Raw genomic sequence first — 461,373 nt, forward strand, 5'->3', positions numbered from 1 at the left:
ACGACCGTCGGTTACTTGTTCTCTTCCATGCTGAACATTCTCGCGGTGCGCAAGTATGGACATTTGAAATTCTCTGTGTGGCGACTCTCTGGCCCGATGATCGCAGCTGCTATACCGCTGTGTTTGACTCTTGGCGGTGTGAGCTTTGTGGCGTATCACGCTGCACATGCGCTCTACGGCGGCGCAGACCGCTTCGTGGCACTGACCCAGATTGTACTTGCACTGCTCGTCGGCACTGTTGTATATGTGGTCGCCGCGATTGTCATGCGCGCTGTCTCCGCGGCCGAGCTGAAACGCCTTCCGGTCGTTGGCAGCCGCCTTTCCCGCCTCGCAGGACAACTGCAAAGCTCCCGCACCGCTGTCTGAACACCAAGGCGGTATAATCTGACACTCGCTCACACACCCTACAGTTGGTCAAATCTTGCGCGATGCCTGCTCCGACCTGAAGTAGAATCAGTCAGTCAGGTACAGAGGGTCCGCGACTACACCCGGGGAGTGATTGATATGAGTTCCTTGCAGAAGGCGGAGTGTCCATACTGCGGCGATTCATGGGAGATCGACTTGGATGCTCCTGAAATCTCCGATCAAGACCGCATCGAACTCAGCGAACAGAGGGTGGCTCAGGTCGTCTGCACGGACTGTCTGGACCTTCACCTGCACGACTGATCCCGATACCTCCCGACCTGTTATGAACCAAATGGGTGACCTGTCGGCATGTCCGCCGCACAAGTCACCCATTTCGCAAACTCACCAACATCCATTTCAATTGACCTTCAACGGATTCAACCTCGATTTACAGAACCACCTCAAGGAGATTCAACCGTTTACTCGTTACAGCTTCGTCAAGTGCCGATTTGAATCCATCGATTGAGTCCACCCGTCGGTGGTCGATGCCGAAACTCGCAGCGAACAGTGCGAAGTCCGGATTTGTGTAGGAGATGTGCGTCACGGCCAGTCCTGCATCGCGCTGTTTTTTCGCGATTAGGCTGTATTGCCCGTCGTTAAACACGACCACGGTAAACGGTACGCCGAGACGGTGCGCAGTCTCTAATTCCTGCGCATTCATTAGAAACCCACCATCGCCTGACACCACGACGACCGGGTCGGTCGGGTGCGCCAGTTTGGCCCCAATAGCTCCAGGAAGTGACCCCCCCATTGAGGCAAGGCCGTTGTAAATAATCGTCCGCGCCGGAAGCTTCGGCTGGTACCACCGAGAAACCCACACTTTGTGCAGGCCGACATCCGAGATCACGACGGTCTCCCGCGGCAGCCGCTCCGACAGGTGCCACATGATTTGACGTGGCAGTGCCTCTTCGCTGGACGGCAGACTGCGCAGTTCTTCGAGCCTGCGCGACCGGATGTCTGCATGTGCCGATGGACCGGTACGCGGCTGCAGCATGCCTGCGAGCATGCGCAGCATCTCGCGTAAGTCGCCGACAAGTTCAAGCTGCACAGGGAAGTGCACGTCGGTCTCAGCCGGGATGGAATGCAGGTACAACACCCGGCGGGTCGAGTCGTCATTCCAGTTCGCTGGGTCGTACTCGACAAGGTCAAAACCAACGGCAATCACCAAATCTGCCTCCTGCAGGGGGCGCAGACCAGGCGCATACGGTGTGCCGCCAACCGTGAACAGGTTCTGCGGGTGGTCGAACGGCAAAATTCCTTTGGCCATAAATGTGTTGGTCAGCGGCAGTCGACTCGTCTCGACGAAGCTCTGCAGCGCTTCCCATGCGCGCGAGCGGACCACACCGTTGCCAGCGAGAATGACGGGGCGACTCGCCTCTTCAATGAGCCGAGCAGCTTCCAGCAGGGCGCGGTCGTCCGGTCGGACCGTCGCGGCAACAGCGGCCGGGAGCGGGCGCAGCGCCGCCACTTGTTCCTTGGCCACGTCTTCGGGCAGTTGCAGGTGCACCGCGCCCGGACTGCCCTCTGTGGTCAGACGAAAGGCTTTACGCACCATTTCCGGGATGGTTGTCGGGTCCATGACCGCGCGGTTGTACTTCGTAATGCCTTCAAACTGCTGCAGCGTATCTACGTTCTGATGGGATTCTTTGTGCAGGCGCGTAAGTTCGGCCTGCCCGGTGATGGCGACGAGCGGCACACGGTCGAGGTGCGCGTTCGCGACACCTGTGATGAGGTTTGTCGCTCCTGGCCCCAGTGTCGCCAAACACACGCCAGGTTTGCCCGTAATACGACCGTAGGCGTCCGCCATAAAGGCAGCCGCCTGCTCGTGACGCGTGACCACAAATTGAATCGACGACCGAGATAGTGAGTCCATCAGGTCAATGTTCTCTTCACCCGGAATCCCGAAGATGTATTCAACGCCTTCTGCCTCCAGGCACCGTACGAACAGATCACTCGCTTTCAACCGTCACAGCCCCTCTCTCCACGCGACTGGTTTCTTCTTGAGTATGCGGAAACCATCCGCAGTTCGCAAATCAGAGGGGCTTTCTCGTCAAGCCGGGAAGACCCATAAGTGCATGGCCACCAGCGCTGCGACACCTGGGATGCCAAGGAATCCGGCTGTCAGGGCGGTCATGGCGTTGAGCGCCAAGTGGTAGTGAAAGTACTGCCCGACCCAGTTCACAGCAAGTACAAATGCCAGACCTAGCACCACGCTTTTTCCCAGTCGCCAAGCGATGCGGCCCGGGTACTGGACGATTTGGGTCATGGCAAACAGCGCAGCTGCAACGATGACAGCCCACCAGACCCACGACAGGTGAAGTCCATGAAGCATGTCCACCGCACCTCCTTGTCCTTTGTCAGTCTTCTTCGTACCAGCCCCAATTCACGCCGTCGACCGCGATCGACAGGCGTTTGGCCATCTGAAACAGGTAGTTAAACCGCTTCTCAGCAGCACCAAGACGAAACACAATGTGGTCGACCAAAAGCGGGTCTGTCACCGTGTCGAACTGTCTGCGGGCCGTCACGACCTCGTCGCGAGCACGCCGAAGCTCCTGAACAAACTGCGCCACTTCGACGTCCGTAAACGACTGTGCATCGGGAAATGGAAGTTCACCGACAATATGGGCATGCGGGGTGCGCTCTCGGTCTGACAATGCAGGCATCTCGCGAGAAGTCACTGGCTATCGTCCTCCCCGTCCTTCGGATAGTACATCTTAGTCGGGGGAGGACAAGTTTATGAACACATTCGCTAGTCTACAGAGAAACTCGCTGTGTGAAACGAGGTATCAGTCGCATCGCTGCGACAGAGGGTTATAGTTCGCGGCGGCCTTCAAACGCCTTGGCAAGCGTGACCTCGTCAGCGTATTCGAGGTCACCGCCGATCGGCAGTCCGTGGGCAATGCGCGTCACCGTGACCGCGAACGGTTTCAGGAGGCGGGCAATATACATCGCCGTCGCCTCCCCTTCGACATTTGGGTTGGTGGCAAGAACCAACTCAGTGATGTCTGACTCGTTCAGTCGGTGTAGCAGTTCGCGAATCCGAATGTCATTCGGGCCAATCCCTTCCATCGGCGAGATAGCGCCGTGCAGAACGTGATAGATTCCACGGAATTCGTGTGTGCGCTCAAGCGCCATGACATCTTTGGCGTCCTGCACGACACAGAGTAGACTCTGATCCCGCGACGTATCGGCGCAAATGGAACAGGGGCTCGTCTCCGTGATGTTGCAACAGACGGTGCACTCCGTCAGCTTCGTCTTGACGTCGCCGAGGGCGCGCGCAAACTGCCTCACGTCGTCAATGGGCATCCCCATAACATGGAAAGCGAGGCGTGCTGCGGTCTTTGGCCCGATACCGGGCAGTTTCATAAACTGTTCAATGAGCCGACTGATGGGCTCCGGGTAACCCCACATCGCTAAAATAACCCAGGCATGTTTAACCCGCGGGTGTACTTGCCAAGCTCAGTCTCGGTCAGTTCATCAACCTGCTTGAGCGCGTCGGCGATGGCTGCAAGCACAAGGTCTTGCAGAGTCTCAATGTCATCCTTGTCGACGACTTCCGGGTCAATCGTCACTGCCTGCGCCTCCCGGTGACCATTCATCTGCACGCGCACTGCACCACCGCCGGCGCTGCCTTCGACAACTCGGTCTTTTAAGTCTTCCTGTGCCTTCGCCAAGTTCTCCTGGAGTTTTTTCGCCTGGCGCATCATCTGGTTCATGTTCTTCATGCCCATCTCTTCACTCTCCATCTTGAATTTCTACGACTTCTTTGCCGAACACGGCGATTGCGCGGTCCACTAAGTCCACTGCGGTCGGTTTTGGCTGTGGTTCACTAGCAGCTGTCGCTGCCTCAGTTGCGATTGATGCCGTAAACTGCTCCCAGTCTTCCCGCGTCAAGGCAAGGATGCGCATGTTTGACCCGGTCTCGCTAGAGAGCGCCGATTCGATGAGCGTCCGGTCAGCAGGCTTCATCACTGCATCGCGGTGGATGCGGCTCGAAAACGCCAACACAGCTTCATCTGCCGTACAGAGCGCAACTTGTCCGTTGCAGAGCCAGGCGTGCGTCTGGATCTTCTGCGCCCGAACTCGTTCGAGCACAGCGTTCCAGACCGCCTGGACGCGCTGCAGGACATGCGGGTCGGCGCGGGACGACAGGTCTTGCAAGACCTCGAGTTTGCGCTGGGCGCTGCGCGGCCCATCGGCCGCTGCTCTCGTCTTCACCCTGTCTGCTCGCACAGGCGTGTTCGCCGCGTGATTACTCACGGCGCCAGGAGCGGAACTGCTTGCAGCGACAGACTGCGCAGGGGCCGGAGCACCGCCACCCGCAACTTGTGGCGCCGAACCTGTAGCAGGGGCAGCAGCGGTCGATCCCACGCGGGCTGACAGCGCTGAGTCTGACATCGACTGGGCCGACCCCGCAGCAGGAACTGTCGGAGCCGGGTTCGCGGCGACCGCAGCGTCTCGCGCAACTGGCGGAGTCAAACTGAGAATCGACGTCTCAAGCGCCAGTCGGGGTTGATCGACGTAGCGAAGGTTTGTATATGTCTCTCCGAGTTTTCCCACAGCGGCGAGCAGCCACTCTGAGTCCAACTCTTTCGCAGCCTCCGCGAGCCGCTGCCGCACCGGAGCAAATGACGTCTGTTCGGCGCGGGCCGCAGACAGTTTGACGATAAACAAATCGCGCATCACTTGCAATAAATCCTGAACAATACGCGCTGCGTCTTTGCCGCTCGCGTACCACGCCAACAGTTTATCCATAGCCGTCAGAGCATCGCGTGACGCCAGCGCAAGCACTAGCCCAACGAGCGACTCCGTGTCGACGCCGCCGACGACGTGTGCAGCAAACTCTGGCGTGATGCGCCCCTGGCCGTACGCCGCGGTCTGTTCCAAAAGTCCGAGTGCGTCGCGCAGTCCGCCGTCTGCTGCCTGCGCGACTTTCCACAGCGCTTCTGCGTCTGCCTGCCACGACTGTGCAGCACAGATGCGCTCAAGCCGTTCGACAATGACTTCCGGCGCGATCCGCCGAAAATCGAAACGCTGACAGCGCGACACAATTGTGCCCGGGATTTTGTGCGGCTCTGTGGTGGCAAGCACGAACAGAGTGTGCCGCGGTGGTTCCTCAAGGGTTTTTAAGAGCGCGTTAAACGCTTCCGTTGTGAGCATGTGAACTTCGTCAATGATATACACTTTGCGCGTCAGGCTAGTGGGTGCGTACTGTACTTTGTCACGCAGTTGGCGGATTTCGTCGACACCGCGGTTCGAAGCAGCGTCAATTTCCTCCACGTCGACGTTGCTGCCCGAATTGATGCTGCGGCATGCCTCACACTCGTTGCACGGGTCGGCGCCGTCCCTGTGTTCGCAGTTAACCGCCTTCGCCAGTACTTTGGCTGCACTGGTTTTGCCTGTCCCACGCGGTCCACAAAACAGGTAGGCGTGCGCAACCTGCCCGGACAGAACAGCGTTGGTCAGGGTTTGTTTGACGTGCGGCTGGCCAACCAGATCGGAAAAAGTCTGTGGTCTCCATGAGCGATAGAGTGCCTGATACGACACGCGGTTCCCTCCCGTCCGGCAAGTGCACTGGACATGCCATAACCGTATCACACGGGAGTTGCGCGCGACAATCCGACACTCTCAGCGAAGAGCTTGCGCAACAGGCAACCGCATTGTGAATGTGGTACCAAAGCCCTTAGACGACACCCGAATCTCACCTTGGTGCGCTTCCATCACCTTTTCAACAATCGGCAAACCGAGTCCGATGCCCTTGTCCTTCGTCGTGAAAAATGCGTCAAAGACCTTGTCCATCATGTAGTACGGAATCCCCGGGCCGCTGTCGCGCACATGAATCTCCAAATGGTCCCCAGTCTGCGCCGCGGAAACGGCCAAATCGCCGCCTGCTTCCATGGCTTCGACTCCGTTTTGAATGAGGTGAGCAAGCGCAGTGCGAATCATCTCAGAGTCAGCCTCGATATAGATGTCGTCGGGAACATCGACTCTGACTGAAATGGCGTCTTGACGTCCCTCCCGTGACGGCAGTACTGACCTAACGAGGTCAAGTACTCGACTCACCGACCTCTGCCCCGCACGCGGCGTAGACAACAGCAACAGTTCGCTGACGAGCCGCTCAAGTCGTCCCATTTCCGCCATCATCACGTTTGCAAATTCCAGCTCTGTATTCATCTGCGCAGCTTCGAAGCGTTGTGTGAGGACTTGCAGAAAGCCTTTGATCGCGGTCAGCGGGTTGCGGATCTCATGCGCGATTCCTGCCGCCATCTTGCTCGTCATCGAGAGTTTTTCCGCGTGTTGCACCTGTTGGTCAATGGATGTGAAGTTCCCAATGTCCTTCATGAACATATACAGACCGCTCTGTCCTGTCAGTGGATTGACGTCCTGAAAGGTGTCAATGAGGACGTGGCGCACGCGTCCGTCCACTTCCCAGCGCATCACGAAGTCCCGGAGTTCCTGTGCTTCGGCAGCCGCCTTCGCCAGTACACGATACTCTTCCCCTTCGGTTGGAATGCACACCGACAGAGGCACACCGCGGTACAGCGGTTGTCCGGTGTTAAACAGCGTTCGCGATTGCTCATTGCAAAACCAGAGGTTACCCCCTGTGTCGATAAAGAGAACCGCAGCGTTCAAGTGCCACGGCGGATTGATGACATCCTCAGGCCTCGGCGCGACATCGTGCGCATTCGTGTCTCCCATGATGACGTCCCCCCGTCAGTGGTGAGGCCACTCCTCAGTCTCGTGAGGGCATCAAATTCCTCGTCCACTGCAGGATTCCTGCTCTACGACAAAACTTCTAAAGAAGCGACACGAGTCTCCAAAACAGGACTGATGGATGCGAACAAACGGGCTGTATCCTAATCGCTCATGCGACAAGATACAGCCCGCTAACAGACAAATTTTTGCCCACCGTGACCAAGAACCAAACCAGGTTGCCCCGCGTCACCCGGAAGGTCTCCCTTAGTGCTGCTTCCGTCAGGACCTGACACGGTTCAGGAGTTTCCGCCGCGCGGGACCCAGTTTGGTCCTTGGGCACAGTGGGCAGTTGGCGGAGAGAGTGGGATTCGAACCCACGAGCCCCTTGCAGGGCTACTCGCTTTCGAGGCGAGCTCTTTCGACCTCTCAGACATCTCTCCAGGTCGATGCAAAAAAGCGTATGGTCCACGCGCTTCGTTCAGCCGCCAGCGGACGGCGAGCTTCAGGGCTTGCCCGACTTTGCGGCGCGCAAGCGTTGAAAGAACGCCTGCAGTATCATACCACACTCTTGGGCAAGGACGCCACCAGTAATCTCTGGGTGATGGTTCCACCGCCCAGCGCTGAGCAATTCTACTTTCGAAGCGATCGCGCCACCCTTCGGGTCTGTCGCTCCGAAGTAGAGGTGACGGATGCGCGAGAGCATAATGGCTCCTGCACACATTGGGCAGGGTTCAAGCGTGACATACAGGTCGCAGTCCTGCAGGCGCCAAGCCCCAAGCCTGCGGCTCGCCTCGCGGATCGCGATCATCTCCGCATGCGCTGTGCCATCGCGCCAGGTCTCTCGCCAGTTGTGCGCGCCTGCGATGACCTTGCCATCGTGGACGACCACAGCGCCAATCGGGACCTCACCGCGGTCTTCTGCAGCACGTGCAAACTGGAGCGCTTCGCGCATCCACCGCTCGGCTTCCAGGTTTTCTGACTCTACCGCCGTCATGCCTGTCTCCTTCCTCTTCTTGTGGTGTACTAGGCACTTCCCCACAGCCTTGCGCCCGCTGTGCATAGCGTATAGGGAACTCACTCGGATAACAGCCTGCTTAAGGAGGTCTTTGCGTGGGACGTGGCGATCTCGACCTTATGCGCGGTTCGTTTAACAAGTGGCAGATGCACCGCGTCTTGTCCGGTGAAGACATCGGCCCTTGTCACCTGCCTGAGACGCAGCTCTGGCACCCTCAAACGCTGTTGCCGTTCCTCGACAAACACGCGGAAATCTACATCAAACCCCTGCACGCCTGGGGGGGTCAAAACGTTGGCGTCGCACAGCGACGCGGCAGAGAACTGCAGTTCACAAGCGGCGGACAGTTCCGCAGTTACGCCTCCGGGTCGGACCTCGTCCTCGCACTGCTCACAGTTTACCCACCGCTTGCTGCGATTGTCCAACAAGCGGCCCCACTTTGTCGATACGACGGTCGCGTGTTTGACATCCGAGTGCTGATGCAGAGAAACGAAGATGACAAGTGGATCACGGCCGGCATGCTGGCCCGGGTCGGCGGTGACGGGGCGGTCGTCTCCAACGTAAAAGCGAGCCACGGCAGTGTGCAGGAGGTCACACACACTTTGCGCCGGGCGCTACCAAAGGCCGCCGCCACAGTCAACCAGCGACAGCGCATTAAGGCGGCGTTACGCACGTCAAGCGAGCGCATTTGCAACCTGTTGTCCCCCTACAGGCGGTTCTCTGAAGTCGGACTCGACTTCGGCATCGACCGCAGTGGCAAGCTGTGGCTGATCGAAGTCAACACCGATGACGCCATTGGCGGGCCGAGCCACGCCCTGTTTGCCGAACTGCCTGACCCCCGTCTGTTTCTCGAGATTCAGGAGCGTGCTTATCGAAATCAGGTGCGTCGAGTCAGCGGCCGCTGATGTCTTGCACCAACTGCTCGAGGATGTCCATGTCCTCAAGGCCCGTGACGTCCCCTTTAACCGTCCCTTCCTGGATGATCTCGCGAAGCATCCTGCGAATGATCTTGCCAGACCTCGTCTTTGGCATGCCTTCGACGAAGACGACCTTGTCGGGGCGCGCAAAGGGGCCGATGTCACGGACGATCTGAGCCTTCAGCGCCGTTTCGAGCTCCACAGACGGCGCCAATCCCTGTTCCAGCGTGACAAAGGCGACTGGCACAGCGCCGCGCACTTCATCCGGCTGACCGACCACTGCGGCTTCCACGACCGCTTCGTGCTGGATCAGCGAACTCTCCATCTCCATCGTACTGATGCGGTGGCCTGACACATTGATCACGTCGTCCACCCGCCCGAGCACCCAGTACTGACCGTCGGCGTCGCGCACGGCGCTGTCGCCCGTGAAGTACGCGCCAGGCACCTGGCTGAAGTACGACTTGAGATAGCGGTCGTGATCGCCAAACACGTCCCGCGCCAGGCTCGGAAACACGTTGCGGACGACAAGGTAGCCGGGTGTGCCATCTGCGACCACCTGACCGTCGAGATCAACTACATCGAGTTTGTGGCCGAAGAAAGGTACACCGCACGATCCGGGTTTCATCGGCACGGCCCCAGGCAACGACGCGAGCGGTGTCCCGCCCGTCTCGGTCTGCCCCCACGTGTTGTTGATGACTGCCTTGCCGCCGCCCACCACACGCCGCACCCAGTGCCAGGCCTCTGGGTTGAACGGCTCGCCGACGGAGACCAACAGTTCGAGCGTCGAGAGGTCGTAACGCTGTGCGACCTCTTCGCCGTGCTTGAGCATCATCCGGTACGCCGTCGGAGCCGAAAACAGCTTGTTGACGCGGTAGCGTTCGACGACTTCGTACAACCGTCCGGGCTGTGGGTAGTCGAGCGCGCCTTCGTAGAGAATCGTCGTCGTCCCGAGCGCCAACCCGCCGACAAGAACAAAGATGTGCGACGTCAACCAGCCGATGTCCGCTGTGTTCCAGTAGACGTCTTCCGGCCGCAAGTCGAGCTGATACTTGGTGTAGGCGTACGTTCCGAGCAGAAAGCCGCCTCCGGCATGGACGATGCCCTTGGGTCGCCCACTCGTACCGCTCGTGAAGATGAGCAGCCCTGGGTCGTTGCAGTCCAGCTTTGCGGCGGGGCAGGATGGCTTGGCTGCGGCCATCAAGGCGTCGTAGTCGTAGTCGCGGCCAGCCGTCATCGGAGTGTCAGCAGACGGAATGCGGTTGAAGACGACCACCTGCTCGACGCTCGCGACACCCTGCACCGCTTCGTCGACGGTCTGTTTGAGCTGCAAAACCCGCCCGCGCCTGTAACTGGCGTTCGCGCAGACGACCATCTTGGCGTTTGAGCTGACAATGCGCTCGCGCAGCGCCTCTGCGGAGAAACCCGCAAACACCGTGTTGTAGACGACGCCAAGGCGAAAACATGCGAGCAGAACCACGTACGTCTCAACTAGGTTTTGCATGTAGACGCTTACTACGTCGCCCTTCTGCAGCCCGAAGGAGCGCAGGATACTCGCAAACTTCTGCACTTCGTCGGACAACTGCAGGTACGTGACCGCCCTCCGGTCGCCGTTCTCGCCTTCAAAGAACAGCGCGACTTTGTTCTTCGTGAGCGGGTTCTCTGCGTGTCGGTCGACGCAGTTCACGGCGACGTTGATGCTGCTGCCAGGGAAGAAGCGAAAGTTTGGCATGTCTCCTTCAATCACGGTTGCGCCCCGCTCATCCCAGGTCAACTCGTCGGCGACACTGGCCCAAAAACCTGCGGGATTGTCAATCGAGCGCTGGTACAGGGTTTGGTAGTCCTCGTAGCTTTGCACATACGATTTGAGACGATACGACTCAGGTGGCTGAATCTGTTCACTCTCCGCAATCAACGAAATGCCCGACGCTTCGGCCATCGCGATCCACTCCCCCTGTCTATCATTAGGTTGAAATTTCAGCAAATTCATTCTAGCACAGACGCTTGTCAGATTGGGCAGGGGGAATGTTCCATCGGCGCCCAGCCGGGGGCGCAAACCCGCGCTGGGCACACAGTGGCACGGGGGCGCAAACCTGCGCTGGGCACACAGTGGCACCTATACCCGTCGCTGGCCCATGTATGCCTGGACAAAATCGCAAAACGTGCGTCCAACGGCTGAGACGACGCCAGAGTCGTGCAACAGGTACGTGCGCGCAACAGGCAGCGAAAATGAGTCAGGGACTGGTACTTCGACGGCTGACCCAAGCAGCAGCGCGCGTCGGACTGTGCTCTTCGGCAGACAGGAGAACCCCATGTCCTCCTCAATCCAGCGCAGTGTGACGTGAACCTGACTGACGCGCATGCTGCGCAGCGCTCCGAACTGCTGGCGCAACGAGGTCAGAATGTCGTCCCAGTAGAGCGGGTGGTTGTGCGTGAGGAGCGGATACGTCGACAAGAGTTCTTCCAGGGTGCGTGGTGGACCATCGAGATCATGTGGACCAACCGGCGCCACGACCACCACTGGGTCGTCGTAGAGCGGAAGCGATTCAATGCGGGACAACTGCGACGGCATGCGGCTGAAGCCAAGGTCGCAAACGGCGTCCGCGATCGCCTGTGCAATGTCAGTCGACTCCATCACCTGCACAGCAACTTCGACGTTTGGATAGTCGCGCAAGAAACCTTGGAGCCAGCGCGGCAGATACGTCGCTGCGATGAGCGGTGAAACTGCGATCGCAAGGGTCTGGTCGTACCCTTGCGCGAGCCTCGCCACGGCTGTCTGCCCGCGTTGGAGGTCCGCGAGCACTGACTGTGCGTAGGGCAGGAACCGCCGCCCGTGTTCTCCCAGGCGCACACCGCGGCCGGAGCGTTCAAACAACAGCACGCCGAGGTGCTGCTCTAACTTGTCGATGTGCAGGGAGACGGTCGGCTGTGCCAAGTGCACTTTCTCCGCTGCCTGCCGGAAGTTCTCTGCCTCTGCCGCCGCGACAAACGTCTCCAGCCACTGTGTATCCACGCTCGTCCCCACCCACCCTGCCTCGATTACCGATTACATATTGTGATTATTATATACACATTTATTCATTATACAAAATCAATTTCCGAGAGTACGATCACGGTGTATCCCTACACACGGATCCCTTACTGCGAACTGGATAGGAGGAGTTTGTCATGGCATCAGTCAATGGTTTAGATACGGTAGTTGCCGCAGAGACGGAACTGAGCATGGTGGATGGTCAAGCGGGTCGGTTGGTGTACCGAGGGTATCCGGCGCCGGAGTTGGCTGTGCACCACTCTTTCGCAGAAGTTGCGCACTTGTTATGGACAGGGGACTTGCCGGACGCAAAACAGTTGTTACAGATGGAGGCGAGTTTGAAGGTCGCGCGGGTCATGCCACACGAGCTGCAAACACTCGTAGGCGCCCTGCCGCAAGCCATCGATGTAATGAGCGGCGTACGCACGGTTGTTTCTGCCGTGGTGCCGTGCCAGGAGTGGCCGCCAACGCTCGCTGACGCGACGCTGCTGACCGGCCTGTTTCCGACCCTCGTCGCAAGTGTCTACGCAAAGTCTGTCGGGCAGTCTCTCCCTGCGCTGCGCTCTGACCTCTCGCACGTCGAAAACTACCTCTACATGCTGTCCGGTCAGGTTCCGTCGGCTGCGCACACGCGCGCGCTCGAAGCCTACCTGATTCTCACCATGGATCACGGTCTCAACGCCTCCACCTTTGCCAGCCGCGTCACGCTGTCCACCCAGTCCGACATGAGCGCTGGCCTGACTGCGGCGCTTGGCGCTATGAAAGGTCCGCTGCACGGGGGCGCACCGTCCGGCGTGATCGACATGCTAGACAAAATCCAGACGCGAGAGAACGCGGAGGCTTGGCTGCGAGCGAAACTGGACCGTGGCGAGCGGCTGATGGGGTTCGGGCACCGGGTCTACAAGACGGCGGACCCGCGGGCGGAGGCGCTAAAGGCGGTCGTGCGCGACCTTGCTGGCGCCGACCCGTGGTTTGACCTCGCAACGCACGTCGAACAGACTGCGGTGGCGCTGCTCGATGAGTACAAACCCGGCCGCAGGCTCTACACCAATGTGGAGTTCTGGGCAGCGGCCATCTTGAGAACGGTCGGGATTGGAAAAACCCTGTACACACCGACCTTCTCGGCCAGCCGCGTGGTGGGCTGGACTGCGCACATGCTAGAACAGGCGCAGAACAACCGGCTGATCCGGCCGCAGTCGCAGTATGTGGGGCCGCTGCCGCCGCGCGGAGGGACGGCGACGGGGGCGACGGGCGCGGCGGGGGCGACGGGGGCGGCTATGTGATCGAAACCGACACTTAGCCGCCTGCACGGCGCCGCTATGTGATCGAAACCGACACTTGGCTGCCTGCACGGCGCCGCTATGTGATCGAAACCGACACTTGGCCGCCTGCTCGGCGCCGCTATGTGATCGAAACCGACACTTAGCCGCCTGCTCGGCGCGGCTATGTGATCGAAACCGACACTTGGCCGCCTGCTCGGCGCCGCTATGTGATCGAAACCGACACTTAGCCGGCCGCACGGCGCGGCTATGTGATCGAAACCGACACTTGGCCGCCTGCTCGGCGCCGCTATGTGATCGAAACCGACACTTGGCTGCCTGCTCGGCTCCGCTATGTGATCGAAACCGACACTTGGCCGCCGGCACGGCGCCGCTATGTGATCGAAACCGACACTTGGCCGGCCGCACGGCGCGGCTATGTGATCGAAACCGACACTTGGCTGCCTTCCCGGCGTCGCTATGTGATCGAAACCGACACTTAGCCGCCTACCCGGCGCCGCTATGTGATCGAAACCGACACTTGGCCGCCCATCCGATGCGGCTATGTGATCGAAACCGACACTTGGCCGCCGGCACGGCGCCGCTATGTGATCGAAACCGACACTTGGCTGCCTGCTCGGCTCCGCTATGTGATCGAAACCGACACTTGGCCGCCGGCTCGGCGCCGCTATGTGATCGAAACCGACACTTGGCCGCCGGCACGGCGCCGCTATGTGATCGAAACCGACCTTACCTGCCGCAAGTGCCTGCCCGCCTGGCCGCCTGGCCGCGATAGGTGATTACGCTCGCACGAACTGCACCTCGTGCGTCTTGCACCACTGCCCAAGGGCGTGAAACAGCTGATCCCGGTCCTCTTGCGAACGAAAACGCATGCCGCGCGAGACTTTCGGCAGTCTCCCGCCGTCTTTGACGTATATGCCGATGGCAGCACGCGTGACAGAGATCCGATCGAGCTCGTCCGCATTCAGGACGCGCACAACCTTCTTCCCGCGGTGCACAGAGATGGTGTCATCGTTAAAAGTAACGGAAGACTTCTGCCACAGACGCCACATCGCAAAGATGAGCGAGACGAATAAGACGATGTCAACGACTGCAAAACCTGCAGGCGGCATGTGACGAAACGCAGTCAGCACAATGACCGCTAAGAGCGGCACCCCCCAGGTCAGCATCCACGTGTTTTCCCGAGTTGGGATCGTGATCGGTTTCATCGGAAACCTCCTTATTTGGCCCCATTCTACCACAGCCGGACCTGCACGCCCCATGGTCCCTCTGCATAAGGTGACAGGTGTTTTGACGTGGGCATCTGCCCATGTAAAGAGGACACCTCGAAGGGGGCTTGGGACATGTGTGGAATCGCCGGGTGGGTGAATTGGGATCGCGACCTCACCCATGAACAAGGAACGCTCTTCGCCATGGGCGAGACACTGGTGTGCCGCGGCCCAGATGCGGATGCCACGTGGCTGTCGGAGCACTGCGCATTTGCGCACCGGCGTCTGATTGTGGTTGACCCGAGCGGCGGCGCCCAACCGATGACCCGGACGTTTGGAGACCGCAGCTACACAGTCGTCTACAACGGCGAACTCTACAACACGGAAGACATCCGCAAGGAGCTGCTCGCTCGCGGCTATCCTTTTCAGTCCTACTCTGACACCGAGGTCCTGCTCGTGTCCTACGTCGAGTGGGGACCCAACTGTGTCGACAAGTTAAACGGTATTTTTGCATTCGCGATTTGGGATGAAGCGCGTCAGAATCTGTTTATGGCCCGCGACCGCCTAGGTGTCAAGCCACTGTTCTACACGCGCAAAGGCGCGAGCCTGGTGTTCGGCTCCGAACTAAAGGCTCTGCTTGCGCATCCAGAAGTGGAGCCCGTGGTCGAAACCGACGGGCTGGCTGAGGTGTTCGCGATTGGCCCAGCAAGGACCCCGGGTCACGGTTTGTTCAAGGACGTCCACGAACTGCGCGCTGGCTGGCACCTCACGGCGACGCGCGAGAAACTGGACGCGAAAGTCTACTGGCAGCTTGAGAGCCGTCCGCACGAGGACGACTTGGAGAAGACGACCGAGACTGTTCGCGACTTGATGGTCGACACGGTGACGAGGCAACTCGTCTCCGACGTTCCCGTATGCACGTTTTTGTCTGGTGGCCTTGACTCGTCCGCTGTCTCGGCCATTGCCGCAGAGGCGTTTCGAAAGGCAGGGAAGCCGCCCCTCCACACCTACTCAATCGAGTTCGAGGGGATGGAGGAACACTTTGAGGCGAATAGCTTTCAGACCGGCCTTGACAGCCCGTGGGCGCGCAAGGTGTCCGAGTTCATTGGCTCGGTCCATCACCCGGTCGTGTTTGACGTGCCGGAGATGGTCGACCACCTGCTGACACCGCTCTCCTTCCGCGATGCGCCTGGAATGGCAGACATCGACGTGTCACTTTACCTGTTTAGCCGCGAGATCAAAAAGGGCGCCACGGTTGGTTTGTCAGGCGAGTCAGCGGATGAAGTCTTTGGCGGCTACCCGTGGTTCCACCGCGAAGAGTCGCTCAAAGCGGACACTTTCCCTTGGTCGCTCAAGCTGCAGGAGCGCGTCAATATCATGTCGCCAGAGTTGCGCCAGCGGATTCACCCAGAAGAGTATGTCGCAGACCGCTACCACGAGGCCTTGGCGGAAGTGCCTCGGCTGCCCGGCGAGTCGGCAGAGGAGGCAAGGATTCGCGAGATCTCGTACCTCAGCATCACCCGTTTTCTGCCGACCTTGCTGGAGCGCAAAGACCGCATGACGATGGGTGCGAGCCTCGAAGTGCGCGTACCCTTCTGCGACCACCGGCTGGTCGACTACGTCTTCAACATCCCGTGGCGCTTGAAGACCGCTGGCAACCAGACCAAGGGGATTTTGCGCCGTGCCATGCGCGGCTACCTCCCGGAAGACGCGCTCGCGCGCAAGAAGAGCCCATATCCGTCCAATCCAGACCCCCGCTACCTGGCTGCAACCCGAGCACGGGCGCTGGAGTTGTTGGACGACCCAGACTCAGCAATCCGCACACTCGTCGATCCACAAGCAGTCAAGGCGCTGGCGGAAGCGAGCTATGGGAAACTGGAGCATCGGCCGTGGTTCGGTCAGATTATGGCGACAGCGCAGCTGTTCCACTATTTAATCGAGATCGACGCCTGGATCCGCAAGTTCAGCATCCGGCTCGTCTAACGAGTGCATCATCTCCGCTAGGTACTCCCGAAGCGGCAACTGGGCTGCCCCGACAGTGCATTACACCGTTTGGGCAGCCTCCGTGCGGCTTTGTCACCCCGGTTATCTCTCGATGAGGTCATCGCTTCCGCCTACATCACCTCTGCGCACGCGTCTGCGCTCACCGACAACGCTCACCGACAACGCCCACGAGCGACCGGGAGGTCGACCCCGCCCAAAACCCGCCACACAGGATCCTGTCGCTGGGTTCGCTGGGTTCGCTGGGTTCGCTGGTTGAGCGAATGCGCGTACGCTATCATGAAGAGGAGAGACAAGAAAGGAGGGGCTGGCGTGATCATCGGGTTTGGTTTTGGCAACCCCTTGGTGAGCCTCCTGATGCTGCTCGTGACGGGGACTCTCAGCTACCTCATCTACCGGGCGACGGCCCGTCGCAGGGGCGGGACACCTCCCCGTCCGACGCGCGCGCAGATGCGCCAGTACTACTACGAGCAGCGCAGGCGAGCGCAGCAATTCTCAAACGAGTACAACCTCACCGACGAGGAGATTGAGCGGCGGATCGACGAAAAGCTAGGCCCGCCGTCAGATAAGCAACCGTAAGTGATTTGGCGTACACAACTGCACTGCCAAGGTGGCATCGCCAAGGGGGGTATCGCCAAGGGGGGTATCGCCAAGGGGGGTATCGCCAAGGGGGGTATCGCCGATGCAGTCACACGAAAACACACCTGCGCAACATGCGGTCGACCGCGGGTTGCGGTTTGAGCAACTGCCGCAGCGGCACACCGACCGCTACCAATCTGACATCCGCGTGCTGTTGCCGACCTACGACGGCCTGCACACACTGGTCGACGCCTACCTGCGCCCGTTCGTTCCGGACGATGGCCGCGTTCTCGTCGTCGGCGCTGGCGGCGGGACAGAGTTGATCACGCTCGGCTTAGCACACCCGAACTGGACTTTCACAGCAGTCGATCCCGCTGCCAACATGCTCGCTTCCGCCCGCTCCCGCACAGAAGCGGCTGGCGTGGCAGAACGCGTCCGGTGGTGCTGCGGTGCGATCGACGCAACCAACCCCCATTTGCACGACGCCGCGACGTGCATCTTGGTGCTGCACTTCGTCGCCGGCGACGACGAGAGACGGACCCTGCTCCAGGGGATCGCGTCCCGGCTTCGCGAAGGTTCGCCGCTGATTCTCGTCTCGGCTGTCCGGGACGACGGCAACGGCGACCTTCCGTCGGCCGTGCACAGCCAGGCGCTCTACGACGGCGCCATCGCAGCGACGGGCCAAGAACGCCTCGCCGCCAAGCTGCGCCAGAACATTGAGCAGAGCGCCGCCATCCCCGGAGATCGTCTCAAGCAACTGCTCGTCGACACGGGATTTTCAGAGCCTCTGCAGTTTTTCCAGACCTACCAGTTTGTCGGCTGGCTGACGACGCGGACATGAAAAGGGCGGCCGTGTTGGCCGCCCGCAAAGCGCCTGCCCAAAAGTGTGATCCACACCAAGGCACCCCATGCTCTGTATGGTGGCACCGCAGCTCAAGTACTCTCACGCGTCGCCGCGGACTCCCTGCATCCGGTGCAAGCCATAGCCGCATAGGACAGCTTATGACCGGGAAACACCGGGATCTGGCGCTCCTTAGGCTGTCCGAAACTGCCTAAGGAGCCTTGAAGGGACGGATCGGGGGGCTTCGGCCCACCTTAAGCGGTCCCTAGCAGCCTAATCACCCATCCAAGCCGCGAAAAGTAGTGAATAGGCTGCCCTGCGGTTACTACTCAGGTACCCCGTCGCAAGGCACCCCAAAAGGGGGTGTTGAGGACACCCCTTGCGACAGACTTTTTGGGCTACTTTTGTCAGGTCCCTGCGAAGACCGGCTGGCCACGAAGGACCGAAACCAGGGAAGGAAGTAGAGGAAGGTTCTGTTTTAACAGGCTAGAGATAAGGCTGCGGAGTACGGAGAAGGTCTTACCGCCCTCCTGTGTACGAAAGAGCCCGGAGACCTTCTGTTTCACCTTGGTCATCCGAATGTCCCGTTCCGCCTGGTTGTTGTCAAAGGGCACGTTCGCATCCCAAAGGAAGCGAAGGATGGACTCCTTGTGCGACTCAAATCGCTGTCCTAAATTAGCGGCTTTGCTTTTGCACTTTCGTCCACGTGGTCCTGTTTTCGTCGGCACAGGATCCAGCGCCCATTCAGTTTTGCCTAGCTCAAGAATGGCATCGTAAGCCGTCTCAATCTCGGCAATGGTTTCATCAGCGAGCGGGAGACCCTTCTCCCGGGCGTCCCTAGTGAGCTTCCAAGCGCCTCGGAGCAATTCCTTCATCTGCTTAGCCCACTGATGTCCATCATTGTCCAGGATACCTTGACATTCGCGCAGGAGGTGAGCATTGCATAGCGCATGCTCAAATGAGTAGATGGGTCGGAAGTAGGCCGAGAGGCAGTCATGAACGACGACGCCCTTAAAGGTGTCCAGTATCCCCATGCCTTCAATCGCGCCGGTACCACGCTGTGGATAAGTGTCCATGAGCGTCCATTCTGGATTGGACACGACATGCAACCAATGTTGTTTGTTGACGATACGTACACCCGTTTCGTCGGTATGGAGCAGCGGCGCATTGCACAAGTTCTCCCGAATGACGGGGATGGCGCTTAACTCCACGGCACCCGCCATGCTCTCTAATTGGCTCAACAGGGTCGCTTCACTGGGCCGTTGTCCAGTTAGGTCGGCATAGAACTGTCCGATTCGGTCTAAAGGGAGCATATGATAGGCATTTAAATATGTGGTCCATGCTGCAAATCCATCCCCATACTGCACTGGAGCTTTGACGCCATCCGGGAAGCTGGCACGTTGCAATGTATTGCAGCAGGGACAGCGCTTTTCCTCGGCTTGGTGCTCTGTCACAACGAGACGAGGTGCGGGCAAGTCGAATACCTGACGTTTCACGAGGCCCTTCGTGGCTACCGTTTCCAACGATGCGGCACAGTTGGGACAGGCGTTAAGCTTGTGGACGATGACCTCATCGGGGGTCTTGCTCATGAGCAGAGTGTGCCCGCTATGCCCTTTGGGGCCGCCTCTCTTACCACCCGGCTGGCGTGAATTCGTTGGTTTACGAAATCCATCACTAGATGGAGGCTTACTGGAATTGCGGCTGTTCTGGTTCACTTGGCTCTCGAGGACCCTTACACGCTCTTTTAACTCGCGGATTTCAGCCGCCTGTTGCTCAACGATAGCTACGAGTCCTCGTACCAAATCAACAACCGCATCAGGTCCCTGTTCATATACTTGCAAAATGCATTCACGTTCCATTGCTTTAAATTCCAGTTCAAATTCCATTCGAAAGTACCTCCCTTGCATTGGGCACCAGGGCATACACATAAACATCCTTGCGTGTAACGCTCAAGGTATGGTGCGTGTCATTGCGGCTTCTCCCTTGCGTCTGGCCGACTTGAATCCAGTTAGCAGCCCGGTAGCACGTGCCACGGAATCGTTGCTGTTCGACAAACGTCTCCAGCAGGTGCACCGGATGACCATACTTGTCCATCCAGTCTCGGCAGATGCGACTGGCGATGCGGCTGAGGAGATGACTAGCCAGATTGGGAACGGTGACCCAAGGGAGGATGAGAAAGCGCATGTTGTTTGTCACAAGGGATAAGGAATTCCGACGAACACCCGGTGTCCAGCGAATCCACGCGTCGCGTGGCGCAACTTTCCAAGCAGCAGACCCAAAGAGCAGGCACGCTAATGGGCGTCCGTACCGGTCGTAGACAAGATACTTCATGTTTTCACCGACCGCGCCGCAGAATCCCAGGTAATGATATGCGGCGAGCAAATGTCGGAACAAAACTGATGATGCGGATGTCTTTACAATCTCGATTCGCAGCGGCAACAGATCTCGCAAGGGACCCGAAACGGGGGTAGTGTCATGGGCAACGGAACGAACGATTCTTGTCGCGTTTCCAACGCCGACGGCGCGAGGGGCTGGAAGTCGAATGTATTTCAGTCGCTCAAGTTTGAGCAACATGGTACGACAGGCCATGTCTTTTAGCTGGCCATTGCCGTTTGTCCAGTTCCAAGTCGCACACAGTTCGCGCGATAACCGAGTGCGATTCCAGTCAGGGTGACAATGGATGAGTTCACGTATCCATGCAATATCTTGTTCGGTAAGGTGGCGTCCTTGTATCTGCATACCACCATTCTACAAACAAAAGACCGCTGAGTCCAGCTATTTCTAGCCTGGACTCAGCGGGTACCTGAGTAGTAACGCCCTGCGCCGCTATTCGGAACGCCACTCGCCACTCGCCACTCGCCACTCGCCACTCGCCACTCGCCACTCGCCACTCGCCACTCGCCACTCGCCACTCGCCACTCGGCTTACAGCAACTTAGCCGCCGTAGAAGAGGCCGGTCTCCTTCAGCGTCATCGGATCGCCTTCGCGGTGTACGCCCGCGTCGATGACTTCGCCGACGACGAGCGCGTGGTCGCCACGATCGACGATGTCTGTAACTTTGCACTCAAACCACGACAGAGCGTCTTTGAGAATGGGGCTGCCAGTTGTCTTCGTCTCGAACTCGTAGCCAGCAATCTTGTTCCCTTCCACAGACACAGGCTTGAAGAACGCAAAGGCGAGGTCCTTCGATCCGGTCTCCAGCACGTTGACCGAGAACACGCGGCTGTGCTGAATGCCAGCCCATGAACCGGAGTCCTTCTTGACGCCGATCGCCACCAGCGGCGGCGCGAATGACGCCTGTGTCACCCAGTTGCCGGTAAACGCGTGCAGACCGTCTTCACCCTTCGTGCCAATCACGTACAGGCCGTAACTGATGCCGCGCAGTGCAGTTTTCTTCGCTTGATCATCCATCTTCTGATCTCTCCCCTCGTTCGAATAGACAACTCCCGTTTGGAGTCCATTGTCCTCATGATACAAAACTGGGCACTTCGTTTCACACCTGGCACACCAGAAGTTCACGCCTGGCGCTCGAGTAGTTCGCGCCTGTGGCGGCGAATCCTGGTCAGTTGTCTACCGACTAAATTACTTCACGGCTTGTTCGAGCAGGTCGCGCAGTTCCTTCACAATCAACACCTGATACCCGGTGTCTTCGCCGTAGCGCTTCACAACTTCTGCGCGAGCGGCGGTCAGCTTCTCCTGATAGTCCGGGGCTTCGCGGTCCGGGTTGTCCTGTTTGAACCGGGCCATCGGCTCCTGCACGTAGGTCGGGCGCGGGCCCCACTGCGAGATGACGCCGCCGTCCTTGTCGATGAACAGCACGACCGGGATGGACCGGCCACCGTAGGTCAAGAAGCGGTCGATGACGTCAAGGTGTGCTTCCATGATAAGCATCCGCGTGTCGATCCCGGCCGCCTCCGTCACCTTGAGCACAACCGGGACGTTGCGGACGACGTCGCCGCACCACTCTGCGGCGATGATCAGGCAGCGAACGTCCGTGTTACCGCGCAGCCCAGCGATGTAGGACTGTGCCGCCTCGTCCATCCAGGTGAAGCGCTCGCCCCAGTCGAGAAACTTGTCCTGGTTCCGGGTCATCTTGTCGATAAACTCCTGCGGCGCCAGCCCCGCTTCGAACGCTGCTTGTACGTTTTCAGCCATTGTCAGTCTCCTCCCCCGGGTCGTCGTTTATTTCAGGTGTCGGTCCAGAAAGTCTGCAATCGCCCCGTACGCCTTAATGCGGTTGCCGAGTTTTACGACACCGTGGCCTTCGTCTTCAAAGCGCAGGTACTCGACCGGGTGGTTGCGCGCCTTGAGCGCAGCCACCATCTGCTCGGCTTCACCGACGGGCACGCGCGGGTCGTTCGCGCCGTGGACGACAATCATCGGCGCTGTGATGCGGTCGACGTGGTGAATCGGCGAGATGGCGTCAAAGAACTCCCCATCCGCCGCAATCGTGCCGTACTCCGGTTCGCGCAAGTGCCTGCGGTACGGGCTCGTGTTCTCGATGAACGTGCGCAAATTGGCGATCCCGACGATGTCCACGCCAGCTGCCCACAAGTCTGGGTAGTGTGTCACCGCGGCGAGCGTCATGAAGCCGCCGTAGGAGCCGCCCATGACAGCGATGGCGTCACGCTTCGCGTCTCCGTGATCGACCAGCCAGTCCACGCACTGCGCCAGGTCTGCGACGGAGTCCATGCGCTTGCGAACGTCGTCGAGGTGTACGAACGTTCTGCCGTAGCCGTCGCTTCCGCGGACGTTTGGCACAAATACGGCGTAGCCGCGGTTGACGAAGTACTGCACGATTGCGTTGAAGCTGTTGCGGCTCTGCGACTCCGGTCCGCCGTGCACGTACACGACGACCGGGTACGGCCCGGAGGTGTCCTGCGGACGGTAGTAAAACGCCGGCACGGACAGACCGTCAAATGAATCGTAGTGCACGAGCTCCGGCTCGACGAAGCGCGAAGCTGGCACAGAGGAGATGGAGGCGAAGGTAACGCGGTCGATGCGCCTCGCATCGACATCGAGTTTCCACACCTCGGTCGCGTATGTAGGACTGCTCAGGGTCAGCGCAATGCTGCGGCCGCGCTTGTTCCACGTCAGGCTTGCGATGACGCCAGCCGGCGGTTCCGGCAAGCCGCTGACGTACGCGAGTGTGTCTCCGGACGACTTCGTCAGGTCGGCGACATACAACTTCGATGTGCCGTCTTCGTTGCGGCTGTAAGCGAGGAACGACTTGTCGGCCGACAAGGAGAGCGCGTCAACGCCCCAGTCGTCTGCAGTCAGCCAGGTGATGGCCTGTGTCGCCATGTCGATCGCGGCGAGCCGCACAAACTCACTGTCTTTATCCGTCAGCACGTACAACGTTGACCCGTCTTCGCTGAACCGCGGCGCCTCAAACCGCGCCTCGCCCTCGTGCGGCGTGAGCAGGGTAGTCTCGCCGCTTGCGATGTCGACCAAAATCAGGTCGTGATTGAGGTTCGTGTGATGGCGCGAGACCAGCACCTTGTCGCCCGACGGGTGGAACACAGACGCGTAGTTGGTGTGCGCACTCTCGTGGACAGGCGTGTGCCTGTTGTCGGCAATGTCGTAGACGTAGAGGTCAAAGTCGCGGCCGTTGCGGCGGTTCGTGCAGTAGGACAGCCGCTTCCCGTCCGGACTGAAGGCGCCAAGGCTGTAGATGTGCGCCGGGTCGTCCGTGATGTTGACCGGGTCTGTCCCTTCGAGGTCCATCAGGAACAGCTGCGCGCGCTCGCTGCCCCCTTCGTCTGCTTCGACGCAGAGCAAAGGCTCAGTCGGCGATGGCGCGACGCCCATGACGCGGTCGGAGAAAAACGTGATCTGCTGCGGCCACGGCACGGCCGGCTGCTGACGCCACACCTGCGGAATGCCGGTCAGAGTCGAAACGAAGTACATCGCGCTGTCGTCGTAGGCGAACACGCCGCCGGCTGCGCTGCGGACCTCCATGTAGCGGGCCACTGAAATTGGCTTCATTGGAGCCACCTCCCCGGTTGAAATGCTGGAACGAAGTGCGTCGGTACGGAAACGGCCGGGCGGGTTGTGGGCCACCGCGGCCGATGTTGCATTGTGGGTCGCCAGACGACATTGTGTTGCGGACGACCGCGGCCGATGCTCACGCTTTACACGGCCACAGCGGACATGTCCTCGAGGTACGTCTGCAGCACGCGCTCCATCCCGTCTTCGCTAGTCTGAGCGTTGATCACGTTGCGCAACTCAGCCGCGCCCGGCATGCCTTTGATGTACCACGCCGCGTGCTTGCGCATCTCCTTCACGCCGGTGATCTCGCCTTTGTGTGCGACAAGCAGATGCAAGTGTCTAATCGCGACCATGATGCGCTCCTCAAACGACGGCTTGTCGAGCTTCTCGCCGGTGCGCAGGAAGTGCGCAACTTCGCGGAACACCCACGGGTAACCGAGCGCGCCGCGACCAATCATCACGCCGTCGCAGCCGGTCTCCTCAATCATGCGCAAGGCGTCTTCCGGCTCGACGACGTCGCCGTTGCCGATGACGGGCACATTCACAGCCTGCTTGACCTGCCGGATGATGTCCCAGTCGGCACGGCCGGAGTACAGCTGTTCGGCGGTGCGACCGTGCACGGTGACGGCCTTCGCGCCCGCCTCGACGACGGCTTGGGCGACTTCGACGGCGTTGACGTGACCATCGTCCCAACCCTTGCGAAACTTGACGGTGACGGGCTTCTCCACGCGCTCGACGACGCCGCGGACGATGGATGCGGCATATTCGGGATCACGGGCGAGAGCCGCACCGGAGCCGTTCTTGTAAATCTTCAGCACGGGGCAGCCCATGTTGATGTCGATCAGGTCGGCGTTGGTCTCGCCGACCAGCTCAGCAGCCTGCACCATCGAGTCTTTGTCGTAACCGACCAGTTGCAAACTGACAGGGTGCTCGTCGGGCAGAATGGTCAGCATCCGCTGGCTTTTTTCATTGCCGTGCACCAGTGCCTTGTCGCTGACCATCTCCGCGCAAACCATGCCTGCGCCGAGCTGCTTCGCAATAATGCGGAACGGCGGGTTGCAAACCCCCGCCATCGGAGACAAGATCACAGGGTCCTCGATCTGAATCCCACCAATCGTAAGCACTCTGGTCATCCTCCTTTGGTCACTTCTTTATATAGATTGGTGTTCGCTCGCTGCGGCGAGCGAACTATCCGATTGATTTGGCTTGAGCATTGTGCGCCTAACGTAAAATTGTAGCCGAAGCTACGGGGAAAGTCGAACACTACGAGGGCGTGGCACAGCGGGCGTGGCACAGCGGGCGTGGCACAACGGTCGTGGCACAACGGTCGTGGCACAACGGTCGTGGCACAACGGTCGCGATCAAAATGGACGCTATGCAGAGTTGCAATGGTCAAATTGTACGCTAAGACGCCGAAGGTGACATAATTCGAGGGTTTCGTGATCAAAAAGTGCGCTGTATTCGCAAAAAGGGCGATTTCTGCCGATTCTACACATCACAGCGCACTATATGAGCGTTAATTCCGCCAAAACTCAGCTTCCGCCGTCCTCAGCGATCATTTTGCGCACTGTGACTCGGCGGTCGCGCAGGGCACAGCGGTCGTGATCAAAATGGACGCTATGCAGAGTTGCAACGGTCAAATTGTACGCTAAGACGCCGAAGGTGACATAACTCGAGGGTTTCGTGATCAAAAAGTGCGCTGTATTCGTAAAAAGGGTGATTTCCGCCGATTCTACACATCACAGCGCACTATATGAGCGTTAATTCCGCCAAAACTCAGCTTCCGCCGTCCTCAGCGATCATTTTGCGCACTGTGACTTGACTGTCGCGCTGGGCGTGACGGTCGTGATCAAAATGGACGCTATGCAGAGTTGCAACGGTCAAATTGTACGCTAAGACGCCGAAGGTGACATAATTCGATGGTTTCGTGATCAAAAAGGGCGCTGTATTCCCAAAAAGGCCCGTTTCCGGCGATTCTACTCGTCCCAGCGCACTATATGAGCGTTAATTCCGCCAAAACTCAGGTTCCGCCGTCCGCAGCGATCATTTTGCGCACTGTTCCTTGCCCATCGCGCTGGGCACAAACGCATGTGGTGCCTGCAATTGACGCAGGTAGGTCGGCGCCCTTTCCTCCAGACATGCCGTCGCTCCCCGAGACATATTAGATCATGGTCCCGTTGCGCGACGGGTGGATTCGATAAGCCCGAACACGCTTTTGCCCACCCACAGGCTCGAGCCAGTGCATCTTGACAAGTTTGCGCATATGACGACGGGCGGTGACGACTGATATGTTGAGAGCTTCCGCTACTTCCTTTGGCGTGATTGGCCTCGGAGAGTGCGCTGTATACCGCAGCATCTCCCGCTCGCCAATTGTAGCTTCGGAGAAACTCTCGTCTACCGCAGACCAACGTCCGATAACGGCTTGGATCATCTGAGCACAAATTTCCGGGTGATCATGAACATCGTCATAGGCGAACCGCAATAGACGCCAGCCGTCGAGCACGAGGGCGTTTTGCCGTCGGCACTCCTCTGAGTGGTCATAGCGTGTCGCATCCCTGCGGTGAGAAGCATAGCCGTCGATCTCCAACGCAAGCCGGTAATAACCTCGTATGTAGGCGAAGTCGATGTAGCGCCAACCGCGGCCGACGTCGCGGATCTGGTATTCCGGATGCAACCCATCGAAATGATAGAACATTGGCCACCAGACATTCTGCAGAAACAGCTTTTCCGCGTGACCTAGTCCATCCGCGAGTCGGGACGCCGCGGCCCCACTGCGGCGCTGAAAGTGTGACGACACAAACTCCCTATAGGCCAGTTCAAAATCCAAACTGCATTCCTCCCGGGCACTAGTCCAAGTTGGCGGAACTCCATGTCTGTTTCCGGTCGCCTTGGTGTCTCGAGAGTACTTCCTTACGTCCGGTGAGTCGATTACGTGCGGAACAAACTTCCATACCACAGTTTAGACGACGGCACAAAATCACGTCAGCCAATGCAGAAGCGGACCGTTGCCGTTGCCGTTGCCGTTGCCGTTGCCGTTGCCCTGCCCTGCCCTGCCCTGGCCTGGCCTGGCCCTGGCCTGGCCCCGGCCGCTACCTGTCCAAGCCGTGGCGCACCGCGTAAATCGCCGCCTGCGTGCGGTCCTCCACGCCGAGTTTGATGAACACGTTGCTGACATGCGTCTTCACCGTCTTCACGCCAATCTGCAGCGAATCCGCAATCTCCTGGTTGCTTCGGCCGGCAGCAAGCCCGCGCAGCACGTCGAGTTCGCGGTCCGTCAGGTCCTGCCACGCCTCGCGCTCCGGGCGCGTCTGCAAGTGGCCGACGAGGCTTTTCTGCACCTGTGCGTCAAGCACCGACTCCCCGTTCGCGGCGCGACGCACAGCCTCCACCACTTGGCGCGCCGTGCTTGTCTTCAGCAGGTACGACAGAGCGCCAGCGCGTAGCGCCTCGACAACTTGCGTGTCGTCCGTAGAACTCGTCAGCACGACGACGCGACTGCTGCAACCGGCCGCGTTCAGCTGGCGCGTCGCCTCAATCCCGTTGACGCGCGGCATGAGCAGGTCCATGAGGATCACGTCCGGCTCCAAGTCCAGCGCCTGCACCTGACGCACCGCCTCGTCGCCGTCCCCCGCAACCGCCACAACTTCGATATCATCCTCCGTCTCCAGGTAGCCGCGAAGGCCGAGGCGGACAATTTCGTGATCATCCGCAATCAGTACCCGTATCATCAGGACTCCTCCGTCTCTTGTCCGTTCATGTGTATGCGCGGGATCACGACTGTCACCGTCGTCCCTCGGCGCCGTTGCAACAGGCTGAACCGTCCACCAAGCGACTCCGCGCGCTCGCGCATAGCGGTGATGCCGTAGGAGTCACCTGCTGCCGATGGAATCGCCTCGCGGGTGTCGGCTGAAGATGCGGACAGGACCGCGCTGCCCGATGCCAACGCGTCGGAAGTGTCGGTCACCGAGCCCGCCGCATCCGGCGCCTGCGCTCCGTGAGGGGCTGATGCCACAGCATCCCCCGCACTCGAACCGCGGGTCGAGAAGCCGACGCCGTCGTCCGTGACGGACAATTCGTACGTATCAGCGGCAGCTGCCAACTGCACCCGGATGCTCGAGGCCCCAGCGTGCTTCAGGACGTTTGCAACAGCCTCCTGCAAAATGCGAAACAGATGCTCTTCGATGAGCACCGGGATGTCGGTGTCAATCGTGGACGTAAAGCTGCAGCTTAGGCGATAGCGCTCCTCAACGGCGCGCAGGAAACCAGATGCGGCCTCTGGCAGGGCGCGCCCGGCGAGATCCACCGGCCGCAAGTGCAAGAGCAACGCGCGCATCTCGCGCTGAGCGCTCGTCGCGAGGTCCGCGATGGTCGTCAGCGTCTCGTGCAGCTTGGCTCGGGCCCGACTCATCCCGATACCGCCAGCGCCATCGGCCGCGCCGGCGACACCTCTGGCCCCGTCCTCAGCACCATCGGCCGTGGCCACACCCCCGGCAGCTCCAGCAGCCAGACCCCCGGCACCGGCCGCGCCACCCTCTGCCTTCGCCTCGAGCCGCAGCGCCGTCTCCGCCATCATCGTCAACGCGAACAACTGCTGACTCACCGAGTCGTGCAAGTCGCGCGCGAGGCGCTGGCGTTCCTCCATCGTTGCAGCGCGTTCAGCATCAGCTGCAAGGCGGCGGTTTTCCTCTGCCAGTCGCTGCAGCAGACCTACCTGTTGTTCCAGCTTCTCACCCATCTGATTGAACTGGTCGGCGAGTTGGTCAATCTCGTCGCGCTCCCCCGCCCGCTCGACGCGGTGGTGCAGGCGGCCAGCCGCGATGAGAGCAGCCGCCTCTTCAATCCCGTACAGTCGACGCCGAAAGCCCTGCGCTAAGCGGTAACTGGCAATGAGCGTCAGCGCAGCGACGACAGCCGCGTCCACCGCGAGTACCTGCCAGTGTAGCGCGAGCACGGCGCGACTGGCTGTGCCACCTAACGCTAGCACCGCCACGACACCGACCACATTGGCCACAATCGCGACGCCAACGCAGAGCGTGATTACCCGAGCACGGATACTCATCGGCTACACCCGCACAATGCGGACGTCGCCAATCTTCAGCGACACCGAGATGGTGACCCTGCGCGTTGAATCTGCGAAACCTGGCTCTTCGAAGTGAACATGGCGCCCGGTACCAGAATGCCTTTCGTCAAACACCACGAGGTCGCCAATACTCACCCCAGCGTCCACCGCGACGTCGAGATTGCTCGGGACCAGCACGCGGACGTCACCGATCCACCCGCCAATCTCGATGTGGTAATCGCCGTCTTCCACATGAGCGGTCGCAAGGTTGACACGGATGTCACCGACGCCGTTCCACATCTCCATGTCTTTCAACACCCACGGGTGCCCTCCCACCGAGAGGTCGCCAATGAGGCGCCAGGTGCCGCGATCGCCATAGCGGTCTTTGTGCCGCTTGCCTGGAGCGTCGACGACAATGTCCCCGTCCACGACATCTCCGTCCCACTTCCACTTGTCCTTGTCGCCTGCGGTCCCGTCCCATTCCTTTTTGTGGCGCTTGCCACCGTGGATCACGACGACTGGCACCATCGGCCCCCGCCAACGGCGGGGCATGAGTAGGTTCAACCCGAAGAAGATAATCAGCAGCGCCCAAAACAGGTTGCCGTCGCTGATACGCGTCAGCCAAGGAAACAGCCCAGTCGCCCGGGCGGATAAACCAAGGCCAAGGACGATAAAGAACAGCGACCAAATCGGTATCTTGCCTCGGCGAAACTCGTGCAGCCCGGAGCCACCGAGCAGCACCAGCAACAGCGGCCAAAGCACGGCGCCGGACCACCAAACCGGCGTCATGTGAATCACGCCCGTCGCATTCAATAGGTAGAGCACGCCGACCGCCACAATAATGATGCCAAGTCCTGCACCACGTCGCATGTCAATCTCTCCGTTCGCTTCCACCTGAGTCTGGTCTTATCGTCGAATTTCATCATCGTGGTTCGCAACCGCGTCTCATATCACGTCACATGTTGCATTCGTTCGTGGCTTCATCGTACCCCGGCGGTGTACGCTGGACAACCGGCTTTCGGTCCCTTTTAACTCCGACTAAAGTCTGAGACGACTGCCCGTTTCGAGGCCGATGGCAACAGGTTGGCAGGAGCTTACGATGAGTCTAACGAATCAAAACAGCGCAGCGACTCGACCGCGAGCACCTCGACTGGGGCCCTCGGCTGGCGACGGACTGCGCCGAGGGGGACCTTGACAAGTGTCTGTGCTTACGAAGAACAAGAACTTCGCCACGCTGACAGCAGGACAGCTAATCTCGACCATCGGCAACAACCTCTTTAGCCTCGCGCTACCGTGGTACGTGTTTGTGCGAACGGGATCAAAAGTAGACTTAGCGTGGGCTGGCATCGCGATGACGTTGCCGTCCTTGCTCGGGTTTGTGAGCGGCGTGTTCGTCGACCGCTGGAACAAGCGCTTCACGATGGCGGCTTCCGACACGCTGCGTGCCATCCTCTGCGCCGTTTTGACGGTGGCCGTGCTGCTGCATCAGCCATTGTGGGTGATTCTCGTTGTCGTGTTGGTACTGGAGGCGATTGGAAAGTTTTTTGATCCCGCAGCCGCCTCGCTCCTGCCTCAGATTGTCGCGAAGGATGAACTGCCGTCCGCATCCGGGATTCAGCAGTCCAGCAATGCAACCGCACAACTCGTCGGTACGCTGTCCGGCGGCGCACTGCTGACTGCGCTTGGACCCGCGCTCTTGTTTGCCAGCGACGGCGCCTCCTTCCTCGTTTCGGCGACAAGTGTACTGTTGATCCGCATCCGCGAAGTGCTGCCAGGACGAGCGCCGGCTTCCGCTGGCATCGCCGCGGCCGACGGAGCGGGCGGTTCAAGTGGAACGGGCGGAGCGGGCGCAGACGGGCGCGCTGTAAGCGCTACAGATGATGGGGGAGCTTCACGATCAGACTCAACGGCTTCGGCACCCGCCGGTTCCGCTTCTTCCGCCATGTCCCGCTTCGTCGCTGAGTGGCGGGAAGGCTTTCAACTGTTGAGAAAGTCAAAGTTTTTACAGCTGCTTGTATTGCTCTCCGTCTGTGCCAACTTCGCGCTGTCCCCTGTCGATCTCGGCTTGACCGCCTGGGTGAAAGGACCGATGCACGGAAATGCGCTGCTGCTCAGTCTCATCAACGCCTTCTTCTTCTGTGGCATCATTGGCGGAGGGTTCCTCGTTGGCACGGTCAGTCGACGCGTCTCTCTGCGTAGCATCCTCATCGTCGGCATGGTGTTTATCGGTGTGATTTTCTCCGGCATCGGGTTTTGGGCTAACTTTGCCTGGGATGCATCCCTAATGGTTTGCGGGGGCTTGGGCCTTGGTATTATCAACGGCGCTTCCGGAGCGCTGATGCTGCAGAAGATTCCAGCGCACCTGCGCGGCCGCACGATGGGCACGACCTTTGCCCTCTCGACGATGGCAATGCCACTCGGCATGGTCCTGTTCGGTGCTCTGGTTGCACATGTTCCCCTGTCCGTGGTGTTCGCGGTCTGCGGCGCTCTCTGCGCCATGACTGGTATGATACTCATGCTGCCTGTTCGGGACGACCTCGACGAGGTATTTAGCAGCGTCACCCCACAGGGAGTCGGCGCTGAAGGATTCGGCGCGGCGCAGTAAGAGTCAGAAGGCGGCGTCCGGGCGCGGTGTCGTCGCGTGGTGTCGTAGCGCGGCAAGGTTGATGTGATGGAAACGGGCTGCCCCAGCGGTGCGCTTTGCACCACGGGGCAACCCGCTTCTTATAGGTAACTCAGGAAGTGCAGCTAGTCACTCAGCGAGGCTACTCGCGAGGCCAACCGGCAAGTCACTCAGCCACGTGACTCTTGCCCCGTAACGCGGCGAAGTCAGCCGACTTAACGTCTTGAGAGGGCGTTATCTCACGATTTGTTTACCATAATCGACCGCTTAACGTCCTCAAAAAGCGTTATCGGCGATTTGCACCCTGGATTTCTGCCTCTCTACGACTCATAACGTCTTCTCACAGCGTTATCCGGTTTTTTCAGCAGCGTCCTAACCCGATAACGTCTTCTCAGCACCTTATCATTCCGGGATACCGTCGTCCGAAGTCGTTAAGGTGAATCCAGTCCACCCATGGAGACCACCTGACCTACGTCTGATCTACGCCAGTCCCATCCCCGCCGCCGCAGGGTCCGCCCGCCGCGCAGTTTACGCCTTGGTGAAAGCCGGGTCTTCGAACGGGTGGGCCACCCAGCCAGACGGGTCGATGAACAGCCGCACCGCGACGAAGCGGCGCTCATCCGTCATCGTGAAGAAGTGCGGGGTCTTTTCCGGCACCGAGATCACGTCGCCAGCCGACAGCACGACGTCAAAGTAGCCGCCGTCTTTCCCTTTGATCACGAAGACCCCGCTCCCCCCCGCCATCACCCGTACCTCGTCCTCGGTGTGCGTGTGGACCTGCTCGAACTTCTTCAAAATTTCCTCCAGGTTCGGCGTCTTCTCCGACATCGCGACGACGTCCCACTTCACGTAGCCGCGCTCCGCCGCGAGCGCCTCAATCTGCGGGCTGAGCGCCTCGAGAATCCGCTCCTTCTGCGCGTCGTCCAGCGAGAACTCCTCGCGCAGGTCGGCCGGGATGGCATCAAGCGTCCAGTGGTCGTAGTAGACTTCGTTGCCGGTCAAAAACTCACGCACCGCAGACTCATCGCTAATCTGCTCGCCAGTGTTGCGAATCTGAATAATCGCCACTCCAAATCCCCCTCTAACCGTTTCGATGGCCCCATCGTAAGGCACGGGTGGCATTTTGTCTATGCAAGCGGGATCCCGGTATCGCGGTCGCAGCGTCATACCGAGGTCGCATCATTGCGCGGAGGTCCCGCGTCGCCAAGGTCGCAGCATTGCGCGATCACGGTGCCCCTAGACCGCGCCTAGTGTTGGCAGACTTCACAGTAGAACACCTTGCGGCCGGCGTTCTCCGTCCGAACAATCGGCATCCCGCAGACTCGACACGCTTCCCCGCCGCGGTTGTACACAAAGAAACGGCCGTTGTAGCCGCCGGTCGTCGTATCGGTCGTGGAAAACGGGGAGGCCATGTAGCCGCCAGCCGCGATCGCCTGCTCCAGTACAGTGTGCATCGCGCGGTACAGTGCGGCGAGTTCTTCGCCACTGAGGCTGCCGGTCTTGCGCAGCGGTAAGACGCGGGCAGCGAAGCAAATTTCGTCCGAGTACCGGTTGCCGATCCCGGCGATCACATGCTGGTCTGTCAACTTGACTTTGAGGACGGTCGACCGACGGGTCAGGAGGGAGGTGAAGAGTTGCGGAGTGAGAGCGGGATCAAACGGTTCCAGGCCAAGTTTCGCAAGCGCCGCGCGCAGTTCGCTCGCCGTGAGCAGGTGCAGGTAGCCGAGCCGCAGGCCGACAAAGTAGAGGTGCTGCTCGCCGAATGACATGATCACCTGGCAGGTGTCTAGCGGCCGCTGCACCGCCGTCCCGTAATGCATTGAACCGCCGAGCATCAAGTGGAGCAGCAGCGCATCGCCGGAATCGAGCGCAAAGACGAGGTGCTTGGCGCGACGCACGATGTCGACCACGGTGCGGCCATTGACACGCCGGACGAACTCGGCAACGGGAACGCCGACACTCTTCTCGCGGTTGACTTCGACGTCCGTGATCACGTGATTTCGGACGGCCTCGACGAGGCGCCTACGATAGTTCTCCATCTCCGGCAGTTCGGGCAACGAGGTAGCCTCCTTAGGTTGCGAGGATAATGCCTGTAGGCTGAACCGAACCGAGGGAAAGTAGTCACTGCACGCCGCCGTTGAGCCGTTGAGCCGTTGAGCCGTTGAGCCGTTGAGCCGTTGAGCCGTTGAGCCGTTGAGCCGTTGAGCCGTTGAGCCGTTGAGCCGTTGAGCCGTTGAGCCGTTGAGCCGTTGAGCCGTTGAGCCGCTAGGCGGCGGGTGGGCGGCGGGTGGGCGGCGGATGGCCGGCGATGCCACACCCTCGCTGAGGATCACGCTGACGTATCTAACGGCACAGAACAGCCTATCCGGCCAAATTCAGGTGCGATAAAGGTAAATAAGCGGCCTCAGGCCGCTTATCACCTATTTTGGGGGGCGAATTCAGGCGATTTCGCGGGTATAAGCGGTCCCGGAAAGCCTATTATCCCTCGGCAGCCAGCAAAAGTCGCTGATAAGCCGTCCTATGCGGCTAAGTTGCTCGGCAACGCCCGCGAGCTGGAGCCGCCGTCGCCGCCGCCGTACCGTCGCACAGCCGCCCTTGCCCACGTTCGCGCCTACCAATCCCGGTGCCACTCGGCAGACACGAGGTGGAATCGGTATAATACTCACATCGCGCGCGTTCGGCTGACGCAAAGTTCCACGCCACGTTGAACGCCGAAGTTGTATGCCAGAGGCGCACGTTAAACCGAGAGTAACGGCAATTCGACTCCCTAGCACAGTTGAGGTGACTTCATTGGAACGTTCGAGTGACTACATATACGCGACCTACCGCATCCGCGATGGCGCCGACAAACTGAAGGCCCGCGCAGAGGGCATCGCCGTCGGCCTCACGGTCGGGTCGTGGACCGACCTCCCCGCCGCGAAGCAGGAAAGTGTGCGTCAGCACTGCGGCGTAGTCGATGCGATCACGGTCGTCGAGCCGGGCACTGGCGAGCCGGGCACAACTCTGAATGGCGCCACCGAACCCGGCGCCGCCGCGGACCAGAGCACTACCGCCGACGGCGCGGCTGGCCAGAGTGCAGCGGCCCAAACCGACACAGCCGCCCGAACCGACGGTCCTCCGGCAGCTACCGTCACAGCTGACATTACCATTGGCTACCCCGCCATCAACTTCACGCCGAGCTTTGCGGCGCTGCTGACCACCGTGTTTGGCAAGCTGTCGATGGACGGCGTGATCAAACTCGCGCACCTTGAGCTACCGGCGTCGTTCACCGACGCGTTCCCAGGGCCGAAGTTCGGCGTCGGGGGCATCCGCGAGCGGCTCGGCGTGTACGACCGGCCGCTCCTCATGAGCATCTTCAAGTCGTGCATCGGCAACTCGCTCGACGAGTTGACCGCACACTTCACCGAGCAGGCGCTCGGTGGGGCTGACCTAATTAAGGACGACGAGATCTTCTTCACCGAAGCCTACGCCACACCCGAAGCGCGTGTCGAAGCGTACGCGAGGGCCGCGCAACGCGCGCAGCAAGAAACCGGCAAACAAGTCCTGTACGCCGTCAACCTGACCGGGCCCGTGTTTGAGCTGCGCGACAGGGCTCGTCGACTCGCCGCCCTCGGCGCCGGGGCGCTCTTGCTCAACGTCTACGCATACGGCCTAGACGTCCTCGCGGAACTCGCAGCCGATCCCGCTGTCTCCGTGCCCATTCTCGCCCACCCGGCTGTCTCGGGCGCGCTCTACGCTGCGCCCCATCACGGTATCGCAGCCGACATTCTGCTCGGTCAACTGCTGCGGCTCGCCGGGGCAGACGTCGTGATCTACCCATCACCGTACGGGTCCGTCACACTTGAGCGGGCCGTCGGCGACCGCCTCGTCAACGCTCTGCGAGAGCCTGGGGCGCAGCGAGAGGTGTTGCCGGCGCCGTCGGCCGGGATTCACCCAGGGCTCGTCCCGACGCTGCTCACCGACCTCGGCACAGATTTTATCGTCAATGCAGGCGGTGGCATTCACGGCCACCCAGACGGCGCGACAGCTGGCGGCCGCGCCTTTCTCGCCGCCATCGATGCGGCGCAGCAGAGCGTCTCGCTCGAAGTGGCCGCACAGGACAGCGCGCCACTGCAGCGGGCGCTCGAGCGCTGGGGAGGTGCCGCGAAGTGACCGGCAACTCCGCGACCACAGTGAAGCCCGCGGTCCCAGGGAACTCAGCGACCCCAGAGAATCCCGCGGCCACAGCGAGTTCCGCAGACGCAGCGCAGAGTCAGCCGCTGGGCGGCCGCGCCGCACATGTCCATACCCAGAGCCCGCTCGGCTTCTTCTGCGACTTTGATGGCACGATTTCGACCAAAGACCGTATCACCGCCATCATGCGCGAGTTCGTGCCAGAAGCGTCCGCTTCGCTCATCGAGCGCGTCAACCACAGGGAACTCTCCGTGCGGGCCGCCGTCGAGGCGATGTTCGCGCTGATTCCGTCCGCCCGCTTCGACGAGGTGCGTGAGTTTGTCACTTCAACGACCGTGATCCGCGAAGGGTTTAGCCGCTTTGTCGATTACGCGACCGAGCACAGCTGGCCCATCGCCGTCGTCAGCGGTGGCTTCGACTTTTTTGTCGATCCCGCCATCGCCCCGTGGCGCGACCGCCTGACCGTGTTTTACAACCGCATCGACACGAGCGGTGAGTATCTACGCACCATCTGGCCGCACCCCTGCGACGCCCTCTGCGATGCGGACTGCGGCCTGTGCAAACCGACGATTTTGCGCAGCTATGAGCAATCCGTCCGACGCAGCGTGGTCATTGGCGACGGCGTCACAGATTTCGAAGCAGCGCGCCACGCCGACTTCGTCTACGCGCGGGCCAGCCTGCTGACTGAGTGCCAGCGTCACGGCTTGCCTCACCAGGCATTTGAAACGTTTGACGACATCGTGGCAGACCTCAGCTCCGGACGCGCGCAGGCTCTGCTTTCAACCAAGAGAGGAGGCGCCAACCGATGAGTTCAACCACCTACCCTTCATTTGACCGAGCCGTCGACGAGCTTCGCCGCCTTGGTGAAGACTTCGGCCGCAACGGCTGGCTGCCTGCGACAAGCGGTAACCTGTCGATCCGCTTGTCCGACGCCCCGACGACGTTCGCGATCAGCCGGAGCGGCGCCGACAAGCGCAACCTGCAACCGGAGGACGTGCTCGAAGTCGACCTCACCGGCAAGGTGCTGACCGACACCCCCTACAAGCCGTCCGCGGAAACTACCGTGCACACGGCGCTGTACGGCTCAGACCTCGCTTGCGGTTGCATCCTCCACGTGCACACGATGTTCAACAACCTCGCGTCGCAGCGCCACTTTGCGCAAGGGCACGTGACCCTAGTCGATCACGAACTGCTCAAGGCCCTCGGCCACTGGCACGAGGGGGCGCGCATCACGGTCCCAATTGTCGGCAACTTCGCTGACCTGCAGCGTCTCGGCGAGGCTGTGCTTGATGCAGCGAAGGCTGACGTGCCCGGTGTGTTGGTGCGCAACCACGGGATTTACGCCTGGGGCGAAGACGCGTTTGCGGCACGGCGCCACCTCGAGGCATTCGAGTTTCTATTCGAGTACGACACCCGTTTACGGGAGCTACGCGAGCGGTAACCGTGCAGTGGTCGCGAGGTGACCTTGCGATGAGCGATTGGACAAACATTTTTCCCCAACTCTCCACACCGCCTGCTGCATCGGATACAATGGGCTCAAACTGACGCCCTCCGCGCAACTCTGCAGGGTCCGTCAGGTACCTGAAGAGGAGCGGATCCCGAATGTGGGTCGTAGCCCATCGCGGCGGCGCAGAACTGTATCCGGAAAACTCGATCACTGCCTTTACGGAACTCGCGAAGCAAGGCGTCGACTTAGTCGAATGCGACGTGCACCTGTCTCGTGACGGACACCTGATGGTCATGCACGACGACAATCTGAGACGCACTGCGGGCATCGACCGGCGCGTCTCTGACATGACGCGTGCAGAGTTGTCCGAAGTGGACGTCGGCGACGGCCACGGCGTGCCGAGCCTGACCGACGTGCTCGAAGCGGTGGCAATCCCGGTCGTCGTCGAACTGAAGACGCCGGAGACGGTGCATGCGCTCGATCAGCTGCTGCAAGCAAACCCCACGCTGCAGGAGCGAGTTGTCCCGCTCTCCTTTTTTCACGACATTCTCCGTTATCTATCCGCCAAGTACCCGGCACTGACCTGCGGCGGGTTGTTGGCAGGATACCCGGTTAATCCGGTTCACGTCGCCACCTCGGCCGGCTGCAAGATGCTAAGCTTTCACCACGAAGGGCTACAGGCGGAGTACGTGGAGCGTTGTCACGCAGGCGGCGTGCTGGTGAGCGTCTGGGCGCCGAGCACGGAAGAGGACATCCGCCGCTCCATCGCAGCCGGTGTGGACGGCATCGGTTCGGACCGTCCCGACCTCGTCCTCCAACTGCTCGCAGAGGCGGAGGTGCCAAAGTGAGCAATCGCGATCACGACGACGGCATCCCCACCTCGATGCCCACTTCCTCGGCGGCGACCACAGCCGACGCGCCTGCTGCGACTGGCGGCCGGAGCAGTCGACCACCGTACGTCCACCGCCTCGGCATGGCGGGCCTCAGCCGCAACGTCGGCTTCGGTTCCAACAAGGTGTTTGCGGCTGCACTCCTCCAGACGTTCAACGCGTCGCAGCCGGTGATTGGCTTTGTGCTCGCGCTGGAGGGCTTGTTCGGCCTCATCCTCAGTCCGTTGACCGGTTGGCTCAGCGATCGTACGCATCATCCCTTCTGGCGCCGCAAAGTGTACGTCCTCGTGGCACTGCCGCTTGCAGGCATCACCTGGCTGCTCTTTTGCTCTTCTCACAACTTCGCGCTCGCCGCCGTCGCACTGAGCCTGTTCTACATCTTCGAGCAGTCCTCCGTGAGCCCATACCAGGCTTGGATCCCGGACATCACCCCACCCGCCCTCTGGGGCGTGGCCTCCGGCTGGCTCAACTTGTGGTGGGAAGTCGGCAACCTTGTGGCGTTTCTCGCCATCCCGCTCGTCTGGGAAGCCTCTCACCTTGGCGGCTACGTATTGACGGCCGTGCTCGTCGCAGGCGGCGGGCTGGTGACGGGGTTGTCTGTGCCGGAGGCAGCGTCGGGCCGGGCAGGGAACGTGGCGGGTGCAACTCCGGCAGGTGCGGCGTCGCCCCAGGCGGCTGGCGCAGCGTCAGGGGTCGCGTCAGGGAAAGCATCCGGTATCAGCCGTCAAAACACCCGGCCGCGCCCCAACTACAAGAAACTCCTAGAACGCAACTTCGTTTTCTACTTCCTGTCGCAGGCGCTCGCGTGGGTCGCGTTCGAGTCGATTGGCTCCTTCTTCACCTTGTTCATCAAGCACAGCGCGCACGGTACCACTCTCGACGCTGGCCTTGCGATGAGCGTCTTCACGGTGACGGGGATGGGCGGTGCCGTCTGGTCCGGCAGGAAATATGGCCAAGGCCGCTGGACGCCGAAACGACTGCTCGCGTCCTCGCTAGCGTTGTTTGGAGCGCTCGCCGTTCTCGGAATGTTCTACCACAGCCTCGTGCTGGTGTTCGTGATCGTCGGAATTGAAGGGGTCTTCTGGGGCGTCAACCTGACCGTTGCCTACGCGCTCGCGACAAGTCTTTTGCGCGACACGGCGCGCGATGAGGCCGAGGAAACGGCCATCCGCGGCGGCCTCTACGGGATGAGCAACTTCGTGCAGTCCGTCGGCCTGATTGTGGCCGCCCCCGTCGCTGGCATCGTGATCCGCCTCGGCAACGGCAACTACGGCGGCATGTTCCTCGTCTCCTGCATCGCTGGCCTCGCAGGTGCGGTGATGGTGCTGTTCATTCGGCCAAAACACGCCGCGACGGCGTGAGAGATGGCGACAGTATGGCGTTCGAGTAGGGCAATAACGACGCTCACGTCGCTAACCTTTCATTTCTGAGTAGATGCGACCCTCGTGAACGGTAAAGATGTCGCTGCAGCAGCCGAATTGCGCCGATAGCGACATTTTCGACACTCTCACAACGGGTGTGCTCGGCTTCGGCCGCATGCAGCCCACGCAGCCCACGCAGCGCCACAGCCACAATCCTTACAGGTGCTTGCGGAAGTAGTCCAACGTGCGCTTCATCACATAGTGGTCGCGCGCGAGGGCATGCCCGCGATTTGGCAACAGCAGCATGTCGAAGTCTTTGTCGGCACGTATCAGCGCGTCGACCAGCCGCATGGTAAGCGCCGGGTGGACGTTGTCGTCGACGTCCCCGTGCATCAGCAGCAGATGGCCTTCGAGGTTGGCCGCGAGTGCCTGGTTGGCTTGCGCCGGCGCTTCGTTTACCGCGTCGGCCGTGCTCCAGTCGCCCATGTAACGGTCCCACCAGGTGGCGTCGTAGAGGCGGTTGTCGTGATCACCACAACACGAGACGGCCACCTTGTACACGTCCGGCCAGGTCATGAGCGCCCGCGCAGAACCATAACCCCCGCCGGAGAACCCGTAAATCCCAACGCGATCACGGTCGATAAAGTCATACTGCGCGGCGAGCTGTTCAATCGCGGCGACGTGATCGGCGAGGCCCGCTGCCTCCCCAAGTCGGCTTTTCGCGTGGTGGAAGTCTTTCGAGCGCCCCGGTGTGCCACGGCCGTCGACAATCATCGCAGCGAAGCCAAGCTGCACGAGCATCTGCGCGTAGACGCCAGCGTCCCACTCCCGGCTCACGGTGAATCGCTTTGGCACCAGCGACTGCTGCGGGCCGCCGTACTCATACTCGACGAGCGGCACCTTCTGGCCAGGGGTGAGTTCGGGCGGCGTGATTAGCACCCCGTACAAGTCCGTCTCGCCGTCCGCCGCCTTGACCATGAACCGCTGCGGGACCTGATAGCCCGCCGCCAAGACGCGTGTCACATCCGCTTCCCCGAGCACAGTGACTAGCGTCCCGTCGGCCCTGCGCAGGACGCTGACTGGTGGTAGGTCGATGCGCGAGTACGTGTCCACGAAGCATGTGAGGTCGGGTGCGAGGGTGACGGCGTGATCGGCATCTTCTGGCGTCAACAGCTGCAGGTCCGATCCATCCGTACGGACGCGGTAGAGATGGCGCAGATAGACATCGCAGTCAGCCTCCCGTCCCGCCCCGAGGAAGTAGACCCACTCGCCCGCAGCGTCGACGCCGAGCAACTCGCGGACCACCCATTCGCCGGACGTGAGCGCTTGGCGCAAGTCACCCGTCTGCAGATCACGCAGGTACAAGTGGTACCAGCCGTCCTCTTGCGAGGTCCAGACAAATCCCCCGACGGATTCAATTACGCGGACGTCTGGGCGCACTTGATAGTCTCCGCGCATGTCGAGGTCGTAGAACATGTCGCCCGTCTCTTCCAACACTTTGCAGGCTACACCCGTCTTAGCGTCAATCGACCAGAACTGCAGCGACTTACAGCCTCGTGTCGGGCGAATGAGGTAGACGCTCTTTCCGCCCATCCCCCACCACGCGTTCTCCCAAAACGGACTGATTGGAGCGTCTGTGTTGTAAATCTGTATCGGCTCCATGGCCACGTCCACGCGGCTGCCATCGATGCCAAGGATGTGATGCGTAACCGTCGGAAGCGCCTCATCTCCTGGCAGCGGGTAATGGACCGTACGCATTTTTGCTGGAGCCGGATCCCGAGGGCCATCCGGCACGTACTGCATGACTGGCAAGCGCCGCACTTTGCGCTGATCGAGGTGGTGCGTCAACAACCGCGTGGAATCTGGCGACCAAAGTGCGGCCGGCTTCACCCGTCTTCCGGCCAGTTCGTCTACCGTTTTCCTGCCGTAGAAGTCTGGCCGCGTTGCGTAGCCGAAGTCACGGCGTCCATCCTGAGTCAACTGCCGCTCCCAGCCTTCGACAAGCGAGCGGACCCAGAGGTTGTTGCGGCGGACAAACGCAGCCAATCGTCCGTCCGGCGACACCAACTCGTACGGGCGGGCGGCGACACGGTTTGTATCGCGGCGAAGTGTGCAGTTCTCAAGCGAACACAGCCAGCGGGTGCCGTCTACGACAAACGCGATCGCATGTCCGCGATCGACGAACTCAAACTCATCAAACGGGAGGGTCTCCGCTGTGATCGCCGTTGGCGCGGCCTCCGAACTGCCCGGCTCAGAATCCGCATCGCCAGAACTGCCAGTGCTGCCGCGTGGAGGTTTGCGGTTGCGCAGGCGGGCAGAGAGGGCCTCCGCGAGGCGGTCGTGATCGAACGCGGGCTTTTGCGCACCCGTCGCCGTGTCCACGAGCATAAACACCTTCCCGCGTGGCGGCAGCGAATCTGGCGAATCTACATCATCCGCCGCTGCCCCCGTCTCCTCGCTGCGCCACACGTCACGGACGTACCAAAACCGATTGTCATCGACAAAGTGAGCATCCACAGCCAAATTCAGCACCAGTTTCCCGAGTCTGTACGGCGCGACGCGTTCAACTTTGGAAAAATCCAGGTCCATCATGACACCCTCCCCAGGTTTGTCTGTTGAGCTTCTGAGACAACCGTCAGCGTAGCGTCTTTGTCCAGAACCCCCCGCGAAACGATTTCAGGTCATGCGCGACCACGAATGCGTTTGGCGCCACTTCATCGATCAGCCGAAGCAGTTTTTTCTCGCTGCTCCGCTTGGCGAGGACCATCATCGACAGGCGCAGCCCGTCCCGGCCCTCTGCCGCCCAGCTCGTGACGCCGTAGCCACGTTCGCGCAACACTTGCGGCAGGTGTGTGTTCGCCGTATCCACGACAATTTGAAAGGTCACATAGCCGAGAGCCAGCCATGATTCAATCTTGCTGCCGAGAAACACGCCGCCACCCCAACCTACGCAGTACGCGATTAAATTGATAGGCTGATGGATGTGTTTGAGGACGATGCTGAGTCCCATCATATAGGTGAAGATTTCGATCATGCTTACTAGTGCTGCTGTTGTCCGCCACGACTTCATCATGATAATGAAACGAACGGTCGAGAGAGTCACATACACCACATTGATGACGACAATCGTCAGCACCATGCCCACCACAGACATTTCCCTTGCTGCCTCCTCTAGTTGCCTTCCATGCAGTTGCAGTACAGCAGGAGGCTTGTCGCTCGCCAGAAATCCCCGTAGCATAGACACATACGGAGGAGGTCCGCCGGATGGATATCGAATCACTCGCACACGCACTCTCCAGCAAAGGCACGCCTGTGTCCAGCTGTACATATGCGCTCATCGAACACTTCTGTACCCAACTCACTGACATCCGGCGTGATCAGTCGACGCCACCTGCAGAAGCCACGCGGGAAACTTCACGAGAAGCTGCACGCCTTGTCGCCTGGTGGCAGGCTGACTTCTCGGCTATACACGGTGACCTGTCGTTTCGACATAGCAGCAACGCTAAAGTCAAGCCGGACTGGCTGAGGAAGGCATTCGGCATCGGGGAAGCGTGCGAACCGCTCGACATCCTCTTGGCCGCCGAGACCTGTTTCAGTCTGCTCGTCCGCGTAGTCGCCTATCGAACAGTTGCCGAATACCTCGGTGAAGCGGATGCACTCGAACGACTCGCCGAGCCGTGTGCGCTTGCTGATGTGATACACGGCGACTTCTTCGAGCGGCACAACATTCACAACTACTGTTTTCCCGATGCGTACAGCTGGTTCCTCTCTGTCTGGAACAAAAACACGACCCAGCGACTAGAAGCGTGGCTCGCAGCGCTGGACAGAACTCTGGCGCCTGCTGCTGTGCCAGTTGCTGGTACGCCCGCTGCTGGTACGCCCCGTGCTGGTACGCCCGCTGCTGGTACGCCCCGTGCTGGTACGCGCGGCGGCGTGCCTGACGGTGGGTTGAGGGGATCGGCGGGAACAACGTGGCATGCGGCATCGTCTGGAACGACTGGGGATAGCTTCAAACGACTGTACGAAGCTCTCTTTCCACGCCAACTGCGCCACGCGCTCGGTGAGTTCTACACACCCGAATGGCTGGCGCAGTACACCGTGGCTGAGACTTTTGCGAAAGCTGGCGCAGTCCCGTGGCAGTCCGTCTGCCTCGACCCCACTTGTGGGTCGGGTACCTTCTTGCAGGCGCTGATCACGACCATCCGCAGGGATGGGCGCACAGTTGGTGCGGCACCGGGATCACAGACCGAGTCCGCCCAGCCGCCGGATGCCACCGCGAGGCCAACCACTCCGACTGAACAACTGCAACGGCTCTGTCAGGTCGTGCGCGGCTTCGACGTCAACTTGCTGGCCGTGGTCATGGCGCGGACGAATTTTCTCTTATCCGTGCTCGACCTCTGGGACGGGAGGGCAGCCATCGACTTACCAGTCGACTGGTTTGACGTGATCGACCGTCCGCATGCGGAGAATAGCCAGGTGACGGTGAACCTGCACGGCGAGAGCATTTCCGTGACGCGTGGAGAGGGAGCGTTCGGCAAGTACGGAGCCGACGGAGCCGCCAAGCGGCCCGACGGGGCCGTCGTGATCGACAAGCGGGCGGGCGGCGGGTTCGGCAAGAGCGGAGTAAGCCTGTCCGTGTCACTTCTGGCGGACGCAGATCTCGAAACTGCCGCAACACGGGAGCGTGCGGGCACCCCGGTGTACGAGAGCTTGCGGGCAGCCTACATCGCGAATCGGCTGCGTGGGGCGGCGCGACAGCCTGTGGACATCGTCGTCGGCAACCCGCCTTGGGTGAACTGGGAGTACTTGTCTAAGTCCGTTCGCGAGAGGACCCACCACCTCTGGCAGGCCTACGCCCTCTTCGACGCCTCCGGGCGCAATCGCGCGCTCGCCAAGGAAGACCTCTCGACCCTCCTGACTTACGCCGTTGCCGACCGAGACCTGCAGCCCGGCGGCTGCCTCGGCTTTGTGCTGCGCCAAGCCGTCTTTAAGTCGAAGCAAAACGGGGCAGGTTTCCGGCGGTTGCAGATCGGTCGGTCGGGTCCACATCTGCAGATCGTGCAAGTCGACGACCTCACCCTCCTTCAACCGTTCCCGGGAGCTACGACGGCAACTGCCGTAGTGTTGCTGCGTAAAGCCGCGGCTACCGCCTTCCCTGTGCCATGGCGCGTCTGGCGTCCTCGCCACTCCGGTGAACGCCCCGGTGAACACTCCGGCGAACACTCCGGCGAACGCCCCGCCACCAGTCGGACGCCGCCGCTCCCCCCCACTGTGACGCGAGACATATACGCCGCATGGCCGGTTCGTCGGGACGAGACGACTTCCCCCTGGATCACGCTTCCTTCCACCTGCATCTTAGCCGCCGACCGGATACTCGGGCGCAACGCGTACCAAGCCCGCACCGGTACCTTCACGGGCGGTGGGAACGCGGTGTTCTGGATCCGCGTGGAGGGCGCGTCCGAAGGCGTAGGAGGCACGTCCGAAGCCGGCCTCGTTCGCGTCCATAACGTCACGGAGCGCGCCAAACGCGAGGCTCCCTCCGTCACCGCCGACGTGGAAGCCCTGTTTGTCTACCCGCTATTGCGCGGCGCAGACGTCCGGCGCTGGCACGCTGAGCCACAGTTGCACCTACTCTGTCCGCACACCAGCGAGACTCGAATGGCGGCGGTACCGAGACCCCAGCTCGAGCAACTCGCCCCTCACACCCTCGCGTATTTCGACCGTTTTACTGACGTGCTGCGCGCTCGCCGTGGATTCAGTTGGGACAGAGTGCAACTCGAACGTACGCCGTACGCGATCCAGCGCATCGGCACCTACACGTTTGCACCGTACAAGGTGGTGTGGCGCTACATCGCGACCTCGTTTATCACTGCCGTGGTATCTTTCGTCGATGATCCGGTTCTCGGGCGGCGGCTTGTCCTACCGAACGAGAAGTTGATGTTCATCCCGACGGACGATGAGGCGGAGGCGTACTACTTGTGCGGCGTCCTCAGTTCCACGCCGGTGCGGGCCTGCATTGAACAGGTGATGAACCCAACGAGCATCAGTGCGCACGTCCTGGACAACATCGCGATCCCGACGTTTGACCGGGACAATCCGCTACACTTGCGGATTTCGGAGTTGTGCTACGCTGGGCACGCGCTGCTGCGAACGCCTGGTACAGAAGCGCCACTTAGCGCCGCGGGGGAAGGAAGCGTGATAGCGGCAGCGGCTGGTGCCGGGAGGCCTCTCTCGGCTGGTGCCGGGACACCCGTAGCTAGGCCAACTACAGATGGATCGGCCGTCGCCGCCTCCGCTTTGGCCGAGGTCGAGGCGCACCTTGATGCGACCGTGTCTACACTCTACGGGCTGACTCCCGCAGACCTCACCGGCTTCGCCGAGCTTATCGTCAGGCGGTGACGTTGTGACACGAGCACACGCTACCCGGCTTGTGTGGGTGCGGCCTGGACGCAGCCTTACCCCTGTGCCGTCCGACTCCGACCGCGCAGAGAACAAAAAGTTCGCTATCGGGCCAAAACGGGCCAAACACGGACGAATAACGTACAACAAGTACGTTCGGGATCGAAAAAAGGCATAAAACAGGGATTTTGAGATGCTGAACGGACTTTTTGTCGATTAAGAGGCCTCATTATGTAAACTTGGAGACGATAGCGAACAAAAAGTGCTCTACGCCGCACGAGGTAGTGACAAAATGGCGCTAGAACGGAACGCAAGCCGCTGGCTCGGAGGTAGTCGGACGATACGGCAGACCTCAATCGGGGATAGCGCGATAAAACTGCGCTATCTTCAACTAATAACGCGCTGACAACGCGTTATCGACGCGGAGGCGGGGAATGTGGGCAGCTTAACGCGCCTAGGACTCGCTATAGGCGAGAACAGCGGGTGAAAACCGGGATCCGAAACAGTATAACGCTGTTTGGACGTGTTACAGGGCTGATTATGTCAACTAATTAACGGATAGCGTGTTTTGGGAGCGTTAAGCTCCCGATTATGTAAACCGCCGCAACCTGGCCGCCGCAACCTGGCCGCCGCAACCTGGCCGCCGCAACCTGGCCGCCGCAACCTGGCCGCCGCAAACCGGCCGCCACAACCTGGCCGCCCGCTACACACCGTCCGCGGCGCCCCAAAACAAACCGCAGCTGCCCACAGCACTCCCTACTGCTCCGGGCTGGCGAGGACAAACGTGTTGCCGTCGGGATCCCGGAAAATAGCCTGCATCCCGCCCCAATCAGAGCGCCCCGCCGGCTCGACAAACTCCACGCCACGCGCCGCAAGCGCTTCGTACTCGGCCATCACGTCGTCGCTCGTGAAGGCGACGTTTTGGAATGTGCCAACAGCAGCCTCCCGGCCTGGCGGCGTGAACAACACCACAAGCGTCTCCGAACCAGGTGGGCGCAGCTCAATCCAGCGCTGTCCGCCGCCAAACGGTTGGTCCGTGACAACTTCGAAACCAAGCTTGTCCCGGTAAAAGGCGAGCGACCTGTCCTGATCGCTCACCGGGATGCTCACAAACCGCACTCGCATCGTCATGCGTCTGTCCCCTCCGCGTGAATCTGCTGCAGCGCCTGGACGAATACCTCGACAGGCTGTGCGCCGGAGATGGCGTATTTGTCGTTGAAGATGAACAGCGGGACGCCCGAGATGCCGGCTTCCTGCGCAAACGTCAGATCCCGTTCGACAGCCTGCCGCACAGCCTTGCTCTGCACCTTCTCGCGCATCTCGTCGCGGTCAAGGCCGAGCGACACCGCGATGTCGAGTAGCACCTCAAGGTTTCCGATGTCTTTGCCCTCTTCGAAGTGAGCTGCTGTCACCGCGTCCGTCATCTGCGTCTGCAACTCAAGCGGCGTGGCGAGAATCAGTTGATGCGACAGGATTGTGTTCGGCATGTTGTGGACTTGCCCAAACGCGAAATCGAGGCCGCAAGCTTCTCCGGCTTCGCAAATGCGGTCCTGCATTTGTGCAACGCGCTCCTCGCCGCCAAACTTCTTCGCGAGGTCGCTGTACGGGCGGCCTTCGGCCGGCGTCGTTGGGTCGAGCAGAAACGCTCGCCAGTGAATCTCTACAGGTTCCCCGTTCCACGTCTCCAGCGCCTGGAACAAGTGCTGCTTGCCAATTCTGCACCAAGGACACACCGTGTCCTGAAATACGTCAATTTTCACAGTCGTGCACCTCCTCCACAAGCTGCAGGTTCGAAAACCTGCTTCTACCCTTACGCAACCTGCTGAGCGACCACAGTCTTATGCAGTGGCAGCAACAGACCGGCCAAGAAAGCGATGACAGCGACGCCGAACACCACCAGGAACACGTCGTGCATACCGTGCTCCAGCACCCCCTGCACCGCGTGGAACACCGCAGGCGGCAGTTTGCTCGGGTTCGTGTTGAGCACCTGGCCGACGCCCGTGCCAGATGGCATGTTGTGCAGGTGCGTCTTCGCGTACAAAGCAGTGGAACGGTTGAAGATGGCGCCGAACACCGTGATCCCGACCGTTTGCCCGAGCGAGCGCATAAACGTGTTCGACGCCGTAGCCGCACCACGCATGTTCCAGCCTACCGCTGCTTGTGTCATGACAGTAGTCGGCGTAATCGAGTAACCCATTCCAAGACCAATCACGACCATTAACCCGACAACGTACCAGTACGGCGAGTTCAGGTTGATCGCCGCCATCCACGCGGCGCCGAGCGCGACGAGGACAACGCCTGTCATCGTCGTCAGCTTGGAACCGATACGGTACATGAAGCGCCCGGACAAGGTCGCGCCAAGCGGCCATGCGACAGACATCGGCATCAGCGTCAGGCCCGAACTCGTGGCGCTGTGTCCGAGCAGAGACTGAATCCACATCGGCAGGTAGACGTTGGCGCCGATGAGGACGAAGCTGAGGAAGAAACCAAGCGAGTTCGACACCGAGATCGTCCGCTTCGCGAACAGACTGAGAGGCAACATCGGCTCTTGTGCCTTGCGTTCGACCAAGATGAACAGCACGAGGAACACGACAAACGCCACAAACAGGCCGATGATGACGCCGGAATTCCATGCGTACTGTCCGCCTCCGTTCAAGAGAGCGTACAGGAGCGAGCCGATCGCGATGGTGAAGACGGCCGCGCCGAGGTAGTCCACCTTGTGTTTGCGCCGTTCAAACTTCTCGTGCAGGAACGACATCACAAGGATGATCGAGACGATGCCAACCGGCACGTTGATGTAGAAGATCCACCGCCACGACAAGTGGTCAACGAACAGACCGCCGATGAGCGGACCAATAAGACCTGCGACACCCCATACCGCACTGAACAAGCCCTGCATCCGCGCGCGTTGTTCGCCAGGGAACAAATCCCCGATGATCGTAAACGTGACCGGCATCACAGCTCCCGCACCAACGCCCTGAAACGCGCGGAACCAGACCAACTGATCCATATTCTGCGATGCGCCGGAAAGCATCGAACCAATCACAAATACGATGACGCCAAATGAAAACACCACTCGTCGGCCGACCAAATCGGCAAGTTTTCCGTAGATCGGCGTGGTCACAGCGGTCGTCAGCGTGTAAATCGCGAATACCCAAGTGTAAAGATTCAGACCGTGCAATTCACGAATGATCTTTGGCATCGCAGTACTGACAACAGTGACGTCGATAGCCACCAACAAAATCGCCACCAGCATGGCGATCGTCACCATTCTTCGATTTGTGTGCTTCTCCATACTGCGATCGTTCCTCCTACCCATATCACGTGCAACTCCCCTATTAAACCACGTCAAACAGGCCCTCGCCAACGGGCAAGCGCTGACTTGGGCAACTCCTCAACTCGATCAGTGATTACGTTTGGCATCCAGCGCAAAGTGGACTTGCAGACGAAGTAGCGTAGTGTCTGATTGCTCTACGACAGGGAATCCCATGTGCCACCGCTCGTCGGCGACAAGTCGATGACACCGCGAGATGATGCTCCTCCGACGAGCACGACTTGCTCTCCCCCTGAGGCAAACATAGTAGCCGTCGTCATATCTGGCCACACTACACCGCTCCCTGCCGTCATCGAGAAGGTGTTTTGCACTGTACCCTGTGGCGTGACCACTGTCCATCTCGGAGCGGATGATCCGGTGCCGACAAACACCACGTTGCCATTTGACTGCAGCGCAAAGAGCAAAGCTGTGCTACCGAGGTTTTGTTGCACAAGCGGCGTCGGATGGCCGTAATCTCCCGTAAAGGTCTGATTATCGAAAAGCGGACTCCAAGTTGTTCCACCGTTGTTGGACTCGACCGCGATATACGCAGACTGGCCTACGCCGCTGTCTCCACCCGCGTACAGCACCGCAATGTGACTCCCGCTCACTTCAATCTGCGTTTGCCAGGGCAGTTGTGCGTTCAAAGGTGGCCAGAACAACTGCTGCCAATTGCTCCCGCCATCGGTCGTCTCATATACTGCTGTACTGGCCGCCACAACGTAGCAGGTATTCGCGTCCACAGCTGTGATGGCAGTAACCTGTCCAATCGCAGCAGAAGATAGCGGCTGCAGTTTTCCGTTTATGTAGCGGTAGAGGGTACCCCCGTCAAGCAGCCAAACCACACCGCCCGCGACCGATACCTGTGTCAGACCCGCGGATGGCAACTGCAGGTTTGCCTGCGTAAAGTTGATCCCGTTCGTCGACACCCACAACCCGGAGGTCGTCCACGCAACGGTCACACCATCCCCTGCCTGAACCTCGTCAGATGTGACGCCGACTAGGCTGCCAGTCACCGTGGCCACTATCTGCCACGTCTTGCCACCGTCTCCCGTACGGTACACATGGTTGGCGTCCGTCACATAGCCGATTTGACCTCCGCTCGCGTTCGCCGACGCTACGGTGGTCGTCGAGTTCGTCGTCGAGTTCGTCGTCGAGTTCGCCGTCGTGCTCGTCGTCGTGCTCGTCGTCGTGCTCAGGCCTGTGGTCGAAGCTGCAGTCCCCGCAGGTGGCGCGAACCACACCGAGGTCAACGTGGATGCGTTAAGGCCGGAGAATGCAACGGGTACTGACACGTGTACAGACGTCGATGGTTTCCCTGGTGTCGACCCGTCCTTTTTCCCACTCGACCCAGTTTGACCGGATGTCACTCTACTACCTCCACTGCCAGCGGAGGCTGAGGACCGACTTCCCGTCTGCTGATTCGTTGTGCTCGTCTTGACCGAGTTCCCACTGCTTTGGGCGGAGTTGCCACTCTGGCCTGTCAACTGGCCACAGCCAGAGAGCACAAGCGACAGGACAACAAATACGGCGGTCATCTGGGCTGATTTCTTCACGTCGCTTGCTCCCTTCTACAGAGATTAGACGTTGCAAGGCCCATTTTTGTTTCCTTGACGGTCGAATTGTTCGCAGCCGCAGCAACCCGATTGCAAACAGCTCGTCCACAGATTATACACAGCGTTTTGTGGACAACCCCTGAGTTACCCACAATCCAGGTACCTTGTACACAGGATATCCCCGGAGTTATCCACAAATCTATCAACATCCTACTCCTGAAAGCCTTGAGTTACCATTGAATTTTACCTCTTGGAGGAATTTTTTCCTACCCATTGCACGCACGCCTCCGTGTTCGGAGGGTACAGTCACACACCCCACAAGGCCGCCTTCGCACCACCGAAATGGCCGGGGACAGCCTGCAGACGTAGCTGAAAATCTGCTGAATGCGTGGAGTTTTTTCAAGAATAATGTACACTAGAGGACTGAGGTGACATCCGGTGTACGAACCCAAAGACATCAAGATCTTGTTGGTCGACGACGAAATCAGTATTTTGGAATTTCTTGAACTCGGTCTTCAAAATGAGGGGTTCCAGGTTCTGACCGCTCAAGACGGGATTGCTGCAGTGAACGCGGCCAAACAGTTCCAACCTCATATCGCTATCCTCGATGTCATGATGCCGGGTGTCGATGGCTTTGAAGTTTGTAAGATGCTCAAAAAGGTCGGCCACATAGCAGTGATTATGTTGACAGCGCGTGAAGAAGTCGACGATCGCGTCAAGGGACTGACAATTGGCGCGGACGACTATATGGCCAAGCCGTTCAGTTTTGCAGAACTGCTCGCCCGCATTCACGCACGAATCCGCAACCAGTTTCCGCAACTACTTGATGAAATCTCGTATGGACCGTTTCGGATTCAAAACAGCCGCAAGGAAATTCTGTTCAACGGTGAACCACTCGCACTCTCTACGACTGAGTACGAACTACTGCGGTACCTCGTCGTAAACCACGGCATTGTCCTTAGCAAAGCCAAAATCCTTGATGAAGTTTGGGGTTATGACTTCGGCGGCCAAGAGAACATCGTGGAAGTGTACGTCCGCGCGATTCGCGAGAAGCTGAACGACACCGAGCACCAGTTAATCCGCACCATTCGCGGTTCCGGATACCGGATTGACATCTCATGAAGGCATTACACCCGCTCCGGCACGTCATCGCCCCACGGTCTCTGCGCCTCCAATTATTGTCAAGGAGTCTGCTGATTCTCTCTGCCATGCTCCTGCTCATAGGCGTCAGCCAGTTCGTTCTCATGAGTCACTTTCTGTATCAGGCGACAGCGTCGAAAATCCGGGCAGAAGTCGAGGCTACGCAGCCACATCTGTGGGAGTCGTTTCTCGGCGGCCCGCACTCGACCCCAAGTGACAAGGATGAGGACAAAGAGACCGGTGGCGGACCCTTCTTTTCTTTAAACGTGGCCTCTATCGCATTTATCAACAGCAACTCCGGCTTTAGGACGCTCGATGGTTCTCCTCCAGTACTGAGCAAGAAGGAGTACCTGGACGCCTTTGCCAAGCCTCCGACGATGTCTGCGTACGACATGGCTCGCGACGCCAGCGGTCGCATTCAGTTGCTCGTAATCGTGCCGATTCGGGCCAGCGAAGACGGGCCACGCGGTCTGATCCAAGTCGGCACGTATGTCCGCCCGACGGAGCACGTGCTGTATGAACTGCTAATCGTGTTTGTTGCGCTCGCCGTCAGTTCGCTGTTAATCGGCCTCTTGTTATTCCTCCCGATTTTACGGCGGACACTGGTTCCCCTCTCAAACATGATCGATACGGTTCAACGAATCAACGCCGGTAACCTGGAAGAGCGCGTTGAGGACAACCACGAACAGTTGGAGATCGAACAGTTGTCGACGGCCTTTAACGCCATGCTCGATCGCCTTGAGACTTCGTTTGACACCGAACGCGAGGCGAATGACCGGATGCGACGATTCGTGGCGGACGCCTCGCACGAACTCCGAACGCCCATCACGTCGATTCACGGCTTTCTCGAGGTACTCCTGCGCGGCGCCGCGGCTAGACCTGACCAGTTGCAGCGCGCCCTCAAAAGCATGTACGGCGAAGCGGAGCGCGTGACCAAGCTTGTTCAGGATTTGCTGCTGCTCGCACAATTGGACCGCGAACCGAGACTTGTGCAAAAGGATGGTTCCATCACGAACGTCATTCACGAGATGGAACCGCAGCTGCGACTGCTGGCCGGTGACCGACACGTGGAGCTCAATTTGTCGCCGGAGGCATACGTGCACTTCGACAGCGACCGGATCAAACAAGTTATCCTCAACCTGTTTCACAACGCTGTCCAACATACGGACCCGGAGAAGGGCGTTGTCCGCATTGAGGTGTCTCGCGAGAACAAATGGGTGCGCATCGCCGTCGTCGACAACGGCCCAGGCATTCCAGAGGACAAGCTGGCGAAGGTGTTTGAGCGCTTCTATCGACTCGACTCTGCGCGCGCCCGGTCGGCAGGTGGGGCGGGCCTCGGCCTCGCGATTAGCGAGTCGATCGTCGACCGCCACGGCGGCACAATCACCTGCGAGAGCGAGCTCGGCCACGGAGCCACGTTCATCGTGCATCTGCCAGCCATTGACGGAGCGCCAAACGAGTAACTCCCGTGCCAGTTGCGACCTGCCAGTTGCGACCTGCCAGTTGCCACATGCCAGTTGCCACATGCCAGTTGCCACATGCCAGTTGCCACATGCCAGTTGCGAGCCAAACTTTGCCTCTGCACCGATTGCCTAGCCTCCGCGCGAAATTGTGCGGAGGCTTTTTCTTCTCAGACGCGAATTTAACCCGAGTGAAATTTACATGCGCAGAAACAAACCGATGCAGCCCGTCGTCTGTATGGGATACAAAGGGGAGAGAGCCTAGTGGATGATCCGCCGCAGACGCGAACAGAAATCATCACGGCGCTGTTCGATGCCCATGCAGACAGTGTCTACCGCTATGCCCGGTACTCACTGCCGCCCGACATTGACGCACGCGATGTCGTTCAAGAAGTATTTTTGCGCGCCTTCCGAGCCTGGAACGATTTTCACGGAGACGCGGACCCCAAAACCTGGCTGTTACGGATTGCCCGCAACTACGTCTACGACTTGTTGCGCGCGAAACGTCGACAACGGGAGTTTGAAGCCATGCGCTCACTCGACGATGCGACATCAACCAATCTCAATTCCATCCTCGAGCTTGAAGACGCCGTGTCGCGCCTCTCACTCGACTACCAGCAGGTGCTCAACTTGCGTTGGATCGAAGACTTGTCCGTCACGCAGACTGCTGACATTTTGGGCTGGACTGAAGCCAAGGTACGCCTGACATTTCACCGAGCAAAGAAGAAGTTGAAAGAACTTCTAGACCAACCGCTGATGGCAGTTGATCCGCCGAATTTGTCTATACTGCCAGCCGAATCGACACAAGGAGGTGACCGACGCCATGGCAAGCGAGGACAATAATCCATTGAAACCCTTGCAGCACACGGGGCTGCCACCGGACGACAAAGCCAAGCTACGCAGTCAACTCATTGACTTGATGCAGGCGGAAGAAGCCGGTACGCGGTCGCGGACTACCGGTCATCGTCGAGGAAAGCGCAGAACTTCTCGGCTGCCAGGACTGCTTGCGGGAGCGGCTGCCGTCGTCGTGGCAGGTGTCATCGTGGCCAATAGCGTCCATCAATCACATGCCTCCAGTTCGCCAAATGTCGGTCTAACTTCTTCCACTGCTACTACGACCAGTAGTACAACTTCGTCAGCGTCCGGAGGGCAAGAAACATCAACCACGCGCTCAAGCGCCAGTGTGCCCCATACGAATTCAAATAGCACGGCTGCCGACAACTCTAGCCTTGCAAGCAACGCTACACCGATGGAAGTCATGGGAATCGCAGGGGGTCTCGAATCGAGGCAAGGCTGGCCACTGAACGGCGCTTCCCCACAGAACACTGGCTCTCCCATGTTCGCAGCACAGTACAGCAGCAGCGGCTTCACAATCGGCGGCGTGCACTGGACATGGCCAACGTCAGACACGAACCCATCTCACTACATCGTTGTGCCGACGACGGTGAACGGCAAACCATTTTTGGTGTGGAGTCACTTAGGCGCACAGAAGCATCTTGGCAACCCAAACGGAGGCTTTCCGAACGCGATTGAGCCGACTGCCGCGTCGTCCCTGTATATGACGCCTTGGAGCACGTCTGGCGGTTCGCTCGCTGCCGGCGCCCAGCTCATCACCGGCAACATTCCACCGCTGTTCAGCACGAGCGGGCAGTACGTCTTTCCGAGCAACCCGCAAGACACTTCCCCTGCGTCGCTCGCCAGCTCTGCGTGGACTGGCTGGTTCCAGTGGGGAGCTGCTCCCGCAGTGCATCTACCTGTGGTCAATCCGTCCGCATCGCCTGCTCCGACGATGGCCTGGCCAAGCTCATTGTTTCCCGCCTACAACGGCGTGGTGCTCGCGGTGGAGTCGCAGATGCTGTTGGCAAACCAAGGAAATGCAACCAACCTGTACTACATCAACTTGGCGACACACCACATCGTGGGCCTCGGTAGTCTGACCAATGGTGGCGGACTGTTCTATTCGATGCGCGTGGTGTCTGGGATGGTATTCACCGGCGCCGCTTCAGACCTGACAGGAAACGGTAGCACAATCACGGCTGCTTACATTTACAACGAAGCGACTGGGCAACGCCTATCTATCCCGTCAAACCCCACTGTATCGACCACCAATGGATTTGCTAACTGGACCATCCACGGCGGCAAAGTCTACGACACGAATAACAAACTTGTCGCAGACCTGCAAGTGCCAGCCGCAGCGATTGACGAACCATCCGCGGCAACATTCGGAGTGTCACCGTAGCAGCGGGTGGGCGTGATGGCGGGTAGTTCCGGGATTGGCTATTGTAGGGGGGGGGAATGGCGCGCGTGACCCGCTGTAGTGCGGATTCGGAGGCTAGGAGTAAGTAGATGAAAATAGCCCATGGGGCGATTTTCTCCAACTCGTCCTTTGGTAGAGTTGGTTTGCGACACTGGTGTCGCAAATCGACTGAAAAGCCGCGTGAGCCAGTGTAGAGCGGGGTGTCCACGGCGGAATTCGGTCGAAAGTGTCGCTAAATCACGTTTTCCGCCGAGGACGCCGCGCTCTAGGTGTCAATTTGACACTTACCTGTGAGGACGCCGTGCCGTAGGTGTCAATTTGACACTTACCTGTGAGGACGCTGCGCTCTAGGTGTCATTTTGACACTTACCTGTGAGGCCCCCGCGCTCTAGGTGTCAATTTGACACTTACCTGCGAGAACGCCGCGCTCTAGGTGTCAATTTGACACTTACCTGCGAGAACGCCGCGCTCTAGGTATCAATTTGACACTTACCTGTGAGGCCCCTGCGCTCTAGGTGTCAATTTGACACTTACCCGCGAGGACGCCGCGCTCTAGGTGTCAATTTGACACTTACCCGCGAGGACGCCGCGCTCTAGGTGTCAATTTGACACTTACCTGCGAGAACGCCGCGCTCTAGGTGTCAATTTGACACTTACCTGCGAGAACGCCGCGCTCTAGGTGTCAATTTGACACTTACCTGTGAGGACGCCGCGCTCTAGGTGTCAATTTGACACTTACCCGCGAATGAGTGAGCATGCGTGAGATATCGCTTAATCGGGAGGGAGCGACATTTTTCACTTCGCAACAGCCGAAAAGGCCGAAACGCAATTGGTTTGCGACACTGGTGTCGCAAATCAACTGAAAAGCCGCGTGAGACCGTCGGGATCCTGTCGAAAATGTCGCTAAATCACGTTTTCCGCAGCTGCTGCGACATTTTTCACTTCGCAACGGCCGAGAAGACCCAAACGCCAGTGGCTGCGACCCTGCGACTCAGCCCCACCGCGTCAGCCCCTCATGCGCCGAACATCTCCAGCAGCTCAGGCAGTGCGTGAATCGTGTAGTCCGCGCCTGACAGTTCCTCGTCGTTGCCAAAGCCAAAGCAGCAGCCGATGGCCGGGATCGAATGTGCGTGCGCAGCTTCTACGTCCGAGGCGCGATCGCCGATCATGTAGGCGTCTGCCTTCGGAAACACCTCGAAGTGCGCTGAGAGGATGTCAGCTTTGACGCGCCCCTGCACCGACTCGATGCACAGCGGGTTCGTGAACAGGTCCAGAATCCCCTGGGACGCAAGCACAGACGTCAGGTACGTGATGCCGCAGTTGCTTGCGACAGTCAGCGTGTGGCCGCGTTCCTTCAACTCCTGCAGAACTTCGCGGGCGTGCGGCAGCAACAAGTCTGCGCCTGTGACGGAGCGCTCGACGTAGCTGTTGCGCAGGTGCGATGCCTTCTCGCGCTGTGTGTCCGTCGTGTCTGGCAACAGCGTGTCCCAGAACTGCGCGTCCGTCATCCCGTAGGTCTTGCGAATCGCGTCGTCTGACGGTTCATTCGGCACGTCAAACGCTTCGAGCGTCGTGCGAACCGCCGGGATGAAGATCGCGGTCGAGTCGATGAGCGTCCCATCGAGGTCGAAGATGAGTGTTGACATGGTTGCCCCTCCACTGGTTACCCGAGATGTGTGTTGACATGCTGTCCCGTCCACTGCGTGCCTAAGTCAGGCTTGCGCGAGTGCTTGTACGCGTGCCTGGACAAGCGCTGCACTTGCCAGCGTCAACACCTCGTCTGCCAGTGCCCGTGCACGGTCTGTCGTGACGCCGCGCAGTTTCACCTTGACGTCTGCGATGCGCGTGGCGCTCATCGAGAGCTCCGTTACGCCGAGCCCGACCAGCGTCTCCGCCATCGCGGCATCGCCGGCAAGCTCACCGCACACGCCGACAGGAATGCCGACTTTTGCAGCGGCATCGCAAGTCATCCGAATCAGGCGCAACACAGCCGGGTGCGAGGCGTCGTAGAGGTGCTCGATACGCTCGTTGCCGCGGTCGACAGCCAGCGTGTACTGCGTCAAGTCGTTGGTGCCAATGCTCATAAAGTCAACGTGCGGCGCCAGGATGTCAGCCATCACGGCTGCCGCCGGGATCTCGACCATAATCCCGAGCTTGAGCTCGCCGAACGTCTGTCCCTCCGCCTTCAGCTGGTCACGGCACTCGTCAAACAGCGCCCGAACGGCTTCGACTTCCTCGACGTTCTCGACCATCGGCACCATGACGTGGAGATTCCCGAACATTGCCGCCCGCAGCAGCGCGCGCAGTTGTGTCCGAAACACGTCAGGGTTGGCAAGACAGAAGCGGACGGCGCGCTGACCCAGAAACGGGTTGTCTTCCTTCGGCATCTCCGCGTAGGGAAGCGGTTTGTCGCCGCCAATGTCGAGTGTCCGAATGATCACGGGCGCATCCCCAAACGCCTCGAGCACAGCCCGATAGGCCTCAAGCTGTTCCGCTTCCGTCGGCCAATGGTCACTCTCCTGATAGAGAAACTCCGTCCGGAACAACCCCACGCCTTCCGCACCGCCAGCCAACGCCGCTTCGACATCCTTCGGGCTGCCGATGTTGGCCAGCACCTCAATCCGGCGGCCATCCGCTGTGACTGCAGGTGCGCGCCCGGCAGCGAGTGCCTCCGCACGGTGTTTCGCGCGCTCGGCCTGGCGCGCGCGGACCGCTTCGAGTTCTGCCGCGTCCGGCTCGACGTCCACGGTCCCTGCGTCGCCGTCCACCACCACCGTCTGGCCGTCGCCGAGGTCATCGAGCGCATCACCGGCGCCAACTACCATCGGAATTGCAAGTGTACGCGCGATAATTGCCGCATGTCCCGTCTTGCTGCCGCGCCGCGTCACAAGACCGACGACGTCGGACGTCAGCTCCGCCGTCTGCGACGGTGTCAATTCATCTGCCACTACGACACTGCCGGGCGCAAAGGTCACAGTCCCCTTCGTCTCGCTGCTCAGCAGTCCTAACAGCCGGTCTCCGACGTCGCGAATGTCGGCTGCTCGAGCGCTTAGGTACTCGTCCGGGAGCGAGGCCAACATATCGCTGGTCTCTTTCGTGACGGCACTACAAGCCCCGGTGGCGCTCAGCGCTTCCCGGCGAATGCGCCTGACAGTTTCGTCGACGTAAGCGGGATCGGCAAGAAAGGCGAGGTGCGCATCGAACACAGAGGCCTCTTCCTCACCGACCTGCTTTGCCGTGGTGTTGCGAAGTTCTGCAATCTGCTCGCGGGCCGCAGCAACAGCCGCGTGAAACCGGCTGAGTTCCGCGTCGACTTCGTCTTCCGAAATGTGACGAGGTACATCGTCCGCCCGATCGTGTTTGCGAAGCCACACAACCTTACCAATCGCTAAGCCAGCCGCAGCCGGAATAGACTTGATTTGTCGTTCCAACGCAGTCCGTCCTTTCACACCGTGGAGTCTCCTAGTCGTCTCCGTGAACGAGCTGTGAAGCGGTGGCGTAGTCAGTTACAAGCACGTTGACGAGCTGCGCCGACAGCGCAGCCCGAATCGCGTCCAATTTTTCTACGCCGTAGGCAACGCCGACGATGACGGGAATTTTCTTGAGGTTCTCGAGTGCAACGGAGATGACGCGCTTGTTCCAAGCTACATCGCACGTTTGTCCGTTTGCGTCAATGAAATTATACCAGATTGGAGAGCCGGACCCTGCATCGATAAAGTGAAAGGACAGGGGAAGGGACAGGGGAAACGACGGGTGCGAGGGTCCCGGCGTTCATGACGAGTCGACCCCCGGCCAAACCGCTTGCCGCGTGGTACAATGCCGGAGGGTTGAACCTATCGCTTTCAACGCAAGGTCTATTCAGAAGCAGTGCCGAGCGGCTGGCATCGTGATCGTCCAAACAGTACCTGTTCAAAGGAGAGAGCAGCTTGTGAGTCTGTCATCGGCGCGTCGTGGTCCCAACCGAAGCCAGAGCTATGTCAAGGTGCCCGAAGTCACCGGTTACTTTTGGGTCATTAAACTGTTGACGACTGCGATGGGCGAGGCCCTCTCAGACTTTCTCGTCTATCACATGAATCCGTTTGTCGCTGTGTTTCTCGGTGCCGCGTTTCTCGCGGGGGCCTTCATCTTGCAGTTTCGCGTCAGACGGTACATCGCGTCCGTGTACTGGCTGGTCGTGCTGATGGTCGCGATCTTCGGAACGATGGTCGCTGACGCGACGCACATCGCCCTTGGTGTGCCTTACTGGCTTTCGTCATTGGTCTTCATGATCTCGGTCGCCGTCGTCCTCACCACCTGGCACAAGGTCGAGCGTACCCTTTCCATTCACAGCATCACGACGAGGCGGCGCGAGGCTTTTTACTGGTTGACCGTGCTGTGCACGTTCGCGCTCGGAACCGCTGCGGGCGACATGACGGCGTCGACGTTTCACCTCGGGTTCCTCACATCTGGCATCCTGTTCACCGTCGTCTTCGCCATTCCCGCAGTGGGCTTTCTCGGGTTCCGATGGAACGAGGTCTTCTCGTTCTGGTTCGCCTACATTCTGACGCGGCCCGTCGGCGCGTCGTTCGCGGACTGGATTTCCGTCCCGCACAGCATGGGTGGGCTCGGGCTCGGCAAAGGACCTGTGGCAGCCTATTTATTCATTCCAATCGTTCTTTTGGTCGCCTACCTGACAGTCTCCCAGCGCGATGTGGGGAAGAAGGCTGGCGCGCCACGGTCAGTCGGGGTTTAGGCGCCGCGGTACGGCGGTTGTCATGCTCTGGTCGATCCGGCTATCGCGGTGCCTGCAGATGCCAGTGTCGGTGCCTGCCGGTGCCAACAGATGCCTGCAGATGCCTGCCGGTGCCAGTGTCGCTGCAGCACCCAAACCAGGCCCCCGGCCGCATCGGTTGCGGCCTTTTTGTCGCTATTCGGCAGCGCCTCACCTCCACGGCGCCGCCACATGTATCCTCGTGTTGCACTTCGTCGCCAGCGACGACGAGAGCCGGACCCTGCTCCGGGGGATCGCGTCCCGGCTTCGCGAAGCGGCGCCGCGCGGATCAAGTACTCTGACGGATCGCTGTGAACTCCCTGCATCCGGTGCAAGCCATAGCCGCATAGGACAGCTTATGACCGGAAAACACCGGGATCTGGCGCTCCTTAGGCTGTCCGAAAATGCCTAAGGAGCCTTGAAGGGACGGATCGGGGGGCTTCGGCCCACCTTAAGCGGTTCCTGGCAGCCTAATCACCCATCCAAGCCGCGAAAAGTAGTGAATAGGCTGCCCTGCGCCGCTATTCGGAACGCCACTCGCCACTCGCAGGCCGGCAAGCCGCCGGAGCCCACTCGCCGCACTCGCGCCACACACGTTTCCTCCTTGCGACTCAGACCACACATCCCGTTTTGCCTCCCCATCGGCTATGATGGGGTTGGGTGATGCGACATGGTCAGAAAAATACGAACACAGCGATCGTCCAAGCCCCTCATCGTGACGCTCGTCATCATTGCAGCCATCGTCTTCATTCACGTCGCGCTCGACCGGCTGTATGCCTTCCGTCTGCACGGCGCGCTTGGTTATGGCGCCATCTACGCGAAAAACATGTGGTTCGAACTCGCAACCCGCTACCTCGGTGCCGCGCTGTACGCCGGGCTCGCTTTCTTAGCCGTACGGCCGTTCACAGACCTGATGCCAAAGGCGATGTACCGCGCGCTGCAGGTGTTAGCCGTGGTACTTGGCTGGATTATCGGGTTTGGCATGTGGCACCTGCAACCGACAGCCTGGTTTTTATTCTTTCACCACCAGCCGTTTCACTACCGCGACCCACTCTTACATATCGACATGTCGTTCTACGTATACCAATTGCCACTGCTCATCGGGCTCGTCGGCCGCATGATTGGTACACTTGCGCTATGGCTTGTGATTCGACTGCTGACCGTTGTTGGGGCGTTCTTGCACCAGCAGACGCAGATTACGAAGCCAAACATTGACAACGTCATTCACCGCCAGGCTCGCCTCAGCCTGACCTTGCTCGGGGTGCTGTTCATCCTCTTCGCAGTGATGACGTACCTCAACCGCTTCACCCTGATGCTAACGAGTGGAAACGGGTCGTTTGTCTACGGGCCAGACTACGTGCAGGCACACTTCACGCTGCCCATCTTCTCCTGGCTGCACATCCTGCTCCTGTTAATCACGGCCGCCGCCATCCTTTGGCAGGCTCGCCACATCGAACGCATCGTCCCGACTGATGCAGGCTTTTCCGTGCCTTCGTGGCGAAGTTTTCGACGACCGCTGTACTCCTTCGCCTTTTACGTAGCTTCCGTGGTACTGAGTGGAGTCGTCGCGAGCCTCGTCAACGCGCTGTACGTCCACCCCAATCAGAACACCGTCGAACTCCCTTACATTAACGACAGCATTCAGGCGACGCGTTGGGCGCTCGGAATCGATCACGTCGCCACCCAGCCACTGTCGCCATCGCCGACACTCACGCAATCAGATGTGGCTGCGAGCCAAGGCGCGCTCGACAACGTGCGCGTCAACGACCAGGGGCAGACGACGAACATCTACAATCAGTTGCAGAGCTTGAAGAACTACTTCCAGTTCACTACCGCCGCCGTCGACCGCTACAACGGCACAGAGGTGTACGTCTCGGCGCGGCAAATGAATGTGAACAACCTGCCAGTGCAGACGTGGGTGAACCGGACTTTTGTGTACACACACGGCTATGGCATCGCTGCAAGCCCCGTGAACAAGTTCGACGCAGCCGGCCTGCCCGTGTTTCTGGCGCAAAACACGCCGCAGCAGACCAGCCCGCCCTTGCCACACGTCACGCGGCCGCAGATTTACTTCGGGTTGATGAACAACAACGTCATCGCGCCGTCCAAACAGCCGGAGTTCGACTACCCTGTCGGGAATGGTGACCACGCATCGCACTACCAAGGCGGCTACGGCCTGCCCATTCGCGGTAACCGTCTGCTTCTGACGATTGAGCAAGGCAACCTCAAGTACTACACCAGTCAGCAGTTCACATCCAAGTCACAGTGGCTGTTCGACCGTAACATCTACCAGCGCGTCCAAGCCATTGCGCCGTTTTTGACGTACGATCACGACGCCTACCCGTTCATCAACTCTGCCGGCCACATTGAGTGGATCCTCGACGCCTACACCGAGTCCGCGAACATCCCCTACGCGCAGTCGTTCATGGGTACCGGCTACATCCGCAACTCCGTGAAAGTCGTGATGGACGCCTACACCGGCAAGGTCACGTTCTATGTGGTGAACCGGCATGATCCGATGTTGCAGAGCCTCGCGGCGGCATACCCGTCGCTCTTCACCTACAAAATTCCCGCCGATGTGTCAGCGCACTTCCGCTACCCAACCGACCTTTTCGACGCCCAAGCGAACGCGCTCGCGCGCTACCACATGACCAATCCGTCGTCATTCTACAACCAGGACGACCTCTGGCAACAAGCACAGCAGATCTACAACCAGAACCAGACGCAGACGCGCCCACCCGTCTACCAAATGCTCCAAATGCCTGGCCAAAAGACCACACATTTTGTGCTCAGCGAGCTGTTCACTCCGCAGACCAAGGAAAACCTGAACGCGTGGCTCGTCGCGGACAACGGCCCAGTCAACTACGGGCAACTCACACTCTACCAGTTCCCGCAGTCGTCGCTGTTCTTTGGTCCCATGCAGGCAGAGAACCAGATTGACTCCAACCCGACGATTTCCGCCCAGATGTCGCTGTGGAACCAGCAGGGCTCGCATGTTGTCCGCGGTAACCTATTGCTAATCCCGCTTGGCAACACGCTGTTGTACGTCGAGCCAGTCTACCTGGTAGCTGACCGCAGCAACTCACTGCCGCAGCTCGAGCGCGTGATCGTCGATTCGAACAAGCAGGTGTATATGGATACCTCGCTCGGCGCTGCCATTGCCGACGTGCTCTCGGGCACCTCACCGACGAGCATTAACCCGAACACGCCAGGTGGAACTGCAGGCGGGTCTACCAGTCCGGGCACTGGCGCGGGAAGCGGTGGCACATCGGGATCAGTCGGTGGCACTGGCAGCACGACCTACAGCAAGCTGACGACCGCGCAGCTCATCACGCAGGCGAATACGCTGTTTGCCAAGTACCAGCAGGACACAGCGTCCGGACAACTAGCGCAAGCCGGGACGGACCTAAAGAACCTCCAGACCGTCCTCAACCTGCTTAACGCGCGAGCTGGCAGCACTCAGACCGGGCAGAGTGGTCGAACCGGCCAGACCGGGCAAGTAAAGCCGTAACGGTGCAGCCAAGCGTGCACTTGCTCAGCGGGATCCCGCAGATCAACCGCGGCGTCGCCCTCGGCGGCGGTAACACCTATGTGCTGACTGCCGACGATCAGATCGTTGCACTCCGGCAGTCGAACGGCCACGTCGTCTTCAACGTAACGGTTGGGAATGAGGCAAGCGGTGTCTTCGAGTCGATGGCGCCGCTCTACGCGAACGGAAACTTGTGTCCGAAAGTCAGCGCCCCTCGACATAACTTCGCCATTTACAATCATTATCGATAATGATAATGTAAATGCCAACGAACTAGTCATGGTTTCGGGAGGTGTGCGTTCTCTTGAAGACAGATTCTATGACAGAGTTGATGCTCCACCCCGTGCGGTTTCGCATAATTCAGTGCCTGCTCGGCGATCATCACAAGACCGCACAGCAGATTAGCGAGGAGCTCCCGGATGTCCCACAAGCGACGCTGTACCGGCATCTCAACAAGTTGCTCGATGGCGGCGTGCTGCACATTGTCGACGAAAACCAAGTGCGCGGCGCGGTGGAAAGAGTGTACGCACTGCATGCAAAGGACGCCGACGTCAACAATGAGGTCATGGCGATGTCACGTGACCAGCTGCGGCACACGTTTATGATGTTTGTCGCCTCTCTCGTCGACGACTTCGACCGTTACCTCAAGCGTGACAAGATTGACCTCTACGCGGATGGCGTCAGCTACCGCAAGGCAACGGTGTACCTGTCTGACGACGAATTCAACGCCCTGCTTGCTCAAACGAGGAAGTTACTTGAGCCCACCTTGCGAAACGAACCGGCCCCGGGACGTAAACGCAGGGTCATCGCGACCGTTGTTATGCCGGATTCCAACCCCTCGGACGGAAGGTGACTTATATGACAGAAACCACGGACCCCGGCAACCAGCAACCTGAACGCCTGCAACCTGAGCACCAGCAACCTGAACGCCTGCAACCTGAGCACCAGCAACCTGAACAGCCTCGAGAACAGCCTCAGCCGGACCCACACGCCAACGAGCCAGGACTGGCTGCCTCGCCAATCATCAGGACCGTCCTGCCGTTGGTCCCGCTGTACCTGCTCGTGCCGGTGCTGTTTGCCCTGGTTTTCCTGGCGTTTGGCTACCCGTTGGCCTGGGGTTTGTTTGGTATCGGCGCAGTTGGCTGGTGGATCGCCTACCTGCTACGCATGCCCATCAGCCTCGTGCTGTCAAAGGGAAGGACCGACCGACAGCCAAAGGGCATCGTCTACTTTTCGGGGCCGCTTGAAGAGGGGGTCCGCCTTGTGGCGCTGCTCATCTTCGGGACTTCGCTGTCCACCGCTCTCTCGATTGGTCAAGGGTGGGCTGCCATTGAAGTGGTGTTTGCCATCGTTCAAGGTGTCGCCATCACATCACTCAAATACCGCACAGATGAGAAGGCGATGCAGGCTAAGGCGGTGCTGGCCGAGAACGGCATCCCGACCGAAGGCAATCTTTTGTGGGGAGTCGTCGAGCGCCTGTTCGCGAGCGCGTTTCACATTGGGGCGGCGCTCGTGATCGCCTGGAACCCGTGGCTCGTGATTGTGATGACGCCACTGCACACCTTGTTCAACGTGAGCGTTCTCGGTGCGGTCAAGCGGTGGTCAATCGCGATGGGTGAAGCGGTGGCTGCAGGATTTGGCGCCGTCGTTCTCGCGGCCGGGCTGTTCCTGCACCTCGTTGCCTAAAAGCAAAGGGCCGCTGCGGGGGTCTCGTTCTCTTGCTCCCATCCGCAGCGACTCTTTTGTTGACTCGTGCTGTTCAGTTCGTCTGTTGCCCGCCCGTCAGGTACCGACACCGCCGTGAGACGCTCCACGCGTTATGCCCGCCCAAACCGCGGTGTCAACCGCCGCAACGTACGCGCGCGTTTGCGGTTGGTTCCGACTTCGACCGCTGACGCTTCATACATCCACTGCGTACGATTGATACGCTCCACTTCTACCTTCCGCTGTTGTAACAGCCTTTGTGACTCGTAGTAGTTATTCAACATTTCTCTCCACCCCCACAGTGGTCTCCCCGTTTGCTTGGTGTATTGATTGCGGGGAACCCTATGTCTGAATCATACTAACTGGGGGTGCAGCCAAGTAGCGAGGAATGTCAACAGTTTGGCTGCCAAATGTCAACGTTGACATTTCGCATCGCCAGTTACGCCGCTTAAGCACTGGCTAACCGCCTGTACGTAAACTGTTTCAGGCGCCAGCGCAGCGCGCCTACAGCTTGAAAAGTCCCACTTCAAGCGCAATCGCAACCGCGTCTGTCCGCGACTTCGCGCCTAGTTTATCGTAAACACGCGAGAGGTACGTGCGGACCGTACCTTCGGTCAAGAACAACTGGTTCGCGATTTCCTTGTTCGTGAGTCCCTTCGCGAGCATCTGCAGCACCGTCAGCTCTCGTTCGGTCAGGTCAGCCCCAATGCCGACCCGGTCCTGACCCGCGCGACTTTTGCCCATGCGGCCGTTTCCAGCCCGCGCTTTGCCTGTCAGTTCCGCACCGGCCTGTTCGTCGCCTGCGACCTCGGCCCTCCCGCGTTCGCTTCCTGAAGGCGCGTTTTCCAGCGAATCCTTCCCCGCCCGACCTTTCTTCCCGTCACGGTTGTCTCCGATGCCGTCCGGCTCCACGCCACGAATCCCTTCATTCCCCCCTGCGTCCGTTTCTGCTTGGCGGAGTTTCTGCAACTCTGCCTCAACGGCCCGTGTTACCGCTGGCAGCCACGTCCGCGCGTTCGTCGCCGACACAGGCGCGGCGGCGACTCCCAGGTCTTCGGAAGACCAACGCGATCGCAGGCGGTCAGCGGCTGCACGAAGCGCATCCTGGAGGTGCGTCGAAAAGTCAAACGTCGCGGCAGAGCGCTTGCTAGCTGCCTCGAGCAGTGGCAGAGCGGCCGTGTCCATGCCGCAGGACGTGAGCAATAAGAAAGTCCAAGGCACAAAGTTCGCCGTCATCCCGGGGTCGTGCAGCGTATCGCGCAACACCGTCAAGCCCTCGCAGAGCGCGAGCAGAGCATTTGGTTTGTCTCCCGTCGCCTGGTAGCACCGCGCCAGCAAAAGCCAGGTCTCCGCCGCATTCGACTGGTGGTTCGCCTGCATGTACGAAAGCGAGTCGCGCAGGTATGGAATCGCCTCTGCCTCCGCACCTGTGGCGACGCCGAGAAAGCCTGTCATCGCGCAGGCGTACGCGTGTGCAAACGTGCCTTCATGCCCTTTGGCAGCTGCCAGCGCGAGCCGCGAGTGGCCACTCGCCTGTTCCAAGTCGTTCATACAAAGTGAGAGATAAGTGAGGATACCGTGCGCTGTGACCACCTTGGACCAGTGTGTCGCGACGGCAAGAAGTTCTTCGAGTAGTGCCACCTTTCGCGCCGCCTGCGACGGGAGCAGCACCTGCGCGAGTTGGATTAAACCGACTTGCACGGTGCTTGAATCTCCAATGCGCCGCGCGATCGCTAGACCGTCCTGCACGCACTCCACAGCTTCATCGCCCCGCCCAGCGACGCGCGCGAGCTGACCCATGCCGATTAGCACGAGCGCGCGGTCGCGCGTTTCTCCCTGTGATCCCGGTAAGTCGACGATCTCGCGCAGCAACTCGTAGCCGTACGTCTGCTGCCCCGTCGCGTAGTAGTACGCCGCCAGTGGGAAGCTCATCATGAGCGCAGTCGGCGAATCCGGCTGGGTCGTGCTGTAGCGGACGGCCGCGATTACGTTGCTGATGCGACTGCGCACTTCCGGCAGACTCGGCGCGAGCCCGGTGTACTGTTCGCGGTACTTCTCGTTCACTTTCGCAATAAAATCCGCGTAGTAGTCGCGGTGTCGTCGACGCAGCAGCGCGCCCTCACCGGAGGCGTTCAAGCGGTGTAGTCCGTATTGGCGCAGCGTCTCAAGCATGCGGTACCACGTGACGCCAGCTTTGGTTGTAGCCGTCACAATCGACTTGTCGACAAGGCGCGACAGCGTGTCGAGCACTTCGTACGCAGGCAGGCGGTCGTCTGCCACGACCGCTTCAACATCCTCGAGCGGGACGCTGGGTTCAAAGACGGACAACCGCTGCCACAAAACCTGTTCCGTTTCCGTGAGCAAGTTGTAGCTCCAGTCAACAAGTGCTTGAAACGTCCGCTGCCGCGGCTCCGCGGAGCGCGAGCTGCGCGTGAGAATCTGGTAGCGATCGCCGAGGCGCGCCGCGATTTCCTCTGGCGTGAGCACGTTGATGCGGGCTGCCGCGAGTTCTATCGCCAATGGGATGCCGTCAAGCGCCCGACAGATCTCCGCGACTGCGTGAGTGTTTTGTTTGGTCAACACAAAATTCGGGTCGCGTTGCCGCGCCCGCTCCACAAACAAGCGCACCGATTCCACGCTGCCTACAGCCTTCAAGTCGGACTCCGCTTCGGGCAGCGGGACGTACATAGGTCGCAGCGGCTGCACGACTTCGCCTGCAATGTCGAGCGCCTCGCGACTCGTGGCCAGAATGTTCACGAAATCGGTCTGTTCCAGCAGCGCGGTCGCAATCTCAGCACACTCGTCAATCAAGTGCTCGCAATTATCGAGCAATATCAGCAACGATTCATCGAAGTGTTCGATCACGGCCTCAGACAGTGTCCGACCGCGCAGACGCACGCCGAGCGCACTCGCGATGTGAGACGGAATGGCGTGCGGGTCACTCAGCGGCGCGAGCTCGACCATATATACGCCACCAGGAAAGCGCACGGCCACCCTGGCCGCGACTTCCATCGACAGTCGTGTTTTTCCCGTTCCGCCAGGTCCCGTGATGGTGACCAAGCGCGTCGTCACAGCGAGTGCGGAAGCGACTAGATTTAACACTTCTTCGCGTCCAATAAACTGGGTGAGCGGTCGGGGAACGTGGATGTGAGAACTTGCTCGCAACTGTGCCGACTGCGTGTCTTCCATCTCGCGGACCACCTCAAATCGTCCGTTCCTGTGTGCAGGACTAGATCCTACTTGTATTTTACTGCGAACCGAGGGTTTAAAGGACAATTTTGTTCACAGTCGGTCAACCCAATGCGGAAAAGGGGCTGTCCCACAAGACCAGCGCGCCTTGGGTAGCCCCTTTCCGTATTGTCGCAGTCGAGAACGCCCTCGCCTTCTTAGAGCTTCCCGTACTGCTCGACGATACCCCCGAGCACAAGCTCATCACCGATGCCAGTCACCTGTGCAGCGGTCCACATGACCCCATGCTCGCGAATCAAGTCTTGGACCCGCACTGCCGCTTCATCTGCAGAGTTGTCGTAGTGCAGCCCAAGCGCAATCGCTTCAATCAGAGCCGGCGTCGGTAGGCCCGCCTTTTGCGCCAGCAGGAGCGGCGAAACCAGTCGGTCAGGCGCCGACAGTTTACGCAGTGGATCACGCCCAACCCTCTCCACCTGGTCGTGAATGTGCGGATTGAGAAAACGCGCCCGCACGCTCTCTGCGTAGTGCGTCAGAGCTGGCAAGGTTAAACTCTTGTGGCGAACCGCAAGAGCAGCGGCCGCCTCCAACTGCACGGCCTCCACCAGGCGGGCAATGTCCTTGTCGCGCATGGCTTCGAGGATGGTCGGCAGGCCCTTGTGATAGCCCGCGTAGGCCGCTGTCGCGTGTGCGCTGTTGAGGATGAACAACTTGCGCTCGAGGTACGGGTCGAGCTCGTCAACCAGCGTCGCGCCAGGGACTTTGAGCGGTGCCACAAGGCCCGCCTTTTCAACGTCCCACTCGAAGAAGCGCTCAACCACCGCGTCAAGTGGCAACGTGGCGTACCCTTCGCGGTTCGGCGCAATCCGGTCAACCGCAACGTCGGCAAAACCAACGTGATCGGCAATCCAGGTTTGCAGGTCCGCACGGTCCCCGACGTGCCGCAAGACTGCGTCGCGCAAAGTCGATGTCGCCCGAACTGCGTTCTCACAAGCGAGGACGTTCAGGAGCGACTCGGCGTTTTGCTCGCGGCGCAGGCGCAGTCCCTCGGCGATGACCGCTGCTGTGCTGTCCAAGTTGCCAAGGCCAACCGCTGTGGTTACGACCTCCGCCAAAGCGATTTCCCGCACGCAGTCTGGTGACCCGATGAGCACCGCTCGCACTCCGGTGACATGGGCTTCTTCGACCTGTTCGTCTAAGGTCAGTACGCGGTACATGCGGTCACGGTCCAGTTGCTCGACCAGACCCGGCACAACGTCCGCGAACACGACCTCGTAACCTGCGTGATGGAGCAAGAGGCCAATGAACCCCCGCCCGATGTTTCCCGCGCCGAAGTGGACGGCGGTCCTCATCGACTGACCTCGAGGATATTCATGACCTCTTCCTTGGAGGACGCATGAACGAGTTTGTCGACATTCGCCACTTCCATGCAGACTGTCGCGATGTGCGACAGCACCTCCATATGCTCGTCCCCTTTGCCCGCAATGCCAATCACCAGCTTCGCGACATTACCGCCGCCAAAGTCGACGCCATCCGGGTACTGCGCTACGACGATGCCTGAGCGGCGAATGTACTGTACGTACTCTGGCATACTGTGCGGAATCGCGACCTCGTTGCCAATATAGGTGGTCATCGACTCTTCGCGCTTTTGCATGCCTTCAATGTAAGCTGCATCGACATAGCTGTTTGCGACCAAAGTTTCGCCGACGCGGGCAATCGCGTCCGTCTTGCTCTCTGTCGCGACGTGCAACAGGATGTTCTCGGGTGGAAGGATGTGGTTCACTTCAATCACTCCTCTATAGTCTCCATAGCTTGGCGCATGCGCTCCCTGACCTCGCCGACAGGTGCCTGACGCAACAGGTCTACCATGTCTCGGTCCATCACAAGCGCGGAGCTCAATCGGCCCAGGCACTGAATGATAGTCAGTGACTCGCTCTCTCGGGCAAGTAGTACAAGAACCGTGTCAACCTGTTCCGCCGTGCCCGCCACGCCCTTCAATGTCAGGGGAGCGGTCAAACGGCACAGGCGGATTTGACAACGGTGCAAAGCGTCCGTACGCGCGTGCAACACAGACAAGTGCTGCCCTGGCAAGACAATACTGCCGAGGCGCTCTCTGTGCAGCATCGCCTGCATCAACGCGTCTCTCGTATCCGCTTCGCCATCTGTGTACATCGCGTCCGCGACTTGCTCGATCACCGCATGGATGGCGGTTGCCGACACCGTTGCAATCTCAGCTCGACCACTCAACTCCACAGCCACTCTCGTAGTCGAGGGGGTACGGTGCGGCTGACGCAGAACTGCTTGCCCTGACTGCTGAATGGCCGGTGATCCCTGCTCCAGCCTACGCAACACGTCGAGCACTTTATCGCGCTCCGTCTCTGTCAGAAACGGTGAGACCGTGACGACGGGAACATCTGGCTCAGCGAGTGGCACAGTCGAGAGTATCAGGTCGTACGGTACTGCCTGGGCTTCGTCACGCCCCCCAAGCCCGACAATCTGAAGTTGTGGCAACTCTTTTTCAATGCGGCTGGCCAGCAATTCGGCCGAACTGATGCCGTTCAAACAGACAATGCGCGCCCTCCATTTGCTCTTTGCCCGCTGGCGTTCCACAGAGGCGCCAAGGTGCATCGTCAAATACCCAATTTCCGCGTCGGGAACGACGAGACCGTACGGCGCCAACACTTCGTCGCTCGCTGTTCGAATCGCGTCGAACAACGTTTGGTAATGACGTAGAATGTCCGGGAGCAGTGGATTGCGAATGTGCAGCCCGGCTGTTAGCCGATGAATGGCTGGCTCCAGGTGTTGCGCCATGCCCGCGATCAAATCCTGGTCCCGAACCAGCGGCAGGCCTAGGTCGTCTTCGAGGTGGCGAACCATCCGGTAGGCCAAATCGACAGCCGTGATGTGAATTGGAAGGATGCGGTTTTCCTCCGTCATCAACACCTTCGCCCCACGCAAGTGTTTGGCTAAATACGCGGCCTCGCCCGAGTAATCGGTACCTTCGGGCAGCAGCCGCAACAGAATTCTACGGCACACCTGTACGTCTTGGGAGGCGTCGTCAACGTCGTCGGCCGAGGCTGAAAGATGTGCCCCCTGGTCCACCCGGGCCACAGTCAACAGCACGTGCAGCATGAAGCCGAACAGGGCGGCGGCGTCCAAAGGCGGGTTTGAGTCGGCGAACTCGCTTTGCAGCACCTCGCGAACACGCGTCAGCGTCGCCGGGCGAAACCACCGCGTGAACCAGTTCCACCACGGTTCGTGTGAACCGTCGTGATGGGGCTCGCGAAGCGCTGCTACAAGCTTTGGCACCGGCACCTGCTCGTACACAAGTTCTGCCAGAGCTTCTCGCCGTGTCGCCTCACCACCTTCGACTTCTACACCATACCCGCGCTTGCGGATCAGCTGCAGGCCGCGCCCTTCAAGCCAATCTGACACGTCGTCAAGCGATTGGCTGAGGCTTGCCGGCGTTACGTGTAACAAGCGCCCAAAGTACTCCAGTTTCGACGGACCAGCTTCCATCAAGAGGTCCATCAGCACTTGCAACTCTCTATCTTTTTGCGTCATCGTCACAGCGTCAGGAAGTTTCCCGACGGCCAAGCGCATCCGTTCGATGTCCGCTTGTTTTCCTGCGATGCGAATCGTATGTGCTCCAGCTTCGAGAGCGAGATCGAACGCAGAGAGAAGCGCACCGACGGCATTTAGATCGCGTTGAATGGTACGCCGACTGACCATCAGTCGACGTACCAATTCATCCACGCTACTCCCGCCTTCGGTCTCAAGCGTCAGATGCAGAATGTACTTCTGTCGAAGCGTGAGCTTTGCAGCCAATCCCATCCCCGCTTTAATCGATCTGCTTCAGGTCCTCCACCAGGCGCTCGTAAGTCGTCTTGTCGAGGAAGTTTTCCACGACGTAGATCTTTGCATTCGGCGCAACCTGTTGCGCGCGTGTCAAGAAACTGTTTTGCGTGAACACAACTTCGGCGTTCGCAGGCAGTTGATTCACAGGCAAGTGGTCGACTGGAATGGCGAACCCCGCGTCCTTCAACTGCTTCTTCAAGATAGAGGCGCCCATCGCACTCGACCCCATGCCCGCTTCGCAGGCAAACACAATGCGGTTGGGTACGGCCGTCAGACCTCCATCAGCGGCCGTTGGAGCAGCAGCTGTTGCCACCGTCGTGTTCGCCGTGGCTTGACCTTTGCTCTGCGCCTTCATGTCCGCGACGATGCTCTGTGCAAAAGACAGCGAGTCATCATTCATCTCGTCTTTTGAACGGCGCAGGAAGAACGAGGCAATCAGGAACGAGACCGCGGCGCCGACGAAGATGCCGAGCAGGACTGGGAACAGTCCGCCTTTCGGCGACATGATGATCTCGGCAAAAATACTCCCCGGAGACGCCGTCGCAACAAGGCCCGCGTGCGTCACCATGAACGTCGCATCTGCCGCCATGCCGCCAAAAATCACGGCCAGGACGAGAATCGGCTTCATCAAGATGTACGGGAAGTACACTTCGTGGATGCCACCCAGGAACTGGATGATAATTGCGCCTGGCGCAGACTGACGAACTGTGCCTTTGCTAAACGCCCAGTACGCGGCCAGAACGCCCAGGCCCGGGCCTGGGTCTGTCTCGAGCAGGAAAAAGATTGACTTACCAGTCTGCTTCGCTTGCTGGAGACCAATTGGGTCGAGAATACCGTGGTTGATCGCGTTGTTCAGAAACAGCACCTTGCCGGGCTCGATGAAAATCGCGATCAGCGGCAGCAGGTGAACGGACGTAATCCAAATCGCAGCCGCTCCCAGTGCATTCGAGACTGCGTCCATCACAGGTTGTACGCCAAGCGAGCCAAGGATGGCCAGACCGCCGCCAACAATGCCTGCGGAGAACGTGTTGACCAGCATCTCAAAGCCGGCCTTGATGCGGTCTTCGGTCAGGCGGTCAAACTGTTTGATCAGGTAGCCGCCGAGTGGCCCCATAATCATAGCGCCAATGAACATCGGCTGCGATGCGCCAATTGCCACGCCCGCCGTCGCGATGGCGCCAACCACCGCACCACGGTTGCCGTACACCAAACGGCCTCCTGTAAAACCAATCAGGATTGGAATCAGCAAACTGACCATCGGGCTCACGAGGCTGTCAATATGTGCGTTCGGTGTCCAACCGGTAGGAATAAAGAATGCAGTAATCAAACCCCATGCGATAAAGGCCGGGATATTCGGCATCACCATTCCAGCGAGGAAACCGCCAAAACGCTGCATGCCCGCGCGGGCCTTCCCACCGGACGCTCCGGCCGAGACACCACCCTGCGCGACTGCTTGGGTCGCCATGCTAAACCCTCCTTGAAAATGAAATCGCTTACCACACGCTTATTTAACCTCCCTCGCTGTTTCCGAGGCAAGACAAACAAATTCAGCTCTGACGCGCACTCCGGCGACAAAATTTAAGAGCGTGTGGAGATTGCCTTGACAAACCCTTGGCGCTCTGCGAATTAGTGTGTTGTTGGACTCTCGCGCTATGATGGAGAGTGACAGCTTGGCAGTGGCCCGGACAGCGCCCCTTCATGGAGCTTCGGATGGAGAGTGTCGACCGTGGCTCTGCCAGTGGGCGGTGCTTTGCTATCGACTGAGGCTCTGCTAGCGTGCGAGGCTTTGCTATCGACTGAGGCTTGGGATGGAGGATGTTGAGTGAGACTTTGGCACGAACAGTTGATCCCGCTTCTCCCCCGCGCCCAACTTCTCGGCCAGCACCGGGAGTGCTGTGCGCTGCGCGGCGGCGGTTGGGGCAAGCCGCACGCGACTGTGAACTATGTGTTCACGCACCCGTTTGAGTATCTGTTGCAGTATCACAGGCTTGTCATCGCAGAAATGAAGCGACGCGGCTACAACGTAAGCCCGGAGTGGACCGACGAGACCTACCGCGGCAAACAGACGCCGCGAGCACAAACTAACGCATCACGGTACGCTCCGTCCTCCCCCATCTACCCGGAGCACGATGATGTGTATCTCTCGGAGTGTCTCCAAAACCTCCGCACGAAGGGGATAGTGCTGGCGCGACCGTGAGAGCAGTATCATCGTATCTTTTGCCCGTCCCGATGCCCCGCGAGTGGAAAAAATGTCGCTAAATCGGATTTTCACCGCCGTTAGCGACATTTTCTACACTCTCGAGGCCCAGACACCCTTGTGCACCGTCTCCGTCTCGTCTCCGTCCTACCCACGCCTTGTTGCTCTGGCCTCGCCATGGGTCCCGGCGGATCTTGCCTTCTGGTCAGTGTACTCTCGGCCCCTCCCCTGCCAGTGTCTGCCGGGACAGGACGTCGAAGCAGTCGGCCAGGCTCTCCAAGGGGAGAATATGGGGCAGTCCGTCCACGCAACTGTGTACGAGTGATGCGGGCCCACCGAGATAGACCTCGGTAGCAGGCATTTTGGCGGCCAAGGTGTTGAGCTTTTCGAACCAGCTCTCATGCCGTTCGGCAGCGGACACCCCGCCCGGGTATGCCGCACCTACAGATCCGCTCTCCGACCCGCTCCCCGATCCGCTCTCCGCACCGCCGGCCGTAGTTTGTGCGTCGTTGCCTTCGCCGCAGCCGCAATCGACGGACCTGCCTTCGAGGGCTTCGTGACGCGTCGTCATCGACAGCAGCAAAACGTCAGGGGTCAGTCGCGTCAGTGCTCGCTCGATTGCGCCAGGCGCCGGATCCGGTCCCAAAAACAACGTCCGCCAGCCCTGCCGTTTCGCTTCGAGCAGCGCCACCTGCAGCATGATGTCATGTCGCTCACCGGGAACGCACGATGCGAGCAACACAGGGGCGTCCGGCGGCACGTCTGGCAAATCCGCCAACAGTCGCACGAGAAAGTTGCGAACTGTGAGACTCGACAGATGCTCCTGGTCCTCACTCCACGAGCCCATGCTCCAGAGCCATCCGACCTCCTGCAAGAAGGGCGTCACGACACAGTTCACGGCTATCCGCAGACCCTCCGACACAAAACAGCGCTGCAGAATCGTCTCCAGCCGCTGCAAATCACCGACCGCCCCCGCCGCAAGCATCGCCTCCAGGACCGAGTGCAACGGGTTGTCGCGGAGTATTCTCGCGCGATGAGACCTAAACTCAAGCATCTGCTCCGACACGTGTTCGGATGCCTGTTCCCGCCTGCGTCTAAACGTGTTTTCTTGTGCCTGCAACAGCTGTACGCCAACAGCCATCGAGGAGTCAGATGCCGCGTCAAACACCTCACCCCGCTCAGCGGTCACGAGGGCGACTGCGCGGCGCACCGGTATACCACGCTCGACAAGGTGCGCGATTGACATCAGGATCCGCACATCGTGCTCCTGATATACACGGTAACCGTTTTGCATCCGGCGCGGTGTCACTGCCCGATACCGCTGTTCCCACTTGCGGATGAGTTGTTCACTCAGCCCCGTGCGAGCAGCAACCTGTTTGATTTGAAGACCCGTAACCGGGTTGTTCACGACAGTGTCCCCCACATCTGTCAGCCGATCTTTGATACACTTACTGTACATACTTGTATAATCTTTGTCAAAGGTATATCATCGGACGTACAATCTTGTTGGAATTAGGCGATGACAAGCGCCACGCAACCTTGCCTCATGAGCGTCGGCGCATAGGGGGAAAACAAAGCTATGTCCGCACAAAACATTACTGCACTCCACGCAGATGTTGAATCTGATCACAAAACGAAGCACACGGACGGAGTCGATCAAGCGGCTATCCGCGCCGCCGTCCGTACCATCCTTGAGGCAATTGGTGAAGATCCCGACCGTGACGGCCTGCTGGATACGCCCGATCGCGTCGCTCGCATGTACGCTGAAGTGTTTGCAGGACTACATCAAGACCCGGCCGAAGTTCTGTCTGCCCGCTTCGAGGTAGGCGACAGCGAACTCGTGCTGGTGCGCGATATCTCCTTTTACTCTATGTGTGAACACCACCTCGTGCCGTTTCACGGCAAAGCGCATGTCGCCTACGTCCCGAAGAACGGGGTCGTCACAGGACTGTCCAAGTTGGCACGCTTGGTCGAGGTCTACGCGCGCAGGCCGCAGGTGCAAGAACGTTTGACAAACTCGATTGCAGAAACCTTATACAATGAACTCGAGGCCGAAGGTGTCTTTGTCATGATGGAAGCTGAACACATGTGCATGAGCATGCGAGGCGTTCAAAAACCAGGCAGCGTCACAGTGACCAAAGCCAAGCGGGGCAACCTGAGCAAAGACCAGGAACACGAAATCCTGGCCATGCTACAGACCGGCAACCGCCACTGAGGATGCGCAATGGCGGCTGAGAGTCTAATGCTTTTTCAGGGCTGTGAGGCGTTTTGGCGAGATGTAAAGTACGCGGTGATGGCTCGCAACTACCGACTCGTCAAAGAACTGTCGACCGAACTGCGAGCCATCCGGCGTGACGGTGAGCCGCGTGTGGCAAAGTTGCAGGCGTGGTTACTGTCAGTCAAGCAGGTAGAAGCGATGGCGACAACCGATGTTGCCTTGCGCAACACCGCATACCACCTGCTCGGTTATTGGAAAGACATCTTGCCAGCAGACGTCCGGCGAGCCATGTCCAATTTGGCAATCGTGCGGCCGGATACCGTGATCGACATTCTCCACATGCGACTCGATGACTTGCCAACTCCATACCTCACCACGTCCTATGTGTGGCGCGATGAACCTTGGACGGAGGCGCTGTTTCGCGTGAAAGGTTCGGCCTACCGATTTCAGGTGAGTGCCGAGCACGCCCTGGCGCAAAATGACCCAGCGCTCATCGATATGACCGTGTTGATAGATGCGCAGAGTGCGTGACCCAAACAACGACCGCTACGCTCAGATAGCAGCAACTTGAATTCGGGTCTCAACCACAGTTTCACTCGACGACAGCAACGTTCGCTCACAGTTTGGAGGCCCTGATGCAAAAGTCAGTCTTGGCGGCGGCAGGCACGTACCTCAGCAATGGACTCCTTGGCGCTATGCTCGGTCCGGTCGTGCCTGCGCTGATGACACACTTCCACAAGACGTATTCGCTGCCAGGCTACCTCGTGTTTGCACAGGTCCTCGGGTCCGTTATCGGCGTGCCGCTCGGGGCACGTCTGTCGCAACGCTTCGGTCACCGCACAGTTGTTGCCGCCGTGTCCGTCGTGACAGCCGTCGCCACGATGCTCTTGTCAACTTTGCCGGGCCTGCCTGGGTTCTACGCTTTACTCGCCATCATCGGCTTTGGCGTAGGTGCATCGGAGGCCATCATCGCATCGTATGCCATGGTAACCTTTCCCGGTCGGCGAGCGGTTGTCATGAGCAATCTCGAAGTGGCCTACGCCGTAGGTGCGCTCATCAGCCCCGCAATCGCCAGCGTGTTTCTGCACTTGCAGGCGTGGCCCTGGACGTTTGTGGCAGTTTCTATCATCATGCTCGCTTCCACCGGACTGTGGCTGACTAACCATACAGAGACAGTCCCTGATGGTCCACAGCTCCAACTCGACGCCAATCCACCGGCTAGCGTCACCGCTTCTCCACACAGGCAGGCCGTCCTGCTTGCAGTGTTCGGCGGCATCACCTTTCTCTATGTCGGAGTCGAGACCAGCCTGAACAACTTCCTCCCCGCCATCTTCATTCCGCACTTCCACGTGCCCGCGTACCTCGCTTCGCTCAGTGTATCTGCACTGTGGATCGCGATGGTAATCGGCCGGGTCGCCACTGGCTTTGTGATTCGCTCCGTGCGCTATACGCCATTTTTGGTCGTCAGCAGCATTGCCGTTGCCGTGTCACTGTGCTGCCTCTCGCTGATGCGAGACAGCGCTTTGGGCTACACCCTCGTGTTCGCGGCAGGACTGTTTATGTCCGGAATATTCTCAGTCAACCTCGTACTCGCGAACCACTCGCTCTCCATCCGCCCGCACATCGTCACGAGTGTCGTCACGCTCTCTGCCAGCATTGGCGCAGGCATCCTGCCAATCCCGTTCGGCTTCGCCCTCAATCACACCAACTCGACCGTCACGCTCAGCATGCTCGCCGCCGTGATGCTCCTCTTGACCCTCGCATTTTTACTCGTTGGCGCGAGTGTACGACATGCACCCGAGTCGACCGCGGAACTTCCCTTGACGTAAACGTCAAGCAAGCGTTATGTTCAAGTCAGCTCGACGGGAGGGCAGTTGGATGACTCGCACTTACACGATCACGGAATTAACTGAAGCGTTTGACGTCACAGCTCGCACGCTGCGCTACTACGAAGAGGTCGGATTGCTACAGCCAGAGCGCAGCGGTCTGCAGCGGGTGTACAGCGAACGTGATCGCGTTCGGATGGGGCTGATTCTCCGCGGCCGACGCCTAGGCTTCTCACTGCAGGACATCCAGGAGATGCTCAGCCTCTACGACGCCGACCCGACAGAGGTGGTGCAGTTGCGCGACGTGATTGGCCGGGGTGATGCTCGCCTCAGAGAAGTCGAAGAGCAAATCCGTGACTTGACGGCGCTTCGCGACGAGCTCCTGGCAATGCGCGGAAAGCTCGAGCAGACGCTCGCAAAACGACTGCAAAACGGGAGAGGGGAATGACCATGGACCACATTTCCTACGCGTACGGGCAGAACCACTTCACGGCGGACGGCGATTTGCAGGCGGTGCTGCGCCGCTATTGGGATGACTACGGTGCGAAGCAGTCGGAACTCACCGACTTTGGCGCGCTGGCAGGCGGCGAGTTGTACGAGAGTGTCTACCATGTCGATCACGATGCTCGCCCCGTCCTCGTCACTCACGACCTCGACGGCAACCGCGTCGACCGCGCGCGGCTTTCGCCGTCGCACCGGCGAGCGCTTGCCCTGACCGCGCACATCAACCGACCACCGTACGAAGGCGGCAGTTGGCACCACCACTTTGCGCTCGGCTACCTGATTGGCGATCCGGGTCTCTACTGCGTCCTGACGATTACCGGCCAGACGGTGTACGCGATCCACAAATACGCGCCGGAGTTCTCCGATTGGAAGGAGCGCCTGCTCGACGGCTCGGCTTATGGCGCGACCTGGATGACGGAGTCGCAGGGCGGCAGCGACCTCGGCGCGAATCAGGCAGTGGCGCGGCAGGGAGACGGCGAGAAGTGGCACCTCACGGCCGACAAGTACTTCGCGAGCGGCGCCGGACTGACCGATGTCGCCATTACGACTGCGCGTCCGGAAGTGGGCCGCCCCGGCCCCAAAGGACTTGCGTTGTATCTGCTGCCGCGCCTGCGTGAGAACGGTGAGCTCAATTTCCACATTCGCCGCCTCAAGGACAAGAGCGCGACGCGCAGCGTTCCCTCCGGCGAAGCGGAACTGGCAGACTCGGAGGCCTATCTCATCGGCCGCGCCGAAGAAGGCATCTACTATACGCTCGAAAACCTGACCGTCTCGCGCCTCGCGAACTCGGTTGGCGCCATGGGTGTCGCGAAAAAGGCGCACCTCGAGGTGCTCGGCCGCGTCCAGCGCCGCCAGTCGTTTGGCAAGCTGCTCATGGAACACCCGTTGATTCGCCGCGACTTGACAGACATGGCCGTTCGCATGGCAGGCGGCCTCAGTTTGTCGTTTCACGCCATCGACGCCTTCGATCACGCTTGGTCCTCCCGCCCGCCGTACAACTCGGCTTATCACTACGCGCGCTTCCTGACGCACGTCGCGAAGACGCGCACAGCGAACCACGCCGCAGACCTGACGGCGATGGCGATGGAACTGTTTGGCGGACTCGGCTTTCTCGAAGAGTACGCCGTCGCGCGTTGGCACCGCGAGGCCCTCATCACCCCCATTTGGGAAGGCCCGAGCAACATCCAGTCGCTCGACTTCCTCGAGACCATCGTCAAGCAGAAGTCGCATGAGCCGTTTTTGGCGGAGTTCGTACCAATGCTCGAAGGATTTGGGACGTCGGAAGCGCGGCTCGCGCGCGACCGTATCGAGTCTACGCTGGCCCACCTTGCCGAGCTCGCTAGCGAACCCGCGCGCGCCCAGTGGCACGCCAAGCACGCGCTGACGACGGTCGCAGATGCAACCCAAGTCGCCCTGCTCTACCGCCTCGCCGAAACGGAAGGCGAGCGCTATGCGAAGCTCGCAAACCTGTACGCTCACCACTTCCTGCTCGGTGAGGAGTACCCGGACTGGGCGCTGACCGACAAAGCGGTGTGGGGCGCAGGGCTGGCGGAGTAGGACGGGGTCGGGGTCGGGCGGACTAGCGCCAGAGTAGGACGGGTTCGACGGGTTCGGAGGAGTAGCGGCTAGTTCGGGCGGGTTCGGACGGGGTTTAGCCGTGTCGACCAGTAGCCCAATCGCCGCGAGTTCGGGCATTGGCATCCTGACAACAATACGTCCGTTCGGTGAAAAACGGCCTGAGAAGGCCGTTTTCCGATGTCATGCGTACTGATTTGGCGCTACGGCGGGACCGAAACGGCCTCTGGGCACTAGATGTCCATTCGGCACGCCACAAACCACCAAACCACCAAACCAATCGACCTCGTCGAATACGTAACGCGCCCACAGAGCGTTATCGCGGAGCTTGATAACATAATCCAGCCTCTTAACGCTCCCAAACAACGTTATGTGTCTCAGAAACACTCATTCAAGGAGCTTCTGGAAGGAATAACGTCATCCCAGCGCGTTAATGTGCTCTGGACATGGCCCTAGAGGGCGTTAACGCTGTCTGACGACGTTAACCATTTGCGATAACGTCCTCTAAACGCGTTAAACCGATTCTCTCGGCATGTGCCTGCCTGCCGGCCCGACGAAATCCACGATGGACTGTATTACCTCTGCTTCCCAGACAGAGGAGTCGAAGGTGTGGTTCGCCTCGGGCAACAGCCGCACATTTGCCCTCCCGCCATACGCCATTTCCTGATACTCCGACGCGGTAGCGCTAGGTACAACCTCGTCCTGCTGACCGTGCAGAATCAGCACTGGCCCTCGGTACGTTTTCGCTCGGTCGTAAACTCGAAACGCTGCCAGGTCCTGCAACAGCGTGCGGCTGACGCGATTGCCGAGATAGTCGTAATACGGCATGTCGACTGTAAGGTCCGCGCCGCTCTCGGTCAGAAGGGACGATACGACTTCGTAAACACTGCCTCCGGCCGGTCCCAACAGCACGAGTCTCTGTACATCATCGGGACGGTCACCGGCCACCTGACTGGCCACTAGTCCGCCCATACTCATGCCGACCAAGGTCACCCGAGCGGGGTCCACGTTTACGTCAGCCAGGACGTCAGCCAGGACGTAATCCAGCATCGCGTGCGCCTCCGCAATTTCCCCGCTAATCGTGACGTCTTCGAAGTCTCCGTCGCTCTCGCCGTTGCCCGAGAAATCAAAGCGAAAACTCGCCATCCCGACACTCTCCAGCGCACGTCCAATCTTGACGAACAGCCGGTGAGGTTCAATTCGGGTTGCAGTAAATCCGTGGTACATCACGACCGCGGGAAGAGGCTCAGTTGCGCCGTCTGGAATGTGCGCCATACCACGCAGAGTGAGTCCATGGTGAGTTAATTCGATCGACCGTTGCACAGTGCAGCCTCCGTTCACTTTACCGGGACAATGAAAGTCCGAACTGCTTTAGCTTGCGCACGACTGTGGACTGACTCACGCCAAGGTGTTCAGCGAGTTCACGTGTATTCCGAGCCCGCTCAAGGGCTGCGCTGTAAATCTCATACTCGGTTCGCTCCATATGCGCTTTCCACGGTTTCTCGGGAGTTTCAAGAAGCCCTGAAGAACGGCCGCCTGTTGCCGATTTCATGCCGCCAAACTGGCCACGCGATTGGGCAACTAATTCACGACTGTGCGCCGACCGCACCACCTGCGGCAAACGGCTCAGGTCAATCCGCTTGTCTTCCGACGTAATTACGAGGTACTCTACCATATTTTCTAACTCGCGAATATTCCCAGGCCATTGATAGGTCGTCAGTGCCGACATTGCGTCCTCCGTAATTTCAAACGATACTCCCCCGTACTGCCTGGTGAACCGCTCGAGATAGACGTCGATGAGCGGCGTGATATCTTCCGGACGATCCCGCAACGGCGGGATCTCGATTTCCACGACATGCAAACGGTAGTAGAGGTCCTCACGAAATGTCCCCACCTCCACCATGTCTCGCAGATTGCGATTGGTTGCAGTAAGAATGCGGGTGTCGACGTAGGTCGGGGACGTGGCACCAATGCGCTCAATCCTCCGCTCTTGTACAAGGTCTAGCAACTTCCCCTGCAGGTGCAGTGGCAACTCGCCAATCTCGTTCAGAAACAGCGTGCCGCCCTCAGCAAGTTCCACTTTTCCCGCCTTGCCTTCGCGCCTTGCGCCTGTGAACGAGCCGCGTTCATATCCAAATAGTTCACTTTCAATGAGGCTCTCAGGAATCGACGCACAGTTGATTTCGACAAATGGCCTCCCAGCCCGATGACTCGACTCGTGGACATACTTGGCAACTCTATTTTTCCCGACCCCAGTTTCGCCTGAGATCATCACGGCAGCTTCGGTTCGCGCGACTCGACTGGCAAGCCGCATACAGGATTGCATCGACGGGCTGTTTGAGACAAGCTGCGCTGCGACGTTGGCTCTCGTGTCGGACCGTTCGACCACAGCAGCAGAGCGGTGATTCGCAGTGAGCAGTTCCAATTCGGTGACGTCTTTCGCGTACGATATCACGCGTTTGACCGTACCGTTCTCGTTGAAAATTGCGTTGCCCGTAGAAACCAGCCTCCGCCCGTCGACAGTGCTTTGCAACACAGTCTGCTGCGTGCGGTGGCGGAGCACCATCGCTGTGACAGATGGATAAAAAATGCGCTTCTGTTCGAGTTCGAAAACCGACTTCCCAACCAATCCTCCGACAAGTGACCCGTACAGTTGTTCGACCTTATCGTTGACTTGTAGCGTGATGCCCTCACCATCGGTGATGTACCATTCGTCAAGCGAGGAGTTGATGAGTTCGGCAAGTTCAGTGTTTTCCTGCCTCAGTTCCCAGATTGTGCGCTCGTCTGGACCTTCGGGCAGACGCAAACACTCAATCATGGTCAGGTCTGACTCAAAGGCATCTTTGTGCAGAACGTAGGAAAAGCCATCAGGCAAATTACGGTCCTCATTCCATGAATCCAGATGGATGCCCTCAAAAACCGTCATCTTTGCCGCTTGGTTTACCCAATGAAGATGCCCAGAGGCATCGAGCAACAACAACGGGGTGTCGAGCACGTTCAGCACCTTCAAGACCTCTTCACGAGACATACAGACCAGCCTCTCCAATTCCGGCTTTGACCTATCATCATTTGATTCAAAATTTAATCACACATCCTTCAAATTTGGCAATTTGATTCTAAAAAAACTCAAAATTATGGCGGACAATCTATAGTTCATATTGCACAATCTGCTTCTTGGACTCTCCAGTCTCCCCGTTGCATCGCGTTCGATCAGTAGAAACTTTTGATTACGTCTAATTCAGAAATCATTGGCACGGTGTTTGCTATTCACTTTGACTGAGCCAACACAGAAATGTGGCCGAATTGTTACCGCTTGCAACAGAGAGACGACAGGAGGGACCGAAGAATCATGGCTTTGAGAGTGGAAGACAGTAAACGCTTGCAGGACGACACCGAGAAGACTCTGCCGTATACCTTGTACGTAGACAAAGAGATTTTGCAGGCAGAGTACGCTAGGGTATTCAAACAAACATGGCAATACGTAGGGCACGAAACTCTAGTTGAAAAACCGGGGGACTACGTAACGTGCTCAATTGCCAACGAGCCCATTCTGATTGTCCGCGGAACGGACAATGTGGTGCGTGCGTTCTACAACGTTTGTCCCCATCGTGGCACCAAGATTGTGAACGAAGAGTGCGGCTCCAAAAAAGTCTTGCAGTGCATGTATCATGGGTGGACATTCCATCTCAGCGGGGCGCTGAATCAGGCGCCGAACTTCAAGAACGTGACAGGATTCTGCTCCACCGATCACGCCTTGCGGCCGGTGCACATCGCCATTGAGAACTCACTGATGTTCGTCAACCTCAGCGAGACCCCAGCGCCGCTCTCAGAAGAATTCGCAGATTTTTTCAGCGACTTGAAACAGTTCAACTTTCTGTCCGGATTGAGTTTGTACAACACTGAACAGCGCATCATCAAGTGCAACTGGAAAACCTTTATCGACAACTATTTGGAGTGCGACCACTGTCCGATTGCTCACCCTAGTTTCGTCTCAACGCTCGACATGACGAATTATCAGATCATCAACCGTGACAAGTGCAACATTCAAGGGTCCGGGATTAGAGAAAACCGCTCCGACCTCGACGACGCAGAAGTTCGCGAAGGTCGCTTCTACTGGTTGTGGCCGAACGTGATGTTCACAATCTACCCCGGCCCTGGGAACTTCCGGTCAATTCAGATGGTCCCAATCGACGAAGAGACGACGCTTGGCATCTACACGGTGTACGTGAAGGGGCAAGAACCGACCCAAGAGCAAAAAGACCTTATCGCGTTCGCCAAGACTGTAGCCGATGAAGACGTGGACCTCGTGGAATTGCAACAAATCGGACTTGGCTCCGCGGCGTTTAACCAAGGCTTGTACTCGCCAACCGAACATGGTCTTCGGCTGTTCCACAGCCTGGTTCGAGAAGCACTGAGTTAGTGATGAACCTGGGGGGTAAAACATGTTAGTTGAAAAACGAAGTATCGACTTCATTCCCGACGAGGAGCGGCACGGTAAGCCGAGCAGTCTGTTCAATATCTGGTTCAGCGGAAACATGCAACTGACACCTGTTATGACAGGTGCAGCCTTACTCGCCCTCGGCCTGAATGTGTTTTGGGCAGTCGTTGTGGTAATTGTGGGCAATATCATTGGCGGATTGTTTATGGCCACTCACTCGGCACAGGGCCCCAAGCTCGGAATCCCGCAGATGATTCAGAGTCGCGCGCAGTTCGGCGTCATTGGTGCGATTTTGCCACTCATCCTCGTCATGGTCATGTACATTGGATCCGTTTACTACAGCGGCCTCCTCGGCGCACAAGCCATTCACAGCGCGCTGCACGGTGTGCCCGTGTGGCTCGCGATGATTGTGCTGAATGGTATCACCCTCATCGTGACGACCTACGGCTATGATGTCATACACGCTGTAGAAAAGTACTTCGCCGTAATCTTTGCTCTATTCTTTCTTTTTATCACGGTGGAAGCTTTCCGCATGCCATTTCCGGCACACAGTTGGTCGCCAAGCGGATTGAAGTTTGGACCGTTCATGATGGCGATGAGCATCTGCGTCAGTTGGCTGCTCACCTACGCCCCGTACGTAGCAGACTACTCTCGTTATCTGCCAAGGAACACGTCGACTAAAGCCACGTTTGGCTGGACCTACGCGGGCGGTGTCCTTGGCACGGCGTGGCCAATGCTAGTCGGTGTACTGCTCATTGCCACGGCTGCAAAATTTGGCCAAGACCCAACGGGCGTATTGGCCAAGATGGTCGGTCCGTCGATCGCACCCATCTTATACTTCGTCATTGTCCTTGGAATTCTCGGCGTCAACGTTCTCAATTTGTACTGTGCCTTTATGGCCACAGTGACAACAATTGAACCGTTCACTAAACTGAAGGTGACGCCGACCAAACGGCTTGTCTTGCTTGCAATCATTGACGCAGTCGCCACCTGGATTGGCATTCAAGGACAAGGGAGCCTCATCACCATCATCGGTGACTTCATGCTGATGTTGCAGTACATCATGGTGCCTTGGAGCGCCATCAACCTGGTTGACTTCTACTTACTGCGCAAAGGCAACTACAGCATCAAGGACATCTTCGACCTGAACGGTCGCTACGGTCGATTCAACTGGACAGCCATTGGCGCCTACCTGTTGACGATTGCCGCACAGATTCCGTTCGTCAACATCGCCGGGATCTACGAAGGCCCCATTTCAACAGCCCTCGGGCATGCAGACGTCGCCTGGATCATTGCGCTTCTCCTGCCTTCGACAATCTACTACTTCGCCATGAAGCGCCGCGTTGCCGCGGAAAAAACTCTCGACGGCGAATCGCTGCAGGAGATTGCCGGCTAAACACAGGCAGCAGGTTGTTACAGACAGAATGGAGAGACAGACATGATTAAGCACTCAATTGCAGTAATTCCGGGGGACGGCGTAGGTAACGAAGTCGTCCCTGCGGCTTTGAAGGTCCTCGAAACAGTTGCCGAGATTCACGGCGGAGTACAATTTGAGTGGACGCACTTCCCGTGGGGCTGCGAGTACTACTTGCAGCATCAAGTGATGATGCCGAGTGACGGAATTGCGACCTTGAAGTCCTTCGAGCAGATTTTCCTCGGTGCTGTCGGCATGCCGCAACTTGTCCCGGACCACATTTCGCTCGGCGGTCTACTGTTGAAAATTCGCCAGGAGCTCGAGCAATCTGTGAACGTCCGACCAGCTAAGCTTCTGCGCGGCATGAAGTCCCCGCTCGCTGAACCGCAGGCGTTTGACATCCTTGTCGTGCGCGAGAATTCGGAAGGGGAGTACTCCGATGTCGGGGGTCGCGTGCACAACGGACAAGAGGAACTCGCCCTGCAGACCGCTGTCTTTACGCGCCGCGCGAGCGAACGCGTGATGAGGTACGCCTTTGAACAGGCGCAGCGCCGGCATGGCCGCGTGACGTCCGCAACGAAGTCGAACGGCCTCGCCCACAGCATGCCGTTTTGGGATGACGTGCTCAACACTGTGCACAAGTCGTACCCGGACGTTCACACCACGACAATGCATATCGACGCGCTCGCAGCCTTGTTCGTGATGAGACCACAGGTCATCGACGTGGTTGTCGCGTCCAACCTGTTCGGTGACATCCTGAGCGACATTGGCGGTGCGATTATGGGGAGTATCGGGATTGCCCCAGCGGCTAATCTGAACGTAGAGCGCAGATTCCCATCGATGTTCGAGCCTGTACACGGGTCGGCGCCGGACATCGCGGGACAAGGCATCGCGAACCCAATTGGACAGATTTGGACGGCTAAAATGATGCTCGACTTCCTCGGCTACGAGGACATGGGGAACCTTATTTTGCAAGCAATCGAACACTCTCTGGTGGAAAACGTCAAGACTGCCGACCTCGGCGGCACAGCAAACACCAGTGAAGTCACGGAGCACATCATTTCGCACATCCGTCACCTTGCGGACCACCAAGCGTAGACAACCGAGAGGGAAGGGATTCACTTGAAGAAAGACCTATACATCAACGGCGAATGGCTAAAAACGGACCACTACACAGAGCTCAGAGCGCCTTACGACCACCGCGTGATTGCTGAGATCGCGTCCGCCTCCGTTGCCGACGTGCATCACGCCATCGCTTCTGCAGACCGCGCTACCAAGGTCATGCGGAAGATGCCCGCGCATCAGCGTGCGCAAATCCTCGAGAACCTCGCAATTTTGTTGAGAGAGAAGAGGGACGAAGCAGCCACAATTCTCGCAACAGAGGCGGCGAAGCCGCTGACCACCGCATACGCTGAAGTCGACCGCACGATTCAGACCTACAAGTTTGCCGCTGAAGAGGCGAAGCGCATTCACGGCGAAACTCTCCCGATGGACGCGGCGCCAGGCGGTGAAGGTCGCGTCGCCTACATGGTGCGCGAACCGCTCGGCGTGATCGGCGCGATTACCCCATTCAACTTTCCGATGAACCTGGTGGCACACAAAGTCGGTCCGGCCATCGCAGCCGGCAACACTGTGGTTTTGAAGCCCGCCAGCCAAACGCCACTTTCTTCTCTGTTCCTCGCAGAACTGCTGGCAGAGGCAGGCCTTCCGGCTGGCGCCCTGAACGTCGTGACAGGCAGTGGGCGCACAGTCGGCGACCAGTTGGTGACCGACCCACGCATCAAGATGATCACGTTCACTGGCAGCCCAGGCGTCGGCACAAGCATTCGTCAGAAGGCGGGCTTGAAACGGGTGACATTGGAGCTCGGCTCGAACTCTGCCGTGATTGTCGACAACGGCGTCCCGCTCGACAAAGTCATTCCACGCTGCGTCGGCGGTGCATTTTCTTTCCAGGGTCAGGTCTGCATCTCACTGCAGCGGATTTACGTGCACGAGGCCTTGTACGAAGAGTTCGTCGAGCGATTCGTGGAGCAGACCAACGCCCTGAAAGTTGGCGACCCGCTCGATAAGGAGACATTTGTATCGGCGCTCATCTCGCAAGGAGATGTGCAGCGGTCACTCGACTGGATTGCGGAAGCTGTAGGCCAAGGCGCAGTGGTCGCAGCCGGCGGCACGGCGGAAGGAAACGTCCTGCATCCGACCGTGATCCTAAACGTGCCTGTCGATGTAAAAGTGTCCTGCCAAGAGGTGTTTGCACCCATCGTGCTCATCAACAAGATTGCTTCAGTCGAAGAGGGCATCGAACTGGTGAACGACTCGCGGTTTGGACTGCAAGCCGGCATCTACACGGAAAACGTCCACAAGGCGCTCGACGCAGCGGACGAACTGCACGTAGGCGGCGTGATGATCAACGACATTCCAACCTTCCGCGTCGACCACATGCCGTACGGCGGCGTGAAAGACAGCGGTATGGGCCGCGAAGGGGTGCGTTTCGCCGTCGAAGAGATGACCGAGTTGAAACTCGTGGTGTTCAATCGCAACTGACGAACGGCAACTGACGAACGGCAGCAGGGCGACAACAGGGCTGTCCCCACCGTGTCTGACAGGGGGCAGCCTGAATTGTTTCGATTCCGCCGCCCGGGACCAGCGACTGTAACAACCCAAGTCACCGAACTTCCGCGACGAACCTTCCTCCTTTGGTCCCGCCCGCCGTCCTACTTCACCAAATCCCGGTAGAGATTCGGTCGGCGCAGTCGGTAGTAATCAACCGTGGCGTCGCGGTCGGCCAAGTCATTCACGTCGATGTCGCAGACGAACAGTCCCGCATCGGGTTGCGCCTCAATCAACCACTCGCCGTTCGGGTGCATGCAGCAGGAACCGCCGCAGAAGTCTGTGTCGAACTCGGGACCGAGGCGGTTGACGGTCGCGGCAAAAACTCCGTTCTCGAGCGCCCGCGCCGCAGTGAACGTGCGGTGCCACGGGCCAAACGGGTGCATGTTGTCGGCCGGAAAGAGGATAATCTGCGCGCCGTGCAGGCCCGCGATGCGGGCGCCTTCCGGGAACTCGACGTCAAAGCAAATTTGCACCGCCAACTTGCCCCACGGCGTCTGCCACACCGGGAAGACGTCTCCCGGCACAAAAGACTCCGCTTCGCTCCCGAACAAATGCACCTTTGCGTATGTGCCGACCAGCCCTTGCGGCGATACGAGGGAGGCCGCATTATACAGTGGCATGTCCCGTCCGTCCCCCGCCATCTCCACGCCGTACCGCGACGTCCCGTGCTCAACGGTCTGCGCTCGGTAGGATGGGTGCCCGAACACGATAAACAAATCTTCCCGGGCGGCGACCTCTTGCATGCGCGCCAACCAATCGAGCTCGTCTTGCGGTGTCGGCCGCCTCTCCCAGTACTCCGGGTAGTACCCTGTGACGTACAGTTCCGGATACGCGAGCAAGTTCACCTGCCGCCCGCTGCGGCCGGCTTCCGCCGCATAACGCTCCATCTGACCCAGCGTGCCTTCCATGTCCTTGACCACAGGCGTATCCTGAACAAGACCAAGGCGCATCCAGTCCCGTTGCTCCACGTTGCATCCCTCCGTGATCAAACATTCACCTATCCGAGCACAAATCCTGCTGTTAGAATTTCACACAATACTCTCTTCTATACTTAGATTCTGAAAAGCTTCATAATGATGTAAAATAGATTTGGCCTAGGTCTCATTTACTGGCCAGAAGTCGGAATCGAGAGGAGGTAAAGCCGTGAACAACACTTCGAAGCCCCGGGCGAGCCGGTGGTGGTATCTGCTCGCGCTGATTCCCCTGATTGGAACGCTGTTCCCGTCGTTCTACGCATCGACGACACCCATGCTATGGGGCATCCCGTTCTTCTACTGGTACCAGATGATGTGGGTTATCATCAGCGCGGTCATCACGTGGATTATGTATTCAGCTCTCAAAAATGGTTGACAAAGGAGGCGAACGACGTCAATGAACGGTACCGCTTTAACTGTGTTTATCATTCTATTCTTATTTGTAACGGTGTTGGGTTTTGTAGCGGCTCGCTGGCGCCGGGGCGACCTCAGCCAACTTGAGGAATGGGGCCTTGCAGGACGCCGGTTCGGGACAATCGTTACCTGGTTTCTTGTCGGCGGCGACCTCTACACTGCGTATACTTTCATTGCTGTGCCAGCGCTCATGTACGGTGCCGGCGCCCTCGGTTTTTACGCCGTACCTTACACGATTGTTGTCTATCCGATCTTCTTTATGATTTTGCCGCGGTTCTGGTCGGTCGCCAAGAAACATGGCTACGTGACCGCTGCTGACTTCGTCGAAGGCCGCTTCGGCGACAAGACGCTGGCTCTCGCCATCGCTGTCACCGGAATCGTCGCCACAATGCCGTACATCGCGCTACAGTTGACTGGTATGCAAGCTGTCCTCGGCGCGATGGGACTTGGTGGTGACTGGCCCCTCATCATCGCGTTCGTCATCCTGGCCGTCTATACCTACAGCAGTGGACTGCGGGCGCCTGCGATGATCGCGATTGTCAAAGACCTGCTGATCTATATCACTGTGATTGTCGCCATTATTGTTATCCCCATTAAACTCGGCGGCTTTGGCCACATCTTTGCGAGCGCCGCCAAGGCGTTGCCGACGCACACACCACCGGGCTCGTTTATCCCATCTGCTACGGCGTTCTCCGTTTACGGCACCTTGGCGTTTGGCTCAGCCCTTGCACTGTTCCTCTACCCGCACGCCATGACAGGCGTGTTTAGCGCCAATAGCCGCAAGACCGTGCAACGCAACATGGCGTTATTGCCCGCTTACTCGTTCGCGCTGGGCATTATCGCTCTGCTCGGCTTCATGGCACTTGCCGCCGGAGTCAAAGTAACGTCGAGCTCGCAAGCCGTACCAGCCTTGTTTTTGAAAGAGTTCCCAAGCTGGTTCGCTGGCTTTGCCTTCGCGGCCATCGCGATTGGCGCGCTCGTGCCCGCTGCCATCATGTCCATCGCGGCCTCCAACCTATTCACCCGCAACATCTACCGGGCCTACTTTAAACGCAGCGCAACGCCACAACACGAGGCCAAGGTGGCTAAAATCGTTTCACTGCTCGTGAAGCTCGGCGCCCTGGTGTTCATTCTCGGATTCCCGCAGACCTACGCAATTAGCATGCAGCAGGTTGGCGGCATCCTCATTCTGCAAACCCTGCCGGCACTGGTCTTGGGCCTCTACACCCGGTGGTTCCACCGCCGTGCCCTGCTCCTCGGCTGGCTGGCTGGGATTATCTACGGGATTTACATGTGGGGAAGCACAGGCTACAAGTCGACCGTGTACGTGCTGCACATCGGCGGCGCCGCAATTGGTGCCTACGCTGCCATCTGGGCGCTCATCCTGAACATCGTCGTGACAGTCGTGCTGACGTGGGTGTTCAATGCGGCCAAACTGTCGCGTGGTCAAGACACCACCGACGAGGAGGACTACCAACTGGAGGCGAACGCCTGAGGAGAGTTGGACGCAGGAACGGTCGAGGTTCGGATTGGCGCCTGACCTCGGGACGCTCTAGACACGCCCCTCCGATGTTGACCGGTGACAACTGACTGACAGGGCATGGGGCTGCGGACTGCCACCGAGTACGGTGTGGTTCGCGGCCCCTCGCCTGTGGCCTTGACCGTTGCCAGGTGAGAACACACTGGGGTCAGACCGAGCGGATATTCGTAAAGCATATAAAAAACTGCTCTTTACAAGCAGTTTAATCACAAGAACATATGTTCGTTTCTTGGGGCAATTAAAGTAAAAATGTTCAACCGCAATTTTTATATTATTAGTCTAAATCAAGAAAAATTATAAGTCTATACTTGACCTTTAAAAAAAATTATGATATGTGAGCCGCCGTTGGAATCGCTGAAGGAGGCTCGTACACATGAATAAAATCAAATTGCTACAACCTTTTATGACTTCCCGTTCATTTACTGCACTCTGGGGCGGGCAACTCTTTTCAGAACTGGGAAATCAAGCGTTCGGGGTCATTTTACCGTTGGTGGTTTATTCGTTGACGGGTTCAGTTTTGACCATGGCACTCATCATGACCCTGAGAGTTCTTCCTCAAATCCTGCTTCAACCGTTCACGGGTGTCATGGTTGATCGATTACCTAGAGTCTCGGTAATGCTAACGTCTGATTCGCTACGGTTCGTCTTACTTATGGTTCTCAGTATCCTTGGGATTTATCATCGCCTAAGTATTTACGCTTTGGATGTTAGTGTATTTATGTACGGTGCGATGTCCGTCCTCTTTCGACCTGCATATATGGCACTGAGAAGGCAGATATTCACTCCGGAAATCAGAAATTCTGCCATTTCCCTCACACAAGTCAGTAGTCAACTAACTAGCCTGGTGGGACCATCTCTCGGTGGTTTGCTCATGACCTTCGGATCGTCAGTAGTTGGCTTTATATTTGATGCTGTGACATTCGCCTTTTCCATCGTCAGTTTATTGTTTATTCGAAGCACAGATGCAAGGTTAAAGCAGCATCGTTTAACATCTCAAAAACAGACCTTTACGAAGGAGTTGCTTGCTGGGTATCGAGAGACAGTGAGGCACCCTTGGATTTGGGTCGGTATTTTGTCTTGGACTTTTATTATCATTTCTTACAGCGGCATCATTCCAATTCTCTTGCCATGGTTGCTGAAAATTCATCTCAAGGATCCTGACTATGCTTACGGCTTAGTCGTTTCCATGTCGGGAGTCGGTGCTGTATTTGCGGGTATTATTGCTGGTTGGGTACATAGGTGGAGACATAGGGGGGTGATTTCCTATGGAGCAGTTGCCATCCAAGGCTTAGCCTTACTGGGTATGTCGCTCATACGGTGGTTACCTGGTCTCATGATGCTGATGGCAGTAAGTTCCGCAGGTAGCATGTTATTCGGGATTATACACGAAGGTATTCTGCAGGAATTGGTTCCGAACGAATACTTTGGGCGAGTCATTAGCCTTGAGATATTCTCTGCTTCGATTGCGCAACCCATTGGTTATTTATTAACGGGTGCACTATTCCACAATATCGGCGGCATTTACACAATGATGATGGAGGCAGGTACGATGGCTTTGGTCGTACTGTTAACATTGTGCATTCCCTCAATCAGGAAATTCAATTAGCATTCTCCACGATGATGCCATTCAGGTTATTTGGGAGCATAGATGCGACAAGCCGCCTGCGCATGGATATACACGTCACAGAGGCTACTATCATTAGGAAGGGGAGTAGATGATGGACGATTTGAAGGCAGCCCGCATTTACGCTTACACCAGAACATCGTACCTCGTGATTTACTCTATTGTACTAATAGGGTTCCTTGTGTGGGCTTTGACCCTAATGTCTCGTTTACCATCGATCCACGGGACTGTGTCAAACTGGTTTCAATTCGACACTCCGTGGGTCTGCATTGTCGTTCTGATCTGGATACCAGCGCTTCAGAACATTTCTTACCGCAGGAATGTGATCAATATTCTAGTAGACAAGGCGAACTCAACGTGCATGATAGAAGAAGGGACATTTGCTGGGCGCTGGAGACTTCACAAAAAGTCACCGCGATCCATGTCAACTACGAAAGTTCTCACAATCGTTGGATTAGCATTGATCGCTGTCATTATCGCCACCAATCTCGCTGAGTTACAACAAGCCATAGAGCCTACAACCAAAGTGTATGCTGTTCAAGGTCTGTGTGAAGCGGGCTGTCTGATGGGGATTGGTACACCCCTGTCATCTTTCTGGAAATACCCCTACCTGGTAGCCGTCCGCCAAGGGGACAAGTGGCTTAGCCTGCAATACCGTGACTGAGGTATCGAAGTTTAAACAGCGTGCCAAATCATCCGATTGGCACGCCGCTTCTTTGCGATTGTGGGTTTCCAAACAATTGCGAAGCCATATGTGAAATCGCTCGTTGCTCAGTTCTGCACAGCCTGCGAGGCCAAACTGCCCACCGTAGCCAGCACTCGCTCGAGCTCTTCCACCGTGTTGTACGGAGCCATGCCGACGCGCACCAGCCCGCCAATCGACTCAATCCCAAGTTCCTTGACCAAGGTCATTGCGTAGAAGTCGCCGTTCCAGACGTAAATCCCCTGGTCGCCCAGCGCTTCCGCCACTTTATCCGACGTGACACCTGCAAGCGTGAAGGAGACGGTCGGCGCCCGCAGGACATCGCCGACAGGTGGGCCGTACACTGTGACGCCGGGGATGTCTTGCAATCCCTGATAGAGACGGCGAGCCAATTCGTGCTCGTATTCGTAGATTCGGCGCATACCGGAGATGATTTTCTCCCTGCGCGTCAGCGCACTGACATCGCCAAAGCTGGCGAGGAAATTCACAGCCGCGGTCGCTCCAGCCAGTGCCGCGTGATTCAGCGTCCCTGTTTCAATCTTCTCCGGCGCTGATTCCAATTGTGGGCGAACCTTATCCGTCACCAACTCATCAAGCGCGCCAGGTTTCGAGTAGAGCACACCGATGTGCGGGCCAAAGAACTTGTACACGGAGCAGAGCAGGAAGTCGACGTCAAGCGTCACCACATCGATGACGCCGTGCGGCGCAAAGTGAACGGCATCAACGACAAGCTGCGCACCCACCTCGCGGGTCCACTGCCGGATGAGCGGGATGTCGTTGACCGTGCCGACCGCATTCGACGCGTACCCGACGGCAACGAGTTTAGTCTGCGGCGTCATCAACCGTTTGAACGCATCCATGTCAAGCGATGCGCTCTCCAGCACCGGAACCTGTTTGACAACCACGCCAAACCGCTCCAACGTGAGCCAAGGCGCGACGTTGGAATCGTGATCAAGCTTCGTGACAATCACTTCGTCGCCCGGCTGCAGTTTGCGGCTGAATGCCCGTGCCAGAGCGAAATTCATCGTCGTCATGTTCTGTCCAAGCGAGATCTGCATTGCATCGGTGGCGCCAAGCAAATCAGCGAGCGCCTGCCTTGCCCCGTAAATGACGCCGTCCGTCTCCCGACTGGCAGCGAACAGTCCGTGCGTGTTGGCGTTCGAGGTCTTGTAGTAGTCGCTGATGGCGTCAATCACGGACTGCGGCACCTGTGTGCCACCGGGTCCATCTAGGTAGGCGACTGGCTGCCCCGCTACTTCACGCCGTAAGGAAGGAAACTGGTCGCGACACGCAAACACTTCTCCCATTCCCAAGCCCTCCAATTCTAGTTGGTCTACCCGTTCTACTTTTACTCGCGGAAAATGTACGTGCGAAGCGAGTGATTGAATCTTCTAAGCCCAATCTAGCCCAGCGCGCATGCCTCCGTCTACAGGGATGACGGCTCCAGTCATGAATGAAGCAGACTTAGAACTCAAGAAGAGGGCGACGTCTGCAATTTCGCTCGCTTGACCATAGCGGCCGAGAGGCGGAAACTTCCACTTCATAAAATCGTCCGCTGACCTCACTTCTTCGCCTGGACGCAGCATGGTCCGCATTCCCGGCACAACATCGCCCGGAGCGATCACGTTGACACGAACGCCGGACGCTGCCAGATCGAGCGCGAGCATTTTGCCCGCCATGTTGAGCGCAGCTTTGGTCACGGAGTACGCGCCGATGTCGGGCTCACCGACAATCCCGGCATCAGATGAGACGAGAACCACGCTGCCTCGGCTGACTGTGAGTAGTGGCGCTGCCGCTTGAACAGCGGTGACAGCACCCTGAACGTTCACCTGAAACAGTCGCGCGAAATCGCTGGCAGCGGTTTCAAGTAAACGCGCCTTTCGGCCGACCCCCGCCGAACAGACCAAGGACTCCAAGTGTCCGTAACGTTGAGCGATGCTGGATACAGCCTGGTCGACAGCAGCGGGATTAGCTACATCGGCCTGAACAAACCACGCTTCGTTGGGCAACTCGAGGGATGAAGCGGTGCGGCGAAGACGTTCCTCGGCTGCGTGCCCTCGTGCCGCGTCGGACCCCACAATCACGACTGATGCCTGCGCGCGCAAGAAGCGCTCGGCAATGGCGTATCCAATGCCCGATGTCCCTCCAGTGATGGCCACAACGCCATTTTTAAACGAAGGTGCCGGATCATCCACCTCAATGTCGTTCTCCTGGTCGTTCTCCTGGCTCATCAAGAAGTACTCCTTTCCTTGTTGCCTTATGCCAGTTTCTCCGCCGTCAATGTGAATGCCTGCCTCTATGAGGTACGCGGTTACCGACGAGGCGCCCTCTCGCTCACCCATGAAAGCGGTAGATGACGATTCCGAGGTAAATTGCGGACGCCCACATCATCACGGCCGATACCCGGTCAAGGATGCGGTAGGACGTGTTTTTCACCGCCACCTGAGCAAAAAAATGCCCGACAGTAGCCAGCGTGAAGAACCAGAACCACGACACGGACACACAAGCCAAGCCGAACATCAGGCGGTCCGCCGGATGCGTGTAGGCCACTGCACTGCCTCCAATCACGGCCAGCGTGTCGATGAGTGCGTGGGGGTTGAGCAGGGACACGGACAACGTGAAGCCAATCTGCTTCTTCGCCGTCCAAGCCGTGCTCGAGGCTGTCGATGGGTCCTGTGGCTGCTTGCGCCATGTGGCGATGCCTAGATAGACGAGAAAGATGATACCCACGAGTCCCAGGGAGTACCGGATTGCGGGAACGCGAAGCGCAGTTGCCGAGACGCCGAGCACGGCCAACCCGATTAGGAACGTGTCGCACAAGCCGGCCGTGATGACGGTTGGCAGCGTACTTACCCAACGCTTGTGAAATGCGCCTTGCGTCAACACAAAGCCATTCTGCATGCCGAGGGGTAGAATCAATCCGATTGCTAACACCAACCCGTTAATGAGCGCAATCAACAAGGCTATCGTCTCTCCTGTTCAAATCCTGTGCAGCCATGATTGCGCCATGCCTGCGCCGCGACATCCTCACACGAACCGGAACTCGTCCTCGGTGCGTAGCGAAGTGACAAACGCCTTGAACAGGTCCTTCGTCTGTTCGAGGTCGACCAGGTCAATGACTTCGATTGGCGAGTGCGTGTAGCGCGACGGGATGGAGATCACGCCGGTCGGCACGCCCTGGTTCGCCATCGCGAGTTCGCCGCCGTCCGTGCCGATGCCTGGGAACACCTCGAGTTGTACCGGGATGGCGTTCGCCTTTGCCACGTCGATGAGCCGCTCGCGCACGGCTCGGCTCGTGATGAGGCTGAAGTCCATCACCTTCACACACGGGCCAGCGCCGAGCGACAGCGTGTCGTCCATCGGCGCTTCCGGCGTGTCGCTGACAGCTGTCGTGTCAATCGCGACGGCTACGTCCGCCTGTACGCTGTGAGCCGCGACGCGTGCACCGCGCAGTCCGACCTCTTCCTGCACCGAAAACACCGCCGTCAGCGTACCGTGCAACTCGTCGGCAGACAGCTCTTCGAGCGCACGAATCACCACCGCACAACCAGCGCGATCGTCCATCGACTTGCCAGACACCCGCTGCTTGCCGAGTCGCTGCAGCGGATTCGCCCATGTCACGGCGTCTCCCACCGCGATGCCCATCTCCAGTACCTCTGCCCTGCTCGCCGCGCCGACGTCGATGTACAGCTCGCGGTGGCCGCGCACCTTCGACGCGTCCTCGAACTTCACCATGTGAATCGAGATTGTCCCGATGACTCCCTCGACTATTGCTTGGCGCGTCAGAACCTTCACCCGTTGCGCCAGTAGATTACGGTCGTCGTGCCCGCCCAGTTTCTCGAACCGCAGCAGACCGTCCGCTTCAATCTTTTTGATCACGAACCCGACCTCATCCATGTGCGTCGACACAACGACGTGCGGCCCCGGATATGCGCCGCGCTTGGTAGCAACCACGTTGCCAACCCCATCCACTGTGACTTCGTCCACGATCGGCGCCACACGCTTTGCGATATACCCTGCAACATCATGCTCGTAGCCACACGGGCCGCAGAGGGATGTGAGTTCAGTGAGTAATTCGTACATAGGTGATTCGTACACGGGCAACCCCTCCTCGCCGTTCATGATACCACGCTAAAAAGTGAGGGGGTTCGAGGTCAAGGCAGATGTGGGGATTGAGGTCATCGACGCCGCAGGGCCGCGGGGCCAAAGATTAAAGGTTAGCGACGCCAGCGTCGCTAATCGACCAATGACTGGTGAATCCGGCACCTCTGAGTGTCGAAAATGTCGCTAACGGGTGCGAAACTGACATATGGGTGGTGCTACGGCTCGGCTATGTGATCGAAATCGACACATAGCAGGCGCTTCGGCTCGGCTATGTGATCGAAACCGACATATGGCTGGCGGCACGACTCGGCTATGTGATCGAAATCGACACATAGCGGGTGCTACGGCTCGGCTATGTGATCGAAATCGACACATAGCGGGTGCTACGGCTCGGCTATGTGATCGAAATCGACATATAGCTGGCGGGACGGCTCGGCTATGTGATCAATAGCGACATTTTTGCACTTGTCCGGACGTGGCCTGCGTGGCCTGCGTGGCCTGCGTGGCCCACGTTGCCCACGTTGCCTGCGTTGCCTGCGTGGCCAAAAACCAAAGGTTAGCGACGCCAGCGTCGACCAATGACTGGTGCGCTCGGCACCGCTGAAGTCGAGCTACTCCTCTTCCGTCACCTCGGCCACTAGCACTTCAACGCCGCTTTCTTGGATCCCACGCGTTAACTCACCAGCAATTCCAGAGTCAGTCACCATCATGTCGAGCGCCGTGATATCTCCAATCACGGAAGTGGCCCGCACTCCCATTTTGCTCGAGTCAATCAGTCCGATGATTTGGCTGGCGCTCTTCAGCATCACTTTGCGAACCTGGACTTCGGCGTCGTTGTAATCCGTCAAACCGCGATCCAACGAGAGACCGCCCGCAGCGATGAACGCCCGGTTCGCGTGGAAACGCTCGAACACACCCTCCGCGATTGGTCCAGTTAGGTAGGGCTCGTCGTCCTCGAGCTCTCCCCCTGTGACAATCACGCGAGCATCCGAGTTGCGCTTCATCAAGAGCGCCACTTGGAGCGACGGTGTAATCACCGTCAATCGCTTCTTCTCGAAAAGTTGCATAGCAAAAGAGAGTGCCGTCGTGCCGACGTCGATGATAATTGTCTCGCCGTCTTCCACCAGAGATGCGGCAAGCGCCCCAATTGCGCGCTTCGCTGCGACGCGATGACGTTTCCGGCTGTGATACAGTTGGACTGGGCTTTGCCTTGCATCCACGGCACCACCGTAGACGCGTCGGACCACCCCTTGTTGTTCTAACAGTTCAAGGTCGCGGCGAATGGTTTCTCCCGATACGCCAAAGCGCTCTACAAGGTCGACCACGCGAACCGACGAGTGCACAAGAACCTCTTCAGCGATCAGTCGTGCGCGTTCCATCTGCAACAACGGCGAAGACACCCCCAAGGCACCGGCCTCCGTAACTGACATCCGTAACGCAAGTTTCACACAATCACCGCGACTCCACAACGCTTAAAAACCAGTCCCAGCTGGCACCCACATGACTGGGCTGATGTGCGTCAGAACCAAAGACAACAGGTATACCATCCCTTGCGGCTGTACGTATGAACCAACTTGGCACGTAGGGAACACCACATGTCGACACTCGCAGTCCTGCGGTGTTGGCGTCAACCCCAACACCACTTTGTTTGAGCAGCGGCAACAGCGCCTGAAGTCGCTCATCCATGTGGGACTCGCTGACTTCTGGAAGCGCGCGACGAAACTTGTAGATTAAGTTGAGGTGACCAATTCGAGTACGCAGCGGTAAAGACGCTGCGTACTGAATGGCTGTCTCCACCTCGTCGAAGTATGCGTCAACGACACCATCCATAGTGCCGTAATGCGCGATCAGACCTTCCTGGAAGTCTTTCGGCGACCAGTCAATGCACCGCATACCGCCGACACCGGGCAAGAAGTGCACAGAGACAACAGCCTCTTGAATCGCGAACCGGCAATGCTCGACCAACTTCCCAGTGAAGCCCTCCGAACCCGGCAAATAGTCGAGTTCAAGTCCAGGGATGATGGTGAGTCTGCCGCTGTATGACTGTCGCAGACGGGCCACGGTGTCCAGGTAGTCGTCAAGGTCTCCGTCCCGCATCGCAAGGGCCTGCATCTGCTCGTCCTGGTTCAGCCAACCCTTGGGCAATGGCGGGTGTTCCGTCACGGAGTACTGCTCGAAGCCGTGGAAAATGGCTTGTTCTACATATTTCTCCAGACCAGCGCTGTCCCCGTGACGGCAGAAGGAAGTGTGCGTGTGTCCGTCCCATTTCAGGACATCACACTGGGTCTCAGTCGCTTGGTCGTCGCGCTTGAGTGGAATCTTTGCCACCGCCTCAATTAGGTTGTCGCTTGCCTTAGTGCTCTGTTTCAAACGCCGCCGGCGCACTGTCCTTAGTGCCCTCCGCCAAACCCGGATAACACAGCACAAGTCCTACAACGTCTCCAACCTGGACTTCCTGTGACAGTGAGGACATGGCGTCTACCGTCAACAGTTGTCCGGCGACCTCAACCTTGTACCGAGTCGTTGGCCCCATGAACTGAGCCGTGCGAACGATGCCGTTAAGTTCAGACTCTGCACCGCGTGTCAGTCGAACTGACTCGGGCCGCACGAACAATGTGACCATGTTTCCCACGGTCGCATCCGCCTCGTCGACTAACCAGGTGAAAGTAGCCCCGTGATAGTACAGCGACACCTTGCGCATGCCGTTCGCCCACGGCTCCGTACGTTTGACGACAGCCGCAATCGCGTTGCTTTGGCCGACGAAAGATGCGGCAAACTCCGTGCGCGGGGAGTAGTAAACCATGGCCGGTGTGCCTACCTGTTCAACCCGTCCCTGGTTCATGACGACCACTTGGTCGCTGAGTTCAAGTGCCTCTTCCTGGTCGTGAGTGACCATGACGGTCGTCACCTGCAAGGCGGACTGAATTTCCTTAAGCGAAGCGCGCAACCGTTCGCGAACCTTTGCGTCGAGCGCTGATAGGGGTTCGTCAAGCAGCAGCAGCGGTGGCCGAAAAGCCAAAGCTCGCACGAGCGCGACGCGTTGGCGTTCGCCACCGCTCAGTTGTTCCGGGTAGTAGCTCGCACGATGCGCCAACCCTACCAGTTCAAGCAACTCGGCCACGCGCACCCGGATGTCCTCGCGGTTCCACTTGCGCACGCGCAGCGGATACGCCACGTTCTGTGCGACCGTCATGTTCGGGAACAATGCATACGACTGAAAGACGAGCCCGATGTCGCGCTTCTGTGGCGACAGGGAAGTGACGTCTTTCCCGTCAATCAGAATGCGCCCCGACGTGGGCTCGGTCAGGCCAGCTACCATGCGCAGAATCGTCGACTTGCCCGACCCGCTGGGTCCGAGAATCGTGACGAACTCGCCCTTTCCCACCTCAAAAGAAACATCCGAAGCCGCGTGAAACGACCCGTAGTGTTTTGCAAGGTTGACAACTTGTAGCACAGTTTTACGCCCCCCTCTTCCGTCCAGAGACGGTCATCAGGCTCAGAAACACGGCAAGAATCGCAATCACGAGCGCCAGAACCGCCATTGCGGCACCCTGAATCGGGTTGTCCTGGAAAGTCACCTGCAGGTAAATCGGCAAGGTCATGTACGATCCCCCAGTTGTCAGCTGCGTGATGGCGAACTCACCCATACTGATGCTGAAAATGAGGATCGCGCCATTTACAACACCGGGGCGCAACAGTGGCAATTGGATACTCCACCACGACCGGAATCCGGAGGCGCCGAGACTGCTAGAAGCATCGTGATAGGTTTTCGCATCCACCAGACGCAGTCGGTTGAGCACAGCTTGCAGGTAGTACGGCATGCCAAGGAGCGCGAAGGCAAACGGCAACAAGTAAGGCGTACCTGCCCAAGCCAGCGGCGGGTTGCTGAAAAACTGCACATACCCGAGCCCGAGCACAACACCAGGCAAAACAAACGGCAGAAAGCTTGCGCCTTCAATCCACTTCACGATTTTCGGTCGGTACATGTAGGCGTACCAAAGCGGCGGTGTGAACAGGACTACGGAGAGCGCGATACTGACCAGCGAGATGACAAGGGAGTGAACGAGCGACTGCCGAAACGTCGGGTCTTCAACCATGGAAAGGTAACCAGAAAGAGAGACACCGGACGGCGTTTGCAAGCTGAATACCAACAAGCCTACGAGCGGGATCACCATCTCGAGCACAAACAGCGCCAACACAACCGTCGTCCATCCTCTACGCTGCATTGGAGACGCTCCTCCGCTCGGTTCCAGACATCGCTCGCGCCGCGCGCGTCCGCTGCATGACTAGGTATAAAGCCACGGCCAACCCGAGCACCACCATTTCTTCCATCGCCAGAGCGTCGCCAAGCGCCACGTTCATACTGACGTTTCCGTTCATCATGTAACCAATCTGCAGAGGAATCAGGTTCACACTGCCGCCGGCCAGCTCAAATGCGGTGACGTACGTGGAAAAGGCGTTGGCGAACAGGAGTGCAAATGTGCCGAGGAAGCTTGGCAGAAGCATCGGTCGGACGACGCGCCAAAAGTAAAACCACGTAGGCGCTCCCAGAGTTGCTGAGGCTTCCTCCCAATCTGCTTTCATGGAGCCAATGCTTGGCAGCAGTAGCACAATGGCAAGTGGGACCAAAAACGAGGTGTAGACGACCAGCAAACCGCCAAACGAAGCCAAATTCCAGCCGAGTTGCGTGAGATTCAGGTGGAGAGCGTGTTGTAGCAAATTAGTGAGCAAACCGGACGCGCCAAGGGTCGTCATGAACGCCACAGCGAGTGGCAGTCCTGCGAAGTTTGCCATCGTGCTCGACAGCGCAGTCAGTGTGTTTTGGATCCAGCCGATTCGCGTCCGAACGAGACTCCAAGTAACGACGATGCCCCAGACGACACTGACCAGAGCGCTGTAGAGTGACAGGGCAGCGGTCGTTCGAAACGAGTTCAGGTACTCTCCAGTGCTTGTCGCTTGGTAGAAGTGCAACGTGACGCCCTGACTCGTCACGACGCTGCCGATGAGCATGCCGACAGCGGGGACAACGGCGAAAACCATCACAAATAACAGCAACGGCGCAAACAGCAACCAGCCAAACCGCATCACGGCACCCCTTTCGCAATCAGGGCACCCACTGCCGACACACTCACAGTGAGCACCCCGCTAACCCACGAGTTGCGATTACTGACCGAGTACGTCCTTGCCCCACAGCGAGTTCATCTGGTTCACAGCGTTCGTGAAGTTTCCGACCAGGAAGTGCACGCTGTTCATGTTGAGTGGCGGCAGGTGAACACTGGACGGGAGTTTCAGGTACTTCAGGCGAACCGGGTAAGCGCCGCCTTCTGCGTACGAAATCTGACCAGCATCCGAGAATAGGTAATCGTTCAAGAGGCGAGCAGCGTACGGGTGCGGAGCGTACTTGTTGACCACTTCGACATACGGTCCGGCCACTGTACTGTCTGACGGAACGACAATCTGGATGTTCGGGTGACCCTTGAACGCCTGTTGGTCAGCTTCAGCGAGGTAGTTCCAGCGGATCTCGATAGCAGCTTGACCGGTCTGCAGCACCGACGTACCGTCCGGCGTCCCCGTCCAGTTTCCTGACTTCCGCAACTTCTGGAAGAACTGGATGCCAGGCTGGATGTTTTGGGAGCTACCGCCGAAGGCGTAGGCTGCTGCGATGACAGCGTCGAAGTTCTCAGCGGCCTGACGCGGGTCGCCAAAGCCAATCATGCCTTTGTACTCCGGCTTCAGTAGGTCGCTCCAGGTCTTTGGCACATTTTTCACTTTGTTCGTGTTCACTTCAAACGACATAACACCGTAGTACGCAGCAGCCCACGTGCCGTTCGGGTCTTTTAACTGGCTCGGGATTTGGTTCCAGTACTGGTTCTTAAACGGCGCAACGACACCCATCTGTTGTGCTGTAGGTCCAAATTGGATGCCGATGTCACCCACATCGCCGATGGAGTGGTTCTTTTCCTTCTGGAAGGCTTGCAACTCTTCGGCTGAGGTCATGTTGCCTTCGGCCTGGTAGACGGTCTGAATGCCGTACTTTTTCGAGAACGAGCTCCACATGCCGCCGAGGTTCGCCCAGTTCGCAGGCATGCCGAACCCGTGAACGACGCCTTCCTTCTTCGCGTTCGCGACGAGCGTGCTCATCGGAATTTGCACCGGCAAGGCGCCCGATGCACTGCTCGAGGACGTCCCCTTTCCAGCCGAATTACCAGATGACCCGGTCCCCCCGCTTGTCTGAGAGGTAGTGCCGCAACCAGCAACCGCAACAACGAGCGCAGAACCAAGTAACAGCGACGACAGCACATGCTTATTCATGATTAGTTGTGCTCCCTTCTTCGAACCAGCTTTGAATTTCTGCTTGCGCGCTTGCCATGGTCGCAGCTTTCTCGACACCGAGCAGGTGGCAGAAGAGATGTGCCAGATGCAGTTGCGGGACGAGCGACTCTGTCACACCGACTTGCTTCAACTTTGGAGAGAACAGGTAGAGGGGAACGACCCGTTCCAACTCTGTAGTCCCGCCGTGCGATCCGTTCGGGTTCATTCCGTGATCGGCAGTGACCAGCACTTGGTACCCATCTCGCAACCAACCTGGGGCAAACACAGCTAGCAGGGCGTCCGCCATCGCGGCTTGCGCGCGGTACTCCTTGGATGTTCCGCCGAATTTGTGCCCGATGTCGTCCACCCCCATCGGGTGAATGACGACCAGTTCTGGCGAGTGGCGGAGGCGCAGGGATTCCGCATCGGCGTAAACGTGTGAGTCCGGATACGTATCTTCGAAGTAAAACCTGCCGTGCGTGTAACTGCTTGTGTTGTGCTCCTGATTGCGGTGCAGGACAGGGTCGAACGGCGCCTCATGGTACAACTCACTCATCCAGTGGTAACCGCTGATAGCAGATGACCCACCGGCGGCGCGAACTGCGTCAAACACGCTTGGTACGGAAAGCCTGTGCGCGGTCCGATTCGACAGGATGCCGGTGCCAAACGGCTCGACCCCTGTAAAAATACTTGCGTAGCACGGCCGGGACAGACTCGGCAGGATGCTCTGCGCGGTGGTGCGCAGGCCACGTCCTGCTTCAATCCAACCTTCCAGAAAGCCGAGTTCCTCTTCTGCGGTCGCATTGTTCAGACCATCCACAATCACGACGACAAGCTTGTCTAGTCCTGCGATTGCTGTTCTCCTCCCCAGAGTGCGTGATTGTCACTGGCCTACTGCGGATGTGGAATTATGTTGATTTCGAATACAATCTATCATGTGGTTGTGTGGAATTAGTTGAATGTGTGTGAATTGTGGGTAAGTGAGGTGTAAAGACTCTGTAAACCGCAGCTCGCATTTCGCTATAGCGTGTTGTGGACCAATCCGGCTTGACGGGATTGACTTCGTTCCACCGGGAACAGCATACTGAATCGTAAGAAGGCGGCTCGAGTGTGAGCCGCCTTTGCCTGAGCCTGGCGTGCGCATTGCCATAACCTTGAGACTTAAGCCGATACGACAGCCTATTCGTCAAAAACTGGCTTTGGGCCGGCCCAATAGGCCACTGGCAGCAGCTTAACGTCCAAATGTAGGACCGATCGGCCAGTATTTCGGGGGCACAAGCAGCCCCCGGACGCTTAATCTCAGCAAAATAGGGGCGAGCGGCCCTTTAAGCCGTTCGCAACCGCTTAAAGGTCGCCCATCGCCCACATGCAATTCTGCCAGCACGAAAGGGCAGGTCTTACCGCGACGTGTCCCTCATGTTGTGCTCACGTACCCCTACTCGCTGTGCATGATAGTGAACAAACTACGGAGGTGAGTGTCTTGACGACACATCACGAACGACTTGAGGCTTACGCCGAACTTGCCGTCCGAGTCGGTGTGAATTTGCAGACGGGACAAGGCCTCCACGTGCGAGCGTCGACCGATGATAAAGAGTTTGTCCGCCTGGTTGCAGAAAAGGCCTACGACGCAGGGGCGAAGACTGTCTACGTCGAGTGGAATGACCAGTATCTCGACAGAACAACCTTATTGCGCTCGCCGCTCGATGCCCTGTCAGAATTTCCACAGTGCATCGCGGATGGCAGAGTCTCGATGGCGAAAGAGGACTTCGCCTTTTTGGTCATTCAAGCTCCGCGCCCCAGTTTTTTGCAAGATGTGCCGACTGATCGAATGACTGCACGTACCCGAGCCAGCCAAAAGGCACTGCGCGAGTATGCAGAATATACGCGGTCGGACCGCGTGGCGTGGTCGGCCATTGCTGTGCCTACAGCAGAGTGGGCCGACGTGGTGTTCGCTAGTGCTCCGCAAGAAGAGCGTATGGAGCGGTTATGGGACGCGATTTTTCGAGTCACACGGGTGACTCAGTCCCACCCCCGCCAAGCCTGGAAGGAACACGTCGAGAACTTGCAAAACCGCGTGACAGCGCTCAATCATGTGCGCTACGAGAGCTTGCATTACACCGGGCCTGGTACAGACCTCACTGTCAAGTTGCCGAAGAACCACCTCTGGGTTGGCGGCGGGGCGACGAGCGAGAACGGTGTCTTCTTTGTGCCGAACATTCCAACCGAAGAATGTTTCACAGCACCGCTGCGCAGCGGGGTTAGTGGCGTAGTGTCCAGCACCAAACCGCTTGTCTTCGCCGACAAGGTGATTGACGAATTCAGCCTCCGCCTCGAACAGGGACGCATCGTCGAGTACCGAGCAGAACGAGGACAGGACGTGCTTGAGTCGATTATCGAGACGGACGAAGGGGCGCACTACTTTGGTGAGATCGCGTTGGTGCCCCACAACTCGCCGATTTCCCACGAGGGCGTGGTTTTTTACAACACGCTTTTTGACGAGAACGCCGCCTGTCACATCGCCATCGGCAACGCATATTCAATCAACGTTGAAAATGGCCCGTCACTGTCGCCGGACGAGCAAATGGCCGCGGGATTGAACCGCAGCCAAGTGCACGTCGACTTTATGATTGGTTCGGACCGTCTCGACATTGACGCAAAGACTGCGACAGGCGAGACGGTGCCACTGTTCCGGAGCGGAGAGTGGGTGTAAAGTGACACGCCTTTACTCCACTTCCATATAGCGATAGCGCTCTCGGGACTGTTTATTACCCTTGTCTCGATCGCGTTCGCGCTTGGCCAGCTTGCGCTCGATGTAGCGCATCTCCTTTTGCATCTTATGAAAGCTCTGAAGACGCGCTTCAGGCAGTGTTCCTGCAGCGATGGCAGCGCGCACCGCACACCCAGGTTCCTGCTTATGCTCGCAGTCGCCAAACTGGCAATTATGAGCCAGGGATTCGATGTCATCGAACGTGCTGCTGAAACCCTCTTGGTGGTCGAGCAGTTGAAACTCCCGCATTCCGGGCGTATCCATGATGAGCGCCCCACCTGGCGCAATTAGCAGTTCACGGTGCGTGGTGGTGTGTCGACCGTGGTCGTCCCCTTCTCTCACGGTGTTGACAGCCATCACGTCCGCACCGATTAAGCGGTTAATGAGGGTAGACTTGCCAACGCCGGACGACCCGAGCAAGGCTACGGTCTGCCCTATGCCCAGATATGGCGCGAGTTCCTCCAACCCCTCATCTTGTTCGGCACTGACTGCGTGAATGCGAACACCGAACGCTACGGATTCCACCTCGCTAACCTTCGCGCTGACATCTTCGCACAGGTCCGTCTTGCTGAGCACGACCACCGGGTTCGCCCCGCTTTCCCACGCCAGAATCAGCATTCGCTCGAGGCGACGCAAGTTAAAGTCGTGATTGAGGGCAGTCACGAGGAACACAGTGTCCACGTTTGCGGCGATAATCTGCTCTTCAGTGACAGACCCTGCTTCCTTGCGTGAAAACTTGCTTTTGCGGGGTAAGACTGCGTGAATCACCGCTGTCCCGCCCTGCGGTCCTTGCACGGCGACCCAGTCGCCTACCGCAGGGTAGTCGGCCCTGCCCCGTGCGAGATGGCGCATTTTCCCTGTGATCTCGGCGTCACACTCACCGTCGCCAGTGTACAATCTGTATCGTTGTCGATGCTCAGTTGCCACGCGGGCTGGCACGAAACCCTGATCGGCATACGCCGCAAAACTTACTGCCAACTGTTCAGTCCATCCAAGGCGTACAAGGTTCATATTCAAACGATTTTCCTCCAATCGTCTATTTACCACGACAAAAAAAGCCACGAACAAGCTACCCGTGGCCTCATAAAAACGCCCTGGGCAGGTTGACCCAAGGCTTATCTGTCAGACGATATGGAAGAACCTACTCCACGTCGGACCAGACAAGTGAGGGCCATGTCTCATTGCAGCACAAAACAATGCTCCGCTGTTTCATAGCCCTCACTCCTCTGCGTCGAAAGTGCCCTTATCGTAGCACGCCGCTGCCGACAACGCAACATTCAGTGGCGTAGGCGAATTTCAACTTGCAGCCTAAAACTTCAAGTCGTCCGGGTCCGGGCCGACGCGTGTGCCGTTGTTCAGAGAGTCAATCGCGGCCATCTCCTCCACCGTGAGCGTAAAGTCGAAGATGTCTGCGTTCTCCTTGATGCGGTTCTCGTGGACAGACTTCGGAATCGTAATGACACCGTGATCTAAGTCCCAGCGCAGGATAACCTGAGCCGGAGTTTTGCCATGTGTTTCGGCAATCCGCGTGATGGTCGGGTCGTCGAGAATCTGCCCGCGCATCAGCGGGCTCCATGCTTCGAGTCGAATCCCTTTGCTCTCGCAGAACTCGCGCAGTTCTGCCTGGTTCAGGCGTGGGTGTAGTTCCACCTGGTTCACCGCTGGCACCACTTCACTGTCGGAGAGAATGTCCTCGAGGTGGTGAATGTTGAAGTTGCTGACACCAATGGCCCGCACGTGACCGTCCTTGTACAGCTTCTCAAAGGCCTTCCACGTCTCTTTATACAGGCGGGTGCCTGGCCAGTGAATGAGGTAGAGGTCGACGTAATCCATACCGAGTCGCTTCAGACTGGCGTCGAACTCCTGCAGCGTCTGGTCGTAGCCCTGGTCAGTGTTCCACAACTTTGTCGTTACAAAGATGTCCTCCCGCTTTACGCCAGAGTCGCGGACAGCTATTCCGACACCTTCCTCGTTGTCGTAGAGCTTCGCTGTATCGATGCTACGGTAGCCGTGTTCAATGGCCATGCGAACAGAGGTTTCGACCACTTCTCCTGGCGGTGTCTTGTACACGCCGAGGCCAAACCACGGCATCAGGACGCCGTTGTTAAGTGTGGTGCAATCACCGATGTGTGTAGGCATAGTTGACCTCCTCAAGGATCACAAATTCGTACAAACTGCCTTGTGCAAGAGAGGCACAAGCCATTTATCAGTATAGCAAAGTAGGCGACAGGACTCCCCATCAGTCTGCAACTGGCGGGATTCATTGCACGTGTTCAGATGGTCAATTTCACACTAGGCTTGTCTTGGCCACGGGGAAGACAGTGAGAGAAGACGTGAGAGAAGACAGTGCCTGACCTGCGCCGTATTATTTACAGTTGAATCCCCTCAACGCCTGATTCCCCGTGAAGCGGCAGAACAATCCTCACAGTCGTACCGACGCCCAGTTGGCTCGAGATGTCCATCCCGCCATTGTGTGCCGTGACAATCCGGTGGCTCACCATCAGACCAAGACCCGTACCGCGCTCCTTAGTCGTAAAAAATGGCTCACCGAGCTTCCGCAAACTGTCTTCCGGGATGCCTTCCCCTTCATCGACAAAGTCAATCTGCAACTTCCCGTCCATCGTGGACCCTTTGATTTTTACGGTACCACCAAGAGGCATGGCCTCAATCGCATTTTTAATCACGTTGATAAACACCTGTTTGAGCTGACTCGGGTCACACAACACGAGCAGTTCACCTTCCGCAAAGTCGAGTTCAAGCGATACACTTTTCATCACCGACTGTGGGGTAACGAGCGTGATCACCTCTTGTAACACCAACTCAATGTCATGCGGTTGGTAGGTTACACTCTGCGGTTTCGCGAGCACGAGCATCTCGTTTAAGATCATCTCAATTCGGTCCAGTTCACCCAGCATGATAGTAAAGTAGCGGCGGTTGGGCTCGCGCGACTTCTTGTGCAAAATCTGCGTGAATCCTCTGAGCGCTGTCAGCGGGTTGCGCACCTCGTGAGCGATGCTGGCCGCGAGTTGTCCAACAGCAGAAAGCTTTTCCGATTGCAGCAGTCGTTCGTTTGTTTTCTCACGCTCTGTGATGTCGCGGAACACCACCTGCACGGCTTTACCGCCCATGGGAGTACTCACAACTTCGAGGTAAAAGACCTCTCCGCTCAGTTTGCAGAACCGCTGGTCGGCGAATCTGACAGTCTCTCCGCTGTAAAGAGCTTGGACGTTTTGTGCGTACTGCTCGTGGTAATCAGGATGGACAAAGTCGAGGACGCGCCGACCTACCAGTTCTTCCAGTTGCGCTGCCCCAAACAAGGCGAGTCCTGCCTTGTTCAAATACGCCCATATGCCGTCTTCAATGACGCCGATGCCGTCGAGGGAGTTCTCCACGAGCAGTTGATAGCGTTCGTCGCTCGCCGCCAACTGCTGTTCAAGCAAGCGCTGCTCTGTGATGTCCTGGAACGCACCCACCATCCGGACGGGGACCCCGTCTTCGTCGACCATCATTTCACCTTGCGAGTGCAAGTAGCGAGTCGAGCCGTCATTCGTTCTGACCACGCGAAAGATGCGGTCGAAATGAGTGCCTATATCAACTGCCTTTTTCACACTTTGCGCGACCAACGTGCGGTCTTCAGGGTGAACCCTTGCGAGAAACTGCTCGTAGTTGATGACCCCGTTTTTCTCGATCCCCAAAATGTCACGCGCCTGCTGTGAGTAGACAATGCTGTCGCATCGCAAATCCCAATCCCAGTGCCCGAGCTTGGCGATTCTCAGCGCGTGCTCGAGTGACTCTTGCATGTGCATCTCCTCCGACACATCTCGCGACACGGAGATAATGTGGACTGCGTTTGAGCCGTCTCGGCGCACTCTCGTCTTTGTCTCAAACCAGCGGTAGTTGCCGTTTTTGTGCCGAACTCTCGCCGTCACGCTGCCCTCTTCTGAACCAGACGCCATCACCTTGTGATACTCGCTTACCACCCTCTCCACGTCGTCTGGGTGACAAAGGTGACTTGCGGATTTACCCAGTAGTTCAGCGGGTTCGTAACCAAGGGTGGAATGAATGGACGGGGAAACGTATAAGTACCCGCTGTCCGCCAAGCCGTAGGTGATGATGTCCGTCGAACTCTCAAGGATCATGTTGTAGAGTTGTGTGGTCTGAGATAGCTTTTGCTCAGCGAGTTTGCTCTTCGTGATGTCTCTCACAATGCTTGCCATGCCAACGCTGACACCAGCGTCGTTGCGAATCGGCGAGGTTGTCATATTCACCCAAATCAACTCACCATCGCGCCGCTGCATGGTCAATTGCACATCCTGTACGTACTTGCCTTCATTCTCTATCGCGCAGATCGGCGCTGCATCGGACGCAGCGTTGGCTGGGTTGAACGGAAAGTGTTTGCCGATGAGTTCCGCCTCCGAGTACCCAAGAATCTGTTCAAAGGCGGCGTTAACTTGAGTGACGTAGCCATTTACATCGAAGATTGCGATGCCTTCCGAGCTGTTATCATAAAACGATTTCAGTCGGCGCAGGTTGTCTTCCGCCACCTTGTCATTTGTCATATCCACGATTTGGGCGATTAAAAACGGCAAGGGTTCAGAATCCTCCACGACCGAGGCGATATGCAACCTGCCCCACAGCGTTTCGCCTCCCTTGTGCAGGTATCGCTGCTCCATTTGCAAAGCAGAGATCGATCCACTGAGGAGCTGCTCCCGATACATAATCGATAAAGGTACATCTTCCGGGTGGGAAATCGCTGTGAAGTCCATGTCACACAACTCTTCTTTGTCGTAACCAATGAACTTACAAAATGCTTGATTGACATCGAGGAATTTTCCTTCTCGACTCACTAACGCCTTTGGAATTGGAGAGTAATTGAATGCGATTTCGACCAGCGTACGTTCACTTACCGCTTGCCCATTGTATGTATGAAAGTAATTCTCTGCGCCCGACAAAAGGGACCCTCTCTTTCAGATAATTCATGTTTGCACGCTTGATACTACCATAGAATATTTCGGTTCAAAATATACTTTTGAGTCGTCGACAAAAGCTGTCAAAAGTCGTAACAAAACAAGTATTTCTGCAACAAAAACTGCTGCGCCCATGACAAGCGCAGCAGTTTTTGCCCTTACACCACGAATTTCGCCCGATTTAGTTGTCCTAGTCGACCACAGCCCAGCGGTTTGCCTGTACTCCATGCATCGTGGAGACGACCTGGCCAGTTGCAAGCGACACGGCAACCGTCTCCTTTTTGTTCTCGACTGTTACGTAGGCGTATCGGCCGGACGAATCAATCGCCAGTCCGCTTAGCTTCGACCCCGAACCGACTGGAATGTTCTTCTCAAACATGTTCGTTACAGCGTTGTACGCCATGATGTCGCCGCTAAACGACGCGGCATACACCGTCTTCCCGCGTGGACCGACTGCGAGCTGCATGAAGCCTCCCGTAGAGCCCATCATGTTGCTCGGGCTGAATCCACCACCTTGTGTTTCGTGAATGGTTGCCACGACCTTGTTGTCCTTGGTATTCACAACTGTCATAGCTCCCGTCGTCCAGTTCGCCAGCCACAAGGTGTGGCGCTGCGGGTCGTAGACAGAGTTTTCGACCTGCCCGACCGGGATGGTCCCCATCTGCTGACCCGTCTTCAGGTTGATCACCGCGGTGTCAGCCGCCCCGTTCCCCGACAGGTACGCCGCACCGCCCGCAACCGCTAGTGTGTTGCCCCCCTGTTTCACCTGCCACTGCATCGTGTGGCTCGGCAGGGAATAAGCCGTCACCGAGCTGGCACCTGTGAGGAGGAGAAGTTTTCCCCCGTCTGCGATGCTCGCAATTCTAGCGTTCTGCGGCGTCATAAAGTGGCCCGTGACCATTCTCGTGTTGAGGTTGACAACGAACGTTTCGCCCTGCAGTGTCGGGACATACGCCGTGTGTCCTGAAATGGCCGCCTGCAGGGAGTTCGCCCCGGTCGACAACGGAACATTCGTCACCATGGCCTTCGTGACGTTATCGATGAAAAATCCACCTGACCCAGAACCCATCATCGGACTGGCTGAAGGGCCGACGAGCAGGTCACCGATTTGCAGCGGCATCCCAGCGGAGACTGTCCCTTTCATCAATCCTGTGCTGCTGCCCATCGACCCAACCGCGTTGCCCGTCATGCCAGACGAGTTACCTTTGCTGTTCGCCGCATTGCTCATACCGCCAGCGGCGTTTGACATTGAAGTATTGGTCGTGTTCCCCATCGCCTGTTTGCTCGAACCCGAGGCCGCTTGGGCGGACACAGCGCCACAGCCAGCCAACAGGCTCCCCGCCAAAACGGTCGGGACAATCACGCTTAGCCAACGCTTATTCATCGAACCGTTCCCTCCTCTGACTCTACGTAGGCACTGATGTCGCACGCCCCACAAAATACGGGGGCGGGTACTTATACTACACAGTGTAGTATAAGTACCCGCCCAGATCAACACAGTTTCCAAGGCTGCCCGCGACGCGCGGTCAAAACACAATGCGGAGATTGCGTCAGTGGCACCAAATAACTAAGGCTTGAATCATCGTCAAAGCCACAGCCAGCGCACTTGTCAACAGCCGATTGCGCATTGACGTATCGAACAGCTGAGGCGCACGTCCTGTTTCCAAAAACTCAACGCGCGCCTCCACCAACCCAGTTAGTCCCGCAGACCAAGTTTCCACCTCCGGGTAACCCGGTCCGGTAGCAGTGGACAACAGGGCAGACAACAGGGGTGCATCGTCTCCGCCAAAAGCCGCCAGAGCAGCTTCATCCGCCAGAATCTCCCGCCGAATGAGATAGCGACTGTAGAGCGCGTCCATCCCAAGCGGTCCGAGAGCGTCGCGAAGAACCCACAGCAAGGACTGCTGCAGCGGATCATACGATTTTGCATGTGCCGCTTCATGGTGCATAACGGCCACCAAAGCTTGCTCGTCAAGCGTCTGAAGCAGGCCCGTCGAGAGCACGACGGCGGGGCGCAACAGTCCACAAGTGAAAGCTGCAGACCGGCCGTCCTGCAACACATACCACCGTGCGAGCGGCGATATAGCGCCAGGTACCGACAACCTTTCGGAGAGGTCCTTTAGTTGTGGACGCAGAAGCTCGTCAATGCTTCGTTGGCGCTGCTGCCAGCGGACGACCGCACGGACAAGCCGGTACCAGAACACCATCGCAGCACCAGCACTGAGGACGGTGATTGCCCACAGCCACAGTTCCACGAAACCTCCGGATTTTGTCGGCATCATGCGCAGCCACAGTAAATGACGAATCGAACTGACAAGCACAAACCCTGTCGCCCCCGCCGTCGCCAATGCTACGGCTAGACCCAACAACGAATATGTATAACCTCGCAGCAGCATGCAGAGGGACCGCAGTGACGCGAACCTTTGCACCTGCTTCGGGCAGGCTCGTACCTGTGGCAGACTATCTGACCGGACCTCCATCCGCTCGACACTACGGCTGTTGTTCATGTTCGCGCTCCTTCTTCGCGCGACGCTGTTCGAGCAGTCGCTCAAGCTTTTCGATCGTCTCCGGCTTGATGCGCTCGATGGTGTCCACAAAGTGTGCGAGTCCCACGTCACCGGACTGCGACAGCAAATCAATGGCAGCCTTTGCAGCTCGCTGGCGCGCCGACTCTTCCGTTGGTTTGACTTCATATAAGTAGTGCCGTCTTGTTCCGGTGCGGACTGCGATTCCTTGGTCAACCAGACGATTGAGTACCGTCTGCACAGCGCTCATGGAAATTTGGCGCTGTTCGCGCAGAGCGCCACACACTTCTGCGAGTCCGGATGAACCGCTCTCCTGAAGAATAAACAGTACTTGCTCGCGGAGGCTCTCTCTTTCCATACGCGTCACCACCTGACCGCATTTTACTACGTTGCGTGGTAAAATGACCAGCATGGGCTGAATGAATGATTCTTCCATAGCCCTGATGATGTCTGTGACTCCGTGGCAAATTTTTGTCGCACCGTATTGGATGGAAGAGACGTTTACACTTGCATTCCAATCACCGGAGCCTTGCCGTGGAGCGCGTTCTGCAGCGCTTGCTGCAAGGTTGCCTCGACCTTAATCCGCTTCGCCAATTCACAGTCTGAATGCAGCAGCCGTCTTGCCGTCTGCGCATTCATACCAGTGAATACAGCCTCGCAACCAAGCAGCGTGGCACCCAACAAGATTCTGTCCAATTTGCCCATGTCAAGGTCATCCGCTGTGAACGTGCCAGATAGATCAATGAAAATCTTCCTCATACCGCTGGAGTGCAGTTGCTCCAGAAGGCGTCCCTCGATCAACTGCAACCGAGCATTGTCCAACGTGCCGACAATTGGGAGCACGCCAATCCCGTCCAACAACGGGATGACTGGCACCGTTAACTGCTCTATCATCGCCTTTTGCGTGTTCAGCACTTCTTCTCGGTATTTCGTAAAACTCACGTTGAAATGAATAATGAAAGTATCGAGTGCCTCAGATGTTCGGTCTGCAATCGCAAACACACTCGCAGCGTCAACGTTCTTGGGCTCGTAGTACCTTTCAAGGAACATCCAAATCACCTTGCGCAGTGCGTAGAACCACTCCATTTTCGAAATGATCGGGATATCCGACTTTGCCCAAGCGGTGCCGCGCTCCTGCGCGAACTCGACGATATCCTGTGTGAGGTCCTCGTGGATCAACTCAGTGATTTGCCGTGCGTGATTGAGCAGGTCCTGTTTGGTGACAAATTTGGATTTCGCAACAACCTGAAACGTTGCAGGCGCCTGTTGTTCCAACAGCTCAGCAAACCGCTTTTGGTTAATGCGAAAAAAATCCCGAATGTCATCGGCATGTTGCAGTACAACATCAGTCACGTGTGTCGTACCTCCATCCTCACCCTGATGTATCGGAGATATCGGGAAACGGATCGTAAACGTGGTACCTTCCCCGAGCTTGCTGCTGACCTGCACCGTTGCCTGGTTCTCATGCAGCACCGAATACACCTGTGTCAGTCCCATGCCAGTACCTGTGGTCTTCGTCGTGAAAAAGGGCGTGCCAAGGCGCTGAAGGTCTTGTTCTGCAATTCCGACCCCAGTGTCTCTGATGGATAACACGACTGTGTCGCCCGTCCGGTAGTGTTCAATGGTGACCGTACCCGAACCTTCGATTGCTTCACTCGCGTTCTTGATCAAATTAAACAGTGCCTGCTTAATCTGATTGCGTTTCCCGCGAATCCGTGCGGCTCGATCACTCCACTTCTTTTCAAACTGAATTTCGTATGTATTGTGTTGAAAGAGGGCTAATACGTTCTCCACTTCAACACACAACGGAAAGTCGGTCGCTGCTTCTGAATCCAAGGCAGGTTTGGACACCGCCAACAGGCTCTGGACAGTCACCAGAGCCTGGTTCAACTCAGAGAATACGACGTCCCAATGTTGATATTCATGTTCTTCTCTGAGAAGTGTCAGGAATCCCAGCACTGTAGTCAGCGGATTGCGAATCTCGTGCGCGATGCCGGCCGCGATCTGCCCCACTGAGGACAGTCTATCCCGGAGTTCCTCTTCACGGTCTCGCGCTTCCATGTCGCGGTTTGCCATGCAGACAGAGCTCCCCCTATTTCTTCTGTGTCGCTTTAAAACTGCAATGATTATAGCACGCACTTATGCCCCAAGGGGCATCCTAGCAAGCCGTCAATTGTCCAAATTGTCTATGCTAGAATAGAGTATGATACCGCATAGCCGCATACGTTGGCCAAAGGAGACACGCGCCATTGCTCCCGACAGGACTCTACGAACAGGTCATCAACCGTCTCATCGCGAATGCACTGAGCGAACTGGATGACCGCGACTTCCACATACAACGCGACTACCTTGACGACGCCGAGTCCGCGACCACGCTCGCGCACTACATGACCGACGTCATCGAAGCTGGCCTACGCGCTTTGCCTACACAGGACGCCCTGCAACGGCGCATCGCCATCTGCAACCAACTGATTGCTTTGCTCGCCCGCGAGACCGGACAAGCCTACATACAGGACGACTACACCATCGCGCCCGACGCCGAACTGCTGTTGGCACTGCTAGACAAGCGCAATACTGCACTTGGTGTCAGTCGTCGTGCCCAAACGAACCACATCCCCCGCCCGGAGACGTCTATTGCAGAGACGTCGCTCTTCACAGGTGCACCACATGAACCGAGCATGATGGCGGAACTCAAGAAGGAAATCACGACGAGCGACCGCATCGACATGCTCGTCTCTTTCATCAGGTGGAGCGGGCTGCGCCTCCTGATGGACGAGTTGCGAGAGTTCACACAGACGGGACGCTTGCGCATCATTACCACTTCATACATGGGCGCAACCGACATCAAGGCAATCGACGAGCTGCGGGAGTTGCCAAACACCGACATCCGTGTCTCCTACGACACACACCAGACCCGCCTGCACGCCAAAGCGTACATTTTCCATCGGAAGAGCGGCTTTTCCACCGCCTATGTCGGGTCATCCAACGTCTCAAAAGCTGCCCTGATGGACGGCCTCGAGTGGAATGTGAAGGTGGCGGCGAAGGACCTGCCGACGACGTTTCAGAAGATCACGGCAACCTTCGACGGTTACTGGCACGACTACGGATTTCAAGCGTATCACGCCGACGAGCGTGCAACGTTTGTCGCAGCCCTTCGCGCCGAGCAATACAAGGGGGCAGGTAGCGATACGTCGTTTGCGTTCGACATCCGCCCCTATCAATACCAACAGGAAATCCTCGACAAACTCGATGCTGAGCGACGCATCCACGGCCATCTTCGCAACCTCATCGTGGCGGCGACTGGGACGGGGAAGACCGTGATCTCGGCGTTCGACTACAAGCGCTTCTGCACGGACACTGATGGTCGCATGCGACCAAAGCGGCTGCTATTCGTCGCGCACCGAGAGGAGATTCTCAGGCAGAGTCTCGATTGTTTCCGCGGCATCCTGCGCGACCCGAACTTCGGCGACCTGTTTGTCGGCGGATATGAACCATCGAACCTCGACCACCTGTTCGTGTCGATTCAGACTCTCAACTCTCGGAGCCTTCTACAGGCAACTACGCCAGACTACTATGACTTCATCGTCGTCGACGAGTTCCACCACACAGCGGCGAATAGCTATCGGGATCTATTAAATTACTATCAACCCGCCGTCCTGCTCGGTCTGACCGCCACACCAGAGCGCCTCGATGGTCAAGACGTTACTGCGTACTTCGACCACCGCATCGCTGCTGAGATTCGGCTGCCGGAAGCAATTGACCGCGGCCTGCTCTCATCGTTCCAGTATTTCGGCGTAACCGACACTGTTGACCTGCGCACCTTGCATTGGCGTCGTGGCAGCTATGATACAGCGGAGTTAAGCAACCTCTACACTGACAACCGCCAACGTGCGGACCTCGTCGTTCGGTCGCTGCGCCGTTACGTCACCGATGTCGACCAAGTCATTGGGCTTGGCTTCTGCGTCTCCGTCCATCACGCCAGCTTTATGGCGGCCTTCATGAATCAGCACGCTATCCCGTCGATTGCCCTCCACGGCCAGTCCTCCGGAGAAGAGCGCCGCGATGCCAAGCGACGCCTGACCAGCGGCGAACTGCGATTTATTTTCGTGGTGGACCTATACAACGAAGGTGTTGACATCCCGGAAGTCAACACCATCCTTTTCTTGCGTCCGACGGAGAGTTTGACCGTTTTCATGCAACAGCTTGGCCGTGGCCTACGCCTTTCCAATAAGAAGGAATGCCTAACGGTTCTCGACTTTATCGGTCAATCGCACCAGAGCTACCGATTTGAGGAGAAGCTCGCCGCACTGCTGCGAAACACGCGCCGGTCCGTGCAGAAGGAAGTCCAAGACGGCTTCCTAAACACGCCGCGCGGCTGCTTCATTCAACTGGAAAGACAGGCCAAGGAGTACATCCTCGACAACATTCGCACAGCCATCAGCACGAGGAGAGGCCTTGTCAGTAGAATTGCGGCGTTCGCAGAGGATTCAGGTCGTGACCTGACTGTCGCGAATTTCGCCGATTACTACCACTTGACGATGCGTGACTTGTACCGTGGTCAGAACGCACCTAGTTTCGCCCGGCTCTGTGTGCAAGCGGGCGTGCGTGACTCATTTTCAGATCCCGACGAATCTACGCTCGCCAAAGCTCTGCCGCGGATTGCAGCCGTCAACTCGCGGCGGTGGCTTGCGTTTTTGCTAGGTGTCCTTGACCGTAGATTGGACCCGCCTCCGGGCACCTGGAGTGAACCCGAGTACCAGATGCTGCTGATGTTCCACTACACGGTGTGGCAGAAATCCGTCGTACAGTGTGGGTTCTCGTCGTTGGCGGAGAGTGTGGACACAGTGCTCAATAACCCCGTCCTGTGCGGCGAGATCTGTGACATTCTTCACTACAATCTCGAGCACATCGACTTTGTCGACGAACCTGTCAATCTCGGCTTTGACAATGTTCTCGACCTGCACTGCACGTATTCGCGCGATCAGGTACTTGCCGCGCTTGGGTTCTATGCGGAAGATAGGATGCCTGCAATGCGAGAAGGCGTGAAGTATCTCGAGGACAAGAAGCTCGACTTGCTGTTTATTACCCTGAACAAATCGGACAAGGACTACTCCCCGACCACAATGTACCAAGACTACGCCATCAACGACGTGCTGTTTCACTGGCAGTCACAGAGCACCACGCCCGCCGATTCGCCGACAGGTCAGCGGTATATCCACCACCGGTCGACTGGCAACCGGGTCGCCCTGTTTGTGCGCGAGTACAAGTCAGATGCGTCCGGTACGACACCGTATACATACGTTGGGCTTGCAAACTACGTCCAACACACTGGGTCACGCCCGATGAACATCACGTGGCGGTTACAGAAACCAATGCCTGCGGCTATGATGAGACAGGCAAATCAGGTGGTGGTGGGGTAAGAACGCTCGCTCTTGGACCTAATCAGCACGCCTGATAACACACCTAAAAATTCTCTATATTCCATAATGTGGGTTGTATCTAGTCGAAACGTCTTGATGTGGGGATTACACTGCCGTGGCCATCGACATTTGACCTTCTCTGATGCTTCCGGATTGGTATTTTCTTTCCCAGCCACGTTGCAATCTCCGTAACGCACATGGTAATCAAGAGAAATTACAACACACCATATAGTAACATTATTCATAAACACCGAACTTAGTGTACCCAGACCGTCTGACGATCAGAGGTTCTATATCGTTATCGGTGAGCGAGAACTGCATAAACGGCTTGTCAAATTCCTTGGCGTATTCGATGAACAGCATTAGAAGTTTATCTTTATCGGTTGGCCAGCGGACGAGATTTAGCCACTGTTTAATTTCATCAAGCTTGTGCTGTGTCGCCGTTGTGAGGATCCGGTGGCCGAAGAAATCGTGCAGAGGATAGAAATGAACACTAAGCAAGAAATCCCTACCGTTTTTGTAGGCCTCCTTTTCACTGGGCTTCCCATCCAGATACTTTTCCACCACTGCGCACGCCAACTGGTATATGCGACCATTAATCAATTCACGAACTGCCTTGTACCGATACACCCTATCATAAGAACTAATATAAAATGCTAGACAAGAGAGGGTAAAATATCCGTCGTCCACCTTCGTGTACGAAAGGAGGACCTCCTCCGGCAAATCCTTCTTGAAACGCCTCATGAAGATCAACAGGTTCAATAATTCTTGATTGTAATGCGAATTGTATTTTAGCAACTCGTAAGACTTTTTATAGATCAGGTTTAAAACGTGTTGCATATCCTGAGTTGCTGCGTACTTGTATAACTTCGTCATGAAACGAACATAATCTATGACGTGTTGAGCGGTAATAGAGTAAGACAAGGTTGAATGAAGAAGGTCGACGAGAGCAGATAACAGATAAAGTTGGATGTTTCGGTCGCATTTTTGCATGATCGAAAAAACTTCCTCGAATCTCGTTCGGAAAGAACTGTAAACATAGGAGACAATATGATCAGTCTGATCACCGTGAGATATAATGAATCCTCTTAAAGATTCAATAAATCCACTGTGCAACCTAGATAGCAGCTTGTACTGCCAGTTCTTGTTTGCCACCTCAGCGCCGCGTAAACGGGCCAGTAAATCATTCAGACTACCAAAGAACTCGCGGACTACAGCTCTTACACTTGGAACCCATGACCGTGCTCTTAGGAAGGGCCTTTTCTCCAGTTGAATTTTCGACTCGTTCAGCTCCATCTTAAACAGACGGAGTACCCTCTCGTACTCTAGCCGAACTTTGTGGCATGTTGACTCGTCAATTCCGAAAATAAAGATGTCGTCGACGTACCGGGCGACTTCATAGTGATGTTTTTGGATAAGCCCCTGTCTTTCCAGATCTTTTAAAACGGTGACATCTACACGCATTAATACTATCTCAGCCACCCAACGTGAAAACTCTGGGCCGACTACTATACCATTGGTCTCCCTGTAATTTGACATTTGCATAACCTTGTCGAGGAGAGAGGATACGCGTTCATCGTACTTTTGAAGCTCCTTGGCAACATCTTTATCACCTACATACGCCCAATCGATGCTATGTGTATAGAGATGATCAAAGCAGTTCTGAATGTCGATTCTGTGCAGAAATGAGTATTTAGACTCTAGGCGTCTAAAATACCTCGATCTATAGAAACTTGTTATCTTTGAAAACCTGCTGATTTCAAAATATCCTTCCACAACGTAATCTGCGTCATTGTTCTTATACTCCTTCTCTTCATTTAGCCAGAACATAAGTTCATCATGCACTTTCTCGTCATTTGACTTTACAGAATCCCGTTGAATAGCAACTGGGTGCCGAATCGAAAAAACGTTGTAGTTCCGATAGTAGCCAAGTAAGTCGTCGGAGTGCGTATCGATAAATTTCTGCATTTGTAATTGAGCGAGCGGGTGCAACAGAGACAACCCACGCATTGACTTTTCGTTCTTCCAAACCGAAAACTGATACGGAACGCTCGGAGACAATGTCTTTGACTTAAGCTCAAGTGAATCAAATCCCGTACCTTTATCTATCTTGATCCCACATTTGATGAAATCGCAAAGTGCCTTGTTTGAATAAATGATCGGAATCTCGCTTGGCAGAGTATCCTTTAATAGAAATACCTTTGAATCAACCCTCAAACGTATCATCTCACCTTCACGGATGTTACAATTATACATGGAAACATTGGGGGCTGGTAGTAACCCCTTCTTTATCCTGGAATATTGCATTCTAGCATTGGATCTGCTAGGTTTTCCGCAGATCCGATATTACACAACCGCCAGTTTGCCAGTCCCCGGTGGTGCCTTTTGAGGTGATAAGCGTGTCGTATTTGGATGAAGAACTACTGGAGAACTACTACAGTTCTCTCGTCCCACGACTTAGAACGGGACTTGACCGCGTAACCCCCGCAAAGTTTGAAGTGAGTCGAGGGGAACATTTCGCCATCGTAATCCGTAAGGTTCAAAATGGCACATACGGATTCTCTAGACTCAAGACACTGAAATTGTCTAACGGACGGCGTGTGTTTGTCCCAACTATTAGAGATAGAATAATTTTGGATATTTTGAAGGATAGAATCCGAGGTAAATACAGGGTAAAATACGGAAATCGTCCCGATATAATTGATGAAATAATCGGTAAACTAAGGATAAATATGCCTTATTTCATCGTCAGACTCGACATCAAGGACTACTTCGAGTCTATACCTCACCACTTACTCCTACACAAGTTGCGAAGAAGTGCATTACTAGACTATGAGGAGTATCTCCTGGTTAAGCAGATTATTCGTAGGGACCGAACATGTGGAATCCCCCAAGGGCTCTCAATTTCCAATGTCCTATCGGAAATCTTTCTAGAGAGCTTAGATGACTCACTGAGACTGTCCCATCCCAGGATTAATTCATACTTTAGATATGTGGACGACATATTCATACTAATAAATGGCAATTTTCTCCCTTCGGAGACCGAACAATTTAAACAGTGTATCAATTCAATTTTCGCGTCTCACAGGTTGTCGATCAACAATGATAAGGCGCAGTACCTTACGTTTCAGAGCAACCGCGATGATGTGACACCTGTTGAATACCTTGGGTATAAGTTCTCTTCGAGTGGAGGTAGGCTCCATGTCTCGATCGCTGACAGCAAGGTCGCGAAACTGAAGGATCGGATAGATGCCATCTTCAAGGCGTTTGACAACACAGGGAACTACGCTGTCCTGTTCGAACAACTAAAGTACATTACCTATAAAAAAAGCGCCTTTAGGACGAATGTGAAAATTATACGTGGAAGACCCGTCCGGCTCAAAAGAAAAATCTATTTTGGCGTTACCGAAAGCTACAAACGGGTTGCAGTAGAAGATAGTGTATGGGCTAATTTAGACCGTTATCTTCGTGGTAAGATCCGATACAGAAAGGCGTTAGGGAAGCTGTCGACGCGACACCGCTTAAGGAGTTTGTTTTCGATCAGTTTCGCCGCATGTCGCCAACATGACTACATATACAAACTACACCTGTTGTCACGGACGGATCTTATTGACAAGCTTCTGCGTCTAGATCCGGCCTTAGTACGTAGTCACCTTGCTACGGAGTCGAGGAACCAACTTTTTTCGAGATATTTCGCCATCGTAAACATATCATGAACAACCAAGGAGACCTTCCTACTAATTTTTGTGGCTCACGCAACTACGTCATATGCCTCAACTCTTAGCCTGTCTCTTCCGCTCAAAATAGACGTGCAGCCGGTACAAACATATCTCCCTTGTCCACTTAAACAAATCGGTGTTGAGGTCCTCGCGGTCGAGTTCAAACCAGAACTCCGTTCCACTAAACCTCGCAATCCCCTTTGACGACCCCGACCACTTGGTCATAGGCATCTCAGCGATGAGATTGGCTACCTTACCTTGATCATACTGAATCAAGTTTTGCGTCTCCCGATCGTTAAAGTCGGTCCGCCGACGATACTCCTTCTCCACGTAATAGGCGTGGAAGAACGGGGCCACCTCCCCCGGGGAGATTGGCTTCGGCCAATCCTGTTCCCCGCGTTCCAGCATAGCGTGCAACAAGACCATCTTGTAACTCTTCGTCATGCGTGTAGACTCGACTTCCCGAAACCAGTCGTCGAAGTCCCGAAGGACGTCTTCTTCTCTTTCACCTAACTCTCCAATCGCACTGAGAAACGGAAAGTATCCCCCGTATTCCTGTTTGATCGCTTTGCTGTCCGTACTGCCGTGCAGGTGCATCTCGAGATAAGTGGGTCTGCGGCCGAGGTCCCGTTTGACGGAAAGATAACCCTCACGCAGGAGGTCCTTTCTTGGGTGCCGCTTCGACCGCATGACGCGAATGAGATCGATGACCCGTAGGTCGAGGTCAATCGAACATTCATCAGGCACACTTGGCGGAATGCGGATGGTCCGCACGCTCCGAACATCCTCACGCACTTGCGCAGCGTCGAACAAGCCCAGCTTGATGTCAGCGTTACGGTAGTTGCCGATAAGGTCAATGATGGCGCAGTGCGTCTTACCCTCGTGAATCCGCAGTCCGCGCCCGACCTGTTGAGTGAACACAGTCAGCGACTCCGTCGGCCGCACAAACAGTAGAGTATCTACTGCTGGGATGTCCACGCCCTCATTGAACAGATCCACTGTGAAGATGAGTTCCAAATCCCCACTGTTGAGCTTCTGAATCGCCTCTGCCCTCTCACGCGCTGACGAACCGCCGTGCAAACAGACGCAACTCACACCGCGCGACTGGAAGAACCGCTGCAAAAACTGCGCTTGGACCACAGACGAACAGAACGCGATAGCTCGGGTCTGCTTGTGAGTCTGCCAAGCGCTGTAGGCCAATGTCGCCATGGACTCTCGAGTTTGCACGGCCAGCAGCTCTTGTTCGTCATATCGCGATCCTAACCAGCGGATTCGGCTATAATCCGTCTCGTCGTATACACCGATATAGTGAAACGGCGAAAGCCACCGGCGCTGTATCGCCTCGACAAAATCCATTCGATAGGCTACGTTCCCGTCGCAAATCGCGTACACATCACGGGCATCTGTCCTGTCGGGTGTCGCCGTGATGCCAAGTAAAAAGTCCGGCTGAAACCAATCGATCACAGCTTGGTAGCTCGTGGCGGCTGCATGGTGAAACTCATCGACCACAATGAGGTCAAAGTGATCCGGAGGAAATTGGGTTCTGTGATGCTTACGCGCGAGCGTCATGACCGAGGCGAACACAATATCGCCATCGGATTTTTTCTCTGTACCGGTGAATAAACCGCCACGCCTCTCCGGCAGAATTCGCGCAAATGCGCGCTGCGCCTGCACCAGTATTTCTTCTCGGTGCGCAATGAACAGGACCCGCCGAAAGTCCTTGGCGAAGAGTGCGGCCAAGAACGTTTTCCCAAGGCCGGTCGCCATGACCACAAGCGCCTTGTCGTACCCCTCATCGCGTGTGGATGCCAATTCCGCCAGCGCCTCTTCCTGCGCAGGACGAAGTTCGATAGCATCCGGATAATCCAGCTTTGCGTCGTGCACTGCATCGGCGTCCTGCTCAGTCGTAGAGACATCCTCGAACATTGTGGCCAACTCTTCGGCCTCGGACCACGCCTTGGCCAGGTTCATATGCTGGCTGTGGTATAATTCGTACTCCTCTTCGTACGCGGCAATGGTCACAGCGTTGACCGATACAGTACTCTCTGAGTAAAACATCTTCAAAAAACGAACTTCAGCCTCATTCACTGGTATGTCACCGTCCGGTGCTGCAACAGCTAAGTTCCATTCGACACCAGTTGTTAAGGCTGACCTCGACAGGTTGGATGACCCGACGATGACGGCGTCGTCGCCGATTGCTTTGCGAAATATGTAAGCCTTCGGATGGAAGGAGACGCCTGCGCTTTTCCAGAGGCGCACCTCTATGCCCGGGTGGATGGCAATCAGGTCGGCGAGTGCCTCGGGCTGCGTGACAAACAAGTAGTCTCCTGTCAAAAATTTAATGTCAGCACCGCGGTGAGCGGCTTCTCGTAGCGCAGACTCAATCAGGTCCACACCAGATATCATAGTAAAGGAGATTAGGAGATAGATTGTCTCTGACTCCTCAATATGCCGGAGACATTCATCAATCAGGTGTGACGTAATCAGCTTGATAGAAGTCATGTTTGGCTATGCCCCGTTCGCGCCCACGGATTTACTTTATTGTATACTAATTTATTAGATTAGACTGATCCGGGGAGGAGCGGCTGAAATCGAAAACCCTGCAAACGAATTCAAGAGAGACCTGATTACGGCGTACAACCGACAAGCCGCAGAGCGCAACGCGTCGTCGAGGCAGGACTGGAAGGTAAGCGAGCGCGATGCTTTCCTCGCCTCTATCCGCAGTTCGGGATTGACAAGACTGCTCGAGATTGGAGCTGGACCGGGGCACGACTCGCTGTTTTTTCAGGAGAACGGGCTGGACGTGACGAGCGTAGACCTCTCCCCGAACATGGTGGACCTGTGCAAAACGAAGGGCCTGCGAGCAGAGGTGATGGACTTCTCTCACTTGTCATTTCCTGACGATTCCTTTGACGCCGTCTGGGCCCTGAACTGTCTTCTGCACGTGCGCAAGGCCGAACTGCCCGAAGTCCTGACAGAGCTTCGCCGTGTACTTCGGCCAGGCGGGTTGTTTTACATGGGCGTATATGGGGGACAAAACTCGGAGGGTGTTTGGGACGACGACACATACGAACCGAAGCGGTTTTTCTCCTTTTTTGAGATGGACACGCTCAAGGGCATACTCTCTGAGCACTTTGCCGTGCAGGACGCGCACGCTTTGCCGCACTCCAGCGACCTGATGTTCCTTTCCTTCACTCTGCAAGTTCAATCGTGAAAAGAGCCCCTTCACAGGGGCTCTCCGTAGCATTGCTTAGGCCATCACTTCGGCGTCGTAAAGGGTGACTTGAGCCTGTCCGTGAGATTGTTGCGTCTGCTCCGGATTTTGACCACCATGGTGACTGCGGAACGACTCACTGTGGATGTATTTCTCAAAGTGTTCGCGGGACTCCCACTTCGATACGGCTAACAGTTTTCCTGACTCTTCGACCCACATTTCAAACCCGAGGAATCCTTCAAACTGTTTGAGGTCTGGCGCGTTGCTGCGGAACCTCTCAAGCATCCGGCCGCTGTGCTCTTTCGGAACATCAATGCTATTGGCTGCGATAAACATTGGACATCCTCCTCTGTCGAAAATGAGCTGGTCGTACATATCACAAACGCACGGGGACAAGCGACACTTCTTGGCCAATAGTCACCTATGACTATCCGGCTCGATTGTAGCCTCTTTGACCAATATAGTCAACAATGACTATAATATACGTAACGAAGGTCTGCGAAGGAGTACAACTATGGACAATCGCGCGTTGCTCATCCTAGGTATGCTGATGGCGCAAAGCCAGCATGGATACCAGATCAACGAATTTATAGAGAAGAACCTCAGCCGCATCACGGACATGAAAAAACCCACTGCCTACGCGACGTTGGACCGTCTCGGCGAGAGTGGATGTGTGGATGTGAAGTTGGAGCAAGAAGGGAATCGCCCGACGCGCAAGGTGTACTCGATTACGCCGCGAGGCGTGAGTCGCTTTTTTGAGTTGCTCCGAGCCAATCTGTCGCAGTCGGACAAAATGAACTTCTCCAGTGACATCGGCATGATGTTCATCGATCACTTGCCGTCCGAAGAGTCCGTCACCCTTCTCGAGGAGCGGCTTGGGCAGTTGTCCGTGCAGATAGGACTGTATGAAACTGCGCCTCGCCACGGCTACGGTCTCGGCGTCGACTTTGCGATCGAACACGACTTAGTTCACCTCAAAGCCGATCACGATTGGCTTCGTTCGGTGATTGCACGTCTGCGCGAAAACGGCACCGTGTAGGTGCCGTTTCCCGCTTGGAGCCTTTGTGGGGCCATCTCTGGCATCGGGTCAAACCGTTCAAGCCCCCATCGACAGCTGAACGATTTTTACGACGAGCATCACCACAGCAATCACCAAATACCCACGTAGCGTGGCCATGGCCACCTTCTGAGTGGGTGACCAAACCGCTTTCGGCAGTTTGGAAAGCGGCGGCATTCTCCATGTGTCACGGTCTGCCTGCGATTGAACCACTTTGGCTGCCGGGCGGCGCCGCATCCACAGTGCGCCTGTCACCAATAGACCCGCCAGGAACAAACTAGCGGAAATGAGAGCCAGCACCTGAACGTTCACATTCGGGAAGAACGTCGCGACCGCGAGAATCAGCGAGAGGACGACGAGCACGCCCACGATGACGCTGCCAATGACATTTAGCCACGGGCGATTCACCCAAGGCCCTAACACGGCCTTGTCGTTGCACAAAAGCAGCAGAAATACGGTTGCGCTCGGCAGCAGAATGCCTGCCAAAGCCTGGACGCCGGTCGTGATGAGCCCAAGTGGAGCGTGCGGAATCACGACAACGCCAGCCGAAAACAGGATGACAGCCCCATACACGAGGTAAAAGCCCAAGCCATCCTTCACAGAGCGGTGCAGCGAGTGTTTGGTCCCAACCACATCTCCGAACGCATACGAAGTCGACAGTGTGACTGCGGCCGCCCCAATCAACGAGGCGTTCAACAAAATGATGGCAAACAAGTCCCCCGCCAAGACACTGACGTGTTGAGACAAACCCGTCATAACCGTCCCGGCGTTCACGAATTGCCCAGCCAAATTGCTGCCCTGGAACGCAAAGGCTGTGGTCGCAATGATCGCCGTCGCACCAAGCACAACAACGACTGAGCCGATGACCGTATCAGCCCGCTCGTACGCCATCCACCGCGGCGTCAGTCGCTTGTCGATCACGTTCGATTGTTGGAAGAACAACTGCCACGGTGCCACCGTTGTGCCGACCATGCCGATGATGAGAAGGAGTGCGTTTGACGTAAAGCCGCCGCGTACACCGGGCTGCAGAAAACCTGTGACAATCGGGCCGGCGGCGGGATGGGCCATCATCACGAGCGGGATCACAAGGAAGTTTGTGATGACCAGCACGTACATAAACCGCTCCCAGCGCTTGAAACTGCCGGTCACCGTGATGCCAATCAGCACAGCGGCCGCAACCGCCACCGAGATGAACGGACTCACACCGAAGTGACTGAGTGCCATGCGAATTCCAATAAATTCGGTCACGATGGTCAGCACGTTCAGGACGAACAGGTCACCGACCGAGAAAGCTCCCCAAAACTTGCCGAACCGCTCAAAAATCAGGCGCGCGTGACCCACTCCCGTCATTAGCCCAAGGCGCACCACCATTTCCTGATTGACAATCAGAACGGGGACGAGCAAGAGCAATACCCAGAGCAGGCTGGTTCCGAAGTTTTGTCCCGCCTGAGCATAGGTTGCAACGCCGCCGGCGTCATTATCTCCAACCATCACGATGAGTCCCGGACCCATGATGGCGAGCAAAGTCAAAATCCGTGTTTTCCAACCCTTGCGAAGGGCATGGTCGGACACGCGTACGGTGCCAAATGCCCCTTCGATGTCACCAACATGCTGGCTGTCGAGAACAGCCAGATCTTGAACCGCTGCATTTCCACGCATCATTGTTAGCCTCCTTGAAGACGTGATAGGAGGGACAGAGTTCCCCACAGTACATGTTCAAAACCGAGTAATTCAGCTGCTGCGACTGATGACTAGGGCCTGCGTCCACACCTACCACCTCCTTCAAAGAAGCAAAGATAAAAATCCCCCGGCCGCAGCTCGGGGGATTGGTTTTGCGCATCAAAACAAAGATGTTTCGTGCATCCCCCTGGTTGAGCTTTAGCACTATGCAACGTAGAGTTTTCACTCAGCCACGTTAGGTAAAGCCTTAATCCGGCAATACCTGTTGACCCATTGGCGTCTTTCGACGTTTCCGGGTAGTGGCTTGTGTTCACATAGACGCCTCGCCTAACGAGGACTCACTGTATTCAGTTCATTTCCGACAACTCATTATGCTTCCCGCTTAGTCGCATGTCAATGAAAAGATGAGGCGTTTCTGAGCAGCCTAAAAGCTGAACAGAAACGTCTCATCAGAGACGCATGGAGATGAACTGGCGCGCCCGGCAGGAATCGAACCTGCGCGTGCAAGTTTAGGAAACTTGTGCCTTATCCGCTTGGCGACGGGCGCATGTAGTGAATGAGCGAGACCGTTACAGTATACAAGACGACTACGCTTACAGGCAAAGGGGAACTGCCCCCTCAATCCGCCCACCCTATCACGTGCGCACACGCCCTGTTTCCTGCGGTGCAGAAATTCTTTAGTCGAATGGCTCGTACAACCGGGATTCCCCTCGCATTGACTAAACCAAGATGTATCGCACACAGATGAGGGGGAACTCTACATGGCCATTCAAGCGGGAACTTGCGTTGGTGCCCTGTACTATAAGCAAACAAACGGGAGTTGGGTTGTCGGTGTCCACAACGGCAAAACCAAGCGGACTGTAACGAGTCAGACGCCATTGTATCTGGTGCATGTCAGTAACCGCAAAGAGTTCTTTCAAAAGAATCCGAAGCCCATTATTTTTTACAAGACAGAGGCAGAATACCGAAAGGCCTTGCTGAATCCGCCGAAAAATGGCACACCCTTCGGTATACGCATCGCGACCAAAGTGACCTCATCCCCCGGAGCAAGTGGATGTATTGCCTTCCTTGAAGGAGGTACTACCGCTCACAACGGTGTGTTCATAATGTACGTGACCCCTGACGGAAAGGTGTACACAACTGTCGACAAGGCCATTGCAGCCGTCAAAAGCATTCCTGGCGGAACCTTGACCTACTTGCACTGGAACCTCAAGCCGCTCGGCAGCGGGCGCTACAAGCTGGTACAGGAGACCACGGCGAAGACAAATGTGACGAACCTGCGATTGCTGCCATAGTAGACTGTTGACCTGTTCAACAGTGCCGTCTCGAGCGGCAGCGCCCTTTGACCTGCCGCTCTGTCATCCCGTTCTTATGCGTCCTTGAATAAGAGTGTGGCAACCGGTGAAAGTTATCAGTAATCGTCTGTATTGTGCCTGGAGGTGTTTTCTTGTCAACCACAGAGCCGGCAACTTCGTCCCCGTATCCTCGTCTCAACGAACCAGCGCCCGATTTTCAAGCTGTGACCACACAAGGTGTAAAAAAACTGAGTGGTTACCGTGGCAAGTGGGTTGTGCTGTTCTCCCACCCCGCAGACTTTACGCCAGTATGCAGCACTGAGTTTCACGGCTTTGCTGCCCGAGCTGGCGAATTCGAAGCGCGCAATGTACAGTTGCTCGGCCTCTCGATCGACAGTGTCCATTCGCACCTAGCCTGGATAACCGATTTGGAGCGCATTTTCGGTCAGAAAATTCCGTTCCCGGTCATTGCCGACCTGGACATGAAGGTAGCAAAACTGTACGGCATGATTCATCCGGGTATTTCCAACACATCAGCTATCCGCTCTGTATTCGTGATTGACGACAAAGGGGTACTGCGCGCCATGATTTACTACCCTATGAGCGCGGGCCGTAACATCTCTGAAATCCTGCGGCTTGTCGATTCGCTTCAAACCACGGACACGCACGGTACTCCAACTCCTGCAAACTGGAACCCCGGCGACCCAGTCATCGTCCCTCCCCCTGTGGAAGCATCTGCAGTGGAATCAGAGCAGGAAGCGCAAGAGAAAGGGTACGATTACAAGAGCTGGTACTTGCGGTTTAAACAGTTGTGAGATAGAACGAGCGTATGGCCACATGACTTCGGGTGGGATATTCGCAATGCGCGGCAGCGCCAGCGGGCTCTGCCGCGCGTTTTAGCGACCTGATCAACTCTTCGGCGCATACGAAAGTTCGGCTAAAACGACTTCAGAACACGAGAGGTACGTACCCGTCATTTATGTAGTCTGACACCGTCTGTCCGACGTATTCCAGTTGGATCCCAAGTTGCGCGAGTTTTTCCGTCACTCCACTGTTGTCGGATATAAATTTGCATGCGACTGGCACCTGATACTCAGCCAGCATCGCAATAGCCTGCTGCACTTCCTCGTCCTCGGCAAGCAGCGATTCAAATGGGCCAAAAAAACAGACCTTAACTTCCTCCAACCACTTGTTTCTGATCGCATTGATGCCATACAGTGTACCCGCTAACGCCTTTTCCTTTTCCGCTGTAGACAGAATTAACAACACTTTTTTCCCCACGGTAAAACCCCTCCTTAGATTTACTCTTCGGATATCATATTAACCGTCATGCCGCCGTCGATCACTATGTTTGCACCTTGTCCACCGCCCGTGACGATGACAACCTTCCCATCGCAGCTCAGGCGGGATCTCCCTCCAAGCATTCACGGTTGCTTTGCAGATGCCCAAGTAACTCCGGGTTAGCACATATCGCCAACAAAACCAACAGCAGCCCAGAGTTAAAGTCTGTGGCTAACGGGTCCTGGATTTGACCAAACGACTGCCCGACCCACCAGTAGAGAGTAAAAAGCACGATGGATAACCAAACGGCAACGCGCAGTCGAATCCTAAAAAACAGCATGATGGCGAGGGCGAGTTCGATGCAACCCAATACCACCGAATACACCGCTCCATGACTATTCAAGGCCTGCGCCAACCACGGCACCATAATCGCCTGCCGCAATCCGCCTGCAGTTAAATACACTGGCTGTAGGTGTAGTACAAAGCCAAGAGCCAACAGCCCAGCGAGTGATACCTGTGCAAATCGAACAGAACTACCCTGCCATTCCCGACTATTTCTTCCTTTCTTCGGGAACACCGCAATCCCTACGAGAGCGTAAATGACCACGGCGCCAGGCGCGCCGTTCAGCAAGAGCGTTTGACCCGTCAGGAGCTGTCCTGTCCCTTCGCCGAAAATCCAGACAATACCGCTCCAGATGAGCGACGCGACAATGGTTTGCCTGACTTTCACATTGAACATCAGGGCCACCCCGAGTGCCAGCTGTACAAGCGCAAACAGTGAGTTCCAGACGACAAGGTTTCCCGCAACCACGTGGGCGCCCCAGTGGATCATCGTCGAGATCCACACAGGTTGTCCGTCACTGGTTGGGAGTATCACCTGCTGGATAAACGCTTGGCTAAACATCTGGGGTTTCAGTTGGAAAATGCCGTCAAGTAACCACATCACGCCTAATGCGGACTGCATGGTTCGGCGCGAGACGGTGAGTGAAAATGGGGTGTCTCGCCTATTCATCGCGGACCCTGTGCTCGCAGCGACGGGCGGCGCATCTTCGTGCGCAAGTTTTTCAAGCTTCGTATACAGCTTCAAAATGCCAAAACCGAACATAACAACGAGCCCTAGGCTGAAGACCATCGTCCAATAAGTCACCATACTGTTCACCACTCTACAAGCGCCATTTTGCTCATTTTTAATCATCCATCGCGCCCGATTCACTGTAAACACTCGATCTCGACCCAGTCATGAGGGTTCTGTGCCAATCCTGTGGCAACTTCGTGACCACACGCCGCACCCCACTACCTGCAGCCTTCACCTCACCTCGGGGCCCTACCCTGTCGTACGACCAAAGTTGTAGGCCGGACTACGACTTTGCGCAGACGCCTCACGACCCCTCGCGGATTTACGCTCGTGACAGCAAGTCGATTGGCGGGAGACTCTGCACGGTCCTCACGACAGTCATCGAAATGCAACCGAGGAGGAGGGCTTCACATGACAGCAGTAAATTCGAAGGTCGAAAAGCAATCCAACACGCCAGTCGTCGTCATCACGGGTGGAACTCAGGGGCTTGGCCTTGCACTGGCACAGGCCTTACTGAACGCCGGTTTTGCCGTGTCGCTCTGCGCGCGAACCGGGGCGGACGTTGAAGCCGCCCGGATGCTACTGACCCGCAAACACCGCAATAGCGTGGTCGGCGAACAGCTCGGTCAAAGCGTTGACAGCGACCCTGCCCGGTTGCTCGCCATGCCTGGAGACGTGGCCGATCGCGATTTTCAACGCGCGCTGATTGCTAAGACAGCCGAGACGTTTGGACGCATCGACGCCGTGGTCAACAACGCCTCAACGCTCGGCATTTTGCCGATGCCAAGCGTGACGGACAGTACGACAGAAAATGAAGCGCAGGTGTTCGACGTCAACGTCTTTGCGCCGCTGCAACTCATCCGGCTGGCTTTACCGCACCTTGCGACACAGACGCAGAGCCTCATCCTTGGCATCTCAAGCGACGCAGCCGTCGGTGGCTATCCGGGCTGGGGTGTGTACGGCGCGTCGAAAGCGGCTCTCGACCTGTTTCACAAAACGCTCGCTGCTGAACTTGCTGACCAGCGCATACTGGTTCACAGTGTTGATCCGGGCGACATGGACACCGCCATGCACCGCGCCGCCGACCCCGGCGCACAGGGGCTGACTTCCCCCGCTGCGGTCGCTGCTGCGTTGCTGGCGCTGTTTCAGCCGTTGAAAGGCGAAAACAAATTCCTGTTTACGAACGGTGTCCGCCTGCAAGTGACACGAGACGGACTTATGGAGGTGACTGCGTGATGGCGCACCTTCAAAATGACCTGGTGTTGTGCGATGAAAGCATCCTAGCGAGTTCGGCTCAGAGTAAACCCTACGACTTGTCCCTACACTTGTCTGCGCAGCCGCTTCCGGCGACGACAACACCAGAGGAGCGCGGACTGGAGCGGGATGCAGTGCGACTACTGGTGCTGCACAAATCCACGGGAAAGACTCAGCATGTGCGATTTCACAAGATGGCGGATTACCTCGACCCCGGCGACGTGGTCGTCGTCAACACCTCGAGGACACTGCCAGCCAGTCTGCCCGCCACGAACATCGTCACGGGCGAACCGCTGCGAATCCACGTCGCACTCCGCATGACGCCGCGTACCTTCGTGGTGGAGCGCAGGACGGTCGCCGGCGAAGCCGATACGCGTTTATTCGAGACCGGGGAACAATTGCTCATCGGCGGTACCCGCGCCACCGTCATCGGCCGGTTTCACCCGGACAGCCGCCTGTGGTACGTCGAGACGAACGACAACCTGTGGCGGGTGGCGGAGCAATTGGGGCAGCCGATTCGCTACGGTTATCTGCAGTCGAAACCAGAGATTGAGGCGTATCAGACCGTGTTTGCGCAACACCCCGGGTCGGCAGAAATGCCATCCGCGGCGCGGCCGTTCAGCGACCGCGTTGTAGAAGCGCTCAGGCAAAAAGGCGTCGTCATCGCCGACATCACGCTGCACACGGGCGTGTCGAGTCACGAGGTGACAGGACCGCTTGCTCGGCACCCATTTTTACCCGAGTGGTTCAGTGTCTCAGAGGCTACCGCGCAAGTCGTCAATCGGGCGAACCGTGAGGGTCGCCGGGTCATCGCGGCAGGGACCACTGTGGTGCGCGCCCTGGCCGCTGCGACAGACACAGAGCGGCCTGTCATCGAAGCAAAGGCCGGTTGGACGACTATCGTGATCACGCCGGACAATCCGGTTCCGACCGTCACTGGCCTCATCACTGGGCTGCACGACGACGCAACGAGTCACCTGGCGATGCTGTATGCCTTCGTGCGGCCCGATTGGCTGCGGGCGGCGTATGAAGAGGCGATTGCGCGCGGGTACCTGTGGCACGAGTTCGGAGACTCCAACCTGATTTTGTAGTGTAAACTGGAACTACATGGGCCGGGACTGGCCACAGGTTGAGGAGGATAGGTATGGAGGAGCGCGGCTTTCAACAGGCGCCAGACCGCATCAGAGTCTTTCGCGACATCGCAGAGGCGCTCAACCAAGCCAACGACATCTCCGCCGCAATGGAGGCGATTCTGCCGATGCTCGGCGACGCGCTCGGGCTCGAGACGGCGTGGGCCTTCCGCTTCGACGAGCACAAGCGGTCATTTGTCGAAGTCGGCGCGAGCGGTCTGCCACCCGCGCTCGACGAGTGTCAGCAGGCGAGGCTGCGGACCGGGTGGTGCGAGTGTCAGGACCAGTTCGTGGAAGGCAAGCTCGGCGAAGCCGTCAACATCGTCCGTTGCAGCCGGCTCAAGTCGGCCGTTGGCGATACGGGCAACCTGCACTTTCACGCCAGCATTCCGCTGCGCAGCAAAGGCAACTCGCTGGGAATTTTAAACCTCGCCGCTCCAGGTCGCACCGTGTTTGACGAAGCGGCGCTCGCGTTCCTGCAGACGGTCGGGCAGCAAGTCGCTGTCGCTGTCGACCGCGCCCGCCTGTTTCAACAGGTGCGTGACAAGGCGACGCGGTTGCAGCAACTGGCAGAGATTGCTGCAGCCTGGGTTAGGACGACTCCACCGCAGACGCTGTTGCAACGTGCGCTTGAGTCGTTTGTCGAGAAATTCGGATACGCGGCGTGCGGCGTAACGAGCGATAACGCTGGGAGTGCCGAGATTGTCGCGGTGGCCGAGGCGAAGCCGGGTGCAAGTGAAGATGAAGGCGCGTATGTGTATACGGTTACTACCGCCGAGGAGACAGATAATCAAGCCCCGCCTGCCGCTGACTGCGACAGCATCCTCTTGGCACTGGCGTACACCGCCGTATCGACACCGCTGCCGCTGACAGCGTATGAACTTCGACTGGAAAGCCCGCTGCCAAACGCGTTTAGCGCGGCGGACCAAGAACTCCTCGACGCGTTCGCCTGGCAGCTCGCCGCCGCGTACGCCGGTGCGGACGCGCATGTGCAGGCGATGCGCCACGCCTACCTCGAGGAACGGCACCGCATTGCGGCGGAACTTCACGACTCTGTGAGCCAGCGCCTGTTTTCAGCGCAACTGCTGCTGCGAACTGCTACCGCGCAGATGGAGTTGCAAAGTCCGGATGCCGAGGTGACGGTGGCGCGGGTTGGGCAACTGTTGTCCGAGAGCCAGCAGGAGATGCGCGATTTAGTGCGGGCGCTTCGCCGCCTTGATGACGAAACATCACTGCTCGCAGACCTACAGGCCCGCATCTCGACTCTAGCCATGCAGCCCAAGCCAAAGGTGGAGTTGGTGCTGTCAGCATCAACCATGCCAGAACCTGCGCCATTCGTGCGCGCGACGCTGCTCGCGATCGTCGACGAAGCTCTGCACAACGCGCTCAAGCACGCGAATGCCCAGTCGATTCGAGTGTTGGTTGACAAGACGGACGACAATTTGCTTATCACAGTCGTGGACGACGGCATTGGCTGCCCGCTCGTGGCAATTGGCAGGGGACTTGGCACGCGTACGATGGTAGAGCGAGCGGCTGCGATCGGTGGGACCGTGGCGATCGACGGGCAACCGGGCCGCGGCACTCGCGTGGTGATTGACATTCCGTACGGTGCTTCCGGGGGGCTGGGCAAATGAGCGAGGAAAACACCCGCATCCGCGTCGCTATTGTCGACGACCACCCGGTCGTTCGTGAAGGACTGCGCGCTTTTTTGCAGTTGGCAGGTGACATCACGGTGGTCTGCGAACTCGACACTGGCGAGGCGGCCGTGCAAGTTCTGCAGGACACGCACTTGGCAGTCGATGTGGTTGTGATGGACTTGAAGATGCCAGGGCCGGTCGATGGCGTCGAGGCCATTCGGCGTCTGCGCAATTTGCGGCCAGGCCTCAAACTGCTCGCCCTCACTTCGTTTCAGGATAGGGAGACGGCCATTTCCGCGCTGGCGGCTGGGGCTGTCGGATACTTGCACAAGGACGTACCGCCCGACCTTTTGCTCGGAGGCATTCGTCAGGCGGCCGCAGGACGTATGGTGATGGAACAAACAGCGTGGGCAGCGACACAGGCGAGCCAACCAGAGCGACTGCCACGCGTGCATTCTGAACAGGCAGTTGGAGATTCTGCCGCCGCGGAGCCCCTAACCGATCGTGAGCACGATGTCCTCCAAGCCATGGCACATGGTCTGTCCAATAAAGAAATTGGAGGAACGCTCGGGATCAGCGAGAAAACCGTCAAGGTCCACGTCAGCCACATCCTCAGCAAACTTGGTGTGCTCGACCGAACCCAGGCGGTGCTGCTGGCAGCGAAGCGCGGAATGGTAGAGATTTAGTCGCGTGCAGCGGCCACCGGTGTGCATAGGTCAATTTGTATCGCTTCCTGTGGTGGCGGACCCATAAGCGCTGAGTCGTAGAGCTCGCAAAAAGTCGTAGAGTTCGTAACACGCGACATGACTCGTTACTGTAGCACGCGTCTTGCGAACACAAGGGAACGCCCGAACCATGCACGGCTGTTGTTCAACGACTCGACTGTGACTTTGCCGCGTCCGCCGCCTTCCTGAATGATTAAACCGTTGCCAATATACACTCCGACATGGCCTTGACCGTTCGGCGCTGCGGCATTCGCAAAGAACAACAAGTCGCCCGGTTGCAGGTACTTGGTCTTGTCGGTGGCGTCAATCGTCACTGGCGAACCAACGTGGAAGCGTTGATAGACAGACGAACCGCTAAATGAAATCCCGATCTGCTTGTACGTCCAAGCGACGAAGTTGCTACAGTCGAAACCGACATTGGCCTCTTGTGTCCCCCACTTGTATGGAACCCCAAGCTGTGTCAAGCCCGCCTTAATCAGCGCCTGCTGTTGTGTGGTGTCTCCCGCCAGGTTGATGGTGACTGGGACACCGTTTCCGGCAGTCACGTGAATCACGTCTTGCGAAGAAGTGGGCGCTGGCGCTGGTGACGGTGACGGTGACGGTGACGGTGCTGGAGTTGACGAGGTGGTGTTCGCAACATGCGTGTAGTTGCGGTTCGTAGTGATGTAGGCATCACGTCCGTTGACATCAATCTCATACCAATAGGCGTTGGCCTTCTTGACAAGTGGTGCTTCTTGTCCAAGGTCGAGACGGCCCAGCACGGGACTCGAGAGTTGCGCCCTGCTGTGGTACGTCACCCATCCATGGTTCGTCTCAACGACCTGATGAGTAGTGCCTGCAAAGGCAGTCGGGGTGAATAGTGTGAAAGCGGTCAATCCTGCAATCGTCAGGCGTCGGATCGGGTTCATCTAATTCTCCTTTGTGAGCGTGATGGGCAATATGTACGAATTTGATGTTTCTGGCAATCAAACAGCGACTGAGAGATGTTGTGGCGAGAGAGAGATGTTTTACCGATGCAGATTTGTTCTCCCATATATGCGGGTTCGTCTTTAAACAGGAGAAACCTTTCGGTAATAGTTTCCTCGATTGGGATAGCAGCCTTTACAACGGGGTTTAATTGGGTGCGCCGAGGACATAAACTGACCTTAACCTGACGAGACACCAAGGCGACGAGAGGCTTTGCGCAACGACAGCGCCTACCCCCCCGCCCGCTGCACTCCGTACGGCTGCGCCAGTTTGTACATTGCGTTGTCCGCTGCTACTGACTGGTTAAAGAACTGCGTAACCCGGCTATACGTCGCCGAGCTCGCGTGGCCACCACTTTGAATCAACAGCGCCAGTCCCTTGGACCACGCCGACTCCCCCTGGTACAGCTTGTCGAAGACGGGGACCAATGGTTTCGGCGCCTGTTGTCGGTGCGATTCGCTTGTGGCAAGCAGAGCTACCAGGGACTCCTGCTCTCTCTTGTACGTCTTCAGCGCACTTGCAGGAGATATGCTCCCTTTTCCGGCGCCGTTGAACGCATTTACCGTCTCTTGCTCAATCAGCACGAGCTTGTTCTGGTCAGAAATCAGGCGCGACACGCTCGTCCCAGTATCACTCGTTCCCCCATACGCGATGGTGGAAGCTAGTCCCAGCGTGGCAAGCAGCGTCGCAAGGCCAATCAACCATGTCCAAAACTTTCGGGATGCGCGGTAAACCACAAGCTCCATGACAATGCCCCCGGTCAGCAACCCGCCGATGTGAGCGATGTTGCCGATACCAGTCGTAGAAAATCCGATGGCAAAGTTCAGCACGAGCCAAAACAGCAACTGATAGAGCACGCCTCGCGGGAGGTTTTTGTGCAGCGCCATAAGCAGCGCGATGCCAAACACGCCCATGATGGCCCCTGACGCACCCATACTGACCGCCTGATGGCTGCCAAGCAACACTTCTGCGAGGTTGCCGCAGATGCCGGACGCGAAATAAATGATGAGGTAGCGCAGGCGGCCTGTGAACATCTCGACGACGCCGAGGGACGCCAGCGAGATCATGTTGATGGCGATATGCGCGTACCCGCCATGCACGAACATGGACGAGAGCACGCGCCACCACTGTCCACCCATGACCACGTCCGTGTAGTCCTGTGCTCCGGATTGCAGCAGCCCGGTCGTCGTGAAGCCGTTGTGCAGCTCGACCATGAACCAGAGGATGTTGATCACGATGAGCGTTATGGTGACTTTCGCGTTCCGAAGTTGAAGCATACGGCACCTCCGCGGTCAAGTCTATCTTCTATGATAGCCTAACTTGCCGCGGGAGCAGCCTTTGTGAGAATTTATCCGTGGCCGTATGTCATATCACATGACTTCACCACGTTCCGGCACCACCCGGCCGAGGCTGCGATTGGCGTCGATTTCGGCGAATGCCCGCTTCGAGAACGGCAACAGGTAGCTTAAGCCGCCGATGATGGGACTGACGCCGGTCAACATCAGCACGTCGCCTGTCGGCAGGTACAACAACAGGCTGCCGAGCACCGCGACGCCAAGCGGCATCGCCATCCGCGAGGCTGTCGACAGCGTGGAGTAGACGCGGCCGCGGACATCTTCCGGGATCATCAGCACCCGCACAGCACCGCCCATCCCGTCCACCACGCCGAGCATTAACCCCGCGACAAACAGCACCCCGGCGTCCCAGTACACGTTTGCCCACACCCCCGCCAGCGATACGCCAAGGCCGAGCCCAACCAACGTCACGAAGTCGATCATCCGGTAGCGAAACCGCCTGCCAGCGTGGCCGGCGAGGAGTCCGCCGAGAATCATGCCGACGAGCAGTGCCCCGTAAATCATCCCGAGTACAAGCGCCGAGCCGTGGAGCGTGTCTTTGACCCATGGGGTGATGACGATGCCAAACGCCGACAGCGAGAAGTTGTTGACCATCGAAGTTAGTCCGGACTGCGTCAGATAGCGGGACTTCAGGATGATGCGCATGCCGGTTTTCCACTCTTTGATCACGTTCGTGTCCGCTGTTCGCGTTCGCTTGACCTCGGGGCTGCGAACGAATGTGAGGCTCACGACCGATGCGATAAACGACAGCGCATCGCCGAGAAACAGCCGCGTCGCTCCGATGAACGCCAGCAGCGCGCCCCCGCCAATCATCCCGCCAAGTGAGGCAAAGGCACTACCTGACATGTTGATCCCGGATGCCGCCGCCATCTCATCCTGACTCACGATGTATGGCAGCAGCGAGGAGAACGCGGGCGAGAAGAACGTACCTGCCAATTCGACAGCGACCACCACAGCCACAATCCAGGCGAAGTGCGGTGTGTTCATCGTCGTGATCAGATACAACAAGAGCAGGAGTCCGGCTCGTGCAATGTCAGAGGCAATCATCGTGGTCTGCTTGCGCCAACGGTCCACATAGACGCCGATAAACGCGCCAAGGAGCGGCGGCAGCGTGGTGGCAAATCCGGTCACTGCGAGGTCACCCTTGGAGTGAGTCAAGTCGAGCACGTACCAGAGCAGGGCAATCGAGTACAAGTTATCGCCGATGCTCGATACAAGTTGGCCGGAGAAGAGAATTGTAAAGTTGCGGTTCTTGAAAATCGACACCAAAGCTCACTCCCAGGGGTTGCTAGACTGAGCATAGTGCCTTTTTGTCAGAGGAATATCAGAGGACTTGTGGTTCGCCGAGGATGCCTGTCAATTGCTTCTTGGACGCGTGGACGAGCTGTGGAAATTTGTACTGCTTCGAAAGTTCCTGCCACACTTGCAGCACTTTGTTGTGCAGACGCCGATTCGGATAGACGGTATCAAAAAAGTGGAGGAGTTCATGCACACGCCCGATGTAGTAGTGCACGAAGCCGATGGCTCGCAGGTGGTCAAGACCCTGGTCCAGTAACCTATTCGCCTGTTGCTCGTCGGACTGCACCGCCCACGCGCACATCGCCTGCAGGATGAGCAGGTACCCGGCTTCGCGCTGCCACTGCAGCTTGGCAATGGTCTTCTCCGCGACGTCGAGTTTATCTCGCAGTTCGTCAAAAGCGCCCGTGTACAGAGCAAACATCGCATCCCGAAGGCGGACAAGGCCGAGGTATCCGTCGAGATAGTCCGGCATCGCCTCATAGGAGAGTACAGAATCGGCCATCCTCGAGAGTGCTCTGTCGCGTTGCCCGGTTAGCAGGTAAAGAAACGGCAGGTCGAACGTGATGGTTTCGATGTGGTGCTCAGTCCGCAGCAAATAACTGTCGACGGATCGTTCTGTAAAGAAGAGCGTCTTGTTGTAGTCAAACTGCATGTACCGGTACGTGGTCAGAAGCGATGCCAGCCGCTCACCGATGGGCGTACCGTCATCCACTAGGACTTCGCTGTAGTCACCCTGGATGTAACGTGTCCTTGAACGGAGAATCACGTCGCGGTCCACCCCGAATACCGCCGGGTTGGCAGCCATGGCACGAATGCCTGGACCGGTTCCGTGCAACACGTAGGAGTTGAACAAATCGCGCATCTGCCTGCGGTACTCTGAGTTGCCGAGCAGTGGATTTTTGGCGTTCTCCGCTGCGTATCGAGCTTGCTGATGGAGTACCAGTTTGTACCCCTTACCACGCACGGTCTCAAGGGTGAGTTCACTGGCCAGGGGCGCGAGTTTCTTGCGCAAGCGGTAGATGTGGTCGTCAACGGTGCGATCGACTGGCGCGTCCATCGGCCAAACGGCTTCCAGCAGAGCTTCACGCGAAAACGTGCGGTTGGGATGGTCGTAGAGGAACCGCAGCAAGTCGAACTCCTTGGGGAGAAGAGTAATTCGGTTGTTGTGGTGGGTCACCGCGCGCGCTTCGTCGTCGAGCACCAACACTTCTTCCCCCCTTGCGTCCTTACCCCTAGCTATATCGTCAATGACAGGGGGTGTCAACGCAAGAAGTACTTTGTTCTAGCTGCCTCATATGTCCAAAAGCCGACACCATAAGACGCTTCACGACATACTTGTCGCAGGAGCGGGCAGAAGTGCGCAATATTCACTGCTCATCGGATTTGATAGTATTACAGTATCTAGCTCCCTCGTCCCAGGATGGATGTGATGCTGCTGAAGAGAGTAGTCGCGTTTCTCCTCGTGATGGAGTTTATGCTTTGGGGCTATCTCTTGTACGAATTGGTCGTCATGTTCTTTAGGTTAAGAGGGCTGCTTAGAACGGGTATGACCTTGAAAGCAGCGGTTATAGAAAGTGTAGCCGTCACGTATGAAAGCAGTCGAGTTTTGCATTTTGTCGTTGGAGAACTGCGCATTTGGAAGTTCGCATTCTTCGGTTGGGGCAGAGCACGGGCGGTGAATGCCCAGTTCACGCTGCATAAAAGCAGTACATACTTTGGATTCTTTATTGTGATGCTCCACGAACAAATTATTGAAGGAATCGCCCTTCACTTCTGGCTACACAGTTTTAACCCAATATTGGCGTGGGTATCAACAGGACTGCACTTCTACAGTATCGTATGGATCATCGGTGACTACAACGCTATTCGGTCAACAGGTATATCCGTATCCGAAGATCGGTTGGTGATTAATGTAGGCTTACGCAAACGGGTATCCATTCCCATGCGCTCAATACAAGGTGTTCAAGCATTCGACCCTCGAACTATGGGAACTTCCCAAGACCGCTTCATTGCAGCTGTACTTCCTTTGCCGAGGTTCATGGAGGCATTTCACGAATTTCCACAAATCGCGATAAAAGTAAAGGAACCGGTCGCGGCAGAATCCTTTTTGGGCAGGAAGCAGTTCGTAACTAACATTCTCATCAGAGTCGACCATTCGTCCGAGTTTCTGACAGCATTACAGGCAGCTCTGTAGCGGGAGTCATTGTTATTACCGTGCAATTAACGTTGCAACAATGCGCACCGTTCATGCTTAAACCACCGTTGTGCAGCCTGTAAGGCTGTAGTCCAGTGCGATGTTGACAGCCTCTCGATAAGGGCCGGCAAATTGCCTATGCATAGAGACACAGTGCAAAGAATTTTTCCCTTGTGGCATTTAGGTCCCTTTTCATATTATTAAATAATAAGATGATGACTTGTCGAGGTGAGGACATGAGTGTGGTAACCGACCCAGGGTTAGCCGTGCGGGCGAAGTTCTTTCGGGGCTTAGCAGACCCGTCACGTTTGGCGTTGCTTTTGGTACTTCGTGCCGGTGAAAAAACGGTCAGCATGTTGAGTGAAGAGACTGGGCTTTCACAAAGTAACGTCTCAAACCATTTGGCGTGTTTGAAGGACTGCGGATTGGTTTTGAACCGTCAAGAGTGGAGACATGTTCACTACCGTATTGCAGATGAGAAAATCTTGTCACTGTTGGATGTTGCTGATGAGGTTGTCTCGGATAACGCACAGCGCATCGCCGATTGTGTAAATTACTGTGCGCACGAAGACAGAGGGGTGCGTGGCTAATGGCAACCCCAGTGCACAGCGTTTCGGTTCGCAAGGGCGTAAACATTGAAGTGATATCTATTGTCTGGATGGTCATTGAAGCAGTAGTCGCAATTGGTGCAGGAGCCATTGCACACTCTTTAGCTCTGACTGCCTTTGGCGCGGACAGCGTCATTGAACTCGTCGCAGGCGGCGTATTGCTTTGGCGGTTGACCATCGAGTTCCGTGGAGCAAGCCTCGCTCAGGTCAAACGGGCAGAGAAGACTTCGTCATGGGTCGTGGGTATCGCTTTGCTGTTACTCGCAGCCTACATCGTTGTCGCATCCATTATAAAACTGGTGAGCCATCAAGGGGCGGAACCGAGCTACCTTGGATTGGGCTTAGCCGTTGCATCCGGCGTCATCATGCCATACTTGTCACGAACCAAGAAGCGAATCGGAACGGAGATTGGCAGTCAGGCACTTCGCTCGGACGGCTCGTGTAGTATGGTCTGCGCGTACATGTCATGGATTCTCATCGCTGGCGTAGTTCTGACGGCCGCTCTAGGATGGTGGTGGATTGACTCCATAGCCGCATTGGCACTCGTTTACTACGTGGTCAAAGAAGGCTGGGAGGCAATCGAGGAAGCAAGGGGAAAAGAAGATGCCTGTGGTTGCAGTCATGGCTAAGTGCGGACACAGGCGGTCCGTTTACGGATCGCCTGTGGCTAGTGCGTGTGAAGTCATCGATTTAAACTACTGCATCCTACTTGGTTTTGACCGGGCACGTATTCACCCCGAACAGCCGGTATATTAGGCAGAACCCAATGATCCCGGTGAGCAGCGCTACAGCCCCGACAATGTAGAGGATGATGGCGAACGTGTGACTGGTGACCTCATATCCAGCGAGGACGAGGGCGAGCCCAACAATGATTCGAAGGAAGCGGTCGAATCTGCCTTCGTTGACAATAGACTTCACGACAATCTCCTTCTCTCCTCGGGTTGCTAAGACTACTTGGATTACGTCCAAATTATACCCACTAGGGTATATTGAGTTCAATAGTCCATTTGAGTCAGGTGGCGTAGTTCAATTGGAGGAACTCTTGGAACAGCTTCACGGATTTGGTCTCAAAGTCAGACTTCCTCACCACAATCGAGAACTGTCTTGTAATCGGAGAATCAGAAAATGAAACTACCTGCAGAGTGTTACACGTCAATTCCTTTCGGATTGACCACTTCGACAAGATGGTGATACCGAGTTCGGCTTCGACTGACTCCTTGATGACTTGCGTGCTGCTGTACTCAATCAGGTTTGTCGGATGGATTCCGTATGCCTCAAACACGTGATCGGTGATTTCCCGCGTACCGGAGCCTTTTTCTCTGACAATCCACGTTTCCGCAGAGAGTTCCTCCGGAGTTACCACTGACTGCAATGCGAGAGGGTGCGAACTAGCGGCTACGACCACAACTGTGTCTTCTGCAAACGGGATCGAGTGAATGCCATTGACGCGAATGGTACTCCCCTCCACGACGCCAACATCCAGTTGTCCATGCGCCACCTGATCAGCAACTGTTTGTGTGTTTTCCACTGTGATACTCGGCGATATTTTCGGGTACTCGCGCCGGAACTCAGCGATCACATGTGGGAGTACATATTCTCCAAACGTGAAACTGGCACCGATGGACAGTGGACCGCTCGCATCTTCCTTCAGGTCCTGGACAAGCCGACTCATTTGCTCGTAAAGGCCCAAGATGTCCTTCGCGTAGTGATACACGACGTCACCTGCCTTGTTGAGCCGCACGTATTTGTTCGTTCTGTCGAGCAGTGTCACGTCGAGGCGTTGTTCGAGGTTTTGAACGTGCTGACTGATCGCCGGCTGGCTGATGTGCAGTTTTTCCGCCGCGCGCGTAAAGCTCCGCTCCTCGGCCACCGTGACGAATACCAGCAGTTGCTGATCCATGATCAATCACTCCGGTCTGTGCTTTCTTGGCTTATTATAATATATTACTTATCGTATTTATGTCAATTAAGTATTTTACTTATTTTAAACAGAGACATACGATGTTCTTGCACGAGACGAGGGGGTAGACATGATGAGCGTGATTAAACAATTTGGGCCAAACTGGTTCACCACGGTGATGGGTGTGGGGATAGTTGCCGGGTTGACTTATACATCTCCGTTCCCAATCCCATTCCAGCACCCGGTTGGTGAAGTATTATTTGCCGTCTTAAATGTGGTCTTTGCTGTAGCCTTACTGCTCTGGTTCATGCGCTGGATACTTCATCCGCACGAGGCGTTGGACGATTTTCGCCATCCAGGCAGAGCGCTTTTTTACGGTGCGTTCGCGATGGGCATTAACGTCGTTGGCAATGACTACCTATTAGTTGGCACACACATTCTGAACAGCGCCATGGCCATCGAGATCAGCAAGGCAATCTGGGTGGCTGGCACCATCGTTTCGATCTTTACGGTCATCGTTGTGCCCTATCTACTGTTCACTGAACATGACGTCAAGCAACACGAAGCCCTGGCAACATGGCTGATTCCCGTTGTACCACCAATTGTCGCAGCGGCTACGGGCGCCAACCTGATCCCGTACTGGGGCGGCACGAACTCGCAATTCTCCGTAACTGCTCTGATTCTGGCCATGTTCGGAACCACATTTTTCCTGTTCATTATGGTGAGCGGACTGGTCTACGCCAGGTTGGTGTACCACAAACGGCTCAGTGGAGAAGCAGCCCCTAGCCTCTGGGTGGAAATTGGGCCGATTGGAATGTCAATGGGCACCTTTAGCACCTTACCAGTTACGACACACGCCATTTTGGGACCGTACGGGAATGCTCTGCACGCGCTTGGGATGGCCTTCTCCATCGCTCTGTGGGGTGTCGGTGTGTGGTGGATCGTGATCTCCAGCATGCACACCTTCCTTCACCTCAGCAAACGCGGCGAAGGCTTGCCGTTCCATATGGGCTGGTGGAGCTACGTCTTCCCAATTGGCAGTTTCACCAGTGGAACTTATGCCCTCGGTCACCTTGTGGGGTACCCGTTCTTCACGATTGTCGGACTCGTTCAGTTGCTGATTCTCTGGGGATGTTTTGTCATTGTCTTCTCTCGCACAGCACATGGCGTTTGGAGCGGGGCGTTGATTCAGTGGCGCAGAACTCCCGTTCGAATTAGCGCCGCAAACGCCAGAAAACCTGCTTAAAGGGCGAACGGCTGGGGGGTCGGCTGGGTGAGTCGGCTGGGTGAGTCGGCTGGGGGGTCGGCTGGCCAACGGCTGGGCAACGGCTGGGCAACGGCTGGGCAACGGCTGGGCAACGGCTGGGCAACGGCTGGGCAACGGCTGGGCAACGGCTGGGCAACGGCTTGGCGCGTCAAAGGGGTAAACGAGCGGTGCGCAACGGCGGACTCGATGGAGTTTGTCGCGCGCACCGCTTTAGTGTACGTCTGTGGCGCGCCCGGCAGGAATTGAACCTGCGCATGCAAGTTTAGGAAACTTGTGCCTTATCCGCTTGGCGACGGGCGCATTTATAACTCCATTGTAACACGTGATGGAAGTGAGCCCGAACGAGGTCACTCGAGTCCTTTCCGGGCCGCCCCGGCCCACCTATGTGATCCTTTTCGACTTTTCCGGGCCGCGCGGGCAGACCTATGTGATCCTTATCGACACTTCCGGGCCGCGCGGGCCCACCTATGTGATCCTTATCGACACTTCTGGGCTGCGCGGGCCCACCTATGTGATCCTTATCGACTTTTCCGGGTCGCGCGGGCCCACCTATGTGATCCTTTTCGACTTTTCCGGGCCGCGCGGGCAGACCTATGTGATCCTTATCGACACTTCCGGGCCGCGCGGGGTACGCGGGTCGCGCGCGCCGCACGCTACTGCTATATAATCAAGCCATCAGGATGACGGCATGCGGAACAACCACTGCCGCGGCAAATAGAGCTTAGGAGAGTGGGCTAGATGTTAGTAGTGACAACGGAAAACATTCGAGGGTATCAGGTGGAGCAGGTGCTTGGGCATGTTTTTGGCGTGGTCGTGCGCAGCCGCGGCATCGGTGGAAACATTACAGCAGCGTTCCGAAGCCTAGCGGGTGGGGAAATCAAGGAGTACACAGAGATGCTCGAGGACGCGAGAAAGAGCGCGATCGACCGGATGGTGCAAAACGCACACAACATGGGGGCGAACGCGGTTGTGATGGCCCGCTTCGATTCGAGCGAAGTGGGACAGACGATGTCAGAAGTTGTCGCCTACGGAACTGCCGTCGTTGTGCGCGAAGAATGACCGAGTTATGGAAGTTCTTAGTATCGTACTATGTGCTTGAGGCGGTCATCGTCGTCCTCGCTATTGTCGCCACGTGGTGGGGCCGAAAAAAGCGCCTACGCTCCAAGCAGAATCAAGGCCCGCCGACAGGTTTCGTAAAGACAAACGAAGTATTCGTGGACCCCACGACCAATATCACGCAGCAGGTGTGGTATAACCCGTCGACCGGGGAACGACACTACGAGACACTGGACAAAAAGTAACTGCCGAGCAGAATATCAAGTGTTCGGCAACGTAATCCGAAATGTAGTTACGTCGTCGTTTGATTCACATTCAATCGCGCCATTGTGGCGCAGGACGATCTTTCGGCACAAGTACAGCCCAATCCCAGTCCCGAGTTCCTTACTCGTCACAAACGGCTCAAAGATAGTTTGCATCATGTGCGGTGGGATGGGTGGGCCGTTGTTTGAGATGCTGAGGATGACCTGGCCCGGATGCGTGTGGGCGTTAATGGTAATCTGCTTTTCCTTGCAAGCTGACAGTGCGTCGAGCGAATTCATGATGATGTTGATCAAAACTTGCCGGATCTCGTCCGGGTATCCGCGCAAATGAATGGAATCATCAACGTCCAGGGTAATTGTCACACGGGCGCTGACGATCATCGGGTACAAAAACTCCAGAGTTTCATCTACGACTCGGTCCATTTCAAAATCTGACCGCTCTTTGTGGTCGTCACCTCTCTTCGATACGAGCAGGAACTGGTTGATTCGAAAGCGCAGTTCGTTCAGTTCTTTGCTCATCACATCCAGATATTCCAGTGTTGGATACTTTTCCTGTAGGAGTTGTACAAAGCCGATGACGGAAGTCAAAGGGTTGCGAAACTCATGGACAAAACTGGAGGACATCTGCCCTAATATCGTGAGTTTGTCCTTGTGTGACTGTTCGATGAAGGACGATTGCTCCGCGATTTTGCGGTTGTTGATGTCTGTGTAGTGGTGAACCGCAAAGTAGAGGAAGGTGTCAAATGTCCCATTGATCGTGTGCCAAACCGGGTGCAAAGCGTCCATCGGCAAATCCACTCGCATCATGTGGTCTAAAATTTCACTGCGACCGATGGTCACGTTGTAAATAAAGTCTCCAATACTCGCGTTTGATTTAATTCGCTCCATTGCTACCTTTTGCGCGAAATGACGAAGACTGTCCTCATCAACGCGCAAATCCCTAGAACACGCTATGACTAAATCAAGCATGAGCGAGCCATTTAGTCTGACGACATCCTTGTACGGGTCAGTTGCTCCCACAATCACTTTGCTCGACCAATTGTTAAGAAGTAGCGAGCGGTTGGTCTCAAGATAATCGGCAACCTTCTCGCCAGCAGTCTGTAGCACGTCCGTATCCCCATTCGTCGAAAGAACTTTATGCCGAACTGCGACACGGATACTGTAACATTTCGTCTATTAGCGATGACCGCCCGTACAGTTCGCATGCGTAATATTTTCCACTAAATTCGGCGTCTCCACCATTTATCCTGCCAGTTCAATACAAAATCATCGAACCGTGCTCCCTATATCTAATCCCCGTTATTTTCGCATCAGTAGCGACGTATACATGTACCGGGCGTGTACCGCCTGCATACCCAGTCGTTATACCTCAGTACGGGAAAGGAGGGTTTGGATGCTGCATATTGTCGCGTGCATTAAACAAGTGCCGGACAGTCGCGAGATAAGAATTGACCCCAAGACCAATACACTCGTTCGCCAGGGCGTACCCGCGATTGTGAACTACTTTGACCTGCACGGCGTGGAAGAGGCCCTGCGCATCAAAGACCAGTTCGGGGCGCGTGTGACGGTCGTGACCATGGGACCGCCAACTGCCGAAAAAGCGCTCTCCCAATGTATTGCGATGGGCGCCGACGAAGGCGTTCTAGTCAGCGACAGGGCATTCGCCGGCGCAGACACACTGGCAACTTCCTACGTGGTGGCTCTGACCGTTCAGAAGGTCGAAGACACCTGGGGACCCGTCGACATCATCTTCTGTGGCAAGCAGACACTGGACGGCGACACAGGGCAGGTCGGGCCAGGCGTGGCTTGTCGCCTGGACATCGAGCAATTGACGTACGTGGAAAAGACGGAACACTTAGATATCAACACACGTGAGATCGTCGTTCACCGGCACCTGGAGGACGGCGTGGAACGCGTCAAGGCCAAGCTGCCTGTTCTGATCACGGCGCTTGCCGAACTCAACCAACCGCGGCGTGCCAGTTTGCCTGGAGTGCTGCGCGGGATCCGCTACAAGCCCATTGTCTGGACAACCAACGACTTCCCGGACATCGACCGGTCGAAAATCGGCCTCAAAGGTTCGCCGACGATTGTCTCCAAGACCTGGGTGCCCGAGCCCAAACAGGTCGACACCGAGTTTCTGGACACTAGCGACAGCAAGGCGGCTGCGAACCAGTTGGCCGACCGGCTCTACACGTTGGGATCGCTTCAGAATTCGGTCTTGGCGTAAGGAGGTAACAGATTGGCTGAAGCAAAGAAGAAGCGCAAACCGATGATTGGCCTACAACCGGAGGGCGACGTCGACTGGTCACGCTACCGTGGCGTCCTTGTCGTTGTCGAACAGCGAAAGGGCATCGCAAAGCCCGTTTCGCTGCAACTCCTTGGTGAGGCGAGACGCTTGGCGGCGAAGCTCGATGTCCAGGTTCTCGCCTTGGTCATGGGCTACCAGGTGTCGCAGCTGGCGCAAGAGGCGGTCTACTACGGAGCCGACAAAGTGTACCTCTGTGACTCACCGGAACTCGACCACTACCGAACGAGGCCCTACAGCCGCGTGTGCTTACACGTGATCCGCAAGTACCTACCAGAGATTGTGCTCATGGGTGCGACGAACACAGGCCGCGACTTGGCTGGCGCCATCGCGACCCACCTCCCGACGGGCCTGACCGCTGACTCCACACAACTCGACGTAGACGAAGACCGCCTGCTCTTGGCTAGCCGTCCCGCGTTTTCGGAGAAGATGCTGGCCACGATTCTGTGCAAACAGTTTAAGCCGCAGATGGCGACAGCGCGCGCTGGAGTGTTTGAGCAACTACCACGAGACCCGACGAGAACGGGCGAAGTCATTCCTGTACCACCGCAAATGTCCGCGCATGAAATCTCAACGGAAATAATCGAATTTATAGAGTCATTCGAGCGGGTGAATCTGCAAGACGCAGACGTGATTGTTGCCGGCGGTCGAGGCCTCGGCAGTCCGGCAGCCTTCAACCTCCTAGAGGAACTCGCACAGGAATTGGGCGGTGTCGTAGGTGCGTCTCGGGCCGTTGTCGATCTCGGTTGGATTGACCACGACCATCAGGTTGGCCAAACGGGCGTGACCGTCCGCCCGAAGCTGTACATTGCCGTTGGCATTTCGGGAGCTGTGCAGCATGTCGTTGGGATGCAAAACTCCACTTGCATCGTGGCTATCAACAAAGACCCGAATGCGCCAATCTTCAAGATCGCGAACTACGGCCTTGTCGGCGATTTGTTTCAGATTGTACCGGCGCTCATCGAAACGGTTCGGGCACGAAAAGGTGATGCCATCCCCACGAACATGTCGGTGAACGCCTGAGACCATTGGAGATGAGACTATGGCAGATGAACGCTTTGACGCCATTGTGGTGGGCGCCGGGCCTGCCGGTACGGCGGCTGCGTACACGATGGCAAAGGGCGGGCTAAAAGTCGCACTGATTGAGCGCGGCGAATTTCCGGGTGCGAAGAACATCTTCGGCGGCGTACTATACCGCAAACAGTTGGAGGATTTGTTGCCGGAGTTCTGGAAAGAGGCCCCACTCGAACGAACGATTGTGGAGCAACGGCTGTGGGTACTCGGTGAGGACAGCGCCGTAACCCTTGGCTACCGGGACACTCGGTTTCAAGACCCCCCCAACTGCTGGACCGGCCTGCGGGTCAAATTCGACCAGTGGTTTGCGAGCAAGGCAGAACAGGCTGGTGCGTTGCCAGTTTATGAAACCGTTGTCACCGAACTGCTGCGCATGGATGAACACGTTGTCGGAGTGCGTACCGACCGCGAGGATGGCGACTTGCATGCCAACATCGTGATCATTGCAGACGGGGTCAACTCCTTGCTCGGGAAGTCCTTGCTGCTGCACCGAGAATGGCAGCCAGACCAAGTGTCGCTCGCAGTCAAAGAAGTCATCTCGCTGCCGAAGCAGACGATTCAGGACCGCTTTAACCTGGATGACAATGAAGGGTGCACGATTGAGCTGATCGGTCAGACAGCCGGCATGGCTGGCCTCGGATTCCTGTACACGAACAAAGACACCCTATCGCTCGGCGTCGGTGTCATGGTCAACGATTTGAGGGAGAAGCGAATCAAACCGTACCAAGTGCTTGACAGCGTGAAGCAACACCCGATGATTGCGCGACTGATTCAAGGTGGAGAGGTCAAAGAGTACTCCGGTCACCTCATCCCGGAAGGCGGCTTCGACTCCATGCCGCCGCTCGCCGGGGACGGCTGGATGGTCTGCGGTGATGCCGCGCAGATGGTGAATGCGGTTCACCGCGAAGGCACAAACCTCGCGGTGACGTCAGGCCGACTGGCCGGCGAGACGGCCATTGCCGCGCACAGGCGAGGGGATTTCACCTCTCACACCCTTGATGCATACAACACAGCAATTAAAGCGTCATTCATCCACCGAGACCTCAAGAAGTACCGGGGTGTCCACGGCCTGCTCGGGTCTGGCGACTCGGAGCAACTGTTCGACAAGTTCCCGAACGCACTCAACGAAGCCATCTATCAGATGCTGCTGGTCGACGGAGTCTCAAAGAAGCAAAAGCAGAAGGCGGCGATGCGGCTGCTCCGTGAGGCAGCTGGCGGCAACATGGACCTACTTCGGCTTGGCATCAAAGGTTGGAGGGCGATGAACGGATGAGCCAGAGTATCGAAGAACGGCTGTTCACCATTCGCTACAAGGCAGACGACAAGTCACACCTAGTGATTGAAGATCAGCTCGTCTGTGCCACGTGCACCGACAAGCCCTGTAATTTCTTCTGTCCATCGGATGTCTACCTCTGGCACGACCAAGAGCGCATGACGTCCGTAGCGTACGAGAGTTGCATCGAATGCGGCACCTGCCGACTCGCTTGCCCCTACTACAACATCGAGTGGGTGTACCCGAAGGGAGGTTACGGGATCACGTACAAATACGGGTGAGTTGCGCTGCCTGCCGGCTCATCGGGGGGCGCCGCTCTTTACCCCGACAGGTGGGAGGAAAAAACGTGGGAACGCGAGAGGAAATGTTCAGTCGCTTCCGCCGCACGCTCGAATGGCAGAAAATTGAGTTTCCAACCCTGGGCCACCTGGTTCACGAGGTAAGGGAATCAGGCATTGAGACGGTTCGCGTCGACACCTTTTCCGAGTTCCGGGCCAGTGAGCTGTCCTTCGTCTACTACGTGACGACCACGCTGTTTGTCACTGCACTGTGCAGAGAGGAGTGCGCCATCTACGTATACACCGAGCGGCTTAGCACTACGGCCTCAAACGGAAAAGACTCGGATGTATTGACGGAATCGGAATCGTCGCTGACCCGGCTGGAGGACGTCCATCGGGAACTGCGCGAAGCAGGCTTCCTTGTTCGTCACGGGCGTTACGCACAACCGGATGAAACCTGAATGACCAGGCCTTGGGCACCCATTGCCAGAGGCCGTCGCCTGGTCACTGTCTTTCGACGGCGCCACTCTGCGTCGACCGTCCCGTGAAAGTCGTCCCACCGCTGCCCGCGCCCCGGCGCTTTTTCAACGTCGCCTGCAGTTCGCCGACCGGCGGGAGTTTGAGGTCGGCGAGCGCGATGCGCAGAAAGCCGTTGTAGGTTTTCAACTGCCTTATCGACACGTTGATGCCAAGCGGGCTGAGCAGAGACGCCACGTTCACCTTGAGCGCCTGCTGCAGCACCTCAATGCCAGCCGGGGCGTCTTTCACGGCTTCGCGCAACGACCGCTCCACAATCCCCGCAGGGATGGGCACCAACTTGTGCGCAGTGATGTCAATCGAAACTTCGCCGTCGTCGCTGCAGGACGGTTGGGCAACGAAGTCGATATTCCAAACTAGAAAGCGAATCTGCCCCTTCACTCCGCCTTCCGTAATCGTGTCAAACGTAATTTTGTCATCGTCGGTAAAGTCGTGCACAAGGTCCGCCAAGTCCGAAGCTGTTAAGTCCATCGTCAAATGAGATAAGCGCACGGGGAGCCTCCTTTGGACGTTCTACCGCCGCTACCGGCCCGACAGGGTGTGACCCGCTATCGCGACGAACTACCCACTCTCCTCAAGCAAGTGCAGACCATGCGCCTAGCCCCTCTGCGCTTCCCGCGAGGCCTTCGACGCGATGCTGACGGCGTCCGCGGCGCGCTTGCCGTATCCTGCGGCGCCCTCCGAGGTGAGGACATCTGTGCCCATGTACGGCACTAGCGCTTGTGGCAGACGCACGCTGCCGTCTTTCTGCTGACCATTCTCGAGGATCGCGGCGATTGTCCGTCCGACTGCGAGGCCGGAGCCATTCAGTGTATGCACGAACTCCGGCTTTGCGCCTTCTTCGCGGCGGAACCGCAGCCCTGCGCGGCGTGCCTGATAGTCCTCGAAGTTCGAGCACGAGCTGATCTCGCGGTACGTGTGCTGCGCGGGCAGCCAGACCTCGAGGTCGTACTTCTTCGTCTCTTTCGCACCGAGGTCAGCTGTGCAGATCTCGATAATCCGGTACGGCAGCTCGAGCGCGTCAAGGATGGTCCCGCAGTCGCGCACCAGGTTTTCGAGCTCCTCGTAGGAGTCTTCCGGCTTCACCAGTTTGACGAGCTCAACCTTTTGGAACTGGTGCAGACGGATGAGACCGCGAGTGTCCTTCCCCGCTGACCCTGCCTCAGAACGGAAGCACGAGCTGTACCCGGCAAACTTCACGGGTAGTTGCGAAGCGTCGAGAATCTCGTCTCGGTAGTAGTTGGTGAGCGGAATTTCCGCCGTCGGGATGAGGTAGTACGGCAGCCCTTCAAGCTTGAACATGTCTTCGCCGAACTTCGGCAGGTTACCGGTGCCGATGAGGCTTTCCTCATTCGCGATGAACTGCGGGAACATCTCGACGTAGCCATTCTGCTCAACCTGGTAGTCGAGCATGAAGCTCGCCAAAGCCCGCTCGAGTTTCGCGCCGAGCCCTTTATATAAGACGAAACGTGACCCAGTAATTTTGACCGCCCGCTCAAAATCTGCGATCCCGAGGTCCTGCGCAAGGTCAAAGTGCGCCTTCGGCTCAAAGTCGAACTCCGGCACCTGGCCGTAGAAACGCAGCGGGACGTTGTCGTCCTCCGACTCGCCGTCCGGAACCGAACTGTGGGGGATATTCGGGATCGTCAAAAGCAGGTCGCTTACACGCGCCTCATGCGCACGTACATCCTCGTCGAGCGTCTTGATTTGGTCGGAGACGGCCTTCATCTCGGCGATCGCGCCGCTCGCGTCTCCGCCCGCTTTCTTCGTCCGAGCAATCGCTTCAGACGCCTTGTTGCGCTGACTCTTTAGGCGCTCTACTTCGGTCAGCCCGGCGCGCCACGCCTCGTCAGCGGCGAGTAGCTCGTCGATCAGCGCTTGGTTGGCGTGCTTGCGGGCGAGACCCACTCGAAACTGTTCAGGGTCGTTACGAATCGCGCGAATGTCCAGCATTGACCTCGACACAACCTTTCCTCGAACGTTCTCAGATTAACCGCCCTGAGGCGGCTCGCAGCTGGCCCGCCGACAACCTTCACCCTGTACCACGCAACGGTCTATGAGGACGGGGCCACGCTGCTCAGTACCCGCCGTCCGGTGGACGCCGAGCGCTGGAATTACGCGCTCGGCTGCTTTGTCCACGCTTCGACTTTCTGCAGGAAATACCGATGGATGCGGTCATCACCCGTAAGCTCGGGGTGAAACGAAAATCCGAGCAGGTGGTCCTGTTCCACGCCGACGATGCGGCCTTCGTAGTACGCAAGCACTGTGACAGCGTCTCCGACTGCCTTCACGTGCGGCGCGCGAATGAACACGGCTGGGAACGGTTCGGCGCCAAGTGCGGGGATGTCGAGATCGGTCTCAAAGCTCTCGCGTTGCCGTCCAAACGAATTGCGGTCGACGACGGTGTCGAGAAGGGCGAGGTGCGGCTCATCTCCATTTGCGATCTCTTTGGCAAGCACAATCAGTCCCGCACATGTCCCCATGATTGGCATGCCGCTTTTGGCGAGCTCGCGGATCGGAGGAATCAGGTTGTACTCCCGCATCAGTCTACCGATCGAAGTGCTCTCGCCGCCCGGTACGATGAGACCTTCAACACCTTCAAGGTGCTCCTGCTTTTTCACATATAGGGTGTCTACACCCAGCTTCTGCAGCATGTGCTCGTGCTCGCGAAACGCGCCTTGCACGGCGAGGATTCCAATCTTCATCACGATGACTCCGTTTCTGTAATCGGGTTTCTGTAATCGGGTTTCTGAGCCCTTTGCGCTGCCTTGCAGAGCAGGTTACAAACGCTCATTTGAACAAACGGCCGCCGAAAGGGCGGCCGCAGTTGATTCACAATCTGATGCGAGATCAGAGTAACGGATTACCAGCCGCGCGTGGCCATCCGATCTTCGTCCTTCAACGTATTCAGGTCGATGCCCTTCATCGGTGTTCCAAGCCCCTTAGACAGTTCACGCAACAACTCGTAGTCTTGGTAATGCGTCGTCGCCTGAACAATCGCCCGGCCAAACTTCTCCGGGTTTTCGGACTTGAAGACACCGGATCCAACAAAAACGCCGTCGGCGCCGAGTTCCATCATCAGCGCTGCGTCAGCCGGGGTCGCGATACCGCCTGCCGCGAAGTTCACAACCGGCAACTTGCCCAGTTCGCGCACCTGAAGCAAAAGTTCAAACGGAGCTTGAATGTTCTTGGATTCAGCAACCAATTCGTCTTCTGACATGTTTTGCACCTTGCGGATTTCGGACATCATCGTCCGCATGTGCTTCACAGCTTCGATGATGTTGCCTGTACCGGGCTCACCCTTGGTGCGGATCATCGATGCGCCCTCCGCAATCCGGCGTAGAGCCTCGCCGAGGTCGCGCGCACCGCAGACAAACGGAACGGTGAATGGTTTTTTGTTGATGTGATACTTGTCGTCCGCTGGAGTGAGAACTTCACTTTCGTCGAGGTAGTCAATTCCGAGCGTCTCCAAAATTCTCGCCTCAACGATATGACCGATGCGGCACTTGGCCATGACGGGGATGGACACCGCGTTCACGACTTCCTCCACGATTGTCGGATCGGCCATGCGGGCTACCCCGCCTGCCGCACGAATATCAGAAGGCACGCGCTCAAGCGCCATGACTGCACTTGCACCGGCTGCCTCTGCAATTTTCGCTTGTTCTGCATTGATGACGTCCATAATGACGCCACCCTTTTGCATTTCCGCCATACCTCTTTTCACAACTTCCGTTCCGACTTTCGCCATGATGGTTTCTCCCCTCTAAGTTTGAACATGTTTCGCCAGCGTGGTACGACGTTTGTACCAGCATGAGCGGGATTTGAAATTCCCTACGACAAGTGGGACTCAGGCTTCATGTGAACAGTCACCTCTGTACACTACCCTCTATTATCGCACGACTTGGTCCTGTTTGAAAACCGCCCACTGAAAGATGTGACTACTCAAACTTGGCCGTTTAATCCGCGCTAGGCGGAGTCACAAGGAGCGTCGACCTAGCTTGTTTCCAACCATGTGCTTGGCGTATCTTCCAATCAGATGTAAAGTACCCCCAATAACACGAATTTTCCATCGAACTTTATGGCAGCAAAGACACCATGGCGATGACAAGAACTTTTGGAGGTGGAACACAGTGTCCAAATCTGTTTCACTCGCTAAAATCGGGGTTGTCGCTGCATGCTGCATCTGCATCGGGGTCGTGTCACCTGCAGCCTTCGCGAACACAACACAGTCTGCGAATTCAAACACTCATACGGACTCTTCGGTGTCAAGCAACGGTGCCGTCAATACGTCAAAAGCCCAAACCACCTTTGTACCCATCACTCAGCGGGCGAACGCACCGAGTTCTGGCTCTGATCTGGCCATTCGTGCAGGTACCCCCTGGTACCTGCCGCATAAAAGACGTTCAGGAAGACCCGGCCCCATACCGATGGGTGCTGGCGCCGTTGCTTTCGCAAGCCAAAGCAATGCGAACGTGCAGACAGAGGGACAGAAAATAAAAAGTCAGACAACCACGAGTTCTAGAGCTGGCGAGTCACAAACTGGGCGCACAGGTACGACTACAACCGCCACGACTACAGCCGCCACGACTACAGCCGCCACGACAACTCGGCAGTCGTCGACAAGCATGAGTCAAGCGCCTCAAGCCGGTCCTGCAAATTCAGTCAAAACGAACTCGGGAGCGGCGTCGGTCAGCCTCGCTCCAGCGCTGTCCCCAGTTCCAGGACTGCAGCAACGCGCTGGCACGTCAGGTTGGTTGTACGCATTGGGAATCCTCGTAGTTGCCGCAGGTGCAACAGGCGTGTTCAAGTTTAAGCGGTTGTTTGGACGCATGTAGTGTCACAGTGAATGAAACAAAAAGGCGTTTCGGACTAGAAATCGGTAAACTACGAGGCTTCGGCTTTCACCCCCCTCAGCGAACTGGCCACTTTCGCGCCGGTAGAGCTGAGGGGGGTAAGTCTGCTAAATGGAGTAGTTCGGTGCCTCTTTCGTGATGTGCACGTCGTGCGGGTGGCTCTCGCGAAGGCCGGCGGCCGTGATCCGAATGAACTGTGCGTCGTCCTGCAACGACGAGATGGTCGATGTGCCGCAGTAGCCCATGCCGGCGCGAACGCCGCCGACGAGCTGGTAGAGAATTTCCGCGAGCGAGCCACGGTATGCGACGCGCCCCTCAATTCCTTCTGGCACCAGCTTCTTCGCTTCCTCCTGGAAGTAGCGGTCGCCGCCGCCCGTGCGCATCGCACCAATTGAACCCATGCCGCGGTAGACTTTGAAACGGCGTCCCTGGTAGATCTCGGTCTCGCCCGGGCTCTCCTCCGTACCCGCAAGCAAGCTGCCGAGCATGACCGTACTGGCTCCCGCCGCGATGGCCTTCACGATATCGCCCGAGTATTTGATGCCGCCATCTGCGATGATTGGCACACCAGATTTTCGGGCTGCGTTCGCGCAGTCGTAGATGGCCGTGACCTGCGGCACACCGATTCCGGCGACCACTCGCGTGGTGCAGATTGATCCCGGTCCAATCCCGACCTTCACCGCATTCACGCCGACTTTGATCAATTCCTCGGTCGCCTCGGCTGTCGCGACGTTGCCCGCGATTAGCTGGATGTGCGGATACGCTCGACGCACACTCGCGACAACGTCAATGACACCCCGCGAGTGCCCGTGCGCAGTGTCGACGACAATCGCGTCAGCTCCGGCCCGAACGAGGGCGTCCACGCGGTCCATCGTGTCCTTCGACACTGTCACTGCCGCACCGACGAGCAGGCGACCCTGCGCATCTTTCGCGGAGTTTGGGAACTGTCGCGCTTTCTCGATGTCCTTGATGGTGATGAGGCCGCGCAGGATACCGTCCTTGTCAACGAGCGGGAGTTTCTCAACCTTGTGCTTCCAGAGGAGTTCTTTTGCGTCGTGGAGGGTGGTGCCAACGGGGGCCGTAATCAGATTCTCGCGCGTCATAACTTCCGAGATGGGTCTGTCGAAGTTCGGTTCAAAGCGCAGGTCGCGGTTCGTGATAATTCCGACCAGCCTGTGCGTCCCATTCTCCACAATCGGCACACCGGAGATGCGGTACTTCGCCATTAGTTCTTCTGCGTCGCGCAATGGATGGTCAGGCGTGAGGTAAATGGGGTCAGTAATGACGCCGCTCTCCGACCGCTTCACCTTGTCGACCTCTTCCGCTTGGCGCTCGATCGTCATGTTTTTGTGCACGATGCCGATGCCGCCCTCGCGCGCAATCGCAATAGCAAGCGCCGCTTCGGTCACTGTGTCCATCGCGGCGCTCACAATCGGAATGTTCAGTTGAATATCTGTGGTCAGCTTAGTCGAGACATCGACGTCCTTTGGTAATACTTCCGATCGGGCGGGGACTAACAACACGTCGTCAAACGTGAGTCCCTCCAACTGAAACTTGCTTGTCCAGCGGTCGCTCACAGAGCTCCCCTCCTGTCTTTTTCTCACTGTGAATGAAGCTTGGGCAGGTTTTCGTGCGGGAATAAAACTGTGTAGGGTGTGGATATTACGCGTAGTATAGCAACGCCTATGTGGGGTGTCAACGAAAGCCCTTTCCCGTTATCCACAGTTCGTCCACAGGTTATCCACGGGCGGGTCTGCGGCGCCATCCCTTCAATCTAGGCGTACACCGGGAGGTTTTTGCCGCGGCTTCGAGTGGCATGTGGAACCATAGTGCAGAACAACTCCGCCGCCTGCAGAGCGATGCAGTGTCGCTGCGGATGCTAAAAGAGATTCATCCTGACGCGCCAATCGGCGCTTTGTACAACAACGCCGCGAAAGTAGCGACCAATGCGCGGCAAGCCGTCGCGTACGAGGAGTCTGCGGCGCGGGTAAACATCGAGATCGCCCCACTGATTTGGTATTACGGCTACCTGCACTGGATGAAGACGCTCTTGTACCTGTCCGATCTCGATTATCCCCGCGGCAGTTCCCTGCTTCAGCACGGCATGTCCGTTCGCAAGGTGAAGCGCGAAGTCTACCGCTGGCCGCTCGACTACACGTATATCTACAAAGAGGGCGTGTTGCAGAGCTTCCGGGATGTCGTGGCACCTGACCTGACTCTTCCTAACAAGGTCCCGATTGGCCTTCTGCTTGGGTCCATTCCCTCGGTTGCCGACGCCGTGGCGGAGTTCTACCCGGAGTTTCAGCACATCTATCCGGTGGTGTCGAGTTCCGCGTTGGCGGGTGCGGCGCAGGGGACGGCGCAGAGTGCGGCGCAGAGGTCTTACGTCTCCCGGCGAATCGCCGCAAACATCGGCCTCACGCCTACTGAGTGGCTGACCTCATTCACGGTGGCAGGAGAAGGCAACCACCCCCAGCGTGCTTTGGAGGACGCCGCCATTCCGACATCTCATCAAAAGCCTTCACATGGCGTACGCGACCGTGATCCGACCGGCTTTTTCGCGTTGCCTGCGTTTGATTCTACGCACCCGTGGCTGTATCACACTTCCCATGGGCAGTGGATTGGAGACGGGCACGCTTATCCGCTTTGGGTCAGTCACCTGGTCACCGTCTACGTTCTCAGTACGCTGTGTCGCTACAACGCGGTAGAGTGGCTGGACATCGTTCACTGGAACAACGACAAGGACGCACATCTCGTGCGCGAGTACCTCGCATCGGTCCCTACCTTCCCGGAACTTCTGGAAACGAGAAGGTAGCGGTAACGGACAGGGTCTGCGCAAAATGAACACTGTCACACTCTGGACACCACGCCTGGTGGCCTTGCGCTCTCCGCTGGTACGCACGCGAGCCGCGGACTGCGCCTGCCTGTGAAGCAACTGCGGTTCGATGCGGTTCGTGGCCTTAACGCCCACTGAGGACGTTACCGATTTCGCTTAACGCTCTGTCGACTCGTTATCGTGTGATTTTTTTACATAATCAGGTGGCTAACGTCCTCACAACGCGTTATTCTTTGTTAGATCCCGCTTTTCGTCCTCCCCTCATCCCGATAACGCGTTTCTGGGACGTTATCGGCTCGAAATGGCCATTGTGCAAGCGAATAACGTCCTGACGGCGCGTTAGTGTTTGGCGATAACGCTATCAAAAGGTCTTATTGGTCTCATTTGGTCCGGCTCAGGCATATACCCCGTCCGGGTTATCCGCAATCTTAGGTGGACGAAAAGTACTCCATTGGAGTATGCCGCCCCGCGGCATACCATTTGAACTTGTCCCTCTATTTCGGCGCCTGCCTGGCACTGACGCTCTGGCGCCACGTATCGCATTGAGATCACACTTTTGCTTCGATGCGGTTCGTGGCCTTAACGCCCTCTGAGGACGTTACCGATTTCGCTTAACGCTCTGTCGACTCGTTATCGTGTGATTTGTTTACATAATCAGGCGGCTAACGTCCTCACAACGCGTTATTCTTTGTTAGATCCCGCTTTTCGTCCTCCCCTCATCCCGATAACGCGTTTCTGGGACGTTATCGGCTCGAAATGGCCATTGTGCAAGCGAATAACGTCCTGACGGCGCGTTAGTGTTTGGCGATAACGCTATCAAAAGGTCTTATTGGTCTCATTTGGTCCGGCGCAGGCATATACCCCGTCCGGGTTATCCGCAATCTTAGGTGGACGAAAAGTACTCCATTGGAGTATGCCGCGGCGCGGCATACCATTTTAACTTGTCCCTCTATTTCGGTCGCTACCTGGCACTCACGCTCTGGCGCCACGTTAGGGTTGTGAGATAACACTGCCGCGACGTGTTATTCTTCGGTCCTTTGGAGTCTCTATGGCTCTGCTCGCTGCGGATGACTCACGGGCCCGTCATACCGAGAGTCGAACGCACTTTTTGTTCGTTATCCGCTCGTTGTTTACATAACTAGACCTTCGAATGGTCAAATTGTTCGCTCGCCTTCGCCAAACCCTCGTTTGTAGCCGATTTTGGCTCTGTAGCGCATTTTTTGTTCGCTATATGACCGTCTGAGGGCCGATTTTCCCGTATAGATCACCCAACGCCTCAGTAGATACCCCTTCCGGGGTATCCGCAGTGCTATGTATACGAAATCGACGTTTCTCTCTGTCGCTTCCCCCGGTGTAAGGAGCAAAATGTACGCTATCACACTGTGGACACCACGCCATGCGGCCTTCCACTCTCCGCTTCGTTGTGAAACTCACCATCTGTACGCACCCCAGCACCGGAATCACCGACGTTGGGGCGCATATACCCCCATAGGGGTATCCGCTATGTGGACGTTTTGTACACTTACGCATCTGACCCTCCACTTACGCAGTTGGTCTTCGCGCCCCCGAAGTCTAGGACTCCATTGGAGTATGCCGCGGCGCGGCATACCATTTGAACTTGTCCCTTATCTTTACCCGTCCCCTCGGAACTTGTCCCTGTCCCAGTCCCTTATCTCTTCCTGCTTCCCCGTACCCGCGCATACGAAAAGGCCCAGCACACAGTGTGCTGAGCCTTCCTCTTCTCTCGCCTGGCGGCGTCCTACTTTCCCAGGGGTCTGCACCCCAAGTATCATCGGCGCTGGAGGTCTTAACGGTCGTGTTCGGGATGGGTACGCGTGTGTCCCCTCCGCCATTACCACCAGACATCAGGTACATCAAACGGTCGGCTGTGCCATACCGTTCCCTGTACCCCAGAAACCAGATAACGACTCTGCCCTATGCTCGTACTCGTCAACCAACGAATCTGGTGAAGCCCTCGACCGATTCGTATCCGTCCGCTCCACACATCACTGTGCTTCCACTCCGGACCGATCTACCTCATCATCTATGAGGGGTCTTACTCCGTTAACCGGATGGGATACGTTATCTTGAGGCTGGCTTCGCGCTTAGATGCTTTCAGCGCTTATCCATTCCCGACGTAGCTACCCAGCGCTGCGCCTGGCGGCACAACTGGGACACCAGCGGTCGGTTCATCCCGGTCCTCTCGTACTAAGGACAATTCCTCTCACGTATCCTGCGCCCGCGGCAGATAGGGACCGAACTGTCTCACGACGTTCTGAACCCAGCTCGCGTACCGCTTTAATGGGCGAACAGCCCAACCCTTGGGACCGACTTCAGCCCCAGGATGCGATGAGCCGACATCGAGGTGCCAAACCTCCCCGTCGATGTGAACTCTTGGGGGAGATCAGCCTGTTATCCCCGGGGTAGCTTTTATCCGTTGAGCGACGGCCCTTCCACTCGGCACCGCCGGGTCACTAAGCCCGACTTTCGTCCCTGCTCGACCTGTCCGTCTCGCAGTCAAGCTCCCTTTTGCCTTTACACGCACCGCGCGATTTCCATCCGCGCTGAGGGAACCTTTGGGCGCCTCCGTTACTCTTTAGGAGGCGACCGCCCCAGTCAAACTGCCCACCTGACACTGTCCCTACCCCAGTTTCATGGGGCCAGGTTAGAAGACAGGCATGTCAAGGGTGGTATCCCAACGTCGACTCCACACAGGCTGGCGCCCATGCTTCTCAGTCTCCCACCTATCCTGTACATGACATACCCATCTCCCATATCAAGCTACAGTCAAGCTCCACGGGGTCTTTCCGTCTAGCCGCGGGTAACCTGCATCTTCACAGGTATTACAATTTCACCGGGTCTCTCGTTGAGACAGCGCCCAAGTCGTTACGCCATTCGTGCGGGTCAGAACTTACCTGACAAGGAATTTCGCTACCTTAGGACCGTTATAGTTACGGCCGCCGTTTACTGGGGCTTCAATTCAGAGCTTCGGGTTGCCCCTAACCCCTCCTCTTAACCTTCCAGCACCGGGCAGGCGTCAGCCCCTATACTTCGCCTTTCGGCTTTGCAGAGACCTGTGTTTTTGCTAAACAGTCGCTTGGGCCTTTTCACTGCGGCTCTTTCGAGCGCCCCTTCTCCCGAAGTTACGGGGCCATTTTGCCGAGTTCCTTAACGAGAGTTCTCCCGCGCGCCTCCGTGTTCTCCACGCGCCCACCTGTGTCGGTTTCCGGTACGGGCACCTAGCACTCGCTAGAGGCTTTTCTTGGCAGTGTGAAGTGCGGGACTTCGGTACTGTACTTCCCTCCCCATCACAGCTCACGCTTCTCAGAGGACGGATTTGCCTATCCTCTACGCTCGCTGCTTGGACGCCCTCTTCCATCCGGGCGCTTCCCTGCTCCTCCTGCGTCACCCCGTCGCTCAAACGTGTTTCGGTGGTACGGGAATTTCCACCCGTTGTCCTTCGACTACGCCTCTCGGCCTCGCCTTAGGTCCCGACTTACCCTGGGCGGACGATCCTTCCCCAGGAACCCTTGGGCTTTCGGCGGACAAGATTCTCACTTGTCTTTTCGCTACTCATACCGGCATTCTCACTTCCATGCGCTCCACCAGACCTTCCAGTCCAGCTTCTCCGCCCATGGAACGCTCCCCTACCACGTACCATTCGGTACATCCAAAGCTTCGGTGCCTGGTTTAGCCCCGTTACATTTTCCGCGCAGCAGCACTCGACCAGTGAGCTATTACGCACTCTTTGAATGGTGGCTGCTTCTAAGCCAACATCCTGGTTGTCTGTGCACCGCCACATCGTTTTCCACTTAACCAGGCTTTGGGACCTTAGCTGTTGGTCTGGGCTGTTTCCCTTTTGACCACGGATCTTAGCACTCGTAGTCTAACTGCCAAGGTGCAACAAGACGGCATTCGGAGTTTGACTGGACTTGGTAACCCTGGTAGGGCCCCGCATCCAATCAGTGCTCTACCTCCGTCCCTCATCCCTTGACGCTCGCCCTAAAGCGATTTCGGGGAGAACCAGCTATCTCCGAGTTCGATTGGAATTTCTCCCCTACCCCCAGTTCATCCCCCGGCTTTTCAACGCCGGTGGGTTCGGGCCTCCATGCGGTGTTACCCGCACTTCACCCTGACCAGGGGTAGCTCACCCGGTTTCGGGTCGATGACAACGAACTACTCGCCCTCTTCAGACTCGCTTTCGCTGCGGCTCCGGCTTTCCCGCCTTAACCTCGCTCGCTGTCATCACTCGCCGGTTCATTCTACAAAAGGCACGCCGTCACATGTCATGCATGCTTCGACTGCTTGTAGGCACACGGTTTCAGGTTCTATTTCACTCCGCTCCCGCGGTTCTTTTCACCTTTCCCTCACGGTACTATCCGCTATCGGTCGCCAGGGAGTATTTAGCCTTAGGAGGTGGTCCTCCCAGATTCCCACGGGGTTTCTCGTGTCCCGCGGTACTTGGGTACTTGTGCCACGAAGTTGCATTCGTTTCGCCTACCGGGCTCTCACCGTCTCTGGCCGGCCTTCCCATGCCGTTCGGCTACAAATGCAGTTTTTGACTTCGCGAGGGGTTTGCAGTCCCCTCCGCACTAGCCCCACTACCCCAGTCCTGCAACGGCTGCAACCTTACACAGCACTGGTTTAGGCTCTTCCGCGTTCGCTCGCCACTACTTGCGGAATCACTCTTGTTTTCTCTTCCTCGAGGTACTTAGATGTTTCAGTTCCCTCGGTTGCCTCCACACACCTATGGATTCAGTGTGCAGTAACAGCCCATGACGGCTGCTGGGTTCCCCCATTCGGACATCCACGGATCAATGCTCGCTTACAGCTCCCCGTGGCATTTCGGTGTTCGCCCCGTCCTTCGTCGGCTCCTGGCGCCTAGGCATCCTCCGTGCGCCCTTCCTAACTTCACCTGTCGTAACGCAGCAGTTTCCCGCCACGTCACTCGAACACAGTTACCCACTGTGATCATGTCGGTTGACGTTTCTTACATAGGAGTCGTTATCCAGTTTCCAAGGTACAGTTCAGCACCGTGCGCAAGCACACGAATACCGAGTTGAAGTCACCAATTCGCCGCACCAGGACAAACCCGGGCGGGTCATGGCTCCCTCAAAACTAAACACGCCTGTCGTCGACGATCTGCTTCGCATGACTTTGTCGCTGCGGCTCATGGCTCACTCACGTACCTGCGTACGCTCGCTTCACCATTCCCCTTGCTCCTCGTCCTGCTTGCAAGTCGTTGCCGACACCGAGCGACAGTGCCTCTTACTCCATAGAAAGGAGGTGATCCAGCCGCACCTTCCGATACGGCTACCTTGTTACGACTTCACCCCAATCATCAACCCCACCTTCGGCGGCTGGCCCCCTTACGGGTTACCCCACCGACTTCGGGTGTTGCCGACTCTCGTGGTGTGACGGGCGGTGTGTACAAGGCCCGGGAACGGATTCACCGCGGCATGCTGATCCGCGATTACTAGCAATTCCGGCTTCATGCAGGCGGGTTGCAGCCTGCAATCCGAACTACGAACGGTTTTCAGGGTTTTGCTCCACCTCGCGGTCTCGCTTCCCGTTGTTCCGCCCATTGTAGCACGTGTGTAGCCCAGGACATAAAGGGCATGATGATTTGACGTCATCCCCGCCTTCCTCCGACTTACGCCGGCAGTCACCTGTGAGTCCCCGCCTTTACGCGCTGGTAACACAGCTCAAGGGTTGCGCTCGTTGCGGGACTTAACCCAACATCTCACGACACGAGCTGACGACAACCATGCACCACCTGTCTCCCCTGCCCCGAAGGGAAGCCACATCTCTGTGACGGTCAGGGGGATGTCAAGCCCTGGTAAGGTTCTTCGCGTTGCTTCGAATTAAACCACATGCTCCACTGCTTGTGCGGGCCCCCGTCAATTCCTTTGAGTTTCAGTCTTGCGACCGTACTCCCCAGGCGGAGTGCTTATTGGGTTTCCTTCGGCACTGAGGGTGGTACCCCCCAACACCTAGCACTCATCGTTTACGGCGTGGACTACCAGGGTATCTAATCCTGTTTGCTCCCCACGCTTTCGTGCCTCAGCGTCAGTCACTGTCCAGCAAGGCGCCTTCGCCACTGGTATTCCTCCGCATATCTACGCATTCCACCGCTACACGCGGAATTCCCCTTGCCTCTCCAGTACTCAAGTCACGCAGTTTCCAAGGCAATCCCAGAGTTGAGCCCTGGACTTTCACCCCAGACACACGCGACCGCCTACGCACGCTTTACGCCCAGTGATTCCGGACAACGCTTGCCCCCTACGTATTACCGCGGCTGCTGGCACGTAGTTAGCCGGGGCTTCCTCTCTCGGTACCGTCTCGACGAAGGCTTTCCACTCCTTCGTCCGCTCTTCCCGAGTGACTGAGCTTTACAACCCGAAGGCCTTCTTCGCTCACGCGGCGTTGCTCCGTCAGGCTTGCGCCCATTGCGGAAGATTCCCTACTGCTGCCTCCCGTAGGAGTCTGGGCCGTGTCTCAGTCCCAGTGTGGCCGTCCACCCTCTCAGGTCGGCTACGCATCGTCGCCTTGGTAGGCCGTTACCCCACCAACTAGCTAATGCGCCGCGGGCTCCTCCATCTGCGGTGCAGTTGCACCTTTCCCAACAAGGAGATGCCTCCTCGTTGCCTATCCGGCATTAGCACCCGTTTCCAGGCGTTATTCCGGTCAGTTGGGCAGATTACCCACGTGTTACTCACCCGTCCGCCGCTGACCCCGAAGGGTCCGCTCGACTTGCATGTATTAGGCACGCCGCCAGCGTTCGTCCTGAGCCAGGATCAAACTCTCAAATAAGTTTGCTGCTCATTTATGCTTCCTTAACTCCAGCCGAAGCCAAAGCCAATTCTGCTTGCGATACACTGTCGCTCTCTTGCGTGTTTAGTTTTCAAGGAACCATTGTAGTGCTGGTATTCACCGCTTGACCCAAGCACCTGTTTGAAGCGGCAACGAGTATCTTACCACGCCTCGCTGACCATTTCCACTGGATGTTTCTGGTCGCTCACTATCTCGCAAGAGTTTCTGCAGCGGTTCAAGACGAACCCTGAAACCGAGTGGAAACCTCGTCTGACAGCCAACTGAAAAACCCGAGAAACCTTGATGTGACGCGGTTTGTGGGGTTTTTCTCAGCGGCACCGCCTCGCTGCGACATCGACTAATATACCACGCGATGAACACCCAAGTCAACTGTCATTCGTAAATTTATACATGCAATGTCCTGATGAAAGTTTCAACACAAGTAGATCGACAGACAACTTCAATGAACTTCACGACGTTTCGGAAACAGGAAAAGGCTTTAGGACAACACAAGCCCCTACCTTACGCGAGAACCCGCCCTACTCAAGGTCCCTACCTTACTCGATGCCCTACCTTACTCAAGGTCCCTATCTTACACGAGGGCGCACAAAGCAAACGCCGCAGACAAATGTCTTGTCTGCGGCGTTGTTATAAACCATTTACCGTTTCGGCACAATCGCGTTAAAGAACAATACCGCGAGGCCGACCAAAACAATGAACGCAAGAAACTCGCCACCCTGCGTTATTGCGAATTCTTCTATGTTCACGTTCCGCCGCCCCCCTCTACTGGTACGATCATACCGTAATCCATTCCCAATGCCAAGCGTACTTGCGAACGTGCCTGTTTACATTTGCAGTCGAGATGCCCATGACAAATGAGTCTTGCAACACACCTCTAAGCGTACTATCCAACAAAGTGTGCCCAACCAGAACGTTGAAGCACCTCTTCTAGTTTGAACCGTATCGACCCTTCATACCGGGACGTTTCACACCACAGCGGCACTATTCTCCGCTGTCTTCGCCCGAATCGCTCGGTTCCACGTCGTCGCTCGGTTCCACGTCGGAATCATCATCGTTGCCTTCAGCCGCGCCATCGGACTCGCGCGCAACATACTCAGCCTGCTCACCGTCAAGTTCGTCCAGCTCTTCGACGTCCTCTGCGTTGTCTGCGTCTTCCGACGTGACAACACGAGCGACCGTAGCCACTTCCTCACCTTCCGGCACGTTGATCAGCTTTACACCCTGCGTATTGCGGCCAAGTGTGGAGATATCCGCGACTCCGATGCGGATAGCGACACCCGCGTTCGTGATAATCATCAAGTCATCGTTGTCGAACACCATCTTCAACGCCACAACTTCGCCGTTCTTTGGTGTACAGTTCAATGTCTTGATACCTTTTCCGCCGCGCGTCTGAATGCGATAATCGTCCGCCTTGGTTCGTTTTCCGTAGCCGCGGGACGTCACGACGAGCACGTCCGTGTCCTCTTCGATCACGTCCATCCCAATGACAGCATCATCTTCTCCGAGCGCAATGCCTTTTACACCCGTCGCAGCACGACCCATCGGCCGCACGTCGTCTTCGTGGAATCGAATCGACATTCCGCGCTTCGTGGCCATAATCATGTGCCTGTTCCCATCGGTCAGCCGAACCCCAATCAGTTCGTCGTCCTCGCGCAGGTTAATCGCGATAAGCCCGACACGCCGGATGTTCGCGTAGTCCTGGAGCAGTGTCTTCTTAATGACGCCCTGGCGAGTCGCAAAGAACAAGGTCAATCCCGCGACGTCCTCCTCAGCGAGCGACCGAATTGGAATCACCGTGGAGACCGTCTCTCCTTGTTCAATCGGGATCAGATTAATGATCGGCAGACCTTTCGCCTGGCGGCTGTACTCCGGAATTTCATATGCCTTGAGCGCGTACATTCTGCCGCGGTTGGTGAAGAACATGACGTAATGATGCGACGACGTGATGTACATATGCTCGACGAAGTCCTCTTCGCGCGTGCCCATCATCGACATACCCCGTCCACCACGGCGCTGCTGATGGTACGTGTTGAGCGGAATTCGCTTGACATAGCCCGCGTTCGTGATGGCGATGGCGACGTCGGTGACCGGAATTAAGTCTTCGTTCGTGATTTCGCCTTCCACCGCAACAATCTCCGTCCGCCTCTCGTCGGAGAACTTGTCGCGGATGTCGACGAGTTCTTTGCGGATCACGTCGAGCAGTCGGCCCTCGTCGGCCAAAATGGCGCGCAACTCGCCAATTAGCTTTTGCAGTTCCGCGTACTCCGCCTCAATCTTGTCACGTTCGAGGCCAGTCAAGCGCTGCAGCCGCATGTCGAGAATCGCCTGTGCCTGTTCCTGCGATAGTTGGAACCGGTCCATCAACCCAGTACGGGCGATTTCTGGTGTCGCCGACGCGCGGATGAGCGCAATCACTTCGTCAAGGTGATCGAGCGCGACTAACAAGCCTTCCAAAATGTGTGCGCGGGCTTCCGCTTTGTTCAGGTCAAACTGCGTACGCCGACGCACGACCTCGCGCTGATGCTGCAGATAGTGATACAAAACTTCGCGCAGATTCAGTACCTTCGGTTGTCCGTCAACCAGTGCAAGCATGATAACACCGAAGCTGCTTTGCATCGCCGTATGTTTGTAAAGGTTGTTCAGAACCACCTGCGGTTTCGCGTCGCGCCGCAGTTCAATCACGATGCGCATGCCGTCGCGGTCAGACTCGTCGCGCAGGTCGGTAATCCCATCGATGCGCTTATCACGGGTGAGTTCCGCGATCTTTTCGATCAACCGAGCCTTATTCTGCTGATACGGCAGCTCAGTGACGATAATGTGTGTCTTTCCGCCGTGACCTTCCTCAAACTCCGCTTTCGCACGCACCGCGATTGACCCGCGCCCCGTCTCGTACGCGCTGCGGATTCCTTCGTGTCCGAGGATCACGCCGGCCGTCGGAAAGTCTGGCCCCTTGACTACCTGCATTAAGTCCTGGAGCGTCGTCTCCGGGTTGTCGATCATCAAAATGACTCCGTCAATCACCTCGCGCAGGTTGTGCGGAGGAATGTTCGTCGCCATACCGACGGCAATGCCGGACGAGCCATTGACGAGCAGGTTTGGGAAACGCGCTGGCAACACCAGTGGCTCCTGTTCGTTGCCGTCGTAGTTCGGACCGAAGTCGACCGTCTCTTTGTTGATGTCGCGTAAGAGTTCCATCGCAATCTGCGACAATCTCGACTCCGTATACCGCATTGCAGCAGCAGAGTCGCCGTCGACAGAACCGAAGTTGCCGTGGCCATCCACGAGCAAGTAACGCGTCGAGAAGTCTTGAGCCATCCGGACAAGCGCGTCATAAACCGCCGAATCGCCATGAGGGTGGTATTTACCAAGTACATCACCGACGATACGCGCTGACTTCTTGTATGGCTTATCTGGTGTCATGCCAGATTCGAACATCGCGTACAAGATACGACGGTGCACCGGCTTCAAACCGTCGCGCACATCTGGAATCGCGCGGCTTACGATAACGCTCATCGCGTAGTCGATGAATGAGTTTTTCAGTTCCTGACTCAGTTCAATCGGCAGAACCTTGCTGTCATACGAGTCTGCCAAACCGATTCACTCCTGTCCGTTTCAATCGGCGGTGGCGCGCCAGATTTCACTCAAGGCCCACGACCGAAGGCAAAAGCTTAGACATCAAGGTTGCGAACGTACTGTGCGTGTTCCTCGATGAATTCGCGCCGCGGTTCTACTTTGTCGCCCATCAGCGTGTAGAAAATCATGTCCGCTTCCATCGCATCTTCCATGTTCACCTGGAGAAGCGTGCGTGTGGCCGGGTCCATCGTTGTCTCCCACAACTGCGTCGCATTCATCTCACCGAGGCCTTTGTAGCGCTGGATGTTGATCCCGTTGCGCCCAATCTCCTCAAGTGCAACATCGAGCTGTTTGTCGGAATAGGCGTATCGCTCCATTTTGCCCTTCGTGATCTTGTAGAGCGGTGGTTGCGCAATGTAGATATAACCCGAGTCGATGAGCGGTTTCATAAATCGATAGAACAAGGTCAATAAAAGGATTCGGATGTGACTGCCATCGACGTCCGCGTCCGTCATGATGATGATTTTGTGGTAGCGTGCCTTCTCAATGTCGAAGTCTTCACCGATGCCAGTTCCGACAGCAGTGATGATGGCTCGTACTTCTTCGTTCGACAGCACCTTGTCAAGGCGCGCCTTTTCGACGTTGATAATCTTGCCGCGAAGCGGCAGAATCGCTTGGAAGTTGCGGTCGCGGCCGCCTTTTGCTGAACCTCCAGCAGAATCTCCCTCGACAATGTACAGCTCGCTGATGGAAGCGTCTTTGGACGAACAGTCGGCTAATTTCCCAGGCAACGAACTCACTTCAAGCGCGTTTTTGCGCCGCGTCAGTTCGCGCGCCTTGCGGGCGGCCTCGCGGGCACGGGCTGCTGTCACCGACTTGTCCAAGATGCGCCGCGCGATGGAAGGATTCTCGTCGAAGAACTGCTGCAGCTTTTCGCCAAACAGCCCCTCTACAATGCCGCGCACTTCGCTGTTCCCGAGTTTTGTCTTGGTCTGGCCTTCAAACTGCGGTTCAGGCACCTTCACGCTGACGACCGCTGTCAGCCCTTCACGCACATCTTCGCCCGAGAGTTTGCTGTCGTCGTCTTTCACCAGGTTGACCTTGCGGCCGTAGTCGTTGATGACGCGCGTCAAAGCGCTTTTGAAGCCAGTCTCGTGCGTGCCGCCTTCGTGCGTGTTGATGTTGTTCGCAAACGAAAACAGCGTCGTCGCGTAGCCGTCGTTGTACTGTAATGCCACTTCGACCGTGACGTCGTCCTTCTTGCCAGCGACAAACACTGGTTCAGGATGCACAACGTCCTTGTTGTGATTGAGATACTGCACAAACTCCGCCACGCCACCCTCGTAGTGATAGCGACTGGTCTTTCCGTCACGCTCGTCCTCGAAGATAATTTCGAGGCCTGCATTCAAGAATGCAAGTTCGCGCAGCCTCCCTTGCAGGATGTCTGCTTGAAACTCCGTGGTCTCCGTGAAAATCTCCGGATCAGGTAAAAACGTCACCGTTGTTCCTGTGTGGTCTGTCGTACCGACGACCTTCAGGTCATACTTTGGCACGCCACGTTCATACTCTTGAACGTAGACATGTCCATCACGATGGACTTCAACCTTCAGCCCCGTCGACAGAGCGTTTACGACGGATGCCCCGACACCGTGGAGTCCGCCAGAGACTTTGTAGCCGCTCCCACCGAACTTACCGCCAGCGTGCAGAACCGTAAGTGCTGTCTCAACAGCCGGGCGGCCAGTCTTCTGGTGAATCCCGACTGGAAATCCAGCGCCGTTGTCAATTACTGAGACACTGTTATCGGGATGAACTTGAACGATGATTTTTGTGCATCGTCCAGCAAGTGCCTCGTCTACAGCATTGTCGACGATTTCCCAAGCCAGGTGGTGCAGGCCACGGCTGCTCGTCGACCCGATGTACATACCGGGGCGTTTTCGAACCGCTTCGAGTCCTTCCAGCACCTGAATTTGCGACTCGTCATATGCTTGGTCTGCCAAATCGTTTCCCCCCAAGAGGCACAAAAATGACGAGCGAACCGAGTTCGTTGCTGACCTTAGCGAAACTCAATCCGTTCTGATGTTTCGAGTATCGAAGCACGCCGCTTTAGCGTCGCAGAAGAAATTGGCGAAAAATAAGCGGTTCGGTCTGTCAGCACCATGGATTTGACTTCACCCACATCCACGGTCTGCGTACGCTCCTCACGTTCGAGTCGCTCAAGAAGTTTTTGTACAGCAGGTTCTTGCTGGACGCGAATAGGAAAAATCCCGATGATGTCATCCAGCGCCACCATCGTGTCCCCGCCAATATGTATAAACATGGCCATCTAATCCTCCATCTGTATTATACCAGATTGGACATAAAACAACTTCGCTGATACATGCAGCTCGTGTTCAAGGTGAAACAGGCTGGTGGTGGTCAGAACAGTTTGCACCTTCTGGCTCATCGACAACACGAGGTTTTTTTGCCTGGTGTCGTCAAGCTCCGACAACACGTCGTCAAGCAAAAGCACTGGGTATTCTCCGACTTCTTCGTAGATAAAGTCTATTTCAGCCAGCCGAAGAGACAGAGCAATCGTCCGCTGTTGACCTTGACTGGCAAACGACTGAACCGGTTGCCCGCCAATGAGGAGTGAAAGGTCGTCACGATGCGGTCCGACCGAGGTGTGGCCCTGGCGTACGTCGCTCGCTCGCTTTTTCTCGAGCTCAGACTGAAAAACAACGGCGATCGCAGCCCGGTCTCTCCATTGTTCTTCATTCAGCGGCAAACTGCAAGCATACTGGATGTCCAACATTTCTCGGCCGTCCGATATGGCTGCATGCACTCTTTGCGCATAGCCTCGCAATCGTTCGACGAAGTGTGCGCGGCGAGCGTAGACTTCCACGCCGTGTCCGACCAATTGCTCGTCAAGGGTGTCGAGCATTGTGTCATCGACCGTTTGTGGAGCCCGTAGCAGTGCATTGCGCTGCTGTACCGCTCGGGCATAGCGAGTCAAGTGATACAGGTAGGTTGGCTGCGTCTGCGCTAACTCCATGTCGAGAAACCGCCGCCGCAGTGCCGGAGCCCCTTTCACCAACTGCAAGTCCTCTGGCGCAAACAAGACGATTTGAAAGTGGCCGACGAAGTCACTCATCTTCGCTTGCGGAACCCCGTTGACCAACGCCCGCTTGGTGCCTTTCTGGTAGTCGACCCGCAGTTCTCTGCGCGTCGCGTATTTTGAATTGACACGAGCGCGGATGGAGGCTTCGTCCTGTCCCCACGCAACGAGGTCACTGTCTCGATTTGTCCGATGAGACTTTCCTACCGCCAGGCAGTGAATCGCCTCTACGACATTGGTTTTACCCTGCGCGTTTTCTCCAAGCAAAATGTTTACGCCGGGCAGGAACGAAATGTCCTGCTCAGCGTAGTTCCGAAAGTGCCGAAGGGTCAATTCCTCGAGAATCATCTCTGCGTTAGCGCGTCAACACAGGTGAGATTAATTGCAGAGCCGTATCGTCGCCAGGTTCCTGAAGAATAAACGGCTGATTCGGACCGTTGAAGCGGACGACCACTGACTCAGACGAGATAGCATCGAGGGCATCCAGGACGTTTTTGCCGTTAAAAGCAATCTGCATCACATCACCTGACTGTGCCTCGACGCCAACTTGCTCAGACACATTCCCTACTTCTGCTGAACTTGAGGAAATAGTGATATAGCCGTTCGTAATCTCCAACCTCACCTGATTGTTGTCTCTGTCCCTGGCAATTAATGTCGCGCGATCAATGGACGAAGTAAGCTCATGCGTTGGCAGAGTGACTTCCGTACGAAAGTGCGTCGGGATGATGCGGGATGTATCTGGGTAGCTGCCGTCAATCAGCCGCGTGTAGAAATGTGTCGGTCCGACTACGAACAAGCTGTGGCTGTCGCTGTGTTGGACAGAAATCGGAGAGTCGTCATCCGGCAGAATTTTAGACAATTCGAGCAGGGATTTTCCAGGTAAAATCATGTTCCATTGTAAACTTTCATCCATTTCGTCGAAGCGGACAGTTCGCGTTGCAAGACGCAATGCATCTGTCGCTGTGCAGTTGAGTTCGCCTCTTTGCAGTTGAAAGTGGATACCTGTAAGGACAGGGCGAACTTCTGAATTCGAAGCTGCAAAGGCTGTAGTAACAATCAGTCGCTTCAAAGTGTGGCTGTCCACTTGAACCGGATCGACATCATGGAAGACAGGCAGTGTCGGGAATTCTGCTGCGTCAATGCCGTGGAGGTGAAACTGTGCTTGTCCGGACTGAATTTCCGCTACGTAATTATTTTGAATTGTGACTGTGACATCATCGGCTGGAAGTTTTCGTACCACGTCGGATAAGTAACGTGCTGGTAAGACGATCGATCCCGGTTGTTCTACAGAGAGTCGAGTTGATTCGTCTGCGACTACGTGGGTCTGAATTCCGAGTTCCAAATCATACGCTGTGGCCGTTAAAGTTGTGGGCGTAGCTTCTAGGAGAATGCCCGTTAACACTGGCTTTGGACTACGAACGGCAACTGCGCGTGAGACAGTTTGACTGAGTTGGAGCAGTGTACTTTGTTTGATGGAAAACTTCATGTTTTTCAGCATTCCCTTCTCGAGTCGGCTTCGTTGTTTGCTTCGGCTGTGCTGCGTGCCGCTTTTCATTTCGGGTTGGTATAAGTATTAGGATGGATCGTAAAAAATCAGCAGTGCAAGTACTAGGGCCTGTGTTTCCTGTGCATAACATCGATGTTTAGCGAAAGAACGCGTTTTACAGTGTTTTATGGCTGTGAAGAAGTTGTGCATAAGCAGTTACTCGACTCATGACATTGTCCACAGTCTCTGTGCAAAATCGGCAGTTTTGCGCGACTGTAGTCTGCGAACGGAACCGACTTGCGCCTTAGTGGAGCGTTCGGATGGCTTCTGACAGGCGATTGACTGTATCTTGCAACTGCGGGTCTTTCTCAAGCTCAGTTGAGACTTTTTCACAGGCGTGCAGGACGGTTGTATGGTCACGTCCGCCAAACTCGGCGCCGATGCGCGGCAGTGATAAATCGGTCAACTCGCGTACTAGATACATCGCGATCTGACGAGGAAATGCGACGTTTTTGGAGCGGTTTTTTGCTTTCATGTCTTCCATGCGCAAACCAAAGTGGTCTCCGATCACCTTCTGAATGCGCTGGGGCGTAATCACCTTTGGTTGGCTTGGAGAAATGATGTGCTTCAGGGCCTCTTTGGCGAGGGCGACATCAATGTCGCGGTTGACCAGCGAAGAATAGGCCACCACTCGAATAAGAGCGCCTTCGAGTTCACGGATGTTCGTGTCAATTTGGTTTGCAATATAAAAAGTCACGTCTTCAGGCACATGAAACCGATCAGACTTTGCTTTGCGTTGAAGAATCGCAACGCGCGTCTCGAGGTCGGGCGGCTGGATATCGGTGATGAGTCCCCACTCAAACCGGGAGCGCAGCCGGTCTTCGAGTGTTGGGATCTCACGTGGCGGTCGGTCGCTGGAAAGGACAATCTGTTTACCCTCGTTGTGGAGTGCGTTAAATGTATGAAAAAACTCTTCCTGAGTTGATTCCTTCTTAGCCAAGAACTGAATGTCATCAACAAGTAACACGTCAATGGAGCGGTAGCGGCGACGAAACTCATTGCTGGTATTATTGCGCAGCGATGTGATGAAGTCGTTCGTGAACTGTTCGCAGGATAAATACATCACGTTTAAGCGGGGGCTGCGCTCGAGAATCAGATGGCTGATGGCGTGCATCAGGTGCGTCTTACCAAGACCTACTCCGCCATAGATGAACAGAGGATTATATGATTTCGCAGGTGCCTCAGCGACTGCAAGGCAGGCAGCATGTGCAAAGCGATTGCTTGCGCCAATGACGAAATTAGTAAATGTGTAGCGCGGATTGAAGCTTTGCGCAGGGAACTCTGTATCGACAGCTTCTGTGGCATCGATTGCTGAAAAGGGAGTAACGATGGTATCCAACACACCAGTGTGCCGAACTGTCATGTCGGGAATGTGTCCGGTGTCAGGCAGCGGAGACTCTTCGTCTGTCCGATCCTCTTTGTCGCCTGGGGAAATGAATCGAACGCGATAAGGCTCACCTGTGTACGATGCACACAAGTGTGAGATGGTTTCACGGTAGTTTTCAGCGATCCAGTTCTTCGTGAAGGATGTAGGGACGAATACCGTCAATATTTGGTCGGTTTCAGTAAAATCGACAACCCGCGTTCCGCCAAACCAAGTTTCGAATGTTCGTGGATTCATTCGTTCGCGGATAGTCTCTAGTACTTTCCCCCAAAGTGAGTCAAAAAACGTGGGATCGAACGCAGTGCTCATGCTCATGATTACCCCCAAAGAACTACGAAAAATTACGAGCGGATGAGTGCATGTGTAGTGCAAATAGTCGTCGAAACAGGTAGGAAGATGTCGAATTTAAGCCGACATGTGTTCCCCGGACGCCAATAAGCGGATGGAGTAAGCGAGTCCCTGTATCGGTTGGAGATAACCACAGAAATGGCGGATGATTTTATCCACAGCCTGTGCATAATTCTGTGGATAACTGAGTGTTATCCACGGTTGTGCGTAATGTGGCGAACTCTATCATACCAAACTGGAAGAGGACGGGGCAATGCATTTTGCCGTTTATCCACAAATGCAACAATTGTTCGCCCACAGCTAAGTGGATACTTGGGACAAGTTGTGGATGAAGTGATTTTGCTTGACAAAAATGTGGAGGGGTGCCTATAATGATGAACAGTTTCTGCCCATAAGGTAAAAGGGGGTGGCGCAATTTGAAGCCGACCTACAACCCAAATACACGCAAGCGTAAGAAGGTACATGGATTTCGTAAGCGGATGTTGACGAAGAACGGTCGCAGGGTGATCGCTGCTCGTCGCCGCAGAGGGAGAAAGGTTCTTACCGCATAAGGCCGCTTCGGTGGCCTTTTTTGATTTTTGTGGGTCGATTCGCGTCGACTTCGGGTATTCTGTTGAGGCTCAGGTCGAATTGGGAGTAGTGGGAGGAGTTTGTGCTGTGCGCGCTGAACATCGGTTGAAGTTGAACCGCGAATTTCGAAGAGTGTTCGCGCGTGGGCGGTCCAAAGCGACAGGCCGCCTGGTTCTTTATTGGTGGCAGAAGCGAGATGGTCACTTTCGAGTTGGTTTTTCTGTCAGCAAGAAAGTCGGCAACGCTGTAGTCCGCAATCGTTTGAAACGTCAGTTGCGCGCGTGCCTCGCGCAGTATCAAAATATATTGGCGGAGCACTCTGTTGACTTCGTGTTTGTGTGTCGCCCAGCCGCAGCTGGATCGTCTTTTGCTGAGTTAAATGAAGACGTGGTCAGATTACTGCGCAAAGGACAGTTCATGGTATGATGGGGAAGTTGGGGGATGAATAACTTGAAACGTCTGGTCCTCTTGCTGATTCGGTTCTATCAATTGGCGATTTCACCGATGTTTCCACCAAGCTGTCGGTTTGTTCCAACTTGTTCACAGTATGCGGTTGAGGCTGTGGGCCGGTTTGGTGTGCTCCGCGGCGGGTGGCTTACGACGAAGCGGTTGCTCAAGTGCGGTCCGTGGCACCACGGCGGGTTCGATCCCGTACCCACCGAGCGGTAGGAGGTATATTGTTGAACGGACAAAATAAGTCCAAGCCCAAATGGCTGTGGGTCGTTGCACTGACACTGACCTTTTCATTGACCGGTTGCGGTATGTATCCGTCTGCGCCTGGTAAGTGGCCACATGGCTTTTGGGGTAGCATTTTGCAGGCGGTTTCACACGTCATTACGTACTTTGCGAACTATGTCGGGTACGGTCTGGCGCTGATTATCGTGACGATTATCGTCCGGCTGTTGATTTTGCCTCTGATGATCCGGCAGATTAAGTTCTCGAAGTCGATGCAGCAGCTGCAGCCGAAAGTGAGCGAAATCCGGAACAAGCATAAGGGCGACAACCAGAAAATCCAGCAGGAAACCATGAAGCTGTATCAGGAACACGGTTTCAACCCGATGTCAGGCTGCCTGCCGATGGTTGTCCAGTTGCCAGTTTTGTATGCGTTGTTTGGTGCGATTGAAGGCAACGTGGCCCTTCACAAGGCGACATTTCTACATATTTTCCAACTTGGCCAACCTGATCACACGTTCATTTTGCCAATTCTGGCGGGCATTACAACGTATCTGTCTTCACGCGTCATGATGACGGGACAAGACACGCAACAGAAGATGATGCTGTTCATCATGCCGATTTTCGTCTTTTTTATGGCGACTCGATTCGCGTCTGGTCTAGCGTTGTACTGGGTTGTCGGCAACATGTTTATGGCTGTTCAATCGTATTTCATCCGCGTCCGCCCCGCGCAATCGGCACAGGCTGCTGCTGTTTCCGCTGGGAAACTGCCTTCTAGGGCTGGTGGTTCCACTACGGCGCCTGTAAAAGAACAAAGTGGAAGAGTCAGTGCAAAGGGCGGGTCCTCCAGTCAGAAAAGTGGGCAGCCTGGTTCATCGAAGTCCGGTAACGCCTCGGGAAGTGGTAAGGCAAAGAGCAAACAAGCTGGTCCCACGCAGAAAAAACCTGTGCAACAGAAGTCCGCACAGAATGATTCTGCGGAGAGTCAATCCGGTGACAAGCCTGAAGCCAGTGTTCCGGTGTCACCTCCAGCGAACGCTACGCCCGACAGCACAGAGGCAGGAAACAATCAGGTCCAAAGAGAAGAAGAACAGTAGAATCGCGTCTAAAGAGGGGATCGTCAGATGAAGCGGGTCGTCGCAACGGGCAAGACAGTTGAAGATGCCATCACTTCTGCACTGGTTCGGCTCGGCGCTACGCGCGCACAGGTCGAAGTGCAAGTGATTCACGAGCCCGTCAAAGGCATCTTGGGCTTCATCGGCGGCAAGGACGCACAAGTCGAAGTTCGACTGAAACTCCCGCCCCAGGAGGAAGCCAAGCAGTTCCTTGTTGATATGGTGACGCGAATGGGTGTTGACGCTGCCGTGCGGGTGCGTCCGCTGGAGAGTGGAGAAGAACACTCGTATCTACTCGAGGTTGTATGCGACGATGAGGCTGAGCTTGCGTCGGTCATTGGGCGCCACGGTACCGTCCTAGATTCGATGCAGTACTTAGTCAACATTGTGGCGAATAAACAGCACGGTGACTTTATCAAGTTCGTCGTGGACGCTGGAGGATATCGTGACCGTCGACGCAAAGGCTTGGAACGCATTGCCGACCAAGCCGCGAATCGAGCCGTGCGGACTCGCCGGCCGGTGGAGTTGGACGAAATGCCATCGTCTGACCGCAAGGTAGTACACAGTCGGTTGCAGACACGTTCTGATGTAACGACTTCGAGTGAAGGCGTTGACCCGCACCGTAAGGTAATCGTTACACCGGTTCGCGGGAACCGGAGCCGACGCTCAGGACATCACGGAGTCTGATTGAAGGCATAAACTGTGCACAAAGAGCGCAGTGGTGCTGTTGATAGAGCAAGATGAAAAGCTAACGACCCTTTCCACGAGGAGAGGGTCGGTTGTTATGTGGTGGACCAAGGAGGTATAGACTTGGCGATGGAAAGCACGTTCAATCACGAACCGATTGCAGCGGTTGCGACTGCGCTAGGTGAAGCGAGCATCGGCGTTGTTCGCGTGAGTGGAGTTGGCGCGGCCGAAGTAGTGAAGCGTGTGTTTCGTACATCATCCGGGCGAGCTTGTACTCTCCCTCCCTCTCGCAGCGTGTTGTATGGGCAGGTCGTGGACCCAACACTGTACACGCTGGTGGACGAGGCTATTTTGGTGTGGATGCCTGCACCACACAGCTATACTGCAGAAGATGTGGCAGAGCTTCAGGTGCACGGCGGCATTCACGTCGTGCAGTCCGTACTCGAGTGTGCGCTTGCAGGGGGAGCGCGTCTAGCCGAGCCCGGTGAGTTCACGAAACGAGCGTTTCTGAATGGGCGCCTTGACTTGTCACAGGCCGAAGCTGTCATGGACCTGATTCGTGCGAAGACTGACTTGGCTCAACGCGCAGCGCTGGAGCAGGTCAAGGGGCGACTTCGGGATACCATCACGGAGTTGCGCAGGGAGCTCATCGGCTTGCAGGCGCATGTCGAGGTGACCCTCGATTATCCGGAGCACGATGTAGAACAGGTTGCCTGTCAGGCGGTCGTTGTGACGGGATCAAAGCTGATTGAGGAAGTTGAACAATTGGCGGCCGCTTCCCGCGTCGGGCAAATTCTTCGAGAAGGAATTGCGACTGTGATCGTCGGGCGTCCAAACGTCGGTAAGTCATCGCTCTTGAATGCTTTGCTGCGCAGAGAGCGGGCTATCGTCACCGACATCCCGGGTACCACGCGGGATGTGCTGGAAGAGTACGTCAACCTGCGCGGTATACCGTATCGGTTGGTCGATACCGCCGGGATGCGCGACACAGAAGACGTCGTGGAGAAGATTGGTGTAGAGCGGTCGCGAGCGATGATTGATCAAGCCGAGCTAGCGGTTGTTGTCTTGGCTGGGAGTGCGGCGCTAGCGGAGGATGACTTGACGCTGCTCGGATTAACAGATACGGTGCCGGCGCGGGTCGCTGTGGTGAATAAATCGGATTTGCCGCGAAGTCTCGACCTTTCGCAGTTGAAGGAGCAGTTGCGACCGAAGGATGCTCTTGTCGAGGTTTCTGCGCTTGCAGGGACTGGACTTTCCGATCTCGAATTGGCGATGGAGCAAGTGGTGCTGGGTGGTGAAGGTCAGCTCAATGAGCGCACAGTTGTGACTAACGCAAGGCAGGGAACCCTTTTACGGCAGGCGGCGGTTGACCTTGAGCTCGCGGTTGACGCGGCGAAGCAGAGCGCTACACTCGATATCATCGCTGTCGCATTACAGGCAGCCTATGCGTCGCTTGGGCTGGTCATTGGTGAAGAAGTTGGGGAAGATTTACTCGATGAGATTTTTTCGCGCTTCTGCCTTGGTAAGTAAGTAGTTTGAGGAGTTGCGCTGTGCTTGAGTGGTTATAGAATCTGACTGTGAGGAGCGATCGGTATGTCCTACCAGGCGGGAGAGTATCAGGTGATTGTGATTGGTGCCGGGCATGCGGGTTGTGAAGCGGCACTGGCAGCGTCGCGCATGGGTTGCAAGACGCTGCTCATAACGATTAGCCTCGACACGATCGCGTTTATGCCGTGCAACCCCTCCGTCGGAGGGCCGGCAAAGGGCGTAGTCGTGCGAGAAATCGCGGCGCTTGGCGGAGAAATGGCTCGCAATATCGACCGCACTTACATTCAAATGCGAATGCTGAACACGGGTAAAGGTCCGGCGGTTCAAGCGCTCCGGGCGCAGGCGGACAAAGCACTGTACGGCTTGACGATGAAGCATACACTCGAGCGCGAACCGAACCTGACGCTTGTGCAGGGAATGGTTGAAGAACTTTTAACCGAAGGCGGCGAGATTCGCGGTGTAGTTACGAAAACCGGTGCTGAGTACTGCGCGTCAACGGTCGTCTTGACCACTGGCACATACCTGCGTGGACGCGTTTTTATCGGTGATATCTCGTATGAAAGCGGCCCGAATGGACAGATGCCTTCCGTCCGGTTAACAGACAGTTTGTTGGACCTTGGTTTTGAGTTGGTACGCTTTAAAACGGGTACACCTCCGCGCATCAACCGCAATACAGTGGATTTTGACAAGCTGGTCGAGCAACCGGGAGACCCAGAACCACAGCATTTCAGTTTTGACCCAGATGTGCCCGTTCGAGAACAAGTGCCGTGTTGGTTGACGTACACAAACGAGTCGTCGCACAACTTGATTTTCGGAAACCTGCACAGGGCGCCGATGTACACCGGGGATATCCAAGGGACCGGTCCGCGTTACTGTCCCTCGATTGAAGACAAGGTCGTGCGCTTTCGCGAGCGACCGAACCACCAGGTCTTTCTCGAACCGGAAGGGCGAGACACCTCTGAGTGGTATGTGCAGGGGCTGTCAACCAGTCTTCCTGAAGACGTACAGCGTGACATTTTACGGACGATTCCGGGGCTTGAACGTGTGGAGATGATGCGGCCAGGTTACGCGATCGAATACGACGCGATTGTGCCGACACAGCTGTGGCCGACGCTTGAGACAAAGCGTGTACGTGGCCTGTTTACCGCCGGGCAAATCAACGGGACTTCCGGGTACGAAGAGGCCGCCGGACAAGGAATTATGGCTGGAATCAATGCGGCGCTCCAAGCGCTCGGTCAAGAACCACTGGTATTGCGGCGGTCCGAGGCGTACATCGGCGTGATGATCGACGACCTCGTCACCAAGGGTACGAATGAGCCGTATCGATTACTCACGTCGCGCGCGGAGTACAGACTATTGTTGCGGCACGACAACGCCGACCTGCGGCTGATGGAGATTGGGCACGAAATTGGTCTGATCGAAGACGTGCGCTACAAGGCATTGATTCATAAAAGGGAGGCTGTTGCAAAGGAGATGGCGCGGCTGAAGCACACGTATGTGAAGCCGAGCGAGGCAAATCCAGTACTAGAGCGAATTGGCTCACGCCTTATTGAGGAACCGATGGCGCTTGACCAACTTCTGCGGCGGCCGGAAGTATCCTATACAGATGTTGGAAATCTTGGAGGTGCCGCGGCAGATGCGCCTTCCGACGTGACAGAACAGGTAGAGATCCAAACCAAATACGCAGGGTATATCGACCGCCAACTCGCGGAAATTGAACGGCAGAAACGGCTTGAGGATAAGCCACTTGGCGCGGACATTGAATATGCATCGATTTCCGGACTGTCGATGGAGGCGCGGGAGAAACTCGGCGGCATACGTCCTCAATCGGTCGGGCAGGCGGCGAGGGTTCCAGGTGTGACGCCGGCTGACATCTCAATTTTGTTGATTTACCTCGAACAACAAGGGAGGCAGCGTGAGCATGCCTGAGTGGGACGGCAGTGAGTGGGGGTGGAGTGAGCAGGCACGGACCCGATTTGCTCGCTACTACGAGCTGCTAGTCGAGTGGAACGGACGGATGAACCTGACCAACATCGTCGACCGCCATGAAGTCTACGTCAAGCACTTTTACGACAGTGTATGGGTGCGCGAAGTTCCAGAGTGGCAAAGGTTGATGCGTAATGGTGGTCGGGTCGTGGATGTCGGTACCGGAGCCGGCTTTCCCGGTATGGCGCTCGCAATTCTCGAACCTGAGTGTGAGTTTGTGTTGCTCGACGCTCTGCAGAAGAGGATTGGCTTCTTGGAGACCGTTGCCAATGAGCTTGGACTTGGGAACGTTCGGGTGGTTCACGCGCGAGCGGAGGATGGAGCGCGTCAGAGCGGATTGAGGGCGTCTTTTGACGCAGTGTTATCGAGAGCAGTAGCTAGACTTAACGTTTTGATGGAGTACACCTTGCCGTTCGCGAAAGTCGGTGGGACTGTGTTTGCGTACAAAGGACCAGGCGTGGAAGAAGAGTGGCAGGATGGTCAAGGTGCTGCTAAAGTCCTCGGCGGGTCAGTCCCAGTTCGGGTTGACAGGACGCTGCCGGAGCAGATGGGTGAGCGCGTGTTGGTGGTCGTTCCCAAAGTGATGCAGACTCCGAAGACCTTCCCGCGCAAAGCCGGCACGCCGCAAAAGCAACCCCTGAAAGCAAAGTAGTGCCGCAGTTTTTGCCGGTGTCCGTAGGGAACCAACCGCGAGGTGGCGGTGCGTCGCCTGTCGCATTGTGACGAAGGCTAGGAAGCTTTGTCGGCGTGCAGGATTTGCTGACTAGGTGTGGAACTCGTGACAGTGTAAACAGAGCGGGAGTTGTAAACGTACCGAACTGCCCGACAGGGCTTTGAAAACGGGGGAGATGGGATGAAAGAGTCCTTGGTGAGTCGGATAGGCGTGACCCGCGAAAAGGTCGAGCCCAGTTTGGGCGTCGTCGATCTCGACGTCTCAACGATTGTCTCGAACCCTTTTCAACCGAGGTCCGTTTTTGACGAGGACAGCATTGCAGAACTGGCGCGAACTATCCAGACTCACGGTGTAATTCAGCCAGTGGTCGTTCGCTTTCGAAACGGCGCGTATGAGCTGATTGCAGGTGAGCGTAGGTGGCGCGCGGTACGCCATCTTGGGTGGTCAACGATTCCCGCGATTGTCCGTGAGATGAATGATGCACAGACAGCGTCTGCGGCGCTGATTGAAAACTTGCAACGTGAGGGCTTGACGCCGATTGAAGAGGCCGTTGCGTATCAACAACTGTTGGAGATGCACGGTTTAACGCAAGAGAGTCTGGCGCAGAGACTAGGTAAGGGTCAGTCAACGATCGCCAACAAGCTACGGCTGTTGCATCTGCCAGAAGCCGTTCAGCAAGCTTTGTTGGCACGTCAGGTGACAGAGCGCCACGCGCGCGCGTTGCTCGCGTTGCCGAGCGAGGAAATGCAACTAAAGTTGTTGCAAGAGGCAATTGAGCGCGGGTGGAACGTGAAACAACTCGAAGAGCGGGTAAAGAGTGTGATTACGAAGCTAGAGCGGCAGAAGCCAAAGCGTCCAAAGAAGCGTGGGTTATCGCGAGACGTTCGCTTGGCAGTGAACACGATTCGACAGTCACTCGAAATGATTGAAAAGACGGGATTTCAAGTGGAGTGTCAGGAGAATGACGAGTCGGACTTCATTGAGTTTGTGATTCGTGTACCAAAGTCTGGAATGAAACCTACACCTGTAGTCGCAGAGGCGGAAGAACCGGTGTCTTGATACTGGTGTGGGTTGTGAACTCGCTGAGAGGCTTTGACTGCTGCCGTCACATACGCGGCCGTATCTCCCACGGCTGCGTATCGCTGCTGGAAGTTTTCTGGACAAGTCCCCCCATTTTTCGCGATTTGAAGTACAATGGAGAGTAGCTAATCGGACGAGCATTCCCCCGTAGGTCGACGTAGTCGATGAACTTACGGGAGGTGTTTTTTGTCTGTGTAAGGGAGGTCGCTCGAGTGACCACTGGTCGGGTCATTGCGATTGCAAATCAAAAGGGCGGTGTCGGTAAGACGACGACAGCCGTGAACCTCGGTGCCTGTCTCGCAAGTCTTGGGAAAAAGGTACTGTTGATCGATATAGACCCGCAGGGTAACACGACGTCAGGTATTGGAATTAATAAAGCAGACGTAAAACACTGTATTTATGATGTCATTATTAATGATGTGGCAATTCAGGACGCAGTGCTACAAACACAAGTGGACGACCTGTCCCTTTTGCCAGCGACAATTCAACTGGCTGGGGCGGAAATTGAGCTGGTGCCTACGATTTCTCGCGAAGTCCGGTTGCGGCGTGCTGTTCATCCACTGCGGCAACAGTTTGAATACATTCTGATTGACTGTCCGCCGTCGCTGGGTCTGCTCACCGTGAACGCCTTAACGGCCGCAGATTCAGTACTCATCCCGATTCAGTGCGAGTACTATGCACTCGAGGGATTGAGTCAGTTATTGAACACCATCCGGTTGGTACAAAAGCACTTAAACACGTCACTGGAAGTCGAAGGTGTGCTTCTGACCATGCTGGACGCACGTACAAACCTTGGGCTTCAAGTCATTGAGGACGTCAAGAAATTCTTTCGGGATAAGGTCTATCACACGGTCATTCCACGCAACGTTCGCTTGAGCGAGGCACCGAGCCACGGCCGACCCGTCATTAACTATGACGCGCGGTCAAAGGGCGCCGAGACGTATATGGACTTGGCAAAGGAAGTGATCCGCAGTGACCAAACGGGCGTTGGGAAAAGGGCTTGAGGCACTAATCCCTCAGTTGGACGTGACGGATAACGACACAGTCTCGTCAGTATCGATTGGCCAGTTGCGGCCAAACCCGTATCAGCCGCGGCGGACCTTTAACGAGGAGAAACTGACTGAGCTCGCTCAGTCGATTGAACAGCATGGAATCATTCAACCCCTCGTCGTGCGCAAGAGTACAGTTCGTGGTTACGACATTGTAGCGGGAGAAAGAAGGTTTCGCGCCGCGCAGCGGGCCGGCCTTTCGGTGGTACCCGTCGTGGTGCGAGAGTTCTCTGATGTCGAACTGATGGAAGTCGCGATCATTGAAAACTTGCAGCGTGAGGACTTAAATGCGATTGAAGTGGCGGATGCGTACGCGAATCTCATGAATCGGTGTGGTTTGACACAAGATGAACTAGCGACACGGGTGGGCCAGAGTCGCAGCCATGTGGCGAATATGCTGCGATTATTGAACTTGCCGAATGCGGTTCGTGAGTATGTTTCACGTGGAACATTGTCCATGGGGCACGCTCGAGCACTCCTGGCAGTAGACAACGCTGATGCGCAAGAGCAGTTGGCTAAGCGGGTTGTGGAAGAGGATATGAGTGTGCGGAAGTTAGAGTCGGTCGTGTACAAGCCGGCGACGGGTGTTTCACGTGAAACACAAAAGAAACACCATCCCGAGGAAACCCGCTATCGCCGATATGAAGAACAATTTCGTACGGTGCTTGGAACTGCCGTCAAGATCCATCCAGGAAAAAAGCGCGGAAAAATTGAGATCGAGTATTTTTCACAGGAAGACCTAGAACGGATTCTCAATCTCCTCTCAACTCAGAATCACTAGGTGGTGTTCGCCTCTTGTTTCTCGCAGGGACGCTTGTCAACACGTTCGCAATTCTCCTTGGTGCCGGCATCGGCGTCCTTGTTCCCAACATCCCTGAACGGGTAAAGACGACAGTGATGCAGGGACTATCCCTAACCGTGATTGTGATTGGACTCAGTATGGCGATGAGTGATACCAAGGACATCCTCATCGTCATTCTCAGTCTCGTGATTGGTGGACTGCTCGGAGAGTGGATAAGCATCGAGGCTTGGCTCGACCGCCTCGGTGGGTGGGCGCAGCGCAGAAGTGGGAAAAATCCCGGAACAAGCTCAGTATCTGACGCGTTTGTCACAGCAAGCCTCGTCTTCTGCGTTGGGTCCATGGCTGTAGTCGGCGCCATTCAAAGCGGCCTGCAAGGCAATAATACAACTCTGTACGCAAAGTCCATGTTGGACTTCGTTACGTCCACAGTGTTTACGACTACCATGGGCTTTGGCGTGGCTTTGGCCGCGGTTCCCGTTTTGTTCTATGAAGGGCTGATTGCAACCATTTCTCACTTTGCGGGGAACGCCTTGAATGCCCCCGCAGTGATTGCGTGCATGACAGCGGTTGGTGGCATTCTAATTGTAGGCATTGGAGTCAACCTACTCGGTGTAAAGAAGATTGCCGTTGGCAATCTGCTCCCTAGTATGTTCGTCGCAACTGGACTCAAAGTCATCGCACCCATTGTCACTCACTATGCAACGACTTTGCTCCATACATGAGCCATCCATAAAATTGCCAACACGAAATGACGAAGCGAATGGCATACTAAGCCCACTGAAGCGTGAACCATAGACATGTAGGCGGTCCGCAAGAGAGGCTGGGGAGGTACAATCGGGATGTTAACTCAGATTCAAAGTCATTTACTCATCACGTTTGGTGTCGTCGCAGCAGTCGCTGTCATCGCTTTAATCATCGCCATTGTGGCGCTCTCAGTGAACGCGAAGCTGCGGCGTCAAGTGCGCCGTTGGAAGTCCATCCATGAAACTGCGGACCTAGACGTGGTGTATGAGAACACGATGGGTGCGGTCCACGAGATGAGGGCGATTCTCGAAAAAATGGAGCAAGCAGAAATCGCCGGCCTGCACCAGGACATCCAAAACCTGCGCAGGGTCCTTCGCAGCAAAGTCGGGACGCCGCAGGTATATCGCTACAATGCGTTCTCCAACCAGGGTAGCGACCTGAGCTTTTCGGTGGCGTTGCTTGACGAAGACCAAAACGGTGTGGTCTTCTCCTCCATTTACGGCCGTGAGGAGTCGCGTACATATGCAAAACCAGTGATGCAAGGCGCGTCGCGTTATCCCCTGACAGATGAGGAGACGAGCGTCATCTCGCAAGCGGCTCCGACGGCAGAGCCGGCGGGACGCAGCGACCATTAACCTGCTGGAAGCGTCCCACCGGGAAACCCCTGGGCTTCACGACTGGCCGCTGTAGAGCGGTCGGTCGGAGCCCCAATGAATGTCCGCCGCATTGCAAGTCTGTGAAAACTCGACAAGAGCGCCTCCACGACGACATCCGACATTCGCATGACAATGCCAAGACGAGTGTTCTGTAAGACAAAGTACTCCATAAAACCCGACACGTTCACTACACCGGTAAGTGTGTAGTCACCGAAGGCTGGCAACGACTTCTTGACGCCAGCGCCTGGACGTAGTGGTCCGGGCTCCATAATGATCTGCCCGACGTGATCAAACTTCCCCAAACAAGCGTCGACCGCAATGATGTAGGGCGAAGCCGTATGAGTACGATGAATTTCCTCAAGTGTTGATGCGAGGTTTACGGCGTGGACGGGCTCGTCCAAAGTCCCAAAAATCTCAACCCACGGCCAACGGCTGGAACGTTTCAACTTCGTGCCCACAATCGGCCCGAACGCGTCTCCAGTCGAACGGTCCGTGCCCACACAGACCACGGTTAATCGTCGGTCCCCTAATCCAAACAGCACACGGTCCAAATCACTCGTCAAGTCCTCCACTGCCGAAGCGTCGTCAAACAAGACACGCACAGACGGTAGAGATGAAGTCTTGCTACCATTGAAGGGCTCGTCTCTCACGGGAATCCTCCTGCATCGGAATATTCCCAGTATACGTACGCGTAGCTTCAACTATACCTGCTGAAAAGCGTCACAAGACTCACAAGGTGTAGGAGGATGGTCGCTTGTTGGACTTGCTGTTTGTCATGGAGTGGATGTGGTTTTCCTTTTCCATCAGCACGAGAGGGTTACAACTCGCAGTCCTATGCAGTGGGGGGGTCGTAGCATCGAGCTACGCTGCCGCACATCTTTCGGGTTGGATGGCACGCACCTTCACACCCCCGACGAGTCACGCATTTCTCTGGCTCTCCCACCACATCTCGACGAGGCCAGACGTAATCTCGGCACTGGCCGGATTTGCACCTGCCACGACCGTGGCTACCGGTGGTGACCCGCTACACCAAGCGCTAGCGCTGCACATTCTCCACACCCTGTTCTATTTCGTGATCACGATTGCAGTTTTCGGCCTGTTCATCATGATGTGGCACTTTACAAACGCGCTGTGGGACCGCGAAGTTGCGGGGAGCCAACGCCGGTCTCTGCTCACTGTCGGCTTGTCAGTTAGCTGTGGAGCGTACTTGACAGCCCTGACTGGCATCCTCGTGGCGAACGTCGCGTGGCTTCGTGAAGTGCCGTTCCTTGCCCAAGCCACAACTCACTCCTTCGGAATGGCAGGTGTTGAAGCCGTCGTCCATCTTTTGCATGTGGTATAGTTACTGACATCTTCTCTATCGATCAACCGACAACGACAAAACGTTGAAAGGGGGCGCGTGATGGCGCAGGTCTCGTTTCATTTGGATGACGTTGTACAACTAAAAAAACCACACGCCTGTGGCTCTAATCAGTGGCGCGTGATTCGTATGGGGATGGATATCCGAGTTAAATGCGAGGCATGTGGACACAGTGTTCTCATCCCGCGCCCACGCTTTGAACGCTTGGTTCGTAAGGTTTTACACCCCGGGAGTTCGGTTGCGGCTGAAATGAACAGCAGCTCTACCGACTCATGAGTCAAAGGAGAGAGGAAAAGGGTTGTGCGGCGGTCAACCTGCGGCTGTCGACGGCTCACTAAGCCACCCTTGTGGTGGTGTAGTTACTACGAATGAGAAAGCAGGCAGACCGCCTGTACGGCACGACCTTCGAGCGTTCACAACCCAGTCCGCCGCCTTATGCGCAGGCGCCTAAATGTCCGTTCTGACCACGGCCCTGACGGTGCTGCATCTCGGCGGCAAAACCTTTTGTAGCAAGCCGGCGCACCCTCAGTTTGCGAAGTAGTCGTCTCAACATGATCCCACCTCCTCGCGAGCTTAGTGTGTCATAAAAGAGGTGGATTATCCAGCGCCATTGTCCTGCTGTGGGTGCAACAAGCACCACAACGCGGCCGAAATCTTGTGAAATCTCATCCGCACGTACAAAATCAGGCGATTTGTCTCCGGACGTCATTGTGGCACAGGGCCACTTTTTCTATAATGAATCCCGTCAAGAACAGAAAGAGGTGTACGCGTTGCCGCTTCAAGCTGGAATCGTTGGGTTGCCGAACGTCGGCAAGTCCACTCTTTTCAACGCCATAACCAGGGCTAAGGCGGAAGCCGCCAATTACCCGTTCTGCACAATCGACCCGAACGTTGGAGTCGTAGAAGTGCCAGACGAGCGATTGCAGGGACTTTCTGCAGTTGTCCACCCCAAGCGCATTGTTCCGACGACATTTGAATTTGTTGATATCGCCGGACTGGTCGCAGGGGCCAGCAAAGGTGAAGGACTCGGGAACAAGTTTCTCGGACACATCCGGGAAGTTGACGCTATCATCCACGTCGTTCGGTGTTTCCAAGACGGAGACGTGACACATGTAGCAGGGTCAGTAGGTCCGGAACGCGACATGGATACGATCGACCTCGAACTTGTCATGGCCGACCTCGAGTCCGTCGAGCGTCGCCTGGACCGCACGCGAAAGCATCTCAAATCTGGGGACAAGCGTTACGCACTTGAGGCCGACGCCCTAGCGAGAATTGCCGAAGCCCTCAACAACGGTCAAGCGGCGCGGTCGGTGGTGCTCTCCGACGAGGAGCAGGCAGTCCTGCGCGACCTGCCGTTGCTCACGCACAAACCGCTGCTCTACGTGGCCAACGTCTCTGAGACAGACATCCAGGGCGACCTCGACGGGAATCAACTAGTCCATCAGGTTCGTCAACGCGCAGAGCGGGACGGTGCCGAATTTGTCGTCATCTCCGCACAACTTGAGGCGGAAATCGCAGACCTTGACACCGACGACCGGCAGGTCTTCCTGGACGACCTGGGACTTGCCGAATCCGGACTGGACCGATTAATCCGCTCTGCGTACCAACTGCTCGGTCTCGTCACTTACTTCACGGCAGGGGAACCAGAAGTACGCGCCTGGACAATTGTCAGAGGCACCAAAGCGCCTCAGGCTGCGGGGGTAATTCACACAGACTTCGAGCGTGGATTCATCCGGGCCGAAGTTGTCAGCTATGTGGACTTGGTTACAGCGGGATCATACGGAGCCGTACGAGAGTCAGGGAAGCTTCGGCTTGAGGGAAAGGACTATGTGATGCAAGACGGAGATGTCGTGCACTTCCGGTTTAACGTCTAACCGGTTCTTCGCATCTACTCCAGAAAACTTGTACACGCCCTTTTCGTACAGGCTTATCTATGGTATCATCTTATCTTGGCACGTTTTACGGGTTTGTGCCGCCTTGCTCTGCACGCGATGCAGGGCCATTGTCCAAAAGGAGGTGACTCAGGTTGCGCCAATACGAAACGATGTATGTTTTGAAGGCGGACTTGGAGCCAGAACAGACCGCGGAACGAGTGGCAAAGTATCAGACGCTCGTCAGCGATGAAGGCGGTCAGATTGACCAGCTTCAAGAGATCGGAAAGCGTCGGCTTGCCTACGAAATCGACCATCATCGTGAAGGCTACTATGTCTTAATGCAGTTCTCGACTGACAAGAACTTGCCAGAAGAGCTCGAACGCGTGATGAGGATTGACGATTCCATCCTTCGTTACCTCACCGTGCGCTTAGGCGAATAGATCGTTATCTGGAGGGGTATCGATGCTAAACCGGGTGATTCTCATTGGCAGGTTGACGCGGGACCCAGAACTCAGGTACACAAACTCAGGCACGGCCGTGGCGTCGTTTGCACTCGCAGTAGATCGACAGCGACCGAATCAGTCCGGAGAGCGTGAAACTGACTTCATTAACATTGTGGTCTGGCAGAAACAAGCGGAGTTGTGCGCGCAGTACCTCCACAAGGGCCGCCTTGCGGCGGTAGACGGTCGGCTGCAGATTCGCTCCTATGAGAATCGCGAAGGGCAGAAGGTCAATGTCGCGGAAGTAGTGGCAGAGACCGTTCGCTTCCTCGATAGGGGTGACTCTACCGCCGCTCCTTCGAACTCGGGTTCGTACGCATCGAACCCTGGTGGCGGGTCCGCACCGAGCACCCAGCCACGACCACAGCGTCCGGCTGAACCCCGGCCGCAGTACGAAGATGACCCATTCGCAGACGACGCACAAACCATTGATATTTCGGATGACGACCTCCCGTTCTGACGTCGGTCAACTGGGCTTGCCAGAGGCCCCGTACAGGCGGGTCGAACAAGAGAGGTGACGAAGGATGCCGCGAAAAGGTAGAGGCGGAAAACGCCGCAAGGTGTGCCAATTCTGCGTGGATCAAATCAAGGTTGCAGATTATAAAGACATCAATCGGTTGCAGAAGTTCCTGACCGACCGCAGCAAGATTTTGCCGCGCCGGATCTCCGGAAACTGCGCACGCCATCAGCGTCAAGTGACATTGGCGATTAAGCGCGCAAGGCAAGTTGCGCTCTTGCCATACACTTCTGAGTGATGGCGCCACAAGGGGAGCGAGAGCATGGGCTCTCGCTCCTTTTGGATCTTTGTCTAGAATCGGAGTGTTCACGACAGACCTGTTGCACGGACCGTCCTCACTCGACAACCTGACCGTAAAGGCGAGGCTGTCACAGTGCTTTGGGAGGATTCTCGGACGGCGCGTGGAATAGGGATGAAAACAGCAATTCCAGTCTCCACGGCCAACCGTCTACCCACGAGAGCCGTCTGACTGGTGCAGTGCAAAAGGAGGCGTGATGGTGCCAACCCCCGATCCCCACGTGCAGATTGCCCGGAAACTGCAGTCGATGGAGACCGCAAAAGTTGAACTGGTCCGCCAGGTGGCGGACGTGTTGCGCGCGATTCAGCGCGGCAGTGAACGGGAGATGACACAGGCTCTCGGCGGTGTGGTAGCTGTCTCGTACTTCCTGGCAAATCAACTCGGCCTATCCTTAGACGCGGTGGACCGCGAGGGGTGCGATGCCCTTCCGCGCACGTTACTGTCGGATGCACTTGATGCCGCAGACGTTGAAGTTATCGCGCGTCACCTTAGGTCCACGAGGTGATGCGGTTGACAGAGTCGAATTCAAGCCCACGTCGGGCGGCCGCATTCGTCCTCTACGTGGTCCTGCTTGGCCTCTCTCTGTTGCCGGGGGGTGCACTATGGACACTGTGGTTGGTCCCCGCACCGCTGATTGCCTTCCACGTCACAGGCAGTCGGCGACTGACCATACTGCTTGCGAGTCTCTACACCATCTTTCTCGTTTTGGCTGGTTGGAATGTAGCTGCCTTCGCCATCGGCGCCGGTGCCTACTTTCTCAGCTGGGTGATGGGCGACGCCATGCTAGACTCCGAGTCTCCGTATCCTGCCCTCATCACCGGAACGTTCGTTTTTGTCATGATCGAACTGGTATTGCTTGCATTTTACCGTTGGTCAGGCGGTCATCTGTACGCTGACCTGAGCAACGCTATGACAGCGTCCATTGCGCAAGACCAAGGACTACTCGGCGCAACGCCGACAGCTGACGCGACACAGGCAATCAACGTATTCATCACTTGGCTGCAAACCTCCTTGCCTGGACTCCTTAGCGTCCTAGCGATACTCATCGCTTTGGTCAACTTAGTTGTTGCGAGGCGTCTGACGGGGCGTCACGTGTCCCAATCAATTTTGTTCGATTGGCGGTTGCCCGGAAGCGTCGTGGGCGTCTATATCATCGCGCTTGCGATTGTGATGCTTGGCGCATTACGGTCCATCCCGCTGTGGTGGCAGGCAGCAAACAGCGCTGTGATGGTGGCGAGTTTTCTGCTCGGCATACAGGGCATTGCCTGGGTTTGGCGAAGGATTTATCACCACCGCTACGCAAAACTGTGGCTGACGCTGTTGGTAGTGGGTGGCTTGCTCCAATTCGTTCGTAGCATTTACGTCTTGTTGGGTCTCATCGACATGATGAGGCGTGTACCGCGGACCTGAAACGGCTATGAGGAGGTTTTGTCCATGAAAGTGATTTTGCTTGCTGATGTAAAGGGTCAAGGAAAGCAGGGGGAAATCAAAAACGTCTCAGAGGGGTACGCGCGCAACTTTCTGTTTCCAAAAAAGTTGGCCGTTGAGGCGAACGACGCTAACCTGCAACAGCTTCAAGGGAAAAAGGACGCTGAAGCGCGCAAACACGCCCAGGAGTTAGAACATGCAAGGGACCTCAAGCAGAAGCTAGAAGCTCTCCGCGTGGGCGTGAAAACTCACGCAGGTGAAGGTGGGCGCTTGTTTGGTGCTATCACAACCAAACACATCGGTGATGCTCTGCACGCAGTGGGGGTTGAACTCGATCGCCGGAAGATTGTTTTACCTGATCCAATCAAGAGCCTTGGTGGTCACCGCGTCGAAGTCAAACTCCACCCAGAAGTCACTGCAGTTCTAACTGTATTTGTTGAAGCCGACACAGACAAAGCTTGAGCTAGCCGCGCAAGCGGTACAAGGGGTGTACAGACTTGGACGGCCTCGCGCGCGAACCACAGCATGAAAACTTGACGCCAAATGACCAGAGTATACTGCGACTGCCACCTCAACACATTGAGGCAGAGCAGGCCGTGCTCGGCGCGATGCTGATCTCTGCGGACGCCGTAGCAGAAGCTGCTGAGTCGCTTGAACCCGATGACTTTTACAGAACTACACACCAACTCATCTTTTCCGCGATGCGCAACTTGTTTGAACAGAGCCAGCCCGTTGACGTTGTGACCACTGCCAATGCGTTGCAGGCGCAAGAAAGCGCGCTCGACCGCGTCGGGGGTATTGAGTACCTGGCCAGTTTGGCTGCCTCTATCCCATCGTCGCTCCACGTCGAGCAGTACGTTGAGATTGTGCTCGAAAAGGCACTGCTTCGGCGTGTGATTCAAACCGCTACGTCAATCGCCACTGCAGGTTACAGCGGCGAACAGCCAGCTTCTGAAGTGTTGGCTGAGGCGGAACGGCGCATCCTTGAACTGTCACAGAACCGGCGCGTTCGGGACTTTACGCATATTTCCGATGTGCTCGGACTGACTTTTGAGCGCATCGAGCAATTGTTCGAAAACGCTGGAAGGTTAACAGGCGTAGCCACCGGATATGCCGATCTCGATCGGATGACGAGTGGGTTTCAGAAGTCTGACCTCATCATCGTCGCTGCTCGCCCCTCTGTCGGAAAAACCGCGTTTGCCCTGAACATTGCGCAAAACGTAGGTGTCCGGGAGAGTTTGCCTGTCGCCATCTTCAGCCTCGAAATGTCAAAGGACCAACTCGTACAGCGTATGCTCTGTGCAGAGACTTACATTGATGGGCACAAACTGCGTACCGGAGCACTCGATGCAGACGACTGGCCGAAACTGTCAATGGGTGTCAGTACGCTCGGCAACGCGCCGATTTACATTGACGACACACCGGGCATCACCGTGTCGGAGATGCGCAGTAAACTGCGTCGGCTAAAGGCGCAGGTCGGTCTAGGGTTAATTGTGATCGACTACCTGCAGCTTATCTCAGGCAGACGCGGCAGCGGCGAAAACCGCCAACAGGAGATTTCCGAGATATCTCGAATGCTCAAGCAGATGGCCAGGGAACTTGAAGTCCCGGTAATCGCGCTCGCACAGCTCAGCCGGTCTGTCGAGCAACGCCAGGACAAGCGTCCGATGCTATCCGACATCCGAGAGTCCGGGAGCATCGAGCAAGACGCGGACATCGTCGCCTTTCTCTACCGGGATGATTACTACGACCCGGAGTCGGAAAAAAAGAACGTCGTTGAAGTCCTCATCGCCAAACAGCGCAATGGCCCGACTGGCACTGTAGAGCTCGCGTTTCTCAAGAATTACAATAAATTCGTCAACCTTGAGCGGGCGCACGCTGACTGATGGATAAGGAGCGTACGCCACTCGACAGACATACGTACCAACGCATTTTGAGCCGCAAGAGACAACGTGCCAGACGGCGCCGTAGAGCGCGGTTGCGCAGGCTGAGAATGTTTCGTGCGCTCCGCTCCGCCCGTTTTTGGAGCCGCACAGGCGCATACTTTCTGGTGGGGCTGTGTATCGTCTTTTGGGCGAAATTTGCCTTCGTTTACAACATCCCACCAGGTGTACGCCAGGGCGCTCTCCTCAACGTCAGCGCCTACATCGCGGTGAAAAACTGGTGGTTCGGACCGCCCGTGTTTGACCTCGGGAGCTTTTTGCCCGCGTTCAGTGAAACGCGTTTGACTGTCGGACCGAGCACCTTCTTAGCGATTCAACTTGGGAAGTATCAGTCCATCCTCGACCCGTCGGTCATTGTCTGGGCTAGACATCTGCAGTAGCTTAGGTGTAGCCGTTGCACTGCTTGATGATATCTACGGCTGTATCGACAAGGCCGTTGTCACAAACGACAGTCAAGAGGTAGTTTCGACCGATCATTCCGTCTGGGTCACCGGCCATGCCGCTTGCTGCCGGGTCTGCGGAGAGTAAAATCCCGACGTCCCGCGACGACGGTTGTGCACCTAATGTCAATGACGACAGGCTCTGAATTTTACCGCTGATTGTGTATGCATCCCGCGGCTGTGCATTGTTGCTGTACCCATTCAGTTCGTCGACCTGTGCGACTTCAATGCCGCGGCTGTGGATTTCAGCAGCTGCCTTGGCAGCCTCGCCGTGAGAGTAAAATGAAGCTAAAATTGTCCGTTCCCCCATGTCCTGCGCCTCCTTTGGTGTCGGTCGTTCCACAGAGGCAGTGCCTCCACACACGTTAGTGTGAGCTACTGCCAAATGGACCATGCTAGCCAAAAACCGCCTACAAGCGGTGTGACCAGGGCTCCTGCAACGACGAAAAGACTTGTCCCGGCGGAGGTGACCTGTATGCCAGCGATTCTGGTCGTCGATGACGAAGAACCGATCGCCAACATCCTCCAGTTCGCCCTCCAGCGAGGAGGCTACGAGGTACGGGTCGCCTACGACGGCGAAGAGGCGATACGGAGCGCGCGAAATTTTCCCCCAGACCTGGTGTTGCTCGACATCATGCTTCCAGAAAAGGACGGATTTGAGGTCTGTCGAGAAATTCGCACGTTCAGCACAGTGCCCATCATCATGTTGACCGCTCGCGAGTCAGAAGTGGACAAGGTCCTTGGCCTTGAACTTGGTGCCGACGACTATGTGACAAAGCCGTTTAGTACTAGGGAACTGCTGGCTCGGGTCAAGGCAAACTTACGCCGCCTCTCGCTTGAACGCGATGACGATAGGCAGCGGCTCGCTGTCGGTGACGTCGTGATCGACCTCGCGCACTACGAAGTGACCAAACGCGGCCAAGTTGTGCCGCTGACACACCGCGAGTTCCAGTTGCTCGCGGTGCTTGCTACTCGGCCGGGTGTTGTCTACACCCGGGAGGGCTTGCTCCAAGAGGTCTGGGGTATTGATTACGAAGGGGACGAGCGTACGGTGGACGTCACTGTGCGCAGACTGCGCGAGAAGATTGAAGATGACCCGGCAAACCCGGTTCACGTCCTGACCAAGCGCGGTGTCGGTTACTTTGTAGGGAGGCCGACGTAACGTGTGGCGCAGCATTCGCGTCAAGCTGGTCGCTGTCTATCTGCTGCTCATTCTGTTCTCATTGCAAGTCATCGGTGCGTACTTTGTCCGTTCCCTGAACACGTCGCTCATGCGCAACGAGACGCAGACCGTGAAAGCGCAGGCACAGCTCATCGCATCCATGGCCGCTCCGGAAATTACGAAGGCCGCCAAAGACCCCCAGGGTTTCAGTTCTGTCCTCGCTTCCATGCCGCAGCTCATCAACGGTTCTGCATATATCCTGAATCCGCAGGGTGTCGTGCTCGACACCTCAGTTGGCCGTGCGCTGATTGGACAAAAACGCGTCGACTCTGTCGTCACTGAGACGACAGTTTCCAAGCAACCTGCTACGGCAATACGCGTCGACCCGATTACAAACCAGTACCTGCTCGAAGTGGCGGTGCCCATTACCGACCAAGGTCGGTTTCAGGGTGTTGTCGAATACGACGTTCCAGTACAGGGCATCTACACCACGATCCATCAAGTGACAACCATTTTCTACACCGCGAGCCTCGTCGCGCTGCTCTTAACTGCAGCGCTGTCCGTCATCCTCGCTCAGACAATCGCGCGCCCCGTCGTGGAAGTAACCCGACAAGCGCGCCACATGGCAGCAGGGGACTTTACACGACGCGTCGCAGTGAACAGCAACGACGAGTTCGGCGAGCTTTCAACGGCCATTAACGACCTGGCAGAAAAACTTGCGGAGGCATTGGCGGAGAATGCCAGGGAACGTGATCGACTCCAAGCCGTAATCACGTACATGGGGGAAGGTGTTGTCGTTCTTGACGCCAACCGCGAAACGGTGTTTGTCAACGACGCCGCTCACAGGCTTCTCACCAACCCTGAAGACCAGGCACAGACGGTTGCGGACCTGCTTGGTGTCCGCAACCACGCAGGTTCAGATTCAACCGAAGGTACGTTTGTCCGTGCCATTGGCGACAACCTGATGCACGTGCACCTGACGCCGATGCGCCAACATGGACAGGTCGATGGCTACGTCGCGTTAATCCGCGACGTCACAGAGCAGGAGAAGCTCAATCAGGCGCGCCGCGACTTTGTCTCCAACGTTTCGCATGAGCTGCGGACGCCACTGACGAGCATCAAATCGTATCTCGAGGTCTTGCTCGACAACCAGGACGCTGACGCGAAGACACAGCGCGAATTTCTCGGCGTGATTGAGCGAGAGACAGACCGAATGGTGCGGTTGACCCAGGACTTGCTGCACCTGTCGGGTCTCGACAGCCGCCAGACACCAATCCGCTGGTCGGACATTGGAGTTAGCGACTGGCTTACCTCCGCCGTCGATCGGTTCCAGTTGCAGGCGGCAAGCCTCGGTGTGAAGCTTGAAGTACAAGGAAAAACGGACGCGGTCATTCGCGGTGACCGCGACATGCTCGACCGTGTACTGGACAACCTCCTTGGCAACGCCCTTAAGTACACTGCGTCAGGAGGGCGAATTACGCTCTCAGCCATCCCCCACAGCACGGTAGTTAAGGTGGTCGTCGCTGACACGGGCATGGGCATTCCGGCTGAGGACTTGCCACATGTCTTTGAACGTTTCTTTCGTGTTGACAAGGCCCGCTCGCGCCGCCGCGGGGGTAGCGGCCTTGGGCTCGCGCTCGTCCGGGAGATCACGGAACTGCACAGTGGGCGCGTGCGCATCTCGAGTGACCTCAACGTCGGTACGACAGTCACGGTAGAACTGCCGCGAAGGGGGGTGTCACACTGATGCTGTCGCGAGCAAAGACAGTTGCTCTAGGGCTGCTTGTTCTACTCAGTATCGTTCTCAGCTTCGAACTCTGGCACGGCCCGTGGTCGACGCCCTCTGTGGCGCCGTTCACAGGCCCACTGGGACTCAGACCTGTGGCAAACCCAAACCTCAAGCAGGTAACCAGACCTGTGCGCGTCGTCTACCAGACGGGGAATCCACTCAAATACAGCGTGGGTTTGCCAGGCACGGCATCGTACGAGACAGTGCTCACTTGGCTCCAGAAGGCTTCTGTCTCAAAACAGAACTCCATCAGCACGTACCAAGCCGGAGAAGGGACCGGAGTCGACGTTCGCTTCGGAACACCGCTCAGTCGCTCACTCTTGTTGGCGTACGTCCCTAATGCTCCGACCCTGCCTGCTGGAGCGACTGTCAGCGGGTTATGGCTGACAGTGCCGCCGAGGTCAAATCAAGTGTTCTTGACGGTTCTGACCAACAACGGCGAGACCTCCGCAGTGACAGATTTGTCCGTTCAAAGTTTTGAGGCTGGAGTAAGCAGCGCCGTCCGGACCGAACCCTGGCAACAAGTCGGCGAAGACTCTTATCTGCCAGTTGCCTCGTTCCCGGTCGAGCGGCAAATCTGGTCCACATCGAGCCCCCAGGTTCTGCCGCTTGTGCGTTCCTTTTTCGTCAATCCGCAAGTGATTACCCGAGTTAGTGGACCCAATCAAACCGTCATCTGGACCGATGGCAGCCGGGCCGTGCAGTGGAACGAAACGTCGAACACACTGCAGTTTTCTGACCCAAACGCCACAACCTCAAATACGGCGTCGAGTAGTCTGCGGACTATCGTCTCCTACCTTCAAACTCACGGTGGGACGCAAGGTCAGTCGATCGCTTTGAAGAACGCGACAACGAGCCCTGTGCTGTTGGCCCACACATACAGCTTCCGCCCGTACATCGGCGGGCTGGAACTCCTCGGTACGCTTGGCAACTACACGGTCGACTGGCTGGATGGTAGTCCTGTTGGCTACGAGCGGCCCCTGACTGAACTCGGTACACTACAGAGCACCACGGCGGAAAAGACCCTCTCTGCGGCCGCGACAATGGACATCATCGACGCCATGGTACCAAAGGCTCTGTTGCCATCAATTAAGGTTTCGCTGGCCTGTGAGGCGCAACTCCAGTCGGCCAATACCGTGCTGATTGAGCCGGTCGTTGACATCACACACGCTGGCCAAGACGTTTTGCGCATCGACGCAGTGACAGGACAAGTGTTGTCAGGAGGGAGCGCATCGTGAACTGGGAGACGACAAAAACGTGGCTAATTGTGAGTTTCTCCCTGCTCGACCTATTCCTCGGTTGGCAGCTCGTACAAGACCGCCAGGAGATGCAGAGCTACACCGAGCCGTATGCGGACCTGCTTGCGAGCACAAAGACTCTTCTCGCCGATCACGGTTTCAGTCTCGACACTTCTGTCCCGTCATCAGCGCCGAACCTGTCCACACTGAAAGCGACGTTTGCAAAGCCTAAATTGGCAAATCTCGTTGCAGAGGCATTCCCTAAAAACACCTCGGCGCTTCGCCAGAACGCTTCCGCAGGCACTGCACAAGGCGCTCCCGGGAGCGTCAAGCTCCTCGGAAATGGAACGTGGCAAGTCAGCTATACCGTCCCCCAACCACTACACCAAGGCCATCCAGGGCAAGTTCTCAACTGGGTGGACAACGGGTCTCTCTACCATCTGGACCCGATTCTCTCTGGCCCAGGTACGAAGATCTTTGACGAAGTCTACAACGGTTTTCCGATTTTTGACGCAACCGTGGACAGTACAGTTGACACGACACACCTGTACGGATACATGCAGACTGAGCTCGTTCATATTGCGCCTGCAGACAAGGTGAAACCGGTGATTACAGCACTTGACGCGCTCGACAGTCTGGCACAGTCGATGGACAAATCTACGATTGGACCGGATAATAAAATAGAGAGTATTACCTTGGGCTACGCACAGAAGGTTGATACCACAGGCAGTGAGACGGCTGCTTCTAACTACTGGTTTCCGGTTTGGCGCATCGTGTCCGGCAGCACAGTTTATTACATCAACGCATTTAGCGGCGAAGTGGAGACCGCTTCTTCCTGATGAGAGGGTGTCACTTTTGCGTTTTAGCGTTCTGGCGAGCGGTAGCAGCGGTAATGCGGTCTACATAGAGTCTGACGTAACAAAAGTCCTCCTTGACGCTGGCATCAGCGGTAAGCAGATTGGCTTACGCCTGCAAGAGGCGGCAGGTCGCAGCATCCCTGACCTAGACGCCGTACTGCTCACACATGAGCACATTGACCACGTCCGCGGGGTTCGGCAAATCGCGAAACAGGCTCAAACCGCGCCCATTTACGCGACCGAAGGCACATGGTCGCAGATTGTGGACGAGTTTCGCGACGAAACGGCGACACGGCGCTGGAACCGTGTTGTCGCGGACACCCAGATTGTGATTGGCGACATTACCGTCACACCGTTCACTGTCTCCCACGACGCGGAGGAACCAGTCGCTTACCGTTTTGACTGCGACGGGCAGTCGCTTGCAGTTGTCACCGATCTCGGCTACATGACTGACCACATTAAGTCGGTCATCGCTGGGTGTCAGAGTTATGTGCTGGAAGCGAACCATGACGTCGATATGTTGCGAGCAGGGCGTTACCCGTGGAGTGTCAAACGCCGCATTCTCAGTGACAAGGGACATTTATCCAATACTGATTCCGCAATCGCGCTCGCAGATTTACTGGGAAACGACGAAGTGGATGTCTACCTGGCGCATCTCAGCGAAGAGAACAACCAGCCCGACCTCGCAGAACTGACTGTCTCCTCGGTACTTCGCGAGATTCGCGAGATGTATCTCGAACAAGTCTCGCTCCACCGCACCAGCCGCGCCGCCGCAACTGCTTTTCGCAACTTGGCCAGCGTCTAACCGCCGGGTGTCAGCTCTGCTTCAAGGCGATAGCGAGCAATTGTCGCCCTGGCGCAAATGAGCCTGTTTCATGCCTGCCACCGCCTTCCCATGTATGCAGACGAAGTTTTGGGAAACACTATGTCTGGTTTTCATGGGAAGGAGTTGACGCCCAATGGGCTTTTATCGTGAACGTAAAAAACGTGAAATTTCGAGGCAAGGGAGATTCCGCACGCGTCCTTCCATGCACCTGGTCGCCGTAGCGGTCTTCTCCGCACTGGCTGGTTCCGGTGTAACGCTCGCGACGATGCCAGCACTGTCGCGCCACGGCACGACCGCCTTTGCATCGACGGGGACGTTTGGTCAGGGGGCTTTGTCGGCGCAAAGCACACTGCCTGTGGCTAGTCTGCGGCTGCGAGGGAGCGACGGGATAGTCCAAGCTGTCCGGCAGGTTAGTCCAGCCGTGTTCGGTGTGGTCAACTACGCGTCCGTTTCGGACTTCTTTACACAGCGTACGAAGCTTCAACCTGCTGGTGTAGGGACAGGTGTGCTGTTCTGGAAGAATGGTCGCAACGGCTTCGTGGTGACGAACAACCACGTCGTGGAGGGTGCGAGCAAAGTCGAACTCGTGCTGGCCTCCGGCAAGCACATCCACGCATCCGTAGTTGGGACCGACCCGTACACAGACCTCGCGGTGTTGCGCGTTGCCGCCGCAGATGTGAAGAACATCCAGCCCGCGCCGTTTGCCAACTCAGATGCCATTGAAGTCGGTGAACAGGCAATCGCCATCGGCACTCCGATGGGCCTCGACTTTACCGATACCGTAACGGCTGGTATCGTGAGCGCAAAAAACCGCATCATGCCGGTAGAAGACCCGCAGAACCAGAACATGGTTCTCGATTACCAGGCGGTGATTCAGACCGACGCCGCCATTAACCCAGGCAACAGCGGCGGGCCGCTGCTTAACATCAAAGGCCAGGTGATCGGCATTAACAGCAGCAAGATTGCGGCCCAGATGGTGGAAGGGATGGGCTTTTCCATCCCGTCGAACGAAGTTCGCGCTATAGCCGAACAGATCATGCAGACAGGACACGCTGTGCACCCTTCACTCGGCATTACGGGGTACTCCCTCGCTACCCTGCCCGAGCAGTTGTGGCCAGACGTGCCGATCGATTATGGTGTGTACGTACAGAGCGTGACCGCGGGGTCGGTCAGGAAAGCCGGGCTCCAACCGCAGGACGTGATTGTCGGGATTAACAAGCATACGGTCAAGTCGATGGCCGACTTACGGACGTACCTGTTCCAACTTCGCCCAGGTGATCACGCCGCGCTGCGAGTCTACCGCGGGGGACGAGAACTCACGGTACAGACCGTGATCAGCAAAATGGAGACAGCAAACGATGCAGGCGCGTCTCCGTCGTCCACGCAGGAGTCGACGGATCCGTTCGAAACACCAAGCACATTTGGGGACTGAGGCATTGTGCAGGTTGTGGTTGCAACCGTTGGGAAACTGAAAGAGAAGTTTTGGCGAGAGGCGCAGGCGGAGTACGTCAAGCGCCTCTCTGCGTATATGCGGCTGGACATCGTCGAAGTCGATCACGCACCTCTCCCGGCCAAACCTTCCGACGCTGAGATAGAAGTCGCCGTGCAGGCTGAGGCTACACGGCTGGCGGGGGTGCTGCGTGATAGAGACGGTGTCATTGCACTTGACCGCACCGGCCGCGCCTACAGCTCGGAAGCGTGGGCAGCAGAGTACGAGCGACTGATGGGCGAGGGCTTTGGTCGCCTCGTCTTCTTCGTTGGCGGCTCACACGGCTTGGCGCCAGAGCTGTTGCAGCGGTCGGTGAGCAAATGGAGTTTTGGTCCTGCAACATTCCCCCACGAACTCGCACGCATCATGCTACTTGAACAACTATATCGCGGCGAGAGAATCTTGCGCGGTGAACCCTACCACAAATGACGACAAGTTTTTTGGCGTCTTGCCTGCCGTGGCGTGGGACCCGTGGAGAAGGAGGACGCCCAGTTTTTGCTGACCTCGAGTGGAGGGCAAAACGGGGCGTCTTTGTGTTGCGGCAGGGCGCACCTTGCTCCGGTTTTGGAGTGTAATGGAAATTGGACTCTCGTTGAAACGGCGACCAATGTAAATTCTTCAAATGTCTCTGAGCGCCAGTTTATCGCAGAGAACAACAATCGCCACATGCAGTGCGTCTTCAATGGTATCTTCGTCCGCAACTCTAATCGTCTGGTTGTCAACAATGCGCCTCACTGAGCCTCCAAGATTTTTTAAGACTGTTACTTCATAAGTGTCATTTGAAGGTCGATCAACTTGTATCTTATACTCTGCCCCATTGACTTCAATCACTTTCTCCATCGGATCACGCCCTCTGACCGGTGTATGGTAGACGAAAACCTGACTTTACAAATAAAATTTCACCCATCAATAAAAACTATAGCAAAATTCGAAACTAATATGAAGAGGTAGTATTCTGAAACCGGACGGCGAAAAGCTAAGGTAAGATGCTCAGGACGCGCAACTATGAGGTGATGGGGTGGTCAGTATCACTGAAAGGCAGGTCCAACTTGAACAACTGTTTGTTGAATGGAAAAACCGACTTCCTAAAGAAGTCAACTTCGTAGAGGATGGACTGGTAGATGAGGATGCCTGGGAACTTGTCAGTCCGAGGGTCATGGTCCTACTCAAAGAGGCGAATTCCAATGAAAGTTGGAAATACCAGGACTTTATTCGGAACGGGCAATACCTGTTAGAGAGCACAACATGGCCGACCCTGATTAGATGGGTCTATGGATTGCTTCATGGGTACCCCGCGTACACAGAGGTTGAGGAGAACTGGACTAGGGTTCGCGAACAGTCCGTGGATTTCTTTAAGGGCGTCTATTTCGCGAACGTTAAAAAAATTCCGGGTGGACCCAAAGCAAATGATTATCGCGTCCTTGAATTTGCCACAAAACACGCAGACCTGTTGGTGAGGCAAATAGAGATAGTGGGGCCAACGCTAGTGCTTTGCTGTGGCAACGTTGTGTACGACTCAGTGAGGTCGTCGCTTCAGCAACAGCATGAAAAGTTCGTGGATGGGTCCACAGATGGAGGCCTACGTTTTTCGTCTTGGAATAGGATGTCCTGTCGAGTGGTTAAGTACCATCATCCCCTAGCTCATTATCCTCGTGGCATGTCATACACATTTCTGATGAGTGAATTTCGAAAACTGATTTGAAAGTTTACCTTCGTCTAGATTGGAGTGACATTCCTCCGTAGTTTTTCTTGCCCCGCAGGGGAGGTCAAACCGACACAGAAATTCAGTACATTCTTGACAACTCCAGAATCCGTACAAACGTACACAACGAGGAAACTGTTAGGCTTGCCAATGACCACTTGGATCAGACGTGTGGAGTGAATTAAGTCTGATACGTAAATTCCTCATCCGCTTGGTATAGACAGCATGATTTCAATGGGAAATCAACTTCCCATAGTAACTGAATTTATGATATACTTACGGAAGCAGGGGGGACAAGCCATGCAGGATGAAGTAGAGAGGCCAATTCCGAAGTTGCGCGAAGCCCGTTTAGAAGCCAAAATGACGCAGATTGAATTGGCAGAGAAAGCTGGGGTGACGCGAAGAACGATTTCAAATTTGGAATCCGGCAAGACTCTACCGAACCTCAGTTTGTTGTTTGTACTTGCAGCAATACTTGGTGTAGCATGGTTCGCTCTCTATACCGGGAGAAAGGAGGACGAACTAGGTGGACAAGCAGAGTGAAAGGTTTTTGGGACATTTGTTGAGTGGTGCCGTCGGTGCGCTGTCCCTATACACAGCGATCAAGGACAACAATCCAACTGCGCTACTTGGAACGCTGATGGGAATAGCAGGGCACATCATGGTCGAAAAAGCAAACAGCCAAAACAATGCTTGGGCATAAGCAAAGTCTTGGCACGCAAAAGCAGACACCTGTATTGTAACAATTCCCGCTTGCAAGATGAAGCGGGAATTGTTACATGTTCTTAGGATACAGGGTCGAGTAATCTTTACACCAATCTACCTTACGGCGCTACATATGTCGCTAGAGTATTCTTGTTCGGAATGAGGTTAGCCCTCGATTCGGGAACTGGCGCACCGTTCGCCAAGTATCAGGTCACTTCATTCCGGCAAGCAGACTGCCCGCGACCATCTCCAACTGGCGCCTCGGCCCAAGAGGCCGTTGTTGCGACACGAAAGTCAGGTGGTTGTACACGTCGTACACGGACGAGTCGGCACTGACCGACCCGGTCATCTCCTGCAGTCCCTTGCGGCCCAACGGCGACGCCGCCATCTGCGACAGCCTAAGCAGGCCATCTCGGCCGATCTGCGTTTCCGTGGCACGCTGCAGTGCCGCACCGACGCCATCCATGCGCGCGACCGCCTGTGACCCGAGATCGCGTACGTGGGTGAGTAGCCCGCCTCGATCCCAGCCGCGGTGGACAATCCTCTCCTTGGTCCCGCCGCTCCGCACAACGGCCCCGTTTGAGCACACGAGCCGCAACAGGAATGTGTTCACGTTCAGCACCGCCTTGCCGAGGTCGTCGTTCACGAGTTCCCATCCGCCCGAAATGATGTCGCCGACCTGTGGCTGAAACGTCAACGACTCCGAAACGCCGGTGAGACGCATCCGCCCCCGGTAGAGCGTGACGGAGGCGTTCGACAGGTCGAACGAACTGATGGCGCCCTGGAGCAAATCCGAGTTCGTGACCGGCGTGTAGCCGGCGCTCAGCACCGCGTGAATCGCGCTGCCCCGCGTGCGGAATGCGAGCTGCCGGGATGCAGCCTTCAGCCTGCGCTTGACGTCGGCGTGCACGTCCCTCGGCTCGACGTCTTTCACGTCCTCCCAGTTGAGGTGCAGGAAGTGCAACAACTGCACGAAGGCGGACTTCGTCATGGCGTGGGTGGAGCCGTCGGGGAACCGAATCTCGGCTAGGCTCGGCATCTTGATCTCGTCAGTCGACGCGGTAGTGTCGGCGGTCGGGTTCGCGTCCAGGAAGGCCAGCGCCTCGTTCAGGTCGGTGAAACGGACCTCGTCCAGCGGATTCGCGAAGTTGAATGACATGGGTATCCCTCCGTAGGTATCGAATGGCGCGACGTGCACCGCTCACAGCGTGATGGTGAGCGGAAACACGCCGTCCGCAGAAAAAGGCCCTTCCGGCTGCGAACCGGAAGGGCCTCTCAAAAAGTCTCTTGCAGGCGTTCGTCCAGCGTGAGCTCAATCGCCCCGACGGACCGGCCTTTCACCTCTATTCGCTTGACGAGCAGGTGCAGCAGCGCCTTCTGCTGCTCTGGCGGAGCGTTCTGCAGCAGCCGGTGGAAATGGGTCAGCGTGGCCTTGACCACGGCCCGCGGCACCGGCGGGGCATCGTTCTGGGTTGCGAGCTCCGCGCGGAGTTCTGACCGGCGCGCCTCGAGCCGCTCGCCCTGCGCCTTCAGCTCGTTGAGGCGTCCCACCAGCATGTCGCGTTCCATTCCGTCTTCCTCGTACAGGCGGTACCATCGCTCCTTGCGGCCGTTGAGTTGCTCGAGTTCCTTCTCGACTGACTTCAGTTCTGACGCCAGCGGCTTCGACGATGCGGAGCGGCGCGCGTTGACGCGGTCCACGACGTCGCGCAGCACGTTCGGCCTGACGACGGCCTCCTTCAGGCGGTCGAAAACGGCCTGTTCGGCTTCGTCTGCGCGAACGCCGTTCGACTTGCAGACCGCGGACCCCTTGTTGCGGAACGCGCCGCAGACGTACGAGCGCCGGTACACGACCGCCCCGTCCTTCAGCGTATCCTTGACTCGATGCGCGACCATGCCGCTGCCGCACTGCGGGCAGCGGAGCAGGCCGGTGAGCGGGAAGGAGCCCTGGAACACGCGCGGCGGTCGGCCGCTCTTCTTGTCGTACAGAGCCTGCACCTGGTCCCACAGTTCCTGCGATACGATGGGCTGGTGCTCGCCGTCCGCGATGATTGGGTGTTTGTTGATGCCCTTTCTACGTTTTTCCGCCCAATTCTCGCGCACGTTGTAGCGGATCTTCCCCACGTAGAGGGGGTTTCGCAGAATCTCGCTGACGCCATACACGCTGAACGGATTTCCCTTCTTGGTTCTGTGTCCTTCGTGGTTGAGCCGGTTCGCGATCGCCTTCAGACCGAGGCCGGACGTGCCGTACATTTCGAAGATGCGGCGAACGATAGCGGCTTCCTCGGGCACAACCTCTAGAGTGGTGACACGTTCGCGTCTGTTGCCGCTGGCCTTGAGTTGCGTCGTTTCGTACCCAAGAACAATGCCTCCATTCCACTGGCCCCGGCGCGCCCGCTGCTTCATGCCACTCTTGACGTTCTCGACAATCGTGTTGCGCTCCAACTCTCCGACGGCGCCCATCATCTGCAACGCGAACTTCCCCATCGGGGAGCTCGTGTCAAACTTCTCGGTGAAGCTCTCGAACCCGACGCCCAGCTGCTCCAACTGCTTCATGATCTGCATGAGGTCCAGTTGCTTGCGGGACAGTCGGTTGATGCGCCACACCAACAGCTCGCTGAAGTTTCCGCGCTCCGCATCGTGCAGCATCCGCAACAGTTCCGGGCGCCCCTCAATCGTGGTGCCAGAGACACCGCGCTCTACATACTCATCTGTGATAGTCTTACCATGGAGTTTGCAGAACGTGCGCAATGTGTCCAGTTGGGCATCAATACTATAGCCGTACTCCGCCTGTTCCTCGGTGCTAACGCGTACGTACAGAGCGACGCCTTGCCGCGGCTCCACCATTCACTATCCCCTCTCTATGCGATTCTCCTGTAGCGACGCGTGCCGAGCAGTTCAGCCGTTAGCTCGTCATCCATGCACCGACGCTCTTCCAAAAGCATCTGGCGCTCTATCCAACTTAGCGGGTCAATCGCTGGCTTCTTCACGACCACGTACCGTCGGGCTCTGACGGCCGACTCCGCCATATTCGCCAGCAGTTCGATGAACTGTGAGTAATGTGCTTCCTTGACTGCTTCTCGCTTGGAAAGCACACTTCCAAGGCTCGAATCCATCTCCCCAATCCCCCCTCACATTCACGTGCGTTGGCCCAGTCTATCTGATACACGGCTGCGAGGAAAGTAAATTGCTTCCATACATCCGCGGATTCAGGAAGAGGTTAGACTGAGCAAAGTCGGCTGCGTTCGATCTCCACTGGCGGACGACTTTGTGTCAGTGCTGTGAACAACGCGGGCGTCCACGTACGAGACTCACGCGGTGCACCGGACGCGATGGCGCGGTCGGTATGAGAGCGGACTCGTGTTGTGCAGATGTCTCCTTGACGTAAACTGTCTAGCGACGTTATGTAGACGTTTCGGACACATAGGGGCGTGAGGCGTGCACGTGGGACTAGTACTCGGAGGCGAGCATCATTGTGGCGTGCTCGCCGTCGTCAATGATGAAAACCTTCACGGCGACCGGAGCGGACACCCGCATCAAGTTCGTGGCGACGTAGCATGGTTGCTCCTGGCTCTGACGGATGGCTTGGTTCAGTTCGCTCGCACGATCCATGAATGGAGACAACTCGAACACCTGGAGGTAGTCCGGCTTTACGCCTGACTGGAGACAAAGCAAGTCTACCATTGCCCAGAGCGTAAACTGGACATCCTGCGGCAATGTCCCCATGACCCCGCGCGTGGCGTACCTTGGCGGATCAAACATCTTTCGGACACATGACATGGCCTACACCAGTCCCTTTGCCTTCAGAGATTCGAACCGCCCCTGATCGCCGATGATGATGTGGTCCAAGACATCGATCCCGAGGATTTTGCCTGACTCGCACAGGCGCTTCGTCACTGCGGCATCTTCGGGGGAGTGCGCTGGAATTCCCGACGGATGACAGTGCAGGCACACTATGGCCGACGAGTTCGCCAATACCGCTATCTTAAAAACTTCCCTCGGGTGAACAATCGTCGCGTCGAGTGAGCCGACGGATACCACCTGGATTCGGGTAGGCTGGTGCTTGGTGTCCAGCGCGATGACAACGAATTGTTCACGGTCACAGTCCTCCAGGAACTGGGCCGCCAGGGAGACGGCATCCTCCGCACACCGGACCTGGCGCCTTGCGTAGAGGAGACTCGATTCCTTGATCATTTTCAGGCTCACGAAGTCGACCCGCTTGGCGGACCTCGCAGCGTCACTTCGTCGCTCTTGCTCTTGTCTCCCTCTTGTCTCCCAATACGGCACATTCCTCAAGGCTTGGTTGTCCATCATTGGCTTCGTCCTTTCCTGTCGCTTCTCTTACGATTCGAGGTAGGGCGTGATCCACCCGTCCACTGCGGGGTGGGCGCCTGCTAGCGTGAAGACGGTGTCCAGGTTGTCGTTGTCGAACATGACGACGAACCGGAGCAGGGGCGGGTCGGACGTTCGGTCAAGCTCTCCCCACTCGGGAAAGCCCTCGGCCAGGTAGCGCAGGACGTCGGATTCCTCGTCGGCCGGTTCCAGAACAACGAGGTCCCCGCCGTCAAGAAAGAACTCTTGGTCGGCCCCGGACACGTGCAGAGCCTCACGGAGTTCCTCGAATCGGACCTCTACAGCTTCCACAAGCGCACGCGGGGAGGCGGACGAGTACAATTTGCCGAGGTCGGCCCGGCATCGGATGCGGATCACCGGGGAATCCTCCGTGAGGGTTGCGCCGCCCGCTCGCGCCACGTAGACGGGCGCCGCGGTGCGGTTGTCTTGCGTACGGCCCAAATAAACAGCAGACCGACCGGAACCGCGAACAGCGCAAACAAGCCGATGAGTACAAGCAAGAACAGGAATCCCATGAATTCGGCCATGTGCAGATACCTCCTTTGAATGAAAAGCAAGAACCCAACACCTCGATTGAGGTGTTGGGTTCACTGGAGCCTGGGGAACGGGTCACTTGCCGAAGTTCTTGTCGAGGTAGTTCTTGAGTGCCGCATTGTGAACGTGGGTCAGACTGTGTACTTCGCCCGACGCATGCAGCTCTCGCAACCTTTCATTGACCGGTTTCTCCAGATAGAGCGTCACACGGTCGTAGCGCTCTTCAAACCGCAGGCGACGCTTGGTGGTCGGTCTGTCTGCAGATTGTGCCGGAGCGGCGGAGACTGTGGAGGCGGCTACGGCAGGGCCCTGCGACGCGATTGGGCGGACGGTACCAGGTGGTCTTGTTTGCTGAGCGTTTCCTTCCCTGTCCATCGAAGCGCTAGGCTCCGTCGAAGGGCTTTTTCCCCGGCCCGCGCCAGGCGTCACCTTGCGGGCACGTACTTGCCTTTCTGTCGACTGCTGGTAAGGATGAGCGTTGTGCTGCGGTGAGTCCTCCACGTGAAACATCTCCCCAACGTCATGAGTACGTGTCATCCGCGTAGACGTCACGTCAATGAGTTGTTTCGTAAACGGAGTGAGGAGATGTCAGCAGTTGGACCTGCGAGGAGTCGTCGAGCTTGGCGCTACGGAGACGGCCTCGTGTTGGTGGGAGCTCATCAAGTTAACTAGCTCTGAGGACGAGTGCCCTTGCCCATCGCGTGAAGAATGATGGTCAGTACCGCGATGACAATCTCGATGACAGCCTGAGTCATTGTAGACCTCCTTTGTAGATGCTGAATGCACATAATCTGGTAAATAATGTATGTCTGAAACTTGCGACGGCGCAGTTCCCAGCAAAGACCAGAAGGAACTTCAGAGGATTTTGGGGGGAATGGGGGCAGAGGGGGCAGGGGGCAGACGGTTTGAAAAACCACCTCCGTCAGAAGGCGCTGCGGAGCCGTCCCCGCACACCGACCGGTAGTGCGGGTTCCGTGTGCACGGCAAAGTTCAGAAGGCTCTGCCCCCAGCCCCTCTGCCCCTCCCTCACGTTCTTCCCCCAGGAACCAAGAGAGGGGGTGCAAAGGACTTGCGCGATTGAATTTGCCCTGATAAAGTCGGGAGACGTACGATAGGTTGTGGCAAAGATTATGTGTCTCCGTGTGAGGTGGGATTCCGGTGATTTCACAGGTTGTGGACGTGGTCGTGGATGAATTGGCGGATAGCCTCGTTGGGGACGAGTTCCACATTGGGTTAGAAGCCGTCAAACGATTTGCGCTGTTCTGGTTGGTAGTTGAACGAGAACAAGCTCGCCAAGACTCGGACAAGATAAGCATTTACGAGTATGCGAAGCAGGCCCGCCCCAAGAACAAGCTTGCTGACGAATTTGAAGAAGCAGACTGGGTCAGATATTACGAGCGGACGCTGGACCACTTTAATTCACTAAATCTCGAACAGAAAGTCCGCCTGCGCCTGCGACAACAGCAGGAAGCAGCGTACAGGGCAGCTAAAAGTGCGCAGGACAAGGAGCTTAAGGGGAATACTGGGCGCTATCAGGGCAATAGCCTTTTCCCATATCAGAAGGACGAGTTCTCGATACTGGACGGAATAAAGGACGGAGGATTTGACAAGGCTATCGAGACCACATATAAACGGCTGGTAAGCGAGAAAGGTTATTTGCGGAAAATGAACTTCAAAGAGTACCGTGCCTTTGTCGATGTGCTCGCCGATGGTATAGAGCGCTCTAGTGAAGCGCATAAAAACATTAGTTATTACAAGTTGGAGAAACGGCTAGGTTTTCAAGCGATGAAGAGCGTGTTGAAGGCACTCCACGAGTCGAACGAGTTCGGCAATGGAACGCAAGAGGCTGCCTGCTCTGACCTCATGCTGGTGCTGAAGTTGCCCTTGCTGTCGGAACGACAGCAGTACGCCGAAATCTATCCGGGCCTAAGCGAATCCGAAAAAGTGAGATGGAGAATCGAAGTTGACGGGTTATTACGTTTTACGGGCTATTGCTGCCAGGCACTTGCAGGGCTTCTGTCGGGGGGCGATGAGGGTCACAACAGAATCGCCCTTGATGAAGCGGACTGGGATGCGTTTAGCCGTCTCTACACGCCCAATACGTTCTCGAACGATTACCTTCTAAAGCGAGATTTTTACGCTTCGGACTTCGACACATTCATGCAAGCGCTGGACAAGCACAATATGCTGGAGTTCTCCACGATGACAAACCCTCGCTAGAACCGGAGAGAGTTACTCTTCGACAGACCACGGCATGAGAGAGAGTGCATGCCGTTCCGTGAAACATACGTATTCTTCCCAAGGGGCTTACCGCCCGAAATCCTCTACAATTCTAGGCGTGGGACAGGCTAAGTCATTCCAGCGGTATACCGATAACGGGACACAGGAGGTGGCATGCGAGAAGTCCGCCTCACTCGAAATACCCGGATCTCTCCCAAGGGATTCAAATCGTGAAAGCGCCTAGACTCTGGCTAAGGGATTGATAGAGCTAAGCGAAGTCACTCCCTACGTACATTGAAAACTGAACAAAGGAGGTGGGCCATGCGGGTAGTGTACGCTGTTGACCTTGAGACCACGAGCCTGTCGCCGGATGAAGGGGATATAAGGCTTGTGGCAGTGACAGGCGCAGACGGCAGCAGGGTCACGAGCAACGTAAGGGATGTCGAGACAATACTACGGGACCCGTCCGTGCTCAAGGTGTTTCACAACTCGCTGTTCGACGCGTACTGGCTCCGGCGCAAGAAGTTCGAGGTAAGAAACTTTGCCGACACGATGGTCCTGTCCCAGGTCCTGCACGGTGACGTGAAGGCTGGCAACAAACTCGTAGACCTAGCGAAACAGTACCTAGGTCTCGAGCTCAACAAGGAGTTGCAGTCGGCCGAAAACTGGCTGGGCGAGCTAACCGATCAGCACGTGGCGTACGCTACGGCGGACAGCGAAGCAACCTATCGGCTCTATCCGATATTAATGGACCGGATAAGAGAGAGGGGGCTGGAAGCTGTGGCAGAGCGCGAGACGCGGGCGCTGACAGCTCTCATAAGGATGCAGTCAGACGGCATTCTCTTCGATTATGAGGGGTGGACGTCTGAACTGGACAGGTATGTAGCCAGCGCCCAGGCATTGCAGGAGGACATTCGTGCCAAACTCGAGTGCCCGGAACTCAATCTTGGCTCGTCCGTGCAGTTGAAGAGTGCACTGCTCAGTGTCGGTGTGAATGTGTCGAGCACTAAGCAAGAAGAGCTGGCGAAGTTCGGCTATGCCTCTCCCGTCGTGGAGATGGTGCTACGGCACAAGAAGGCACTCAAGATTCTGTCTGCGTACGGGGACAAACTGCTTAGGAGGATCGGTTCGGATGGCCGTCTCAGAGGAGACTGGCGGCTGCTCGGCACGGTCACTGGGCGGTCTACTTGCTCCAATCCGAACCTGCAGGGGTTGCCCAAGACCGCAAAGCGGTTCTGTGTTGCGGAGCCCGGGTGGTCCATTGTGACGGCCGACTTCTCTCAGATCGAGTTGCGGGTGCTGGCTGAACTGTCCGGAGACCCTGAGATGCTTCAAAGCTTTCGGGATGGGAAGGATTTGCACCGCAAGACCGCTGCAAAAGTGTTTGCAAAATCTGAGGAAGATGTGACGGACCGAGAGCGCCAGGCTGGCAAGGTCATTAACTTCGGACTCGTCTACGGGATGACTGCGTTCGGACTGCGAAACAAGCTTAGCGCCCAGGAAGGCCTGTCGATTACGCTTGAACAGGCCGAGCGGTTCAGAAACGACTACTTTGAGCTGTACCCCGGCGTGCTACGGTTTCAGGACACCATGCTTCGGTCCTCGAGGGTTAAGTCGCTCGGCGGAAGGCATTGGGATTCAAAGGCCCTGAAGGAAATCATGCGCTTCAACTATCCGATCCAATCGACAGCCGCGGAAGGCTTCAAAGAATCGCTGATCCTCCTTAACGATCGAATGCCCGGACACTGGAGGCTCATCGCAGCAATCCACGACGAGTTAGTAGTTGAGGTTCCGGAGCAAGAGGTGGAGAGGGCGGAGCAGTTGCTGCAAGATTGTATGACCACGGGGATGGGCTGCCTCGTCACAGGCGTGCCCATCGAGGTGGACGTCAACGCGGGGGCCCATTGGATAAAGTGAGTATACCACGCGGCTAAGACCTTGATGAACCAACAGGAGGGAAACTAGACACATGACAACGGGAATGGATTCTACCCTTGACAATAACGAAGGGGTTCAAAGCAACCCCGGGAATTCCGGCAGTACGGCCAGTTCCTCAGGCAGAGAACAGGCCGCAAATCTTGCCATGTCTCCCGCAACGGCGCCGTCACCTTCACCAGTTCCTCATACGGCACCAGACCAATCGGATACACAAACGGGAGATTCAAGCGACATGATATTGGACTTCACGTACAAGACTTCGATGCCGGCAGGTGACTTCCTGTTTTCCGACACGGATGTGCAGATCCACCGAAACCAGTCCACGCGTTACGGGATCCGACACCAAGTCGTGGTCACGTTTCATGTGGAGCTTCCGACGGGAACTTTGCTCGTGGACCGCAAATTCATGGCCTCCAAGAGCTCGGTTTCCCAATTCTATCGCTTCGTAGTGCAGATGCTTGGGCGGGCCGTGGGAAAGACGTTTGACTGCTGTGAGCTTGCGGGGATGACCGGGATGCTGCGGATCGTCCACAATACCAGCGATGAGGGCGATACCTACGCCAACGTCGAGCAAGTCTGGAACTGCTCGCGGAAGGGGACCCGCCCCTTGCCACCTGACGAGAAATTGCAATGATGAATCGCATGGACGTGAAGACGGACCAAATTGCGTTTAAGGACGAAGCCGTCCCGATAGGGCAGCTAGTGTCCAAACGTGGTTTTGGGGCTCTCGACAAAGCGATCCAGAACAGCCCGTACTTCAATTGGGTGATATCCAACCCAGAGGCGCTGACCAGCGAGCACTTAAGCTCGCTGGCGGCCAACCTTTCGAACATGGGGCTTGCCGGCAAAAAGCTGTTTGACGGAATATTGGCATCTGCAAGGCCGGGGCACGAACAAGAGAGCCGTGCGCTGTTCGATGAAGCTGCGAAGGCAAAAAAGCGCGTTACCTATGAGGCACTCAGTGCACAAGGCTACCCTTTGCGAGGCGAGGCCCCTCAGTCTAATCCGGTGGATGAGACGCTTCGGGTGCGCAGGGAACTTGAGCTAACTGAACGGGGGTTCGTTCCTAACGCAAAGAATCTGCCTATTCTCAACCACGACTTCTTCGTCACGTACCTCTTTACTCGGGCTGTCATTGTCGAGTGTGGCGGGGCCTACTACATCTATGATTCGGCTGGTTTCTTCCGTGAGATTTCAGCAAGGAAGATCAAAAAATTGGCCCGTATAGTGCTTCACGAGGTCTGGCCTAACCTGTGGGACCGCAAGCTCGGCGAGGAGATTATGGAGGCCTTCAGCCTGCAAGTGCCGCAATTTCCGGGAATGGATGTTCGTCGCGATACCGTTAACTTGACCAACTTAACGCTGAATCCACTGACAGGGGAGACAATGGGCCATTCGCCAGCTCACCTGTCGACCGTACAGCTCGGCTTCGCATACGATGCGGACGCCCAGTGCCCGACGTTCGACAAGTTCCTGAACGATATAATGCTCGACGATCGGGAACTGATAATGCTGGTCCAGGAGATCATGGGGTACCTCCTTACGTGCGATGTGAGAATGCAGAAGGCGTTCTTCTTTTACGGAGAGGGATCGAATGGAAAGAGCGTGCTGGCGGAAGTGATACGGCACCTCTGCGGGTTGCGCAACGTGTCCAATACACCGCTCAAGAGGCTTGAGGGTAGATTCGGAATGCAGAACTTGCCCGACAAGATGGTCAATATCTCCACGGAGAACGAGTTGAATGGTCGGGAGATTAGTACAGAGGCGTTTAAGTCCATCGTCGGGGGCGACGCGGTGGACATCGAGCGCAAGTTCATGGGGTCGCACAGCACAAAGCTGTTCGTTAGGCTGGTTGTGCTGATGAACACTCTTCCGCACACGAGGGACCTCAGTCACGGGTACTTCCGACGGATACAGTTTGTCCCCTTCCGGCGGACCTTTCGGGAATGCGAAGCCGACAAGGTCTTGCTGGAAAAGCTGCTCACGGAGCTACCGGGTATCCTGAATTTCGCACTGGAGGGCCTGCACAGGCTGGCCACCAACGACTACACGTTGACAGAGGCCAGGGCGGCACGGGAAGTCCACGCAGCGTACCAGGAGGACCAGAATCCGTTCCTCGATTTCTGCCGCGACGCGTTGGTGCCTGACAGCAAGTTCGCGATTAGCCGCGCAGACATGCAGAAGGTGTTTTCTACGTGGTGCGTGGCCAACGGACTCAATGACTGGGCAGGCCTGCAGTCGCAGCGCTTTTGGGCTCTATTTCGCACAGCTGCTGCCCGGTCCGGGCTCGTCCTAGACGACAAGAAGGTGCGTGGGGTGAGGCACGTGGCCGGCGTTAGAGTGACTTTCGACATGCCCGATAACAACATGATCCTGGACCTCTAAGCCGTGGAAAGCAACAGTGCTTTTGGGGGGGGAGGCACTCGGGGCCAACTCAAGACGCAGAGGCCAACCCCGTCTCCCCTGGGCTTTGCCACCTGCCACCGTGCCACCTCATGCGGCTCACTAAAAGCAAACAAAAAAAGACTAAGGGAGAGATGGATGTTGAACAACAACTCAAGCAACGCAGTGAATAGCGGGACACAGGGCGCTTACGCCGACCTCAAGCTCCAGAAGCTCAAGAGCAAGCAACGCCGGGGCGGAGGTCCCCGCAAGCCTGCCGTCTTGTCAATCGTGAGTGCGGGGAGGTGCGGCCACCGGTTCTCCACAGCTTCTAAAGTGATTGAGGGCATCGGGAACCCGAAAAGGGTCTACTTGGAGATAACCGAGAATGCCCTTGCGATCCGCACATGCAGTGATCCCGAGGACGGGTTTGAGCTCCGAACGGATGGCAAAAGGTACTTCGTGTACTCTAAGGATGCCGTGGAGGAGGTCACTGAAGCGCTGGGCCTAGACTTCAAAGGTCGCACCAGCCTGTCGTTTAGCGAAGTGGTGTTCGTCAACGACGGGGATGACGTTGTGGCCCTAATATCGATTTCCGGCGTTAGTCAGGCAGAGCTTGGTGGAGACCATTCCAGGGGCGATTTGGTGAAGTAAGCAACGGGGGTAGTCCGAAGTCTGGCAGCCCTAAGGTCGCGACGAAAGTGGAAAAACCGAGAACGCGTCGCTGGTTTGCCCAGCGGCGCGCTTTTTCTGCTGGGGTATGGTACTCAAATCTGTTCGTACGTTTTGGTCTCACGTCCAGCCGGGACCGCAGTGGGGCTCGTGGGCCCCGCAATGACCAGTCACTCACGACAAGGGGGGCAAAAGGCAGTCGGCTCCCCCAGCTAGGTTTGGTATTAAAAAGTTTTACCACCGTCCGGACTGTTCGGCGGGGGGTAAGTGTGTTGAAAAAGAGCCACATCGTAAATGTGTGGCTCAAAGCGCTGTATGAGTGTACATGGGTTCATTCGTGTGGCCTTCCTTGGGCTACACAGTCTGGTTCGGTTCCGCGGGCGCCTTCTTTACCTTTGGCTTCATCGCGCTCAGTATGATTGTCCAGAGGAACACGAGCCCGCCAGTAACGACGGAGAGAATCCCCCACAACCAAACGTTTCGGTTCTTCTTCCTTGCGAGTCGGACATTGAGGACAATGAGCACAAGCCAAGCCAGGATTGACAATGCGACAGCCACGTTTCTCCACTCCTATTCACGATCGTATTTTGATGGGGACTTGACAATTGCCTTTCTATTTGGCCGATTTGGAGGCAACCGGCAGGGCCTCGAACTTCTGCCCGGCCAGGTCGGTCTGGAGCATCACAACCCCGCTCTTTTGCGAAGTAGGCACCTCGAAACCGACGACGCCAGTCACCGTCCCCCCGGGAGCGAGGGTGCCAGTCTGAAGTGCGCCGCTCACGGTCAGCATCTCTGTGGACACGTTCACCATGTTTCCGCTGGGGTCTTTGAGCTCGAAGTACATGGGGTTGTAGCTGTAGTCCGACTGCCCCTTGTTCGTGAGGGTGACCTTTGCCGCAACGTACATCGTCCCAGGGGCGGGAGGAAGCATGTCGCGCGTGGGCTGGTAGACGGAGATGCTGTCCACGACCCCCCGAACCGACTGGCCCGGATTCAGCGCCTGCTTGATGGAGGACTGGCCCACAGATGTGCCCGTCGCGGTGACTGCAGTGCCGCAGCCGCCGACCGCCAAAGTCGCAGCCATGAACGTCATAGAAGCCCAAAATGTTCTGTTTCTTACAGTCAAACTGTTCCCCCCTGATGGTTTGCGCGTGGTTTGCCAGTGCGAAAACCACACTAAAAGGATGATGGTTCGCACAAATGACATCTAAAGATTCTACGCAGAGACAAAAACACCTCTTTAGTGTGTTCATGCCGAAATTCCACCTCCTATAAGCTTGATCCGAGGTGGTCACGATGTCGGAACTGTCCCAGAGGCTGGGCGAAAGGATACGGATCTTGCGGAAGCAACGCGGGCTCAGCCAGGAGAAGCTCGGAGAACAGGCGGGATTACATACCAACTACATCGGGCAGATGGAGCGCGGCGAGAAGAACCTGACCATCGGGACCCTTGAGAAGGTTGCTTCGGGGCTTGGAGTGTCGCTGGAGGAAGTGTTCCGGTACGTTGACCCCGCTGTGGGCGAGGACAAGATTTCCGAGATCACTCACCTACTTTCGGTACGGCCTTCCGAGGATCATGAGATGGTGCTGCGGGTCATCACCGCCATACTTGAATGGGAGCAGTCGAAGAAGCATTTCTAAGTTGCGGTCATATTGCCGGAATGCACCTACAGTCGCCACATTCCGTTGAAGGATTGAACCCGAGTTACGGGTAGGGTGCCAAGCATGGTCCTTTGCCGAGCCTCGTGTCCGTCATCTCCCGCAGGCGTGCGTTGATCAGGTGCGCCACAAACCCCTCACTGCCTAGCCCCGGGGTCGAACCGTTGCCTCACCTTCGCGCATGGCACTGGGGATGCGGCACAAGTTGGGTAGTTGCATCTGCTGTCTCTGTTCAGAAGGGCAGGTCATCTGCCGAGATGACCAGGTCTTCGTCTTCCGCGATTCTGTCGCTCCGGAAGAAGCGAAAGGTGTAGTACCCCGGGCAGTCTTCGGTTGGCTCGGTCCAGTCCGTCACCTCCGCCCTATCGAAGTAACGGCCCATCTCCATACCGAGTCGCGCCTCTTCAAGCCACGGGTACGGCGGGTAGGAGAGGCATACTGCGATCGTTCGGGAACTCTCGCTACCTTCGTTGAAGTCGACAAGGGCGGATGGGAGGGGCGGCAGAAGGCCGCACAAGGCCTCATGCCCGCGGTTTCCGAGCATGGCCCGGGCATCCCCGGGGTCCGGGGCCCCGCCGCTGTAGAACAGCAGCAGAGGCCTCGCGGTGTTGTTTGACTCGTCTGCCATCCATCCGTCGTCGTCCGGCAGTAGCAGCAGTTCCACGCCGTCGAAGTCGCGGTGGCGCATTCCAATCAGGAGCGCGTCCCCAGGCTCGTCGGCGTCGCTTACCTCGTAGATCGACCAGTCTTCTCTCATGTTGGCTCACCTCGGTTTGTTTGATGGCACAGCAAAGGGGACTCGGCAACGTTGCCGAGTCCCCGTGTGTCGGTAATCCTGGGTTGAGTGCGGAATGGACGGGCTAAGTCTCTACTCCCCGAGTTTTCGCCAGAGCGCATCGTCGACACGGTCACCGCCAGCTTGGCGGAACTGCCTGCGAGCATAATCCGCGGCGGGACATTGTGGCTATAGAGGGAATGTTCCGCATCGTCCGCAGGGCAGTAGGGATACTCAATCGGCGATTCCTAGCTTCTCCAGAATCTAGTGACGAATTCGGTTGGGGTGGTACAATGGTGAAAAATGTCGCCAGCGTACACGAGGAGTGCATCCCATGAGCCAGCAGAACTTATCGTCTTTCATATGGTCCGTCGCCGACCTTCTTCGCGGCGACTACAAGCAGGCTGACTACGGCAAGGTCATTTTGCCATTCACGGTGCTGCGCCGTCTGGACTGCGTGCTGCGCGAGACGAAGCCCGCGGTACTGTCGCAGTACGAGGAGAAGTCCAAACTCGGCATTAACCCGGAGCCGTTCATGCTGCGCGAGGCGAAATACGGGTTCTACAACACGTCGCAGCTCGACATGAAGCGGCTGATGGGCGACCAGGACCACATCCGCGAGAACCTCTACAGCTACATCCAGTCGTTTTCGCCCGAGGTGCGGGACATCTTCGAGAGCTTCGAGTTCCACACGCAGGTCGAGCGGCTGCACAAGGCGGGGCTGTTGTACCAGGTGACCGAGAAGTTCGCGAACATCGACCTGCATCCCGAGACAGTGGACAACCATCAGATGGGAACCATTTTCGAAGAGCTGATACGGAAATTTGCGGAATTGTCGAACGAGACGGCCGGTGACCACTTCACGCCGCGTGAAGTCATCCGCCTGATGGTCAACCTAGTGTTCATCGAGGACGACGAAGTGCTGTCCAAGCCCGGCGTGGTGCGCACGATTTATGACCCAGCGGCCGGCACGGGCGGGATGCTGTCGATTGCCGGCGAGTATCTGGACGAACACAACCCGGACGCGAGGCTCACGGTGTACGGGCAGGAGCTGAACCCGGAGTCGTACGCGATCTGCAAGGCTGACATGCTCATCAAAGGCCAGGACACCGCGAACATCGCGTTCGGCAACACGCTGTCCGACGACGGCCACACGGACCGACGGTTCGACTACATGCTGTCCAATCCGCCGTTCGGCGTTGACTGGAAGAAGGTCGAGGCGGAGGTGCGCCGCGAGCACGAGCAGAAGGGCTACAACGGGCGCTTCGGCCCCGGCCTGCCGCGGGTGTCGGACGGGGCGATGCTGTTCTTACTGCACCTCATTTCCAAGATGCGCCCGGCCAGCGAAGGTGGTAGCCGGTTCGGGATTGTCCTGAACGGCTCGCCGCTGTTCACGGGCGGGGCGGGCAGCGGTGAGAGCGAGATCCGCCGCTACGTGCTCGAGAACGACCTGCTGGAGGCCATCGTGGCGCTGCCGACGGACATGTTCTACAACACAGGTATCTCAACGTACGTCTGGGTAGTGTCGAACAGAAAGCCGGAATACCGCAAGGGCCTGGTGCAGTTGATTGATGCGAGCAGGTTCTGGCAGAAGATGCGCAAGTCGCTCGGCAGCAAGCGCAAGGAGTTGTCTGACGAGGACATTGCGGAGATCACGCGCGTATTCGGCGACTTCCGCGAAGTGGAGAAGGACGGTAAACCGATCAGCAAGATATTCCGAAACAGTGACTTCGGGTATCGGACGATCACGGTGGAGCGCCCGCTGCGTGACGAGCAAGGAAATGTGGTCATCGGAACGCGAGGGAAGCAGAAGGGTAAACCGCAACCAGACACGAGCCAGCGCGACACGGAGGATGTGCCGCTGAATGAGGAGGTAGAGGTCTACTTCAAGCGCGAGGTTCTGCCGCACGTGCCAGACGCTTGGATTGACCACGACAAGACAAAGGTCGGGTACGAAATTCCGTTCAACCGCCACTTCTATGTGTTTCAACCACCACGTTCGCTGGAGGAGATCGACGCAGACTTGATGGCTGTTGCAGAGCGTATCAAGGTCATGCTTGAGGAGCTGAAGGCATGAGTGGTTTGCGGAGATACGAGAAATACACAGCCAGCAATGTGGAATGGCTTGGTGAGGTGCCGGATCATTGGGGGGTTGGCATCGGAAAGAGGATATTCAGGCAAATCCGTGAGGCAAGTAAACCTGACGACGAGCAACTTTCGGCCACACAGCGTTACGGGGTAGTGCCCCAACAGCTGTTTATGGAATTAGAGGATCAGAAGGTGACACTTGCCCTTACTGGCCTCGGCAATTTCAAGCATGTCGAGAAAAATGACTTTGTGATCAGCTTGAGGAGTTTTCAAGGTGGAATAGAGATCAGTCGGTACGTTGGGTGTGTGAGTCCGGCGTACACGGTACTCAGAGCTGAAGGCATGATTGAAAGTAAGTACTGGGCCCTTCTGTTTAAGTCTGAGGCATACATCTCGGTTTTGCAATCGGCGACGGATGGGATTAGGGAAGGTAAAACTATCAGCTATGAACAGTTTGGACAGATTCCATTGCCTGTGCCGCCAATCGTTGAACAGCGGGCAATAGCGGCCTTCCTAAGCGGTGAAACGTCAAAAATTGACGCGTTGGTGCAAGAGCAAGAGCGTCTCATTGCCCTACTCAAAGAAAAGCGGCAGGCGGTCATCTCTCATGCTGTGACCAAGGGGCTTGACCGGAACGTTTCTATGAAGGATTCGGGCATCGAGTGGTTTGGTGAGGTACCGGAGCATTGGGCTGTTAAGGCGTTTCGGTATGTGGGGACTGTGAATGAAGGGCAAGTTAATCCACAGGACAGTGAGCACGCCTCTAAGGTGTTGGTTGCGCCCGACCACATCGAGAGTGGCACGGGCAAGTTATTGGCCCAAATTACTGCGGTTGAACAGGGCGCTGTCAGTGGGAAGTATGAGGTGTTGCCAGGACAGGTCATTTACTCGAAGATCCGTCCCGCACTTAATAAGGTATGCCTATCCGAAGGGCATTGGCTCTGCAGTGCTGACATGTATCCTATTACCCCGGCTGCTGGAATTCTCACTAAGTGGATGTGCTATTTCATGCTTAGCCACTCTTTTGTAGAGTACGTGTCTGTCACCTCCCAACGTGTTGCGATGCCCAAAGTTAACCGGGAAGAACTTAACACAGTCCCGTTCGTGATTCCGCCGACTGATGAACAAGAGATGATTATTGACGTTCTGGACAACGAGACCAGTCAGCTGGCAACGCTGATTTCAGAGGCGGAGCACGCCATACAGTTATTGAAAGAACGCCGTTCCGCTCTCATCTCTGCGGCGGTCACCGGCAAAATCGATGTACGCAAGTCGGTTGACGAGGTGGTTACCACGTGAGCGTCCATAAGGAAATGGAGTTCGAGACAGAGATCTGCGAATACCTCGGGAAATACGGGTGGCTCTATACAGTAGGCGACGCCCAGAGGTACGACCGCGTCCATGCGCTGTTCCCCGACGACGTGCTTGCCTGGGTACAAGACACCCAACCGAAGTCATGGGAAACATTAGTACAAAGTCAAGGTGCCGCTGCTTCCAGCGCCCTACTCGACCGACTGAGGAAACAATTGTACGACAGGGGCACACTTGACGTGATCCGCAACGGAATCGAGATGCTCGGACTGCGCCAGCCGTTGCAGCTCGCGCAGTTCAAACCTGCCCTTCCCATGAACGAGGGTCTCCAGGCGAAGTATGCCGCGAACCGTGTGCGCGTGGTGAGGCAAGTTCATTACTCCGAACACAGCGAAAACTCCATCGACCTCGTCCTGTTCTTGAACGGCATCCCCGTGGCCACTGTGGAACTGAAAACCGACTTCACACAGGGCGTGCAGGACGCAGTCGACCAATACCGCATTGACCGCCACCCGCACCCGAAGGGGCAATCGGAGGAGCCACTGCTCCAGTTTCCCTCGGGCGCGTTGGTGCACTTCGCGGTCAGCAATTCTGAGGTCCGCATGACCACGAAACTGCAGGGCGCGTCAACCGTGTTCTTGCCGTTCAACCAAGGCGACCACGGCGCTGCGGGCAATCCCGTGAACGAGAACGGTCACAAGACCGCATACCTGTGGGAACGGGTATGGCAGCGGGATAGTTGGTTGCAGATTATCGGCCGGTACCTCGTAACAACGCGGGACAACAAGAAGCAGATTCAGTCCGTCATTTTCCCCCGCTATCACCAACTCGACGCCACGCGCAAACTTGTCGACGCAGTCCTGCGTGACGGCCCGGGCGAAAAGTATCTCATCCAACACTCTGCAGGCTCAGGCAAAACCAATTCCATCGCCTGGACAGCACATTTTTTGGCGGACCTGCACGACGAAGAGGCGAGCAAGCTCTTCGACTCCGTGCTCGTGGTGAGCGACCGCACAGTGCTCGACGACCAACTGCAGGAGGCCATTTTCGACTTCCAGCGCACGACGGGCGTCGTCGCGACTATCAAGGGCGAGTCGCAGAGCAAGAGCGGTGAGCTTGCGGCGGCGCTTGCCGGCGGGAAAAAGATCGTGGTCTGCACCATCCAGACGTTTCCCTTCGCCCTACAAGCGGTGCAGGAACTCGCGGCAACGCAGGGCAAGCGGTTCGCCGTCATCGCGGACGAGGCGCACAGTTCGCAGACGGGCGAGGCGGCCTCCAAGCTGAAGCAGGTGCTGTCCGCCGAGGAACTGGCGGAGCTGGCCGACGGCGGGGGAGTGGACACGGAGGACCTGCTGGCCGTGCAGATGGCCGCGCGGGCCAGCCAAACAGGCGTGACGTACGTCGCCTTCACCGCCACACCGAAGGCGAAGACGATGGAACTGTTTGGGACGCGGCCCGATCCGTCGAGACCGGCTGGACCGGACAACAAGCCCACGCCGTTCCACGTGTACGGGATGCGGCAGGCCATTGAGGAAGGCTTCATCCTCGACGTTCTGAAAAACTTCACACCGTACAGCCTCGCGTTCCAGCTAGCGAGCGGCGACCAGCAGATTGACCAGAAGGAGGTCGAGCGCAGCGAGGCGCTGAAGGGCATTATGCGCTGGGTCCGGCTGCACCCGTACAACATCTCGCAGAAGGTACAAATCGTCGTCGAGCACTTCCGCGAGAACGTCGCGCCGCTACTGAGCGGTCACGCCAAGGCCATGGTCGTGGTGGGCAGTCGACTGGAAGCAGTTCGATGGAAGATCGCGATCGAAAAGTACATACGCGATAACAAGTACGGAATTGGCACCCTAGTGGCGTTCTCGGGCGAAGTGAACGACGGTGAGTCCGGGCCAGAAGCATTCACAGAGGCGAGCAAGGTTTTGAACCCCGACCTGCGCGGTCGCGACATGCGCGAGGCATTCGCCACTGAGGAATATCAGATTCTGCTTGTCGCGAACAAGTTCCAGACCGGGTTCGACCAGCCGCTCCTGTGCGGGATGTACGTGGACAAGCGGCTTGCAGGCGTGCAGGCGGTGCAGACGCTGTCCAGGCTGAACCGCGCGTACGACGGGCCGTTCGGGAAAAAGGACACGACATACATCCTCGATTTCGTGAACGATCCCGACGAAATCCTGGAGGCGTTCAAGCCCTACTATGAGACCGCCGAGCTGGCCGGAGTGACGCGACCGGAAATCGTGTACGACCTGCGCGCGAAGCTCGACGCGACCGGGTACTACGACGACAACGAGATCGATCGGGTGGTCGCGGCCGAGCTCAACCCGAAGTCAACGCAATCCCAACTGTATGCCGCGCTGGAGCCGGTGGCGGACCGACTCCTCAAACGCTTCAAAGAGGCGCGCTCGGCACGCGACGAGGCGCGGGAGAAATCGGACGCGAAGACGGCGCAGGAGATGCAGGACCGCATGAACGAGCTGGTCCTGTTCAAGCGCAATCTCGGCGCGTACCTGCGGGTGTACAGCTTCCTGTCGCAGATCTTCGATTACGGCAACACCGCCGTCGAGAAACGGTCGATTTTCTACAAACGCCTGCTTCCGCTGCTGGAGTTCGGGCGGGAGCGCGAGGGCGTGGACCTGTCGAAACTGGAGTTGACGCACCACAAGCTGACGGACAAGGGGAAGCGTGACATCCTGCTCACAGGAGGGGGGCAACTGCAGCCCTTCACGGAACCGGGCACTGGCGAAGTGCAGGACAAGGAGAAGACTCTGCTGGCGGAGATCATCGAACTGGTCAACGAACTCTTCGAAGGTGACCTGAGTGATGAGGACAAGCTGGTCTACGTGAACCACGTACTGAAGGGTAAGTTGCTGGAGTCCGACACTCTGGTGCAGCAGGCAGTGAACAACACGAAGGAGCAGTTCGCGAACAGCCCAGACCTATCCAACGAACTGCTGAACGCCATTATGGACGCCTTCGCAGCTCATACTGCCATGAGCACGCAGGCGTTGAACTCGGCAAGGGTTCAAAACACACTGAGAGACATCTTGCTCGGCCCGGCACGCCTGTATGAAGCGTTGAGGGAGCGTGGGGGCGCAAGTTAGGAGGTGGGAACTATTGGTGACATTGCGGCAGATCAATACCCTTGAAGAGTTCGTGAGGCCAAGTACACGCGCGGTGGGTACATCGTAATCGTCGATTCTACCGAAAGTAAAACACACATGCCAAGTTGTGCTGACGTCAACATTGCACACTTTCGTGAGAAGGTGGTCGATAATCTTGAAAGAAAAGGAGGCTATAAGTTCGTCGAAGACTTGGTCCTAGCAGCTGAAGAGTTTAAGGCGAAGAAATGCCTGAACTGTAGGCCAAAGTAGAGTTCTCAGCGTTCAGAAGTATGTCGCTAGGTTACACAGTGAACGGTTGACGAGGATATATGTGCCTGCGGTGCCCGTTTTTCATGAGATGTTCCATCCATACATTGCTTGAGTCATTTCGAAACCTCTAAGGATCAGGTCATAATGGTGAGAGGAAAATAGGGGGGGTGAGTCCGTGGGTGAAGAAGTCATACAAAAGAGAAAACTGTCGCGGGAAGAGAAGCTAGAACAAGAGCGGAAAAAACTCGAACAAGAGTTGTCTGAAGGAGACTTTGGGACCTTACGTGCGCGCGTGGCGTACATTTTGAACCGCTACCCTAAGACACGAGATAGTGACATCGAACTACAACATAGGTATTGGGCGACATTTCATCCGGAGCAGTACCGGTACGGGCAAAGTGTAACTGCTGACGACATGATGAATCTAGCTAGACTAACACACCTAACTAGAATGAGAGCTAAGATTCAGAACCAGTTTGGACTATTTCTTGCTTCGGAAGGGGTAAGAGAGGAACGAAAGCGCTTGGCCCAAGCTGTGCGGGAAAACATTGTGGTAGATGGACCGATAGGTATGGATTCGAGCGCAGTGTACTGTGACGAAACAGGGAAGGATTCCACGTTTCTCGGGGTCGGTGGAGTCTGGTTCGCTAACGTACATGATTCGTGGCTTTTACAAAAACACCTCAAGCGCTGGCGAGAGTCCAATGGCGTCAAGTCCAAGGAATTCCATTTTACAAAGTTGAGTAATGGGTTACTGCCGTTTGCCATGGACTTTTTTTCCGAAGCCGTTTCTCAAGCGACGTCTTTGGGGTTCAAGGCTGTCTTTGTCGAGCGTCAAGGATTGAGACACAATCAGGAGGACACCCTTCGTGAGCTACACTATCAAGTTGTATATCATGGAATTATACATGAAAAACAAACTGGGCGGACAAGCTTTCCACGGGCTGTAACGATGTGGAAGGACAAAGATGAAGGCTGGGATCTACTACATCTACGTCGACTTCATGATGACTTAGAGGTTGCAATAGATAGACGGTTTGGTGAAGATGTCAAACTTGGTCAAGTGTTACCGGTAGGATCCCAGGACAGTTTTGTGATCCAACTGGCTGACTTGTTCATGGCCAGTCTTAATCGTGTGATGGAGCGCGAAGCTGATTCAGATCATGTGAAGGATCGGATGGCAAACCACGTACTAAGCACCTTAGGAATTACGTTTAAGAACGGGCAGCAGTTTAACCTAGCTAATCAAGACTGGGTGTCAATTGATTTCATTAGTAACGATTCGAACTTGGCCCTTTACTCGTAGGTCTAACAAGGCGATAAGTTTCACCATCGCACAGTGCTGGTCCACCATAACCGTTACGGAGGGATTATCGTGTTTATAGGTGTAGAGCGAACAGGAAACAACGAGAGGACGCTGACATTTCTAGAAAATGTTATATTAGACCCAGAACATTGGCTGGATCGAGTGCTTTTTTGTGGCTCTGAACAGGGAAGTTTGCTTCTGATGAATGCCTTGACTGTACTTAGTTTTCGAGGGTACAAGGTGGCTTACTTTAGAGAACAGGATATCTTGAACACTGGCAGCGAACCGGGTTGGTATAATAGGGGGCCAGACATTGTTGCATTGGACGGATTGTTTTCCCAGCAAAGTTTGACGGAAGAGCAAGCAGTGCGTTTACACGACTTTCTGAACATACACCAACATTCTCACCTGTGGGTCACCACCCGGCTCAGTTCAGACCAGATTTTCTCGCCAGGGGTAATTCAGAGTCTAGACAGCGGAACTACGTGGTCAAGGACATTCTTGGGTTGCAAACAGTTATTCCTCGAAACTCAGGAACTGAACAGGTTTTTGGAATTGGCTAGAAACCTCTCCACAGATGATTATAGACTAATACAAACTATTGACTTTTTGAGTCATCCTGTAAAGCCATATAATGAGTTTGAGGGTGTTTTTACGCGACATGACATTGTTAAAGCCCTTGTCAATGGAAATGACCGACAGAACAATGTCCTTACTGTTTCTACATCTGGGATCGTCGGTTTAAGGAACTTCAACCATATCAAAAACTTTCATGACATTGCTGTGAGGTCAGAGGCCTACATGGCTGGCAATGGATATGTTGGATCTGAGCCTACAACGAACGAGCTAGATGAGACTTACCTGCTATTGCTTGAGGGTTATTTAACATATCTGGAGACCGGGGAAGAACAGTTTAGGGATGTTAGGATGAGTAGAGACTCAGAGCATCAACTGTTGATAGCCATCAAAAAGCGACTGGGAAAATGACTGTATTGTATGCTACCTACTACACTGGTGCGGAACCAGCCGTAAAGTCATTCAGCAGTTTGCTTTACGGCTGAAGGCATCGAGTATTTTACCAGTAAACTTCAATCCCTTTGTGTTTCCTGTGACACTGAGTGACCCAGGACGACACTGACTTGTGAAAGTGGGATGTCTTCGTTTTTGCTCTGGTCCAGTCGTCTTCCACGCCCGTCGCAAACATCGGGGAATTTTCACCCTTCTGGTTAAGCGAGAACTCCAGTTCAGTACGGCAAGTCATCCACCCCAATCTCCCTAACAGGTATATTGTCTCCGGTGCCTCGCTCGTTCATGTAGAATCGGAAAGTATGAGTACCCGCTGCGTTTTCGCCGGCTCCGTCCAGTCCATCAGCTCGACGCGTTCGAAGTACCATCCCATCCCATCCCCATCCCCGAAATTCGCCTCTTCGAGCCCTTGTAAGGCATCATGTGGTACAAAAACTTGCCGTTTGACCCGTTACGGTGAACCCTACCACAAGTAGATGCAACCTTTTTCGCCTCGGTTTGAGTCTACCGTGCCTTACGCGGCGTGACTGCAAACAGGATGGAGTAAACGAGTATAGACAACAGGAACCCGAGAGACATCCACAACGACATCACGTTTTGTTGTCCATCTGACAAGAACGCTGCGCCTGTAGCCCAAGATACGAGTGTAGAGAGAAGTCCAGCGATGGCAAGTACAGTCCAATTACCTCGTCGGAGCATCGCGGCCATGACCAGCACGGCAATCGTAAACAGAAGCAGCAATGTCCCCGTTAGGATGTGGACGTTTGTCAGGGTGCTATGTTGAGACACCCACTTGGAAGCATCCCCTCCAGGCAAGCTAGGAATGTTCACGTATAGATTCGTCAACATCCCGAGAATAAACTGCACCCCAAATAGAAATAGCGTCGCGACGAGGGTATAACGAAGAGCTTTTACAACGCGCATACCTGTAACTGCCACGAACAAGACCTCCTTAAGCTGTATAACAGCTCACAAATATCTGTCTGTCTGATTGAGGCGATTGGTTGTTTCTAACGAATATCCTAATAGAAAAAAATCGAATAGTCAATATTGACTATTCAGTGATGATTAAACTGTGATAAGCGCAGTTACTTACGCACCCTGGATGCGCAAGAGGGCCGTGGAATGGCGACGTGCCCCGCTCACAGCGTGATCGTGAGCGGAAACACGCCGTCCGCAGAAAATAGCCCTTCCGGCTGCCAACCGGAAGGGCCTTTCAAAATAAAACTACGCACAATCTCTCGTCCATTCGTTCTTGATTTACATCAACTCATGAATTTCAATACCAGTTTGAACAATCTCATCCACAATCCCAAGTCGTTCTTCAAATTCTTTGTTTGTAAACGCCACAGGTTCCAAATCTACTTTACATCCAACTGCCTTTCGCAGGAGGTAGGTGATGCCTTCGACTCTCGATATGGATTCGAAGTAATCTGAGAAAATGGCCACATCTACGTCACTGTCGGAGCTAGAATGCCCTTTAGCAAATGAGCCGAAAATGATTGCCTTGCTCACGGGAATATCGCGTTCAATCATCTGAACATAGTCGATAACAGCGGCCTTTATTTCTTCAGGGATTGTAACCATACAAACGCCTCCTTTGATTGGGTCAAAACTTCCTTGGCCTTTTCTTGGCTGACCGCCTTTGTTAACTTTTCACGATAGGAAGGATATCTCTCCGAGATGTAGTAGGCTAACAACTCCGCAAAGAAAGGCTCAAACTTGTCCGAGAAGCTTAATACATTGGAATGTAGCGGCTCCTCTTCCTCAAACAGAGGCCTAAGAACAAAGTTGATGTTGTGAGTTCGTGGAGCTTCAGATCCTTTGTAAAGTACGAATAGTCCTTTGGCCAATTTCTCGATGGACTGTTGACACATGAAGACAACATAAAGGTATCTACCGCTTTGAAACATGGCCTCTGCAGTATCCATATCGTATTGGGAGATGTCTTCCCAGTGATTATATTTCTCCAGATTATCCAAGACGTTTCCCCCAAACTGTATACAGGAGCTTAATCGCCTTATCCATTATACCTCGATCCGTTGAGAATCAGCTTACCATCACGTTGAACTAACTCCTTTTTGAGAAATGGAGAACGTGTGACCGTGAACTTGCCATTTGCCCGGTTACGGTGCACCCTACCATAAGTGACGGCAAGTTTTTCGGAGATTTCCCTCGAGTGGCGGGGGAGGCGTGGAGAATGAGGATGCCCCCGTTTTGCCGACCTCGAGTGAGGGAGCAAATCAGGGTGTCTTTGTGTTGCGGGTAGATGCTACCGGAGCCTTGAATCCACGTCCGCTTTCTACTTCCTATGAGATGGAGCCTACTTTGGCAGCAAGGACAGGGGACAATCTCCGCACTCCGAACAAAAAACACTGGCAATGGGGCTTTCAACAAGCTCGTAATCTGCTAAAATGACCATATCTTTGGTTGGTGACGTCCCTGGTGTGCTGTTGGCGCAGCGCACATGAGCAGGGGCGTCTTTCCTTTCCTGGGATACGGTCATTTTACCCAGCAACTTTTGGACAGGCAATTACGTCAGCTTTCGGTCATTTGGCGATGGCCAAAACATCAGGATTACCGGAGGATAGGCGTCGGCGTTTATCCCTTATAGGTATCCGTGCCACACTCTGCCCGCATTCGCGCAGGTTTGTATATACTAATGTCACGGGGCTTTCAAGCGGAGAAATACTTCGTGATGCATTCTTCATGAGAGGAGAAGCGTATGAAACGGCTACTGCTGATTGACGGTTCGTCGCTCTTATTCACTTCGTTTTTCGCAAGTGCGCCGAAGGCATACTTGCGGGCACGTACTGACGAAGAACGAGACCAGGTTCTCCACAAGATGCTGAAAACCAACTCGGGTCTCTATACAAACGGTGTGCTGACAATGACCCGAATGTTGTTGAAGCTCACGTCCCAACACGGCTTCTCACACTTGGCAGTCGCTTGGGATATCAGTCGGGAGACACATCGTAAGGAGCGGTATGCTCTGTATAAGGCGCATCGACCGGAGGCAAGACCTGAACTGGGGGAACAGTTTGGCACGATGCAGCGGGTGCTGAAAGCCATGAACATCGCTCAATTCAAAGTCGACGGTTTCGAAGCCGATGACATCATCGGGACACTTGCCGACCGATTTGAACGAGAGATTCCTGTCATCATCGTCACGAAAGACCAAGATGCGCTTCAACTCGTATCCGAGCATACGAGAGTCTGGCTCCAAACTTCAAAGGCAGACGAATATCGCGAACTGTGTGGGAGTACCGGGTTGCCTTATTCCGTACCGGATGGCTATTTCGAGTTCACGCCGATCACATTCGAAGCAGTATACGGACTATCTCCGGTGCAAATGGTGGACAAGAAAGCGCTCGAGGGCGATTCATCGGACAACATTCCCGGTGTGAAGGGCGTGGGAGAAGCATCTGTTGTACCGCTGCTCCAGGAGTTTAGGACAGTCGAGGAACTGTATGCGCATATCGAGAATTTGTGCCCAGCAGACGAGGCGGCGATGAAGGAACTGTTTAAGGCACTCGGACTGAGACGGTCCCCACTATCGTATTTGCTCAAAGACCCGTCGGAAGATGGCGATTTGGTCGGGAAAAGGGCAGCCGAGCTCAGCAAGGAGCTTGCCAGCATTCACCGAACGGTTCCGATTATTATGGACGTGCAGATGGACAGCCTTCAAATCGAGATCGACCGTTTGGGTATGGTACGGGTATTTGAGGAACTAGAATTTAAGGCCTTACTGAAGGCAGCAATGTAAGCTCACCTGCTGAACCGGTCAGATAGATGTCAGGTATTCAACATTCCGTATGGACATGTCGATGTTGATAGCCGTGCACCCTGTGACGCCGATGGATACGTTGTGGCTGCGCCATGCTGAAGCTCGGTGCTCGCAGCCGGGTGACCAAGTTTTTCGTCGCCTGTGCGTCCGGACCGGACTTTGGAATGACGGTCAATGCAACCATTTTGTCAGGAGATATGGGGAGGACCCGGCTCAAATATGTATAACAGTGAAGTGGTCGCATCTTGAACCCTACCACAAGTGACGACAAGTTTTTTGGTGTTTTCCCTCGCGAGGCGGGGGAGGTGTGGAGAATGAGGACGCCAATGCCGCATGCCTCAATATGCCGGGGAACACGGTGTAGGTTATGTGCTGCTAAGCGGTGAAAAATTTCGTGATCGCACTTTCCGGAATCCCCGATATCCCCCTTCTCTGGGCGTGGCGAGCCGTGAAACGTTCTCCCGAATGAGCGCCGGAATCACACTATGATTGTTTCTTCGGAAGCGTTTTATAACTTATTGTGAATATGATGACTGATGTAACGATTCCTACCAAATCAACGAAGCCCTCGGCGGCCCACGACTCGCCTATACCCGAGAACGTCGGCGTTGTGAAGTAACTCTCATACCCACTGTCGTACAGCGCGATTTGGTGGTTGATATGGACGCAAGCTATCACTAACCCTAGCAAGGTGAACCTACTAATCCATTTCATTATGGGCTTGTTGTTCGTACGGGAGAACTGGGTAGCGAGATAGGCACAGACAAAGGCATTCACTATAGAGACCAGGAAAAACGTAAGAATCCCGAACATGCCGGCGTGTGAGAAATTATTCCGCCATCCGATGGACTTCCATAAATGAGAAATCACGATGAAATAAATAATCTCTCCAATGATGACTCCCGCAGTCTTCAACCACAACAAAGCCCATCCCTCCATGCCGAAAATTGTGAGTGTACATCGGTGCAGGTCGTCGATGGTACACCAAGTGTGTCCTATCTATTCAGAGTAAAAGAATCCTGTAGATGGATCATACATTGAAATCGCGTATGATTGTGGGCCGTAGATCAATCCAGCGGAAATTTCCTCCATGTTGTCAAGCACCCAGTTTGGGACGGGGTTTGAACAGGCTTGTGAGGTAGCTCACATGAACCCGCCTGCTCCCAGAATGTTGTCCATTACCGTTTGGCAGTCGGACCCTGGGACCCAGTAAAGTGGTGGATGATTGTGAAGATACTGCACTTCACGCAAAGCTTTTTCGGCTTCGGTAGAGGAAGTAGAGAAAACGGAAGGGGGTACCTTGCTCCGGGTTTAGTTTATGTTCTGATAAGCGCCCGGGCTCAGGAGATCGTGTCCAAGCCCGCTATAGCGCACTTTCGAGGTACGCGCGATGACGAACTAAAAAGCCAATCATGATGACATCCCACTCCTAGCGGCAGGTGCTGCGGAGGAAGATGAGTCCCCAGAATCCTGCGTACCATGCATGTAAGTGCAACACATTTGACTCATGCCTATTACGCTATGGAGCAGAAGAACGACAGAACGACGAGGAGCGGTTCCGATGGATGTAACAAATCAATTGGAACAAATAAAATCTTGTCCGAACTGTGTAAACACCGAATTTGTAGGTGGCGTAGTGAGTTCCGCTGGAATGGGTTACGGAAGAGTCAAAAAACCATCCCTCGAAGGGGATTTGCGCACTCATCAGGCGCAACTGTCGATGATGGCATGCAAAACCTGCGGCTGTGTGATTCGTTTGTTCGTTAACCGCCGGATCGACTGGAATGAAGGCAGCCCTAATGCTGGTGCATCTGTAGCAATGATTTTTCGTTGATTCTGTTTGAACATGTGGTCGATCAGGCAGTGTGCTTGTGTCGCACATGGGCAGGAATTTTCACTATCATATCCGTGTAAGAAATGTGCTTTTGCTATTGAATCAGTTACGGAGACTTCTTTCGATAGTTGGTCTTACCTAGAGTTAATAAATCGTTCCTGTCGATTTCAAAAATGAGGAAGGCTGTTGAGTTTGCTAAGCAGTTCTGGGTCGAAATCCACCCCAGCTGCTGTGACCTCTTGACGCATTACTTCAGCGATTTCGTTCTGAAGTTTTGTCTCCATATCCGGCAGATTTTCCGTTAAAACCGCCCTGGCAACCGAACTCCCTTCGGTGTTAGCCAGTTGCTGAAGTACGTCGGCATAGGCCTGCCGATAGTTTTGTATAGCATCAGATTGAACCATGTCTTCGCGGCATGCAGCGCAAAGCGTAGGATAACCCACGTCGACTCGCCCCATCACAATGTACCCGGCTTGCTTGCAGAACTCCGTAAACGGTGGATGCATAACCGCCATCGTCGCCTGCCCTATTTTTAAAGCTTCAAACCGTTGCGGTGTTCCTCCCGCCGCCACAACTTCGTATGACAAATCCGGCCTGTTTTCCCTCAGCCATTTATAGGCCAGTCTACCAAAGCCGGAGTGCGGATTGTCGACCGCCAGTACGTGTTGCGCTTTCGCGTTCTGTACCGTGACAAGTTCCAATGGCCCGACGGTTCCGGAAAGAAACGGATGAAGACCGGTTGCATCTGGCAATGACAGGTTATCCGGCGACGTATGAATCACGTCTACTTCTCCATCCTGGATGGCCGCGATTTGCTGGTCTCTCGACTTCGTGTATTTTATTTCAACTGAATCCATCAGCCAGAGCGGTAGATTGTGCGCCCCTGGAAAAACCATAACTCGAATTTGGGTCATAAGTACTCTCCTTCTGATGCTGTGACGTTGTTCAGCCGAATCTAGCGTAACTCAACTTCAAACAGTGTTCTATGCTGTGCCGAACCCGGGCAGCGTCCTGCCTGTTTTCCCGGGGCGTCGGCGACGTAGACGATACAGACTCACATGAATGCCTGAACGTTTTCCTTCACCCACTGAGAAAACGTATGTGCCGGTCTGTCGGTTACGGCTTCGACTGTATCCAACACCGGTTGAGGTTGGATTCTCGACCCGACCATCAGATCAAACAGACCATCCACAATGTCTTCAGGCATGTGTTGTGTCATGTACTGTCTGGCTATATCTTTAGGGATGCTTTGAAATTCCACCTTTCTATCCAGTACATCGCCAATGATGTCAACTTGCTCTTCTGTTGCGTTGGGAACTATCGACCCGAGACGATCAGGTATGGCCTCAGGGGTCAACAATGTCAGTCGGCAGATTGGCATCTCATTTGGAATCGCGTTCCTCGGGGCGATGCTTACCGATTGCTATAACATCTACATTGAGAATCAAATTTTGGCTCTGCATTTGCCGCACCTGAGCGCCGCGGTAAAAACACAAATTATCGCTGGCCTCCAAAAGGCGGGAACGATTGCAGCCAGTACCGGATTGAAGACGAATCCCAATCAGCCAAATCCCTACGCCCGCTCTCCATTTTTCCCCGACGTACAGACAGCTGTGAGGATTGCCTTTATTCACGGCATGACGGACATGTTGCTATGGGCAAGCGGTTTTCTTGCTGTCGGTGCACTGTCGGCATTGTTCCTGATTCGGAGAAGGGACATGTATTATCTTGGACATGACACATCCACATGTTAAGCCCGAGTATGCGCGCCAAGAGCCAGTAAAGGAGGTCTGCCGCAATGTCTTTCTGGCGATCGGTAGGAGGTTTGTTCCGGCGTAGGGAGGTCTCCGTATATGTTGCACTGAGTGACCAGTACCTGTACCACGTTACAGGAAAACTGGATTCCGAAAACGTGCAGCCTACGATACTGCGTTAAACAGAAAAATTGTAATTGTGGCGGTGAGAAAGCTGGATTCACTTCGATCACATTTCGGCTCTAATTCATGTCGTTGGTATGACTTAAAAGCCAATCTACAATGTCGTCCACGGACAAATGTTCCTCGCCGACGCGAACGACGAAATCCTCAATCTCTCGGTGCACACCGGTAATAGAAATCCAGTTTAACTGTAGAAACAAGCCTACAGCTGCAAACGCAGTCCGCTTGTTCTCGTCTTGAAATGGGTGGTTGAGTATCAACGAGTGAAACATGGACGATGCTTTCTCAATTACAGTTGGATACGCATCGCTTCCGAACACTGTTGTTTGAGGGCGTGCGACAGCTGATTCAAGCTCACCGCTATCCCGTACGCCATGCAGTCCTCCGAAGCGGTCAATCATTTGGAAATGAATGTAGAGGACCTCTTCGACGGTCAGAAACCTCATCGATTTGCCAGCCCTTTAAGAATATCTCCGTATTCGGTCACGAACCGGTCAACTGCCTCGTAAAACTTCGGTGAGATGTCAGAAGCTGAGGACGTAATTGGGCGAAGCACGATTTCCCCTCGTTCGTTACGGGTGACCTCAACAGGTTGTTCTTCCAGACGCATTTCACGAACCCAGTCGGCTGGAATCGAAACCGCAAAACTGTTTCCAGCTCTGAACACCTTTCTCACTTCCATCAATGTCTCCTCCACGGCATCAGATTATAACAATTATAACACGGACAGAGGAATTTATTGGAATTATTGTTTTCTTTCCTGGTTTCCTCGTAGCGGTGAGACGAAAATAGGCGTAGAACGGAAACTCTCTTATGTCGCATAAGGGTCCATAAATGCAACAAACAAGCCGCCTGTGCTTGATATAAGGGTCACTCAACCGGTGCATTATGGTAGTAGACGGCAGGTAGTTCAGTGTGCTCACCAATTGGACATAACACATCCACATGCTAAACCCGAGTACGCGCGCCAAGAGCCAGTAAAGGAGGCCGCCGCAATGTCTTTCTGGCGATCGGTAGGAGGTTTGTTCCGGCGTAGGAAGGTCTCCGTATATGTCGCACTGAGTGACCAGGACCTGTACCGCGTTACAGCTGGCATCTACTATCACACAAAGACTCCTGGGATGACGGGTTTGGGGGATCTAAACACTAACAATTTCATACCGGGAGATGGCAATCGGTTACCGAATACGAAATCTATGTAAAACGGGAAGATGCTGAAAGAGCTGTCTACGTAATTGGTTCAGGGGGCTTTTGAGCACCAATGCAGAACCCGTAGTCAACTTTCAGGGGCTTGAGTTGAGTGGCATTTGGCTGTGCACGTTGCATGATTATGCGTTCATGTAGGTTGATGTTTCTGTTGCTTACGGGTAGCTATGTGCAATACGGGTTCGGCAATTAAAACAACAGTTATTGGAGGTTCACCATGGAAAGAATCCTTGTCAAGACATGGCTCTACACGTTCCTCGTCACACTGTCTCTGTGTATCCTCTATGTTCCAACCTATTACCACAGCAATTTTACTGGCTCTGGCTATGTGGTATCTCTACGTGAATACGTATTAGAGTTGCTGAGAACGTCATTGTCGGTAAGTCTGATCGTCACTGCGATTGCTGCGGTGTTATTGGGGGTTCGCTTCGTTCGTAAGAAACGATGAGATGATGAATGCCCCGTAAGGAATGAGAGTGTGTGCCTGTCACAACTAGCGAGTCACTGTATGAACAAGCACTGGGCGAGGCACTGCGCTCGTTGCGTTAGCGGGAAGGTTGCCTTCATCTGATTAATTTAGAATACATATACAATTATACCGGGAGAATTTCCTCTTTGTTTAGAAATTATTAGTAATATAAAGCATCCCCTTAGAGATGTGAATGTTTGCGGGTCTGTCCATGTATGCGTTCTTCCTGCAGAAGTGGGGCAGAAAAAGAACAGAGCTATTCGAAGGGCACCTTTATTTATGGAAACACATTCCATGCATAAAGGTGTTTTTGATCATGTCGACAAGGGAGTTTTTCCGGAAATCGGCGAAGAAAGTCTTGCTCCGTCGCGTGAGCAGCACATTTTTGTCAGCTTTGACCACCAAGTGTGATGAATTCTCAGCTTCGGCAGTCTAAACAAGTGAATCGAGGTGGTCAGGGGCATATGGGCGATCACGACGAGGCGCAAGATGCCATTCAGGTCTTATATGAAAAATATGCTGGTGACGTATACCGATTTGCACGAATAATGCTTTCCAGCGATTGTGATGCCAAGGATGTTGTTCAGGAAACTTTCTTACGCGCATTTCGCTCGTGGCAGGGGTTTCGGCAGGAATCGAACCCTAAAACTTGGTTTATCTCCATTGTCCGAAACTGTGTCAATGATATGTACGGCAAGCGAAAGCGCGAATTGGCGCTGTTGAGAAACTATGAACCGCCATACCTTCGCAGCGGAGAGACTGAAGCCGAAACGGTTGTCATAATCGAGGACGCGCTATCTCGTTTGAAGGATTCCTACCGTCAAGTCGTGTTTCTTCGCCACATTGAAAACATGTCCGTGGAGGATACAGCCCGTGCCCTTGGTTGGTCAGAAAGTAAGGTTACCACGACTACTCAACGAGCGCTCAAACGACTACGTGGAATCTTAGACGATGGCAATGAAAAGGGGGCACCCTGATGAATGATGATCTTCTTGATAGACTATCCGTCATCTCACAGATCGATTTATCGCCTGTAGATAAGTCTGATTTGTGGCATAAAATTCAAGACAAGATGGGTGAGAGCAGAGCCAAGCGAACTAGGCATGGTGGGAAACGACCTAGCAGTGCGGTGGGTGGTATCGGTGCCGCAGTGGCGGGGGTAGCCATTGTGGCTGTGATGTTGACTTCACTTCACGTGTCTACTACGGGATCTCACGGAACCGGGACATTCGCTGTTGCCATCAATTCGAATTCTGTTACATCAACTCCTATGGACACATCTTCGTTTCGTAATACATTGCAAAAGTATCTTGAGCGTTACCCATTGTCGAGTAATAGTTCATCTGCTACGGTTCCAGCCGGGTCTAATCAAGCATTAGCGTCACTGCCAGCGAGCAATAAAATTTCGGACCTTGCAATTCGCTGGAGTCAAGTGCTAGACAATAAATACGGGTTCGCGTTCGTCACATATCTGGCAAACGGAAAACCTGGGATTGCAGATGTCCTGGCACTCAAAACAGGGACAGATAAATGGGAGGTCACCCAGCTCGACAATACGCCATCCACAATCTCTGTCTCTGCCATAGCGAAGAGGTTCCCCGTCTATACGATTGAGGCATCCGGTGGTGCTGGTTTTAATACAAACACGCCTGCTCAGGTTAGTTATGAGTTTATGGCAGGGCTTATCGTCAATCGGTCAATCACACGAGTGGAGGTTGTTCGAACAGGAGGGGGTGGCGTAAATGTGCCAATCACTAATGGAGCGTTTGGATATGTTGAATTCGGTTCAAGCGGTAATCCGATTCCAAACGGTTCCCCGACGGTCAAAGCCTACGACAACCAGGGACACTTAGTGTATAAGCAGTGAACGGGTTATACGACGGGAGCAACTCGCTTCACTTGGGCACGAGTTAAGTCCTCCACGGCTTGCAAATCATCCTGTACGAAAGCATTCATCATATTGGGGGCGTGGGACTTACGATTCGAGGCATCCATCTCGCTGAAGGGGTCAGAAAGCGTCGTTCTTGTTGACTTTCATCTGACCACTAAAAACTATCCCAAACTGACCGTTTTATGCAGGCAGCGTTCGTCTATAGTATGTATATCTTTCGCAGAAAGGACGCTGCAACGTGACAGAGAAAATAAACCTGAAGCATGAAGTGGGGCGGGGTATATCACCTCAGCAATTCATGGACGGAATGCACACTTTGACTATGGAACTCAGTAATATCCCTGATACGAAAGCACAATTCCTCCAGAACTACGACCACTTTAACTGGCATCATCAGAGCGATGAGCGCTTCTTCTCCGAACTGACGCAGAAGTCAGGCATTCACTGTCTCATTCTTGGTACGGATTGGTGCCCGGACGTCATTTGGAATGTGCCAGTGCTATTTCGGGTCATGGAGCAAGCGGGCATAGCAACAGAAGTCCTGCCTATGGAGGAGCATCCGGATACAGTGGACCTGTTTCTGATAGACGGCGGGAGAGCACAACCTATCGCCTTGTTGGTGAATGGCGCCGGAGACGTTGTTGGAAAGTGGGGACCACGTCCCGCTTATATTCAAGCTGTCATGGATCAGTTCAAGCGCGATCATCCAGACCGCCAGTCCCCAGAGTACAAGGAGCACATTTCATACGTGTACCGCAAAATTGGTGCATTGTATCATGATGTAGCAAGATATCAAGATGCGATGATCGCGGAACTTCGAGCACTGTTAACAGACTTCGCGTAAGGAAAGTCTGTGCCAGGGGCGTATCGTTAGCGTCCTAAGACATTTTATGTGGAGGAATGCTGTGTGTATGTGACGATTGCAGACTTTATGAAGGAATGGAATCGAGAAGCCATGCTCACACAAGAAGTTCTGGATGGCTTGACCGATGAGTCTTTGAAACAGAAAGTATATCCTGAAGGTCGTACATTGGGGAGAATAGTGTGGCACATTACGACTAGCATCCCAGAGTATCTGGCGCATTTTGGCCTCAAGGTCAATACACTTGTCAATGGGCAAGATGTTCCAACGTCAGCTCAAGAAATTGCCGCAAGCTTCGACAAGGTAAGTGCCGAAGCGTCTCAGGCCATTGAACAGCAGTGGACAGATGAGTCTCTAAGCCAGGTACAGAATGCGTTCGGAAGAGAAGAGTCAAATGCTACGATTCTCATGGGGCTCATTAAACATATTGTTCATCATCGAGGACAAGCAACAATTCTTATCCGTCAGGCGGGACTCAAGCCCTATGGTGTTTATGGACCACCGAAAGAAGATTGGGTTAATTTGGGTGTCGAAAATCCACCTGCTTAATGGACTCCGAAAACGTGTTGTCTCGGATACTGCGTTAAACAGAAATGGGCACAGGGAGACCCTCTAGGGCGATTCCCCATCCGTTGGTCACGTTCTCGATGACTTGCAATACCACCAAGACACCCCCATAAACCACGGCCAGCCCCACCGCCAGTAACGCAGTATGAACGCAAACGACGCGTCGTCCAACGCCCTTTTCTGGCCATACCGACGCGTAACTTCGGACACAGCAATCACGTTTGTCGTCACTTCTCGGTCCCTCCTTGGGATCGCACTGCCTCGTGAATCAGCGCGATCAGAGTATCAGTGTCCAGGCCAAGTGTGACAGGCCTCACGCACAAGGGGCTCTCCCTAATCCTTGGCAAAGCGCCTACGTCGCAGTTGGAGTATGCGCTCGCGGGCTCCGGTAGTCACGAACATGCCGATGCCGCGATCTTTCGTCAACAGACTTTGTTCAACGAGGAGGTTGATTCCCTTCACCGCTGTGGTTGGGTTAATCTGATAGTATGTCGCCAACTCATTGGAAGATGGACCTCGCTGACCCTCATCTAGCGAACCGTCCGCGATTTGCTGCGCGAGACGATTGCGAGAATGGTAAGGGCCGCACTTGAACCTTGCCTACTGCCTTGGACAGCTTGACTCTCCCCTCTCCCTATATAGTCACAGATAATTCGTCACAATTGACTAATCGGCAGCATTGTAGACCGTTTTGGCCAAAATACTCAACGATGACTATAATGACATGGCTTACGTCCTGTTCTCAATAACTGGGTGAGAGGCGAGACGGAGAGACTGTTCACTCCCCCCCGAACCGACTGGCCCTGCTTCAGCACCCGCTTGTGTATTCGATCCGGCCGGCCTCCTCAAACTGTAGAGCCACAGTGTTATCCCCAAAATATTGATATTATTACCAGAGTGAACAGGAAACTAGTCTTTCAGCGAGAAGTTTCTATCCAAATGAACTGGCAGCGGTGTGTCCGATTCTGTTGGCGCACGTCTAATGTGTGAAGGGGATGACGTGGTGAGCGAACATTGAGTAGCCCAGGCGGCGTTGAAGAGGCAATCGAGTTACTGTACGAGCGGTACGCTCATGACATATACCGGTATGCGCTGCTGAACCTGAGCGACGGCGGGGTTGCCAAAGATGTGGTGCAAGAAGTCTTTTTGCGCGCATTTCGGTCATGGGGCTCCTTTTGCCGTGAATCGAGTGAAAAAACCTGGCTGATTGGCATCGCGCGCAACTACATGATCGATTTGACTCGGAAGAAGAAAACGGAACAAATGGTCCTGGTTTGTCTCGTTCAGGACGGGTGGCGATCGGATGGCCTAGGACCGGTCGAAATGCGGATGATGTTACAAGCAGCCCTAGCGCAGCTGCGCGACACGTACCGCCAGGTGTTCGTCTTGCGGCACGTGCAGCAACACTCCGTCGAAGAGACCGCGCAAGTGCTCGGGTGGACGCAGAGCAAAGTCAAAACGACGGACCAGCGCGCCATTGCGGAACTTCGCCAGATTATGGGTCTGGGTGTGGAGGTGACACAATCGTGACGGAAGACAGAGACGTGATTGAGCCGTTTGAATCCTTGAGAGAAATCATCATGCCGGCACAGGAATACGACGAGGCGTGGGAAGCGGTCTCCCGGGAAATGAGGCCCGCGCAGCAGCACAGTACAAAGCCGCGCAGAAAGCGAAGGAGTGCGGGAGCCGTCGCGGCAGCCGTCGCCGGTGCAGTCGTGGTAGTGGGGGCTGTGGCCGGGATTGTCCATTATAGCGGGGTGGGAGCCGGGAAGCCGGTGACCGCTGCGAACCGTTCGACCGGGCCGTCTGCTGCAAAGGTGAAGCCGGGACAGTGGTCAGCGGTTGGCTCCGTCGGAGAAACAGCGGGCGGTGTCCGAGCAATGGCCGAGAGGAATGGTGTCTTGTACGCCGCCACCGCACTTGACGTGATGTTTTACCATGGCGGCAAGTGGCATCTGATGAAGGGGTCACCGATGAGTGTGAAGAGCCTGCAGAGTACGAGCACAGCGATGTACGCGGCGAATACGAGTGGGGTTTGGGAATACAGAGGTGGGACATGGATGCGGCTTCCAGGGGCACCGAATGGAATTGTCGGCATTGCGCAGTATCAAGGGACGCTGTACGCGACGACCGTGCAGAAGCTCTACCGCCTGGTTGGCGGTAAGTGGAAAGTGATGGCGAACGCACCATCGGGCGTCCAATCGCTGGTGGTCGCAAACGGGCTGCTGTACGCTGCCGCCACGAGCCAGTCAAACCACGGGCTGTGGACGTTAAATCAAAAGACTTGGTCGCCTGTGGCCGGCGCGCCATCGGACATCATCAGTGTCTACGTCACGCAGAGTGCGACATATGTAAGCTCGCCGGGAGCGGTCTGGATGGACAAGAAGGGAACGTGGACAAAACTGCAGGGAGCTCCGACACAAGTGGTGATGTTCGACGTGATGGCAGGCGTCTTGTACGTGAGTAGCTGGGGAGGCCAAGGCAACAACCGCGTGTGGCAGTATAATAACGGCGCGTGGACCGTACTGCCCGGGGCAAACTTCGCCACCACGACGCTGTTGCACATGAACGGCGTGCTGTATGCCGGGTCCCTGTACAGCAGCAACGATATCTACGCATATCACAGTCGGACACATGCGTGGTCACATGTCGGTAAAACATTCTCCCCCAACTACGCGTTGAGCCTTGCCCGAGTGAACGGGACACTGTATGCGAACACGTTCTCTGGAATCTTCGCGTACCGCAGCGGGGCGTGGAACTTGTTGTTCGGGACGCCAACGGGGACGGCCGCCCTGGCATCGTTTGACGGACAACTGTTTGCAGCGAGTCAGGACGGGGTATGGGCGTATCAGGGAGGTGCGTGGCAGCACTTCGCAAACACGCCGAAGAATATGGATGTACTCACGGTCGGCAATGGACAACTGTACGGCGGAGTGCAGACGGGGACGAGGTATCCGCAGACAAATCAAGGTGTTTGGGTGTATCGGAACAACCAGTGGTCGCCGGAACCAGGCGTTCCGAGCCAAGTGACGGTGCTGCTTGCTGTCAATGGGAAGCAGTACGCGGGAACGGAGTCCGGCATCTACCAGTACGCACACGGCCAGTGGAGCTTCATCAAAGGGTCTCCGAAGTCCATAACGGCGATGGCTGTAAATAACGGCGTGTTGTACGTCGGCAGCGGGGGGAACACCAACCAGACTCTGTGGTCCTACACGGCTGGGACGTGGAAAGGGGTCGGTAACTGGCCGGCTGGTGCCGTGGCTGGGGGTGTGACCTGTCTGCAAAGTGTCCACGGCGTCCTGTACGTTGGCACCGGCGAGGGCGTGTGGGTGTACCAAAACGGACAGTTGAAGCAGGAACACAATGCGCAGGCGCTCGGCCCTGTCATCTATCTCACACAGTCCCACGGCGTGATGTACGCGGCGACGTCGAACGTGGGCGTGCAAGCGATGACACCGGTGAAGTAAGGTGAAGCACGTCTCCCCACTGAGCGGCGACGACCTTTGGGCGCCGCTCTTCCTTTTTTGCAGTCTTCGTCGACGAAGCTGCAGCTAAAACTGAAGATGCGTACATCCGATTAAATGAGCTGTCAATGGGTAGTTGACGGGGTGTCTTTGTTTGCGGCAAGGGCACGCTGTGCCTTTTTGGTGTATCATGGAAATGAAACGAGCAACTCTTCTTAATAAACGAATAGAAGAAACCAACAACTTGCTTTTGTCAGCAGTCAGGTTGGAGGTGTAGAGAAGTGTGGTCGAATATTTGGAGATCAATTCTTCTTACTTTCGTGATATCGATTGGTGCGTCGCTACTCTCCTACATTGTGTCACCTTTAATCAGTAGGGCTGTTGATTTAGCAATTAGCTTAAACCTGATGATTTGCTTAATCTGTTTAATAGCATACGCCTTTTCGGCAGCATTTTGGCTGACTAGGCAACGAACCAGATTCCACGACCTTATGTCAGTCGGTGTCGTACCTTTACTGATTGGTTTTCCGTTAGACACGGTTTCGAGTCCTCCATACGGACCCACTTTAACGCTGTGGAACGGTTATTTGGCACCGCTTGAGAATATTGCGCGCCATTTCAATGCAGTGATTTTGACCAACCACTTTCTTCTTGTCTTCGAAATCCTATTGCCTCCATTGCTCATGTGGGGAGGTTTAGTGGTGAAGCACAGAGCACCATGATGGTGTCCCGGTGGCGGTAATCAATTTGGAGCGATTGTGCTAAGGGACTTCACCACGACGTGCATGAATATTGGCTCCTATTGGCGGCTCTGAATTGTCGCTATTGGGCAGCAGTGTTTCAAAAATCGTCCGCGACAAGAAAGGTTCTTTCCGACTGGTCTTGCAAAATGAGTTTTCGTCGCATAGTATATAAGTATATTTTTATATGCAACTACAAAGATGGCGATTGGGAGTGAATGAACTCACACAGGAACTGCTTCAGGTAGCGGCTGCCGTGGCTGTGGGATGTACGGAAGGTTCGTCATAAAGGTGTGGCTCGGGAAGCTGTAGCTCCCAATAAAGGTATGGACGAGGAGGAATCGGGAATGAAAATAGACTTTTTTGATCCAGACATGTGTTGCTCTACCGGGGTGTGTGGTACCTCTCCAGACCCAGAATTAATTCGCGTAGGTGAGATGGTGGAGAAGCTCAAGACGGACGGCCACAGCGTGGCTCGTCACATGCTGAGCCGGGATTCGGCAGCCTTCACTTCGAACAAGCACGTATATGAAACCATGTTGAAGCAAGGCTTGACAGTGTTACCGATAGTCACTGTGGATGGGGAAATTCGAACCATGGGTCGCTATCCGCAAATGGACGAATTGTTTGCAACAAGGGAGTCCTAATCATGACCAGGTATCTTTTCTTTTCAGGGAAAGGTGGTGTCGGAAAGACTTCACTTTCTTCCGCTACAGCCGTCATGTTAGCGAAGCAAGGCGCGAGGACGTTGTTGGTCACGACAGATCCGGCTTCGAACTTAGGAGACGTGTTTGGGCAAGAAGTGGGTCTCGAAGCCCGAGCGGTTCAAGGGGTCCCGTATTTGTTCATTCAGGAGATTAACCCGAATCAAGCCCTCCAGACCTATAAAGACCGGGCCTTGGCACCTCTTCGAGAGTTATTTCCGGACGAGTTTGTGCGGGCAGCCGAAGAAAAGATGAGTGGGCCTTGTACGGAGGAAATCGCGACTTTTGACCAGTTCATCGCTTGCATGCATCAGCCCGACTACGAATGGGTGGTGTTTGATACGGCACCCACGGGCCACACACTGCGCTTGCTGGAATTGCCGAGCAGTTGGAGTTTGCACATTGAGGAAAGCGCACAGGGAAGTGGGCAAACGTGTATTGGCAGTGTGGATGCCCTTGCGGCCTCTAAGGAACAATACGACAACGCGGTGCGCGCGCTGCAAGACCCGGATACAACCACGTTTGTGTTTGTCACACAGCCTGCCCGACTGCCGATGGATGAGATGCTGCGTTCGGCGGGTGAACTACAGAAACTGGAGATTTCCAATCAGATCGCGATTGTGAACGGGGTGATTCCGGAAGACGAACGTACTCACCCCTATTCCGGTCGAAGGTGGCAGAAGCAAGAACCGTTTATTCAGGACTTGAGGTCTCGCTTTGCGGGTTCGATAGGGTACATGCCTCTCTATGCAGACGAGGTCAAGGGGATCGCGATGTTGGAGCAAGTCGGGAGGGATTTACAACATGCCATTCAACTATGATACGTTGCCTGCCGATTTACTTCTGCCTCGTCGCGGAAAGCGCCGAAGAATTTTCCTGGCTGGAAAAGGGGGCGTCGGAAAGACGACGCTCGCGTCCACAACGGCGCTGTTTGCAGCGGATCAAGGCTTCAAAACGTTGCTTGTGACCACCGACCCTGCGGCTCACATCGGGAACGTATTCGGTCAGACGGTCACGTCAGTCCCACGTCAAATTTCTAGCTCAAATCTATGGCTAGTACGAATTGACCCAAAGGTGGCGTTTGACGCCTACCGTAACCAAGTCCTGAACTCGCTGGAACATCAGTTTCAAGACACCGAGACTGTCGAACGCGTCAGTGAGGAATTGAATTCTCCGTGCACAGAAGAAGTGGCTGTCTTTCAGGAGTTTCTTGATTACGTTTTGAGTGACGAGTTTGATGTGACGGTGTTTGATACTGCCCCGACGGGCCACACCGTCCGCCTTCTGCAGTTGTCTTGGGATTACGAAAAAGAGCTCGAGTATAAGGATGCCTTTACGGCGGAAACGGCGGCTTTGGACGATGCCCAATTGGCTCGGATGAATACAGCGATCCGCACGTTACAGGATGAAGAAGAAACAGGGATGTTATTCGTCACGTTGCCGGAATCGACGCCCATTGCAGAAATGGAGCGAGCGATTGCAGACTTGGAACGAACTCACATTTACACGCAAGGCATTGTAGTGAATCAGGTACTTCCTGAAGAGGCTGCGACCAGTCGCTTGTTTGGTAAGCGTCTTGAATCACAAATGGGGCACATTGACCGGTTGAAACAACGCAACACTAACCGAACCATTGCTGTTGCGACCTTGCAAGACGATGAAATCATTGGCGCGGACCTGTTGACACGCTTCGCCAATGAAATCATTGAAAAAACGAAGGAGGCTATACAATGAGCGGAAAAATTGCGATTGTGATTAACTCTGGATGGGATCAAAAAGATAAAGTAACATCGGGAATGCATGTAGCCAAGCGGATTTTCGACGCGAAGGAAGAGAATCAGATTGATGCGGTGGAGGTCTTCTTGTTTACGGGGGCCGTAAAGTTACTCGAATCCGTACCGCCAGAAGTAGACAAGATTTTGACTGAACTACAGGAAGCAGGTCTGGTCGTTGGAGCTTGCTCGAATCAAGTAAATAACTGGGGATTGACGAATCCAGCTGCTAAATACAGCATTAACTTAGAATTTGCTCGTGATGCTTTCTCCCGGTACGCTCGGGAAGGATATACCGTCTTAACGTTCTAAGGGAGTATGGCACATCGTGCGACGTGGTTCCTTAGGAAGAGCCCTTGAAGTTACGGAATAAGAAGTAATTTGAGCGAAATGATGAACATGGAGTTGAGACTCCTTGCTCTGTCGTGAATGGAGGTGCACAATCTATTGACCGGCACATTTGAAGAATTAGCAGAAGTATACAAGGCCCTCGCCGATAAAACTAGGCTACACATGCTCGCGCTGTTAGAGCTTGAAGAGCTATGTGTATGTGAACTCGTTGCCATTTTTGACATGTCTCAGCCTGCGGTCTCACAACACCTGCGGAAATTGAAGCAAGCAGGATTGGTCAAAGAACGCAAAACAGCACAATGGGTCTACTATTCCGTGGACCACACAAAGTTCTCGTTACTGCAGAATATTGTAGACAGCTTGCCCCATGTAGAGAATGAGATTGAGCTATTAAAGTCGAAAGGATTGCGGGTGCAGTGCACCTTATAGGAACTGGATATTCCAACTGAAAATTTGTGACACGATTGGATGCCATCCGAAATTTGTGTCCAAGGAGAGATGGGTTTTGGAGAAACCGATTGTTTACTTTATTTGCACGGGAAATTCGTGCCGTTCACAAATGGCCGAGGGGTGGGCACATCATTTTGCTGGGGACAAGGTAACCGTACTGAGTGGCGGCATCGAAGCACATAGTCTGAATCCCAAAGCCATACAAGTGATGCAAGAAGCTGGAATAGATATGTCCAATCATACGTCGGACTTAATTGACACCGACGTATTGAACCATTCGGATTATGCCATTACCTTATGTGGCGATGCGTATGACAAGTGCCCGGTGACGCCCACCCACGTGAAACGCTTGCACTGGGGATTTGAAGACCCGGCGCGAGCAGTGGGGACCGAAGAGCAGGTCATGAACAAGTTTCGAGAAGTCCGGGATGCCATTAAGGAGCGCGTGCAGAGTTTTGTCAAGGAACTCGAAAACGAAGTTGGACAGTGACATGTCCACAAACGGACAGAATCAAGTGCTGGTACCTTTGCATGCTCTAGAATAGACATTTTTCCTCGTCGGCAAAGTCGACGTCGAGTACATGGGCTTGATGCCTCTTGTTGGCGTGCGGGTACAGGAAGCGACCACGATACCCTAGGGGGACCGTTCTAAGGTGTTTCGCGATCCCGACGGCAATCCTCGTCAACTTCTCCGCGCCAGTGACCGAGGAAGCGATCAAGCGGTACAGAGGCAGACGTTGAATATCCTGAGGTTTTACTCTTTGATTCGGATCATTTCCTCATGAAGTTTCGCGTACATGACTGCCTCAGAACGCGCGATTTCACGTCCGGTGTCGAGCATAATATTTAAATCGTCCGGTGAAGTGTATTGGGCAAGAATGTCTTTACACAGTTGGTAGTGGTGTGGTTCATGTTCATCTGCATGAACGTCCCAGAAGAGAACGTTTAGCTTTTGCTGCTGATTATAAGATGGATGTTGCAAACCTTTGGAAATCATACCCATAACTTCTCCGGCGAACATTTCAGAACCCAGCCCAACGGCTGCCATCGCTTGCAAAGGAGTCGCGTTACGGAAGAACTGAATAAAGGTATCGATCGCCTCACTGACAGCCAAGGACATTGGTGCGGTTGGTACCCCTTGGTGATCTACAGTAATATCAGGGTCCACGGAGAAGAGAAATGTCTTATAGAGTTGCTCATGTGACTTGCCTTTTAACCCACGCCCAGCTTCATCCCAGAGGTTGTCAGCTAATGGCACCCACCATGTATCTACAGGCGGCATGGCAGAAATGGCTGCGCCTAAGACTCGCGGAAAGTGTCTGCTGTAGTAGGAATATTGGATGGCAAAGTACTTAATTTGGGAGAGGGTATATGCCCCTTGAAGGAGATGTTTGAAAAATGCGCCTCCCATAAAATCCTCTTTGACCACTTGTCGCATCTTCTTCTCGACATCTATGTAATTTTGACTTGGTGAAACTCCTTGCATGATAACCCTCCTCAAAACACGATTTTATCATAAGTAAGGACCCATTGGGCAAACGCACATTCCATAACCGTTATGGTATGGGATTGTCTGTAGGGGGAGTGGACATTTCGCCGCGTCGAGAGCAATTGATGGGGACGAGCACTTTATAATCTCTTGTACTTATGATGTCTTGTACCATATCAGCTCGGACTCGAATATGGCTGATTAATCGACCATTGACTGTTACTGCTGCGCCATTTTGTCCACAGGCTGACGGTGTCTGTTGTCCTAATCCTGACGGACAGGATGTCCGAGTTTAACTTAACTCGTCATGGCGACGAGGTAAAATGTCCACACAGACACTTTGGTTGACACAAGCGTAGATGACGGCGCATGTTGTCCGTATCAAGTTATTTTCGGGCGGATTGGACACTGACACCAGACTTCCCGTGGGAACCATATCCTTGTTATGTAGGACTTCCGGCGCCTCGCAGCAGCGATTGTACCGACTGTGAAGGAGCCAATGCACCCAACTGTTGTTGTATATTTATGCAATTTGCAAATGCGGCTCTTCTTGCACATCTTCCCCCGTTAACGCAGGAAAGGTTGTTTATCATTACCCGAGTAAATAAGAGATGATGTCTTCGTTGGTGCTCAGAAGATAATCTGGGATATCATCACGTAGTGAATTAAGTCTAAAATAACAAGTCTCGGCTTTGTCGCCGTACAAACGGTATCGTAGCAAATTCTTGTCCCTCCCGAGTTTGTTTAAGATGTGTTCGTAAAACTGAGCATGAGTCATCATATCCACCGATCCCAAGTGAAATATTCCATTTAATTCATTTTCAATAATGAATCGTAGCTGCTTGGCTAACACAATATCCACAAGATTATTGTTGATGAGGTTGCTGTAGACATCTATAACTGCATTGTTTCTGATGTTTTCCTGTAATGAGTTCCATCTTGGAGCATCCTTACCCCATATTGCTGGGATGCGGATAATAATCGCTCGATCACCCAAGATGTTATTTAGGATAGTTTCGCATTCAATCTTAAAAGTTCCATAATCTGATTGAGCAGTTGGTATGTCATTTTCCACGTGGGGTTTTGATTCGTCCCCATCAAATACATTTGTTGTGGAAAAGTAGTACATTCGACTGGTATTGTTTTCTAATTCTATAGCCAGTTCCTTATGAAGGATGAGCTGTTGTTTAAATTCCCCTCCTACACACGAGATGACGATATCAGGGTTGATTGAACGGGTAATTTCACTTAGCTTATTAATGTCCTGAATGTCCACCCGGAACTGTTTGTCACTTGGGAGTTTGGTTAGCGAAGAATTATATGTTCCGTAGACATCAAACCCACCTTGGAGTTCCTCACTCAAAGCCCTTCCTACAAGTCCACTTGCTCCAATAATAAGCACCCTTTGCATTACAACTTTCCTCCGATCGACGCCATTTTCTAGTAAACGAATAACGCAGCAAAAAGGATACGCGGTTCCAATCGCCAGGACCAGAAGTGCAAGAACTATAAACAAAACCGTCAGTCTAGTGTTCAATATTTAGACCATTTTTGTACTGCTCCGTCATGACTATTCATCATGCCCTAGAGTGACAGGGTCGCTGTCCATCAGCCAGCGCACAATAATGCAAGCAAGCACCAAGGTTGCTTGCTGCCGAATGGCTTTGAAAATCAGGAAATCGAATCAGAACGAAGCAGCCCCATAACCACTTGGTCCGTTGGTACGCCTTTAACGAGAACTGCTTCTCTCAATGTCCCTTCAATCTGGAAACCAATCTTTAGATACGCCTTTATCGCTCGCTCGCTCGTTCCCACTCCGTCACCGCATTCCCATGAACCACTCTACTCTCTCCCTCAAAAATCGCTTGTTGCCGTACTGACGATAACTGCCCTGTTAGTACCACAATACACCAGTCGAGTGTCATGTATATTCATGCACAGGCGGCTTGTCGCGTTTATACCCCCGTTTGTTCAGTAGCGGATACCTCTTACTGCTGTGCCCCCAAGAAAACCATGGAACCTGCCATTTGTTCAATCTGGGCTTGTGATACGGTTTTCAAACTTGAGTAAAGGCTGATGTAGGTCTTACCCATCGAATCCATAAAGTAGTAAGTGGTTCCGCCTGTTGTTGAATCGGACACGTACCAAGTACCAGTTGCTCCGTTCGAGAGTTTAACTGAATTGGATTTGCGAATAGCCAACTGCGATGGTTGTTGACTTCCAAGTGATACGGTGAACCCTCTAAAATCCAAACTTACGTATGCTCCGAACACCACATTCGCACCAGAATCGGCATTTAGAAATTGTTGTCCTTGCGGAACTTGGTTAGGGACATATACCTTGCGACCGTTCCCGAACGTCATTGCGTTTGAGTTTCCGTTGACTCTATTGACGGACGTCTCAATCGTTTTGATTTGAGCGTTGGTTAAATTTAGATGTACCATGCTTGCACTTGTTGTTGAACTAGGTCGTGTGGTGTTACTGGTTGTTTGGTCTGTACTTGTTGCATTTGTGCCTGTTGTTGTATTGGTAACCGAATTGGTCGAAGCGTTTGCTGGTAAGTTTGTGCTTGTATTTGTTGCAGTGTTCGTCACTGCCTGATTACTCGTGTTTGTGGGAGCGGGAGCAGAGCCACCAGTTGTACTGTTGGCATTACCACACCCTACAAGAATTCCTACAATGCTTACTGCAACTCCGCCTGTTGCCCACTTCTTATACTTGTTCATTAAGTGAATGCCTCCCCACGTTGATTACAACAGTTAGACGGAGTCATCCCGCTATTTGGTTACGGTCCACGTCGCCGAATTTTTCCTATGCCTGTGAAAGCCATATAACCTTGAAAATCCCTTGGCGTATATTTGTGTACGCATGGGAGCAAATCCTTCTTAAGGAAAAGCCTTTCCTTACTCGCTTATACCTTTCGGTTTGTCCCACGATAACAAGTAACGGTAATAGAAGCGACGTCTGATCACTGCTTCTGGTATCACCTCATGCGCTACTTGACGTATCTCGCGTAGTGACTCCTTAGGGTCGACAATCCGGACGTCTGGGTCTTTCATGCCCCCATGAATCCGGTCGACGACACGGATCGGGAGAGCGAGAAGACCGACTACGACAACATCCATAATAGATTTCTCAGCTGCCAGACCAACTATGAGGAGCCGACCACCAGGTGCGAGGACTTGACGCATTTTGAGCAGTGCGCTTCTAGGTGCCATATGATGTAATGTCGCTACACAGATGACCGAAGAAAAGAGTTCCTCCTGAGAAGGGACGGGCATAGTGAGGAAGTCACCGACTACTAGTGACACATTTGATACTGCAGACAGTCGTTGTCTTGCGTGCACAATAGCTTCCGGGTCTGGGTCAATTCCCACAACTTGCTCTACAAACGGCGCGAGACGTTGGAGTAGCAATCCATCGCCACAACCAACATCGAGAACTCGTCCACCGCGATTCTTTGCGTCTGCCACTAACTCTTCGTGGAACGCGGTATTGTGATTCCAGTATGTATCCATCCACCCACTATCCTTCTATTAAAAACTGCATTTTCCTATCTGGGAGCGATAGAATTGTTCCTACCTGTGGCTGAATATTCATGCAACCCGTACCACATCATCACTACTACAAAACACGGGTCACATCCTTAACACGTGCTCAATGAAGGCGGCTTTGGATTTTGAATATGCTTCGCGGTCATTACCGAATTTTGCTGCCAAATCTCTCTTGAGATTGGCGTAATCGGAAATCAGAGCCGGGTTTCGCTTCAGTCGGTCACGAAACTGAAGCTGTTGTTCCCATCTGGGTTCCCCTTTCAGCATAAGGTGAAGGTGAGCGACACGTTTGTTGTTCTCTACTTTTATAAAAAACCTTCGCCAAGCCCGATTGTCGAGTTCTGGCGGAACATAGTACCAATGATGGGTTTCCAGCGACTCCGTTAATTCGCTTATACGGTCGTAGGAGGCGATTGAAGCCATGAGGTCCAGGATTGGTTTGGAGGGTAAAGCAGGGATAGACGTACTTCCGATGTGTTCAACTTCATCCACACCAAATGATGATAGCAGACTCAACAATTCTTGCACCTCGTGTATTCCCTGCGATATCCAATTCAGATCGTAATTCTCAATTTTTACTGCTTCCGTCGCCCACGCGGGCAATCTCGTCTTATTTGCATCTTCCAAATTAATCACCTCACTTGTGACAGCCAATCGAACTAACCTGCCCAATTGCGACGGATCGGTCACACACTGCCACAGTATATCCATGCAATTTGCCGGTGCTCCTGTGTCCCAGTATCGCCTCCGTTATCACGGGACGACTAGTAATCGCTGTCTGGATTCAGTGAGAGCCAGTGAGTTGCATTATCAGGGGCATGATACGTTGAAAATCCAATCGCTCGATAGAACTGGTCTGCCACTGGATTATCTGTTCGAAGGACGAGAGTCGCATAAAACCGTCTTGCTTCCAAAATAGCGTTGGAAACCAATCGTCTGCCGACACCATATTTCCGAGAATCAGTGTGCACGTATAGCCTGCGAACTCTGCCAACGTTAGCGAATTGTGAATATGGATCTCGATTCAGTCCGCATATACCGACAATCTGGTTCAATTTCCGGGCAACGAAGAGTGCCTCTCCGTCACGGTCGAACCGATTGGCCCCACTTACATACTCATCGTAGAATCGCCCTACAAAACGAAACCCTTCCTTCTTGCTTTCAAGCACCAAGGGGTATACGTCATCGACGTTTAAATCCCAAACCTGGGTGACAAGCACGTTTGGCAAATCGTTACCTCCCACACTCTTCCATTTTTCAGTTCCGCTCGTTACGTCGTGATAAAAGGCATCAGCATGGTATGTTTATGTATGGAACATGTCGAACTTTTTTGTGTTAAACCCTGAATTTTCGGTAGGCAATAGACGGACTAGCCTGCTTGATATACCCGAACCCCTACAACGCGAATTAGTTACATTCGAGAGGGGAATGCGCAAATGAAAAGGGACTTTGAACGGTACCTGAAGGAACGGTATCCCGGACAATTCGTCTACAAGATGATATCTGCGGACATCCTCGGAGATAAGGAAACCGAAGCTCTTCTGATTGGGAAAAATTCTACACCGTTAACCCTATTGAGTTTGGAACGAGACTCTATCTAAGATTTCTAGACAACTACAACCAATGTTACGTTGGCGGTCCAATCCACATCATCGGGTGCACGGACAACGGTAACATCATTGACTTTACCACCATCACGGACAAGTACAAAATGAAAATCGTTGGCGGTCAGGGACTCAAGAGGACGATGGCTGGCTTGTACGAATGGGCTCAGACGAGAGCATGACAACGATAAAGCATCTGCAATCATTGTGGGATTCCTTAGACCACTACTGCGCACTCCTGTCCGTTAGTTCCATAACAGTTAGCACAGCCGTACTATTCGGTAAGCACCTTGGACATGAGAATATTGGTGGCTACATAGCCTGAGGACTTGTACAAGTTAATTGCAACTTCGTTGTATCCAAAAACGTGTAGTGATATTTTGGGGATACCCATTTGCTTCACGCGGGCCTCAAGAGCTTGCATGGTTTGTCGTCCATAACCCTTGCCCCTTGCATCTTCGTTTATTTCAATTCCATAAATAAACATTTCTTTCCCTTCGTCACGCACCTTCAGCCATAAACTGCCCACGTCTTGGTCACTGTCTTCATCTTTGACATTAAAGAGATAAGTATCCAAGGTGTCTAACCCATCAGGCATTATCTGTTCAAACTCATGCTGTGAAACCTGCATCGCCTCTTCAGCCGAGACGTTGCCCGATCGCACCTTTTCTTCGGCATAAAACTTTACATTAGCGTCCAGCCACGTCTCATATTTCTCCATCGTCATTGGCACCAACTTGACCACGGCTATCCCTCGATTCCCTTGTGGGTTATACCAGATTTGTAATTGATTATGTTCGTTGCTGAACAGTGCATTCCTGCTGCTTACTGAAACAAGTGGGTCGTGTAGCTGGCAGGAAAATATACATAAAAATATATACTTATCCGTACTGAAGCGTCTCTTCGCATAGAGATTTCAGCCACATGCACACGATAACCTCATTCATGAACCGTCATGAAGTATCATCAATCCAATTACATTGACTGTCATAGTACTGTGATGTATGATGACGGTGTCGAGGTGATGATATGAGTCAGAACAAGATCACATCCGACCTGCTGCGAGGACATACCGACACGATGATTTTGCGGCTCTTGTCCGAAGCTGATCGCTATGGCTACGAAATTGTCAAGCTGATTGCTGAGCGCTCAGGCGGTGAGTATGAATTGAAGGAAGCAACCATGTACTCCAGCGTCCGGCGCCTTGAGGCAGACGGTGACATCGAGTGGTATTGGGGCGATGAATCTCAGGGAGGACGGCGTAAATATTTCCGGATTACCGCGAAAGGTAGGTCCACTTACGCCAGCAACAAAGGCAATTGGGAGTACGCAAAGCGCGTACTCGACATCTTATTGTAAGGAGATTGGATGCTGTGAACGAGAAATTGACGACTCACTTGAATGAGGTATTTGCGCCATATGACGGGGTGAAAAGCGTTGCCGAACTAAAGGCGGACCTTCTCTCCGATTTGCAGGAGCGGTTTCGTGATCTTAAAGGCGAAGGCAAGGACGACGAAACGGCTTTTGAAATGACTATTGACAGCATCGGTGACATCTACCAAACGGTACAGGAGGTAGCTGATCTCTCTCGCTCGCTGGAACGCCAGGTGCAGATAAACCTCAGTGCGCGCAATCTGACAGAGAGTGACTTCGCGGGTGTTGTTTTGCACAAAGGAAAGTTCAAAGCGAGCGCGTTGGACGCAGCTGACTTTGCTGGCGCAGACTTGTCCGGCAGCTCGTTTGCTAGCAGTAGTGCACGCGGAGCCAATTTTGATAGTGCAGACCTGACAGACTGTAGCTTTTCCGCCACTGACCTTTCGGATGCGAGCTTTCGCAAATCAGTCCTAGTACGCACTAACGTAAACGTTTCGACACTGAATGGCGCGAAGTTCACTGACATCAGACTGACGGATGTCAACCTGACCAAGTCCGATCTTAAAGAGGCGACATTCGACAACTGTATCTTTGACGGCGTTGATTTCAAATCCTCCGACCTTCGAGGGATCTGTTTTAGCGGTCAGACCTTCATCGGTGTGAAGTTTGACAAGTCTGCACTGAACGACGTGTCGTTTCGGGGAGCAATACTCAAGAATGTGTCATTTACTCTACCGTTTGCCGTGACAAACAAATCATACCGCGAATTCAAAACCGTCTGCTTTGATGGCGCAACGATGGATAAGTTGACCTATGCTGCGCTTAAAGGACTATGGGTCGCCGACTTGTCAAAAGTTACGGTCATATAGGGTTTGAACAGAACGTTACGACGTTGGGAAAAAGAAGGACGATTACAGCCGGATGAAACAACGCCCGGAGGCCATCGTCGATACAATCTGGTGAAACTGCGACCGGAATGGTTTCGTCTTCAACGAAGCGAGAGAATAACCGTAGCATACGCCAGAGTTTCAAGTCATGATCAGAAGGAGGACTTGGAACGTCAGAAGCAAGTCCTTGAAATGTACTGTGCTGCACAAGGGTGGACGTTCGAGGTCGTTGCTGATGTTGGGTCAGGCATGAACTACCACAAGAGTGGGACAAAACAAGAAAGCATGCCGTTATCTGTACGAGAATGGACATGCTTGGCATGTGGTACTCATTATGATCGCGACCTGAACGGTGCAATCAATTTGAGGAATTGGGCCGTGAGTTTCACGGTGGCAGCATGTGGAGAGGATATAAGACCGGATATCACAGAGGTAGCCTCGACGAGCAGGAATCCAACGTCAAAGCTACCTATGCGTAGGTTTGAGTGAGTTTGGAGGAACGAGACTGGAGATATGCAAGTGTCGGCGATCCAAATGAAGGACGTTCACAAGTCCTACAAACAGCTTCATGTCCTACGTGCTGATGTAGACGCTAGAAAGAAAACTAGCCTAGAACAATGCGGTTGCGCCCCGCTGTTTTCGCCTCATACATGGCAATATCGGCCTTATCGAGAAGTGCCTCTAAGGACTCTCCTTGGCGCTCAGCAACGCCACCGCTGATGGTTACAGAGATCTTTTCTTCCTGATAGGCAAAAGTAGTTCTTTCTATAAGGTTTCTGATTCTCTCCGCTATCTGGACGGCGTCATCAGACTGCGTGTCGGGAAGTAAGACAGCAAACTCTTCACCCCCCAATCTAATGAGGACATCAGATGGGCGTAAATTTTTCTGGACCAGACGCGACACACCCTTAAGTACGATATCTCCTGCAGAATGGCCGAGAGTGTCATTTACCTGCTTGAAGCGGTCGATGTCGAAGACAAGTATGCTATAAGGCGCATTGGTAGCACGGAGGGACTGAAATGAAGAATCTAGGTATCGTCGATTGTAGATGTACGTCAAATCGTCCGTCATCGCAAGTTGTCTGAGTTGGTTGACCGTGCGGTCTGACTTTATTACAAAGAATGTAAAAGCGAGCGCGATGACCCAACTGACACAGGATGTCACGACAAAGCGAAAGGCAAAACCAGCGGGGACGTGATGCGAAAAGGTGACGTATTCGATGACTAGACGCGTCGCCGCGACGATGATGACAGAAGAATTGGCCACGAACCATCGCGGGTGTAGTACGACTGCACTCAAGACGGGAAGCGTAAACAGCATCCACAGTGCGTCGCGTGGGTAGAGTGAATTTAGGGTTAGGGCAAGTAAAAATGCCACTAACGTGAAGAGGTAAAGCGAAATCCGGCTGAACATGGCACCCCTGCCCTCATCACAGTATATCCGCCTTTTCTAAGCGCGGTCGTTCCTCCGTGCAGAGGGTTCACACGCCGGACCCACTGTACTGTGGGCGACGGTTGTGCTCTGTCACATATACGGCGCAATCACTTGCCTTACAATCCACCTTTCTGTAGTACCCTGTCAAAGCTGCGGACAGTTTGTCAATCAATTGTCATAAACGTAACATGGGGAGCAATCTCCAAGGGATGTATCAGAAAGTTTTTTCTTCAGAATGTTGGTGAGATCTCATCTCCACTACATTGTCGTGTTGATCATAATGCGTAAGAGATCAATTCTTGTTCCCAGAGAATCTGTTTCATAAGGTGCTTTCGCTTTATTCTGGGATGTTGGAGTGCCACGAATAGCAGATTAAATTGTAACACGTTAGGGAAGAGACATGAGTGCAGTTTCTCGTTCATTTCACGGCTGAGTACGGCCGACGTTTCCGCGGGGTTTTCGAGAATAGGACGGTAAGACTCCACCTCTCCTCGGCGGGATTATTACTGCAGGTGATGTTGACGTTGAGACATTTGAGTCTGCTGAGTTCCGCTGGCCTGCCGGCAGGGACCGGGGACACACTTCATCAGACAAGTCCGACGGGCTTGTCAAGGAGGAGGACTAACGGATGATTCACACACCACTGACTCGTGACTGGGGCTTGCGTTATCCCATTATCGGCGCGCCGATGGCTGGCGCCGCGGACGGTCGTCTGGCGGCCGCTGTGTCCAGTGCGGGGGGACTCGGGATGATCGGCATTGGCAGTCAGGCTTCGAATGGATTTATCCACGAACAGGCCGCGGTAGCTCGCCAGGGCGGAAAATTTGGACTAGGGCTCATGGTCTGGGCGCTAGCCGACCGTCCTGAGCTCTTGGAGGCTGCCGTGGCGGCACGACCGAATCTGCTGTCCCTGTCGTTTGGCGACCCGACGCCATATGTCCCGGTATGCCATGCGGCCGGGATTCCAGTGGCGGTTCAGGTCCACAGTCAGGCCGAGGCGCGTCAAGCAGAACGCGCCGGCGTCGACCTCATTGTTGCGCAAGGCACAGAAGCCGGGGGACATACGGGCGCTGTCGCGACGCTGCCGCTCCTGCAAGTTGTACTGGACACCGTGTCGGTGCCGGTCGTCGCGGCTGGTGGCATCGCCACGCCGCAAGGACTTGCAGCGGTGCTGGCTGCGGGGGCCGCAGGTGCGTGGATTGGCACCGCGTTGTTGGCCTCGCCCGAGGCGGCGCACAACGCGACGGCACAGGCCCGCCTCCTGGCTGCTGACGAGACCGAGACACTTTTGACTCATGTCTTCGATTGCGTGCAGGGACTCGCGTGGCCCGAGGAGTATCCGGGTCGCGCGCTGCGCAATGACTTTGCGGCTCGTTGGCATGGGCAGGAAGAGACCTTGATGCGGTCGGAGCAGGCTATCGAGGAGTTCCATCAAGGACGTGGAGACTATTCTGTCGGTTTTATCTATGCGGGACAGAGTGTCGGCCTTGTGCGACAGGTACGGCCTGCGGCCGACGTCATAAGTACCCTAGGTGAGGCAGCTGAACAGTGGCTGTCACGCCGACTGACGATACTGAGTGGCCAGGACTAGCATCGGCATCATATCGCAGCGGGGTGCATCAGCAACAGGAGACGGAGCACACTTAGGTTTTCAAAGGCGATGAGACCACATCCGTTGCCTATTTTCCGGGATACTTTGTGTGCGTAGTCCTTCGGGGCTTACGGTGCACCTGATGAATGCCCCACTCACGACTCCGCCAGCGTTTAACCATCCAAACCTCCATGCGAACTAGTCGTTATGTACTAATGCAGACTAGTACGACTATCCTCCCCTAGTCGGTCAGGACTGTGACTAACCGCGCTCCCGCTAGTTCAAAGCAACAGCACAAAAAATAGTGCAAGTCGGTCTTCTTCGAATGTACCCTCAACCGTTAACATGAACGTGTCTTACAAAAGGGAAGTGACCATTAGCAAGCGGTGCAGTCGCAGGTCTGTTGGGCTCAGAAATATGGCACGTTATTCGTCCATAGAGACCTTGCGAGTCTGGTGCTCAGTCAAAACAGAGTGGTCATTCTGGCCTACATGCGCTGAGCAGCATTGTCCAAGTGAAGTTGTGCCGAAAGAGTCTAGCGCATTTTTCTAAGGACTCGAAGAATCTGAGCGACAGGGGGAATTGAAATGGTAAACATGTCGAATGTCTGGCCCAATCACTTAATGGATTGGCTGTGGTTGGGGGTATTTATCCTTTTTCTAGTCGGATCGTACCCCCATGGGAAAGGACACGACAAAGGCGGTGACGATAAATGAACTGGACGACGAAGGTTCGCCATACAGTGTCAGAACAGTTGACTTGGGACAATTTACTTCCGTCAGAACAACCGGTTTACGTGTCTTCGCTAGTCTACAGTTTCGGGATTTTCACCTTGAGCAGTTTGGTCTTCGTAATCATGTCAGGTATTATTCTCGCTTCGAAGGGCGTCACGTGGTACCAGGTGTCCAGTCTTGGTGAGTTTGTCCGCAGTGTTCACTTTTGGAGTGTGCAGGCATTCTTCTTCTTTATGACGATGCACCTTGTTGGTCAGTTCTTCATGGGCGCGTGGCGCCAAGGACGTGCGTTCACATGGATGCTTGGCGCTTTATCGTTCGGCGTATCTGTCGTCGCCGCATTCACAGGTTACCTGTCCCGTGGCGATTTCTTCTCTCAATGGAATCAGGTGCAGAGTAAAGATGCTTTTAACGGAGCGGGGTTGGACGGCTTTCTCAACATCTTGAACAACGGCCAAGTCTATGGTTTGCACATCGTGGTCATTCCGGCCATTCTCCTGGTCCTGGTCGGTTGGCACTTGGTTGAAGTTCGCAGAAACGGCGTCGTCCCTCCTTATGAGACCAAGGGTGAGAGCGGGGTTGAAGGAAAATGAACAAAAAATATCGGGCGACCCTCAAGTATCCACAGAAAGAGTTTGACTTGCTCAAGGAGGGTGCGATTGGTATCGGTGCGACAGCGGTCCTGGTGATTGGTGCAGCCGCCATCTTTGGGGCGCCGTATCGTCCAGCAATCACGAACCAACAGGTGGCAAAAACACAGCCTGTCGTGATTATGCAGACAGCACTCGGCGACCTCGACGGTCAGGGTTCAATGTCGACGTACGGTCCTCCGTACAACAACAATACTGGCAGCACGCAGTCCATAGCCGGGTTTAGTCCAGAGGCGTGGTGGGGAACGCCGTATCAGGTAAATACAGCAAAAGCTGATGTGTTGACACCACTCAGTATGCTGGCGAAAGCATCACAGAATACTACGCTGTCATCGGCGCTTAAACAGTATGAAAGCGCGCCAGCGTCTACTCAGTTGAAGTGGGACCAGAATCTGACGACTGCACTCAACAAAGCGACAGTCACAAATGGCCAGGTTGGTATTCCCGCGGGAAACTACGGACCGGTCCAAGAGATGATGAACAGTGAGCTATCTCTCGCCTCATCTGGTCTTCTGTCTGGTGCACTTGATCGCGAAACGAACCAAGGCGTTTACCGCTGGAACAACCAGAACGACTTGTTGTTCCTGCAGGGCACAGCACTTCATCAAGTCGCAGGCACACTGAATATGAAAGGCGAGCAATGGGGCATCAATCACGACGAAGCCGCCTATCCAGGCCCGTGGTGGCTGACTCCGTACACGTTCTTGTATCAGATTCCGCCGTACTCCACTTCATCGGCTGGCGACCAAATGGCCGCTTATACGATGGGCTTGCTGTTTCTGATTTTGGTCTTGGTCCCATTTATCCCGGGTCTTAACAAACTGCCGAAGGTGTTGCCAGTTTACAAGTGGATTTGGCGTGACTGGTACAAATCACAACGGCGGTCAAACCGACCGCAAGCGAGAGCAACAACACAGAATCCAAGTCATTCGCACGCTTGACGCAAACTGTCCAAATAAATGGAGTGGGGGAATTACAATGAAGCAAGGTATTCGTTTATGGGTAATCTGGCTGTTCGCATTGTTCACTGGCGTGTACGGCACGGCGGAAACTTATCAAGGCATCACTACTTCGCAACATATGGATTTGACGTACGGTGTTCCGATTTTACTGTTCGGGATTTGGGTCACGGGGAATATTTGGGCGTCAGCGCGGCAGGCATGGCGGCGCCAGCGTGCACAGGCCAAGGCGGGCGTACACAACGCATAGTGCCCGGCTGCTGAAAACAGGTTGGGAAGTCGCTCAGGAGTGTCCGGTAGAGGCGGTGATATGGCATCCATCGTGCTCGTCTCTGCCACAAAGCCAATGCTGAACCAAACCCACCCTTTGAAAAGGGGTGGGTTTGCTCTGTATCTGAGTTATTGACGTTCCACAAAGTTGCGGTTTTGAAATTTCGACACAGTCATCATACCTGTTCTGGGAACGCAGCGAGTTCATACACACCTGACGTGTCGCTTCACTAAGGGAGTAGTGAGCACCCTAGGCCCACCCCTGAAACGGCGGCGTGGGCCACGTGAGCTTTGTTGAGCGATGCGCCTGCAAGTTTGGGCAAGGTAGAACTGGTCCATTAACCGACCGCGATCTCGGCCAATCCTTGTTCGCTCTCTAACGTGCTCGGTACGTCGATTGTGGCAATAACTTTCAGGGACGGTATCGCACGAATTTCAACTTGGTCATTTGCGGAAGCCACCATATACAATCGATTGGCAAACACGGCGATGCCTTGAGGCGCTTTCGATCCCGTAGTTTCGTCCGAGAAAATCAGCTTGCGCACGAGTTGGTTCGACGGGATAGCGATCGACAAGAGGCTGTCCACAAATTCCGACACGAACAGCAGTTTCCCATTCTGCGATACGGCGATCCCGTAAGGGTCACGACTGCCCACATATCCCACAGGAATTTTCGCGACCTCGGTTTGTGTGGCGGTTTTAATCACGGAAACATTATTCGACCCGGAATTGACCACGTAAGCTCGTATCCCTCTAGGGGTAAAGGCGATATGTCCGGGATTTTTGCCGACTGCGATTGTTTTCATCCGTGTCATCGTGAGTGCGCGATACACGGAAACGTGATCCGAAAGGGTGTTCGACACATAGACGGTCTTTCCGGTTGGTGAAATCGCGAGTCGGGAGGGACCTTGCCCGGCGGACAAAGTGCGCACGACTCTCCGTGTACTCACATGGATAACTGACACGTTGTTGCTGTCCGAGTTGGCTACCCAAACACGCTGCCCACTCGGAGTCACCGCGATGCCCTGCGGAGACCGACCGACTGGAATTTTGCAGATCAATTTCTTTGTTCTTGTATTGAACACCCAAACGTTGTTGCCAGACTGGCTGGTCACATAAATTCTTTGGCCGCCAGGTGAGAGGGCGATTCCACCAGGGGCGGGAACTGAAAGTTTACCGATGACTTGGTTTGTCTGACCACTGATGATATAAACCGCATTCCCTGGTATGTTTGTCACGTAGATATTGGCCACGAGCCACACTTCCTTTACGGTAGTATGGGTTAATAGATGCAACGTTGAAGACTCACGAAGCGGCAAATGTCAGTCACCATCGCACAGCTTTTCCCCTGCCTCTGGTCCGCACAACGAGGCCACTCATTTCCATCCAAAATCATCTCAATCTTTAGTAATATAGTGACTAAAACCACGCGTTGCCGGTGGGGGGAAGGGGAAAGAGGCAAAATGAGTCAGGAGTCTCGGGACGAACTCTCTGGAACTGTCAGTCGGGCTCGCCGCAACACGCTCTCAGACCTGTTGTCGCGCAGTGCCGCTCGTTATTCGGGCAGACGAGCCCTCGTTTTTCAGGACGAAGCAATCACGTATGCAGAGTTTGAAGCGCGTGTGTGCCAAGTGAGCCGTTTGTTCGCGGAGGATGGGCTTGGTCACGGATCGCGCATCGCCATTCTATCCCGGAACAGCCTTGACTTTGTGGTCGCCGCCTTTGCTACCGCGCGAATTGGCAGTACGCTGGTACCGATCAACTACATGTTGACGGTCGACGACGTCGCGTATATCACGCATCACGCCAAAGTAAACGCGCTACTTGCGCCGCTTGACCTGGCCCCCCAGCTCGAAGAAGGGTTCATGCGAGAATCTGGCGCCGCGAACACAGCGGCAGAAACGTCTCGAAGCGATGCGCCTCGCTACCTGCTACAGACGGAAGAAGCGGCCGCAGTGCTATCTTCCATGTGGAAGCCGCTACGGTCGGCACACGCGCTTTCCGACCAACCGTTCGACAGCGCTGTTGCCGGGACGGACGTAGCTCAGATTCTCTACACCAGCGGTACCGAGTCGCGGCCAAAAGGAGTCATGCTGACGCATGACAACTTGATTGCCGAATACGTCAGTTGCATTGTAGATGGTGAGATGGAGTCACGGGACGTCGCAGTTCATGCACTTCCTCTGTACCACAGTGCTCAGCTCAACTGTTTTCTGGGTCCGAGTGTCTACCTCGGCGGAACCGGGATCATCTTGGAGCAGGCAGCTCCGTCCGCCATTCTGGAAACTATTGAAACGCACGGCGTCACACAGTTGTTTTGTCCGCCAACCGTGTGGATCGCTTTGTTGCGCCATCCGGACTTTGAGAAGCGTGACTTGACATCGCTGCGCAAGTGTTATTACGGAGCTGCGATTATGCCGATGGAGGTTCTGAAAGAACTAATGACTAAACTGCCGCAAGCTGAGTTCTGGAACTTCTACGGCCAGACCGAGGTGGCCCCCTTGGCCACTGTATTGAAGCCGGAAGACCAACTGCGCAAGTTGGGCTCTGCGGGACTGCCAGCCTTGAACGTCGAAACGAGAATTGTCGATGACAATGGCGACGAAGTCGCACCTGGTGAGGTGGGGGAAATCGTCCACCGTACTGCGCACGCTATGCTTGGGTACCTAGACGACCCGGAGCGCACCGAGCAGGCGTTTTCGGATGGGTGGTTCCACAGCGGCGACCTCGGGGTGCGTGACGAGGAAGGTTATATCACCGTGATTGACCGGAAGAAGGACATGATTAAAACGGGCGGTATCAACGTGGCAAGCCGAGAGGTGGAAGAGGCGATCTACCAATACCCTGGGGTCTCGGAGGTGGCGGTGATTGGGGTGCCGGACAGCTACTGGATTGAGGCTGTGACGGCGGTTGTCGTCGCGAAACCAGGTGTGACTCTGACCCCGGACGAACTTGAGGTGCACTGCCGCGATGTCCTGGCCAAGTTCAAGGTGCCAAAACACATCGTGATCGCAGATACACTACCGCGCAACCCGAGTGGCAAAATCCTCAAACGCGACTTGCGGGAGGCGTACAAAGGGTTGGCGTAAGCAACCGGACTACGGCCGTGCAGGGGCGGCTTATCTTTCTTCATGTGATCCCGATGATAAGCTGTCCACAGCGGTTTCGTGTCTGAATGACCTAGTCAGTGTCCTTTGACGGTAATGGTTGTTCCCTGTCGACCGGCATCGACAATCATTTCAGCGCCAATTTCATCAGCGCGGGTTTTCATCAGTTCCAACCCGAATTTGTTGCCACCCGTAGTCCCGGCTGTGAATCCGCGACCGTTGTCCGTCACAACGAGTGTCCACTCGACATCGTCGGAGGGCCCGCTAACTTGAACTAACACTGTGGAGGCAGCGGCGTGTTTGATGATGTTCGTGATGGCTTCCTGTAAGATCCCGAACATATGCACTTGTTCTGCAAGTCCAAAATCTGGGCTGTCGTCTGCGTAGTTGAGTTGCCAAGCAATCGCAGTGCCGGTGAAAGTGCGGCGGAGATACGACCGGAATCTCGCTTGCAGATTGTCGTCAGGGGCGCCATCCTCGCGCAAATTAAAAATCGCCTGACGGATGTTTTCGTCAATCTCCCGCAGCGACATCCGTACTTCCTCTAGTCGTTCAGCCACTTGCGGCAAATCTGTGGCAGCCTCTCTGGCAGCGTTGACCTGAACTCCGGAATAAAAAATCGTTTGAGCAATCTGGTCGTGCAAAACCCTTGCCAGACGTTCTCGTTCCTGCAGCACAATGCGTTGCGCTCTTTCTTCGTTTAACTCAGATTCAGTGGCTGCAAACCGCTGGAGCAACTGACGCGTAATAATCGCGATGACAGCTGCATCGATACAGGCCGTGATCCAGTTGCCCAACTCCAGCGGAATCACTTGTTCGAGCAACGTGTGGCGGATGGTTTCAAAGACGCCAATCACAACCGCTGGGACAATGAACAGCATCCATTTCATCCGGCGTAAGTTCATGTGCTCCCCCTGTGATACAATATGGCTTGTTCAATATGCTCCATTCTCGCATGAGAGGTGGACGGAGTCGAATGAAAGCGCATGACGTCCTCATTGCGGATGACAGCGCGCGGGCGCGCCGGGCGATTCGCCTCATTCTCGATGGGTCGGAATCGTTCAGGGTTGTCGCTGAGGCAACAACAGGGATTGAGGCCGTTGACTTGGCCAAGCAATTGACGCCTGACATTGTCCTCATGGATATTCATATGCCTCAGATGGATGGCCTGCGCGCGACGCGGTTGATTAAGCGAGAGCTACCGAACCTGCAGGTTGTCATGCTCAGTGTATCCGACGACGCTGCAGATTTGTTCGAAGCGATTCGTTGCGGTGCGCAGGGCTATTTGGTAAAAAGCCTTGATCCGTCAGATTGGTTGTCCTACTTACAAGGTGTCCTCGACGGAGAGACGCCGATGTCTAAGGTGATTGCTCAACGCATTTTGGCGGAGTTTCGCTCACCCGACCAATCAACGGGTAAGTCGCCGGAATCGGGTCTGCTGACGCAGCGCGAACTTGAGATCCTCGACTTTGTGCGTCAGGGGGCGACCAATAGAGAAATCGCAACCCGTCTGTTCATCTCTGAGAATACGGTCAAGAACCACTTGAAAAACGTCATGGCGAAGTTGCACATCGAGAACCGTGTGCAGCTCGCTGCGTATGCCGCAAAGCATCAGCAATAACTGATTTAGCCCCCTGAAGTCCCCATTCTTCCTCCTACTCTAAACTGATGGCCCGAAAAATAGCCCAGTTGGGCTACAGGAACATAATCCCGACCCTGTTATCATGAAAGTCTAGCAGTCGACCTGACCGACTGCCTTTGTACTGTGCCTTTTAACTTACAGGAGAGGAGTAGGGGCCGGTGTTGTCAGTTTTCGCGAAAGCCAATCCGATGGACGTCATTCAACCTTGGATCGCCGTCGTTGCCGGTAGCGTACTACTCTTGTACCTGCTGACTGCGTACGGACCGATACGGAGGCTGTACGGCAATCCGGGTTCCGTTTCAGCGAAGGAAGTGACGCTGTTCACATTTGCTTCGGTGACGTTATACCTTTCGTTCGGCGGGCCTCTGGACTACATCTCGGACAACTACTTATTCTCAGCCCACATGTTTCAACACATGACTGAAATTGTAATCATGACACCGCTGTTCATCGCGGGGACTCCTGATTGGATGGTTCGGCGCTTGTTGGACTCACGACTGGTCCAGAATGCTTCGGCGCAGCACACCCATCCGATTTTTACGGGGCTCATTTTTAACGGTGTCATCGCCATTTTCCACATTCCACAGATCTACGACTTTGCCCTCGAAAATGAGGCGTTTCACTTTTTCGAACACCTCTGCTTCTTTGTGGTCGCGCTCATCTTGTGGCGTTCACTCTGGGACCTCACACCGGGCAGGAAAATGTTGGCGCTCTTGCTCAACTATAATTTAGGCATGCCTCTGGTTATATTCATGATCATCGCCAGGCACCCGTGGTATACGTTCTACGTCTCTCGCCCGAGAATCTGGCCGTGGCTGACACCGTTGGCGGATCAACAATGGGGAGCGATTATCATGGCTGTTATGATGATGGGGGCGTTCGCAGTGGTTGGCGTGAGAGCCTATGCGAAACAGGATGAGTCGATATGGTACGCGTAGGTGCAAACGCGCCAGTCGGCGGAGACAAAGGGGTCGCTGTGTACAACAACAGTGCGTTTCGCACGCTGCGCATCGGTATGGGTGTGCTCTGGTTGCTTGATGCCTTGCTGCAACTTCAGCCTGGCATGTTTGACAAGGCCTTTTACGGCAATTTGCCTGCCTCGACAATGCCGTCGCTGCTGCAAACCGTGCGCGAATCCGCTGTCGGTCCGGCCGCATCGGCCGTACAGTTCACGCAGTCTCTGTACTCTCATACGCCAGTTGTCGTGAACTTGTTTGTCATCGTGATCCAGCTTATTCTCGCGGCGCTCTTGCTCCTTCCGGTTGGCAGGGGATGGGTCCGTGCGGCCGCCGTGGGGACTGTCGTTTGGGGCCTTGCGGTTTGGCTGTTTGGGGAGGGACTAGCAGGCTTGCCGGCACTGGGCGACATGACGTTTTACAGTGGTTTTCCAGGCTCGGCCTTCTTCTATACTGTGGCTGGAGTTGCTCTGCTTTTTCCGCAGACAGCCTGGCAGACAGGCCGCGCCCAGCGCACTGCGCAGTATGCCTTAGTGGTTATCCTTGGAGCCTGCGCTCTTCTGCAGGTTCTGCCTGAAAATCTGCAGTGGCACGCGGATTCCTTGATGAACGTATTCGCAAACAGCGGTTTTCAGCGACAGCCAGCCCTCCTCTCGAACCCGGTGATGGCGTTCTCGCTCTGGATTTCCGGGCACGCGATTCTCGCAAACACCATTCTCTCCGCAGCACTTGCCGGTGCCACCATCGCTCTTCTGTTCTGGCGGTCAGTGCCTAGGCTGGTGCGTATAGCGGTATACGTATGGGTCTTTTTGAGTTGGTGGTTCGGGATGGACTTCGGCTATATCTTCTCTGGTTTGAGCACCGACCCGAACTCTGGACCTGCCGTGGGCCTCTTGGCGTTCACCGCCTCAATGTGGAAGTCGGCATCGGACAAAACAGGCGCGTTACGGCATGACCGATTGCAACGATAAATCACAGTTGTGTGAAACGAATCGTCAGGGGGGATTTTGATGAAGAGAAGGTCACTGTGGTGGGCCAGCGGCGGAGTGATTGTCGCTGTCGCGCTCGGAACTGCCTTGGCGATTGTGCACAAACCGCCTGCGCCGACGCCGGTATTTAAAACGCCGGTTACAACACAGGTCAATGACCCGGTCGATCCCGGTACCAGCCTCGGAGGCACACCTGCGCCTAACTTCACTCTTACGGAACAATATGGGAAAAAGTTCTCGCTCTCTCAGTTTCGCGGGAAGGTGGTTGTGCTCGCTTTCGTAGACAGCCAGTGCACGACAATTTGCCCTCTGACGACGGAGAGCATGATGCACGCCGTGCAACTGCTCGGACCTGAGGCAGCAGCACATGTGCAACTGCTCGGGATCAACGCGAACCCGATTGCGATTGCTCCGAAGTACGTCAAGGAGTATTCTGTCGCCCACGGGATGATGAACTCGTGGCACTTTGGCACGGCGTCGCTCCCTCAACTCAAGGCGATCTGGGCGAAGTATCACATCAGCGACCAGATTGTGAACGGCAATATCGACCACACGCCTGCACTATACATCATCGACGCACAAGGTCGAGAGCAGGAACTGTTTCTCACCGCCAGTCAGTATGCAGCCTTGTCGCCTGAATCTGACGTGTTGGCAAAGCAAATCGCCCGTTTCCTGCCGAGCGGCGTGAAAGTGAACAAGATTGGGTCGACAACCTACCAGCCGTCGACTGTCGGGCCAGACACACCTGTGCAACTGCCAAAAGTGACACCTTCGGGAGTGCAGGGGACTGTGACGGTCGGCCCTGGCAAACCACAACTGACTGCCTTTTTCGCAAGTTGGGTGCCGAATGTGCAACAGGACCTGACAGCGCTGAGTGCATACGCGGCGGCGAAGGGAAGTCCGAGCGTGGTCGGCATCGACGTGGCGACTACGGAACCATCCAACACCGCGGTGGAAAAGACGCTGCGTGGCGCACCTTCACTGACGTTTCCGGTCGGTATTGACCAGACCGGCGAACTCTCCGATGGGTATAACGTGTCGGACCTGATGTGGCTAACACTGACTGACGGCAAGGGACACATCATCTGGAGTCACGACGGTTGGCTGCCGGTGAACTCTCTGCGTGCCGATGTGACACAGGCGCTGGCGGCGCATCACGTGCAGTGACCGTGCCGGGCCGCGGGGGTGCGGGGGTGCGGGGGTGCGGCTGAGCGATAACGGCACTGGGCAGCCTATTCGGCATTTTTCGCCTCCCGCTTCGGGGAATAAGCTGTTGCCCGTGGTTTATGTGGGCAATTACTGTCTCTCGGAGGCCTTCACAGGGCCAATAAGCTGCGCGAGGCCAGGCTATGCGCCTTGTGGATCGCTCGATTTTGGTACTTAAGCTGCCCTGTGCCGCTATGTCCTCCGAAAATGCTATGTCCTGCGAAAATGCCCTCAACCGCTACGTGCTGCCAAATGCCCTCAAATGCCCGGTCCCTGTGCCGTCCACCGTGGTGCCAGCCACTAATCCCGCTCGAACGCGACGATGTGCAAATCCACAAATTCGCCGCGCGTGAGGACGTAGTCAATCGGGTTCGCCTTGATGCGCTGAAAGACGCCTTTCGGATATAGTGGCTGGCCCGCGACCAACTGCGAGACCTGTAGTTCTTGAGCGGTTTGCACAATGGTTAGACCGAGGTCGTGATTAACGGCTGGCTTCATCAGAAAATGGGCGTCAAACTGTTCTGAAAGGTGTCTGATTCGTTCGAGATCCCGTTCGTCCTCCGAACTCAACTTCTCATCTGTCATGACGACGAGCACCCACAATTCAACGTTTAGCCGATCAGCGATGCGCCAGCCCCTGCGGATCAGTTTCTCCGAGTGCGGGCGGTGGTTGACGCAGACGAGAATGCGCCCGAACTCCGTGGAATCGGTTGTCCCGTTGCCTCGGCGTGCACCTGCTTCGATCCGAGAACGGTAGTTGCGCTGGTCGACGTCGTCTGCGACTTCTAGTAGGGCCAACTCGCGCAGTGCCGATAAATTCGCCGTCTGAAAGAAGTTGTCGAGTGCCTGGCTTACCTTGTCACGGGTGTAAATTCGGCCTTCGACAAGTCGCTGCTGGAGCGTCTCAGGTGTGACGTCAATCAGCTTGATCTCTCGTGCGAGTTTCATAAACCAGTCCGGGATACGCTCGCGCACCTTTACGCGTGTGATGTGCTCGACTTTGTCGTGCAAACTCTCCAGGTGTTGCACGTTAACCGCAGTGACCACGTTGATCCCCTGTTCGAGCAGGTAGAGGATGTCTTGATAGCGCTTTTCATGCGGACTCCCCGGCACGTTAGAGTGAGCGAGCTCGTCGATTAGCACGATTGAGGGCCTGCGTTTGGCGATGGCCTCAGCGTCCATCTCCTCGTAACTGTGTCCCTCGTAGTCAACCTGTTTTTTTGGTACGACTTCCAAGTCGCCAATCTGGTCCGCAGTCTCCTGCCGCCCGTGCGTCTCGATGAGGCCAATTACGACGTCCCAGCCACGCTTGCGCCAATCGTGTGCGTCTTGCAGCATCTTGTACGTCTTGCCGACGCCAGGCGCAGCCCCAACGTAGATCGTCAACCGCCCACGCAGACGGTGCGCCGCGCTCGAATCACTGACTCCGAAGTTCGATTGGTCGAGCTGGAAAATGGGTGTAGGCGCATCGCGCCAGCCGACAATTCGTAGGTCGGTGTAACGAAGGTGGTGTAGCAGGTAGCGCACAGGGGTGTCCTTCCAGAGCGCCCACTTTGGACTGGAGGCCGGTTGGCCGATGACAATCTGCGTAGCGTTCAGGCGCTCAGCGACTTCGGCAATCACGGTGCCGATGCGTCGGTCGTTGCGAGGCTCTACCACCCATTCAGCTTCGTGCTCTAAAGCTAGTGCTTGCAGTTCCTGGAGATTCGTATTTTCTTGGTCGGTCAACATATCCTGAGTGGAATTGGTGATGCAAAGCACGTACAAGTCAGCTTTCATGCGAGTGGCCATTCGATAGCCGCGTCGAACTAACTTCACGGCGCGCGAGTAATACCCGCTCACGCACACCATGATGACTTCTTTGGCACCGACAGGGCCCGGAATCTTCTTGCGCGAGTAAGACCGCTGCAGCCGCTCGTCTACGTCCTCCGCGACGACGCGCAGTGCAAGTTCGCGTAGTCCGGACAGGTTGGATTTGCGAAAAAAGTTGGCGAGTGCCTGATTAATCTTGTCCGGCGGGTAAATGCTTCCGTCACGCAGCCGCTGGCGCAGCGTTTCGGGTGTCAGGTCGACTACAGACACCTCATCCGCCCGCTTAATCAGTCCCTCAGGTATCAGTTCGCGCACCGGGATCCCGGTGATTTCCTCTGCCTCTTTGTGGATCCCGACGATGTGCTGGACGTTCACAGTGGTCAGCACCGAGATTCCCTGGTCGAGCAAGTATTCAACATCCATGTAACGTTTAGGGAACACTGAACCCGGTACATTACTGTGTGCCAACTCGTCGATGAGGACGACGTCCGGGTGACGTGCCACGATGGCGTCGAGGTCGACCTCCTCAAACGTGCGGTGTTGGTAACGGATCGCCTTTCTCGGCAATACCTCTAGACCGTTCATCTGCGCGGCGGTCTCCGGACGGTCGTGGATGTCCACGTAGCCAACCACAACGTCGATTCCGCGTTCCTTGAGCGACACGCCTTCGCGCAGCATGGTGTAGGTCTTGCCGACGCCTGGAGCTGCGCCGATAAAGACTTTCAACTGTCCTGGTTCTGACCCAAATGCTTCGCCGTCTCCAGACGCCACCTGTTTCTCACCCTCCGCCCGATGATGTTCGTAGTTTCACGATACTACCTTAGCCCGAAAACGGGAAGGGTACGCTGTCAGCGCTGTAACAAAGGCTCGTGGACACACCCCGGAAATCGGGTAGAGCGCCATGTGATCGTAGCCAGGGTTTTCGTCAATTTGGTGTAAAGAACAACTCCGAGGGCATAAAAAAACTATAAATACTGGGCGGGGCGCTGAAAACGGATGTATAACTGGAGTAACATTTAAAGGATGGAGACATACGGGATGAGACAAGTTACAGCGTCCGGCCTGAAGTGGCGGGTGTTGACTTCTTACGTAATGCCGTGGCCAAACCCTGACAAGTTGAACGACGATACGACTAAGGGAGGTCGCAAAAGGCGGATTTTGCCGTACTTGGCTGTGACACTCATGGTCACGGCGCTCACGCTGCTATTCTGGAAGATTGGCTACGCGTTTACGCTTGTCAACCTGGCGCTCCTGTATTTGCTACCTGTACTTGTCAGCGCCGCTCGGTGGGGGCTTGGTCCATCGTTCTATGCCGCCGGCGTGGGTGTGATTGCGTTTGACTTCTTTTTTGTCCCGCCAATTCACGCGTTTACGGTGGCAGACATCCGCTACGTCTTGTCGTTCGTCGTCTATTTGGCTGTAGCTGCATTCACTGCGAGCCTGGCTGCACAATTGCGCCAGCGGGCAAAGGAAGCTATCCAGCGCGAAGCCGTCACGTCATCTCTGTTCACACTCAGCACACAAATTGCCGCGGGTCGCGACTTGGATACAGTACTGCGTGAGATTGTCCTGCACGCATGGAACACGTTCGGGTTGTCGGCTGCTATCATCGTGCCCAATGGGGGTGGCGACTTGCACCCCCAAGTGATGGCGGGATTTGCGCAGGACGCACTACAGTCCGCTTTAGAACCCCGAGTGCTGCAGTGGGTGTTCAAACATGGTCAGATAGCTGGGTACGGGACAACCTCGCACCGCGACGCGAGGTTTTTATACGTGCCGCTTAAGACGGAGTCAAATGTATACGGGGTGATGTGCGTTGGACCGGACCGTCCGCGCGACGGCAGCAGCCACAGTGCGCGCATTCGTGTGGCGCAGGCTCTGGCGGGGCTTGCATCGGTTTCGATTGCTCGCGCGCGGTTTGAAGAAGAAGCGAAGCTCGCGCATCTCACGGCGGAGTCTGAGCGCCTGAGAACTGCCTTGCTCGACTCGATCTCGCACGAACTGCGCACGCCGCTCGCGACCATTATTGGGGCGGCCACTGCACTTGACGAAGGCACAGCGGTGCTCACGCCGGATGACCAGCATGAGCTGTTTCTGACAGTGCGTGAAGGTGCTATGCGGATGAATCGATTGGTCACGAACCTGCTTGGTATGGTGCGCATCGAGAGCGGTATGTTGCGGTTGAACAAGCGGTGGTGTGACGTCTCAGATATGGTGGGCGTCGTTCTGTCGCAGGTGCGTGAGGCGCTGCAAAACCGCAAAGTGTCAGTTCACCTCCAAGCTGGCATGCCCGCTGTTTCCGTGGACGATGTGTTGATTGAGCAAGTCCTTGTGAATCTGCTCAGCAACGCCATTAAATACTCGCCGGACGGCACCGGGATCGACCTTGATGTGCTAGAGTACGACGGTGTTTTCACGCTGAGAATTCGGGATCATGGGATCGGAATTGACGCGGAAGAAGCGGAGAAAATTTTCGACAAGTTTTATCGAGCCAAGACTTCACAGGGCATTCCTGGCACGGGGCTTGGCCTTGCAATTTGCCGGGGAGTCGTCCAGGCGCACGGGGGCGAGATCTACGCGCGTCCAGCCGATGGCGGGGGGACGGTTGTGACGATTCGACTCCCGGTTGGTGAACTAGAACAGGACGTTGAGTCATCATTCTGTGAAGCGCGGGGGGCGACTGATGATGGGCGCTAGAATCCTGATTGTGGATGACGAGGTCCAGATTCGCCGATTGCTTCGAGTCACCCTTGCAGCACACGGGTTCTCTACGATAGAGGCGCCTACTGGCAAGGATGCGATACTTCAGGCGAGCATGGCTAGGCCGGACTTGATTATCCTCGATCTCGGCTTACCAGACATGGACGGTGCAGAAGTCTTGACCCAAATCCGCGCGTGGGCGAGTGTTCCGATTCTGGTGCTTACTGTCCGAGACGACGAGGCGGGCAAGGTTTACGCGCTCGACCACGGCGCTGACGATTACATTACAAAGCCGTTTAGCATGAGCGAGTTGATGGCGCGCATCCGGGTGGCCCTGCGCCATGTAGCACGGGAACCCGACGAACCGGTCTTGCACATTGGACCACTGATGATTGACTTGGCGCGGAGGATTGTGGAAAAGGACGGGGAAGCGCTCAGACTGACGCCGATTGAGTACGACTTGTTGAAGACTCTCGCGAGGAATGCTGGTCGCGTAATGACTCATCGACAGCTGTTGCATGAGGTGTGGGGAGAGCACAACTACGAGACGGCAGGTCACTACTTGCGAGTGTACGTCGGCCACTTGCGAAAGAAGCTGGAGGATGACCCTACGAGTCCGCAGCTCATTCTCACAGAGCCGGGTGTTGGCTACAGGCTTGCCGCAGACCGCGACGACACGGACGTCATCCCTCCGGGATAGTTCGCGTAGTCGCAAAGGGCCCTTCGTGTTTAAATTCTCCTCCATTTCTCGAGCTTGACCACGTTCCCTGCGCGGTGAAGCTGTTTCCCGGATTCCGCTTGCGGCGGGCTGTAGCGAACAACCAGTACGGGAATGCTCGACCGCAGGACTACGTCGCGACTGACGCTTCCGGAAATGACTCGACTGATGGCTCGTTTCCCGCGGCTACCGACGATGATGAGGTCGCACTGGCACTCGACGGCCGTTTGGCAGATAACCTTTGCGGGAATGACGCCGATTTTATGCTCGAAGTGAACCCGATTCATCAATTTTGAAAAGTGGTCTTTGCGAAGCGATGTTTGAATCTGTGCGGCCACTTCTCTTTCGTAGTCCATCCCAAGCAACGGAGCAGCTCCGAATTTGGTGGGGTATAGCTGAGTTACGTACAAGACGTACAGTTGAGTCTGTGGATTTTCGCGCAGCAGGTCACGAGCTGCCTGCGCAGCCTGTTCTGACGTCCGCGTGTCGTCCATCGCTAATAAAATCTTCTCCATACTCATCCTCAGGCACCTGCTCCTCCCGGCCAAAGTCTTAAGGTATTCCTATTGTAGTGCGACTGTGCGTAAAAACAGGAGGATGAATTACCCGTGTAAGTATAAAGAAATGGTAAACACACTCATTTGGAGAGACTCTGCGCACGTTGTTGCGCGCGGTCTAGTGGGTTTCGTTGACGACCTTTTTACACCGGCGCCCCGGACTTCGCACCCCGCTTTTATGTCTACCTGACTAAAATCGAACGTATCCGAGCCAGACAAGAGGGGATGGATATGGACAGCCGGTGCTGCTTCTATTTTGGTTGCAGAGGCAATCTAATCGATGAGACAAGTGGGCAACCCAGGTGGTTTTCTGCTGTGTGGACATATTCGAACGGGGAGCGATCGGTTGTCGCATACTGGTTCGCCGACACTGAGGATGAGGCGTACGGAAAGTGGCAGCAGTCCAAGTGGTATAAGCACTGTACGGTGCTGTTTACCCCCTCTCCGGTTCTGCTAGCTTACGAAGAGGTGCAGAAGATGGTCTGACAAAAGTGGCTTGGATGAACATCGTTGTAGAATCACAGCCGGTTGCTTGTTGATGTCCGGACAGCGTGTTGGGGTGCGAGCGAAACTATAGGTGTCGAAGCACGCCTTGAGGGTGCGGTTGCACGCTGATTGTAGTCATATGATGCCGCTGAGCCGGTCAACCGGCGAGGCGGCATTTCACTATTGTGGTTCGTGTGAGGTCGGGCATGGGCATGGGCATGGGCTGATAACGGCACACAACAGCCTATTGCCTCTTTTTTACGGTCTGAGTTCGATTATAGGCCGTTCGCAGATGCCTATCGGGCTAAATACGCCCTCTTCCGGGGTACTAGACGTGCTATAGGCTGTCCGTGACCGGCTAATCACTGCCGAATGCCGCCGATTTGGGCTAATAAGCTGTTCTGTGCCGCAAACGAACACGGAAAACGCCAGGAGGCGCAGCAACCAGGGGAGGCGCAGCAACCAGGGGAGGTGCGCCTCACCACGGCACTCCGGCCGTCAGATGCGGATGTTACTGTGCGAAGGGTGTAGCGTATAGGAGCGGATCCGGATATCGCCGGCGGCAGGTTGCAGCCACTGTTTTTGCGCGAGGCCGCGAAGCAGTCGTTGCGCATAGTCAGACCCGATACCGAGTTGGGCGCAGACGTCTTTCGGCGTGATTGGCCGAAGTGACCGGGTGGCAAGGCGGACGGCTTCGCGCTCGAAAATAGTCAGTTTGCCTAAGGACTCGGAACTTGCCAACCAACGGCCGAGTAGTTGCTGAATCGTCTGTTGACACACGCGTGGCCGTTCTTGGAGTTGGTTGTACGTGATCCGGAGAACGTACCACCCGTCGATGATGAGGTGATTCTGCCGTTGACAGTGGTCGTCAAACTGCCACGTTGTGATGTTGCGAAAGTGTGGGCCGAAGCCATCGATCTCGATTGCGATGCGGAAGTTTGACTGTATGTACGCGAAATCCAGGTAGCGATAGCCATCCTTGTAGTCGTGAATCTCGTACTCTGGATGAAGATTGGCGAAATGATGAAATGTTGGCCACCAAACTGCCTCTAGAAAGAGCCTCTCGGAGTGGCCGTTTCCGTCCTTCAGTCTGCGCAAGCGCTCGCCGGACCGTCGTGCACAGTGCCACGCCAAAAACGCCTCGTAGGCTTCGTCGAATTCCACATTGCCACCACCCATGCGCGTAATCACGGACACCTAGTATGCTAAGGCCGGGATTTAGATACGTCGATGACGCTGAGGAGAGTGCTGGCAAGTGTAGAAATAAAACCGGTAGATTCTGTTGTGCGTAAAGCTTACAGTTTAAACTTTACAGCTTAAACTTTCCGATTTAATCAAGTTAACTTTTCCGATTTGAACTTTAAACTTTGAGCTTTAGCCTTTGGACTTTACATTTTTGACTTTACACTTCAAGCGGGAAACGACACTTCGACGGTGATACGTGGGTATTGAAGCGGAAACTCCTCATATAAACTTCAAATTCCTATAGGTCGTACCCCTCCTCTTGCACTCCGGTTTACCTTGTTAAAGTTTGAATTGGACGGACGCAAACAGACCCGAATCTACGAATCTCCTATATCGCCCACTGCCGCTAGCAACTCCAGTCAAAGAGTACTCCGCAAGCAGTCAAGTTTCGGAGAGGAGAGGCCCCGTGCCCAAGAGCGAATCCCTGTACACGACGATTCTGTTGTGTGTTGACAATGGCAGCAGTCACATCAAAGTGATCTACGACGACCTTTCGCAGACCTTCGTTTTTCCGAATGTTGTGTCGCAGCCCGTTGGAGAGCGCCAACTGCTGATGGATCAAGGGAACCCGCTAGACTTTCTGGACGTACAGATTGTCTCCCCCGTTTTGAATAGCGACCCGTATCGACACGTGTATGTCGGCAACCTCGCGATCGGAGATGAAGGCGTCGTGCACGAGATTGTCGGGGACAAGGCCGCGCAAAAGAAGGCGCAGCGGCCAGAGACCTTGGTCACACTGTTGACTGGGGCAGCGTACGCTGTGGCGAAAAAGCACGAGACGGAAATACGCCGCGGTGTCCGCCGGATCAAAGCGGCTGTCAACCTCGGCACCGGACTTCCAATCAGCGAGATCACGAAGTTTCGCACGGAATTTGCGGACAAACTGCAAGGCGGTGTCCACACCGTCACGTTTGTCACAACCCCGTCGTACAAAGGCGTGACTGTGGAACTGGAGATTGCGCTGCCCATCGATATTTCTATTGACGATGTATCCGGTGTTTATGACATCGAGGCGACAGCCAAAACGCCACTGTCGCACAAGGGTTTCGGCATCGCGGATGTCGGAGGCGTAGACATGGACATCGCGTTCTTCAAACTCGGACTCGAACTAGACCAGCGCAACTCGACGGGCACCAAGATCCATTTGAATGACGCCCTCGAGAGTATCCGCAATGAAGTCAATGCTACTGGTGAAGAGTTGATCTCGAATACGGCCGAACTGACCGAGATGCTCGTCAACAAAGAGTACGAAGTGTACGCAGAGGGTCGAGTTGTTTTCGATATGACTAACCTCGTCAACCGACACATGCAGATACTGGCTGAAAAAGTACTTAAGGCAGCGCGAAACGCTTGGAAGCATGCTCGTTACGCAAGCGAGTTCTGGTTTATCGGCGGGGGTGCAGTGGTACTCGAACCCTGGATCGAGAAGCTGAACGCAGGACTTGGCCTGCCGATTCGGTTTGACGCCACGGAGTACAGTCAGTTCCGTAACGTGCGCGGAATGTTTTTGCTGCTCCATCACGCGTTGCACAACCGTGACGAAGTTGCAGCGACCGCCGACATCGGCGCCAGCGCTAAGGCTCGGGCTGCGCGTGCGGACCGGGATCAGACGAATCGAGCGGATCGAGCGGATCAGGCGGACCGGGGTCAGGCGAACAATGAAGCACAAGGAGATCCTGGGGTATCGTGATGAGGAAGCGCCGTAGCACGGTCTACGTGCGACCGGGTAAAGACGTCACGCTCTACGTGCCGTCGGACACGCCGCCTGAGGTGTGCGCTTACCTCAACCAGTTGAAGGCGGATGGGGTCTTCAGCCAGGGCGTGATGGAGATTCTGACGCAACACATCATCGGGTCTGAGTCGCCGCCAGGTGAGCCGCTTGATCCCGCTCTTGACCCGGCACCTAACATGCGCTTTGACTCGCCCCCTAACACTCATTCCCGTCCCGACGTTGTCGGAGGCCTCGCTACTCTCGGAGGTTCCGCTGCTGTTGGACATCCCGACGTTGTCGGAGGTCCCGACGACTCCCACAGACTTGGGAGCGACCAGATTTTTCAGCAGGCGCGACGGAATGCGGGGAAGCTGTCGGGATCGAGCGAGGCATAGAGTCAACTAGTTGTCCCAATTTTCTTCTGGGGCTGTGATGACACCGTGTCGGCTGTGTTGGCTCCCGTCAAGTGTGTCTCAATGGGAAGATGGACCTGAAAACACGTCCCATTCCCCGGCGTAGACGTCACAGTGATTCTCCCGTGCAGGTCTTCGACCAGTCGATAGGCAATCATCAAGCCGATTCCCGTGCCGTCGGTTTTTGTGCTGTAGAATGGCTGCCCGAGCCTAGACATTTGTTCCTTTGACATGCCCGGTCCGTTGTCCTCAATCTGTATAGTGATACGGGACTGACTCGGTTCTATGCGCAGCGACAGTTTGCCACCTTGACCCATCGCTTCGATTGCGTTTTTGCCGATGTTGAGCAGAACCTGTTTCAGCTTTCGAGAGTCGAATTGAGCGTTGGGGATGTCGCTCTTCATGCAATTGATTTGGCATCCGTACTCATTTCCGTAGGCTGTTAATAGTTCCGAAACATCAGCGACAATGGTGTGCAGGGGCTCGAGCTGCAATTCAGCCGACTGAGGCTTGGACAGACCCAGGTACTCTGACAGAATGTGGTGTGCCGCGTCTAACTCGTTGATCGCGTACGTCAGGTATTGTGTGATATCTGCGTCGATCACTCGCTCCCTGATCAACTGCATGAATCCTCTGGTTACTTGCAGCGGATTTCTGATTTCGTGCGCCATGGAAGCGGCAAGGTGTTCCACCAGCTGTGCCTTTTCATACTCCACCAGTTTCTCGCGATCCCGAATATGACGGCGAATCAGCATTATGACCATCACCGTTGTGAGCGAGAGGACTATTGCATTCATCAAACCGGAGAGGCGATCTACGAGGGTCAGTTTCCTGATGATGGATATTATTCGTGTCTCACATGCAGCGTTTGCCGCTGCGGTTTTCTCGTCAAACAAGCTGAGGACAGGTAGTTCACTGAGAGAGACTGGAGTGGAAAGGTGGCTCCCGTGTCGAATCAGCGCGACCTGAGGTTTGCCGTAGACACTCAGCCACTTCTGCCCTAGCGAGATTGGCGCAAGTGCAGTCGGGGCTAAGTGCACAAAGCCGTTGACGTTGGATTGCAAATTTGAGGACAAGCTTTCATAAGTTGCGATTGCCTGAAGAAAATTGATCAGATACCGTCGGTTCTTGGTCAGCACATATTGCTTCTCTGCCCGAAAAGCAGCGTACAGGTCGTTTTGGACACGGTCAATCGAGCTGTTGATATAGGAGAGTTTGACCACTTCGGACTGAAGGGTATGGGCTCGCACCAGAAGAACCACATGACTTGTGACCAGAATGAGCACAGCGGCGATCTGTGCGAGGATAACTGTGCCTAAATTGTGACGAGCCCCAGACATACGCGACAGCGGGTACAGGGTTCTCACTCCCACAGGCCGGATTCTGAATTATCTTAATTAAATACAATATACTTCCCGACTTGTTTATTGACTATATATTCTATTAAAAAATTCGAAACTTCCTCTAGAAACATCGACAAATCTATCGTTCGACCCCCATAAACTCGCAAACCATGTCGAAATGTATCACCACCCGGGAGGCGCACGTTGCTTCTCGTGTTCAGTTTTAGGAGGGGATGCACGATGGATCTCGCACTGGACCTTGGGACCGCTTACTTTCGCGTCGGGGAATTAGGGAGCGATACGATCCACGCAGAACCTGCTACTGTGGCCTATGACAAGAACGGACAGACGACTGCAGGTGAAATGGCTGAACGGCTGGTTGGACGAGCTCCGCAAGGGGTGTCCGTCTTGCACCCTATCTCTGCAGGTATCGTCAAAGACTTTGACGCAGCCGTAGTGCTCATCCGCCACGCTATCGCTTCATTGCAAGGCAAACGCATGGCCACTCGACCGAACATCACTGTGTCGACGCCTACCGGGATCACGGCTGTGGAACAGCGCGCGATTGAAGAAGCGGTCAGAGAAGCTGGAGCCAAACAGGTACACCTGTTTGAATCCGTGATCGCGGCGGCCGTCGGAGCTCGCCTGCCTGTCGAAAGTCCACGCGGGCACCTGATCTTGAACTTGGGCGCAGGCGTTACAGAAGCTGCAGTGGTCTGTCTCGGTGGCATTGTCGACTCTCGCAAGTCAAGTTTTGGCGGGCGCAACCTAGACGAGGCCATCGCAGAGTCTGTCCGCAAAGAGCACGGGTTTCTCATTGGCATCAAATCGGCGGAGCAACTCAAATGGAATGTCGGTGAGTATCCGGACAAGCCAACTTTTGAAGTTCGCGGCCGGGGACTGTCCACCGGACTGCCGGAAACACTTTCTGTGTCACGAGAATTGGTAGAGACCCAGGTCGAAAGCTACAGCGAGACAATCGTCGGCCTGCTGGTGAGTGCGCTTGAGTCCTCGCCTCCGGAGCTTGTTGGCGACTTTATGGACAGTGGCATTGTGGTGATGGGCGGGGGGACTCCCCTGCATGCGCTGTTAGACCGACTGCAGGAGCGGACGGAGATGCCGATTTTGACTGCAGACGAGGCACAAACATGCGTGATCCGCGGACTATTGTCGTCGAATGTTGGACGTCGCCGAAGTGCGACGGGTGAAAAGGCGTCTACTCAATTGCGCAAAGGCAAAGCCTATCAGCGTGTCGTTTCCCGCGTACAAGGCATGTTGCCTCGCGGCTGATGGACGGAATCATGCGGCTGTTGCGGCCGTAACCACCGAATAACTACGCAGGAGCTGGCACACCGTCAGTTCCTTTCTTTTCGCCGAAAGTAGTCGTTGCAGACGATGATACATGCGGCGGGCATGTGGCGACGATGAAGCGGCGCGGCCTGGCATGCGGTGCGGCCTGGCATGCGGTGCGGCCTGGCATGTGGCCTGGCATGTGGCCTGGCATGTGGCGCGGCATGTGGCGCGGCATGTGGTGCGGCATGCGGTGCGGCATGCGGTGCGGCATGTGGCGACGATAGCGGCGCGGCCTGACATGTGGCCTGGCATGTGGCCTGGCATGCGGCCTGGCATGTGGCCCGGCATGCGGCCCGGCATGCGGCCCGGCATGTGGCCTGGCATGTGGCCTGGCATGTGGCGCGGCATGCGGTGCGGTATGCGGCGCGGCATGTGGCCCGGCATGCGGTCTGGCATGTGGCGCGGCATGTGGCGCGGCATGTGGCGCGGCCTGGCATGTGGCCTGGCATGTGGCCTGGCATGCGGTGCGGCATGCGGTGCGGCATGTGGCGCGGCATGTGGCGCGGCATGTGGCCTGGCATGTGGCCTGGCATGTGGCGACGATAGCGGCAGAGGACAGCTTATCAGCCTCAAAGTGAGGCTCGGGGGGCCGAATAACCTGTCCAGGACAGCGTATGCCGGTGTTTATGCGCTGAAACAGCCCCGTGGGACGGACTTAAGCTACCCACGACCGTCTATATGGGGATGAAAAGGGGAGTTCTAAGCCGATAGGCTGTGCTGTGCGGCAATTTGCCGCCCACCGCCCACCGCCCACCGCCCACCGCCCACCGCCACCCGCCACCCGCCACCCGCCACCTGCCACCTGCCACCCGCCACCCGCCACCCGCCACCCGCCACCCGCCACCCGCCACCTGCCACCTGCCACCCGCCACCCGCCACCCGCCACCCGCCACCCGCCACCCGCCAACCGCCAACCGCCAACCGCCAACCGCCAACCGCCAACCGCCAACCGCCACCCGCCACCCGCCACCCGCCACCCGCCACCCGCCGAGCCGAGCCCCATCGGTTCATCATCGAAGCGTTCTACATTCCACACCCCAAGTCCTCTAGTCTGTGAGCGTGATCCGATCCCGTCCGAGCGCAGTTCGTTGGCACAAATCCAGTGGTTTACATCCTGCATAATTTCATGGGAATCTGCTTTATACAGGGCTTCTGTCCGGTCGAAACGCGACCAACAGGCGCGGTTCTCCAGTAGCGCTTGTCTCCGAGCCTCCGCGACAAGTGTCGTCTTGCTGTCCCGTCAGTCAATGCGCGAATTTTTTGGTGTTTTAAAACCGAATGTATAGAAGTATGATTTCACTATCTTTCATCCGCATGGCGAGAAGGGTCGGGGTAAGATGTACCTATTGGTAGGAACGGCAAAGGGGCTGTTTCGGTACCACAGTGACGACCGGACAGAGTGGACAGCACTGCCACCGGTGCTGCAAGGCGATGAGGTTTACACGACGTCATACGACGTAGACACGAAAACCCTCTACGCGGGCGCCAATTCGGTGTTTCACGGCGCAAATGTCCGGCGCTCCCGCGACTGGGGGGAGAACTGGGACACAGGAGGAAGCGGTCTAGAGTACACAGCGGATGATCCCGAACGTGTCACCCGCGTTTGGTCGCTTCGCCCTGCCGGTGGTGGTCGGGTATACGCCGGGGTTGAGGCAAGCGGGTTGTTCCGTTCGGATGACGGTGGCGACACCTGGGCGGAAGTGCGCGGACTGCGTGAACACCCAACACACGAGACGTGGGAGCCAGGCTTTGGCGGAAAGTGTCTGCACACGATTGCTGTCGACCCATTCTCTGCAGACCGCCTCTACATTGCCTGTTCCTCCGGCGGAATCTATCGGTCTGACGACGACGGCGATAGCTGGCAGCCAATTAACCAGGGAATCCGAGCAGAGTTTATGCCGGACGACATGCAGTACCCGGAGTCCGGTCAGTGCGTACATAAGTTCTGGCTTTCGCCGACGACCGCGGGCAGGCTGTGGCTGCAAAACCATGGCGGTGTGTACCGCTCTGACAACGGCGGTGACGACTGGGAGTACGTCGGCGAATCCCTGCCGTCAGACTTTGGCTTTCCTGTCGTAGGCCACCCGGCCAATCCCGACTGCGCCTACGTTCTGCCGGTGCAGCGTTGGCCTCGCTGGGCACCGGATAACGTCCTCGCCGTTTACCGCACTCGGGATGCTGGTCAAAGCTGGGAAGCCCTCCACAACGGCTTGCCGCAACCTTCGTTTTCGGGCGTTCTGCGCGACGCGTTTACAGGCGATACCGAGACGCCGTTCGGTCTGTACTTTGGCACCACTTCCGGCGCGGTTTATCACTCCGCAGACGAAGGTGTCACGTGGCACCTCGTCGCCGAGGATTTACCCCGGATTTACTCTGTCGTGGTCGCCGCAGAGGGATGATCACCGTCCATCTGCCGGGCAGCTTGACCGACCAATTTCATGCCGATCCCGTGGTCTCCCTCCCCGCTCAAACGCTGAGCGACGTACTGGTATGGCTTGACGGGACGTGGCCTGGGATGGCGTCGTGGTTGGTTGAGCCCGATGGCTGTTTTCGCGAAAACCTCAGTGTGTTCATCTCCGGCCGCCGGCTACCCCCGCGCGCGCACGTGTCGACACCAGTGGGTGATGTCGCCGAGGTGTGGATCCTGCGCGCCATTTCCGGCGGCTGACAAGTTGCGAAGGTATCAGGCTGAAAATGGCGCGCAACGCGTGGTACCATGGAGGGGTGCGAGACTCTACATAGAGGTGATGTTTGATGGACGACATTCGCTACCCAATTGGGAAGTTTCAGCCAGTAGACCTGATTACTAAGGAACAACGTGACGAGTGGATCGCTCAGGTTGCCGCTGGGCCAGCTGCCCTGAAGTCCGCGATTGCAGGACTTACTCCCGAGCAACTTGACTCGCCTTACCGGGAAGGCGGTTGGACGGTAAAGCAAATCGCTGCTCATTTGGCGGAAAACGACATGCTGGTATACAGCCGGTTCAAACACGCGCTGACCGAAGATAACCCGCCGATCCATCGCGCAGAGGAGGCCAAATGGGCAGAACTGCCGGACAAGACAGTGCCAATCGAGTCGTCAGTGGAGTTGTTCCGCCTCGTCCGCGAGCGTTGGACCACCCTGATGAAGGGCATGAGCGACGCCGACTTTGAGCGCACGTTTCAGCATCCGCTGCAGGGTTCCGTGCCGTTGCAAAGGACACTTGGCCTGTACGCTTGGCATGGCCGCCATCACATTGCACAGATCGAAGCGTATCAAGCTAGACTCTGACTCGGAGGGATGACGTTGTTGCAGAGGCACGGGGCAGAGGCAGGCCAAGGTTCGGCAAACTTCGCGGTTGAGGCGCGTGGACTAGTGAAAGTGTTCGGTGACAACCGCGCAGTCGATGGGGTAGACCTCGAGGTGCGCGCAGGCACTGTCTATGGTGTGCTTGGTCCCAACGGGGCCGGGAAAACCACGACGGTTCGCATGCTTGCGACGCTGTTGCGACCGGATGGTGGGACAGCTCGCGTGTTTGGGCACGATGTAGTTAAGGAACCTCACGTTGTTCGGCAGCTCATCGGCGTGACCGGACAGTATGCATCGGTTGATGAGCGGCTGAGTGCCATGGAGAATCTCGTCATCTTCTCTCGCTTGCTCGGTCTGAGCCGACGGGAGGCACATCGCAAGGCAACTGATTTGCTCGACGAGTTCGGGTTGACTGAAGCGGCGAATCGGCCGCTTAAGAAGTTCTCAGGCGGGATGCGACGTAGGCTCGACCTAGCAGCAAGTCTGATTGCGCAACCGCCACTGATTTTTCTCGATGAGCCGACGACCGGTCTCGACCCGCGTACCCGAGCACAGATGTGGGATACAATCCGTCGCCTCGTGAGCCTCGGCTCGACTGTTCTTCTGACGACTCAGTATCTCGACGAAGCTGACCAGCTCGCCGACCGCATCGCCGTGATCGATCATGGACGCGTGGTCGCAGAAGGCACCGCCGACGAGCTGAAGGCGTCCGTCGGCACGTCTTCGCTGCAACTGCAGATTTCCAACCCCGAGCAGACCGCTGAGGCTCGCCGCCTCGTCGAACAGTCCCTTGATACACGTTCCGTCGTATCGACATCAGCTGGGAAAATCACTGCGCCGATGACCGATGCAGACCGAGTCACGGACCTGCTCGTTTGTCTTCGCGATGCGGGCATCGGGCTGTCTGAGATGAGCGTGCAGAAGCCAACTCTGGACGAAGTGTTTCTCACCATTACCGGCCACGGTGACACGGCGAAGAACAATGACGATGAGCCAAATCGCCCGCTTGTTGAGGAGGCGTATCGACAATGAGCAGTCAGACCATTACGCCAGTCAGGGAGCGGAGTTTGAGGCAGCACCCGAGCCTCGGTTTGAGCCTTCAGCACTCATTCACGATGGCGTATCGCGGCTTGTTGAAGATTCGTCGAACGCCTGAGCAGTTGTTCGACGTTACCCTCGTGCCCATCATCTTCACCGTGATGTTCACCGAAATCTTCGGCGGCGCAATCTCCGGAAACGTCCAAAACTACCTGCCTGTCATTATTCCCGGCATCTTGGTTCAGACCGTCATCACGACGTCTGTCGTCACAGGTGTTCAGTTGCGGGAAGACATGGATAAAGGTGTGTTCGACCGTTTCAAATCACTGCCAATCGCTCGCATCGCCCCCCTCGCAGGGGCGTTGCTCGCCGACACAGTGCGCTATACCATTGCCACGGTGCTGACCTTTGTGATGGGCTACGTCATGGGCTACCGACCTCACGGGGGATTTGGCAACGTGGTCATTGCAGGTGTGCTCGTGATTGTGTGTTCCTGGGCAATCAGCTGGATTTTCGCCTTCTTCGGCGTTATCGCTCGCACGGCGTCAAGCGTTCAGGGCATCTCGATGCTGATTCTGTTTCCACTCACATTCCTCTCGAACGCGTTTGTGCCGACCAAGACCATGCCGAACTGGCTACAGTGGTTCGTCCATATCAACCCCATCTCACATCTCGTTAGTGCCGTGCGTGACCTCGCGAACACGGGCACAATCGGGAGTAATGTCGCGATCTCGCTTGCTGGCGCAGCCGTTGTGGTCCTCATCTTTGCACCCATCACTGTGCGTGCCTACATGCGTCGAGCCTAACAACTTGGCGCAGACTCTGGTCAAGCACCGAAATCACGAACGTCGCCGCTTCGTTTACAGGACTGCAGCGAGTTCCGTCAGATAGAGGCAGTAAATCTCCTGCAAGCGGTAGAAGTTTTCAAGGCGCAGGAACTCGTTCGGCGCATGGGCCCGTTCGTCTTCCCCGGAGGCGCCGACAGTCACGGTCTGGACCCCAAGCGCCCGTTGCAACAGGCCCATCACCGGTACCGTACCGCCACTCATGCCAAACCCAGCCTGCTTGCCAGTCGTCTCAAGCAGCACGCGCTGCAGGGCGTCCACACTTTTGTCATCGGACGGTAGGCGGTAGGCGAACGCCTCACCAGGCAGGTCAGTAAAGGTGACGCTCGCGTATTCTGGTGTGACGCGGCGAATGTGCGCTTTGACCTGCTCGCGAATCACAGCAGGGTCCTGGTTCGGCACCAGTCGGCAGGTGATTTTGGCGAACGCCTCGTGCGGGATCACGGTTTTGATGCCGTCGCCCTGGAACCCGCCCCACACGCCGTTCAACTCCAGCGTCGGGCGCACCAGAGCGCGCTCGGTCGGCGAGTACTCCGGTTCGCCGAACGATGCGCGAATCCCCGCCGCCTCTGCCGTCCGTTCATACCCGGCAGCTAACTCGCTGACCAAGGCGCGCTCCTGCTCTCTCACCGGCTCCACGTCGTCGTAGAACCCTTCCACCAGAATGCGCCCTTCTTCGTCGCGCAGAGAATTGAGGATGCTGATAAGGCCGTGCAGAGCGTTTGGCACAAAGCCGCCGCCACCAGAGTGCATGTCGATGTTCGCCGTCTGTACCCGCACTTCAATCCCTGCGAGGCCGCGGTTGCCGATCCCGATTTTCGGGTCCTCCTTGCTGCCGATACCTCCGTCTGCGCTCACCGTCAAATCGCAATCCAGGAGGTCCTTGTGTGCCGCGACGAACCGGCCAAGTGACGGACTTCCGATTTCCTCTTCGCCTTCAATCAAAAACTTCACGTTCACCGGCAACGCTCCGGTGGTTTGAAGGATGGCTTCACAAGCGGTAATGGGAAGCAGCACGTTTCCTTTCATGTCAGACGCGGCGCGTGCATAGATTCTTCCATCTTCCACGTGCGGCTCAAACGGTGGGTGTGTCCACAGTTCGAGCGGTTCCGCCGGCTGCACGTCAAAGTGTCCATAGAAGAGGATGGTTGGCTTATCCGCAGACTCGATGCGCTCGGCGTAGACGAGCGGGTGGCCGCCAGTTTCCATTATTTGCACATCCTCTATCCCTGCGCGGCGCAGCCGGTTCGCAGTCCACTTTGCAGCGCGGCGGACGTCCTCGCGGTGGGCAGCCAGCGTGGAAACACTCGGGATCTGCAGAAACTCTATCAACTCTTCTAAGTAGGCGTCCTTGTGTTGCTCCAAGTGCGTTTTCCAGTCCGTCACGTGGTTGACCTCCTTCTGGCTTGCGGGCCTCGGCCCGACGCACCCCCCTCGGGGGCGTTTGAATCTGCTTTGTCTCAAAATTGCGTAGACTTCCTTCGGCTGAAGACTGACAGAATCCTGCTCACGACACGCAAGACAAAGGTCGCGGGCAGGTTGTAACTGCGGTGTCGATCCGACGGGATTTCGTTGACAGTATCCGTCAAAACCATCTATTCTGTTCAAGCACAACAGGTTAGAGAAAGGAGAAACGCACCGATGCAGGAACAGGCACTCCATGTCAACAAACGACTTTTGATGGCTGTTATGGTCGTTGGCGCCTTCATCGCGATTTTGAATGAGACGCTGCTCAACATCGCGCTGCCGCAGATTATGCGCGACATGACTATCTCTGCCAGCACAGCGCAGTGGCTGACGACCGCGTACATGCTGACAAACGGGGTGCTCATCCCAGTTAGCGCGTTTCTCATTCAGCGCTTTTCGACGCGCAGTCTGTTTATCAGCGCGGTTGGCATTTTCGCCGCTGGGACGCTCATCGCCGCGATCTCGCCCGACTTCGCAGTTCTTCTCATCGGGCGCGTCGTCCAGGCGAGCGGCGCTGCCATCATGCTGCCACTCTTGATGAACGTTGTCCTTACCATTTACGAGCCGCACCAGCGCGGGGCGGCCATGGGCATGATTGGAATGGTGATCACGTTTGCACCCGCTATTGGCCCCACCCTCTCGGGGTGGTTGGTTGAGCACCACTCGTGGCGGCTGCTCTTTTTCATCGTCTTGCCGATCGCGCTGCTCGACCTCTTGTTCGCCGTCAAGAGTCTGCAGAACGTGATGCCGCTGTCGAAACCGAAGGTGAGCGTTTTGTCGGTCTTGCTCTCGACAGTTGGTTTTGGCGGGTTGCTCTATGGATTTAGTAGTGCGGGGACGGCAGGTTGGGACAGTCGGACTGTCATTGCATCGCTCGCGGTCGCTCTTGTCGCGCTCACCGTCTTCGTCGTCTACCAACTCCGGCTTCGGGCACCGATGCTAGAGTTTCGCGTGTTTACCTACCCAATGTTTTCACTGACGACCGGGATTATGGTCTTGATGATGATGGCGATGTTTTCATCGATGCTGCTACTGCCCATCTACTTGCAGACGATGCGTGGCTTTACGTCGCTGCAGTCGGGGTTGCTGGTGCTGCCTGGCGCCATCTTGATGGGCATCATGTCGCCCATTACGGGCCGGATATTCGATAAGATTGGCGCCAAGCTGCTTGCAGTTGTCGGCGCGTTGGTCACCGCAGTCGCGATGTTCGGCCTTGCGCGCATCACGTTGCAGACTTCGTTTGTGTATATGGCGGTTCTCTATGCTCTGGTCATGTTCGGGATGTCGGTGATGATGATGCCGACGATGACGGCCGGGCTCAACCAACTGCCGCAGCACCTCAATCCGCATGGCACGGCGATGTCGAACACGATGCAGCAAGTGGCTGGGGCCATTGGGACGGGGTTGCTCGTCACTGTCATGACGAGTGAAACGAAGGCGCACCTGGGAAGTCAGATGCGCGCTCTTGGCACACCGACGCCAAGCCAAGCACAGGTCGCACTCGCTGTGCGCCACGCGAGTGTGCTTGGGATGAACGACGCGTTCCTCGTTGCGGGTCTCATCAGCGTGGCAGCGTTCGCGATGGCCTGGTTTATCCAGCGCACTGGCGCGCACCACGCGGTTCTCACAGAGTTTGAGCCGGAAGACTTGGCGGCGGGGGATGCGCAATGACTGTGTGGAAGATTCCTCGCGAACAAAAAAAGGTTCTCATCGAGCGTGTTCAGTCTTACTTTGAGTTGGAGCGAGACGAATCGATTGGCGAGCTTGCTGCGGAGCACCTGCTCGACTTTCTGATCACGGCCATCGGCCCCACCCTCTACAACCAGGCCATCCGCGACGCACGCAAAGTGGCCATGGCGCAGATGGTACGGGTGGAGGAAGAGATCGATCTGCTTGAAAAACCGGAGGAACGGGCGCGTTAGCCCCGACCTCCGGCTGACGTCTGGCGAAAGAGGTGGGGTGTATGTCCTTCCATGGGCCTTTTCGTCAAGTCCCACAGTTTCAGCATGGTCCGGAGCGCGCCAGTGCAAGACCGCCACACACACAACACGTGGACTGGCACGCCCGGTATCCAAACGAGGTGATTTTGCGCGGACCGTCCGACCGCAGAGCAGTCGCCTTAACGTTCGATGACGGACCAGACAATGTGTGGACGCCGCTTATTCTGAGCGTTTTAGCCAAGTACAGTGTGAAGGCGACATTCACCTGCGTCGGTCAAATGGTACAGGGCAACCCTGCGATACTCCAACAAATCTTCCAAGCAGGGCACAATATTGAAAATCACAGTTGGAGCCACCCAGACTTCACCAAAGTCTCGGCGACGGAAGCAAAGTCGCAGATTGAGCGGACAAACCTGCTCATTTCGCAAATCCTCCATGTGAAACCCCGCTTTTTCCGTCCTCCGTACGGAGCCATCAACGATCAGGTCATCGCTGAGGTCGTATCGCTCGGAATGAAAATCTTGTACTGGGACGTGGACAGCCTTGACTGGTCAGGTCTCACCAAGGAACAGGTCGTCGCGAACGTTCTCGCACACACAGAACCCGGTTCTATCATTCTGATGCATTCCGCCGGCGGGCGAGGCGGGCTTGCGGACACCGTTCAAGCCCTGCCGTCCATTATCGAGACGTTTCGTCGCGAAGGCTACTTGCTGACCACATTGGCAGACTTGTTGCGAGAACCAGCGTATCAGTAGGGCGAACGGCCTGCTTTGAGACTGCGAGTCTTGAGAGGGTCCCGATCTGCGCTTGTCCATGTCACCGGAATCCTACCTGACGTATCGATAGATTATCTGATACGGAAAGGGGGAAAAGCTAAATGGCCATCACTCGCAATAACACCGTATCGAATCGTATTCTGGCAGCTTACTTTAGTAAGACTTGGAGGCGCCTGCCGGGCTTGGACGGGCGTGTCGTCTACGTTGCCACCGCGACTCCATCGACAGTGACCCTAATTGTCCAAGGCACGCGCAACCAGAAGCTGACATTCAGTGCAGGGCAGAGAGTAATTGTCGTCGGGGGGACGTTTCACTTCCCGCCGCACACGACCGTGTTTCTGTAAGGATTCGGACGGGAGTTTGAAACGGGGCTGTCCCGCTGTGCTACTTGCACAGCGGGACAGCCCTTTCTTGTACTCGTTTTCGCGGTGGTCCTCGACTTGCGCGCTGATTGGCGGGCTGATACACCTCTCTGTTATCTTGGTAGTGTGCGAGGCAAGCCAGAGAGGAGTGCTAAGATTGGCTTCAAAATATTGGACCTACGAGGAAATGTGGCAGGAACTGCGCCGGATGCAGGCGGCCTATCCCAACTTCATACAGGTCGAAGTCATTGGCCACAGCCGCCAGGGGCGGGAGATGGCAGGGGTGACCTTGACGAACCACGCGACAGGAGAGCCGCAGCATAAGGCGGCGGTCTTCGTCGACGCAAACATTCACGCCGGCGAAGTGGCGGGCAACGCTGTGGCGATGCACTGGATTTCCTGGTGCCTGGAAAACTACGGCACCGACAAGGAAGCAACCGAACTGCTCGACGCACACACCGTGTACGTTGTCCCGCGCATTGCGCTCGATGGCGCCGAGTTGTACCTGACCACGCCGGCTCGATTTCGTTCGAGTCCGCACACGTATCCGTATTCGGAGCCGCCGCATGGTTTTATTCCCGACGACGTCGACGGCAACGGACACATTCTGCAGATGCGCGTCCCTGCGGAGGACGGCGGGTTTGTGAAGGACGAGGTCGATCCGCGCGTCATGCGCCGACGCCGTCCGGGTGAATTCGGCGGCGAGTACTTCCACGTGTTCCCGGAGGGCCGCATCGACCGCACCACGCGGACTGGTGCCTTGCCAGCGTTCCCAACTGCGAAAAACGCGCGCCGTACGGCGATGGACTTCAACCGGAACTTCCCGATTCGCTGGGCTGGCGAATTTGGGCAGCCAGGGTCAGGGCCGTACCCTTTGTCCGAGCCAGAGCTTCGGGGCTTGGCCGACTTCATCCACGCGCACCCAAACATCGCGGCCTATGTGGCTTTGCACACGACAGGCGGCGTGATTCTCCGGCAACCTTCGACCGGCGATGACACGGTGCTTTCGGTTACAGACCGCACGCTGTTCACGCGCGTTGCCGAGATGGGGGCGCAAGTGAGCGGGTATCATGCGGGATCGAACTATAAGGTGTTTGCTACCGGCCACGAAGAAGTGCTGATGCCGGGCGCCGCAGACGATTGGATGTATGAGCATTTCGGCGTGCTTGGTTTTACGCTTGAAATTTGGGACCTCGAAAAGCGGGCCGGAGCGCGCAGCTACGGTGAAGTTGGCATGCGCAAGTTAATGGAACTGACGCCGGAAGAAGAGGCGGAGGACGACCGCAAGGTGTACGCCTGGGCCGAACACGAGGTTGGCGAGAAGGGCGTGTTCGCGTGGACAGCCTTTGAGCACCCGGACTTCGGCCAGGTGGAGATTGGCGGTCTCGACCCGAAGTTTGTCCTGCAAAACCCCCCGGAACACCTGATCGGCGAGGAGTGCGTGAACGTGAGCGCTTTCCTCACGAAGCTCGGTTTATCAACGGCGAAACTGGTAATCCTGTCAGTCGAAGTCCAAGCGCTCGACGGGGACGGGGACGGGGACGGCAGTGTTGGCACGGGGCAGCCTGGTGAACGCCGATACCGTATTGTGGCCGAGGTTTCGAACGCTGGTTTCCTGCCGACATCAAGCACGGACAAAGGCAGAAAGCTGCTGCTTGAGGGCGTGCGCGCGTTTCTTGACGGCGGTGGGAGTGGCGAGTCTGCACGGGGTGCGTCAGCTGGAGTCGAGGTCGTGGCTGGGTCGTCACCAGTGGAGTTGGGCCACCTCGACGGCTATGGCAGCCAGAGCACTTGGTCGCCACAGACCACGCAGCGCGGCTACGCGGAGTGGGTGGTGAAGGCAACACCGGGATCGACAGTGACTGTGGGCTTTGAAGGCCCGCGCGCGGGACGCGTAGTGCGCGAGGTCAAGCTTGGGTAGGGCGTCCGGGCGGCTGGGCTTGGGTAGTTTGGGCTTCCGGCGGATGACGTGGGTTTGGCGGATTGCGAAAGATCGGGTAAACTAGAGTTTGGTGCTAAACATTAGTAAGCGAGTTGGAGGGATGCACATGTCAGCCGAACACACGTCTGCAAAACAATCTGGGAGCTTCACCATCGGTGGCGATTTGACTGTGAATCGCCTTGGCTATGGCGCCATGCAGTTGACGGGGCCTGGAATCTGGGGAGACCCACGCGACCCAGAGGAAGCTGTACGAGTTCTCCGGCGCGCGACGGAACTCGATGTGACGTTTATCGACACGGCTGATTCATACGGGCCGTTTGTCTCCGAAATGCTGATCAAAAAGGCACTCCATCCGTACCCGCAAGACCTCGTCATTGCGACGAAGGCGGGACTCACCCGCTCCGGCCCGAACGATTGGCGCCCGGTTGGCCGTCCTGAGTATCTCCGCCAACAAGTGCACCTCAGTTTGCGCCACTTGGGCCTTGAGCGAATTGATCTGTTGCAGTTGCACCGGATTGACTCTAAAGTGCCGCTTGAGGAGCAGGTCGGTGAATTGAAACTCCTCCAAGAGGAAGGGAAGATTCGCCACATTGGCCTCAGTGAAGTCACTGTGGAACAGATTGAGGCGGCCAGCAAAATCGCACAGATTGTGTCCGTCCAGAACCTGTACAATCTCGCGAAGCGCGACGCCGAGCCGGTCTTAGCCTACTGCGAAGCGCATCAAATTGCGTTCATTCCTTGGTTCCCGCTCGCGACCGGTCAGCTTGCGAAAGCAGGTGGGCCTTTGGACGAAATGGCGAAGCGGCTCGATGTCAAACCGTCACAACTGGCCTTGGCCTGGTTGCTGAAGCGCTCGCCTGTCATGTTGCCGATTCCGGGAACGTCGTCTGTCGCACACTTGGAGGAAAACATGGCCGCTGTAGGCATTGAACTTCACGATGCTGACTTCCAAACGCTGTTGGACGTGGCGACAGCGAAGTAATCAGGTTGGCCAAAGCGCATTTGTTGGCGTGCATAACCGCTACATTGTGAGGAGACGGCCACGGGCAACCGTGGCCGTCTTTCGATCGGTTCAGGCCAAGTGGCCTTCGTGGCGTAGAGCGTGAGGATGAAGAATGTGGACACAGGACGCTGTAGTGTGCCGCGGGTCAGACCGACAGTGTACAATAGGCGTTACATGTGCCAAGAAAGGACGATCTCAGTTGTACGAGTTGAAAACCCCTGACTATCCGGCCGTGATCGCACGGACCTTGAATCTGAAAGTGCAGCAAGTACGTGCTGCCGTTCGACTGATGGACGAGGGCAACACAATTCCGTTCATCGCCCGTTACCGCAAGGAGATGACGGGTGAACTCGACGAAGTCCAGCTACGCGACATTTCTGCGACGTACGAGTCGGAGCAGAATCTGTTTACGCGCAAGTCCGACGTGCTCAGGCTCCTCCAGGAACAAGGTGTGCTCGCGGACGAAGCGACCGCTCAGACCCTGGTGCCGAAGATTACGGCAGCAACTTCGCTGACTGCGGTCGACGACCTGTATCGCCCGTACCGCCCGAAGCGCCAGACGCGAGCTTCTGTGGCGCGCGACCGCGGACTCGAGCCGCTCGCCAACTGGCTTGAACAGGCGGACCCGAGGACGACCGCTGACGCAGTGGCGAAAGAGGCGCTACAATACGTCGCACAGGACAGCGAAGTGCCGAGCATCGACGCAGCGGTTGCGGGTGCACTCGACATTCTCGCGGAGCGCATCGCGGACGATGCGGACAACCGCCAGTACATACGGGATACAACCACCAAGCGTGGGCAGATGCAGAGTACCGCGGTACATCCCGCTGCAGAAACGGTCTATGAGATGTACTACGACTATGCGGAGCCGCTGGTCAAGTTGCCGCCGCACCGCGTGCTCGCGATGAACCGTGGCGAGCGTGAAGAGGTGCTGCGCGTGTCAGTCACTGCGCCAGAGGAGGAGATTCTCGCCTCCCTCTACCGCCGACACGTCGACCGTCGGGCTGGCGCAGGCCATGCTGTGGCCGGTCGTTCCGGGGCCGACTGCGCTGCTTACAGTGAAGGCAGCGTTGGCGCTCTGCGTCAGGCGGTGTGCGCGGACGCGTACAAGCGACTGATCGCACCTTCTGTCGCCCGTGAGGTGCGGGCGGTGCTGACCGAACAGGCTGAGGCGCACGCCATTCAGATTTTCGGCACGAACCTGCGCCACTTGCTTCTGCAGCCACCGCTGCGCGGCAAACGGGTGCTCGGCGTCGACCCCGCCTATCGCACTGGTTGCAAACTCGCCGCCGTGGACGACACGGGTAAGTTGCTGGAGGTTGGCGTGATCTACCCAACACCGCCGCAAAACCGCGTGGATGAGGCGGCGGCTCGCGTGCTTGAACTGTTTCGCACCTACACAATTGAACTCGTCGCAATTGGCAACGGCACGGCGTCGCGCGAGACCGAGGCGTTCATCGCCGACTGCGTCCGCCGTTATCGGGAAGTGAGTGGGGAGACGGTGCCGTATGTGATGGTCTCGGAAGCGGGCGCGAGCGTGTACTCCGCGTCGCCGCTCGCGGGGGAAGAGTTTCCGGACCTCGACGTGTCGGAACGGAGCGCGATCTCAATCGCTCGTCGCCTCCAGGACCCGCTCGCCGAGTTGGTGCGCATTGACCCGAAGTCCATCGGCGTCGGCCAGTATCAGCACGATGTGTCGCAAAAAGAGCTCGGGCAACAACTGGGCACCGTGGTCGAGAGTGTCGTCAACCGGGTCGGCGTCGACGTGAATACGGCGTCACCGAGTCTGCTCGCGTACGTGTCGGGTCTCAACCGGACGGCAGCCAAGAACATCGTGCAGTATCGCGACGAGAACGGACGCTTCCGGGACCGCAGAGCCCTCTCCCGCGTGCCGCGCATTGGGCCAAAGACGCTCGAGCAGTGTGTCGGATTCCTGCGCGTTGTCGATGGCAACAACGTACTCGACGCCACGCCGATTCACCCGGAGTCCTACGACGTGGTCGCAAAGTTGTTGCAACGGACGGGAGAAACACAGGCGGTGCTCGTGGACACAGCTGCTCGCTCGGAGTGGCTGCGCCGATTGCGTGCGGAATCTGCCGAGAAGTTGGCCGCGGACGTCGGCGTTGGCGTCCCGACCTTGCGCGACATCTTGGAAGCGCTCGAGCGGCCAGGTCGGGACCCGCGAGACGATGTGCCAGCGCCAATTCTTCGCACGGATGTGTTGAAGCTCGAGGACCTCTCGGTTGGCATGGAGTTGACGGGCACGGTCCGCAACGTCGTCGACTTCGGCGCGTTTGTCGACATCGGCGTCAAAAACGACGGCCTCGTCCATATTTCCCAACTCTCGGACCGCTTCGTCAAGCATCCGACCGACGTCGTGGCGGTTGGCGACATTGTCAAAGTTCGTGTCACACAAGTCGACGTGGCCCGCGGCCGATTGGGCTTATCGATGAAGTCTGTGTAAGTCAAGACAGGGCCGGGACGGCTGTATGGGCGGACCGGCTTGTAGGGCCGGAACGGCTTGTAGATGCGTGTCGAGCGGCGTCGTGGTCGTCCCTCAAGTGCGTGGGAAATGTTTGGGGAATAACACGATTGTGGTCGACATTTCCCGGGAAATGTCGAACGGGCACGGCGGGGAAATGAACATCATTTCCCCGAACGCTGCGACAGAGCCACCGCGCCGGTTGGTGGCCGTGATGAGCAGCGCCTTGGACGCGCGCCGGTTGAACCCTATAGGCCGAGTGCGTTCTGCCCTGCATCGACGCCGCGAACCCGCCGGTTGAGAAGGACGAAACTGAGGACAGCGCCGATCTCGCACACCGCGATCACAATACCCATCGGCCCTGCCGCATGACTCCCCGCGATGCCGGTGAACGGCGCAACCACTGCACCGGCGAGTAGCTGTGGGACGCCAATTAGAGCCGCTGCGCTACCAGCCGCTTTGCCTTGGCTGTGCAGTGCCAGCGAAGTCGCCGTCGTGGAGACGCAGCCGACGCTGCTGACGACGAAGAACAGCGGCACGATGACGCCAAACAGGCTTGGGTGGATGACGATTACGCCGAGCAACACCACTCCGGCCACACCTGCCAGCGCAAGTCCACCTTTTAGGATGGACCGCTCCGTGTACCTCCCGACCAGTCGCCCAGCCACCTGGCTCGACAGGATGATGCCCGCACCGTTCACGGCAAACACCACGCTGAACATCTGCGCCGAGATCCCAAACATGTTCTGCAACACAAACGGCGACCCGGAAATATACCCGAACATCGCCGCGAACACCAGCCCCTGTGAACTGGCGTAGCCCATAAACGCGCGGTCGCGCAGCAGTCGCCCGAACGTCGCGAACGCGTGCCCCACACCGCCCGACGAACGTTTGCCTTGGGGCAACGTCTCGCGCAGAAACGCGATGACGGACACTGTGATGGCGATGCTCACCACACCGAGCACCACAAACACCCCGCGCCAACTGGTGAACCGCAGCAACTGCCCGCCGATGACCGGCGCTGCGATCGGTGCAACACCGCTGACGAGCATCAACAGCGCGTAAAACCGCGTCAACTCAGTACCGGAGTAAAGGTCGCGCGTCGCTGCCCGTGCGATCACGATGCCAAACGCCCCGGACAGCCCCTGCAGCAGGCGAATCGTGATCAGAAGCCAAACTGAAGGTGCTATTGCGCACAAAAACGCCGTGACGGTGTACACAGCCATCCCGACGATAAGCGGTCTGCGCCGTCCGAAGCGGTCGCTGAGTGGCCCGGCGACCAACTGCCCGAGCGCCAGACCGAGCAAACACATGGTCAGGCTCAACTGTGCGAATGACGCGTTTGTGTGCAGTTGCCGCGCGAGTGTGGGGAGAGAAGGCAGGTACATATCGATCGACAGCGGGGCAAGGCCCGAGAGCGCCCCGAACAGGAGCGCCATAGTATATCGTTGTCGTCTGTTCATGACCAGTTTCCTTTCATGTTAAGCGTTGATTTTACACTACAAACCGCCCGAATTCCAGATTTCGAGAGGCACAAGAGAGAGTGTCGCCATACAGTATGGGGAGGCCCCCGTTATAGGGGCGAATGGGACAGAGGAGGGGAAACCGTGCCGAAGAAACCAGTCAAGCGTGTTCGTCGGCAACTGAAGCAAGGTGCGGCAAAGAACACGACACAACCGACGAATCGTCCTCCGCTCGCAGCAAACCAACCCGTTGCAGCAGCCGGTCAGAAACAAGCCTCTGGCTTTGATAACCTGAAGAGCAACCTGAGCGGGAAGCGGCGAGCGATCTTCGAGATCCTCGACGACGTCAAGAAGGTCAAGCCGGACCAGTGGCAGAATCCGAACGAAGTCGAGAACCTCGCGAAGAACTTCGCCAGCAAGTTGGGGCTCCCGGTTCCGGAGCAACGGATTAAGCAGTTTGTGAACGCCTACAAGGACGCCACAAAGAACGGCCCGAATGCGAACGTCGACGAACTCGTCCAGAAGTACGGCCAAAACATCGACGACAAGACCGTCAAAGAGATCAAGAAATTCGTCCCGAAGTCGAAGTAAGCGAAGCCTGGCGCTTCGCTTCTTCATGAAGTCGGAGTCAGCGAAGCCTGGCGCTTCGTTTGTTTATTAGAATAGCTGAGCGATGACTGATTACTGTGGTATCGCAGTTCCGTCACGGTGAGTGCGCCCGGCACTAGGGGATCACGTCCCTTGGGCCGGGCTGTTTTGCGTCGCCGCTGGCTGGGCAGCCCGTGGGTTGGACGCGCGGGGCGGGGTGGCACGGGTTGGGTGGCACGGCGGGGGCGGGGCCACGATGGGGATAGCGCCATAATGGCGCTATCAGCGACTGGCCAGGGTGAATAGCGCCAAAATGGCGATAACGGTGGAGCTGCGACAGGGGATAGCGCCATATTGGCGGTAACAGGGTGAATAGCGCCAAAGTGGCGGTAACGGTCGGGATCGCGACAGGAGATAGCGCCAAAGTGGCGGTAACAGGGTGAATAGCGCCAAAGTGGCGCTAACGGTCGGGATCGCGACAGGGGATAGCGCCATATTGGCGGTAACAGGGTGAATAGCGCCAAAGTGGCGCTAACGGTGGAGCTGCGACAGGGGATAGCGCCATAATGGCGGTAACAGGGTGAATAGCGCCAAAGTGGCGCTAACGGTCGGGATCGCGACAGGAGATAGCGCCATAATGGCGGTAACAGGGTGAATAGCGCCAAAGTGGCGCTAACGGTCGGGATCGCGACAGGGGATAGCGCCATATTGGCGGTAACAGGGTGAATAGCGCCAAAGTGGCGCTAACGGTCGAAACCACGAAGGAGATAGCGCCATAATGGCGCTATCAGCGACTGGACAGTGTGCATGCCGACAATCTGCAGCGGCGGTGTCTGGGAAACAGGGGCCAACGTTCAAAGCGCAATCGGCCAGGCGCACCCGTCACCCTTGCTGCCCCCCAGGGGCTTGCCCTCCAGGTTGCTGCCCGTAGCCCGGTTGCTGCCCGTACCCCGGCGGTTGTCCGTATCCGGGCGGAGGACCATAAGGCTCCGGTTGGATCCATTGGCCGGGTTGACCCCACTGCCCAGGCTGGCCATAGGGGTTCGGTGCTCCGTACGGCCCGCCCTGCCCCATGCCGCCCTGCCCCATGCCGCCCTGGCCTGCGCCGGGCTGGCCTTGACCACCAGCCGCTCCCGCTCCTTGACCTTGCCCAGGCTGCCCACCCTGACTACTCTGCCCACCCTGGCCGTTGGCAGGTTGACCTTGCGCGGATTGGGTCGGATTCTGGGTTTCTGTCGACCCGCCTGAACTGTCGCTGTCATCGCCGGATCCCTTGAAGATCTGCCCGCCAATCGGCGAGTTCATGAGCGCGACCAGGATGCTGGTGAAGTCCTCGGTCGTCAAGTTCTTGCCCTTGTATTTCACCAATTTGTCGAGCACGCCGCTCTCTTTGAGGGAGTTGGACGTCACATAAAAGGTGTCAAGCATTTGGTCGGCTTGCTGCAAGTACCTCATCCAGTTCTTTACGGTCCCGCGCAGGTTTCCGACTGTCTTTAGCGACTCCTGCAAATTCTTCGGTGACAGCAGCTGCGACAGTGAACTGGTTTTGGACTTGGACGCCGGTGCGTTACCCGTCCCTGTCGATTTGGAACCGCCTTTGGGCTGGCGTTTCGCAAGTCCAGTGGCGTTTCCAGGACGTTTGCCCGATCCCGTTTTTCCCGTCCGCCCCGCAGGCGCACGCGCCGGTGCCTTGGCTGCCTGCCGCGGTGGGTTGCCTTTTGCTAACCGGATGTCGTTTATGAGCGCTCCGCGAACCTTTGGACTTGGCTTCGCGGTTGCATCGAGCGCTCTCAGCTGTCGTTCGAGTTGGCGCAGGCGCTGTGTAGGTGTCGTGCGGGATCTGCGTGTGCCCATGGTTCCACCCCCCAACCCACAAGTTCTCGCTACCCCATCTTATGGCCCAGCGTAAGAATGGTGCGGAGAACTTGACCGGGCGAACGCCTTTGGCAGTCACGTTGGGAACATTACCGGACTAGTCTGGGGCGATCACGCAGTCACCTTTGGCGACCGCCTCGGGCAGTCACGTTGCGCGTGCCGCTTCGGACTGCGCCTCAAAATCCGTTTCACGGTCGGCATCGGCGTGTCGCGCCTCATCTCCAAATTGCCCCTCTGCGTTCGGATAGCGACTGGATAAGGGGCGTAGACTACGGACTGAAAAGATGGGGGAGGTGAGGTAGATATGCGTGATCAGGTGGAGCGTTCCCTTCACGCCAAATACGGCGGCGTTCACTTTACGCAGCTGCAACCGGCGCAGGCCATCAACGAGTTCGTCCGCGCACTCCCGGATGACAAGCGCGACAGCATCTTCGAGGTTATGGAGGAACTCGACCGGGCCGGCTACATACGGCTTGAAAACGATGAAGCATGGTTTGATCCCGAAGGCGAACAACACCCGTAGCAACCTCTGCCAGCGTTCGCTCGACTATGTATGCAGCGAGGCCCCGCTTCTCCGCAAAAGCCTGCGGTTGTTGAGCGGGGCCTAATATTGTTTGCTGCTGTCAGATACGTAGGGTCAGACATGCCCGGTCAGATACGCCGGGTCAGATACGCCGGGTCAGGCATGCCCGGTCAGACATGCAGGCAGGCGCGGTCGGAGTCAATCGACGTGTCCGCGAGTTTGTACTTCAGAGCGCGTTTCTACTTCAGGGACTTCACGAAGCGGCCGATGCGCTCGAGCGCCTCTTCCACCTCTTCGTACGAAACCGCGTAGGACAATCGGATGTTTTGTGGAGAGCCGAATGCACCGCCAGGAACGGTGGAGACCCACTCGCTCTCGAGTAGAGCTTCGCACACCTCGTCGGCTGTCTCCAACACCTTGCCGCTATGCGGACCGCTGCCATGGAAGGTCTTGCCGAACAGGCCCGAGACATTTGGAAACGCGTAGAATGCGCCGTCCGGGAGTACGCACGTGATCCCAGGTAGTGCATCTAGGCCAGCCACAAGCGTGTCGCGGCGGCGTTCGAACTCGTGAACCATGGCGGGATCAAACGAGTCAAAGGCGACGAGGGCGGCGTGCTGCGAGATTGTCGAAGGGCTGCCGGACGCATGGCTCTGCAGGCTGGTCAGCGCCTTCGCGATATCTGGCGGGGCGGCGACGTAACCGAGGCGCCAGCCGGTCATCGCGAACGCTTTCGAGAAACCGTTGACGACGATCGATCGCGATAGTAACTCGGGCACGAGTGCCGGCAGGCTCTTGTGTTCGACACCGTAGACGAGCCGCTCGTAGATCTCGTCCGTCACCAAGTAGACGTCGTGACGCAGCAACACTTCGCCGAGCGCGCGCAGCTCTTCTTCCGAATAAACTGCGCCGGTCGGGTTGGACGGCGAGTTGAGGAGCACCGCCTTCGTTTTTGGCGTGATCGCGGCCTCGAGTTGGTCGGGGGTCATCTTGAAGCCAGTGCGCTCATCGCACGAGACAATCACGGGCACTGCGCCTGCGAGGCGGATCTGCTCAGGATATGACACCCAGTAGGGGGCGGGGAAGATGACTTCGTCACCGGGATCACAGAGGCAAAGAAACACGTAGTAGAGGGAGTGCTTCGCGCCGGACGAGAGCACAATCTGCTCGGGCGCATAGGACAGCTGGTTCTCGGTCATCAACTTGCGGGCGACGGCGCGGCGCAAATCGAGGCTACCGGCCGCGGGCGTGTAACGGGTGTAGCCGTCGGCGATGGCCTGCATGCCGGCAAACGCGACCGCGACGGGTGTGTCAAAGTCAGGCTCGCCGACGCTCATGTTGATGACTGGCTGCCCTTCGCGCATGTACGCCTTCGTCTTGGCGTCCATGCTGACGGTGGCTGACGGAGTGATGTTGCGAACGCGACTCGACAAACGGCTTTCCACGACTGGACACCTCTCGCTCTGTCCGCTCCGGCCTCCGCCTCAGCGGTTGTTTGCCCAATTGTAGCACAGAACCGTCGAGGCTGAGGCTGAGGCTGAGGCTGAGGGCTGAGGCTGAGGCTGAGGCTGAGGCTGAGGCTGTGACGGTGACGGTGACGGTGACGGTGACGGTGACGGTGACGGGTGGCTGCAGCGACGCAGGTGTCGCTGCAGGCGGGGGGATGCAGGGACGGACAGGCGGCGAAGGGCAAAATGTCGCTGCGCGCCTTCCGCGCAGCCATTAGCGACAAAACGACACGTCAGGCGGCGGGATCAACCGCGTGGCGGAGCCTTCGGCTCAGCTATGTGATCGAAATCGACACATGGAGGGGCGTGCGGTTTGGCTATGTGATCGAAATCGACACATGGCAGGCGGCAAGGCTCGGCTATGTGGTCGAAAACGACACATGGAGGGGTCTGCGGCTCGGCTATGTGATCGAAATCGACACATGGAGGGGTCTGCGGCTCGGCTATGTGATCGAAACCGACACATGGCAGGCGGCAAGGCTCGGCTATGTGATCGAAATCGACACATGGCAGGCGGTAAGGCTCGGCTATGTGATCGAAACCGACACATAGCAGGCAGCAAGGCTCGGCTATGTGATCGAAATCGACACATGACGGTGCCTACGGCTCAGCTATGTGATCGAAATCGACACATGACAGGCGGCAAGGCTCGGCTATGTGATCGAAATCGACGCATGGCAGGCAGCAAGGCTCGGCTATGTGATCGAAATCGACACATGACAGGCGGCAAGCCTCAGCTATGTGATCGAAATCGACACATGACAGGCGGCAAGGCTCGGCTATGTGATCGAAATCGACACATGACAGGCGGCAAGGCTCGGCTATGTGATCGAAATCGACACATGACAGGCGGCAAGGCTCGGCTATGTGATCGAAATCGACACATAGCAGGCAGCAAGGCTCAGCTATGTGATCGAAATCGACACATAGCAGGCAGCAAGGCTCGGCTATGTGATCGAAATCGACACATAGCAGGCAGCAAGGCTCGGCTATGTGATCTAAATCGACATATGACTGGCGCTGACACTTGGCGATGTTATCGCTAGCGACACGGACGGCTCGAAACTCTCAGATTCTGTGGCAACGTGCGGAACGCAATGTTGAAAATGTCGCGCCTCCCGCGCAGCCATTAGCGACAAAATCCCCCTCGCGGCGGCAGTCGCGGCCGGACGCGGGTGCTGCAGCGACGCTGGTGTCGCTACAGGCGGGAGGCCGAACACCGGCACGGCCAATCGCCGACCTCGGCTGTTCCATCCGTTCCATCCGTTCCATCCGTTTCATCCGTTCCATCCGTTCCATCCGCGTCCTCCGCGTGCCTCCGCATGCCTCCGCGTCCTCCGCGTCCTCCGCGTCCTCCGCATGCCTCTGCGTCCTCCCTACCACCACCGGCGCAGCCACGCAGGCAGCGGCGGCATGTGAGAGCCCGGGGCCGGGTCGACCGCTACCTTGTGCAGGGAGCACGACTGGGTCGGTTCGGTGCCTGTCAAAAACCAGTCGGTCTCGCGGTTGTGGCAGGCGGGGGTTGCGAGTTCGGCGGTTGCCGGGTCGATCGTTCGCTGCACGACGCCACCGGGCGGTGCGTACCAGCCGCTGGGAATGTGCTGTTGCGCCACGCCCATGAACTTCGCCCAGACTGGGCCGGCGAGGTGCGACTCATCCAGTGTCAGTGCGCGTCCATCGTCGTAGCCGACCCAGACCGCGCAGACGACGCGCGGCGTGTAGCCGACCATCCAGGCGTCGGAGTCCGTGGTGCCCGTTTTCGCTGCAGCCGGGCCGCGCAGGTAGTGGCGTTCCCCGTAGCCCGTGCCGCCCGGTTGGAAAACGCTCTGCATCAAGTCACTCATTTGGAACGCCGCTTGCGGCGTTACCACGCGGGTCTTTTTCGGTGTCGTCTGCCACACTTGCGTGGCGTGGGCGTCGCGGACTTCGCTCACCGTGTACGGGTCGACGCGGAAGCCGCCGTTCGCGAGCGCAGCGTAGGCGGTTGCCATCTGCAAGGGACTGGTCGGAAACACGCCGAGCGCGAGCGACGGGTACGGTTCGAGGGGAGTCGTGATCCCCATCTCGCGCGCCGCGCGGACGACCTCGAAGGGGCCAATGTCGAGGTTGGTTGTGACGGCGTACACGTTGTCCGATCGCGCTATTGCTTCGCGCAGGGTCAGCGGGTGGTGTGCGTAAAAGTCGCCGTAGTCGTGCACCGTGTACTGTTTCTCGCGGTCGTAGATGAACGTGGTCAACTCGCTCTGCACTTCGCGCGACGGCTGCCAGCCGTGTTCGAGCGCGGCTGTGTACAAAATCGCTTTAAAGGTCGATCCCGGCTGTCTCTCCGCGAACGTCCGGTTGTAGGCGCTAGTCTCGTAGTCGCGGCCGCCTTGGAGCGCCAAGACGGCGCCGGTCTCAGGGTCGAGCGCGACCACCGCCGCCTGCAAGTGGCTGTTCTTCGGCAGAGTCGTGGCGATGGCGCGCTCGGCGGCTTCTTGAAGAACGGGATCGAGCGTCGTCACAATCGTCGTGTCACCCTTGTACAAATCCTCGCTTGTCAGGTTGTAGCGGCGCTCTGCCTCTTCAATCGCGGTCGACGTGAAGTAGGGCGCCTTGACTGGCGGGGTGCGCAGGGTCGACAGGTGCAACGGTTCCCGGTAGGCAGCGACGGCCTCGTTGCGCGTGATGTAGCCAGCTTTGACCATGCGCATCAAGACGACGTATTGGCGCTCCTTAGCTGCGTGGAAGTCGACAAACGGAGAGTACAGGCCCGGACCGTTTGGAAGGCCAGCGAGCATTGCGCACTCCGCTAAGTTCAGGTCCTGCACAGGTTTATTGAAGTACAACACGGCCGCTGACCCTGCTCCGTACGCGCCATGTCCGAAATAGACGACGTTCAAGTACTGTTCGAGGATTGCGTTCTTCGACTCGTGCAGTTCCAACTGCATCGCGAACAACGCTTCTTTAAACTTGCGCGTCACGGTCCGGTCCTGATTGAGAAAGAGGTTTTTGGCGAGTTGCTGCGTGATTGTCGAACCGCCTTCTACGATGTGTCCGTGCCGCGCGTCGACGAGCAGCGCGCGCACCGTCGCTGGCAAGTCGAAGGCGCGGTGTTGGTAGAAGTGCGTGTCTTCGACCGCGATGGTCGCGTGTTGAAGGTCGCTCGGAATGTCGGAGAGAGACGTTTGTTCGCCGCGGGCCGCCCGTAGGGACCAAACGGCGAGCGTTTTCCCTGACGCCGTCACGACTCTGGTTGGACTCGCGTCATTGGTGGCGGGAAGCGGAGTTGCGCGCAATACTAGAAGCAGCGCCGTCATACTGCCAAAGCCTGCAACAAGCGGCAGGGCAAAAGCCTTCGCCCAGACGTCGGGTTTACGCCACCACGGGCTGCGGTACGTTCCGTCGGCGGCAGGCGCTTCCATCTGGGTCGGCTCGTACGACATCCTTCTGGCCCTCCTCATCGCCTCTCGCGCATCCTGCGAGAGCCGCGCCAGTCTTACTGGCAAAGTCGCCGTTAGTATGCGCACACCCGCTTGTCTCCATGCACTGCGCGTGAATTCGACTGTTTGCCGCCATTCCTTTTGATCATCTGCGCAAACTACCTCTATAATGGGGATGCCCTTGGCCTTGGACCAAGGGCGATACGCGACTTAAGGGAGGCGTCCAACCCGTGTCAGATGCACACTTTTGGTTTACCGAATACCAGAACAATAACCTTTCGATTGGCCTGCGCATTAAGCAAATCATACATAGCGAGAAGACCGACTTTCAGACGCTCGATGTCGTCGAAACGGTTGAGTACGGGCGGCTGCTCGTGCTCGACGGCTGTGTCATGACGACGGACAAAGATGAGTTTGTCTACCACGAGATGCTCTCGCACGTCCCGATGCACACGCACCCCAACCCGAAGAAGGTGTTGGTTGTGGGCGGCGGTGACGGCGGTGTCATCCGCGAAATTATCAAGCACCCATCCGTTGAGAAGGCGGTGCTCGCCGAGATTGACGGGCGCGTCATCGAGGCGTCCAAAACCTACTTTCCGCACATCGCGAGCGGTCTGTCCGACCCGAGAGTGGACGTGCAGGTGACGGACGGGATCAAATACGTGGAAGACCATCCGAACGAGTTCGACATTATCCTCATTGACTCGACAGACCCGATTGGCCCGGCTGTCGGACTCTTTGCCAAAGACTTCTACCAGAGCGTCCATCGCGCCCTCAAAGACGACGGCATCATGGTCGCGCAGACCGAATCGCCGTTTGCCAATGCGAAGCTGATTAGCAGCGTCTACAAGGACGTCTCCGAAGTGTTCCCGCAGACGCACCTCTACCTCGCCTTTGTGCCCACCTACCCGACTGGTATGTGGAGTTTTACGATGGGTAGCAAGAAGTACGACCCGAACGCCGTGACAGAGTGCCGCGTATCCGGTACCAAGTACTACACCAACGCAGTGCACAAGGGAGCGCTCGCGTTGCCGCCGTTCGTACAGGAGTTGACGCGCTGATGAGCAGTTGGCTTCCTGGCGAAGCGTCTGGACACACGTTCAATCCCGCTTACTCCGGCAACATCTTCATCGGCGCATCGCAGGACTTTGCGGGCGCAAAGACCGTGATTTACGGGATGCCGATGGACTGGACGGTGTCGTTTCGCGGCGGCACGCGCCTTGGCCCCACGCGTATCCGCGAGGTGTCGCTCGGACTTGAGGAGTACAGCCCGTACGTCGACCGCGACTTGTCGGACATCGCGTTCTTCGACGCCGGTGACATCCCGCTCCCGTTTGGCAACCCGGCGGCGAGCGTGGAGCGTATTTACGACTACGTGGCGACGCTGTTTCGAGCGGGCAAGTTTCCGCTTGGCCTCGGTGGCGAGCACTTGGCGTCCATCGGCTCAATCCACGCCGCTTGGGAAGCGCACCCGGACCTGCGCGTCATCCACATCGACGCCCACGCCGACCTGCGCGAGCACTACGAGGGCGAGGAAAACTCACACGCGACCGTCATCCGCAAAGTCTGTCGCGGCATCGGGCCAGAGCGGGTGTATCAGTTCGGGATTCGCTCGGGCAGCCGCGAAGAGTGGGCGTACGCCCGCGCCAACACGCACTTCCACCCGTTCGATGTCGTCGAGCCGCTGAAGAAGGTTCTGCCGGAACTGCGCGGTGTGCCTGTCTACGTGACGTGGGACATCGATGTGTTTGATCCCGCTGACGCCCCTGGCACCGGCACCGCGGAAGCTGGCGGTATCACGTCGCGCGAAGGTCTGGCGGCGATGGAACTGCTGCGCGAGCTGCAGGTCGTCGGCTTCGACCTGGTCGAGGTCTCGCCACCGCTCGACCCGTCGGAACAAACGCCTATCTTGGCCGCGAAGCTGGTGCGTGAAGCGCTGCTGTCGTTCACGTGACGTCCCGCCGGGCGGAGCCGAAACGCGACAGCACCAGCAACGCTGACGCGCGCGACGGCCTCGCCCTGCGTAACTTGATGGAAGCGATGCGCTACGAAGTTGCGCAGGAACTGGGCGGACCTGGCGCCGCAGAGGGTCAATTTGGCGACTGGACCACCGCGCAGAGTGGGCGGTTTGGTGCGATCCTCTACAAGCGTGCGAAAGCTCTGCTGGCGGCGCAGGGACAGAGCGGTGCAGCGGCGAAGTATGAGACAAGCGAGGCGTTGGTGCCGGAAAACGGGCGGGATCTGACGGAGGATTCTGTGCCGAAAAATCGGCGATCGCCAAAAAATCGGCACAAGGGGAACCCCCATGCCAAGCAAAGAGGTCAATGAGCAGTGGCTCACCGCCATTCTTGACACCATCGATGAAGGCATCCACGCGGTCGACATTGACGGTGTGACCATCTTCTACAACGGAGCGGCCGCCCGGATGGACGGCTTGTCGGCTGCGGACGTGATTGGTCGTCACGTCCTTTCGGTGTTTCCTTCGCTGGGGCAGAACACAAGCACGCTGTTGCAAGTGCTGCGCACCGGCCAGAGCATTCACAATCAGCCGCAGACGTACACCAATTTCCTCGGCGTCACGGTGCACACCGTGAACGCCACGTTGCCCATCCGCGTTGATGGGCAGGTCGTTGGAGCACTTGAGATCGCGAAGGACCTCACGCAGGTTCGCCGCCTCTCCGATCAAGTCCTCGCCCTCCAAGCGGAGGTTCTCGGTGGTGCGCGCAAGCCGCGCCGCCGCGGCCAACCGGACACCACGTCGCACATTGCCAGCTACACGTTTTCCGATATTTTGACGCGCGACCCGCGGATGGAAGACGTCAAGAGTCGGGCAGCGCGCGCAGCGCGCACTGCATCCCCCATCCTCGTCTACGGCGAGACCGGCACCGGTAAAGAGCTGCTCGTGCAGGCAATCCACAACGCCAGCCCGCGTCGCGAAGCGCCATTTCTCGCGCTGAACTGCGCCGCGCTGCCGGGGACGCTGCTCGAAGGCATTCTTTTCGGCACGGTGCGTGGGAGCTTTACGGGATCGGAAGACAGACCGGGCATGTTTGAACTCGCAGACGGCGGTTCGCTGTTTCTAGACGAAATCCAGTCGATGCCGCTCGAACTGCAAGCGAAGCTGCTCCGCGTGCTGCAGGAGGGCGAGGTCATGCGCGTTGGCGACACGCGTGTGCGCAAGCTCGATGTCCGCGTGATCGCGGCGATGAACCAGACTCCGGAGTCCGCCGTCGACGACGGCACCCTTCGACGCGACTTGTACTACCGCGTCAACGTCGTCCGCCTCGACATTCCCCCGCTACGTGCGCGCCGCGGTGACATGGGTCTGCTGACCGAGCGTTTCATTACCAAGTGGAACGCTCGCTTCGCGAGCGAAGTGACAGGTATCACGCCGCGCGTTGCGCACCTCTTTGCAGAGTACTCGTGGCCCGGCAATGTGCGCGAACTCGAAAACGCCATCGAGGCGGCGATGAACCTCGTGTCGTTCGGCGACATCGACGGCGACGCCTTGCCGGCTCACCTGCGTGAGCGGCTGGAGGCGGACGCCGACGCCGATGCCTTCGGTGCGACGGCCTTCGGTGCGGCGGCAGGCGGCGGTGGCGACGGCGGGGACGAGCTGCGTCGCGCGGCGGCCTTTGGTGCGGCGGTGGCAGGCGGCGGTGGCGGGCTGGGTCGCGCGGCGGTGGGACGCGAGTGGGTGCCCTGGCTGGCGGAAACTGGCCTTGACGCGCTGTGGACTGGGCTTGGGGACGCAGCGGTAGGGGAGAAAGAAGGTCTGGCGGCACAAGGACTCGGCGGGCAAGGACTTAACGCGGCCGTACCAGCTTGGCCGAGCGTGCAGACCGCGATCGAGCGCGTCATCATCGAACGCGCCCTCATCGCCGTTGGCGGCAACGTGGCCCAGGCAGCAAAGAAACTCGGCCTGCCGCGCCAGACCCTGCAGTACCGCATGCAGCAGCATGGGTTGTAGTGGGAAGTCGATGGGCGTTGCATAGGGGCCTTGGCGCCTCGGAGGCTGAGTTGTCTTCGGCCATATTGGCGGTAATGGACTCATAGCGCCAATATGGCGCTACCGAATGTGTGATAGCGCCATTTTGGCGCTATTTGGCCCAACTAGACTCCAATAGCGCCAAATTGGCGCTATGCTGGGGCAAGTGGCGAGAGATTGCGCCATTATGGCGCTAAGCATGGGAGATTTGACTCGGTAGCGCCATTATGGCGCTATACCCACCTGCAATAGCGCCATAATGGCCGTATAGCTTATCGCTACGCGTGGTTTGCGCCAATTTGGCGCTATCAGATGTTAGCCACCTATTGATAGCGCCATATTGGCGTTATCCTGCTCGGCATGGGTCGAATAGCGCCATATTGGCGCTATTCAGGCCGACCTTTGCGCCAAATTGGCGGTAACTACCCGATAGCGCCATTCTGGCCGTACGAAGCGGTCGATCCCGGTGGTTAGCCACGACCTTTGCGCCAAATTGGCGGTAACTACCCGATAGCGCCATTCTGGCCGTACGAAGCGGTCGATCCCGGCGGTTAGCCCCGACCTCTGCGCCAAATTGGCGGTATGGCCGCTTCGGCCGCCGCACCCCCACATCCCCCCGCCGCCACATCACCCCCCACCACACCTCCGACAACACGCCCTTCCTTCACAATCCAATTGGTCTTGGCATGGTTCTTGCATTATCTCTTCGTGAGAAGGTCTGCTCTACCGCGAGGAGGTTTTGACGTGGAAGGCAAGGCATCATCGATACAAGGCTCAAAAGACTCGTACAACGAAGCAAAAGTCACACTGACGTCGAGCACATCGTCGGCCACATCGTCGGCCACATCGTCGAGCACATCAGCGGGATCAGAAGCGTCCGGAACTTCGCAAACAGCGACGGACTGGCGGCACGGCGATCCGTTCGGGTTGCACCGCGTGATTGAACCCGTCGGTGCGATGCCGCAGGGCGCGTGGCGCGTCGACGACAGCGTGGAACTCTGGGACAACGAGATCCGCATCGCCGTCGAGATGCTGAACATCGACTCCGCGTCGTTCGCGCAAATCAAGGCCGAGGCCGCCGAAGATTCGGCGGACGGCACAGTAACGGCAGAGGCGGTCGCTGACATCATGCAGCGGATCGTCCGCAATCGCGGCAAGCACCACAACCCGGTCACCGGCTCGGGCGGCATGCTCATCGGCCGCATCGACGCGCTCGGACCCGTCATCGCAAGCCGCGGTGACCTGAAAGTCGGCGAGCGCATTGCGACGCTGGTGTCGCTGTCGCTGACGCCGCTGACCATCGACGCCATCAAAACCGTTGACCTGAAAACCGGGCAAGTCGCCATTGACGGTCATGCAATCCTGTTTGAAAGCGGTATCTACGCGAAGATGCCAGACGATGTGCCCGATCGCGTTGCGCTCGCCGTGTTCGACGTCTGCGGCGCGCCTGCTCAGACGGCGAAGCTGGTGAAGCCCGGTAATACCGTCGTGATCCTCGGAGCGAGCGGCAAGTCCGGCCTCACCGTGCTGCGCCAAGCGCGGCTGTCGGCGGGACCTGACGCGCGCATCATCGCAGTCGACTACGGCGCCGCGGCGAAGGCTCGTCTGGAAGCCTTGGGCTGGGCGGATGCTGTGCTCGATCTCGATGCCACCCGCCCGGCCGACGTCTGGCGCGCCGTTCAAGAGGTGACCGGACCGGGGCTGGCGGACGTCGTGATCAACTGCGTCAACGTCCCGAACACGGAGATGTCGTCCATCCTCTGCGCGAAAGAGGGCGGCACCGTCTACTTCTTCAGCATGGCGACGAGCTTTACCGCTGCGGCGCTCGGCGCGGAGGGCGTCGGCAAGGACGTCGAGATGGTCATCGGCAACGGCTACACGCGCGGCCACGCACAGCACGCGCTGCAACTCGTGCGCGAGAGCCCGGAGCTGATGGCGGCGTTCGCGGCGAAGTTCGAATAGGGCGGGCGGTCCGTCACGGTCGTTGTCCGCCAGCCGCTGCCACCCTCGCTGCGCCATTAGCGCTAAAGCGAGCATGTCGCAGCGAGGGCGTCACCGGATGCAGACGCTTCGTGATGGGCCAGCCCTTGAGTATGTAGCAAGCACGTCAGCTGTCTGAAATCGAGTTACTACGTTCCTACCCGCGCTGCAAGGGTTCCGGCTATGAAACGTACGGGGTGCCCTGCCTCTCCGACTCGACGCTTGCTTTAGCACCAGGCGAGGCGGAGAGGTAGGGCATCCCGAGGATGCTTGCTTTAGCACCAGGCGAGGCAAAGGGCTTGGGCGCACCCCCAGGTTTACTGCCGGGATCAAACATACAAGGAGGCCTTTATCCATGAGCATAACCGAACACAACATTACGTACGGCACCAAACACCGTCACTTCCGCGACATCGAGCTGTGGAAGGACGTCACCGACGAGCAGTGGAACGACTGGAAGTGGCAGTTGACGCACACCGTCAACACAATCGAGGACCTCGGCAAAGTTGTGAACCTGGTTCCCGAGGAGACGTACGGTATCGAGCACGTGAAAGAGACGATTCCGCTGCGCATCACGCCGTACTACGCGATGCAGATGGATCCCGATGACCCGAACTGCCCGATCCGTCTGCAGGCTGTGCCGCTCTCGAACGAGATCCAGCGCTCGCCGTGGGACATGGAAGACCCGCTCGACGAGGACATGGACGCGCCTGTGCTCGGACTTACGCACCGTTACCCGGACCGCGTATTGTTCCTGATCACGAACCAGTGCTCGATGTACTGCCGCCACTGCACACGTCGGCGCTTCTCTGGCCAGGTCGGCCACGCGGTGCCAAAGCCGCAGTTGGACGCCGCGATCGACTACATCCGCAACCATCCGGAAGTTCGCGACGTGCTGCTGTCCGGCGGTGACGCGCTGCTCGTCAACGACCGCATTCTTGAGTACATCATCAGCAGCCTGAGGGCCATTCCGCACGTGGAAATCATCCGGATGGGCACGCGTGCGCCGGTTGTGTTCCCGCAGCGCATCACGGACAATCTCTGTAACATCCTCCGGAAGTACCACCCGGTGTGGATTAACACGCACTTCAACCACCCGGACGAGATTACGCCGGAAGCGGCCGCGTCCTGCGAGAAGCTGGTCGACGCGGGTGTCCCGCTCGGCAACCAAAGCGTGCTCCTGCGCGGCGTCAACGACTGCATCCACATCCAGAAAAAGCTGCTGCACGACCTGGTCAAAATCCGCGTCCGGCCCTATTATCTCTATCAGTGTGACCTGTCCGAGGGCCTGGAGCACTTCCGCACGACTGTGTCGAAGGGCATCGAGATTATGGAGCAACTGCGCGGCCACACCTCTGGCTACGCTATCCCAACGTTCGTCGTCGACGCCCCTGGGGGCGGCGGGAAGATCCCGGTGATGCCGAACTACGTGATCTCGCAAGGCCACAGCAAGCTGATTTTACGCAACTTCGAAGGCGTCATCACGACCTACCACGAGCCGGTCTACGAAGATGCGGGCTGCCCGCCGACTTGCACGCACGACCACTCGAAAGATAAAGACGAGTTGATTGGCGTGGCGCGGTTGCTGAACAACGTCGAGTTGTCGCTCGAGCCGAAGGGTCTGAAGCGCTCGGAGCGCAACCACCACGAAGGATAGGGTAGGGTGGCGTCGCGCCGCGTTGCGCCAGGTGTGAGGCACGACGGCTGCTGAGGCTGCTGAGGCTGCTGAGGCTGCTGAGGCTGCGCATTGCATCGTCCTAGGTGTCAAAATGACACCTAGAGGGCGCGGGCTAAGGATGTAGGTGTCAAAATGACACCTGCCGCGCGCGGGCTAAGGATGTAGGTGTCAAAATGACACCTAGCGGGCACGGGGCATGGATGTAGGTGTCAAAATGACACCTAGCGGCCGCGGGCCATGGATGTAGGTGTCAAAATGACACCTACGGAGTCCGGGCCGTGGATGTAGGTGTCAAAATGACACCTACCGAGCGCGGGGCGTGGATGTAGGTGTCAAAATGACACCTAGCGGACGCAGGCCATGGATGTAGGAGTCAAAATGACACCTAGCGGACGCGGGCTATGGATGTAGGTGTCAAAATGACACCTACCGCGCGCGGGGCATGGATGTAGGTGTCAAAATGACACCTACAGGGCGCAGGCCATGGATGTAGGTGTCAAAATGACATTCAAATTGGTTATGAAGCCGCCCAAGGCGGCTTCATCCACCGAATTGGAGCTTTTAGCGTAGTCGGGGCGCAGTAAGCCAAGCTAATGACGAGAGGAGGCGGACGGAGATGGGAAGCGAGGTGCGTGTCGGCGGGCGGCCAGACCAGATCACAGTCTCGGGCTCGGGCGGCAGCACGAGCGAAGGCGCCGGCGAGATCACACGTCTCGCGATCAATCTGCCAGCGCTGTGCCGCGAGCGGAACTGGCGCAACCTAGCGTTTATCGGCGTAACCAAGCACGCCGGCAAGACGACTGCACTCAACGCGTTCATTGCGCAGCTGCAGGCGGACGCCGGGTCACCCCAGTCTTCAACGTCCGAACGCATTGGCCTCCTCTCGATCGGCCTCGACGGAGAGCGACTGGACACCATCATGGGCATCCGTAAGCCGCCCGTCGAGGTGCCAGTCGGAACCCTGGTGGCGTCGGCGGAGGGAGCGCTCGCCGAATCTGATGCGGGCCTCGAGTACCTGGAGGCGCTGCCGATCGATTCGCCGCTCGGGCAAGTGCTCGTTGCGCAGGTGACGCGTCCGGGACACGTCCTGTTGGCTGGTGTGCGACAGCGTCAACACGTGCAGCAGGTCGCGACCCGCCTGCGCCACTATGGCGCGACGTGGTGTTTGGTTGACGGAGCGTTCGATCGCGTTGCTGCCGCGGCACCTCACCTCGTCGATGCCGCGGTACTGGCGGTTGGGGCGACGGCGGGGGCGACGGTGGATGCCGTGATCGCCCAGGCTACGCCAGTTGTCCAGCGCTTTTTGTTGCCGGAGGTTGCGGAGGACCTGCGGGATGAACTGCATCCTGCTTACCAGCGGGGGGAAATCGGTGTGTTGGGGCACTTCGCCACCGAGCACGACGCGGCCGAAGGCGCCCGCCTCGCCGCGGCACAGGAAGCGTGCCGAGACGCGGCCGAAGGCGCCCGCCTCGCCGCGGCACAGGAAGCGTGCCGAGACGCGGCCGAAGGTGCCCGCCTTGGTGCGGCACAGGGAGATCCGCTCGGCGCCGCAGAACGCACCGCGCTAAACGTGCCGCATGGTGTCAGCGGTCATCCCGACTACCCCATGACGCTCGTCTGCTTGCCGAAAACTGCTGCTACGACAGGGCCGTGGCTCCACCCCGATTGGCCCGGGGAGTTGAGCGCCGTCCGCGCCGTGTACGTGCCAGGCGCGCTGACCGCCTCGCTGCTCGAGGGATTGCTGGCGCATGCGACGGCGCCGACTGGAGTCCATCTCGTCGTCGGCCACCCGGCACAGGTGCTGGCGCCGCGCGCCGCGCTCGAATCGTGGTACCGGCGCGGCCATCGCCTGTCCGTGTGGACACCCCTGCCGCTTGCTGCGATTGCGGTCAACCCGCACAGCGTGAACGGCGCCGATTTGCCGGTCGTCGAACTGGCAGCCGCGGCTCAGGCGCTGGCTCCCGGCGTGCCGGTGTTCGACGCCTTGGCGCTCGGCGGATCTCTCGCTTCGGCAGACCGGATGTTCGACGCTGTGGATTCCGGCCCACCGACGGCCCTCGCTCCGGCCTCCGCGAATAAGGAGGTGACGGAGCGATGACGACGGCTCGTCAGGCGGTCAATTCGACACGTCCAGCTCCGTTCCTTAATCCCGACAGCATCGCTGACTTGCACTGGCATACCATCTGGCAGGTGTTTGCCCCTGTGACTCCGTTTGGCCGCCGCGCCAAAGCGGCGTTGCAGCCATACCGCACAGGCGAAGAAGCCGCAGCCGAGCGGGAATTCGACCAACTGAAGTCTGACGTCGCAAGGTTGGACGCGACCGCGATCGCCGCGATCGCGGAGGGCCTGCAGCACGTACCAGATGTCGCCGACGCGCTCGTTGCCCTCGCCGAGCCCGCGACGGTGTTGTCCGTCAAACAGCTACTCGCGCTCAAACAGTTTCTCTTCTATGGCGCGGGATTGGCCGGGGCTGCATCGGCTGGCGCGGGACGGGGTGACGCTGGTGTTGCAGATGCTAGGGCGAAAGTCGAGTGGACATCGCCCAGCCGGTGGAGCGCCAGCCTTGCGCAGTTTGGCGAGGTGGCAGTGCCGTCGTTCGCCATCGATCACGTTGCCGACGACACCTGGCGCACCGCTGCCGCCGCCTTGACCCAGGCGACGTACGCCCTTCACATGGCGAAACAAGACCGCGACAAGTCGTGGCAGGAAGAGGTTGGCGTGCGGCCGACGCGCGAGGGACACGTCGTGCTGCGTCTGCCCCAGCAGCGCCCCCTCGCCGAGCAGTTGATGGCTGACGGTCGCTTACAGTGGTTGCGCAACACGCCGTTTGAGGCGGTCTTTGCGGTGCAACCCACGCCGCACCTGACCGCAGCGGAAGCGGGCCTCCGGGTGGCGAAGGAAGCGCTTGAGACAGCGCAAGATTACGTGCTTGCGCAGTTTTGTGACGCCCTGCGCGGGCTGCTGCCTGACTTGCAGCGGCTTGCGGAGGACATCGCAGCGCTCGACTTGCGCGTCGCGAAGGTTCGCCTCCTGCGCCAGTGGAACGGCGCAGTTCCGACGATCGGAGAAAACGTTCGCCTCCAGGGTGGGGTTCACCCGATTGTAGCCGCGCGCCTACAGGACAGCGGCGACGCTACACTCGCCAACCCGGCTCGTCCGACTAGCGACCTAGCTCGGCCACTGGCCAACCAGGCTCAGTCTGCAGCATCGAGCTCGGCTCGGCCGCCCGCCAACTCGCCCGGCCCACCTGCCTCTGCCTACGTCCCGCTCGATTTCAATCCCGACCTCGGACCCAACGTCCTCTGCGGCGCGAACATGGGCGGCAAAACGGTTGCGATGAGTTTGCTCTGCCTCTGCCAAGCCTTGACGCAGTACGGTCTGCCGGTGCCCGCGCAGGCGTTCGAGACGCGGCTGTTTCGTTTCATCCGCTTTTGCGGCCGCGCGGGCACTGACCTCGACAATGGGCTGTCGGCCTACGGTCGGGAGATCACGAACCTCGAACACACCTGGGCGCTCTGGCAGGACGTCGGCGACGGCTTCGTGTGCTTGGATGAACCGGCGCGATCGACCAATCCGCTCGAAGGCGAGGCGCTCGTCGTCGCGATGTTGCGCTTGATCCGCGAACAGCCGCGCAACTCGGTCTGGATTGTCGCGACTCACTTGGCCGGAGCCGTTGCGGAACCGGGCCTGGCGAAGTTTCGCGTGCGCGGGCTCGCGGGGCGGCTACCGCCAGGCGCGTTGCCTGTTGCAGGCAGTGTCCCGCCAGGCGAGGTCTCGCCGCCAACCGAGCCTAGCCAGACGGAGGCGCAGCGCCTGACTTGGCTGGCGCGCGCGATGGACTACCGCTTAGTCCGAATGACCGATGACACACCGCCAGCCGAAGCCCTGCAAGTGGCAAAGTGGCTTGGCTTGGCGGACGAAATTCTCACAGAGAGCCAGCGATACCTGGGGGAGGGAAAACCATGACATCGAAATTGCATCTCGACGAAACCCTCATTCGGCGCGGCAGAGCGGCGGCAAGTACAATCGCCGACGCCGTGGACGAATTTATTTCCAAGCGCAGCACTGTGGCGGTGGAACGCACCGTCCTGAGGCTGCTTGGCGTAGATGGTGTGGATGCAGAAGGAGTGCCGCTGCCGAACGCAGTGGTGCAGACGCTGCAAGCGACCCATTCGTTGACAGGCGGCGTCACGCGACTATTCGTCAACGGTTTGCTTCAGACCGGGCTGACACCGCAGAGTCTCGCTGAGGCCATTGCGGCGGGCAGCGTCGAGCTCGACACCCTGCCGCGCGCAGCCGAGGCTGATATCCGCGACCTCGGACGCAAACTGGCGATAGAGTCGCTCGACCGCGTCGCCCGCAATCGCCAGACTCGCGACGGCTTGCTCGACCGCCTCGGCGAAGGACGGCAGCCGTACATCTACGTCATCGTGGCCACCGGCAACATCTACGAAGACGTCGTGCAGGCGCGCGCCGCAGCGAGGCAAGGGGCGGACATTATCGCCGTGATCCGCAGTACAGGCCAGAGCCTTCTCGACTTCGTGCCGTACGGGCCGACGACGGAAGGGTTTGGTGGTACCTATGCGACGCAGGCCAACTTCCACATCATGCGCGAAGCGCTCGACGAGGTCGGCGAAGAGGTCGGCCGGTACATTCGCCTCTGTAACTACTGCTCCGGGCTGTGTATGCCGGAGATCGCGGCGATGGGCGCCATTGAACGCCTCGACGTGATGCTGAACGACGCGCTCTATGGCATCTTGTTCCGCGACATCAACATGCAGCGCACGCTCGTCGACCAGTCGTTCTCGCGCATGGTGAACGCGTACGCGGGCGTCATCATCAACACGGGCGAAGACAACTACCTGACGACGGCGGACGGGTTCGAAGCCGCCCACACGGTGCTCGCATCGCAGTTCATCAACGAGCAGTTTGCACTGCGCGCTGGGTTGCCGGAGGCGCAGATGGGACTCGGGCACGCGTTTGAGATGAACCCGATGATTGAGGACGGGTTCCTGTACGAGTTGGCGCAGGCGCAGATGGCCCGGGAAATCTTCCCGGACGCCCCGCTCAAGTACATGCCGCCGACCAAGCACATGACGGGCAACATCTTCCGCGGGCATGTGCAGGATGCGATGTTTAACATGATTGGCGTCATGACACAGCAAGGCATCCAACTGCTCGGCATGATGACGGAACAGATTCACACGCCGCTCATCTACGACCGCCACCTCGCGATTGAGAACGCGAAGTACATCTTCAACAACGCACGCCACCTCGGCGATGAGATTGAGTTCAAAGCGGACGGGATCATCGTCGAGCGCGCCCGCACAGTGCTGGCGGAGGCGGTCGCGACGCTCGAGGACATCGTCTCCATCGGCTTCTTCCAAGCGCTCGGCCGCGGCATGTTCGCCGACGTCAAACGCGCAGAGACGGGCGGCAAGGGACTGGCTGGCGTGATCGTCCGCGACGCCGACTACTACAACCCGTTCGAAGACGAGCTGCGCGCGCGGCTTGGACTTCCGGCGCTTGCTGCGGAGTTGGGGGATTCAGGTGTGCTGGCAGACGCGAATGTTGCGGCAGATTCTGTGCAGAGCGAGGGGGTGAGGGCATGAGCGTGAACGCATTGGATTCTTCGCGCGGTGACGCACAGGGCATGGCACAGGGTACGGCGCAGAACGTTGGGCAGGGCACAGCGCCGGGTGACGCACAGGGCACGGCACAGGGCGCCGTTCAGTCGGCGTGGCGTGGCGAAGTCGCGAAACCTGATTTCTCCCGCATCCGCCCGTACGGCGACACGATGAACGACGGCAAGGTGCAGCTCTCGTTTTCGCTGCCGGTTCCAGACGGCCCAGAAGCGGTAGAGGCGGCCCGGCAGCTCGGCGCGAAGATGGGCCTGTCGACCCCGACTGTGGTCCACCACGAGGACATCGGCGAAGGCTTCACCTTCATCGTGATGTACGGCAACACTGAGCACACGGTCGACTACGCGCACATTCAGGTGCCGAAGGTCGAGACGACGGTGATGGACTTCTACGAGGTCAACGAGTACATCCGCGATAACATTGGCCGCCACATCACGGTCATCGGCGCCTGCGCCGGCGACGACGCGCATACGGTCGGGATCGACGCGATCATGAACATGAAAGGCTACAACGGCGAGTATGGCCTCGAGCGCTATCCGGAGATTGACGCCTTCAACCTCGGCAGCCAAGTCACGCCGGAGGAGCTGCTGCGCAAGGCAGTCGAGCTGAACGCGGACGCGCTCCTGGTGTCGCAGGTGGTGACGCAGAAAGACACGCACGTGCACACGCTCAGCGCGCTGGTCGACCTGCTCGAGGCGGAGGGGATCCGCGAGAAACTGGTGCTCATCGCTGGCGGCCCGCGGATCTCGCACGAACTCGCGCTCGAACTCGGCTACGACGCAGGCTTTGGCCCAGGCACGCTGGCACCGGAGGTAGCATCCTTCATCGTGGAGGAAATCGTTCGGCGCAGGCTGGCGTAGGAACACGTACTGCCGCGGGCTTGCGTAGGTTGCGGCGCCGCGGGCTTGGTCTGGCCGTCCACGCTGGGGCCGGACCGTGCGGGGGCGAAGGGTGCGCCGGGATCGTGCGGGGGAGAACCGTTCGCCGGGGTCTCGATATGACGGGTCGGGTGGGGTGGCTCAACCACACAGGCGTCGCTAATCGTTGCGGAGTTGCGTGATCCCGGTCGTGGGCCGTGGGCAAGTCACAGTGCGCAAAATGATCGCTGAGGACGGCGGAAGCTGAGTTATGGCGGAATTAACGCTCATATAGTGCGCTGTGACGCGTAGAATCGGCTGAAATCGCCCTTTTTGCGAATACAGCGCACTTTTTGATCACGAAACCATCGAGTTATGTCACCTTCGGCTCCTTAGCGTACAATTTGACCATTGCAACTCTGCATAGCGTCCATTTTGATCACGCCCGTTGTGCCACGCCCGTCACACCGAGCGCGACGGTCAAGTAACAGTGCGCAAAATGATCGCTGCGGACGGCGGAAGCTGAGTTTTGGCGGAATTAACGCTCATATAGTGCGCTGTGACGAGTAGAATCGCCAGAAACAGGTCTTTTTGCGAATACAGCGCACTTTTTGATCACGAAACCATCGAGTTATGTCACCTTCGGCGTCTTAGCGTACAATTTGACCGTTGCAACTCTGCATAGCGTCCATTTTGATCGCGCCCATCACGCCCAGCGCGACAGTCAAGTCACAGTGCGCAAAATGATCGCTGAGGACGGCGGAGGGTGAGTTTAGGCGGAAATAACGCTCATATAGTGCGCTGTGACGAGTAGAATCGCCAGAAATCACCCTTTTTGCGAATACAGCGCACTTTTTGATCACGAAACCCTCGAATTATGTCACCTTCGGCGTCTTAACGTACAATTTGACCGTTGCAACTCTGCATAGCGTCCATTTTGATCACGCCCGTTACGCCCGTCCCCCTCGGTCACGCCCGTCCCCCCCGCCCCCCCGTCAACTAACAGTGCGCAAAATGACCCGCTAAGGACCGCGGTGGTGCGCATCAACCTGTACGACGCGCAGGTCTGACATCTGCAGAATGGGTCGATGCACGGAACGTCATCGGTGTCGCGAGAATAAGATGTGACCGTCTACACGCTACGATGCGGGGGCGGAGCTATGAAACTGAACGAAACACGCATCCTGGTGACAGGGGCGGACGGCTTCATCGGATCACATCTGGTGGAAGCGCTCGTGCGCCACCACCAGTGTCACGTCACGGCACTGGTTTTGTACAACGCATTTGGCCAGTGTGGCTGGCTAGACTCCATTGCATCTGACGTCAAGAGCGAAATCGATGTTGTAGCTGGCGACATACGCGACGAGACGCTGCTCCTTCGCGCGATGCGCGGTTGCGACGTCGTCTTTCATCTCGCGGCATTGGTCGGCATTCCATACTCCTATCAGTCACCCGTTTCGTACGTAGACACGAATGTCACAGGTACCCTGCGTGTGCTGGAAGCCGCGCGGGCTGCCGAGGTACGAAAGGTTGTCCACACTTCCACCAGTGAGGTCTACGGCACAGCTGAGTATGTTCCTATGACTGAAGACCACCGGCTCCACGCACAATCCCCCTACGCCGCGACGAAAATCGCAGCCGACCAGCTTGCATTGTCGTTTCACGCGACGTTTGACACACCTGTAGCGATCATCAGACCGTTCAACACGTATGGGCCGCGCCAGTCGCTGCGGGCTGTCATCCCCTCCGTCATCACGCAGTTGGCCAGTGGGCGCAGGCGCCTGCAACTTGGCGCACTTCACCCGACTAGGGATTTCAACTTCGTCGACGATACGGTGCGTGGCTTCACCGCCATCGCAGCGTCCGATCAGACGGTTGGTGAAGTCACGAACATCGGCAGCGGCTATGAAACTTCCATTGCAGACGTTGTTCAGCTCATCGCAGATGTGATGGAGTGCTCTGTGCAGGTTGAAACGGATGCAACACGCCTGCGTCCGCCCGGGAGTGAAGTGGACCGCCTCTGCGCGGACAACACAAAGGCCTTTGCGTTGACCGGGTGGTCTCCGGGTTTTGCCGGACCAGTGGGACTGCGGCGCGGCCTCGAGCGAACAGTCAGATGGTTCTGCGATCCCGAAAACCTCGCCTCGTACCAAGGCAAGGACTACCACGTATGAACCGGACAGCGCTGGTGACAGAGGTCCTCGAGAGGCTGAAGCGGGTGCTCCCGGTGACAGACAGGCCGATTGCCCTGCACGAACCTACTTTTGTCGGCACAGAGTGGCAGTATGTCAAGGAGTGCCTCGACACCGGTTGGGTCTCGTCCGTCGGAAACTTTGTCGACAGGTTCGCAGCAGAACTTGCGTCGTTTACAGGCGCGAAATATGTGATCCCGACCGTCAATGGAACGGCTGCACTTCACACCTGCCTGAAGCTCGTACCGATTGAACCTGGTGACGAAGTGCTAGTGCCTGCGCTCACCTTCATCGCAACCGCGAACGCCGTCTCGTACTGTGGCGCCATCCCGCATGTCGTCGACAGCGCCCCAGATACGCTCGGGGTCGACCCTTATAAACTGGGCGATTACCTCGCTGATATTGCTGAAGTTACCGTCGAGGGCTGCATCAACCGTCGTACGGGGCGCCGGATTCGTGCGCTGATTGGTGTGCACGTACTCGGGCACCCCTTTGACGTTGATCCGATACAGACAATATGTCGGCGATTTCGCCTCGACCTCGTCGAAGACGCTGCCGAATCTCTCGGGTCGTATTACAAAGGGCAGCACACCGGTACCTTCGGGACAGTAGCAGCGCTCAGTTTCAACGGCAACAAAACTGTGACGACGGGCGGTGGTGGCGCAGTCTTGACGAACGACGCCACTCTGGCTGCGCGCGCGGCGCATCTGACAACTGTGGCCAAGCAACCACACGCCTGGCGCTACGACCACGATGCCATTGGCTACAACTACCGCATGCCGAACCTCAACGCGGCGCTCGGGCTTGCTCAGCTCGAAAATCTGCCCTCCTTGCTGGTGCAAAAACGTACGCTTGCTGCGCGCTACCAGGCTGCCTTTGCCGACCTTCCCGGCGTGGAGTTTGTTGCTGAACCTGTGTTTGCAAAGAGCAATTACTGGCTGAATGCACTGCGCCTCTGTGATGCGACCGACGGAGTTCGCGACGAATTGCTGGAGAAAACGCACCAAGCCGGTATTCTCACACGCCCGCTGTGGACCGCGCTGCACAGACAGCAAACCTATCAGGACTGCCCCCGTATGGCCCTCACGACTGCAGAGCAGTTGGCGACAGAAGTCATCAACCTGCCGAGTAGTGCGCACCTCGGTGGTTCGAATGAGTAAGTTCAAGGTTTGCGTGGTGACCGGGAGCCGCTCAGAGTACCATCTGCAAAAACGTGTCATACGCTTTCTTCAGGCAGATCCCGACATTGAACTGCAGGTCGTCGCAACTGGCATGCACTTGTCGCCCGAGTTTGGCCAAACCGTTCAGGAGATTGAGGCCGACGGCTTGCCCGTAACCGACCAGGTCGAAATGTTGCTGTCGAGCGACACGTCCGTCGGAGTCATCAAGTCGGTCGGACTCGGATGCATCGGCTTCGCCGACACGTTCTCGCGACTGTCGCCGGATGTCGTGATGGGACTGGGAGACCGGTTCGAGTGGTTTGCCGCTGCCCAGGCTGCGTTCTTCTCCCGCATCCCAATTGTCCACATCGCTGGTGGCGACGTGACACAAGGGGCCTTCGACGACGCCATCCGCCACAGTGTCACGAAGATGGCCTCACTGCACCTAGTCACGAACGCCCTATCCCGTGAGCGGGTGATTCAGCTTGGCGAGGACCCAGCCTTGGTTTACAACGTCGGTCACCCCGGACTTGATGGACTGCGCGACCTAAACCTGCTTCGTGGTGACGAGTTGGCGCGTCAACTTGGCTTCGCATTTCAAAAACGCAACCTGCTGGTCACCTACCACCCGCCAACAGCGGGGGCAGCGGACGCGGTGGCAGAGTTTCAAGCACTGCTCAATGCGCTCGGCCGGCTCGAGCCAGATGTGGGTGTCGTGTTTACGAGACCGAATGCCGATCCCGGTGGTCGCCGCCTGTCGCAGATGGTGGACGATTATGTTCGTGGCAACAGTCGGGCCGCGGTCTACACGTCGCTAGGACAGTTGCTGTACTTCAGCCTGGTCAACTGTGTCGACGCTGTTGTCGGGAACTCATCAAGCGGTATCTGTGAGGTGCCGAGTCTGAAGAAGCCGACTGTCGACATCGGTGAGCGGCAGAAAGGGCGTATGCGTGGAGCTTCCGTGATCCACTGTAACCCACTCACCGACGACTTGCCGGCGGCTATCCAGCGAGCGTGGGAGATGGACTGCAGCAACCTGGTTAACCCTTACGGAGATGGCATGAGCAGTCCGCGCATCGTTACAGCACTCAAGCATCATTTGACTGTCGGGTTCGTGATGTCCAAGCGTTTTTTCGAGGTGGGGAAGTAGATGAAACGGAACAACTGCTTGATCGTTGCGGAAGTGGGTGTGAATCACAATGGCTCGCTCGACCTGGCGAAACAGCTGATCGACGCTGCCGCTGCCGCTGGCGCTGACGCGGTGAAGTTTCAAACGTTTGACCCTGATAGCCTGGTTAGCGTGTCGTCGCCAAAAGCCGGGTACCAGCGGCAGACGACGGACGCGGGCGAGTCGCAGTACGAAATGCTGAGGAAGTTGAAGCTTAGAGCGCAAAGTTACCGCATTCTCCAACAGTACGCCAAACACAAAGGCGTTGAGTTTCTGTCGACACCGTTTGACGAGCGCAGTGTTGACCTCCTCGTCGGTCTCGGAGTCCGCGTCATCAAAGTGGCGTCCGGCGACATCACGCATGCGCCATTGCTGCTGCACATCGGGAGAAGTCAGAGAGAAGTCATCTTGTCGACGGGCATGTCTACGCTCGGAGAGATTGAGGAGGCACTATCTGTGTTGGCGTTTGGTCTGACCGACGCTGGTCAGACGCCACCCGGGCGCGAGGCCTTTCGCACCGCATATGCATCTGAAGCGGGGCAGTCCTCCTTGGCTGCACACGTCACACTGTTGCATGCGACGTCTGAATATCCCACACTGCCAGGTGCAGTCAACTTGCGCGCCATGGATACTCTGGCGACGGCGTTCCGTTTGCCGGTCGGACTGTCCGACCACACAGAGGGCATTGCTGTACCCATCGCGGCCGTCGCCCGCGGGGCTGTCGTGATCGAGAAGCACCTAACACTGAATCGCAACCTCCCCGGGCCGGACCACTTGGCGTCTCTGGAACCGGTGGAGTTTCAGACAATGGTGCACGGGGTGCGCGAAGCCGAAGAAGCTCTCGGCAGCGCGGCCAAGCTGCCGACTTCAGAAGAGATGACGACGGCCACCGTTGTGCGCCGCAGCCTAGTGGCGAGTCGTCCCATCAAGGCAGGGGAGTGCTTCGCAGAGAGCAACCTGGTCGTCAAGCGGCCGGGCACAGGTTTAGCGCCTAGCCGGTACTGGGAAGTCCTCGGTCAAGCTGCCAAGCGTGGCTATGACAAGGACGAGTGGATCGAATGAAGGTCGCCATTTTCGGTGCTGCAGGACTCGCGGTGGAGGTTGCGGATGTGTGCGCCGACCTCTTCGCCTTCGTTTTCCGGCGCTGTGTACGCGAGCCGAGCAGCTCTTGAGTGACTACTGGAGTGACCTCTTGAGTGGCTACTGGAGTGACTACCAGGCACTCAATCCGCCATCAACAAACAGATTCTGGCCAGTGATGTAGCTCGATGCAGCAGAGGCCAGGAACACCATTGGACCCACCAAATCTTCCGGTCTCGCCATTCGCTGCAGAGGGACACGCGCACTGTAGCGGTTCACGAATGTATCGTTCTGGCCGCTTTGAACACCGCCCGGGGTGATGCAGTTGACCCGGATACCGTACCTGGCCCACCGCGTAGCAAGGTATCGGGTCAAACCGACAATCCCCGCCTTGGAGGCAGAGTAGACAGCGGGAGTGTTGATGCTGACACCGAGGTAGCTGGAGCCTTCATAGATGCGGTCGTCTGGCCCGAGCAAGCCGTAAATCGATGACATCTGGACAATCGAACCGCCAGTGCCTTGGGAAATCATTTGGTTTCCGACAGACTGAGCGACGAGAAATGCTCCGTCTAGATTGACCGCGAGGATGTCGCGCCACTGGTTGAGTGTGTAGGTTTCGAAGGGCGCGAAGAACGAAGCTACGTCGTTCGACTTGCTAGCCGCGTTGTTGATGAGGATGTGCAGCCCGCCAAGTTCTCTGACTACACGCTCGGTCATGCTGCGAACAGACTCCGGTTCCGCTACGTCGCACCCGACTCCCATCGCCGGATTACCGTACTGGCGCGCCACCTTCGCTGCGAACTGTGTGCACTTTCCTTCGTCGAGGTCGACCACCACGACAGATGCACCGCGCTCAGCCAACCCTTCACAGAACGGTCGCCCCAGTATACCGAGTCCGCCTGTCACTAAGGCGACTTTGCCGAGCAGGTCAAATGCACTCTTGTCCGTTAGGCTCATGAAGACACCTCCCATTCCACAGAAACGATACGACCGCGAAGTCTAGTTCGGAGTCGATGTCCAGCGACCGCTCCGGAGGCATCACATACAGCCGGGTTTGCTCGTGAAACAGGATATCGGAGTGCATGAGGGTAACACGCGTCCACACGTAGATCGAAGCGTTCAGGTCGTACGTCTGTGGTGCGTCCTGACGGCGAACAATCTGCTGTGTGGGTGATTTTGCCAGGTGCACCTGGCCACATGGGTCAAGTTCGACCATGTTGAAGTACGGCGACCTCCGCGAGGGTGTGCCCGTAAGCACATTGTGGGCTCCTGTTTCCTCCAGAAGTTGAACAGCTGCCGCGATGTCTGCCGGAGTCCGCAGGGGTGAAGTGACATCGAGGTCGACGACAGTGTCGAAGGCGTGACCCGTTCGCTGCTCGACGTCACTCGCACAGTGCCTGATAGACGGCAGCTTTGGCGCCACGTCCGTGGCTAGCTCAGGTGGACGCCGCACCAGATAGGGGACACCGTAAGTCCTTGCGATGCAAAGGATTTCCTCGTCGTCACTGCTCACGGCAATGGCGTCGAACAGGCGCGATGCGCGCGCTTGCAAAATTGAATGTGCGATGAGCGGCGTGCCGCCGAGTTCTCGGACGTTTTTGCCAGTCACACCCTTCGAGCCCCCGCGGGCGCAGATGGTACACAGTCGCTTCACCGAGTCACCCACTTTCCTGTACTAGCGGACTGTTCCGCAGCATCTATTAACTGCAAAGTGACCAGCGCTTCTTCGACGGTGCACAGTGCAGAGAGGTCGCCTGTGAGCACCGCTTCGTGTTCGGCCCGGTAGGTTGCGTCAATTGAGCTAGGCATGTGCTGTACGAGGTCGTCCACTTGTAGCGTGTCGTGAATGAGGCACGCTCGGTATGTGTGTCTGTCCGTATTTACGAGAATCTCTCGCCGCTTTGCCCGGTCGAGGTAGTTGATCTGTATGCTGACGAGAGGGCAGCGGTTCGTTGCTATGAGCAGTCCATATGTGTCGTCACTGTCGATCTCGAGCGAACTGTACCGCCCGCCCATTGCTGCAACGCGCTGCCAGTGTCCAAACAGGTGCAAAGTTGCATCGAGTTCGTGGCTGAGGTCGCGTAAAACGCCTCCCCCTTCTGCTCGTCTCGCCGAATACCCGAGCCGATAGTCTTGTCTTCGCCAAGTCGGTAGGTACTGTCCAGCGTAGACCTGTGCTGAGATTATGCGTTCGAACTGAAGTTGTGCGCAGAGTGCTCGCATGACCGGATGAAACCGCAGATTATATCCGACAAAGACGCGACCAGTTGCTGTCGAGTCAACTGGCAAAGGGGTATGGAACAGAGGTTTCTCGACCAGCACCGTTCCGTCGTACCCTCGGTCGAGCAGGGTCATCAATGTGTTCCGATGTTCGTGTGTCCGGTTTGCGATGACTACGTAATCCGGCTGCAGTTGTGTCAACGCCGCCGCTGTGCTTCTGTAGATGGAGCTGTCCATGCGATGTCGACTTACCAAAGCGGTATCATGGCCCAGTTCTTTCAGAATTCGCATGTGGCGGCTGCCGATTGATCCACATCCAACGACTAGAGCCTTCATCCAAACACCTCATCGTACTCGTTGTTTGCACGCAGGTAGTCGTCCATACGACCAATGTCTAGCCAATACTCCCGAATCGGGAAGGTAGAGACGGGGAGGTCATTGGCCAGCAAGAGTTGCAGGAGTTCGGTCATGTCTGTGCATGTATCCTTTGGAATGTACCGCAAGACTGCGGGATCAAGCACGTAGACACCAGCATTAACGAAGACTCTCTGCGCTGGTTTTTCGACCAGCCGCCGCAGCCGATGGTCGTCAATCACAGTGACACCGTACGGGATGCGGTATGTGTATTCTCGTACGCAGACCGTGGCGATGCTGCGATTCTCCGCATGAAATTGCAACAGGTGGTCGAAGTTGACGCTGGTCAACAAGTCACCGTTAATGACGAGGAACGGGCTGTTCGGCGCCTCGGGGAGCAGCGACAGTGCACCGGCTGTTCCGAGTCGTTTGCGTTCCCGCAGATACTCGATGTTACTCCCCCACTTCTCACCGGTGCCAAAGTAATCCTCAATCATTTCCGCCTTATAGTTCACTGAGAAGAAAAATTGGCGAAACGAATGGTCGATGAGGGATTTTAAGATGGTCTCAAGAAGTGGCCTGGGTCCGACTTTGAGGAGGGGTTTTGGGCACTGGTCCGTGAGTGGTGCCAGCCGGGAGCCAAGGCCGCCAGCCATTACGATCGCCCAATTTGGGCGGGGGCGAGGGGGGAGAAAGTCTTCGAGCAGCGCTAGGCCAAGCACGCGAGTCTCACTATCGACAACTGGAATACGGCGAAGACCGCGTTGGACCATGAGTACATATGCAGTCGATGCACAGTCTGCATCTCCAATCACGGTTGGACTGCGATTCATGACCGAAGCGACGGGGTCATCGAGGGAGGCATCGCGCAACAAGGCGCGCCGAATATCTCCATCAGTGATAGTCCCCTGCAACCGGGCGTCAGGGTCCACCACGAGCGCAATCTGCCGGGCGTCTTTGTCAATGACCTCGATAGCGCGACGTATCGACGTGGACGCGTCAACCAAAATTTCGCGGCAGTCTCGCATCCCAACCACTCCCTCGTGTTCGTTGACCGGAGCTGAACCCGTGCCCAGATGATGCCGGTCCACCCGCGCACCCCTGTCTTGGCAAGGTGTCCTTCAGAGACAGGGGTGCAAATCAATTCGCTCATACGTGTCCTTGAGCAAAAGTTTGTAACGTGCTGCCAGCAGCGTTGGCTTTTTTGGAGGCGATGCGGGTGAAGGCTGTAAACTTACCAGGTGTAAACGTGAAAATTTTTCCAGCCGTGAGGGTTTCTACGTTGGAACCAGGGTCATCGTACCAGTTGGTACCATCGGCACTGAGTTGAATTTTGGCGTTGACGTTCCCTGCGGCGCTTGAATTTCTGACCGTAAATGCGAAGGCGGACAACTGCAACACATTTTCCGTAAAGCCTGCGAAGTACGTTGCAGTCGACGAGACCACGTGTGTGGATTGTGTGCTGACCGTGGCGCGACCGCCGAGTTTCACGAAGGCAGCTGTTGAAGCGGTGGATTGGACCAAGGTCATTCGCAGCAGAGAAGCTAGAGACTGGAACACGCGGGCGCGCAAATTGGATTGCGCCGTCTGCACAACGCCTGCTTGCAGCAGCGAGTGCAGGGACTGGAACACGCGGGCACGCAAATTGGATTGCGCGGTCTGCACAACGCCTGCTTGTAGCAGGGAGTGCAGAGACTGGAAGACCCGGGCGTGCAAATTCGATTGTGCAGTTTGCACGGCGCCTACCTGCATCAGCGAGTGCAGGGACTGGAAGACGCGGGCGCGCAGGTTGGTCTGCGCAGTTTGGAACACGCGTGCTTGTAGATTGGATTGCGACGTTTGAAAGACTTGACTTCGTAGCGTGGACGCGACTTCTGAAAATACCTTTGTTGACACGGTTGTCATCTCCCTTGCAGTGATGAAATCAAAATATGGTGGCTGTCCAAAAGATTGTAGGTGAATGGCTTGGGTATGTACCTGTTTTAGCGCGGATTGTGAGACGTCTGTCACGAAACATCAAAAAATGGGCGAAACACTGTAAGGTTAACCGACGGCTTGTGCCTGGAATACGATATGAAGTTTCGTTTGCTCGTCTGAGGAAGAGGAGCGATACAGTAAGCGCACATACTTTGAGAACAGCAAAGGGGTGACAATCACCACTTGATTGGCTGGTATCGTGATTGCGCCTTCGAGGTCCTCTGCGAGATTTTCGCAATCCGTGCCTACCTGGACCACGACTTTTGCGTTAGCAGAACCAAGGTTGTGGACCAGGTAGACATACTTTATGGCGTGGCTGACGTCCTGAAGCGGTAGGGGCGCAAAGTCATGGGTAGCCACGACGTTCCGCGTGTCCTCTCGGAATGTCACGTTGCCATGATGTGAATGGACGCCTGGACTTGTCAGCAGGCGTCCCTTGCGGTCCACGCGAACGGGAATCACGGTTCCGTGATACTTCCCAAAGACCTGTGCACGCTGAATGGGTGATGGCTTCGGTGCGTTGCATCGACGCCGTTGACGATGTCGATGGCAGGGGGAAGAGGTCTGCTTGTCAGACGAAACGTTGACTCGAACGCAGACCGTCTTCTTAATCGGGCACACCTCAACCTTGACCCACGGCCGAGTGGCTTGATGGCGTGTGGATGCCAATGCACTCACCTCATTGAAAATCAGCGTTCCATCAAAACTTCCACCATGCTATGGCCGGAGCGGGACAGAGGTAACCACGGATGCCTAATTGGCGGGGACAAGTGAGTGGGAAGTTCCTGCTTTAAGGGTCGCAGGGCTGACCAGCACGTGAGTCCACGTCCTCCAGGGAAGCGCAGACTCACGTACATCGTCAGTGTTTCTTATCTGTGGATCCTGCGAAGGGTGTGCACCGCGTACGCAATTGCTTGAGCAGCTGTCGTGTGACGCTGATCGAGCAGGCGCTGTCGGATGCGAAGCAAGTCTCTCTCCGCTGTGATGAGTCGACTAGGCATTGAGTTTCCCCCCTTTCATTCGGTGTTCCAACCACCATACGTTTTCAGGAATTGAAAGTGTGGGACGAGTGGGTGTAGCGAGTCAGGAAATGGGCTCGAGTGTATAACGCAACGTCCACTGTTTGCAGCCCACGTGCCTAATGGCTAAACCTCAGCGGGGCGGGCGTCCACTCGCTCCATCGAGGTGCAGTATATATTGCTAGTGGATTAAGCGGGAAGGGGGAAGTGCTGTGGAGCACGCTTCGGAGAACGAGCGGGCCAACCTAGAAGCTAGACTCCGCGGGTCTGTGGAAAATTGGTACGCATGGCTGACATCGAAACCGGATGTGTTGTTTTATGCAGAGGACGTACAAACCATGCAAAGACCTGTGGCTTATTTTCATCAGGCCAACGAGTGGTTGAGCCGGACGACGATGTTAAACGCTGACTGGTTTTTTCAACAAGGTTCGGATATCGTCATGAGCCGCTGGAAAAAGGGAGAATATGATGCCTATGACACCTGACACAGACGCGCTCGTCACCTCTATCGAAAAAGGTTGTGCTTCGTGGCGTCGGGGTGACGACTATGAAGGACTCGGGTACTTTCAGCAAGGGTGTCTGGTATGGCTTGACAAGTTGGATGTGGATGCGAGTGAAGGCGACGGGAGCCTGTCGACGGATACGCTCTTCGCCCTAGTCCAGGGCTTGGAAAAGGTGTTGGACTGTCTTGCAAACCGGGACACAATCTATGCAACGGATGTCCTAGAGTATGAGGTATTGCCAGTCTTGCAGGCACAGAGGTGGTCAAACCATGGATAATCCAATTCTGACTGACAACATCGACAGCCTGCCAGAACCTCTGAGAGGGATATTACGAAACTTTGAGTTTGCCAATGGAGCAGATGTGTCCACAGTGCTTGGGGAAAAAGGATGGCCTGTCGGTGTTGTGCGTGTGGGTGGCAACGAGGTGCACACGAACAGTTTCGTTGACCCCTGGGTTGAGGCGCAGCACTGGGCAGAGACACTCGATTACAAAGACGTATTCGTTAGCTTTATCTATGGGTGCGGGTTCGGCTATCCGCTGTTAGAGTACGCAAAACGCAAAAAACTGTATACGGAGACTGTGGTCGTTGAACGCAACATCAGCTTGTTTTACGCCATGCTCACCCGGATTGACATGCGGCCAGTACTGACAAACCCCTCCATCCATTTTGTCGTTGGCGACCTTGAGCAGATTAAGACTCAACTCGCAGCCGTCATTACGCCTGAGTTTCTGCTCCGAGCGACTAAACCGGCTGCATTTTTCACGTGGCTTGCGCACCGCAATCAGAAGCGAGAGTACCTGGATATCCACGAGTGGGTATTGAATACCTTGGAATTACACTTAAGCAGTGTGGGGAACTCCGTTCACGACACCTTAGTTGGTATGTACAATACACTCGATAATGTCGATGTAATTCTCGACAGTCCCCGATTGACAGACGTCCAACGATGCTTTGCGGGTCGCCCAGCTATCATTGTGTCGAATGGTCCATCCCTTGACCGGAATGCGGATTTGCTCAGTGAAGCCGTCGGCAAATCGATTCTACTGACAGCGGAATCGGCGTTGCGCCCGTGCTTGCGCAGAGGCATCATTCCGGACGGAATCTGCGTGACCGAGCGCACCCCAAACGTGTACCATATCCACTTTGAACAAGAAGATATCCCTGAACAACTTGTGATGGTCGGACTCACTTTAATGGATCCGCGGATTCCCCGGACATTTCCCGGCTCGTGGCTACCAGTGTTTCGTAGTGGAGAGTCGACGGGACGGTGGATTCAGCAGGCCATCGGGAGTGGTGAGGTCGGGCTCAACGGTGGCGGTTCGTCAGCGCACCTTGCGTTCGAGTTTGCTCTGTGGGTTGGCGCAAATCCCATCATTTTTGTCGGGCAAGATTTAGCGTTCGGACCCGACCAGCAGACCCACAGCCAGTTATCCGCTTACTCCGAAGACTACTTAGCCGACCAAGTTCGGCTGTTGCAGTCGCAGCCCGCGTTCGAGGTCAAGGGGGTCGACGGCGGTTACGTCAGAACAACGAAAATATGGTACGAGTTTAAAACCTGGTTTGAACAACGGATTCGTCAACACCCGGATACCCGTTTTATCGACGCCACAGAGGGAGGTGCGTATATCGAAGGAACGGAGTTGATGACACTGCGGGAGGCCATTGACCATTTTTGTGTGGAGCCCCTGCAGAACGATTTACGCTCTTGTCTGCCTATGCCCGTACAAGGTGGTACTGAACGAGCACGGGCGTATCAAAATCTGTTGGCGCAAAGTGTGGAAATCCGAGACAAATTTCGGAGTCTTGCACAGCGGGCCGAGGCAGACATCCGTGACTGCGCGATGGTTGAACGGGCATGTGCGCTGCACGAAAGACACTCTGGAGTTGAACTGCCAGCGTTTGTGGAATCTTTGTTCCAGAAAATCACGAACGCGTTTCGAGTCTATGCGGTGGATGAAGACGTGGTGCCGTTCACTCAGCAACTGATCTTTGCGACACACAAGCGTATCAACGACATCGGCGAGGTCGACTCAGTGGAACGGCTGAGACAAGTCGCGCGATTACAGCGTCAAATGTTTGAGTACCTGAAAAAAAACTGTAGCTTAGTGGCGGAACACTTCGATTTGGCGAGAGAGCGCTTGGTGAAGCGCTCATGAAGGCAGAGTCGACGAATCGGAACAGAGGCCGTTGAATCTGTCTTGTTCGCGTAGCTCAGGTTCGAAGGCGTGGTTTAACGTACACACTATGCCTGCACGTGCCCACCTATGGGCGTCTGTATACGATGATGATAGCAGGTGTAAGCGGGGAGAGAGTCGTTCAATATGATAAATTCAACGGGAGACTATACAGTACGGTCCGACAGTGACCTACTCACCTTTATGCACATTCCAAAAACAGGTGGAACAACACTGACAAACATCATGTGCCAACAATATCAAAGTAATGTGAAGTACAGTTCGATGAAGTATGGTGCGGAACCTTCTGGTGTCGTGAACCTATTGGCTGAACTAAACTGTGCAGAAACACTTTCAGGTCATTTTGCCTACGGGGTGCATCGCTACATTCCGAGACAATGCAGTTATGTCACCATACTGCGGAATCCAATCGAGCAGGTTGTGTCGTGGTTTCACGTTCGCAACAAGAGCCCATTCTACGATCCATACGAGGACCCGATTGAAGCCTATGTCGAAGACCCCCGACTTGAACACGAGAACTTATGCATTCAGACTCGATTTGTGTCTGGAAACATGACTATGCCCAATCTGGAGGATGCGAAGTACAACTTAAAACACGGTGTGGAAGTATGCGCTATCCTGGAACGGTTCGATCCGTCGCTTGACCTTCTAAGACGTGAGTTTGGCTGGCAGTACGTCAAGTATCAAAGGGCGAATGTAAATCCAGACCGGCCGTTGATAGCGAGTCTCTCGAAAAGCACAGTCGCAAAAATCAGCAAGAAGTACGAGATGGACATGGAACTCTACCAGTACGCAACCCAACTGCTTTTGGAAAAGCTCCGTGATCTGTAACCGTTCATCGTGGCATGAATGATGTGCCTCGGGGATGCTGGTTGAATCAGGCGCGGAGCCGAATCGGACCTTGGGCTGCAAGGTCACCGTCGGTGCCAACCGTACCCCATCTCCCCACTTTGCGGATAGCGCGATCAGAAGCTACCGATGGACTACCCGGAATGAACCACATGAACGTACACGACAGTTCCTGTCTTCGAGCATACGTGGCAGAACTGTGGGCGCGCATGAATTCAAGCATGACCCGTTGACAAAGAAATTAAACAGCCGCCTTAGACCGTGAGACCTAAGGCGGAACACATCTTTCGCCGCTGGACGGTTTTTCAGTGGTGGTTCTAGCCGAGTCAGAGATAGTTGTCGTAATTCCGCTCAGAAAGAAAATCGACGAGTTGCTTTAACTGGTCTTCGTGGTCTCGACTGCATACGAGCAGCGTGTCCCCTGTCTGTACGACGATGAGGTCATCGACACCGAACAAAGCGACTAAACCGCGTTCGCTCTCGACCAAACACCGATGGGACTCATGCATCACCACAGGTGCTTCGTCTTGGGTTCTGCGAGAGGAGAGCGTTTCGATGAAGGAACTCCATGTGCCTAGGTCGGTCCATTTGAATGTTGCAGGAACCATGTAGATGTCGGTTGTCCTTTCAACAAGGGTATATTCGAAGGACTGTTTTGGTTGTTGAATGTACCACTGTCTCAACGATTCATCGTCAAGTTCCTGCCAATGCGGAGTCAGTCTGGTTATCTCACGATACGTTGTTGGAAGATGAACTTGAACCAGTTCTTCTAGGGTCGAAAGTTTCCAGATGAAGATGCCTGAATTCCAATAGATACTGTTGTCCTGCATGTATTGACGCGCGGTTTCAAGGTCCGGCTTTTCAACGAATTGATGCACTTTGAAGCCCTGCCCCACAGTTTGCGTTCGTGTTTGAATGTAACCATAATGAGTCGACGGATACGTCGTTGGTACTCCGATGGTTACTGTGCCACCCGTGTCCGCAGCCAATTCAGTCGCGTTCTCTAGGCATTGCACGAAACTTACCGTGTCCTGAATGTACGCGTCGGTGGGCAAGATGACGATGACATCATCCGCTGCAATGCCCAGGACGTGTGATGATAACAGGATGTAGGCAAGCGAAGCCGTCGTGCTGTGTTGACAGGGTTCGATTATGATGTGGTCGACGTTTACAGCAGGAATTTGCTCTCGCACGTGCTGTGCATATTCTGGTGTAGTGACAACATATAGATGTTCCAGATGGACGAACGTCGATAGTCGGTCCACGGTTTGTTGCAACAGTGTCTTGTGCCCTGTGATTGGCATAAACTGCTTTGGCAATGTCTTTCGGCTCTTTGGCCAGAGTCTGGTACCCTTCCCGCCAGCCATCAGCAGTACCCTTACAGATTTAGTCATATGGCCTCTCGCCAGTCGTTCGTTCTGCTCTGAGCTTGTGGCGCCAATAGTCCAGCGTGTCTTGGACGGTTTGTTCGAGTGGTATCGTGGGCCTCCAGCCTGTACGAGTCGATAGTTTGTCAAAACCGGCCATCAAAAGTTCGACGTCGGATGGACGGAGGCGCGTGGGATCAACTTTGACTTCAACATTCAAGTCCGTCAGCTTCAGTAGTTTGTCAACACACTCTTGAATGGTCCAGGACAGGCCAGTTCCAATGTTGTAAACCTCTCCAGGTTCTCCTTTCTCCAGCGCAAACCAATACGCTCGCACCACGTCACGCACATCGGTGAAGTCGCGCTTCGCCTGCAGATTTCCGACGTGCAAGACTGGTTCTCGTAGCTGCATTTCCATTTCAGCAATCTGCTTTGCAAAGTTCGATAGCACAAACACCTCACCGCGCCGGGGCCCCTCGTGATTAAATGCCCGAGTGCGGATGATGTGAAGGCCGTAGCTCCTGAAGTATTGGTAGCCCAGGAAATCTTGCGCCACTTTACTCACGGCGTATGTGCTAAGTGGTCTCAGAGGGTTGGTCTCCTGGATAGGTGATTCCTCCGGTAAAACCAGACCATACTCCTCGCTGGAACATGCAATCTGCATGCGCACATTCTTGTCAAGACGACGAATCGATTCCATCAGATTGACCTGCGAAATGACGTTGTTTGTCAGAGTGTCCGTCGGTGAATTCCAGGACGTCGGGACGAAACTCTGCGCCGCTAAGTGAAAAATATAGTCAGGTTGGACGGTATGCAGCATTTCATGTACCGAAAACGCGTCGCGAAGTTCGCACTCCACGAGATGAATGTCACCAAGGATGCCTCGTATATGTTCCAGCGGACTGCGTATTCTTCGTGTTCCGTAAACCTCCACGCCCTGCTTCAACAGGAACTCTGCCAAATGACTTCCAGTAAATCCTGTGATGCCAGTAATCAAGGCTCTCAACTTGGAATCCTCCGTTCCGTCAGCGATATCCATGCGTGCGGTCTTACTAGTCATACTGTCTTGTTACGCGTATTACAGTAGATGAACAGGGAACCTGATTTCCTAACTAAGTGCAGGGGCGGGCGACCCAAGCACAAGCCTTATTGTGGAACGACGACGTATTCGATGTTTGTCGTGGGGATACGTAGCAGCAGACCAGGACCATACGGGCCGTATGGCTCTTGCACTTGGATGTACGAAACTGCAACATCAGTCAATGTTCCGGAGAAAACTGTTCCACCGGTTACTGTGACGTCGACCACCCGACCAATATACTCGGCAAGCATTGACGTGAACGTCATTTCGGAGAGCCTCCGTCCTCTATTAAGCTGCAGAAGTGATTTTGCTATACGGAATGATCAAAATGTCCCATTGCTTTCAATGCTTCGACCGCATTAGTGCCAGCAACCGTAATCCTACCTGAGATGGATTCCGCTGCCGTCGTCACGGTTACTACTTCTCCGCGGACACTAGCCGCGGTAAAGAACGCCTCCAATGCCGGGTTTGCTGCCAGCCCACTTGCCCGTTTCGAGGATGACCATTTCTCCCGATCTGCAGCCGATTCACTGTTAAAGTGCCCGCTTCGATGGGACGTGTTCGCACGATGTCTGTGTTGAACACTCGAACGCATCCTCCCATATGGCCCGCCGACTCCTTCCACGATTCTCTTCCTTCATCGGCATACTACGGTGCACGGATGAGACGTGCTCGGGCATGTACCTAACTTCATGGCAAGTAACCATACAAATGGGAGGCTATCCTGATGGATTGACCGAACAAACTGTACTGATGCCGTCTCAGTACGGTCAGTCGGCGGATAGTATGGTCGAGAGTGCATCAGTGTTTCGAAAGTATCCTGACTTGTGAAGAGAGGAACGAAACATGCCTGAAAGAGTCATCATCCTTGGGGCGGGTGGGCATGCAAAGGTGATCGCCGAGACCCTGCGTATGAACCCTGACTATGAAATTTTAGGTTGTTTATCCGAAAAAGGGATTTATTATATCGGAGGTAGGCTCCGAGTTATCGGAGACGACACGCTGCTTCCTACACTCTACAAAGACGGTGTCCGTCAGGTGGTCATTGGGATTGGAGACAATCGAGTCAGACACGAACGAGCAAACGCGGTGCGCCACCTCGGCTTCAGTCTCTTGAATGTGATTCACCCAACTGCCTATGTCTCGGAATCTGTCACGTTGGGGTCAGGGGTCGTGATTATGGCGAATACCGTCGTGAACACGGATACACGCATCGATGACAACACCATCATCAATACGGGCACCACTGTCGATCACGACTGTGTGATTGAGGACTCATGTCATATTGCACCTGGGTGCACTCTCTCAGGCGGCGTTCGTGTAGGTGCTGGAACATGGCTTGGCACGGGAACAAGTGTCATCGACCACATTTCGATTGGTGCCTGGTCAGTCATCGGGGCGGGCGCAGTTGTTGTAACGGACCTCCCCTCTGATTGCATCGCATACGGAGTTCCCGCACGCGTACAAAGGTCGCTGAAATAATTACTCTTCGGAGGGGTGGTTCAGAGTGTTTAACTCCTATCCCGTATCGGCTCCTACGCTGAATGGCAATGAACGTAAGTATGTGATGGACTGCGTCGACTCGACGTGGATATCTTCAAAGGGAGGATACATTGACCGATTTGAAGAAGAACTCGCCACATTTTGCCACGCAAAACATGCCATCGTCTGTAGTAGTGGGACAACGGCACTGCATCTCGCGCTGATGGCCTATGACGTTCAGCCGGGGGATGAGGTGATGGTTCCCACGTTGACCTTTGTTGCGACCGCAAACGCGGTGACGTACTGCGGAGCCGTTCCCGTCTTCGTCGACGTCGACCCGGTCACCTGGAACATGGATGCCGCTCTGGTTGAGGCCAAGATTACCCCAAGGACCAAAGGCATAATCCCTGTTCATCTGTACGGTCATCCAGCCGATATGGACCCGATTCTGACAATCGCCAGGAGGCACGGATTGTTTGTCGTGGAGGATGCGGCCGAGGCGATTGGGGCTCAGTACCGGGGACAATCCGTCGGTTCAATTGGTAATGCAGCGATTTTTAGCTTTTTTGGAAACAAAATCATTACGACCGGTGAGGGTGGGGCCGTCACAACCAACGACGACACCATTGCTGCGAAGGTAAGACTCCTTCGGGACCAAGGGATGGACAGGGCCAAACGCTACTGGTATCCCACAATTGGCTACAACTACAGAATGACGAACGTACAGGCTGCGATTGGGTGTGCTCAACTGGAGAGAATTTCATGGCATATCGAGCAGAGGACTCGGGTCGCGAAATTGTACACCGAGTTTCTCAACGAGTGCCAAGATGTGATGTTGCCACGCGAGCGGGAATGGGCCAAAAGCGTTTCTTGGATGTTCAGTATCGTGCTCCAGTTCGGCTCGGAGGTTTCGAGAGATTCCATGCAGAATCGTCTTGCAGAAGTGGGGATTGAGACCAGACCGTTCTTTTACCCAATGCATAGGTTGCCCCCATACGCCCACCTTCACGAGAATTCGGAGTTTCCGGTCGCTAACCGCATTTCAACCCGCGGTCTGAACCTTCCAACCTATGCAGCACTCAGACGAGAGGACATTGACTACATCAGCGGCCAAGTCAAAGATGTCGTATCAGAGCTGAGTCAGTCTGAGTGATTCGGTGAATTTCCAGGCGTCACTCTCGCCGCCAATGCCAGATACTCCTTGGCCACATGTACCCATGTGCGAGTCAAAAGGGGCTTGATGACTGCCTGTTGCCTTTCAAACAACGCTGGCTGAGGGTGGAATAGGTCTGCTATCGAGTGCTCCATCTCATCGAGATCACAGGGATCAAAGCTTGGAAATACGCTGATATCCGCCAGTAATTCCTGGATTGGTTCAATCCGGCTGAAAGCGACAGGGGTATCCATCAACAGGGATTCGAGTATTTGAAACGGGAAACTGCCCTCAAACAGTGTGGGTACGACAGTCCCCACCGCGTATTTGAATAAGGACGGTAAATCACTGGCTGGAATGCGGCCAACGAAGATAACGTGATTTGCAACATCGCGATAAACCCGAAGTAAGGATGATATTTCAGACTTCAGGGGGCTGTTCATGTAGTGGTCGGTGAGGACGAGGTGATACGTAGCTGCACAGCCCGTCTGTGACCGCAGGTACCTCAGGAAAGCTTCAATTAACCTCGGATGATTCTTGTGCAGACGAATAGCAGATGGATAAACAAGATAGGGTCTGGACAATCGATACCTATGACGCAGCGTCGCCTCGTCGAGTATCTGCATCTGTTCGTATTCCTCGGTAGGTGCAGCGAGTCTTATCATTTCGGTTTTCGAGTCAGGTAACTGCAGTAACCTACCCTCGTTGGTCCTCGTGAAATTAGAGGAAAAAACGACTGCCGCCGCTTCCTTTGTCATAGATTGGACGGTCTTGTCAAATCTGCTGAAGTAGTCGGGAAATCGAGGAACGTACACGGACCGGAAGTGTTCGTGAACCAAGTCATGTAGACACAAGATGAACGGTTGCTTCAACTCCAGGGCAAGTTCTAATCCGACGTACGGAACCAACCATGCATCAACCTGGAGGTGTTGGTTCACCCAGTTTAGGTTTTTCCTCGGATTGAATGGGTCGCACTCGTAAGTGAACAGGCGTGCTGAGTACCTGGATTTGATTCGATGAAGCAGTTGTTCGACGTTTTGAGCGTTCAGTTTGTCGACGACCAGTCGAAGGGTCAGTCTCTCGTTGGCCATGAGCATTCCTTCCACAATCCGCGCGGTAAAACGTCCTATACCTTCACTATCCATATCAGTCATTCTCTGCTTATATGCCAAAAACACACCAATGACAGGCATCTGACTCCGTGCTCCTCCATGTACCATTTGCTTGCATTGGATTTTATGCCTCGATGGCTCTGCATGTGATCGTGTTTGGGGGCACTTGTCGGGTCGGGGGTCACACGCTCCTTCTACTTGATTCAAGACTGGACAGCCATCCATGCCGGGGTCTTGAGTGGATTCATATGATCAACTAGCTCGGGGCTGACCAGGGCGGCAAGTACCTGAAGGAGGATTTCTATGCGGCTGTTGGTTTGGTGCTCTTCGGCATCCCTAGGCGGAGGTACGAAACTGTTTAACGGTCTGGTTTCAGCTTTGGCAAAGGACGCGAACATTGAGTTTATGCGAGTGGTGTTAAACTGCCCACCTGAGATGAGGAGGGACATTCGAATTGAAAGGAATTTGAATGTGGAGATTGTAGAGTTGCCGCAGGGTGACAACTCAACCGGCCTGGAACAGGCAAGGTTACTGGCACAAGATTGCCATGTGGTGTACTTCTTTTGGCCTCATCAGCGCGAGTGGATGGACCTGCGCCGTCCAACAGTTTGTACTTTTCACGATACAACATTGTTTGACTATGTACCGCCATTTGCCGTCGGGTCTCACATCAGTGCAGAGTATAAAAGAGCTGTGCGCTGGATGTCCAATTCGACCATGGTTGTGGCTCCGTCCATACACGTCGCGTCTAGGATTCAAACGCATTTCGACGTTGTACGGGACCACATCACAGTGATTCCTCATGTCTTAATGCCTGCACCGACAAGCTCTGGGAGCATCCTTCATGAGCGGTTGAGTGAGATACCCGAAAAGTACATTCTGTATCCCGCCAATACATCACCGCACAAGAATCACGCCAATTTGTTTCTCGCCTATCAACGTTTTGCGGCTCATAATGAATATCCCCTCGTTCTCACTGGATTTTTAACAGACACACTGCGCAAGGCTCCGCCGGAATGGTCCGAGATTGCCTATATTCCCTGGTTGCAGTCCGTGATTAGGGATGCCGGGCTTCGGATTGACCGTCAGTTGTACCCGCTTGGATTCATTTCACATCAACACATGCAGTCGCTGATTCAGTTTGCCACAGCCGTAATTATGCCCAGCATTTCCGAGGGCGGAGGAAGTTACCCAGTCGAAGAGGCCCTTCAGTCTGGGACCCCCGTCCTTTGCTCGGATATTCCCGTGCTTCGCGAACAAATGGCGTCTCATACAGCGAAGGTGATATGGTTCGACCCGTGGTCTCCGGACTCGATTGCCCGCGCTCTTGAAGAACTCATCCGCGGCTACGCTGGATACAAACGCTCCGCCATCGAGGGAACGAGTAATCCCAAGATGAGCTGGGAGAAACTCGCACAGAAGTACTCCTCCACATTCAGCGAAGCGTATCTGCGCTACCGCCGTTCACTGTCATGAAACTGGTTGTCCCATCGTAGTCGTGGGGGGGAGAATCGTTGCAGAACAAGGAGCGCCGTATTCTCTGGCTATTAAATCACAAAACCTTAATGCCCTTCGAAGTTCCACTCCTGCAATCACTGGGCTTTGAAGTGTTCACCCCAAAAGTCATACCCAATCATACTGGGGATTTTCGTAGTACGATAGTTGATTTTTCGTATGACAGTGGACTAACAATTCCCGACGATGTACTTCGGAAGCTCAATTCCTTTGACTTTTATGCCGACAGACCGTGGCCTAGCGATATCACGGCGGCTTTGAATCATTACTTTGGAATAGCTATCACATGCATCATGAAGTATCCGTTTCAGGGCATCATGACGGGGTTTTCAGGAAAAGTCATCATGCGCGTCTTTGGCGTAGATAACACGATGACCTATGGAAAGGTTCTGCATCTAATTTTCGGTGAACAAGTGGATTCCTGGTTGGAAGCGGTGAAGGACCGATTTTGGTTTGGCGAGAGTTACGAGCAACTGGCGGAGTGTGAGGCTACGTTTCTTCGAGACAGGGCCCTGTTCTTACCCGTTGGTATTCCGCAAAGTGTATGGAGGTTCCAGAACACATGGCAAGGCACAGACAAGCAAGTCTTGTTTGTGTGCTCGAACATCAACGACAATCCCTACTATACAAAAGTGTACCGAGATTTCAAAGAACAATTCGGTGACTTTCCACATGTCATCGTGGGTCAACAAGGGTCTCCCGTGAGCGATTCGCATGTCTTGGCAAACGTTCGTGACGACCAACTTCGCGAATTATTTCAGCGCAGCAAAGTACTGTACTATCACTCTCACGAAGCGAGGCATCTACACTACGCGCCCGTGGAGGCAGCTATTTTCGGCACGCCAGTTGTGTTTTACAGGGATAGTCTGCTTAGGCGCATTGCTGGGGATGAGGTACACGGAGCCGTAGATAACATCCATCACGCGCGCGAGTTGGTTTCTCGGCTCTTGCAGAGCGATTGCGAGACTGTGGAAAGCTTGCGACAAAGCCAGCACGTCCTCCAATGTTCGTTCACTCGCGAGTACTGTGAACGAACATTTCGCAGAAATTTGTCGAAGCATGGCTTTCTCTTACCGTCTTGAAAATTCGCTTTGCGTGTCGTGACGTCAGCCGTTTCGTCTGCCAGGTGTTGTGCACAGTATACGCTGTCCTTTGTGGAGGGAGCGGTAGACGCATGCTGGTCGGTGCTTTACAACGCATGGTACACGTTGGGCTGTTCCTCGGATACTCCATTGACGTTGGGGAACATTTTGATGGAGAAGGAATCGGTAGATTTATCATCCGCTTGACAGACGGCTTGTTGCGGTGTAACCGCGCGCTGGTGCTGCACGTGACGACAACGGAGAGAAACTATCAAGTTGTTGAACAAGCTTTACAACGGAACCTGTCCTCGATGAATCGTACTAGGATGGTTCACCACAAATTTAGCACTGTAGAATGGGTAAATCAGCACGTTGAGGTGTGTGGATGGATTGTACCCTATATCGGCATGGAGATGGCCGTCGGACTAGAGCGACCGTTTATTGTGTCTCTCCACGACTTGGTGTACTTGCATTTCCCGGATGTGTACGACAAAGCTCACCCGGGTTTTTTTGAACCGTTTGGACGAGTCGTAGATGCCGTCACAAGTCGGGCATCTAAGGTGGTTTTCCATTCGGACTTTACACGTAATCATGAAGGAATGGTTTTCCTGCAGACTCCTCCCTCAAAGGCGCATGTCATTCGGCTTGCGGCTCCCATCGAAGAGTACAGGTCCTTTGGAGTCAGTGTTGAAGATGTCTTTAGAAACCACTATGGTTTGTTTCAGCCCTACATCGTGTACCCGTCGATGATTCGACTGCACAAAAACCATGTCCGCCTCATTCAAGCGTTCTTGAATTTCCGGCAGTCTGCTGTAGGGTCAAAGTCCAACCTCAAACTTGTGCTGACAGACTGCCTTCAGAACCGGCCACAGCATGACGAAATTTCGCAGTTACTGGCGGATTGCAGGAGTGAATCCGATAGAAACAGTGTCGTTTTCTTGGGGAGAGTGGCGGCGCAAGACCTTCCGTCTCTGTATAAATACAGCGTCGGCACAATAATTCCCACGTTGTTTGAAGGCGGTTTTCCATTCCAAGTATTGGAGTCCGTGGTAATGAACACACCGGCGGCAGTTAGCCGAATCGAGGTTATCAGGGAGTCATTGCCTAACTTGGACGCGTTTATGGCATTTGATCCCTATTCACTAGAGGAACTTGAGTCGGCGATTTCAAATCTGTGGAAACTTGGTGGTAGCCTTGTTCCAGCACAACAGGCTGCCACACGACACTTGTTGAAGAGGACTTGGACACAAGTCGCTGCAGACTATTGTCAATTGCTCATGTCAACGGTCAGTGAATCGCAATGAACCCAACCACGAAGGGTTTGCGTATGACGAATGCTCGTCAAGTCAATGCGAATAGTCCGCTACCGTTTTTGATCGACTGAACCTACTGATGCACTGGAAGGTCGAGTTTATGTAGCCTTCGATAATTCAACGCCCAATTTCTGCGTAGCCGCCGAAAGCGTCAAACGGTCGCTGGTCGACATCTAGCGTCCCCATGCATGTTTCTGCGCTTCCTTGATCAGGCTAACCGCTAACTGACATGGAAAGGTGCGGTCCTCATGGCATGTTTTCCTGCACGCGCCGTCAAACGAAGTGTCAAGAGCACCGCAAGGCGCATTGCCAATCAAACGCTTGACACGCGCGAGTTTGCGGTCCGTTCACCGTTTACGGCGACAACTTGTGTTCCCGTGTACACCAACTCGGCGAGGTGGGGGTCGACGGACCGATCTAAACGGGAGTACGCGTGCCAGCCACGAGATTTCGTATCATGATGCGGGCGATCACGGTCGTCGTCGGGTGGGTCGCAGCGATCGCGATCGGCTGTACGCCAAGCCCTGCCCTCGCGGAACGCACCGTCAACGCGCCATCAAACACACACTCCTTCATCGTCGTCGACACGAACCAGAATCGCCTGACTCTGTATGAGGCAGGAGTTCCGGTTCAAATGTACAGCGTGGGGCTCGGGCGACCTGCGTCACCCACGCCCATTGGCGAGTGGCAGATCACGGACAAACAGCGTGACTGGGGCGGCGGCTTTGGTACCCGCTGGATGCGTATTAACGTGCCGTGGGGCATCTACGGGATCCACGGGACAAACAAGCCACACCTAGTTGGTGGTGACGTCAGCAGCGGCTGCATCCGTATGCGCAACCAAGATGTCGAGCAGCTATACGACCGCGTGGGCGTAGGGACGCCCGTGGTGATTGAAGGGAATCCGCTGCGCTATTCGCGGCGCCTGGAGTACGGAAACATCGGATCAGATGTGCTGCTTGTGCAGGACAGGCTGAGACGGCTCGGGTACTATCAAGGTCCGCGAGACGGCAAGTTTGGTTCTGCGACGGAGGAGGCACTGAAGAAGTTTGAGGCAGCCAAAGGGCTGCCTGTTGATGGGGTTGTTGGAATTGTCGATTACCGGGCGCTTGGCTTGGAAGAATAGTTAGTGTGCGGCTCATATGCACCTGGTGTCGTGTTCGTGGATGGTTGATCGCCTCATGTGGGTGAATTCGTTCCAGTTTCCGCCTCGCGAAGTCGAGGGTAGGACACATCCTTTTGCGACAGAATAGGTGCTGAATACGGCCATGGAATGCCAAGCTCAGGGTCGTTCCAGGCGATTCCTCGTTCGTGTGTCGGTGAGTAGAACTCGTCTACCTTGTACAGCACCTCAGTATTCGGGACTAGAGTACAAAAACCATGAGCGAATCCTCTCGGGACTAGCAAAAGCCGGTTGTTGTCTTCGGTCAGTACGATACTTGACCATCGGCCGTACGTTGAAGAGCCTGTTCGTAGGTCAACGAACACGTCGTAAATCGCACCCCGCAAAACGCGAATCAGCTTGGCTTGTGCTTTCGGGGGCAATTGATAGTGAAGCCCTCGCAAGGTGCCAGACTGTGTGGAGAGCGACTGGTTATCCTGAACGAACTCGTTCGTAACTCCGTGTTTCGTGAACACGTCTCGATGATAGACCTCACTAAAATGACCCCGATTGTCCGCAAAAGTCTTCCATTCTAAGACCACTGCGCCTGACAGTGGCGTAGGCATTACGACCATGCTGTTCCCCCATTTCTACTTTTACATGTCCGTTCTACTGTTGTATGTCCGTTTGTGCATTCTTCTATTGCCGTTCACAGAGACTCGTTGCGCTGCTACTAGGTTGTATGCTGCTTGTCGCGAAAGTAAGCAGCCAAAGCGTCACGCCAGTCGCGCAGCGGGGTGAAGCCAGCAGTCTGCATGGTTGTGCTGTGAAGAGCAGAACTCAGGGGCCTACGCGCTGACTGCGGGAATTCGGCCGACGTACAAGGGATTACTCGGACATCTCTCCTCGCACAGCGGAAAATCTCTTTTGCGAACTCGTACCAGGAACACGTGCCCGCATTCGACGCGTGATAGATGCCGTAGTGGTCTGTATCCAGAAGTTGCACGATAAAACCCGCCAAATCTCGGGCATACGTGGGGCTGCCCGTCTGGTCGTTGACAACCTGAAGCACCCCTTGGTGTTCAGCTAGGGCGAGTATTTTGGTAACGAAGTTTGCGCCGTACTGACCATACAGCCATGAGGTCCGGACGACAAAGTGAGCGGGAGTTCCCGATTGCGCAAGGACCTCGCCGAACCATTTAGACTGTCCGTAGACATTGATGGGGCTAGGGCGATCGGTCTCTCGGTACGCCCCGTCCGACGTGCCGTCAAAGACGTAGTCGGTGCTGATGTAACACACTTTAGCGCCGACTCGGCGTGCAGCCTCAACGACGTTGCGGGTGCCAAGGGCGTTGACACGCAAAGCCTGTAAAGCATCGGTCTCCGCGCGGTCGACGGAGGTATAAGCTGCTGCGTGCACGACCGCATCAGGGCGGAGGTCCTCGAATACAGATTGCACACAGTCCACGTTACAAACGTCCAACTGGTGCCTGTTGTACCCCACCATCCTGAGGTGCTCCTGCGGACCTTGCAGCAATTCTTGACCAAGCTGGCCGTCAGCTCCCGTGACCAATACCGTCTTCATTGTTCATCTCCTGCCTTTCGTGCCCCGCCGGGTTCCGCGTCGTGATACGTACCTGACAGTATGGGGCGCCACCACCATTCGTTCGCCACGTACCAGCGCACGGTACTCAACAGAGCCTGTTGAAACGAATACTGCGGGGTCCATCCTAACTCACGCGTGATTTTGCTAGCGTCCGTGGCGTAGCGACGGTCATGGCCAGGACGGTCATCGACATATTGGATCAAAGACTCTGGTTTGTTCAGGTAGTGTAGGACCAACCGGGCGACCTCTAGATTTGTTCGCTCGTTGTCACAGCCAACGTTGTATACCTCCCCGACCTGACCATGCTGAAGTACGAAATCGATGGCGCGGCAGTGGTCGTCGACGTACAGCCAGTCGCGGATGTTCAGCCCGTCACCGTACAGCGAGACCGGTTTGTTCTGCAGCGCTTGCGTGATCATGCGTGGAATCAGCTTCTCAGGGAACTGGTACGGACCGAAGTTGTTTGAGCAACGGGTGATTTGAGCAGGTACGCCGTACGTCCGAGAATACGCCCCGACCAAGAGGTCGGCGGCTGCCTTACTTGCTGAGTAGGGGTTGTTTGGGTGCAGTGCTGTATCTTCGACAAACTTCCCGGTAGCAGGCAATGATCCGTAGACTTCGTCTGTCGACACGTGGACAAATCGACGGACCGGATGGCGGCGGATGGCCTCTAGCAACGTGTGCGTACCAACAACGTTGGTTCGGATAAACTCCCGCGAATCGACAATGCTTCTGTCGACGTGGGATTCCGCGGCAAAATGGACGACGAAGTCGACGCCGAGACGCAGGACGTTCTCTACATCTTGTGCATTTGCGACGTCGCCTTGTACGAAGCGGTAGTTCGGACTCGCTGCGAATCTCTTCAATGTTGCAGGGTGCGCTGCATAGGTCATGGCATCCAAGTTGATGAACTCGTCTCCCGGATGTTGCGTCAGGCCGCGCGCAATGAACCGGCTACCGATGAAGCCTGCACCACCTGTGATCAACCATATGGCCATACGACTTATCACCTCTTGGTCAGATAGGGTTAGCTCCGTATGTTGGACCGCCAACCGTCAGGACGACGCAGTCGTGTCCACGCTTAGTGTATGTGCGCAATGGCGGAACGTTTTGACTTGCACCTACTTGTTCTTCCTGAGTCCGGCCGGGATGGGACAAAGGCACATTTTTTGTACTTGCCTACACGAGATTGAACGACGTACATATTTCTGGTGCATAGACAAGTATTGGAGGTGGCCACGATTGGCGAACGTAGGTGCAGTCCGTGTGCGCAAAATCACTGTTGGCGAGGTTAAGGTGGGGCGCGTCGTTCGAGTGAAGAGCGGTGGGGCTAGCAGGTGTGGGAGACGCGAAGACCCTTACTTGCTCATTCGTAGACTGAAACATGAATTCAGACACTTTAAGCGGACGGTCGAGCGCGAGCAGGCTGAACAGAACAGAAAGATCGAGCGGTTGTCCCACCAGGTCAGGCACCTGTATAGGGACATCGAAGAGTTGCGTGAAGAAATCCGTAGGTTGCAGACCCGTGTTGCGGCCTTAGAGGCAGCCATCGCGGTGCTGCAGACCGAAATTGCGGCGCTACAAACAGAAGTTGCGACGCTGCGGACAGAGATTGAGAGCGGCATTATCCCGAACCCGGCGCTACAAGCATACTTCGAGTCAAAGTTAAACCAAACCGTCACTGTGACGACACCCGACGGGAATATTTCAGGCGTGGTGATCGTCGTTGGCACCGATGCTGTCGAGATTCGCGAAGCAGGTGGAGATATCGTGATTATCCCGTACAGCAAGGTGACTGCAGTTTCATAAGGAGGCATTGGTATGACCTTTCAAGAAATGTTGGCGTCGTTTCTTGGCAGACTTGCGGAGGTAGCGGTTCCGAACCAGTTTTTCGAAGGAACCATCTACCGAGTTGGCACATTGAATTTGACTCTGCAATCTATACCACCCATCTACGGACCGCCGACTGAGACTGTGATTCCCTATATCAATATCGACTATGTCCGCATCCTTGTGAGTGCCTGACGCAGGCTCACTCGGCAACCCGTCGCGGTTTAGAAAATGTACCATTGGAGCCCGCCAAGGAAGTTTCACCACTTCCTGGCGGGCTCACCCCGGTGGGTCATCGCAGGTGGTAATAGCGCTATTTGAGACGGGAGTGTGTGTGATGAAAGGTGTCATTTTGGCCGGAGGGACGGGAACTCGGTTGGCTCCCCTGACCCATCTGTTTAACAAACACCTGCTTCCGGTGGGGCGGTACCCGATGATTGTGCATCCATTTATGCAAATGGTGAATTCCGGGGTGCAAGACGTTCTCGTTGTCACTTCACCCGACACCGTGGGCTTCTTGGCCCGGCTCATCGGGGATGGTCATAGGCAAGGAGTTCAGGTGTCCTATCGGGTACAAGAACATCCTGGGGGCATCGCGCATGGATTGGCGCTGGCTCGGGATTTTGTCGGTGAGCATCCGTGTCTGGTTATACTCGGCGACAACATTCTGACGGACAACCTGAAACCGTATGTGGAAAGCTTTCGCGCTGCGCCACAAGGTGCACACATCTTTGTGAAGGCTGTTGACGACCCGACTCGCTACGGCGTCGCAGAGGTGCGTGGCAATCAGGTAACGCGCATTGTGGAGAAGCCGAAGCAGCCAAAAAGCAATTATGCTGTAACTGGAATTTACTTGTACGATGAAAGGGTTTTTGCCGTAATCGATCGCTTATCTCCATCGGGACGCGGGGAATATGAGATTACCGATGTCAACAACGACTATATCGGGCGCCACGCGATGTCACATACAGTACTCACCGGGGACTGGGTCGACGCGGGAACCTTTTCCTCGATGCAGGTCGCGAATCAATTGATGCAGGATTGCACGTATCCGGAGTTTGCCTGAGCGACAAACGCGCATCGAAATGGGGCGGGGTATGGCACACTCGTCCCGTGCTTTTTCATTTCACCTTGTTCACTTCGCATCACTGAAAGCGTGTCGAGCTCTTCATCACCCACGCATTTACGAGAATGTGAGTAGGAATCTGTGGCCTTTCAATCCCCTCTGTGTCAGCTTTCCGGTAAACGGCAGGAAGAACTCGTGTGGCAAGAGCAGCTGATTCTCGCGTTTTTGGTACATGTGGGCACCGTCCAAGTGCAAGGTTTTACGGTCCGATCATCGAAATCCTTGCATATAACTTCGACATTCACACCCGAAAGGCCTTGCTACGGCGCCGATTTTCGGTCATTCAGCAGCCCCTAATTTGAGATGACGCTCCCTTTGCAGCCCTTTTCGTGTGCTTTCCAGGCTTCTAGCGTGTCCGTTTCGCGTGCTTATTGCTTACGTTAAATAACGCAATGTTACTTGTAAAACACTCGTTATCACTCTGGAGTCGGAGGTGAGGGCATGTGAAGGTGAGCGTTATATTGAATAGTTATAATAGGCCTAAGCTAATCCGTCTTGCCGTAGAAAGTGTGCAAAAACAAACATATCCACATTGGGAATTGTTTATTGTCGATGACAATTCAAATGAAGACACTAAAAGCGTGTTGGCCGACCTCGCAAAAAACGAGCCGAAATGTACTGTGATTCAATCGAATGTTAAGGAGGAAGATCGCTCTAAAACAACGCGTTATGCAACGTGTATCAATATGGCCATTCCGCAATTGACCGGAGATTTAGTCACCTATTTGACGGATGATGATATATATTATCCAGACAGGTTCCAACAAATGGTTAGGGTGTTTGTGTCTAATCCCGATATATACGTGGTATATGGTCGTCAACGTCTTACTGGTATTGACCGTGGTCAAACTGTTGAGCTTGGAATTCGGAGTGCAGTTGGCGTTACTAGAACTCCAGCTAGCCACATAGACCATTGTTCTGTGATGCATCGTAAAAGTTGTTTTAATTTTGTTCCACGTTGGAATGATGATCCTTTGTTATGGTGTGCTGCAGACTCAATTTTTTTTACTGAATTAGCTGAGTACTATGCATTTTATCCCGTGGATTTCATAACCGATGAACATCGCCAACACTTTGATGGAGTACAGGCAAAGCTAGGACATGGGGTTAATCCGTGGGAAGGAAATTTTGAGTAATTGGGTTCATGTCACGAAACGGACATTTTTGTACGCAAAAGGATTTTATGTCATGCAACGACTCGCCATCCCAGCATAGCTACAATACCGTCTGAATGAATTGTACCTCACACGCTTAGTAACATGGGAGACTTTTCGCTTTACAAGCACACACGCCCACTGGGATATCGTAACGCAGCGATGCAATCTTGCGTCGGTGGGCTGTCCCACGCTCCGCCGCACGCCCAAAGCATCTCATCGTTGATCAACACAAAATCAAGATTTTCAAAGAGTCCTTCGTTCTGACCCATGTCAGCGCCAAGAAAGCGCAAGACTCCCGCCGCTGCGCTTGAGCTACAGCGATGCAGAGCGAAGACGAGAAACAGTTTTTAGCATGTGTCATCACGAGAGCCTCCCGCCTATCATTCCTCAGTGTGTTGGATCCTCCTACGTTGGGCCAGCAGAGGTCGACACCGACATGCAGCCAATCCGCGCTAGGTTTGGTACGTCAGGTCAGTGTCCAAATGATGGGGCTATCCGCGCTATCCCACTCGAACGGGGACGCCCGTTCATATAGTGGGACCAACGTCGAGTTACGTGTGATTTAACATGCGGATAACTTCAAGGACCAAAGGTCTACGTTCAAAAACCGGCTCAAAGTGCAGGTGACGACTGTGTTTGGAAGTAGCAATATCCTGACGGGGTTCTACTTGAATACACGAGACTACATGGCTGAGCGCGTGTCTGCACCCGGGCATCATTACCTGCCTGTCCACGCTGGGCACGGCAGCATTGATGATTTTGTAGCCGTCCTTCCACATGGCCGCGTGTGGGGTGACGCAGGTTGTGTCGTTACGCCAAATCACAAAATCCTCTGGGATGTCTCTCACGAATGGGACCTCACACCAGGAAGGCACTCGATTTTAGAGCGGCGTGAACTGCCAAGAGTAAAGTACACGGCGGCAACTGTTGCCGTATTGGCGAAAATAGGGGCTCAAAATTACTACCACTGGATGTTCGACGTGCTACCTCGCGTCCATCTGTTGCGCACGGCGCAAGTTGCTATTGAAAAGTATGTCGTACCGCATCCTCTGGCTGCGTTTCAACTCGACACTCTGGAGGCAGTTGGAATCGGGAAAGACCAGCTGATTTTAGCCGATCCGGAATTCCATCTCGAATCTGAGCGGCTTGTAGTGCCGTCGTTACCGCGAGAAGCGAAGTGGGCGTGCGAGTTCACTCGTGAGCAGCTCTTACAGTTTGCATGCCCAGGACACCAGGAGCAGCACCGGCGTTTGTACATCAGTCGGAAGCATTGCATTGGGCGAACGGTTGTGAACGAAGGTGACCTTTTGCAGGCGCTTGACGCGTTCGGATTTCAGGTCGTCACGCCTGAGGCGATGACGGTGGCGGAACAAATTCAGACTTTTTCGGAGGCCGAAATCATTGTCGGACCACAAGGGACCGCGTTCACCAACCTGTTTTTCAGCCAACCCGGCACGCCGGTAGTCGAACTGATGTCGCCAACCTTTTTCATCACGAGTACCGAGAAAATCAGTTCTTACCTAGGGACTAACTATCACCGTATCTTGGGCAAAGCCTTACACAATGACCGGTATCCACGCAACGAGAGTTACTGGCACGGACTCGATAATATTTGGGTGGACGTTGCCCATGTGGTCAATACGGTGAGGGGCTGTTTGTCGTAACCGTGAAACAGTCCTCTCAGTGACACATGCAGGTATCCGACAGGGGTCTGGGGGGATGCGAATTGAGAATACTTATTGCCGCTGCATTTCCGCTCCACCGTGCGGGGGGGATAGGTACGTATGTTCGGGAACTGAGGAGCGGATTGGAAGCTCACGGGCATTTCGTTCATGTATTCGCACCCCACTCGAGTCTTGCGATGAAATTTGCCCTCGACGGGGACGTTGTCGATGCAGATGCCATTCGTCGGCTAGTCTATCCGGTCATTCGACAGTATGTCCGTCACGGGCTTCCTCGCCAACCGCGTTCCTTGGTGGAGTACCTCGAGATGGAGCGCTACTGCTTGGAGGCGGCGGCTCTCTACTTTGGAATTTCCAGTTTCGACGTAATTCACGCGCAGGACGCGTTAACCGCTCTTGCACTTGCACGGGTAAAATCGCCGCTAACACCGCTGATTACGACCTTACACAGTAGTATGTCTGCGGAGTTTCTGATTCAGGGGCGGTTGGAGAGCACAGACAGGGCGCAACAGACGTACGTGCAGTTGCTTGAACAAGCGAGTGTGATGGCGAGCGATAAGGTCATCGTGCCGTCACGTTGGCTGCGAAATCTTTTGCTGCAGCGGTTACAGGTGGAAAGTGAGCGCCTCGCAGTCATTCGCTCCGGACTCGACGTCTCAACATTCCTGAGCCGTGCCAACGAGTCCGGTTCGCTCCGCCTCCCGCATGGCAGAAAACTCATTGTTTGTGCGGCGCGGTTAGACGCTCTAAAGGGCCATGAGCACCTCTTTGACGCCCTCGTAAAACTGCAGCGGCTCCGAACTGACTGGGTGTGTTGGCTGCTTGGGGACGGCCTGCTCAGGGAACGCCTGCAAGAGCGCGTGAAGAGATTGGGGCTTCGTCGTCAGGTTTTATTTGCAGGTGAACAACCAGACGTCGCACCGTATCTGAAGGCAGCGGATGTTGTCGTGTTGAGCAGTGTGCAAGAAAACCTCCCTTATGTGGTGATGGAGGCCCAGGTTGTCGGGACACCCGTGGTTGCGACGGATGTAGGAGGGATTCCGGAAATGATTACACACGGGGACACAGGCTTGCTATCGTCAGCTCGGGACAGTGAGGCCCTGTGTCGGAACATCAACTGTGTGCTTTCGGACCCGACGGTGGCCCGCCGCATCTCTGGTCAAGCGCAGGACTTTGCAAATCGTGCGTGGCCAAAGGAAAGAATGATGTCCGACCTTCTCTCGACGTATCAGGACGCCTTGTCGGCGAGTCGAGAGGAGGGGCAGGAACTGCATCGTGACGGCCCGGACAATCAAACGTGGACTGCAGGCAACGAGATACGCTCGCAGACTGCAGACAACGAAGTACGCCCGCAGACTGGGAGAAGGCACCTGGTTCGGGCAAAGGACTATCAATCTCTGTTCTCGCGGGCCTTTGAATTTGAATCTGTGAGGGTTCAATCCTCCGTATGGGACCGAGTGATGGCAGGTGCGCCAGCGGGGTATCAAATTCCTGATTCGCTTTTGAACGATTGTTTATCCTTGACAACAGACATTCCACTTCAGCGGTTACCGGAACAACATCGACGATGAGGAGGCTACGTGGTGAACATCTTGATTGCTACGATATACTCCTTCCCTCAAATGGGCGGTCTGGGAAGCTATATCAGACAACTCGCCGATGGCCTTCAACAACGTGGGCACAGTGTTGAGATTCTCGCGTGTAGCCCGGACTTTTCTGGGTACTACACGATTACTGACAAGAAGCTAATACTGACGAGTGCGATCTGTACACAGAGCTTTTACGAGTCACACCCAGAGGTCGCACCGGGTCGTACAACCGTGACGGAGTGGATTAAAGGTCGTGAACTGGAGCGTCTGACCTTTCAAGCGGCTGCAGCGTCTTTTAACTTGGCCGGCTATGACCTGATTCACACGCAAGACGTCATTGCAACGCGTGCCATGATGGGGGTGGCGGGGGGCTCTATTCCCATTGTTCAAACCATTCACGGGTCATTCACACACCAGTTGACGCTGGAGCACTCCACGTCCATTCGCAACACAGACATATGGAGGTACGCAGTCGAGCTGGAGCGGGTAAGTGTGGAATCGAGTGTCATGACATTGCTACCGTCGCGGTGGATGAAAAACCTCCTTGCGACGCACGCCGGCGCGCCTGTAGACAAGATGCATGTCGTTCCGAACGGAATCGATGTGGACGCATTTCGCGGGAGCATTGGCGAACAACCGCGCGCTAAGACGAAAGTTATCGCTTGTGTCGGTCATTTGACCAAGCTGAAAGGGCAACAATACCTTCTCCGGGCGCTCTCTACACTAGCTAAACGGCGTGCGGAGTGGGAGTGTTGGTTCATTGGCGACGGACCAGACAGGGTCAGTTTGGAGTCTCTTAGTATGAGTCTAGGGCTTAATGAACGTGTCAGGTTCTTGGGCAGGCGAACCGACATCCCAGCGCTGCTCGGCCAATCTGACGTAGTCGCGTTGCCGAGCTTGATGGAAAACTGCCCATACTCGGTGATTGAAGCCCAGGTGGCCGGGAAAGTCGTGATCGCATCGGCTGTCGGGGGTGTCCCAGAGATGATTGAGCACGGCAAAACGGGATTTCTTGTCCCGGCCAGGGATGCCCGCGCTTTGAGCGCCACTTTGCTGAATGTGCTCGACGACGAAGGCCTGCGCCGCCAAATCAGGGCTAACTGTGAGCTCCAGAGCTATCATCGCTGGTCGACGCAGACGATGGTGAACCGTGTTCACAGACTTTATTCTACGGCGTTTCCTGGTGGTTTTTCCTAAACATCCCGCACGTGTCGCGGGCAGTTGAGAGCGGTACAGCGATTCCCCCCAGTACCACTTCCCCCGGGATTGTGCTATTTTTAAGTGGAATCACTGTCTAAGACATAAGCTCGTCGCGTCGTCTCGTACTTTTGTAATGAATCAGAAACAGTCCTCACGCTGTTTTATTGGGTTTTATTCGTACCGACCGTTTGGTAGGGAGGGATTACATCCATGTGGTACGTCATCCAAGGCATCGTCTTCGCAGTGCTCATGCTCGGTGCGCTGTACTCCTTTGGCATCGCCATCTACAACCGGTACAAGCTGCTGAAAGCGGCAGCACCGGACCCGTCGCGCACGGACCGCCGCGGTGAGCGCGCCTGGAACTTCGTCAAGTACGTGCTTGGGCAGCGCAAGGTCATCGCGGAGCCATCTGGCCTCGCTCACTTCTTTATCTTCTGGGGCTTCCTTGTGCTTGTCTTTGGCGATCTCGATTTTATTGTCTACCACCTTACGCACTGGCACTTCCCATGGGGCATGGCGCCTGCGTACCTGTTCATTGAAGAGATGTTCTCGCTGCTGGTCATTACTGCGCTCATTATTGCGGCGATTCGCCGCTACGCGATTCAGCCGATGCGCATTGACCAGGGCTTTGAGGGTGGCCTCATCCTCAGTTTCATCGCGCTCATTGTCTTGACCTATTGGGTCGCGACCGGCGCCGACATGGCCAAGGAAGGCGTGCACCCGGGTTGGGCTGCGCCGGTGTTGAACTGGGTCAGTACAGTGTTTGCGCACGTGTCGCCGGCGGGTCTGACCGCGATTTCAGAAGTTGCGTTCTGGATTCACGTGCTGACCATTATGGTGTTCCTGATGGTCATTCCGCGCTCGAAGCACTCGCACATGATTGGCTCGATGTTCAACTGGTATTTCCGTCGTCTCGACTCCCCTGGCAAGCTGCGCAAACTTGACCTCGAAGACGAGAGCATTGAGGAGTTTGGCGTCGGCAAGGTGTTCGACTTCACCTGGAAGCAGTTGCTCGACGGTTACGCCTGCACAGAGTGCGGCCGCTGCCATATCAACTGCCCAGCCACTTTGTCCGGCAAGCCGCTGTCGCCGAAGTACCTGATTCTGAAGATGAAAGACCATGTCAACGAAGTCGGCCCTGGCATGCTCGCGAAGATGGCGGCTGGCGCCGAAGACTACGAACCAGAGAGCGTGTGGGCGAACACCTTCAGTGAAGAAGAAGTGTGGGCCTGTACGACCTGCCGCGCTTGTGAAGAGGCGTGCCCGGTCGCAAACGAACACGTACAGGACATCATCGACCTGCGCCGCTGGTTGGTTCTGACGGAAGGCAAGGCGTCTCCGGAAGTCAACAAGGTGTTCCAGAACCTCGAGCGTCAGTCCAACGAGTGGGGCATCACCCGCAAGGAACGCGCGGCCTGGGCAAAAGACCTGCCGGTCCAGACGATGGCGGAGGTCGACGGCGAGGCCGAGTACCTGTTCTTCGTCGGAACCGCCGCGTCCTACGACCAGCGCGCACAGAAGATCGCGCAGTCATTCGCGAAAGTGCTACTCGCAGCGGGGGTGAACTTCGCGATCCTCGGAGCTGAAGAAGAGAGTGACGGCGACTCGGCACGCCGCCTTGGCAACGAGTTTTTGTACCAGGACTTCGTGCAGCGCAACATCGAGGTCTTCAACACCTACGGCGTGAAGAAGATCATCACAACGGACCCGCACGCCTTCAACACCTTCAAGAACGAGTACCCGGACTTCGGCTACGAAGCGGAGGAAGTCTGGCACAGCACGCAGTTCGTCGCGAAGCTCTTGCAGGAGGGCAAGGTCAAACCAACCAAGCCGCTCGACGAGGTCATCACCTACCATGACTCGTGTTACTTGGGCCGGTACAACGACATCTATGACGCACCGCGTTATATCCTGGAGTCCATCCCGGGTGTAAAATTGGTGGAGATGGAGCGCAGCCGCAACAAGAGCATGTGCTGCGGCGCAGGTGGCGGTGGCATGTTCAAAGAGGAGACTGGCACGCGTATCAACGTGATGCGCGCGAAGCAGGCAATTGACACCGGCGCATCTATCGTCGGCACAGCCTGCCCGTACTGCATGAACATGCTGATCGACGGCACGAAAGCGAACGGCAAAGAGGAAGAAATGTCGACGTTTGACGTGATCGAACTGCTCGCGATGTCGATTGAACTTCCGCAGGAAGCCGAGCAGGTTTCCTAATTGCTTGGCGTGCTTGGCAGTGAGTACCTTTCTAGAGCCCAATTGGCGAGTTATCCACAGCGCACCATCCCGCTGGCGCACACAGCATCAGCGGCTGATTTGAAAATGGACACCCCGCCTCGCTCAGGCGGGGTTGTCCCGCGAACAGGAGGAGACGCATCGTGACGAAGTCCGTGATCGTGTCAGCTGCGCGCACGCCGTTTGGCCGCTTCCTCGGCGGTCTGGCGTCGAAGACGGCAGCGGAATTGGGCGGAATTGCGATTGGCGAAGCGCTCAACCGCGCGCAGGTCGGAAGCAGCGAGGTTGACCAGGTTTTGATGGGGATGGTGCTGCAGGGTGGCGCTGGGCAAATCCCGGCGCGCCAAGCATCCCGCCACGCTGGCTTGCCCTGGGAAACGCCCAGTGTTACGGTGAACAAGGTATGTGCGTCGGGGTTGAAAGCGGTGACGCTGGCGGACGCGCTCATTCGCGCGGGCGACATCGACGTCGCGGTCGCGGGTGGCATGGAGAGCATGTCGAACGCGCCTTACGCGATGCCGAAGGCCCGGACAGGGATGCGCATGGGGGACGGCAGCGTGATCGACTTGATGGTCCACGATGGCCTCACTTGCGCGTTTCACAACGTACACATGGCGGTGCTCGGGAGCGAAGTGGCAGGGGAGTACGAGATTTCGCGCGAGGCCCAGGATGAGTGGGCGCTGCAGAGCCATCAGCGGGCACTCGCCGCAATTGACGGCGGCCGGCTCGCGCAAGAGATTGTGCCGGTCACAGTGCGTGCGAGGAAAGGTGAAGTCGTCATCGATACGGACGAAGGTCCGCGTCGCGACACATCGCTGGAGAAGCTGGCAGCGCTTTCGCCAGTGTTTGATCCCGCCGGCACCGTCACAGCTGGCAACGCCCCGGGCGTAAACGACGGCGCGGCGGCGCTGGTGGTGATGTCAGACGACCGCGCCCGGTCAAGCGGCCGCACCCCGCTCGCCACGGTGCTTGGCTACGCCGAGGTCGGGGCGGAGGCGAAGTACATCGCGACGACACCGGGCCTCGCGATTGCGAAGCTGCTCGACCGGACTGGGTACAAACTCGCAGACATCGACCTGTTCGAGGTGAACGAGGCGTTCGCCGCGGTGGCGTTGACCGCGGGCAAGCAGCTCGGGTTCAATCCCGCTCGCGTCAACGTGAACGGCGGCGCCGTGGCGCTCGGCCACCCCATCGGCGCAAGCGGCGCGCGCATCCTGACGACCCTCATCTACGAACTGCGCCGTCGCGGCGGTGGTCTCGGCATTGCTGCCATCTGCTCAGGCGCGGCCCAGGGCGACGCTGTGCTGGTCGAGGTGCACGGGTAACCTCGGCGCCGGGGTTGGCTCGTGAGCGTGGGCCTGACGAAGGCGGTGACCGGGCAGGCAACTGTGATCGGCGGGGGCATCGGGGGCATCGGGCATCACGACCGTGATCCGAAACTCAATCATCAGCGTGCCCAGCGTGCCCAACTGCTAACGCGCCTTTTGTCCGCTATTCCCCGATTTGGGGCGAAAACCGTGGCTTTAACGAACAGATTTTGCGTTATGTTCACCAATACCCCCGATTTCGGGAGGATCTCGGATGAATAGCGCAATTTTTGCTCATAAGAGTGGTGAGTTATGTCACCTTCGGCGCAATAAGGTACTTTTTGTTCGCTACGCCTGACACGGCGGACGACACGGCGGACGACACGGCGCCTGACACGGCGCCTGACACGGCGGACGACACGGCGCCTGACACGGCGACGCAGCGTGAGAGTCCGCTGGCCGCAGTTCGAAAGGCCGGCGTCCGCACGTCCGACGCGGGCGCAGCGAACACGTATGAATACATACGAAACACACGAATACACCCGAGGAGCGAGTGACTATGAAGCACATCGAGAAATTGTTCGTCGTGGGCGCAGGTCAGATGGGCGGCGGTATCGCACAGGTGGCCGCGCAGGGTGGTCTCGAAGTCACGCTGAACGACATTTCGCAGGCCTACGCGGAAAAGGGGCTAGGCGTGATTCGCAAGAACCTCGAGCGAAACGTCAGCAAGGGGCGCATGACCGAGGCAGACATGAATCACGTCCTCGATCGGATCACGCTTTCGACCGACATCGCGGACGCTGCGGACTGCGACATGGCCGTGGAAGCGGCGACCGAGAACATGGCCATCAAGCTCGAGGTGTTCCGCAAACTTGATGCCACGATGCCGGAGGGTGCCATCCTCGCGTCGAACACGTCGTCTTTGCCGATCACCGAGATCGCGGCGGTCACCAAGCGCCCTGAGCACGTCATCGGTATGCACTTCATGAACCCGGTGCCAGTGATGAAGTTGGTCGAGATCATCCGCGGACTGGCGACCTCGGATGAAGTTTACAAGACCGTGTACAGCCTTGCGGTGCGCATGGACAAGACAGCCGTCGAGGTCAACGACTACCCTGGCTTTGTGTCGAATCGGGTGTTGATGCCGATGATCAATGAGGCGATTTACTGCGTCTACGAAGGCGTTGCGTCGCCGGAAGCGGTGGACGAAGTGATGAAACTGGGGATGAACCATCCGATGGGACCGCTCACGCTTGCGGACTTCATCGGCCTCGACACCTGCCTGGCGATTATGGAAGTGCTCTACGAGGGCTTCGGCGATTCGAAGTACCGTCCGTGTCCGCTGCTGCGCAAGTACGTCAAGGCTGGCTGGCTTGGGAAAAAGACTGGCCGCGGCTTCTACGTGTACGAGTAGCGGCCAGGGCGGTCCAGGTTGGGGTCCTGGGTGGGGTCCTGGGTGGGGTCCTGGGTGGGGTCCAGGGTGGGGTCCAGGGGCTCGAGCGCTCAAAATTAATCCTACGTGGGTCCCGCCGGTGCTGTAGCGCTCAAAATTAATCCTACGTGGGTCCCGCCGGTGCTGTAGCGCTCAAAATGAGCACTACGCCATGCGATCTCGGCGCTCCCTGGCGCTGTAGGTGTCAAAATGAATCCTACGTGGGTGCCGTCGGCGCTGTAGGTGTCAAAATGAATCCTACATGGGTGCGGCCGGCGCTGTAGGTGTCAAAATGAATCCTACGCAGGTGCCGTCGGCGCTGTAGGTGTCAAAATGAATCCTACGCGGGTGCCGCCGGTGCTGTAAGTGTCAAAATGAATCCTACGTGGGTGCGGCCGGTGCTGTAAGTGTCAAAATGAATCCTACGTGGGTGCGGCCGGCGCTGTAAGTGTCAAAATGAATCCTACGCAGGTGCCGTCGGCGCTGTAGGTGTCAAAATGAATCCTACGCGGGTGCGGCCGGCGCTGTAGGTGTCAAAATGAATCCTACGTGGGTGCGGCCAGCGCTGTAGGTGTCAAAATGAATCCTACGTGGGTGCGGTCGGCGCTGTAGGTGTCAAAATGAATCCTACGCAGGTGCCGCCAGCGCTGTAGGTGTCAAAATGAATCCTACGCAGGTGCGGCCGTCGCTGTAGGTGTCAAAATGAATCCTACGCAGGTGCCGCCAGCGCTGTAGGTGTCAAAATGAATCCTACGCAGGTGCCGCCAGCGCTGTAGCGCTCAAAATGAGCACTACGCCATGCGATCTCGGCGCTCCCTGGCGCTGTAGGTGTCAAAATGAATCCTACATGGGTGCCACCAGCGCTGTAGGTGTCAAAATGAATCCTACGCAGGTGCGGCCGGCGCTGTAGCGCTCAAAATGAGCACTACGCCATGCGATCTCGGCGCTCCCTGGCGCTGTAGGTGTCAAAATGAATCCTACGCAGGTGCAGCCAGCGCTGTAGGTGTCAAAATGAATCCTACGTGGGTGCCGCCAGCGCTGTAGCGCTAAAAATGAGCACTACGCCACCCGGATCTCGGCGCTCCCGGCGCTATAGGGTTCAAAATGAGCGCTACGCGAGCGCCCCCGGTCCGCCGCCGCCGCCGACCCGGTGCCGACCCGGTGCCGCCGACCCGGTGCCGGCTCGCAGCCGCAGCCGGTCCAGACTACAATCCCGTCGAAAGGAGGCGTGGCTCCGTGGACTTTTCGTGGAGCACGGAAGAGCGGGAACTGATTCAAGTTGTGCGCAGCTTCGCGCGCGAGGTAATCGTGCCAAAGGCGGCCGAGATCGACGAGACGGACGCCTTCCCGCGCGACATCATTCGACAGATGGGTGAACTCGGCATCATGGGTTTGCCGATCCCGGAAGACTACGGCGGGGTTGGCGCCAACTTTCCCACCTACATCAAGGCGATTGAGGAGATTTCCTACGCCTGCGCTGCAGTTGGCGTCATTCTTGCCGTCCATACGTCCGTCGGGACGTTCCCGATTCTCTACTTCGGCGACGAGGACCAGAAGCGCCGCTTTGTGCCGAAACTCGCGAGTGGGGAGATGATCGGTGCCTTTGCGCTGACCGAGTCAAACGCCGGCACCGACGCAGTGTCAATCCGGACGCGCGCGGTGCGCGATGGCGACCACTACGTGTTAAATGGCAGCAAGGTGTTCATTACAAACGGCGGCGAAGCAGGCGTGTACTGTGTGTTCGCGGTGACCGACCCGAGTAAGGGGCCGCGCGGCATCACAGCGTTTCTTGTCGAGCCTGGCATGCAGGGGTTTCGCGTTGGCAAGAAGGAGAAGAAGATGGGCTTGCATGGCTCGAACACCTGCGAGCTGTTGTTCGAGGACGCTGTCGTGCCCATCGCCAACCGACTCGGCGCGGAGGGACAAGGTTTCTCCGTCGCGATGCGGCTGCTCGATGGTGGACGCATCGGCATTGCGGCGCAGGCCCTTGGCATCGCGCGGGCTGCGTTTGACGCAGCGTACGACCACGTGCGCGTGCGCAAACAGTTCGGTCAGGAGCTCGCGAACTTTCAGGGCGTGCAGTTCATGCTCGCGGACATGGCGACCAAGATTGAGGCGTCGAAGTGGCTCATTTACAACGCTGCAGAACTGCGTGGCGCGGGTAAGAAGTGCACGCGCCAGGCGTCGATGGCAAAGATGTTCGCCAGCGACTCCGCGATGCAGGTGACCACAGACGCTGTGCAGTTGTTCGGCGGCTACGGCTACATCCAGGACTATCCCGTCGAACGCTACATGCGGGATGCGAAGATCACGCAAATTTACGAAGGCAGCAACCAGATTCAGCGCGTGGTAATCGCTCGCCAACTCGCGGACGACCGCGTGTAATTACTTACTTGGAGACGGAGGAATTGACCCATGGACTTTCTGCTAAATCGCGAACACGAACAGATCCGCCAGTTGGTGCGCGACTTTGCAAACAAGGAAGTTGCCCCGGGCGCAGCAGAGCGCGACGAGGCGGAGGAGTTTGACCGCAGCATTTTCGACAAGATGGCACAGCTCGGGCTGACTGGTATTCCCTGGCCAGAAGAGTACGGCGGCGCTGGCATCGACTACCTCGCCTACGTGATCGCCATCGAAGAACTGTCTCGCGTCGACGCGTCGGCTGGCGTTGTGCTCTCCGCGCATACGAGCCTCGCAGGCTGGCCGATCTACAAGTTCGGCACCGAGGAGCAGAAGCTGAAGTACCTGAAGCCGATGGCGGAAGGCAAGTGGATCGGCGCGTACGGGCTGACCGAGCCAGGGTCCGGATCAGATGCGGCCGGCATGCGCACCACAGCTGTGCGCGACGGTGACGAATATGTGCTGAACGGCAGCAAGGTGTTCATCACGAACGGGGGCCCGGCGCACGTCTACGTCGTGTTTGCTTTGACTGACCCGTCGAAACGCGCCCGTGGCATCACAGCGTTTATTGTCGAGAAGGACACGCCAGGCTTCTCGGTCGGCAAGCACGAGAAGAAGATGGGCATCCGCTCTTCGACAACTGTCGAGCTGATTTTCGACAACTGTCGCATCCCGGTGGAGAACCGCCTTGGCGAGGAAGAATTTGGCTTCAAGATCGCGATGATGACCCTCGACGGCGGTCGCAACGGCATTGCGGCGCAAGCGCTTGGCATCGCCCAGGGCGCGTATGAGAAGGCGCGCGACTACGCCTTGCAGCGCAAGCAGTTTGGCGCGTCGATTTCGAGTTTGCAGGCCATCCAGTTTAAACTGGCCGACATGGCGACGAAAATTGAAGCGTCACGGCTGTTAACGTACCAGGCGGCGTGGCTGGAGTCGAACGGTCACGCGTACGGCCAGGCCTCTGCGATGAGCAAGGTGTTCGCATCCGATACGGCGATGGCGGTGACGACGGAAGCCGTGCAGGTGCTCGGTGGCTACGGCTTCATCCGCGAGTACGAGGTTGAGCGGATGATGCGCGACGCGAAGATCACGCAGATTTACGAAGGCACGAACGAGATCCAACGCCTCGTCATCGCCCGCAACTTGCTCAACGCGGCCGCGAAGTAAGGGCTGCCGGCGAAGTTGGAGCTGCCGGCGAACTGCGGTGGCCGCGCGGCCCCGCCCGACTCTTCGGCGGCGCAGAGGTAGATGAGGTAAGGAGGTGCTGTTGTGCACCCACTCGCACAGCGGATTTTGGCGGGCGACCGCCGGGCCGTGGCGCGCGCGCTCACGGTGATTGAGAACGATGCGCAGGACAAGCGGCAACTCCTGCAGGACCTGCACCCGCATGCAGGGCGCGCTCACATCATCGGCTTCACGGGGGCGCCTGGAGCCGGCAAGAGCACGCTGGTCGACCAGATGATCGCCCACTTGCGCGGGCAAAACCTCACGGTCGGCGTGCTCGCGGTCGACCCGTCGTCACCGTTCACGGGCGGGGCGCTGCTTGGTGACCGCGTGCGCATGACCCGCCACAGCGCTGATGCGGGCGTCTTCATCCGCAGCATGGGCAGCCGCGGCAGTCTCGGCGGCCTCGCTGCCGCCTCCCGCGAGATGCTCGTCGCGCTTGAAGCGTACGGCTGCGATGTCGTATTGTTGGAAACGGTCGGAGTCGGGCAGGCGGAGCTTGACGTGATGTCCGTCGCAGACACGGTCGCGTTGGTGCTGACCCCTGGCGCCGGTGATCACGTTCAGACAGCGAAGGCTGGCATCATGGAGATCGCGGATGTGTTCATCGTCAACAAGCGGGAACTGCCGGGTTCAGAGGCACTCGTTCGCGAGGTGCGACTGATGGTCCACGAGCGATCGCACCACCGCGAGGACTGGGAGCCGCCGGTCGTCGCGGTGAGCGCGATTGAAAACGCAGGCATCGCAGAGTTGTGGAACGCCATCTCGGCGCACGCGGCGCACCTGCGGTCGAGCGGTTTCTGGGAATCCCGCCGCCGCTCGCGCCATCGCGCTGACACGGAGCAGGTGTTGCTCGCGGCGTTTCGGGCCTATGTGCGCGGTCGCGCTTCGGCGGATGCGGCCTGGCGTGTTGCTCTTGACGATCCCGCTGCCGACCCGTACACTGCAGCCGCTGAGCTGCTGCGGGGTCTGCCGTTCGATGCGGCGTTCGACGCGTTGTTCAATCGAGCACTTGCCCCGAGGTCGCCGTGACGAGGGGAAATCCGTGTGCTATAATCATCACATTTGTAGACCCTGAGGGGGGATCTGCTTGGCAGCAACACTGACGAAATCAAATGACGAAATCCGCGAGATGCCGCTTGTTGAGCTGGCATACGAGATCCTGAAAGCGCACAAGGAACCGGAGTATTTCCGTGACCTGACGCGACGGATTCAAGAGCTCCGCGGCATGACAGAAGCTGAGATGATGGACGTCATGGCGCGCTTGTACACGGAGATTAACATGGACGGCCGGTTCATCTGCATCGGTCAGAATGTGTGGGGTCTTAAGCGCTGGTATCCCGTGGACAAGGTGGCAGACAAACCGTCGACGAGCAAGCGTTTCGTGCGCCGCAGTGGCGACGCATTCAGCGACGATGAGGAAGACCTCGACGCGGATTACGACGACTCTGACGACGACGATGAGGAAGAAGAACTGCTTCCGCTTGACGTGGTCGACGACGATGCAGACGACGAGGATGAAGAAGCAGACCTTGCCGCGGACGAAGAAGACGAGGACTTCGAAGAAGACGAGGAAGAACTTGCGGACGATGCAGAACTCGAGACTGAGGAAGAGGAAGACCTCTCTGACGACGAGGACGAAGAGTACTAAACGAATCACTCGGCGTGCACCGCGCATCCACTTGTACCAGGGGCGCGCCACCCAATCGCGGTGCGCAGTTCGCGCACCGCACTCTATTGAATCTACAGGCACGCAAGTGTACTGACAGCTTTGTGCAGGAGGCACTGTATGGCCAAATTTATTTTTGTCACGGGTGGTGTCGTCTCGGGTCTCGGCAAGGGGATCACGGCCGCGTCGCTTGGCCGGTTGCTGAAAAACCGAGGGTTGCGCGTGACCATTCAGAAGTTCGACCCCTACATCAACATCGACCCCGGCACCATGAGCCCGTATCAGCATGGTGAAGTTTACGTCACCGAAGACGGTGCGGAGACGGACCTTGACCTCGGGCACTACGAACGCTTTATCGACAACAACTTGACCTCGGCAAACAACGTGACGAGCGGGAAGATCTACTGGTCCGTCATCACGAAGGAGCGCCGGGGGGATTACCTTGGCGGCACTGTGCAGGTCATCCCGCACGTCACGAATGAGATTAAAGAGCGGATTATGCAGGCGGCGACGCCGGACACTGACATCGTGATCACGGAAATTGGCGGCACGGTCGGCGACATCGAGAGTCTGCCGTTCCTCGAAGCCATCCGTGAGATGCGCAGCGATGTCGGCCGCGAAAACGTCGTGTTTATCCACGTCACGCTCATCCCCTATCTCGGTACCTCGGGCGAAGTCAAAACCAAACCGACACAGCACAGCGTCGCGGAACTGCGCAGCATTGGCATTACGCCATCCGTGATCGTCTGTCGGACGCAGGTGCCGCTAGCGCTTGAGGTGAAGAAGAAGATCGCGCTGTTTTGCGACACCGACGTCGAAGGCGTGGTCGAGGCGCGCGACGCCGACAACATCTACGCACTGCCTGTGATGCTGCACGAGGAAGGTCTCGACGACATTGTCCTGCGGCAACTGCGCATGGACCTACCGAGCCCGGACATGACGGAGTGGACGGCGATGCTCGACCGCATTCGGTCGCTCCACCACAACGTGACCATTGCTGTCGTCGGGAAGTACGTCGCGTTGCCAGATGCGTATGCGAGCGTAATTGAGGCGTTGTACCACGGCGGTTTTGAGAACGACACGCACGTGGACATCAGGTGGGTCCACTCAGAGGAAGTCACTGACGAAAATGTGGACGAGTTCCTCCGCGACGTGGACGGAATTCTTGTGCCTGGAGGTTTCGGGGACCGCGGTATCGATGGTAAGATCACGGCAGTGCAGTATGCGCGGGAACACCAAATCCCGTTTTTTGGAATCTGCCTTGGCATGCAAGTCGCGGTCGTGGAGTACGCCCGCAATGTCGCAGGTATGCGCGGCGCACACAGCAGCGAGATCGCGCCGTCGACGCAGTACCCGGTGATCGACCTGTTGCCTGAGCAAAAACACATCGAAGACAAAGGCGGCACGATGCGCCTTGGCGCATACGCTTGCCGACTCGTTCCCGAGACGAAGGCTGCCGTCGCCTATCAACACACGTGGGTCACCGAGCGCCATCGCCACCGCTACGAGTTCAACAACAGCTATCGGGACGAGCTTGAACAGGCGGGTCTTATCATCTCTGGCACGTCACCGGATGGACGGCTTGTCGAGATCGTAGAAGACGCTGCCCACCCGTGGTTTGTCGGAGTGCAGTTCCACCCTGAATTCACGTCGCGGCCAAACCGGGCGCAGCCGCTGTTCCGTGACTTCATCACTGCGGCGCTGAAAAGACACCAGTCGCTGTAACGAACGGTGCAGTCCGACCGTCGACGGTACGGCGCGAGAGGAGAAAGGTACGATGGCAAACAAGGTCCTGGTTGTCGATGACCAATTCGGGATCCGCATCCTTCTCCAAGAAGTGTTGCAACGCGAGGGGTATGAAGTTTTGCAAGCGAGTAACGGGACTGCAGCACTCGAACTGGTAAAGAATGAAAACCCTGACTTAATCCTGCTCGACATGAAGATCCCAGGCATGGACGGTCTCGAAATTCTCCGCACAATCCGTAAGTGGGAGTACGACACAAAAGTCATCATGATGACCGCTTACGGAGAACTCAACCTGATCCGTGAAGCCATGGAGATGGGTGCACTGGCGCACTTCACGAAGCCGTTTGACATCGACGAACTGCGCCAGGCGGTCAACGCTCACATGCTGTGAGTCACAAAGACTGGGGGCGACCCACGATGGAAAGCATCATCCGGTTGCGCATGAGCGAGCACGACGCGCATTACGGCGGCCGACTAGTCGACGGCGCGCGTATGCTCGCGCTCTTTGGCGACATTGCAACGGAGCTCCTCATTCGCCTCGACGGCGATGAGGGGCTGTTTGTCGCGTACGACAATGTGGAGTTTCGCGCGCCTGTCTACGCTGGCGACTACATCGAGGCGCGCGGCACAATCACGAAGGTCGGCAACACCTCCCGCAAGATGGAGTTTACGGCGACCAAAGTAATCGAGAGCAATATCGACCCCGCTACCCCATCCGCTGCTCGCGTCCTCGACCCGCCCGTGATTGTGACCTATGCCACGGGCACTTGCGTCGTGCCTAAGGACAAACAGCGTGGCGGCGGTAGCGCGGCCGCTCGCGCCTCTGCGGTTCCCGCCGGTGCGGCTGACGGTGCGGCTGACGGTGCGACTGACGGTGCGACTGACGGTGCGACTGACGGTGCGACTGACGGTGCGACTGACGGTGCGGCTAGCGCCGCCGAGCGTGCCAGTTCGCCAGCCGCCGGTGAAACTGCGGGTGTGACCGGCGGAGAGGGCGGTGGCACGCGTGGATAAACTCATCATCACCGCTGCGATGGTCGGCGCAGAGGTGACGCGCGAGACGCAACCGAATCTGCCGATCACTCCGGACGAGATCGCGGCTGCGGCGCTCGCCTGCCGCGAAGCTGGAGCGAGCATCTGCCACCTGCACGTGCGCTTCGATGACGGCACACCGACGCAAGACCGCGAGCGCTTCCGCGAGACAATCGCCGCGATCGAAGCGAAATCGGACATCATCGTTCAGGTTTCGACAGGCGGCGCCGTCGGGATGCAGCCGGAGGAGCGACTGCAACCTGTGACGTTGTCGCCGGAGATGGCGACGCTCACGTGCGGCACGGTCAACTTCGGGGACGAGGTGTTTTGGAACAGTCCCGACCTGCTGAAGCAGTTCGCAACCGAGTTGAAGCGTTATGGCGTGCGGCCGGAGTTCGAGATCTTCGATGCTGGCATGGTCGCAAACGCCCTCAACTTGGTTCGGCAGGGCTTCGTTGAACCACCACTGCACTTTGACTTCGTCCTCGGCGTCCCAGGCGCACTGCCGGCGTCCGCGAAAAACCTACTCTATCTGACCGAACTGTTGCCGGAAGGCGCGACGTGGTCAGTTGCAGGTGTCGGCCGGCAGCAACTGCCGATGGCCGCGCTTGCCGTCACGCTCGGTGGGCATGTGCGCGTCGGCTTTGAGGACAATATCTACTACCGCAAAGGTGAACTGGCCACGAGCAACGCCCAACTGGTCGCTCGCGTGGCGCGCATTGCGGCGGAACTTGATCGACCGCTTGCGACACCGGACGAGGCGCGCGCGCTGCTTGGCATACAGAAGCGCTGACGAGCAGGCAACGCGAACCGGAACAGCGTGAACTGGCCAGCAACGCGAACCGGGACGGCGTGAACTGGCAAGAGGTGTGAACCGTAAGTTTACATAGACTCAAAGAGGAGTGGATGAGACGTGAAACTGTTTATCGACACCGCAAATGTAGCTGAGATTAAGAACGCAGCTGAGATGGGCATTTTGAGTGGCGTGACCACGAACCCTAGCCTGATCGCGAAGGAAGGTCGCAACTTTGTCGAGGTGCTGAAGGAGATCATCGAGATCGTCGACGGCCCGATTAGTGCTGAAGTGGTCAGCCTCGACGCCGATAACATGGTCGAAGAAGCGTTGCCGCTCGCTGCGCTTCACAAGAACATTATCATCAAAGTCCCGATGACGGCGGAAGGTCTGAAAGCCGTGCACCGTTTGGCGAAGCGCGACATCAAAACCAACGTGACGCTCGTCTTCAGCGCGAACCAGGCGCTGCTCGCCGCTCGCGCAGGCGCGTCGTTTGTGAGCCCGTTCATCGGTCGCCTCGACGACATTAGCTACAACGGCATTGAGCTAATCGCCGACATCTCTACGATTTTCGACATCCACGGCATCGATACTGAAATCATCGCCGCGAGCATTCGCCATCCGATGCACGTCACCGAGGCGGCAAAGGCGGGCGCGCACATCGCGACGTGCCCGTACGGTGTCCTCGACCGGATGATTAAACACCCGCTCACCGACCAGGGCATCGAGCGATTCCTGGCTGACTGGAGCACCGTCAACAAGTAAAGCCTGCTTGGTGGCGCGGGCGATGCGAAGACCGCGCTTGGCGGCGGCTCGCAAGTGCACGGCGCGTGCACGGCGCGTGGCTCGCGCCACAACTAGATGCGCGGTCGTACATACCTGTGGGAATCACCGGAGGTGCCGCGAGGCGAGTACGCAATGGGGGAGGTTTACCAGGTTCATGACAGATTCACACGTACAAAATTTGATCGCGGAACGTATCGGCGGGAAGCGGTTTGGTCAAGACACCGTGATCTACAAGTTTGAGCGCATCAAGCGGGCCAAGGCCGCAGCGCTCGCCGCTCATCCGGAGCGGGAGATTATCGACATGGGCGTCGGCGAGCCAGACGCCCCGGCGCATCAAGACGTCGTAAATGCGCTGGCCGACGCGGCCGCGAATCCCGGCAACCGGTTCTACGCAGACAACGGGATCGACCTGTTTAAAGAAGCGGCCGCGAAGTACATGGCCGACGTTTACGGTGTAACTGGGCTCAATCCGGCGACTCAGGTGGTCCACGCGATTGGCTCGAAATCGGCGTTTGCGCTCCTGCCGTACGCGTTTGTGAACGAAGGCGACGTCGTGATTCAGACGGTTCCGGGCTACCCGGTGCTCGCCACCATTTCGAGTTGGCTCGGCGCAACTGTGCACAACCTGCCGATCACGCCGGACAACGGCTTCCTGCCGGACCTGCACTCGATCCCGGCCGAAGTCCTCAACCGTGCTAAGCTGCTCTACCTCAACTACCCGAATAACCCGACCGGAGCCGCTGCGACGCGCGAGTTCTTCGAAGAAGTGGTGGCCTTCGCGAAACAGCATCACCTGCTCGTCGTGCACGACGCTGCCTACGGTGCGCTGACGTTTGACGGCTATGAACCGCTGTCGTTTCTAAGTATCCCGGGCGCGCTCGAAGTTGGCATCGAGGTGCACTCGATGTCGAAAGCCTTCAACATGACTGGCTGGCGCCTTGGCTTTGTCGCTGGCAACGAGACGGCGGTCAAGGCGTTTGCGACGGTGAAGGACAACAACGACTCGGGCCAGTTCCGAGCCATTCAGATTGCCTCCGCAAAAGCCCTCGGCCACCCGGAGTGGACGGTGGAGACAGCGGCGAAATACAGCCGCCGCCACGAACTGCTGGTCGACGTGCTGCGGGACGCTGGCTTTGAGGCGAAGAAGCCGAAGGCCTCGTTCTACCTGTACGTGAAGGCGCCGAAAGGTGTCGTTGGCGGGCCGACATTCGCTAGCGCTGCTGATTTTTCTGAGTATCTGATCAAGGAGCAGTCGATCTCGACCGTCCCCTGGGACGACGCCGGCCACTTCGTACGCTGGTCGGTCACCTACGAAGCGACGGACGAAGCGGACGAGGTACGTGTCATGAATGAAGTGGCGCGCCGTCTCGGCCAATTGGAGCTCGAGTTCTAAGCGAATCGGGAGCCGCCCGCGAAGTGCCTGTGAAGCGCGTGTAAGTTGCTAGCCGGCCGCCTGCGGGCGGCTTCCCTATATGGACTTGTAGTGGGCCGGGCGTGGCGGCGGTAGCGGGACGAGCCACAGTCGCGGTAGGCCCGGGGCGGGGCTGCGGTTGGGCTGCGGTTGGGCTGCGGTAGCACTGGGGTAGCACTGCGGTAGCGGCAGGCAAATGTCGGTTTCGATCACATAGGCGGCCGACGGCGCCGCACAAGTGTCGATTTCGATCACATAGCCAGCCGGCGGCGGCGCGGAAGTGTCGATTTCGATCACATAACCAGCCTGTGGAGCCGCGGAAGTGTCGATTTCGATCACATAGCCAGCCGGCGGCGCCGCACAAGTGTCGATTTCGATCACATAGCCGGCCGGCGGCGCCGCACAAGTGTCGATTTCGATCACATAGCCAGCCTGTGGAGCCGCGCAAGTGTCGATTTCGATCACATAGCCAGCCGGCGGCGGCGCGGAAGTGTCGATTTCGATCACATAGCCGGCCTGTGGGACTGCGCAAATGTCGATTTCGATCACATAGGCAGCCGACGGCGCCGCACAAGTGTCGATTTCGATCACATAGCCAGCCGGCGGCGCCGCACAAGTGTCGATTTCGATCACATAGCCAGCCGGCGGCGCCGCGGAAGTGTCGATTTCGATCACATAGCCAGCCGACGGCGCCGCGGAAGTGTCGATTTCGATCACATAGCCGGCCGACGGCGTCGCGGAAGTGTCGATTTCGATCACATAGCCAGCCGACGGCGCCGCGGAAGTGTCGATTTCGATCACATAGCCAGCCGGCGGCGCCGCACAAGTGTCGATTACGATCACATAGCCAGCCTGTGGAGCCGCGCAAGTGTCGATTTCGATCACATAGGCAGCCTGTGGAGCCGCGGAAGTGTCGATTTCGATCACATAGGCAGCCTGTGGAGCCGCGGAAGTGTCGATTTCGATCACATAGCCGGCCGACGGCGTCGCGGAAATGTCGATTTCGATCACATAGGCAGCCTGTGGAGCCGCGGAAGTGTCGATTTCGATCACATAGCCGGCCGGTGAGGCCGTGGAAGTGTCGATTTCGATCACATAGCCAGCCGGCGGCGCCGCGGAAGTGTCGGTTTCGATCACATAACCGCCCGGAGGAGTCGCCCAAGCGCCGCGTGTCCACCGGATCACGCCCAGTCCGCGTCTAGCAGCGCGTGTGCCTGTAAATTGGTATGTCACATTACCGCGACGGTGCTATACTAAATCAGGCGGTGCCACGCGCGAACCATCAAAACGAGTTCGGCCACACGCCGAATCGCACCAAGCATTCACACCAAGCATTCGCACACCAAGCAATCGCACCAAGCATTCGCACCAAGCATTCGCACACCAAGCGTTCGCACCAAGCATTCGCACCAAGCATTCACATAAACAGGAGAGGTGACCTCTGTGGATCGCGAATTGTCCCTGGAGATTGTACGGGTTACGGAGATGGCGGCGCTCAACTGTGCGCGCTGGATGGGGCGCGGACAGAAGATGGAAGCGGACGATGCCGCGACGACGGCGATGCGCAAAATGTTCGACACCGTGCAGATCGACGGCACAGTCGTGATTGGCGAGGGCGAAATGGACGAGGCTCCGATGCTGTACATCGGGGAGAAGCTTGGCACCGGAGTAGAGCCAAAGGTTGACGTCGCAGTTGATCCGCTCGAAGGCACCAACATCCTCGCAAAAGGCCTGTGGAACGCGATGGCAGTTGTGGCCATTGCACCAGCGGGATCACTCCTTCATGCTCCCGATATGTACATGGAAAAGATCGCGGTCGGGCCCAAAGCGCGCGGAAAGGTTGACTTAGACGCCTCAATCGAACATAATTTACAAGCAGTCGCACAAGCGCTGAACAAAGACGTATCCGACGTGGTTGCGGTCATCCTCGACCGTCCACGCCACCAACACATTATCGACGAAGTGCGCCGTGCAGGGGCGCGCATTAAGTTGATCAGCGATGGTGACGTGGCAGCAGCACTCAATACCGCATTCCCAGAGACTGGCGTAGACATCTTATTTGGCACCGGTGGCGCACCTGAAGGGGTGTTGGCGGCCGCAGCATTGAAGTGCCAAGGTGGCGAATTGCAGGGTCGACTCGTGCCCGAGGACGATGAGCAACTTGCGCGCTGCCACTCTATGGGCATCGAGGACGTATCACGTGTATTGCGCATGGAAGACCTTGTGAAAGGCGACGACGCAATTTTTGCAGCGACAGGCGTGACAGACGGGGAACTCCTGCGTGGCGTACGACTCGAGGGCTACGCCCGCGCAACGACTCACTCCATCGTAATGCGCGCAAAGACTGGCACAATTCGTTTCATTCAGGCTACACATGACCTGTCCCGGAAGACCTTGCTGTAACCTCGTTCTTTGTCCCATCCTGTATCTCTCAGAACGCCAAGCAGGTAGAACCACTGTGGGTCCATTCTGAGGACGTCGGCATAGAATAGGTTTTGTCGGGCAAACATGTGACTATCAGAACGGACCGCACACGTGGTGCGGCCGGGCTTGGAATGTGAGGGACGATGATTGGACATTCGAGATCTCGAGGCTCTTCGATTGACGGATCTCTATAAATTCGCGAAAGAGTACCAAATCCCCTATTACGGCAATATGAAAAAGCGAGAGTTGATTTTCGCCATCCTCAAAGCACAAGCCGAGAAAGACGGGCTGATGTTCGCTGAAGGTGTGCTGGAGATCATGAACGAAGGCTACGGCTTCCTCAGACCGGTCGGTTACCTGCCGAGCGCCGAGGACATCTACGTCGCAGCCTCGCAAATTCGCCGCTTCGATCTCCGCACGGGTGACTCAGTCTCCGGTAAGGTGCGAGCGCCGAAGGAGAACGAACGGTATTTCGGGCTACTACACGTCGAAGCCGTGAACGGTGTCAGTCCAGAAGTTGCGGCAGAACGGCTCCACTTCCCGGCACTCACTCCACTGTTCCCCACCAAGCGGATGACGCTCGAAACAACACCTGAGAAAATCGCCACACGGCTGATGGATTTGTTTGCGCCAGTCGGTTTCGGTCAACGTGGTCTGCTGGTAGCGCCACCAAAGGCCGGTAAGACCCTGCTGTTGAAGGAGATCGCGAACAGCATCTCCACCAACTTCCCGGAGTCGGAACTATTCGTGCTTCTGATCGACGAGCGACCAGAGGAAGTCACCGACATGCAGCGCTCGGTGCGCGGTGAAGTCGTCGCATCCACGTTTGACGAAGTGCCAGAGAACCACATCAAGGTCGCCGAGCTCGTGCTCGAGCGCGCCATCCGTTTGGTGGAGCACAAGAAAGACGTCATCATCCTCCTTGACAGCATTACTCGACTCGCCCGCGCGTATAACCTGGTCGTGCCACCGAGTGGCCGAACCTTGTCTGGTGGTATTGATCCCGCCGCCTTCCACCGCCCGAAGCGCTTCTTTGGTGCAGCTCGTAACGTCGAAGAGGGTGGTAGCCTGACTATCCTCGCAACCGCACTCATAGATACCGGATCGCGTATGGACGAAGTCATCTACGAAGAGTTTAAAGGCACAGGCAACCTCGAGCTTCACCTCGACCGCCGCCTCGCGGAGAAGCGAGTGTTCCCAGCGATCGACATCCGCCGTTCCGGCACACGCCGCGAAGAAGCGCTCATGGCGAAGGATGAACTGGAAAAAGTCTGGGCGATCCGCAAGTCGATGGGTGAAAACCAGGATTTCACGGAGATGTTTATCCGCAAGTTCAAACACTACAAAACGAACGAAGAATTCCTCGGCAGCCTGGAACTTCACCGAGAACGGAAGGTCTGATGCAAGTGACACAGCCAAAACTTCTCTTCGCGGACCAAGCCGGCCGAGTGATGAACCACGACACCCTGCTGCCTGCGGCCCGGACAGGAGCCTGGCTGACAGACGTGCAGGAGTCCGAGTGGATCCCGCTGCCTGACGGTGCTACGCTCACGTGGTTGCCGGGGACGAAGGCGGTCGGGATCGACCCGAAGTCTGGCGAGTGGGCACGCCTTGGCGAAGATGCATACGCAGTGGGTGCCCTGCTTCCGCAGGGCTTTACACGTTTGCTGCTGCCGGGCTATGTCAAGCGCGACAACGACCTGACGCTGCCGCTGTTCGGTTACACAGCCGTCGGCTGGCGTGACGGCAAGTTCGTCGTCGCAGCAGACCGCACAGCCAATCCAGAGCCTTGGAATCCGGCCGCCATCAGCGATACAGAAATCGAAGCCGCCGTCGCCAGGGTGCTCGCGGAACACCCGGACAACCGACTGTTCAAACACATCTCGGGTTGCGCGCTCGAATACGGTTGCATGACGGCGAAGAACACGTTCCTCGGCCGAATCGAAGGCGCGCTCCCAGTTTCGTCCACTTGCAACGCCGGTTGCGTCGGCTGTATCTCCGAACAGCCGGACGATGCCCCGTTTCCGTCGCCGCAGACGCGCCTGCAGTTTTGGCCGTCGCCCGACGAGATGGCCGATGTCATGTTGACCCACATCCGCGCCAATCCGGAGGCCATCGTGAGCTTCGGCCAAGGCTGCGAAGGCGAGCCGTCCACTCGTTGGCCGCACATCGTCCAAGCCATCCGCCACGTCCGCGAAGAAACGGCCGACGGCTACATCAACATCAACACAAACGCGGGCATGACCAAGGCGATCACGGCGATCGTCGACGCCGGCCTCGACTTGATGCGGGTGAGTACGATCAGCGCGATGGACGAACACTACAACGCGTACTACAAGCCGCGCGGCTACGACCTGCGCAGTGTGGCGGAGTCGCTCCAATACGCGCGCGACGCCGGTGTCTACACGTCCATCAACTACCTCGTCTTCCCAGGCGTCACCGACCGCGAAGAGGAAGTCGAGGCGATGGTCGAGTTTCTGCAGGAGACAGGCGTGAAACTCGTGCAGATGCGCAACTTGAACATCGATCCAGAGTACTACCTCGCCCGCATCCCCACCCAGCAAGGCGACCTCCTCGGCATGGACGCGGTGATGGAGATTTTCAAGGAGGAGTGCCCGGGCATCAGGATTGGCTCATACACAGTGGTGCCTCCAGTGGGCTGGCCGCGGCGGGCCCTGTCGGCGAGGCAGGCATAGGCAGGCACCGAGCCGCGGACGCGGGCGCAGGGTGCGGAGCCGCACGGGGCTGGTGTGGGCCGGTGCGGGTGTAGGGCTTGGGGTGCCGAGCCGCACGGGCAGGCGTGGGCAGGCGCACGGATCGGTGCGGCACACTGGACGTATCGTGATCGCAAAGTGCAAAAATGTCGCTGCAGCACTTTTTCAGGGCAATTAGCGACAAAAAAGACGTAGTCTGATCCCGCAGAGGCTCATATAACGACACTGGTGTCGCTATTGCGGCCTTTGGGAGTTGATCTGCCCGCATTTTAGGGCGTTTTTGTCGCTATCGGCTGCCAAGTCCAGCTGTAGCGACATTTTTTCCACTCGCGGCGGCGCTATCACCCTACCCCCGCGCGATTAGCGACAAAAACGACAGAATGAGCCACCTGCGTGAGCAGGCCCACGGTCTGCGCGTGTGGTACCCTTGCTCGGGCTACCCACGGGATCAAGCGGGAGGTACCAAAAGCGCAAATTGGAAGGCCGCAGCTTGCTGCTGCGGCCCTAAGCCCTCCGGCGATAAGTTAAACTCGCGCTACAACTCTTTAGTCCAACCAGTCAGGTGGCTCCGGCGCACTGGGCTCCGGGGAACCTGAAGTAGGCGCACCTGGCTCCGACGAACCCGGCTCCGGCGCACATGGACTAGGCGCACCTCGTCCGGCGCAGCCGCGAGTACATGTCACATAGCACATGTTAGATTCGAGAATGTGGCACCGTGGATTTCCTGCGTGACAAACACCGTGATCGTGTGATATACTATCCCTCAGTGTCTGATGTTCCATTTTGAAGCGAGGTGAAACGCATGAAACCCGAGATTCACCCGGCCTACCATAAAGTAACCGTTACTTGCGCATGCGGAGAAACGTTTGAGACGGGATCCGTCAAAGAAAACCTGCGCGTTGAGATTTGTTCCAAGTGCCATCCGTTCTACACAGGCAAGCAGAAGCTCATCGACGCCGGTGGACGCGTCGACAAGTTCAACAAGAAGTACGGCCTCAAGCAAGCAGAGTAGCAAGGTTCAGGGTCTGTCGCCACGAACGTGGCTCGCTTTGGTGCGGGCTACAGAACAGATCCCGAATCGCTGTGCTTGCTGGGCAAGACCCGGATGATCGACAGGGCCTGACCGCACACGCGGCAGGTCCTTTTGCCGTTTCGCCCTCACCCGCAACGGTCATCGACGAATGAATCGAGGTGTTTGACTATGTTTGACCGACTAGCTGCTATCGCGCGGCGGTATGACGAGGTGTCTGAGCGCCTTTGTGATCCCGCTGTCGTCAGCAACGTCGCCAAGCTCCGTGAGTATTCGAAGGAGCAGGCGGAGCTCGCGCCGACCGTCGAGGCGTATCGCCACTTCAAGCAGGTGGGCGAGCAAATCCAAGAGGCCAAGCAGATGCTGCAGGAGAAGCTGGACGAAGAGATGCGCGAGTTCCTTCGCGCCGAGCTATCCGAGCTCGAAGACGAGCAGCAAAAAGTCACGGATGAGTTGCAGATGTTGCTGTTGCCGCGCGATCCGAATGATGACAAAAACGTCTTCCTCGAAGTCCGCTCTGCAGCGGGTGGCGACGAGGCGGCGCTGTTCGCGTCACAGCTGCTGCGCATGTATTCGCGTTACGCGGAGCGCCAACGGTGGAAGGCCGAGGTCATCGACGCCAGTTACACCGAGCTCGGCGGTCTCAAGGAGGCGACGCTGTCCATCCAAGGACAGGGCGCATACAGCAAACTGAAGTGGGAAAGCGGCACGCACCGCGTGCAGCGTGTGCCGGTGACCGAGTCTGGCGGGCGCATCCACACGTCGACCGCGACCGTCGCCGTGTTGCCCGAGGTCGAGGACATCGAGGTCGACATCAATGAGAAAGACATCCGCGTCGACACCTTCTGCTCGACCGGGCCCGGCGGCCAGAGCGTCAACACGACGCAGTCTGCGGTGCGCATCACACACATGCCGACCGGCATTGTCGTCTCCTGTCAGGACGAAAAGTCGCAGCTGAAGAACCGCGACAAGGCCATGCGCGTCCTGCGTGCGCGTCTGTACGAGAAGTACGAAATGGAGCAACAGCAGGAACTCGCCGCCCAGCGCAAGGGCCAGGTCGGCACCGGCGATCGCAGTGAGCGCATCCGGACCTTCAACTTCCCACAGAGTCGCGTGACCGACCACCGCGTCGGCCTCACTTCGCACCGCATCGAGTCGATTCTAGATGGCGATCTCGACGAGATCATTCAGGCTCTCCACCTCGCCGAGCGCACCGAGAAACTCGCGGCTGCGGCGGAGGCGTAAGCGGCGTGGCTGCTCCAGATGATCCCGAAGTGTTCACGGCTGACCCTGCCGGCATCCCGACCGTCCGCGCCACGGCCCCGGCTGACCCTGCCGGCATCCCGACCGTTCGCGCCACGGCACCGGCTGACCCTGCCGGCATCCCGACCGTCCGCGCCGCCATCGCGTGGGTAACGGTTGAGCTGACCTCTGCCGGCACGCGTGCACCGGAGGCGGAGGCTGACATTTTGCTTCAGTGGGCCACCGGTTGGTCGCGCACGCAAATCCTCACGTCGGTTATGGATGCTCTCCCGGCAGAGGCAGCGGCCCGACTGCACGAGGCGGTTGCCAAGCGTCGACAGGGCGTACCGGTGCAGTATATCACCGGCCAGGCGGGCTTCTACGGCCGCCTGTTTGCCGTTCGCGAAGGTTGCCTCATCCCGCGCCCGGAGACGGAAGTGCTGGCCGAGGCCGCGATTGGTTGGATCACGGCGCACGCCCCGACAGCGCGTGTTGTCGACCTCGGCTCGGGCAGCGGCGCTCTCGCTGTGACGCTTGCCCTCGAGTGCCCACAGGCACGCGTCACTGCGCTTGATCTGTCGCCGGAGGCGGCCGCGATCACTTGTGAGAACGCACAGCGCCTTGCCGCCGACGTCGAGGTCGTCGTCACGGACGGTTTCGCGTGGCTGGCGGCGCAAGCTGACTTCGAAGTGCGGCTGGGACCGTCGGCTGAGGCGGGCCTGTCCGCTGAGGCGCGACTCCCGGCTGAGGAGGGCCTGTCGGCTGAGGCGCGACTCCCGGCTGCGCGCCCCCAAGTGCTCGTCAGCAACCCGCCGTACATCCCAAGCGCCGTGATCGAAGGGCTCGACGCAGAAGTCCGCGACTTTGAGCCGCGTCTCGCGCTTGACGGCGGGGAAGACGGGCTCGACCCTTACCGTAGGTTGGCAGAACTGGGTGACCGGTTTTTTGAACCCGCCTCGCCTGCCGCCCTCTTTCTCGAAGTGGGAGACGACCAAGCGGACGACGTCATCGGGCTGTTTACAGGCAGTTCAGACTCGAATAGTGAGTTGGGCAAAGCGCCCGACGCAGACCCGGGCGCCGCTCAGAATGGTGGAGCGTGCTGCGATCTGGGCCCTGCGCACCACCGCGGACCAAGTAGCGCGACAAGTGTGCAGTCTCGTTGGCTGGGCTGGCGGTTCTGGGACATCGCGGATCTGCGCGGCGTGCGCCGCATCGTGGCCGGCGAGCGACTGTCGCCGCCCGGGCAACTCTAGCGACAAGCAACCGTCCGGTACGCACCGCCGACTGTCCCGCAAGCACCGCCGTAGTCAACATCTGCCCGGTATTACCCGGGCGCTTGGTGCACGAGCTGGTGTATCAGGCCACCTTTCCACTGACTGAGCTCCTACTCCGATTTCACCTGGCGCGGGTGCGGCTGTACGACTGTAGGTGTCAAATTGACACTTCCCGGAGTGCGCGTACGGCTGCAGGTGTCAAATTGACACTTACCGGCTCGCGGGTACGGCTGTAGGTGTCAATTTGACACTTACCGGCTCGCGGGTGCGGCTGCAGGTGTCAAATTGACACTTACCGGATCGCGGGTGCGGCTGCAGGTGTCAAATTGACACTTACCGGATTGCGGGTGCGGCTGCAGGTGTCAAATTGACACTTACCGGCTCGCGGGTACGGCTGCAGGTGTCAAATTGACACTTACACGCGCGCGGGCACGGCTGTAGGTGTCAAATTGACACTTAGCGGCTCTCGGGTGGGGCTGTAGGTGTCAAATTGACACTTCGACGCGTGCGGGTGGGGCTGTAGGTGTCAAATTGACACTTAGCGGCTCTCGGGTGGGGCTGTAGGTGTCAAATTGACACTTACACGCGCGCGGGTACGGCTGTAGGTGTCAAATTGACACTTACCGGAGTGCGGGTGCGGCTGTAGGTGTCAAATTGACACTTACCGGAGTGCGGGTGCGGCTGCAGGTGTCAAATTGACACTTACCGGAGTGCGGGTGCGGCTGCAGGTGTCAAATTGACACTTACCGGAGTGCGCGTACGGCTGCAGGTGTCAAATTGACACTTACACGCGCACGGGTGCGGCTGCAGGTGTCAAATTGACACTTACCGGATCGCGGGTGCGGCTGCAGGTGTCAAATTGACACTTACCGGAGTGCGGGTTCGGCTGTAGGTGTCAAATTGACACTTACCGGATTGCGGGTACGGCTGTAGGCACCGCCAAAATTGCGCCTCTCTCAAATCTCGCAGGTATAAACCTATCATCTCGTGGTCAGACTGCTTGCTAGAGATGATAGGAGGCGGATGGAATGAGCGCGAAGCGGCTTCTCGTGTTCTTGGCAGGCGTAGCAGTGGTGGTCGGAGCAGGACGGATGTACTTGCAGCAAGGAACGGCGAACGCACAGGTGATCCCGCCCGGCAGCAGCAGCATCGCAGGCGGCGCGTCCGCCTCCGCCGGCAGCAGCAGCATCGCAGGCGGCGCGTCCGCCTCCGCCTCCAGCAACAGCAGCCTCACGGCGGCGGCGGCTTCGGTGGACAGCGTGATCCACAACATCGCGACCCCGAGCGCCGCGCCCATCCCGAAACAGGCGCTGCGGCTGCGGATTATAGCGAACAGCGACAGCAACGCCGACCAGTCAGTGAAGCTGAAGGTGCGCAACGCTGTTGTCGTGCAGGTGGCAGAGTACCTGAGGGGCGCGAAAAATGCGCAACAGGCGCGCACGATTGTCGAGGCGCACATTCCGCAGATCGAGGCGCTTGCGAAGAAGGTCGTCCGCCAGAACGGCTTTACATACGCTGTGAAGACCAACGTGGGCATGGTGCCGTTTCCGACCAAGATCTACGGCAACCAGGTCTACCCGGCGGGCAATTACGAGGCTTTGCGCATTGAGCTCGGCAAGGCCGCGGGGATGAACTGGTGGTGCGTGTTGTTCCCGCCACTCTGCTTCATCGACATCGCGGAAGGCGATGCAGTACCGAACACCGGTGGGTTCCCGGACCTGCCGCCGCTCGAGACAATCAAGATCCCGAATCAGAACGGACAAATGACCAACGTGCAGGTGCGACTCGCCTCCGTCGACTACGGCGAGGAATTATGGCACGCTGTGCAGAATTGGATCTCGAAGCATGCATGACTGATGATTGAGCGTGACAGCGTGACAGCGTGACAGCGTGACAGCGATGTAGCGTGACGATGTAAGGGAGTGTTGTCGATGCACGTCTGGCCTGATACCCTGGCTGGCCTGCACGCCGCAGCGTCTGTGCTGCGTGCAGGCGGCCTCGTCGCGTTTCCCACAGAAACTGTGTACGGCCTTGGCGCGAATGCCTGGAACGAGTCGGCTGTTCGGCGCGTGTTCGAGGCGAAGGGCCGCCCGGCGGACAACCCACTGATCGTGCACGTCGCCGGCACACGACACCTCGAAGGCGTGGTGCAGGATGTCGCGACGCTGCCGCAGACCGTCCGCCGCGCGATGGAAGTCTTCTGGCCCGGGCCGCTGACGCTGCTGTTGCCCGCACACCCGCGACTTGCACCCTCGACGCACCCGATGCTCCCGACCGTGGGGGTGCGGATGCCGAATCACCCAGTCGCGCTCGCCTTGCTGGAACAGGCAAATTGCCCAGTCGCAGCGCCGTCCGCCAACAAGTCCGGTCGCCCGAGTCCCACGCTCGCCACAGACGTCGTAGAGGATCTCGGTGAGGCAATCGCTGGCGTGATCGACGGCGGCCCATCCAGCATCGGAGTCGAGTCGACGGTGGTGGCCATCGGGATCGACCATGCGACGATTTACCGCCCCGGCGGCGTATCGGCCCAGCAACTAGAGGACGCCTTGTCCGTCCCGGTCTCCCTCGACGCCCACCTCCTCGACCCGACCTCGGCCCCGCGCGCGCCCGGCATGAAGTACCGCCACTACGCGCCGTCTGCGGAGGTGATGGTGTTTATGGGTGACACCGCGGCCGTCGAAGACACGATTGTCCGCGTGGCATCAGATCCCGCAGCCTCCCCGGCCGCGATCATTGCACCGGAGCAAGTGCGCGGTGTCATGCGCGGATCGGTGCTCGACTGGTGGCCGGAACCTGGTGAGAACTACACGGTGGCGCTCAGCCGCGAGTTGTACCGCCTACTGCGCGCATTCGACCGCGCGGGCGCCAAGCGCATCCTCATTGCAGGGGTCGACCCGCTAGCACGCGACGCGCATCCGCTCGCGCTCGCGGTCATGAACCGCCTAGAGAAAGCGGCCTCCGGTCGCGTCGTCCGGGTGTAGCCACTCGCGGAGCCACTCGGGTCTGGGTGGCAGTCGGTCGCGGGGGCAGTCGCGTCGGGGTGGGTCGGGTTGCGCCATTGCGCACAGAGTGCGTATACTGGGACGCCCGTTCAAGTCGCCCGTTGAGACTGCCGGTTGAGACTGTCGGTTGAGACTGCCTGTTCAGGCCTGTTAGCCATCCAGCGAACCAATAAGTGCGTCCGTTTGGTAGAAACGGCCCGAACGGGCCGTTTTCCGATTATGACGAACTTTAATGACCTGTTGCGCAGATGTTTGGCACGAAACCGACACATAGCTGGCGCTACGGCTCGGCTATGTGATCGAAACCGACTTATAGCTGGCGCTACGGCTCGGCTATGTGATCGAAATGGACACATAGCTGGCGGCAAGACCCGGCTATGTGATCGGAATCGACACATAGCTGGCGGCAAGACTCAGCTATGTGATCGAAATCGACACATAGCTAGCAGCACGACTCGGCTATGTGATCGAAACCGACACATAGCTGGCGGCAAGACGCGGCTATGTGATCGAAATCGACACATAGGTGGCGGCAAGACCCGGCTATGTGATCGAAACCGACACATACGGGGCGGCAGGACTCGGCTATGTGATCGAAATCGACATATACGAAGCGGCAGGACTGGGCTATGTGATCGAAATCGACACATGGCGGCCGCTACCGGCTCGGCTATGTGGTCGCTGGCGCCGCTAAACGCTTGACCTCGTGACGCTACCCGGCAACCGAACCACCACCGAACTACGCCACATTGACGCTATACGAACGCGGGTCGAAGGTGCCCATCTCGCAAATCCATTAGAAGGAGAAAATCGCCTCAGAGGCGATTTTCAACAACTTTAGGATAGCCAAGATTCGCAGAGTGACAGGCTGCCATATAGGAACACTGCCCCGCCACAGCCTGCCCCACGCCCCTACGCCTCACGCCCCACCCCTTTACGCCTCACGCCTGCGCCCCACCGCAACTTGGACATCTTCACGTGGACGAGCGCATATAAGTGGGAGAGTGGGTAGGAGGGCGATCACGGTTGCTCAGTCAAGTTTTCTCACTCAATCACGTACACGACGGAATGCAAATCTTCATGATGGCGATTGCGCTCGGTATGGACGCGTTTTCCCTCGCCGTTGGGCTCGGCCTGCAAGGTCTCTCGCGCGAGCGGGCGCTGCGGCTGGCGTTACTCATCGGGATCTTCCATGTCGGCATGACGCTCGGCGGCCTGTATGCCGGAATGATGCTCCACGGTGTGCTCGGGCAAGTGACGAAGTGGTTCAGCGGAGCGCTGTTGATAGGACTGGCGCTGCACATGATCTACGCGAGTTTGTTCCACCGCGACGAGGCTGATAAAGTCACGCTCGGCGCAACCGCAGTGGGCGCGGTCCTGTTCGCTGGCGGCGTGTCGTTCGACGCGCTCTCCGTTGGCTTCAGCCTCGGCCTGCGCAGCACAGCCTATGGCCTCGTCAGCGCCGTGGTGTTCGGCGCCGCCGCGACCGTGATGGTTGTCCTTGGCGTCCTCGTCGGCAAACGTGCGAACGCGCTCACCGGAACGTACGGCGAGTTGATCGGCGCAGCCATTCTCCTCGGCTACGGTCTCCACTTCCTTTTGCAATAGCTTTCATCCGATCCCGCCCGCCTCCGGCCGGCCCCACGCCCGGCCCCGCTTGATCCCGCCCGCCTCCGTTTGGTCCTGCGCCCGCCTCGGACCGGTCCTGCGCCTGGCCCCACGCCCGGCCGCGGTTAATCCCGCCCGCCTCCGCCCGCCTCCACGCCTCTCCGCGAAGCTCCCAGTTGATCCTGCCCGCTGCGCAACAGCGGCATCTATTTCGTAAATCCCAATTCTCCGATAAACTACACACAGCATGACCAATTGAGCGAGGGCTCCCCGTCCATCTGGACCGTGATCTCACAGTTCGTTGCATGACGATTTCTTACAGCGATATACTGCAATCGAAAGCGCAGGAGGGATGCATCGTGCGCCTGTTGTTCGTGTGTACGGGAAACACCTGCCGCAGTCCGATGGCAGAACACATCACCAAGCAGAAGTTGAAGGATCGCGGTCTCAACTGGCAAGTCCGGTCCGCAGGGGTGTTTGCGGGTGCGGGCATGCCTATGGCCGATCACGCTGTCACCGTCCTCAAAAGGCGTCAGATTCAAGCCTCGCACCGATCGAAATCTGTGACTGAGAAGATGCTCGACGGTGCAGACATTGTGCTCACCATGACCGAGGCGCACCGCCAAGACTTGGTGCGGCGCTTCCCTCAGGCCGCGGACAAGACCCACGCGCTGTTGCGGTTTATTGCGGACGACGACCTGGGCCAGACAGGCGATGGGGCAGGCGGCTCAAGCCACGGTGCGGGCGGCGACTCGGTGGCTGCTAGCGGGTCCGCGAAGCTGTTCGGGTCGGCCGGACAATCCAGCGGTCAGTATGATATTGTAGATCCTATCGGTGGGCCCGAAGCCGCCTATGAGGCGTGCGCGGACCGGTTAGATTCGGCGATTGACGACCTTTTAAACCGGCTGGAGGCGCAGCAAGAGATCGACCGCTTGCACAAACCGCGTGGAGAATCCTGAGCAAGCACCCGCAGCACCCGCAACAGCAGCACCCGCAGTAGGACATGCACCAGCACCAGCCACCTTGGCTAGCCTGCAGCATCTGTACCAGCACCTTGGCGAGCCTGCAAAAACGAACGGAGGCAGTTACAGCAATGAAAGTAGCAGTCGGATGTGATCACGGTGGCTTCCACCTCAAACAGACAGTGCTTGATACGCTTCGTGACCTGGGCGTCGAGTTCGACGACCTTGGCACATACAGCGACGGCTCCGTTGACTATCCAGAGTTTGGCAAGAAAGTTGCGACGGGAGTGGCGGCAGGAAGGTACGACCGCGGCATTCTCATCTGCGGCACCGGCCTTGGCATGTGCATCACAGCGAACAAGGTAGCAGGCGTTCGCGCGGTGACGGCGCACGATGTCTTTTCCGCGGAGATGTCGCGCCGCCACAACAACGCGAACGTCCTCACGATGGGTGAACGCGTCGTCGGCCCTGGTGTCGCCAGGCAGGTCGTGGAAGTCTGGATTAAGACTGACTTCGAAGGCGGTCGCCATGCGCGCCGCGTGGACCAGATGAACGCGCTGGATGCGGTTCGGGATCACGGTGATGGCGCGCACGGCACAGCCGCTGATGCGGTGTCGTACCTGTCCGCAACCAGTTCCGGGGACGGCGGGAGTGACAAGCCGTCCGAGCAGGCACTGGCCGCCGACGTGGCAGGTGGCGGCGGGTGCTGAACGAAGAAGTCACTCTCGGCAGCGTCCGCGACGAACTCGCGACCTGCCTGGCTGACCTGCAACAGGTTGCACAACTGCGCCCGGGGCATCTGTTGGTGGTCGGGGCGTCGACAAGCGAGATCGCCGGAAAGCGCATTGGCACGGCGACCTCGGTTGAGCTCGGCAAAGTCGTCGTCGACACGGTCCTTGCGTTTGCGCATGAAGCCGGTTGCGACGTGGCGTTTCAGTGCTGCGAGCACCTCAACCGGTCGCTTGTCGTGTCGCGACACCTGGCAGACGCTCGCGGTTGGCAAGAAGTCGCGGCCGTACCAGTGCCCGGGGCCGGGGGCGCGATGGCTGCGCACGCCTATTTTGCGATCCCGGACGCCTGCCTGGTGGAGAGTGTTCGGGGTGACGCCGGGATCGACATCGGCGACACACTCGTCGGCATGCACCTGAAGCGGGTGGCGGTGCCGGTTCGCGCGTCACGCAAGGAAGTCGGCCGTGCGCACGTGGTGATGGCGCACACGCGCCCACCGCGCATCGGCGGCGAACGCGCAGTCTACGACGTTGCAGAAGCGCGGCGTCGATTGGGCCTCGACGGCGATCGGCCAACCGGCGACGAACCCGTCGGAGACTGCTAGGTGAAGGGTCATCGGCGCGATCGACCACAGTTCGACCCGCCGTTGGGTCCAATAGGCTCGGTACATAAAAGGGGGAGAGGCAAATGCCAAACTTGGCAGCATGGGACGAGGACGTAGCGCGTGCGATGGAACAGGAGTTGCATCGGCAGCGAGACAAGATTGAACTGATCGCATCGGAGAACTTCGTCAGCCAGGCGGTGCTCGACGCAATGGGCAGCGTGCTGACGAACAAGTACGCGGAGGGTTATCCGGGCAAGCGCTATTACGGTGGGTGTGAATATGTGGATGTGGTGGAGAACATCGCGCGCGACCGGGCGAAGCAGTTGTTCGGCGCGGAGCACGCCAACGTACAGCCACACTCCGGCGCGCAGGCGAACATGGCGGTGTACTTCGCCGCACTGAAGCCGGGCGACACGGTGCTCGGCATGAACCTCGCGCATGGCGGCCACCTCACGCACGGCAGTCCGGTGAACTTTTCCGGCCAGTTGTACAACTTCGTCGCCTACGGCGTGACGGAGGAGACGCAGACGATTGACTACGACGAGGTCCTGCGGATCGCGAAAGAACACCGCCCGAAGATGCTCGTGGCGGGGGCGAGTGCGTACCCGCGCGTGATTGACTTCCAGCGGATGCGCGCCATCGCGGACGAGGTCGGCGCGTATCTGTTCGTCGACATGGCGCACATCGCAGGCCTCGTGGCAGCCGGCCTCCACCCGTCACCCATCCCGCACGCCCACTTCACCACCACGACGACGCACAAAACGCTGCGCGGACCGCGCGGCGGCATGATTTTGACGACCGAAGAGTGGGCGAAAGCGATTGACAAGAGCGTCTTCCCGGGCGTGCAAGGCGGCCCGCTGATGCACGTCATCGCGGGCAAAGCTGTCGCGTTCGGCGAGGCCTTGCAGCCGGAGTTCAAGGACTACTCGCGCCGCATCATCGACAACGCCCATGCCTTGGCCGACGGCCTGCTGCGCCGCGGCTTCAACCTGGTGTCCGGCGGCACAGACAATCACCTGCTCTTGATTGACGTGCGCAACCTCGGGGTGACGGGCAAGGAGGCGGAGCACCGCCTCGACGAGGTCGGCGTGACGGTGAACAAAAACGCCATCCCGTTCGATCCCGCCAAGCCCTTCGTCACCTCCGGCGTCCGCATCGGTACGCCTGCGGTCACGTCTCGCGGCATGGACGCGGCGGCGATGGACGAGATCGCGGAGGTCTTCGCCCTGGTGTTGGGCGCCTCCGGTTCATCGGCAGGCGAAGGCGCAGTCGACGCTGCCTCCGCAACCAGCCCCGCTGCCACGGAGCGCGAAGCTGCGGAGCGCGAGGCTGCAGCTCACGAGGCTGCCGCTCACGAAGCCGCCGCTCACGAAGCCGCGGAGCGCGTGCAGAAGCTGACGGCGCGCTTCCCGCTCTACTCGGGCCTCAGCTACGTGGAGTAACTTTTGAGCAGATTGGAGCCGGGCCGCCGGCACAGCCGGGCCGACTGTGCCGACTCGTTGTGCCGGCTCGCTGCGCCGTAACCGCCATGACGGCTCGCCATCCGATTGGATTTCGAAAGGCAAGTTGGAGGTGGGCCGTTGTGACGGCCCACCAACCGATTGGGTATTGGGTTGGGCTGGGTTGGGCTTGGGTTAGGCTGGATTGGGCTTTAGCAGGCCGTGGCCTACCGCTAAGTTCCGGCATATTAGCCTCAAGCCAGCGCCAGAATGGCGCTAATGGTGTGATAGCGCCATATTGGCGGAATCCGTGCGGAGTCTTACGGCGAATAGCGCCAGAATGGCGCTAATGGAGTGGATAGCGCCAAAGTGGCGCTATCTATGCGGAGTCCTACGGCGAATAGCGCCAGAATGGCGTTAATGGTGTGGATAGCGCCAAAGTGGCGCTATCTATGCGGAGTCCTACGGCGAATAGCGCCAGAATGGCGCTAATGGTTTGGATAGCGCCAAAGTGGCGCTATCTATGCGGAGTCCTACGGCGAATAGCGCCAGAATGGCGCTAATGGTGTGGATAGCGCCATATTGGCGCTATCCAAACGGAGTCCTACGGCGAATAGCGCCATTCTGGCGCTAATGGAGTGGATAGCGCCAAAGTGGCGCTATCCAAGCGGAGTCCTACGGCGAATAGCGCCAGAATGGCGCTAATGGTGTGGATAGCGCCAAAGTGGCGCTATCTAAGCAAAGTCCTACGGTGAATAGCGCCAGAATGGCGCTAATGGTGTGGATAGCGCCAAAGTGGCGCTATCTAAGCGGAGTCCTACGGTGAATAGCGCCAGAATGGCGCTAATGGTGTGATAGCGCCATATTGGCGGAATCCGTGCGGAGTCCTATGGGGTATAGCGCCAGAATGGCGCTAATGGAGTGGATAGCGCCAAAGTGGCGCTATCTAAGCGGAGTCCTACGGCGAATAGCGCCATTCTGACGCTAATGGAGTGGATAGCGCCAAAGTGGCGCTACCTAAGCGGGGTCCTACGGCGAATAGCGCCAGAATGGCGCTAATGGAGTGGATAGCGCCAAAGTGGCGCTATCCAAGCGGAGTCCTACGGCGAATAGCGCCATTCTGGCGCTAATGGAGTGGATAGCGCCAAAGTGGCGCTATCTAAGCGGAGTCCTACGGCGAATAGCGCCAGAATGGCGCTAATGGTGTGGATAGCGCCATATTGGCGCTATCACTCCGCCACCCGCCACCCTGCCTGCTTACCGTCGCCACCCGCCACCCGCGGCAAGCCTGCCGCGGGCCCCCACTACGCCCGCACGTCGGCCGCGCCGTCGCCGTCCGGTTCCGCGTCGAGGCGGGAACGGCGGGAGTTGCGCCGTGATCCAGTGGGGAGGATGAGGTACAGCAGCCCCATCGCGAAGATCATGCCCCCGCTCGCCCAAAACGGCGCCGCCGTGCCAACCTTGTCCCAAAGCAGACCGCCGACTGCCGGGCCCGTCGCCGAGCCAATGCCCTCCACCGCCATGAAGACGCCCCATAGGGTGCCTTTTTTGTCGGGATCAATCGACTCGTCCTGGACGAGGTTCCACGCTGGCAAGATAAACGCGTAGCAGGCGCCGAACAGCCCAATCGCCGCAAACGTCGTTGGCACCGTGGGGTGCAGCGGGTAGAGCACAAGACCGACGCCGGCAAGCCAGAGGCCGGGGATGAGGAACATGCGGGATCCGATGCGGTCGACCAGTTTGCCAGCCGGCACGAGGAGCGACACCGCCAGCAGGCCGCCAAACACGAGCAGCGCCGCGTACAGGGCGCCGCCGAGATGCAGCACTTCTTTGGTGTATACCGACAGAATCGGCAGCAGCGCCGCAATCGCGAAGGTCTGCGCGAACATGCCGGGGAACAGGTAGGCGGCTTCTCTCAGGTTGCGCAGCAGATCCCGCCAGTACACCAACCGCCTCCGCCTCTCGATGTCGAGTGTTCGGCGCGCCCGCACACTCCCCGGCGCCGCCCCACCGGCCACCGTCCCACCGTTCGCCGTCCCACCGCTCGCCGCCCCACCGGCCACCGCCCCACCGGCCACCGTCCCACCGGCCGCCGCCCCACCGGCCACCGTCCCACCGTTCGCCGTCCCACCGCTCGCCGCCCCACCGGCCAGCGTCCCACCGGCCACCGTCCCACCGGCCGACGCCCCACCGGCCGACGCCCGCACGGCAGCCTGCGCGAGCGTTCTCCGTCCGCCGAAGAAGGAGGCCAGCACAAGTCCAACGGCCGCCATCACGACGAGCAGCCAAAACGCAGCCGCATCGTGCGGGCTGTGGACAAAGCCGATCACCAGTCCTGTGACGACCGGGCCAGCGCCAGCGCCGCCAAGCCAAAATAGGTTCAGGTAGCTCATGAACACGGCGCGTTTTTGCACCGGCGTTGCGAGGCTAATGGCCGACATTGCGGCAGGCCATACCGGCGCTAGGCCGACGCCGTACAGTGCTGCTGCCAACAACAGCGCATGGACTGTCTCGACGTGCATCATCGTCACAATCGCGGCGATCATCGTCGCATATCCCGCGGCGAGGACTGGCCGGTGGCCAACGCGGTCGATTAACCACCCTGCAGGTGCCCGCAGCGCTGTATCGACTGCGTACTGAATCGACAGTGCGAGTGCCGTCCACGCGACTGGAAACCCAAGTACCACGTGCCCGTACGTCGGTAACAGGCTCAGCGCGAGCGCACCACGCACAAATTCCGAGATCGTCAGGCAAATCAGGATGCCTAGTAAAAACGGCTGGAACAACTCGGGTTCCAGCCAGCGGTTCAGATTCAGATAACGTCCTAGTGACTCGCGCAAACTTACGCCTCCTCGGGTCACCCGATGTCCCATGCCGTTTTACTCTGCGCAGAAGCAGGTCCCATTTGCAAATCGTGACCGGGGCGATTCTCCGCCTGCCGACGCTCTGCTAACGCGATGACTTCTCGCGCGATCTCGCGAGACGCGTGCAACTTGCGCACTCTCGCCGCCTGTTGCTGCATGTCGGCGCGTAAGGCCGGGTGCCAGAGCAGCAGATTGTGTACGTGTTGCACGACGTCGGCCTGGTTCTCGGCTAGCACCGCGGCGCCCGAGCGAACCAGGAAGCGTGCGTTTTGCACCTCTTGGCCCGGGATGGGCCGATACAGCACCATCGGCAGCTGTGAGGCGAGCCCTTCCGACACCGTCAGACCGCCAGCCTTCGTCAGCATTAAGTCGGAGACGGCCATCAACTCCGCAATTGTGTCGATAAACCCGAACACGCGCACTCTTTGCTGCCACTCCATCGGCCGGTCGGTCAGCATCGCCTCCAGCTGCGCGCGCAGGCGCTCGTTGCGCCCGGTCACCACTAATATCTGAAGCGGCGGCAGCTGGCTAGGACGCGGCAGTCCGCTCGGAATCGGGAGCGGCCGGCTAGGACGCGGCAGTCCGCTCGGAATCGGGAGAAGCCGGCTAGGACGCGGCAGTCCGCCAGAAATCGGCAGCAGCCCACTCAGGAGTGCCGGTTTGCCGCTGGCCAGGCCACGGCCCAGCAATCCTGTGCCGCCCACCGGACTCTCGCCGCCCGCCCCATTGAGCAGGTTGTCGACGATGCTCTCGATCTCGCCGAGCATTCCGTACCCGCCGCCCATGATGAGCAGCGTCGGCAGCGCAGGATTGAGTCCGTAATGCTGTTGCACGGTCGTACGGTCGGTCTCATGGTGGGTACTGTTAAAAAACGTGGAGCGCAGTGGAATTCCGGTGACCTTAATCGCTCTCGCCGCCACCCCACGCTTTATCAGGCCGGCTTTCACGGGGTGCGAGCCGACGAAGTAGAGGTCCGTGTGCGGGTGAATCCACTGGCTGTGGACCGCGTGGTCGGTGATTACGGTCGCCAGTGGCACGTTCGTCCGCCGCAGTTGCTTCAAGTGTGAAGCGACTCCGGCAGGCGTCGGGAATGTGCAGAGCACCACGTCTGGTGCCTCCCGCCGCAGGAGTTCGTCGAGTCCATTCAAACCAATCGAGTTGAGTTGGCGTTGCACAAGCGAACTGGGCGCGATTTGACTCGTCCCGTTGTAGAACCAGCCATACAGCATTGGCGCAAAGCGCACACTTTGCAAGTAGCAGTACTTAGCGATCGAGTCCAGTGTCGGGTGCATTGCACGGATGTAGTCGACAATCACCACTTCCGCCTCGGGGCACTCGGCGCCAATCGCGTCTCGAATCGCAGTCGCCGCTTGCTGGTGGCCTTCGCCATAGGAAGCAGACAGAATGAGAATCTTCACTCGTTTCGCCACGATTCGACACACCCCCGTTTCGCTTCGCCGCCCACAGGCGCCGCCCTTCGCCGCGCCCGGGATTCTGCTATAATGGCTCTGAAATGGCTCTGCACAAGATACGGCCTTGTTACACTCCATTCTAGTCAACTTGCCGGGAATCAAACGCCCAGACAAAGTTACTTATCGTCAAGTGTACGCTTTTGCAAAGGAGATACGCCAGTGGGACAAGTACACGTGCTCGGACACCCGCTCATCGCGCACAAACTGACTTACATGCGGATGAAGGACACACCAACCAAAGAGTTTCGCGAACTCGTGCAGGAAGTTGCGATGTTGATGGCTTACGAGATCACGCGCGATTTACCGCTGGCTCAAGTCGAGATTGAGACGCCTGTGGCCACCACACAAGCACAGGTGATTCACGGGAAAACGCTCGCCATTGTGCCCGTGCTGCGCGCTGGACTCGGGATGGCGGACGGCATTCTGCAACTCATTCCGAACGCTAAGGTGGGGCATGTCGGCCTCTATCGTGATCCGGAGACGCTCGAACCGGTCGAGTACTACTGTAAACTCCCGAGTATGCTTGAGGAGCGCGAGGTCATTGTCGTTGACCCGATGCTCGCGACAGGCGGCTCGGCGTCCGCTGCTATTACCGCCGTCAAACAGCGCGGCGCAAACTCGGTCAAGCTGATGTGCCTCGTGAGCGCGCCGGTTGGAGTGGAGCGAGTGCAGCGTGATCACCCTGATGTGGACATCTACGTCGCGTCAGTCGATGAGAAGCTCAATGATCACGGTTATATCGTCCCGGGTCTCGGCGACGCGGGCGACCGCCTCTACGGTACGAAGTAGCGCAGTCTAGCGCAGTCTTGGCAGCGGTGAACTGTCGTCGGGTAGCAGCACTCGACCCGGCCAACAGGATCGATTTGAGGAGGATTTATGTGGGCAGGGACCCCATTCGCGTGATGACAGTCTTCGGCACCAGGCCGGAGGCAGTGAAGATGGCACCGCTCGTGAAGGAACTCGAGGGCTACAGCGACATCGAGTCGACTGTGTGCGTGACGGCGCAGCACCGCGAAATGCTCGATCAGGTGCTCGACGTCTTCCACATCACGCCCGACGACGACCTCGACATCATGGAGCCGAGTCAGACGCTTGGCACTATCACTCGCAAGGCGCTCGAAGGTCTCGAACAGGTCATCGCGGCGCGCAAGCCTGACATTGTGCTCGTTCACGGCGACACCACGACGACGTTTGCGGCAGCGTTAGCTGCCTTCTACCAGCAAGTCGCAATTGGCCACGTCGAAGCGGGACTGCGCACCTACGACAAGTACAGCCCGTACCCGGAAGAGATGAACCGCCAACTCGCCGACGTGCTGTGCGACCTCTTCTTCGCTCCGACAGACTGGTCCAGAGACAACCTGCGTAAAGAGGGCAAACCGGAAGAACGGCTGTTCGTGACGGGCAACACGGCTATTGACGCGATGCGCACGACCATCCAAAAGGGGTACCGGCATGAGGTGCTCGACGCCATTCCGTCTGGCAGCCGCATGGTGTATATGACCTCGCACCGGCGCGAGAATCTTGGCGAGCCGCTCGAGAACATCTGCACGGCTGCGTTGCAGCTGGTTAACGAGTTTCCGGACATCCACCTCGTCTACCCGGTGCATCTCAACCCGAGCGTGCGCAAGACCGTGTTCGAGGTGCTTGGCAACCACCCGCGCATTCACCTCATTGACCCGCTTGGCATCGTCGACAATCACAACTTCATGGCTGGGGCGTATCTGATATTGACGGACTCCGGCGGGATCCAAGAGGAAGCGCCGTCGCTCGGCGTGCCGGTGCTGGTGATGCGCGATACGACGGAGCGTCCGGAAGGGATCGCGGCCGGCACGTTGAAACTAGTCGGCACCAGTCGCGACGCCATTTTTGACACGGCCTGCGAGCTGATGCGTAATTCGGAGAAGTACGCTGACATGGCGGGGCGCAAGAACCCGTACGGCGATGGCCAGGCGTCGCGCCGCATCGTCGAGGCGATTCTCCACCACTTTGGCCGCGGGCCGCGGCCGCAACCTTTCACGGTAGAAGAGGAGTGACCGGGAATGTCTGAAGAAGTCTTGCTGGCCGGGGCGGTACGCACAGCGATTGGCAACTTTCATGGCACACTGGCGCCGATGTCAGCGACGGACTTGGGGGGGATAGTCATCCGCGAGTCACTCGCGCGCGCCGGCGTCGACGCTGCACAAGTCGAAGAGGTTCTGATGGGCAACGTCTTGCAGGCTGGCCTGGGCCAGAACCCCGCGCGCCAGGCCGCGATTCGCGCCGGTCTCGCGCACGAGGTGCCGGCGACGACGATCAACAAAGTCTGCGGATCGGGTCTGAAGACGGTCATGCTCGCCGCCCAGGCCATCCGGGCGGGGGACGCGGGGGTGCTCGTCGCAGGCGGCATGGAGAGCATGACGAACGCGCCGTACCTGATGCCGGGTGCGCGCGCTGGTTATCGGATGGGTGACGCACAAGTGGTCGACAGCATGATTAAAGACGGCCTGTGGTGCGCATTCTGCGACACGCACATGGGCATTACGGCCGAAAACATCGCCGAGCGCTACTGCCTGACGCGCGAAGAGCAGGACGAGTTCTCGGCCTGGAGCCAGCAGAAAGCGGTCGCGGCGATCGAGAGTGGGCGCTTCAAGGACGAGATTGTCCCGGTGGAAGTCCGCGGTCGCAAAGGCTCGGTCGTCTTTGATACGGATGAATTCCCGCGCGCAGGCACAACGGCGGAAGGCCTCGCGAAGCTGCGCCCGGCCTTCAAGAAGGACGGCACGGTGACTGCCGGCAACGCCTCCGGCATTAACGACGGCGCCGCCGCAGTGGTGGTTGCCTCAGCGAGCCGCGCTGAGTCGCTTGGCTTGAAGCCGATGGCGCGCGTACTGTCGTACGCGAGTGTCGGCCTCGATCCCGCCGTCATGGGCCTCGGCCCCATCGAGTCAACGCGGCGCGCACTGGACCGCGCGGGCCTGACGGTCGCGGACATGGATCTGATTGAAGCTAACGAAGCATTCGCCGCGCAGTCACTGGCGGTCGGCAAGGAACTCGCATTTGATCACGACCGCCTGAACGTGAACGGCGGCGCTGTCGCGCTCGGCCACCCGATTGGCGCGAGTGGCACGCGCATTCTCGTCACCCTCCTGCACGAGCTGCAGAAGCGTGGCGGCCGCTATGGCCTCGCCACACTCTGCATCGGCGGCGGCCAAGGCGTGGCCATGGTCGTGGAGCGCCTGTAGCGGCAGCACGCCCGCCCGCCGCGCGGGCAATCTTTGGCGGCGGCGGCGCGGGCAGGGCAGGGCAGGGCAGGGCAGGGCAGGGCAGGGCAGGGCAGGGCAGGGCAGGGCAGGGCAGGGCAGGGCAGGGCAGGGCAGGGCAGGCAGTAACGCGGCCGCGGGCTGGCGGGCTGGCGGGCTGGCACTCTGCGAATCTTGGCTATCCTAAAGTTGCTGAAAATCGCCTCTGAGGCGATTTTCTCCTTTTAATGGACTTGCGAGATGGGCGACCTGCGGACCTGCGTTCGTACAGTGTCAATGCGGCGTAGTTCGTTGGTGGTTCGTTGGTGGTTCGTTGGTGGTTCGTCTGCCGGGTAGCGCCACGAGTTTAAGCGTTTAGCGGCGCCAGCGACCACATAGCCGAGTCCCGCCGCCTGGTATGTGTTGACTTCGATCACATAGTCGAGTCTTGCCGCCAGCTATGTGTCGGTTTCGATCACACAGCCGAGCCGCAGCGCCAGCCATGTGTCGGTTTCGATCACACAGCCGAGCCGCAGCGCCAGCCATGTGTCGATTTCGATCACATAGCCGAGCCCTGCCGCCAGCTATGTGTCGATTTCGATCACATAGCCGAGCCCTGCCGCCTGGTATGTGTCGATTTCGATCACATAGCCGGGCCTTGCTACCAGCTATGTGTCGATTTCGATCACATAGCCGAGCCGTAGCACCTGCTATGTGTCGGTTTCGATCACATAGCCGAGCCGTAGCACGAGCTATGTGTCGATTTCGATCACATAGCCGAGTCTTGCCGCCAGCCATGTGTCGATTTCGATCACATAGCCGGGCCTTGCTACGAGCTATGTGTCGGTTTCGATCACATAGCCGAGCCCTGCCGCCAGCTATGTGTCGATTTCGATCACATAGCCGGGTCCTGCCGCCTGGTATGTGTCGATTTCGATCACACAGCCGAGTCTTGCCGCCAGCTATGTGTCGATTTCGATCACATAGCCGAGCCCTGCCAACAGCTATGTGTCGGTTTCGATCACCAGTTTCGCCTGCCATTGGTTGATTAGCGACACTTTGTGTCGCTAACCTTTAATCTGTGGGCTGCAGTTACCGGCATTTTGGAAGGACGTCCCATCCTCAGCGCCATAGTGGCGTACAGTTGCTTGTTGCGCCCTCCGCCCTCCGCCCTCCGCCCTCCGCCCTCCGCCCTCCGCCTTCCGCCTTCCGCCTTCCGCCTTCCGCCTTCCGCCTTCCGCCTTCCGCCTTCCGCCTTCCGCCTTCCGCCTTCCGCCTTCCGCCTTCCGCCTTCCGCCTTCCGCCTTCCGCCTTCCGCCTTCCGCCTTCCGCCTTCCGCCTTCCGCCTTCCGCCTTCCGCCTTCCGCCTTCCGCCTTCCGCCTTCCGCCTTCCGCCTTCCGCCTTCCGCCTTCCGCCTTCCGCCTTCCGCCTTCCGCCTTCCGCCTTCCGCCTTCCGCCTTCCGCCTTCCGCCTTCCGCCTTCCGCCTTCCGCCTTCCGCCCTCCGCCTTCCGCCTTCCGCCTTCCGCCTTCCGCCTTCCGCCTTCCGCCTTCCGCCTTCCGCCTTCCGCCTTCCGCCTTCCGCCTTCCGCCTTCCGCCCTCCAATTACACGCGCGCAGAATTACACCCGTTCCTCACCTCTGTGTCTATAGTTTGTAGTGGTTGAATGAAACAGATTTATGACATCGGCAAAGGCCCGGGACAAAAACCGTCTAGGCTGAATTTGCGTTCATTGACAATGAATTTTTCGGTAGTGTACTATTATCACGGGTTCTGGCATTTCACTGTGAGGTGCTGCTGTTTCACAGGGTGCAACGCTGTCTCGCGGTGTACGGTACCCGTCTGGTTTGGCCTAATCACATATGCCGAATCCTGTCTGCAGAAGGTTGTGAGAAAGTGCGCAGCCGCGATCGGCCGGTAAAGAGGACGCCCCAGAGATGGACGTCCTGCAGAACGGTAGAGAGCGTTGCAGACCGCGCCGCAGATGATGCGCTAGAAAGACGCGCTGCGGGCGAAGCGGGTTCGGGCGTGCGGCCCACCTTCGCGATCACGATGTGCGCGAAGAGAGTCGAATAGTGGCGATTGAGGCGGATGAATGGAGTTGCGCAGGGAAGCGCTCCCAATTGCGACGGCAAGGCGGTACGTGGGCTATAAACACGCCGATAAGCGCGGCGATCGCATCGCCAGCGCTGACGGACGCCACGAGCGCAGGTTGGACGCAATGCAACGGGAGCCGAACGGGCGCGACAAACCGAGCGCACGCGGTGGCAATGCTTCCGGGTGAGTTCGCGTAAAGGGTTGCAGTAGTCGTGATCATCGCGGTTGGGGCGGTCAAGGCGAGGTTTCGCGAGAAACGTGACGAAGACAAACAGTCCAGATTCGGAACTGAACGGACTCCAGTTGCTGGCAGCTGGGGCCTGCGACTGTCTACGGCACATGTTGCGAACCGAGTCGAGGGACCAGTCGAACCAAGTCGATTCACGGGCGTGATCGAGTCGAGTGGACCGTCCAACGACCAGTCGGATTGACGAATCGGATTGACGAATCGGACCGACCAAAGGGCTGGGCAAATCGGACTGGACCAACTGGGCCGTTCTCGGCACAGTCACTGGGCGACCGGCCCGCAGGTCCGGAACGCGAAAATCGGCCCGCGACGAGGTGACTCAACCCGCAGAACGTGCCGCTGGTAATCTATCATCCCGCATCTGGGCAATTCAGCGCCAGGAACTCAACGCCAGGAACTCAACGCCATGGGCTCTGTACAATTGGCCAAATCACGACTTGGACCGACCTGCAATCGCTTCCTGTACCTTCAGGGGTAGGGTGGTGGAAGGGTTCGCGAACAAGCAAAATAAGCCCCGCAGCGACATGGCACCGTGGCGAATGTTTGCACTCTTCTCGGGTGCAACGCTGCAACTGCCCACGTGCATCGTCGTGTTTGGATACTTCGGTCATGTGTTCGGCTTGCGCTGGCACCACCCGTGGTTGAATGTCGTCGGCGTAGTCGTCGGGTTCATCGTGGGTTCGTCAGGGCTTGCGTTCCTCGCACATCAATTCTTGGGAGATAAGTCATGAATGATTTAGAACGCCTCAATCGACGGCTGCGAACCATTAAGCTGACGGGGCTCGGGATTTTCGTCCTGACCGCCATTGCTTGGTTTGTCTTGCCGATGTGGCGAGTTGAGGTCAATGGTCTACTCCTAGGCGAGGTCGGCGGTGCCTACGTGGTCTATAGTATGATCCGCCAAGGACACGTGAATGATGGTACGCAGGGACCGATTCTCATCGCGTCCGGTATCATCGGTATGGTCACGCGGTGGATTGTACTGCTAGCCGTCGTGGTCATTGCGCTGAAGGTCCCTCACATCAACGTGTATACCGCAGTCATCGGGTATGTGCTCGGCATTGTCCTGATTATCGCCGGTCTCTATGGCTATGTCAGAAACCAGAATTCCATACCAGGGCAAGGTAGGTGATAACGTGCCAGCGTTTCCAACCCTGTTTCCCAACAGCTTCCCAATCAACCTGACCACCATCGCGATGATGGTGTTCGCGGGACTTGTGGTGCTCGTCGTCCTGCGCCTCGCCGTGCGCAAAGTGTCGATTCACCCGCGCGGTCTGCAGAATGTCATGGAGTGGGCTGTCGAATTTACGCGGACCATGGCGAAAGACACGATGCCAAACGAGCAGATTGTGAACTGGATCATGCCGCTTGCTTTCACCATGATCATCTTCCTGTTCGTGTCCAACTGGCTGGGTCTGATTGCCACAGTCGCAATCAAGATGCACCATCCCGTTCCCTCACTTGGCATCACGGCTCACCAACTGAGCCTAGGCAAAGGCGAAGTCATGTTGTTCGACTCACCGACTGCCAACATGAGCATGACGCTTGGGATGGCGGTCATGGTGTGGATCATCTCACACGCGATTGGGTTGCGGCATCCGCGTCAGTGGTTGAAACACTTCGTCTCGCCATCGCCGCTCGCCGTCCTCGAGGAGATCACGAACCCGCTCACGCACGGCATGCGTCTTTACGGCAACATTTTCGCCGGCGAAGCGCTCATTGGAATCTTCCTCGGGATCCCGCTGCTCTTTGGCTGGGTGCCCATTGGATTGCCGCTGCTGTTAGTTTGGCTGTTCTACTCCGCCTTCGTCAGCACCATCCAGGCGTATGTGTTCTCGATTCTGACGTGCCTTTACATTGGCAACAAGTCGTTTTCGGGCGCTCACCATTGATTGACGCCTGAGGACGTTTGAAAAGTTCAAGGGCTACCTCTTCCTGGCGCGTGAGTCCTATTGTCTGTGCGCCACAGAGGTCCGCCGCAAGTTTGCTCTGCAAGTGCTCCCAACCAGGGGGCGCGCGACAAAGCAAGGAACAATCTTAAGTGGGACAATGAAAAGGGAGGACGTTCTATCATGTTTACAATGCAACAAGCGTTGGCAGATGTCGCGGTCGCTCTGATGCTCGGTTTGGCTGCGGTTGGCTCCGGTGTAGGTGACGGTTTGGTGATGAGCAAGTATGTCGAAGGTGTAGCCCGTCAGCCTGAAGCACGTGGTTCAATCTTTGCGAGCGCACTGCTCGGTGTTGCCTTGGTTGAAGCCTTCCCAGTTATTGCGCTCGCCTTCGGGTTTATCCTGCTGTTCACGGTCGGTAAGCTCTAAGCCGAGCTTGGCAAACAGAGCCCTGTGAACAGGTGGGCGAATCTGACAAGGGAGGTGGCCTTCGGTGGGTTCGGTGTTTGAGGTCGGAACGTTTGTAGTCTCCATCATCACGTTCCTGATTCTGTTCTGGTTGATTCAGCGGTTTGGGTTCAAGCCACTTGCGAACGTCATGGAGCAGCGCAGGCTGCACGTAGAGAAACAGATCTCGGATGCAGAAGAACAGCGCACGGAGAGCGAGAAGTTGCTACACGAGCAGCGGACGCTGCTCGAACAAGCTCGCAAAGACGCGAAGCAACTGCTCGACGCGGCGCGCACGCGCTCCGATGAGCAAGCTCGGGAAATCATTGCTGAGGCGCAAGCTGAGGCACAGCGTCTCCTGAATGAGGCGCGTCAGATGATTGACCGCGAGCGGACAGAAGCGCTGAACGCGGCGCTCGAGAAAGTCGCAGGAATCACCGTCGAACTTGCTGACAAGTTACTGCGGGGCCACGTCACCGAACCGGTGCACGTAGAGATGCTCGCAGAAGCCGAGAAGCAGTTGGGTGAATTGGTATGCTGAGCGGCGCAGTCACAAACCGCTACACGCAAGGGCTGTTTTTGTTCGCCAAGGGGCAAGACCAGGTCGACGCGATGGATGGCAGCTTGAAGGTGCTCGCAGATGTCCTGCGCAGTCACCCCGAGTTGCAGGCCATCCTCAATCACCCGCTCATCCCTGCGGACGCAAAAGTGAACGTCGTGACCAACGTGCTAGGTGACCTGAGCCCGCTCGTCGTGCGTTTTTTGAAGCTGCTGCTCGAGCGTGGCCGAGGCGAGTACGTGGTCGCGATTTATGAACGTTTTCACGCGTTGGCACAAGAGGCCAAGGGCGAGATGACCGTACAGGTCGAGAGCGCAATGAAGTTGAGTCCTGAACAGCTCGCCGGGATTGAAGGACAGCTCGGGGAGTCGCTCGGGAAGAAAGTCACTGCGACCCTGACTGTCAATCCCGACCTGATTGCAGGCGCCCGAATCCGCGTAGGTGACCGCGTCATCGACGCAACGGTTCGAGGAGCCCTGTCGCAGTTGGGTCAGAAGCTGGCCAATGGGGCTGTCAAGGAGGGAACCCTTTGAGTATCCGACCGGATGAAATCAGCGCGCTCATCCAAAAACAGATTGAGCAGTTTGAATCGCAAGTCCAAGTGTACGACACAGGCGTTGTGCTGTCCGTTGGTGACGGTATTGCGCGCCTGTACGGCTTGCAAAACGTCATGGCCGGTGAGTTGGTCGAGTTCGGAAACGGCGTCTACGGTATGGCGTTCAACCTCGAAGAAGACAACGTCGGTGTGATTGTTCTCGGCTCCGTCGAGGGCATTCAGGAAGGCGATCAAGTGAAGCGGACAGGCCGCATCGCACAGGTCCCTGTCGGTGACGCGATGCTCGGTCGCGTCGTAAACTCGCTCGGGTTGCCAATCGACAACCGCGGTCCGATTGAGACCACCGAGTTTCGGCCGATTGAGTCGCGGGCGCCGGGCGTGATCGAGCGGAAACACGTTGCTGAACCCATGCAGACCGGTATCAAGGCGATTGACGCCATGATTCCGATTGGCCGCGGTCAGCGCGAGCTCATCATCGGCGACCGCCAGACCGGTAAGACCGCCATCGCGCTCGACACCATCATCAACCAGAAAGGCAGCGGCGTGAAGTGTATCTACGTCGCCATCGGCCAGAAGCGCTCGACAGTTGCGCAGGTCGTAGAGACCCTGCGTAAGCACGGCGCGATGGACTACACTATCGTCGTCTCGGCCAGCGCCTCCGAACCGGCCCCACTGCTGTTCATGGCGCCGTATGCGGGTTGCGCAATCGGCGAGTACTTCATGTACAAAGGCGAGCACGCCCTCATCATCTACGACGACTTGACGAAACAGGCTGCGGCTTACCGCGAAATGTCGCTGCTGCTCCGCCGCCCGCCAGGCCGCGAAGCCTTCCCGGGCGACGTGTTCTACTTGCACTCCCGCCTGCTCGAGCGCGCGGCCAAACTGTCCGACGACCTCGGCGGTGGCTCGATGACGGCGCTGCCGTTCATTGAGACGCAGGCCGGTGACATCTCAGCTTACATTCCGACCAACGTGATCTCGATTACCGACGGTCAAATTTTCCTCGAGTCCGACCTGTTCTTCTCCGGCATCCGTCCGGCTGTGAACGTCGGTCAGTCCGTGTCCCGCGTCGGCGGCGACGCGCAGATTAAGGCCATGAAGAAAGTGGCGGGTACCTTGAAGCTCGACCTCGCGCAATACCGCGAGTTGCAGGCGTTCGCGCAGTTTGGATCCGACCTCGACCGCGCCACGCAGGCTCGTCTGGCCCGCGGCGAACGCACGGTCGAGATTTTGAAACAGACCCAATACGCTGCCATGCCAGTTGAACGGCAGGTGGTTTCCCTGTGGGCCGTCGTCAACGGCTATGTCGATGACTTGCCAGTGAGCGCAGTCCGCAACTTTGAAGAGCAGTGGCTCGCGTACGTCGCTAGTAACTACAGCGGCATCTACGACGGCATCCTCTCGACGAAAGACTTGAAAGAGGACACGGTCGCTCAACTGAAAGAAGCAGTCGAGAAGTTCAAGGCGACGTTCGTGGCCTGAGGTTGCGACTGATGCTGGTGGCGCGTGAGCACCGGCAGCAACTCGGCAGGGTCCGGCAGCAACCGGCAGGGTCCGGGCTGGCGCCTGTGGGCGTCACGAGTACGAACCGACTTGTTCCGGTCGCGGTGAATCCGCGCGCCGGCAAAGGTGGTGAATGGAGTGCCGCAAAACACCAGAGATATCAAGCGCAGTATCAAGAGTAAGCAGGATACTGCGAAAATCACGAAAGCCATGCAGATGGTCTCGGCCGCCAAGTTGCGCCGCGTTCAGGAAGCCGTGCAATTGTCCAAGCCCTACCTGGCCAAGATGCAGACGATGCTGTCGAACGTGTCGAAGTCGGCGCGCTATGTCAAACACCCGCTGCTCGCCACTCGTCCCGTGAAGCGCACGGGGTACCTGGTCATCACCGCCGATCGCGGCTTGGCCGGTCCCTACAACGCGCAGGTCATCCGCATGGCCTTGCAGAAATTTCGCGGCAAAGACACATCGACATACGCGCTTTACGCCGTCGGTCGGCGCGGCCGCGATTTCTTCAAGCGTCACGGTTACCCGCTCGCGGGAGAAGTGATTGGCATCCCGGATTCACCGTCGTACCACTCGGTCAACGACTTAGCCGAGCAGGTGGTTGCAGCCTACGAGGCTGAGGAGTTTGACGAGTTGTACTTTGTCTACAACGAGTTCATCAATGCCGCCACGCAGATCCCGGTCGTGAAAAAGGTCCTGCCGCTGTCCGACATCGGGGATCAGAAGAGTCCGGCTGAATCGGGTTCTGGCAATCTCGCGTCCGGCCAATCGGCATCAGGCCAATCGACGGTGCAGTACCTGTACGAACCGGATGCGGAGACGGTGCTCTCCGCACTGCTTCCGAAATACGCTGTCACCCTGGTCTACCAGGCGGTGCTCGACGCCAAGGCGAGCGAGCACTCGGCGCGGATGGCTGCAATGAAGAACGCGACGGACACGGCGAACGAGATGATCGACAATTTGACGCTCGCGCTGAACCGCGCACGTCAGGCGGCGATCACGACGCAGATTGTCGAAATCGTCGGCGGTGCCGAAGCACTGAAGTAGGCTCGCCACGTCGACTCGGTAGCGACATTGGTGTCGCTAATCGGGTGCGGGTCGGCTGATACCGGCGCCGCGAGTGGAAAAAATGTCGCTACAGCGGAAAAATGAGCCGAATAGCGACAAAAACGACACATCGACCGACCGCCCGCCGCCTGACGGCACTGCAGCGACTGCTCCAGGAACCAATCGGCGCGGCCGGAGATATGCAAGAGATTCGAAGACGAAAGGGGACCGGATGCAATCGGCGAGCGCCGATTGCTACCACCCCGGAAGCAAAGGGTTCGAAGACGAAAGGGGGTTGGGTGGCGTCGACGAGTGCTCGCTTTGGCGCTTGCGAGCTGAGGCCATCCGACCCCCGCACAGGGAGGCGAAAGATTTGAACAAGGGGCAAGTGGTGCAGGTCATGGGCCCAGTCGTGGACGTGCGCTTTCCCGAGGGCCAGCTGCCTGCCATCAACAACGCCTTGGTCGTGAAGTATGAGGGCGAAGTGTCCATCAACATCACGCTTGAAGTCGCCCTGCACCTCGGCGATAACGTCGTCCGCACCGTCGCCATGTCGTCCACGGACGGTCTCATCCGCGGCGTAGACGTTGAGGACACCGGTCGACCAATCAGTGTGCCAGTTGGGCCGGAGACGCTCGGACGCATCTTCAACGTGCTCGGCGAAGCCATCGACAACAAAGAGCAGCCGCAGACAGAGCAGCGTTGGTCCATCCACCGTGAGGCACCAGCCTTCGCGGACCTGACCACGAAGATGGAAGTGTTCGAGACAGGCATCAAAGTCATCGACTTGCTCGCACCGTACGTCAAAGGCGGTAAGATCGGCCTCTTCGGCGGCGCTGGCGTAGGTAAAACGGTGCTGATTCAGGAGCTCATTCACAACATCGCGAAAGAGCACGGCGGTTACTCCGTGTTCGCTGGTGTTGGCGAACGTACTCGTGAGGGCAACGACCTCTACCACGAGATGAGCGACTCCGGGGTTATCGAAAAGACCTCGATGGTGTTTGGTCAGATGAACGAGCCGCCGGGCGCGCGTCTACGCGTGGCGCTTGCCGGTCTGACACTCGCTGAGTACTTCCGCGACGAAGAGCAACGTGAGGTGCTCCTCTTCATCGACAATATCTTCCGCTTTACGCAGGCCGGTTCTGAAGTGTCCGCTCTGCTCGGCCGCATGCCGTCCGCTGTTGGTTATCAGCCGACGTTGGCGACTGAAATGGGCCAATTGCAGGAGCGTATTGCATCTACTGTCAAGGGTTCCATCACGTCGATTCAAGCCATCTACGTTCCGGCTGACGACTACACCGACCCGGCGCCTGCGAACACGTTCACGCACTTGGACGCGACGACCAACCTTGACCGTAACATCGCGGCGATGGGCCTCTACCCAGCCGTCGATCCGCTCGGTTCGACATCCCGCGCCTTGTCACCAGACGTCGTCGGCGACGAGCACTACGACGCCGCCCGTGCAGTGCAGGGGATTCTGCAGCGGTATCGCGAGTTGCAGGACATTATCGCGATCCTTGGAATGGATGAATTGAGCGACGACGACAAGTTGACCGTGTCGCGTGCTCGCAAAATTCAGAACTTCCTTTCGCAGCCATTCTTCGTTGCGGAGCAGTTCACGGGCGCAGCGGGTAAGTACGTGCCCGTGAAGGACACGGTTCGCAGCTTTAAAGACATCCTCGAGGGCAAGTGCGACGACATTCCGGAAGTTCTCTTCCGCTACCGCGGCTCCATCGACGAAGTCTACGAGGCAGCCAAGGCAGAAGGCATCACGGTTTGATGTGCGAGTGTAGCCCCTAGTGAGTTAGGGCTACACTGTCGCACCCTTACCCGATTGTCGCTAGTCAAGTCCGAGGAGGTGGCGCAATGAGTACGGTGTTGCTCGAAGTGGTTACGCCCGATCGGCTGTTGTTCTCACATCCAGTCGAGTTTGTCGTCGTCAAAGGCGGCATGGGCGAAATCGGCATCCTGCCTCGCCACGCGCCGCTCGCCACGACAGTCCAACCGAGCATCGTTAAGGTGCGCATGGAAGGCGGCGGCGAGGACTACATCGCGGTCAGCGGTGGATTCCTAGAGGTGCGGCAGGACCGGATCACGCTGTTGGCGGACGCGGCTGAAACCTCTATGACGCTCGACGTGGAACGCGCCCAGCGCGCGAAGCAGCGGGCAGAGGAACGGCTCTCCCAGCGCGGCGAAGGGATTGAGCTTACGCGCGCGGAAGCAGCCCGTGACCGGGCAGCGCTCCGTCTGCAGATGCTCGAGCTCTCCAATGCGTCAGGCAACGTGTTCGAGAAGGTCCTGACGGAGTCAGTGAGCAAGTAAGGACAACAACTGAAGCGTGTAGGGCTGAGGCGTACTAGGGCTGAAGCTTAGAGCTGAGGCTTAGAGCTGAGGCTTAGAGCTGGGGCTTAGAGCTGAGGCTTTACAACGCGACTTTTCGGGGCTGTCCCAATAGGCGTTTCGATGCCTTCGTGGGGCAGCCCTCGTTGTCGATTGCGCCGTCAGGGGCCGAGGGTGATTGGTCGTTTACACAACCATCATCTTAACGGCCTGAAAACGCGTTATCCGGCTACTGGTTGACATAATTCGACCCTGTAACGCTCCCAAAACGCGTTAACGGGACCGAAACCGCCCACCGACCCTCCTTTGGACAGCAATAACGCGTCCAGGGAGCGTTATTGCGCTGAAATTCACGCCGTCCAAGTCAATAACGCGTTGCAAACGCGTTACCGATTTCGGTTAACGCGCCCACGGCTCGTTATCGACCAGCGGGGCGGCTTTGCACGTTCTCATACCGTCTGTTGCGAATGAATGGGCACCGAAACCAGGGCACTTCTGTGGCTCGAGCAACTCCCAACACAGAGCGTGAAAGGAGAAAATCGCCTGGAGGCGATTTTCATCAACTAAAGGAGCAAAGGGCCGAATTCCCCCCGCTACGCTTGGAAGCACATCTTCATTGCGTCCCTCGTGTGCTATCCAGCAGAAGTCATAGAAATTTAAAAATCACCGAGTCGCGATGTTGCTTCGATCCAAATTCCCAGCCTGAGCCTGAACGTAAGGCACGAAGCGCTCCCTGAACACCAATTCCAATAAACGCCAATTCGAAAAACTGTACTAATTGTAGAGGCAAGGCTGTAATAGTCCAAACGTACCAGTATGATACGCCGTTTTACTCCAAAAAACCCGTTTGCTATAATGATCGAGGTCGACACACACTGATCGGCGTGGAGGGAAGACCAATGTTTACGTATTGGAACGGGTACCTTCTTGTGTTCCTGTTTCTGTTAATCGGTGTGTTCCTGCCGTTTGCCTCTCTATGGGTGATTGGACCGGTGTTACGGCCAAAAAAACCGAGTAAAGAGAAACAGAGCACCTATGAGAGCGGTGTCGAACCAATCGGCGACGCTCACGTTCGCTACAACGCCAGGTATTATTTGTTCGCTTTATTGTTTGTTGTGTTTGACGTCGAAACCCTGTTCCTCTACCCATGGGCCGCGAGTTACCACAAACTCGGCCTATTTGCGTTGACTGAGATGCTGATCTTCATCTTCATGCTCGTGGTCGGCCTCATCTACGCGTGGAGAAAGAAGGTGTTGGAATGGACTTGAGCCAGATCGACTTGACTCGTGCTTCGCGGCTCCCAATGTTCGAATACGAAGGCTTCACCCCGGAGGAAAACGCTGAGTTGAATCGGGGTGGTTTACTGTTGGCGCCGCTCGAGCAAGTCAAGGCTTGGGCGCGCAGCAACAGTCTGTGGCCGATGACCTTCGGCCTCGCCTGCTGCGCCATCGAGATGATGGGAACCGGAGCGTCCCATTATGATCTCGACCGCTTCGGCGTCATCTTCCGCGCTTCGCCGCGCCACTCGGACTTGATGATTGTCGCAGGCACCGTGACGAAGAAGATGGCGCCGCTGCTCAAGCGCCTCTATGACCAGATGCCCGATCCGAAATGGGTGATCTCGATGGGGTCCTGCGCCACCGCCGGCGGTCCGTACGTCCGCAGCTATTCGGTGGTGAAGGGTGTCGATCAAATCGTGCCAGTCGACGTCTACATTCCCGGCTGCCCGCCATCGCCGCCAGCGCTGATTTACGGCATCAACCTGTTGCAGGAGAAAATCCGCAACGACGCACGGCCGAAGAAGAAGGTGAACCCGGCGTGAGCGATGAAGAGAAGAAGTCCGACGTACCCGAGACCGGGGAGCCAGAAGTAGCAGCACAGAAACCGGCTGAGCCTGCCGCTGTGAGTCCGACCGCCGAACCGACCGCGGCGCCGGAGCAGTCAGCGTCGGCACAGTCCGAGGCAGCCGGCGCGCCAGCTGCCGCAGAGAAGCCTGCTGCTGTAGAGAAGCCTGCTGCCGCAGAGAAGCCTGCTGCCGCAGAGAAGCCAGCTGCTGCAGAGAAGCCAGCTGCTGCAGAGAAACCTGCCCGGCCCGAGGCAGCCGGGAAGCCAGCTGCAGGAACGACAGCGAAACCAGCAGGCGCAAAGCCGGCTGCGAAACCGGCGCCGCCACCTGACCCCCGCGTCGTAGCGGCAAAGGCAAAAGCAGAAGAACTGAAGCAGGCAATCGAAGCGCACTTTGCTGCGCCTGACGCATCCGTACGGGCCATCACCGCAGGTGCCGTCGAGCGGACACTCGCCGCAGACGCAGCGAGCGATACGGCACCGCCGACGCCCGCTACAGAGGCGACCGCGAGCGAGGGCACACCCGCCACGCCTGCGGCAGCACAGGAGCTCGCAGCGACCGACTCAGCAGAGCCTGCCAAGCCCGGTGTGGTCGTCGAGACCGGAGCGGCGCACCATACGCCGATGGTCGTGATTAACAAAGACTACTGGCGCGACGTCGTCGAGTTCCTTCGGACCGACGACAACTGGAAATTCAACTACATCGAGATGATGGCCGGGACAGACTACCCGGACAAAGGGTACATCGAAGTGACCGTGTACGTGCAGTCGACCAGCCTCGGTCACTGGGTCAACCTCAAGACCCGGGCAGACAGAGCCAACCCAGTTGTGCCATCACTCGTGCCCGTCCATCCCGGCGTGAACTGGGAGGAGCGGGAGGTGTACGACCTGCTTGGCATCACGTTCACCGACCACCCGGACCTACGGCGCATCATGATGTGGGACGAATACAAAGGTCACCCGCTCCGCAAGGACTTCAACGACTGGGACGTAGTAGGGGAGGATGCAGATGGCTCTTCTCGATGAAAAAGACCAAATCCGAACCGAAGAGATGCTGCTGAACGTCGGTCCTCAGCACCCGAGCACGCACGGCGTGTTCCGGTTGCTCGTGAAGGTGAACGGCGAGACCATTGTCGAAGCGGAGCCCGTCATCGGCTACCTTCACCGTGGTACCGAAAAGCTCGCCGAGGGCTTGCAGTACACGCAGATTATTCCGTACACCGACCGCCTCGACTACCTGGCATCGATGCTGAACAACTACGCGCTCGTGCACACCGTCGAGGAAGCGATGGGCCTGGAAATTCCGGAGCGCGCCGACTACCTGCGCGTCCTCGTGATGGAGCTCAACCGCGTCGCATCGCACCTTCTCTTTATCGGCACTTATCTGCTCGACCTCGGCGCAATGAGCCCGTTCCTCTATGTCTTTCAGGAGCGCGAGCGAATTGTTCAGCTGTTCAACCAGATCTGCGGTGCTCGCCTCACCTACAACTACATGCGCGTTGGCGGCGTGAAATGGGACGCGCCTCCTGGATGGCTGGAAGAAGTCAAGAAGTTCGTGCCGTTCATGCGAGAACGTTTGAAGATGTACGACGAGCTCGTGACCGGCAACGAAATTTTCCTCAACCGTGTCCGCGGCATCGGCAAGTTTGACACGGACACCGCGCTCGCGTGGGGAATGAGCGGCATCAACCTGCGTTCAACCGGTTTCAATTGGGACCTGCGCAAACAGAAACCGTACTCCATCTACGACCGCTTTGACTTCGAAGTCCCAGTTGGCAAAAACGGCGACTGCTACGACCGCTACTACCTGCATCTGCTCGAGATGGAGCAGTCCCTGCGCATCGTGGAGCAAGCGCTCGATAGCTTCCCCGAAGGCCCCGTGCTCGGTAAGGTGCCGAAGATGATTCGCGTGCCGGCTGGCGAGCATTACACCGGGATCGAAGGGGCGCGCGGTGAACTCGGCTTCTACATCGTCAGTGACGGCAAAGATAAGCCGTACCGGATGAAGATCCGCAAGCCGTCGTTTGTCAATCTGCAGATCTTGCCGGACCTGCTGCGCGGGCAGACGATGTCCAACTTGATTGCCATTCTCGGCGCCGTCGACATTGTGCTCGGGGAGGTGGACGCCTGATGTGGAACTGGGCGAACCAACCGCTCACCGGGCTGCATGTGCTCGCAATGGTGATTGGCGGGCTGGTCATTCTCCTCCTGACGCTACTCGTCGTGATGTACACGATTTACTACCAAAGAAAGTTGATCGGTTGGATGCAGGGCCGCATTGGTCCGAACCGCGTCGGTCCACTCGGGCTCCTGCAGACCGCGGCTGACGTCCTCAAGCTGCTGATTAAAGAAGACGTCACGCCGGACCGGGCAGACAAGGGCCTTTTCCTGATCGCGCCGATTATCGCGTTTGTCCCGTCCTTCATGGCGCTTGCTGTCCTGCCGTTCTCCGCGCACCACGTGTTCACGGCGAATCTCGGCATCGGCGTACTTTACTACTTGGCGCTGTCCGCCATCACGATTCACGGTGTCATGCTCGGCGGCTGGGCGTCGAACAACAAGTACGCGCTCATCGGCGGCATGCGCAGTGCAGCGCAGATGCTCGCATATGAAATTCCGCTTGGCATGTCCATTGTCGGCGTCGTCCTGATGGCTGGGTCGATGAACCTCAACCACATCATCACGGCGCAACAGCACAGTTGGTGGTACGTCGTGCCGCAGTTCCTCGGCTTCTGCGTGTTCATGGTGGCGGCGACGGCGGAGATGAACCGCACGCCGTTTGACTTGCCGGAAGCGGAGTCCGAACTGGTCGCAGGCTACAGTGTTGAGTACACGGGCTTTCGCTTTGCATTCTTTTACCTGACCGAGTACATCTATTTGTTCGCGATGGCTGGTCTTTGTGCGACCTTGTTCTTCGGCGGTTGGAGCGGGCCGTTTTTGCCCGGCTGGCTGTGGTACGCGATTAAAGTCTTTATCTTTATTTCCGTTCAGTTCTGGATTCAGGCGACCATGCCGCGTATCCGCGCAGATCAGTTGATGAGCTTTGCTTGGAAAATTCTCTTGCCGCTGGCATTGGCCAACTTGGTCATTACGGCGGTGTTGAAGGCCATCTTCGGATGAGAGGGAGGGAGATACGATGTTTGGATTTCTCAAGGGACTCGGCGTCACACTGAGTCAACTGCCGAGAAAAAAGGTCACCCTCCAGTACCCGGACGTGATGCCCGAGTGGCCGGAGCGTTTCCGCGGTGTTCACCGCTTCATCCCAGAGCTCTGCATCTCCTGTCAGCAGTGCGCGCGCATCTGTCCGACGAGCTGCATTTCGCTCTCCGGAGCGCGTGACCAGAACAAGAAAATGCGGATTGAGACGTACGACATCAACTTCGAGATCTGCATCCTCTGCGACCTTTGCACAGAGGTTTGCCCGACGGAGTGCATCTTGATGTCGGACACGTTCGAGCTCGCGTCGTACTCGCGCGACGACCTGTATCTCGACATGCACTGGCTGCACGACAACGAGCTGCACTACGAGCGCAGCCACCCGGAGCGCTTTGCCGAGGCAGAAGTCGCCACGGACGCAGCGGCTGAAGCAGGTTCGGCTGACGGATCGAACGCTGGCGTTGACGCGAAGGCGTCAAGTGAAGCCGCGAAAGCAGGTGAACCGCAGTGACGTTTACGTGGAACTTGCCGACCATCGCGTTTTTCATTATCGCGCTCGCTGTGCTCGGCTTTGGCGTCATGCTGCTCAGTTTTCGCAAAGTCGTTTACATGGCGCTGTCCATCGGCGGCGTCTTCATCAGCTGCTCGCTCATCTACTTCATGCTCGGCGCCGAGTTCGTCGGCATCGCGCAGGTTGCGATTTACGCGGGCGCCATCACGATTCTCATTTTGTTCGCCATCATGCTGACCAACCACGAGGCCGTCGAGCCACCGCAAAAGGCTTCCTTCCACAACGTCGCCGCTGCCATTGGCAGTATTCTCCTCGCGGCGGTTCTGTTCTTCACGATTCGGTCGGTTGCCTGGCCGAAGGCGTCGAGCACGGTGAATATCAATGGGGCCGGCAACTCGAACCCCGTTGCCATCGGTATTGCCATGTTCCGCGGTTATGCCGTGCCGTTTGAACTCGTGTCGCTGCTTTTGATTGTGGCCCTGGTCGGCGCGGTCATCCTTGCGCAAGAGCGAAAGGAGGACGAGTAGAATGGGCGGCAGCGGTCTTATCCCAGTCCCAACCGCATCGATTCTCGCGCTCGCAGCGTTTCTGTTCTGCATCGGCCTGTATGGGGCGCTGACCAAGCGCAACCTCATCATCGTGCTGGTGTCCGTCGAGTTGATGCTGAACGCGGCGAACATCAACCTGGTGGTGTTTTCTCGCCTCGGCGTCGCGCCGAACTTGGATGGGCAAGTGTTCTCTCTGTTCGCCATCACGGTGGCGGCGGCGGAACTTGGCGTCGGTCTGGCCCTGCTTCTGGCCATCTTCCGGCTGCGCAAGACCAGCGAGGTCAAAGACCTCAACACTTTGAAGAGGTGATTTTGTGGCACAGCATGCTTGGCTCGTCCCATTGTTGCCGCTGGTTGCCTATGTGTTTCTGCTGGCCCTCGGCAGACGGCTCCCGGAAGGGCTGGCAGCGGGCGTCTCTACGGTCCTGACCTTTGTGTCGTTCCTGCTTAGCATTGCCATCTTTCGGGGGCTTGGCAAAGGACCGCAGGGCAACGTCACGGACACGTTCCACTGGCTGACCATCGGGACGAAGAGCATCGATTTCGGCTGGCAGGTGACACACCTGAACGCCCTCATGCTCGTCGTCGTGACACTTGTCAGTACACTCGTGCTCTTGTTCTCGAAAGGCTACATGCACAACGACAAACGCTTCAGTGTCTTCTACCAGTACCTGAACTTGTTCGTGTTCTCGATGCTGGCGCTCGTCATCTCGCCAAACTTGTTGCAGATGTACATGTTTTGGGAGATGGTCGGGCTCTGCTCGTACCTGCTCGTCGGCTTCTGGTACTTCAAGCCGGAAGCGGCCGCGGCGGCGAAGAAGTCGTTCATCGTCACGCGCATCGGCGACGCTGGTCTCTTTATCGGAATCATCCTGCTCTTCCTTGCGAGCGGGTCGTTCAACTTCAACACCATCTTTCAGGCGGCAGCGTCGCACCAGTTGTCACTCGGCTGGATTTCGGCGGGTGGCCTGGTGACGCTCACTTCGTTGCTCGTGTTCCTCGGGGCGATTGGCAAGTCCGCGCAGTTTCCGCTGCACGTCTGGTTGCCGGACGCCATGGAAGGTCCCACGCCAGTTTCCGCGTTGATTCACGCGGCCACGATGGTCGCCGCAGGCGTGTACCTGGTGGCGCGGATGTATCCGCTGTTCCTGCAGAGTTCCACAGCGCTGACGACAGTGGCTTGGATTGGCGGCGTCACCGCTTTACTCGCGGCTCTCATTGCGCCGACGCAGCGGGACATCAAACGCGTCATCGCCTACTCTACGATTTCTCAGCTCGGCTACATGATGATGGCGCTTGGTGTCGGAGCGTACGCGTACGGCGTCTTCCATCTGATGACGCATGCCTTCTTCAAGGCGCTCTTGTTCCTCGCTGCAGGGTCCGTCATCCACGCGGTGGACACGCAGGACTTGTTCGAGATGGGTGGCTTGCGCAAGAAGATGCCCATCACTACTTACACGTTCCTCGCCGGCGCACTGGCGCTTGGCGGCATCGTCCCCTTCGCTGGTTTCTGGTCGAAGGATGATATTCTCGGCGCGGCCCTCGCAAGCGGCCACCCGACACTGTATTGGTTCGGGCTCATCGCGGCGTTCTTTACCGCGTTCTACATCTTCCGCGTGTTCTTCCTGACCTTCACCGGCACGCCGCGCGACGAGGCGAAGTACGAACATGCGCACGAAGGCTCGTGGGTGATGACTGTGCCGCTCATCGTGCTTGGCATCCTCGCGACCGTCGCTGGCTTCTTTAACAGTCCGCTCAACGGCTACGCGCTCGAGAAGTATCTGTTCAACGACTACCCGGTCGTGGCCGGTAGAACCCTGACAGGGCAAGGCGTGGTGTCCACCATCGGCCACATCTACCCGCCGAACATTCTGTTCATGGCCATCAGCGTCACCGTCGGTCTGCTTGGCATCCTGCTCGCGGCGCTGATGTACTGGCGCCCGGTTATCAACAGCGCGAAGATGAAGCAGAACCTCAGCTTCTTCTGGACTATCTCGAACCGCAAGTTCTTCTTCGATGAAGTCTACGGCTTCGTGATTGTCGGAGGTGGCAAGGTCATCGCGGCCATCGTCGATATCGTCGACCGCTACATCATCGATGGCATTGTCAACATTGTTTCGCGCATCGCTTACATTATCGGCCTTGGCCTCAAGTACACCCAGACTGGTGAAGTCCAAGTCTACGGTGTCGTGGCAGCCTTCGGCCTGTTCTTGATTCTCTGTATCGCGATGTTCCACATAGGAGGTGTGTTCTGAGATGAGCCTGATGTTCTGGCTGGTCCTCATCCCGCTCATTGCTGCGGCGCTGATTCTGCTGCTGCCAAAGCTTGGCGGACCCTTCTACAAGCTCATCGCGTTCCTTGGTGCAGTGATTCCGCTGGTCCTTGCTCTGTGGGCGTGGTTCCACTATGACTCGGCCAAAGGCGGCTTCCAGTTTGTTTCGCACGTCGTCTGGTTCACCCTGCCGGATTTGTGGCGCGGGCAGTCTGTGCCCATCTCGCTGTCGTTTGGCGTAGACGGCTTATCGCTGCCGCTGCTGGTCCTTGCTTCACTCGTCGTCACGGTCGCTGTCATTTCCGGCAAGAGCCTGACGCCGCGGCGCAAAGAGTATTACTTTTGGATCACGCTCGTCTCCGCGGGCCTGTTCGCGGTGTTCACAGCGCTCGACCTGTTCACGTTCCTCGTTGCGCTCGAACTGGGCCTGTTCTCGACGTTTTTCCTGCTTTACGTGTTCGGTGAACCCGGCAGCCACAAGGCCGCCTTCAAATTCCTCATCTACCGCGGTCTTGCCACTGTCGCGCTGCTCGTCGCCTTCGTTGGCTTCGCGTACGCAGCGGTCGGCGCGTTCGCACCGGTTGGCGTCTCCACGTCAGCCTCCGTGCCGGCAATGTCGTTTAGCATCCCGGCGCTTACCACCAACATTGGCCAAGCCTCGACGGCGCTGTTTCCGAACAGCGTCCGCGTGACCTTGTTCCTGGTCCTGCTCTTGGCAGTGTTCATTGAAGAAGCTTTCGTTCCGTTCCACACTTGGTTGCCGACGGCACACGAGTTCGCCGATACGCCGACGAACATGATTCTCGGCGGTGTTCTCACGAAGACCGGCGCCTACGTGCTGTTGCGTTTTGGCGTTGGACTACTGCCTGGCGAGGTTCGCCACTTCGGCGTCCTCATCGCCGTCTTCGGCGTCATCAACATTCTCTACGGCGCGTTTGCCGCCTGGGCGCAGAGTGACTGGCGTCGGCTCATTGCCTTCGGCAGCATCAGTCACATGGGGTTGGTCCTGCTCGGCATCGCCGCCTTGAACAGCGCTGGCTTGCAAGGCGCCATGTTCATGCTCGTCTCGTCCGGCTTGCTCACAGCGCTGTTGTTCCAACTGACTGGCTCCATTCGCGAACGGACGAAAACATTTCGTCTCGCCGACCTCGGTGGACTGTCCAAGGCGATGCCGATGCTCTCCGGCTTCTTGCTCGTCGCCGCGCTCGGCTCGCTCGGGTTGCCGTTGACCAGTGGGTTCATCAGCGAGATCCAGGCGTTTATCGGCGGCTTTGGCACCTACCCTGGAATTTCTTTCATCGGCGTCATCGGCATCATCCTGTCTGCCGTGTACCTCTTATACGCGATGCAGAAGACGACCTTCGGCCCTACGGCCGAACAGTACGCCGCGCTTGCGGACGCCAGACCTCTCGAGTATGTGCCGATGGTGCTGCTCACGGCGATGGTGTTAGTCATCGGCATCTTCCCGGAGGTTGTCGGCCATCTGTTTGGCCTCTCCGCCCAAGCGCTGCTGAGGATAGGAGGGTAACAGATGCCGACCATGAATGTACTCCACCAACCGTACTGGAGCACGATGGGCCCGCTCATCGTCGTCGTCATCACCGCGTTTGTCGTGATGATTCTGGAGTTCCTGTTCCAGAAAGGCGACAGGCGCTGGCTCGCTGGCGTGTCGTTCGTCGGCGTCGCCGTAGCGCTGGTAGTTGCGCTCTTGCAGTACGGCCATACGCAGACCTTGGCACTGCATGGCCAAGCAGCCCCAACGGTGCTGAACACGGTTGTTGCAGACGCCTTCGGCAACATTTTCAGCGTGCTGCTGCTCATCTCCGCGCTGCTCATCCTGCTGTTCACGATGGACTACGCGACCAAGCACAAGGTCGCTGCCGAGCACACTTACCTCATCTTGTTTGCAATCGCCGGCGGTCTCGCGATGGCCACCGCGATTGACCTTGTGACCTTGTACGTCGGCCTCGAACTGCTGTCAGTTTCGAGTTACGTGCTCGTCGCGCTGCGTAAACGCGCCGTCAAGTCGGTCGAGGGCGCCGTCAAGTATCTCATTATGGGATCGATTGGTTCCGCCGTATTGCTCTACGGCATGTCATTCATTTACGGCATCTCCGGCACGACCAACCTCGACTCGCTCGGCCAGGCAGGGCCGACGCTGTGGGCAAACTACCCGGCTGTCGTGCTGCTGTCGTTCCTACTCATGCTCGCTGGGATGGGCGTGAAGTTGTCGTTCGTGCCGTTCCACATGTGGACGCCTGACACTTACGAAGGGGCTCCGGCTCCAATCAGCGCGTTCCTCGCAACGCTGTCCAAGACTGCTGCGTTCGCGATGCTAGTGCGCATGCTGCTCTACGTCTTTAACGCAGCCGGACCGCATATTTACTTCTGGGCGGCGATTCTCGCGGCCGTGACGATGATTGTCGGTAATCTCATTGCTTTGCCACAGCGCAACATGAAGCGTTTGCTTGCATTCTCAAGTGTCGCGCAGGCCGGTTACGTCCTCGTTCCGTTCGCGCTGTTTGGCACCATTGACCCAGCGTCTACGAGTGGCGCAACCATCCAACTTGCAGACTGGTCAAGCTTGTTCTCGACCATCACGTTCTACCTCTTCGCCTACACGTTTATGACCATCGGCGCCTTTGCGATTGTGCACCTCGTGTCGTATGCGCGTCAGTCGCACGACGATGAAGCGCTCGTCGGGCTCTACCGCAGGTCGCCGTGGCTCGCCATCGCACTGACCGTATTCATCCTGTCCATGGCTGGTGCACCACTGACTGCCGGATTTATCGGGAAGTTCTACATCTTCACCGATACGCTTCACCTCGGCTACGCATGGCTAGGTATCATCCTGTTTGGCACCAGCGTGATCTCGTTCTTTTACTACATCGGCTGGCTCAAGAAAGTGTTCCGCTCAGACCTCGGCGACGCACCGGATTGGAAAATTCGTCGGCAGTTGTTGCGCGAAGCGGGCTACGTGACGACCGGCGGCCGTGTGCCGGCGGATGCTGCGGACGGTGCAGCAGGGTCAGGCACGGCACGGCTCAGCACGGCGGGTGCAGGAACCGCGGGGGGTGCGGGTGCCGCCGCTGCTACTGCTGCCGCAGCGGTCTCTCTGTCGCCAGACATCGCCCCAATTCGGGTCAGTCCGGTGATGCACGTCTTGCTTGGAGTGTGCGTAGCGGGTACGCTGGTGCTCGGCTTCGTTCCGTCGTCGCTGTTGCATGTGTTGGTGAGTGCCCAGTGGTTCTAGGAAGGCAGGGTGTCGCGTAATGCCAAACGGCACATTGCCGGGAGTGACGAGCGCTAACGCAGCGCTCGTCGGGATCGACGGGATGGTCTTCATCGCTGCTTTCCTCGGCGGCATGTACCTGACCTGGCGGGCAATCGGGATTCTGCGTTGGGATAAGTTCACGGTCGACCCGTTTGGCCCGCAGGCGAGGCTTTTGCGCGTGCTCATCGCGCTCGTCGGCGGCCTCATCTTCGGATGGGTGATTGTGCTCTTTATCCTTGCGACGCAGTTGCTCAAGCTGGTGTAATTGCACCAGATTCGTGCGCTGTAGAGGGTCAACAGGCCGCAGCAGCGACCGCGCGACTGCTTGCGACATTTTCCTATTTTGACGTGCAGGAATCAGAACGTCGTAAGTAGAAAACATTAAGGTGGAGTATGTATATGAGGCGGCGCATGACTGCACGTTTCTGAGAGCTTCACAAACATGCCAGCAAGGCGTTCCAGCTAAGCGTTTCAACAAGGCGTTCCAGTAAGGCGTTCCAACAAGCATTCCGTCGCGTTTGTCGTGGTAGGTCCCTGTGCGCTGACGTCTAAACAGATTTGAATCCCGTACAATGGGTATACCCCCACAACTCAGAAATTGCATCGAATCCTGTAATGGATCTCGATTCTCGCCTGCAGCCACGCTTGCTGTAAGGCAGTTGGTGACACGGAGGTTTCTCGCAGTGACCAGAATGATTATCGAAGGCGGGCGACGGCTAGAGGGCCGCGTTCGCGTCAGCGGCGCCAAAAACGCTGTACTACCGATTCTCGCTGCCAGCACGCTGGCTTCATCAGGACTCAGCACGATTGATGACGTGCCGGACTTGCTAGATGTGGCGCACATGATGGACACCGTGGCCGCCATCGGGGCGACAGTCCGTCGAGCCAATGGCAGTGTACGCATCAACGCCGAGAGTATCTGGAGTACGGAACCGCCGTACGACCTCGTGCGTCGAATGCGGGCGTCTTTTGTCGTCGCCGGACCGCTCTTGTCCCGCTTCGGAACCGCGACCATCGCGCTTCCTGGCGGTTGCAACATCGGCCCACGGCCGGTCGACTTGCATATTAAAGGATTTGAGGCGATGGGCGCTACGGCGAGCATCGACAGTGGCGCTGTCCGTCTGCAGGCACCTAAGGAAGGACTGCACGGGGCGCGCATCTACCTCGACATCCCGAGCGTCGGCGCGACGCAAAACATCATGATGGCTGCCTGCCTCGCGAACGGACAGACTATCATTGAGAACGCTGCGAAAGAACCGGAGAACGTCGATCTCGCCAACTACCTGAACGCCATGGGCGCTCACGTGCGCGGCGCAGGAACGGACACCATTCGGATCGACGGCGTGAAGAGTATGCATGGTGCGAATCACACAGTCATCCCAGACCGCATTGAAGCGGGTACATTCCTGCTCGCAGGCGCCGTGATCGGCAATGGCGTCTACGTGGAGAACGCCGTATCGGAGCACATCATGTCGCTCATTGCCAAGCTTGAAGAGGCAGGGGCGAAAATTGAAGATCACGTCTCTGGCATTCGGGTCTGGCCTGTCGAACGCGGCCGCCTGCGCAACCTGGACGTGAAGACGCACTACTACCCGGCGTACCCGACAGACCTGCAGGCGCAGATGGTCGCCGGGCTCACGACAGCGTTCGGGACGAGCACCATTTCCGAGACTGTGTTCGAAAACCGCTTCATGCACGTTGCCGAACTGCAACGCATGGGCGCTGAGATTCACATTGAAGGACGCACGGCCATCATCAATGGCACGGAGCGCCTGTCCGGTGCGACGGTAACAGCGACCGACCTGCGCGCAGGCGCAGCTCTCGTCATCGCCGGCCTGATGGCCGAAGGCCAGACCGAGGTACTTGGCCTGCATCACATTGATCGCGGCTATGACAACCTGGTCGGCAAACTTCAGTCCCTTGGCGCCCGCATCCGCCGCGTCGATGACGACGACGAAGGCACAGCGCGTGCTCTGCTGAAGCGCACCGGCTCGATGTAGGTGCGCCGCGAGCATGCTCGGGTGAGGCGTGATGCGTGCGTGCGTGGGGCGAGCATGCTCGGGTGAGGCGCGTGGCGTGCGTGCGTGGGGCGAGCATGCTCGGGTGAGGCGTGAGGCGTGAGGCGTGATGCGAAAGATGAGAGGTTAGCGACGCTGGCGTCGCTAATCCACCAATTAAGCCCGGCACGGTCGGCCACGGTCGCGCTGAGTGTCGAAAATGTCGCTAATGACCGCCAAACGGGGTCGATAGCGACATTTTTACCGTAGACGCGGCGTCGGCGAGGGAAAAGATGAAAGGTTAGCGACGCAGGCGTCGCTGATCGACCAAATTCAAGCGCACCAGGTCGCGCTGAGTGTCGAAAATGTCGCTAATGACCGCCAAACGGGGTCGATAGCGACATTTTTACCGTAGACGCGGCGTCGGCGAGGGAAAAGATGAAAGGTTAGCGACGCAGGCGTCGCTGACCGACCAAATTCAAGCGCACCAGGTCGCGTTAAGTGTCGAAAATGGTTACTACTCAGGTACCCGCTGAGTCCAGGCTAGAAATAGCTGGACTCAGCGGTCTTTTGTTTGTAGAATGGTGGTATGCAGATACAAGGACGCCACCTTACCGAACAAGATATTGCATGGATACGTGAACTCATCCATTGTCACCCTGACTGGAATCGCACTCGGTTATCGCGCGAACTGTGTGCGACTTGGAACTGGACAAACGGCAATGGCCAGCTAAAAGACATGGCCTGTCGTACCATGTTGCTCAAACTTGAGCGACTGAAATACATTCGACTTCCAGCCCCTCGCGCCGTCGGCGTTGGAAACGCGACAAGAATCGTTCGTTCCGTTGCCCATGACACTACCCCCGTTTCGGGTCCCTTGCGAGATCTGTTGCCGCTGCGAATCGAGATTGTAAAGACATCCGCATCATCAGTTTTGTTCCGACATTTGCTCGCCGCATATCATTACCTGGGATTCTGCGGCGCGGTCGGTGAAAACATGAAGTATCTTGTCTACGACCGGTACGGACGCCCATTAGCGTGCCTGCTCTTTGGGTCTGCTGCTTGGAAAGTTGCGCCACGCGACGCGTGGATTCGCTGGACACCGGGTGTTCGTCGGAATTCCTTATCCCTTGTGACAAACAACATGCGCTTTCTCATCCTCCCTTGGGTCACCGTTCCCAATCTGGCTAGTCATCTCCTCAGCCGCATCGCCAGTCGCATCTGCCGAGACTGGATGGACAAGTATGGTCATCCGGTGCACCTGCTGGAGACGTTTGTCGAACAGCAACGATTCCGTGGCACGTGCTACCGGGCTGCTAACTGGATTCAAGTCGGCCAGACGCAAGGGAGAAGCCGCAATGACACGCACCATACCTTGAGCGTTACACGCAAGGATGTTTATGTGTATGCCCTGGTGCCCAATGCAAGGGAGGTACTTTCGAATGGAATTTGAACTGGAATTTAAAGCAATGGAACGTGAATGCATTTTGCAAGTATATGAACAGGGACCTGATGCGGTTGTTGATTTGGTACGAGGACTCGTAGCTATCGTTGAGCAACAGGCGGCTGAAATCCGCGAGTTAAAAGAGCGTGTAAGGGTCCTCGAGAGCCAAGTGAACCAGAACAGCCGCAATTCCAGTAAGCCTCCATCTAGTGATGGATTTCGTAAACCAACGAATTCACGCCAGCCGGGTGGTAAGAGAGGCGGCCCCAAAGGGCATAGCGGGCACACTCTGCTCATGAGCAAGACCCCCGATGAGGTCATCGTCCACAAGCTTAACGCCTGTCCCAACTGTGCCGCATCGTTGGAAACGGTAGCCACGAAGGGCCTCGTGAAACGTCAGGTATTCGACTTGCCCGCACCTCGTCTCGTTGTGACAGAGCACCAAGCCGAGGAAAAGCGCTGTCCCTGCTGCAATACATTGCAACGTGCCAGCTTCCCGGATGGCGTCAAAGCTCCAGTGCAGTATGGGGATGGATTTGCAGCATGGACCACATATTTAAATGCCTATCATATGCTCCCTTTAGACCGAATCGGACAGTTCTATGCCGACCTAACTGGACAACGGCCCAGTGAAGCGACCCTGTTGAGCCAATTAGAGAGCATGGCGGGTGCCGTGGAGTTAAGCGCCATCCCCGTCATTCGGGAGAACTTGTGCAATGCGCCGCTGCTCCATACCGACGAAACGGGTGTACGTATCGTCAACAAACAACATTGGTTGCATGTCGTGTCCAATCCAGAATGGACGCTCATGGACACTTATCCACAGCGTGGTACCGGCGCGATTGAAGGCATGGGGATACTGGACACCTTTAAGGGCGTCGTCGTTCATGACTGCCTCTCGGCCTACTTCCGACCCATCTACTCATTTGAGCATGCGCTATGCAATGCTCACCTCCTGCGCGAATGTCAAGGTATCCTGGACAATGATGGACATCAGTGGGCTAAGCAGATGAAGGAATTGCTCCGAGGCGCTTGGAAGCTCACTAGGGACGCCCGGGAGAAGGGTCTCCCGCTCGCTGATGAAACCATTGCCGAGATTGAGACGGCTTACGATGCCATTCTTGAGCTAGGCAAAACTGAATGGGCGCTGGATCCTGTGCCGACGAAAACAGGACCACGTGGACGAAAGTGCAAAAGCAAAGCCGCTAATTTAGGACAGCGATTTGAGTCGCACAAGGAGTCCATCCTTCGCTTCCTTTGGGATGCGAACGTGCCCTTTGACAACAACCAGGCGGAACGGGACATTCGGATGACCAAGGTGAAACAGAAGGTCTCCGGGCTCTTTCGTACACAGGAGGGCGGTAAGACCTTCTCCGTACTCCGCAGCCTTATCTCTAGCCTGTTAAAACAGAACCTTCCTCTACTTCCTTCCCTGGTTTCGGTCCTTCGTGGCCAGCCGGTCTTCGCAGGGACCTGACAAAAGTAGCCCAAAAAGTCTGTCGCAAGGGGTGTCCTCAACACCCCCTTTTGGGGTGCCTTGCGACGGGGTACCTGAGTAGTAACCGAAAATGTCGCTAATGACCACCAAACGGGGTCGATAGGTGTCAATTTGACACTTAGCTGAGAGGACGCCGTGCCGTAGGTGTCAATTTGACACTTACCTGAGAGGACGTCACCCTGTAGGTGTCAATTTGACACTTAGCTGAGAGGACGCCGCGCTGCAGGTGTCAATTTGACACTTAGCTGAGAGGACGCCGTGCCGTAGGTGTCAATTTGACACTTACCTGAGAGGACGTCGCCCTGTAGGTGTCAATTTGACACTTAGCTGAGAGGACGCCGCGCTGCAGGTGTCAATTTGACACTTAGCTGAGAGAACGCCGCGCTGCAGGTGTCAATTTGACACTTACTTACCTGCGAATGAGTGAGCATGCGTGAGATATCGCTTAATCGGGAGGGCGCGACATTTTTACCGTTGCCTCGGCCGTTGACGCAGCGTCGGCGAGGCCAAAGATGAAAGGTTAGCGACGCAGGCGTCGCTAATCCACCAAATTCAAGCGCACCAGGTCGCGTTGAGTGTCTCCCACCCTAGCGAAACTCTACGGACCACAGCTAGCGCCCACTCGACTTTCACAGCATTACCGCACATATTCTCCCTATCGACCTCATATCGTTCTACTAGACAAACTACTAGTCAGTGGCCGCGGCCTAGGCACAGCAGTACGGCCAGAGGTACACGACGAACGGAGGTTGATCCCGCTTGCAACACCCACCGGAGCCACCATCTCGTACTGCAACTGTCATTCGGATCAAGGACTCCATCAAATCGCGCAACAAACGCCGCCGTCTCGTCAAGGCCGTGCGCGCTGCGACGGAGGCCGCCATGGAGCAGGCAAACCCAGGCACACACGCCTCGTCCGCCAGAGGAGTGGCAGGTCCCCCGTCCCGCAGACATACAGCCAGCCGGCGTAGGTTTCGCGCTGGTACCTGGGCCGCGACTACTTCCGACCAGGCCGCCGGCTCCGCTCGGACCGCTGCCGGGACTGCCCGCGCCGCCGCCGGCTCCGCTCGTGCCGCTGCCGGAGTTGCTCGAGATGTCCTCACCGTCCGGACGGCTCGGGTCGCGCAGGCCGTCCAAGCAAAGTTTGGCGCCACGACCCGTGGCGCCACCCAATCCGAGTCCGAAACGTCGCAGCAGATTCGCTTCGTTCGCACTAGTGATCCCGGCGGTACCGCCCGCTTTGTCTGCACTTCGGACACCACCTCGCGCACGCACGCCCGGTTCCGCAAAGGTGCGTATGGCGGACAGACTGGTGCCCATTCCGCGGCAACTGCAGCGTCGTCTGCAGCCGACGCCGTCAACTGGCTTGCCCGCCTGTTCGTCAGCGGCTTCTCCAACCTCCTCGCAAGCCGCGCTTTGAGGAGGTTGGCGGGGCCGCTGAGGCGAATCGAGATCGAGCGGCCGACAAAAGTGATCCTCGCCCTGACCGGCGTGTTCGCCGCGCTCATCTGTGTGCCGGCCGTAAGCGCATGGTCCATCCATCGGACGAGCCCCGACTTGGTCGGGCGCTGGATCAACAGTGTCGACGCCCAGACGACCATCTCCGTCTACCGCATTGGCTCGGGCACAGTCAGCCACGTGCCGCTGAACAACTACATTGTCAACGTGCTCGCCGCTGAGCTTCCGCCGACCGCGCCCATGCAGTCTCTCGAGGCTGCGGCAGTCGCCACGCGCACCTACATCGTGTACCTGATGGCGCACAAAGGCGCCGCCATCACGTCGATTGCCGCCCAACACGGCGCACTGGTGACGGACGACCCGCTGCTCGACTTGCCGTGGCTGACCGAGGCGCAGCAGGTGCAAAAGTACGGAGCCAACGACGCGACCTACACAGCGCGGTTGCAAGAGGCCGTGATCGCGACAGACGGCAAGGTGTTGACCTACCAAGGCAGCCCCATCCCGGCATTCATGTTCGCCCTCTCCCCCGGGCGCACCCGCAACGCGTCCGCAGTGTTTGGCCGCAACATGCCGTACCTGCCGTCGGTTGCCTGCCCGGCTGACCAGGCCGATCCAGCTGCCACCCGCACGCTCACCTTCACTCCGGCGCAGCTCGCCTCCCACCTCGGGCTCGCATCCGGCACCGCGGCGACTGGCGGCACGGCGAGTGGCGGTGCCAGCACAACCGGCGGTGCTGGGGCCAGCACGAGCACGGGTGGTGCCAGCACGAGTGCCACCAGCAAGACCGGCGCCAGCAAGACCGGCGCCGCGAAGACTGGCGTGACGACGACCGGGATCCCGAAAACCAGCACCTCCCCATCTCGCACTAATACAGCAGCGGCTGGCACTGCGGCATCTCGCACGGGCGCGCTCAACCCTGCGGCCTTCACCGTATCGTCGCGGGGGAGTGAGGGCTTCGTCCAAACTATTAATATGAAGGGAAGTCTGCGGGCGTGGACCGGCATCGACTTTGCCAACCGACTGGGACTGCCATCGGCCGACTTTACCCTTGCGGTGCAGGGTGGCAATCTAGTCGTTACGACCAGAGGGATTGGCACAGACATTGGCATGAGCCTGCATGAAGCGACGGTGCTCGCGGCGGGAGGTGATAGTTGGAAGGCGATCGTCAGCCACTTCTACCCGGGGACGACCACTGTGTCGGACCTCCCGTTCTTGACAGGGAAGTGAGCGAGCGTGGATTGGGCATCGGGAGGGGGAACGGGAGCGGGAGCGGGAGAAACGGCGGTGCGAAAACCCGATGCGAGACTCGGGTGGGCGATTCGGGCGTGCGATCGCGATGGCGGACCCGGGTGCCTCCCTGCGGCGCCACTCCCCGGTCCGCCTGCGTGTCAGAAGTCTGCAGCCCGCCGACAATAGCGGCACATAACAGCTTATCCGCCAAAAATCGGGGTCGGCGGTGTGCGATAGACGGCTGGCCGCCGCTTATCAGGCTCCGAGGCCCCCAAATTAGGCGCCGGGATCGCTGATAAACGGTTGTGGACAGCCTATTTCCGGAGTTGAGCCTCCCAAACGGGCACATAAGCGGTTCTGTGCGGCTATTATCTGCCCCTCGCGCCGTCGCACCCGCCACGCTGGCCACTGGCCACTGGCCACTGGCCACCCGTCACCGTTCGCATCTAGCATCCCGTTTCGCGCCAGGTTCCGTGCCGTTGTGGCTGACCTGCACTCACGCGTGCACCCGATGCGACGCACGGATGGGCGATTCGGGTGGGCGATTCGGGCGTGCGATCGCGATGGCGGACCCGGGTGCTTCCGGGCGCGGCCACTCGCTGGTCGGCCTGCGTGGCGAAAGTGTGCACATCCCGCCGACAATAGCGGCACATAACAGCTTATCCGCCAAAAATCGGGGTCTGCGGCGTGGGATAGACGGCTGGCCGCCGCTTATCAGGCTCCGGGACCCCCAAATTAGGCGCCGGGATCGCTGATAAACGGTTGTGGACAGCCTATTTCCGGAGTTGAGCCTCCCAAACGGGCACATAAGCGGTTCTGTGCGGCTATTATCTGCCCCTCGCGCCGTCGCACCCGCCACGCTGGCCACCCGCCACGCCGTCGCACCCGTCACGCTGGCCACTGGCCACCCGCCACCCGCATCCAGCACCCCGTTTCGCACTAGGTTCCGTGCAGTTGTGGCTGACCTGCACTCACGCGTGCACCAGCTAATCGGTCATGTGCGTCTATCGCCGCACATCTCGAAGAGTCACGAGCGCTTGGCGCAGGCACAATCCACCAGCTAATCGGTTATGTGCGCCTATCGCCGCACATCTCGAAGAGTTACGAGCGCTTGGCGCCGCGGCAATCCCCCAGGTAGCCCGACCGTGATCCCGTGATGCGTATACAACTCCTTCACCTGCCTGCGCGAATCGCGAGATTTGCGATCTTTGTTACTCTCTTTCTTCCACAGGTATAAGACTCTCGCAACGTGGCGAGAATGGCCTAATGAGGTGAAGGCCATATGGATGAGAAGAAGCATCCGAGTCAACCGTCTAATGGGCAAGAGAACAAAGAGGTTGAGCAGAGTCGTAAGCTAGACAATCAGAAGGTAGATCCGCTCGCTGGCCAGAAGGTCGCGTCGCAAGCCGGATTGAATGCCCAAAAGGGGAGCAAGCACGAGCGCAAATCCAACTCTCCGCGCCGCCTGTTCTCGAAGAAGTGGGCGTACCCGGCAATCTACCTCGGAGCAGCAGCACTGATCATTGGGTTGATGTACGTCAAGTCACAGATGGGGGGCAGCGCGCCGGCGACGAGTAACGCGATCGACACAGGTTCGAGCGTGAACGCGACGACGTCGACGAATACCACCCAGCCATCCCTGCCGACGCTCGCGTGGCCATACGCGTCCGGAACCAGCGTGAAGTTGTCGCTCGGGTTCTTCTCGGACAAGGGATCGGCGAAGACTCAGGCCACCGCACTCGTCAAGTACGACAATGCCTACTATCCACACGAAGGCTATGACCTGAAGTCGCAGAGTGGGCAGCCGTTCCAGGTGACCGCCGCAGCGAGCGGTAAGGTGACAAGCGTCGAGAAGAATCCGCTCTATGGTGAAACTGTCGTTGTAGACAGCGGCAGCGGCTACACGGAGACATACCAGTCGCTCGGCACGACCGAGGTCAAAGTGGGCGACACCGTCTCCCAGGGCCAGGTCATCGGCACCAGCGGCACGAACCAGTTCGAGGCGAGCGCAGGCAACCATCTCTACTTCCAGGTTTCGAAGGATGGTCAGCCGATCGATCCCGCCACAGTCCTCCCGCACGCGTAATCCTGCGCGGGATCAGATGGGACCCGGTCAGATGGGATCCGGTCAGATGGGATCCGGTCAGATGGGACCCGGTCAGGTCCTCGGGATACTCCGGGACCTGGGCAAGAACCAGCCATTCTACAGATGAGCTGTCCGACGAGGCACGCAAGAAGGCCTCGCGGACGGCTCTTTTTTTGTGGAGGTTGTGGGGCGGCATCACAGTCGGCTACTCCGCGCACCTACGTCCTCAGTTGGGGTGGTCGGTGAGCGTGTGGTGAGGGCCGAGTCGCCGAGGGGCCATGGCAGGGATACCGGGTAGGATGCCGGGCGGGATGGCGGGTAGCTGCGGTAGCGCCATAATGGCGCTATGAAGTAATCGCTGGAGGCAATACCGCCATTTTGGCTCGATGAGGGGCCGGTTTGCGCCATATTGGCGCTATGAACGCCCCGCCGGAGGCAATACCGCCATTTTGGCTCGATGAGTAGCCAGTTTGCGCCAAATTGGCGCTATGAACGCCTCGCCGGAGGCAATACCGCCATTTTGGCTCGATGAGGGGCCGGTTTGCGCCATATTGGCGCTATGAACGCCCCGCCGGAGGCAATACCGCCATTTTGGCTCGATGAGCAGCCGGTTTGCGCCATATTGGCGCTATCGTCGAAGTTCGTAGGCCCTTAGCGCCATAATGGCGCTATTGCCATCGTGATCCCGCTCGTATTACGCCAAATTGGCGCTATGAACGCCCCGCCGGAGGCAATACCGCCATTTTGGCTTGATGAGAAGCCAGTTTGCGCCATAATGGCGCTATCGTCGAAGTTCGTAGGCCCTTAGCGCCATAATGGCGCTATTGCCATCGTGATCCCGCTCGTATTACGCCAATATGGCGCTATTCATCGATAGCGCCATATTGGCCGCAGCGTAACGCGATAACCCTTCTCCATAGCGGCCAAATTGGCGCTATGAACGCCCCGCCGGAGGCAATACCGCCATTTTGGCTCGATGAGCAGCTGGTTTGCGCCAAATTGGCGCTATGAACGCCCCGCCGGAGGCAATACCGCCATTTTGGCTCGATGAGCAGCTGGTTTGCGCCACATTGGCGCTATGAACGCCCCGCAGGAGGCGATACCGCCATTTTGGCTTGATGAGCAGCCGGTTTGCGCCATATTGGCGCTATGAACGCCCCGCCGGAGGCAATACCGCCATTTTGGCTCAATGAGCAGCCAGTTTGCGCCATTATGGCGCTATCGTCGAAGTTCGTAGGCCCTTAGCGCCATAATGGCGCAATCGCCATCGTGATCCCGCTCGTATTACGCCAATATGGCGCTATTCATCGATAGCGCCAGTTTGGCCGCAGCGTAGCGCGATAACCCTCCTCCATAGCGCCAGTTTGGCCGTGCCAGGGACTTGCGCCGGAGTACTAGCGGTGGGGGGAACAAAGAATAGGAACGTTAGCGCCGTCGCGGCGCTAACGCCCATCTACTCACGCCGCCAGACTTGCCGCCACGGACGCCGCCACACACGCCGCCAGACTCCAAACACTCAACCGCCACAAGCAACCGATAAACGCTAGCCGCTAACCTCGTGACACATCCGTCGTGATCCCGCGTCCCATATACGTAGCCTCTACTATTGCCCACGCATACGGGTTATTTCCCGACGAGAAAACGAGAGATAGAGAGAGATATAAAGACGAAACAAGCTCTGACAAGCTCTAATCACGTGTCGTGAGGCATACCGTGTACACCCCCTCATATACTGTATCAGACCATTTGGATAAGAAATGGGGAGGCGAGGGGAGTGCATGATTACATCAAGGAGCGTACTCTGAAGATTGGAGAATATATTGTAGAAACCCGGAACACAGTGCGGACGATTGCCCGGGAGTTCGGTGTCTCCAAGAGTACGGTCCACAAAGATCTGACAGAGCGGCTGCCAGAGATTAACCCCGATTTGGCCAACCGGGTCAAGGACATTCTCGAGTATCATAAATCCATTCGCCACCTCCGGGGGGGAGAGGCGACCAAGCTGAAATACCATAAGGACGACGAGGCAGCGGAAGATACTGAGGACTCTTACGAAGTGGCCAAATAGGGATCCGGACTCCATCCGCCACCAGGCTCAATGGCCGTCAGGCTCAATGAGCTACCAAGCTCAATGAGCTACCAGACTCAATGAGCTACCAAGCTCAATGAGCCACCAGGCCCGATACGCCACCAGGCTCAATGAGCCACCAGGCCCGATACGCCACGAGGCTCAATGGGATCCAAGGGGCCTTCGGGCCGCTGGAAAAAATAATGTCGTAAAAACTCAATTTTCATACAAGGAGATCAGAGTAAATTGTAGAAGTTACCACACTGGAGTCTTGCGTACGAGCAGCCAATCTGCACTTGCATTCGCACCCCATTTCGTACTACTTCCCGAGCGGGCAACAACGACCGGTGGACAAAACCGGGATCATTAAACCTGTCTTCGGTTCATGTCGAATGCTGTCGCTCGCAACACAACTCACGTTTCTTGTTGACACCACGTGCCAAACATCATGCAGACATGCACGCCTAGCCAGGGAGGACTCGCCGCAAATGTTATCTCGAGATATTGGTGTTGACTTAGGAACAGCGAACGTGCTCGTACATGTTCAGGGAAAAGGGGTCGTGCTCAACGAGCCGTCGGTCGTGGCTATCGATCAAGTCACGAAACAAGTGGTCGCCGTCGGTGAGGAAGCTCGGCAGATGCTGGGGCGCACCCCCGGCAACATCGTGGCTATCCGGCCGTTGCGTGACGGCGTGATCGCGGATTTCGAAGTCACGGAAATCATGCTCCGGCACTTTATTCGCAAGACGCTCGGCAAAGGTATGATGGTTCGACCGCGGGTCATGATTTGTGTGCCCGCTGGCATTACCTCCGTTGAACAAAAGGCTGTTCGCGAAGCGGCGGAAGCGTGCGGTGTGAAACATGTCGATCTCATTGAAGAACCGAAAGCGGCCGCCATTGGGGCGGGACTCAATATTTTCGAACCGAGCGGCAGCATGGTCGTAGACATCGGTGGCGGGACCACCGACGTCGCAGTGCTGTCGCTTGGTGATGTCGTGACCTCCGCGTCCATTCGCATCGCGGGGGACAAGCTCGACGACGCCATCGTTCGCTACATTAAAAAGGAGTACAACCTCCTCATCGGCGAACGCACAGCTGAAGAGCTGAAGAAGGAATTGGCCACAGTGTACGAAGGCAGCCGCGAGGGCGAGACCGACGTGCGCGGGCGGGACATGATGAGCGGCCTCCCCAAAACCGTCACTGTCCATGCCAACCAAATGCGCCTCGCGCTGATGGAGCCGGTGGAAGCCATCGTCGCCGCGGCGAAGAGCGTGCTCGAGAAAACTCCCCCCGAGCTCGCGGCGGACATCTTCGACAAAGGCGTCATCTTGACCGGCGGCGGAGCCCTCGTCGACGGCCTCGACAAGCTGATGATGGACGAGCTGCAGATCCCGGTCCACATCGCCGAGGATCCGATGAAGTGTGTCGTGATTGGCACCGGCATGTATATCGACAGCCCGTACCGCTTGAAGTCGCATCCGAAGGCGGTAGGCCGTCGGCGCTGGTTCTAGTCGAACCTGGCGCGCGCCGACCCGCCCGCGTGGACTGAGCCAGGCGCGCGCGCCGAAGCTCGCGTGGACTGCCTGGCGCCCGCGCCGACCCGCCCGCGCCGACCCGCCCGCGCCCGGCGCGCAAAGACTGCACAACTCGGACGCGCAATCCCACTCGCGGGATGGTACTCTCAGCTTCCCACTCGCGGAATTCTACTCGCGGCCTCCGGCATCTACCGTCTTTTCGACGGTCGGCGTCGGCAGGCCGCGATTTGTGTATAAAATTTACTTTCCATTTACAAAACATTCATTGGTAATTTACGTTGAGACACTAGGATACAAAGCAGGAACTGTTTCATACTTAATGCGAATCCTCAGTGAGGGAGGTGGAGGTTCATGCAGGAGCTATCCTGCGTGAATCCGAAAACGTATGTCGCAGAATCAAAGCGTCGCGGAAGCGCTCAATGAAGCGCCACTTGGTTTGTTTCATCTGCGAGCGGTCATTACAGCAGGTCTCGGTTTCTTTACAGATGCGTACGACCTATTCATCATTGGTGCGGCACTTTCCGTGATCAAGACCCAGTGGCACCTGACTAGTACACAGGTTGGGTGGGTTGGCAGTGCGACGTTGATTGCGACCTTTGTTGGCGCATTTCTGTTTGGTCGCCTCGCCGATGTCTATGGACGTAAAAAACTCTACGGCTGGGAAGCCGGCATCATGGCAGTCGGTGCGATTCTGTCGGCCTTTGCTCCCAACGTTACATGGTTGATTATCTTCCGAATTCTCATGGGCGTCGGTATTGGCGGCGACTACCCGACCAGTGCTGTGATTATGTCCGAATTCTCGAACACGAAAGACCGTGGCAAGACAGTCGGTATGGTCTTCTCGATGCAAGCGTTAGGAACGTTGGTCGGTCCAGTTGTCGCCATCACGTTGCTTGGCGCCGGCATACCTGACCACATCGCATGGCGTCTGATGCTCGGCCTTGGCGCGATTCCAGCGCTTGCCGTCATTTACTTGCGCCGCACGTTGCCCGAGTCGCCTCGTTACCTGGCGCAGGTGCGCGGTGATGGTGCCCAAGCTGCGAAAAGCATTCGCGAGTACTCCGACGGACTGGTCACAGTGGACGGTGCAGCTAGCCGGGTGAACCGCATGACGTTTGGTCAGTTCATCACAAATCCCAAGTACCTGCTGATGCTGCTCGGTACTGCAGGAACATGGTTCGTCTTCGACTACGCGTATTACGGCAACACAATCTCTACCAACGCCATCCTCAAACTAGTATCCCCACACTTGTCGCTCATCCAATCCGAGTCGCTGTCTCTGATGATCTTCGCGATTGCCGCCGTACCCGGTTACATCCTGGCATTCTTGTCGATTGACCGAATCGGTCACAAACGACTGCAGTTAATTGGTTTTATAGTGATGGGCCTGATGTTCCTTGGCATCGGCGTCATCCCCGGCATCGTGTCGCACATCGTGCCGTTCATCATTCTCTACGGCATCAGCTACTTCTTCGCTGAATTCGGACCGAACACCACCACATTCGTCATGGCTGCAGAAGTTTTCCCAGTCTCGATGCGGACCACCGGCCATGGCATGTCCGCTGGCATCGCGAAGATTGGCGCGTTCATCGGCGTCTTCATCTTCCCGATTCTGAGCCACAAACTCGGTCTGAACGGAACGCTCGACATCACGTTCGTATTTGCACTCATCGGCATGCTGCTGACCTTGGTTCTGCCAGAGCCAGCGAAGAAGTCGATGGAAAGTATATCTGGGCAAGACCACGCGTCTTCGGCTGTGACCAGAACGACAACGGCCACGGGCGCGTAAACATACCGGTCAGGGAATCGGAGCTGTCGGGTCCGGCATCACTACATTGGCCGTTAGTCATTGCCGCCGACCAGCGCGCCGACCAACTCCGCCAGGCAAGTCGTCTACTCAGTTCGTCGTCAGCTCATACAGGCAGCCTTTGGCAAGTCGCGAAGGCTGCCTGCCGCTATCTTCTGCCAATTTAGTCAATCAGCTAATCCCGGCAATCTATCGCATTTCCGCGTCACTTCGGCGCTCGTCAGGTCACTCGTCTCTTGCACCGCTTCCAGCCCGCCAGTATAATTGCGGTGTGTAGAAGGGGGCTAGGGACGTGAATCTCCCGAACTTATTGACCCTGATTCGCCTTTTTCTGATCCCGGGCTACCTATGGGCATTCTACGCAACAAAGAGCGAGCACAAAGTGGGCGCGCTTATTATATTGTTGTTGGCCGGCGCGACGGACATTCTCGACGGATACATAGCTCGCCACCGTGGACAGGAAACACAGGTCGGCCAGTTGCTCGATCCGCTCGCGGACAAGCTGATGATGGTAGCCGTCCTGTTCTCCCTGATTGAGTCTGGTCGTGTCCCCTGGCTGTGGGCCGGATTGCTCGTTTTCCGCGACGTCGTGATGATTGTCGGCGCAACCTTTTTCCACTTCCAAGGTAAACGAGCCGTGCCCAAAGCCAACAAGTGGGGTAAAGCCACCACCGTCGCGTATTACATCACCGTCTGCGCCATCATCCTCGCACTGCCGACAACGTCAGCCGGCGCGTGGTTCATGGGCTTTACGGTCATATTATCGTACATAACCAGCGTGATTTATGTAGCGAGCATGCAGATTATCGACATCCATCGCCGCGTACTCTAATGGCCGATTGCCTGTGCCCGACGTAAAGCGACAGTGCCGTTGCTGTCCGCACGGATGAATGTAAGTCAGGCCTTGGGTGTCGCCGCACCCGTTGGCAAGCAGCGCGGACAGCAGGCACCTATGGGAACCCCCGCGGGAGGATTGCTGCTATTGTGTGGAGCGGGCGGGGGATGTATGTCGGTACAATCCACTGCCGGAGGCACATTCTGGTCGTTGCCCGAACCGGACAACCCAGCATACGTCGCGCGGCTGTTCACGTCGCAGATACTCTGGGTTGCCGTTCACCCGCTTCATCACTACATCCGAAGAGGAGTGCCGCCATTTATGGACCTCACGTTGCCCCTATATGCGGAGGACATCCGCCGCATTTTGCCACATCGCTACCCGTTTCTGCTAGTCGATCGCGTCACCGAACTCGAACTTGGTAAACGCGCCGTTGGCTACAAGATGGTGACCGCCAACGAGCCGCATTTCACCGGTCACTTCCCCGAGTACATGCTGATGCCAGGCGTCCTCATCGCTGAGGCGATGGCACAGCTTGGCGGCATCGCGGTGCTCTCCCTACCGGAGATGGCTGGCAAGCAGCCGATGTTTGGCGGGATCGACAACATGCGTTTTCGCGGCCAGGTTCGCCCGGGCGACAAGCTTGAGATGGACGTCACGATTGACCGTCTGCGTGCGTCGATGGGCAAAGGCCACGGCGTTGCGATGGTGGACGGCAAGGTTGTCTGCGAAGGCGAAATGGTGTTCGCGCTCGGCTGACAAATGCCGCCGGCACCTTACACGCCGCAACGCGCAGTGGGCAGCTGGCTAAGGCAGCACTCGGGCAGCTCTCAGAGCGCTCAGTCAGCGCTCAGTCAGCGCTCCTTTTGAGACCAGGGCGGGCAGGCCGGAGCTTGAAGGCTACAACCGCTCCGGCAACGCACCGCCCCGTGCGAACAGCCCACCGCCCACCGCACGCAGGCAACGCCCCATGCGATACCGCCCGCCCAGCCCGCTTCGACGTCTTTCTCTTTACTCCGTCCACACCTTGCGCAGCTTGCGGAACGCCCGTTTGCGCCAGGTCTTCACCGTTTCAACCGACACCCCTTGTTCCTTGGCTATCTCGCTGCACGACAGGCCCATCAACTGCCCTCGTATGCTCTGTGCCTCGCGTGGGCTAAGGTGCGCCGCCTCCATCATCATCCGCAGTTCTACGCCGGCCATTCCGCTGCTGCGCCCCAGCCAATCGGACCCGTCGTCCAGGTGGTAGTCCTGGAGCGCGACACTGCGCGCCTCGACGGTCCACAGGCGGCGCATTGCCGTTCGCACGTCGCCTTGGACGTGCGACTTCGCGTAGGCTGCGAACGGGACGCCGCGCGCCGGGTTGTATGACCCAGTGCACTCGAGCAAGGATAGGTAACCTTCTTGGAGGGCATCCTCGTAGGCGACGTGGCGGTACCGTGACGCTGTCGCGCGGATTAATGGAGTAAACGCATCCATGACGGCGACTTGTGCCGCGTTGTCGCCGTCTTGCGCCCACGCCACCAGTTCTTCAACTAGCCAGCGTTCTGTCCTATCTTTCATACTTCTCGCTCCCACCTGGGAGACCGGCCTCCTGCAAATTACGCGCAGATGAAGCATAGACGCGGCGCCGACCCGCGTCGAACGGTGAGTGGGGCGGAGTCAGTTACCAGGACTAGGCAAATTGTCCTAGTCTATTGGGGGCATTTACAATTAGTAGATAATCGTTGCTATACTGGTGGCTGTAAGCATCTTACGGGTTCAAGCATTGGCCGATGCAAGCGAGTGCGCGGCGAGCAACAAGAACCGATGCATGTGACTGGGAGCAAGTCATCGTGCGAATGTCTGACCTCCGCAACTAGAGGAGAGATGAAGTTTGGCGGATGAGGAAACAACGTCGAGTCGGACACCTGCACAGGCTATCCCGGAGCAACTAGACATTGTAAATATCATTCCGCGTTACCGCAGTCTTGCCGAGCAGCCCAGCCTGCGTAGCTTCGTCGGCGACCTGCGTGGGTGGCAGGTGCTCTATACCGATCACGGCAACTCCCTGCTCCTGTTCAACGACGATGGGCCCATGCATTACCTTGACATTCCGGGTTCGACTCTACTGAAAGCGCTTGCGGATGTCTGGTATCTCAACTTGCGCCAGTTGAAGACAGCGTACTTTACATGGACAGGCCACAGGAGCGCAATGCCCCTCCCGGCTGGCACGAGCGGAGACCTCTTGGTCGCGTTTAAGACGAGGCACCCACGGACGGTCAACGACGGCAGTTTTTCCTACATAGCAGGCGGGCACATCGCGGACATCATTCCAGAGAGCGCGACGAGCTGCAAGCTCGTGCTCCAATCCGGCGCTGAAATCCCCGTGCTGTGGTCGCTGCAGCAGTGCATCCAGCAGGTCCGCACGGGCGGGATGTTCCTCTCGCAGCTCATTCACGAACGCGCCATCCCAGATGCCTCAGCGCTCGTCAACCGTTGCCAGCCCGAACCGTTTCTCCACCGCCTGCCAGCGCACCGCAGGTACAAGTGGTACTAGAGTCGCACGTCGGCCCATCCGACTGCCAGCGCACCGCCGGCATAAGTGGTACTAGAGTCGTACGACCGACCCATCCGGCCGCCGGCCGAACCAGGCTACATCATCCATTTCAATGCGGGCTTGTCCACTCGACAAGTCCGCTGTCATCTTCGACAAACGCTCCGCCTCTTCTTCTGTAACCGTCAGGTCCATTCCGACGTCTTCCGTAAACGTCTTCTCTCCGACGAGGTACTCGGCCTGCGCGTAGGCGTACTCGAGCTTGCCGAACGTGGCGTAGTCACAGCTGACGCGCACCTTGCGCATGCGCACACACGTGAGCGCCGTCGTCGCCTCCATCGCCGCTTGCGAAGCGTCCTGGTATGCATGCACGAGCCCGCTGGCGCCAAGCAGCGTGCCGCCAAAGTAGCGCGTGACAACCACCAGGGTGTTGTGGATGTCTCGCCTGCGCAACAGTTCGAGCATCGGCCGCCCGGCCGTGCCGCTCGGTTCCCCGTCGTCCGAAAACCGCTCCACAGGCGTTCCATCCAGCCCTATCGTGTAGGCGAAGCAGTTGTGACTCGCAGTTTTGTGTGCCTCGCGTAGAGCGCTCAGAGCCGCATCTGCCTGCGCAACCGAAGTGACAGGCAGCAAGTGCCCGATGAACCTCGACTTTCTAATCACGACCTCCGCCACACCTTTGTCCTCAAACACGACCAACGGTGTCAACCCCCTAACGATGGCTCAGCATGGAATGAACCAAAGTAGCGCCGTGCCGGGGCGCCTGCTTACTGAAGCGAGCCAAGTCGCGCCCGATTGGGGACAGTCCAAACCATATCACCCGACTGCACGGCGGGCGCCCCACAGACGGCCGTTAAGGCGTCGTAGAGTACGCTTGGCATGGTCGCGCCGCCAACGTTGCTGACGTACAGGAATCGTTGTGGTTGCCGCGTTTTGATGTACTGCATCAGCGCCTGCTCTGTACTGCTTTTGTGCGCGGAAGTGTAGCCGGCGGTGAACAGCAACTGATTTGCCGCTTTGCGCGCCAGAGACCCGGACATCGCGTAGTGGGTATACGGAAATGCATACACATTGTTGACTGGCACCGTGTAGTGATCCTCGGCCAAAAACTGCATGTCCACACCAAACGTCCAATAGCCCTGCGTCAGAACCGTGGTGACGTGTCCGTTCAGCAAGGGATACAGGCTGCCGCCCGGTTCGACGGCGATGACAGAAGAGGGCACCGTCTGGGTTGGGAAGCGTGGGGTCGGCAGCCAGGCTGCGATTGTGATGAGGAGCAGTGCCAAACTCGACATCGTCCGCCACACGACGCGGCCAGACCGGATGAATGTTTCAAACGCCAGGGCAATGAGCAACACACTTGCTAGGTCCACATAAATCATGAGTCGGCTCGGGAACGCATTGTCCATCATGGGTAGGCGATTGATCACGGCCCACGGCAAGACAATGTGGGTTGTAACACCGAGGATATGGAGACGCGGACCGAGTGACAACACAATGGCACAAAAGATAAAGGCGATTAAGGCACGAGCGGACCGCTTCGACCACAACCGCACCGAAGCCCAGAGTGCGCACAGGACGAGCGCGATGCCAAGATAACCGTCTGTCTCTGCCAAATTGAGCTTCGTTCGGGAAGTAATCCGGTTCGTCAGGCTTGTGTGCAGGAACTGCGCGCGGGTCGGCGTGAGCAGTTGTGCTACGTCCGTGACAAAGTGGTCGGAAGGCATCAGAGGGCCTGTGACTGGTGTCCAATCGGCGCCTGAGAAAAAAACAGCGAGACCTGGCAGGGCCAATATCACAAGGACGAAGCCAGCCGAGATGTAAGCCGTGGAGAGGACGCGCCGGACGGCGAGCAGCGTTGGCTTCGGGTTGAACAACAAAGATAGGACGATGAAGCCGGCGGCCATGAGCACTGTCGTGGCGAACGCCTCCGACGACGAGTAGAACTCCATGGCAAGCGCGCAACCAATTGACACCCCGAGCACAAGGCGACGCCACGCAGGCGGGGGTGGAGTATCTTGCTTTGACTCCGCTTGGATGGCAATCACCGCGAGATAGAGCGCGAGTAACAGGAACATGGGAGCAGACACGAGGTTGATGTGACCGTCCACCAACTGGTTGATAATAGGCGGAGCGCATTCCAGCAGAATGCCAGACAAGATGGCGATTGCGGCGCGAACTCCGAGGCGGCGGAGAATGAGCGCGGTAAGGGTCCCGATTCCGACCATAGTAAAGGCAACGACGAAGTTGAAGGTTGCGACGGCGTTCGTCAGGTACATCAACCAGCCAAACAGTGCGCCTTCGGCTGCAATGGAGGTATTTCGCATCAGGTTGACGCCGAAGGGAGCATTCATGGCATTGGTGAGGAAAGGGTTGAGTCCGTGCGCCACAGCGTGCCAAAACCAGCCCAGGTACCACATAAACTGACCTGAGTCTTGGTTTTTGCCGATATAGATGCTGCCAGGAGACAGCATGACGTGATGAAACACCACGGCCACTGGCACGAGGGAACCGCCAAGCGCGGCGGCAAAGAACAAGAGCGGACGGGTCAAATCTGGGCTTCGAGTGGAGACCGCACGTTCATATGCCATATCTTTGAATGCTCCTACCAAGCGCAGATAGTTGCAATGTTCTCGTCATTCGAAGAAAACACCCTTTCATAGACGTTGGAAAATGGGACTTCGTTTCACTGCGAGGAAACTTTTGCTAGGTCCAGCCATTTTCCTGATGTTGTCGATTTGTGTCATATCTCAATCTTGTGTATCGTCTATTGTACATGATGTTCTGTTGCATCGGATGAATGAACGCTGGCTGAAGTGATTAGTGGTCGGTTTACCGTGTTAGGAGGACAAGCTTTGTTTGTCAAACGCCCCATTTTTCTCGCGCTCGTGGTGTGGTTAGCGTTGCTGGCACGCCTGCTGTTCCTCTCAAAAGTGCATCCGGTTCCCGTGTCCGACTTTCACTGGTATTACACGCAGGGTATGGCCATCGCGAACGGGCAGGGGTACCGCTACAACGGGCAGCCCACAGCGTACTTCCCGATTGGGTACCCGTTGTTTCTCGCCGGCATTTTTAAGCTCTTTGGTGCAAGCTGGTGGCCGGCTGTACTTGCCAACGTGATTTTGAACAGCGCGACGGCTGGTTTGGTTTATCTGGTCGCGGAGTACCTTTGGAGCCCGGCAGTGGGGTTAATCAGCGGCGTCGCCATGGCACTGTACGTGCCGCACATCGAGTGGACCAGCGTCATCTGCAGTGAAATCATCTTTTCTTTTTTGTTCCTCCTCACAGGCTACCTCTGGTTGCGCTCGGACAAGCAGTCGTGGCGGTTGATTGTCGTCTCCGGCATCGTGCTTGGCATCACGTCGATTGTCCGACCGGTCACGCTGTTGTTCCCGGCCGCCTACCTGATTTACGCATTGTATCGGCGGTTTGGCTTTTGGGCGAGCGTGCGGCGGTTTGTCGTGATTGTCGTGATTATGCTCGTCACGATTTCTCCCGTGACGATTCGCAATTACGAAGCGTTTCACCAAGTGGTACTCGTCTCAGCCAATGGCGGCGTGAACTTGTGGCAAGGCAACAACCCGAACGCCAACGGGACGTACTTCTGGCCGGAGAACCCGCAACTCAACCCATTCCTCGACTACAAGACCAAGGCGGTTGCAGAGAATCCAATTGCGAAACATCTAGCAGAATCGTACATTTTGCACCATCCACTTCACACCATCCGTATGGGCTTTGTCAAATGGCACTACTTCTTTAAGGGCGTGGCAAACGTCCAGTTCTATACGACCAGACTTTCCGTGCCGCCGGTGTCGGCCGGCTTCGCTGCGATGATTGCAAAACTCTCATTCTGGAGTTACGTCCTATCGTATCTGCTAGGTGCGCTTGGACTCCTTTTCAGCGTCCGTGACGTGATACGAGGACGCAACGCGCGCATTGGCATCCTGTGGTTGGCCATCCTCTACTATTTGGCGCTGTTCTTCATTTTCCCCGCGTGGTCGCGCATGCGGGCCCCGATGTCTCCGTGGGTGTTGGTCTTTGTCGGTTTGGGTGTTTGGCAGGGCTTGCGGGCCGTGTCGGGCCGGATGCGCAAAGGGACGTAAACAAATTCTGTAGCTCTCCAACAGGATGCTGTAAAATAAATGGCAGAGCCGGACGAGCTGTCAATCAAAGAGTGGAGGAACTTATGAGTAAGCTAACGCGCCCACAGTGGATCTCCTTAGTCATTCTCGTTGGAGTGAACCTTATCATCCGCATGGTGTGGATTTTCCACTACCATCCGGTTCCACAATCGGACTTCGGCTGGTACTACCAGCACGCCATATCCATCTCGCAGGGGCACGGGTATTCTACGAACGGACAGCCAACAGCCTACTGGCCGATCGGTTATCCCTTCTTTTTATCGCTTATTTTTGACTTTACCGGGCCGTCAGTTATGGCAGGATTGACTGCGCAGGTCTTGCTCAGCGCAGGTATTGTGGCCATCATCTTTTTACTGGCGCTGCGGACTACCAAATCGACGATGGTGGGCATCGTCGCGGCGATTGCCTATACCGTACTGCCCACTTCGATTACTACCAATTCTGATCTCGGTTCAGAAGAGCTCTTCACGTTCCTTTTGGTGTTGGGCTTATACATGTATGTCATCGTAGACAGCGGTCGCACCTGGTTGCGGTTGATTTTGACAGGTATCGTGCTCGGTGCGGCTTGCGTCGTCCGCCCCCTAGCGGCCTTGTTTCCGATTTTCATGGTCGCCTATGAATGGTGGATTGTCCGTCGCTCCTTCAAGCGTTCACTGGGGCGCGTGGTAGTTGTCCTTGTGATGATGGTGTTGGCCATCAGTCCCGTGACCATTCGCAACGAAGTAGCCATGCATCACCTCATTCCCATTTCCACCAACGGCGGCGTCAACCTCTGGCAAGGTACGATGTCGAACGGGTACTACTGGTCGACCAATCCGAAAATCAACCCGTTGCTTCGCACGAGCAACGAAATTGTGCGCAACCAAATCGGTGAAAAGGCGTTCGAGACGTACGTCATCCATCACCCGACAGCGGTGATTCGCAATGGCTTCGTGAAGATTTTTAACCTGTACCGAAACGATCGCGGTTCCGATGTGCAACTCCCGTATGGACCCATCTATACCCTGATGATGACCGTCGATTACGCCATGTACCACGTCTGGATTTGGCTCGCACTGCTTGGCATCATTCCGCTTGTACGGCGCTACGACTGGCGCAAGACGTCGTTCATCCTGGTCTTTATCGGCTACTACACGGCTGTGTTCTTTTTCTTCCCAGCGTGGAGTCGCTTTCGCTTTCCGATTATGCCGCTCTTGTCCATCCCGCTCGGCGCACTCCTGGTTTGGCTCGGCTCTATGGTTTCCCGCCTAACGAGACGGACAGAACAGAGTCAGTAGAAAGACAGCTTGCGTCTCACATACGAAGGGGATGTCCCGCTTGTGCGCCGGGACATCCCCTTCGTCGTTTGGATTGCAAGTTGGTGGTGCTACTCCAGAGCGTGTTGTCAGGCCACCCATTGCCCTGTGGTGAACAAACCGGTCAGTACCACAAGGAAGATGGCGCTTGTCGCGATGGTCACCATGTACGTTTCGGTCTTCTTAATGTTCGCGCCTAAGTAGAAGAACATCGGAAACGCGATGAGCACAAAACGAATCATCGACATCGGGTACGGTGAGTACTTACCCGCCGAGGACAAGAGCGGGATGATGATGAAAAATGCGCTCAAGATCCACTGTTCGAGCGGGATCTTCCGAATCGCAAACACGAGCAGACCTAAGAACACCACGGATGCGACAAAGCCCAGCGGATCGATGCGGTAGTCAGCGTGCAGCGACGTCCAGATCCACGTGAATTTCCTGTGCCAGTGGTGTTTTTCCGCCCACAGGAACATCAGCGGGTTCTGGTACACCCGGTACAGTAGCAGCAAATACAGGCTTAGGAAAAATCCGGGGATGGCCGATACGGTCAGGCCGTTGCGGATGAACTTCCCAACATCCTTGTGTTCACGGAAGTCGAGCCAGACCAGCCACAGCAGAGAGGCGACGACAAAGATGCCGAGGTTGCGCGTCAGAGCCGACAGCCCGATGCTGATGGCAGCTAGGAGCCACTGCTTGCGATAGCCGAACAGCATCCCAAATACCACAAACAGGAGGAAGAGCGACTCGCTGTACGCCGAGGAAAAGTAATAACTAGAAGGGAAGAGTGCCAATAGCCACAGCGCGCGCAGTGTGACGCGTTCGCTGTACTTCATGCGGCCCAGCCAGTACAAGCCCATCAGAATGAGTAAAAAGGCGACGTTGGAAATCAAAATCCCCGCCGCATAATACGTCTTGTCTGCAACAGGCCCAATCGTTCCAAAATGCCGAACAAAACTGAGCGCATGCCCACCAAACCCCATGAGAAACGGGAAGCCGGGAAAAAATGCGGGTTCATTCGGATTGGAGAGGACATAGCCGTTCTTTGCAATCAGCAAAAACCAACTCGAATCCCAATGCGCGAATGCTGAGACGAAATTGCCTAAACTGTAGCCCCGTTGGCGAGTCGCAACCGACCCGAAGTAGTGGACCCAAATCGCGGCCGTTGCACACATGACCACGGAATGGACAACAAAAATAGACCAGACTGAACGCAGCGCACTACGCAAAATGTACCCTCTCCTCATTTTGGCCGGAATTCCGTGTACTCCAACCACACATGCACATCAAACACGACAGTATTTTGCGTGATTACCATTCTTAGAGACTGCAATTTAAGGTAATAAGTTTTGTTTCCTTGAAAAAAACCTCCGTAACATGAGACGTTGAGGCGGTATTTTCTGTTTCACGCCGCTTGTGCCGGGGTGACGCCGCGGGAAGCGATAATTTATTGCAGGAGAAGTGAAACCAAATGAGTGAGTAAACCGTCTAGTAGGTTGGGGCGAGGTTGGGACGTGTCAGAGAAAAAATTTCCCGTCAGCTGACGACAAGGTTCTATTTCGCAAAGACGGCCATACGTTGTGAAGGATTGAGTGGAATCGTCATTGCAAACCCACCTCATCAAGTCCTACTATAAAAAAAGACATAAAATCCAATGAACCTGCGCTAGAATGCGACAAAAAGGGCACTCACTCTTTACGCACCGTGGATCCTTCTGTATACTAAAATCCTGAAGTAGATTGCCCTCGCCTGCCGACTGACAGAGAATACATAGAGCGAGGCAACGAGAATTTTCGCAAAAATATGCCCGCCTGCAAGGATTTTTGGGGTCTCTGTCGTAGAAGTCAGATAGGCATCATATTTGCCCTATCGAAAACGGTGACAGAAAGAAACAAAAGGGGTCAAGTTTAGACAGGCGGCACTACATCTTGCACTGAAGGGAGGGATGTCTTCCTGTGAGGCCGACCGACAGGCCCTCGACTACATATGCGGGTGCGCAGAGCGGAGATTAGTAGCGCACTGGCGGTTTGTCTTTGAGTAGCCCCGCGAGGTACACGCAGGAGACAAGACACGAGTTAGCAATTAGGTGACTCGTTCACCGATCCCGTTCAGTAGATACAACAGTTGTCTCAGTAATCTGTTGGCAACACCTAAGGAGGAGAAACGCACTTGAAACGTACGCTTACAGGCATCGCTGCGGCGTCAATGGTTCTCGGCACAATCGCGCCGATGGCGTTGGCCGCTACAAGTTCTATGCAGTGGCAGTACAACACACTCAACATCAACGGTAAGGCTGCCATCAGCAACGTCCCAAGCACGGTGAGTGGCAACACCACGTACATCTCTGTGTACGACATGCAGCAGTACCTGACCCAGTTGGGCTACAACGCTACATGGAACTTCAACACGATGAACATCACGGTGTCCGGCAACCCGGATACAAGCAGCCTGCCGCAGGTCGGCGGCAACGCCATGATTCAGGTCAACGGCACAACGGTGATGAAGATGAACCACATCGTTGCGCAGCCGAAGGGCTGGACACAAGCGAGCTCTTTCGTGCCGATTTATGACTTCCAGCTGCTGTTGAATGCACTTGGCATCAACCAGAGTTGGAACGGCGTGACTCATACTTGGAGCGCGATGACGACTCCGGTGGCTGGCACACTGGCCATCACGGGCGCACCGAGCTCGGCCATCCAGACCAACGTGCAAGAAATGCTCGGCCTGACCAACAACGGCACGTCTGAGACGAGCGGCGTGACTTGGTCCGTCAGCGGCACAGGCGCCATCGTCAGCAACTCCGGCGCGTTTGTGGCTTCCCAACCGGGGTCGTACACCGTGACGGCGACGTACCTGGGCAAGTCCACCTCGACCACCATCACCGTATTCGGTACAGCCGACCACATCGTGCTGACGCCGATGACCTCGTCGGTTGCGGCTGACGGTGCGGCGACTGACACCGTCACCGCGACAGTCGTCGACGCGCAGGGCAACACGGTGCAGAACTACAACGGCAAAATCGGCGTGGTGCTGCAGGGCGCAGACACGCAGTACGAGCTGCTTCCGACCAACGCGCTAAACGGCGCAACGGCAGCGAACAATGCGAACGACCCGTACTGGTTCCAGGCGACGAACGGCGTGGCGACCATCCAGATGTCCGAGGGCGGCAACGCACAGACCGCGTACGCTGGAGACACCGAGAAGCTGGTGCCGGTGATGAACGCGGTGCTCGAGCCGTCCAACGCGGCGACCATCAGCGTGGTCGCGCAACAGGCGACGTACGACATCCTGGGAATGGCTAATCTCAGCGGTCTGGTCGGGGGAAACAACAACCCGCAACTGTCCTACGGGAAAATCCCGACCATCATGAATAACCAGACAGACGTTCCTTTGGGAGCCTTCATTGGGGACCAGAACCAAGTGCTGATGAATTACGGTCTTGGTCTTGGTATTGGCGATCAGGGCACGGTGAACGTAAACGTATCGGGGCCGGCGACGCTCACGCAGGAGTCGTTTGATCCGCTACTGAACAACGCTCCGGTGGCTGGTGCAAGTGGACTGACACATGCGACGATGGATGTGGGTACTCTCAGCGGTGCTGTCGACTTCGTCAACCTTGTGCCTAACGCCAATGCGACCGGTACGGTGACGCTGACGCTGACAAACCCGACGAACGGCCTGGAAGTTGGGTCACCGGTTACCATCCAACTGGTGCCGCCGCAGAACACCACGAGTTGGAAGATGGTGTCTGGCACGACGTCCTTCACAGCTGATGAAGTGGCGAACGACTACTACGCTAACAACAACGCGAGCGAAATGGCGTCGCGTTGGAACGGCACTAAAACCATTAATGGCAACACCTATTACCTGTCGCCGAACTACACCATTCAGGCGGTTGCTGGCACTGGAGCGCAGGGCTCGGCGCAAACGCCGTCTGTAACGGTCACAACGACGGGTGGTCAGAGCGTGAGCGGACTGACCGTGACAGGCGTTACCGGCACACTTACTAGTGGCACATTCACCTTCCAACTGGCTTATGAAAAGGGTACGATGCTGAAAGACGGCACGTACGACATCCATGTAAGCGAAGGCCTGATGACCACTGCCACAATCCCGGTCACCATCTCGAATGGTATGGCCTACAGCTACAACGTGACGTCGAACCCGTCGACGAACAACGACTACGTTGACGTGACGCCGACAAGCCCATCCGTCACCGTGAACCTGCAGGTGCTGGACGCCCTTGGGAATCCGGTCTCTGCCCCTGCCGGGACACAGGCTCTATTCTATGGAACGAACAGCAGCGATCTCAACTTCACTGGCGGCACGGGCTACGCGAGCGGCCAGGCGGTCGACATCAACTCCATGGGTCAGGCGACCATCACGGCGTCCGCGACCACACTTGGAGATAACGGCTACGTTGACGCCTACGTTAAGGTGCCAGGCACACAGGTTTCGCCGAAAGGGGATTACCTGTACTACGGAAGTGGGAACAACGTCTCCGGCTTCACTAGCCAAGGGACAGGCGACATCTATGAGACCCAGACCCTGGTCAACAGTCTCGCGCCGTCCGAAAGCGGCATGACCAGCTGGACTGCTGGTTCGACCGGCAGCACAACCATTAACGTTCAGCAGGAGAACGCGGCGGGTTCGGTCGTCGGCTCTGGCAACACGGATAACCTGCAGTACACCATCACAAGCAAGAATCCGAACTTTACCTCTGTGAGCGGCGCGTTGGTGTACGATTCGACGACCCACATGGCGTCGGTGACTGTAACCAGTGGTACCGTCAAGAACTTGGCTGGTACGTACACCGTGACCGTCACGGATCTGAACAACAGCGCGGTCAAGCCCGTGACAGAGACCTTCACGGTCACGCCGGGAGCTGGTTCCAAGGTTGAGTTCGTGAACAAGAATGGCACGCCGGTGAGCACGACTGTTAACTTCACGGCCAACTCGACTGAAGGGCTGTACGTCGAGTACACCGACATGTACGGCAACGCAGTGACAGCGCCGACGGGCGGCATCGCGGCCAATCTCACAATCACTGGCACCACCACGGCACAGTTCGAGGCCACCAGTGGCGGCGCAGCCATCACGTCGACCACCATCGCGTCTGGTTCGACGATGACCGAGGTCTTCTTGACGGACCGTAATTCAGAGCAGTTCACCATTGGCGCAACTGAGGTGCCCGCACCTCCTACCACGTCCAGTGATACGCTGCTGACCGCGACTGCTTCCACGTCAACTGGTGTCATTGACCTGACGTACAAGACGGCCTTGCTGGGCACTACGACCATCGACCCAAGCCAGTTTACGGTGATGGTTAACGGTGCAAGTGATACGGTGACAAGTGCTGTTGTCAACGGCAGCACGGTTGTACTGACGCTGGTCGCGCCGATTACCAACGCTGGTGAAAATGTGTCGGTGAGCTACACGCCGAACAGCACGGGACCTGTGCAAGACGCAAGCGGCTTGGATGTCGCAGCAATCAACAACCAAGCAGTAGCGGTCCAGTAACAAAAACACGAAACGTTACTCGATAAGTGTATGCCATGACTGGCATTGCGAAACGAGTGGGACTTGGCCCCGCGCGAGCATGCGCGGGGCTTTGTTCTAACTGTTCTGCCGAAGTGGCGGGTGAAATGCCCGCCTGTGGCAACAGCCTACGGCCACATGCCTAATCCTCCTGCGCTCCCGGGCGTTTAACTGCGGGCGGGTGTGAAGTCAGGTGAAGTCGTGCCAAAGAGGCGCGGGGCTCCTTAAAAGATCGCTATGGTTAGGACGACGAATCCGGTGTGAGGCGACCTGTGCAAGCTGTTGGCGAATGGGATACCCTGGGCCCGCCAGCGGTCGGTGCATTTTGGATAATGCGCCGGGATCAGAACAATTGGGCTGTTAAACTGGTCTTTCGCAGGCCGGTGACCGGAAACCTAAGGCGATCAAACAAAGGGATAAGCGGAACGGAACGTTTGAGGTCCCGGATGATGAGGCGAGTTAACGCCGTAGAGGCATTCGGGAAGTCAGCGGGCCTATAGTAGCGAGGAGGACCTGCCGTTTGAACCCGAAGTGGTGACACAGGCGGGGAGGGGAAAACAGGTCGGAGCCAAGGGGCCCAGTCGGTACTGCATGACCTCTGTTCGTATGTTTTGCGCAAGCTGGCAGGACCCACAACTTGCGTTGGGGGTCCTCTTTTCTCCAGTACATAATGAGGGCGCCTTCATCCTGTGGCGTCACCTGCGTCGAATGTACGTGATCGTGCTCTATCGATGGAACGCCGTATGCGGTGAAAGCCGCACGTACGGTGTAGACCGGCCCAAAGCCGTAAGGCTAGGCGCGGAATGGTATAGAGTACATCTACAACGCGGTTCAGCTTCTCAACGCGGAAAGCGACCCGCTCATCACGACGATTCAGTTCGGAGCGAACATCAACATCACCGGTCTCGCGCAGACGCTCAGCTTCGGTCGTCTGGTCAACCTGAATCTTGGCGGGTACACGCTGACGGGCAACGTGTCGCTGACGACCAACGCCACAGGTTCGGTAACATTCGGGAACGGTACAATTGACGGGAATTTGACGGTAAATGCTCCAAACGTGTCCTTTGACAACTCTGCCACCACGCCGTACACGGTTAGTGGGGCAGTAACGGCAAACAACCTGACCGTTTCGGGTACGCAAACGGTAACGGCGTCTGGAGTGCCCGCCACGGTGACCGCCACGACGACCGGTGGCAACGTGAGTGCGGATGCGGTCGCCGCAGGTACCACAGCCGTGACCTTCCAGGTCACGGACGCCAACGGTAAGGCAGTACCGAACGGTACAATCGTGAGCCTTGCGCTTGCTCACACTGGCACAGGGTCATACACGCTTGTGAACGCGTCGGGTACACCCATTACCTCTGCTCAAACAAGCGGCGGTTCGGTGACCGTATACGTGACATCCACACACCCTGACGCTGGAGATACGTTTACCGTGTCTGCAACCGCCCAGGCGGGCAGCAACACAGTCCCTAGCCCGGCGGCGAGCGTAACTGACACCGTAATACCTGGTGTGGTCAAAACCTTCACTGTAGCGACGCCTGGGACGCAAACCGCCGGATCGCAATACACGACAACCGTGACGGCGACGGACGCCTACGGGAACCTGACGGACAATGTAGGAACGGTGACTGTGAGCGGGTCCGCACTGGACACCTCTCTCAGTGGCACCCCCGGCGCGGGTTCCGTCGGAACGTTTAGCAAGGGCGTGGCGACACTGACGGCGACGTCCTACGCGGCAACAACGTCTGCGGTCCTGACGGTGTCGAACGGCGCCAGCACACCGATTACCGTCTCCACCAGCGCGTTCACGGTGAGCCCGGGTCAAGTCAGCACGTTTACCGTAGCGACGCCTGGCACGCAAACGGTCGGGTCGCAATACACGACAACCGTGACGGCGACGGACGCCTACGGGAACCTGACGGACAGTGTAGGAACGGTGAGTGTGAGCGGGTCAGCAGTAGGAACCTCTCCCAATGGCATCCTTGGCACGGGTTCCGTCGGAACCTTTAGCAACGGCGTGGCGACACTGACGGCGACGTCCTACGCGGCAACAACGTCTGCGGTCCTCACGGTGTCAAACAACGCCAGCACACCGATTGGCGGCGTCAGCAACCCGTTCACGGTGAGCCCGGGAATAGTGCAGAGCACCAGTTATGTGTCTGTGCTCCATTCCACGGCCGTAGCGGGTCCCGGCAACATCGCATTCACGGTCAGCCCTGTCGACCAGTATGGGAATCCGGTGACTGGACTGTCAGCCACTGATTTTGCGGTGCTGGGACTTGCTGGAGGCGGAACGCCTTCTCCGGACGCGGGCTCGTTCTCTGAGTCTAACGGCGTTTACACGTTTACAATCACGGATACCAATGCCAACGAAGACTTCTCTTGGAATCCGCAACCGCAATTTCTGACGGTTGCAATCAACACAACCAATAACGGTAATGTCGACTTGTATCAGATGGCGATGGTAACGGTCTTTCCAGGATCGCCTGCGGGTGCTACGCTGTCTTCGTTCGGAACGTCAACGGGTAGCTCAGGTGTGTACAAAGCGTCCGCTACGTACACGCTGCACGATGCCTACGGTAACGGGATCTCCGGATTGCCGAATTCTGATCCCAACTTTGCGGTGTATGACGTCACGGGCATTACCAACCCATTGCCGGGACAAGGGGTAAAATTGCAGGAGTGGACAGGTACAGGTTCACCGACGTCTGCAGGTTACTACACCATCACGCAGATAGGCATAGGTACCTACACCCTTACTGTGTGGGTTAGTGACTCCGGGAATTTCACGATCGACGTATACTATTGAGAAACGACTCCTAAAAGGAAGAGGCCTCCCCAGTGGAGGCTTCTTCTTTTTGGACATTTAGGGAGCACTAGGACTCTATAGGGTGAACGTGCCGACCGGGTGGGTGACAAACCTACCCTAACACACGACATGCTCATGGCAGGCGTGAGGCGGAAGGTTACAGACAAGCGGGGTTTGGGATTGCGGCGTGGCGGCACTGACGGCGATTACATTCCGGTAACTGCTACGGCTACGGATTCGTACGGCGATGCAGTCAGTGGGGCAACGGTCACGTTCACGCTGCAATACCGTGCGGGCGACGACAGGGATACCAGCCAAAGCGGCACGACAACTCGACACAGCGTGCAGGTACTCACAAGTGGCAACGAGTAGCCCGGAGTACGACTATATCACAGTCGAATCGTCGATTGACACGGTTACTGTTACCGTAGCCGGGCTGGCTCAGACGATAAACATTTCCTGACCTTGTCCAGTGGATGAGAAGTAGGCAATTAGCCGTCGCGGAGCGCACAATCAGGCACACGGGAGATCCGCTTCTGGATCTCCCGTGTGTGTTTTCCGCCGGTTTCACGCGTCGCCTACGCATGCAAAGTCGCAGGGCTGAAGCAGGAGCGCGGGGGTGGACTGAGAGCACCAGCTCTCTGCAAAAGCAATTCTAACTCGCTACAAAACCATGGCAGAGTCTACATTGAACGCAGTCACCGATGCTTGCCTGCCATCGTGAAGCATGCACTCACTGCTTCTGGGCATCGGATGGTCACGCGAGCCACGGGAGAACACGGGCTCCATCTGGCTAAGCAGTCATCCCACACGTGATTTTGCTGAGTGGGGTCTTACCGGGTATGAATAGTTGGGAGCCGACTAGGGCTAGTTAGGTAGTTGGGATGAGGGGGATTCGGAGTCCCACGTACAAAGATGTGCGAACGGCACAGTGACGGCCTTACAGCCGCAGAAGAAAGAGTAGGACGGATCGACTCCCCATTCCTCTGCGGTCACGTACCGAAGAAGCCGCACGTCTGACTAAAGCCCTGCTGACCTGAAGCTTACGCTGAAACTTCAATCTTTTCGAGCACAAAACCTGGGTGATTGGCGTACGGCCTCGATACATCCAACACCGCATCTCCAAGGTGATTGCGCAAGCGTTCGAGCACGCGTCCATTGACCTGCGCAAACGAAAACGGCGCGTCCAGCATGTGAGAACTGATGCGGCAGTCCGAGAAATCGACCGACAACCCTGTCAGTTCACGAATTCTGAGAGTCATGAAATCCCGATAAGCCGACGAGCGGGACATCCGCTCCATGTCCACAACGAGGTCGGCCATGCCGACAGATTCAATCGTCGTGATGGCATAAATGTGCAAGAACATCTCATACGCCAAATCAAAGCGCAGTTCCTCCGCATAGGGTAGGTCGGGGTGTTCGGCGAGGAGCGCTTGCATGTATGTGTTGTCGCCTGGGTTGGCGAGCATGGGTTGAAAGTACCTCAGGAAGTACGGATTGTTCGTCTCCCGCCAGAAATGAAACCCGGATAGCCACTGCTGCACAGGGTCGCGCACGGTGACGATGTGTAGGGCATTCGGGAAGGCTTCCCGGATCCACTGCAAACGTCCGAGCGACTTGCAAAACCCGAGCACCGCCTGTCGGCCATCCGCTCCCGCGAGGCCGAGCAGCGAGTTCAGGTAGTTGTGCTGGGCGCTGAGGTCCCCGGTCACGCGAAAGTACTCACCAAAGGTGAACTCTGTGTCAAATCCGCGGATTCCGTGGTTCTCCGGTGTCATGAACGGCTCGTATTCAAGGTAGTACGGGTCCATCGGCGCGTGTCTGGACTTCCAGGTCTTTGGACCGTGATTGCGCAGAAAGTCCAGCGACATGCGGCCGAGTTCTTCGCTAAACGGCTCATAGAAACAACGCGTGTCGTCGAGCATCCGAAACTTGTTGAGCAGGTAGGAACTGCCCGAGCGCATACCACTGTGAAGGAACACAGGTCTTCTGGGCATGCGCGAAGAGGTTGCCCCAAGGAGGTCCGTCACCTTACTTCCTCCCCTGGGCAAACTGTGCGGGCACCGCGAACGAACTTCCAACAGAAGCCCGGCCCTGGAGCACGCTGGCGAGCTGATCGGTTTGCTGCTCGATGTTGGTGAGCATTTGCTGCACAATCGGGTTGCCGGGTGATATCTGCAGGGCTTGCTCGTAGTGTCTGAGCGCCTCCACCATGTTCCCTTGCAACCGTGCGATGTCACCGAGTGCTGCTGTCGGCCGCCATGAACTGATGTCGCTGCTGAATGACACAACTCCGCGGTAGGTGTTCGCGGTAGTGCGCGCTTGCTGCATCGACTGCTGCGCGTTGGCGAGCAGCTTCAGCGCGTATTGAATCTCTGTGCGTCCTTTGCCGTACCATCCACCTGGGAACGTCGTGTCCGACGTCACAGCCCGCCGACTGACCTCCAGGGCTTCTTCGAAGCGCTCCTCGGCCAGAAGTATGTCGACGAGGTACATGCGCACCTCCGGCATGCGCGCGTACGTGGGGAAGTCTGGAGCCAATTTTTCTGTCTCGTAAAAGGCTGCAATGGCCTCTTCCTTCTTGCCTGTGAACAGCAACTCCCGGCCGAGAAATCCCCAAGAGGCGATATCGCGAGGGTCGTCCTCGACGCACTTGCGCAGAAGGTCGATATTGCGGTCGAAGCGGCCCTTTTCCTCCGAAATGGCAGGCTCATAGCCGTCGTGGTCGAAGCGGATCCGCACGACAGGGCGGGAGTAGATGACAGACATGGGCCCGCCCTCGGGAGGCCCGACCTGTTCGTGAATGCGGCCCCAAAAGCGCAGGCCGAACCGAGTTGGAAACATGCGCGACATGTCGAAGTTTGGGTCCGTTCGCTGGCCAATGTGGTTGACCTGAACGACCCGAAGAATGATAGGATAGTCGTCGTCGAAGACCCCGGCTGCCGTCCGCACAGCCTCAACATCATCCGTGACCAGCAGTTCATCAGCGTCGACGCACACCACCCAGTCGCAAGTCACCTTACTGAGCGCGAAGTTGCGCGCGGCGGCGAAGTCGTCAACCCATTCAAATGAATACGGTTCGACGCCATTTTCGCGAATGATTTCGAGCGTACGGTCGGTGCTTCCCGTGTCGACAATGACGATTTCGTCGACAGCGGGCTTCAGTTTTTGAATCGCTTCCCCGATGGTACGCTCCTCGTTCTTGACGATGATTGCGGCCGCCACGGTCACATTCTTGACCTGAAGCAACTCCTCAATCCATTTCGGAGCCTTGGCGTGGCGAAACGCTCCAACGCGCGCTTCCATCGGTGTGGCCCACGCAGCCTGTGGGTCGAGCAACCAGCCGCGGTCGTAGGCGCGCCAAGCAGCTGCCTTGTCGTTCATGTGCTCGAGCGCCTCGCCGAGAAACACCCAAAGCTGGGCCGAACGCGGGTAGAGTTTGATCCCTTCGATGGCATCGGATTTGGCCTGTACCCACTTGCTGCTGACCAATGACTGTTTTACTCGTTCAACAATTTCGT

Annotated in this window: 414 protein-coding genes, 3 tRNA genes, 3 rRNA genes, 1 other RNA gene, 2 pseudogenes and 1 riboswitch (2 of these 424 cut by a window edge); of the genes and pseudogenes, 262 read left to right on the top strand and 161 right to left on the bottom strand. The window is 57.0% G+C overall.

The window, feature by feature from the left end:
- Positions 1-366, top strand: the end of a protein-coding gene (locus JC200_RS10415; protein ID WP_274436189.1) for a putative polysaccharide biosynthesis protein. It extends 1,296 nt beyond the left edge of the window; only the last 366 of its 1,662 coding nucleotides appear in the window; its start codon lies beyond the left edge, outside the window; its stop codon occupies positions 364-366.
- 138 nt (positions 367-504) lie between these two features.
- Complete coding sequence (locus JC200_RS10420) at positions 505-666, top strand: hypothetical protein (RefSeq protein WP_274436190.1); 162 nt, start codon at positions 505-507, stop codon at positions 664-666.
- 127 nt (positions 667-793) lie between these two features.
- On the opposite strand, the gene JC200_RS10425 is transcribed toward JC200_RS10420, so the two are convergent.
- The 10 genes from JC200_RS10425 to tadA form a co-directional block, all read right to left on the bottom strand.
- A complete protein-coding gene (locus JC200_RS10425) occupies positions 794-2,368 on the bottom strand; it encodes an acetolactate synthase large subunit (RefSeq protein WP_274436191.1) in 1,575 nt (524 codons plus the stop codon).
- Positions 2,369-2,455: 87 nt separating this feature from the next.
- Entirely contained in the window at positions 2,456-2,737 is a 282-nt protein-coding gene (locus JC200_RS10430) for a pro-sigmaK processing inhibitor BofA family protein (RefSeq protein WP_274436192.1), read from the bottom strand.
- A gap of 25 nt (positions 2,738-2,762) precedes the next feature.
- Positions 2,763-3,083 (bottom strand): DUF2508 family protein, encoded by a 321-nt coding sequence (locus tag JC200_RS10435; RefSeq protein ID WP_274436193.1) that lies wholly within the window; start codon positions 3,081-3,083, stop codon positions 2,763-2,765.
- 133 nt (positions 3,084-3,216) lie between these two features.
- A complete protein-coding gene (gene recR / locus JC200_RS10440; RefSeq protein ID WP_274436194.1) occupies positions 3,217-3,816 on the bottom strand; it encodes a recombination mediator RecR in 600 nt (199 codons plus the stop codon).
- A 2-nt stretch (positions 3,817-3,818) separates the two neighbouring features.
- Entirely contained in the window at positions 3,819-4,130 is a 312-nt protein-coding gene (locus tag JC200_RS10445; protein WP_274436519.1) for a YbaB/EbfC family nucleoid-associated protein, read from the bottom strand.
- Between the two features lie 10 nt (positions 4,131-4,140).
- Complete coding sequence (gene dnaX, locus JC200_RS10450; protein ID WP_274436196.1) at positions 4,141-5,952, bottom strand: DNA polymerase III subunit gamma/tau; 1,812 nt, start codon at positions 5,950-5,952, stop codon at positions 4,141-4,143.
- An 81-nt stretch (positions 5,953-6,033) separates the two neighbouring features.
- The gene (locus tag JC200_RS10455; RefSeq protein WP_274436197.1) at positions 6,034-7,104 is read right to left on the bottom strand and encodes a two-component system sensor histidine kinase NtrB; all 1,071 of its coding nucleotides are present in this window, start codon (positions 7,102-7,104) and stop codon (positions 6,034-6,036) included.
- A 223-nt stretch (positions 7,105-7,327) separates the two neighbouring features.
- An RNA gene (gene ffs, locus JC200_RS10460) (signal recognition particle sRNA small type) lies at positions 7,328-7,427 on the bottom strand.
- Between the two features lie 24 nt (positions 7,428-7,451).
- Positions 7,452-7,541 (bottom strand) — tRNA-Ser (locus tag JC200_RS10465).
- Between the two features lie 62 nt (positions 7,542-7,603).
- Positions 7,604-8,095 carry a tRNA adenosine(34) deaminase TadA gene (gene tadA / locus JC200_RS10470; protein WP_274436198.1) on the bottom strand — a complete coding sequence of 164 codons (492 nt, stop codon included), beginning with the start codon at positions 8,093-8,095 and terminating at the stop codon, positions 7,604-7,606.
- A gap of 116 nt (positions 8,096-8,211) precedes the next feature.
- Here tadA and JC200_RS10475 point away from each other — a divergent pair, with 116 nt between their 5' ends.
- Entirely contained in the window at positions 8,212-9,018 is an 807-nt protein-coding gene (locus tag JC200_RS10475) for a YheC/YheD family protein (protein WP_274436199.1), read from the top strand.
- On the opposite strand, the gene acs is transcribed toward JC200_RS10475, so the two are convergent.
- Positions 9,005-10,966 (bottom strand): acetate--CoA ligase, encoded by a 1,962-nt coding sequence (gene acs / locus JC200_RS10480; RefSeq protein ID WP_274436200.1) that lies wholly within the window; start codon positions 10,964-10,966, stop codon positions 9,005-9,007. The two genes, JC200_RS10475 and acs, sit on opposite strands and share 14 nt — an antisense overlap.
- Before the next feature lie 177 nt (positions 10,967-11,143).
- Positions 11,144-12,040 carry a LysR family transcriptional regulator gene (locus JC200_RS10485; protein ID WP_274436201.1) on the bottom strand — a complete coding sequence of 299 codons (897 nt, stop codon included), beginning with the start codon at positions 12,038-12,040 and terminating at the stop codon, positions 11,144-11,146.
- A 155-nt stretch (positions 12,041-12,195) separates the two neighbouring features.
- On the opposite strand from JC200_RS10485, the gene JC200_RS10490 reads away from it, so the two are divergent.
- From JC200_RS10490 to JC200_RS10500, 3 genes are all read left to right on the top strand, one after another.
- Complete coding sequence (locus tag JC200_RS10490; protein ID WP_274436202.1) at positions 12,196-13,341, top strand: citrate synthase/methylcitrate synthase; 1,146 nt, start codon at positions 12,196-12,198, stop codon at positions 13,339-13,341.
- A gap of 248 nt (positions 13,342-13,589) precedes the next feature.
- Entirely contained in the window at positions 13,590-13,820 is a 231-nt protein-coding gene (locus JC200_RS10495) for a hypothetical protein (RefSeq protein WP_274436203.1), read from the top strand.
- 21 nt (positions 13,821-13,841) lie between these two features.
- A complete protein-coding gene (locus JC200_RS10500; RefSeq protein WP_274436204.1) occupies positions 13,842-14,117 on the top strand; it encodes a hypothetical protein in 276 nt (91 codons plus the stop codon).
- Here JC200_RS10500 and JC200_RS10505 read toward each other — a convergent pair whose 3' ends face one another.
- Positions 14,118-14,546: a hypothetical protein gene (locus JC200_RS10505; RefSeq protein WP_274436205.1), complete on the bottom strand. Its 429-nt coding sequence runs from the start codon at positions 14,544-14,546 to the stop codon at positions 14,118-14,120. It lies immediately after the preceding gene.
- Between the two features lie 135 nt (positions 14,547-14,681).
- Here JC200_RS10505 and asnB point away from each other — a divergent pair, with 135 nt between their 5' ends.
- The 3 genes from asnB to JC200_RS10520 all read left to right on the top strand — a co-directional run bounded on the left by asnB (position 14,682) and on the right by JC200_RS10520 (position 17,967).
- Positions 14,682-16,529 (top strand): asparagine synthase (glutamine-hydrolyzing), encoded by a 1,848-nt coding sequence (gene asnB, locus JC200_RS10510; protein ID WP_274436206.1) that lies wholly within the window; start codon positions 14,682-14,684, stop codon positions 16,527-16,529.
- A 330-nt stretch (positions 16,530-16,859) separates the two neighbouring features.
- The gene (locus JC200_RS10515) at positions 16,860-17,126 is read left to right on the top strand and encodes a hypothetical protein (RefSeq protein ID WP_274436207.1); all 267 of its coding nucleotides are present in this window, start codon (positions 16,860-16,862) and stop codon (positions 17,124-17,126) included.
- Positions 17,127-17,229: 103 nt separating this feature from the next.
- On the top strand, positions 17,230-17,967 hold the full coding sequence (locus JC200_RS10520) for a class I SAM-dependent methyltransferase (RefSeq protein ID WP_274436208.1): 738 nt from the start codon (positions 17,230-17,232) through the stop codon (positions 17,965-17,967).
- 407 nt (positions 17,968-18,374) lie between these two features.
- Here JC200_RS10520 and tnpC (JC200_RS10525) read toward each other — a convergent pair whose 3' ends face one another.
- From tnpC (JC200_RS10525) to liaF, 10 genes are all read right to left on the bottom strand, one after another.
- On the bottom strand, positions 18,375-19,853 hold the full coding sequence (tnpC, locus tag JC200_RS10525) for an IS66 family transposase (RefSeq protein ID WP_274432014.1): 1,479 nt from the start codon (positions 19,851-19,853) through the stop codon (positions 18,375-18,377).
- A complete protein-coding gene (locus tag JC200_RS10530; RefSeq protein WP_274432013.1) occupies positions 19,843-20,706 on the bottom strand; it encodes a Druantia anti-phage system protein DruA in 864 nt (287 codons plus the stop codon). The genes tnpC (JC200_RS10525) and JC200_RS10530 overlap by 11 nt, the downstream gene beginning before the upstream one ends.
- A gap of 195 nt (positions 20,707-20,901) precedes the next feature.
- A complete protein-coding gene (locus JC200_RS10535) occupies positions 20,902-21,378 on the bottom strand; it encodes a flavin reductase family protein (RefSeq protein WP_274436209.1) in 477 nt (158 codons plus the stop codon).
- 171 nt (positions 21,379-21,549) lie between these two features.
- Positions 21,550-22,122: a thioredoxin family protein gene (locus JC200_RS10540; RefSeq protein WP_274436210.1), complete on the bottom strand. Its 573-nt coding sequence runs from the start codon at positions 22,120-22,122 to the stop codon at positions 21,550-21,552.
- 27 nt (positions 22,123-22,149) lie between these two features.
- Entirely contained in the window at positions 22,150-23,955 is a 1,806-nt protein-coding gene (locus tag JC200_RS10545; RefSeq protein ID WP_274436211.1) for a S9 family peptidase, read from the bottom strand.
- Between the two features lie 146 nt (positions 23,956-24,101).
- Entirely contained in the window at positions 24,102-25,091 is a 990-nt protein-coding gene (gene dusB / locus JC200_RS10550) for a tRNA dihydrouridine synthase DusB (RefSeq protein WP_274436212.1), read from the bottom strand.
- Between the two features lie 1,028 nt (positions 25,092-26,119).
- Positions 26,120-26,785, bottom strand: a complete 666-nt coding sequence (locus tag JC200_RS10555) for a helix-turn-helix domain-containing protein (RefSeq protein ID WP_274436213.1) — start codon at positions 26,783-26,785, stop codon at positions 26,120-26,122.
- A gap of 262 nt (positions 26,786-27,047) precedes the next feature.
- Positions 27,048-27,686 (bottom strand): response regulator, encoded by a 639-nt coding sequence (locus JC200_RS10560; RefSeq protein WP_274436214.1) that lies wholly within the window; start codon positions 27,684-27,686, stop codon positions 27,048-27,050.
- Positions 27,686-29,017 (bottom strand): sensor histidine kinase, encoded by a 1,332-nt coding sequence (locus JC200_RS10565; RefSeq protein ID WP_274436215.1) that lies wholly within the window; start codon positions 29,015-29,017, stop codon positions 27,686-27,688. The genes JC200_RS10560 and JC200_RS10565 overlap by 1 nt, the downstream gene beginning before the upstream one ends.
- Positions 29,018-29,020: 3 nt before the next feature.
- Positions 29,021-29,887 carry a cell wall-active antibiotics response protein LiaF gene (liaF, locus tag JC200_RS10570; protein WP_274436216.1) on the bottom strand — a complete coding sequence of 289 codons (867 nt, stop codon included), beginning with the start codon at positions 29,885-29,887 and terminating at the stop codon, positions 29,021-29,023.
- Between the two features lie 328 nt (positions 29,888-30,215).
- Between liaF and JC200_RS10575 the strand changes: the two genes are divergently transcribed.
- Positions 30,216-31,622: an MFS transporter gene (locus JC200_RS10575; RefSeq protein WP_274436217.1), complete on the top strand. Its 1,407-nt coding sequence runs from the start codon at positions 30,216-30,218 to the stop codon at positions 31,620-31,622.
- 546 nt (positions 31,623-32,168) lie between these two features.
- Here JC200_RS10575 and JC200_RS10580 read toward each other — a convergent pair.
- Entirely contained in the window at positions 32,169-32,708 is a 540-nt protein-coding gene (locus JC200_RS10580; protein ID WP_274436218.1) for a cupin domain-containing protein, read from the bottom strand.
- A 179-nt stretch (positions 32,709-32,887) separates the two neighbouring features.
- On the bottom strand, positions 32,888-33,697 hold the full coding sequence (locus JC200_RS10585) for an Fpg/Nei family DNA glycosylase (RefSeq protein ID WP_274436219.1): 810 nt from the start codon (positions 33,695-33,697) through the stop codon (positions 32,888-32,890).
- Between the two features lie 733 nt (positions 33,698-34,430).
- On the opposite strand from JC200_RS10585, the gene JC200_RS10590 reads away from it, so the two are divergent.
- The 5 genes from JC200_RS10590 to JC200_RS10610 all read left to right on the top strand — a co-directional run bounded on the left by JC200_RS10590 (position 34,431) and on the right by JC200_RS10610 (position 39,511).
- Positions 34,431-35,792 (top strand): 2,3-diketo-5-methylthiopentyl-1-phosphate enolase, encoded by a 1,362-nt coding sequence (locus JC200_RS10590; RefSeq protein WP_443111907.1) that lies wholly within the window; start codon positions 34,431-34,433, stop codon positions 35,790-35,792.
- Between the two features lie 20 nt (positions 35,793-35,812).
- Entirely contained in the window at positions 35,813-36,622 is an 810-nt protein-coding gene (locus tag JC200_RS10595; protein ID WP_274436221.1) for an MtnX-like HAD-IB family phosphatase, read from the top strand.
- Positions 36,619-37,254: a methylthioribulose 1-phosphate dehydratase gene (gene mtnB, locus JC200_RS10600; RefSeq protein ID WP_274436222.1), complete on the top strand. Its 636-nt coding sequence runs from the start codon at positions 36,619-36,621 to the stop codon at positions 37,252-37,254. The genes JC200_RS10595 and mtnB overlap by 4 nt, the downstream gene beginning before the upstream one ends.
- A 161-nt stretch (positions 37,255-37,415) precedes the next feature.
- On the top strand, positions 37,416-38,108 hold the full coding sequence (locus tag JC200_RS10605) for a glycerophosphodiester phosphodiesterase (RefSeq protein WP_274436223.1): 693 nt from the start codon (positions 37,416-37,418) through the stop codon (positions 38,106-38,108).
- Complete coding sequence (locus JC200_RS10610; protein WP_274436224.1) at positions 38,105-39,511, top strand: MFS transporter; 1,407 nt, start codon at positions 38,105-38,107, stop codon at positions 39,509-39,511. The genes JC200_RS10605 and JC200_RS10610 overlap by 4 nt, the downstream gene beginning before the upstream one ends.
- Before the next feature lie 216 nt (positions 39,512-39,727).
- Here the strand turns inward: JC200_RS10610 and JC200_RS10615 are convergent, their stop codons facing one another.
- Complete coding sequence (locus JC200_RS10615) at positions 39,728-42,100, bottom strand: S9 family peptidase (protein ID WP_274436225.1); 2,373 nt, start codon at positions 42,098-42,100, stop codon at positions 39,728-39,730.
- A gap of 46 nt (positions 42,101-42,146) precedes the next feature.
- On the bottom strand, positions 42,147-42,665 hold the full coding sequence (locus JC200_RS10620) for a DUF2179 domain-containing protein (RefSeq protein ID WP_274436226.1): 519 nt from the start codon (positions 42,663-42,665) through the stop codon (positions 42,147-42,149).
- A gap of 110 nt (positions 42,666-42,775) precedes the next feature.
- Between JC200_RS10620 and JC200_RS10625 the strand changes: the two genes are divergently transcribed.
- Positions 42,776-45,910 carry a DNA methyltransferase family protein gene (locus tag JC200_RS10625; protein WP_274436227.1) on the top strand — a complete coding sequence of 1,045 codons (3,135 nt, stop codon included), beginning with the start codon at positions 42,776-42,778 and terminating at the stop codon, positions 45,908-45,910.
- A gap of 756 nt (positions 45,911-46,666) precedes the next feature.
- On the opposite strand, the gene JC200_RS10630 is transcribed toward JC200_RS10625, so the two are convergent.
- The 4 genes from JC200_RS10630 to JC200_RS10645 form a co-directional block, all read right to left on the bottom strand.
- Positions 46,667-47,041, bottom strand: a complete 375-nt coding sequence (locus JC200_RS10630; protein WP_274436228.1) for a VOC family protein — start codon at positions 47,039-47,041, stop codon at positions 46,667-46,669.
- Complete coding sequence (locus JC200_RS10635) at positions 47,038-47,670, bottom strand: DsbA family oxidoreductase (RefSeq protein ID WP_274436229.1); 633 nt, start codon at positions 47,668-47,670, stop codon at positions 47,038-47,040. The genes JC200_RS10630 and JC200_RS10635 overlap by 4 nt, the downstream gene beginning before the upstream one ends.
- A gap of 50 nt (positions 47,671-47,720) precedes the next feature.
- On the bottom strand, positions 47,721-49,205 hold the full coding sequence (locus JC200_RS10640) for an MDR family MFS transporter (protein WP_274436230.1): 1,485 nt from the start codon (positions 49,203-49,205) through the stop codon (positions 47,721-47,723).
- A gap of 176 nt (positions 49,206-49,381) precedes the next feature.
- Positions 49,382-50,779: a beta propeller repeat protein gene (locus JC200_RS10645; RefSeq protein ID WP_274436231.1), complete on the bottom strand. Its 1,398-nt coding sequence runs from the start codon at positions 50,777-50,779 to the stop codon at positions 49,382-49,384.
- Between the two features lie 438 nt (positions 50,780-51,217).
- On the opposite strand from JC200_RS10645, the gene JC200_RS10650 reads away from it, so the two are divergent.
- From JC200_RS10650 to JC200_RS10665, 4 genes are all read left to right on the top strand, one after another.
- On the top strand, positions 51,218-51,901 hold the full coding sequence (locus JC200_RS10650) for a response regulator transcription factor (protein WP_274436232.1): 684 nt from the start codon (positions 51,218-51,220) through the stop codon (positions 51,899-51,901).
- Positions 51,898-53,382, top strand: a complete 1,485-nt coding sequence (locus JC200_RS10655) for a sensor histidine kinase (protein ID WP_274436233.1) — start codon at positions 51,898-51,900, stop codon at positions 53,380-53,382. The genes JC200_RS10650 and JC200_RS10655 overlap by 4 nt, the downstream gene beginning before the upstream one ends.
- Before the next feature lie 261 nt (positions 53,383-53,643).
- Positions 53,644-54,222: an RNA polymerase sigma factor gene (locus JC200_RS10660; RefSeq protein ID WP_274436234.1), complete on the top strand. Its 579-nt coding sequence runs from the start codon at positions 53,644-53,646 to the stop codon at positions 54,220-54,222.
- The gene (locus JC200_RS10665; RefSeq protein WP_274436235.1) at positions 54,203-55,618 is read left to right on the top strand and encodes a hypothetical protein; all 1,416 of its coding nucleotides are present in this window, start codon (positions 54,203-54,205) and stop codon (positions 55,616-55,618) included. The genes JC200_RS10660 and JC200_RS10665 overlap by 20 nt, the downstream gene beginning before the upstream one ends.
- A gap of 1,031 nt (positions 55,619-56,649) precedes the next feature.
- Here JC200_RS10665 and JC200_RS10670 read toward each other — a convergent pair.
- The 3 genes from JC200_RS10670 to JC200_RS24450 all read right to left on the bottom strand — a co-directional run bounded on the left by JC200_RS10670 (position 56,650) and on the right by JC200_RS24450 (position 59,377).
- Positions 56,650-57,282, bottom strand: coding sequence for an HAD family hydrolase (locus tag JC200_RS10670; protein ID WP_274436236.1), 633 nt, complete (start codon positions 57,280-57,282; stop codon positions 56,650-56,652).
- Positions 57,283-57,348: 66 nt separating this feature from the next.
- Positions 57,349-59,085, bottom strand: a complete 1,737-nt coding sequence (ptsP, locus tag JC200_RS10675; protein ID WP_274436237.1) for a phosphoenolpyruvate--protein phosphotransferase — start codon at positions 59,083-59,085, stop codon at positions 57,349-57,351.
- 13 nt (positions 59,086-59,098) lie between these two features.
- Positions 59,099-59,377: a sugar-binding domain-containing protein gene (locus tag JC200_RS24450; RefSeq protein ID WP_443111908.1), complete on the bottom strand. Its 279-nt coding sequence runs from the start codon at positions 59,375-59,377 to the stop codon at positions 59,099-59,101.
- 187 nt (positions 59,378-59,564) lie between these two features.
- Here JC200_RS24450 and JC200_RS10680 point away from each other — a divergent pair, with 187 nt between their 5' ends.
- Complete coding sequence (locus tag JC200_RS10680) at positions 59,565-60,368, top strand: COG4705 family protein (RefSeq protein WP_274436238.1); 804 nt, start codon at positions 59,565-59,567, stop codon at positions 60,366-60,368.
- A gap of 20 nt (positions 60,369-60,388) precedes the next feature.
- Here the strand turns inward: JC200_RS10680 and JC200_RS10685 are convergent, their stop codons facing one another.
- Positions 60,389-60,721, bottom strand: coding sequence for a hypothetical protein (locus JC200_RS10685; protein WP_274436239.1), 333 nt, complete (start codon positions 60,719-60,721; stop codon positions 60,389-60,391).
- Between the two features lie 335 nt (positions 60,722-61,056).
- On the opposite strand from JC200_RS10685, the gene JC200_RS10690 reads away from it, so the two are divergent.
- From JC200_RS10690 to JC200_RS10705, 4 genes are read left to right on the top strand one after another with little or no spacing between them, the layout of a single operon-like run.
- Entirely contained in the window at positions 61,057-63,897 is a 2,841-nt protein-coding gene (locus JC200_RS10690; RefSeq protein ID WP_274436240.1) for a UPF0182 family protein, read from the top strand.
- Between the two features lie 14 nt (positions 63,898-63,911).
- Positions 63,912-64,166 carry a hypothetical protein gene (locus tag JC200_RS10695; protein ID WP_274436241.1) on the top strand — a complete coding sequence of 85 codons (255 nt, stop codon included), beginning with the start codon at positions 63,912-63,914 and terminating at the stop codon, positions 64,164-64,166.
- 53 nt (positions 64,167-64,219) lie between these two features.
- Complete coding sequence (locus tag JC200_RS10700; RefSeq protein ID WP_274436242.1) at positions 64,220-64,768, top strand: helix-turn-helix domain-containing protein; 549 nt, start codon at positions 64,220-64,222, stop codon at positions 64,766-64,768.
- 5 nt (positions 64,769-64,773) lie between these two features.
- Entirely contained in the window at positions 64,774-65,601 is an 828-nt protein-coding gene (locus tag JC200_RS10705; RefSeq protein ID WP_274436243.1) for a single stranded DNA-binding domain-containing protein, read from the top strand.
- A gap of 131 nt (positions 65,602-65,732) precedes the next feature.
- On the opposite strand, the gene JC200_RS10710 is transcribed toward JC200_RS10705, so the two are convergent.
- From JC200_RS10710 to JC200_RS10735, 6 genes are all read right to left on the bottom strand, one after another.
- Positions 65,733-65,903, bottom strand: a complete 171-nt coding sequence (locus JC200_RS10710; protein WP_274436244.1) for a hypothetical protein — start codon at positions 65,901-65,903, stop codon at positions 65,733-65,735.
- Between the two features lie 220 nt (positions 65,904-66,123).
- Positions 66,124-68,808, bottom strand: a complete 2,685-nt coding sequence (locus JC200_RS10715; protein ID WP_274436245.1) for a LuxR C-terminal-related transcriptional regulator — start codon at positions 68,806-68,808, stop codon at positions 66,124-66,126.
- A gap of 197 nt (positions 68,809-69,005) precedes the next feature.
- A complete protein-coding gene (locus JC200_RS10720) occupies positions 69,006-70,157 on the bottom strand; it encodes a mannitol-1-phosphate 5-dehydrogenase (protein ID WP_274436246.1) in 1,152 nt (383 codons plus the stop codon).
- Entirely contained in the window at positions 70,154-70,588 is a 435-nt protein-coding gene (locus JC200_RS10725; protein ID WP_274436247.1) for a PTS mannitol transporter subunit IIA, read from the bottom strand. Before JC200_RS10725 ends, JC200_RS10720 begins: the two co-directional genes overlap by 4 nt.
- A 5-nt stretch (positions 70,589-70,593) precedes the next feature.
- On the bottom strand, positions 70,594-72,633 hold the full coding sequence (locus JC200_RS10730) for a BglG family transcription antiterminator (protein WP_274436248.1): 2,040 nt from the start codon (positions 72,631-72,633) through the stop codon (positions 70,594-70,596).
- Between the two features lie 13 nt (positions 72,634-72,646).
- Positions 72,647-74,128, bottom strand: a complete 1,482-nt coding sequence (locus JC200_RS10735; RefSeq protein ID WP_443111891.1) for a PTS mannitol transporter subunit IIBC — start codon at positions 74,126-74,128, stop codon at positions 72,647-72,649.
- A 357-nt stretch (positions 74,129-74,485) separates the two neighbouring features.
- On the opposite strand from JC200_RS10735, the gene JC200_RS10740 reads away from it, so the two are divergent.
- On the top strand, positions 74,486-74,860 hold the full coding sequence (locus JC200_RS10740; protein WP_274436249.1) for a TIGR02328 family protein: 375 nt from the start codon (positions 74,486-74,488) through the stop codon (positions 74,858-74,860).
- Positions 74,861-75,065: 205 nt separating this feature from the next.
- Here the strand turns inward: JC200_RS10740 and JC200_RS10745 are convergent, their stop codons facing one another.
- Positions 75,066-76,268, bottom strand: coding sequence for a MerR family transcriptional regulator (locus JC200_RS10745; protein ID WP_274436250.1), 1,203 nt, complete (start codon positions 76,266-76,268; stop codon positions 75,066-75,068).
- 171 nt (positions 76,269-76,439) lie between these two features.
- Between JC200_RS10745 and folE the strand changes: the two genes are divergently transcribed.
- From folE to JC200_RS10770, 5 genes are all read left to right on the top strand, one after another.
- Complete coding sequence (gene folE / locus JC200_RS10750) at positions 76,440-77,075, top strand: GTP cyclohydrolase I FolE (RefSeq protein WP_274436251.1); 636 nt, start codon at positions 76,440-76,442, stop codon at positions 77,073-77,075.
- A gap of 9 nt (positions 77,076-77,084) precedes the next feature.
- Complete coding sequence (locus JC200_RS10755; RefSeq protein WP_274436252.1) at positions 77,085-77,609, top strand: DUF1722 domain-containing protein; 525 nt, start codon at positions 77,085-77,087, stop codon at positions 77,607-77,609.
- A gap of 104 nt (positions 77,610-77,713) precedes the next feature.
- The gene (locus JC200_RS10760) at positions 77,714-78,907 is read left to right on the top strand and encodes an MFS transporter (protein WP_274436253.1); all 1,194 of its coding nucleotides are present in this window, start codon (positions 77,714-77,716) and stop codon (positions 78,905-78,907) included.
- 49 nt (positions 78,908-78,956) lie between these two features.
- Complete coding sequence (locus JC200_RS10765) at positions 78,957-79,352, top strand: MerR family transcriptional regulator (protein ID WP_274436254.1); 396 nt, start codon at positions 78,957-78,959, stop codon at positions 79,350-79,352.
- A 2-nt stretch (positions 79,353-79,354) separates the two neighbouring features.
- Positions 79,355-80,965: an acyl-CoA dehydrogenase family protein gene (locus tag JC200_RS10770; RefSeq protein WP_274436255.1), complete on the top strand. Its 1,611-nt coding sequence runs from the start codon at positions 79,355-79,357 to the stop codon at positions 80,963-80,965.
- Between the two features lie 531 nt (positions 80,966-81,496).
- Here JC200_RS10770 and JC200_RS10775 read toward each other — a convergent pair.
- Together JC200_RS10775 and JC200_RS10780 are read right to left on the bottom strand one after the other, a co-directional pair.
- Positions 81,497-82,306: an alpha/beta hydrolase family protein gene (locus JC200_RS10775; RefSeq protein WP_274436256.1), complete on the bottom strand. Its 810-nt coding sequence runs from the start codon at positions 82,304-82,306 to the stop codon at positions 81,497-81,499.
- A 19-nt stretch (positions 82,307-82,325) separates the two neighbouring features.
- Positions 82,326-84,011, bottom strand: coding sequence for a sigma-54 interaction domain-containing protein (locus tag JC200_RS10780; RefSeq protein ID WP_274436257.1), 1,686 nt, complete (start codon positions 84,009-84,011; stop codon positions 82,326-82,328).
- A 321-nt stretch (positions 84,012-84,332) separates the two neighbouring features.
- Between JC200_RS10780 and JC200_RS10785 the strand changes: the two genes are divergently transcribed.
- Genes JC200_RS10785 through JC200_RS10800 form a run of 4 tightly spaced genes read left to right on the top strand, consistent with a single transcriptional unit; the run spans position 84,333 to position 89,379 of the window.
- Positions 84,333-85,403: an aromatic ring-hydroxylating oxygenase subunit alpha gene (locus tag JC200_RS10785; protein WP_274436258.1), complete on the top strand. Its 1,071-nt coding sequence runs from the start codon at positions 84,333-84,335 to the stop codon at positions 85,401-85,403.
- 22 nt (positions 85,404-85,425) lie between these two features.
- Positions 85,426-86,817 carry a purine-cytosine permease family protein gene (locus JC200_RS10790; RefSeq protein ID WP_274436259.1) on the top strand — a complete coding sequence of 464 codons (1,392 nt, stop codon included), beginning with the start codon at positions 85,426-85,428 and terminating at the stop codon, positions 86,815-86,817.
- Between the two features lie 42 nt (positions 86,818-86,859).
- Positions 86,860-87,933 (top strand): tartrate dehydrogenase, encoded by a 1,074-nt coding sequence (locus JC200_RS10795; protein ID WP_274436260.1) that lies wholly within the window; start codon positions 86,860-86,862, stop codon positions 87,931-87,933.
- 18 nt (positions 87,934-87,951) lie between these two features.
- Complete coding sequence (locus tag JC200_RS10800; RefSeq protein ID WP_274436521.1) at positions 87,952-89,379, top strand: aldehyde dehydrogenase family protein; 1,428 nt, start codon at positions 87,952-87,954, stop codon at positions 89,377-89,379.
- A gap of 170 nt (positions 89,380-89,549) precedes the next feature.
- Here the strand turns inward: JC200_RS10800 and JC200_RS10805 are convergent, their stop codons facing one another.
- Positions 89,550-90,416 carry a carbon-nitrogen hydrolase family protein gene (locus JC200_RS10805; RefSeq protein ID WP_274436261.1) on the bottom strand — a complete coding sequence of 289 codons (867 nt, stop codon included), beginning with the start codon at positions 90,414-90,416 and terminating at the stop codon, positions 89,550-89,552.
- A 175-nt stretch (positions 90,417-90,591) separates the two neighbouring features.
- Between JC200_RS10805 and JC200_RS10810 the strand changes: the two genes are divergently transcribed.
- The 4 genes from JC200_RS10810 to JC200_RS10825 all read left to right on the top strand — a co-directional run bounded on the left by JC200_RS10810 (position 90,592) and on the right by JC200_RS10825 (position 94,664).
- On the top strand, positions 90,592-90,798 hold the full coding sequence (locus JC200_RS10810; RefSeq protein ID WP_274436262.1) for a DUF3311 domain-containing protein: 207 nt from the start codon (positions 90,592-90,594) through the stop codon (positions 90,796-90,798).
- Between the two features lie 21 nt (positions 90,799-90,819).
- Entirely contained in the window at positions 90,820-92,331 is a 1,512-nt protein-coding gene (mctP, locus tag JC200_RS10815) for a monocarboxylate uptake permease MctP (RefSeq protein ID WP_274436263.1), read from the top strand.
- A 418-nt stretch (positions 92,332-92,749) separates the two neighbouring features.
- Entirely contained in the window at positions 92,750-93,982 is a 1,233-nt protein-coding gene (locus JC200_RS10820; RefSeq protein ID WP_274436264.1) for an MFS transporter, read from the top strand.
- 112 nt (positions 93,983-94,094) lie between these two features.
- A complete protein-coding gene (locus JC200_RS10825; protein WP_274436265.1) occupies positions 94,095-94,664 on the top strand; it encodes a hypothetical protein in 570 nt (189 codons plus the stop codon).
- 107 nt (positions 94,665-94,771) lie between these two features.
- Here the strand turns inward: JC200_RS10825 and JC200_RS10830 are convergent, their stop codons facing one another.
- From JC200_RS10830 to JC200_RS10880, 11 genes are all read right to left on the bottom strand, one after another.
- A complete protein-coding gene (locus JC200_RS10830; RefSeq protein WP_274436266.1) occupies positions 94,772-96,010 on the bottom strand; it encodes a cysteine desulfurase-like protein in 1,239 nt (412 codons plus the stop codon).
- A gap of 84 nt (positions 96,011-96,094) precedes the next feature.
- Positions 96,095-96,934 carry an SDR family NAD(P)-dependent oxidoreductase gene (locus tag JC200_RS10835; RefSeq protein ID WP_274436267.1) on the bottom strand — a complete coding sequence of 280 codons (840 nt, stop codon included), beginning with the start codon at positions 96,932-96,934 and terminating at the stop codon, positions 96,095-96,097.
- Positions 96,935-97,037: 103 nt separating this feature from the next.
- Entirely contained in the window at positions 97,038-97,664 is a 627-nt protein-coding gene (locus JC200_RS10840; RefSeq protein WP_274436268.1) for a LysE/ArgO family amino acid transporter, read from the bottom strand.
- A gap of 66 nt (positions 97,665-97,730) precedes the next feature.
- Entirely contained in the window at positions 97,731-98,801 is a 1,071-nt protein-coding gene (locus JC200_RS10845) for a M42 family metallopeptidase (protein ID WP_274436269.1), read from the bottom strand.
- A gap of 617 nt (positions 98,802-99,418) precedes the next feature.
- Positions 99,419-100,207, bottom strand: a complete 789-nt coding sequence (locus tag JC200_RS10850; protein WP_274436522.1) for a DeoR/GlpR family DNA-binding transcription regulator — start codon at positions 100,205-100,207, stop codon at positions 99,419-99,421.
- Between the two features lie 52 nt (positions 100,208-100,259).
- Positions 100,260-101,192 carry a histidinol-phosphatase HisJ gene (gene hisJ / locus JC200_RS10855; RefSeq protein WP_274436270.1) on the bottom strand — a complete coding sequence of 311 codons (933 nt, stop codon included), beginning with the start codon at positions 101,190-101,192 and terminating at the stop codon, positions 100,260-100,262.
- On the bottom strand, positions 101,161-102,261 hold the full coding sequence (locus tag JC200_RS10860; RefSeq protein ID WP_274436271.1) for an ABC transporter ATP-binding protein: 1,101 nt from the start codon (positions 102,259-102,261) through the stop codon (positions 101,161-101,163). Before JC200_RS10860 ends, hisJ begins: the two co-directional genes overlap by 32 nt.
- A gap of 4 nt (positions 102,262-102,265) precedes the next feature.
- Positions 102,266-103,033, bottom strand: a complete 768-nt coding sequence (locus tag JC200_RS10865; protein ID WP_274436272.1) for an ABC transporter permease — start codon at positions 103,031-103,033, stop codon at positions 102,266-102,268.
- Positions 103,023-103,892: an ABC transporter permease gene (locus JC200_RS10870; RefSeq protein WP_274436273.1), complete on the bottom strand. Its 870-nt coding sequence runs from the start codon at positions 103,890-103,892 to the stop codon at positions 103,023-103,025. Before JC200_RS10870 ends, JC200_RS10865 begins: the two co-directional genes overlap by 11 nt.
- Positions 103,893-103,970: 78 nt before the next feature.
- Positions 103,971-105,119 carry an ABC transporter substrate-binding protein gene (locus JC200_RS10875; RefSeq protein ID WP_274436274.1) on the bottom strand — a complete coding sequence of 383 codons (1,149 nt, stop codon included), beginning with the start codon at positions 105,117-105,119 and terminating at the stop codon, positions 103,971-103,973.
- Entirely contained in the window at positions 105,112-105,945 is an 834-nt protein-coding gene (locus JC200_RS10880; RefSeq protein ID WP_274436275.1) for an alkaline phosphatase family protein, read from the bottom strand. The genes JC200_RS10875 and JC200_RS10880 overlap by 8 nt, the downstream gene beginning before the upstream one ends.
- Positions 105,946-106,599: 654 nt before the next feature.
- Between JC200_RS10880 and JC200_RS10885 the strand changes: the two genes are divergently transcribed.
- A complete protein-coding gene (locus JC200_RS10885; RefSeq protein WP_274436276.1) occupies positions 106,600-107,829 on the top strand; it encodes an aminopeptidase in 1,230 nt (409 codons plus the stop codon).
- Positions 107,830-107,841: 12 nt separating this feature from the next.
- On the opposite strand, the gene rsgA is transcribed toward JC200_RS10885, so the two are convergent.
- The 7 genes from rsgA to JC200_RS10920 all read right to left on the bottom strand — a co-directional run bounded on the left by rsgA (position 107,842) and on the right by JC200_RS10920 (position 117,454).
- On the bottom strand, positions 107,842-108,897 hold the full coding sequence (gene rsgA, locus JC200_RS10890; RefSeq protein WP_274436523.1) for a ribosome small subunit-dependent GTPase A: 1,056 nt from the start codon (positions 108,895-108,897) through the stop codon (positions 107,842-107,844).
- Positions 108,898-109,194: 297 nt separating this feature from the next.
- The gene (locus JC200_RS10895; RefSeq protein ID WP_274436277.1) at positions 109,195-110,025 is read right to left on the bottom strand and encodes an aldo/keto reductase; all 831 of its coding nucleotides are present in this window, start codon (positions 110,023-110,025) and stop codon (positions 109,195-109,197) included.
- A 230-nt stretch (positions 110,026-110,255) separates the two neighbouring features.
- Positions 110,256-112,838, bottom strand: coding sequence for a PAS domain-containing protein (locus JC200_RS10900; protein ID WP_274436278.1), 2,583 nt, complete (start codon positions 112,836-112,838; stop codon positions 110,256-110,258).
- Between the two features lie 205 nt (positions 112,839-113,043).
- Positions 113,044-114,237: a YncE family protein gene (locus JC200_RS10905; RefSeq protein ID WP_274436279.1), complete on the bottom strand. Its 1,194-nt coding sequence runs from the start codon at positions 114,235-114,237 to the stop codon at positions 113,044-113,046.
- Positions 114,238-114,403: 166 nt separating this feature from the next.
- On the bottom strand, positions 114,404-115,360 hold the full coding sequence (locus JC200_RS10910; RefSeq protein WP_274436280.1) for a M56 family metallopeptidase: 957 nt from the start codon (positions 115,358-115,360) through the stop codon (positions 114,404-114,406).
- The gene (locus JC200_RS10915; protein ID WP_274436281.1) at positions 115,344-115,736 is read right to left on the bottom strand and encodes a BlaI/MecI/CopY family transcriptional regulator; all 393 of its coding nucleotides are present in this window, start codon (positions 115,734-115,736) and stop codon (positions 115,344-115,346) included. The genes JC200_RS10910 and JC200_RS10915 overlap by 17 nt, the downstream gene beginning before the upstream one ends.
- A gap of 143 nt (positions 115,737-115,879) precedes the next feature.
- Entirely contained in the window at positions 115,880-117,454 is a 1,575-nt protein-coding gene (locus JC200_RS10920) for an ATP-binding protein (RefSeq protein ID WP_274436282.1), read from the bottom strand.
- Positions 117,455-117,627: 173 nt separating this feature from the next.
- Here JC200_RS10920 and JC200_RS10925 point away from each other — a divergent pair, with 173 nt between their 5' ends.
- The gene (locus JC200_RS10925) at positions 117,628-120,798 is read left to right on the top strand and encodes a DEAD/DEAH box helicase (RefSeq protein ID WP_274436283.1); all 3,171 of its coding nucleotides are present in this window, start codon (positions 117,628-117,630) and stop codon (positions 120,796-120,798) included.
- Positions 120,799-121,035: 237 nt separating this feature from the next.
- Here JC200_RS10925 and JC200_RS10930 read toward each other — a convergent pair whose 3' ends face one another.
- Positions 121,036-122,643, bottom strand: a complete 1,608-nt coding sequence (locus JC200_RS10930; RefSeq protein ID WP_274436284.1) for an RNA-directed DNA polymerase — start codon at positions 122,641-122,643, stop codon at positions 121,036-121,038.
- 653 nt (positions 122,644-123,296) lie between these two features.
- Here JC200_RS10930 and drt3a point away from each other — a divergent pair.
- Entirely contained in the window at positions 123,297-124,514 is a 1,218-nt protein-coding gene (gene drt3a / locus JC200_RS24455) for an antiviral reverse transcriptase Drt3a (protein ID WP_443111909.1), read from the top strand.
- Between the two features lie 57 nt (positions 124,515-124,571).
- On the opposite strand, the gene JC200_RS10935 is transcribed toward drt3a, so the two are convergent.
- On the bottom strand, positions 124,572-127,019 hold the full coding sequence (locus JC200_RS10935; protein WP_274436285.1) for a DEAD/DEAH box helicase family protein: 2,448 nt from the start codon (positions 127,017-127,019) through the stop codon (positions 124,572-124,574).
- A 124-nt stretch (positions 127,020-127,143) separates the two neighbouring features.
- Here JC200_RS10935 and JC200_RS10940 point away from each other — a divergent pair, with 124 nt between their 5' ends.
- Positions 127,144-127,731, top strand: coding sequence for a class I SAM-dependent methyltransferase (locus JC200_RS10940; RefSeq protein WP_274436524.1), 588 nt, complete (start codon positions 127,144-127,146; stop codon positions 127,729-127,731).
- Positions 127,732-127,767: 36 nt separating this feature from the next.
- On the opposite strand, the gene JC200_RS10945 is transcribed toward JC200_RS10940, so the two are convergent.
- Positions 127,768-128,067 carry an antibiotic biosynthesis monooxygenase family protein gene (locus JC200_RS10945; protein WP_274436286.1) on the bottom strand — a complete coding sequence of 100 codons (300 nt, stop codon included), beginning with the start codon at positions 128,065-128,067 and terminating at the stop codon, positions 127,768-127,770.
- A gap of 178 nt (positions 128,068-128,245) precedes the next feature.
- Here JC200_RS10945 and JC200_RS10950 point away from each other — a divergent pair, with 178 nt between their 5' ends.
- The gene (locus tag JC200_RS10950; RefSeq protein ID WP_274436287.1) at positions 128,246-128,770 is read left to right on the top strand and encodes a PadR family transcriptional regulator; all 525 of its coding nucleotides are present in this window, start codon (positions 128,246-128,248) and stop codon (positions 128,768-128,770) included.
- Between the two features lie 57 nt (positions 128,771-128,827).
- Here the strand turns inward: JC200_RS10950 and JC200_RS10955 are convergent, their stop codons facing one another.
- Entirely contained in the window at positions 128,828-130,450 is a 1,623-nt protein-coding gene (locus JC200_RS10955) for an NRAMP family divalent metal transporter (RefSeq protein WP_274436288.1), read from the bottom strand.
- A gap of 195 nt (positions 130,451-130,645) precedes the next feature.
- Positions 130,646-130,810: riboswitch (M-box (ykoK) riboswitch) on the bottom strand.
- 129 nt (positions 130,811-130,939) lie between these two features.
- Positions 130,940-131,015, bottom strand: a tRNA-Arg gene (locus JC200_RS10960).
- Between the two features lie 214 nt (positions 131,016-131,229).
- On the opposite strand from JC200_RS10960, the gene JC200_RS10965 reads away from it, so the two are divergent.
- Positions 131,230-131,763 (top strand): hypothetical protein, encoded by a 534-nt coding sequence (locus tag JC200_RS10965; protein ID WP_274436289.1) that lies wholly within the window; start codon positions 131,230-131,232, stop codon positions 131,761-131,763.
- A gap of 152 nt (positions 131,764-131,915) precedes the next feature.
- Positions 131,916-132,578, top strand: a complete 663-nt coding sequence (locus tag JC200_RS10970; RefSeq protein ID WP_274436290.1) for a peroxiredoxin — start codon at positions 131,916-131,918, stop codon at positions 132,576-132,578.
- A gap of 133 nt (positions 132,579-132,711) precedes the next feature.
- On the opposite strand, the gene JC200_RS10975 is transcribed toward JC200_RS10970, so the two are convergent.
- On the bottom strand, positions 132,712-133,044 hold the full coding sequence (locus tag JC200_RS10975; RefSeq protein ID WP_274436291.1) for a hypothetical protein: 333 nt from the start codon (positions 133,042-133,044) through the stop codon (positions 132,712-132,714).
- A gap of 118 nt (positions 133,045-133,162) precedes the next feature.
- Positions 133,163-134,194 carry a hypothetical protein gene (locus tag JC200_RS10980; protein ID WP_274436292.1) on the bottom strand — a complete coding sequence of 344 codons (1,032 nt, stop codon included), beginning with the start codon at positions 134,192-134,194 and terminating at the stop codon, positions 133,163-133,165.
- 336 nt (positions 134,195-134,530) lie between these two features.
- Here JC200_RS10980 and JC200_RS10985 point away from each other — a divergent pair, with 336 nt between their 5' ends.
- From JC200_RS10985 to JC200_RS11000, 4 genes are read left to right on the top strand one after another with little or no spacing between them, the layout of a single operon-like run.
- A complete protein-coding gene (locus JC200_RS10985) occupies positions 134,531-135,355 on the top strand; it encodes an SDR family NAD(P)-dependent oxidoreductase (protein WP_274436293.1) in 825 nt (274 codons plus the stop codon).
- Positions 135,355-136,464 carry an S-adenosylmethionine:tRNA ribosyltransferase-isomerase gene (locus JC200_RS10990; protein ID WP_274436294.1) on the top strand — a complete coding sequence of 370 codons (1,110 nt, stop codon included), beginning with the start codon at positions 135,355-135,357 and terminating at the stop codon, positions 136,462-136,464. Before JC200_RS10985 ends, JC200_RS10990 begins: the two co-directional genes overlap by 1 nt.
- Positions 136,465-136,517: 53 nt before the next feature.
- Entirely contained in the window at positions 136,518-138,137 is a 1,620-nt protein-coding gene (locus JC200_RS10995) for a GAF domain-containing sensor histidine kinase (RefSeq protein ID WP_274436295.1), read from the top strand.
- The gene (locus tag JC200_RS11000; protein ID WP_274436296.1) at positions 138,134-138,826 is read left to right on the top strand and encodes a response regulator; all 693 of its coding nucleotides are present in this window, start codon (positions 138,134-138,136) and stop codon (positions 138,824-138,826) included. The genes JC200_RS10995 and JC200_RS11000 overlap by 4 nt, the downstream gene beginning before the upstream one ends.
- A gap of 125 nt (positions 138,827-138,951) precedes the next feature.
- Here the strand turns inward: JC200_RS11000 and JC200_RS11005 are convergent, their stop codons facing one another.
- From JC200_RS11005 to JC200_RS11020, 4 genes are all read right to left on the bottom strand, one after another.
- Entirely contained in the window at positions 138,952-139,773 is an 822-nt protein-coding gene (locus tag JC200_RS11005; RefSeq protein WP_274436297.1) for a C40 family peptidase, read from the bottom strand.
- 288 nt (positions 139,774-140,061) lie between these two features.
- Positions 140,062-141,108 carry a rhomboid family intramembrane serine protease gene (locus JC200_RS11010; RefSeq protein ID WP_274436298.1) on the bottom strand — a complete coding sequence of 349 codons (1,047 nt, stop codon included), beginning with the start codon at positions 141,106-141,108 and terminating at the stop codon, positions 140,062-140,064.
- 93 nt (positions 141,109-141,201) lie between these two features.
- Complete coding sequence (locus JC200_RS11015; RefSeq protein WP_274436299.1) at positions 141,202-142,452, bottom strand: MFS transporter; 1,251 nt, start codon at positions 142,450-142,452, stop codon at positions 141,202-141,204.
- Between the two features lie 58 nt (positions 142,453-142,510).
- Complete coding sequence (locus tag JC200_RS11020; protein WP_274436300.1) at positions 142,511-143,692, bottom strand: winged helix-turn-helix domain-containing protein; 1,182 nt, start codon at positions 143,690-143,692, stop codon at positions 142,511-142,513.
- A gap of 222 nt (positions 143,693-143,914) precedes the next feature.
- Between JC200_RS11020 and JC200_RS11025 the strand changes: the two genes are divergently transcribed.
- The 3 genes from JC200_RS11025 to JC200_RS11035 all read left to right on the top strand — a co-directional run bounded on the left by JC200_RS11025 (position 143,915) and on the right by JC200_RS11035 (position 145,916).
- Entirely contained in the window at positions 143,915-144,679 is a 765-nt protein-coding gene (locus tag JC200_RS11025; protein WP_274436301.1) for a hypothetical protein, read from the top strand.
- Between the two features lie 236 nt (positions 144,680-144,915).
- Positions 144,916-145,269, top strand: coding sequence for an ArsR/SmtB family transcription factor (locus JC200_RS11030; protein WP_274436302.1), 354 nt, complete (start codon positions 144,916-144,918; stop codon positions 145,267-145,269).
- Complete coding sequence (locus tag JC200_RS11035) at positions 145,269-145,916, top strand: cation diffusion facilitator family transporter (RefSeq protein WP_274436303.1); 648 nt, start codon at positions 145,269-145,271, stop codon at positions 145,914-145,916. The genes JC200_RS11030 and JC200_RS11035 overlap by 1 nt, the downstream gene beginning before the upstream one ends.
- A gap of 76 nt (positions 145,917-145,992) precedes the next feature.
- Here the strand turns inward: JC200_RS11035 and JC200_RS11040 are convergent, their stop codons facing one another.
- Together JC200_RS11040 and JC200_RS11045 are read right to left on the bottom strand one after the other, a co-directional pair.
- Complete coding sequence (locus JC200_RS11040) at positions 145,993-146,205, bottom strand: YgaP family membrane protein (protein ID WP_274436304.1); 213 nt, start codon at positions 146,203-146,205, stop codon at positions 145,993-145,995.
- Between the two features lie 94 nt (positions 146,206-146,299).
- Positions 146,300-147,187 (bottom strand): LysR family transcriptional regulator, encoded by an 888-nt coding sequence (locus tag JC200_RS11045; RefSeq protein ID WP_274436305.1) that lies wholly within the window; start codon positions 147,185-147,187, stop codon positions 146,300-146,302.
- A 133-nt stretch (positions 147,188-147,320) separates the two neighbouring features.
- On the opposite strand from JC200_RS11045, the gene JC200_RS11050 reads away from it, so the two are divergent.
- Positions 147,321-148,433, top strand: coding sequence for a TDT family transporter (locus tag JC200_RS11050; protein WP_274436306.1), 1,113 nt, complete (start codon positions 147,321-147,323; stop codon positions 148,431-148,433).
- A 27-nt stretch (positions 148,434-148,460) separates the two neighbouring features.
- A complete protein-coding gene (locus JC200_RS11055; RefSeq protein WP_274436307.1) occupies positions 148,461-148,700 on the top strand; it encodes a hypothetical protein in 240 nt (79 codons plus the stop codon).
- Here JC200_RS11055 and JC200_RS11060 read toward each other — a convergent pair.
- Positions 148,679-148,754 (bottom strand) — tRNA-Arg (locus JC200_RS11060). The genes JC200_RS11055 and JC200_RS11060 overlap by 22 nt on opposite strands.
- 31 nt (positions 148,755-148,785) lie before the next feature.
- On the opposite strand from JC200_RS11060, the gene JC200_RS11065 reads away from it, so the two are divergent.
- From JC200_RS11065 to JC200_RS11075, 3 genes are all read left to right on the top strand, one after another.
- Positions 148,786-149,121 carry a hypothetical protein gene (locus JC200_RS11065; RefSeq protein WP_274436308.1) on the top strand — a complete coding sequence of 112 codons (336 nt, stop codon included), beginning with the start codon at positions 148,786-148,788 and terminating at the stop codon, positions 149,119-149,121.
- 71 nt (positions 149,122-149,192) lie between these two features.
- Positions 149,193-149,513, top strand: a complete 321-nt coding sequence (locus JC200_RS11070; protein WP_274436309.1) for a YbjQ family protein — start codon at positions 149,193-149,195, stop codon at positions 149,511-149,513.
- Complete coding sequence (locus JC200_RS11075; RefSeq protein ID WP_274436310.1) at positions 149,510-149,755, top strand: hypothetical protein; 246 nt, start codon at positions 149,510-149,512, stop codon at positions 149,753-149,755. The genes JC200_RS11070 and JC200_RS11075 overlap by 4 nt, the downstream gene beginning before the upstream one ends.
- A gap of 15 nt (positions 149,756-149,770) precedes the next feature.
- Here the strand turns inward: JC200_RS11075 and JC200_RS11080 are convergent, their stop codons facing one another.
- Positions 149,771-150,880 carry a histidine kinase N-terminal domain-containing protein gene (locus JC200_RS11080; protein ID WP_274436311.1) on the bottom strand — a complete coding sequence of 370 codons (1,110 nt, stop codon included), beginning with the start codon at positions 150,878-150,880 and terminating at the stop codon, positions 149,771-149,773.
- 286 nt (positions 150,881-151,166) lie between these two features.
- Between JC200_RS11080 and JC200_RS11085 the strand changes: the two genes are divergently transcribed.
- The 5 genes from JC200_RS11085 (at position 151,167) to JC200_RS11105 (ending at position 155,164) form a co-directional block, all read left to right on the top strand.
- A complete protein-coding gene (locus tag JC200_RS11085) occupies positions 151,167-152,000 on the top strand; it encodes an electron transfer flavoprotein subunit beta/FixA family protein (protein WP_274436312.1) in 834 nt (277 codons plus the stop codon).
- 12 nt (positions 152,001-152,012) lie between these two features.
- A complete protein-coding gene (locus JC200_RS11090; protein WP_274436313.1) occupies positions 152,013-153,101 on the top strand; it encodes an electron transfer flavoprotein subunit alpha/FixB family protein in 1,089 nt (362 codons plus the stop codon).
- A gap of 19 nt (positions 153,102-153,120) precedes the next feature.
- Positions 153,121-154,425, top strand: coding sequence for an FAD-dependent oxidoreductase (locus JC200_RS11095; RefSeq protein ID WP_274436314.1), 1,305 nt, complete (start codon positions 153,121-153,123; stop codon positions 154,423-154,425).
- Positions 154,422-154,706, top strand: a complete 285-nt coding sequence (locus JC200_RS11100; RefSeq protein ID WP_274436315.1) for a ferredoxin family protein — start codon at positions 154,422-154,424, stop codon at positions 154,704-154,706. The genes JC200_RS11095 and JC200_RS11100 overlap by 4 nt, the downstream gene beginning before the upstream one ends.
- 65 nt (positions 154,707-154,771) lie before the next feature.
- The gene (locus tag JC200_RS11105; protein WP_274436316.1) at positions 154,772-155,164 is read left to right on the top strand and encodes a hypothetical protein; all 393 of its coding nucleotides are present in this window, start codon (positions 154,772-154,774) and stop codon (positions 155,162-155,164) included.
- A gap of 43 nt (positions 155,165-155,207) precedes the next feature.
- Here JC200_RS11105 and JC200_RS11110 read toward each other — a convergent pair whose 3' ends face one another.
- From JC200_RS11110 to pdxS, 4 genes are all read right to left on the bottom strand, one after another.
- The gene (locus JC200_RS11110) at positions 155,208-155,732 is read right to left on the bottom strand and encodes a hypothetical protein (protein WP_274436317.1); all 525 of its coding nucleotides are present in this window, start codon (positions 155,730-155,732) and stop codon (positions 155,208-155,210) included.
- 105 nt (positions 155,733-155,837) lie between these two features.
- On the bottom strand, positions 155,838-157,193 hold the full coding sequence (gene serS / locus JC200_RS11115; protein ID WP_274436525.1) for a serine--tRNA ligase: 1,356 nt from the start codon (positions 157,191-157,193) through the stop codon (positions 155,838-155,840).
- Between the two features lie 161 nt (positions 157,194-157,354).
- Entirely contained in the window at positions 157,355-157,945 is a 591-nt protein-coding gene (pdxT, locus tag JC200_RS11120) for a pyridoxal 5'-phosphate synthase glutaminase subunit PdxT (protein ID WP_274436318.1), read from the bottom strand.
- Positions 157,946-158,103: 158 nt separating this feature from the next.
- Positions 158,104-158,988, bottom strand: a complete 885-nt coding sequence (pdxS, locus tag JC200_RS11125) for a pyridoxal 5'-phosphate synthase lyase subunit PdxS (protein ID WP_274436319.1) — start codon at positions 158,986-158,988, stop codon at positions 158,104-158,106.
- Positions 158,989-159,370: 382 nt separating this feature from the next.
- Here pdxS and JC200_RS11130 point away from each other — a divergent pair, with 382 nt between their 5' ends.
- Positions 159,371-160,075, top strand: a complete 705-nt coding sequence (locus tag JC200_RS11130) for a hypothetical protein (protein ID WP_274436320.1) — start codon at positions 159,371-159,373, stop codon at positions 160,073-160,075.
- A 125-nt stretch (positions 160,076-160,200) separates the two neighbouring features.
- Here the strand turns inward: JC200_RS11130 and guaB are convergent, their stop codons facing one another.
- Positions 160,201-161,670, bottom strand: a complete 1,470-nt coding sequence (guaB, locus tag JC200_RS11135) for an IMP dehydrogenase (RefSeq protein WP_274436321.1) — start codon at positions 161,668-161,670, stop codon at positions 160,201-160,203.
- Between the two features lie 239 nt (positions 161,671-161,909).
- Between guaB and JC200_RS11140 the strand changes: the two genes are divergently transcribed.
- Entirely contained in the window at positions 161,910-162,908 is a 999-nt protein-coding gene (locus JC200_RS11140) for a YaaC family protein (protein ID WP_274436322.1), read from the top strand.
- Between the two features lie 1,767 nt (positions 162,909-164,675).
- Here the strand turns inward: JC200_RS11140 and rrf are convergent.
- From rrf to dnaA, 9 genes are all read right to left on the bottom strand, one after another.
- Positions 164,676-164,792 (bottom strand): 5S ribosomal RNA (gene rrf, locus JC200_RS11145).
- 100 nt (positions 164,793-164,892) lie between these two features.
- Positions 164,893-167,845, bottom strand: a 23S ribosomal RNA gene (locus JC200_RS11150).
- A gap of 363 nt (positions 167,846-168,208) precedes the next feature.
- Positions 168,209-169,742 (bottom strand): 16S ribosomal RNA (locus JC200_RS11155).
- Together the 16S, 23S and 5S rRNA genes form the textbook arrangement of a ribosomal RNA operon.
- 1,002 nt (positions 169,743-170,744) lie before the next feature.
- Positions 170,745-173,354, bottom strand: a complete 2,610-nt coding sequence (gene gyrA, locus JC200_RS11160; RefSeq protein WP_274436323.1) for a DNA gyrase subunit A — start codon at positions 173,352-173,354, stop codon at positions 170,745-170,747.
- 77 nt (positions 173,355-173,431) lie between these two features.
- Complete coding sequence (gyrB, locus tag JC200_RS11165; protein ID WP_274436324.1) at positions 173,432-175,333, bottom strand: DNA topoisomerase (ATP-hydrolyzing) subunit B; 1,902 nt, start codon at positions 175,331-175,333, stop codon at positions 173,432-173,434.
- A 56-nt stretch (positions 175,334-175,389) separates the two neighbouring features.
- Positions 175,390-175,653, bottom strand: coding sequence for an extracellular matrix regulator RemB (remB, locus tag JC200_RS11170; protein WP_274436325.1), 264 nt, complete (start codon positions 175,651-175,653; stop codon positions 175,390-175,392).
- A 6-nt stretch (positions 175,654-175,659) separates the two neighbouring features.
- Complete coding sequence (recF, locus tag JC200_RS11175) at positions 175,660-176,778, bottom strand: DNA replication/repair protein RecF (protein ID WP_274436326.1); 1,119 nt, start codon at positions 176,776-176,778, stop codon at positions 175,660-175,662.
- 7 nt (positions 176,779-176,785) lie between these two features.
- Positions 176,786-177,928 (bottom strand): DNA polymerase III subunit beta, encoded by a 1,143-nt coding sequence (gene dnaN / locus JC200_RS11180; RefSeq protein ID WP_274436327.1) that lies wholly within the window; start codon positions 177,926-177,928, stop codon positions 176,786-176,788.
- Positions 177,929-178,220: 292 nt separating this feature from the next.
- Complete coding sequence (gene dnaA, locus JC200_RS11185; RefSeq protein WP_274436526.1) at positions 178,221-179,669, bottom strand: chromosomal replication initiator protein DnaA; 1,449 nt, start codon at positions 179,667-179,669, stop codon at positions 178,221-178,223.
- A gap of 455 nt (positions 179,670-180,124) precedes the next feature.
- Between dnaA and rpmH the strand changes: the two genes are divergently transcribed.
- The 13 genes from rpmH (at position 180,125) to JC200_RS11250 (ending at position 191,269) form a co-directional block, all read left to right on the top strand.
- Complete coding sequence (rpmH, locus tag JC200_RS11190) at positions 180,125-180,259, top strand: 50S ribosomal protein L34 (protein WP_274436328.1); 135 nt, start codon at positions 180,125-180,127, stop codon at positions 180,257-180,259.
- Positions 180,260-180,365: 106 nt separating this feature from the next.
- Positions 180,366-180,704 (top strand): ribonuclease P protein component, encoded by a 339-nt coding sequence (rnpA, locus tag JC200_RS11195; RefSeq protein ID WP_274436329.1) that lies wholly within the window; start codon positions 180,366-180,368, stop codon positions 180,702-180,704.
- A gap of 15 nt (positions 180,705-180,719) precedes the next feature.
- On the top strand, positions 180,720-180,947 hold the full coding sequence (gene yidD, locus JC200_RS11200; RefSeq protein WP_274436330.1) for a membrane protein insertion efficiency factor YidD: 228 nt from the start codon (positions 180,720-180,722) through the stop codon (positions 180,945-180,947).
- Positions 180,948-180,958: 11 nt separating this feature from the next.
- Positions 180,959-182,047, top strand: coding sequence for a YidC/Oxa1 family membrane protein insertase (gene yidC, locus JC200_RS11205; RefSeq protein ID WP_274436331.1), 1,089 nt, complete (start codon positions 180,959-180,961; stop codon positions 182,045-182,047).
- Positions 182,048-182,074: 27 nt separating this feature from the next.
- Entirely contained in the window at positions 182,075-182,752 is a 678-nt protein-coding gene (gene jag / locus JC200_RS11210; RefSeq protein WP_274436332.1) for an RNA-binding cell elongation regulator Jag/EloR, read from the top strand.
- A gap of 129 nt (positions 182,753-182,881) precedes the next feature.
- Complete coding sequence (gene mnmE / locus JC200_RS11215; RefSeq protein WP_274436527.1) at positions 182,882-184,282, top strand: tRNA uridine-5-carboxymethylaminomethyl(34) synthesis GTPase MnmE; 1,401 nt, start codon at positions 182,882-182,884, stop codon at positions 184,280-184,282.
- 63 nt (positions 184,283-184,345) lie between these two features.
- Positions 184,346-186,229, top strand: coding sequence for a tRNA uridine-5-carboxymethylaminomethyl(34) synthesis enzyme MnmG (gene mnmG / locus JC200_RS11220; protein ID WP_274436333.1), 1,884 nt, complete (start codon positions 184,346-184,348; stop codon positions 186,227-186,229).
- Entirely contained in the window at positions 186,222-186,938 is a 717-nt protein-coding gene (rsmG, locus tag JC200_RS11225; protein ID WP_274436334.1) for a 16S rRNA (guanine(527)-N(7))-methyltransferase RsmG, read from the top strand. The genes mnmG and rsmG overlap by 8 nt, the downstream gene beginning before the upstream one ends.
- 201 nt (positions 186,939-187,139) lie before the next feature.
- A complete protein-coding gene (gene noc, locus JC200_RS11230; protein ID WP_274436335.1) occupies positions 187,140-188,018 on the top strand; it encodes a nucleoid occlusion protein in 879 nt (292 codons plus the stop codon).
- A 233-nt stretch (positions 188,019-188,251) separates the two neighbouring features.
- Positions 188,252-189,043: a ParA family protein gene (locus tag JC200_RS11235; RefSeq protein WP_274436336.1), complete on the top strand. Its 792-nt coding sequence runs from the start codon at positions 188,252-188,254 to the stop codon at positions 189,041-189,043.
- Positions 189,012-189,869 carry a ParB/RepB/Spo0J family partition protein gene (locus tag JC200_RS11240; protein WP_274436337.1) on the top strand — a complete coding sequence of 286 codons (858 nt, stop codon included), beginning with the start codon at positions 189,012-189,014 and terminating at the stop codon, positions 189,867-189,869. The genes JC200_RS11235 and JC200_RS11240 overlap by 32 nt, the downstream gene beginning before the upstream one ends.
- Before the next feature lie 14 nt (positions 189,870-189,883).
- On the top strand, positions 189,884-190,612 hold the full coding sequence (locus JC200_RS11245; protein WP_274436338.1) for a DUF554 domain-containing protein: 729 nt from the start codon (positions 189,884-189,886) through the stop codon (positions 190,610-190,612).
- Between the two features lie 117 nt (positions 190,613-190,729).
- Positions 190,730-191,269, top strand: a complete 540-nt coding sequence (locus JC200_RS11250) for a DUF4446 family protein (RefSeq protein WP_274436339.1) — start codon at positions 190,730-190,732, stop codon at positions 191,267-191,269.
- On the opposite strand, the gene yyaC is transcribed toward JC200_RS11250, so the two are convergent.
- Entirely contained in the window at positions 191,266-191,940 is a 675-nt protein-coding gene (yyaC, locus tag JC200_RS11255) for a spore protease YyaC (protein WP_274436340.1), read from the bottom strand. The genes JC200_RS11250 and yyaC overlap by 4 nt on opposite strands.
- Positions 191,941-192,044: 104 nt before the next feature.
- Here yyaC and JC200_RS11260 point away from each other — a divergent pair, with 104 nt between their 5' ends.
- From JC200_RS11260 to JC200_RS11310, 11 genes are all read left to right on the top strand, one after another.
- On the top strand, positions 192,045-192,632 hold the full coding sequence (locus tag JC200_RS11260; RefSeq protein ID WP_274436341.1) for a hypothetical protein: 588 nt from the start codon (positions 192,045-192,047) through the stop codon (positions 192,630-192,632).
- Positions 192,633-192,692: 60 nt separating this feature from the next.
- Positions 192,693-192,926 carry a DUF951 domain-containing protein gene (locus tag JC200_RS11265; protein WP_274436342.1) on the top strand — a complete coding sequence of 78 codons (234 nt, stop codon included), beginning with the start codon at positions 192,693-192,695 and terminating at the stop codon, positions 192,924-192,926.
- A 494-nt stretch (positions 192,927-193,420) separates the two neighbouring features.
- A complete protein-coding gene (gene ychF / locus JC200_RS11270) occupies positions 193,421-194,524 on the top strand; it encodes a redox-regulated ATPase YchF (RefSeq protein ID WP_274436343.1) in 1,104 nt (367 codons plus the stop codon).
- 152 nt (positions 194,525-194,676) lie between these two features.
- On the top strand, positions 194,677-194,964 hold the full coding sequence (gene rpsF / locus JC200_RS11275; RefSeq protein ID WP_274436344.1) for a 30S ribosomal protein S6: 288 nt from the start codon (positions 194,677-194,679) through the stop codon (positions 194,962-194,964).
- Positions 194,965-194,986: 22 nt separating this feature from the next.
- A complete protein-coding gene (locus JC200_RS11280) occupies positions 194,987-195,484 on the top strand; it encodes a single-stranded DNA-binding protein (protein ID WP_274436345.1) in 498 nt (165 codons plus the stop codon).
- 64 nt (positions 195,485-195,548) lie between these two features.
- Positions 195,549-195,779: a 30S ribosomal protein S18 gene (rpsR, locus tag JC200_RS11285; RefSeq protein ID WP_274436346.1), complete on the top strand. Its 231-nt coding sequence runs from the start codon at positions 195,549-195,551 to the stop codon at positions 195,777-195,779.
- A 259-nt stretch (positions 195,780-196,038) separates the two neighbouring features.
- Complete coding sequence (locus tag JC200_RS11290) at positions 196,039-196,344, top strand: MazG-like family protein (RefSeq protein ID WP_274436347.1); 306 nt, start codon at positions 196,039-196,041, stop codon at positions 196,342-196,344.
- Between the two features lie 5 nt (positions 196,345-196,349).
- Positions 196,350-197,249: a DUF2232 domain-containing protein gene (locus JC200_RS11295; RefSeq protein ID WP_274436348.1), complete on the top strand. Its 900-nt coding sequence runs from the start codon at positions 196,350-196,352 to the stop codon at positions 197,247-197,249.
- Positions 197,250-197,273: 24 nt separating this feature from the next.
- On the top strand, positions 197,274-197,729 hold the full coding sequence (gene rplI / locus JC200_RS11300; protein ID WP_274436349.1) for a 50S ribosomal protein L9: 456 nt from the start codon (positions 197,274-197,276) through the stop codon (positions 197,727-197,729).
- Between the two features lie 35 nt (positions 197,730-197,764).
- Positions 197,765-199,153, top strand: coding sequence for a replicative DNA helicase (dnaB, locus tag JC200_RS11305; RefSeq protein WP_274436350.1), 1,389 nt, complete (start codon positions 197,765-197,767; stop codon positions 199,151-199,153).
- Between the two features lie 107 nt (positions 199,154-199,260).
- The gene (locus tag JC200_RS11310) at positions 199,261-199,590 is read left to right on the top strand and encodes a hypothetical protein (RefSeq protein WP_274436351.1); all 330 of its coding nucleotides are present in this window, start codon (positions 199,261-199,263) and stop codon (positions 199,588-199,590) included.
- 1 nt (position 199,591) lies between these two features.
- Here the strand turns inward: JC200_RS11310 and JC200_RS11315 are convergent, their stop codons facing one another.
- Entirely contained in the window at positions 199,592-199,960 is a 369-nt protein-coding gene (locus JC200_RS11315; RefSeq protein WP_274436352.1) for a hypothetical protein, read from the bottom strand.
- A gap of 165 nt (positions 199,961-200,125) precedes the next feature.
- On the opposite strand from JC200_RS11315, the gene JC200_RS11320 reads away from it, so the two are divergent.
- From JC200_RS11320 to JC200_RS11350, 7 genes are all read left to right on the top strand, one after another.
- Positions 200,126-200,812, top strand: a complete 687-nt coding sequence (locus JC200_RS11320) for a response regulator (RefSeq protein WP_274436353.1) — start codon at positions 200,126-200,128, stop codon at positions 200,810-200,812.
- A gap of 1 nt (position 200,813) precedes the next feature.
- Positions 200,814-202,559, top strand: a complete 1,746-nt coding sequence (locus tag JC200_RS11325) for an ATP-binding protein (RefSeq protein WP_274436354.1) — start codon at positions 200,814-200,816, stop codon at positions 202,557-202,559.
- Positions 202,559-203,839 carry a hypothetical protein gene (locus JC200_RS11330; protein WP_274436355.1) on the top strand — a complete coding sequence of 427 codons (1,281 nt, stop codon included), beginning with the start codon at positions 202,559-202,561 and terminating at the stop codon, positions 203,837-203,839. The genes JC200_RS11325 and JC200_RS11330 overlap by 1 nt, the downstream gene beginning before the upstream one ends.
- On the top strand, positions 203,836-204,678 hold the full coding sequence (gene yycI / locus JC200_RS11335; protein ID WP_274436356.1) for a two-component system regulatory protein YycI: 843 nt from the start codon (positions 203,836-203,838) through the stop codon (positions 204,676-204,678). Before JC200_RS11330 ends, yycI begins: the two co-directional genes overlap by 4 nt.
- Before the next feature lie 16 nt (positions 204,679-204,694).
- On the top strand, positions 204,695-205,501 hold the full coding sequence (locus JC200_RS11340) for an MBL fold metallo-hydrolase (RefSeq protein ID WP_274436357.1): 807 nt from the start codon (positions 204,695-204,697) through the stop codon (positions 205,499-205,501).
- A gap of 154 nt (positions 205,502-205,655) precedes the next feature.
- On the top strand, positions 205,656-206,954 hold the full coding sequence (locus JC200_RS11345) for a S1C family serine protease (protein ID WP_274436358.1): 1,299 nt from the start codon (positions 205,656-205,658) through the stop codon (positions 206,952-206,954).
- Positions 206,955-206,960: 6 nt separating this feature from the next.
- A complete protein-coding gene (locus tag JC200_RS11350) occupies positions 206,961-207,440 on the top strand; it encodes a 23S rRNA (pseudouridine(1915)-N(3))-methyltransferase RlmH (protein WP_274436359.1) in 480 nt (159 codons plus the stop codon).
- A gap of 189 nt (positions 207,441-207,629) precedes the next feature.
- On the opposite strand, the gene JC200_RS11355 is transcribed toward JC200_RS11350, so the two are convergent.
- Positions 207,630-207,851 carry a hypothetical protein gene (locus JC200_RS11355; RefSeq protein ID WP_274436360.1) on the bottom strand — a complete coding sequence of 74 codons (222 nt, stop codon included), beginning with the start codon at positions 207,849-207,851 and terminating at the stop codon, positions 207,630-207,632.
- A 178-nt stretch (positions 207,852-208,029) separates the two neighbouring features.
- Between JC200_RS11355 and JC200_RS11360 the strand changes: the two genes are divergently transcribed.
- The 3 genes from JC200_RS11360 to JC200_RS11370 all read left to right on the top strand — a co-directional run bounded on the left by JC200_RS11360 (position 208,030) and on the right by JC200_RS11370 (position 209,416).
- Positions 208,030-208,713, top strand: coding sequence for a hypothetical protein (locus tag JC200_RS11360; protein ID WP_274436361.1), 684 nt, complete (start codon positions 208,030-208,032; stop codon positions 208,711-208,713).
- A 300-nt stretch (positions 208,714-209,013) separates the two neighbouring features.
- Positions 209,014-209,256, top strand: coding sequence for a helix-turn-helix transcriptional regulator (locus JC200_RS11365; protein WP_274436362.1), 243 nt, complete (start codon positions 209,014-209,016; stop codon positions 209,254-209,256).
- A complete protein-coding gene (locus JC200_RS11370) occupies positions 209,240-209,416 on the top strand; it encodes a hypothetical protein (RefSeq protein ID WP_274436363.1) in 177 nt (58 codons plus the stop codon). Before JC200_RS11365 ends, JC200_RS11370 begins: the two co-directional genes overlap by 17 nt.
- A 213-nt stretch (positions 209,417-209,629) precedes the next feature.
- Here JC200_RS11370 and JC200_RS11375 read toward each other — a convergent pair whose 3' ends face one another.
- The 8 genes from JC200_RS11375 to JC200_RS11410 all read right to left on the bottom strand — a co-directional run bounded on the left by JC200_RS11375 (position 209,630) and on the right by JC200_RS11410 (position 214,806).
- Entirely contained in the window at positions 209,630-210,577 is a 948-nt protein-coding gene (locus JC200_RS11375) for a hypothetical protein (protein WP_274436364.1), read from the bottom strand.
- A 116-nt stretch (positions 210,578-210,693) separates the two neighbouring features.
- On the bottom strand, positions 210,694-212,265 hold the full coding sequence (locus JC200_RS11380) for a recombinase family protein (RefSeq protein ID WP_274436365.1): 1,572 nt from the start codon (positions 212,263-212,265) through the stop codon (positions 210,694-210,696).
- 14 nt (positions 212,266-212,279) lie between these two features.
- Positions 212,280-212,534, bottom strand: a complete 255-nt coding sequence (locus JC200_RS11385; protein WP_274436366.1) for a hypothetical protein — start codon at positions 212,532-212,534, stop codon at positions 212,280-212,282.
- Between the two features lie 334 nt (positions 212,535-212,868).
- Entirely contained in the window at positions 212,869-213,180 is a 312-nt protein-coding gene (locus JC200_RS11390; RefSeq protein ID WP_274436367.1) for a DUF960 family protein, read from the bottom strand.
- A gap of 21 nt (positions 213,181-213,201) precedes the next feature.
- The gene (locus JC200_RS11395; protein WP_274436368.1) at positions 213,202-213,732 is read right to left on the bottom strand and encodes a JAB domain-containing protein; all 531 of its coding nucleotides are present in this window, start codon (positions 213,730-213,732) and stop codon (positions 213,202-213,204) included.
- A gap of 27 nt (positions 213,733-213,759) precedes the next feature.
- Complete coding sequence (locus tag JC200_RS11400; protein ID WP_274436369.1) at positions 213,760-214,128, bottom strand: hypothetical protein; 369 nt, start codon at positions 214,126-214,128, stop codon at positions 213,760-213,762.
- Complete coding sequence (locus JC200_RS11405) at positions 214,125-214,298, bottom strand: hypothetical protein (RefSeq protein WP_274436370.1); 174 nt, start codon at positions 214,296-214,298, stop codon at positions 214,125-214,127. The genes JC200_RS11400 and JC200_RS11405 overlap by 4 nt, the downstream gene beginning before the upstream one ends.
- 82 nt (positions 214,299-214,380) lie before the next feature.
- Positions 214,381-214,806 (bottom strand): hypothetical protein, encoded by a 426-nt coding sequence (locus JC200_RS11410; RefSeq protein ID WP_274436371.1) that lies wholly within the window; start codon positions 214,804-214,806, stop codon positions 214,381-214,383.
- A gap of 657 nt (positions 214,807-215,463) precedes the next feature.
- Between JC200_RS11410 and JC200_RS11415 the strand changes: the two genes are divergently transcribed.
- The 5 genes from JC200_RS11415 (at position 215,464) to JC200_RS11435 (ending at position 221,499) form a co-directional block, all read left to right on the top strand.
- The gene (locus JC200_RS11415; RefSeq protein ID WP_274436372.1) at positions 215,464-216,525 is read left to right on the top strand and encodes a hypothetical protein; all 1,062 of its coding nucleotides are present in this window, start codon (positions 215,464-215,466) and stop codon (positions 216,523-216,525) included.
- Positions 216,526-216,846: 321 nt separating this feature from the next.
- The gene (locus JC200_RS11420; protein ID WP_274436373.1) at positions 216,847-218,442 is read left to right on the top strand and encodes a DNA polymerase; all 1,596 of its coding nucleotides are present in this window, start codon (positions 216,847-216,849) and stop codon (positions 218,440-218,442) included.
- A 52-nt stretch (positions 218,443-218,494) separates the two neighbouring features.
- Complete coding sequence (locus JC200_RS11425; protein WP_274436374.1) at positions 218,495-219,097, top strand: hypothetical protein; 603 nt, start codon at positions 218,495-218,497, stop codon at positions 219,095-219,097.
- Complete coding sequence (locus tag JC200_RS11430; RefSeq protein WP_274436375.1) at positions 219,094-220,848, top strand: DNA primase family protein; 1,755 nt, start codon at positions 219,094-219,096, stop codon at positions 220,846-220,848. The genes JC200_RS11425 and JC200_RS11430 overlap by 4 nt, the downstream gene beginning before the upstream one ends.
- 159 nt (positions 220,849-221,007) lie before the next feature.
- The gene (locus tag JC200_RS11435; protein ID WP_274436376.1) at positions 221,008-221,499 is read left to right on the top strand and encodes a hypothetical protein; all 492 of its coding nucleotides are present in this window, start codon (positions 221,008-221,010) and stop codon (positions 221,497-221,499) included.
- 372 nt (positions 221,500-221,871) lie between these two features.
- On the opposite strand, the gene JC200_RS11440 is transcribed toward JC200_RS11435, so the two are convergent.
- Together JC200_RS11440 and JC200_RS11445 are read right to left on the bottom strand one after the other, a co-directional pair.
- The gene (locus tag JC200_RS11440) at positions 221,872-222,075 is read right to left on the bottom strand and encodes a hypothetical protein (RefSeq protein WP_274436377.1); all 204 of its coding nucleotides are present in this window, start codon (positions 222,073-222,075) and stop codon (positions 221,872-221,874) included.
- Between the two features lie 55 nt (positions 222,076-222,130).
- Positions 222,131-222,643, bottom strand: a complete 513-nt coding sequence (locus JC200_RS11445; protein ID WP_274436378.1) for a DUF4352 domain-containing protein — start codon at positions 222,641-222,643, stop codon at positions 222,131-222,133.
- A gap of 170 nt (positions 222,644-222,813) precedes the next feature.
- Between JC200_RS11445 and JC200_RS11450 the strand changes: the two genes are divergently transcribed.
- Complete coding sequence (locus JC200_RS11450) at positions 222,814-223,158, top strand: helix-turn-helix domain-containing protein (protein WP_274436379.1); 345 nt, start codon at positions 222,814-222,816, stop codon at positions 223,156-223,158.
- 250 nt (positions 223,159-223,408) lie between these two features.
- On the opposite strand, the gene JC200_RS11455 is transcribed toward JC200_RS11450, so the two are convergent.
- Positions 223,409-223,933, bottom strand: coding sequence for a hypothetical protein (locus JC200_RS11455; protein ID WP_274436380.1), 525 nt, complete (start codon positions 223,931-223,933; stop codon positions 223,409-223,411).
- Between the two features lie 352 nt (positions 223,934-224,285).
- Here JC200_RS11455 and JC200_RS11460 point away from each other — a divergent pair, with 352 nt between their 5' ends.
- The 5 genes from JC200_RS11460 to JC200_RS11480 all read left to right on the top strand — a co-directional run bounded on the left by JC200_RS11460 (position 224,286) and on the right by JC200_RS11480 (position 233,017).
- On the top strand, positions 224,286-226,028 hold the full coding sequence (locus tag JC200_RS11460; RefSeq protein WP_274436381.1) for a type I restriction-modification system subunit M: 1,743 nt from the start codon (positions 224,286-224,288) through the stop codon (positions 226,026-226,028).
- Complete coding sequence (locus tag JC200_RS11465; protein ID WP_274436382.1) at positions 226,025-227,338, top strand: restriction endonuclease subunit S; 1,314 nt, start codon at positions 226,025-226,027, stop codon at positions 227,336-227,338. Before JC200_RS11460 ends, JC200_RS11465 begins: the two co-directional genes overlap by 4 nt.
- Positions 227,335-230,454, top strand: coding sequence for a type I restriction endonuclease subunit R (locus JC200_RS11470; protein ID WP_274436383.1), 3,120 nt, complete (start codon positions 227,335-227,337; stop codon positions 230,452-230,454). The genes JC200_RS11465 and JC200_RS11470 overlap by 4 nt, the downstream gene beginning before the upstream one ends.
- Before the next feature lie 445 nt (positions 230,455-230,899).
- Positions 230,900-232,030: a DUF3800 domain-containing protein gene (locus tag JC200_RS11475; RefSeq protein WP_274436384.1), complete on the top strand. Its 1,131-nt coding sequence runs from the start codon at positions 230,900-230,902 to the stop codon at positions 232,028-232,030.
- Positions 232,031-232,099: 69 nt separating this feature from the next.
- A complete protein-coding gene (locus tag JC200_RS11480) occupies positions 232,100-233,017 on the top strand; it encodes a hypothetical protein (RefSeq protein WP_274436385.1) in 918 nt (305 codons plus the stop codon).
- Between the two features lie 543 nt (positions 233,018-233,560).
- Here the strand turns inward: JC200_RS11480 and JC200_RS11485 are convergent.
- From JC200_RS11485 to JC200_RS11495, 3 genes are all read right to left on the bottom strand, one after another.
- Positions 233,561-233,995 (bottom strand): hypothetical protein, encoded by a 435-nt coding sequence (locus JC200_RS11485; protein ID WP_274436386.1) that lies wholly within the window; start codon positions 233,993-233,995, stop codon positions 233,561-233,563.
- A gap of 321 nt (positions 233,996-234,316) precedes the next feature.
- Positions 234,317-234,643, bottom strand: coding sequence for a nucleotidyltransferase domain-containing protein (locus JC200_RS11490; protein WP_274436387.1), 327 nt, complete (start codon positions 234,641-234,643; stop codon positions 234,317-234,319).
- On the bottom strand, positions 234,619-235,038 hold the full coding sequence (locus JC200_RS11495) for a HEPN domain-containing protein (RefSeq protein WP_274436388.1): 420 nt from the start codon (positions 235,036-235,038) through the stop codon (positions 234,619-234,621). Before JC200_RS11495 ends, JC200_RS11490 begins: the two co-directional genes overlap by 25 nt.
- A 743-nt stretch (positions 235,039-235,781) precedes the next feature.
- Here JC200_RS11495 and JC200_RS11500 point away from each other — a divergent pair.
- Positions 235,782-236,822 (top strand): 5'-3' exonuclease, encoded by a 1,041-nt coding sequence (locus JC200_RS11500; RefSeq protein WP_274436389.1) that lies wholly within the window; start codon positions 235,782-235,784, stop codon positions 236,820-236,822.
- Between the two features lie 1,582 nt (positions 236,823-238,404).
- Positions 238,405-238,677, top strand: a complete 273-nt coding sequence (locus JC200_RS11505) for a hypothetical protein (protein ID WP_274436390.1) — start codon at positions 238,405-238,407, stop codon at positions 238,675-238,677.
- A 167-nt stretch (positions 238,678-238,844) separates the two neighbouring features.
- On the opposite strand, the gene JC200_RS11510 is transcribed toward JC200_RS11505, so the two are convergent.
- A complete protein-coding gene (locus JC200_RS11510) occupies positions 238,845-239,591 on the bottom strand; it encodes a type 2 periplasmic-binding domain-containing protein (protein ID WP_274436391.1) in 747 nt (248 codons plus the stop codon).
- Between the two features lie 426 nt (positions 239,592-240,017).
- On the opposite strand from JC200_RS11510, the gene JC200_RS11515 reads away from it, so the two are divergent.
- Complete coding sequence (locus JC200_RS11515; RefSeq protein ID WP_274436392.1) at positions 240,018-240,431, top strand: MFS transporter; 414 nt, start codon at positions 240,018-240,020, stop codon at positions 240,429-240,431.
- Between the two features lie 242 nt (positions 240,432-240,673).
- On the opposite strand, the gene JC200_RS11520 is transcribed toward JC200_RS11515, so the two are convergent.
- Together JC200_RS11520 and JC200_RS11525 are read right to left on the bottom strand one after the other, a co-directional pair.
- Positions 240,674-241,060 (bottom strand): type II toxin-antitoxin system death-on-curing family toxin, encoded by a 387-nt coding sequence (locus tag JC200_RS11520; RefSeq protein WP_274436393.1) that lies wholly within the window; start codon positions 241,058-241,060, stop codon positions 240,674-240,676.
- Entirely contained in the window at positions 241,057-241,296 is a 240-nt protein-coding gene (locus tag JC200_RS11525) for an AbrB/MazE/SpoVT family DNA-binding domain-containing protein (protein ID WP_274436394.1), read from the bottom strand. The genes JC200_RS11520 and JC200_RS11525 overlap by 4 nt, the downstream gene beginning before the upstream one ends.
- 741 nt (positions 241,297-242,037) lie before the next feature.
- Here JC200_RS11525 and JC200_RS11530 point away from each other — a divergent pair.
- The 5 genes from JC200_RS11530 (at position 242,038) to JC200_RS11550 (ending at position 245,591) form a co-directional block, all read left to right on the top strand.
- Positions 242,038-242,268: a hypothetical protein gene (locus JC200_RS11530; protein ID WP_274436395.1), complete on the top strand. Its 231-nt coding sequence runs from the start codon at positions 242,038-242,040 to the stop codon at positions 242,266-242,268.
- 485 nt (positions 242,269-242,753) lie between these two features.
- Complete coding sequence (locus tag JC200_RS11535; protein WP_274436396.1) at positions 242,754-243,266, top strand: RNA polymerase sigma factor; 513 nt, start codon at positions 242,754-242,756, stop codon at positions 243,264-243,266.
- Entirely contained in the window at positions 243,266-244,156 is an 891-nt protein-coding gene (locus JC200_RS11540; RefSeq protein ID WP_274436397.1) for a hypothetical protein, read from the top strand. The genes JC200_RS11535 and JC200_RS11540 overlap by 1 nt, the downstream gene beginning before the upstream one ends.
- Before the next feature lie 262 nt (positions 244,157-244,418).
- Entirely contained in the window at positions 244,419-245,024 is a 606-nt protein-coding gene (locus tag JC200_RS11545; protein WP_274436398.1) for a thioredoxin family protein, read from the top strand.
- 63 nt (positions 245,025-245,087) lie between these two features.
- The gene (locus JC200_RS11550; RefSeq protein ID WP_274436399.1) at positions 245,088-245,591 is read left to right on the top strand and encodes a DinB family protein; all 504 of its coding nucleotides are present in this window, start codon (positions 245,088-245,090) and stop codon (positions 245,589-245,591) included.
- A gap of 87 nt (positions 245,592-245,678) precedes the next feature.
- On the opposite strand, the gene JC200_RS11555 is transcribed toward JC200_RS11550, so the two are convergent.
- Positions 245,679-245,840, bottom strand: a complete 162-nt coding sequence (locus tag JC200_RS11555; protein WP_274436400.1) for a hypothetical protein — start codon at positions 245,838-245,840, stop codon at positions 245,679-245,681.
- A 102-nt stretch (positions 245,841-245,942) separates the two neighbouring features.
- Positions 245,943-246,161 (bottom strand): annotated as a pseudogene (locus tag JC200_RS24460) (GntR family transcriptional regulator); the annotation flags it as partial.
- A gap of 462 nt (positions 246,162-246,623) precedes the next feature.
- Here JC200_RS24460 and JC200_RS11560 point away from each other — a divergent pair.
- The 8 genes from JC200_RS11560 to arsC all read left to right on the top strand — a co-directional run bounded on the left by JC200_RS11560 (position 246,624) and on the right by arsC (position 253,580).
- Entirely contained in the window at positions 246,624-247,139 is a 516-nt protein-coding gene (locus JC200_RS11560; protein WP_274436401.1) for an RNA polymerase sigma factor, read from the top strand.
- Positions 247,136-249,076, top strand: coding sequence for a type III PLP-dependent enzyme domain-containing protein (locus JC200_RS11565; protein WP_274436402.1), 1,941 nt, complete (start codon positions 247,136-247,138; stop codon positions 249,074-249,076). Before JC200_RS11560 ends, JC200_RS11565 begins: the two co-directional genes overlap by 4 nt.
- A 1,084-nt stretch (positions 249,077-250,160) precedes the next feature.
- Positions 250,161-250,460 carry an arsenite efflux transporter metallochaperone ArsD gene (arsD, locus tag JC200_RS11570; protein ID WP_274436403.1) on the top strand — a complete coding sequence of 100 codons (300 nt, stop codon included), beginning with the start codon at positions 250,161-250,163 and terminating at the stop codon, positions 250,458-250,460.
- Positions 250,461-250,462: 2 nt separating this feature from the next.
- Positions 250,463-251,338, top strand: a complete 876-nt coding sequence (locus JC200_RS11575; RefSeq protein WP_274436404.1) for an ArsA family ATPase — start codon at positions 250,463-250,465, stop codon at positions 251,336-251,338.
- Entirely contained in the window at positions 251,322-252,251 is a 930-nt protein-coding gene (locus JC200_RS11580; RefSeq protein WP_274436405.1) for an ArsA family ATPase, read from the top strand. The genes JC200_RS11575 and JC200_RS11580 overlap by 17 nt, the downstream gene beginning before the upstream one ends.
- Positions 252,248-252,601: a hypothetical protein gene (locus tag JC200_RS11585; protein ID WP_274436406.1), complete on the top strand. Its 354-nt coding sequence runs from the start codon at positions 252,248-252,250 to the stop codon at positions 252,599-252,601. Before JC200_RS11580 ends, JC200_RS11585 begins: the two co-directional genes overlap by 4 nt.
- 135 nt (positions 252,602-252,736) lie before the next feature.
- Entirely contained in the window at positions 252,737-253,069 is a 333-nt protein-coding gene (locus tag JC200_RS11590) for an ArsR/SmtB family transcription factor (RefSeq protein ID WP_274436407.1), read from the top strand.
- A gap of 76 nt (positions 253,070-253,145) precedes the next feature.
- A complete protein-coding gene (gene arsC / locus JC200_RS11595; protein WP_274436408.1) occupies positions 253,146-253,580 on the top strand; it encodes an arsenate reductase (thioredoxin) in 435 nt (144 codons plus the stop codon).
- 264 nt (positions 253,581-253,844) lie between these two features.
- Here the strand turns inward: arsC and JC200_RS11600 are convergent, their stop codons facing one another.
- From JC200_RS11600 to JC200_RS11625, 6 genes are all read right to left on the bottom strand, one after another.
- Complete coding sequence (locus tag JC200_RS11600; RefSeq protein ID WP_274436409.1) at positions 253,845-254,576, bottom strand: iron-containing redox enzyme family protein; 732 nt, start codon at positions 254,574-254,576, stop codon at positions 253,845-253,847.
- Positions 254,577-255,171: 595 nt separating this feature from the next.
- Positions 255,172-255,990 carry a sugar nucleotide-binding protein gene (locus JC200_RS11605; protein WP_274436410.1) on the bottom strand — a complete coding sequence of 273 codons (819 nt, stop codon included), beginning with the start codon at positions 255,988-255,990 and terminating at the stop codon, positions 255,172-255,174.
- A gap of 577 nt (positions 255,991-256,567) precedes the next feature.
- The gene (locus JC200_RS11610; protein WP_274436411.1) at positions 256,568-257,305 is read right to left on the bottom strand and encodes a hypothetical protein; all 738 of its coding nucleotides are present in this window, start codon (positions 257,303-257,305) and stop codon (positions 256,568-256,570) included.
- A 177-nt stretch (positions 257,306-257,482) separates the two neighbouring features.
- Positions 257,483-258,097 (bottom strand): class I SAM-dependent methyltransferase, encoded by a 615-nt coding sequence (locus JC200_RS11615; protein ID WP_274436412.1) that lies wholly within the window; start codon positions 258,095-258,097, stop codon positions 257,483-257,485.
- A 120-nt stretch (positions 258,098-258,217) separates the two neighbouring features.
- Positions 258,218-258,787 (bottom strand): GrpB family protein, encoded by a 570-nt coding sequence (locus tag JC200_RS11620; RefSeq protein ID WP_274436413.1) that lies wholly within the window; start codon positions 258,785-258,787, stop codon positions 258,218-258,220.
- A gap of 110 nt (positions 258,788-258,897) precedes the next feature.
- Complete coding sequence (locus JC200_RS11625) at positions 258,898-259,353, bottom strand: GNAT family N-acetyltransferase (protein WP_274436528.1); 456 nt, start codon at positions 259,351-259,353, stop codon at positions 258,898-258,900.
- A 216-nt stretch (positions 259,354-259,569) separates the two neighbouring features.
- Between JC200_RS11625 and JC200_RS11630 the strand changes: the two genes are divergently transcribed.
- Positions 259,570-259,734, top strand: coding sequence for a hypothetical protein (locus tag JC200_RS11630; RefSeq protein WP_274436414.1), 165 nt, complete (start codon positions 259,570-259,572; stop codon positions 259,732-259,734).
- 277 nt (positions 259,735-260,011) lie between these two features.
- On the opposite strand, the gene JC200_RS11635 is transcribed toward JC200_RS11630, so the two are convergent.
- Positions 260,012-260,482 (bottom strand): GNAT family N-acetyltransferase, encoded by a 471-nt coding sequence (locus JC200_RS11635; RefSeq protein ID WP_274436415.1) that lies wholly within the window; start codon positions 260,480-260,482, stop codon positions 260,012-260,014.
- Positions 260,483-260,766: 284 nt separating this feature from the next.
- On the opposite strand from JC200_RS11635, the gene JC200_RS11640 reads away from it, so the two are divergent.
- Genes JC200_RS11640 through JC200_RS11650 form a run of 3 tightly spaced genes read left to right on the top strand, consistent with a single transcriptional unit; the run spans position 260,767 to position 262,487 of the window.
- Positions 260,767-261,096 carry a PadR family transcriptional regulator gene (locus JC200_RS11640; RefSeq protein WP_274436416.1) on the top strand — a complete coding sequence of 110 codons (330 nt, stop codon included), beginning with the start codon at positions 260,767-260,769 and terminating at the stop codon, positions 261,094-261,096.
- A gap of 14 nt (positions 261,097-261,110) precedes the next feature.
- The gene (locus JC200_RS11645; RefSeq protein ID WP_274436417.1) at positions 261,111-261,980 is read left to right on the top strand and encodes a pentapeptide repeat-containing protein; all 870 of its coding nucleotides are present in this window, start codon (positions 261,111-261,113) and stop codon (positions 261,978-261,980) included.
- A 3-nt stretch (positions 261,981-261,983) separates the two neighbouring features.
- A complete protein-coding gene (locus tag JC200_RS11650; protein ID WP_274436418.1) occupies positions 261,984-262,487 on the top strand; it encodes a zinc ribbon domain-containing protein in 504 nt (167 codons plus the stop codon).
- A gap of 115 nt (positions 262,488-262,602) precedes the next feature.
- Here the strand turns inward: JC200_RS11650 and JC200_RS11655 are convergent, their stop codons facing one another.
- The gene (locus JC200_RS11655; protein WP_274436419.1) at positions 262,603-263,412 is read right to left on the bottom strand and encodes a GGDEF domain-containing protein; all 810 of its coding nucleotides are present in this window, start codon (positions 263,410-263,412) and stop codon (positions 262,603-262,605) included.
- 649 nt (positions 263,413-264,061) lie between these two features.
- Here JC200_RS11655 and JC200_RS11660 point away from each other — a divergent pair.
- From JC200_RS11660 to JC200_RS11675, 4 genes are all read left to right on the top strand, one after another.
- Complete coding sequence (locus JC200_RS11660) at positions 264,062-265,024, top strand: NAD(P)H-dependent flavin oxidoreductase (protein WP_274436420.1); 963 nt, start codon at positions 264,062-264,064, stop codon at positions 265,022-265,024.
- 712 nt (positions 265,025-265,736) lie between these two features.
- Positions 265,737-266,351, top strand: coding sequence for a cytochrome b N-terminal domain-containing protein (locus JC200_RS11665; protein WP_274436421.1), 615 nt, complete (start codon positions 265,737-265,739; stop codon positions 266,349-266,351).
- The gene (locus tag JC200_RS11670) at positions 266,348-267,349 is read left to right on the top strand and encodes a hypothetical protein (protein ID WP_274436422.1); all 1,002 of its coding nucleotides are present in this window, start codon (positions 266,348-266,350) and stop codon (positions 267,347-267,349) included. Before JC200_RS11665 ends, JC200_RS11670 begins: the two co-directional genes overlap by 4 nt.
- Positions 267,350-267,386: 37 nt before the next feature.
- Positions 267,387-267,617, top strand: coding sequence for a hypothetical protein (locus JC200_RS11675; protein ID WP_274436423.1), 231 nt, complete (start codon positions 267,387-267,389; stop codon positions 267,615-267,617).
- 358 nt (positions 267,618-267,975) lie between these two features.
- Here JC200_RS11675 and JC200_RS11680 read toward each other — a convergent pair whose 3' ends face one another.
- Complete coding sequence (locus JC200_RS11680) at positions 267,976-268,890, bottom strand: YncE family protein (RefSeq protein ID WP_274436424.1); 915 nt, start codon at positions 268,888-268,890, stop codon at positions 267,976-267,978.
- A gap of 210 nt (positions 268,891-269,100) precedes the next feature.
- On the opposite strand from JC200_RS11680, the gene JC200_RS11685 reads away from it, so the two are divergent.
- Positions 269,101-270,726, top strand: coding sequence for a fatty acyl-CoA synthetase (locus JC200_RS11685; protein ID WP_274436425.1), 1,626 nt, complete (start codon positions 269,101-269,103; stop codon positions 270,724-270,726).
- Between the two features lie 95 nt (positions 270,727-270,821).
- On the opposite strand, the gene JC200_RS11690 is transcribed toward JC200_RS11685, so the two are convergent.
- Positions 270,822-271,649: a sensor histidine kinase gene (locus tag JC200_RS11690; protein ID WP_274436426.1), complete on the bottom strand. Its 828-nt coding sequence runs from the start codon at positions 271,647-271,649 to the stop codon at positions 270,822-270,824.
- 71 nt (positions 271,650-271,720) lie between these two features.
- Here JC200_RS11690 and JC200_RS11695 point away from each other — a divergent pair, with 71 nt between their 5' ends.
- The 4 genes from JC200_RS11695 to JC200_RS11710 all read left to right on the top strand — a co-directional run bounded on the left by JC200_RS11695 (position 271,721) and on the right by JC200_RS11710 (position 275,498).
- A complete protein-coding gene (locus JC200_RS11695; RefSeq protein ID WP_274436427.1) occupies positions 271,721-272,365 on the top strand; it encodes a response regulator in 645 nt (214 codons plus the stop codon).
- Positions 272,366-272,544: 179 nt separating this feature from the next.
- Positions 272,545-273,324: a cytochrome c oxidase assembly protein gene (locus JC200_RS11700; RefSeq protein WP_274436428.1), complete on the top strand. Its 780-nt coding sequence runs from the start codon at positions 272,545-272,547 to the stop codon at positions 273,322-273,324.
- Complete coding sequence (locus JC200_RS11705) at positions 273,312-274,313, top strand: hypothetical protein (RefSeq protein WP_274436429.1); 1,002 nt, start codon at positions 273,312-273,314, stop codon at positions 274,311-274,313. The genes JC200_RS11700 and JC200_RS11705 overlap by 13 nt, the downstream gene beginning before the upstream one ends.
- A 39-nt stretch (positions 274,314-274,352) precedes the next feature.
- Entirely contained in the window at positions 274,353-275,498 is a 1,146-nt protein-coding gene (locus JC200_RS11710) for a redoxin domain-containing protein (RefSeq protein ID WP_274436430.1), read from the top strand.
- 339 nt (positions 275,499-275,837) lie between these two features.
- Here JC200_RS11710 and JC200_RS11715 read toward each other — a convergent pair whose 3' ends face one another.
- Positions 275,838-278,120 carry a histidine kinase gene (locus JC200_RS11715; protein WP_274436431.1) on the bottom strand — a complete coding sequence of 761 codons (2,283 nt, stop codon included), beginning with the start codon at positions 278,118-278,120 and terminating at the stop codon, positions 275,838-275,840.
- Positions 278,121-278,387: 267 nt separating this feature from the next.
- Here JC200_RS11715 and JC200_RS11720 point away from each other — a divergent pair, with 267 nt between their 5' ends.
- Complete coding sequence (locus JC200_RS11720; RefSeq protein WP_274436432.1) at positions 278,388-280,046, top strand: ATP-binding protein; 1,659 nt, start codon at positions 278,388-278,390, stop codon at positions 280,044-280,046.
- Positions 280,033-280,749, top strand: coding sequence for a response regulator (locus JC200_RS11725; RefSeq protein WP_274436433.1), 717 nt, complete (start codon positions 280,033-280,035; stop codon positions 280,747-280,749). Before JC200_RS11720 ends, JC200_RS11725 begins: the two co-directional genes overlap by 14 nt.
- A gap of 29 nt (positions 280,750-280,778) precedes the next feature.
- Here the strand turns inward: JC200_RS11725 and JC200_RS11730 are convergent, their stop codons facing one another.
- On the bottom strand, positions 280,779-281,288 hold the full coding sequence (locus tag JC200_RS11730; protein WP_274436434.1) for a universal stress protein: 510 nt from the start codon (positions 281,286-281,288) through the stop codon (positions 280,779-280,781).
- A 351-nt stretch (positions 281,289-281,639) separates the two neighbouring features.
- Between JC200_RS11730 and JC200_RS11735 the strand changes: the two genes are divergently transcribed.
- Entirely contained in the window at positions 281,640-281,810 is a 171-nt protein-coding gene (locus JC200_RS11735; protein WP_274431888.1) for a hypothetical protein, read from the top strand.
- Between the two features lie 498 nt (positions 281,811-282,308).
- Here the strand turns inward: JC200_RS11735 and JC200_RS11740 are convergent, their stop codons facing one another.
- Positions 282,309-282,974, bottom strand: coding sequence for a DNA-binding response regulator (locus tag JC200_RS11740; RefSeq protein WP_274431889.1), 666 nt, complete (start codon positions 282,972-282,974; stop codon positions 282,309-282,311).
- A 487-nt stretch (positions 282,975-283,461) separates the two neighbouring features.
- Between JC200_RS11740 and JC200_RS11745 the strand changes: the two genes are divergently transcribed.
- Positions 283,462-284,745: a ParM/StbA family protein gene (locus JC200_RS11745; protein ID WP_274431890.1), complete on the top strand. Its 1,284-nt coding sequence runs from the start codon at positions 283,462-283,464 to the stop codon at positions 284,743-284,745.
- On the top strand, positions 284,742-285,161 hold the full coding sequence (locus tag JC200_RS11750; protein WP_274431891.1) for a hypothetical protein: 420 nt from the start codon (positions 284,742-284,744) through the stop codon (positions 285,159-285,161). The genes JC200_RS11745 and JC200_RS11750 overlap by 4 nt, the downstream gene beginning before the upstream one ends.
- 2 nt (positions 285,162-285,163) lie before the next feature.
- Here the strand turns inward: JC200_RS11750 and JC200_RS11755 are convergent, their stop codons facing one another.
- Positions 285,164-286,552, bottom strand: coding sequence for an ATP-binding protein (locus JC200_RS11755; protein ID WP_274431892.1), 1,389 nt, complete (start codon positions 286,550-286,552; stop codon positions 285,164-285,166).
- 210 nt (positions 286,553-286,762) lie between these two features.
- On the opposite strand from JC200_RS11755, the gene JC200_RS11760 reads away from it, so the two are divergent.
- Positions 286,763-287,812 carry a rod shape-determining protein gene (locus JC200_RS11760; protein WP_274431893.1) on the top strand — a complete coding sequence of 350 codons (1,050 nt, stop codon included), beginning with the start codon at positions 286,763-286,765 and terminating at the stop codon, positions 287,810-287,812.
- A 718-nt stretch (positions 287,813-288,530) separates the two neighbouring features.
- Here JC200_RS11760 and JC200_RS11765 read toward each other — a convergent pair.
- On the bottom strand, positions 288,531-288,911 hold the full coding sequence (locus JC200_RS11765) for a hypothetical protein (RefSeq protein ID WP_274431894.1): 381 nt from the start codon (positions 288,909-288,911) through the stop codon (positions 288,531-288,533).
- Between the two features lie 301 nt (positions 288,912-289,212).
- Here JC200_RS11765 and JC200_RS11770 point away from each other — a divergent pair, with 301 nt between their 5' ends.
- The 5 genes from JC200_RS11770 (at position 289,213) to JC200_RS11790 (ending at position 293,007) form a co-directional block, all read left to right on the top strand.
- A complete protein-coding gene (locus tag JC200_RS11770) occupies positions 289,213-290,274 on the top strand; it encodes a WD40/YVTN/BNR-like repeat-containing protein (protein WP_274431895.1) in 1,062 nt (353 codons plus the stop codon).
- Complete coding sequence (locus JC200_RS11775; RefSeq protein WP_274431896.1) at positions 290,271-290,543, top strand: MoaD/ThiS family protein; 273 nt, start codon at positions 290,271-290,273, stop codon at positions 290,541-290,543. Before JC200_RS11770 ends, JC200_RS11775 begins: the two co-directional genes overlap by 4 nt.
- An 86-nt stretch (positions 290,544-290,629) precedes the next feature.
- On the top strand, positions 290,630-291,145 hold the full coding sequence (locus tag JC200_RS11780) for a YfiT family bacillithiol transferase (protein WP_274431897.1): 516 nt from the start codon (positions 290,630-290,632) through the stop codon (positions 291,143-291,145).
- An 18-nt stretch (positions 291,146-291,163) separates the two neighbouring features.
- Complete coding sequence (locus tag JC200_RS11785) at positions 291,164-292,195, top strand: ATP-binding cassette domain-containing protein (protein WP_274436529.1); 1,032 nt, start codon at positions 291,164-291,166, stop codon at positions 292,193-292,195.
- Positions 292,192-293,007 (top strand): ABC transporter permease, encoded by an 816-nt coding sequence (locus JC200_RS11790; protein ID WP_274431898.1) that lies wholly within the window; start codon positions 292,192-292,194, stop codon positions 293,005-293,007. Before JC200_RS11785 ends, JC200_RS11790 begins: the two co-directional genes overlap by 4 nt.
- Positions 293,008-293,061: 54 nt before the next feature.
- Here the strand turns inward: JC200_RS11790 and JC200_RS11795 are convergent, their stop codons facing one another.
- Positions 293,062-294,432 (bottom strand): dipeptidase, encoded by a 1,371-nt coding sequence (locus tag JC200_RS11795; protein WP_274431899.1) that lies wholly within the window; start codon positions 294,430-294,432, stop codon positions 293,062-293,064.
- A 255-nt stretch (positions 294,433-294,687) separates the two neighbouring features.
- Between JC200_RS11795 and JC200_RS11800 the strand changes: the two genes are divergently transcribed.
- The 7 genes from JC200_RS11800 to JC200_RS11830 all read left to right on the top strand — a co-directional run bounded on the left by JC200_RS11800 (position 294,688) and on the right by JC200_RS11830 (position 303,000).
- The gene (locus JC200_RS11800; protein ID WP_274431900.1) at positions 294,688-296,184 is read left to right on the top strand and encodes a DHA2 family efflux MFS transporter permease subunit; all 1,497 of its coding nucleotides are present in this window, start codon (positions 294,688-294,690) and stop codon (positions 296,182-296,184) included.
- On the top strand, positions 296,181-296,435 hold the full coding sequence (locus tag JC200_RS11805; RefSeq protein WP_274431901.1) for a DUF2164 domain-containing protein: 255 nt from the start codon (positions 296,181-296,183) through the stop codon (positions 296,433-296,435). The genes JC200_RS11800 and JC200_RS11805 overlap by 4 nt, the downstream gene beginning before the upstream one ends.
- 41 nt (positions 296,436-296,476) lie before the next feature.
- A complete protein-coding gene (locus JC200_RS11810) occupies positions 296,477-297,208 on the top strand; it encodes a polysaccharide deacetylase family protein (RefSeq protein WP_274431902.1) in 732 nt (243 codons plus the stop codon).
- A 122-nt stretch (positions 297,209-297,330) separates the two neighbouring features.
- A complete protein-coding gene (locus JC200_RS11815; RefSeq protein ID WP_274431903.1) occupies positions 297,331-297,573 on the top strand; it encodes a hypothetical protein in 243 nt (80 codons plus the stop codon).
- Between the two features lie 175 nt (positions 297,574-297,748).
- Positions 297,749-299,512 carry a M14 family metallopeptidase gene (locus tag JC200_RS11820; RefSeq protein WP_443111819.1) on the top strand — a complete coding sequence of 588 codons (1,764 nt, stop codon included), beginning with the start codon at positions 297,749-297,751 and terminating at the stop codon, positions 299,510-299,512.
- 127 nt (positions 299,513-299,639) lie between these two features.
- The gene (locus JC200_RS11825) at positions 299,640-300,515 is read left to right on the top strand and encodes an aldo/keto reductase (protein ID WP_274431905.1); all 876 of its coding nucleotides are present in this window, start codon (positions 299,640-299,642) and stop codon (positions 300,513-300,515) included.
- A gap of 220 nt (positions 300,516-300,735) precedes the next feature.
- Positions 300,736-303,000 (top strand): Tex family protein, encoded by a 2,265-nt coding sequence (locus tag JC200_RS11830; RefSeq protein ID WP_443111820.1) that lies wholly within the window; start codon positions 300,736-300,738, stop codon positions 302,998-303,000.
- A 266-nt stretch (positions 303,001-303,266) separates the two neighbouring features.
- Here JC200_RS11830 and JC200_RS11835 read toward each other — a convergent pair whose 3' ends face one another.
- A complete protein-coding gene (locus tag JC200_RS11835; RefSeq protein ID WP_274436531.1) occupies positions 303,267-304,457 on the bottom strand; it encodes a multidrug effflux MFS transporter in 1,191 nt (396 codons plus the stop codon).
- A gap of 168 nt (positions 304,458-304,625) precedes the next feature.
- Here JC200_RS11835 and JC200_RS11840 point away from each other — a divergent pair, with 168 nt between their 5' ends.
- Complete coding sequence (locus JC200_RS11840) at positions 304,626-305,072, top strand: hypothetical protein (protein ID WP_274431906.1); 447 nt, start codon at positions 304,626-304,628, stop codon at positions 305,070-305,072.
- Between the two features lie 879 nt (positions 305,073-305,951).
- On the opposite strand, the gene JC200_RS11845 is transcribed toward JC200_RS11840, so the two are convergent.
- Positions 305,952-306,923 (bottom strand): hypothetical protein, encoded by a 972-nt coding sequence (locus JC200_RS11845; RefSeq protein WP_274431907.1) that lies wholly within the window; start codon positions 306,921-306,923, stop codon positions 305,952-305,954.
- A 325-nt stretch (positions 306,924-307,248) separates the two neighbouring features.
- Between JC200_RS11845 and JC200_RS11850 the strand changes: the two genes are divergently transcribed.
- Positions 307,249-307,467, top strand: a complete 219-nt coding sequence (locus tag JC200_RS11850) for a hypothetical protein (protein WP_274431908.1) — start codon at positions 307,249-307,251, stop codon at positions 307,465-307,467.
- 239 nt (positions 307,468-307,706) lie between these two features.
- Here JC200_RS11850 and JC200_RS11855 read toward each other — a convergent pair whose 3' ends face one another.
- Positions 307,707-308,912: a pyridoxal phosphate-dependent aminotransferase gene (locus JC200_RS11855; protein WP_274431909.1), complete on the bottom strand. Its 1,206-nt coding sequence runs from the start codon at positions 308,910-308,912 to the stop codon at positions 307,707-307,709.
- Between the two features lie 180 nt (positions 308,913-309,092).
- Here JC200_RS11855 and JC200_RS11860 point away from each other — a divergent pair, with 180 nt between their 5' ends.
- Positions 309,093-309,527, top strand: a complete 435-nt coding sequence (locus tag JC200_RS11860) for a hypothetical protein (RefSeq protein ID WP_274431910.1) — start codon at positions 309,093-309,095, stop codon at positions 309,525-309,527.
- Between the two features lie 646 nt (positions 309,528-310,173).
- On the opposite strand, the gene JC200_RS11865 is transcribed toward JC200_RS11860, so the two are convergent.
- Both JC200_RS11865 and JC200_RS11870 read right to left on the bottom strand, forming a co-directional pair.
- Positions 310,174-310,299, bottom strand: a complete 126-nt coding sequence (locus JC200_RS11865; RefSeq protein ID WP_274431911.1) for a hypothetical protein — start codon at positions 310,297-310,299, stop codon at positions 310,174-310,176.
- Positions 310,300-310,351: 52 nt separating this feature from the next.
- On the bottom strand, positions 310,352-312,400 hold the full coding sequence (locus tag JC200_RS11870; protein WP_274431912.1) for a transglycosylase domain-containing protein: 2,049 nt from the start codon (positions 312,398-312,400) through the stop codon (positions 310,352-310,354).
- 227 nt (positions 312,401-312,627) lie between these two features.
- Between JC200_RS11870 and speE the strand changes: the two genes are divergently transcribed.
- From speE to JC200_RS11890, 4 genes are read left to right on the top strand one after another with little or no spacing between them, the layout of a single operon-like run.
- Entirely contained in the window at positions 312,628-313,458 is an 831-nt protein-coding gene (gene speE / locus JC200_RS11875) for a polyamine aminopropyltransferase (RefSeq protein ID WP_274431913.1), read from the top strand.
- The gene (gene speB / locus JC200_RS11880; RefSeq protein WP_274431914.1) at positions 313,458-314,351 is read left to right on the top strand and encodes an agmatinase; all 894 of its coding nucleotides are present in this window, start codon (positions 313,458-313,460) and stop codon (positions 314,349-314,351) included. Before speE ends, speB begins: the two co-directional genes overlap by 1 nt.
- Entirely contained in the window at positions 314,348-314,725 is a 378-nt protein-coding gene (locus tag JC200_RS11885) for a small, acid-soluble spore protein, alpha/beta type (protein WP_274431915.1), read from the top strand. Before speB ends, JC200_RS11885 begins: the two co-directional genes overlap by 4 nt.
- The gene (locus tag JC200_RS11890; RefSeq protein WP_274431916.1) at positions 314,703-316,367 is read left to right on the top strand and encodes a sigma-54 interaction domain-containing protein; all 1,665 of its coding nucleotides are present in this window, start codon (positions 314,703-314,705) and stop codon (positions 316,365-316,367) included. The genes JC200_RS11885 and JC200_RS11890 overlap by 23 nt, the downstream gene beginning before the upstream one ends.
- A gap of 364 nt (positions 316,368-316,731) precedes the next feature.
- Here JC200_RS11890 and JC200_RS11895 read toward each other — a convergent pair whose 3' ends face one another.
- Positions 316,732-316,989 carry a hypothetical protein gene (locus tag JC200_RS11895; RefSeq protein WP_274431917.1) on the bottom strand — a complete coding sequence of 86 codons (258 nt, stop codon included), beginning with the start codon at positions 316,987-316,989 and terminating at the stop codon, positions 316,732-316,734.
- Between the two features lie 140 nt (positions 316,990-317,129).
- Here JC200_RS11895 and JC200_RS11900 point away from each other — a divergent pair, with 140 nt between their 5' ends.
- The 10 genes from JC200_RS11900 (at position 317,130) to neuB (ending at position 332,124) form a co-directional block, all read left to right on the top strand.
- Positions 317,130-318,347, top strand: a complete 1,218-nt coding sequence (locus tag JC200_RS11900) for an L-erythro-3,5-diaminohexanoate dehydrogenase (protein ID WP_274431918.1) — start codon at positions 317,130-317,132, stop codon at positions 318,345-318,347.
- Between the two features lie 373 nt (positions 318,348-318,720).
- Positions 318,721-320,022 (top strand): lysine 2,3-aminomutase, encoded by a 1,302-nt coding sequence (ablA, locus tag JC200_RS11905; protein ID WP_274431919.1) that lies wholly within the window; start codon positions 318,721-318,723, stop codon positions 320,020-320,022.
- Between the two features lie 637 nt (positions 320,023-320,659).
- Positions 320,660-322,141 (top strand): lysine 5,6-aminomutase reactivase subunit KamB, encoded by a 1,482-nt coding sequence (locus JC200_RS11910; RefSeq protein WP_274431920.1) that lies wholly within the window; start codon positions 320,660-320,662, stop codon positions 322,139-322,141.
- On the top strand, positions 322,138-324,009 hold the full coding sequence (locus JC200_RS11915) for a MutS-related protein (RefSeq protein WP_274431921.1): 1,872 nt from the start codon (positions 322,138-322,140) through the stop codon (positions 324,007-324,009). Before JC200_RS11910 ends, JC200_RS11915 begins: the two co-directional genes overlap by 4 nt.
- Positions 324,006-325,655, top strand: a complete 1,650-nt coding sequence (locus tag JC200_RS11920; protein ID WP_274431922.1) for a lysine 5,6-aminomutase subunit alpha — start codon at positions 324,006-324,008, stop codon at positions 325,653-325,655. The genes JC200_RS11915 and JC200_RS11920 overlap by 4 nt, the downstream gene beginning before the upstream one ends.
- A complete protein-coding gene (locus JC200_RS11925) occupies positions 325,652-326,545 on the top strand; it encodes a lysine 5,6-aminomutase subunit beta (protein WP_274431923.1) in 894 nt (297 codons plus the stop codon). The genes JC200_RS11920 and JC200_RS11925 overlap by 4 nt, the downstream gene beginning before the upstream one ends.
- 1,157 nt (positions 326,546-327,702) lie before the next feature.
- A complete protein-coding gene (locus JC200_RS11930) occupies positions 327,703-328,716 on the top strand; it encodes an NAD-dependent 4,6-dehydratase LegB (RefSeq protein WP_274431924.1) in 1,014 nt (337 codons plus the stop codon).
- Positions 328,713-329,894, top strand: a complete 1,182-nt coding sequence (locus JC200_RS11935) for a LegC family aminotransferase (RefSeq protein WP_274431925.1) — start codon at positions 328,713-328,715, stop codon at positions 329,892-329,894. Before JC200_RS11930 ends, JC200_RS11935 begins: the two co-directional genes overlap by 4 nt.
- Positions 329,887-331,044, top strand: coding sequence for a UDP-N-acetylglucosamine 2-epimerase (gene neuC / locus JC200_RS11940; RefSeq protein WP_274431926.1), 1,158 nt, complete (start codon positions 329,887-329,889; stop codon positions 331,042-331,044). Before JC200_RS11935 ends, neuC begins: the two co-directional genes overlap by 8 nt.
- Positions 331,045-332,124 (top strand): N-acetylneuraminate synthase, encoded by a 1,080-nt coding sequence (gene neuB, locus JC200_RS11945; RefSeq protein WP_274431927.1) that lies wholly within the window; start codon positions 331,045-331,047, stop codon positions 332,122-332,124.
- A 150-nt stretch (positions 332,125-332,274) separates the two neighbouring features.
- Here the strand turns inward: neuB and JC200_RS11950 are convergent, their stop codons facing one another.
- The 7 genes from JC200_RS11950 to JC200_RS11980 all read right to left on the bottom strand — a co-directional run bounded on the left by JC200_RS11950 (position 332,275) and on the right by JC200_RS11980 (position 337,694).
- Positions 332,275-333,099 (bottom strand): SDR family oxidoreductase, encoded by an 825-nt coding sequence (locus JC200_RS11950; protein WP_274431928.1) that lies wholly within the window; start codon positions 333,097-333,099, stop codon positions 332,275-332,277.
- On the bottom strand, positions 333,071-333,796 hold the full coding sequence (locus tag JC200_RS11955; protein ID WP_274431929.1) for an acylneuraminate cytidylyltransferase family protein: 726 nt from the start codon (positions 333,794-333,796) through the stop codon (positions 333,071-333,073). Before JC200_RS11955 ends, JC200_RS11950 begins: the two co-directional genes overlap by 29 nt.
- Positions 333,793-334,698: a Gfo/Idh/MocA family protein gene (locus JC200_RS11960; protein WP_274431930.1), complete on the bottom strand. Its 906-nt coding sequence runs from the start codon at positions 334,696-334,698 to the stop codon at positions 333,793-333,795. The genes JC200_RS11955 and JC200_RS11960 overlap by 4 nt, the downstream gene beginning before the upstream one ends.
- Positions 334,695-335,807: a nucleotidyltransferase family protein gene (locus JC200_RS11965; RefSeq protein WP_338000171.1), complete on the bottom strand. Its 1,113-nt coding sequence runs from the start codon at positions 335,805-335,807 to the stop codon at positions 334,695-334,697. Before JC200_RS11965 ends, JC200_RS11960 begins: the two co-directional genes overlap by 4 nt.
- Before the next feature lie 58 nt (positions 335,808-335,865).
- The gene (locus JC200_RS11970; protein WP_274431931.1) at positions 335,866-336,612 is read right to left on the bottom strand and encodes a DUF6385 domain-containing protein; all 747 of its coding nucleotides are present in this window, start codon (positions 336,610-336,612) and stop codon (positions 335,866-335,868) included.
- A 147-nt stretch (positions 336,613-336,759) separates the two neighbouring features.
- Positions 336,760-337,362: a DUF6385 domain-containing protein gene (locus JC200_RS11975; RefSeq protein WP_274431932.1), complete on the bottom strand. Its 603-nt coding sequence runs from the start codon at positions 337,360-337,362 to the stop codon at positions 336,760-336,762.
- A 200-nt stretch (positions 337,363-337,562) separates the two neighbouring features.
- Positions 337,563-337,694: a hypothetical protein gene (locus JC200_RS11980; protein WP_274431933.1), complete on the bottom strand. Its 132-nt coding sequence runs from the start codon at positions 337,692-337,694 to the stop codon at positions 337,563-337,565.
- A gap of 230 nt (positions 337,695-337,924) precedes the next feature.
- Between JC200_RS11980 and JC200_RS11985 the strand changes: the two genes are divergently transcribed.
- The 4 genes from JC200_RS11985 (at position 337,925) to JC200_RS12000 (ending at position 341,244) form a co-directional block, all read left to right on the top strand.
- Complete coding sequence (locus tag JC200_RS11985; protein ID WP_274431934.1) at positions 337,925-338,197, top strand: hypothetical protein; 273 nt, start codon at positions 337,925-337,927, stop codon at positions 338,195-338,197.
- A complete protein-coding gene (locus JC200_RS11990) occupies positions 338,187-338,492 on the top strand; it encodes a hypothetical protein (RefSeq protein WP_274431935.1) in 306 nt (101 codons plus the stop codon). The genes JC200_RS11985 and JC200_RS11990 overlap by 11 nt, the downstream gene beginning before the upstream one ends.
- On the top strand, positions 338,485-340,374 hold the full coding sequence (locus JC200_RS11995) for a motility associated factor glycosyltransferase family protein (protein WP_274431936.1): 1,890 nt from the start codon (positions 338,485-338,487) through the stop codon (positions 340,372-340,374). Before JC200_RS11990 ends, JC200_RS11995 begins: the two co-directional genes overlap by 8 nt.
- 165 nt (positions 340,375-340,539) lie before the next feature.
- A complete protein-coding gene (locus tag JC200_RS12000; protein WP_274431937.1) occupies positions 340,540-341,244 on the top strand; it encodes a sulfotransferase family 2 domain-containing protein in 705 nt (234 codons plus the stop codon).
- A 344-nt stretch (positions 341,245-341,588) separates the two neighbouring features.
- Here JC200_RS12000 and JC200_RS12005 read toward each other — a convergent pair whose 3' ends face one another.
- The 3 genes from JC200_RS12005 to JC200_RS12015 all read right to left on the bottom strand — a co-directional run bounded on the left by JC200_RS12005 (position 341,589) and on the right by JC200_RS12015 (position 343,976).
- Positions 341,589-342,629, bottom strand: a complete 1,041-nt coding sequence (locus JC200_RS12005) for a mannose-1-phosphate guanylyltransferase (protein WP_274431938.1) — start codon at positions 342,627-342,629, stop codon at positions 341,589-341,591.
- A gap of 19 nt (positions 342,630-342,648) precedes the next feature.
- Complete coding sequence (locus tag JC200_RS12010) at positions 342,649-343,635, bottom strand: GDP-mannose 4,6-dehydratase (RefSeq protein WP_274431939.1); 987 nt, start codon at positions 343,633-343,635, stop codon at positions 342,649-342,651.
- A gap of 140 nt (positions 343,636-343,775) precedes the next feature.
- Complete coding sequence (locus JC200_RS12015; RefSeq protein WP_274431940.1) at positions 343,776-343,976, bottom strand: hypothetical protein; 201 nt, start codon at positions 343,974-343,976, stop codon at positions 343,776-343,778.
- Between the two features lie 580 nt (positions 343,977-344,556).
- On the opposite strand from JC200_RS12015, the gene JC200_RS12020 reads away from it, so the two are divergent.
- The gene (locus JC200_RS12020; RefSeq protein WP_274431941.1) at positions 344,557-345,192 is read left to right on the top strand and encodes an acetyltransferase; all 636 of its coding nucleotides are present in this window, start codon (positions 344,557-344,559) and stop codon (positions 345,190-345,192) included.
- A gap of 25 nt (positions 345,193-345,217) precedes the next feature.
- Positions 345,218-346,345 carry a DegT/DnrJ/EryC1/StrS family aminotransferase gene (locus JC200_RS12025; protein WP_274431942.1) on the top strand — a complete coding sequence of 376 codons (1,128 nt, stop codon included), beginning with the start codon at positions 345,218-345,220 and terminating at the stop codon, positions 346,343-346,345.
- Here JC200_RS12025 and JC200_RS12030 read toward each other — a convergent pair.
- Positions 346,333-347,436, bottom strand: a complete 1,104-nt coding sequence (locus tag JC200_RS12030; RefSeq protein WP_274431943.1) for a glycosyltransferase — start codon at positions 347,434-347,436, stop codon at positions 346,333-346,335. The two genes, JC200_RS12025 and JC200_RS12030, sit on opposite strands and share 13 nt — an antisense overlap.
- A 324-nt stretch (positions 347,437-347,760) precedes the next feature.
- Between JC200_RS12030 and JC200_RS12035 the strand changes: the two genes are divergently transcribed.
- The 4 genes from JC200_RS12035 (at position 347,761) to JC200_RS12050 (ending at position 352,493) form a co-directional block, all read left to right on the top strand.
- Entirely contained in the window at positions 347,761-348,933 is a 1,173-nt protein-coding gene (locus JC200_RS12035; RefSeq protein ID WP_274431944.1) for a glycosyltransferase family 4 protein, read from the top strand.
- A gap of 38 nt (positions 348,934-348,971) precedes the next feature.
- The gene (locus JC200_RS12040; protein ID WP_274431945.1) at positions 348,972-350,054 is read left to right on the top strand and encodes a glycosyltransferase family protein; all 1,083 of its coding nucleotides are present in this window, start codon (positions 348,972-348,974) and stop codon (positions 350,052-350,054) included.
- Between the two features lie 92 nt (positions 350,055-350,146).
- Positions 350,147-351,358: a glycosyltransferase gene (locus JC200_RS12045; protein ID WP_274431946.1), complete on the top strand. Its 1,212-nt coding sequence runs from the start codon at positions 350,147-350,149 to the stop codon at positions 351,356-351,358.
- Positions 351,359-351,824: 466 nt separating this feature from the next.
- Positions 351,825-352,493 carry a L,D-transpeptidase family protein gene (locus JC200_RS12050; RefSeq protein ID WP_274431947.1) on the top strand — a complete coding sequence of 223 codons (669 nt, stop codon included), beginning with the start codon at positions 351,825-351,827 and terminating at the stop codon, positions 352,491-352,493.
- Positions 352,494-352,546: 53 nt separating this feature from the next.
- Here JC200_RS12050 and rfbC read toward each other — a convergent pair whose 3' ends face one another.
- From rfbC to rfbB, 3 genes are all read right to left on the bottom strand, one after another.
- Complete coding sequence (rfbC, locus tag JC200_RS12055; RefSeq protein ID WP_274431948.1) at positions 352,547-353,104, bottom strand: dTDP-4-dehydrorhamnose 3,5-epimerase; 558 nt, start codon at positions 353,102-353,104, stop codon at positions 352,547-352,549.
- A 98-nt stretch (positions 353,105-353,202) separates the two neighbouring features.
- Positions 353,203-354,054: a dTDP-4-dehydrorhamnose reductase gene (rfbD, locus tag JC200_RS12060; RefSeq protein WP_274431949.1), complete on the bottom strand. Its 852-nt coding sequence runs from the start codon at positions 354,052-354,054 to the stop codon at positions 353,203-353,205.
- Positions 354,051-355,073, bottom strand: coding sequence for a dTDP-glucose 4,6-dehydratase (gene rfbB / locus JC200_RS12065; RefSeq protein ID WP_274431950.1), 1,023 nt, complete (start codon positions 355,071-355,073; stop codon positions 354,051-354,053). The genes rfbD and rfbB overlap by 4 nt, the downstream gene beginning before the upstream one ends.
- A gap of 244 nt (positions 355,074-355,317) precedes the next feature.
- On the opposite strand from rfbB, the gene JC200_RS12070 reads away from it, so the two are divergent.
- The 9 genes from JC200_RS12070 (at position 355,318) to JC200_RS12110 (ending at position 366,219) form a co-directional block, all read left to right on the top strand.
- Complete coding sequence (locus JC200_RS12070) at positions 355,318-355,884, top strand: hypothetical protein (protein ID WP_274431951.1); 567 nt, start codon at positions 355,318-355,320, stop codon at positions 355,882-355,884.
- Positions 355,885-355,896: 12 nt separating this feature from the next.
- A complete protein-coding gene (locus JC200_RS12075; protein WP_274431952.1) occupies positions 355,897-356,100 on the top strand; it encodes a hypothetical protein in 204 nt (67 codons plus the stop codon).
- Positions 356,101-356,242: 142 nt separating this feature from the next.
- Positions 356,243-356,971, top strand: a complete 729-nt coding sequence (locus tag JC200_RS12080) for a sugar phosphate nucleotidyltransferase (RefSeq protein ID WP_274431953.1) — start codon at positions 356,243-356,245, stop codon at positions 356,969-356,971.
- Between the two features lie 503 nt (positions 356,972-357,474).
- On the top strand, positions 357,475-358,167 hold the full coding sequence (locus JC200_RS12085) for a glycosyltransferase family 2 protein (RefSeq protein ID WP_274431954.1): 693 nt from the start codon (positions 357,475-357,477) through the stop codon (positions 358,165-358,167).
- A gap of 689 nt (positions 358,168-358,856) precedes the next feature.
- On the top strand, positions 358,857-359,852 hold the full coding sequence (locus JC200_RS12090) for a glycosyltransferase family 61 protein (protein ID WP_274431955.1): 996 nt from the start codon (positions 358,857-358,859) through the stop codon (positions 359,850-359,852).
- A gap of 62 nt (positions 359,853-359,914) precedes the next feature.
- The gene (locus tag JC200_RS12095; RefSeq protein ID WP_274431956.1) at positions 359,915-361,441 is read left to right on the top strand and encodes a glycosyltransferase family 4 protein; all 1,527 of its coding nucleotides are present in this window, start codon (positions 359,915-359,917) and stop codon (positions 361,439-361,441) included.
- Positions 361,442-361,453: 12 nt separating this feature from the next.
- Positions 361,454-362,656 carry a glycosyltransferase family 4 protein gene (locus tag JC200_RS12100; RefSeq protein ID WP_274431957.1) on the top strand — a complete coding sequence of 401 codons (1,203 nt, stop codon included), beginning with the start codon at positions 361,454-361,456 and terminating at the stop codon, positions 362,654-362,656.
- 213 nt (positions 362,657-362,869) lie between these two features.
- Positions 362,870-364,876, top strand: coding sequence for a heterodisulfide reductase-related iron-sulfur binding cluster (locus JC200_RS12105; protein WP_274431958.1), 2,007 nt, complete (start codon positions 362,870-362,872; stop codon positions 364,874-364,876).
- A gap of 161 nt (positions 364,877-365,037) precedes the next feature.
- The gene (locus JC200_RS12110; RefSeq protein WP_274431959.1) at positions 365,038-366,219 is read left to right on the top strand and encodes an acetyl-CoA C-acetyltransferase; all 1,182 of its coding nucleotides are present in this window, start codon (positions 365,038-365,040) and stop codon (positions 366,217-366,219) included.
- A 292-nt stretch (positions 366,220-366,511) separates the two neighbouring features.
- Here the strand turns inward: JC200_RS12110 and JC200_RS12115 are convergent, their stop codons facing one another.
- Entirely contained in the window at positions 366,512-366,733 is a 222-nt protein-coding gene (locus tag JC200_RS12115) for a hypothetical protein (protein WP_274431960.1), read from the bottom strand.
- A gap of 27 nt (positions 366,734-366,760) precedes the next feature.
- Here JC200_RS12115 and JC200_RS12120 point away from each other — a divergent pair, with 27 nt between their 5' ends.
- The 11 genes from JC200_RS12120 to JC200_RS12170 all read left to right on the top strand — a co-directional run bounded on the left by JC200_RS12120 (position 366,761) and on the right by JC200_RS12170 (position 378,676).
- Positions 366,761-367,615: a 3-hydroxybutyryl-CoA dehydrogenase gene (locus JC200_RS12120; protein ID WP_274431961.1), complete on the top strand. Its 855-nt coding sequence runs from the start codon at positions 366,761-366,763 to the stop codon at positions 367,613-367,615.
- A gap of 1,254 nt (positions 367,616-368,869) precedes the next feature.
- Positions 368,870-370,018 (top strand): acyl-CoA dehydrogenase, encoded by a 1,149-nt coding sequence (locus tag JC200_RS12125; RefSeq protein ID WP_274431962.1) that lies wholly within the window; start codon positions 368,870-368,872, stop codon positions 370,016-370,018.
- Between the two features lie 30 nt (positions 370,019-370,048).
- Positions 370,049-371,200 carry an acyl-CoA dehydrogenase gene (locus JC200_RS12130; RefSeq protein ID WP_274431963.1) on the top strand — a complete coding sequence of 384 codons (1,152 nt, stop codon included), beginning with the start codon at positions 370,049-370,051 and terminating at the stop codon, positions 371,198-371,200.
- A 102-nt stretch (positions 371,201-371,302) separates the two neighbouring features.
- The gene (gene meaB, locus JC200_RS12135; RefSeq protein WP_274431964.1) at positions 371,303-372,289 is read left to right on the top strand and encodes a methylmalonyl Co-A mutase-associated GTPase MeaB; all 987 of its coding nucleotides are present in this window, start codon (positions 371,303-371,305) and stop codon (positions 372,287-372,289) included.
- A gap of 58 nt (positions 372,290-372,347) precedes the next feature.
- Positions 372,348-372,908 carry a DNA-directed RNA polymerase subunit delta gene (gene rpoE, locus JC200_RS12140; protein WP_274431965.1) on the top strand — a complete coding sequence of 187 codons (561 nt, stop codon included), beginning with the start codon at positions 372,348-372,350 and terminating at the stop codon, positions 372,906-372,908.
- 138 nt (positions 372,909-373,046) lie between these two features.
- Positions 373,047-374,651, top strand: a complete 1,605-nt coding sequence (locus JC200_RS12145; protein ID WP_274431966.1) for a CTP synthase — start codon at positions 373,047-373,049, stop codon at positions 374,649-374,651.
- 52 nt (positions 374,652-374,703) lie between these two features.
- On the top strand, positions 374,704-375,063 hold the full coding sequence (locus tag JC200_RS12150; protein ID WP_274431967.1) for a response regulator: 360 nt from the start codon (positions 374,704-374,706) through the stop codon (positions 375,061-375,063).
- Between the two features lie 26 nt (positions 375,064-375,089).
- Entirely contained in the window at positions 375,090-375,686 is a 597-nt protein-coding gene (locus tag JC200_RS12155) for a 3-aminobutyryl-CoA ammonia lyase (protein WP_274431968.1), read from the top strand.
- Complete coding sequence (locus JC200_RS12160) at positions 375,679-376,497, top strand: 3-keto-5-aminohexanoate cleavage enzyme (protein WP_274431969.1); 819 nt, start codon at positions 375,679-375,681, stop codon at positions 376,495-376,497. The genes JC200_RS12155 and JC200_RS12160 overlap by 8 nt, the downstream gene beginning before the upstream one ends.
- Positions 376,498-376,617: 120 nt before the next feature.
- Complete coding sequence (gene fsa, locus JC200_RS12165) at positions 376,618-377,262, top strand: fructose-6-phosphate aldolase (RefSeq protein ID WP_274431970.1); 645 nt, start codon at positions 376,618-376,620, stop codon at positions 377,260-377,262.
- A 175-nt stretch (positions 377,263-377,437) separates the two neighbouring features.
- Positions 377,438-378,676 (top strand): LL-diaminopimelate aminotransferase, encoded by a 1,239-nt coding sequence (locus tag JC200_RS12170; protein ID WP_274431971.1) that lies wholly within the window; start codon positions 377,438-377,440, stop codon positions 378,674-378,676.
- Between the two features lie 75 nt (positions 378,677-378,751).
- Here JC200_RS12170 and JC200_RS12175 read toward each other — a convergent pair whose 3' ends face one another.
- Positions 378,752-379,879 carry a hypothetical protein gene (locus JC200_RS12175; RefSeq protein WP_274431972.1) on the bottom strand — a complete coding sequence of 376 codons (1,128 nt, stop codon included), beginning with the start codon at positions 379,877-379,879 and terminating at the stop codon, positions 378,752-378,754.
- 258 nt (positions 379,880-380,137) lie between these two features.
- On the opposite strand from JC200_RS12175, the gene glpX reads away from it, so the two are divergent.
- The 14 genes from glpX to glyA all read left to right on the top strand — a co-directional run bounded on the left by glpX (position 380,138) and on the right by glyA (position 395,725).
- Complete coding sequence (gene glpX / locus JC200_RS12180) at positions 380,138-381,097, top strand: class II fructose-bisphosphatase (RefSeq protein WP_274431973.1); 960 nt, start codon at positions 380,138-380,140, stop codon at positions 381,095-381,097.
- A gap of 168 nt (positions 381,098-381,265) precedes the next feature.
- The gene (rho, locus tag JC200_RS12185) at positions 381,266-382,519 is read left to right on the top strand and encodes a transcription termination factor Rho (RefSeq protein WP_274431974.1); all 1,254 of its coding nucleotides are present in this window, start codon (positions 381,266-381,268) and stop codon (positions 382,517-382,519) included.
- Positions 382,519-383,814, top strand: a complete 1,296-nt coding sequence (locus tag JC200_RS12190; RefSeq protein ID WP_274431975.1) for a radical SAM family protein — start codon at positions 382,519-382,521, stop codon at positions 383,812-383,814. The genes rho and JC200_RS12190 overlap by 1 nt, the downstream gene beginning before the upstream one ends.
- A gap of 820 nt (positions 383,815-384,634) precedes the next feature.
- Positions 384,635-384,844 carry a 50S ribosomal protein L31 gene (gene rpmE / locus JC200_RS12195; protein ID WP_274431976.1) on the top strand — a complete coding sequence of 70 codons (210 nt, stop codon included), beginning with the start codon at positions 384,635-384,637 and terminating at the stop codon, positions 384,842-384,844.
- Between the two features lie 189 nt (positions 384,845-385,033).
- Entirely contained in the window at positions 385,034-386,107 is a 1,074-nt protein-coding gene (prfA, locus tag JC200_RS12200) for a peptide chain release factor 1 (RefSeq protein WP_274431977.1), read from the top strand.
- Positions 386,108-386,112: 5 nt separating this feature from the next.
- Positions 386,113-387,357, top strand: coding sequence for a N5-glutamine methyltransferase family protein (locus tag JC200_RS12205; protein ID WP_274431978.1), 1,245 nt, complete (start codon positions 386,113-386,115; stop codon positions 387,355-387,357).
- Between the two features lie 1,049 nt (positions 387,358-388,406).
- Complete coding sequence (spoIIR, locus tag JC200_RS12210) at positions 388,407-389,231, top strand: stage II sporulation protein R (RefSeq protein WP_274431979.1); 825 nt, start codon at positions 388,407-388,409, stop codon at positions 389,229-389,231.
- Between the two features lie 78 nt (positions 389,232-389,309).
- Positions 389,310-390,359, top strand: a complete 1,050-nt coding sequence (locus JC200_RS12215; RefSeq protein WP_274431980.1) for an L-threonylcarbamoyladenylate synthase — start codon at positions 389,310-389,312, stop codon at positions 390,357-390,359.
- Positions 390,360-390,927: 568 nt separating this feature from the next.
- Positions 390,928-391,074, top strand: coding sequence for a hypothetical protein (locus JC200_RS12220; RefSeq protein ID WP_274431981.1), 147 nt, complete (start codon positions 390,928-390,930; stop codon positions 391,072-391,074).
- A gap of 332 nt (positions 391,075-391,406) precedes the next feature.
- Entirely contained in the window at positions 391,407-391,988 is a 582-nt protein-coding gene (locus tag JC200_RS12225) for a manganese efflux pump MntP (protein WP_274431982.1), read from the top strand.
- Between the two features lie 359 nt (positions 391,989-392,347).
- Positions 392,348-392,947, top strand: a complete 600-nt coding sequence (locus JC200_RS12230) for a low molecular weight protein arginine phosphatase (RefSeq protein WP_274431983.1) — start codon at positions 392,348-392,350, stop codon at positions 392,945-392,947.
- A gap of 134 nt (positions 392,948-393,081) precedes the next feature.
- Complete coding sequence (gene rpiB, locus JC200_RS12235) at positions 393,082-393,660, top strand: ribose 5-phosphate isomerase B (protein ID WP_338000172.1); 579 nt, start codon at positions 393,082-393,084, stop codon at positions 393,658-393,660.
- Positions 393,654-394,283 carry a TIGR01440 family protein gene (locus JC200_RS12240; protein WP_274431984.1) on the top strand — a complete coding sequence of 210 codons (630 nt, stop codon included), beginning with the start codon at positions 393,654-393,656 and terminating at the stop codon, positions 394,281-394,283. The genes rpiB and JC200_RS12240 overlap by 7 nt, the downstream gene beginning before the upstream one ends.
- Before the next feature lie 83 nt (positions 394,284-394,366).
- Positions 394,367-395,725 carry a serine hydroxymethyltransferase gene (gene glyA, locus JC200_RS12245; RefSeq protein WP_274431985.1) on the top strand — a complete coding sequence of 453 codons (1,359 nt, stop codon included), beginning with the start codon at positions 394,367-394,369 and terminating at the stop codon, positions 395,723-395,725.
- A gap of 1,301 nt (positions 395,726-397,026) precedes the next feature.
- Here glyA and JC200_RS12250 read toward each other — a convergent pair.
- Complete coding sequence (locus tag JC200_RS12250) at positions 397,027-398,562, bottom strand: MFS transporter (protein ID WP_274431986.1); 1,536 nt, start codon at positions 398,560-398,562, stop codon at positions 397,027-397,029.
- A gap of 17 nt (positions 398,563-398,579) precedes the next feature.
- Complete coding sequence (locus JC200_RS12255; protein ID WP_274431987.1) at positions 398,580-400,016, bottom strand: MGDG synthase family glycosyltransferase; 1,437 nt, start codon at positions 400,014-400,016, stop codon at positions 398,580-398,582.
- Positions 400,017-400,217: 201 nt separating this feature from the next.
- Here JC200_RS12255 and upp point away from each other — a divergent pair, with 201 nt between their 5' ends.
- The 3 genes from upp (at position 400,218) to JC200_RS12270 (ending at position 403,279) form a co-directional block, all read left to right on the top strand.
- Entirely contained in the window at positions 400,218-400,847 is a 630-nt protein-coding gene (upp, locus tag JC200_RS12260; protein ID WP_274431988.1) for a uracil phosphoribosyltransferase, read from the top strand.
- Between the two features lie 113 nt (positions 400,848-400,960).
- The gene (wecB, locus tag JC200_RS12265) at positions 400,961-402,091 is read left to right on the top strand and encodes a non-hydrolyzing UDP-N-acetylglucosamine 2-epimerase (protein ID WP_274436533.1); all 1,131 of its coding nucleotides are present in this window, start codon (positions 400,961-400,963) and stop codon (positions 402,089-402,091) included.
- Between the two features lie 6 nt (positions 402,092-402,097).
- Positions 402,098-403,279, top strand: coding sequence for an acetyl-CoA C-acetyltransferase (locus JC200_RS12270; protein WP_274431989.1), 1,182 nt, complete (start codon positions 402,098-402,100; stop codon positions 403,277-403,279).
- A gap of 242 nt (positions 403,280-403,521) precedes the next feature.
- Here JC200_RS12270 and JC200_RS12275 read toward each other — a convergent pair whose 3' ends face one another.
- On the bottom strand, positions 403,522-403,713 hold the full coding sequence (locus JC200_RS12275; RefSeq protein WP_274431990.1) for a hypothetical protein: 192 nt from the start codon (positions 403,711-403,713) through the stop codon (positions 403,522-403,524).
- 1,658 nt (positions 403,714-405,371) lie between these two features.
- Here JC200_RS12275 and JC200_RS12280 point away from each other — a divergent pair.
- The 35 genes and pseudogenes from JC200_RS12280 to fabZ all read left to right on the top strand — a co-directional run bounded on the left by JC200_RS12280 (position 405,372) and on the right by fabZ (position 442,288).
- A complete protein-coding gene (locus JC200_RS12280; RefSeq protein WP_274431991.1) occupies positions 405,372-405,560 on the top strand; it encodes a hypothetical protein in 189 nt (62 codons plus the stop codon).
- Positions 405,561-405,585: 25 nt separating this feature from the next.
- The gene (locus JC200_RS12285; RefSeq protein ID WP_274431992.1) at positions 405,586-405,804 is read left to right on the top strand and encodes a hypothetical protein; all 219 of its coding nucleotides are present in this window, start codon (positions 405,586-405,588) and stop codon (positions 405,802-405,804) included.
- 298 nt (positions 405,805-406,102) lie between these two features.
- Complete coding sequence (locus JC200_RS12290) at positions 406,103-406,351, top strand: hypothetical protein (protein ID WP_274431993.1); 249 nt, start codon at positions 406,103-406,105, stop codon at positions 406,349-406,351.
- The gene (locus tag JC200_RS12295) at positions 406,348-406,752 is read left to right on the top strand and encodes a hypothetical protein (RefSeq protein WP_274431994.1); all 405 of its coding nucleotides are present in this window, start codon (positions 406,348-406,350) and stop codon (positions 406,750-406,752) included. The genes JC200_RS12290 and JC200_RS12295 overlap by 4 nt, the downstream gene beginning before the upstream one ends.
- A gap of 4 nt (positions 406,753-406,756) precedes the next feature.
- The gene (atpB, locus tag JC200_RS12300) at positions 406,757-407,512 is read left to right on the top strand and encodes a F0F1 ATP synthase subunit A (RefSeq protein WP_274431995.1); all 756 of its coding nucleotides are present in this window, start codon (positions 406,757-406,759) and stop codon (positions 407,510-407,512) included.
- Positions 407,513-407,701: 189 nt separating this feature from the next.
- Positions 407,702-407,938: an ATP synthase F0 subunit C gene (gene atpE, locus JC200_RS12305; protein WP_274436534.1), complete on the top strand. Its 237-nt coding sequence runs from the start codon at positions 407,702-407,704 to the stop codon at positions 407,936-407,938.
- A 64-nt stretch (positions 407,939-408,002) separates the two neighbouring features.
- A complete protein-coding gene (gene atpF / locus JC200_RS12310) occupies positions 408,003-408,497 on the top strand; it encodes a F0F1 ATP synthase subunit B (protein WP_274431996.1) in 495 nt (164 codons plus the stop codon).
- Complete coding sequence (atpH, locus tag JC200_RS12315; RefSeq protein WP_274431997.1) at positions 408,491-409,048, top strand: ATP synthase F1 subunit delta; 558 nt, start codon at positions 408,491-408,493, stop codon at positions 409,046-409,048. The genes atpF and atpH overlap by 7 nt, the downstream gene beginning before the upstream one ends.
- A complete protein-coding gene (gene atpA / locus JC200_RS12320; RefSeq protein WP_274431998.1) occupies positions 409,045-410,553 on the top strand; it encodes a F0F1 ATP synthase subunit alpha in 1,509 nt (502 codons plus the stop codon). Before atpH ends, atpA begins: the two co-directional genes overlap by 4 nt.
- Before the next feature lie 2 nt (positions 410,554-410,555).
- On the top strand, positions 410,556-410,756 hold the full coding sequence (locus JC200_RS12325; RefSeq protein ID WP_274431999.1) for a hypothetical protein: 201 nt from the start codon (positions 410,556-410,558) through the stop codon (positions 410,754-410,756).
- Positions 410,713-411,624, top strand: a complete 912-nt coding sequence (gene atpG / locus JC200_RS12330) for an ATP synthase F1 subunit gamma (RefSeq protein ID WP_274432000.1) — start codon at positions 410,713-410,715, stop codon at positions 411,622-411,624. The genes JC200_RS12325 and atpG overlap by 44 nt, the downstream gene beginning before the upstream one ends.
- 373 nt (positions 411,625-411,997) lie before the next feature.
- Positions 411,998-413,404, top strand: a complete 1,407-nt coding sequence (gene atpD / locus JC200_RS12335) for a F0F1 ATP synthase subunit beta (RefSeq protein WP_274436535.1) — start codon at positions 411,998-412,000, stop codon at positions 413,402-413,404.
- Positions 413,405-413,490: 86 nt separating this feature from the next.
- On the top strand, positions 413,491-413,946 hold the full coding sequence (locus JC200_RS12340) for a F0F1 ATP synthase subunit epsilon (RefSeq protein WP_274432001.1): 456 nt from the start codon (positions 413,491-413,493) through the stop codon (positions 413,944-413,946).
- A 917-nt stretch (positions 413,947-414,863) separates the two neighbouring features.
- Positions 414,864-415,232, top strand: a complete 369-nt coding sequence (locus JC200_RS12345) for an NADH-quinone oxidoreductase subunit A (RefSeq protein WP_274432002.1) — start codon at positions 414,864-414,866, stop codon at positions 415,230-415,232.
- On the top strand, positions 415,223-415,786 hold the full coding sequence (locus JC200_RS12350; protein WP_443111821.1) for a NuoB/complex I 20 kDa subunit family protein: 564 nt from the start codon (positions 415,223-415,225) through the stop codon (positions 415,784-415,786). Before JC200_RS12345 ends, JC200_RS12350 begins: the two co-directional genes overlap by 10 nt.
- Positions 415,783-416,835 (top strand): NADH-quinone oxidoreductase subunit C, encoded by a 1,053-nt coding sequence (locus JC200_RS12355; RefSeq protein ID WP_274432003.1) that lies wholly within the window; start codon positions 415,783-415,785, stop codon positions 416,833-416,835. Before JC200_RS12350 ends, JC200_RS12355 begins: the two co-directional genes overlap by 4 nt.
- A complete protein-coding gene (locus JC200_RS12360; protein WP_274432004.1) occupies positions 416,819-417,940 on the top strand; it encodes an NADH-quinone oxidoreductase subunit D in 1,122 nt (373 codons plus the stop codon). The genes JC200_RS12355 and JC200_RS12360 overlap by 17 nt, the downstream gene beginning before the upstream one ends.
- On the top strand, positions 417,940-418,929 hold the full coding sequence (gene nuoH / locus JC200_RS12365) for an NADH-quinone oxidoreductase subunit NuoH (protein WP_274432005.1): 990 nt from the start codon (positions 417,940-417,942) through the stop codon (positions 418,927-418,929). The genes JC200_RS12360 and nuoH overlap by 1 nt, the downstream gene beginning before the upstream one ends.
- A gap of 16 nt (positions 418,930-418,945) precedes the next feature.
- Positions 418,946-419,323: pseudogene (locus JC200_RS12370) on the top strand (NuoI/complex I 23 kDa subunit family protein); the annotation flags it as partial.
- A gap of 149 nt (positions 419,324-419,472) precedes the next feature.
- The gene (locus JC200_RS12375; RefSeq protein ID WP_274432006.1) at positions 419,473-420,003 is read left to right on the top strand and encodes an NADH-quinone oxidoreductase subunit J; all 531 of its coding nucleotides are present in this window, start codon (positions 419,473-419,475) and stop codon (positions 420,001-420,003) included.
- Between the two features lies 1 nt (position 420,004).
- Positions 420,005-420,334 carry an NADH-quinone oxidoreductase subunit NuoK gene (gene nuoK, locus JC200_RS12380; protein WP_274432007.1) on the top strand — a complete coding sequence of 110 codons (330 nt, stop codon included), beginning with the start codon at positions 420,005-420,007 and terminating at the stop codon, positions 420,332-420,334.
- A gap of 4 nt (positions 420,335-420,338) precedes the next feature.
- Positions 420,339-422,279, top strand: coding sequence for an NADH-quinone oxidoreductase subunit L (gene nuoL / locus JC200_RS12385; protein ID WP_274432008.1), 1,941 nt, complete (start codon positions 420,339-420,341; stop codon positions 422,277-422,279).
- A gap of 1 nt (position 422,280) precedes the next feature.
- The gene (locus JC200_RS12390; protein WP_274432009.1) at positions 422,281-423,825 is read left to right on the top strand and encodes a complex I subunit 4 family protein; all 1,545 of its coding nucleotides are present in this window, start codon (positions 422,281-422,283) and stop codon (positions 423,823-423,825) included.
- 3 nt (positions 423,826-423,828) lie between these two features.
- Positions 423,829-425,550, top strand: a complete 1,722-nt coding sequence (locus tag JC200_RS12395; protein WP_274432010.1) for an NADH-quinone oxidoreductase subunit N — start codon at positions 423,829-423,831, stop codon at positions 425,548-425,550.
- 19 nt (positions 425,551-425,569) lie between these two features.
- Positions 425,570-425,836, top strand: a complete 267-nt coding sequence (locus JC200_RS12400) for a DUF1146 domain-containing protein (protein WP_274432011.1) — start codon at positions 425,570-425,572, stop codon at positions 425,834-425,836.
- 418 nt (positions 425,837-426,254) lie between these two features.
- Positions 426,255-427,571: a UDP-N-acetylglucosamine 1-carboxyvinyltransferase gene (murA, locus tag JC200_RS12405; RefSeq protein WP_274432012.1), complete on the top strand. Its 1,317-nt coding sequence runs from the start codon at positions 426,255-426,257 to the stop codon at positions 427,569-427,571.
- Positions 427,572-428,157: 586 nt separating this feature from the next.
- Complete coding sequence (locus JC200_RS12410; protein ID WP_274432013.1) at positions 428,158-429,021, top strand: Druantia anti-phage system protein DruA; 864 nt, start codon at positions 428,158-428,160, stop codon at positions 429,019-429,021.
- Positions 429,011-430,489, top strand: coding sequence for an IS66 family transposase (tnpC, locus tag JC200_RS12415; protein ID WP_274432014.1), 1,479 nt, complete (start codon positions 429,011-429,013; stop codon positions 430,487-430,489). Before JC200_RS12410 ends, tnpC (JC200_RS12415) begins: the two co-directional genes overlap by 11 nt.
- 780 nt (positions 430,490-431,269) lie before the next feature.
- A complete protein-coding gene (locus JC200_RS12420; RefSeq protein ID WP_274432015.1) occupies positions 431,270-433,195 on the top strand; it encodes a SpoIID/LytB domain-containing protein in 1,926 nt (641 codons plus the stop codon).
- Positions 433,196-434,480: 1,285 nt separating this feature from the next.
- Positions 434,481-435,284, top strand: coding sequence for a M23 family metallopeptidase (locus JC200_RS12425; protein ID WP_274432016.1), 804 nt, complete (start codon positions 434,481-434,483; stop codon positions 435,282-435,284).
- 1,774 nt (positions 435,285-437,058) lie between these two features.
- Positions 437,059-437,352 carry a sporulation transcriptional regulator SpoIIID gene (gene spoIIID / locus JC200_RS12430; protein WP_274432017.1) on the top strand — a complete coding sequence of 98 codons (294 nt, stop codon included), beginning with the start codon at positions 437,059-437,061 and terminating at the stop codon, positions 437,350-437,352.
- A 488-nt stretch (positions 437,353-437,840) separates the two neighbouring features.
- Positions 437,841-438,863, top strand: coding sequence for a rod shape-determining protein (locus JC200_RS12435; protein WP_274432018.1), 1,023 nt, complete (start codon positions 437,841-437,843; stop codon positions 438,861-438,863).
- Positions 438,864-439,272: 409 nt separating this feature from the next.
- The gene (locus tag JC200_RS12440; RefSeq protein WP_274432019.1) at positions 439,273-440,676 is read left to right on the top strand and encodes an MFS transporter; all 1,404 of its coding nucleotides are present in this window, start codon (positions 439,273-439,275) and stop codon (positions 440,674-440,676) included.
- A 310-nt stretch (positions 440,677-440,986) separates the two neighbouring features.
- Positions 440,987-441,526, top strand: coding sequence for a CDP-alcohol phosphatidyltransferase family protein (locus JC200_RS12445; RefSeq protein WP_274432020.1), 540 nt, complete (start codon positions 440,987-440,989; stop codon positions 441,524-441,526).
- A 324-nt stretch (positions 441,527-441,850) separates the two neighbouring features.
- A complete protein-coding gene (gene fabZ, locus JC200_RS12450; protein WP_274436537.1) occupies positions 441,851-442,288 on the top strand; it encodes a 3-hydroxyacyl-ACP dehydratase FabZ in 438 nt (145 codons plus the stop codon).
- Between the two features lie 252 nt (positions 442,289-442,540).
- Here fabZ and JC200_RS12455 read toward each other — a convergent pair whose 3' ends face one another.
- A complete protein-coding gene (locus JC200_RS12455; protein WP_274432021.1) occupies positions 442,541-443,092 on the bottom strand; it encodes an RNA polymerase sigma factor in 552 nt (183 codons plus the stop codon).
- A gap of 313 nt (positions 443,093-443,405) precedes the next feature.
- On the opposite strand from JC200_RS12455, the gene JC200_RS12460 reads away from it, so the two are divergent.
- Positions 443,406-444,068, top strand: coding sequence for a hypothetical protein (locus tag JC200_RS12460; RefSeq protein WP_274432022.1), 663 nt, complete (start codon positions 443,406-443,408; stop codon positions 444,066-444,068).
- Between the two features lie 51 nt (positions 444,069-444,119).
- Here JC200_RS12460 and JC200_RS12465 read toward each other — a convergent pair whose 3' ends face one another.
- Positions 444,120-444,758 carry a YigZ family protein gene (locus tag JC200_RS12465; protein ID WP_274436538.1) on the bottom strand — a complete coding sequence of 213 codons (639 nt, stop codon included), beginning with the start codon at positions 444,756-444,758 and terminating at the stop codon, positions 444,120-444,122.
- A gap of 74 nt (positions 444,759-444,832) precedes the next feature.
- A complete protein-coding gene (locus tag JC200_RS12470) occupies positions 444,833-446,656 on the bottom strand; it encodes a hypothetical protein (protein ID WP_274432023.1) in 1,824 nt (607 codons plus the stop codon).
- 264 nt (positions 446,657-446,920) lie between these two features.
- Here JC200_RS12470 and JC200_RS12475 point away from each other — a divergent pair, with 264 nt between their 5' ends.
- Together JC200_RS12475 and JC200_RS12480 are read left to right on the top strand one after the other, a co-directional pair.
- Positions 446,921-448,168 (top strand): glycosyltransferase family 39 protein, encoded by a 1,248-nt coding sequence (locus tag JC200_RS12475; RefSeq protein WP_274432024.1) that lies wholly within the window; start codon positions 446,921-446,923, stop codon positions 448,166-448,168.
- Between the two features lie 83 nt (positions 448,169-448,251).
- Complete coding sequence (locus tag JC200_RS12480; RefSeq protein WP_274432025.1) at positions 448,252-449,484, top strand: glycosyltransferase family 39 protein; 1,233 nt, start codon at positions 448,252-448,254, stop codon at positions 449,482-449,484.
- Positions 449,485-449,591: 107 nt separating this feature from the next.
- Here the strand turns inward: JC200_RS12480 and JC200_RS12485 are convergent, their stop codons facing one another.
- Positions 449,592-450,731, bottom strand: coding sequence for a mannosyltransferase family protein (locus JC200_RS12485; RefSeq protein WP_274432026.1), 1,140 nt, complete (start codon positions 450,729-450,731; stop codon positions 449,592-449,594).
- 940 nt (positions 450,732-451,671) lie between these two features.
- Here JC200_RS12485 and JC200_RS12490 point away from each other — a divergent pair.
- The 3 genes from JC200_RS12490 (at position 451,672) to JC200_RS12500 (ending at position 458,224) form a co-directional block, all read left to right on the top strand.
- Positions 451,672-455,022, top strand: a complete 3,351-nt coding sequence (locus JC200_RS12490; protein WP_274432027.1) for a beta strand repeat-containing protein — start codon at positions 451,672-451,674, stop codon at positions 455,020-455,022.
- A 991-nt stretch (positions 455,023-456,013) separates the two neighbouring features.
- Positions 456,014-457,852: a beta strand repeat-containing protein gene (locus JC200_RS12495; RefSeq protein ID WP_274432028.1), complete on the top strand. Its 1,839-nt coding sequence runs from the start codon at positions 456,014-456,016 to the stop codon at positions 457,850-457,852.
- A gap of 144 nt (positions 457,853-457,996) precedes the next feature.
- Positions 457,997-458,224 carry a hypothetical protein gene (locus JC200_RS12500; protein ID WP_274432029.1) on the top strand — a complete coding sequence of 76 codons (228 nt, stop codon included), beginning with the start codon at positions 457,997-457,999 and terminating at the stop codon, positions 458,222-458,224.
- Between the two features lie 671 nt (positions 458,225-458,895).
- Here JC200_RS12500 and JC200_RS12505 read toward each other — a convergent pair.
- Positions 458,896-459,882 carry a sulfotransferase family protein gene (locus tag JC200_RS12505; protein WP_274432030.1) on the bottom strand — a complete coding sequence of 329 codons (987 nt, stop codon included), beginning with the start codon at positions 459,880-459,882 and terminating at the stop codon, positions 458,896-458,898.
- A gap of 1 nt (position 459,883) precedes the next feature.
- Positions 459,884-461,373, bottom strand: the 3' portion of a protein-coding gene (locus JC200_RS12510) for a TPR domain-containing glycosyltransferase (RefSeq protein ID WP_274432031.1). Its footprint extends 28 nt past the window's final position; 1,490 of the gene's 1,518 nt are visible here — the last part of the coding sequence; its start codon lies off the right edge, out of view — the gene reads right to left on this strand; it ends in the stop codon at positions 459,884-459,886.

Source organism: Alicyclobacillus sp. ALC3 (genome assembly GCF_028751195.1).
Classification (GTDB): Bacteria; Bacillota; Bacilli; order Alicyclobacillales; family Alicyclobacillaceae; genus Alicyclobacillus_L.

Coding starts and splice junctions, on each gene's coding strand:
- JC200_RS10420 (WP_274436190.1), top strand. CDS start 505: ATGAGTTCCTTGCAGAAGGCGGAGTGTCCATACTGCGGCGATTCATGG.
- JC200_RS10430 (WP_274436192.1), bottom strand. CDS start 2,737: ATGCTTCATGGACTTCACCTGTCGTGGGTCTGGTGGGCTGTCATCGTT.
- recR (WP_274436194.1), bottom strand. CDS start 3,816: ATGTGGGGTTACCCGGAGCCCATCAGTCGGCTCATTGAACAGTTTATG.
- JC200_RS10445 (WP_274436519.1), bottom strand. CDS start 4,130: ATGAAGAACATGAACCAGATGATGCGCCAGGCGAAAAAACTCCAGGAG.
- JC200_RS10455 (WP_274436197.1), bottom strand. CDS start 7,104: ATGGGAGACACGAATGCGCACGATGTCGCGCCGAGGCCTGAGGATGTC.
- tadA (WP_274436198.1), bottom strand. CDS start 8,095: ATGACGGCGGTAGAGTCAGAAAACCTGGAAGCCGAGCGGTGGATGCGC.
- acs (WP_274436200.1), bottom strand. CDS start 10,966: ATGGCCGAAGCGTCGGGCATTTCGTTGATTGCGGAGAGTGAACAGATT.
- JC200_RS10490 (WP_274436202.1), top strand. CDS start 12,196: ATGGCATCAGTCAATGGTTTAGATACGGTAGTTGCCGCAGAGACGGAA.
- JC200_RS10505 (WP_274436205.1), bottom strand. CDS start 14,546: ATGAAACCGATCACGATCCCAACTCGGGAAAACACGTGGATGCTGACC.
- asnB (WP_274436206.1), top strand. CDS start 14,682: ATGTGTGGAATCGCCGGGTGGGTGAATTGGGATCGCGACCTCACCCAT.
- JC200_RS10520 (WP_274436208.1), top strand. CDS start 17,230: ATGCAGTCACACGAAAACACACCTGCGCAACATGCGGTCGACCGCGGG.
- tnpC (WP_274432014.1), bottom strand. CDS start 19,853: ATGGAATTTGAACTGGAATTTAAAGCAATGGAACGTGAATGCATTTTG.
- JC200_RS10530 (WP_274432013.1), bottom strand. CDS start 20,706: ATGCAGATACAAGGACGCCACCTTACCGAACAAGATATTGCATGGATA.
- JC200_RS10535 (WP_274436209.1), bottom strand. CDS start 21,378: ATGGATGATCAAGCGAAGAAAACTGCACTGCGCGGCATCAGTTACGGC.
- JC200_RS10540 (WP_274436210.1), bottom strand. CDS start 22,122: ATGGCTGAAAACGTACAAGCAGCGTTCGAAGCGGGGCTGGCGCCGCAG.
- JC200_RS10545 (WP_274436211.1), bottom strand. CDS start 23,955: ATGAAGCCAATTTCAGTGGCCCGCTACATGGAGGTCCGCAGCGCAGCC.
- dusB (WP_274436212.1), bottom strand. CDS start 25,091: ATGACCAGAGTGCTTACGATTGGTGGGATTCAGATCGAGGACCCTGTG.
- JC200_RS10560 (WP_274436214.1), bottom strand. CDS start 27,686: ATGATACGGGTACTGATTGCGGATGATCACGAAATTGTCCGCCTCGGC.
- JC200_RS10565 (WP_274436215.1), bottom strand. CDS start 29,017: ATGAGTATCCGTGCTCGGGTAATCACGCTCTGCGTTGGCGTCGCGATT.
- liaF (WP_274436216.1), bottom strand. CDS start 29,887: ATGCGACGTGGTGCAGGACTTGGCATCATTATTGTGGCGGTCGGCGTG.
- mtnB (WP_274436222.1), top strand. CDS start 36,619: ATGAGTTCAACCACCTACCCTTCATTTGACCGAGCCGTCGACGAGCTT.
- JC200_RS10605 (WP_274436223.1), top strand. CDS start 37,416: ATGTGGGTCGTAGCCCATCGCGGCGGCGCAGAACTGTATCCGGAAAAC.
- JC200_RS10615 (WP_274436225.1), bottom strand. CDS start 42,100: ATGGACCTGGATTTTTCCAAAGTTGAACGCGTCGCGCCGTACAGACTC.
- JC200_RS10620 (WP_274436226.1), bottom strand. CDS start 42,665: ATGTCTGTGGTGGGCATGGTGCTGACGATTGTCGTCATCAATGTGGTG.
- JC200_RS10625 (WP_274436227.1), top strand. CDS start 42,776: ATGGATATCGAATCACTCGCACACGCACTCTCCAGCAAAGGCACGCCT.
- JC200_RS10630 (WP_274436228.1), bottom strand. CDS start 47,041: ATGACGATGCGAGTGCGGTTTGTGAGCATCCCGGTGAGCGATCAGGAC.
- JC200_RS10640 (WP_274436230.1), bottom strand. CDS start 49,205: ATGGAGAAGCACACAAATCGAAGAATGGTGACGATCGCCATGCTGGTG.
- JC200_RS10655 (WP_274436233.1), top strand. CDS start 51,898: ATGAAGGCATTACACCCGCTCCGGCACGTCATCGCCCCACGGTCTCTG.
- JC200_RS10665 (WP_274436235.1), top strand. CDS start 54,203: ATGGCAAGCGAGGACAATAATCCATTGAAACCCTTGCAGCACACGGGG.
- JC200_RS10670 (WP_274436236.1), bottom strand. CDS start 57,282: ATGTCAACACTCATCTTCGACCTCGATGGGACGCTCATCGACTCGACC.
- JC200_RS10690 (WP_274436240.1), top strand. CDS start 61,057: ATGGTCAGAAAAATACGAACACAGCGATCGTCCAAGCCCCTCATCGTG.
- JC200_RS10705 (WP_274436243.1), top strand. CDS start 64,774: ATGACAGAAACCACGGACCCCGGCAACCAGCAACCTGAACGCCTGCAA.
- JC200_RS10710 (WP_274436244.1), bottom strand. CDS start 65,903: ATGTTGAATAACTACTACGAGTCACAAAGGCTGTTACAACAGCGGAAG.
- JC200_RS10715 (WP_274436245.1), bottom strand. CDS start 68,808: ATGGAAGACACGCAGTCGGCACAGTTGCGAGCAAGTTCTCACATCCAC.
- JC200_RS10720 (WP_274436246.1), bottom strand. CDS start 70,157: ATGAGGACCGCCGTCCACTTCGGCGCGGGAAACATCGGGCGGGGGTTC.
- JC200_RS10735 (WP_443111891.1), bottom strand. CDS start 74,128: ATGGCGACCCAAGCAGTCGCGCAGGGTGGTGTCTCGGCCGGAGCGTCC.
- folE (WP_274436251.1), top strand. CDS start 76,440: ATGTCCGCACAAAACATTACTGCACTCCACGCAGATGTTGAATCTGAT.
- JC200_RS10755 (WP_274436252.1), top strand. CDS start 77,085: ATGGCGGCTGAGAGTCTAATGCTTTTTCAGGGCTGTGAGGCGTTTTGG.
- JC200_RS10760 (WP_274436253.1), top strand. CDS start 77,714: ATGCAAAAGTCAGTCTTGGCGGCGGCAGGCACGTACCTCAGCAATGGA.
- JC200_RS10765 (WP_274436254.1), top strand. CDS start 78,957: ATGACTCGCACTTACACGATCACGGAATTAACTGAAGCGTTTGACGTC.
- JC200_RS10770 (WP_274436255.1), top strand. CDS start 79,355: ATGGACCACATTTCCTACGCGTACGGGCAGAACCACTTCACGGCGGAC.
- JC200_RS10780 (WP_274436257.1), bottom strand. CDS start 84,011: ATGTCTCGTGAAGAGGTCTTGAAGGTGCTGAACGTGCTCGACACCCCG.
- JC200_RS10785 (WP_274436258.1), top strand. CDS start 84,333: ATGGCTTTGAGAGTGGAAGACAGTAAACGCTTGCAGGACGACACCGAG.
- JC200_RS10790 (WP_274436259.1), top strand. CDS start 85,426: ATGTTAGTTGAAAAACGAAGTATCGACTTCATTCCCGACGAGGAGCGG.
- JC200_RS10795 (WP_274436260.1), top strand. CDS start 86,860: ATGATTAAGCACTCAATTGCAGTAATTCCGGGGGACGGCGTAGGTAAC.
- mctP (WP_274436263.1), top strand. CDS start 90,820: ATGAACGGTACCGCTTTAACTGTGTTTATCATTCTATTCTTATTTGTA.
- JC200_RS10820 (WP_274436264.1), top strand. CDS start 92,750: ATGAATAAAATCAAATTGCTACAACCTTTTATGACTTCCCGTTCATTT.
- JC200_RS10825 (WP_274436265.1), top strand. CDS start 94,095: ATGGACGATTTGAAGGCAGCCCGCATTTACGCTTACACCAGAACATCG.
- JC200_RS10830 (WP_274436266.1), bottom strand. CDS start 96,010: ATGGGAGAAGTGTTTGCGTGTCGCGACCAGTTTCCTTCCTTACGGCGT.
- JC200_RS10835 (WP_274436267.1), bottom strand. CDS start 96,934: ATGAGCCAGGAGAACGACCAGGAGAACGACATTGAGGTGGATGATCCG.
- JC200_RS10865 (WP_274436272.1), bottom strand. CDS start 103,033: ATGCAGCGTAGAGGATGGACGACGGTTGTGTTGGCGCTGTTTGTGCTC.
- JC200_RS10870 (WP_274436273.1), bottom strand. CDS start 103,892: ATGCGGTTTGGCTGGTTGCTGTTTGCGCCGTTGCTGTTATTTGTGATG.
- JC200_RS10875 (WP_274436274.1), bottom strand. CDS start 105,119: ATGAATAAGCATGTGCTGTCGTCGCTGTTACTTGGTTCTGCGCTCGTT.
- rsgA (WP_274436523.1), bottom strand. CDS start 108,897: ATGAACCTTGTACGCCTTGGATGGACTGAACAGTTGGCAGTAAGTTTT.
- JC200_RS10895 (WP_274436277.1), bottom strand. CDS start 110,025: ATGCCTACACACATCGGTGATTGCACCACACTTAACAACGGCGTCCTG.
- JC200_RS10905 (WP_274436279.1), bottom strand. CDS start 114,237: ATGAATAAGCGTTGGCTAAGCGTGATTGTCCCGACCGTTTTGGCGGGG.
- JC200_RS10910 (WP_274436280.1), bottom strand. CDS start 115,360: ATGAACAACAGCCGTAGTGTCGAGCGGATGGAGGTCCGGTCAGATAGT.
- JC200_RS10915 (WP_274436281.1), bottom strand. CDS start 115,736: ATGGAAAGAGAGAGCCTCCGCGAGCAAGTACTGTTTATTCTTCAGGAG.
- JC200_RS10920 (WP_274436282.1), bottom strand. CDS start 117,454: ATGGCAAACCGCGACATGGAAGCGCGAGACCGTGAAGAGGAACTCCGG.
- JC200_RS10935 (WP_274436285.1), bottom strand. CDS start 127,019: ATGACTTCTATCAAGCTGATTACGTCACACCTGATTGATGAATGTCTC.
- JC200_RS10945 (WP_274436286.1), bottom strand. CDS start 128,067: ATGTTTATCGCAGCCAATAGCATTGATGTTCCGAAAGAGCACAGCGGC.
- JC200_RS10950 (WP_274436287.1), top strand. CDS start 128,246: ATGGACAATCGCGCGTTGCTCATCCTAGGTATGCTGATGGCGCAAAGC.
- JC200_RS10955 (WP_274436288.1), bottom strand. CDS start 130,450: ATGATGCGTGGAAATGCAGCGGTTCAAGATCTGGCTGTTCTCGACAGC.
- JC200_RS10965 (WP_274436289.1), top strand. CDS start 131,230: ATGGCCATTCAAGCGGGAACTTGCGTTGGTGCCCTGTACTATAAGCAA.
- JC200_RS10980 (WP_274436292.1), bottom strand. CDS start 134,194: ATGGTGACTTATTGGACGATGGTCTTCAGCCTAGGGCTCGTTGTTATG.
- JC200_RS10985 (WP_274436293.1), top strand. CDS start 134,531: ATGACAGCAGTAAATTCGAAGGTCGAAAAGCAATCCAACACGCCAGTC.
- JC200_RS10990 (WP_274436294.1), top strand. CDS start 135,355: ATGGCGCACCTTCAAAATGACCTGGTGTTGTGCGATGAAAGCATCCTA.
- JC200_RS10995 (WP_274436295.1), top strand. CDS start 136,518: ATGGAGGAGCGCGGCTTTCAACAGGCGCCAGACCGCATCAGAGTCTTT.
- JC200_RS11000 (WP_274436296.1), top strand. CDS start 138,134: ATGAGCGAGGAAAACACCCGCATCCGCGTCGCTATTGTCGACGACCAC.
- JC200_RS11005 (WP_274436297.1), bottom strand. CDS start 139,773: ATGAACCCGATCCGACGCCTGACGATTGCAGGATTGACCGCTTTCACA.
- JC200_RS11010 (WP_274436298.1), bottom strand. CDS start 141,108: ATGCTTCAACTTCGGAACGCGAAAGTCACCATAACGCTCATCGTGATC.
- JC200_RS11025 (WP_274436301.1), top strand. CDS start 143,915: ATGCTGCTGAAGAGAGTAGTCGCGTTTCTCCTCGTGATGGAGTTTATG.
- JC200_RS11030 (WP_274436302.1), top strand. CDS start 144,916: ATGAGTGTGGTAACCGACCCAGGGTTAGCCGTGCGGGCGAAGTTCTTT.
- JC200_RS11035 (WP_274436303.1), top strand. CDS start 145,269: ATGGCAACCCCAGTGCACAGCGTTTCGGTTCGCAAGGGCGTAAACATT.
- JC200_RS11045 (WP_274436305.1), bottom strand. CDS start 147,187: ATGGATCAGCAACTGCTGGTATTCGTCACGGTGGCCGAGGAGCGGAGC.
- JC200_RS11050 (WP_274436306.1), top strand. CDS start 147,321: ATGAGCGTGATTAAACAATTTGGGCCAAACTGGTTCACCACGGTGATG.
- JC200_RS11070 (WP_274436309.1), top strand. CDS start 149,193: ATGTTAGTAGTGACAACGGAAAACATTCGAGGGTATCAGGTGGAGCAG.
- JC200_RS11075 (WP_274436310.1), top strand. CDS start 149,510: ATGACCGAGTTATGGAAGTTCTTAGTATCGTACTATGTGCTTGAGGCG.
- JC200_RS11085 (WP_274436312.1), top strand. CDS start 151,167: ATGCTGCATATTGTCGCGTGCATTAAACAAGTGCCGGACAGTCGCGAG.
- JC200_RS11095 (WP_274436314.1), top strand. CDS start 153,121: ATGGCAGATGAACGCTTTGACGCCATTGTGGTGGGCGCCGGGCCTGCC.
- JC200_RS11100 (WP_274436315.1), top strand. CDS start 154,422: ATGAGCCAGAGTATCGAAGAACGGCTGTTCACCATTCGCTACAAGGCA.
- serS (WP_274436525.1), bottom strand. CDS start 157,193: ATGCTGGACATTCGCGCGATTCGTAACGACCCTGAACAGTTTCGAGTG.
- pdxT (WP_274436318.1), bottom strand. CDS start 157,945: ATGAAGATTGGAATCCTCGCCGTGCAAGGCGCGTTTCGCGAGCACGAG.
- pdxS (WP_274436319.1), bottom strand. CDS start 158,988: ATGGCGAAAGTCGGAACGGAAGTTGTGAAAAGAGGTATGGCGGAAATG.
- JC200_RS11140 (WP_274436322.1), top strand. CDS start 161,910: ATGTGGAACCATAGTGCAGAACAACTCCGCCGCCTGCAGAGCGATGCA.
- remB (WP_274436325.1), bottom strand. CDS start 175,653: ATGTTTATACATATTGGCGGGGACACGATGGTGGCGCTGGATGACATC.
- recF (WP_274436326.1), bottom strand. CDS start 176,778: ATGATTCTCGAGGAATTGACCCTTCGGCACTTTCGGAACTACGCTGAG.
- dnaN (WP_274436327.1), bottom strand. CDS start 177,928: ATGCTGAAAAACATGAAGTTTTCCATCAAACAAAGTACACTGCTCCAA.
- dnaA (WP_274436526.1), bottom strand. CDS start 179,669: ATGAGCACTGCGTTCGATCCCACGTTTTTTGACTCACTTTGGGGGAAA.
- yidD (WP_274436330.1), top strand. CDS start 180,720: ATGAATAACTTGAAACGTCTGGTCCTCTTGCTGATTCGGTTCTATCAA.
- jag (WP_274436332.1), top strand. CDS start 182,075: ATGAAGCGGGTCGTCGCAACGGGCAAGACAGTTGAAGATGCCATCACT.
- mnmE (WP_274436527.1), top strand. CDS start 182,882: ATGGAAAGCACGTTCAATCACGAACCGATTGCAGCGGTTGCGACTGCG.
- mnmG (WP_274436333.1), top strand. CDS start 184,346: ATGTCCTACCAGGCGGGAGAGTATCAGGTGATTGTGATTGGTGCCGGG.
- rsmG (WP_274436334.1), top strand. CDS start 186,222: ATGCCTGAGTGGGACGGCAGTGAGTGGGGGTGGAGTGAGCAGGCACGG.
- noc (WP_274436335.1), top strand. CDS start 187,140: ATGAAAGAGTCCTTGGTGAGTCGGATAGGCGTGACCCGCGAAAAGGTC.
- JC200_RS11250 (WP_274436339.1), top strand. CDS start 190,730: ATGTTAACTCAGATTCAAAGTCATTTACTCATCACGTTTGGTGTCGTC.
- JC200_RS11265 (WP_274436342.1), top strand. CDS start 192,693: ATGGCGCAGGTCTCGTTTCATTTGGATGACGTTGTACAACTAAAAAAA.
- JC200_RS11280 (WP_274436345.1), top strand. CDS start 194,987: ATGCTAAACCGGGTGATTCTCATTGGCAGGTTGACGCGGGACCCAGAA.
- rpsR (WP_274436346.1), top strand. CDS start 195,549: ATGCCGCGAAAAGGTAGAGGCGGAAAACGCCGCAAGGTGTGCCAATTC.
- rplI (WP_274436349.1), top strand. CDS start 197,274: ATGAAAGTGATTTTGCTTGCTGATGTAAAGGGTCAAGGAAAGCAGGGG.
- JC200_RS11310 (WP_274436351.1), top strand. CDS start 199,261: ATGTTTCGTGCGCTCCGCTCCGCCCGTTTTTGGAGCCGCACAGGCGCA.
- JC200_RS11315 (WP_274436352.1), bottom strand. CDS start 199,960: ATGGGGGAACGGACAATTTTAGCTTCATTTTACTCTCACGGCGAGGCT.
- JC200_RS11320 (WP_274436353.1), top strand. CDS start 200,126: ATGCCAGCGATTCTGGTCGTCGATGACGAAGAACCGATCGCCAACATC.
- JC200_RS11330 (WP_274436355.1), top strand. CDS start 202,559: ATGCTGTCGCGAGCAAAGACAGTTGCTCTAGGGCTGCTTGTTCTACTC.
- JC200_RS11345 (WP_274436358.1), top strand. CDS start 205,656: ATGGGCTTTTATCGTGAACGTAAAAAACGTGAAATTTCGAGGCAAGGG.
- JC200_RS11355 (WP_274436360.1), bottom strand. CDS start 207,851: ATGGAGAAAGTGATTGAAGTCAATGGGGCAGAGTATAAGATACAAGTT.
- JC200_RS11365 (WP_274436362.1), top strand. CDS start 209,014: ATGCAGGATGAAGTAGAGAGGCCAATTCCGAAGTTGCGCGAAGCCCGT.
- JC200_RS11375 (WP_274436364.1), bottom strand. CDS start 210,577: ATGTCATTCAACTTCGCGAATCCGCTGGACGAGGTCCGTTTCACCGAC.
- JC200_RS11380 (WP_274436365.1), bottom strand. CDS start 212,265: ATGGTGGAGCCGCGGCAAGGCGTCGCTCTGTACGTACGCGTTAGCACC.
- JC200_RS11385 (WP_274436366.1), bottom strand. CDS start 212,534: ATGGATTCGAGCCTTGGAAGTGTGCTTTCCAAGCGAGAAGCAGTCAAG.
- JC200_RS11390 (WP_274436367.1), bottom strand. CDS start 213,180: ATGTTTGATCCGCCAAGGTACGCCACGCGCGGGGTCATGGGGACATTG.
- JC200_RS11395 (WP_274436368.1), bottom strand. CDS start 213,732: ATGATGGACAACCAAGCCTTGAGGAATGTGCCGTATTGGGAGACAAGA.
- JC200_RS11405 (WP_274436370.1), bottom strand. CDS start 214,298: ATGGCCGAATTCATGGGATTCCTGTTCTTGCTTGTACTCATCGGCTTG.
- JC200_RS11420 (WP_274436373.1), top strand. CDS start 216,847: ATGCGGGTAGTGTACGCTGTTGACCTTGAGACCACGAGCCTGTCGCCG.
- JC200_RS11425 (WP_274436374.1), top strand. CDS start 218,495: ATGACAACGGGAATGGATTCTACCCTTGACAATAACGAAGGGGTTCAA.
- JC200_RS11430 (WP_274436375.1), top strand. CDS start 219,094: ATGATGAATCGCATGGACGTGAAGACGGACCAAATTGCGTTTAAGGAC.
- JC200_RS11450 (WP_274436379.1), top strand. CDS start 222,814: ATGTCGGAACTGTCCCAGAGGCTGGGCGAAAGGATACGGATCTTGCGG.
- JC200_RS11455 (WP_274436380.1), bottom strand. CDS start 223,933: ATGAGAGAAGACTGGTCGATCTACGAGGTAAGCGACGCCGACGAGCCT.
- JC200_RS11460 (WP_274436381.1), top strand. CDS start 224,286: ATGAGCCAGCAGAACTTATCGTCTTTCATATGGTCCGTCGCCGACCTT.
- JC200_RS11465 (WP_274436382.1), top strand. CDS start 226,025: ATGAGTGGTTTGCGGAGATACGAGAAATACACAGCCAGCAATGTGGAA.
- JC200_RS11490 (WP_274436387.1), bottom strand. CDS start 234,643: ATGGTTACAATCCCTGAAGAAATAAAGGCCGCTGTTATCGACTATGTT.
- JC200_RS11500 (WP_274436389.1), top strand. CDS start 235,782: ATGAAACGGCTACTGCTGATTGACGGTTCGTCGCTCTTATTCACTTCG.
- JC200_RS11505 (WP_274436390.1), top strand. CDS start 238,405: ATGGATGTAACAAATCAATTGGAACAAATAAAATCTTGTCCGAACTGT.
- JC200_RS11510 (WP_274436391.1), bottom strand. CDS start 239,591: ATGACCCAAATTCGAGTTATGGTTTTTCCAGGGGCGCACAATCTACCG.
- JC200_RS11515 (WP_274436392.1), top strand. CDS start 240,018: ATGGCCTCAGGGGTCAACAATGTCAGTCGGCAGATTGGCATCTCATTT.
- JC200_RS11520 (WP_274436393.1), bottom strand. CDS start 241,060: ATGAGGTTTCTGACCGTCGAAGAGGTCCTCTACATTCATTTCCAAATG.
- JC200_RS11525 (WP_274436394.1), bottom strand. CDS start 241,296: ATGGAAGTGAGAAAGGTGTTCAGAGCTGGAAACAGTTTTGCGGTTTCG.
- JC200_RS11530 (WP_274436395.1), top strand. CDS start 242,038: ATGGAAAGAATCCTTGTCAAGACATGGCTCTACACGTTCCTCGTCACA.
- JC200_RS11535 (WP_274436396.1), top strand. CDS start 242,754: ATGGGCGATCACGACGAGGCGCAAGATGCCATTCAGGTCTTATATGAA.
- JC200_RS11540 (WP_274436397.1), top strand. CDS start 243,266: ATGAATGATGATCTTCTTGATAGACTATCCGTCATCTCACAGATCGAT.
- arsD (WP_274436403.1), top strand. CDS start 250,161: ATGAAAATAGACTTTTTTGATCCAGACATGTGTTGCTCTACCGGGGTG.
- JC200_RS11575 (WP_274436404.1), top strand. CDS start 250,463: ATGACCAGGTATCTTTTCTTTTCAGGGAAAGGTGGTGTCGGAAAGACT.
- JC200_RS11580 (WP_274436405.1), top strand. CDS start 251,322: ATGCCATTCAACTATGATACGTTGCCTGCCGATTTACTTCTGCCTCGT.
- JC200_RS11585 (WP_274436406.1), top strand. CDS start 252,248: ATGAGCGGAAAAATTGCGATTGTGATTAACTCTGGATGGGATCAAAAA.
- JC200_RS11600 (WP_274436409.1), bottom strand. CDS start 254,576: ATGCAAGGAGTTTCACCAAGTCAAAATTACATAGATGTCGAGAAGAAG.
- JC200_RS11605 (WP_274436410.1), bottom strand. CDS start 255,990: ATGCAAAGGGTGCTTATTATTGGAGCAAGTGGACTTGTAGGAAGGGCT.
- JC200_RS11610 (WP_274436411.1), bottom strand. CDS start 257,305: ATGAACAAGTATAAGAAGTGGGCAACAGGCGGAGTTGCAGTAAGCATT.
- JC200_RS11615 (WP_274436412.1), bottom strand. CDS start 258,097: ATGGATACATACTGGAATCACAATACCGCGTTCCACGAAGAGTTAGTG.
- JC200_RS11630 (WP_274436414.1), top strand. CDS start 259,570: ATGAAAAGGGACTTTGAACGGTACCTGAAGGAACGGTATCCCGGACAA.
- JC200_RS11640 (WP_274436416.1), top strand. CDS start 260,767: ATGAGTCAGAACAAGATCACATCCGACCTGCTGCGAGGACATACCGAC.
- JC200_RS11655 (WP_274436419.1), bottom strand. CDS start 263,412: ATGTTCAGCCGGATTTCGCTTTACCTCTTCACGTTAGTGGCATTTTTA.
- JC200_RS11660 (WP_274436420.1), top strand. CDS start 264,062: ATGATTCACACACCACTGACTCGTGACTGGGGCTTGCGTTATCCCATT.
- JC200_RS11665 (WP_274436421.1), top strand. CDS start 265,737: ATGAACTGGACGACGAAGGTTCGCCATACAGTGTCAGAACAGTTGACT.
- JC200_RS11670 (WP_274436422.1), top strand. CDS start 266,348: ATGAACAAAAAATATCGGGCGACCCTCAAGTATCCACAGAAAGAGTTT.
- JC200_RS11675 (WP_274436423.1), top strand. CDS start 267,387: ATGAAGCAAGGTATTCGTTTATGGGTAATCTGGCTGTTCGCATTGTTC.
- JC200_RS11685 (WP_274436425.1), top strand. CDS start 269,101: ATGAGTCAGGAGTCTCGGGACGAACTCTCTGGAACTGTCAGTCGGGCT.
- JC200_RS11690 (WP_274436426.1), bottom strand. CDS start 271,649: ATGAACTTACGCCGGATGAAATGGATGCTGTTCATTGTCCCAGCGGTT.
- JC200_RS11695 (WP_274436427.1), top strand. CDS start 271,721: ATGAAAGCGCATGACGTCCTCATTGCGGATGACAGCGCGCGGGCGCGC.
- JC200_RS11705 (WP_274436429.1), top strand. CDS start 273,312: ATGGTACGCGTAGGTGCAAACGCGCCAGTCGGCGGAGACAAAGGGGTC.
- JC200_RS11710 (WP_274436430.1), top strand. CDS start 274,353: ATGAAGAGAAGGTCACTGTGGTGGGCCAGCGGCGGAGTGATTGTCGCT.
- JC200_RS11720 (WP_274436432.1), top strand. CDS start 278,388: ATGAGACAAGTTACAGCGTCCGGCCTGAAGTGGCGGGTGTTGACTTCT.
- JC200_RS11725 (WP_274436433.1), top strand. CDS start 280,033: ATGATGGGCGCTAGAATCCTGATTGTGGATGACGAGGTCCAGATTCGC.
- JC200_RS11730 (WP_274436434.1), bottom strand. CDS start 281,288: ATGAGTATGGAGAAGATTTTATTAGCGATGGACGACACGCGGACGTCA.
- JC200_RS11760 (WP_274431893.1), top strand. CDS start 286,763: ATGGATCTCGCACTGGACCTTGGGACCGCTTACTTTCGCGTCGGGGAA.
- JC200_RS11770 (WP_274431895.1), top strand. CDS start 289,213: ATGTACCTATTGGTAGGAACGGCAAAGGGGCTGTTTCGGTACCACAGT.
- JC200_RS11775 (WP_274431896.1), top strand. CDS start 290,271: ATGATCACCGTCCATCTGCCGGGCAGCTTGACCGACCAATTTCATGCC.
- JC200_RS11780 (WP_274431897.1), top strand. CDS start 290,630: ATGGACGACATTCGCTACCCAATTGGGAAGTTTCAGCCAGTAGACCTG.
- JC200_RS11790 (WP_274431898.1), top strand. CDS start 292,192: ATGAGCAGTCAGACCATTACGCCAGTCAGGGAGCGGAGTTTGAGGCAG.
- JC200_RS11800 (WP_274431900.1), top strand. CDS start 294,688: ATGCAGGAACAGGCACTCCATGTCAACAAACGACTTTTGATGGCTGTT.
- JC200_RS11805 (WP_274431901.1), top strand. CDS start 296,181: ATGACTGTGTGGAAGATTCCTCGCGAACAAAAAAAGGTTCTCATCGAG.
- JC200_RS11810 (WP_274431902.1), top strand. CDS start 296,477: ATGTCCTTCCATGGGCCTTTTCGTCAAGTCCCACAGTTTCAGCATGGT.
- JC200_RS11815 (WP_274431903.1), top strand. CDS start 297,331: ATGGCCATCACTCGCAATAACACCGTATCGAATCGTATTCTGGCAGCT.
- JC200_RS11825 (WP_274431905.1), top strand. CDS start 299,640: ATGTCAGCCGAACACACGTCTGCAAAACAATCTGGGAGCTTCACCATC.
- JC200_RS11835 (WP_274436531.1), bottom strand. CDS start 304,457: ATGGCGCTCCTGTTCGGGGCGCTCTCGGGCCTTGCCCCGCTGTCGATC.
- JC200_RS11845 (WP_274431907.1), bottom strand. CDS start 306,923: ATGGGCACACGCAGATCCCGCACGACACCTACACAGCGCCTGCGCCAA.
- JC200_RS11850 (WP_274431908.1), top strand. CDS start 307,249: ATGCGTGATCAGGTGGAGCGTTCCCTTCACGCCAAATACGGCGGCGTT.
- JC200_RS11865 (WP_274431911.1), bottom strand. CDS start 310,299: ATGCGGAGGCACGCGGAGGACGCGGATGGAACGGATGGAACGGATGAA.
- JC200_RS11870 (WP_274431912.1), bottom strand. CDS start 312,400: ATGTCGTACGAGCCGACCCAGATGGAAGCGCCTGCCGCCGACGGAACG.
- speB (WP_274431914.1), top strand. CDS start 313,458: ATGAGCAGTTGGCTTCCTGGCGAAGCGTCTGGACACACGTTCAATCCC.
- JC200_RS11890 (WP_274431916.1), top strand. CDS start 314,703: ATGCCAAGCAAAGAGGTCAATGAGCAGTGGCTCACCGCCATTCTTGAC.
- ablA (WP_274431919.1), top strand. CDS start 318,721: ATGAGCATAACCGAACACAACATTACGTACGGCACCAAACACCGTCAC.
- JC200_RS11910 (WP_274431920.1), top strand. CDS start 320,660: ATGGGAAGCGAGGTGCGTGTCGGCGGGCGGCCAGACCAGATCACAGTC.
- JC200_RS11915 (WP_274431921.1), top strand. CDS start 322,138: ATGACGACGGCTCGTCAGGCGGTCAATTCGACACGTCCAGCTCCGTTC.
- JC200_RS11920 (WP_274431922.1), top strand. CDS start 324,006: ATGACATCGAAATTGCATCTCGACGAAACCCTCATTCGGCGCGGCAGA.
- JC200_RS11925 (WP_274431923.1), top strand. CDS start 325,652: ATGAGCGTGAACGCATTGGATTCTTCGCGCGGTGACGCACAGGGCATG.
- JC200_RS11930 (WP_274431924.1), top strand. CDS start 327,703: ATGAAACTGAACGAAACACGCATCCTGGTGACAGGGGCGGACGGCTTC.
- JC200_RS11935 (WP_274431925.1), top strand. CDS start 328,713: ATGAACCGGACAGCGCTGGTGACAGAGGTCCTCGAGAGGCTGAAGCGG.
- neuC (WP_274431926.1), top strand. CDS start 329,887: ATGAGTAAGTTCAAGGTTTGCGTGGTGACCGGGAGCCGCTCAGAGTAC.
- neuB (WP_274431927.1), top strand. CDS start 331,045: ATGAAACGGAACAACTGCTTGATCGTTGCGGAAGTGGGTGTGAATCAC.
- JC200_RS11950 (WP_274431928.1), bottom strand. CDS start 333,099: ATGAGCCTAACGGACAAGAGTGCATTTGACCTGCTCGGCAAAGTCGCC.
- JC200_RS11960 (WP_274431930.1), bottom strand. CDS start 334,698: ATGAAGGCTCTAGTCGTTGGATGTGGATCAATCGGCAGCCGCCACATG.
- JC200_RS11980 (WP_274431933.1), bottom strand. CDS start 337,694: ATGCCTAGTCGACTCATCACAGCGGAGAGAGACTTGCTTCGCATCCGA.
- JC200_RS11990 (WP_274431935.1), top strand. CDS start 338,187: ATGACACCTGACACAGACGCGCTCGTCACCTCTATCGAAAAAGGTTGT.
- JC200_RS11995 (WP_274431936.1), top strand. CDS start 338,485: ATGGATAATCCAATTCTGACTGACAACATCGACAGCCTGCCAGAACCT.
- JC200_RS12000 (WP_274431937.1), top strand. CDS start 340,540: ATGATAAATTCAACGGGAGACTATACAGTACGGTCCGACAGTGACCTA.
- JC200_RS12005 (WP_274431938.1), bottom strand. CDS start 342,629: ATGGCTGGCGGGAAGGGTACCAGACTCTGGCCAAAGAGCCGAAAGACA.
- JC200_RS12015 (WP_274431940.1), bottom strand. CDS start 343,976: ATGACGTTCACGTCAATGCTTGCCGAGTATATTGGTCGGGTGGTCGAC.
- JC200_RS12020 (WP_274431941.1), top strand. CDS start 344,557: ATGCCTGAAAGAGTCATCATCCTTGGGGCGGGTGGGCATGCAAAGGTG.
- JC200_RS12030 (WP_274431943.1), bottom strand. CDS start 347,436: ATGGCCAACGAGAGACTGACCCTTCGACTGGTCGTCGACAAACTGAAC.
- JC200_RS12035 (WP_274431944.1), top strand. CDS start 347,761: ATGCGGCTGTTGGTTTGGTGCTCTTCGGCATCCCTAGGCGGAGGTACG.
- JC200_RS12045 (WP_274431946.1), top strand. CDS start 350,147: ATGCTGGTCGGTGCTTTACAACGCATGGTACACGTTGGGCTGTTCCTC.
- JC200_RS12050 (WP_274431947.1), top strand. CDS start 351,825: ATGATGCGGGCGATCACGGTCGTCGTCGGGTGGGTCGCAGCGATCGCG.
- rfbC (WP_274431948.1), bottom strand. CDS start 353,104: ATGGTCGTAATGCCTACGCCACTGTCAGGCGCAGTGGTCTTAGAATGG.
- rfbD (WP_274431949.1), bottom strand. CDS start 354,054: ATGAAGACGGTATTGGTCACGGGAGCTGACGGCCAGCTTGGTCAAGAA.
- rfbB (WP_274431950.1), bottom strand. CDS start 355,073: ATGGCCATATGGTTGATCACAGGTGGTGCAGGCTTCATCGGTAGCCGG.
- JC200_RS12075 (WP_274431952.1), top strand. CDS start 355,897: ATGACCTTTCAAGAAATGTTGGCGTCGTTTCTTGGCAGACTTGCGGAG.
- JC200_RS12080 (WP_274431953.1), top strand. CDS start 356,243: ATGAAAGGTGTCATTTTGGCCGGAGGGACGGGAACTCGGTTGGCTCCC.
- JC200_RS12105 (WP_274431958.1), top strand. CDS start 362,870: ATGTGGTACGTCATCCAAGGCATCGTCTTCGCAGTGCTCATGCTCGGT.
- JC200_RS12120 (WP_274431961.1), top strand. CDS start 366,761: ATGAAGCACATCGAGAAATTGTTCGTCGTGGGCGCAGGTCAGATGGGC.
- JC200_RS12130 (WP_274431963.1), top strand. CDS start 370,049: ATGGACTTTCTGCTAAATCGCGAACACGAACAGATCCGCCAGTTGGTG.
- JC200_RS12145 (WP_274431966.1), top strand. CDS start 373,047: ATGGCCAAATTTATTTTTGTCACGGGTGGTGTCGTCTCGGGTCTCGGC.
- JC200_RS12150 (WP_274431967.1), top strand. CDS start 374,704: ATGGCAAACAAGGTCCTGGTTGTCGATGACCAATTCGGGATCCGCATC.
- JC200_RS12155 (WP_274431968.1), top strand. CDS start 375,090: ATGGAAAGCATCATCCGGTTGCGCATGAGCGAGCACGACGCGCATTAC.
- JC200_RS12170 (WP_274431971.1), top strand. CDS start 377,438: ATGACAGATTCACACGTACAAAATTTGATCGCGGAACGTATCGGCGGG.
- JC200_RS12190 (WP_274431975.1), top strand. CDS start 382,519: ATGCAAGTGACACAGCCAAAACTTCTCTTCGCGGACCAAGCCGGCCGA.
- rpmE (WP_274431976.1), top strand. CDS start 384,635: ATGAAACCCGAGATTCACCCGGCCTACCATAAAGTAACCGTTACTTGC.
- prfA (WP_274431977.1), top strand. CDS start 385,034: ATGTTTGACCGACTAGCTGCTATCGCGCGGCGGTATGACGAGGTGTCT.
- spoIIR (WP_274431979.1), top strand. CDS start 388,407: ATGAGCGCGAAGCGGCTTCTCGTGTTCTTGGCAGGCGTAGCAGTGGTG.
- JC200_RS12215 (WP_274431980.1), top strand. CDS start 389,310: ATGCACGTCTGGCCTGATACCCTGGCTGGCCTGCACGCCGCAGCGTCT.
- rpiB (WP_338000172.1), top strand. CDS start 393,082: ATGAAAGTAGCAGTCGGATGTGATCACGGTGGCTTCCACCTCAAACAG.
- glyA (WP_274431985.1), top strand. CDS start 394,367: ATGCCAAACTTGGCAGCATGGGACGAGGACGTAGCGCGTGCGATGGAA.
- wecB (WP_274436533.1), top strand. CDS start 400,961: ATGACAGTCTTCGGCACCAGGCCGGAGGCAGTGAAGATGGCACCGCTC.
- JC200_RS12270 (WP_274431989.1), top strand. CDS start 402,098: ATGTCTGAAGAAGTCTTGCTGGCCGGGGCGGTACGCACAGCGATTGGC.
- JC200_RS12280 (WP_274431991.1), top strand. CDS start 405,372: ATGGAGTTGCGCAGGGAAGCGCTCCCAATTGCGACGGCAAGGCGGTAC.
- JC200_RS12295 (WP_274431994.1), top strand. CDS start 406,348: ATGAATGATTTAGAACGCCTCAATCGACGGCTGCGAACCATTAAGCTG.
- atpE (WP_274436534.1), top strand. CDS start 407,702: ATGCAACAAGCGTTGGCAGATGTCGCGGTCGCTCTGATGCTCGGTTTG.
- atpH (WP_274431997.1), top strand. CDS start 408,491: ATGCTGAGCGGCGCAGTCACAAACCGCTACACGCAAGGGCTGTTTTTG.
- JC200_RS12340 (WP_274432001.1), top strand. CDS start 413,491: ATGAGTACGGTGTTGCTCGAAGTGGTTACGCCCGATCGGCTGTTGTTC.
- JC200_RS12345 (WP_274432002.1), top strand. CDS start 414,864: ATGTTTACGTATTGGAACGGGTACCTTCTTGTGTTCCTGTTTCTGTTA.
- JC200_RS12350 (WP_443111821.1), top strand. CDS start 415,223: ATGGACTTGAGCCAGATCGACTTGACTCGTGCTTCGCGGCTCCCAATG.
- JC200_RS12360 (WP_274432004.1), top strand. CDS start 416,819: ATGGCTCTTCTCGATGAAAAAGACCAAATCCGAACCGAAGAGATGCTG.
- nuoH (WP_274432005.1), top strand. CDS start 417,940: ATGTGGAACTGGGCGAACCAACCGCTCACCGGGCTGCATGTGCTCGCA.
- nuoK (WP_274432007.1), top strand. CDS start 420,005: ATGGGCGGCAGCGGTCTTATCCCAGTCCCAACCGCATCGATTCTCGCG.
- JC200_RS12390 (WP_274432009.1), top strand. CDS start 422,281: ATGAGCCTGATGTTCTGGCTGGTCCTCATCCCGCTCATTGCTGCGGCG.
- JC200_RS12395 (WP_274432010.1), top strand. CDS start 423,829: ATGCCGACCATGAATGTACTCCACCAACCGTACTGGAGCACGATGGGC.
- JC200_RS12400 (WP_274432011.1), top strand. CDS start 425,570: ATGCCAAACGGCACATTGCCGGGAGTGACGAGCGCTAACGCAGCGCTC.
- JC200_RS12410 (WP_274432013.1), top strand. CDS start 428,158: ATGCAGATACAAGGACGCCACCTTACCGAACAAGATATTGCATGGATA.
- tnpC (WP_274432014.1), top strand. CDS start 429,011: ATGGAATTTGAACTGGAATTTAAAGCAATGGAACGTGAATGCATTTTG.
- JC200_RS12425 (WP_274432016.1), top strand. CDS start 434,481: ATGGATGAGAAGAAGCATCCGAGTCAACCGTCTAATGGGCAAGAGAAC.
- JC200_RS12435 (WP_274432018.1), top strand. CDS start 437,841: ATGTTATCTCGAGATATTGGTGTTGACTTAGGAACAGCGAACGTGCTC.
- JC200_RS12440 (WP_274432019.1), top strand. CDS start 439,273: ATGTCGCAGAATCAAAGCGTCGCGGAAGCGCTCAATGAAGCGCCACTT.
- fabZ (WP_274436537.1), top strand. CDS start 441,851: ATGGACCTCACGTTGCCCCTATATGCGGAGGACATCCGCCGCATTTTG.
- JC200_RS12455 (WP_274432021.1), bottom strand. CDS start 443,092: ATGAAAGATAGGACAGAACGCTGGCTAGTTGAAGAACTGGTGGCGTGG.
- JC200_RS12470 (WP_274432023.1), bottom strand. CDS start 446,656: ATGGCATATGAACGTGCGGTCTCCACTCGAAGCCCAGATTTGACCCGT.
- JC200_RS12480 (WP_274432025.1), top strand. CDS start 448,252: ATGAGTAAGCTAACGCGCCCACAGTGGATCTCCTTAGTCATTCTCGTT.